417 protein-coding genes, 10 tRNA genes, 3 rRNA genes, 3 pseudogenes, 4 riboswitches and 1 other annotated feature (1 of these 438 running past the window's edge) are annotated in these 448,802 nt (G+C 65.8%); of the genes and pseudogenes, 241 read left to right on the plus strand and 192 right to left on the minus strand.

Annotated elements, in window-relative coordinates:
- The 5 genes from HSX14_RS03865 to hemJ all read right to left on the minus strand — a co-directional run.
- Window positions 1–705: the 5' portion of an SDR family NAD(P)-dependent oxidoreductase gene (locus tag HSX14_RS03865; protein WP_173179835.1), read on the minus strand. Its footprint begins 84 nt before the window's first position; only the first 705 of its 789 coding nucleotides appear in the window; it begins with the start codon at window positions 703–705; its stop codon lies beyond the left edge, outside the window.
- A gap of 53 nt (window positions 706–758) precedes the next feature.
- Window positions 759–1,871 carry a DUF805 domain-containing protein gene (locus HSX14_RS03870; RefSeq protein ID WP_173179837.1) on the minus strand — a complete coding sequence of 371 codons (1,113 nt, stop codon included), beginning with the start codon at window positions 1,869–1,871 and terminating at the stop codon, window positions 759–761.
- A gap of 96 nt (window positions 1,872–1,967) precedes the next feature.
- Window positions 1,968–3,230, minus strand: a complete 1,263-nt coding sequence (locus HSX14_RS03875) for an alanine racemase (protein ID WP_173179839.1) — start codon at window positions 3,228–3,230, stop codon at window positions 1,968–1,970.
- The gene (locus HSX14_RS03880; RefSeq protein WP_173179841.1) at window positions 3,227–4,189 is read right to left on the minus strand and encodes an NAD(P)H-dependent flavin oxidoreductase; all 963 of its coding nucleotides are present in this window, start codon (window positions 4,187–4,189) and stop codon (window positions 3,227–3,229) included. Before HSX14_RS03880 ends, HSX14_RS03875 begins: the two co-directional genes overlap by 4 nt.
- Before the next feature lie 30 nt (window positions 4,190–4,219).
- The gene (gene hemJ, locus HSX14_RS03885) at window positions 4,220–4,645 is read right to left on the minus strand and encodes a protoporphyrinogen oxidase HemJ (RefSeq protein ID WP_173179843.1); all 426 of its coding nucleotides are present in this window, start codon (window positions 4,643–4,645) and stop codon (window positions 4,220–4,222) included.
- Window positions 4,646–4,836: 191 nt separating this feature from the next.
- Between hemJ and HSX14_RS03890 the strand changes: the two genes are divergently transcribed.
- The 3 genes from HSX14_RS03890 (at window position 4,837) to erpA (ending at window position 6,413) form a co-directional block, all read left to right on the plus strand.
- Window positions 4,837–5,562, plus strand: coding sequence for a DUF6776 family protein (locus HSX14_RS03890; RefSeq protein ID WP_228723539.1), 726 nt, complete (start codon window positions 4,837–4,839; stop codon window positions 5,560–5,562).
- Window positions 5,563–5,567: 5 nt separating this feature from the next.
- A complete protein-coding gene (locus HSX14_RS03895) occupies window positions 5,568–5,981 on the plus strand; it encodes a bactofilin family protein (protein WP_173179845.1) in 414 nt (137 codons plus the stop codon).
- Window positions 5,982–6,062: 81 nt separating this feature from the next.
- Window positions 6,063–6,413 carry an iron-sulfur cluster insertion protein ErpA gene (gene erpA, locus HSX14_RS03900; protein WP_111262226.1) on the plus strand — a complete coding sequence of 117 codons (351 nt, stop codon included), beginning with the start codon at window positions 6,063–6,065 and terminating at the stop codon, window positions 6,411–6,413.
- 63 nt (window positions 6,414–6,476) lie between these two features.
- Here the strand turns inward: erpA and HSX14_RS03905 are convergent, their stop codons facing one another.
- Together HSX14_RS03905 and HSX14_RS03910 are read right to left on the minus strand one after the other, a co-directional pair.
- Window positions 6,477–7,568, minus strand: coding sequence for an anhydro-N-acetylmuramic acid kinase (locus HSX14_RS03905; protein ID WP_173179847.1), 1,092 nt, complete (start codon window positions 7,566–7,568; stop codon window positions 6,477–6,479).
- A 4-nt stretch (window positions 7,569–7,572) separates the two neighbouring features.
- Window positions 7,573–9,009: a peptidoglycan DD-metalloendopeptidase family protein gene (locus HSX14_RS03910; RefSeq protein WP_173179849.1), complete on the minus strand. Its 1,437-nt coding sequence runs from the start codon at window positions 9,007–9,009 to the stop codon at window positions 7,573–7,575.
- Window positions 9,010–9,189: 180 nt separating this feature from the next.
- Between HSX14_RS03910 and tyrS the strand changes: the two genes are divergently transcribed.
- The 55 genes from tyrS (at window position 9,190) to HSX14_RS04185 (ending at window position 52,489) form a co-directional block, all read left to right on the plus strand.
- A complete protein-coding gene (gene tyrS, locus HSX14_RS03915; RefSeq protein ID WP_173179851.1) occupies window positions 9,190–10,389 on the plus strand; it encodes a tyrosine--tRNA ligase in 1,200 nt (399 codons plus the stop codon).
- A gap of 551 nt (window positions 10,390–10,940) precedes the next feature.
- Window positions 10,941–12,477: ribosomal RNA gene (locus HSX14_RS03920) — 16S ribosomal RNA — on the plus strand.
- Window positions 12,478–12,572: 95 nt separating this feature from the next.
- Window positions 12,573–12,649 (plus strand) — tRNA-Ile (locus HSX14_RS03925).
- A 27-nt stretch (window positions 12,650–12,676) separates the two neighbouring features.
- Window positions 12,677–12,752: transfer RNA gene (locus HSX14_RS03930), tRNA-Ala, on the plus strand.
- Between the two features lie 234 nt (window positions 12,753–12,986).
- Window positions 12,987–15,878, plus strand: a 23S ribosomal RNA gene (locus tag HSX14_RS03935).
- Window positions 15,879–16,009: 131 nt separating this feature from the next.
- Window positions 16,010–16,125, plus strand: a 5S ribosomal RNA gene (gene rrf, locus HSX14_RS03940).
- The 16S, 23S and 5S rRNA genes sit together here with 2 tRNA genes alongside, the layout of an rRNA operon.
- A 187-nt stretch (window positions 16,126–16,312) precedes the next feature.
- Window positions 16,313–17,269, plus strand: a complete 957-nt coding sequence (gene birA / locus HSX14_RS03945; protein ID WP_173180441.1) for a bifunctional biotin--[acetyl-CoA-carboxylase] ligase/biotin operon repressor BirA — start codon at window positions 16,313–16,315, stop codon at window positions 17,267–17,269.
- Window positions 17,259–18,005, plus strand: coding sequence for a pantothenate kinase (locus HSX14_RS03950; RefSeq protein ID WP_173180440.1), 747 nt, complete (start codon window positions 17,259–17,261; stop codon window positions 18,003–18,005). The genes birA and HSX14_RS03950 overlap by 11 nt, the downstream gene beginning before the upstream one ends.
- An 8-nt stretch (window positions 18,006–18,013) precedes the next feature.
- Entirely contained in the window at window positions 18,014–18,697 is a 684-nt protein-coding gene (locus tag HSX14_RS03955; protein ID WP_173180439.1) for an SPOR domain-containing protein, read from the plus strand.
- A gap of 143 nt (window positions 18,698–18,840) precedes the next feature.
- Window positions 18,841–18,925: transfer RNA gene (locus HSX14_RS03960), tRNA-Tyr, on the plus strand.
- Between the two features lie 25 nt (window positions 18,926–18,950).
- Window positions 18,951–19,024: transfer RNA gene (locus HSX14_RS03965), tRNA-Gly, on the plus strand.
- Between the two features lie 26 nt (window positions 19,025–19,050).
- A tRNA-Thr gene (locus tag HSX14_RS03970) sits at window positions 19,051–19,126 on the plus strand.
- A gap of 85 nt (window positions 19,127–19,211) precedes the next feature.
- Complete coding sequence (gene tuf / locus HSX14_RS03975; RefSeq protein WP_175384238.1) at window positions 19,212–20,405, plus strand: elongation factor Tu; 1,194 nt, start codon at window positions 19,212–19,214, stop codon at window positions 20,403–20,405.
- A 53-nt stretch (window positions 20,406–20,458) separates the two neighbouring features.
- Window positions 20,459–20,534 (plus strand) — tRNA-Trp (locus HSX14_RS03980).
- Between the two features lie 46 nt (window positions 20,535–20,580).
- Window positions 20,581–20,949, plus strand: coding sequence for a preprotein translocase subunit SecE (gene secE / locus HSX14_RS03985; RefSeq protein WP_021217006.1), 369 nt, complete (start codon window positions 20,581–20,583; stop codon window positions 20,947–20,949).
- 9 nt (window positions 20,950–20,958) lie between these two features.
- The gene (gene nusG, locus HSX14_RS03990) at window positions 20,959–21,492 is read left to right on the plus strand and encodes a transcription termination/antitermination protein NusG (RefSeq protein ID WP_111261967.1); all 534 of its coding nucleotides are present in this window, start codon (window positions 20,959–20,961) and stop codon (window positions 21,490–21,492) included.
- Window positions 21,493–21,609: 117 nt separating this feature from the next.
- Window positions 21,610–22,041 (plus strand): 50S ribosomal protein L11, encoded by a 432-nt coding sequence (rplK, locus tag HSX14_RS03995; RefSeq protein WP_173180337.1) that lies wholly within the window; start codon window positions 21,610–21,612, stop codon window positions 22,039–22,041.
- The gene (gene rplA, locus HSX14_RS04000; RefSeq protein ID WP_111261965.1) at window positions 22,042–22,737 is read left to right on the plus strand and encodes a 50S ribosomal protein L1; all 696 of its coding nucleotides are present in this window, start codon (window positions 22,042–22,044) and stop codon (window positions 22,735–22,737) included. It abuts the gene before it with no gap.
- Window positions 22,738–22,947: 210 nt separating this feature from the next.
- Complete coding sequence (gene rplJ / locus HSX14_RS04005; protein WP_021217010.1) at window positions 22,948–23,448, plus strand: 50S ribosomal protein L10; 501 nt, start codon at window positions 22,948–22,950, stop codon at window positions 23,446–23,448.
- A gap of 82 nt (window positions 23,449–23,530) precedes the next feature.
- The gene (gene rplL / locus HSX14_RS04010; RefSeq protein WP_111261964.1) at window positions 23,531–23,899 is read left to right on the plus strand and encodes a 50S ribosomal protein L7/L12; all 369 of its coding nucleotides are present in this window, start codon (window positions 23,531–23,533) and stop codon (window positions 23,897–23,899) included.
- A 217-nt stretch (window positions 23,900–24,116) separates the two neighbouring features.
- Complete coding sequence (gene rpoB / locus HSX14_RS04015; RefSeq protein WP_173180336.1) at window positions 24,117–28,190, plus strand: DNA-directed RNA polymerase subunit beta; 4,074 nt, start codon at window positions 24,117–24,119, stop codon at window positions 28,188–28,190.
- A gap of 66 nt (window positions 28,191–28,256) precedes the next feature.
- Window positions 28,257–32,456 carry a DNA-directed RNA polymerase subunit beta' gene (gene rpoC, locus HSX14_RS04020; protein WP_111261962.1) on the plus strand — a complete coding sequence of 1,400 codons (4,200 nt, stop codon included), beginning with the start codon at window positions 28,257–28,259 and terminating at the stop codon, window positions 32,454–32,456.
- A 155-nt stretch (window positions 32,457–32,611) separates the two neighbouring features.
- Window positions 32,612–32,983, plus strand: a complete 372-nt coding sequence (gene rpsL / locus HSX14_RS04025) for a 30S ribosomal protein S12 (protein ID WP_021217014.1) — start codon at window positions 32,612–32,614, stop codon at window positions 32,981–32,983.
- A gap of 110 nt (window positions 32,984–33,093) precedes the next feature.
- Window positions 33,094–33,564, plus strand: coding sequence for a 30S ribosomal protein S7 (gene rpsG / locus HSX14_RS04030; RefSeq protein ID WP_111261961.1), 471 nt, complete (start codon window positions 33,094–33,096; stop codon window positions 33,562–33,564).
- Window positions 33,565–33,594: 30 nt separating this feature from the next.
- Window positions 33,595–35,724, plus strand: coding sequence for an elongation factor G (gene fusA / locus HSX14_RS04035; protein WP_111261960.1), 2,130 nt, complete (start codon window positions 33,595–33,597; stop codon window positions 35,722–35,724).
- Between the two features lie 30 nt (window positions 35,725–35,754).
- Entirely contained in the window at window positions 35,755–36,948 is a 1,194-nt protein-coding gene (gene tuf / locus HSX14_RS04040) for an elongation factor Tu (RefSeq protein ID WP_175384238.1), read from the plus strand.
- 155 nt (window positions 36,949–37,103) lie between these two features.
- Window positions 37,104–37,415, plus strand: a complete 312-nt coding sequence (gene rpsJ / locus HSX14_RS04045) for a 30S ribosomal protein S10 (RefSeq protein ID WP_003243886.1) — start codon at window positions 37,104–37,106, stop codon at window positions 37,413–37,415.
- An 85-nt stretch (window positions 37,416–37,500) separates the two neighbouring features.
- Window positions 37,501–38,136 carry a 50S ribosomal protein L3 gene (rplC, locus tag HSX14_RS04050; protein WP_173178830.1) on the plus strand — a complete coding sequence of 212 codons (636 nt, stop codon included), beginning with the start codon at window positions 37,501–37,503 and terminating at the stop codon, window positions 38,134–38,136.
- A gap of 14 nt (window positions 38,137–38,150) precedes the next feature.
- On the plus strand, window positions 38,151–38,753 hold the full coding sequence (gene rplD / locus HSX14_RS04055; protein WP_111261958.1) for a 50S ribosomal protein L4: 603 nt from the start codon (window positions 38,151–38,153) through the stop codon (window positions 38,751–38,753).
- Entirely contained in the window at window positions 38,750–39,049 is a 300-nt protein-coding gene (rplW, locus tag HSX14_RS04060; protein ID WP_021219593.1) for a 50S ribosomal protein L23, read from the plus strand. The genes rplD and rplW overlap by 4 nt, the downstream gene beginning before the upstream one ends.
- A gap of 11 nt (window positions 39,050–39,060) precedes the next feature.
- On the plus strand, window positions 39,061–39,882 hold the full coding sequence (gene rplB / locus HSX14_RS04065) for a 50S ribosomal protein L2 (protein WP_111261957.1): 822 nt from the start codon (window positions 39,061–39,063) through the stop codon (window positions 39,880–39,882).
- Between the two features lie 14 nt (window positions 39,883–39,896).
- Window positions 39,897–40,172, plus strand: a complete 276-nt coding sequence (gene rpsS / locus HSX14_RS04070) for a 30S ribosomal protein S19 (protein WP_016490535.1) — start codon at window positions 39,897–39,899, stop codon at window positions 40,170–40,172.
- A gap of 13 nt (window positions 40,173–40,185) precedes the next feature.
- Window positions 40,186–40,518 carry a 50S ribosomal protein L22 gene (gene rplV, locus HSX14_RS04075; protein ID WP_007161246.1) on the plus strand — a complete coding sequence of 111 codons (333 nt, stop codon included), beginning with the start codon at window positions 40,186–40,188 and terminating at the stop codon, window positions 40,516–40,518.
- A gap of 13 nt (window positions 40,519–40,531) precedes the next feature.
- The gene (gene rpsC / locus HSX14_RS04080; RefSeq protein WP_016490536.1) at window positions 40,532–41,218 is read left to right on the plus strand and encodes a 30S ribosomal protein S3; all 687 of its coding nucleotides are present in this window, start codon (window positions 40,532–40,534) and stop codon (window positions 41,216–41,218) included.
- A gap of 12 nt (window positions 41,219–41,230) precedes the next feature.
- Window positions 41,231–41,644 (plus strand): 50S ribosomal protein L16, encoded by a 414-nt coding sequence (gene rplP / locus HSX14_RS04085; RefSeq protein WP_111261956.1) that lies wholly within the window; start codon window positions 41,231–41,233, stop codon window positions 41,642–41,644.
- Complete coding sequence (rpmC, locus tag HSX14_RS04090; RefSeq protein ID WP_016490538.1) at window positions 41,644–41,835, plus strand: 50S ribosomal protein L29; 192 nt, start codon at window positions 41,644–41,646, stop codon at window positions 41,833–41,835. Before rplP ends, rpmC begins: the two co-directional genes overlap by 1 nt.
- A 2-nt stretch (window positions 41,836–41,837) precedes the next feature.
- On the plus strand, window positions 41,838–42,104 hold the full coding sequence (gene rpsQ / locus HSX14_RS04095) for a 30S ribosomal protein S17 (RefSeq protein ID WP_021219597.1): 267 nt from the start codon (window positions 41,838–41,840) through the stop codon (window positions 42,102–42,104).
- Window positions 42,105–42,126: 22 nt separating this feature from the next.
- Window positions 42,127–42,495, plus strand: coding sequence for a 50S ribosomal protein L14 (rplN, locus tag HSX14_RS04100; protein WP_003448734.1), 369 nt, complete (start codon window positions 42,127–42,129; stop codon window positions 42,493–42,495).
- 12 nt (window positions 42,496–42,507) lie between these two features.
- Window positions 42,508–42,822, plus strand: a complete 315-nt coding sequence (rplX, locus tag HSX14_RS04105) for a 50S ribosomal protein L24 (RefSeq protein ID WP_021219598.1) — start codon at window positions 42,508–42,510, stop codon at window positions 42,820–42,822.
- A gap of 20 nt (window positions 42,823–42,842) precedes the next feature.
- Window positions 42,843–43,382 (plus strand): 50S ribosomal protein L5, encoded by a 540-nt coding sequence (gene rplE, locus HSX14_RS04110; protein ID WP_021219599.1) that lies wholly within the window; start codon window positions 42,843–42,845, stop codon window positions 43,380–43,382.
- Window positions 43,383–43,395: 13 nt separating this feature from the next.
- Window positions 43,396–43,701 carry a 30S ribosomal protein S14 gene (gene rpsN, locus HSX14_RS04115; protein ID WP_111261954.1) on the plus strand — a complete coding sequence of 102 codons (306 nt, stop codon included), beginning with the start codon at window positions 43,396–43,398 and terminating at the stop codon, window positions 43,699–43,701.
- Window positions 43,702–43,895: 194 nt separating this feature from the next.
- The gene (gene rpsH / locus HSX14_RS04120) at window positions 43,896–44,288 is read left to right on the plus strand and encodes a 30S ribosomal protein S8 (RefSeq protein ID WP_111261953.1); all 393 of its coding nucleotides are present in this window, start codon (window positions 43,896–43,898) and stop codon (window positions 44,286–44,288) included.
- Between the two features lie 12 nt (window positions 44,289–44,300).
- Window positions 44,301–44,834: a 50S ribosomal protein L6 gene (gene rplF, locus HSX14_RS04125; RefSeq protein WP_021219602.1), complete on the plus strand. Its 534-nt coding sequence runs from the start codon at window positions 44,301–44,303 to the stop codon at window positions 44,832–44,834.
- 10 nt (window positions 44,835–44,844) lie between these two features.
- The gene (gene rplR, locus HSX14_RS04130) at window positions 44,845–45,195 is read left to right on the plus strand and encodes a 50S ribosomal protein L18 (RefSeq protein ID WP_021219603.1); all 351 of its coding nucleotides are present in this window, start codon (window positions 44,845–44,847) and stop codon (window positions 45,193–45,195) included.
- A gap of 3 nt (window positions 45,196–45,198) precedes the next feature.
- Window positions 45,199–45,699: a 30S ribosomal protein S5 gene (gene rpsE / locus HSX14_RS04135; RefSeq protein WP_111261952.1), complete on the plus strand. Its 501-nt coding sequence runs from the start codon at window positions 45,199–45,201 to the stop codon at window positions 45,697–45,699.
- Between the two features lie 2 nt (window positions 45,700–45,701).
- On the plus strand, window positions 45,702–45,878 hold the full coding sequence (gene rpmD / locus HSX14_RS04140; protein ID WP_016490545.1) for a 50S ribosomal protein L30: 177 nt from the start codon (window positions 45,702–45,704) through the stop codon (window positions 45,876–45,878).
- Between the two features lie 3 nt (window positions 45,879–45,881).
- Window positions 45,882–46,316 (plus strand): 50S ribosomal protein L15, encoded by a 435-nt coding sequence (rplO, locus tag HSX14_RS04145; protein WP_173178831.1) that lies wholly within the window; start codon window positions 45,882–45,884, stop codon window positions 46,314–46,316.
- Window positions 46,317–47,645 (plus strand): preprotein translocase subunit SecY, encoded by a 1,329-nt coding sequence (gene secY / locus HSX14_RS04150; protein ID WP_111261950.1) that lies wholly within the window; start codon window positions 46,317–46,319, stop codon window positions 47,643–47,645. It abuts the gene before it with no gap.
- A gap of 30 nt (window positions 47,646–47,675) precedes the next feature.
- The gene (gene rpmJ, locus HSX14_RS04155; protein ID WP_014854209.1) at window positions 47,676–47,792 is read left to right on the plus strand and encodes a 50S ribosomal protein L36; all 117 of its coding nucleotides are present in this window, start codon (window positions 47,676–47,678) and stop codon (window positions 47,790–47,792) included.
- A 133-nt stretch (window positions 47,793–47,925) separates the two neighbouring features.
- A complete protein-coding gene (gene rpsM, locus HSX14_RS04160; protein ID WP_111261949.1) occupies window positions 47,926–48,282 on the plus strand; it encodes a 30S ribosomal protein S13 in 357 nt (118 codons plus the stop codon).
- 30 nt (window positions 48,283–48,312) lie between these two features.
- Complete coding sequence (rpsK, locus tag HSX14_RS04165) at window positions 48,313–48,702, plus strand: 30S ribosomal protein S11 (RefSeq protein WP_003093689.1); 390 nt, start codon at window positions 48,313–48,315, stop codon at window positions 48,700–48,702.
- Window positions 48,703–48,718: 16 nt separating this feature from the next.
- Window positions 48,719–49,339 carry a 30S ribosomal protein S4 gene (rpsD, locus tag HSX14_RS04170; RefSeq protein ID WP_111261948.1) on the plus strand — a complete coding sequence of 207 codons (621 nt, stop codon included), beginning with the start codon at window positions 48,719–48,721 and terminating at the stop codon, window positions 49,337–49,339.
- Window positions 49,340–49,361: 22 nt separating this feature from the next.
- Window positions 49,362–50,363 (plus strand): DNA-directed RNA polymerase subunit alpha, encoded by a 1,002-nt coding sequence (locus HSX14_RS04175; protein WP_021219610.1) that lies wholly within the window; start codon window positions 49,362–49,364, stop codon window positions 50,361–50,363.
- Window positions 50,364–50,405: 42 nt separating this feature from the next.
- Window positions 50,406–50,795, plus strand: a complete 390-nt coding sequence (rplQ, locus tag HSX14_RS04180) for a 50S ribosomal protein L17 (RefSeq protein WP_021219611.1) — start codon at window positions 50,406–50,408, stop codon at window positions 50,793–50,795.
- A 245-nt stretch (window positions 50,796–51,040) separates the two neighbouring features.
- A complete protein-coding gene (locus HSX14_RS04185; RefSeq protein WP_173178832.1) occupies window positions 51,041–52,489 on the plus strand; it encodes a catalase in 1,449 nt (482 codons plus the stop codon).
- 99 nt (window positions 52,490–52,588) lie between these two features.
- Here HSX14_RS04185 and uvrA read toward each other — a convergent pair whose 3' ends face one another.
- Entirely contained in the window at window positions 52,589–55,423 is a 2,835-nt protein-coding gene (gene uvrA / locus HSX14_RS04190; RefSeq protein ID WP_173178833.1) for an excinuclease ABC subunit UvrA, read from the minus strand.
- Window positions 55,424–55,631: 208 nt separating this feature from the next.
- On the opposite strand from uvrA, the gene HSX14_RS04195 reads away from it, so the two are divergent.
- From HSX14_RS04195 to HSX14_RS04205, 3 genes are all read left to right on the plus strand, one after another.
- Window positions 55,632–57,026: an MFS transporter gene (locus tag HSX14_RS04195; protein WP_173178834.1), complete on the plus strand. Its 1,395-nt coding sequence runs from the start codon at window positions 55,632–55,634 to the stop codon at window positions 57,024–57,026.
- Between the two features lie 9 nt (window positions 57,027–57,035).
- On the plus strand, window positions 57,036–57,527 hold the full coding sequence (locus HSX14_RS04200) for a single-stranded DNA-binding protein (RefSeq protein WP_173178835.1): 492 nt from the start codon (window positions 57,036–57,038) through the stop codon (window positions 57,525–57,527).
- A gap of 246 nt (window positions 57,528–57,773) precedes the next feature.
- Window positions 57,774–59,102, plus strand: coding sequence for a hypothetical protein (locus HSX14_RS04205; RefSeq protein WP_173178836.1), 1,329 nt, complete (start codon window positions 57,774–57,776; stop codon window positions 59,100–59,102).
- Here the strand turns inward: HSX14_RS04205 and HSX14_RS04210 are convergent.
- The 8 genes from HSX14_RS04210 to cobG all read right to left on the minus strand — a co-directional run bounded on the left by HSX14_RS04210 (window position 59,090) and on the right by cobG (window position 68,955).
- The gene (locus HSX14_RS04210) at window positions 59,090–60,301 is read right to left on the minus strand and encodes a PepSY-associated TM helix domain-containing protein (RefSeq protein WP_173178837.1); all 1,212 of its coding nucleotides are present in this window, start codon (window positions 60,299–60,301) and stop codon (window positions 59,090–59,092) included. The two genes, HSX14_RS04205 and HSX14_RS04210, sit on opposite strands and share 13 nt — an antisense overlap.
- A gap of 75 nt (window positions 60,302–60,376) precedes the next feature.
- Window positions 60,377–62,785, minus strand: a complete 2,409-nt coding sequence (locus HSX14_RS04215; protein WP_173178838.1) for a TonB-dependent siderophore receptor — start codon at window positions 62,783–62,785, stop codon at window positions 60,377–60,379.
- 152 nt (window positions 62,786–62,937) lie between these two features.
- The gene (locus HSX14_RS04220; RefSeq protein ID WP_173178839.1) at window positions 62,938–63,921 is read right to left on the minus strand and encodes a FecR domain-containing protein; all 984 of its coding nucleotides are present in this window, start codon (window positions 63,919–63,921) and stop codon (window positions 62,938–62,940) included.
- Window positions 63,918–64,418, minus strand: a complete 501-nt coding sequence (locus HSX14_RS04225; protein WP_173178840.1) for a sigma-70 family RNA polymerase sigma factor — start codon at window positions 64,416–64,418, stop codon at window positions 63,918–63,920. Before HSX14_RS04225 ends, HSX14_RS04220 begins: the two co-directional genes overlap by 4 nt.
- A gap of 148 nt (window positions 64,419–64,566) precedes the next feature.
- Window positions 64,567–66,222, minus strand: coding sequence for a precorrin-3B C(17)-methyltransferase (gene cobJ, locus HSX14_RS04230; protein WP_173178841.1), 1,656 nt, complete (start codon window positions 66,220–66,222; stop codon window positions 64,567–64,569).
- Window positions 66,222–66,983, minus strand: a complete 762-nt coding sequence (locus HSX14_RS04235; protein WP_173178842.1) for a precorrin-2 C(20)-methyltransferase — start codon at window positions 66,981–66,983, stop codon at window positions 66,222–66,224. Before HSX14_RS04235 ends, cobJ begins: the two co-directional genes overlap by 1 nt.
- Window positions 66,983–67,609: a precorrin-8X methylmutase gene (locus HSX14_RS04240; RefSeq protein ID WP_173178843.1), complete on the minus strand. Its 627-nt coding sequence runs from the start codon at window positions 67,607–67,609 to the stop codon at window positions 66,983–66,985. Before HSX14_RS04240 ends, HSX14_RS04235 begins: the two co-directional genes overlap by 1 nt.
- Entirely contained in the window at window positions 67,606–68,955 is a 1,350-nt protein-coding gene (gene cobG / locus HSX14_RS04245) for a precorrin-3B synthase (RefSeq protein ID WP_173178844.1), read from the minus strand. The genes HSX14_RS04240 and cobG overlap by 4 nt, the downstream gene beginning before the upstream one ends.
- Window positions 68,956–69,031: 76 nt before the next feature.
- Window positions 69,032–69,221, minus strand: a riboswitch (cobalamin riboswitch).
- An 81-nt stretch (window positions 69,222–69,302) separates the two neighbouring features.
- On the opposite strand from cobG, the gene cbiE reads away from it, so the two are divergent.
- From cbiE to HSX14_RS04265, 4 genes are read left to right on the plus strand one after another with little or no spacing between them, the layout of a single operon-like run.
- The gene (gene cbiE / locus HSX14_RS04250; protein WP_173178845.1) at window positions 69,303–70,508 is read left to right on the plus strand and encodes a precorrin-6y C5,15-methyltransferase (decarboxylating) subunit CbiE; all 1,206 of its coding nucleotides are present in this window, start codon (window positions 69,303–69,305) and stop codon (window positions 70,506–70,508) included.
- A 59-nt stretch (window positions 70,509–70,567) separates the two neighbouring features.
- Window positions 70,568–71,665, plus strand: a complete 1,098-nt coding sequence (locus HSX14_RS04255; RefSeq protein WP_173178846.1) for a cobalt-precorrin-5B (C(1))-methyltransferase — start codon at window positions 70,568–70,570, stop codon at window positions 71,663–71,665.
- Window positions 71,662–72,393: a cobalt-precorrin-6A reductase gene (locus HSX14_RS04260; RefSeq protein WP_173178847.1), complete on the plus strand. Its 732-nt coding sequence runs from the start codon at window positions 71,662–71,664 to the stop codon at window positions 72,391–72,393. Before HSX14_RS04255 ends, HSX14_RS04260 begins: the two co-directional genes overlap by 4 nt.
- Window positions 72,390–73,106 (plus strand): (2Fe-2S) ferredoxin domain-containing protein, encoded by a 717-nt coding sequence (locus HSX14_RS04265; protein ID WP_173178848.1) that lies wholly within the window; start codon window positions 72,390–72,392, stop codon window positions 73,104–73,106. Before HSX14_RS04260 ends, HSX14_RS04265 begins: the two co-directional genes overlap by 4 nt.
- A 176-nt stretch (window positions 73,107–73,282) precedes the next feature.
- On the opposite strand, the gene HSX14_RS04270 is transcribed toward HSX14_RS04265, so the two are convergent.
- From HSX14_RS04270 to HSX14_RS04290, 5 genes are all read right to left on the minus strand, one after another.
- On the minus strand, window positions 73,283–73,720 hold the full coding sequence (locus HSX14_RS04270; protein ID WP_173178849.1) for a hypothetical protein: 438 nt from the start codon (window positions 73,718–73,720) through the stop codon (window positions 73,283–73,285).
- An 84-nt stretch (window positions 73,721–73,804) separates the two neighbouring features.
- Window positions 73,805–74,947 (minus strand): MFS transporter, encoded by a 1,143-nt coding sequence (locus HSX14_RS04275; RefSeq protein WP_173178850.1) that lies wholly within the window; start codon window positions 74,945–74,947, stop codon window positions 73,805–73,807.
- A 120-nt stretch (window positions 74,948–75,067) separates the two neighbouring features.
- The gene (locus HSX14_RS04280) at window positions 75,068–75,448 is read right to left on the minus strand and encodes a hypothetical protein (protein ID WP_197970209.1); all 381 of its coding nucleotides are present in this window, start codon (window positions 75,446–75,448) and stop codon (window positions 75,068–75,070) included.
- Window positions 75,449–75,647: 199 nt separating this feature from the next.
- The gene (locus HSX14_RS04285; RefSeq protein WP_173178851.1) at window positions 75,648–76,280 is read right to left on the minus strand and encodes a vWA domain-containing protein; all 633 of its coding nucleotides are present in this window, start codon (window positions 76,278–76,280) and stop codon (window positions 75,648–75,650) included.
- A gap of 20 nt (window positions 76,281–76,300) precedes the next feature.
- Window positions 76,301–77,299 (minus strand): magnesium chelatase ATPase subunit I, encoded by a 999-nt coding sequence (locus HSX14_RS04290; RefSeq protein WP_173178852.1) that lies wholly within the window; start codon window positions 77,297–77,299, stop codon window positions 76,301–76,303.
- A gap of 522 nt (window positions 77,300–77,821) precedes the next feature.
- Between HSX14_RS04290 and HSX14_RS04295 the strand changes: the two genes are divergently transcribed.
- On the plus strand, window positions 77,822–78,910 hold the full coding sequence (locus tag HSX14_RS04295) for a 3-deoxy-7-phosphoheptulonate synthase (RefSeq protein WP_173178853.1): 1,089 nt from the start codon (window positions 77,822–77,824) through the stop codon (window positions 78,908–78,910).
- 118 nt (window positions 78,911–79,028) lie between these two features.
- On the opposite strand, the gene cobN is transcribed toward HSX14_RS04295, so the two are convergent.
- Entirely contained in the window at window positions 79,029–82,763 is a 3,735-nt protein-coding gene (gene cobN / locus HSX14_RS04300) for a cobaltochelatase subunit CobN (RefSeq protein ID WP_173178854.1), read from the minus strand.
- 62 nt (window positions 82,764–82,825) lie between these two features.
- Complete coding sequence (cobW, locus tag HSX14_RS04305) at window positions 82,826–83,878, minus strand: cobalamin biosynthesis protein CobW (RefSeq protein ID WP_173178855.1); 1,053 nt, start codon at window positions 83,876–83,878, stop codon at window positions 82,826–82,828.
- Window positions 83,879–83,974: 96 nt separating this feature from the next.
- Window positions 83,975–84,168, minus strand: a riboswitch (cobalamin riboswitch).
- Window positions 84,169–84,226: 58 nt separating this feature from the next.
- A riboswitch (cobalamin riboswitch) is annotated at window positions 84,227–84,438 on the plus strand.
- A gap of 100 nt (window positions 84,439–84,538) precedes the next feature.
- Between cobW and HSX14_RS04310 the strand changes: the two genes are divergently transcribed.
- The 6 genes from HSX14_RS04310 (at window position 84,539) to HSX14_RS04335 (ending at window position 88,688) form a co-directional block, all read left to right on the plus strand.
- Entirely contained in the window at window positions 84,539–84,721 is a 183-nt protein-coding gene (locus HSX14_RS04310; RefSeq protein ID WP_021219636.1) for a CbtB domain-containing protein, read from the plus strand.
- An 11-nt stretch (window positions 84,722–84,732) separates the two neighbouring features.
- A complete protein-coding gene (locus HSX14_RS04315) occupies window positions 84,733–85,440 on the plus strand; it encodes a CbtA family protein (RefSeq protein ID WP_173178856.1) in 708 nt (235 codons plus the stop codon).
- A gap of 73 nt (window positions 85,441–85,513) precedes the next feature.
- Entirely contained in the window at window positions 85,514–85,924 is a 411-nt protein-coding gene (locus HSX14_RS04320; protein WP_173178857.1) for a cobalamin biosynthesis protein, read from the plus strand.
- Window positions 85,921–86,685 (plus strand): precorrin-4 C(11)-methyltransferase, encoded by a 765-nt coding sequence (gene cobM / locus HSX14_RS04325; protein WP_173178858.1) that lies wholly within the window; start codon window positions 85,921–85,923, stop codon window positions 86,683–86,685. The genes HSX14_RS04320 and cobM overlap by 4 nt, the downstream gene beginning before the upstream one ends.
- A 196-nt stretch (window positions 86,686–86,881) precedes the next feature.
- Entirely contained in the window at window positions 86,882–87,766 is an 885-nt protein-coding gene (locus tag HSX14_RS04330) for a sugar nucleotide-binding protein (protein WP_173178859.1), read from the plus strand.
- A complete protein-coding gene (locus HSX14_RS04335; protein WP_173178860.1) occupies window positions 87,759–88,688 on the plus strand; it encodes an NAD-dependent epimerase/dehydratase family protein in 930 nt (309 codons plus the stop codon). Before HSX14_RS04330 ends, HSX14_RS04335 begins: the two co-directional genes overlap by 8 nt.
- A gap of 105 nt (window positions 88,689–88,793) precedes the next feature.
- Here HSX14_RS04335 and HSX14_RS04340 read toward each other — a convergent pair whose 3' ends face one another.
- From HSX14_RS04340 to HSX14_RS04360, 5 genes are all read right to left on the minus strand, one after another.
- Window positions 88,794–89,486, minus strand: a complete 693-nt coding sequence (locus tag HSX14_RS04340; protein WP_173178861.1) for an OmpW/AlkL family protein — start codon at window positions 89,484–89,486, stop codon at window positions 88,794–88,796.
- 114 nt (window positions 89,487–89,600) lie between these two features.
- Window positions 89,601–90,128, minus strand: coding sequence for a DUF3299 domain-containing protein (locus HSX14_RS04345; protein WP_173178862.1), 528 nt, complete (start codon window positions 90,126–90,128; stop codon window positions 89,601–89,603).
- Window positions 90,129–90,135: 7 nt separating this feature from the next.
- Window positions 90,136–91,398, minus strand: a complete 1,263-nt coding sequence (locus HSX14_RS04350; protein ID WP_173178863.1) for an ABC transporter permease — start codon at window positions 91,396–91,398, stop codon at window positions 90,136–90,138.
- A gap of 1 nt (window position 91,399) precedes the next feature.
- Window positions 91,400–92,107 carry an ABC transporter ATP-binding protein gene (locus tag HSX14_RS04355; protein WP_173178864.1) on the minus strand — a complete coding sequence of 236 codons (708 nt, stop codon included), beginning with the start codon at window positions 92,105–92,107 and terminating at the stop codon, window positions 91,400–91,402.
- 38 nt (window positions 92,108–92,145) lie between these two features.
- Window positions 92,146–92,742: a DUF2796 domain-containing protein gene (locus HSX14_RS04360; RefSeq protein WP_173178865.1), complete on the minus strand. Its 597-nt coding sequence runs from the start codon at window positions 92,740–92,742 to the stop codon at window positions 92,146–92,148.
- A gap of 128 nt (window positions 92,743–92,870) precedes the next feature.
- On the opposite strand from HSX14_RS04360, the gene HSX14_RS04365 reads away from it, so the two are divergent.
- On the plus strand, window positions 92,871–93,221 hold the full coding sequence (locus HSX14_RS04365) for a hypothetical protein (RefSeq protein ID WP_173178866.1): 351 nt from the start codon (window positions 92,871–92,873) through the stop codon (window positions 93,219–93,221).
- 113 nt (window positions 93,222–93,334) lie between these two features.
- Here the strand turns inward: HSX14_RS04365 and trxA are convergent, their stop codons facing one another.
- The 3 genes from trxA to HSX14_RS04380 all read right to left on the minus strand — a co-directional run bounded on the left by trxA (window position 93,335) and on the right by HSX14_RS04380 (window position 95,365).
- A complete protein-coding gene (gene trxA, locus HSX14_RS04370; protein ID WP_173178867.1) occupies window positions 93,335–94,204 on the minus strand; it encodes a thioredoxin in 870 nt (289 codons plus the stop codon).
- A 73-nt stretch (window positions 94,205–94,277) separates the two neighbouring features.
- Window positions 94,278–94,931, minus strand: a complete 654-nt coding sequence (locus tag HSX14_RS04375) for a class I SAM-dependent methyltransferase (RefSeq protein WP_173178868.1) — start codon at window positions 94,929–94,931, stop codon at window positions 94,278–94,280.
- Window positions 94,928–95,365 (minus strand): YbaY family lipoprotein, encoded by a 438-nt coding sequence (locus HSX14_RS04380; protein WP_173178869.1) that lies wholly within the window; start codon window positions 95,363–95,365, stop codon window positions 94,928–94,930. Before HSX14_RS04380 ends, HSX14_RS04375 begins: the two co-directional genes overlap by 4 nt.
- Before the next feature lie 123 nt (window positions 95,366–95,488).
- Here HSX14_RS04380 and nrdR point away from each other — a divergent pair, with 123 nt between their 5' ends.
- The 13 genes from nrdR (at window position 95,489) to HSX14_RS04445 (ending at window position 105,276) form a co-directional block, all read left to right on the plus strand.
- Window positions 95,489–95,953 (plus strand): transcriptional regulator NrdR, encoded by a 465-nt coding sequence (gene nrdR / locus HSX14_RS04385; RefSeq protein ID WP_031287756.1) that lies wholly within the window; start codon window positions 95,489–95,491, stop codon window positions 95,951–95,953.
- 3 nt (window positions 95,954–95,956) lie between these two features.
- The gene (ribD, locus tag HSX14_RS04390; RefSeq protein WP_173178870.1) at window positions 95,957–97,066 is read left to right on the plus strand and encodes a bifunctional diaminohydroxyphosphoribosylaminopyrimidine deaminase/5-amino-6-(5-phosphoribosylamino)uracil reductase RibD; all 1,110 of its coding nucleotides are present in this window, start codon (window positions 95,957–95,959) and stop codon (window positions 97,064–97,066) included.
- 139 nt (window positions 97,067–97,205) lie between these two features.
- Window positions 97,206–97,380: riboswitch (FMN riboswitch) on the plus strand.
- 210 nt (window positions 97,381–97,590) lie between these two features.
- Window positions 97,591–98,253: a riboflavin synthase gene (locus HSX14_RS04395; RefSeq protein ID WP_173178871.1), complete on the plus strand. Its 663-nt coding sequence runs from the start codon at window positions 97,591–97,593 to the stop codon at window positions 98,251–98,253.
- An 18-nt stretch (window positions 98,254–98,271) separates the two neighbouring features.
- Window positions 98,272–99,366 carry a bifunctional 3,4-dihydroxy-2-butanone-4-phosphate synthase/GTP cyclohydrolase II gene (gene ribBA, locus HSX14_RS04400; protein WP_173178872.1) on the plus strand — a complete coding sequence of 365 codons (1,095 nt, stop codon included), beginning with the start codon at window positions 98,272–98,274 and terminating at the stop codon, window positions 99,364–99,366.
- Window positions 99,367–99,427: 61 nt separating this feature from the next.
- Window positions 99,428–99,904 carry a 6,7-dimethyl-8-ribityllumazine synthase gene (ribH, locus tag HSX14_RS04405; protein WP_173178873.1) on the plus strand — a complete coding sequence of 159 codons (477 nt, stop codon included), beginning with the start codon at window positions 99,428–99,430 and terminating at the stop codon, window positions 99,902–99,904.
- A gap of 14 nt (window positions 99,905–99,918) precedes the next feature.
- A complete protein-coding gene (nusB, locus tag HSX14_RS04410; RefSeq protein WP_111260731.1) occupies window positions 99,919–100,392 on the plus strand; it encodes a transcription antitermination factor NusB in 474 nt (157 codons plus the stop codon).
- A 7-nt stretch (window positions 100,393–100,399) separates the two neighbouring features.
- Window positions 100,400–101,368 (plus strand): thiamine-phosphate kinase, encoded by a 969-nt coding sequence (gene thiL / locus HSX14_RS04415; protein ID WP_173178874.1) that lies wholly within the window; start codon window positions 100,400–100,402, stop codon window positions 101,366–101,368.
- Window positions 101,361–101,864 carry a phosphatidylglycerophosphatase A family protein gene (locus HSX14_RS04420; RefSeq protein ID WP_173178875.1) on the plus strand — a complete coding sequence of 168 codons (504 nt, stop codon included), beginning with the start codon at window positions 101,361–101,363 and terminating at the stop codon, window positions 101,862–101,864. Before thiL ends, HSX14_RS04420 begins: the two co-directional genes overlap by 8 nt.
- Before the next feature lie 43 nt (window positions 101,865–101,907).
- Window positions 101,908–102,681: a type 2 periplasmic-binding domain-containing protein gene (locus tag HSX14_RS04425; RefSeq protein ID WP_173178876.1), complete on the plus strand. Its 774-nt coding sequence runs from the start codon at window positions 101,908–101,910 to the stop codon at window positions 102,679–102,681.
- The gene (locus HSX14_RS04430; RefSeq protein ID WP_173178877.1) at window positions 102,668–103,318 is read left to right on the plus strand and encodes a retropepsin-like aspartic protease family protein; all 651 of its coding nucleotides are present in this window, start codon (window positions 102,668–102,670) and stop codon (window positions 103,316–103,318) included. The genes HSX14_RS04425 and HSX14_RS04430 overlap by 14 nt, the downstream gene beginning before the upstream one ends.
- 130 nt (window positions 103,319–103,448) lie before the next feature.
- Window positions 103,449–104,063, plus strand: a complete 615-nt coding sequence (gene ribA, locus HSX14_RS04435) for a GTP cyclohydrolase II (RefSeq protein ID WP_021219661.1) — start codon at window positions 103,449–103,451, stop codon at window positions 104,061–104,063.
- A complete protein-coding gene (locus HSX14_RS04440) occupies window positions 104,060–104,479 on the plus strand; it encodes an MFS transporter (RefSeq protein WP_173178878.1) in 420 nt (139 codons plus the stop codon). Before ribA ends, HSX14_RS04440 begins: the two co-directional genes overlap by 4 nt.
- Window positions 104,479–105,276 (plus strand): cobalamin-binding protein, encoded by a 798-nt coding sequence (locus tag HSX14_RS04445; RefSeq protein ID WP_173178879.1) that lies wholly within the window; start codon window positions 104,479–104,481, stop codon window positions 105,274–105,276. Before HSX14_RS04440 ends, HSX14_RS04445 begins: the two co-directional genes overlap by 1 nt.
- A gap of 193 nt (window positions 105,277–105,469) precedes the next feature.
- Here the strand turns inward: HSX14_RS04445 and HSX14_RS04450 are convergent, their stop codons facing one another.
- On the minus strand, window positions 105,470–106,129 hold the full coding sequence (locus HSX14_RS04450) for a response regulator (protein ID WP_173178880.1): 660 nt from the start codon (window positions 106,127–106,129) through the stop codon (window positions 105,470–105,472).
- 13 nt (window positions 106,130–106,142) lie between these two features.
- On the minus strand, window positions 106,143–109,541 hold the full coding sequence (locus HSX14_RS04455; protein WP_173178881.1) for an ATP-binding protein: 3,399 nt from the start codon (window positions 109,539–109,541) through the stop codon (window positions 106,143–106,145).
- Window positions 109,542–109,846: 305 nt separating this feature from the next.
- Here HSX14_RS04455 and urtA point away from each other — a divergent pair, with 305 nt between their 5' ends.
- From urtA to HSX14_RS04500, 9 genes are all read left to right on the plus strand, one after another.
- Window positions 109,847–111,079, plus strand: coding sequence for an urea ABC transporter substrate-binding protein (gene urtA, locus HSX14_RS04460; protein WP_021219666.1), 1,233 nt, complete (start codon window positions 109,847–109,849; stop codon window positions 111,077–111,079).
- 151 nt (window positions 111,080–111,230) lie between these two features.
- Window positions 111,231–112,148, plus strand: a complete 918-nt coding sequence (urtB, locus tag HSX14_RS04465) for an urea ABC transporter permease subunit UrtB (protein ID WP_111260688.1) — start codon at window positions 111,231–111,233, stop codon at window positions 112,146–112,148.
- Between the two features lie 10 nt (window positions 112,149–112,158).
- Window positions 112,159–113,337, plus strand: a complete 1,179-nt coding sequence (gene urtC, locus HSX14_RS04470) for an urea ABC transporter permease subunit UrtC (protein WP_173178882.1) — start codon at window positions 112,159–112,161, stop codon at window positions 113,335–113,337.
- Complete coding sequence (gene urtD / locus HSX14_RS04475; protein WP_173178883.1) at window positions 113,334–114,092, plus strand: urea ABC transporter ATP-binding protein UrtD; 759 nt, start codon at window positions 113,334–113,336, stop codon at window positions 114,090–114,092. The genes urtC and urtD overlap by 4 nt, the downstream gene beginning before the upstream one ends.
- A gap of 33 nt (window positions 114,093–114,125) precedes the next feature.
- On the plus strand, window positions 114,126–114,815 hold the full coding sequence (gene urtE, locus HSX14_RS04480; RefSeq protein ID WP_173178884.1) for an urea ABC transporter ATP-binding subunit UrtE: 690 nt from the start codon (window positions 114,126–114,128) through the stop codon (window positions 114,813–114,815).
- A gap of 723 nt (window positions 114,816–115,538) precedes the next feature.
- A complete protein-coding gene (gene fmdA, locus HSX14_RS04485; protein WP_173180369.1) occupies window positions 115,539–116,768 on the plus strand; it encodes a formamidase in 1,230 nt (409 codons plus the stop codon).
- Between the two features lie 84 nt (window positions 116,769–116,852).
- Window positions 116,853–117,200 (plus strand): FmdB family zinc ribbon protein, encoded by a 348-nt coding sequence (locus HSX14_RS04490; RefSeq protein ID WP_173180368.1) that lies wholly within the window; start codon window positions 116,853–116,855, stop codon window positions 117,198–117,200.
- Window positions 117,201–117,216: 16 nt separating this feature from the next.
- Window positions 117,217–118,260, plus strand: a complete 1,044-nt coding sequence (locus HSX14_RS04495; RefSeq protein WP_173180367.1) for an aliphatic amidase — start codon at window positions 117,217–117,219, stop codon at window positions 118,258–118,260.
- A 63-nt stretch (window positions 118,261–118,323) separates the two neighbouring features.
- Window positions 118,324–119,367 (plus strand): AAA family ATPase, encoded by a 1,044-nt coding sequence (locus tag HSX14_RS04500; RefSeq protein ID WP_173180366.1) that lies wholly within the window; start codon window positions 118,324–118,326, stop codon window positions 119,365–119,367.
- Here HSX14_RS04500 and HSX14_RS04505 read toward each other — a convergent pair whose 3' ends face one another.
- The 3 genes from HSX14_RS04505 to HSX14_RS04515 form a co-directional block, all read right to left on the minus strand.
- Window positions 119,368–121,335, minus strand: coding sequence for a TonB-dependent receptor plug domain-containing protein (locus tag HSX14_RS04505; protein WP_173180365.1), 1,968 nt, complete (start codon window positions 121,333–121,335; stop codon window positions 119,368–119,370). It lies immediately after the preceding gene.
- 329 nt (window positions 121,336–121,664) lie between these two features.
- The gene (gene dxs, locus HSX14_RS04510) at window positions 121,665–123,569 is read right to left on the minus strand and encodes a 1-deoxy-D-xylulose-5-phosphate synthase (protein WP_173180364.1); all 1,905 of its coding nucleotides are present in this window, start codon (window positions 123,567–123,569) and stop codon (window positions 121,665–121,667) included.
- Window positions 123,570–123,606: 37 nt separating this feature from the next.
- Window positions 123,607–124,824 carry an MFS transporter gene (locus HSX14_RS04515; RefSeq protein ID WP_173180363.1) on the minus strand — a complete coding sequence of 406 codons (1,218 nt, stop codon included), beginning with the start codon at window positions 124,822–124,824 and terminating at the stop codon, window positions 123,607–123,609.
- A gap of 93 nt (window positions 124,825–124,917) precedes the next feature.
- On the opposite strand from HSX14_RS04515, the gene HSX14_RS04520 reads away from it, so the two are divergent.
- Window positions 124,918–125,367 (plus strand): winged helix-turn-helix transcriptional regulator, encoded by a 450-nt coding sequence (locus HSX14_RS04520; protein ID WP_173180362.1) that lies wholly within the window; start codon window positions 124,918–124,920, stop codon window positions 125,365–125,367.
- 44 nt (window positions 125,368–125,411) lie between these two features.
- On the opposite strand, the gene HSX14_RS04525 is transcribed toward HSX14_RS04520, so the two are convergent.
- From HSX14_RS04525 to HSX14_RS04535, 3 genes are all read right to left on the minus strand, one after another.
- The gene (locus tag HSX14_RS04525) at window positions 125,412–125,627 is read right to left on the minus strand and encodes a hypothetical protein (protein ID WP_173180361.1); all 216 of its coding nucleotides are present in this window, start codon (window positions 125,625–125,627) and stop codon (window positions 125,412–125,414) included.
- Between the two features lie 224 nt (window positions 125,628–125,851).
- Window positions 125,852–126,301 (minus strand): BRO-N domain-containing protein, encoded by a 450-nt coding sequence (locus HSX14_RS04530; RefSeq protein ID WP_173180073.1) that lies wholly within the window; start codon window positions 126,299–126,301, stop codon window positions 125,852–125,854.
- 890 nt (window positions 126,302–127,191) lie between these two features.
- On the minus strand, window positions 127,192–130,461 hold the full coding sequence (locus tag HSX14_RS04535; protein WP_173180075.1) for a carboxyl transferase domain-containing protein: 3,270 nt from the start codon (window positions 130,459–130,461) through the stop codon (window positions 127,192–127,194).
- A gap of 230 nt (window positions 130,462–130,691) precedes the next feature.
- Between HSX14_RS04535 and HSX14_RS04540 the strand changes: the two genes are divergently transcribed.
- Window positions 130,692–131,588: a phosphatase PAP2 family protein gene (locus HSX14_RS04540; protein ID WP_173180077.1), complete on the plus strand. Its 897-nt coding sequence runs from the start codon at window positions 130,692–130,694 to the stop codon at window positions 131,586–131,588.
- A 74-nt stretch (window positions 131,589–131,662) separates the two neighbouring features.
- Here HSX14_RS04540 and HSX14_RS04545 read toward each other — a convergent pair whose 3' ends face one another.
- The 14 genes from HSX14_RS04545 to HSX14_RS04610 all read right to left on the minus strand — a co-directional run bounded on the left by HSX14_RS04545 (window position 131,663) and on the right by HSX14_RS04610 (window position 144,034).
- The gene (locus HSX14_RS04545) at window positions 131,663–132,052 is read right to left on the minus strand and encodes a cupin domain-containing protein (protein WP_173180079.1); all 390 of its coding nucleotides are present in this window, start codon (window positions 132,050–132,052) and stop codon (window positions 131,663–131,665) included.
- Between the two features lie 140 nt (window positions 132,053–132,192).
- The gene (locus HSX14_RS04550) at window positions 132,193–133,560 is read right to left on the minus strand and encodes an OprD family porin (protein WP_173180081.1); all 1,368 of its coding nucleotides are present in this window, start codon (window positions 133,558–133,560) and stop codon (window positions 132,193–132,195) included.
- The gene (locus tag HSX14_RS04555; RefSeq protein ID WP_173180083.1) at window positions 133,557–134,378 is read right to left on the minus strand and encodes an inositol monophosphatase family protein; all 822 of its coding nucleotides are present in this window, start codon (window positions 134,376–134,378) and stop codon (window positions 133,557–133,559) included. The genes HSX14_RS04550 and HSX14_RS04555 overlap by 4 nt, the downstream gene beginning before the upstream one ends.
- Window positions 134,379–134,391: 13 nt before the next feature.
- Window positions 134,392–135,384 carry an extracellular solute-binding protein gene (locus HSX14_RS04560; RefSeq protein ID WP_173180085.1) on the minus strand — a complete coding sequence of 331 codons (993 nt, stop codon included), beginning with the start codon at window positions 135,382–135,384 and terminating at the stop codon, window positions 134,392–134,394.
- Window positions 135,385–135,403: 19 nt separating this feature from the next.
- Entirely contained in the window at window positions 135,404–137,035 is a 1,632-nt protein-coding gene (locus HSX14_RS04565) for an ABC transporter permease (RefSeq protein ID WP_173180087.1), read from the minus strand.
- A complete protein-coding gene (locus tag HSX14_RS04570; RefSeq protein WP_173180089.1) occupies window positions 137,032–138,102 on the minus strand; it encodes an ABC transporter ATP-binding protein in 1,071 nt (356 codons plus the stop codon). Before HSX14_RS04570 ends, HSX14_RS04565 begins: the two co-directional genes overlap by 4 nt.
- A 174-nt stretch (window positions 138,103–138,276) precedes the next feature.
- Complete coding sequence (locus HSX14_RS04575; protein WP_175384239.1) at window positions 138,277–139,023, minus strand: AraC family transcriptional regulator; 747 nt, start codon at window positions 139,021–139,023, stop codon at window positions 138,277–138,279.
- 171 nt (window positions 139,024–139,194) lie between these two features.
- Entirely contained in the window at window positions 139,195–140,082 is an 888-nt protein-coding gene (ispA, locus tag HSX14_RS04580) for a (2E,6E)-farnesyl diphosphate synthase (protein WP_173180091.1), read from the minus strand.
- Window positions 140,079–140,321: an exodeoxyribonuclease VII small subunit gene (locus tag HSX14_RS04585; RefSeq protein WP_173180093.1), complete on the minus strand. Its 243-nt coding sequence runs from the start codon at window positions 140,319–140,321 to the stop codon at window positions 140,079–140,081. Before HSX14_RS04585 ends, ispA begins: the two co-directional genes overlap by 4 nt.
- A gap of 308 nt (window positions 140,322–140,629) precedes the next feature.
- A complete protein-coding gene (locus tag HSX14_RS04590; protein ID WP_173180095.1) occupies window positions 140,630–141,388 on the minus strand; it encodes a sulfite exporter TauE/SafE family protein in 759 nt (252 codons plus the stop codon).
- An 80-nt stretch (window positions 141,389–141,468) separates the two neighbouring features.
- Window positions 141,469–141,723: a DUF2790 domain-containing protein gene (locus HSX14_RS04595; protein ID WP_173180097.1), complete on the minus strand. Its 255-nt coding sequence runs from the start codon at window positions 141,721–141,723 to the stop codon at window positions 141,469–141,471.
- Between the two features lie 217 nt (window positions 141,724–141,940).
- Complete coding sequence (gene ppa / locus HSX14_RS04600) at window positions 141,941–142,468, minus strand: inorganic diphosphatase (RefSeq protein ID WP_173180098.1); 528 nt, start codon at window positions 142,466–142,468, stop codon at window positions 141,941–141,943.
- 77 nt (window positions 142,469–142,545) lie between these two features.
- Complete coding sequence (locus HSX14_RS04605; RefSeq protein ID WP_173180100.1) at window positions 142,546–143,364, minus strand: M90 family metallopeptidase; 819 nt, start codon at window positions 143,362–143,364, stop codon at window positions 142,546–142,548.
- 4 nt (window positions 143,365–143,368) lie between these two features.
- The gene (locus HSX14_RS04610) at window positions 143,369–144,034 is read right to left on the minus strand and encodes a DedA family protein (protein ID WP_173180102.1); all 666 of its coding nucleotides are present in this window, start codon (window positions 144,032–144,034) and stop codon (window positions 143,369–143,371) included.
- 152 nt (window positions 144,035–144,186) lie between these two features.
- Between HSX14_RS04610 and HSX14_RS04615 the strand changes: the two genes are divergently transcribed.
- Window positions 144,187–145,779: a serine/threonine-protein kinase gene (locus HSX14_RS04615; RefSeq protein WP_173180104.1), complete on the plus strand. Its 1,593-nt coding sequence runs from the start codon at window positions 144,187–144,189 to the stop codon at window positions 145,777–145,779.
- A gap of 21 nt (window positions 145,780–145,800) precedes the next feature.
- On the opposite strand, the gene HSX14_RS04620 is transcribed toward HSX14_RS04615, so the two are convergent.
- Window positions 145,801–146,259: a GNAT family N-acetyltransferase gene (locus tag HSX14_RS04620; RefSeq protein WP_111260722.1), complete on the minus strand. Its 459-nt coding sequence runs from the start codon at window positions 146,257–146,259 to the stop codon at window positions 145,801–145,803.
- A gap of 192 nt (window positions 146,260–146,451) precedes the next feature.
- On the opposite strand from HSX14_RS04620, the gene HSX14_RS04625 reads away from it, so the two are divergent.
- A complete protein-coding gene (locus HSX14_RS04625) occupies window positions 146,452–148,584 on the plus strand; it encodes an acetyl-CoA hydrolase/transferase C-terminal domain-containing protein (RefSeq protein ID WP_228723541.1) in 2,133 nt (710 codons plus the stop codon).
- Between the two features lie 9 nt (window positions 148,585–148,593).
- Here HSX14_RS04625 and HSX14_RS04630 read toward each other — a convergent pair whose 3' ends face one another.
- Complete coding sequence (locus HSX14_RS04630) at window positions 148,594–149,595, minus strand: diaminopimelate epimerase (protein WP_173180109.1); 1,002 nt, start codon at window positions 149,593–149,595, stop codon at window positions 148,594–148,596.
- Between the two features lie 178 nt (window positions 149,596–149,773).
- Between HSX14_RS04630 and HSX14_RS04635 the strand changes: the two genes are divergently transcribed.
- The 3 genes from HSX14_RS04635 (at window position 149,774) to HSX14_RS04645 (ending at window position 153,232) form a co-directional block, all read left to right on the plus strand.
- Complete coding sequence (locus tag HSX14_RS04635; RefSeq protein ID WP_173180111.1) at window positions 149,774–150,157, plus strand: DUF2946 family protein; 384 nt, start codon at window positions 149,774–149,776, stop codon at window positions 150,155–150,157.
- A 97-nt stretch (window positions 150,158–150,254) separates the two neighbouring features.
- Window positions 150,255–152,408, plus strand: a complete 2,154-nt coding sequence (locus HSX14_RS04640; RefSeq protein WP_373874742.1) for a TonB-dependent copper receptor — start codon at window positions 150,255–150,257, stop codon at window positions 152,406–152,408.
- Between the two features lie 56 nt (window positions 152,409–152,464).
- On the plus strand, window positions 152,465–153,232 hold the full coding sequence (locus HSX14_RS04645; RefSeq protein ID WP_173180115.1) for an alpha/beta hydrolase: 768 nt from the start codon (window positions 152,465–152,467) through the stop codon (window positions 153,230–153,232).
- A 3-nt stretch (window positions 153,233–153,235) separates the two neighbouring features.
- Here HSX14_RS04645 and HSX14_RS04650 read toward each other — a convergent pair whose 3' ends face one another.
- Window positions 153,236–153,706 (minus strand): hypothetical protein, encoded by a 471-nt coding sequence (locus HSX14_RS04650; protein WP_173180117.1) that lies wholly within the window; start codon window positions 153,704–153,706, stop codon window positions 153,236–153,238.
- Window positions 153,707–153,937: 231 nt separating this feature from the next.
- On the opposite strand from HSX14_RS04650, the gene HSX14_RS04655 reads away from it, so the two are divergent.
- Together HSX14_RS04655 and HSX14_RS04660 are read left to right on the plus strand one after the other, a co-directional pair.
- Window positions 153,938–155,896: a UvrD-helicase domain-containing protein gene (locus tag HSX14_RS04655; RefSeq protein ID WP_173180119.1), complete on the plus strand. Its 1,959-nt coding sequence runs from the start codon at window positions 153,938–153,940 to the stop codon at window positions 155,894–155,896.
- Window positions 155,897–156,319: 423 nt separating this feature from the next.
- Window positions 156,320–157,213, plus strand: a complete 894-nt coding sequence (locus tag HSX14_RS04660; RefSeq protein ID WP_173180121.1) for a LysR family transcriptional regulator — start codon at window positions 156,320–156,322, stop codon at window positions 157,211–157,213.
- A gap of 16 nt (window positions 157,214–157,229) precedes the next feature.
- Here the strand turns inward: HSX14_RS04660 and HSX14_RS04665 are convergent, their stop codons facing one another.
- The 11 genes from HSX14_RS04665 to exaC all read right to left on the minus strand — a co-directional run bounded on the left by HSX14_RS04665 (window position 157,230) and on the right by exaC (window position 169,539).
- A complete protein-coding gene (locus HSX14_RS04665) occupies window positions 157,230–157,838 on the minus strand; it encodes an isochorismatase family protein (protein WP_173180123.1) in 609 nt (202 codons plus the stop codon).
- Between the two features lie 67 nt (window positions 157,839–157,905).
- Window positions 157,906–158,922 (minus strand): alpha/beta hydrolase, encoded by a 1,017-nt coding sequence (locus HSX14_RS04670; RefSeq protein ID WP_175384240.1) that lies wholly within the window; start codon window positions 158,920–158,922, stop codon window positions 157,906–157,908.
- Window positions 158,923–159,276: 354 nt separating this feature from the next.
- A complete protein-coding gene (locus tag HSX14_RS04675) occupies window positions 159,277–159,699 on the minus strand; it encodes a hypothetical protein (protein ID WP_373874775.1) in 423 nt (140 codons plus the stop codon).
- A 137-nt stretch (window positions 159,700–159,836) separates the two neighbouring features.
- Window positions 159,837–160,214, minus strand: coding sequence for a response regulator (locus HSX14_RS04680; RefSeq protein ID WP_173180385.1), 378 nt, complete (start codon window positions 160,212–160,214; stop codon window positions 159,837–159,839).
- Window positions 160,215–160,238: 24 nt separating this feature from the next.
- Window positions 160,239–161,681, minus strand: a complete 1,443-nt coding sequence (locus tag HSX14_RS04685; RefSeq protein WP_173180384.1) for an ATPase domain-containing protein — start codon at window positions 161,679–161,681, stop codon at window positions 160,239–160,241.
- Window positions 161,682–161,874: 193 nt separating this feature from the next.
- Complete coding sequence (locus tag HSX14_RS04690; RefSeq protein WP_173180383.1) at window positions 161,875–163,020, minus strand: two-component system sensor histidine kinase NtrB; 1,146 nt, start codon at window positions 163,018–163,020, stop codon at window positions 161,875–161,877.
- A gap of 92 nt (window positions 163,021–163,112) precedes the next feature.
- The gene (locus HSX14_RS04695; protein ID WP_173180382.1) at window positions 163,113–163,808 is read right to left on the minus strand and encodes a glutathione S-transferase N-terminal domain-containing protein; all 696 of its coding nucleotides are present in this window, start codon (window positions 163,806–163,808) and stop codon (window positions 163,113–163,115) included.
- A gap of 300 nt (window positions 163,809–164,108) precedes the next feature.
- Window positions 164,109–164,924 (minus strand): ethanolamine ammonia-lyase subunit EutC, encoded by an 816-nt coding sequence (eutC, locus tag HSX14_RS04700; protein WP_173180381.1) that lies wholly within the window; start codon window positions 164,922–164,924, stop codon window positions 164,109–164,111.
- Window positions 164,925–164,934: 10 nt separating this feature from the next.
- On the minus strand, window positions 164,935–166,329 hold the full coding sequence (locus HSX14_RS04705; protein WP_173180380.1) for an ethanolamine ammonia-lyase subunit EutB: 1,395 nt from the start codon (window positions 166,327–166,329) through the stop codon (window positions 164,935–164,937).
- Window positions 166,330–166,384: 55 nt separating this feature from the next.
- Window positions 166,385–167,755, minus strand: coding sequence for an ethanolamine permease (eat, locus tag HSX14_RS04710; protein ID WP_173180379.1), 1,371 nt, complete (start codon window positions 167,753–167,755; stop codon window positions 166,385–166,387).
- Between the two features lie 263 nt (window positions 167,756–168,018).
- Window positions 168,019–169,539 carry an acetaldehyde dehydrogenase ExaC gene (gene exaC / locus HSX14_RS04715; RefSeq protein WP_175384241.1) on the minus strand — a complete coding sequence of 507 codons (1,521 nt, stop codon included), beginning with the start codon at window positions 169,537–169,539 and terminating at the stop codon, window positions 168,019–168,021.
- Between the two features lie 317 nt (window positions 169,540–169,856).
- Between exaC and HSX14_RS04720 the strand changes: the two genes are divergently transcribed.
- Window positions 169,857–171,758 carry a sigma-54-dependent Fis family transcriptional regulator gene (locus HSX14_RS04720; protein WP_173178457.1) on the plus strand — a complete coding sequence of 634 codons (1,902 nt, stop codon included), beginning with the start codon at window positions 169,857–169,859 and terminating at the stop codon, window positions 171,756–171,758.
- Window positions 171,759–171,954: 196 nt separating this feature from the next.
- On the opposite strand, the gene phnX is transcribed toward HSX14_RS04720, so the two are convergent.
- The 3 genes from phnX to HSX14_RS04735 form a co-directional block, all read right to left on the minus strand.
- The gene (gene phnX / locus HSX14_RS04725) at window positions 171,955–172,782 is read right to left on the minus strand and encodes a phosphonoacetaldehyde hydrolase (RefSeq protein WP_173178458.1); all 828 of its coding nucleotides are present in this window, start codon (window positions 172,780–172,782) and stop codon (window positions 171,955–171,957) included.
- A gap of 22 nt (window positions 172,783–172,804) precedes the next feature.
- A complete protein-coding gene (locus tag HSX14_RS04730) occupies window positions 172,805–174,151 on the minus strand; it encodes an MFS transporter (protein ID WP_173178459.1) in 1,347 nt (448 codons plus the stop codon).
- A 220-nt stretch (window positions 174,152–174,371) separates the two neighbouring features.
- A complete protein-coding gene (locus HSX14_RS04735; RefSeq protein WP_173178460.1) occupies window positions 174,372–175,541 on the minus strand; it encodes a 2-aminoethylphosphonate--pyruvate transaminase in 1,170 nt (389 codons plus the stop codon).
- Window positions 175,542–175,661: 120 nt separating this feature from the next.
- Here HSX14_RS04735 and HSX14_RS04740 point away from each other — a divergent pair, with 120 nt between their 5' ends.
- From HSX14_RS04740 to HSX14_RS04760, 5 genes are all read left to right on the plus strand, one after another.
- Entirely contained in the window at window positions 175,662–176,540 is an 879-nt protein-coding gene (locus tag HSX14_RS04740; protein ID WP_173178461.1) for a LysR substrate-binding domain-containing protein, read from the plus strand.
- Between the two features lie 181 nt (window positions 176,541–176,721).
- Window positions 176,722–177,939, plus strand: a complete 1,218-nt coding sequence (locus tag HSX14_RS04745; protein ID WP_173178462.1) for a glycosyltransferase family 4 protein — start codon at window positions 176,722–176,724, stop codon at window positions 177,937–177,939.
- A gap of 171 nt (window positions 177,940–178,110) precedes the next feature.
- On the plus strand, window positions 178,111–179,463 hold the full coding sequence (gene mpl / locus HSX14_RS04750; protein WP_173178463.1) for a UDP-N-acetylmuramate:L-alanyl-gamma-D-glutamyl-meso-diaminopimelate ligase: 1,353 nt from the start codon (window positions 178,111–178,113) through the stop codon (window positions 179,461–179,463).
- A 10-nt stretch (window positions 179,464–179,473) separates the two neighbouring features.
- Entirely contained in the window at window positions 179,474–180,106 is a 633-nt protein-coding gene (ubiX, locus tag HSX14_RS04755) for a flavin prenyltransferase UbiX (protein WP_173178464.1), read from the plus strand.
- The gene (locus tag HSX14_RS04760; protein ID WP_173178465.1) at window positions 180,099–180,398 is read left to right on the plus strand and encodes a YceK/YidQ family lipoprotein; all 300 of its coding nucleotides are present in this window, start codon (window positions 180,099–180,101) and stop codon (window positions 180,396–180,398) included. The genes ubiX and HSX14_RS04760 overlap by 8 nt, the downstream gene beginning before the upstream one ends.
- A 561-nt stretch (window positions 180,399–180,959) precedes the next feature.
- Here the strand turns inward: HSX14_RS04760 and HSX14_RS04765 are convergent.
- The 7 genes from HSX14_RS04765 to HSX14_RS04795 form a co-directional block, all read right to left on the minus strand.
- Window positions 180,960–181,427, minus strand: coding sequence for a YbaK/EbsC family protein (locus HSX14_RS04765; RefSeq protein WP_173178466.1), 468 nt, complete (start codon window positions 181,425–181,427; stop codon window positions 180,960–180,962).
- Window positions 181,428–181,452: 25 nt separating this feature from the next.
- Window positions 181,453–182,319: an MBL fold metallo-hydrolase gene (locus tag HSX14_RS04770; RefSeq protein WP_173178467.1), complete on the minus strand. Its 867-nt coding sequence runs from the start codon at window positions 182,317–182,319 to the stop codon at window positions 181,453–181,455.
- A gap of 59 nt (window positions 182,320–182,378) precedes the next feature.
- On the minus strand, window positions 182,379–182,990 hold the full coding sequence (locus HSX14_RS04775) for a class I SAM-dependent methyltransferase (protein ID WP_173178468.1): 612 nt from the start codon (window positions 182,988–182,990) through the stop codon (window positions 182,379–182,381).
- 100 nt (window positions 182,991–183,090) lie between these two features.
- Window positions 183,091–183,732 carry an oxidoreductase gene (locus tag HSX14_RS04780; protein WP_173178469.1) on the minus strand — a complete coding sequence of 214 codons (642 nt, stop codon included), beginning with the start codon at window positions 183,730–183,732 and terminating at the stop codon, window positions 183,091–183,093.
- Window positions 183,733–183,760: 28 nt separating this feature from the next.
- The gene (locus tag HSX14_RS04785; RefSeq protein WP_173178470.1) at window positions 183,761–185,488 is read right to left on the minus strand and encodes a C13 family peptidase; all 1,728 of its coding nucleotides are present in this window, start codon (window positions 185,486–185,488) and stop codon (window positions 183,761–183,763) included.
- A 90-nt stretch (window positions 185,489–185,578) separates the two neighbouring features.
- Window positions 185,579–185,791, minus strand: coding sequence for a TM2 domain-containing protein (locus HSX14_RS31530; RefSeq protein WP_021221502.1), 213 nt, complete (start codon window positions 185,789–185,791; stop codon window positions 185,579–185,581).
- Between the two features lie 115 nt (window positions 185,792–185,906).
- A complete protein-coding gene (locus HSX14_RS04795) occupies window positions 185,907–186,362 on the minus strand; it encodes a MaoC family dehydratase (protein WP_111261524.1) in 456 nt (151 codons plus the stop codon).
- Between the two features lie 245 nt (window positions 186,363–186,607).
- On the opposite strand from HSX14_RS04795, the gene HSX14_RS04800 reads away from it, so the two are divergent.
- The 3 genes from HSX14_RS04800 to HSX14_RS04810 are packed head-to-tail and all read left to right on the plus strand — an operon-like array spanning window position 186,608 to window position 188,284.
- Window positions 186,608–186,970 (plus strand): CidA/LrgA family protein, encoded by a 363-nt coding sequence (locus HSX14_RS04800; RefSeq protein WP_111261523.1) that lies wholly within the window; start codon window positions 186,608–186,610, stop codon window positions 186,968–186,970.
- Between the two features lie 2 nt (window positions 186,971–186,972).
- On the plus strand, window positions 186,973–187,683 hold the full coding sequence (locus tag HSX14_RS04805; RefSeq protein WP_173178513.1) for an LrgB family protein: 711 nt from the start codon (window positions 186,973–186,975) through the stop codon (window positions 187,681–187,683).
- 10 nt (window positions 187,684–187,693) lie between these two features.
- On the plus strand, window positions 187,694–188,284 hold the full coding sequence (locus tag HSX14_RS04810) for an LON peptidase substrate-binding domain-containing protein (RefSeq protein ID WP_173178471.1): 591 nt from the start codon (window positions 187,694–187,696) through the stop codon (window positions 188,282–188,284).
- 51 nt (window positions 188,285–188,335) lie between these two features.
- Here HSX14_RS04810 and HSX14_RS04815 read toward each other — a convergent pair whose 3' ends face one another.
- Window positions 188,336–189,655 (minus strand): bifunctional DedA family/phosphatase PAP2 family protein, encoded by a 1,320-nt coding sequence (locus tag HSX14_RS04815; RefSeq protein WP_173178472.1) that lies wholly within the window; start codon window positions 189,653–189,655, stop codon window positions 188,336–188,338.
- Entirely contained in the window at window positions 189,652–190,362 is a 711-nt protein-coding gene (locus HSX14_RS04820) for a DNA-3-methyladenine glycosylase (protein WP_173178473.1), read from the minus strand. Before HSX14_RS04820 ends, HSX14_RS04815 begins: the two co-directional genes overlap by 4 nt.
- A 114-nt stretch (window positions 190,363–190,476) precedes the next feature.
- Between HSX14_RS04820 and HSX14_RS04825 the strand changes: the two genes are divergently transcribed.
- Window positions 190,477–191,328, plus strand: coding sequence for a class I SAM-dependent methyltransferase (locus HSX14_RS04825; protein ID WP_173178474.1), 852 nt, complete (start codon window positions 190,477–190,479; stop codon window positions 191,326–191,328).
- 102 nt (window positions 191,329–191,430) lie between these two features.
- Here the strand turns inward: HSX14_RS04825 and HSX14_RS04830 are convergent, their stop codons facing one another.
- Window positions 191,431–192,657: an alpha/beta fold hydrolase gene (locus tag HSX14_RS04830; RefSeq protein WP_173178475.1), complete on the minus strand. Its 1,227-nt coding sequence runs from the start codon at window positions 192,655–192,657 to the stop codon at window positions 191,431–191,433.
- A gap of 299 nt (window positions 192,658–192,956) precedes the next feature.
- Here HSX14_RS04830 and HSX14_RS04835 point away from each other — a divergent pair, with 299 nt between their 5' ends.
- From HSX14_RS04835 to lipB, 11 genes are all read left to right on the plus strand, one after another.
- Entirely contained in the window at window positions 192,957–194,222 is a 1,266-nt protein-coding gene (locus HSX14_RS04835) for a glutamate-5-semialdehyde dehydrogenase (RefSeq protein WP_173178476.1), read from the plus strand.
- A complete protein-coding gene (gene nadD, locus HSX14_RS04840; RefSeq protein ID WP_111261516.1) occupies window positions 194,222–194,866 on the plus strand; it encodes a nicotinate-nucleotide adenylyltransferase in 645 nt (214 codons plus the stop codon). Before HSX14_RS04835 ends, nadD begins: the two co-directional genes overlap by 1 nt.
- A gap of 21 nt (window positions 194,867–194,887) precedes the next feature.
- Window positions 194,888–195,241 (plus strand): ribosome silencing factor, encoded by a 354-nt coding sequence (gene rsfS, locus HSX14_RS04845; RefSeq protein WP_111261536.1) that lies wholly within the window; start codon window positions 194,888–194,890, stop codon window positions 195,239–195,241.
- A 12-nt stretch (window positions 195,242–195,253) separates the two neighbouring features.
- Complete coding sequence (gene rlmH, locus HSX14_RS04850) at window positions 195,254–195,721, plus strand: 23S rRNA (pseudouridine(1915)-N(3))-methyltransferase RlmH (RefSeq protein ID WP_173178477.1); 468 nt, start codon at window positions 195,254–195,256, stop codon at window positions 195,719–195,721.
- A 9-nt stretch (window positions 195,722–195,730) separates the two neighbouring features.
- The gene (gene mrdA, locus HSX14_RS04855; RefSeq protein ID WP_173178478.1) at window positions 195,731–197,632 is read left to right on the plus strand and encodes a penicillin-binding protein 2; all 1,902 of its coding nucleotides are present in this window, start codon (window positions 195,731–195,733) and stop codon (window positions 197,630–197,632) included.
- A gap of 38 nt (window positions 197,633–197,670) precedes the next feature.
- Window positions 197,671–198,774: a rod shape-determining protein RodA gene (rodA, locus tag HSX14_RS04860; protein WP_173178514.1), complete on the plus strand. Its 1,104-nt coding sequence runs from the start codon at window positions 197,671–197,673 to the stop codon at window positions 198,772–198,774.
- Between the two features lie 14 nt (window positions 198,775–198,788).
- Window positions 198,789–199,793, plus strand: a complete 1,005-nt coding sequence (gene mltB, locus HSX14_RS04865; RefSeq protein WP_173178479.1) for a lytic murein transglycosylase B — start codon at window positions 198,789–198,791, stop codon at window positions 199,791–199,793.
- A 12-nt stretch (window positions 199,794–199,805) separates the two neighbouring features.
- On the plus strand, window positions 199,806–200,801 hold the full coding sequence (locus HSX14_RS04870; RefSeq protein WP_371921689.1) for a septal ring lytic transglycosylase RlpA family protein: 996 nt from the start codon (window positions 199,806–199,808) through the stop codon (window positions 200,799–200,801).
- A gap of 58 nt (window positions 200,802–200,859) precedes the next feature.
- Window positions 200,860–202,023: a D-alanyl-D-alanine carboxypeptidase family protein gene (locus HSX14_RS04875; protein ID WP_173178480.1), complete on the plus strand. Its 1,164-nt coding sequence runs from the start codon at window positions 200,860–200,862 to the stop codon at window positions 202,021–202,023.
- Window positions 202,024–202,117: 94 nt separating this feature from the next.
- Window positions 202,118–202,399, plus strand: a complete 282-nt coding sequence (locus HSX14_RS04880; RefSeq protein WP_111261509.1) for a DUF493 domain-containing protein — start codon at window positions 202,118–202,120, stop codon at window positions 202,397–202,399.
- On the plus strand, window positions 202,399–203,019 hold the full coding sequence (gene lipB / locus HSX14_RS04885; RefSeq protein WP_173178481.1) for a lipoyl(octanoyl) transferase LipB: 621 nt from the start codon (window positions 202,399–202,401) through the stop codon (window positions 203,017–203,019). Before HSX14_RS04880 ends, lipB begins: the two co-directional genes overlap by 1 nt.
- 101 nt (window positions 203,020–203,120) lie before the next feature.
- Here the strand turns inward: lipB and lipA are convergent, their stop codons facing one another.
- The 6 genes from lipA to leuS all read right to left on the minus strand — a co-directional run bounded on the left by lipA (window position 203,121) and on the right by leuS (window position 210,311).
- Window positions 203,121–204,173 carry a lipoyl synthase gene (gene lipA, locus HSX14_RS04890; protein ID WP_173178482.1) on the minus strand — a complete coding sequence of 351 codons (1,053 nt, stop codon included), beginning with the start codon at window positions 204,171–204,173 and terminating at the stop codon, window positions 203,121–203,123.
- A 182-nt stretch (window positions 204,174–204,355) separates the two neighbouring features.
- Window positions 204,356–205,657 carry a lytic murein transglycosylase gene (locus tag HSX14_RS04895; RefSeq protein ID WP_173178483.1) on the minus strand — a complete coding sequence of 434 codons (1,302 nt, stop codon included), beginning with the start codon at window positions 205,655–205,657 and terminating at the stop codon, window positions 204,356–204,358.
- Between the two features lie 56 nt (window positions 205,658–205,713).
- A complete protein-coding gene (gene arfA, locus HSX14_RS04900) occupies window positions 205,714–205,866 on the minus strand; it encodes an alternative ribosome rescue factor ArfA (RefSeq protein WP_044410741.1) in 153 nt (50 codons plus the stop codon).
- 75 nt (window positions 205,867–205,941) lie between these two features.
- Window positions 205,942–206,979 carry a DNA polymerase III subunit delta gene (holA, locus tag HSX14_RS04905; RefSeq protein WP_173178484.1) on the minus strand — a complete coding sequence of 346 codons (1,038 nt, stop codon included), beginning with the start codon at window positions 206,977–206,979 and terminating at the stop codon, window positions 205,942–205,944.
- 44 nt (window positions 206,980–207,023) lie between these two features.
- Complete coding sequence (locus tag HSX14_RS04910; RefSeq protein ID WP_173178485.1) at window positions 207,024–207,629, minus strand: LPS-assembly lipoprotein LptE; 606 nt, start codon at window positions 207,627–207,629, stop codon at window positions 207,024–207,026.
- 60 nt (window positions 207,630–207,689) lie between these two features.
- Window positions 207,690–210,311, minus strand: coding sequence for a leucine--tRNA ligase (gene leuS / locus HSX14_RS04915; RefSeq protein ID WP_173178486.1), 2,622 nt, complete (start codon window positions 210,309–210,311; stop codon window positions 207,690–207,692).
- Window positions 210,312–210,552: 241 nt separating this feature from the next.
- Here leuS and HSX14_RS04920 point away from each other — a divergent pair, with 241 nt between their 5' ends.
- Window positions 210,553–210,996 carry a hypothetical protein gene (locus HSX14_RS04920; RefSeq protein WP_173178487.1) on the plus strand — a complete coding sequence of 148 codons (444 nt, stop codon included), beginning with the start codon at window positions 210,553–210,555 and terminating at the stop codon, window positions 210,994–210,996.
- Window positions 210,997–211,024: 28 nt separating this feature from the next.
- Window positions 211,025–211,786: a YdcF family protein gene (locus HSX14_RS04925; RefSeq protein WP_173178488.1), complete on the plus strand. Its 762-nt coding sequence runs from the start codon at window positions 211,025–211,027 to the stop codon at window positions 211,784–211,786.
- Window positions 211,787–211,842: 56 nt separating this feature from the next.
- Here HSX14_RS04925 and lnt read toward each other — a convergent pair whose 3' ends face one another.
- The 5 genes from lnt to miaB all read right to left on the minus strand — a co-directional run bounded on the left by lnt (window position 211,843) and on the right by miaB (window position 217,232).
- Window positions 211,843–213,363, minus strand: coding sequence for an apolipoprotein N-acyltransferase (gene lnt / locus HSX14_RS04930; RefSeq protein WP_173178489.1), 1,521 nt, complete (start codon window positions 213,361–213,363; stop codon window positions 211,843–211,845).
- A 102-nt stretch (window positions 213,364–213,465) separates the two neighbouring features.
- Window positions 213,466–214,305 (minus strand): CorC family transporter, encoded by an 840-nt coding sequence (locus HSX14_RS04935; protein ID WP_173178490.1) that lies wholly within the window; start codon window positions 214,303–214,305, stop codon window positions 213,466–213,468.
- Window positions 214,306–214,327: 22 nt separating this feature from the next.
- Window positions 214,328–214,786, minus strand: a complete 459-nt coding sequence (gene ybeY, locus HSX14_RS04940; protein ID WP_173178491.1) for an rRNA maturation RNase YbeY — start codon at window positions 214,784–214,786, stop codon at window positions 214,328–214,330.
- Window positions 214,779–215,801: a PhoH family protein gene (locus tag HSX14_RS04945; protein ID WP_111261497.1), complete on the minus strand. Its 1,023-nt coding sequence runs from the start codon at window positions 215,799–215,801 to the stop codon at window positions 214,779–214,781. The genes ybeY and HSX14_RS04945 overlap by 8 nt, the downstream gene beginning before the upstream one ends.
- Before the next feature lie 90 nt (window positions 215,802–215,891).
- Entirely contained in the window at window positions 215,892–217,232 is a 1,341-nt protein-coding gene (gene miaB, locus HSX14_RS04950) for a tRNA (N6-isopentenyl adenosine(37)-C2)-methylthiotransferase MiaB (protein ID WP_173178492.1), read from the minus strand.
- Between the two features lie 128 nt (window positions 217,233–217,360).
- Between miaB and HSX14_RS04955 the strand changes: the two genes are divergently transcribed.
- Entirely contained in the window at window positions 217,361–217,690 is a 330-nt protein-coding gene (locus HSX14_RS04955) for a DUF1820 family protein (RefSeq protein ID WP_111261495.1), read from the plus strand.
- A 312-nt stretch (window positions 217,691–218,002) separates the two neighbouring features.
- Here HSX14_RS04955 and HSX14_RS04960 read toward each other — a convergent pair whose 3' ends face one another.
- The 4 genes from HSX14_RS04960 to HSX14_RS04975 all read right to left on the minus strand — a co-directional run bounded on the left by HSX14_RS04960 (window position 218,003) and on the right by HSX14_RS04975 (window position 221,479).
- Window positions 218,003–218,551 carry a tetratricopeptide repeat protein gene (locus HSX14_RS04960; protein ID WP_173178493.1) on the minus strand — a complete coding sequence of 183 codons (549 nt, stop codon included), beginning with the start codon at window positions 218,549–218,551 and terminating at the stop codon, window positions 218,003–218,005.
- A gap of 176 nt (window positions 218,552–218,727) precedes the next feature.
- Window positions 218,728–220,017 (minus strand): glutamate-1-semialdehyde 2,1-aminomutase, encoded by a 1,290-nt coding sequence (gene hemL, locus HSX14_RS04965; protein ID WP_111261493.1) that lies wholly within the window; start codon window positions 220,015–220,017, stop codon window positions 218,728–218,730.
- Between the two features lie 38 nt (window positions 220,018–220,055).
- Window positions 220,056–220,685: a thiamine phosphate synthase gene (thiE, locus tag HSX14_RS04970; RefSeq protein ID WP_173178494.1), complete on the minus strand. Its 630-nt coding sequence runs from the start codon at window positions 220,683–220,685 to the stop codon at window positions 220,056–220,058.
- A complete protein-coding gene (locus HSX14_RS04975) occupies window positions 220,682–221,479 on the minus strand; it encodes a hydroxymethylpyrimidine/phosphomethylpyrimidine kinase (RefSeq protein WP_173178495.1) in 798 nt (265 codons plus the stop codon). The genes thiE and HSX14_RS04975 overlap by 4 nt, the downstream gene beginning before the upstream one ends.
- Window positions 221,480–221,778: 299 nt before the next feature.
- Here HSX14_RS04975 and HSX14_RS04980 point away from each other — a divergent pair, with 299 nt between their 5' ends.
- The 3 genes from HSX14_RS04980 (at window position 221,779) to HSX14_RS04990 (ending at window position 226,574) form a co-directional block, all read left to right on the plus strand.
- Window positions 221,779–224,172 (plus strand): hybrid sensor histidine kinase/response regulator, encoded by a 2,394-nt coding sequence (locus HSX14_RS04980; protein ID WP_173178496.1) that lies wholly within the window; start codon window positions 221,779–221,781, stop codon window positions 224,170–224,172.
- A gap of 103 nt (window positions 224,173–224,275) precedes the next feature.
- Entirely contained in the window at window positions 224,276–224,914 is a 639-nt protein-coding gene (locus HSX14_RS04985) for a TetR/AcrR family transcriptional regulator (RefSeq protein WP_173178515.1), read from the plus strand.
- A 10-nt stretch (window positions 224,915–224,924) separates the two neighbouring features.
- Window positions 224,925–226,574, plus strand: coding sequence for an acyl-CoA dehydrogenase family protein (locus HSX14_RS04990; RefSeq protein ID WP_173178497.1), 1,650 nt, complete (start codon window positions 224,925–224,927; stop codon window positions 226,572–226,574).
- 58 nt (window positions 226,575–226,632) lie between these two features.
- Here the strand turns inward: HSX14_RS04990 and HSX14_RS04995 are convergent, their stop codons facing one another.
- Entirely contained in the window at window positions 226,633–227,358 is a 726-nt protein-coding gene (locus HSX14_RS04995) for a hypothetical protein (RefSeq protein ID WP_173178498.1), read from the minus strand.
- A gap of 144 nt (window positions 227,359–227,502) precedes the next feature.
- On the opposite strand from HSX14_RS04995, the gene amn reads away from it, so the two are divergent.
- Entirely contained in the window at window positions 227,503–228,984 is a 1,482-nt protein-coding gene (gene amn, locus HSX14_RS05000) for an AMP nucleosidase (protein ID WP_173178499.1), read from the plus strand.
- Between the two features lie 218 nt (window positions 228,985–229,202).
- Here the strand turns inward: amn and HSX14_RS05005 are convergent, their stop codons facing one another.
- The gene (locus tag HSX14_RS05005; RefSeq protein ID WP_173178500.1) at window positions 229,203–230,258 is read right to left on the minus strand and encodes an MBL fold metallo-hydrolase; all 1,056 of its coding nucleotides are present in this window, start codon (window positions 230,256–230,258) and stop codon (window positions 229,203–229,205) included.
- A 152-nt stretch (window positions 230,259–230,410) separates the two neighbouring features.
- On the opposite strand from HSX14_RS05005, the gene HSX14_RS05010 reads away from it, so the two are divergent.
- Window positions 230,411–230,980, plus strand: coding sequence for a pseudouridine synthase (locus HSX14_RS05010; protein WP_173178516.1), 570 nt, complete (start codon window positions 230,411–230,413; stop codon window positions 230,978–230,980).
- 16 nt (window positions 230,981–230,996) lie between these two features.
- On the opposite strand, the gene HSX14_RS05015 is transcribed toward HSX14_RS05010, so the two are convergent.
- The 7 genes from HSX14_RS05015 to HSX14_RS05045 form a co-directional block, all read right to left on the minus strand.
- Entirely contained in the window at window positions 230,997–231,389 is a 393-nt protein-coding gene (locus tag HSX14_RS05015) for a globin (protein WP_173178501.1), read from the minus strand.
- A gap of 74 nt (window positions 231,390–231,463) precedes the next feature.
- On the minus strand, window positions 231,464–231,667 hold the full coding sequence (locus tag HSX14_RS05020; RefSeq protein WP_021221994.1) for a DUF2788 domain-containing protein: 204 nt from the start codon (window positions 231,665–231,667) through the stop codon (window positions 231,464–231,466).
- A 189-nt stretch (window positions 231,668–231,856) separates the two neighbouring features.
- Complete coding sequence (locus HSX14_RS05025) at window positions 231,857–232,336, minus strand: Lrp/AsnC family transcriptional regulator (RefSeq protein ID WP_111261483.1); 480 nt, start codon at window positions 232,334–232,336, stop codon at window positions 231,857–231,859.
- A 366-nt stretch (window positions 232,337–232,702) separates the two neighbouring features.
- Window positions 232,703–233,122: an MAPEG family protein gene (locus tag HSX14_RS05030; RefSeq protein ID WP_173178502.1), complete on the minus strand. Its 420-nt coding sequence runs from the start codon at window positions 233,120–233,122 to the stop codon at window positions 232,703–232,705.
- Between the two features lie 98 nt (window positions 233,123–233,220).
- The gene (locus HSX14_RS05035; RefSeq protein WP_173178503.1) at window positions 233,221–234,114 is read right to left on the minus strand and encodes a cation diffusion facilitator family transporter; all 894 of its coding nucleotides are present in this window, start codon (window positions 234,112–234,114) and stop codon (window positions 233,221–233,223) included.
- Window positions 234,111–234,614 (minus strand): DinB family protein, encoded by a 504-nt coding sequence (locus tag HSX14_RS05040; RefSeq protein WP_228723542.1) that lies wholly within the window; start codon window positions 234,612–234,614, stop codon window positions 234,111–234,113. Before HSX14_RS05040 ends, HSX14_RS05035 begins: the two co-directional genes overlap by 4 nt.
- Window positions 234,614–235,033, minus strand: coding sequence for a polyribonucleotide nucleotidyltransferase (locus HSX14_RS05045; protein ID WP_173178504.1), 420 nt, complete (start codon window positions 235,031–235,033; stop codon window positions 234,614–234,616). The genes HSX14_RS05040 and HSX14_RS05045 overlap by 1 nt, the downstream gene beginning before the upstream one ends.
- A 129-nt stretch (window positions 235,034–235,162) precedes the next feature.
- Between HSX14_RS05045 and HSX14_RS05050 the strand changes: the two are divergent.
- Together HSX14_RS05050 and HSX14_RS31120 are read left to right on the plus strand one after the other, a co-directional pair.
- Window positions 235,163–235,543, plus strand: a pseudogene (locus HSX14_RS05050) (DEAD/DEAH box helicase); the annotation flags it as partial.
- A gap of 281 nt (window positions 235,544–235,824) precedes the next feature.
- Window positions 235,825–236,146 (plus strand): annotated as a pseudogene (locus HSX14_RS31120) (type I restriction endonuclease subunit R); the annotation flags it as partial.
- A gap of 31 nt (window positions 236,147–236,177) precedes the next feature.
- On the opposite strand, the gene HSX14_RS05060 reads toward HSX14_RS31120, so the two are convergent.
- Window positions 236,178–236,399, minus strand: coding sequence for a helix-turn-helix domain-containing protein (locus HSX14_RS05060; protein WP_173178507.1), 222 nt, complete (start codon window positions 236,397–236,399; stop codon window positions 236,178–236,180).
- 101 nt (window positions 236,400–236,500) lie between these two features.
- On the opposite strand from HSX14_RS05060, the gene HSX14_RS05065 reads away from it, so the two are divergent.
- From HSX14_RS05065 to HSX14_RS05075, 3 genes are all read left to right on the plus strand, one after another.
- Window positions 236,501–237,091: a hypothetical protein gene (locus HSX14_RS05065; RefSeq protein WP_173178518.1), complete on the plus strand. Its 591-nt coding sequence runs from the start codon at window positions 236,501–236,503 to the stop codon at window positions 237,089–237,091.
- Window positions 237,088–238,488 (plus strand): DEAD/DEAH box helicase, encoded by a 1,401-nt coding sequence (locus tag HSX14_RS05070; protein WP_173178508.1) that lies wholly within the window; start codon window positions 237,088–237,090, stop codon window positions 238,486–238,488. The genes HSX14_RS05065 and HSX14_RS05070 overlap by 4 nt, the downstream gene beginning before the upstream one ends.
- Before the next feature lie 71 nt (window positions 238,489–238,559).
- Window positions 238,560–238,856 carry a hypothetical protein gene (locus HSX14_RS05075; RefSeq protein ID WP_173178519.1) on the plus strand — a complete coding sequence of 99 codons (297 nt, stop codon included), beginning with the start codon at window positions 238,560–238,562 and terminating at the stop codon, window positions 238,854–238,856.
- Window positions 238,857–239,314: 458 nt separating this feature from the next.
- Here HSX14_RS05075 and HSX14_RS05080 read toward each other — a convergent pair whose 3' ends face one another.
- Complete coding sequence (locus HSX14_RS05080; protein ID WP_173178509.1) at window positions 239,315–239,737, minus strand: hypothetical protein; 423 nt, start codon at window positions 239,735–239,737, stop codon at window positions 239,315–239,317.
- Window positions 239,738–240,028: 291 nt separating this feature from the next.
- Between HSX14_RS05080 and HSX14_RS05085 the strand changes: the two genes are divergently transcribed.
- Window positions 240,029–240,589, plus strand: a complete 561-nt coding sequence (locus tag HSX14_RS05085; protein ID WP_173178510.1) for a DUF6088 family protein — start codon at window positions 240,029–240,031, stop codon at window positions 240,587–240,589.
- A gap of 75 nt (window positions 240,590–240,664) precedes the next feature.
- On the opposite strand, the gene HSX14_RS05090 is transcribed toward HSX14_RS05085, so the two are convergent.
- The 4 genes from HSX14_RS05090 to HSX14_RS05105 form a co-directional block, all read right to left on the minus strand.
- Window positions 240,665–241,051 (minus strand): antitoxin Xre/MbcA/ParS toxin-binding domain-containing protein, encoded by a 387-nt coding sequence (locus tag HSX14_RS05090; protein ID WP_173178511.1) that lies wholly within the window; start codon window positions 241,049–241,051, stop codon window positions 240,665–240,667.
- A gap of 371 nt (window positions 241,052–241,422) precedes the next feature.
- Entirely contained in the window at window positions 241,423–243,030 is a 1,608-nt protein-coding gene (locus tag HSX14_RS05095; RefSeq protein ID WP_011544397.1) for a GMC family oxidoreductase, read from the minus strand.
- A gap of 87 nt (window positions 243,031–243,117) precedes the next feature.
- Complete coding sequence (locus HSX14_RS05100; protein WP_199148737.1) at window positions 243,118–243,915, minus strand: 2-keto-4-pentenoate hydratase; 798 nt, start codon at window positions 243,913–243,915, stop codon at window positions 243,118–243,120.
- A gap of 8 nt (window positions 243,916–243,923) precedes the next feature.
- Window positions 243,924–244,820, minus strand: coding sequence for a TauD/TfdA dioxygenase family protein (locus HSX14_RS05105; RefSeq protein WP_011544399.1), 897 nt, complete (start codon window positions 244,818–244,820; stop codon window positions 243,924–243,926).
- Between the two features lie 123 nt (window positions 244,821–244,943).
- Here HSX14_RS05105 and HSX14_RS05110 point away from each other — a divergent pair, with 123 nt between their 5' ends.
- A complete protein-coding gene (locus tag HSX14_RS05110; protein ID WP_011544400.1) occupies window positions 244,944–245,972 on the plus strand; it encodes an AraC family transcriptional regulator in 1,029 nt (342 codons plus the stop codon).
- Between the two features lie 316 nt (window positions 245,973–246,288).
- Here the strand turns inward: HSX14_RS05110 and HSX14_RS05115 are convergent, their stop codons facing one another.
- Together HSX14_RS05115 and HSX14_RS05120 are read right to left on the minus strand one after the other, a co-directional pair.
- Entirely contained in the window at window positions 246,289–246,915 is a 627-nt protein-coding gene (locus tag HSX14_RS05115) for a hypothetical protein (protein ID WP_024014382.1), read from the minus strand.
- Window positions 246,902–247,957 carry an ImmA/IrrE family metallo-endopeptidase gene (locus HSX14_RS05120; protein WP_160328544.1) on the minus strand — a complete coding sequence of 352 codons (1,056 nt, stop codon included), beginning with the start codon at window positions 247,955–247,957 and terminating at the stop codon, window positions 246,902–246,904. Before HSX14_RS05120 ends, HSX14_RS05115 begins: the two co-directional genes overlap by 14 nt.
- Window positions 247,958–248,448: 491 nt before the next feature.
- Here HSX14_RS05120 and HSX14_RS05125 point away from each other — a divergent pair, with 491 nt between their 5' ends.
- A complete protein-coding gene (locus HSX14_RS05125) occupies window positions 248,449–249,027 on the plus strand; it encodes a sce7726 family protein (protein WP_024014379.1) in 579 nt (192 codons plus the stop codon).
- On the opposite strand, the gene HSX14_RS05130 is transcribed toward HSX14_RS05125, so the two are convergent.
- Window positions 249,024–250,040: a beta family protein gene (locus HSX14_RS05130; RefSeq protein WP_071542629.1), complete on the minus strand. Its 1,017-nt coding sequence runs from the start codon at window positions 250,038–250,040 to the stop codon at window positions 249,024–249,026. The genes HSX14_RS05125 and HSX14_RS05130 overlap by 4 nt on opposite strands.
- 338 nt (window positions 250,041–250,378) lie before the next feature.
- On the opposite strand from HSX14_RS05130, the gene HSX14_RS05135 reads away from it, so the two are divergent.
- Both HSX14_RS05135 and HSX14_RS05140 read left to right on the plus strand, forming a co-directional pair.
- Window positions 250,379–251,083: a response regulator transcription factor gene (locus HSX14_RS05135; protein ID WP_196644563.1), complete on the plus strand. Its 705-nt coding sequence runs from the start codon at window positions 250,379–250,381 to the stop codon at window positions 251,081–251,083.
- On the plus strand, window positions 251,080–252,885 hold the full coding sequence (locus tag HSX14_RS05140; protein WP_173178512.1) for a sensor histidine kinase: 1,806 nt from the start codon (window positions 251,080–251,082) through the stop codon (window positions 252,883–252,885). The genes HSX14_RS05135 and HSX14_RS05140 overlap by 4 nt, the downstream gene beginning before the upstream one ends.
- Window positions 252,886–252,903: 18 nt before the next feature.
- Here HSX14_RS05140 and HSX14_RS05145 read toward each other — a convergent pair whose 3' ends face one another.
- From HSX14_RS05145 to HSX14_RS05165, 5 genes are all read right to left on the minus strand, one after another.
- Window positions 252,904–255,270: an efflux RND transporter permease subunit gene (locus tag HSX14_RS05145; protein WP_024014388.1), complete on the minus strand. Its 2,367-nt coding sequence runs from the start codon at window positions 255,268–255,270 to the stop codon at window positions 252,904–252,906.
- A complete protein-coding gene (locus HSX14_RS05150; protein ID WP_024014387.1) occupies window positions 255,267–256,403 on the minus strand; it encodes a YCF48-related protein in 1,137 nt (378 codons plus the stop codon). The genes HSX14_RS05145 and HSX14_RS05150 overlap by 4 nt, the downstream gene beginning before the upstream one ends.
- Before the next feature lie 77 nt (window positions 256,404–256,480).
- Window positions 256,481–257,824: a DUF1329 domain-containing protein gene (locus HSX14_RS05155; protein WP_024014386.1), complete on the minus strand. Its 1,344-nt coding sequence runs from the start codon at window positions 257,822–257,824 to the stop codon at window positions 256,481–256,483.
- Window positions 257,825–257,839: 15 nt separating this feature from the next.
- The gene (locus tag HSX14_RS05160; protein WP_228723543.1) at window positions 257,840–259,720 is read right to left on the minus strand and encodes a DUF1302 domain-containing protein; all 1,881 of its coding nucleotides are present in this window, start codon (window positions 259,718–259,720) and stop codon (window positions 257,840–257,842) included.
- A 441-nt stretch (window positions 259,721–260,161) separates the two neighbouring features.
- Window positions 260,162–260,608, minus strand: coding sequence for a hypothetical protein (locus tag HSX14_RS05165; RefSeq protein WP_170050724.1), 447 nt, complete (start codon window positions 260,606–260,608; stop codon window positions 260,162–260,164).
- Between the two features lie 84 nt (window positions 260,609–260,692).
- Here HSX14_RS05165 and tnpA point away from each other — a divergent pair, with 84 nt between their 5' ends.
- The 3 genes from tnpA to tnpC all read left to right on the plus strand — a co-directional run bounded on the left by tnpA (window position 260,693) and on the right by tnpC (window position 262,930).
- On the plus strand, window positions 260,693–261,010 hold the full coding sequence (gene tnpA / locus HSX14_RS05170; RefSeq protein WP_003282986.1) for an IS66-like element accessory protein TnpA: 318 nt from the start codon (window positions 260,693–260,695) through the stop codon (window positions 261,008–261,010).
- Complete coding sequence (tnpB, locus tag HSX14_RS31125) at window positions 261,007–261,342, plus strand: IS66 family insertion sequence element accessory protein TnpB (protein WP_003282984.1); 336 nt, start codon at window positions 261,007–261,009, stop codon at window positions 261,340–261,342. The genes tnpA and tnpB overlap by 4 nt, the downstream gene beginning before the upstream one ends.
- A gap of 61 nt (window positions 261,343–261,403) precedes the next feature.
- The gene (gene tnpC / locus HSX14_RS05180; RefSeq protein ID WP_175384242.1) at window positions 261,404–262,930 is read left to right on the plus strand and encodes an IS66 family transposase; all 1,527 of its coding nucleotides are present in this window, start codon (window positions 261,404–261,406) and stop codon (window positions 262,928–262,930) included.
- 1 nt (window position 262,931) lies between these two features.
- On the opposite strand, the gene HSX14_RS05185 is transcribed toward tnpC, so the two are convergent.
- Window positions 262,932–263,918 carry a hypothetical protein gene (locus tag HSX14_RS05185; protein WP_170050745.1) on the minus strand — a complete coding sequence of 329 codons (987 nt, stop codon included), beginning with the start codon at window positions 263,916–263,918 and terminating at the stop codon, window positions 262,932–262,934.
- Window positions 263,919–264,328: 410 nt separating this feature from the next.
- The gene (locus HSX14_RS05190; protein WP_021219117.1) at window positions 264,329–265,021 is read right to left on the minus strand and encodes an SDR family NAD(P)-dependent oxidoreductase; all 693 of its coding nucleotides are present in this window, start codon (window positions 265,019–265,021) and stop codon (window positions 264,329–264,331) included.
- 212 nt (window positions 265,022–265,233) lie between these two features.
- On the opposite strand from HSX14_RS05190, the gene HSX14_RS05195 reads away from it, so the two are divergent.
- The 3 genes from HSX14_RS05195 to HSX14_RS05205 all read left to right on the plus strand — a co-directional run bounded on the left by HSX14_RS05195 (window position 265,234) and on the right by HSX14_RS05205 (window position 267,818).
- Entirely contained in the window at window positions 265,234–266,460 is a 1,227-nt protein-coding gene (locus HSX14_RS05195; protein ID WP_021219116.1) for a sterol desaturase family protein, read from the plus strand.
- The gene (locus tag HSX14_RS05200) at window positions 266,457–267,029 is read left to right on the plus strand and encodes a hypothetical protein (protein ID WP_021219115.1); all 573 of its coding nucleotides are present in this window, start codon (window positions 266,457–266,459) and stop codon (window positions 267,027–267,029) included. Before HSX14_RS05195 ends, HSX14_RS05200 begins: the two co-directional genes overlap by 4 nt.
- 81 nt (window positions 267,030–267,110) lie before the next feature.
- Window positions 267,111–267,818: a Crp/Fnr family transcriptional regulator gene (locus tag HSX14_RS05205; RefSeq protein WP_003090707.1), complete on the plus strand. Its 708-nt coding sequence runs from the start codon at window positions 267,111–267,113 to the stop codon at window positions 267,816–267,818.
- A 326-nt stretch (window positions 267,819–268,144) separates the two neighbouring features.
- On the opposite strand, the gene HSX14_RS05210 is transcribed toward HSX14_RS05205, so the two are convergent.
- Window positions 268,145–269,367 (minus strand): IS3 family transposase gene (locus HSX14_RS05210; RefSeq protein WP_173180457.1). Its coding sequence is split into 2 segments (ribosomal slippage): window positions 268,145–269,082 and window positions 269,082–269,367, totalling 1,224 coding nucleotides; the frame shifts between segments, so codons are not numbered across the junction.
- Window positions 268,973–269,089 (minus strand) — a sequence feature (AL1L pseudoknot). It overlaps the preceding gene by 117 nt.
- A 125-nt stretch (window positions 269,368–269,492) precedes the next feature.
- On the opposite strand from HSX14_RS05210, the gene hrpB (HSX14_RS05215) reads away from it, so the two are divergent.
- Window positions 269,493–272,009 carry an ATP-dependent helicase HrpB gene (gene hrpB / locus HSX14_RS05215; RefSeq protein ID WP_173180334.1) on the plus strand — a complete coding sequence of 839 codons (2,517 nt, stop codon included), beginning with the start codon at window positions 269,493–269,495 and terminating at the stop codon, window positions 272,007–272,009.
- 125 nt (window positions 272,010–272,134) lie between these two features.
- Here hrpB (HSX14_RS05215) and HSX14_RS05220 read toward each other — a convergent pair whose 3' ends face one another.
- From HSX14_RS05220 to HSX14_RS05235, 4 genes are all read right to left on the minus strand, one after another.
- Window positions 272,135–272,908: a tyrosine-type recombinase/integrase gene (locus HSX14_RS05220; RefSeq protein ID WP_230428041.1), complete on the minus strand. Its 774-nt coding sequence runs from the start codon at window positions 272,906–272,908 to the stop codon at window positions 272,135–272,137.
- Window positions 272,909–273,600: 692 nt separating this feature from the next.
- Window positions 273,601–274,209, minus strand: a complete 609-nt coding sequence (locus HSX14_RS05225; RefSeq protein ID WP_173180333.1) for a hypothetical protein — start codon at window positions 274,207–274,209, stop codon at window positions 273,601–273,603.
- Window positions 274,210–276,306, minus strand: a complete 2,097-nt coding sequence (locus HSX14_RS05230) for an integrase (protein WP_173180332.1) — start codon at window positions 276,304–276,306, stop codon at window positions 274,210–274,212. It lies immediately after the preceding gene.
- Window positions 276,296–278,257, minus strand: a complete 1,962-nt coding sequence (locus tag HSX14_RS05235) for a hypothetical protein (protein ID WP_173180331.1) — start codon at window positions 278,255–278,257, stop codon at window positions 276,296–276,298. The genes HSX14_RS05230 and HSX14_RS05235 overlap by 11 nt, the downstream gene beginning before the upstream one ends.
- Window positions 278,258–278,659: 402 nt before the next feature.
- Between HSX14_RS05235 and hrpB (HSX14_RS05240) the strand changes: the two are divergent.
- Window positions 278,660–280,819, plus strand: a pseudogene (gene hrpB, locus HSX14_RS05240) (ATP-dependent helicase HrpB); the annotation flags it as partial.
- A gap of 9 nt (window positions 280,820–280,828) precedes the next feature.
- On the opposite strand, the gene HSX14_RS05245 reads toward hrpB (HSX14_RS05240), so the two are convergent.
- Both HSX14_RS05245 and HSX14_RS05250 read right to left on the minus strand, forming a co-directional pair.
- Complete coding sequence (locus HSX14_RS05245) at window positions 280,829–281,269, minus strand: CopD family copper resistance protein (protein WP_111261477.1); 441 nt, start codon at window positions 281,267–281,269, stop codon at window positions 280,829–280,831.
- Between the two features lie 375 nt (window positions 281,270–281,644).
- Window positions 281,645–282,727, minus strand: a complete 1,083-nt coding sequence (locus tag HSX14_RS05250; RefSeq protein ID WP_173180330.1) for an endonuclease/exonuclease/phosphatase family protein — start codon at window positions 282,725–282,727, stop codon at window positions 281,645–281,647.
- Between the two features lie 252 nt (window positions 282,728–282,979).
- On the opposite strand from HSX14_RS05250, the gene HSX14_RS05255 reads away from it, so the two are divergent.
- On the plus strand, window positions 282,980–283,783 hold the full coding sequence (locus tag HSX14_RS05255; RefSeq protein WP_173180329.1) for a substrate-binding periplasmic protein: 804 nt from the start codon (window positions 282,980–282,982) through the stop codon (window positions 283,781–283,783).
- On the opposite strand, the gene HSX14_RS05260 is transcribed toward HSX14_RS05255, so the two are convergent.
- From HSX14_RS05260 to HSX14_RS05270, 3 genes are all read right to left on the minus strand, one after another.
- A complete protein-coding gene (locus HSX14_RS05260) occupies window positions 283,777–284,208 on the minus strand; it encodes a VOC family protein (protein ID WP_173180328.1) in 432 nt (143 codons plus the stop codon). The two genes, HSX14_RS05255 and HSX14_RS05260, sit on opposite strands and share 7 nt — an antisense overlap.
- A 46-nt stretch (window positions 284,209–284,254) precedes the next feature.
- Window positions 284,255–284,917: a YciC family protein gene (locus HSX14_RS05265; RefSeq protein ID WP_173180327.1), complete on the minus strand. Its 663-nt coding sequence runs from the start codon at window positions 284,915–284,917 to the stop codon at window positions 284,255–284,257.
- Between the two features lie 82 nt (window positions 284,918–284,999).
- Window positions 285,000–285,572 (minus strand): cysteine hydrolase family protein, encoded by a 573-nt coding sequence (locus HSX14_RS05270; RefSeq protein WP_173180326.1) that lies wholly within the window; start codon window positions 285,570–285,572, stop codon window positions 285,000–285,002.
- Window positions 285,573–285,792: 220 nt separating this feature from the next.
- On the opposite strand from HSX14_RS05270, the gene HSX14_RS05275 reads away from it, so the two are divergent.
- Both HSX14_RS05275 and HSX14_RS05280 read left to right on the plus strand, forming a co-directional pair.
- Window positions 285,793–286,266, plus strand: a complete 474-nt coding sequence (locus tag HSX14_RS05275; protein WP_111261471.1) for a LabA-like NYN domain-containing protein — start codon at window positions 285,793–285,795, stop codon at window positions 286,264–286,266.
- A 34-nt stretch (window positions 286,267–286,300) separates the two neighbouring features.
- Entirely contained in the window at window positions 286,301–286,903 is a 603-nt protein-coding gene (locus HSX14_RS05280; protein WP_173180325.1) for a 3'-5' exonuclease, read from the plus strand.
- Between the two features lie 758 nt (window positions 286,904–287,661).
- Here HSX14_RS05280 and HSX14_RS05285 read toward each other — a convergent pair.
- Window positions 287,662–288,135 (minus strand): Lrp/AsnC family transcriptional regulator, encoded by a 474-nt coding sequence (locus HSX14_RS05285; RefSeq protein ID WP_111261469.1) that lies wholly within the window; start codon window positions 288,133–288,135, stop codon window positions 287,662–287,664.
- Between the two features lie 159 nt (window positions 288,136–288,294).
- Between HSX14_RS05285 and yedA the strand changes: the two genes are divergently transcribed.
- From yedA to HSX14_RS05325, 8 genes are all read left to right on the plus strand, one after another.
- Window positions 288,295–289,200, plus strand: coding sequence for a drug/metabolite exporter YedA (yedA, locus tag HSX14_RS05290; RefSeq protein WP_173173583.1), 906 nt, complete (start codon window positions 288,295–288,297; stop codon window positions 289,198–289,200).
- A gap of 89 nt (window positions 289,201–289,289) precedes the next feature.
- Window positions 289,290–290,615 (plus strand): RNA helicase RhlE1, encoded by a 1,326-nt coding sequence (locus HSX14_RS05295; RefSeq protein ID WP_173173580.1) that lies wholly within the window; start codon window positions 289,290–289,292, stop codon window positions 290,613–290,615.
- A gap of 208 nt (window positions 290,616–290,823) precedes the next feature.
- Entirely contained in the window at window positions 290,824–291,654 is an 831-nt protein-coding gene (locus tag HSX14_RS05300) for a response regulator transcription factor (protein WP_173173609.1), read from the plus strand.
- 661 nt (window positions 291,655–292,315) lie between these two features.
- A complete protein-coding gene (locus HSX14_RS05305) occupies window positions 292,316–293,434 on the plus strand; it encodes an ABC transporter ATP-binding protein (RefSeq protein ID WP_173173578.1) in 1,119 nt (372 codons plus the stop codon).
- A gap of 86 nt (window positions 293,435–293,520) precedes the next feature.
- Window positions 293,521–294,660, plus strand: coding sequence for an ABC transporter substrate-binding protein (locus tag HSX14_RS05310; RefSeq protein ID WP_173173576.1), 1,140 nt, complete (start codon window positions 293,521–293,523; stop codon window positions 294,658–294,660).
- A 109-nt stretch (window positions 294,661–294,769) separates the two neighbouring features.
- Window positions 294,770–295,681: an ABC transporter permease gene (locus HSX14_RS05315; RefSeq protein WP_173173574.1), complete on the plus strand. Its 912-nt coding sequence runs from the start codon at window positions 294,770–294,772 to the stop codon at window positions 295,679–295,681.
- A gap of 1 nt (window position 295,682) precedes the next feature.
- Window positions 295,683–296,495 (plus strand): ABC transporter permease, encoded by an 813-nt coding sequence (locus HSX14_RS05320; protein ID WP_173173572.1) that lies wholly within the window; start codon window positions 295,683–295,685, stop codon window positions 296,493–296,495.
- 18 nt (window positions 296,496–296,513) lie between these two features.
- A complete protein-coding gene (locus HSX14_RS05325; RefSeq protein ID WP_173173570.1) occupies window positions 296,514–297,983 on the plus strand; it encodes an aldehyde dehydrogenase family protein in 1,470 nt (489 codons plus the stop codon).
- Between the two features lie 304 nt (window positions 297,984–298,287).
- Here the strand turns inward: HSX14_RS05325 and HSX14_RS05330 are convergent, their stop codons facing one another.
- The 12 genes from HSX14_RS05330 to HSX14_RS05385 form a co-directional block, all read right to left on the minus strand.
- Entirely contained in the window at window positions 298,288–298,755 is a 468-nt protein-coding gene (locus tag HSX14_RS05330; protein WP_173173567.1) for a PAS domain-containing protein, read from the minus strand.
- Window positions 298,756–298,758: 3 nt separating this feature from the next.
- Window positions 298,759–299,766, minus strand: a complete 1,008-nt coding sequence (locus tag HSX14_RS05335; RefSeq protein ID WP_173173565.1) for a response regulator — start codon at window positions 299,764–299,766, stop codon at window positions 298,759–298,761.
- Between the two features lie 87 nt (window positions 299,767–299,853).
- Window positions 299,854–300,219, minus strand: a complete 366-nt coding sequence (locus HSX14_RS05340; RefSeq protein WP_173173563.1) for a VOC family protein — start codon at window positions 300,217–300,219, stop codon at window positions 299,854–299,856.
- Between the two features lie 284 nt (window positions 300,220–300,503).
- A complete protein-coding gene (locus tag HSX14_RS05345) occupies window positions 300,504–301,106 on the minus strand; it encodes a GNAT family N-acetyltransferase (protein WP_173173561.1) in 603 nt (200 codons plus the stop codon).
- A gap of 121 nt (window positions 301,107–301,227) precedes the next feature.
- On the minus strand, window positions 301,228–302,604 hold the full coding sequence (locus tag HSX14_RS05350; RefSeq protein ID WP_173173559.1) for an amidohydrolase family protein: 1,377 nt from the start codon (window positions 302,602–302,604) through the stop codon (window positions 301,228–301,230).
- A 21-nt stretch (window positions 302,605–302,625) separates the two neighbouring features.
- A complete protein-coding gene (locus HSX14_RS05355) occupies window positions 302,626–303,966 on the minus strand; it encodes a nucleobase:cation symporter-2 family protein (protein WP_173173557.1) in 1,341 nt (446 codons plus the stop codon).
- A 103-nt stretch (window positions 303,967–304,069) separates the two neighbouring features.
- Window positions 304,070–305,122, minus strand: a complete 1,053-nt coding sequence (locus HSX14_RS05360; RefSeq protein ID WP_173173555.1) for a CobW family GTP-binding protein — start codon at window positions 305,120–305,122, stop codon at window positions 304,070–304,072.
- Window positions 305,119–305,739, minus strand: coding sequence for a UbiX family flavin prenyltransferase (locus tag HSX14_RS05365; protein ID WP_173173553.1), 621 nt, complete (start codon window positions 305,737–305,739; stop codon window positions 305,119–305,121). Before HSX14_RS05365 ends, HSX14_RS05360 begins: the two co-directional genes overlap by 4 nt.
- On the minus strand, window positions 305,736–307,133 hold the full coding sequence (locus HSX14_RS05370; RefSeq protein WP_173173551.1) for a UbiD family decarboxylase: 1,398 nt from the start codon (window positions 307,131–307,133) through the stop codon (window positions 305,736–305,738). Before HSX14_RS05370 ends, HSX14_RS05365 begins: the two co-directional genes overlap by 4 nt.
- Window positions 307,134–307,251: 118 nt before the next feature.
- Entirely contained in the window at window positions 307,252–308,157 is a 906-nt protein-coding gene (locus HSX14_RS05375) for an amidohydrolase family protein (RefSeq protein WP_043245036.1), read from the minus strand.
- A 4-nt stretch (window positions 308,158–308,161) separates the two neighbouring features.
- Window positions 308,162–309,091 (minus strand): amidohydrolase family protein, encoded by a 930-nt coding sequence (locus HSX14_RS05380; RefSeq protein WP_021217540.1) that lies wholly within the window; start codon window positions 309,089–309,091, stop codon window positions 308,162–308,164.
- A gap of 494 nt (window positions 309,092–309,585) precedes the next feature.
- A complete protein-coding gene (locus tag HSX14_RS05385) occupies window positions 309,586–310,485 on the minus strand; it encodes a LysR substrate-binding domain-containing protein (protein ID WP_173173549.1) in 900 nt (299 codons plus the stop codon).
- Window positions 310,486–310,608: 123 nt separating this feature from the next.
- Here HSX14_RS05385 and HSX14_RS05390 point away from each other — a divergent pair, with 123 nt between their 5' ends.
- The 3 genes from HSX14_RS05390 to HSX14_RS05400 are packed head-to-tail and all read left to right on the plus strand — an operon-like array spanning window position 310,609 to window position 314,227.
- A complete protein-coding gene (locus HSX14_RS05390) occupies window positions 310,609–311,076 on the plus strand; it encodes a (2Fe-2S)-binding protein (RefSeq protein WP_173173547.1) in 468 nt (155 codons plus the stop codon).
- Complete coding sequence (locus HSX14_RS05395) at window positions 311,073–313,283, plus strand: xanthine dehydrogenase family protein molybdopterin-binding subunit (RefSeq protein ID WP_173173545.1); 2,211 nt, start codon at window positions 311,073–311,075, stop codon at window positions 313,281–313,283. The genes HSX14_RS05390 and HSX14_RS05395 overlap by 4 nt, the downstream gene beginning before the upstream one ends.
- Before the next feature lie 32 nt (window positions 313,284–313,315).
- Window positions 313,316–314,227, plus strand: coding sequence for a LysR substrate-binding domain-containing protein (locus HSX14_RS05400; protein ID WP_043245042.1), 912 nt, complete (start codon window positions 313,316–313,318; stop codon window positions 314,225–314,227).
- A gap of 1 nt (window position 314,228) precedes the next feature.
- Here HSX14_RS05400 and HSX14_RS05405 read toward each other — a convergent pair whose 3' ends face one another.
- The 3 genes from HSX14_RS05405 to HSX14_RS05415 all read right to left on the minus strand — a co-directional run bounded on the left by HSX14_RS05405 (window position 314,229) and on the right by HSX14_RS05415 (window position 317,201).
- The gene (locus tag HSX14_RS05405; protein ID WP_173173543.1) at window positions 314,229–315,461 is read right to left on the minus strand and encodes a TIGR03862 family flavoprotein; all 1,233 of its coding nucleotides are present in this window, start codon (window positions 315,459–315,461) and stop codon (window positions 314,229–314,231) included.
- Window positions 315,462–315,551: 90 nt separating this feature from the next.
- Window positions 315,552–316,064 carry an NINE protein gene (locus HSX14_RS31015; protein ID WP_081711579.1) on the minus strand — a complete coding sequence of 171 codons (513 nt, stop codon included), beginning with the start codon at window positions 316,062–316,064 and terminating at the stop codon, window positions 315,552–315,554.
- Window positions 316,065–316,280: 216 nt separating this feature from the next.
- Window positions 316,281–317,201, minus strand: coding sequence for a histone deacetylase family protein (locus tag HSX14_RS05415; RefSeq protein WP_173173541.1), 921 nt, complete (start codon window positions 317,199–317,201; stop codon window positions 316,281–316,283).
- Window positions 317,202–317,294: 93 nt separating this feature from the next.
- On the opposite strand from HSX14_RS05415, the gene HSX14_RS05420 reads away from it, so the two are divergent.
- Window positions 317,295–317,852, plus strand: a complete 558-nt coding sequence (locus tag HSX14_RS05420; RefSeq protein ID WP_173173539.1) for a GNAT family N-acetyltransferase — start codon at window positions 317,295–317,297, stop codon at window positions 317,850–317,852.
- 246 nt (window positions 317,853–318,098) lie between these two features.
- On the plus strand, window positions 318,099–318,968 hold the full coding sequence (gene tesB, locus HSX14_RS05425; RefSeq protein ID WP_173173537.1) for an acyl-CoA thioesterase II: 870 nt from the start codon (window positions 318,099–318,101) through the stop codon (window positions 318,966–318,968).
- Between the two features lie 374 nt (window positions 318,969–319,342).
- Here tesB and HSX14_RS05430 read toward each other — a convergent pair whose 3' ends face one another.
- The gene (locus HSX14_RS05430; protein WP_173173535.1) at window positions 319,343–319,825 is read right to left on the minus strand and encodes a BRO-N domain-containing protein; all 483 of its coding nucleotides are present in this window, start codon (window positions 319,823–319,825) and stop codon (window positions 319,343–319,345) included.
- A gap of 711 nt (window positions 319,826–320,536) precedes the next feature.
- Between HSX14_RS05430 and HSX14_RS05435 the strand changes: the two genes are divergently transcribed.
- The 7 genes from HSX14_RS05435 to HSX14_RS05465 all read left to right on the plus strand — a co-directional run bounded on the left by HSX14_RS05435 (window position 320,537) and on the right by HSX14_RS05465 (window position 327,117).
- A complete protein-coding gene (locus HSX14_RS05435) occupies window positions 320,537–321,076 on the plus strand; it encodes a Csu type fimbrial protein (protein WP_173173533.1) in 540 nt (179 codons plus the stop codon).
- 76 nt (window positions 321,077–321,152) lie between these two features.
- Window positions 321,153–321,680: a Csu type fimbrial protein gene (locus HSX14_RS05440; protein WP_173173531.1), complete on the plus strand. Its 528-nt coding sequence runs from the start codon at window positions 321,153–321,155 to the stop codon at window positions 321,678–321,680.
- Window positions 321,680–322,228 (plus strand): Csu type fimbrial protein, encoded by a 549-nt coding sequence (locus HSX14_RS05445; RefSeq protein ID WP_173173529.1) that lies wholly within the window; start codon window positions 321,680–321,682, stop codon window positions 322,226–322,228. Before HSX14_RS05440 ends, HSX14_RS05445 begins: the two co-directional genes overlap by 1 nt.
- Before the next feature lie 40 nt (window positions 322,229–322,268).
- Window positions 322,269–323,030 (plus strand): fimbrial biogenesis chaperone, encoded by a 762-nt coding sequence (locus HSX14_RS05450; RefSeq protein WP_373874681.1) that lies wholly within the window; start codon window positions 322,269–322,271, stop codon window positions 323,028–323,030.
- A gap of 25 nt (window positions 323,031–323,055) precedes the next feature.
- Window positions 323,056–325,476, plus strand: a complete 2,421-nt coding sequence (locus tag HSX14_RS05455; protein WP_173173525.1) for a fimbria/pilus outer membrane usher protein — start codon at window positions 323,056–323,058, stop codon at window positions 325,474–325,476.
- A gap of 23 nt (window positions 325,477–325,499) precedes the next feature.
- Window positions 325,500–326,471 carry a Csu type fimbrial protein gene (locus HSX14_RS05460; protein ID WP_173173523.1) on the plus strand — a complete coding sequence of 324 codons (972 nt, stop codon included), beginning with the start codon at window positions 325,500–325,502 and terminating at the stop codon, window positions 326,469–326,471.
- 55 nt (window positions 326,472–326,526) lie between these two features.
- On the plus strand, window positions 326,527–327,117 hold the full coding sequence (locus tag HSX14_RS05465; protein ID WP_173173521.1) for an HAD family hydrolase: 591 nt from the start codon (window positions 326,527–326,529) through the stop codon (window positions 327,115–327,117).
- Window positions 327,118–327,155: 38 nt separating this feature from the next.
- Here HSX14_RS05465 and ypfJ read toward each other — a convergent pair whose 3' ends face one another.
- From ypfJ to HSX14_RS05485, 4 genes are all read right to left on the minus strand, one after another.
- The gene (gene ypfJ, locus HSX14_RS05470) at window positions 327,156–328,025 is read right to left on the minus strand and encodes a KPN_02809 family neutral zinc metallopeptidase (RefSeq protein WP_173173519.1); all 870 of its coding nucleotides are present in this window, start codon (window positions 328,023–328,025) and stop codon (window positions 327,156–327,158) included.
- Window positions 328,026–328,093: 68 nt separating this feature from the next.
- Window positions 328,094–328,948: a PhzF family phenazine biosynthesis protein gene (locus tag HSX14_RS05475; RefSeq protein ID WP_173173517.1), complete on the minus strand. Its 855-nt coding sequence runs from the start codon at window positions 328,946–328,948 to the stop codon at window positions 328,094–328,096.
- A gap of 60 nt (window positions 328,949–329,008) precedes the next feature.
- A complete protein-coding gene (locus HSX14_RS05480; RefSeq protein ID WP_173173515.1) occupies window positions 329,009–329,446 on the minus strand; it encodes a DUF411 domain-containing protein in 438 nt (145 codons plus the stop codon).
- A 303-nt stretch (window positions 329,447–329,749) separates the two neighbouring features.
- A complete protein-coding gene (locus HSX14_RS05485) occupies window positions 329,750–330,259 on the minus strand; it encodes a DUF4136 domain-containing protein (RefSeq protein WP_173173513.1) in 510 nt (169 codons plus the stop codon).
- 139 nt (window positions 330,260–330,398) lie between these two features.
- Here HSX14_RS05485 and HSX14_RS05490 point away from each other — a divergent pair, with 139 nt between their 5' ends.
- The 4 genes from HSX14_RS05490 to ilvA all read left to right on the plus strand — a co-directional run bounded on the left by HSX14_RS05490 (window position 330,399) and on the right by ilvA (window position 333,971).
- On the plus strand, window positions 330,399–330,920 hold the full coding sequence (locus HSX14_RS05490; RefSeq protein WP_173173511.1) for a DUF4345 domain-containing protein: 522 nt from the start codon (window positions 330,399–330,401) through the stop codon (window positions 330,918–330,920).
- Window positions 330,921–331,014: 94 nt separating this feature from the next.
- Window positions 331,015–331,836 (plus strand): HDOD domain-containing protein, encoded by an 822-nt coding sequence (locus HSX14_RS05495; protein WP_043244530.1) that lies wholly within the window; start codon window positions 331,015–331,017, stop codon window positions 331,834–331,836.
- Window positions 331,837–332,031: 195 nt separating this feature from the next.
- A complete protein-coding gene (locus HSX14_RS05500; RefSeq protein WP_173173509.1) occupies window positions 332,032–332,448 on the plus strand; it encodes a YybH family protein in 417 nt (138 codons plus the stop codon).
- Window positions 332,445–333,971 (plus strand): threonine ammonia-lyase, biosynthetic, encoded by a 1,527-nt coding sequence (gene ilvA / locus HSX14_RS05505; protein ID WP_173173507.1) that lies wholly within the window; start codon window positions 332,445–332,447, stop codon window positions 333,969–333,971. The genes HSX14_RS05500 and ilvA overlap by 4 nt, the downstream gene beginning before the upstream one ends.
- 286 nt (window positions 333,972–334,257) lie before the next feature.
- Here ilvA and trmA read toward each other — a convergent pair whose 3' ends face one another.
- Both trmA and HSX14_RS05515 read right to left on the minus strand, forming a co-directional pair.
- A complete protein-coding gene (trmA, locus tag HSX14_RS05510) occupies window positions 334,258–335,352 on the minus strand; it encodes a tRNA (uridine(54)-C5)-methyltransferase TrmA (RefSeq protein WP_173173504.1) in 1,095 nt (364 codons plus the stop codon).
- Window positions 335,352–336,644, minus strand: a complete 1,293-nt coding sequence (locus HSX14_RS05515; protein ID WP_173173502.1) for an NCS2 family permease — start codon at window positions 336,642–336,644, stop codon at window positions 335,352–335,354. The genes trmA and HSX14_RS05515 overlap by 1 nt, the downstream gene beginning before the upstream one ends.
- A 293-nt stretch (window positions 336,645–336,937) precedes the next feature.
- On the opposite strand from HSX14_RS05515, the gene HSX14_RS05520 reads away from it, so the two are divergent.
- The 3 genes from HSX14_RS05520 to HSX14_RS05530 are packed head-to-tail and all read left to right on the plus strand — an operon-like array spanning window position 336,938 to window position 340,658.
- Entirely contained in the window at window positions 336,938–337,468 is a 531-nt protein-coding gene (locus HSX14_RS05520; protein ID WP_173173500.1) for a (2Fe-2S)-binding protein, read from the plus strand.
- Window positions 337,465–338,454, plus strand: a complete 990-nt coding sequence (locus HSX14_RS05525) for an FAD binding domain-containing protein (RefSeq protein WP_173173498.1) — start codon at window positions 337,465–337,467, stop codon at window positions 338,452–338,454. The genes HSX14_RS05520 and HSX14_RS05525 overlap by 4 nt, the downstream gene beginning before the upstream one ends.
- Window positions 338,451–340,658, plus strand: a complete 2,208-nt coding sequence (locus HSX14_RS05530) for a xanthine dehydrogenase family protein molybdopterin-binding subunit (protein WP_173173496.1) — start codon at window positions 338,451–338,453, stop codon at window positions 340,656–340,658. Before HSX14_RS05525 ends, HSX14_RS05530 begins: the two co-directional genes overlap by 4 nt.
- Here the strand turns inward: HSX14_RS05530 and HSX14_RS05535 are convergent, their stop codons facing one another.
- Window positions 340,659–341,876, minus strand: coding sequence for an MFS transporter (locus HSX14_RS05535; RefSeq protein WP_173173494.1), 1,218 nt, complete (start codon window positions 341,874–341,876; stop codon window positions 340,659–340,661).
- A gap of 281 nt (window positions 341,877–342,157) precedes the next feature.
- On the opposite strand from HSX14_RS05535, the gene HSX14_RS05540 reads away from it, so the two are divergent.
- From HSX14_RS05540 to HSX14_RS05575, 8 genes are all read left to right on the plus strand, one after another.
- Window positions 342,158–344,989, plus strand: a complete 2,832-nt coding sequence (locus tag HSX14_RS05540; protein WP_173173492.1) for a xanthine dehydrogenase family protein molybdopterin-binding subunit — start codon at window positions 342,158–342,160, stop codon at window positions 344,987–344,989.
- Window positions 344,982–345,521 carry a (2Fe-2S)-binding protein gene (locus HSX14_RS05545; RefSeq protein ID WP_173173490.1) on the plus strand — a complete coding sequence of 180 codons (540 nt, stop codon included), beginning with the start codon at window positions 344,982–344,984 and terminating at the stop codon, window positions 345,519–345,521. Before HSX14_RS05540 ends, HSX14_RS05545 begins: the two co-directional genes overlap by 8 nt.
- Window position 345,522: 1 nt before the next feature.
- Window positions 345,523–346,746: a cytochrome c gene (locus tag HSX14_RS05550; protein WP_173173488.1), complete on the plus strand. Its 1,224-nt coding sequence runs from the start codon at window positions 345,523–345,525 to the stop codon at window positions 346,744–346,746.
- 2 nt (window positions 346,747–346,748) lie between these two features.
- Window positions 346,749–347,720, plus strand: a complete 972-nt coding sequence (locus HSX14_RS05555) for an XdhC family protein (protein WP_173173485.1) — start codon at window positions 346,749–346,751, stop codon at window positions 347,718–347,720.
- Between the two features lie 27 nt (window positions 347,721–347,747).
- Window positions 347,748–348,335 carry a nucleotidyltransferase family protein gene (locus tag HSX14_RS05560; RefSeq protein ID WP_173173483.1) on the plus strand — a complete coding sequence of 196 codons (588 nt, stop codon included), beginning with the start codon at window positions 347,748–347,750 and terminating at the stop codon, window positions 348,333–348,335.
- 379 nt (window positions 348,336–348,714) lie between these two features.
- On the plus strand, window positions 348,715–350,160 hold the full coding sequence (locus HSX14_RS05565) for a cytochrome ubiquinol oxidase subunit I (RefSeq protein WP_173173481.1): 1,446 nt from the start codon (window positions 348,715–348,717) through the stop codon (window positions 350,158–350,160).
- Between the two features lie 2 nt (window positions 350,161–350,162).
- Window positions 350,163–351,170 carry a cytochrome d ubiquinol oxidase subunit II gene (cydB, locus tag HSX14_RS05570; protein WP_173173479.1) on the plus strand — a complete coding sequence of 336 codons (1,008 nt, stop codon included), beginning with the start codon at window positions 350,163–350,165 and terminating at the stop codon, window positions 351,168–351,170.
- A 17-nt stretch (window positions 351,171–351,187) separates the two neighbouring features.
- Window positions 351,188–351,334 carry a DUF2474 domain-containing protein gene (locus HSX14_RS05575; RefSeq protein ID WP_173173477.1) on the plus strand — a complete coding sequence of 49 codons (147 nt, stop codon included), beginning with the start codon at window positions 351,188–351,190 and terminating at the stop codon, window positions 351,332–351,334.
- Between the two features lie 263 nt (window positions 351,335–351,597).
- On the opposite strand, the gene HSX14_RS05580 is transcribed toward HSX14_RS05575, so the two are convergent.
- Complete coding sequence (locus HSX14_RS05580) at window positions 351,598–352,722, minus strand: methyltransferase (RefSeq protein WP_173173475.1); 1,125 nt, start codon at window positions 352,720–352,722, stop codon at window positions 351,598–351,600.
- A 327-nt stretch (window positions 352,723–353,049) separates the two neighbouring features.
- Here HSX14_RS05580 and HSX14_RS05585 point away from each other — a divergent pair, with 327 nt between their 5' ends.
- Both HSX14_RS05585 and HSX14_RS05590 read left to right on the plus strand, forming a co-directional pair.
- A complete protein-coding gene (locus HSX14_RS05585) occupies window positions 353,050–354,042 on the plus strand; it encodes a TRAP transporter substrate-binding protein (protein ID WP_173173473.1) in 993 nt (330 codons plus the stop codon).
- A gap of 84 nt (window positions 354,043–354,126) precedes the next feature.
- Window positions 354,127–354,903, plus strand: a complete 777-nt coding sequence (locus HSX14_RS05590) for a ferredoxin--NADP reductase (protein ID WP_173173471.1) — start codon at window positions 354,127–354,129, stop codon at window positions 354,901–354,903.
- A gap of 56 nt (window positions 354,904–354,959) precedes the next feature.
- On the opposite strand, the gene HSX14_RS05595 is transcribed toward HSX14_RS05590, so the two are convergent.
- Window positions 354,960–355,205 carry a cbb3-type cytochrome c oxidase subunit 3 gene (locus tag HSX14_RS05595; RefSeq protein ID WP_173173469.1) on the minus strand — a complete coding sequence of 82 codons (246 nt, stop codon included), beginning with the start codon at window positions 355,203–355,205 and terminating at the stop codon, window positions 354,960–354,962.
- A 10-nt stretch (window positions 355,206–355,215) separates the two neighbouring features.
- Window positions 355,216–356,640 carry a cytochrome-c oxidase, cbb3-type subunit I gene (gene ccoN / locus HSX14_RS05600; RefSeq protein ID WP_173173467.1) on the minus strand — a complete coding sequence of 475 codons (1,425 nt, stop codon included), beginning with the start codon at window positions 356,638–356,640 and terminating at the stop codon, window positions 355,216–355,218.
- A 288-nt stretch (window positions 356,641–356,928) separates the two neighbouring features.
- On the opposite strand from ccoN, the gene HSX14_RS05605 reads away from it, so the two are divergent.
- The 3 genes from HSX14_RS05605 to HSX14_RS05615 all read left to right on the plus strand — a co-directional run bounded on the left by HSX14_RS05605 (window position 356,929) and on the right by HSX14_RS05615 (window position 360,927).
- Entirely contained in the window at window positions 356,929–358,599 is a 1,671-nt protein-coding gene (locus tag HSX14_RS05605; RefSeq protein ID WP_173173465.1) for a nitrite/sulfite reductase, read from the plus strand.
- The gene (locus tag HSX14_RS05610) at window positions 358,596–359,078 is read left to right on the plus strand and encodes a DUF934 domain-containing protein (protein WP_173173463.1); all 483 of its coding nucleotides are present in this window, start codon (window positions 358,596–358,598) and stop codon (window positions 359,076–359,078) included. The genes HSX14_RS05605 and HSX14_RS05610 overlap by 4 nt, the downstream gene beginning before the upstream one ends.
- Before the next feature lie 286 nt (window positions 359,079–359,364).
- The gene (locus tag HSX14_RS05615) at window positions 359,365–360,927 is read left to right on the plus strand and encodes a TerC family protein (RefSeq protein WP_173173461.1); all 1,563 of its coding nucleotides are present in this window, start codon (window positions 359,365–359,367) and stop codon (window positions 360,925–360,927) included.
- A 54-nt stretch (window positions 360,928–360,981) separates the two neighbouring features.
- Here HSX14_RS05615 and mscL read toward each other — a convergent pair whose 3' ends face one another.
- Both mscL and HSX14_RS05625 read right to left on the minus strand, forming a co-directional pair.
- Window positions 360,982–361,404, minus strand: a complete 423-nt coding sequence (gene mscL, locus HSX14_RS05620) for a large-conductance mechanosensitive channel protein MscL (protein ID WP_173173459.1) — start codon at window positions 361,402–361,404, stop codon at window positions 360,982–360,984.
- Window positions 361,405–361,467: 63 nt separating this feature from the next.
- On the minus strand, window positions 361,468–361,755 hold the full coding sequence (locus HSX14_RS05625; protein ID WP_173173458.1) for a DUF1272 domain-containing protein: 288 nt from the start codon (window positions 361,753–361,755) through the stop codon (window positions 361,468–361,470).
- Between the two features lie 155 nt (window positions 361,756–361,910).
- On the opposite strand from HSX14_RS05625, the gene HSX14_RS05630 reads away from it, so the two are divergent.
- The 3 genes from HSX14_RS05630 to radA all read left to right on the plus strand — a co-directional run bounded on the left by HSX14_RS05630 (window position 361,911) and on the right by radA (window position 363,940).
- Complete coding sequence (locus HSX14_RS05630) at window positions 361,911–362,150, plus strand: HP1242/YdcH family protein (protein ID WP_111259693.1); 240 nt, start codon at window positions 361,911–361,913, stop codon at window positions 362,148–362,150.
- A 103-nt stretch (window positions 362,151–362,253) separates the two neighbouring features.
- Window positions 362,254–362,535, plus strand: a complete 282-nt coding sequence (locus HSX14_RS05635) for a DUF465 domain-containing protein (RefSeq protein WP_111259694.1) — start codon at window positions 362,254–362,256, stop codon at window positions 362,533–362,535.
- 43 nt (window positions 362,536–362,578) lie between these two features.
- A complete protein-coding gene (gene radA / locus HSX14_RS05640) occupies window positions 362,579–363,940 on the plus strand; it encodes a DNA repair protein RadA (RefSeq protein WP_173173456.1) in 1,362 nt (453 codons plus the stop codon).
- 3 nt (window positions 363,941–363,943) lie between these two features.
- Here the strand turns inward: radA and HSX14_RS05645 are convergent, their stop codons facing one another.
- From HSX14_RS05645 to HSX14_RS05655, 3 genes are read right to left on the minus strand one after another with little or no spacing between them, the layout of a single operon-like run.
- Window positions 363,944–364,312 (minus strand): PilZ domain-containing protein, encoded by a 369-nt coding sequence (locus HSX14_RS05645; protein WP_173173454.1) that lies wholly within the window; start codon window positions 364,310–364,312, stop codon window positions 363,944–363,946.
- 53 nt (window positions 364,313–364,365) lie between these two features.
- The gene (locus tag HSX14_RS05650) at window positions 364,366–366,537 is read right to left on the minus strand and encodes a tetratricopeptide repeat protein (protein WP_173173452.1); all 2,172 of its coding nucleotides are present in this window, start codon (window positions 366,535–366,537) and stop codon (window positions 364,366–364,368) included.
- Entirely contained in the window at window positions 366,524–367,732 is a 1,209-nt protein-coding gene (locus tag HSX14_RS05655; protein WP_173173450.1) for a DUF3142 domain-containing protein, read from the minus strand. The genes HSX14_RS05650 and HSX14_RS05655 overlap by 14 nt, the downstream gene beginning before the upstream one ends.
- A 220-nt stretch (window positions 367,733–367,952) precedes the next feature.
- Between HSX14_RS05655 and HSX14_RS05660 the strand changes: the two genes are divergently transcribed.
- The 7 genes from HSX14_RS05660 (at window position 367,953) to HSX14_RS05690 (ending at window position 376,238) form a co-directional block, all read left to right on the plus strand.
- Window positions 367,953–368,459 carry a DUF3015 domain-containing protein gene (locus tag HSX14_RS05660; protein ID WP_111259699.1) on the plus strand — a complete coding sequence of 169 codons (507 nt, stop codon included), beginning with the start codon at window positions 367,953–367,955 and terminating at the stop codon, window positions 368,457–368,459.
- A gap of 356 nt (window positions 368,460–368,815) precedes the next feature.
- Window positions 368,816–370,882 (plus strand): carbon starvation CstA family protein, encoded by a 2,067-nt coding sequence (locus tag HSX14_RS05665; RefSeq protein ID WP_173173448.1) that lies wholly within the window; start codon window positions 368,816–368,818, stop codon window positions 370,880–370,882.
- Between the two features lie 13 nt (window positions 370,883–370,895).
- Window positions 370,896–371,099, plus strand: a complete 204-nt coding sequence (locus HSX14_RS05670) for a YbdD/YjiX family protein (protein WP_021218787.1) — start codon at window positions 370,896–370,898, stop codon at window positions 371,097–371,099.
- 162 nt (window positions 371,100–371,261) lie between these two features.
- A complete protein-coding gene (gene yjiA / locus HSX14_RS05675) occupies window positions 371,262–372,236 on the plus strand; it encodes a GTPase (RefSeq protein WP_173173446.1) in 975 nt (324 codons plus the stop codon).
- Window positions 372,237–372,325: 89 nt separating this feature from the next.
- A complete protein-coding gene (locus HSX14_RS05680; protein ID WP_173173444.1) occupies window positions 372,326–372,841 on the plus strand; it encodes a sigma-70 family RNA polymerase sigma factor in 516 nt (171 codons plus the stop codon).
- Window positions 372,838–373,785: a FecR domain-containing protein gene (locus tag HSX14_RS05685; protein WP_173173442.1), complete on the plus strand. Its 948-nt coding sequence runs from the start codon at window positions 372,838–372,840 to the stop codon at window positions 373,783–373,785. Before HSX14_RS05680 ends, HSX14_RS05685 begins: the two co-directional genes overlap by 4 nt.
- Window positions 373,786–373,850: 65 nt before the next feature.
- A complete protein-coding gene (locus HSX14_RS05690; RefSeq protein WP_173173440.1) occupies window positions 373,851–376,238 on the plus strand; it encodes a TonB-dependent receptor in 2,388 nt (795 codons plus the stop codon).
- Window positions 376,239–376,604: 366 nt separating this feature from the next.
- Here the strand turns inward: HSX14_RS05690 and glyA are convergent, their stop codons facing one another.
- The 5 genes from glyA to HSX14_RS05715 form a co-directional block, all read right to left on the minus strand.
- Window positions 376,605–377,858: a serine hydroxymethyltransferase gene (gene glyA, locus HSX14_RS05695; protein ID WP_173173438.1), complete on the minus strand. Its 1,254-nt coding sequence runs from the start codon at window positions 377,856–377,858 to the stop codon at window positions 376,605–376,607.
- A gap of 100 nt (window positions 377,859–377,958) precedes the next feature.
- On the minus strand, window positions 377,959–378,411 hold the full coding sequence (locus HSX14_RS05700) for a hypothetical protein (protein WP_173173436.1): 453 nt from the start codon (window positions 378,409–378,411) through the stop codon (window positions 377,959–377,961).
- Between the two features lie 15 nt (window positions 378,412–378,426).
- Window positions 378,427–379,839, minus strand: a complete 1,413-nt coding sequence (locus HSX14_RS05705; protein ID WP_173173434.1) for a tetratricopeptide repeat protein — start codon at window positions 379,837–379,839, stop codon at window positions 378,427–378,429.
- 342 nt (window positions 379,840–380,181) lie between these two features.
- Complete coding sequence (locus HSX14_RS05710; RefSeq protein WP_173173432.1) at window positions 380,182–380,877, minus strand: DUF4241 domain-containing protein; 696 nt, start codon at window positions 380,875–380,877, stop codon at window positions 380,182–380,184.
- A complete protein-coding gene (locus HSX14_RS05715) occupies window positions 380,874–381,338 on the minus strand; it encodes a hypothetical protein (protein WP_173173430.1) in 465 nt (154 codons plus the stop codon). Before HSX14_RS05715 ends, HSX14_RS05710 begins: the two co-directional genes overlap by 4 nt.
- Window positions 381,339–381,490: 152 nt before the next feature.
- On the opposite strand from HSX14_RS05715, the gene HSX14_RS05720 reads away from it, so the two are divergent.
- A complete protein-coding gene (locus HSX14_RS05720; protein ID WP_173173428.1) occupies window positions 381,491–382,135 on the plus strand; it encodes a DUF6348 family protein in 645 nt (214 codons plus the stop codon).
- A 61-nt stretch (window positions 382,136–382,196) separates the two neighbouring features.
- Here the strand turns inward: HSX14_RS05720 and HSX14_RS05725 are convergent, their stop codons facing one another.
- The gene (locus HSX14_RS05725; RefSeq protein ID WP_173173607.1) at window positions 382,197–386,318 is read right to left on the minus strand and encodes a bifunctional diguanylate cyclase/phosphodiesterase; all 4,122 of its coding nucleotides are present in this window, start codon (window positions 386,316–386,318) and stop codon (window positions 382,197–382,199) included.
- A 329-nt stretch (window positions 386,319–386,647) separates the two neighbouring features.
- Between HSX14_RS05725 and ettA the strand changes: the two genes are divergently transcribed.
- Window positions 386,648–388,315, plus strand: coding sequence for an energy-dependent translational throttle protein EttA (gene ettA, locus HSX14_RS05730; RefSeq protein WP_111259709.1), 1,668 nt, complete (start codon window positions 386,648–386,650; stop codon window positions 388,313–388,315).
- Between the two features lie 84 nt (window positions 388,316–388,399).
- Here ettA and HSX14_RS05735 read toward each other — a convergent pair whose 3' ends face one another.
- On the minus strand, window positions 388,400–388,804 hold the full coding sequence (locus HSX14_RS05735; RefSeq protein WP_173173426.1) for a hypothetical protein: 405 nt from the start codon (window positions 388,802–388,804) through the stop codon (window positions 388,400–388,402).
- A 353-nt stretch (window positions 388,805–389,157) separates the two neighbouring features.
- Here HSX14_RS05735 and gdhA point away from each other — a divergent pair, with 353 nt between their 5' ends.
- Window positions 389,158–390,492 carry an NADP-specific glutamate dehydrogenase gene (gene gdhA / locus HSX14_RS05740; RefSeq protein WP_173173424.1) on the plus strand — a complete coding sequence of 445 codons (1,335 nt, stop codon included), beginning with the start codon at window positions 389,158–389,160 and terminating at the stop codon, window positions 390,490–390,492.
- An 88-nt stretch (window positions 390,493–390,580) separates the two neighbouring features.
- Here gdhA and HSX14_RS05745 read toward each other — a convergent pair whose 3' ends face one another.
- From HSX14_RS05745 to HSX14_RS05805, 13 genes are all read right to left on the minus strand, one after another.
- A complete protein-coding gene (locus HSX14_RS05745; RefSeq protein ID WP_173173422.1) occupies window positions 390,581–392,116 on the minus strand; it encodes an amino acid ABC transporter permease/ATP-binding protein in 1,536 nt (511 codons plus the stop codon).
- Between the two features lie 84 nt (window positions 392,117–392,200).
- Window positions 392,201–393,001 carry an ABC transporter substrate-binding protein gene (locus HSX14_RS05750; RefSeq protein ID WP_173173421.1) on the minus strand — a complete coding sequence of 267 codons (801 nt, stop codon included), beginning with the start codon at window positions 392,999–393,001 and terminating at the stop codon, window positions 392,201–392,203.
- Window positions 393,002–393,036: 35 nt separating this feature from the next.
- On the minus strand, window positions 393,037–394,089 hold the full coding sequence (locus HSX14_RS05755) for an isopenicillin N synthase family dioxygenase (protein ID WP_173173420.1): 1,053 nt from the start codon (window positions 394,087–394,089) through the stop codon (window positions 393,037–393,039).
- A 14-nt stretch (window positions 394,090–394,103) separates the two neighbouring features.
- A complete protein-coding gene (locus tag HSX14_RS05760; RefSeq protein ID WP_173173419.1) occupies window positions 394,104–394,943 on the minus strand; it encodes a sugar phosphate isomerase/epimerase family protein in 840 nt (279 codons plus the stop codon).
- A 732-nt stretch (window positions 394,944–395,675) separates the two neighbouring features.
- Window positions 395,676–396,047, minus strand: coding sequence for a hypothetical protein (locus tag HSX14_RS05765; protein WP_173173418.1), 372 nt, complete (start codon window positions 396,045–396,047; stop codon window positions 395,676–395,678).
- A gap of 112 nt (window positions 396,048–396,159) precedes the next feature.
- Window positions 396,160–397,185 carry an RNA 3'-terminal phosphate cyclase gene (gene rtcA, locus HSX14_RS05770; protein WP_173173417.1) on the minus strand — a complete coding sequence of 342 codons (1,026 nt, stop codon included), beginning with the start codon at window positions 397,183–397,185 and terminating at the stop codon, window positions 396,160–396,162.
- Window positions 397,186–397,514: 329 nt separating this feature from the next.
- On the minus strand, window positions 397,515–398,417 hold the full coding sequence (locus HSX14_RS05775) for a hypothetical protein (protein ID WP_173173416.1): 903 nt from the start codon (window positions 398,415–398,417) through the stop codon (window positions 397,515–397,517).
- A gap of 29 nt (window positions 398,418–398,446) precedes the next feature.
- On the minus strand, window positions 398,447–399,244 hold the full coding sequence (locus HSX14_RS05780) for a nucleotidyltransferase domain-containing protein (RefSeq protein ID WP_044410443.1): 798 nt from the start codon (window positions 399,242–399,244) through the stop codon (window positions 398,447–398,449).
- A 21-nt stretch (window positions 399,245–399,265) separates the two neighbouring features.
- Window positions 399,266–399,844: a hypothetical protein gene (locus HSX14_RS05785; protein ID WP_173173415.1), complete on the minus strand. Its 579-nt coding sequence runs from the start codon at window positions 399,842–399,844 to the stop codon at window positions 399,266–399,268.
- A 54-nt stretch (window positions 399,845–399,898) separates the two neighbouring features.
- Window positions 399,899–401,125, minus strand: coding sequence for an RtcB family protein (locus HSX14_RS05790; protein ID WP_173173414.1), 1,227 nt, complete (start codon window positions 401,123–401,125; stop codon window positions 399,899–399,901).
- A gap of 14 nt (window positions 401,126–401,139) precedes the next feature.
- Window positions 401,140–401,520, minus strand: a complete 381-nt coding sequence (locus HSX14_RS05795) for a zinc-ribbon domain containing protein (protein WP_173173413.1) — start codon at window positions 401,518–401,520, stop codon at window positions 401,140–401,142.
- A 32-nt stretch (window positions 401,521–401,552) separates the two neighbouring features.
- Window positions 401,553–402,695, minus strand: coding sequence for a slipin family protein (locus HSX14_RS05800; protein WP_173173412.1), 1,143 nt, complete (start codon window positions 402,693–402,695; stop codon window positions 401,553–401,555).
- Window positions 402,696–403,045: 350 nt separating this feature from the next.
- A tRNA-Thr gene (locus HSX14_RS05805) sits at window positions 403,046–403,118 on the minus strand.
- Between the two features lie 318 nt (window positions 403,119–403,436).
- Here HSX14_RS05805 and HSX14_RS05810 point away from each other — a divergent pair.
- From HSX14_RS05810 to HSX14_RS05820, 3 genes are all read left to right on the plus strand, one after another.
- Window positions 403,437–404,045, plus strand: coding sequence for a YiiX family permuted papain-like enzyme (locus HSX14_RS05810; protein ID WP_173173411.1), 609 nt, complete (start codon window positions 403,437–403,439; stop codon window positions 404,043–404,045).
- A 2-nt stretch (window positions 404,046–404,047) separates the two neighbouring features.
- Window positions 404,048–405,652 (plus strand): RNA repair transcriptional activator RtcR, encoded by a 1,605-nt coding sequence (rtcR, locus tag HSX14_RS05815; protein WP_173173410.1) that lies wholly within the window; start codon window positions 404,048–404,050, stop codon window positions 405,650–405,652.
- A 313-nt stretch (window positions 405,653–405,965) separates the two neighbouring features.
- Window positions 405,966–406,889 (plus strand): SMI1/KNR4 family protein, encoded by a 924-nt coding sequence (locus tag HSX14_RS05820; protein WP_173173409.1) that lies wholly within the window; start codon window positions 405,966–405,968, stop codon window positions 406,887–406,889.
- Here the strand turns inward: HSX14_RS05820 and HSX14_RS05825 are convergent.
- A complete protein-coding gene (locus tag HSX14_RS05825) occupies window positions 406,883–408,688 on the minus strand; it encodes an Lnb N-terminal periplasmic domain-containing protein (RefSeq protein WP_173173605.1) in 1,806 nt (601 codons plus the stop codon). The genes HSX14_RS05820 and HSX14_RS05825 overlap by 7 nt on opposite strands.
- A 265-nt stretch (window positions 408,689–408,953) precedes the next feature.
- Here HSX14_RS05825 and HSX14_RS05830 point away from each other — a divergent pair, with 265 nt between their 5' ends.
- From HSX14_RS05830 to HSX14_RS05850, 5 genes are all read left to right on the plus strand, one after another.
- The gene (locus HSX14_RS05830) at window positions 408,954–411,467 is read left to right on the plus strand and encodes a Lon protease family protein (RefSeq protein WP_173173408.1); all 2,514 of its coding nucleotides are present in this window, start codon (window positions 408,954–408,956) and stop codon (window positions 411,465–411,467) included.
- 211 nt (window positions 411,468–411,678) lie between these two features.
- Window positions 411,679–412,020, plus strand: coding sequence for a PA4575 family protein (locus tag HSX14_RS05835; protein ID WP_173173407.1), 342 nt, complete (start codon window positions 411,679–411,681; stop codon window positions 412,018–412,020).
- A 195-nt stretch (window positions 412,021–412,215) separates the two neighbouring features.
- Window positions 412,216–412,710 carry a TIGR00645 family protein gene (locus HSX14_RS05840; protein ID WP_173173406.1) on the plus strand — a complete coding sequence of 165 codons (495 nt, stop codon included), beginning with the start codon at window positions 412,216–412,218 and terminating at the stop codon, window positions 412,708–412,710.
- Between the two features lie 133 nt (window positions 412,711–412,843).
- On the plus strand, window positions 412,844–413,149 hold the full coding sequence (locus tag HSX14_RS05845) for a DUF6482 family protein (RefSeq protein WP_111259733.1): 306 nt from the start codon (window positions 412,844–412,846) through the stop codon (window positions 413,147–413,149).
- A 72-nt stretch (window positions 413,150–413,221) separates the two neighbouring features.
- Window positions 413,222–413,839, plus strand: a complete 618-nt coding sequence (locus HSX14_RS05850) for a BamJ family beta-barrel-assembly machinery protein (protein ID WP_111259734.1) — start codon at window positions 413,222–413,224, stop codon at window positions 413,837–413,839.
- Window positions 413,840–413,974: 135 nt separating this feature from the next.
- Here the strand turns inward: HSX14_RS05850 and HSX14_RS05855 are convergent, their stop codons facing one another.
- Together HSX14_RS05855 and HSX14_RS05860 are read right to left on the minus strand one after the other, a co-directional pair.
- Window positions 413,975–414,223: a PA4570 family protein gene (locus HSX14_RS05855; protein WP_173173405.1), complete on the minus strand. Its 249-nt coding sequence runs from the start codon at window positions 414,221–414,223 to the stop codon at window positions 413,975–413,977.
- Between the two features lie 207 nt (window positions 414,224–414,430).
- Complete coding sequence (locus tag HSX14_RS05860; RefSeq protein ID WP_173173403.1) at window positions 414,431–415,399, minus strand: polyprenyl synthetase family protein; 969 nt, start codon at window positions 415,397–415,399, stop codon at window positions 414,431–414,433.
- Window positions 415,400–415,643: 244 nt separating this feature from the next.
- On the opposite strand from HSX14_RS05860, the gene rplU reads away from it, so the two are divergent.
- From rplU to HSX14_RS05885, 5 genes are all read left to right on the plus strand, one after another.
- A complete protein-coding gene (gene rplU, locus HSX14_RS05865; protein ID WP_021219380.1) occupies window positions 415,644–415,955 on the plus strand; it encodes a 50S ribosomal protein L21 in 312 nt (103 codons plus the stop codon).
- A gap of 24 nt (window positions 415,956–415,979) precedes the next feature.
- Window positions 415,980–416,237, plus strand: a complete 258-nt coding sequence (rpmA, locus tag HSX14_RS05870) for a 50S ribosomal protein L27 (RefSeq protein ID WP_111259737.1) — start codon at window positions 415,980–415,982, stop codon at window positions 416,235–416,237.
- A gap of 141 nt (window positions 416,238–416,378) precedes the next feature.
- Complete coding sequence (gene cgtA, locus HSX14_RS05875; protein ID WP_173173401.1) at window positions 416,379–417,599, plus strand: Obg family GTPase CgtA; 1,221 nt, start codon at window positions 416,379–416,381, stop codon at window positions 417,597–417,599.
- Window positions 417,600–417,679: 80 nt separating this feature from the next.
- Complete coding sequence (gene proB, locus HSX14_RS05880; RefSeq protein ID WP_173173398.1) at window positions 417,680–418,798, plus strand: glutamate 5-kinase; 1,119 nt, start codon at window positions 417,680–417,682, stop codon at window positions 418,796–418,798.
- Window positions 418,799–418,810: 12 nt separating this feature from the next.
- Window positions 418,811–419,269, plus strand: a complete 459-nt coding sequence (locus HSX14_RS05885) for a CreA family protein (RefSeq protein ID WP_173173396.1) — start codon at window positions 418,811–418,813, stop codon at window positions 419,267–419,269.
- Between the two features lie 118 nt (window positions 419,270–419,387).
- On the opposite strand, the gene rpsT is transcribed toward HSX14_RS05885, so the two are convergent.
- Window positions 419,388–419,663, minus strand: a complete 276-nt coding sequence (rpsT, locus tag HSX14_RS05890) for a 30S ribosomal protein S20 (protein ID WP_173173394.1) — start codon at window positions 419,661–419,663, stop codon at window positions 419,388–419,390.
- 252 nt (window positions 419,664–419,915) lie between these two features.
- Between rpsT and murJ the strand changes: the two genes are divergently transcribed.
- From murJ to ispH, 6 genes are all read left to right on the plus strand, one after another.
- Entirely contained in the window at window positions 419,916–421,451 is a 1,536-nt protein-coding gene (gene murJ / locus HSX14_RS05895; RefSeq protein ID WP_173173392.1) for a murein biosynthesis integral membrane protein MurJ, read from the plus strand.
- Between the two features lie 117 nt (window positions 421,452–421,568).
- Window positions 421,569–422,507, plus strand: coding sequence for a bifunctional riboflavin kinase/FAD synthetase (gene ribF, locus HSX14_RS05900; RefSeq protein ID WP_173173390.1), 939 nt, complete (start codon window positions 421,569–421,571; stop codon window positions 422,505–422,507).
- A gap of 15 nt (window positions 422,508–422,522) precedes the next feature.
- Window positions 422,523–425,357 (plus strand): isoleucine--tRNA ligase, encoded by a 2,835-nt coding sequence (gene ileS / locus HSX14_RS05905; RefSeq protein WP_173173388.1) that lies wholly within the window; start codon window positions 422,523–422,525, stop codon window positions 425,355–425,357.
- Complete coding sequence (gene lspA / locus HSX14_RS05910) at window positions 425,350–425,856, plus strand: signal peptidase II (protein ID WP_173173386.1); 507 nt, start codon at window positions 425,350–425,352, stop codon at window positions 425,854–425,856. Before ileS ends, lspA begins: the two co-directional genes overlap by 8 nt.
- Window positions 425,849–426,301, plus strand: coding sequence for an FKBP-type peptidyl-prolyl cis-trans isomerase (locus tag HSX14_RS05915; protein ID WP_173173384.1), 453 nt, complete (start codon window positions 425,849–425,851; stop codon window positions 426,299–426,301). Before lspA ends, HSX14_RS05915 begins: the two co-directional genes overlap by 8 nt.
- Before the next feature lie 49 nt (window positions 426,302–426,350).
- Window positions 426,351–427,298, plus strand: a complete 948-nt coding sequence (gene ispH / locus HSX14_RS05920; RefSeq protein WP_173173382.1) for a 4-hydroxy-3-methylbut-2-enyl diphosphate reductase — start codon at window positions 426,351–426,353, stop codon at window positions 427,296–427,298.
- A 58-nt stretch (window positions 427,299–427,356) separates the two neighbouring features.
- On the opposite strand, the gene clpB is transcribed toward ispH, so the two are convergent.
- The 3 genes from clpB to rluD all read right to left on the minus strand — a co-directional run bounded on the left by clpB (window position 427,357) and on the right by rluD (window position 431,786).
- Complete coding sequence (gene clpB, locus HSX14_RS05925) at window positions 427,357–429,921, minus strand: ATP-dependent chaperone ClpB (RefSeq protein WP_173173380.1); 2,565 nt, start codon at window positions 429,919–429,921, stop codon at window positions 427,357–427,359.
- Window positions 429,922–430,089: 168 nt separating this feature from the next.
- The gene (gene pgeF / locus HSX14_RS05930; protein WP_173173378.1) at window positions 430,090–430,815 is read right to left on the minus strand and encodes a peptidoglycan editing factor PgeF; all 726 of its coding nucleotides are present in this window, start codon (window positions 430,813–430,815) and stop codon (window positions 430,090–430,092) included.
- Window positions 430,815–431,786 (minus strand): 23S rRNA pseudouridine(1911/1915/1917) synthase RluD, encoded by a 972-nt coding sequence (gene rluD / locus HSX14_RS05935; RefSeq protein WP_373874679.1) that lies wholly within the window; start codon window positions 431,784–431,786, stop codon window positions 430,815–430,817. Before rluD ends, pgeF begins: the two co-directional genes overlap by 1 nt.
- 148 nt (window positions 431,787–431,934) lie before the next feature.
- Between rluD and HSX14_RS05940 the strand changes: the two genes are divergently transcribed.
- The 4 genes from HSX14_RS05940 to HSX14_RS05955 all read left to right on the plus strand — a co-directional run bounded on the left by HSX14_RS05940 (window position 431,935) and on the right by HSX14_RS05955 (window position 436,287).
- Window positions 431,935–432,954, plus strand: a complete 1,020-nt coding sequence (locus HSX14_RS05940) for an outer membrane protein assembly factor BamD (RefSeq protein WP_173173376.1) — start codon at window positions 431,935–431,937, stop codon at window positions 432,952–432,954.
- 180 nt (window positions 432,955–433,134) lie between these two features.
- Complete coding sequence (locus HSX14_RS05945; protein ID WP_173173374.1) at window positions 433,135–433,371, plus strand: PP0621 family protein; 237 nt, start codon at window positions 433,135–433,137, stop codon at window positions 433,369–433,371.
- Window positions 433,361–434,953 carry a sensor histidine kinase gene (locus tag HSX14_RS05950; protein ID WP_228723545.1) on the plus strand — a complete coding sequence of 531 codons (1,593 nt, stop codon included), beginning with the start codon at window positions 433,361–433,363 and terminating at the stop codon, window positions 434,951–434,953. The genes HSX14_RS05945 and HSX14_RS05950 overlap by 11 nt, the downstream gene beginning before the upstream one ends.
- Window positions 434,954–434,955: 2 nt before the next feature.
- On the plus strand, window positions 434,956–436,287 hold the full coding sequence (locus HSX14_RS05955) for a sigma-54-dependent transcriptional regulator (RefSeq protein WP_173173370.1): 1,332 nt from the start codon (window positions 434,956–434,958) through the stop codon (window positions 436,285–436,287).
- Between the two features lie 12 nt (window positions 436,288–436,299).
- Here the strand turns inward: HSX14_RS05955 and thiO are convergent, their stop codons facing one another.
- The gene (gene thiO / locus HSX14_RS05960; RefSeq protein WP_373874678.1) at window positions 436,300–437,397 is read right to left on the minus strand and encodes a glycine oxidase ThiO; all 1,098 of its coding nucleotides are present in this window, start codon (window positions 437,395–437,397) and stop codon (window positions 436,300–436,302) included.
- A gap of 28 nt (window positions 437,398–437,425) precedes the next feature.
- On the opposite strand from thiO, the gene HSX14_RS05965 reads away from it, so the two are divergent.
- The 8 genes from HSX14_RS05965 to HSX14_RS06000 all read left to right on the plus strand — a co-directional run bounded on the left by HSX14_RS05965 (window position 437,426) and on the right by HSX14_RS06000 (window position 445,590).
- Window positions 437,426–437,953 (plus strand): GspH/FimT family pseudopilin, encoded by a 528-nt coding sequence (locus HSX14_RS05965; RefSeq protein ID WP_173173368.1) that lies wholly within the window; start codon window positions 437,426–437,428, stop codon window positions 437,951–437,953.
- A gap of 111 nt (window positions 437,954–438,064) precedes the next feature.
- Window positions 438,065–438,580, plus strand: coding sequence for a GspH/FimT family pseudopilin (locus HSX14_RS05970; protein WP_173173599.1), 516 nt, complete (start codon window positions 438,065–438,067; stop codon window positions 438,578–438,580).
- Window positions 438,567–439,142, plus strand: a complete 576-nt coding sequence (gene pilV, locus HSX14_RS05975) for a type IV pilus modification protein PilV (RefSeq protein WP_173173366.1) — start codon at window positions 438,567–438,569, stop codon at window positions 439,140–439,142. Before HSX14_RS05970 ends, pilV begins: the two co-directional genes overlap by 14 nt.
- Window positions 439,139–439,942 carry a PilW family protein gene (locus HSX14_RS05980; RefSeq protein WP_173173364.1) on the plus strand — a complete coding sequence of 268 codons (804 nt, stop codon included), beginning with the start codon at window positions 439,139–439,141 and terminating at the stop codon, window positions 439,940–439,942. Before pilV ends, HSX14_RS05980 begins: the two co-directional genes overlap by 4 nt.
- 11 nt (window positions 439,943–439,953) lie before the next feature.
- Window positions 439,954–440,499: a pilus assembly PilX family protein gene (locus HSX14_RS05985; protein ID WP_173173362.1), complete on the plus strand. Its 546-nt coding sequence runs from the start codon at window positions 439,954–439,956 to the stop codon at window positions 440,497–440,499.
- 12 nt (window positions 440,500–440,511) lie between these two features.
- Window positions 440,512–440,853 carry a hypothetical protein gene (locus tag HSX14_RS05990; protein ID WP_173173360.1) on the plus strand — a complete coding sequence of 114 codons (342 nt, stop codon included), beginning with the start codon at window positions 440,512–440,514 and terminating at the stop codon, window positions 440,851–440,853.
- Window positions 440,854–440,869: 16 nt separating this feature from the next.
- The gene (locus HSX14_RS05995) at window positions 440,870–445,138 is read left to right on the plus strand and encodes a PilC/PilY family type IV pilus protein (protein WP_173173358.1); all 4,269 of its coding nucleotides are present in this window, start codon (window positions 440,870–440,872) and stop codon (window positions 445,136–445,138) included.
- Window positions 445,138–445,590 carry a type IV pilin protein gene (locus tag HSX14_RS06000; protein ID WP_175384243.1) on the plus strand — a complete coding sequence of 151 codons (453 nt, stop codon included), beginning with the start codon at window positions 445,138–445,140 and terminating at the stop codon, window positions 445,588–445,590. Before HSX14_RS05995 ends, HSX14_RS06000 begins: the two co-directional genes overlap by 1 nt.
- 96 nt (window positions 445,591–445,686) lie before the next feature.
- Here HSX14_RS06000 and HSX14_RS06005 read toward each other — a convergent pair whose 3' ends face one another.
- Window positions 445,687–446,019, minus strand: a complete 333-nt coding sequence (locus tag HSX14_RS06005) for a PilZ domain-containing protein (protein ID WP_173173356.1) — start codon at window positions 446,017–446,019, stop codon at window positions 445,687–445,689.
- Between the two features lie 9 nt (window positions 446,020–446,028).
- A complete protein-coding gene (locus HSX14_RS06010) occupies window positions 446,029–448,332 on the minus strand; it encodes a DUF1631 domain-containing protein (RefSeq protein ID WP_173173354.1) in 2,304 nt (767 codons plus the stop codon).
- Window positions 448,333–448,534: 202 nt separating this feature from the next.
- Between HSX14_RS06010 and HSX14_RS06015 the strand changes: the two genes are divergently transcribed.
- The 3 genes from HSX14_RS06015 (at window position 448,535) to HSX14_RS06025 (ending at window position 448,784) form a co-directional block, all read left to right on the plus strand.
- Window positions 448,535–448,610: transfer RNA gene (locus HSX14_RS06015), tRNA-Asn, on the plus strand.
- 9 nt (window positions 448,611–448,619) lie between these two features.
- Window positions 448,620–448,696, plus strand: a tRNA-Pro gene (locus HSX14_RS06020).
- A gap of 12 nt (window positions 448,697–448,708) precedes the next feature.
- Window positions 448,709–448,784, plus strand: a tRNA-Lys gene (locus HSX14_RS06025).
- The last annotated feature ends 18 nt before the right edge of the window (window positions 448,785–448,802 follow it).

Consider the following 448,802-nt stretch of genomic DNA (forward strand, 5'->3'; position numbering starts at 1 on the left):
CAGGCGGTTGCGCCAGCCGGGGATGATGATGGCGCGGTTCTTCTCCAGCGCCTTCACGGTGATCAGCGCGACTTCCTCGGCGCTCATCATCAGCTTGCTGCCTTCGAGCTTCTCGCCGGCCATCCGCGCACCACGGAAGAATGCGGTGCGGGTCGGGCCGGGGCAGAGCACCGAGACGCCGACGCCATGGACCTTGAGCTCTTCGCGCAGCCCTTCGGAGAAGTGGAGCACGTAGGCCTTGCTGGCGTAATAGTTGCTCATCCAGGCGCCAGGCTGGAAGCCGGCGACCGAGGCGACATTGAGGATCTGGCCGATGCCACGGCTGGCCATGGCGCCGCCGATTTCATGGCAGAGACGGGCGAGGGCGAGGACGTTGAGCTCGATGAGCTCCTGTTCGCGGCTCCAGTCCTGTTCGACATAGAGGCCGGACGTGCCGATGCCGGCGTTGTTCACCAGCAGGTCGATTTCCCGCTCGCCCTGGTTCAGCTCATGCAGCAGCCCGGAGAGTTGCAGGGGTTCGGAGAGGTCGCAGGTGCGGTAGAGCACTTCCACGCCGAAGCGCTGGGTCAGTTCGTAGGCGATGCTCTCCAGTGCGTCGCGTTGCCGGGCCACCAGGATCAGATGGCGGCCCCGGCGTGCCAGGGCTTCCGCCAGGGCGAGGCCGAGGCCGCTGGAGGCGCCGGTAATCAGGGCAAAACGAGGCATCGCGAATCTCCGTGTCGGGGCCGGGTTGGACAACGTCAGCCCCGGGAGGTTGCTCAGTTGGACTCGAACTCTTCCTGGTCGGCGGGTGCTTCCGCCTCAGCCGGGTCGGCGGACTCGGAGGGGTCGACGTACTCGCCTTCCTCGGTGGGTTCCGCGTACTCGCCGTCGGCCGGGGCTTCGTAGCTGCTCATCTCGGAGCGTTCCACGTAATCCTGGTAGGCCGGGATGCTGATGGCCGCGAGGATGCCGAAGACGACGGGGATGACCAGCCACATCCAGGCCAGGACCTTGACTGCGGTGGTGTTCGGCGGCGGCGGTGGGCCGAAGCGGTTGACGCCGGTGGTACCGGGGATGAACAGCAGCAGCAGGGGGAAGACGCTGCCGACGATGGGCACGAAGTTCAGCAGGTAGAGCCAGCCGGACCAGCCGATGTCGTGAAGGCGCTGGACGTTGATCTGCACGCTCACGACGATGGCGGCGATACCCAGCACGGCCGCGAGGAGGCCACCGACCACCGGGTGGATGGCGAAACCGATGCCGGCGCCGACGCCGATCACCACCAGCAGCGCGACCATGAACACGAAGGACCAGGCCAGGTAGCGCACCCGGCCGATACGGCCGGTGATGCCGAACGGACGCAGCTCGCAGTACTGCGGCAACGCTTCGCCGACTTGCGCCTGCGGGGTGGCATAGGGCGAGGTCGCAGTGCCGGCCACGGCGGAGGCGGTTGCCTGTGCGCTTTCGGCCAGTTGGGCCTGACGCGCCAGGTACTTCTCGATGATGATGCCGCAGGCCTGGCATTCGACGGACCTGGCCTGCTCATGGCCGCATTTGGGGCAGGTCATGGTTCCGGTGTCCTGCTCGGCTTCGACGGCGGCCAGGGTTTCCGGGTTGGGATGGTCCTCGGTTTCCACCAGGCTGAAGCCGGCGGCGAGGTCCTGCTCCTTGCGCACCTGGGCACCGGCGCGCTGCAGGGCGGCCAGGTACTTGTCCGCCTCGACTTCCTCGAGGTCGCGCTTTAGCGCAACGGGGCGTCCACCGAACAGGCTGTCGATCTTGCTGGCATCGCTCTTGAAGAGCTTGGCCAGGTTCTCCTTCACGGTCTCCAATGCCACACCGGGCATCAGTTCTCCTTCGAAGACGATCTTGTAGCGGGCATCGGACATGCGGGCATCCTTGTCGGCGGCTGGTTAGGGATGGCACAGCGTAATGGTGGCGCACCCTGCGGCACAAGCGGCCTGCCGCACAAAAAGCGGAGCCGGTCAGGCGGCGGGTTGTGGCTTCCAGGTGCCGACCAGCTTGCCGTGGCGGAGCAGGCGCAGTTCGCCGAAGCGGTCGAACAAGCCTTCGCAGAGCAGGGGGCGCAGGAACACCCAGTCGTCCACGGCGAGTGCAGTGCCGGCGGAGCCGACCAGGCGCTCCTGGTTGGCACTGCGCCCGTAGATGCCGTCATAGGCCAGACCCTCGGGCGAGACCGGCTGCGCCGGCCAGCGGCCGCCATACAGGTAGTAGGCGTTGTGCCGGTTGGGGTTCCAGGCTTCGAGCGCGCCCTGTGCCTGTTGCAGGTAGGGGAGGGTGCCGCTCTGCATCTTGAGCACCGGGGTGGCGATCCAGATCGCGCTCTGGTGGCTGGCCAGGAGGGGGGTATCGAACTCGAGGGGCTTGAGCAGGGCCGAGCCGATCGCGACTTCGCTCAGCGGCGTCGGGCCCTTGGCGTGCAAGGGGTAGGTGAGGCTGCCGGCGCCGTTGAGCAAGGGCTCCCGGGGCCAGATGGCGGGGAAGCCCCGTGCGGCCTCGATGAAGGTCGTGTAGCGCGCATTGGCGGCCTCGAACGCATCCTGGCTGCCGGTCCAGAAGGGGGCATGGGCCACCTGGGCGTCATAGCCCATCAGGCCGCGCAGGTGCAGCAGCGGCTGGTTGCCTGCCAGCAATCGCAGGGTTTGCGCCAGGCTCGCGGCGTCCGGGTGGCCGCCGCGCTGCAGGCCGATGTCGATCTCCAGCGCGATGCTCATGGGTTTTTGCAGGGCCTGGGCCAGTTCGAGGTACTGGGCCAGGCGTTGCGGACTATCGACCAGCCAGGTGAGCTGGCGCGATGGGTCGAAGGGCTGGCCGTTGCCCAGTTGCTGGTAGAAAGCGAGCGCTGCCGCGACCGGTAGCGGCTTGCCCAGCAGCAGGTCGGCATCTGGGAAGGCTTGGGCCAGCTGGTTGATCTGGGGTTGGTGGAAGACCATGAAGCGGCGTGTATCCAGGCGCTTGGCGAGGTACTCGAGCAGCCCGTTGGAGGCCAGGGATTTGGCGACCAGACGCAACGGCAGCGTGCCGAGGCGCTGGGCGAGCAGGTCGGCGTTGGCATCGAGCCGGTCGAGGTCGATGACCAGTTGCGGCACGCCACCGCCTTCCTGTTTCAACAGGTTCTGCAGGCTGGCGAAATAGGGCGCATGGGGGCGGCCCTGGTCGCCGGGGCGCATGCCCCACAGCCCGAGCGCTCCGAGTGCACCCAGGCCGAGCAGGTGCCGACGCTTCATCCCGGCCAGCGCTGGCCGAGGCGGCTCGCCCGCTGGGTGGCGGCACGGTACTCGTGGTCGAGGCGTGTGATCAGTTCTTCGACCGTCGGCAGGTCGTCGATGTCGCCCACGCCCTGGCCGGCGGACCAGACGGTCTTCCAGGCCTTGGCCTCGTCGCTGATGGGCTTGAGCTTCTCGCCGTAGTTGATGTCGGCCTTGTCGGTCAGGCGCTTGAGGTCGTAGCCGGCGGCTTCGAGGCTCTGGCGCATGAAGCTGGCCGGGACGCCGGAGACGGCCGGGGTGTGGACGATGTCGGCGGCTCGGGCGTCGAGGATCATCTGCTTGTAGGGGCTGTCGGCGTTGCTCTGGCGGGTGGCGATGAAGCGGGTGCCGAGGTAGGCGAGATCGGCACCGAGCATCTGTGCGGCGAGGATCTCGTGACCGTGGTTGAGGCAGCCGGCCAGGAGCAGCGTCTTGTCGAAGAACTGGCGTATTTCGGCGACCAGGGCGAAGGGGCTCCAGGTGCCGGCATGACCACCGGCGCCGGCCGCCACGGCGATCAGGCCGTCGACGCCGGCTTCCGCTGCCTTCTCGGCATGACGACGGGTGGTGACGTCATGGAACACCAGGCCGCCGTAGCTGTGCACCGCATCGACCACCTCCTTCACCGCGCCCAGGCTGGTGATGACGATGGGGACCTTCTTCTCGACGCAGATGGCCAGGTCGGCCTGCAGGCGCGGGTTGCTGTGGTGGACGATGAGGTTGACCGCGAAGGGGGCGGCATCTGCCTGCAGGCCCGCTTCGATCTCGTCGAGCCAGGCGCGGAAGCCCGCACTGTCGCGCTGGTTGAGCGCGGGAAAGCTGCCGACGATGCCCGCATTGCTGCAGGCCAGGACCAGCTCCGGGCCGGAGACCAGGAACATGGGCGCGGCGACGACGGGCATGCGCAGGCGTTGTTCGAGCAGGGCGGGCAGTGACATCGGGCGTTCCTCGTGTGGGGCAGTCGGGAGTCAGAAGGGTTTGATCACCACCAGGATGACGATGGCGAGCAGGAACAGGACCGGGACTTCGTTGAACCAGCGGTAGAACACGTGGCTGCGGCCGTTCTCGCCACGGGCGAAGCGCTTGAGCATGGCACCGCAGACGTGGTGGTAGCCGATCAGCAGGAACACCAGGGTGAGCTTGGCGTGCAACCAGCCCTGTTTGAGCCAGGCGGGGTTGAGGTAGAGCATGCCGGCGCCGAGCAGCAGGGTGAGGATCATGGACGGCTGCATGATGCCGCGGTAGAGCTTGCGCTCCATGATGCAGAAGCGCTCGCGGCTGGGCGTGTCTTCGGCCGAGGCGTGGTAGACGAACAGGCGAGGCAGGTAGAAGAGGCCGGCGAACCAGCATACGACGGCGATGATGTGGAAGGCCTTGAGCCAGAGATAGAGCATTGGATGTTCCCTGATGTGAGGTGGGTCCGATAGTAGAGGCTCCGGCGGTCATGCGTCACCTCGGCGGTTGGCCCTTGGCCGATGCGGCTTTATCATCGGCGGCTTTCCGGTCTCAGGGTGCGGTCGATGTCCAAGCTAGCCATTCGCGATGGCGTTCTGTCTCCCCGACCGCCCTCTGCCGTGCTTCGCTGATGTCGCGCTGGGAGGTCCGAATCAGTGACCCGCGCCGTGAACGGCTGGTGCGCTGGTTGGTAGTGGTGCTGCTGCTGGCGCTGCCGGTCGCGTTCTTCGTGGGTGGCTGGTTGCGTGCCGAAGGCTTGGCGGATGCCGTGGCCGAACGAGACAGCCTGCGCGCTCAGCTGGATGAGCGCACCCGTGCGCTCGATCAGCTGCAGCAGCGCCAGGCGGTGCTGGAAAGCGGCGAGCGACTGGGCCACCAGGCCAATGAGCAGAGCCGCCAGAGCATCAAGATGATGGAAGAGCAGGTTTTCAAGTTGCAGCAGGAGCTGGCGTTCTACCGGGGCGTGCTGGCGCCGGACAGCCGCCGGGAGGGACTGCGCATCCGTGCCTTCGAATTGCACGGCACGGACCAGCCGCAGAGATTCCGTTTCCGGCTGATGCTCAGCCGGGTCGGCAAGGATGACCAGCCGATCAAAGGCACGTTGCGGGTTCGGGTGATCGGTCGCCAGGATGGCAAGGAGGAGAGCCTGGAGTTGGCTGCACTCTCCAGCGAGATGGCGCAGCAGGATGTCGGTTTTTCCTTCAAGCACTTCCAGGCGATTCCCGAGGCGGGACGTTTCGCCGAACTGGAGTTGCCCGAAGGTTTCAGTCCCCGTCAGGTAAAGGTGCGCGCGCAGGTGGACGGCCAGCAGAAACCGCTGGAGCGCACATTCGAATGGATCGACGAGGAGTCATGACGATCATGTTCAACAAACAGAAACCCAAGGCTGATCTGCAGCGTTTCAGCGGCAAGACCAGCATCATCGCCATCGGCGCGGAACTGGAGGGCGATCTGCGCTTCCAGGGCGCTGTCCAGGTGGACGGTCGCCTCAAGGGCAATCTCAACGCCAGCGAAGGGCTGGTCAGGGTCAGCGTCGAAGGGCTGGTGGAGGGGGAGATCCGCGCGCCCCACGTGATCATCGACGGCGAGGTGGTGGGCGATGTGTTCGCCGCCGAGCACCTGGAGCTGGGCGCCAAGGCACGAGTACGCGGCAATCTTTATTACGGGCTCATGGAGATGGCCATGGGGGCGCAGATAGAGGGGCGCCTCGGGCACATCAAGGAGGCACAGCGCCTGCTGGAGGCGCCGATCAGCCCGGAGAACACGGACGCTTAATAGTTGACCAGTTTTCTAGGGTAAGCGGATAATGCGTGGCCACAGCGCAGTAAGGCGGCGTCCAGCCGGGAGAGTTACAGCATGAGTGTCGAATCCTTCACCCCCACAGCCCTGATGTTTACGCATGGAGCGGCAAACAAGGTGAAGAACCTGATCGATGAGGAAGGCAATCCGCGGCTCAAGCTGCGTGTCTTCGTCACGGGCGGTGGCTGTTCGGGCTTCCAGTACGGCTTCACCTTCGATGAAGACGTGGCTGACGACGACACGATCGTCGAGCGCGACGGTGTGAGCCTGGTCGTCGATCCCATGAGCTTCCAGTACCTGGCCGGTGCGGAAGTGGACTATCAGGAAGGCCTCGAGGGTTCGCGCTTCGTGATCAAGAACCCGAATGCCACCACGACCTGCGGTTGCGGTTCGTCCTTCTCGATCTGATCGCTGTTCGCTGATGCAGAAACGCCGTGCTCATGCACGGCGTTTTCGTTTGTGCGGTTTGGTTCAGGCGGGATGGATGGCGCCGAGGATGCGCAGGCCCTTGGCCCCGGTCACGCTCGGGCGGTTGGCGGGGATGCCTTCGAGGCAGCAGTGGGCCAGCCAGGCGAAGGCCATGGCTTCGACCCAGTCCGCAGGCACGCCACGGCTGTCGGTGGCGCTGACCTGGGTTCCGGGTAGCAGTTCGGCGAGGCGGCGCATCAGGGTGCCGTTGTGGGCACCGCCACCGCACACCAGCAGCTCGAGGGTTTCCGTCTGGGCGGCCTTGAGCGCATCCACCATGCTGCGGGCGCTGAGTTCGAGGAGGGTGGCTTGCACATCCTCGGGCTTGAGGGTCGGCAGCTTGGCGAGGTGTGCCTGGAGCCAGTTCAGGTTGAACAATTCACGACCGGTGCTTTTCGGGCCGCGCGTGCTGAAGAAGTCGTCCTCCAGCAGTGTGTCCAGCAACGACGGTTGCACCTGGCCGCTGGCCGCCCACGCTCCGTCACGATCGTAGCCTTGGCCGAGGTTGAGCTGGATCCAGGCATCCATCAGCACATTGCCCGGACCGCAGTCGAAGCCGCGCACCGCTTGGTCGGGCTCGATGAGTGACAGGTTGCTGAATCCACCGATGTTGAGCACTGCGCGGTTGCCGTTGCGGTCGTCGAAGAGCGCTTCATGGAAGGCGGGCACCAGGGGGGCGCCTTGGCCGCCGGCGGCGACATCGCGCCGGCGGAAGTCACCGACCACGGTGATGCCGGTGAGCTCGGCCAGCAGGGCGCAGTTGCCGATTTGGATGGTGAAGCCGCGCGCCGGTTCGTGGCGCACGGTCTGGCCGTGGCTGCCGATGGCGCGGATGTCGGTGGCTACCAGGCCCTTCTCGCGAAGCAGGAGGTCGATGCCTGAGGCGGCGAGTTCTACCCAGCGCCGCTCGGCCAGGGCCGCACGCGCGAGTTCGTCTTCGCCTGGCGCGCAGAGCGAGAGCAGCTCCTGGCGGAGCGAGTCGGGCATGGGGATGTAGTGTGAGGCGAGGAGGCGAGTGCGCTCTCCTTGGTCGATCAGGGCGATGTCCAGTCCGTCCAGGCTGGTTCCGGACATCACTCCGAGGTAGCGCGGCATCGGGTCAGCGCTTGTTCTGCGCGAGCATGGTGGCCTTTTCCTGGTCCATGCGTGCCATCAGCGGTTTGCTCATCTGCAGGAAACGCTTCTTCTCGGCGCTGGCCAACGGATCGGCCATGGGTAGCTTCACGCCGAGCGGGTCGACGTGCTGGCCGTTGACCTGGAACTCGTAATGCAGGTGGGGACCAGTGGAGAGCCCTGTGGTGCCGATGTAGCCGATGATCTGCCCTTGCTTGACGGTGCCGCCGGTCTTGATGCCCTTGGCGAAGCCCTGCATGTGGCCGTAGAGGGTCCGGTACTTGCCGCTGTGCTGGATGATCACCGCGTTGCCGTAGCCACCACGGCGACCGGCCAGGACGATCTTGCCGTCGCCGGTGGCCTTGATAGGTGTGCCGCGCGGGGCTGCGTAGTCGACACCTTTGTGGGCGCGGATCTTGTTGAGGATCGGGTGGCGGCGGCCGATGGAGAAGCGGGAGCTGATGCGGGCGAAATCCACCGGCGTCCGGATAAAGGCCTTGCGCATGCTGGTGCCGTCGTCGCGGAAGTAGCTGGCGATGCCCTGGCTGCTGGTAAAGCGAACGGCGCTGTAGGTCTTGCCACGGTTGGTGAAGCGCGCGGCGAGGATGTTGCCGGTGCCTACCTGCTTGCCGTTGACCGACTTCTCTTCGTAGATGACTTCGAATTCGTCCCCTTCTCGGATGTCGAGGGCGAAGTCGATGTCGTAGTCGAAGATGTTCGCCAGGTCCATGGTCAGGTTATGCGAGAGACCGGCGCGCTTGGCGGAGAGGAAGAGCGAGCTGTCGATCACGCCGTGGGCATAGGCGGGGTGGATGTCCGGCTTGGCCAGGTCACGCTTGAACTCATAGCCCTTGTCGGTCTTGGACAGGGTCACGGTCTCGAGGTCGCTGAGCTTGGAATGCAGGCTCTGCAACTCGCCTTCGGGAGAGAGGCGGAACTCGAACGCCTGGCCGATCTTCAGACGGCTGAGGTCCTTGGCGTCCTTGCTGCTGTTGAGCACGTCATGCAGAACGGTGGCGGACAGGCCGACCTTGCTGAATAGGGTCGACAAGGTGTCGCCGTTGCCAACGGTTACGGTGTGCAGGCCGGGCTCTTTGGGTGGTTCGCTGGATGCTAGGTCGGTTGAGGCTTCGTCCTTGTCCGCGTCTTTGTCGGCGCTGTTCTGGTCGTCCGCAGGGCGCTCGATGGATGCGAATGGCGAGCTGCCCTCTTCTCCGTTGACGGTGTCTGGTCGGAGGTCGTCCTTCTCCTGGATGAGGGCTTCGGAGCCGTTCTCCATTTCCAGATTGATGTAGGTCTTCTTCGCCTCGACTTCACGAGACGGGAACACCAGCAAAGCCAGGCTGAGCAGCGCAGCTACACCGCTTGCGGCCAGCAAATGGCTTTTCGGGTAGCGCGGCGCTTTAGGAACGATATGCGTCATGGCGAGTGGTGTTTTTAGAATGTGAACTAACTGCCTAAAATATAACCAAAATACGGCGTAGGCAACCTCAAGATCCTGCCTTCCGCCGGTTGGTACCGACCCGGGCGCAAAACTTGTAATTAGTCAGCGATCTTGTATGTTTGGTTCCCTTTTGGTTTGTCGAGCGGTTACGGGGCTTTCATGAAGTCGGTTGAAGAGCAGCTGGCGCTTATCAAGCGCGGCGCAGAAGAGGTTCTGGTCGAGTCCGAGCTGGTAGAAAAGCTCAAGCGGGGACAGCCCCTTCGCATCAAGGCGGGGTTCGATCCGACTGCGCCCGATCTGCACCTTGGGCATACCGTCCTTATTAATAAGCTGCGTCAGTTCCAGGAGTTGGGTCATCAGGTGATCTTCCTGATCGGTGACTTCACTGGAATGATCGGCGACCCCAGCGGCAAGAGCGCTACCCGCCCGCCGCTTACTCGCGAGCAGGTCCTGGACAACGCCGAGACCTATAAAAGCCAAGTGTTCAAGATTCTCGATCCTGCGAAGACGGAAGTGGCGTTCAACTCCACTTGGATGGATCAGCTGAGCCCGGCAGATTTCATTCGCCTTTCGTCCCAGTACACGGTGGCGCGCATGCTGGAGCGCGATGACTTCGACAAGCGCTACAGCAGCAATCAGCCGATCGCGATCCACGAGTTCCTCTATCCGTTGGTTCAGGGCTATGACTCTGTAGCGTTGCGTGCGGATGTCGAACTGGGTGGTACCGATCAGAAGTTCAACCTGCTGATGGGGCGTGAGCTGCAGCGCGCCTACGGGCAGGAGTCCCAGTGCATCGTCACCATGCCGCTGCTTGAAGGCCTGGATGGTGTGAAGAAGATGTCCAAGTCTCTGGGTAACTACGTGGGTATCCAGGAAGCGCCGGGCGTGATGTATAGCAAGCTGGTATCCATCCCGGATGCACTGATGTGGCGTTACTTCGAGCTGCTCAGCTTCCGCTCCATGGAAGAGATCGAGCAATTCCGTCACGACATCGAGCAGGGTGCGAATCCTCGCGACATCAAGATCAAGCTGGCCGAGGAGATCGTGGCTCGCTTCCATGGGGAAGAGGCTGCGGCTTCTGCGCATCGTTCTGCGGGCAACCGTATGAAGGAGGGCGAGCTGCCTGAGGATCTTCCGGAAATCGAGTTGGTAGCAGAAGAGGACATGCCGATCGCATCCGTCCTTAATAAGGCGGGTCTGGTGAAGAATGCCGCTGTCGCTCGTGATCTGCTGGGTTCTGGCGGTGTTCGTGTAGATGGCGCGGTAGTTGATCGCGGCTTCATCTTCAAGCGTGGCGCCGTGCATGTCTGCCAGGCTGGTAAGAAGGCGTTCGCACGTATCTCGTTGAAGGCTGAATGATTTTTTCATTTAAGTGTTGACGTGCCGTTTCGTATCCCTATAATGCGCACCACTTCCACAGCGGAATCCAAGAAAAATCTCTTGTAAATCAAAAGGTTAAGTAATTGGAGGGTGGTCAGGCCAAGGTTTGATCGGTGCGGTGGAAGGGTGGTGCCAGGCTGGTTAAGGCATCGCCAGTTTCGCTCGGATGACTCCGGAAGAAACTGAAAAAGAGGTGTTGACAGCGAGTTTGAACGCTGTAGAATTCGCCTCCCGCTGATGTGAAGCGAAAGAATCACTGAAGCGCAAGTTGTTGAGTAGAAAGAAAAAATTCTTCGAAAAACAGCTTGACAGAAAGAAAGGCTGCTGTAGAATGCGCGGCCTCGGTTGAGACGAAAGACTTGATCGAAATTGCTCTTTAACAACTTGAATCAAGCAATTCGTGTGGGTGCTTGTGATGTAAGACTGGTAGTCGACTGATTATCAGCAACACAAGTAACACTCGTGAATTCGAGAGTTTATTTGCGATTGCTGAGCCAAGTTTAGGGTTTTCTCAAAACCCAAGCAGTATTGAACTGAAGAGTTTGATCATGGCTCAGATTGAACGCTGGCGGCAGGCCTAACACATGCAAGTCGAGCGGATGAGTGGAGCTTGCTCCATGATTCAGCGGCGGACGGGTGAGTAATGCCTAGGAATCTGCCTGGTAGTGGGGGACAACGTTTCGAAAGGAACGCTAATACCGCATACGTCCTACGGGAGAAAGCAGGGGACCTTCGGGCCTTGCGCTATCAGATGAGCCTAGGTCGGATTAGCTAGTTGGTGAGGTAAAGGCTCACCAAGGCGACGATCCGTAACTGGTCTGAGAGGATGATCAGTCACACTGGAACTGAGACACGGTCCAGACTCCTACGGGAGGCAGCAGTGGGGAATATTGGACAATGGGCGAAAGCCTGATCCAGCCATGCCGCGTGTGTGAAGAAGGTCTTCGGATTGTAAAGCACTTTAAGTTGGGAGGAAGGGCAGTAAGCTAATACCTTGCTGTTTTGACGTTACCGACAGAATAAGCACCGGCTAACTTCGTGCCAGCAGCCGCGGTAATACGAAGGGTGCAAGCGTTAATCGGAATTACTGGGCGTAAAGCGCGCGTAGGTGGTTCAGCAAGTTGGATGTGAAAGCCCCGGGCTCAACCTGGGAACTGCATCCAAAACTACTGAGCTAGAGTACGGTAGAGGGTGGTGGAATTTCCTGTGTAGCGGTGAAATGCGTAGATATAGGAAGGAACACCAGTGGCGAAGGCGACCACCTGGACTGATACTGACACTGAGGTGCGAAAGCGTGGGGAGCAAACAGGATTAGATACCCTGGTAGTCCACGCCGTAAACGATGTCGACTAGCCGTTGGGATCCTTGAGATCTTAGTGGCGCAGCTAACGCGATAAGTCGACCGCCTGGGGAGTACGGCCGCAAGGTTAAAACTCAAATGAATTGACGGGGGCCCGCACAAGCGGTGGAGCATGTGGTTTAATTCGAAGCAACGCGAAGAACCTTACCTGGCCTTGACATGCTGAGAACTTTCCAGAGATGGATTGGTGCCTTCGGGAACTCAGACACAGGTGCTGCATGGCTGTCGTCAGCTCGTGTCGTGAGATGTTGGGTTAAGTCCCGTAACGAGCGCAACCCTTGTCCTTAGTTACCAGCACGTTATGGTGGGCACTCTAAGGAGACTGCCGGTGACAAACCGGAGGAAGGTGGGGATGACGTCAAGTCATCATGGCCCTTACGGCCAGGGCTACACACGTGCTACAATGGTCGGTACAAAGGGTTGCCAAGCCGCGAGGTGGAGCTAATCCCATAAAACCGATCGTAGTCCGGATCGCAGTCTGCAACTCGACTGCGTGAAGTCGGAATCGCTAGTAATCGTGAATCAGAATGTCACGGTGAATACGTTCCCGGGCCTTGTACACACCGCCCGTCACACCATGGGAGTGGGTTGCTCCAGAAGTAGCTAGTCTAACCGCAAGGGGGACGGTTACCACGGAGTGATTCATGACTGGGGTGAAGTCGTAACAAGGTAGCCGTAGGGGAACCTGCGGCTGGATCACCTCCTTAATCGAAGACATCAGCTTCTTCATAAGCTCCCACACGAATTGCTTGATTCACTTGCGAAAAGCGATTGGGTTGTTAGACCCGAGAGTAAGACGATTGGGTCTGTAGCTCAGTTGGTTAGAGCGCACCCCTGATAAGGGTGAGGTCGGCAGTTCGAATCTGCCCAGACCCACCAATTGTCATGGGCGTGGCAGGTCTTCGAGGGGCCATAGCTCAGCTGGGAGAGCGCCTGCTTTGCACGCAGGAGGTCAGGAGTTCGATCCTCCTTGGCTCCACCATCCACTCTGAAATCGCTGAAAGCTCAGAAATGAGTGCCTTGAGAATGGCATTGATTTCTGGTCTTTGCGCCAGAACCGTTCTTTAAAAATTTGGGTATGTGATAGAAGTAGACTGATTAATCTCTTTCACTGGTGATTAATCAAGTCAAGGTAAAATTTGCGAGTTCAAGCGCGAATTTTCGGCGAATGTCGTCTTCACGTTAGAGACAATAACCAGATTGCTTGGGGTTATATGGTCAAGTGAAGAAGCGCATACGGTGGATGCCTTGGCAGTCAGAGGCGATGAAAGACGTGGTAGCCTGCGATAAGCTTCGGGGAGTCGGCAAACAGACTTTGATCCGGAGATCTCTGAATGGGGGAACCCACCTAGGATAACCTAGGTATCTTGTACTGAATCCATAGGTGCAAGAGGCGAACCAGGGGAACTGAAACATCTAAGTACCCTGAGGAACAGAAATCAACCGAGATTCCCTTAGTAGTGGCGAGCGAACGGGGACTAGCCCTTAAGCTTCTTTGATTTTAGCGGAACGCTCTGGAAAGTGCGGCCATAGTGGGTGATAGCCCTGTACGCGAAAGGATCTTAGAAGTGAAATCGAGTAGGACGGAGCACGAGAAACTTTGTCTGAATATGGGGGGACCATCCTCCAAGGCTAAATACTACTGACTGACCGATAGTGAACCAGTACCGTGAGGGAAAGGCGAAAAGAACCCCGGAGAGGGGAGTGAAATAGAACCTGAAACCGTATGCGTACAAGCAGTGGGAGCCCACTTTGTTGGGTGACTGCGTACCTTTTGTATAATGGGTCAGCGACTTATTTTCAGTGGCGAGCTTAACCGAATAGGGGAGGCGTAGCGAAAGCGAGTCTTAATAGGGCGTCTAGTCGCTGGGAATAGACCCGAAACCGGGCGATCTATCCATGGGCAGGTTGAAGGTTAGGTAACACTGACTGGAGGACCGAACCGACTACCGTTGAAAAGTTAGCGGATGACCTGTGGATCGGAGTGAAAGGCTAATCAAGCTCGGAGATAGCTGGTTCTCCTCGAAAGCTATTTAGGTAGCGCCTCATGTATCACTGTAGGGGGTAGAGCACTGTTTCGGCTAGGGGGTCATCCCGACTTACCAAACCGATGCAAACTCCGAATACCTACAAGTGCCGAGCATGGGAGACACACGGCGGGTGCTAACGTCCGTCGTGAAAAGGGAAACAACCCAGACCGTCAGCTAAGGTCCCAAAGTTATGGTTAAGTGGGAAACGATGTGGGAAGGCTTAGACAGCTAGGAGGTTGGCTTAGAAGCAGCCACCCTTTAAAGAAAGCGTAATAGCTCACTAGTCGAGTCGGCCTGCGCGGAAGATGTAACGGGGCTCAAACCATACACCGAAGCTACGGGTATCACGTAAGTGATGCGGTAGAGGAGCGTTCTGTAAGCCTGTGAAGGTGAGTTGAGAAGCTTGCTGGAGGTATCAGAAGTGCGAATGCTGACATGAGTAACGACAATGCGAGTGAAAAACTCGCACGCCGAAAGACCAAGGGTTCCTGCGCAACGTTAATCGACGCAGGGTTAGTCGGTCCCTAAGGCGAGGCTGAAGAGCGTAGTCGATGGGAAACAGGTTAATATTCCTGTACTTCTAGTTACTGCGATGGAGGGACGGAGAAGGCTAGGCCAGCTTGGCGTTGGTTGTCCAAGTTTAAGGTGGTAGGCAGAGTGCTTAGGTAAATCCGGGCGCTTAATGCTGAGAGCTGATGACGAGTCGTCTTTTAGACGATGAAGTGGTTGATGCCATGCTTCCAGGAAAAGCTTCTAAGCTTCAGGTAACTAGGAACCGTACCCCAAACCGACACAGGTGGTTGGGTAGAGAATACCAAGGCGCTTGAGAGAACTCGGGTGAAGGAACTAGGCAAAATGGCACCGTAACTTCGGGAGAAGGTGCGCCGGTGAGGGTGAAGGACTTGCTCCGTAAGCCCATGCCGGTCGAAGATACCAGGCCGCTGCGACTGTTTATTAAAAACACAGCACTCTGCAAACACGAAAGTGGACGTATAGGGTGTGACGCCTGCCCGGTGCCGGAAGGTTAATTGATGGGGTTAGCGCAAGCGAAGCTCTTGATCGAAGCCCCGGTAAACGGCGGCCGTAACTATAACGGTCCTAAGGTAGCGAAATTCCTTGTCGGGTAAGTTCCGACCTGCACGAATGGCGTAACGATGGCGGCGCTGTCTCCACCCGAGACTCAGTGAAATTGAAATCGCTGTGAAGATGCAGTGTATCCGCGGCTAGACGGAAAGACCCCGTGAACCTTTACTGTAGCTTTGCACTGGACTTTGAGCCTGCTTGTGTAGGATAGGTGGGAGGCTTTGAAGCGTGGACGCCAGTCTGCGTGGAGCCATCCTTGAAATACCACCCTGGCATGCTTGAGGTTCTAACTCTGGTCCGTCATCCGGATCGAGGACAGTGTATGGTGGGCAGTTTGACTGGGGCGGTCTCCTCCTAAAGAGTAACGGAGGAGTACGAAGGTGCGCTCAGACCGGTCGGAAATCGGTCGTAGAGTATAAAGGCAAAAGCGCGCTTGACTGCGAGACAGACACGTCGAGCAGGTACGAAAGTAGGTCTTAGTGATCCGGTGGTTCTGTATGGAAGGGCCATCGCTCAACGGATAAAAGGTACTCCGGGGATAACAGGCTGATACCGCCCAAGAGTTCATATCGACGGCGGTGTTTGGCACCTCGATGTCGGCTCATCACATCCTGGGGCTGAAGCCGGTCCCAAGGGTATGGCTGTTCGCCATTTAAAGTGGTACGCGAGCTGGGTTTAGAACGTCGTGAGACAGTTCGGTCCCTATCTGCCGTGGACGTTTGAGATTTGAGAGGGGCTGCTCCTAGTACGAGAGGACCGGAGTGGACGAACCTCTGGTGTTCCGGTTGTCACGCCAGTGGCATTGCCGGGTAGCTACGTTCGGAAGAGATAACCGCTGAAAGCATCTAAGCGGGAAACTCGCCTCAAGATGAGATCTCACTGGGATCTTGAATCCCCTAAAGGGCCGTCGAAGACTACGACGTTGATAGGTTGGGTGTGTAAGCGCTGTGAGGCGTTGAGCTAACCAATACTAATTGCCCGTGAGGCTTGACCATATAACACCCAAACAATCTGACGATTGTTGTTATAAGGTGAAGTCGACTTAGCCGAAAATTGGCCAGAACTTGCAAAGCCTTATCACATACCCATTCGGGGTCGCGTCCTAGACGATACCCCAACCGAATTGCTTGACGACCATAGAGCGTTGGAACCACCTGATCCCATCCCGAACTCAGTAGTGAAACGATGCATCGCCGATGGTAGTGTGGAGTTTCTCCATGTGAGAGTAGGTCATCGTCAAGCACCTATACCAAACCCCCGATCTTCGCAAGAAGGTCGGGGGTTTGACTTTGCGCCTAAGAAAATCGGCCGCAGCGTCGAGATTTGTCGAATATCTTTTCGACTATATGGTCTATTCCAATCTGTACTTTTCTATGCAATCCCAGCATGCATGGCTATGATGCGTGCCTCATTCCGAGGCGGTGCGCGCATGCTTACCTTGTTGAAGCTCCTACAGGACGGCCAGTTTCACTCCGGTGAGGAGTTGGGGCGGGTGCTCGGTGTTAGTCGAAGTGCCGTCTGGAAGCAATTGCAATCTCTCGAGGCGAACTACGACGTCCGGTTTCATAAGCTGCGTGGCAGGGGCTACCGATTGGAAGCTCCCATGAGTCTTCTTGATCCCGCAAGGCTGAATGACGGCGTGCCGGGCTTTTCCTGTGCTGTTGTTGAAACCGTCGATTCCACTAATGCTGAAGTCATGCGACGTATCGCCGCTGGAGCCGAGACTCCTTTTGCTGTCCTGGCAGAGCATCAGAGTGGCGGTCGCGGCAGGCGCGGTCGGGAATGGGTCAGCCCCTATGGGCAGAATCTCTACTGCAGCGTGGGCTTGCGCGTCGAGGGGGGCGTGGGCCATCTAGAGGGCCTTAGCCTGGTAGTAGGGCTGGCTGTCCTGCGAGCAATACGTTTGAGCGGGCTCTCTGGTCTTGGGCTCAAGTGGCCCAACGATATTCTGGTCAATGACCGCAAGATAGCGGGAATTCTTCTGGAGTTGATTGGGGATCCCGCAGACATCTGCAGTGTCATTATTGGTATCGGCATCAACGTCAATATGCGTGGGGCTGACGCGGAGATAAGTCAGCCCTGGACCTCCATTGTCCTCGAAAGTGGTGGTTTGTTTGATCGAACCGCGCTTGCCATAGATGTTCTTGAGCAGTTGAATTGCTGTCTGGCGCAATGTCATCGCGAGGGCTTCAAGGCCTTGCGGGCAGAGTGGGAGGCTGACCATCTCTGGCGCGGGCGAGAGGCCTCGCTAATTGCGGGCAAGCAGCGTGTCGATGGCGTCATTCTGGGGGTGGACGATAGTGGTGCCCTGCGAATGGATGTTGATGGTTCCGAGAAGGTTTTCAGTGGTGGAGAGCTCAGTTTGAGGTTGCGTAATGATTCTTGAGCTTGATTGCGGTAACAGCTTCATCAAGTGGCGCGTGATCTCTACTACCGAGATGCGAGTTCTTGCCGGAGGTGTCGTAGGTTCCGAGGATGAGCTGATCGCAGTGCTCTCGACATCCAAGATTGAGCTGAGCTGGTGTCGCCTCGTAAGCGTGCGTACCGACGATGAAACTCATCGGCTCATGGATAAATTGCGCGCGGCCTTTGCTATCGAATCTGCTTGTGCTCAGCCTTCCAGGGAGATGGCTGGGGTGCGCAACGGCTATGACGATTATCAGCGTCTGGGGCTTGATCGATGGCTTGCTGTTCTTGGGGCTTATCATCTGTCGAATAGTGCATGTCTGGTCCTGGATCTTGGTACGGCGGTTACCTCAGACTTCGTTTCTGGAGCGGGGGAACATCTTGGTGGCTTCATCTGTCCAGGAATGCCGCTCATGCGTAATCAGTTGCGAACGCATACTCGACGTATCCGGTATGGCGATGACGCCGCAGAGCGAGCTCTGCAGCAAATGGTGCCGGGGCGCTCAACAGTCGAGGCTGTAGAGCGAGGCTGCCTGTTGATGTTGCAAGGTTTTGTGCACACCCAGGTTGTGCAAGCGAGAGACTGGCTGGGAGCTTCCTTTGAGCTCTATCTGACAGGTGGAGATGCCTTTCTGGTGAAGGATGAGTTTCCCCAGGCCAAAGTCCTTCCGGATCTTGTGTTCGTTGGATTGGCGATTGCCTGCCCGTTACCTTGAGGTTCGTCATGCGTTGGATGTTTCTGCTTTTGCTGGTTCTCAATCTTTTCTATTACGTGTGGCATCAGCAGCAGGCGCCTCTGCGCGCTAAAGAAGTGGAAACGCTCTCTTTATATAGAGGGGGACAGCAGGACATCCGGCTACTGAGTGAGTCGAAAGACGCCAGGCCCAGGCATGAAGAGTCATCGGTGCAGCAGGCTACGGCTGAGCAGAATGCATGCCTATACCTTGGAAGTTTTGAACAGGAAGCCCAGGCAAGGGAGGTTGAGCAGCGTCTGGTCGCGCTTGATATTCAGGGGCAGGTTCAAGAGGTCGATGCGGCTGCCGGAGTGGATTATTGGGTCTATCTCGCTCCGCTGGCATCGCGGCAGGCATCGTTGCGTCAACTCAAAGAGCTTCAGGCGCGGAAAATAGACAGCTACATCATCAGTCAGGGTGACTTGCAGAACGGCATTTCGCTGGGGATTTTTCCACGGATGGACTCCGCTGAAAGCGTGATGGCGCGTTTGAAGGATGCGGGTTATGAACCTTCTATGCGAGAACTTGCGCGCTCTCATCGAGATTTCTGGGTTCGCATCGCCCCGGAAAGCCGACGTCTAGCTGATGATGCGTTGCTTGGGGAGCTGGCTCGGGACTTCGCTGGGCTCCAACATAAAATAATGCCGTGCGAAAACGTTGCATCCTCCAGATAGTTTGAATAGAATGGCGCCCGCTTCGCAGCTAGGCTGAAAAAGTAGAACTGCGGAGCTGCTGTCAAAGTAAGCTAACCTCAAGATTTAAATGAGAAAATGCTTGACAGTAGGGTGGCAGAGAATGAAAATGCCGCCTCCCGATTGGAGGGATTCCCGAGCGGCCAAAGGGATCAGACTGTAAATCTGACGTCATAGACTTCGAAGGTTCGAATCCTTCTCCCTCCACCAGATTCAAGCGTGAGCACCGGGCTCCGCGGGTATAGTTCAGTGGTAGAACCTCAGCCTTCCAAGCTGATGATGCGGGTTCGATTCCCGCTACCCGCTCCAGGTTTGATGTTCATGCAATGTGTTTGGCTCATGTAGCTCAGCTGGTAGAGCACACCCTTGGTAAGGGTGAGGTCAGCGGTTCGATTCCGCTCATGAGCTCCATCTCAACAAAGGCAGATATGTGAATATCTGCCTTTGTTTTAATGGTGGCGTGACTCGCTCAATTCTTTGATGGGAGACGTTCTCGATGGCTAAAGAAAAATTCGAACGTAACAAACCGCACGTCAACGTCGGCACCATTGGTCACGTAGACCATGGCAAGACCACCCTGACTGCTGCTCTGACCAAAGTCTGCTCCGAGACCTGGGGTGGTTCTGCTCGCGCTTTCGACCAGATCGACAACGCGCCGGAAGAGAAAGCTCGCGGTATCACCATCAACACCTCCCACGTTGAGTACGACTCCGCTGTTCGTCACTACGCTCACGTTGACTGCCCCGGTCACGCTGACTACGTGAAGAACATGATCACCGGTGCTGCTCAGATGGACGGCGCTATCCTGGTTTGCTCCGCTGCTGACGGCCCCATGCCGCAGACTCGCGAGCACATCCTGCTGTCCCGTCAGGTAGGCGTTCCCTACATCGTCGTGTTCCTGAACAAGGCCGACATGGTTGACGACGCCGAGCTGCTGGAACTGGTCGAAATGGAAGTTCGCGATCTGCTGAACACCTACGACTTCCCGGGCGACGACACCCCGATCGTTATCGGTTCCGCGCTGATGGCGCTGGAAGGCAAGGACGACAACGAAATCGGCGTCTCCGCTGTTCGCAAGCTGGTAGAGACCCTGGACTCCTACATTCCGGAGCCGGTTCGTGCCATCGACCAGCCGTTCCTGATGCCGATCGAAGACGTGTTCTCCATCTCCGGCCGCGGCACCGTGGTTACCGGTCGTGTTGAGCGCGGTATCGTCAAGGTCCAGGAAGAAGTGGAAATCGTTGGTATCCGTGATACCAGCAAGACCATCTGCACCGGCGTTGAAATGTTCCGCAAGCTGCTCGACGAAGGTCGTGCTGGTGAGAACGTTGGTATCCTGCTGCGCGGCACCAAGCGTGACGACGTAGAGCGTGGCCAGGTTCTGGCCAAGCCGGGCACCATCAAGCCGCACACCAAGTTCGAGTGCGAAGTGTACGTTCTGTCCAAGGAAGAAGGTGGTCGTCACACCCCGTTCTTCAAGGGCTACCGTCCGCAGTTCTACTTCCGTACCACTGACGTGACCGGTAACTGCGAACTGCCGGAAGGCGTTGAGATGGTAATGCCGGGCGACAACATCAAGATGGTTGTCACCCTGATCGCTCCGATCGCCATGGAAGACGGTCTGCGTTTCGCGATTCGCGAAGGCGGCCGTACCGTTGGCGCCGGCGTGGTTGCCAAGATCATCGAGTAATCGGTTGATCTAACCCTGTCAGGCCGGCATAATGGTCGGCCTGACTTCGTTACAGGCCAGTAGCTCAATTGGCAGAGCGGCGGTCTCCAAAACCGCAGGTTGGGGGTTCGATTCCCTCCTGGCCTGCCAAATTTCCAAGAAGGAAGTTTGGCAAATATTCACAAGGTCCTAGCTGATGAATGCCAAGGCTGAAGCCAAAGAAACACGCTTCGACGTTCTGAAGTGGATCGTTGTGGCTGCTATCGTCGCGGTTGGTGTGGTTGGTAATCAGTATTTTTCTGCTGAGCCGATCATCTATCGCGTTCTTGTTCTGCTTGTTCTGGGTGCGGGTGCTGCCTTTGTAGCGCTGCAGACTGCCAAGGGGCAAGCATTCTTTGTTCTGGCTAAAGAGGCGCGTGCGGAGATCCGCAAGGTCGTTTGGCCGACTCGTCAGGAAACCACGCAGACCACGCTTATCGTTGTGGCTGTTGTTCTGGTAATGGCGCTGCTGCTGTGGGGGCTCGATTCCCTGCTCGGTTGGCTTGTTTCGATGATTGTAGGTTAAGGGTGCGCCGTGGCTAAGCGTTGGTACGTTGTGCATGCCTACTCCGGTTATGAAAAGCACGTAATGCGTTCGCTGGTGGAGCGCGTCAAGCTTGCCGGCATGGAAGATGGTTTTGGCGAGATTCTGGTCCCTACCGAAGAGGTGGTGGAGATGCGGAATGGCCAGAAGCGCAAAAGTGAGCGCAAGTTCTTCCCTGGTTACGTGCTTGTTCAGATGGAAATGAACGAGGGGACTTGGCACTTGGTCAAGGACACTCCTCGTGTGATGGGTTTCATTGGTGGTACCGCCGACAAGCCGGCGCCTATCACCGACAAAGAGGCTGAGGCGATCCTGCGTCGCGTCGCTGATAGTGGCGACAAGCCCAAGCCCAAGACATTGTTCGAGCCGGGTGAAACGGTTCGTGTCATTGATGGGCCGTTCGCGGACTTCAATGGCGTCGTTGAAGAGGTTAACTACGAGAAGAGCCGGATTCAGGTCGCCGTGCTCATCTTCGGCCGCTCCACGCCGGTGGAGCTGGAGTTCAGCCAGGTCGAGAAGGCATAGCTGAAATAGGCATCCCATACCCCGCAGCCAATGGTTGCGGGGTTTTGTCGTCACTGGGATAAACGCGCAAGCAAACGGGGAGCCTCAAGGCGTTCGAACCCGCAATTGGAGTTATAGATGGCTAAGAAGATTCAGGCTTATATCAAGCTGCAAGTGAAGGCTGCCCAAGCCAACCCGTCCCCGCCGGTCGGCCCGGCTCTGGGTCAGCATGGCGTGAACATCATGGAATTCTGCAAGGCGTTCAACGCCAAGACCCAGGGCATGGAGCCCGGTCTGCCGACTCCCGTGATCATCACCGTATACAGCGACCGCAGCTTCACTTTCGAAACCAAAAGCACCCCGGCTTCCGTGCTTCTGAAGAAAGCGGCTGGCATCACCAGCGGCTCTGCTCGCCCGAACAGCCAGAAAGTCGGCACCGTTACCCGTGCTCAGCTGGAAGATATCGCCAAGGCAAAACAGGCTGATCTGACTGCAGCTGACCTGGATGCGGCCGTGCGTACCATCGCCGGTTCCGCTCGTAGCATGGGCCTGAACGTGGAGGGTGTGTAAATGGCTAAGCTGACCAAGCGCCAGAAGGCTATCGCCGAGAAAATCGAAGCCGGCAAACAATACGGTTTCGAAGACGCCGCCAAACTGCTGGCTGAGCTGTCGACCATCAAGTTCAAAGAGTCCGTTGATATCTCCATCAACCTGGGCGTTGATCCGCGTAAATCCGACCAGGTCGTACGTGGCGCTACCGTACTGCCGAACGGCACCGGCAAAAGCGTTCGCGTTGCCGTTTTCACCCAGGGTCCGGGCGCTGAAGCTGCTCTGGCTGCCGGCGCTGACCGCGTAGGCATGGACGAGCTGGCTGCCGAAATGAAAGGCGGCGACCTGAACTATGACGTCGTCATCGCCTCCCCCGACGCGATGCGTGTTGTCGGTCAGCTGGGCCAGATCCTCGGTCCGCGCGGCCTGATGCCGAACCCGAAGGTTGGTACCGTGACTCCGGACGTGGCCACCGCTGTGAAGAATGCCAAGGCTGGTCAGGTGCGTTTCCGTACCGACAAGAACGGCATCATCCACGCCTCCGTTGGCAAGATCGATTTCGAGCCGGTCAAACTGAAGCAGAACGTCGAAGCTCTGCTGGTTGACCTGAAGCGCCTGAAGCCGTCCACCTCCAAGGGTGTGTACGTTCAGCGCGTGACCCTGAGCACCACCATGGGCCCGGGTCTGCAGATCGATCAGGCTTCCCTGGAAGCCTAAGAAATGAAGTCGCAGCGGGTACGCCCGCTGCGCAGGTATTGGGGTCCCTGCCTGGCGGGGGCTATCCAAGACCGTAGGCGGTGAAAGCCTCAAACCGGGAAATCTTTCCCGAGCCTACGCAGATGGTGCTCCCGATTCGTTTACCGAATCAGACACCAAAACGCCGTCCGGCCCCGGCTGGACGAACCGGTAACATCCAGGAGTGAACCCGTGGCAATTAAACTCGAAGACAAGAAGGCCATCGTCGCTGAAGTCAACGAGGCTGCCAAAGCTGCCCTGTCCGCTGTCGTGGCTGATGCCCGTGGCGTGACCGTGGGAGCCATGACCGGACTCCGTAAAGAGGCCCGCGAGGCTGGTGTGTACGTGAAAGTCGTGCGTAACACCCTGGCTCGTCGCGCCGTTGAAGGTACTTCTTTCGAAGTCCTCGGCGACGTGTTCAAAGGCCCGACCCTGATCGCGTTCTCCAACGAACATCCGGGCGCTGCCGCTCGTATCTTCAAGGAGTTCTCGAAGGGTCAGGACAAGTTCGAGATCAAGGCTGCCGCGTTCGAAGGCAAGCTGATCGCAGCTAACCAGATCGACGTACTGGCAACTCTGCCGACCTACGACGAGGCCGTATCGCAGCTGATGAGCGTGATCCAAGGCGCTACCAGCAAGCTGGCTCGTACCCTGGCGGCAATTCGCGACCAGAAGGAAAGCGCTGCTGCCTGATCCAGGCGCGCTGCTTCTTCTACGTAAACTCGTTTAATTCGATGGCCGTTAAAGGCCGTCCATCTATACAGGAATTAGAGTCATGGCTCTGACCAACGAAGACATCATCAACGCCGTATCCGAAATGTCCGTGATGCAAGTTGTTGAACTGATCAAGGCAATGGAAGAGAAATTCGGCGTTACCGCCGCTGCTGCCGTTGCTGCTGGCCCGGCTGTTGCCGCTGCCGCTGCTGAAGAGCAAACCGAGTTCAACATCGTTCTGACCGAAGCCGGCGACAAGAAAGTGAACGTCATCAAAGTCGTTCGCGAACTGACCGGTCTGGGCCTGAAAGAAGCCAAGGCTGTTGTTGACGGCGCCCCGGGCGTTGTCAAAGAAGGCGCTTCGAAAGAAGAAGCCGAAGCTGCCAAGAAGGCTCTGGAAGAAGCTGGCGCCAAAGTCGAGCTCAAGTAAGCGACGACTTTGCGTCTACAGCCCGAGCGACTCGCGCGAGGCTGATGGCTGGTGGCTTATGCCACCGGCCTTTTTCCGTTCTAGGTGGCCGGCGCATGCCTCCACCGGAACGTGAAAAACCACCCGAGAGGTGGCGCAAACCAAGGGGTTTGCACGATTTTCTGGCTACTCCCGTCGGGGGAGCCAAACAAGCAGGTGACCAAGCTGGGGAACGCTGATGGCTTACTCATACACTGAGAAAAAACGTATCCGCAAAGACTTTAGCAAGTTGCCGGACGTCATGGATGTACCCTACCTCCTGGCCATCCAGCTGGATTCGTATCGCGAATTCCTGCAGGCGGGCGCGAGCAAGGACCAGTTTCGTGATATCGGCCTGCACGCGGCCTTCAAGTCTGTATTCCCGATTATCAGCTATTCCGGTAACGCCGCTCTGGAATACGTCGGCTATCGCCTGGGCGAGCCGGCTTTCGATGTCAAGGAATGCGTGCTGCGCGGCGTAACCTTCGCCGTGCCGCTGCGAGTCAAAGTCCGTCTGATCATTTTCGACAAAGAGTCGTCGAACAAGGCGATCAAGGACATCAAGGAGCAGGAAGTCTACATGGGGGAAATCCCCCTGATGACCGAGAACGGTACCTTCATCATCAACGGTACCGAGCGCGTCATCGTCTCCCAGCTGCACCGGTCTCCGGGCGTGTTCTTCGACCACGACCGCGGCAAGACCCACAGCTCGGGCAAGCTGCTGTACTCCGCTCGCATCATCCCCTACCGCGGCTCCTGGCTGGACTTCGAGTTCGACCCGAAGGACTGCGTATTCGTGCGTATCGACCGTCGCCGCAAGCTGCCGGCTTCGGTACTGTTGCGCGCGCTCGGCTACAGCACTGAAGAAGTGCTCGATGCCTTCTATGCGACCAACGTTTTCCACGTGAAAGGCGAGATCCTGCACCTGGAGCTCGTGCCTCACCGTCTGCGCGGCGAAATCGCCGTGTTCGACATCAAGGACGAGAACGGCAAGGTCATCGTTGAGCAAGGCCGCCGCATCACCGCGCGCCACATCAACCAGTTGGAAAAGGCCGGCATCAAGGAACTGGAAGTCCCCCTGGACTACGTTCTCGGCCGCACCACCGCCAAGGCGATCGTGCATCCGGCCACCGGCGAGATCATCGCCGAGTGCAACACCGAGCTGACCACCGACGTCCTGGTGAAGATCGCCAAGGCTCAGGTCGTTCGCATCGAGACCCTGTATACCAACGACATCGACTGCGGTCCGTTCATCTCCGACACCCTGAAGATCGACTCCACCGGCAACCAGCTGGAAGCCCTGGTCGAGATCTACCGCATGATGCGTCCCGGTGAGCCGCCGACCAAGGAAGCCGCCGAGACCCTGTTCAACAACCTGTTCTTCAGCGCCGAACGTTACGACCTGTCCGCCGTCGGCCGCATGAAGTTCAACCGTCGTATCGGTCGCACCGAGATCGAAGGTTCGGGCGTGCTGAGCAAGGAAGACATCGTCGAGGTCCTCAAGACCCTGGTCGACATCCGTAACGGCAAGGGTATCGTCGACGACATCGACCACCTGGGTAACCGTCGCGTACGTTGCGTCGGCGAGATGGCCGAGAACCAGTTCCGTGTCGGTCTCGTGCGCGTCGAGCGTGCGGTCAAGGAGCGTCTGTCGATGGCCGAAAGCGAAGGCCTGATGCCGCAAGACCTGATCAACGCCAAGCCGGTGGCTGCCGCGATCAAGGAATTCTTCGGTTCCAGCCAGCTCTCGCAGTTCATGGACCAGAACAACCCGCTCTCCGAAATCACCCACAAGCGCCGTGTCTCCGCACTCGGCCCAGGTGGTCTGACCCGTGAGCGCGCCGGCTTCGAAGTCCGCGACGTACACCCGACCCACTACGGCCGCGTGTGCCCGATCGAGACCCCTGAAGGTCCGAACATCGGTCTGATCAACTCTCTTGCCACCTATGCACGCACCAACCAGTACGGCTTCCTGGAAAGCCCGTACCGCGTTGTAAAAGGCACCCAGGTGACCGACGAGATCGTCTTCCTCTCCGCAATCGAAGAGGCCGACCACGTCATCGCCCAGGCGTCTGCGACCCTGAACGAGAAGGGCCAGCTGATCGACGAGCTGGTGGCCGTACGTCACCTGAACGAGTTCACCGTCAAGGCGCCGGAAGACGTCACCCTCATGGACGTTTCGCCGAAGCAGGTCGTTTCCGTTGCTGCCTCGCTGATCCCGTTCCTCGAGCACGACGACGCCAACCGTGCACTCATGGGTTCGAACATGCAGCGTCAGGCCGTGCCGACCCTGCGTGCCGACAAGCCCCTGGTCGGTACCGGCATGGAGCGCAACGTCGCCCGTGACTCCGGCGTCTGCGTCGTGGCCCGTCGTGGCGGCGTGATCGATTCCGTCGATGCCAGCCGTATCGTGGTCCGCGTCAATGACGACGAAGTCGAAACCGGTGAAGCCGGTGTCGACATCTACAACCTGACCAAATACACCCGTTCCAACCAGAACACCTGCATCAACCAGCGCCCGCTGGTGCAGAAGGGTGACCAGGTCTCCCGCAGCGACATCCTCGCCGACGGTCCGTCCACCGACATGGGTGAACTGGCTCTCGGTCAGAACATGCGCGTTGCGTTCATGCCCTGGAACGGCTTCAACTTCGAAGACTCCATCTGCCTCTCCGAGCGTGTGGTCCAGGAAGATCGCTTCACCACCATCCACATCCAGGAACTGACCTGTGTGGCGCGTGACACGAAGCTCGGCCCAGAAGAAATCACCGCTGACATCCCGAACGTGGGTGAAGCGGCGCTGAACAAGCTGGACGAAGCGGGCATCGTTTACGTGGGTGCCGAAGTCGGTGCTGGCGACATCCTGGTCGGCAAGGTCACCCCGAAAGGCGAGACCCAGCTGACTCCGGAAGAGAAGCTGCTGCGCGCGATCTTCGGTGAGAAGGCTTCCGATGTTAAGGACACCTCCCTGCGCGTGCCGACCGGTACCAAGGGCACCGTCATCGACGTCCAGGTCTTCACCCGTGACGGCGTGGAGCGCGACAGCCGTGCCCTGGCCATCGAGAAGATGCAGCTCGACGAGATCCGCAAGGACCTGAACGAAGAGTTCCGCATCGTCGAGGGCGCTACCTTCGAACGTCTGCGCTCCGCCCTGGTCGGTGCCAAGGCCGAAGGCGGCGCTGGCCTGAAGAAAGGTGCCGAGATCGATGACGCCTTCCTCGACGGCCTCGACCATGGTCAGTGGTTCAAGCTGCGCATGTCCGACGACGCACTGAACGAGCAGTTGGAAAAGGCCCAGGCCTATCTCTCCGACCGCCGCCAGCTGCTCGACGACAAGTTCGAAGACAAGAAGCGCAAGCTGCAGCAAGGCGATGACCTGGCTCCGGGCGTACTGAAGATCGTCAAGGTCTACCTGGCCATCAAGCGCCGCATCCAGCCGGGCGACAAGATGGCGGGCCGCCACGGTAACAAGGGTGTGGTCTCCGTGATCATGCCTGTCGAAGACATGCCCCACGATGCCAATGGCACCCCGGTGGACATCGTCCTCAACCCGCTGGGCGTACCGTCGCGTATGAACGTCGGCCAGATCCTCGAAACCCACCTGGGCCTCGCGGCCAAGGGCCTGGGCGAGAAGATCAACCGCATGCTCGAAGAGCAGCGCAAGGTCGCCGAGCTGCGCAAGTTCCTCCACGAGATCTACAACGAGATCGGTGGTCGTCAGGAAAACCTGGACGAACTGGGCGACCAGGAAATCCTCGACCTGGCCAAGAACCTGCGTGCTGGCGTGCCGATGGCTACCCCGGTGTTCGACGGTGCCAAGGAACGCGAGATCAAGGCCATGCTGAAGCTGGCCGATCTGCCGGAAAGTGGTCAGATGCGCCTGTTCGACGGTCGTACCGGCAACATGTTCGAGCGCCCGACCACCGTCGGCTACATGTACATGCTGAAGCTGAACCACCTGGTCGACGACAAGATGCACGCACGTTCCACCGGCTCTTACAGCCTGGTTACCCAGCAGCCGCTGGGTGGCAAGGCGCAGTTCGGTGGCCAGCGTTTCGGGGAGATGGAGGTCTGGGCGCTGGAAGCCTACGGCGCTGCCTACACCCTGCAGGAAATGCTGACCGTGAAGTCGGACGACGTGAACGGCCGTACCAAGATGTACAAGAACATCGTGGACGGGGATCACCGCATGGAGGCCGGCATGCCCGAGTCCTTCAACGTGTTGATCAAAGAGATCCGCTCGCTCGGCATCGACATCGAACTGGAAACCGAATAACACGAGACGCCCATACGCTGCGGCTGGTCAAGGCCGGTCGCAGCGGGTCCGTGAGGAGGAAAGGCCTTGAAAGACTTGCTGAATCTGTTGAAAAACCAGGGTCAAATCGAAGAGTTCGATGCCATCCGTATTGGCCTGGCCTCGCCCGAGATGATCCGTTCCTGGTCCTTCGGTGAAGTGAAGAAGCCGGAGACCATCAACTACCGTACCTTCAAGCCGGAGCGCGATGGCCTGTTCTGCGCCAAGATCTTCGGCCCGGTGAAGGACTATGAGTGCCTGTGCGGTAAGTACAAGCGCCTCAAGCATCGCGGCGTGATCTGCGAGAAGTGCGGTGTCGAAGTCGCCCTGGCCAAAGTGCGCCGTGAGCGCATGGGTCACATCGAGCTGGCTTCGCCGGTCGCCCACATCTGGTTCCTGAAGTCCCTGCCGTCCCGTATCGGCCTGCTGCTGGACATGACCCTGCGTGACATCGAACGCGTGCTCTATTTCGAGAGCTACGTGGTGATCGATCCGGGCATGACCACCCTGGAAAAGGGCCAGCTGCTTAACGACGAGCAGTACTTCGAAGCCCTCGAAGAGTTCGGCGACGACTTCGATGCCCGCATGGGTGCCGAAGCCGTTCGCGAGCTGCTGAACGCCATCGACCTGGAGCACGAGATCGGTCGCCTGCGCGAAGAGATTCCGCAGACCAACTCGGAAACCAAGATCAAGAAGCTGTCCAAGCGCCTGAAGCTGATGGAGGCCTTCCAGGGCTCCGGCAACCATCCGGAGTGGATGGTGCTGACCGTCCTGCCGGTGCTGCCGCCGGACCTGCGTCCGCTGGTTCCGCTGGATGGCGGCCGCTTCGCGACCTCCGATCTCAACGATCTGTATCGCCGCGTGATCAACCGTAACAACCGCCTGAAGCGCCTGCTCGACCTGGCCGCTCCGGACATCATCGTGCGCAACGAAAAGCGCATGCTGCAGGAAGCTGTCGACGCTCTGCTGGACAACGGCCGTCGTGGTCGCGCCATCACCGGCTCGAACAAGCGCCCGCTGAAGTCCCTGGCCGACATGATCAAGGGTAAGCAAGGTCGCTTCCGTCAGAACCTGCTCGGTAAGCGCGTGGACTACTCCGGTCGTTCCGTGATCACCGTGGGTCCGACCCTGCGTCTGCACCAGTGCGGTCTGCCGAAGAAGATGGCCCTCGAGCTGTTCAAGCCGTTCATCTTCGGCAAGCTCGAAGCCCGCGGCATGGCCACCACCATCAAGGCGGCCAAGAAGATGGTCGAGCGCGAGCTGCCCGAGGTCTGGGACGTTCTCGCCGAAGTCATCCGTGAACACCCCGTACTGCTCAACCGCGCACCGACCCTCCACCGTCTGGGTATCCAGGCATTCGAGCCGGTGCTCATCGAAGGCAAGGCCATCCAGCTGCACCCGCTGGTCTGCGCGGCGTACAACGCCGACTTCGACGGTGACCAGATGGCCGTTCACGTCCCGCTGACCCTCGAGGCCCAGCTGGAAGCGCGCGCGCTGATGATGTCCACCAACAACATCCTGTCCCCCGCCAACGGCGAGCCGATCATCGTGCCGTCGCAGGACGTGGTACTGGGTCTGTACTACATGACCCGTGAGGCGGTGAACGCCAAGGGTGAAGGTCGCGTATTCGCCGACCTGCAGGAAGTCGACCGCGTATTCCGCGCCGGCGAAGCGTCCCTGCACGCCCGCGTGAAAGTCCGCATCAACGAGACCGTGAAGGACAAGGACGGCTCCATCACCAAGAACACCCGTATCGTCGACACCACTGTCGGCCGTGCGCTGCTGTTCCAGGTGGTTCCGGCCGGCCTGGCGTTCGACGTGGTCAACCAGCCGATGAAGAAGAAGGCGATCTCCAAGCTGATCAACCAGTGCTATCGCGTGGTTGGCCTCAAGGACACCGTCATCTTCGCCGACCAGCTGATGTACACCGGCTTCGCCTACTCCACCATCTCCGGTGTCTCGATCGGTGTTAACGACTTCGTGATCCCGGACGAGAAGGCCCGCATCATCGACGCGGCCACCGAGGAAGTGAAGGAGATTGAGTCCCAGTACGCCTCCGGCCTGGTAACCCAGGGCGAGAAGTACAACAAGGTGATCGACCTCTGGTCCAAGGCGAACGATGAAGTGTCCAAGGCGATGATGGCCAACCTCTCGAAAGAGAAAGTGGTCGATCGCGAGGGCAAGGAAGTCGATCAGGAGTCCTTCAACTCCATGTACATGATGGCTGACTCCGGTGCGCGGGGCTCCGCGGCACAGATCCGTCAGCTCGCCGGCATGCGTGGCCTGATGGCCAAGCCGGACGGCTCCATCATCGAGACCCCCATCACCGCGAACTTCCGTGAAGGCCTGAACGTACTCCAGTACTTCATCTCCACTCACGGTGCTCGTAAAGGTCTGGCGGACACCGCACTGAAGACCGCGAACTCCGGTTACCTGACCCGTCGTCTCGTCGACGTGGCCCAGGACCTGGTCGTGACCGAGATCGACTGCGGCACCGAACAGGGCCTGCTGATGACTCCGCACATCGAAGGCGGCGACGTGGTCGAGCCCCTGGGTGAGCGTGTACTGGGTCGAGTGATCGCCCGTGACGTGTTCAAGCCGGGCTCCGACGAGGTCATCGTTCCGGCCGGTACCCTGGTCGACGAGCAGTGGGTCGAGTTCATCGAGCGCGCCAGCATCGACGAAGTGATCGTGCGTTCGCCGATCAGCTGCGAAACCCGCTACGGCATCTGCGCCAAGTGCTACGGCCGCGATCTGGCCCGTGGTCACCAGGTGAACATCGGTGAAGCGGTCGGCGTCATCGCCGCCCAGTCCATCGGTGAGCCGGGTACCCAGCTGACCATGCGTACCTTCCACATCGGTGGTGCGGCCAGCCGTACTTCCGCAGCCGACAACGTCCAGGTCAAGAACGGCGGTACCATCCGCCTGCACAACCTGAAGCACGTCGAGAACCTCAACGGCCATCTGGTTGCCGTTTCCCGTTCCGGCGAGCTGGCTGTTGCCGACGACTTCGGTCGCGAGCGCGAGCGTTACAAGCTGCCCTATGGTGCTGTCATCAGCGTCAAGGAAGGTGACAAGGTCGATCCGGGCGCCATCGTCGCCAAGTGGGACCCGCACACCCACCCGATCGTGACCGAAATGAAGGGTACCGTTACCTTCGTCGGCATGGAGGAGGGCATCACCATCAAGCGTCAGACCGACGAACTGACCGGCCTGACGAACATCGAAGTCCTGGATCCGAAGGATCGCCCGGCAGCCGGCAAGGACATCCGTCCGGCCGTGAAGCTGGTCGACGCCAATGGCAAGGAGCTGCTGCTGCCGGGTACCGACGTACCGGCCCAGTACTTCCTGCCGGCGAACGCTCTGGTTGGCGTTGCCGACGGTGCTCAAGTGGGCGTGGGTGACGTTATCGCCCGTATCCCGCAAGAGACTTCGAAAACCCGCGACATCACCGGTGGTCTGCCGCGTGTTGCCGACCTGTTCGAAGCGCGTCGTCCGAAAGAGCCGTCGATCCTGGCGGAAATCAGCGGCACGATCTCCTTCGGCAAGGAAACCAAGGGCAAGCGTCGCCTGGTCATCACCCCGACCGACGGCAGCGATCCCTACGAAGAGCTGATTCCGAAGTGGCGACATCTGAACGTCTTCGAAGGCGAACAGGTAAACCGCGGCGAAGTCATCTCCGACGGTCCGAGCAACCCGCACGACATCCTGCGTCTGCTGGGCGTCAGCGCACTGGCCAAGTACATCGTCAACGAGATCCAGGACGTGTACCGCCTCCAGGGCGTGAAGATCAACGACAAGCACATCGAGACCATCCTGCGTCAGATGCTGCGCAAGGTCGAGATCGCCGAGTCGGGTGACTCCAGCTTCATCAAGGGCGACCAGATGGAGCTGACTCAGGTACTGGAAGAGAACGAGCGTCTGGCGACCGAAGATCGCTTCATCGCCAAGTTCGAACGCGTCCTGCTGGGTATCACCAAGGCTTCGCTGTCGACCGAGTCGTTCATCTCCGCAGCGTCCTTCCAGGAAACCACCCGCGTTCTTACCGAGGCGGCGGTCACTGGCAAGCGCGACTACCTGCGTGGCCTGAAGGAAAACGTCGTGGTGGGTCGTCTGATCCCGGCCGGTACCGGCCTGGCCTACCACAGCGAACGCAAGCGTCAGCGCGAAGCCGGCAAGCCGGTCCGTGTGAGCGCGAGCGAAGTGGAAGCGGCGCTGACCGAAGCGCTGAACTCCAGCGGCAATTGAGTGCAAAGCCCCGGCCGACTTCTGTCGCCCGGGGCTTTGTCTTGACTGGGGGAATTAGTCTCTTTAGACTCATGCACCCCTAAATTTGGCAGGGCATGCGCTCTGCCATTTTGCTTTAGGGCAATAGCGTCGAAAGACAACAGTGGAGCTTATAGATGGCAACTATCAACCAGCTGGTACGTCAGCCGCGCAAGCGTATCGTCGAAAAATCCGACGTTCCTGCGCTGCAGAACTGCCCGCAGCGTCGTGGCGTGTGCACTCGCGTGTACACCACCACGCCGAAAAAACCGAACTCCGCACTCCGTAAGGTTTGCCGTGTTCGCCTGACCAACGGTTTTGAAGTCACCTCCTACATCGGTGGTGAAGGTCACAACCTGCAGGAGCACAGCGTAGTGCTGATCCGTGGCGGTCGTGTAAAAGACCTTCCGGGTGTTCGCTACCACACCGTTCGCGGTTCTCTGGACACCACTGGTGTCAAAGACCGTAAGCAGGGCCGTTCCAAGTACGGTACCAAGCGTCCGAAGTAATTCGGTCCGCTCACTGATTTTCAATTTTATTGAGTCGATAAGAGTAAGGTCGGGCGTAACCGAATGGTTATGGTTCCGGGCTAACCTGAAGACCGTTTGAGGGCTTATCAATGCCAAGACGTCGTGTAGCAGCCAAGCGTGAGATCCTGGACGATCCGAAATACGGAAGCCAGATCCTCGCCAAGTTCATGAACCACGTGATGGAAAGCGGCAAGAAGGCCGTAGCCGAGCGCATCGTTTACGGTGCTCTGGATACCGTCAAATCCCGCAAGAACGCCGATCCCCTGGAGATCTTCGAGAAAGCTCTCGACGCCATCGCTCCGCTGGTCGAAGTCAAGTCCCGCCGTGTAGGCGGTGCTACCTACCAGGTTCCGGTCGAAGTTCGTCCGTCCCGTCGCAATGCGCTGGCCATGCGCTGGCTGGTGGACTCCGCGCGCAAGCGTGGCGAGAAGTCCATGGCCCTGCGCCTCGCTGGCGAGCTGCTGGATGCCTTCGATGGCAAAGGCGCTGCTGTCAAGAAGCGTGAAGACGTGCACCGTATGGCCGAAGCCAACAAGGCGTTCTCGCACTACCGCTTCTAATTACGGCATCCATTCTTTCGCGAGGGCTTTATGGCTCGTAATACAGCAATTAACCGCTACCGGAACATTGGTATCTGTGCCCACGTAGACGCGGGCAAGACCACCACTACCGAGCGGATCCTGTTCTACACAGGTCTCAGCCACAAGATGGGTGAGGTGCACGACGGTGCAGCCACTACCGACTGGATGGTGCAGGAGCAGGAGCGTGGTATCACCATTACCTCCGCTGCCATCACCACCTTCTGGGAAGGCTCCCGTGGTCAGTACGACAAGTACCGCGTAAACGTCATCGACACCCCCGGCCACGTAGACTTCACCATTGAAGTTGAGCGCTCCCTGCGCGTGCTGGACGGTGCTGTCGTGGTGTTCTGCGGTACTTCCGGCGTTGAGCCGCAGTCCGAAACCGTATGGCGTCAGGCCAACAAGTACGGTGTTCCGCGTATCGTCTACGTGAACAAGATGGACCGCGCTGGCGCCAACTTCCTGCGCGTCGTCGGCCAGATCAAGAACCGTCTGGGTCACACCCCGGTTCCGGTTCAACTGGCCATCGGTGCTGAAGATGACTTCCAGGGTCAGATCGACCTCCTGAAAATGAAGGCCATCTACTGGAACGAAGACGACAAGGGCACCTCCTACCGCGAGGAAGAGATTCCTGCGGAGCTGGTCGACCTGGCCAACGAGTGGCGCAACAACATGGTCGAGGCTGCTGCCGAAGCCAACGAAGAGCTGATGAACAAGTACCTGGAAGAGGGTGAGCTGACGATCGAAGAGATCAAGGCCGGCCTGCGTCAGCGTACTATCGCCTGCGAAATCGTTCCGGCTGTCTGCGGTTCCTCCTTCAAGAACAAGGGCGTGCCCCTGGTTCTCGACGCCGTTATCGACTTCCTGCCGGCTCCGACCGAGATCCCTGCGATCAAGGGTGTGCATCCGGACAGCACCGATGACAACGAGATCCATGACGAGCGTCCTGCGGACGACAGCGCTCCGTTCTCCGCTCTTGCGTTCAAGATCGCTACCGACCCGTTCGTAGGTACCCTGACCTTCGTTCGCGTCTACTCGGGCGTTCTGGAGTCGGGCCAGTCGGTCATCAACTCCGTGAAAGGCAAGAAAGAGCGCGTTGGTCGTATGGTGCAGATGCACGCGAACCAGCGTGACGAGATCAAGGAAGTGCGCGCTGGCGACATCGCGGCCCTGATCGGCATGAAGGACGTCACCACCGGTGACACTCTGTGCGACATCGACAAGCCGATCATCCTCGAGCGCATGGACTTCCCGGAGCCGGTAATCTCGGTGGCTGTTGAGCCGAAGACCAAGGCTGACCAGGAGAAGATGGGTATCGCCCTCGGCAAACTGGCCCAGGAAGACCCGTCGTTCCGCGTCAAGACCGACGAAGAAACCGGCCAGACCATCATCTCCGGTATGGGTGAGCTGCACCTGGACATCCTCGTCGACCGCATGAAGCGCGAGTTCGGCGTCGAGGCCAACATCGGCAAGCCGCAGGTTTCCTACCGTGAAACCATCACCAAGGACAACGTCGAGATCGAAGGCAAGTTCGTTCGTCAGTCCGGTGGTCGTGGTCAGTTCGGTCACTGCTGGATCCGTTTCTCGGCTGCCGATGTGGACGAGAAGGGCAACATCACCGAAGGTCTGGTGTTCACCAACGAAGTCGTGGGTGGTGTGGTTCCGAAGGAATACATCCCGGCGATCCAGAAGGGCATCGAAGAGCAGATGAAGAACGGCGTTGTCGCCGGCTACCCGCTCATCGGCCTGAAGGCTTCCGTGTTCGATGGTTCGTACCACGACGTCGACTCCAACGAGATGGCGTTCAAGATCGCTGCCTCCATGGCGACCAAGCAGCTGGCCCAGAAGGGCGGCGGTAAAGTGCTTGAGCCGATCATGAAGGTAGAGGTGGTAACTCCTGAGGATTACATGGGCGACGTGATGGGTGACCTGAACCGTCGTCGTGGCCTGATTCAGGGGATGGAAGACTCGGTTTCCGGTAAGGTTATCCGTGCAGAAGTTCCGCTGGGCGAGATGTTCGGTTATGCAACCGACGTACGTTCCATGTCTCAGGGTCGCGCTAGCTACTCCATGGAATTCGCAAAATACGCCGAAGCTCCGTCGAACGTCGTCGAAGCGCTGGTTAAAAAACAAGGTTGATTCAGCCCTTTAAGTAAGAGGTTTACTGTCGTGGCTAAGGAAAAATTCGAACGTAACAAACCGCACGTCAACGTCGGCACCATTGGTCACGTAGACCATGGCAAGACCACCCTGACTGCTGCTCTGACCAAAGTCTGCTCCGAGACCTGGGGTGGTTCTGCTCGCGCTTTCGACCAGATCGACAACGCGCCGGAAGAGAAAGCTCGCGGTATCACCATCAACACCTCCCACGTTGAGTACGACTCCGCTGTCCGTCACTACGCTCACGTTGACTGCCCCGGTCACGCTGACTACGTGAAGAACATGATCACCGGTGCTGCTCAGATGGACGGCGCTATCCTGGTTTGCTCCGCTGCTGACGGCCCCATGCCGCAGACTCGCGAGCACATCCTGCTGTCCCGTCAGGTAGGCGTTCCCTACATCGTCGTGTTCCTGAACAAGGCCGACATGGTTGACGACGCCGAGCTGCTGGAGCTGGTCGAAATGGAAGTTCGCGATCTGCTGAACACCTACGACTTCCCGGGCGACGACACCCCGATCGTTATCGGTTCCGCGCTGATGGCGCTGGAAGGCAAAGACGACAACGAAATCGGCGTCTCCGCTGTTCGCAAGCTGGTAGAGACCCTGGACTCCTACATTCCGGAGCCGGTTCGTGCCATCGACCAGCCGTTCCTGATGCCGATCGAAGACGTGTTCTCCATCTCCGGCCGCGGCACCGTGGTTACCGGTCGTGTTGAGCGCGGTATCGTCAAGGTCCAGGAAGAAGTGGAAATCGTTGGTATCCGTGATACCAGCAAGACCATCTGCACCGGCGTTGAAATGTTCCGCAAGCTGCTCGACGAAGGTCGTGCTGGTGAGAACGTTGGTATCCTGCTGCGCGGCACCAAGCGTGACGACGTAGAGCGTGGCCAGGTTCTGGCCAAGCCGGGCACCATCAAGCCGCACACCAAGTTCGAGTGCGAAGTGTACGTTCTGTCCAAGGAAGAAGGTGGTCGTCACACCCCGTTCTTCAAGGGCTACCGTCCGCAGTTCTACTTCCGTACCACTGACGTGACCGGTAACTGCGAACTGCCGGAAGGCGTTGAGATGGTAATGCCGGGCGACAACATCAAGATGGTTGTCACCCTGATCGCTCCGATCGCCATGGAAGACGGTCTGCGTTTCGCGATTCGCGAAGGCGGTCGTACCGTTGGCGCCGGCGTGGTTGCCAAGATCATCGAGTAATCGAAGATCCTGACGAGAGAAGGGGCCCTTAGGGGCCCCTTTTCTTTTGGCTGGTCAAAAGTTGACACCCTTCCGGTGCATCCGTACAATCACGCCTCCTTTTAACGGGCGTAGTCCGTCCGTTGGGGAAAGCAGAGATAGAGTCTGAGGTCAAAATGCAAAACCAACAAATCCGTATTCGGTTGAAGGCTTTTGACCATCGCCTGATCGATCAATCCACCCAGGAAATCGTGGAAACCGCGAAACGTACTGGTGCTCAGGTGCGTGGTCCTATTCCTCTGCCTACTCGCAAAGAGCGGTACACCGTTCTGATCTCCCCGCACGTCAACAAAGACGCGCGCGATCAGTACGAAATCCGTACCCATAAGCGTGTCCTGGACATCGTCCAGCCGACGGATAAAACCGTCGATGCGCTGATGAAGCTCGACCTTGCGGCAGGCGTGGAAGTGCAGATCAGCCTCGGCTAATAACCTTCGGGTTCTTAGTCGTGTAACGCTCTGAAATGGGCGGCCATAGCGGGTGAAAGCCCCGTACACTCATGAGGTTTACAACATGACTATTGGTGTAGTCGGTCGTAAGTGCGGCATGACCCGCATTTTCACCGAAGAAGGTGTCTCCATTCCGGTCACGGTCATTGAGATCGAGCCGAATCGCGTCACCCAGTTCAAGACTGAAGAAAGCGATGGTTATCGTGCAGTGCAAGTCACTGTCGGTGAGCGTCGTGCTTCGCGTGTGACTGCCGCTCAGGCTGGTCACTTCGCCAAGGCTAACGTTGCCGCTGGTCGCAGTGTCTGGGAATTCCGTCTCGAAGAGGGCGAATACCAGGCTGGCGATCAGATCACTGCCGAGGTTTTCCAGGCTGGTCAGCTGGTTGACGTTACCGGTCAGTCGAAAGGTAAAGGCTACGCCGGCACCATCAAGCGCTGGAATTTCCGTGGTCAAGACAATACCCACGGTAACTCCGTTTCCCACCGCGCCCCGGGCTCCATTGGCCAGTGCCAGACTCCTGGTCGTGTCTTCAAGGGCAAGAAAATGTCCGGTCACCTCGGCGCTGAGCGAGTGACTGTGCAGTCCCTGGAAGTTGTGCGTGTCGATGCAGAACGTAATCTGCTGCTGGTAAAAGGTGCCGTTCCCGGCGCTACCGGTGGTGATGTCGTTGTGCGTCCGGCTGCCAAGGCTCGTGGTTAAGAGGGGAAGCTGAGATGCAATTGAATGTAAATGGCGCTCAGGCTATCGAAGTCGACGAGCGTACCTTTGGTGGCGAGTTCAACGAGACCCTGGTTCACCAGGCTGTCGTCGCCTATATGGCTGGCGGTCGTCAGGGCACTCGTGCGCAGAAGACTCGCTCCGAAGTATCCGGTGGTGGCAAGAAGCCCTGGCGTCAGAAGGGCACCGGTCGTGCTCGTGCTGGCACCATCCGTAGCCCCATCTGGCGTTCCGGTGGTACCACTTTCGCCGCCAAGCCGCAGGATCACTCCCAGAAGCTCAACAAGAAGATGTATCGCGCTGCTCTGCGCTCCATCCTCTCCGAGCTGGTCCGTCAGGATCGTCTGGTCGTGGTTGCCGACTTCGCAGTCGAGGCGCCGAAAACCAAGGATCTGCTGGGCAAGCTGAACGGCCTGGGCCTGACCGACGTCCTCATCGTTTCCGATGATGTCGATCAGAACCTGTATCTGGCTGCTCGCAACCTGCCGCATGTCGATGTCCGTGACGTGCAAGGTTCCGACCCGGTAAGCCTGATCGCCTACGACAAGGTGTTGATCACCGTGTCCGCCGTGAAGAAATTCGAGGAGCTGCTGGGATGAACCAGGAACGCGTATTCAAGGTGCTGGTTGGCCCGCACATCTCCGAGAAGGCTACCGTGCTGGCAGATGGCAAAAGCCAATTCGTTTTTAAGGTTGCCACCGATGCAACCAAGCTGGAAATCAAGAAGGCCGTAGAAAGCCTGTTCAGCGTGAAGGTAGAAGCCGTCCGCACTGTCAACGTACAGGGCAAGACCAAGCGTACCGCTCGCGGCCTGGGCAAGCGCAACGACTGGAAAAAGGCGTACATCGCCCTCCAGCCGGGTCAAGATCTCGATTTCGCCAGCAGCGCTGAGTAAAGGGGTGCATCATGGCAATCGTTAAATGCAAACCGACTTCCGCTGGCCGCCGTTTCGTGGTCAAGGTTGTCAACCAGGAGCTGCACAAGGGTGCTCCCTACGCGCCGCTGGTTGAGAAGAAGTCGAAGACCGGTGGTCGTAACAACAACGGCCGCATCACCACTCGCCACATCGGCGGTGGTCACAAGCAGCACTATCGTCTGGTCGATTTCCGTCGCAACAAGGATGGCATCCCTGCCACCGTCGAGCGTATCGAATACGACCCGAACCGCACTGCTCACATCGCTCTGCTGAAATATGCCGACGGCGAACGTCGCTACATCATCGCGCCGAAAGGCGTGAGCGCTGGCGACCAGCTGATTTCCGGCGCTCACGCTCCGATCAAGGCTGGTAACGCTCTGCAGCTGCGCAACATCCCGGTTGGTAGCACCGTTCACGGTGTTGAGCTGAAGCCGGGCAAAGGTGCTCAGATCGCTCGTTCCGCTGGTGCTTCCGCCCAGCTGGTCGCTCGTGAAGGTGCCTACGTGACCCTGCGTCTTCGCTCCGGCGAAATGCGCAAGGTACTGGCTGAATGCCGTGCGACCCTGGGCGAGGTCTCGAACTCCGAGCACAGCCTGCGTTCGCTGGGTAAAGCTGGTGCCAAGCGCTGGCGTGGCGTTCGCCCGACCGTTCGTGGTGTTGCCATGAACCCGGTCGACCACCCGCATGGTGGTGGTGAAGGTCGTACCTCTGGTGGTCGTCATCCGGTGTCTCCGTGGGGCTTCCCGACCAAGGGCGCGAAGACCCGTGCGAACAAACGCACCGACAATATGATTGTCCGTCGCCGTAAATAATCGAGGATACGACAGTGCCGCGTTCTCTGAAAAAAGGTCCTTTTATCGATCTTCACCTACTGAAGAAGATCGAAGTGGCGGTGGAAAAGAACGATCGCAAGCCGGTGAAAACCTGGTCGCGCCGTTCCATCGTTCTGCCGCAGATGGTCGGTCTGACCATCGCTGTACACAATGGTCGTCAACACGTCCCCGTTCTCGTGAACGAAGACATGGTCGGTCACAAACTGGGCGAGTTCGCCGCTACCCGCACCTACCGCGGGCATGCTGCTGACAAGAAAGCCAAGCGTTAAGGGGTAAGGAACGATGGAAGTAGCCGCTAAGCTGTCGGGCGCTCGAATCTCCGCCCAGAAAGCCCGCTTGGTCGCCGACCAGATCCGCGGGAAGAAGGTGGGCGAAGCGCTCAACCTGTTGACCTTCAGCAGCAAGAAAGCCGCTGAGATCATGAAGAAGGTGCTCGAATCGGCCGTGGCCAACGCCGAGCACAACGAAGGCGCCGACGTGGATGATCTCAAGGTCTCCACCGTTTTCGTCAACGAAGGGCGTTCGCTGAAGCGCATCATGCCGCGTGCCAAAGGCCGTGCTGATCGCATCGTCAAGCGGTCTTGCCATATCACTGTCAAGGTTGCGGACAAGTAACGGAGTCGATCAGATGGGTCAGAAAGTACATCCCACTGGCATTCGCCTGGGAATCGTCAAGGAGCACACCTCCGTCTGGTACGCAGATAAGCGCACTTATGCCGATTATCTGTTTGCCGACCTGAAGGTTCGTGAGTACCTCCAAGACAAACTAAAAAGCGCGTCCGTAAGCCGTATCGATATTCATCGTCCGGCTCAAACCGCACGCATCACCATCCACACCGCTCGTCCCGGCATCGTGATCGGCAAGAAAGGTGAAGATGTTGAGAAGCTGCGTCAGGACCTGACCAAGCAAATGGGTGTGCCGGTGCACATCAACATCGAAGAGATCCGCAAGCCGGAGCTCGACGGTATGCTGGTTGCGCAGAGCGTAGCTCAGCAGCTGGAGCGTCGCGTTATGTTCCGTCGCGCCATGAAGCGCGCTGTACAGAACGCCATGCGCATTGGTGCCAAAGGCATCAAGATCCAGGTAAGCGGTCGTCTTGGCGGTGCTGAAATCGCCCGTACCGAATGGTACCGCGAAGGTCGTGTGCCCCTGCACACCCTGCGTGCCGATATCGACTATGCAACCTACGAAGCGCACACCACCTACGGTGTGATCGGTGTGAAGGTTTGGATCTTCAAAGGCGAGGTCATTGGTGGCCGCCAGGAAGAGCTGAAGCCCCAAGCGCCCGCTCCTCGTAAAAAAGCTGCTAAGTAAGGAGTACGCAAAATGCTGCAACCCAAGCGTACAAAATTCCGCAAGCAGATGACTGGTCACAACCGTGGCCTGGCTCAGCGCGGTAGCAAGGTCAGCTTCGGCGAATTCGCCCTGAAAGCTGTCGCTCGCGGTCGTCTCACCGCTCGCCAGATCGAGGCTGCACGTCGTGCCCTCACTCGTCACGTGAAGCGTGGCGGCAAGATCTGGATCCGTGTGTTCCCCGACAAGCCTGTCACCAAGAAGCCCCTCGAAGTTCGTATGGGTAAAGGGAAGGGCGGCGTCGAGTACTGGGTAGCCCAGATTCAACCGGGCAAGGTCCTGTACGAGATCGAGGGTGTTTCCGAAGAGCTGGCGCGTGAGGCATTCGCCCTGGCTGCTGCAAAGCTGCCGCTCGCCACCTCCTTTGTTAAGCGGACGGTGATGTGATGAAAGCGAATGAACTTCGTGAAAAATCCGTACAGCAGCTGAACGAGCAACTGCTCGGCCTGCTGCGCGACCAGTTCAACCTGCGTATGCAGAAAGCAACTGGCCAGCTGGGGCAGTCTCACCTGCTCTCGCAAGTGAAGCGCGACATCGCTCGCGTCAAGACTGTGCTGAACCAGCAGGCAGGTAAGTAATCATGGCTGAAGCTCAGAAAACTGTCCGTACGCTGACCGGTCGTGTCGTCAGCGACAAGATGGACAAAACCATCACCGTCCTGATCGAGCGCCGCGTAAAGCACCCGATCTACGGTAAATACGTGAAGCGCTCGACCAAGCTGCATGCTCACGACGAAACCAACCAGTGCCGCATCGGCGACAAGGTCACCATCCGCGAGACCCGTCCGCTGGCCAAGACCAAGTCCTGGGCACTGGTGGAAGTCGTAGAACGTGCCGTGGAAGTCTAAGGACTAAGGGTCGGAGAAAGATATGATTCAGACTCAATCCATGCTCGACGTCGCTGACAACAGCGGTGCTCGTCGCGTTATGTGCATCAAGGTCCTGGGTGGTTCGCACCGTCGTTATGCCGGTATCGGCGACATCATCAAGGTCACCGTCAAGGAAGCGATTCCGCGCGGTAAAGTGAAGAAAGGCCAGGTAATGACTGCTGTCGTGGTCCGTACCAAGCACGGCGTTCGCCGTCCTGATGGCTCGATCATCCGCTTCGATGGCAACGCTGCTGTTCTGCTGAACAACAAGCAAGAGCCGATCGGTACCCGCATCTTCGGGCCCGTGACCCGTGAACTTCGTTCCGAGAAGTTCATGAAGATCGTCTCGCTCGCCCCCGAAGTGCTGTAAGGAGAAGCCGTCATGCAAAAGATTCGTCGTGACGACGAGATCATCGTCATCGCCGGCAAAGACAAGGGCAAGCGTGGCAAGGTGCTCAAGGTTCTCACTGACGACCGTCTGGTCGTTGGTGGGATCAACCTGGTGAAGCGCCACACCAAGCCGAACCCCATGTCCGGTGTACAGGGCGGTATCGTCGAGAAGGAGGCGCCTCTGCACGTCTCCAACGTCGCCATCTTCAATGCTGAAACCAACAAGGCTGACCGCGTTGGTTTCAAAGTCGAAGACGGTAAGAAAATTCGTGTCTTCAAGTCGACCCAAAAAGCGGTTGATGCTTGAGCACTGCTAGGTAGAAGACCATGGCACGACTAAAAGAGATTTACCGGAAAGAAATCGCGCCCAAGCTGAAAGAAGAGCTTCAGCTTTCCAACGTGATGGAAGTTCCGCGCATTACCAAGATCACCCTGAACATGGGGCTGGGCGAAGCGATCGGTGACAAGAAAGTCATCGAGCACGCTGTAGCTGATCTTGAGAAGATCACTGGTCAGAAGGTCGTCGTGACCTACGCCAAGAAATCCGTAGCGGGCTTCAAAGTCCGTGAAGGTTGGCCGATCGGTGTCAAGGTGACCCTGCGTCGCGATCGTATGTACGAATTCCTGGATCGCCTGCTGGCTATCTCCCTGCCCCGCGTGCGTGACTTCCGCGGTCTGAATGCCAAGTCCTTCGATGGTCGTGGCAACTACAGTATGGGCGTGAAAGAGCAGATCATCTTCCCGGAAATCGATTACGACAAGATCGATGCGCTGCGTGGCCTGGATATCACCCTGACCACCACTGCCCGTAACGATGATGAAGGTCGTGCCCTGTTGCGCGCCTTCAACTTCCCGTTCCGCAACTGATTGGAGTAGGAACATGGCCAAACAGAGCATGAAAAACCGTGAGCTGAAGCGTCAGCAAACGGTTGCTAAGTTCGCTAAGAAGCGCGCTGAGCTGAAAGCTATCATTGCCAACCCCAACTCCACTCCGGAAGCGCGTTGGGAAGCTCAGGTAGCTCTGCAGAAGCAGCCCCGTGACGCCAGCGCCTCGCGCCTGCGTAACCGCTGCCGCATCACCGGTCGTCCGCACGGTGTGTACCGCAAGTTCGGCCTCGGCCGTAACAAGCTGCGCGAAGCCGCCATGCGCGGTGACGTTCCCGGCCTGGTCAAGGCCAGCTGGTAATGTCGCTGTGGGTGTCGGGGCGCAAGCTCCGACATCCGCCGAGTGGTATCAAATCAAGCCCCTTTTGGGGCTTGATTCGTTTTTGATCCGTCTCTAGAATATTCGGCTCGCCGGAGTCAGGCCTTAATTCGCCTGCGCTCTGTCGCGATTCTAGTCGCAAGGCTATTTCTTTTGTATTTAGGAGCAACTAGCCCATGAGTATGCAGGACCCGTTAGCGGACATGCTAACTCGTATCCGTAATGCCCAGATGGCTGAAAAGTCTGTCGTAAGCATGCCGTCCTCCAAACTGAAGGTGGCGGTAGCCAGCGTTCTCAAGAACGAAGGTTACATCTCGGGATACCAGATCAGCAGCGATATCAAACCTCTGCTGTCCATCGAGCTGAAGTACTTCGAAGGCCGTCCGGTCATCGAGGAACTCAAGCGCGTAAGTCGTCCTGGCCTGCGCCAGTACAAATCCGTCGATCAGCTGCCGAAAGTTCGTGGCGGCCTGGGCGTATCGATCGTTTCCACCAACAAAGGTGTGATGACTGATCGTGCTGCTCGCGCTGCTGGCGTTGGTGGCGAAGTGCTTTGCACTGTGTTCTAAGGGGGGATAAGCATGTCTCGCGTTGCTAAGAACCCCGTCAAGCTGCCCGCTGGCGTCGAAATCAAGATCGCCGGTCAGCAGCTCTCGGTGAAGGGTGCCAAGGGCGCTCTCGAACTGAACGTGCACCCGTCCGTGGAAGTGCTGCAGGAAGCTGGTGAGCTGCGTTTCGCTGCTCGCAACGGCGACCAGCAGAACCGTGCCATGGCCGGTACCACCCGTGCGCTGGTCAACAACATGGTAGTTGGCGTCAGCCAAGGCTTCGAGCGCAAGCTCCAGCTGGTAGGCGTTGGCTACAAGGCGCAAGCCAAAGGTCAAGTGCTGTCCCTGGCTCTCGGCTTCTCGCACCCGGTGGATTACGAACTGCCGCAAGGCGTTACCGCCGAAACCCCCAGCCAGACCGATATCCTGATCAAGGGTATCGACAAGCAGCTGGTTGGTCAGGTGGCGGCCGAAATTCGCGACTTCCGTCCGCCGGAGCCTTACAAAGGCAAGGGTGTGCGTTACGCCGACGAAGTCGTCCGTCGTAAAGAAGCTAAGAAGAAGTAGGGCATAGCAAATGAGCGTAAAGAAAGAAACTCGTCTGCGTCGCGCTCGCAAGGCACGCCTGAAAATGCGCGAGCTGGAAACCGTACGCCTCTGCGTGTATCGCTCTTCCCAGCACATCTACGCCCAGGTCATTTCGGCCGACGGCGCCAAGGTTCTGGCCACTGCCTCGACCCTGGACAAAGAACTGCGTGACGGCGCCACCGGCAACGTCGACGCCGCCAAGAAGGTTGGTCAGCTGGTTGCCGAGCGTGCGAAAGCAGCTGGTGTCACTCAGGTGGCGTTCGATCGTTCTGGCTTCAAGTACCACGGCCGCGTCAAGGCGCTGGCTGATGCTGCTCGTGAAGGCGGGCTGGAGTTCTAAGTTATGGCAAATAACGAGCAAAAGCGCGACGAAGGCTACATCGAGAAGCTGGTCCAGGTTAACCGTGTTGCCAAGACCGTAAAGGGCGGCCGTATCTTCACCTTCACCGCGCTGACCGTGGTGGGTGACGGTAAAGGTCGTGTTGGTTTCGGTCGTGGCAAGTCCCGCGAAGTGCCGGCTGCTATCCAGAAAGCGATGGAAGCCGCTCGCCGCAACATGATCCAGGTAGACCTGAACGGTTCGACCCTGCAGTACCCCGTCAAGTCCGCCCATGGCGCCTCCAAGGTGTACATGCAGCCGGCTTCCGAAGGTACCGGTATCATCGCCGGCGGCGCCATGCGTGCCGTTCTGGAAGTGGCTGGTGTGCAGAACGTTCTGGCCAAATGCTATGGCTCGACCAATCCGGTGAACGTGGTTTACGCCACCTTCAAGGGTCTGAAGAACATGCAGTCCCCGGAGTCCGTTGCAGCCAAGCGTGGTAAGAGCGTCGAGGAGATTCTCTAATCATGGCAACTGTCAAAGTAACGCTGATCAAGAGCGTTAACGGCCGTCTGGCTAACCACAAAGCTTGCGTCAAGGGCCTCGGCCTGCGTCGCATTGGTCACACCGTCGAAGTTCAGGACACCCCTGAAAATCGCGGCATGATCAACAAGGCTTACTACCTTCTGCGCGTCGAGGGTTAATCCATGAAACTGAACGATCTGCGTTCCGCGCCGGGTGCCCGTCGCGAGAAGCACCGTCCGGGCCGTGGTATCGGCAGCGGCTTGGGCAAGACTGGTGGCCGTGGTCACAAAGGTCAGACCTCCCGCTCCGGTGGCACCATCGCTCCGGGCTTCGAGGGCGGCCAGCAGCCGCTGCATCGTCGTCTGCCGAAGTTCGGCTTCGTTTCCCTGAAGGCCATGGATCGCGCAGAAGTGCGCACTTCCGAGCTGGCCAAGGTTGAAGGCGATGTCGTCACTCTGCAGTCGCTGAAGGATGCCAACGTGATTAACCAGAACGTACAGCGTGTGAAAATCATGCTGTCGGGCGACGTTGCTCGCGCGGTCACCCTGAAAGGTATCGCCGCCACCAAGGGTGCGCGTGCGGCTATCGAAGCAGCTGGCGGTAAGTTCGAGGACTAAATGGCTAAGCAAGGTGCTCTCTCCGCGCTCAGCAATGGCGGGTTATCCGAGCTCTGGGCTCGACTGCGTTTCCTGTTCCTGGCGATCATCGTCTACCGGATTGGCGCGCACATTCCAGTGCCCGGGATAAACCCAGACCGGCTGGCCGAGCTGTTCCGGCAGAACGAGGGGACCATTCTTAGCCTGTTCAACATGTTTTCCGGCGGCGCGCTGGAGCGCATGAGCATTTTTGCACTGGGGATCATGCCGTACATCTCGGCGTCGATCATCATGCAGCTCATGACCGCTATCAGCCCGCAGCTGGAGCAGTTGAAGAAGGAAGGTGAAGCTGGCCGTCGCAAGATCAGCCAGTACACCCGCTACGGCACTGTAGTCCTGGCGCTGGTGCAGGCAGTCGGCATGTCCGTCGGCCTCGCCAGTCAGGGCGTCGCATTCTCGACTGATTTCGGCTTCTACTTCGTGGCCGTCACCACCTTCGTGGCTGGTGCGATGTTCATGATGTGGCTGGGCGAGCAGATCACGGAGCGCGGTGTTGGCAACGGTATCTCGATGCTGATCTTTGCAGGCATCGTTGCCGGTCTTCCGAGAGCGATCGGGCAGTCTTTCGAGTCTGCACGCCAGGGCGATATCAACATCTTCGCCCTCGTCGCCATCGGTTTGCTGGCGGTAGCGATCATCGGTTTCGTGGTGTTCATTGAGCGTGGCCAGCGTCGCATCGCGGTGCACTACGCCAAGCGTCAGCAGGGCCGCAAGGTCTTCGCTGCGCAGACCAGCCACCTGCCGCTCAAGGTGAACATGGCGGGCGTGATCCCGGCCATCTTCGCCAGCAGCATCCTGCTGTTCCCGGCGTCGCTGGGGGCATGGTTCGGTCAGTCCGATAAAATGGGCTGGCTCCAGGACCTTTCGCAGGCGATCGCCCCCGGTCAGCCCTTGAACATTCTGCTGTTTAGTGCAGGGATCGTTTTCTTCTGCTTCTTCTACACAGCGTTGATGTTCAATCCGAAAGACGTGGCGGAAAACCTGAAGAAGTCCGGTGCCTTTATTCCGGGTATCCGTCCTGGTGAGCAGTCCGCGCGCTATATCGATGGCGTACTGACCCGCTTGACCATGTTCGGTGCTCTGTACATGACGGCTGTTTGCCTGCTTCCGCAGTTCCTTGTGGTCGCAGCCAACGTACCGTTCTACCTTGGCGGGACCTCGTTGCTGATCGTTGTTGTGGTTGTCATGGACTTTATGGCCCAAGTGCAATCCCACCTCGTTTCGCACCAGTACGAATCCCTGATGAAGAAAGCCAACCTGAAGGGCTACGGCGGCGGAATGCTCCGCTGACCCGGTTCCGTAAGGTTCTAGGAGTTACTGATGAAAGTTCGTGCATCGGTGAAAAAGCTGTGCCGCAACTGCAAGATCGTTCGCCGCGAAGGTGTTGTTCGCGTGATCTGCAGCGCGGAACCGCGTCACAAACAGCGCCAAGGCTGAGTGTGATTCACGCGTTATGAGCCCGGCAGCTAGTGCGCTGCCGGGTTGATTATTCGTTTCTACAGCGTTAATATCGCGCGCCCTATTTCTTGGCTTCCGGGGCGTAGGTAGCTGTCAACTGGAGTTTCACTGAATGGCCCGTATTGCAGGCGTCAACATTCCAGATAACAAGCACACTGTTATCTCGCTGACCTACATCTACGGTGTTGGTCGCACCACTGCACAGAACATCTGTGCAACCACCGGGGTCAACCCGGCGGCAAAGATCAAGGATCTCTCTGACGAGCAGATCGAACAGCTGCGTGGCGAAGTCGCGAAGCTCACCACTGAAGGTGACCTGCGGCGCGAAATCAACATGAACATCAAGCGTCTGATGGACCTGGGTTGCTACCGCGGCCTGCGTCATCGTCGTGGCCTGCCTGTTCATGGCCAACGTACCAAGACCAACGCGCGTACCCGCAAGGGCCCGCGTAAGCCGATCCGCAAGTAATTGCGCCCGCGAATCGACAGGAACTAAGTCATGGCTAAGCCTGCTGCTCGTCCCCGTAAGAAAGTCAAAAAGACAGTGGTTGATGGGATCGCCCACATCCACGCGTCTTTCAACAACACCATCGTGACCATCACTGACCGCCAAGGTAACGCCCTGTCCTGGGCCACCTCCGGTGGTTCCGGTTTCCGCGGCTCCCGTAAAAGCACTCCGTTCGCTGCCCAGGTAGCTGCTGAGCGTGCTGGTCAAGCTGCCCTGGAATACGGCCTGAAGAACCTCGACGTCAACGTCAAGGGCCCGGGCCCGGGTCGCGAATCCGCTGTGCGTGCTCTGAACGCCTGCGGCTACAAGATTGCCAGCATCACCGACGTGACGCCCATCCCGCATAACGGGTGCCGTCCGCCGAAGAAGCGTCGCGTGTAATAGGAGACAGTGAGAAATGGCTCGTTACATTGGTCCCAAATGCAAACTGTCCCGTCGTGAAGGCACCGACCTCTTCCTGAAGAGTGGTGCTCGCGCGCTCGAATCCAAGTGCAACATCGAATCGGCTCCCGGCCAGCACGGCGCTCGTCGTGGTCGCCTGTCCGACTACGGCACCCAGCTGCGCGAGAAGCAGAAAGTGCGCCGTATCTACGGTGTCCTGGAGCGTCAGTTCAGCGGTTACTACAAAGAAGCTGCCAGCCGTAAGGGCGCTACCGGCGAGAACCTGCTGCAACTCCTCGAGTGCCGCCTGGACAACGTCGTGTACCGCATGGGCTTCGGTGCTACCCGCTCCGAGTCCCGTCAGCTGGTATCGCACAAAGCCATCAGCGTGAATGGTCAGACCGTCAACGTACCGTCTTTCCAAGTCAAGGCTGGTGACGTTGTTGCCATCCGCGAGAAGTCGAAGAATCAGCTGCGTATCGTTCAAGCCCTTGAACTGTGCGCCCAACGCGGTCGCGTTGAGTGGGTTGAAGTCGACGTCGAGAAGAAGTCCGGCGTTTTCAAAAGCGTTCCGGCACGTACTGATCTGTCCGCCGACATCAACGAAAACCTGATTGTCGAGCTCTACTCCAAGTAAGGGCTAGAAAATAGGTGCATCCATGCAGAGTTCGGTAAATGAGTTCCTGACCCCCCGCCACATTGATGTGCAGGTGGTCAGTCCGACCCGCGCCAAGATCACGCTCGAGCCTCTCGAGCGCGGTTTCGGCCATACCCTGGGCAACGCGCTGCGTCGCATCCTGTTGTCCTCCATGCCTGGCTGTGCAGTAGTCGAGGCCGAAATCGATGGCGTACTCCACGAGTACAGCGCCATCGAAGGTGTTCAGGAAGATGTCATCGAAATCCTGCTCAACCTGAAAGGTCTGGCTGTCAAGCTGCACGGTCGTGACGAAGTAACGCTGAACCTGGTCAAGAAAGGTTCGGGCGTGGTCACTGCTGCCGATATTCAGCTGGATCATGATGTCGAGATCGTCAATGGCGACCACGTGATCGCTAACCTGGCGGAAAACGGTGCACTGAACATGAAGCTCAAGGTGGCTCGTGGTCGCGGCTATGAGCCGGCTGACGCGCGCCAGAGCGATGAAGACGAGAGCCGCAGCATCGGTCGCTTGCAGCTCGACTCCTCGTTCAGCCCGGTCCGTCGCGTTGCCTACGTCGTGGAAAACGCCCGTGTCGAGCAGCGTACCAACCTGGACAAGCTGGTTATTGACCTGGAAACCAACGGTACCCTGGACCCCGAAGAGGCCATCCGTCGTGCCGCTACCATCCTGCAACAGCAGTTGGCAGCGTTCGTCGACCTCAAAGGTGACAGCGAGCCCGTAGTAGTCGAGCAGGAAGACGAGATCGATCCGATCCTGCTGCGCCCGGTTGATGATCTTGAGCTGACCGTACGTTCGGCCAACTGCCTGAAGGCGGAGAACATTTACTACATCGGTGATCTGATCCAGCGCACCGAAGTGGAACTGTTGAAGACTCCGAACCTGGGCAAGAAGTCCCTGACCGAGATCAAGGACGTCCTGGCCTCCCGTGGTCTGTCCCTCGGCATGCGCCTCGACAACTGGCCGCCGGCAAGTCTTAAGAAGGACGACAAGGCGACTGCCTGATCGTCGTAATCACCGAACGTGAGTTTGGTAAGGAATTGAACCATGCGTCATCGTAAAAGTGGCCGTCACCTCAGCCGCACCAGCGCACACCGCAAGGCCATGTTCCAGAACATGGCGGTATCGCTGTTCGAGCACGAACTGATCAAAACCACCCTGCCGAAAGCCAAGGAACTGCGCCGCGTTGCCGAGCCGCTGATCACCCTGGCCAAGGAAGACAGCGTTGCCAACCGTCGTCTGGCCTTCGACCGTACTCGTTCGAAAGCCATCGTTGGCAAACTGTTCAACGATCTGGGCAAGCGCTACGCCAACCGTCAGGGCGGCTACCTGCGCATCCTGAAGTGCGGCTTCCGCGCTGGCGACAACGCTCCGATGGCCTACGTTGAGCTGATCGACCGTCCGGTCGGCGGCGCAGCGGTAGAAGCTGCCGAGTAAGTCGTACGCTACAAGAAGAAACCGGGCCTAGTGCCCGGTTTTTTCGTTCAGGAGTCCGAGGTTTTTCGTTCTGAGCGAGTTGCCTGGTAGCGGCAGCCTTCCGGTACTTCATCGTTTCCGGCCTACGTGATCGAAAGATATTATCTATCGACCGTTTCCCTTTAATGCATTGGCTCTGTTCTTCCTCGTCCCTCATCCTCTCCCTCGTTGGCTCGCCGCGAAACTATCTGTTGAGGACGTTATAGATGAACAAGAAGACCTACCTGACCACCGCATCCGGTGCCCCCGTCGCCGATAACCAGAATTCCCGTTCCGCAGGTCCCCGTGGCCCGTTGCTGCTCGACGACTTCCACCTGATTGAGAAGCTTGCCCACTTCAACCGCGAGAACATCCCCGAGCGTCGCGTCCATGCCAAGGGCTCCGGCGCCTATGGCACCTTCACCGTCACCCGTGACATCACCCGCTACACCCGCGCCAAGCTGTTCGAGGCCGTCGGCAAGCAGACCCCGACCTTCCTGCGCTTCTCGACCGTGGGTGGCGAGCGCGGCTCGGCGGATACCGAACGCGACCCCCGCGGCTTCGCCCTGAAGTTCTACACCGAGGAAGGCAACTGGGACATCGTCGGCAACAACACGCCGGTGTTCTTCATCCGCGATCCGCTGAAATTCCCCGACTTCATCCACACCCAGAAGCGCCTCCCGCAAAGCAACCTCAAGAGCGCGCAAATGATGTGGGACTTCTGGTCGCACTCGCCCGAGGCGCTGCACCAGATCACCATCCTGTTCTCCGACCGCGGCATTCCGGACGGCTACCGTCACATGCACGGCTTCGGCAGCCACACCTACAGCCTGATCAACGCCCAGGGCGAGCGTCACTGGGTCAAGTGGCACTACAAGACCAAGCAAGGGATCAAGAACCTGGCCCCGGCCGAAGCGGCCCGCCTGGCCGGGACCGACCCCGATTACGCCCAGCGCGACCTCTTCAATGCGATCGAGCGCGGCGAGTTCCCCAAGTGGAGCGTGTGCGTCCAGATCATGAGCGAGGCCCAGGCCGAGGCTCATCATGAGAACCCCTTCGACGTCACCAAGACCTGGTCGCAAAAGGAATACCCGCTGATCGAAGTGGGCGAGCTCGAGCTCAACCGCAACCCGCTCAACTACTTCGCCGAGGTCGAGCAGGCCACCTTCGGCCCGAGCAACATGGTTCCCGGCGTCGGCCTGTCGCCGGACCGCATGCTGCAAGGCCGCGTATTCGCCTACGCCGATGCGCACCGCTACCGCGTGGGCACCAACCACCAGCAACTGCCGGTGAACGCGCCGCGCTCGCCGGTGAACAGCTACCAGCGCGATGGCGCCATGGCGTTCGGTAGCAACGGTGGCGCGGCGCCCAACTACGAGCCCAACAGCTACGCGAATGCGCCCAAGCAGGCGCCCGAGTACGCCGAGCCACCGTTGGTGCTGAGAGGTGCCGCTGCCCGTCACGACCACCGCGAGGACAGCGACTACTACAGCCATGCCGGTGCGCTGTTCCGCCTGATGAGTGCCGAGCAGAAGGCGTTGCTGATCAGCAACATCGCCGGCGCGATGGCCGGTGTCAGCGAGGATGTGGTGCAGCGCCAGCTGCAGTACTTCTTCAAGGCCGACGCGGCCTACGGCGAGGGCATCGCCAAGGCGCTGGGCGTCCAGCTCGGCTGACCGACGGCGGGCCTCCGATACGCAGGCCCGCTTCATCCAGGCATGAAAAAGCCCCGGCCACCTTCACGGTGCCGGGGCTCTTTCGTTGCTGCCGTACCCTCAGGCGCGATCACGCTCCAGCAGCGGCTTGAGGAAGTGCCCCGTGTGGGACTGCTTCATCTTCGCCACGTCTTCCGGCGTGCCGGTGGCGATGATCTGGCCGCCCTTGGAACCGCCCTCGGGGCCCAGGTCCACCAGCCAGTCGGCCGTCTTGATCACGTCCAGGTTGTGTTCGATCACCACCACCGTGTTGCCGTGGTCGCGCAGGCGGTGCAGCACGTCCAGCAGCTGCTGGATGTCCGCGAAGTGCAGGCCCGTGGTCGGCTCGTCGAGGATGTACAGCGTCTTGCCCGTGTCGCGCTTGGACAGCTCGCGGGACAGCTTCACCCGCTGCGCCTCGCCACCGGACAGCGTGGTCGCCGACTGCCCCAGGCGGATGTAGGAGAGCCCCACGTCCATCAGCGTCTGCAGCTTGCGGGCGATGGCCGGGACGGCGTCGAAGAACTCGCGCGCCTCCTCGATCGTCATGTCCAGCACCTCGGTGATGCTCTTGCCCTTGTAGCGGACTTCCAGGGTCTCGCGGTTGTAGCGTTTTCCCTTGCACACATCGCAGGGCACATAGATGTCCGGCAGGAAGTGCATCTCCACCTTGATCACGCCGTCGCCCTGGCAGGCCTCACAGCGGCCGCCCTTCACGTTGAAGGAGAAGCGCCCCGGCCCGTAGCCACGGGAGCGCGACTCCGCCACGCCGGCGAACAGCTCGCGGATCGGCGTGAACAGCCCGGTATAGGTCGCCGGGTTGGAACGCGGCGTCCGACCGATGGGGCTCTGGTCGATGTCCACCACCTTGTCCAGATGCTGCAGGCCGTCAAAGCTGTCGTGCGGTGCCGCCTCCAGCGTCGTGGCACCGTTCAGCGCGGTGGCGGTGATGGGGAACAGGGTGTTGTTGATCAGCGTCGACTTGCCCGATCCCGACACGCCGGTGATGCAGGTCAGCAACCCGACCGGGATCTCCAGGTTGACGTTCTGCAGGTTGTTGCCACGCGCGCCCTTGAGCAGCAGCGACTTCTTCTTGTCGCGCGGGGTGCGCTTGGCCGGCACGGCGATCTTCACCCGGCCCGACAGGTACTTGCCGGTCAGCGAGTCGGGGTGCGACATCACCTCGTCCGGCGTGCCCTCGGCGACGATCCGGCCGCCATGTACGCCGGCGCCCGGGCCGATGTCGACCACATAGTCGGCGAGGCGGATGGCGTCCTCGTCGTGCTCCACCACTATCACCGTGTTGCCGATGTTGCGCAGGTGGGTGAGGGTGGCCAGCAGGCGCTCGTTGTCCCGCTGGTGCAGGCCGATCGAGGGCTCGTCGAGGATGTACATCACCCCCACCAGGCCGGCGCCGATCTGGCTGGCCAGGCGGATGCGCTGCGCCTCGCCACCGGAGAGGGTGTCGGCGCTGCGATCCAGGGTCAGGTAGTCCAGGCCGACGTTGACCAGGAACTGCAGGCGCTCGCGGATCTCCTTGAGGATCTTGTCGGCGATCTCGCCCTTGCGCCCGGGCAGGCTCAGGTCGCCGAAATAATCGGCGGCATCGCCCACCGGCAGGCCGGTCACCGCCGGCAGTGTCTTCTCGCCCACCCACACATGGCGCGCCTCGCGGCGCAGGCGGGTGCCCCGGCAGTCCGGGCAGGGCTGGGTGCTGAGGAACTTGGCCAGCTCCTCGCGCACCGTGTTCGACTCGGTCTCGCGGTAGCGGCGCTCCAGGTTGGGGATGATCCCCTCGAACGGGTGCGAGCGCTTGACGATGTCGCCACGGTCATTGAGGTAGCGGAAGTCCACGTCCTCTCGGCCGCTGCCGAAGAGGATCGCCTTCTGGTCCTCGGCCGGCAGCTCGTCGAAGGGCTTCTCCAGGCTGAAGCCGTAGTGCGCGGCCAGGGAGCCGAGCATCTGGAAGTAATAGACGTTGCGCCGGTCCCAACCGCGGATCGCACCCTCGGCCAGGGTCAGCTCGCCATTGACCAGGCGCTTGGCGTCGAAGAACTGCTTCACGCCCAGGCCGTCGCAGGTGGGACAGGCGCCAGCCGGGTTGTTGAAGGAGAACAGCTTGGGTTCCAGCTCGCTGATGGAGTGGCCGCAATGGGGGCAGGCGAAGCGCGCGGAGAAAATCACTTCCTCGCCCGGCTCGTCGTCCATCGGCGCCACCAGCGCGATACCGTCGGCGAGGTTGATCGCCGTCTCGAAGGATTCCGCCAGGCGCTGCTGCAGGTCCGCGCGGACCTTGAAGCGGTCCACCACCACATCGATGGAGTGCTTCTTCTGCTTGTCCAGCTTGGGCAGTTCGTCCATCTCGTAGATGCGGCCGTTGACCCGTGCCCGCACGAAGCCCTGGGCGCGCAGCTCGTCGAACACGGCAAGGTGTTCGCCCTTGCGCTCGCGGATCACCGGCGCCAGGAGCATCAGCTTGCGGCCCTCGGGCAGCGCCAGCACCTGGTCCACCATCTGGCTGACGGTCTGCGCCTCCAGCGGCACGTCGTGGTCCGGGCAGCGCGGCGTACCGGCGCGGGCGTAGAGCAGGCGCAGGTAGTCGTAGATCTCGGTGATGGTGCCCACGGTGGAGCGTGGGTTGTGCGACGTGGACTTCTGCTCGATGGAGATGGCCGGCGACAGGCCCTCGATGGTGTCGACATCGGGTTTTTCCATCATCGACAGGAACTGCCGGGCATAGGCCGACAGCGACTCCACGTAGCGGCGCTGGCCCTCGGCGTAGAGCGTGTCGAAGGCCAGCGACGACTTGCCGGAACCGGACAGGCCGGTGATCACGATCAGCTTGTCGCGTGGCAGGGTGAGATCGACATTCTTCAGGTTGTGGGTCCGTGCCCCACGGATCAGGATCTTGTCCACTGCAGCCTCGCTTGGCATGCGGAAACCCGCGATTATACGGCTCGCGCCCACTCTGCGGCAAAGGCGCGCGGCTGTGCTGTAGACCGCCGGGACTGCTAGAATGCGCGACATTTTTTGGCGCCGGCACAGGCCGGGCACCCAGGGTCGGGTGCGTGCGCCGCCGAGGGGCACGACGCATTTCCCCGTATCCGTTTCCCATGAGGAATCTATGCACGACTCCCATTCCGAACGCATGAGCGGTCGCGAGACCCGAGCGGCCAGTGGCCTCGCCCTGGTGTTCGCTTTCCGCATGCTCGGCATGTTCATGGTGCTGCCGGTCCTGGCCACCTACGGGCAGGACCTGGCCGGCGCCACGCCCGCGCTGATCGGCTTGGCCATCGGCGCCTACGGCCTGACCCAGGCGGTGCTGCAGATCCCCTTCGGCATCGTCTCCGACCGCATCGGCCGCCTGCCGGTCATCTATATCGGCCTGCTGATCTTCGCCGCCGGCGCGGTGCTCGCCGCCAACGCCGACTCCATCTGGGGCGTCATCGCCGGCCGCGTGTTGCAGGGCGCCGGTGCCATCTCCGCCGCGGTCATGGCGCTGCTCTCCGACCTCACCCGCGAGCAGCACCGCACCAAGGCCATGGCCATGATCGGCATGAGCATCGGCGTGTCCTTCGCCGTCGCCATGGTGGTCGGCCCCCTGGTCACCCGCGCCTTCGGCCTCTCCGGGCTGTTCTGGGTGACCGCCGTGATGGCCCTGGTGGGCATCGTCATCATCGCCCTGGTGGTGCCGCGTGCCGACCACCCGCTGCAGCACCGCGAATCCGGCGTCGCCCGCCAGGCGCTGCTGCCCACCCTCAGGCACCCCGACCTGCTGCGCCTGGACTTCGGCATCCTCGCCCTGCACGCCGTGCTCATGGCCAGCTTCGTCGCGCTGCCGCTGGCGCTGGTGGAGAAGGCCGGCCTGCCCAAGGAGCAGCACTGGTGGGTCTACCTGACCGCGCTGCTGGTGGGCTTCTTCGGCATGGTGCCCTTCATCATCTATGGCGAGAAAAAACGCCGGATGAAGAACGTGCTGCTCGGTGCCGTCAGCGTGCTGCTGGCCTGCGAACTGTTCTTCTGGGCCTTCGGCGACACCCTGCAGGCGCTGGTCATCGGCACCATCGTCTTCTTCACCGCCTTCAACCTGCTGGAAGCCTCGCTGCCGTCGCTGATCAGCAAGGTCGCCCCGGCCGGCGGCAAGGGCACCGCCATGGGCGTCTACTCCACCAGCCAGTTCCTCGGCGCGGCCCTTGGCGGCATCCTCGGCGGCTTCATGTTCCAGCACGGCGGCCTGTCCGTCGTGTTCATCGGATGCGCTGCCATCTGTGCGATTTGGCTCGCCATTGCTGTTACTATGCGCGAGCCTCCGTATGTCACCAGCCTGCGCCTGCCCTTGTCGGCAGCGGCCATCGGCGATGCCGGTCTGGTGGCGCGATTGCTGGCAACGCCCGGAGTGGCGGATGCCGTAGTGGTGGCCGAAGAAGGCGCCATCTATATCAAGTTGGATACCGAACAATTGGACCGCACGTCCCTGGAGCGCCTGATCAACGCGGCGCCCGAACGTGCTGAAGCCTAGGAGAACGTTATGGCCCGTGGGGTTAACAAAGTCATTCTGGTTGGCAACGTCGGCGGCGATCCCGAAGTCCGCTACATGCCCAACGGCAACGCCGTGACCAACGTCACCCTGGCCACCAGCGAAAGCTGGAAGGACAAGCAGACCGGCCAGCAGCAGGAACGCACCGAGTGGCACCGCGTGGTGTTCTTCGGCCGCCTCGCCGAGATCGCCGGCGAGTACCTGCGCAAGGGCTCGCAGGTCTATGTCGAAGGCACCCTGCGCACCCGCGAATGGGAAAAGGACGGCGTCAAGCGCTACACCACCGAGATCGTCGTCGACATCAACGGCCAGATGCAGCTGCTCGGCGGCCGTCCCGGCAACGATGGCGACTCCGCGCCCCGCGCCCCGCGTCCGCAGCGCGAGCCGCAACAGTCCGCCCCGCGCGAACAGCGTCCGGCTCCCCAGCCCGCCGCCCAGCCGGCCCCGGACTACGACAGCTTCGACGACGACATCCCGTTCTGAGTCGAGCCGTTCGGCACAGACAAAGGCGCAGCCCCCCGGCTGCGCCTTTTTCGTTTCTGAAGGAGGAAACGACCCTCGGCGACCCGGTTGTCCACAGCCGGCCTTTGGCCTGTGAGATCAGCCTGCAGCCCCCGTGGGGCGGGACTTTGTGAATGCAGCATCACATTCAGGCCAGGCTCTGGACGCTGGAAAACCGCCTCTATAGGCTTGCCCACCACTCCATCGACCGCCTTCCCGGAACCCACCATGCGACTCAACGGATTGACCGCCGTTCTGCTTCTGGCCGGCCTGCCCCTGTGCAGCATCGCCAGCCCCTACCAGACCCTCGCCCGTGACGCGGAAAACAGCGCCCGCTGGGGCCTGCTCGGCAGTGCCGCCGAGCAGTACCGCGCCATCCTCGCCGACCCGGGCCTGAGCGCCAGCCACCCCCGCGCGCGCCTGGCCCTGGCCAAGGTCCATGCCGACGCCCTCGACTACCCGGCCGCCAAGGCCGAGCTGGCGCGGCTCAAGCAGGACGTCCCCGACTCCGCGGAGGCCAGGGAAGGCGCCAAGCTGGCCAAGCGCATCGCCAGGAAGCTCAAGACCCACACCTTCGGCGGCCGCGTCGCCGTGGCCCGGGTGCATGACACCGACACCGCCAACGCCAGCGCCGGCATGACCCAGGACCCCTCGTTCGATGACGAAGACGACGAGGACATGGACGACATGGCCTTCGAGGACGACGACAGCCTCGACGACCTGCTCGACGACATCGACCTGGACGAAGACGACCTGGCCGACGACGGCGAGGAAGACGACGACACCGCGCCCACCCCGGTCGCCAAGCCCAAGTCCACCGTCCACGACAACCGCTGGCAGGCCTCCGGCAGCCTGCGCTACGGCTACGGCTTCGACGACCGTGGCAGCCGCTGGAACCTCGGCGCCAACATCGCCCAGGCCCGCCAGGACGACCGCGACGAACTCAACCGGCAGACCTGGGCGGTCTCCACCGGCCCCACCTTCGTCATCCCGGCCTGGCGCCTGAAGATCAACGCCACCGTCACCTACCTGCAGCTCTACAAGGACCACCAGTACGACCTCTCCAGCACCATCTGGTCCCTGGGCGCCAGCCACAAGCTGAACCGCGTACTGGAGCTGTACAGCCGCTACAACTACGAGAACCGTGGCCTGGAAAACGACAGCCCGCTGGACATCGACGTCGACACCTTCAAGGTCGGCACCCGCTTCAAGCCCACCGGCAAGGACAGCTTCGACCTCAGCTACTCGCCCAAGGTGGAAGACAACGACACGCGCAACAAGGACAAGGAGCAGCAAGGCTGGAAGATCAGCTACGCCCGCAAGCTGCCCTGGGACAGCTTCGCCAGCGTCGCCTACAGCCGCCGTCACACCGACTTCGAGCACGACCCTTCCGGCAAGGAAGAGGACGAGACCAAGCACATCGTCACCCTCGGTCACAAACTCACCAAGGACCTGGTGATGACCCTCAGCTACGAGCACAAGGACAAGGACTCCAACCTGCCCAGTCGTGACACGAACAACGAAAGCACCGCCCTCGGCCTGAGCTACAAGTTCTGACCGGAAGCGGCTCGCCGCCCCTCGCGGGCGCGGGCCGCGCTGGCGCGCCGGGCCTGCCGCTTGCGCCACCAGATGACCACGCCGGTGACGCTCAGCCCGGCGATGGCCACCCCCAGCAGCGCGATCACGATGCGCCCCGGCAACCCCGCGATGCGCCCGCCGTGGATCGGCGCCTGTAGCCGGTAGAAACGTTCACCCGGCGTGCCGCGCCCGGCGATCTCCTCGCCGATCAGGCGGCCGTCGGTGCCGTGGAAGAACAGCCAGGACTTGTCCATCGGGTTGGCATCGTGGCCCCCGAATCCCGCCCCGAAGAAGTTGTACTCGACGCTGTAGTACAGCTCGCCGATCGCCCCCTCGATGCCCTGCCGCGCGCCTTCCGCCTGCGCCAGCGTGTACACCTGCTGGTAGTCCAGGCGCGTCTCCCCCAGTGCCTCGCGGGGCATCTGGCTGCGCTGCTGGTAGGTGCTCGGCGGCGCCTCGGAGAACAGCGACACCACCGGCTTGAACACCTGCTCCGGCAGGTTCATCGCCACGCTGCTCACCGCCACCGGCAGGAGCAGCAGCCACAGCCAGAGCCCGCCGGCGCGGTGCAGGTCGAGGGTGCGCCGGTAGTGTCCGGCGCCGCGCTTCAGCGTCCAGGCCGTCCACCATTTCTTCAGGAAGGGCCGGCCACGGGGCAGGGTCAGCCAGGCGCCGGCGAAGCAGTCGATGACCCAGAGGATCGCCACCAGCCCCATCAGGATCAGCCCCCAGTTGCCCGGCAGCGCCAGGTTGTAGTGGAACTCCAGCAGGAAGGGGATGACGTTCTGCGCCTGCAGGCAGCAGGCGCCCCACTGGCGCATGCCCAGCTCGGCGCCGCTCACCGGGTCCAGGTAGATCACCCGGTGGTGCAGGTCGTAGGGCGCGCCGGTGGCCGGGTCGGTACGCGGCACCGCCGCCATCAGCGCGGCGTGGCCGGCTTCGTCCGGGACCTCCATGTACCAGACCTGCAGGCGCGGCTCGGCGCCCTCGATGCGCTGCACCAGCTCGCCCGGCGACAGCAGCGGCCCCTGCGCGGGCGCGTGGTAGAAGGCCGGGTTCAGCCATTCGTCGATCTCGTGCTGGAAGGCCAGCACGCTGCCGGTGAGCCCGGCGAGGGCGAGGAACAGCGCGGTGGCCAGGCCGAGGTAGCGGTGCAGCAGGACGATAAGGGGGCGCATGGGCGCTTTCCTGTGGATAAGTCTGTCACGCACATGAACGGGGCCGCCCCGGTGGCGGCCCCGTCCAGGCACCGGTCAGAACTGGTAGCTGAGGGTGGCGGTGACGTTGCGCTGCTCGCCGAAGTAGCAGAAATCCAGGCTGTAGCAGGAGGCGATGTAATCCTCGTCCAGCAGGTTGTTGGCGTTCAGGCTGATGTCCATGCCCGGCAGCCCCACTTTGCCCAGGTCATAACCGACCAGCGCGTCGATCAGGGTGTAGGAGGGCACGTGCAGGGTGTTGGCCCTGTCCGCCCAGCTCTGGCCGACGTAGCGCGCGCCGAGGCCGGTGCGCAGGCCGTCCAGGGCGCCGGCGTCGAAGCCGTACTCGCCCCAGATGGACGCCATGTGGCGCGGTGCCTGGTTCGGCGTGTTGCCCTGGGTGCCGTCCAGCGACTTGGAATAGGTGATGTCGGTGAAGGTGTAGCTGGCCAGCACCTTGAGGTTCTGGGTCACCTGGGTGTTGGCTTCCAGCTCCAGGCCCTGGGAGCGCACTTCGCCCACCGGGGTGTACCAGTCCTGCTGCGGCAGCTTGGAGGCGACGTTCTGCTGGACGATATGGAACAGCGAGGCGGTGTACAGGCTGTCGCTGCCCACCGGCTGGAACTTCACCCCGGCCTCCCATTGCTTGCCCTCGGTGGGTTCCAGGGGCTTGCCGGCCTGGTCCGAATAGGCGTTGGGGTTGAAGGATTCGGAATAGCTGAGGTACGGCGCCACGCCGTTGTCGAACAGGTACAGCGCGCCGAGGCGCCCGGTGAACTTGCTGCGGCGCTCGTCCGACTTGCTGCCGGCGCTCAGGTTCTTGTCCGAGACCTCGACCCAGTCCTCGCGCAGGCCGATGGAGAAGCGCCACTGGCCGAGGTCGACCAGGTCCTGCAGGTAGAGGCCGGTCTGCTCCAGGCGGCGGTCGTGCTCCGTCTGGCCGTAGCCCACCAGGGCATCGTTGCCGTACACCGGGTTGAAGGCATCGATCGGTGCGAGGGCGGCGGAGCCCCAGGTCACGTCGGTCTTGCGCTTCTGGTAGTCCAGGCCCATCAGCAGCGTATGGCGCAGGGCGCCGGTGTCGAATTCGGCCTGGACCATGTTGTCGACGATGTAGGCCTTCAGGTCCTCGGTGGCATCGGTGTAGTAGCGGTTCAGCTCGGTGGGCGAGGCCCAGCCGTAGGCGTACGCCTGCTGCATGCTCACGTCGGAACTGAGGTAGCGGAAGCTCTGCCGCGCCGTCCACACGTCATCGAAGCGGTGCTCCAGCTGGTAGCCGAACATGCGCTGGGTGCGGTCGAAGGCTTCCAGGTCCGGCTCGCCGTCGAAGAAGTCGCGGCCGATGCGCTGGCCGCCACGCTGGTACAGGGTGCCCTCGGCCGGTACGCCGCCGTGGTAGCCGCCGTTCGGGTCGTGTTGCAGGTAGCTCTGCAGGGTCAGGCTGGTGTCTTCGCTGAAGTCGATGGACAGGGTCGGCGCGATGGCATAGCGCTCCTCCTTGATGTGGTCGTACTGGGTGTCGGAGCCCTCGCCCAGGCCCACCAGGCGATAGGCGATGCGCTTGTCCTCGTCCAGCGGGCCGCTGAAATCGAAGCCCATGCCCTTCTGGCCCATGTTGCCCACGCTGGCCTGCACCTGGTGGTAGTCCTCGTAGAGCGGCTTCTTGCTGGTCAGCGCCACCAGGCCCCCCGGCAGGCTGCGGCCGTAGAGCACCGAGGACGGCCCCTTGAGCACGTCGATGCGTTCGAGGAAGTACGGGTCCACCTGCAGCGAGCTGTAGGTGCCGCTGTCGCCCATGGTCTTCAGGCCGTCCAGGAAGACGTTGTCCACGCTGTTGTCGGCGAAGCCGCGCATCACGATGTAGTCGTAGCGGTTCGAGGCGCCCACCTGGCCGGTGAAGATGCCGGGCGTGTAGCGCACCGCCTGCTGCACGCTCTTGGAGCCCTGGTCGTCGATCTGCTCGCGGGTCACCACCGAGACGGTCTGCGAGGTTTCCAGCAGCGCCTTGCTGGTCTTGGTGGCGATCTGGCTGTGGGTGGCCAGGTAGCCCTCCTCGCTGCCCAGCGCATTGCCCAGGGCGAACACCTGGGTCGAGGGCACCTCCAGCGCGCCCTGGGTCTTCACCTCACGCAGCACGTAGCTGCCACCGCCCAGGTTCTCGGCCTGCAACGGCGTGTCGCCGAGCAGGCGGCCCAGCGCGCCGTCCACCGACCAGGCGCCGTTCAAGCCCGGGGATCGCAGGCCACGGGTCTGCTCCGGGGTGGCGGAGAGATTGATCCCGGCTTCGCGGGCGAAGCGGTTGAGCACCTCGTCCAGCGGCCCGGCGGGGATCGCATAGCTGCGGCTGGCGGCGCTCGTGGCTTCCTCGGCGAAGGCCGGCGCGCCCAGCAGCGGGGCGGCCAGTGCGGCGGAGAGCAGGGCGCCGCGAACGGCAAGAGCGAGACGGGAGGCGCGAGGTGCGGTCATGAAGGCTTCCGTGAAAGGCAAAGGTTAATGGGATTCATTCCCCTTGCCGGACGTTGCGGAAAAACCCGCCAAAAAAGTTTCGAGCCCCTCGGCGCGCCTGCCACCTGTAGGGGCGAATTCATTCGCCCGCTTTTGCACCAGGCTGCTTGCAGTCAAACCCTGGCCTGCACCGTCACCCACCAGCGCGTGCGGTAGTGCACCTCCACCGGCAGCGTGCGGGTCAGCAGTTCCAGCAGCTTGTCGGTGTCGTCCAGGCGGTACACGCCGGAGAGGCGCAGGTCGGCGATGGACTCGCTGCAGGCCAGGCGGCCGTTGCGGTAGCGCGAGACTTCGGCGAGGAAGTCGGCCAGGCGCATGCCTCGGGTGACGATCAACCCGTCGGCCCAGGCGGCCGCGTCCATGTCCGGCGCCTCCAGCGCTCGGGCGGCGTACTCGCCGACTTCGAAGCGCTGGCCGGCACCGGCCACCACAGCGCCGGTGCCGGCCAGCGGGGCGATGCTCACCGTGCCCTCGGTGACGCTCAGGCGGGTGGCGGCCTGCTCCTGGCGCACCACGAAGCGGCCGCCCAGGGTCTCGAACAGGCCGTGGCGGGTGCGCACGCGCAGGGGGCGCGGGACGCCCGTCGTGGCGTCATGGCTGCCGTCGACGAGGATCTCGCCACGCTCTAGGAGCACCAGGCGCTGGCGCTGGTCGAAGCGCAGGTCCACCGCGCTGTCGGTGTTCAGGTGCAGGCGCGTGCCGTCGGCCAGCGCCACGCGGCGACGCTCGCCGACGGCGGTGCCGTAGTCGGCGGTCAGGCGCGGCCAGGGCGTCAGGTCGCGGGCCAGCCACAGGGCGGAACCGCTGACCATGGCCGCCGACAGCAGCTTCAGGGCCTGGCGGCGACGCAGGCGCTGCGTCGAGGTTTCCAGGGTCTGCATCACCGTGCCGGCGCCGGGCACCGCTTTCAGCGTGCTGGAGAGCTCATCGTCCAATACCTGCACGCGCTGCCAGGCCTGCTCGTGGTCCTGGTGGGCGGCACGCCAGTGGTCGCAGGCGCGCTGCAGCTCGGCATCGCCCGCGGCGGAACGCAGGCGCACCAGCCAGTGGATGGCCTGGCGCACCACCTGTGCATCGGCCTGGCGTGACGCGCTCATTCGGCGAACCGCAGCTGGTAGCAGTGGAACAGGGCATCGGCGACATGGCGTTCCACCGAGCGCAGGGAAATGCCCATGCGCTCGGCCACCTGGGCGTGGGTCAGGCCCTCGCACTGGGCCAGCAGGAAGGCGGTGCGCACCTTCGGCTTCAGGCCATCGAGCAGGCGCGCGATGCTCTCCAGCAGCTCGAGGATCAGCTCGCGCTCCTCCAGGCTCGGCGTCGCCGCTTCGGGCAGCAGGGCGAGGGACTCCCTGTAGGCGCGCTCCAGTTCCTCGCGGCGCCAGTGGTCGATCACTAGCCCCCGCGCGATGGTGCGCAGGAAGGCGCGCGGGGTGGCGATCTCCAGCTGCTCGCGGCGGGCGAGCAGGCGCAGGAAGGTGTCCTGCGCCAGGTCGGCGGCATCGGCGGCGTTGCCGAGGCGGCCGCGCAGCCAGTTCTTCAGCCAGCCGTGATGGTCGCTGTAGAGGCGTTGCACGCTGAGGTGGGACGACGGCATGGGGTCACCGAAGAATCGGTAGCAAATGAAAATTAGTCGCATTTTCTTGATGCGCGCGGGGATTTGCAACGTCGGCGTGCAGGAAAGGGGCGGCCGGTCATGCCGAACCGCCCGTCCCCGTCGGCCCCTGCCAGGCGCGGGTGTCGCCTCAGCGATACCAGCGCGGCGTGTACACCCAGTCCTGGCCGTCGGGGCGGGGAATGCGCCGGGTGAGGGACGAGCCGATGATCACCAGGGTGCGCATGTCCACCTGCTCCGGGCGCAGCTCGCCGAGGCTGGTGAGGGTCAGCGCTTCCGCCGGGCGACCGATGTCACGGCCCAGCACGACCACGGTTTCCGGGCGGCGGTGGCGCGCGACGATTTCCAGGGCGCGCGCCAGCTGCCAGGGGCGCGCCCTGGAGATGGGGTTGTAGAAGGCCATGGCCAGGTCGGCGGCGCCGGCGTGGTCCAGGCGCTGCTCGATCACTTCCCAGGGCTTGAGGTTGTCCGAGAGCGAGATCAGGCAGAAATCGTGGCCCAGGGGGGCGCCGGCCTTGGCGGCGGTGGCCAGGGCGGCGGAGACGCCGGGGAACACCTGCAGCTCCACCTGCAGCCAGCGTGGGTCGCGGTTGTCGTCCAGGGCTTCGAGCACGGCGGCGGCCATGGCGAACACGCCCGGGTCGCCCGAGGACACCACCACCACCCGACGGCCGCTGGCGGCCAGCTCGAAGGCGTGGCGGGCGCGTTGCAGTTCCTCGCGGTTGTCGGTGCAGTGCAGCACCTGCTCCGGGCGGAAGGGCCCGGCCATGCGGATGTAGGTTTCGTAGCCCAGCAGGTCCTCGGCCTCGTCCAGGGCGCGGCGGGTGGCCGGCACCATGAACTCGGCGGCGCCCGGGCCCAGGCCCACCACCGTCAGGCGGCCACGGCGCCGGCCGATGCGCTCCACCTCCAGCGGCTGCGCGGCGCGGTACAGGCGGATGCCCGAAAGGTGCTGGTGCAGGGGCGGCAGCGCCGTCTCGTCGACCACGAAGCGCAGCGGCACGCCGAGTTCGTCGGCGCAGCTGGCCAGCGCGGCATCGGTCATGCGTGCGGGGGCGGCCAACAGGCAGGCGAGGGCGCCACTGGCCAGCCCGGCGGTGGCCAGGGCCTGGCGCACGCCGGCTGCATCCGCATCACCGTCGATGCGCGCAGCCACCACGCGGGGGTGGATCAGCAGCTCGTCGCGGGCGTCCACGCGCTGCTCGGCGGTGACATGGATGACCCGCCGGGCCTGATCCGCCAGGGGCAGGTTGGCCGCCTCCAGCCAGGGCGCCTCGCCCTCGACGCGGACGGACTCGCCGCCCAGCAGGTCGGAGACGAAGCGCTTGCCCTGCTCGATATCGGCCAGGGCATAACCCGCTGGCGGTTCCAGCAGGCAGGTGCCGAAGCGCAGCTCGCCGCTGGTGGTGATGGCCGGGGCCACTTCCAGCTGCGCGGCGATCTCGCGGGCCATGCGGTTGACCCCGCCGAGCCCGCCCAGCAGCGGCACCACGGCGCTGCCGTCCTCGGCCACCGCCAGCACCGGCGGCTCGGCGCCCTTGCCGGCCAGCTGCGCGGCAAGGCTGCGGATGAGTATGCCGGCCGCGCACAGGGCGATGATCGGCCTGTCGTCGCGGTAGAGCCCGCGCAAGGTCTCGCCGAACTCGGCGTAGGTCGCGTCGGCACCCTCGACGCGCCCGGCCAGGCCGAGCACGCGTGCCTGTGGATAAAGCGCCTGGATGCGCCGGGCGACGGGCAGGCCGCCGCTGCCGAGCAGCAGGATGGCCGGGGCCTTGCGTGGGTCCATCAGCCTCTCCACTTCTGGCCGGGGACCAGGATCATCGAGAAGTAGGGCGAGGCCATCGGGTCCACCTCATGCAGCGGCAGGATGCGCTGGTTGCTCATGGTGGCGCGCTCCACGTAATGGGCGCGGCCGTCCAGGCCCAGCTCGCCGAGCACCCGGCGCACCTTGTCGAAGTTGCGCCCGAGCTTCATCACCACCGCCGCCTCGGCGTCCGCCAGGCGCGCCTTCAGTTCATCCTCCGGCAGCACGCCGGAGAGCACCGACAGGCTCTGGTTGCGGTACACCAGCGGCAGGCCGAGCACCGCGGCGCTGCCCAGCATGGAGCACACGCCCGGCACCACCTCGGCTTCGTAGCGCCCGGCCAGGCGGTCGTGCAGGTACATGTAGGAGCCGTAGAAGAACGGGTCGCCCTCGCAGATCACCGCCACGTCGCGCCCGGCCTCCAGGTGCTGGGCGACCTGCTCGGCGGCGGTGTCGTAGAAGTCGCTGATCACATCCTCGTAGGACAGCGGCGGCTCCAGCTTCTCGGTGGTCACCGGGTAGACCAGCGGCATGCGCTGCTGCGACTCCACCAGGTGCTGCTCGATGATGCCGAAGGCATTGCCGCCCTGGCCCAGGTTGGCCTTCGCCTTGGCCACGAAGTAGCCGACCACCGGGGCCGACTGCAGCAGGCGCAGGGCCTTGAGGGTGATCAGCTCGGGGTCGCCGGGGCCGACGCCCAGGCCGATCAGGCGGCCCTTGCCGGCGCGTTCCTGTGCACCCATCACTCCACCTCCGTGGCCAGGGCGTTGATCGCCGCTGCGGCCATCGCGCTGCCGCCACGGCGCCCGCGCACGATCACGTAGGGCACGCCACGGCTGTCGGCGGCGAGCATGTCCTTGGATTCCGCCGCGCCGACGAAGCCCACCGGGAAGCCGAGGATCAGCGCCGGCTTCGGCGCGCCGGCGTCGAGCATCTCCAGCAGGTAGAAGAGCGCGGTGGGGGCATTGCCGATCACCACCACGCTGCCTTCCAGGCGTTCCCGCCAGTGTTCCAGGGCCACCGCCGAGCGGGTGTTGCCCAGCGTGCGGGCGAGCTCCGGCACGCTGGCGTCGTTGAGGGTGCAGATCACCTCGTTGTTCGCCGGCAGGCGCGCACGGGTCACGCCCTCGGCCACCATGCGCGCGTCGCAGAGGATCGGCGCGCCGGCGGCGATGGCCGCGCGGCCGGCGGCACCGGCGCCGGGGGAGAAGCGCAGGTCCTGCACCACGTCGACCATGCCGCAGGCGTGGATCACGCGCACGGCGAGCTTCTCCAGGTCCGGCGGGATGGCGGAGAGGTCCGCCTCGGCGCGGATGATGGAGAAGGAATGGCGATAGATCTCCTGACCATCGCGGATGTAATCGATCATTCGGTGGAGCTCCAGCTGTCAGGCGCGGCGGCCAGCCAGGCGGCCGCCGCGTGTATGTCCAGGTCGCGCGCCAGCGGGCGGCCGAAGCCACCGGCGCCGTCGTCGCGTCGATAGAGGTCGTAGTGGCCGTCGCCCGTGGCCAGCAGGGTCAGCGGCGCCACATGGGCGGCGGCGCAGGAGCGCGGGCAGCCGCACAGGTGCACCCGCGCGCCGTCGGGCAGTGTGGCGGCGAGGGTCAGGGCGTCGGCCTTGGTGTCGGCCAGGCCCTTGGCGCAGCCGGCCGACCCGGTGCAGGCCTGGAGGCGCGCCAGTGGCGCGTCGGCCTCGGTGCACAGGCCCAGGGCGGCGAGCCCGGCCAGCAGCGGGGCGGTTTCCCGTTCCGGCACGTTGGGCAGCAGCACGGATTGCCAGGGCGTCACGTGCAGGCTGCCGTCGCCGTGGCGCCGGGCCAGTTCGGCGAGGGCCAGCAACTGGCCCGCCTGCAGGCGCCCCAGGGGCGGGAGTGCGCCGACCAGCCACAGCCCGGCCTGCGCCTGCGGCAGCACGCCGATGGGGCGCAGGTCGGTGGCGGCGCGGCGCCAGCCACCGGCGTCCAGCAGGGGGAAGGGCAGGCGCTGGCGCAGCTCGGCCAGCAGCTGATCGGCGCCGAGGCTGCCGAGCAGGTCGCGCATGCGCGCCTGCTGCGGCGCGGCCCGTTCGAGGAAGAGCTCGAGCAGCGCTTCCACCAGGGCCGGCACCCGGGCGCCGGGCACCGCCGCCAGGGCGGGCGGGTCGCTGGCCTCCCGGGGCGGACAGCCGGCCAGGCCAAAGGCGAACAGGCCGTCCTTGCCGGGCTCCATGGCGGCCAGCCAGATGTCGTTGGGGTGGTCGAGCATCGCCAGGCCCTCGCCGCCGTCCAGCAGCAGGGCGAACTTGGGCGAGAGCGCGTGGAAGCGCGGGTTGTCCTCCAGCAGGGCCAGCAGGCGCGTGGCCAGCGGACGGACGTCCTGCAGCGCGCTCGGGTCGAGCCCGGCGGCGGGGCTGACCATCAGGTTGCGCACATCGTCCGCACCCGGCGTCGCGGCGCCCAGGCCGATGGCCAGCAGCTCGGCGATCAGCGCCTGTTCGCGGCCCGGATGCACGCCACGGATCTGCAGGTTGGCGCGGTTGGTGGCCTCCAGCACGCCGCCGGAATACCCGTGGGCGGCCAGCGCCAGGGCCTCGGCGGCACCGGCTTGCAGGCGGCCGCAGGGCAGCTTGATGCGGCAGATGCCGCCGTCCTTCGCCGGGACGATGCGCAGCAGCCCCGGGCAGGCCGAGGGGCGGACGGATGGAGCGCTGGAGGGAGCGTGGTTCACCGTGGTCACCGGGTCAGTTGCCGCGGCGACCGTGTCCCCCCGCAAGGGAACCCTGGCACCGAGACACCCCGCTCGATGCGTGCACACGCGACTGGTGTCACCGGCAGGTCTCCTGGCTGGCAGGTCGGTATCCGTCGCGGCCTTCCCGGTTTCCCAGTGGCACGGATCGCGAGGACTCGCTGCATACAGTTGCGGGGGCAGCCACGGCTTTGACCGTGTTCCCTCTTAGGCCGGGCGCAGTGGGCGCTCCGGCAACCGGTGAAGGGCGCTATTATGCCCGCTTTGCACGGCTGTGGGATGCGGCTGGTTGTCGGATGCCCAATGGACGCGGCACGGTCGGATACGAGGAAAACTGCATGCAGCCCTGGCTGACGCTGGTGGGGATAGGCGAGGACGGCTACGCCGGCCTGGGCAAGGCCGCGCGCCATGCCCTGCTGGCCGCCGAGGAGGTGGTGGGCGCGCCGCGCCAGCTGGAATTGCTGCCCCGCTGCATCCGCGCCCGGCGCAGCGCCTGGCCCAGCCCCTTCACCCTGGAGCCGTTGCTGCAGCGTCGTGGCGCGCCGGTGTGCGTGCTGGCCAGCGGCGACCCGATGCTGTTCGGCGTGGGGGCCAGCCTTGCACGGCAGCTGCCCGCCGAGGAGCTGCGCGTACTGCCGGCCCCCTCGTCCGCCTCCCTCGCCGCCGCGCGCCTGGGCTGGCCGTTGCAGGACGCCACGCTGGTCTCCCTGGTGGCGCGTCCGTTGGCGGCGCTCAACCTGCATCTGCATGACGGCGCCCGCCTGCTGGTGCTGAGCAATGACGGCGACAGCCCTGCCGCCATCGCCGCGCTGCTGGCCGAGAGGGGCTTCGGGCCCAGCGCCATGACCGTGCTGGAACACCTGGGCGGCCCGGCCGAACGGCGCATCGACGGCGTCGCCGGCGACTGGTCCGCCACCCGGGTCGCGGCCCTCAACCTGGTCGCCATCGACTGCCGTGCCGGCGAGCAGGCCCGCCACCTGCCGCTGACCTGCGGCCTGCCGGACGACGCCTACCGCCACGACGGCCAACTGACCAAGCGCGACGTGCGCGCCATCACCCTCGCGCGCCTGGCGCCGCGACCGGGGCAACTGCTCTGGGACGTGGGTGCCGGCAGCGGCTCCATCGGCATCGAGTGGATGCGTGCCCACCCGGGCTGCCGTGCCATCGCCGTCGAGGCCGACGAAGGCCGCCAGGGGCATATCCGCCACAACCGCGACGCCCTCGGCGTGCCCGGCCTGCAACTGGTGGCCGGCCAGGCCCCCGCCGCACTCGATGGCCTGCCCGCGCCCGATGCGGTGTTCATCGGCGGCGGCGTCACCGAGCCCGGCGTGCTGGAGCAGTGCTGGGGCCGGCTCAAGCCCGGCGGCCGCCTGGTGGCCAACGCCGTGACCCTGCAGAGCGAGGCGGTGCTGGTGGCCTTCCGCGACGCCCATGGCGGCGAGCTGACCCGCATCGCCATCGCCCAGGCCCAGCCCCTGGGTGGCTTCGACACCTGGCGCTCGGCATTGCCCATCACCCTCCTCGAGGTGGTGAAGCATGCGTAGCTGGGTGCCGAGCGCAGCGGGGCCCAGCGCTGCCGAGCCTTGCCCTGTGCGAGCCCGCCATGCGTGACGAAACCCCCGAGCAACCCGCGCCCCTGCGCAGCGGCTACACCACCGGCAGCTGCGCCACCGCCACCAGCCTGGCAGCGGCGCGCCTGCTGCTGGCCGGGGTGGCGAGCGACGCGGTGGAGATCGTCCTGCCCAAGGGCCAGCAGGTGCTGATGCGCCTGGAGTTCTGCCGCTCGATCGACGGCGGTGCCGAGGCCGGCACGCTCAAGGATGCCGGCGACGACCCGGACGTGACCCACGGTGCGCTGATCTACGCCCAGGTGCGCCTGGCCGACGAGCCCGGGGTGCGCTTCCACGCCGGCCCCGGCGTCGGCACCGTGACCAGGCCGGGCCTGACCCTGGCGGTGGGCGAACCGGCGATCAACCCGGTGCCGCGGCAGATGATGACCGAGCACCTCACCCAACTCGCGCTGGAGCACGGCCACCCCGGTGGCTTCGAAGTCACCGTCTGTGTGCAGGGCGGCGCCGAGCTGGCGCTGAAGACCATGAACCCGCGCCTGGGCATCCTCGGTGGCCTGTCGATCCTCGGCACCACGGGTATCGTCCGGCCCTTCTCCTGCGCGGCCTACATCGCCTCCATCCACCAGGGCATCGACGTCGCCCGCGCCAACGGCTTCACCCACCTGGCCGCCTGCACCGGCAATGCCAGCGAGGACGCCATGCGCCGGCGCTATGGCTTCGAAGACACCGCCCTGATCGAGATGGGCGACTTCGCCGGTGCCGTGCTCAAGCACCTGCGCAAGGCGCCGGTGGAAAAACTCAGCCTGTGCGGCGGCTTCGGCAAGATCAGCAAGCTGGCCGCCGGGCACATGGACCTGCACAGCCGCAGCTCCAGCATCGACCTGCCCCTGCTCGCCGAATGGGCCGCCGGCCTGGGCGCCGATGCCGACCTGCAGGACGCCATGCGCGGCGCCAACACCAGCCAGCAGGCGCTGGCGCTGGCCCATGCCGCCGGGGTGCCCCTGGGCGATGCGGTCTGCGCCCGCGCCCTGGCCTTCGCCCGCCGCACCGTGCCGGCCAGCGTGGCCCTGGAAGTCTTCGCCATCGATCGCCAGGGCAACCTGGTCGGCCAGGCGCTGGAGCGACCATGACGCGCATCCTCCTGCTGGGCGGCGTCACCGAGGCCCTGGCCCTGGCCCGGCGCCTCGGCCCCGAGCACGTCTACAGCCTCGCCGGCCTCGGCAAGGTGCCGGCCGACCTCGACTGCCAGGTACGCGTCGGCGGCTACGGCGGTGCCGAAGGGCTGGCGCGCTACATCGACGAAGCCGGTATCGGCCTGCTGCTCGACGCCACCCACCCCTATGCCGCGCAAATCAGCCACAACGCCGCCCGCGCTGCCGGGCTCGCCGGCATTCCCTGCTGGGCCCTGCGTCGCCCCGGCTGGTGCCCCGGCCCCGGTGACGACTGGCGCGAAGTCGCCGGCTGGGCCGAGCTGGTCGAGGCCCTGGACGCCTTCCGGCGGCCCTTCTTCACCCTGGGTCGCGAACCCCTGGAGCACCTCGGCGAGATTCCTGCCCACCAGCACTGGACCGTGCGCTGCCTGCAGGGGCACGCACCGGGCGAGCGTTTCGAGGTCATCGGCTCGCGCGGGCCTTTCGACCTGGACGAGGAGCGTGCGCTGTTCGATCGCCTCGGCACCGATGTGCTGGTCAGCAAGAACAGCGGCAGCCAGTCCACCGAGCCCAAGCTGCAGGTCGCCCGCGAACGCGGCCTGCCGGTGCTGGTCCTCAAGCGCCCCGAACTGCCTCCTGTCACCCGCGAATTCGACTCGGTGGACGGCCTCTGGCAGGCCCTCGCCCCTCAACTGGAAACACCATGACCCCCACTGCCTATGCCCGCGTCCTGTTCGCCGGGCCCGACCTCGGCGAAGGCGCCTTCGCCGAGCTGTTCCGCCGCCAGCTGGCCGCCCTGCGCGGTGAAGCGGCGCTCGCCGATATCGTCGACACCGGCGCCGGCTTCGATGCGCTGACACGCGCCTTGCAGGCCAGCCCGCGCCCGCTGCTGGTGATCGACCTCGACCCGCACTCGGGCCCGCAGCACCTCGACTGGCTGCGCGGCGAGCTGGGCCGCCTCGACGCGCCCGGGGGACTCTTCGTCGCCAGCCTGCTGGGCCAGTACGACAGCGACCCGGCCGGCGCCGCCTGTGCCCTCGTCGAGCGTCCCGAGCTGCATCTCGCCTGCATCGGCGTGCCGGAACTGCCGGCCAGCCACGCCTGGTCCTGCATCCCGCCCCATGCCCGCCGCCTGCTGCTGTGCAACGGCCCACGCTGCACCCGCCGTGGTGCGTTGCCGCTGTGGAAGAAACTGCGGGAAACCCTCAAGGCCGCCGGCAAGCTGGAGTGCGAGGGCGGCGTGCACATCACCCGCACCCAGTGCCAGTTCCCCTGCGACCTCGGCCCCACCGCCAGCCTCTACCCGGAAGGCGAGTGGTACCGCATCCGCGACGAGGCGGAGGTGCTGCGCTGGGTGCAGGAGCGGATAGTCGAGGAGCGGGCGGTGCCGGAGATGCTGACCAGCCCGGGCTCGCAGTGAGGGAGAGATCGATGAGGCGCGACGACAAGCGGAAAGACACCCGGAACAGGGCTGATACGACTCAGTGAGCAGGGCGCAAGCCTGGCTTCCGGCCAACCGTTAAGCCATCGCCGCCTACAACCGGCATGTGGACGAACACGGCGTGTTCAGCAATGGCGTGTGCCGCTTCTGATGGCTCATCCGGGTTGTCCTTCTCCTGCCGGCAGGTCTGGTTCGCTCAGGCGATAGAGCGTCCAGGCCGAGGCGCCGATGATGAACAGGGCGAGTAGGTTGACGCTGATGTCGTAGCCCGGCGCCAGGCCCATGCCGTAGGCGATCGACACCGGGCCGGTGAAGTTGAAGAAGAACTCGGGGGTCTGGAATGTACAGCTCTGCGGCAGGTAGAGCAGGGCGATGAAGAAGAACGCGGTGGGGCGCTTGCGAATGCCCAGGAAGCCCAGCAGCAACGAGGCGGCGCCCTGGATCATGTAGCAGACCGTGGTGGCCAGCGGTACCGAGACGCCCAGTGCGGCGTAGATCGCCGGCGCCATCAGGGTGGATACGCCGATGAAGATGGCGAGTACGGCTACTGTGACGCCGAGCGCCGGCACGTTGCGACGTTGCACTTCTTCCATGAAGAACTTCCGATGTGATTCGACCAGGGCGCGCAGGCTAGAGGCTGGCGGTGTGCTTGTCCATAGGCGTTGTGGTGCCCGCGATCACTGCGCGAAACGCCTCGCCGTCAGCGGTGCCGAGAGCATCAGCGCCCCGAGGATCATGAAGGCCGTGACCAGGCCCAGACCCTGGGCGACGAAGCCCACCAGTGCTGGCCCGGCGAGCATGCCGGCGTAGCCGATGGTGGTCAGGGCGGCGACGGCGAGATTGGCCGGCATGGCCGTCTGCCGGCCGGCGGCGGTGAACAGCACCGGCACGACATTGGCCGCACCCAGCCCCACCAGCGGGAAGCCCGGCAGGGCCAGCAGCGGGTGGGGGGCCAGCAGCAGAAGCGCGAAGCCTGCGGTGGCCAGGAGGCCGCCGCCCACCAGGATGCGCCGCTCGCCCAGGCGGGCGATCACCTTGTCGCCGCTCAGGCGGCCCACCAGCATCGCCAGGGAGAACAGCGCATAGCCGAGACCGGCGCGCGCCGGGTCGAAGCCGCGTTCCTCCACCAGCAGGATGGCGCCCCAATCGAGCATCGCGCCTTCGGCGAGGAACATCGCGAACGCCAGCGTCCCGAGCAGCAGGACGATGCCCCGGGGCAGCACGAAGAACGCGCCACCACCCCCGGAGCGAGTACGCAGCAGGCGGGGCGCCGCGAGTACCAGGCCGAGCACGACGATCGCCACGGCCACCAGGATCGCCGGCAGGGGCGCGAGGCCGGCCGCCAGCAGGGCGGTCATGCCCAGGGAACCGGCGAAGCCACCGACGCTGAACATGCCGTGGAAGCCGGACATCAGCGGCACCGGTGCGTCACGCGTCACCTCCACGGCGTGCACGCTCATCGCCACGTCCATGGCGCCAAGGGAGGCGCCGAACAAGGCCAGGGCGAACGCCAGCAGCGGGCCCGAATCGGCCACCGCCAGCAGCGGCATGGCACAGCACAGGCCGATGCCGCCGGCCAGGATCACCGGACGGCTGCCGATCCGGCCCGCCAGCCCGCCGGCCAGCGGCATCGCCAGCATCGACCCCGCGCCCAGGCACAGCAGCAACAGGCCCAGTACCGCCTCCTCGATGCCCAGGCGAGCCTTGGCGTAAGGCACCAGCGGCGCCCAGCAGGCCATCCCGAAACCGGAAACGAAGAACGCCAGGCGCGTGGCGAGGCGGGTGGCTGGGCTGTCGGCGCAGGGTACGGCTTGGTTCATCGGGCATTCCGGGAAGAAAAGGGGCGGACCTTAACACGTGCCCGGAGCGGGCGACGTTCGACCATCTGGTTGATGGACGATCCAGGGCGCGGGTGGTTCAGGGGATGTGAGGGAAAGCGTTCAATCCCGGAGGATGACGGGAGCCTCCCAGGCCAGGACGCTCAGGCATCTGTCAACGCCCGAGACCAGGTACTCCTTCAGTGCTCGGTCTCCGCTTAGAAAGCCCGGGCGCAGCCGCTCCTGATCGAACCAGCCGCCGGCGGTGATCGCGTGCAGCCAGCCATCGGAACAATGCGGCCAGAACTCCAGGAGGTCGCCTTCGTCCAGTAGCCGGAAGCCTTCCACGGCCGGGATGCGGACTCGTATCTCCGTGGATGTGCCCGGCGCTTGCAGTTGCAGTGTCAGGGTGTCGAGGTCGTAATCGAGGTGCAGCAATTCCATTCGTGATTCGCCGGCCAACCGGGTGGCGGTCACCATTCTCAACTGCCCGCTGACGCTCATGCTCATTCCTTGCTGTTGTGCCTTCCAGATGGATGACGGTTTGGGGTGGCGCTCGAGTGCGCCTGTAACTCCGCCCGGTGGACCGGTGAAGCGTGGTCCACCCTACAAAGTCGCGTGCCATTCACGGGGTTCCCCCGCAGGTAGGGTGGACATCGCTCTTCATGTCCACCAAGCGGTGCCTATTCCGAGCGCGTCCGGCTCAGTCCGACAGCGCCCGGTATTCCGCATCCAGTTCCTCTGCCAATTGGCGGGCGCGGCCGAGGCGGATGGGGCCGCCTTCGATGTCCACCAGCAGCGTGTCGCAACCCAGTGGCTCCAGGGCGGGCCAGTCCTTGAGACGGCCGTCGGTGAGGATCAGCACGCGTTGGCGTTCCGAGGGCTTCTGCCGCTGGCGCCGTTGCAACCAGTCACGGGCCTGGTGCAGGGCTTCGACCAGCGGGGTGCCGCCGCCGGCGCCGAGGCCATCGAGCCATTGCTGCAGCGACGCCGAGGCCTTGCTGCCCTGCCACAGCCAGCGGGGTTCGCGGCCGGTGGCGTGGAGCACGGCGAGGCGCGCGCGCTGGCGGTAGGCGGCCTCGAACAGCCCGGCCAGCAGGCCCTTGGCGCGGGACAGGGCGCCATGGCGGCGGGTGGACGCGGAGGCATCCACCAGCACCAGCCAGAGCGGGTCGTGTTGCTGGCTGCGGGGGCGGCGCACCAGGTCCCTGGCCTTGCGCGGGCGGCCGCGCAGCAGGGTGGGGAGCCACTGGATGGCGCCGTGCCGGCCGCTGCGGTTCGGGCCGCTGCGACCGTTGGCGAGTTCTCCCGGGCCTGGTCTGGCATCCGCGCCCATGACCCGGCGCGGGCGGATGCTCAGGGCTTTTTTGGCCAGCCCGGCAACTCGCGTCGGGAGTCGGTGGGCACCGGCTGGGCAGGCAGCTCGCCCCACTGGCCTTCGCCTGCGGATGCCTGGGGTTGCGCAGCGCCGCGGGGCGCCTGTGGCGGCTGGGCGGAGGAGGGCGCCCGGGTTCGACGATGGGCCAGGGCGAAGTGTTCGACGGCATCGATATCGGCGCGCGCGATGGCTGTCGCGCCACGCCAGGCGGCATGGGCGCGAGCCGCGCGCAGCCACACCAGGTCGGCGCGCAGGCCGTCGACACCGGCGGCGAAGCAGCGCCGGGCGATCTCGTCCAGGGCGCCGTCATCGAGGGGAATGACGGCGAGGCGTTCGCGGGCGTCCTGGCAACGACGGGCGAGGGCCTGCTGCTCGCCGCTCCACTGGGCGACGAAGCCCTGCGGGTCGGCGTCGAAGGCCAGGCGGCGACGCAGGATCTCGGCGCGTTCGGCCGGTTGCGGCTGGCCGCCAAGGCTGACCTTGAGGCCGAAGCGGTCCAGCAGTTGCGGGCGCAGCTCGCCTTCCTCGGGGTTCATGGTGCCGATCAGTACGAAGCGGGCGGCGTGGCGGTGGGACAGGCCGTCGCGCTCCACCAGGTTGACCCCGCTGGCGGCGACGTCCAGCAGCAGATCCACCAGGTGGTCCGGCAGCAGGTTCACCTCGTCGACGTAGAGCACGCCGCCGTGGGCCTTGGCCAGTACGCCGGGGGAGAACTGCGCACGGCCCTCGCCCAGGGCGGCATCCAGGTCGAGGGTGCCGACGATGCGCTCCTCGCTGGCACCTAGCGGCAGGGTGACGAAGAGGCCTTGCGGCAGCAGGTCGGCGATGCCCCGGGCCAGGGTGGACTTGGCCATGCCGCGCGGGCCTTCGATCAGCACGCCGCCGATGGCGGGATCGATGGCGGCCAGGTACAGCGCGAGCTTCAGCTCGTCGGCGGCGACCACGGCGCTCAAGGGGAAGTGGGGAAGCTCGGACATGACGGGTTCCTGAAAACGCATCGCGGCATGGTAGCGAAAGGCCGAACGCGCCGATAGAAATCAGTGATTGAACGGCGGCCGGCGATGCAGTAATTTGGCCGGCATTCGCTTTGGAGATCGTCATGCCGCACCTCGCTTCCACTCCGCTCACCGCTTGCCAGGCCCAACGCCCGGCACTCGCGCGCGTGGCTGCTGCGGCCAGCTATTTCTACGGGTATTGGTTTAGCCACGGGCTGGCCTGATACCTGATCAGGCGGCCCACTCCAGCAGGGTCGCCCACCAAAGCTCCACGAAACCCCCGGTCGGCAACCCGACCGGGGGTTTTTGTTTTTCCAGGGTCCACAAGACCGAACGCACGTAATCCGAGGATCGCACCATGATCAGCTACCGCACCTACGCCACCTATTACCGCAACTCCGACTGGCGATTTAGCCGCTTCGCCGCCGCACTCACACCCCTGAATCGAACACCCAGTTAGAGCGCCGCGCGCGGACCGAACCGCGCCGGCCGAGGATGCCCGTCATGAATTCCGTTTCCGTATCGCCCATCGCCGCCCAGCCCCTCCATGCCCTGCCGCTGGAGTCCCTGGCGTCCCCCTCGCGCAGCACCCAGCCGCTGCCCACCCCCGCCGAACTGCGCCAGCGCCTGCCGCTGCACGACGCCCTGGCCCGCCAGGTCCGCGCCCAGCGCGATGCCGTGCGCGCGGTGCTCGATGGCGACGACCCGCGCCTGCTGGTGGTGGTCGGCCCCTGTTCCATCCACGACCCCGAATCCGCCCTGGACTACGCCCGCCGCCTCGCCGCGCTGGCGCCGCAGGTGAGCGACCAGCTGCTGCTGGTAATGCGCGCCTACGTCGAGAAGCCGCGCACCACGGTGGGCTGGAAAGGGCTGGTCTACGACCCGCACCTGGATGGCAGCGGCGACATGGCGGCCGGCCTGGCGCTCAGCCGCCGGCTGATGCTGCAGATGATCGAGCTGGGCCTGCCGGTGGCCACCGAGCTGCTGCAACCCCTGGCCGCCGGCTACTTCGACGACCTGCTGGGCTGGGCCGCCATCGGTGCGCGCACCAGCGAATCGCAGGTGCACCGCGAGTTGGTCAGCGGCCTCGACCTGCCGGTGGGCTTCAAGAACGGCACCGACGGCAGCCTCGGCATCGCTACCGACGCGATGCGCTCGGCGGCCCACGCGCACCAGCATTTCGGCATCGACGACCTGGGCCGCCCGGCGCTGGTGCAGACCGCCGGCAACGCCGATACGCACCTGGTGCTGCGCGGCGGCCACGAGGGCCCGAACCATGACGCGGCCAGCGTCGCGGCCGCCCGTGCGGGGCTGGAGAAGCTCGGCATCGCGCCGCGCATCATGGTCGACTGCAGCCACGCCAACAGCGGCAAGGACCCGTTGCGCCAGCCGGCGGTGCTGGCGGAGGTGATCGACCAGCGCCTGGCCGGCCAGGACGCCCTGCGCGGCGTGATGATCGAGAGCCACCTGTTCGACGGTGCCCAGTCGCTGTCGTGCGAGCTGCGCTACGGGGTGTCCATCACCGACGGTTGCCTGGGCTGGGACGGCACGGAGCGCATCCTGCGGGAGGCGGCGGCGCGGTTGCGCGGCTGAGCCTGGTGGGCGGGGCGTTGCCCCGCTTGGCGACTGAAGTCGCCCCTACAGGTGCCTCGATGCACCGATGGAAGAGCATCGCCAATGAATTCGCTCCCACCGGGCATCAGGCCGGGGGCTACTGCTCCTCGATATCCAGCAGCAGGTTCTCGATGGCCTCGCGGTAGTCGCCGGGGTGTTCCCAGAGGCCGCGTTGCTGGGCTTCGACCAGGCGCTCGGCGATGTCGCGCAGGGCGTCCGGGTTGTGCTGGCGGATGAAGTCGCGGGTGTCGGCGTCCAGCAGGTAGGCGTCGGCCAGCAACCGGTACTGGTGATCGTCGACCAGCTCGCTGGTGGCGTCGAAGGCGAACAGGTAGTCCACCGTCGCGGCCAGTTCGAAGGCGCCCTTGTAGCCGTGGCGCTTCATGCCGGCGATCCACTTGGGATTGGCGGCGCGCGAGCGCACCACGCGGCCCAGCTCTTCCTTCAGCGAGCGGATGCGCGGCAGGTCCGGCTGGCTGTGGTCGCCGTGGTAGCTGGCGACCCTGTCGCCGCGCAGGGTCTCGGCGGCGGCGAGCATGCCGCCCTGGAACTGGTAGTAGTCATTGGAATCGAGGATGTCGTGCTCGCGGTTGTCCTGGTTCTGCAGCACCGCCTGCAAACGCTCCAGGCGCTGGGCGAAGCGGGCTCGCGCGGGCGTGCCGGCATCCTGCGCGCCGTAGGCGTAGCCGCCCCAGTTCAAATACACCTCGGCCAGTTCGGCGCGGTCCTGCCACTGGCGCTCCTCGATGGCACCCTGCACGCCGGCACCGTAGGCACCGGGCTGGGCGCCGAAGATGCGCCAGCCGGCCTGCAGCCGGGCATCGTCCGTCCCCAGCCCCTCGGCGGCCAGGCGGGCGCTTTCCAGCTTCACCCGGGCGGCCAGGGGGTTCATGTCCTCCGGCTCGTCCAGCTCGGCGACCGCCTGCACGGCGGCGTCGAACAGGCGGATGAGGTTGGCGAAGGCGTCACGGAAGAAGCCCGATACCCGCAGCGTCACGTCCACCCGGGGACGGTCGAGCAGGGACAGCGGCAGAATCTCGAAGTCTTCCACTCGCTGGCTGCCGGCCTGCCACACCGGGCGCACGCCCATCAGCGCCAGGGCCTGGGCGATGTCGTCGCCACCGGTGCGCATGGTGGCGGTGCCCCAGACGGAAAGGCCGAGCTGGCGCAGGTGGTCGCCGTGATCCTGCAGGTGGCGCTCCAGCAGCAGGCTGGCGGACTGGAAGCCCAGGCGCCAGGCGGTGGGCGTGGGCAGGTTGCGCACGTCCAGGGTGAAGAAGTTGCGCCCGGTGGGCAGGGTGTCGAGACGCCCGCGACTGGGCGCGCCGCTGGGGCCGGGCAGTACGAAGCGGCCTTCCAGCGCGGCCAGCACGCCGCCGATCTCGGCGGGGCCGCAGGCGTCCAGGGTCGGGGCGACGACCTGGCGCAGGCTGTGGATGACCAGGTCGCTGGCGGGGCCCACCGACGGGTGATCGGTCGCCCGGATCATCGCCAGGGCCAGCAGCTCCAGGCGCTCGCGGGTGTCGCCATTGCTGCGCCAGGGTTCCTCGCTGACCGCTTCCAGCATTGTCGGGCGCGGGCCTTCCCAGGGCTCGGCCCAGTTGCAGTCCAGCGGGTCGCGCCCCAGCTCGAGGTCGGCGGCGAGCGCACGCAGCAGGCTGGCGTTGGCGCCCCTGCCATCGCCCCGGGGGATGCGCACCAGGGACAGCAGGGTGTCGTCGCGCAGGCTGCCGGCGGGGGATTCGCCGAACACGTGCAGGCCATCGCGGATCTGCGACTCCTTGAGGTCGCAGAGGTAGGCGTCCAGTTGCGGCAGCCAGCTTTCCGGGTCGTCGCTGATGACAAGGTTCAGCTCGCGGTCCAGCGCGGTGGCCTTCACCAGTTCGAGGATCTCGCCCCGCAGCTGCACGGCGCGGCGGGGGTCCAGCAGGGAGGCGTCGTAGTACTCGTCGGCCAGGCGTTCGAGGTCGCGCAGTGGGCCGTAGTTCTCGGCGCGGGTCAGCGGCGGCATCAGGTGGTCGATGATCACCGCCTGGGCGCGGCGCTTGGCCTGGGCGCCTTCGCCGGGGTCGTTGACGATGAAGGGGTAGATGTTCGGCAGCGGGCCCATGACCGCGTCCGGCCAGCATTCGGCGCAAAGGCCGACGCCCTTGCCCGGCAGCCATTCGAGGTTGCCGTGCTTGCCGACGTGCACCAGCGCGTCGGCGCCGAACACCTCGCGCAGCCAGAAATAGAAGGCCAGGTAGCCGTGGGGCGGCACCAGCGCCGCATCGTGGTAGATGGCGGCCGGGTCCAGCTGGTAGCCGCGCGCCGGCTGGATGCCGACGAAGGCGAGGCCGAAGCGCAGGCCGGCGATCATCATGCGCCCTGAGCGGAACATCGGGTCCTGCTGCGGCTCGCCCCAGCGCTCGCGCACGGCCCGCTGGTTGGCCTGGGGCAGGCGCGCGAAGCACGCGAGGTAGTCGTCCAGGGCCAGGCTCTGGGCGCAGGGGCGCGCGTCGAGGCTGTCGAGGTCGTTGCTGACGCCGCCCAGCAGGCTGTGGATAAGTGCCGTGCCGTTCTCCGGCAGGCCGGCCAGCGGGTACCCCTCGGCTTCCAGGGCGCGGAGGATGTTCAGCGCGGCGGCCGGGGTGTCCAGGCCCACGCCGTTGCCGATGCGACCGTCGCGGGTGGGGTAGTTGGCGAGGATCAGCGCCACGCGCTTGTCGGCGTTGGCCTTGCGCGCCAGCAGCAGCCAGCGGCGCGCCAGTTCGGCGACGAAGTCCATGCGTTCGAGGTGGGGCAGGTAGCAGACCACGTCGCTCTGGCTGCGCTCGCTGCGCCAGGCCAGGCCCTTGAAGCTGATGGGGCGGGTGATGATGCGCCCGTCCAGCTCCGGCAAGGCGATGTGCATGGCCAGGTCGCGCGGGCCGAGGCCTTGCGGGTTCTCTTCCCAGAGCGGCTGGTTGTCCAGCGAGCAGATGGCCTGCAGCACCGGCACGTCGCGGCGGAAGGGGCGCTGGCCGGGCGTGTCGGGGTTGGACTGGGCGAAGCCGGTGGTATTGATGATCAGCTCGGCATCGACGGCGTCCAGCCAGTCCTCGACCACGGCCAGGCACTCGGCTTCCTTGAGGCTGGCCACCGCGATGGGCAGCGGGTTGATGCCGACGGCGGCCAGGCGCTCGCAGAAGGTGTCGATGAAGGCGGTGTTCGCCGCCTGCAGATGGGTACGGTAGAACAGCAGCGCCACCACCGGCTGGCCGTCCCGCCAGTCGGCACGCCAGTGTTCGAGGCGGGCGGGGCGCTGGTGCGGGTGGTGCACCGCGACCCGGGGCAGGGCGCTGGGCGCCTGCCAGGGGTAGTCGCGCCCCAGGCAGCGGGAGGCGAGGCAGGCGAACAGTTGCCGGGCGTTGTCCAGGCCGCCCTGGCGCAGGTACTGCCAGTAGCGCTCGGCGTCCTCCGCCGGGACCGTGCACAGGCGGGCCAGCTCCGGGTCGGGACGGTCGTCGCCGGGCACCAGGATCAGCTGCGTGCCGCGCTCGGCCAGGGCCACCAGTTGCTCGATGCCGTAGCGCCAGTAGCCGACGCCGCCGTGCACGGAGATGAGGATGACCCTGGCGTGCTGCAGCACCTCGTCGACGTAGAGGTCCACCGAGGCGTGGTTCTGCAGCTGCATGGGGTTGGCCAGGCGCAGGCTCGGGTAGTCCTGCGGCAGCTCGCGGGCGGCCTCGGCCAGCAGCGCCAGGTGCGAATCACCGCTGCAGAGGATCACCAGTTCGGCGGGCGTCTGGGCCAGGTGGGCGATGCCGTCGTCGGGGACGAAGCCGCCGGGTTGGGTGCGCAGCAGGTGCATGGCTCGGGCCTTGGCAGGGGGGAGCGGCCCTCTCCCGGTCGGGAGAGGAGCCGGTTCGGCGGTTACGCCAGGGCGGTGCGCAGTTCGTTGGCGATGGTGGCCGGGTCCAGCTCCTGGCCGATCACCACCAGGCGGGTGGCGCGGGTCTCGCCGGCCAGCCACTTGCGGTCGAAGTGCTTGTCGAAGCGCTTGCCGACGCCCTGTACCAGCAGGCGCATGGGCTTGCCGGGGATGGCGGCGAAGCCCTTGATGCGCAGCACGTCGTGGCGCTCCACCAGTTGGCCGAGGGCGGCCAGCAGGGCGGCTTCCTCTACTTCCGGCAGGTCGACGTGGAAGGAGTCGAACTCGTCGTGGTCGTGGTCCTCGTGCCCTTCGTGGTCGTGGTGGGTGGGGCGGCTGTCGATGTGCGCCTCGGCCTCGGCGTTCAGGCCCAGCAGCACGGAGAGCGGCAGCTTGCCGGCGCTGGCTTCGACGATCTTCACCGCCGGCGGCAGCTCCTCGGCCACTTCGGCGCGCACGGCGGCCAGGGCGTCGGCGTCGAGCAGGTCGGCCTTGTTGAGGATCACCAGGTCGGCGCTGGCCAGCTGGTCTTCGAAGAGTTCGTGCAGGGGCGACTCGTGGTCGAGGTTCGGGTCCTGCTTGCGCTGCTCGTCCACCTGCTCGGGGTGGGCGGCGAAGGTGCCGGCGGCCACGGCGGGGCTGTCGACCACGGTGATCACCGCGTCCACCGTGCAGGCGCTGCGGATCTCGGGCCACTGGAAGGCCTGTACCAGGGGCTTGGGCAGGGCCAGGCCGGAGGTCTCGATGAGGATCTGGTCGAGGTCGCCACGGCGGGCCACCAGTTCGCGCATCACCGGGAAGAACTCTTCCTGCACGGTGCAGCACAGGCAGCCGTTGGCCAGTTCGAAGACGCGGCCCACGGCCTCTTCCTCGGTGCAGCCGATGGAGCATTGCTTGAGGATCTCGCCGTCGATGCCCAGCTCGCCGAATTCGTTGACGATCACCGCGATGCGGCGGCCTTCGGCGTTGTCGAGCATGTGGCGGAGCAGGGTGGTCTTACCGGCACCGAGGAAGCCGGTGACGATGGTGACGGGGAGTTTGGCCAGGGTTTTCATGCGCGGCAGCCCTTCGCTGGGAGTCGATCGGATCGGCGGGCGCGCGGGACGAGGGCACGGAGGGCCCGATTCGCCACCGGATCACCCCGCCCGGTTGTCTGGAAATTCGCCGAGGCAGGTCTCCTGGCTCACAGCCTGGCGCGATGCGCCGTCCCTCCGCCTTCCCGCCCGTCGGGCAGTGGCTGTGGATAGGACCTCAGCTGTTCACAGTTGCGGGGGCAGCCACGGCTTGGCCGTGTTCCCTCTTAGCTGCGGCGCGCGGCCGCAGAACCTCGAAGGGCCGAAGGCTACGCAGGCCGGGGGCGGCGGTCAATCGCGGCGGTTGACGGCCGATCGGACTCGTGATGTCCTTGTGCGGTTTTTTCAGGTGTCTCGCGCCGTCGCGCGCGAGGTGAAACGGGAAGTCGGTGTGCCCCAGGGCGAGTCCGACGCTGCCCCCGCAACGGTAAGCGCACGTAGGGATCTGTAGGCCACTGTGTCCGGCGGACATGGGAAGGCAAACCCGCCCAGCCTCGGCTGGCGTCGCAAGCCCGGAGACCGGCCTGATCACTTTTTGGCAACCCGCGGTGGGCGGGCGCACGCCGGAAATGCGGTGCCGTCGCGGCCGCTTTCTTCGCACGCGTTCCTCTTGCCGACTCACCCGCACGCAGAGGAAGCACCATGTCCAGCAGCACCCTGAGCCATTCGGCCGCCGCCGTCCCCCTGTCCAAACGCCTGGCCATCGCCATCGGTGCCAGCCTCCTGGGCCTGTCGCTCGTGTACTTCGCCGGCTTCTCGCACATCGAGGCGGTGCACAACGCGGCCCACGACACCCGCCACAGCTCTGCCTTCCCCTGCCACTGAGGGGCGCGACCGTGATCAAGCGCATCGCCCAGACCGCCGGGTTCGCCGGCCTGTTCGCCGCCATCGTGCTGACCCTGCTGCAGAGCCTGTGGGTCACCCCGCTGATCCTCCACGCGGAGACGTTCGAGAGCTCGGCACCGGCCGAGCAGGCCGAGCACAGCCACGAGCACGCCGCCGGCACGCCCGCCCATGAGCACGATGCCGAGGCCTGGGCGCCCGCCGATGGCTGGCAGCGCACGCTGTCCACCGGTGGCGCCAACCTGGTGGTCGCGGTGGGCTTCGCCCTGCTCCTGGCCGCACTGTTCAGCCTGCGCGGCCCGACCCGCGCCTGGCAGGGCCTGCTCTGGGGCCTGGCGGGTTTCGCCACCTTCGCCCTGGCGCCGTCCCTCGGCCTGCCGCCGGAGTTGCCGGGCACCGCGGCCGCCGACCTGGCCCAGCGCCAGGTCTGGTGGGTCGGCACCGCCGCCTCCACCGCTGCCGGCCTCGCGCTGATCGCCTTCGGCCGCAGCTGGGTGCTGCGCCTCGTCGGGCTGGCGCTGCTGGTGATTCCCCACGTGGTGGGGGCGCCGCAGCCCGAGGTGCATTCGAGCCTGGCGCCGGAAGCCCTGGAGCACGAGTTCATCGCTGCCTCGCTGATCACCAACGCGCTGTTCTGGGGCGCCCTGGGCTGGGCCGCCGCCTGGCTGTACCAGCGTTCCGCGAGCCAAGACCTGGCGTGAGCCGGGCCGTGCCGTCGATCGACCCCGCGCAGGGCCCGGCCCTTCGCGGGGTCTTGCTTTTCAGGGCTGGCCGATGATCCGCGTGGCCGGCCTCGGCTGCCGGCGCGGCTGCCCGGAACACGAACTGCGCGAGCTGCTGGTCACCACCCTGGCCGAGCGCGGCCTGGCGGTCGGCGACCTGAGTGCCCTGGCCAGCGTCGACAGCAAGGCCGACGAGCCCGGGCTGCGCGCACTGGCGCTGTCCCTTCAGCTGCCCCTGGCGCTGCTGCCGGCCACCGAGTTGGTGGCCTGCGAGGGTCGGCTGTCCGGCGCCTCGGCCGTCGTCCTGCGGGAGACCGGCAGCCCCGGCGTCGCCGAAGCCGCGGCCCTGCTGCATGCCGAAACCCTGGCCGGCCGGCCTGCGCGATTGCTGGTGGATAAACGCCGCAGTGCCCGCGCCACCTGTGCGCTGGCCTGCATTCCCGAGGATGTGGATAACCCATGACGGTCTATTTCATCGGCGCCGGCCCCGGCGATCCGGAGCTCATCACGGTCAAGGGCCAGCGGTTGATCCGCAGCTGCCCGGTGATCCTCTACGCCGGTTCCCTGGTGCCGGAGGCGGTGCTCGACGGGCATCGTGCCGGGCAGGTGGTGAACACCGCCGAGCTGCACCTGGACGAGATCGTCCGCCTGCTGGCCGAGGCCCACGGGCGCGGCCAGGACGTGGCCCGCGTGCACTCCGGCGACCCGTCGCTGTACGGCGCCATCGGCGAGCAGATCCGCCACCTGCGGGCACTGGGCATTCCCTACGAGGTGGTGCCCGGCGTCACCGCCACCGCTGCTTGCGCCGCGTTGCTGGGTACCGAGCTGACCCTGCCGGACATCTCGCAGACGCTGATCCTCACCCGCTTCGCCACCCGTACGCGCATGCCCGAGGGCGAGTCCCTGGCGGAGCTGGCGCAGCACCGCGCGACCCTGGCGGTGCACCTGGGCGTCAGCCACCTGCCGCGCATCGTCGACGAACTGCTGCCGCACTACGGCGCCGACTGCCCGGTGGCCGTGGTGCACCGCGCCAGCTGGCCCGACCAGGACTGGGTGACCGGCACGCTGGCGGACATCGTGGAGCGGGTGGCGGGCAAGGACTTCCGTCGCACCGCGCTGATCCTCGTGGGGCGCGTGCTGGCCGCCGAAGGCTTCACCGATTCCTCGCTCTATCACCCCGATCACGCCCATCTCTATCGCCCCGCAGGGGGTGGCGACGACTGACGCGGCGTGCCGCATGGCGCGCCGCTAGTGACGCAGCGCCGGGAAATAAGCAGAATGCGTGTTCCCCGGTCGGAAACGACCGCCGGCTTGCGTGCCTGATGCCCGTCTTGGCGAACCTCCTGGTCACAGGGATGGCGCCGGTGCGGGGTCATGGCCTGATCGATAACACCCACTGGCTTTAAGCGACCTTCTGTCTATGCGTATGCGCTTGATGCTCCTGGGCGGTGGCAATGCCCTTGGCCAGGCGCTTATCCGCCTGGGGGCCGAGGATGATGTAGGGTTCCTCGCCCCGCGCCCGCCCGAACAGGGCTGGGATGCCGCCAGCCTGACCCAGCTGCTCGACGACACCCGCCCCGATGCGGTGATCAACCTCGCCTACTACTTCGACTGGTTCCAGGCCGAGGAGGCCAGCCCGGCCCGTTTCGCCGCGCAGGAACGCGCGGTCGAGCGCCTCGCCGAGCTCTGCCAGCACCACGGTATCGTCCTGCTGCAGCCCTCCAGCTACCGCGTCTTCGATGGTGCCCGGGCGACGGCCTACAACGAGAAGGACGAGACCATTCCCCTGAGCCTTCGCGGGCAGTCCCTGTGGCGCATCGAGCAGAGCGTGCGTGCCATGTGCCCCAAGCATGTGCTGCTGCGCTTCGGCTGGCTGCTGGACGACAGCAACGAGGGCATCCTCGGGCGCTTCCTCGCCCGTGCCGAGCGTGACGCCGAGCTGATGCTGGCCGACGACCGCCGCGGCAACCCGACGCCGGTGGACGACGCCGCGCGGGTGATGCTCGCCGTGCTCAAGCAGCTGGACTGCGCCGCGCCGCTCTGGGGCACCTACCACTACGGCGGCCATGAGGCGACCACCACCCTGGCGCTTGGCCAGGCGGTGCTCACCGAGGCCCGCAACCTGCGCGCGCTGAAGGTGCAGGAAATCACCCCCCAGGCCCACGCCGCCCGTCCCGATGCGGCGGACGAGCCCCAGCACGCGGTGCTGGCCTGCAAGAAAATCCTCCATACATTCGGCATCAAGCCCCGCGCGTGGCGCGCGGCGTTGCCCGCACTCCTGGACCGTTACTACCGCCATGGCTGATTCCCCCATCCTCGTTACCGGCGGCGCCGGCTTCATCGGCTCCAACCTGGTCGATGCGCTGCTGGCGCGCGGGCATTCGGTGCGCGTGCTCGACGATCTTTCCACCGGCAAGCGCAGCAACCTGCCGCTGGAGAACCCGCGCGTCGAATTCATCGAAGGCACTGTCGCCGACGCCGCGCTGGTGGCTCGCGCCATGGCCGGCTGCAAGGCGGTGGCGCACCTGGCCGCCGTGGCCTCGGTGCCGGCTTCGGTGGATGACCCGGTGTCGACCCACCAGGCCAACTTCGTCGGCACCCTCAACGTCTGCGAGGCCATGCGCCAGCACGGCGTGAAGCGCGTGACGTTCGCCTCCAGCGCCTCGGTCTACGGGCAGAACGGCGAAGGCCAGGCCATCGACGAGAACACCCCCGTCGCGCCGCTCACCCCCTACGCGGTGGACAAGCTGGCCAGCGAGCAGTACCTGGACTTCTACCGCCGCCAGCATGGCCTGGAGCCGGCGGTGTTCCGCTTCTTCAACATCTTCGGGCCGCGGCAGGACCCGTCCTCGCCCTATTCCGGGGTGATCAGCATCTTCACCGAGCGTGCGCTGGCCGGCACGCCCATCACCATCTTCGGCGATGGCGAGCAGACCCGTGACTTCGTCTATGTCGGCGACCTGGTGCAGGTGCTGGTGCAGGCGCTGGAGAACCCTGGCGTCGAGGCCGGCCCGGTGAACGTCGGCCTGCAGCGCTCCACCAGCCTGAAGGAGCTGCTCGCCGCCATCGGCAGCGTGGTGGGCGAACTGCCGGCCATCAGCTACGCCGAAGCGCGCTCGGGCGATATCCGCCATTCCCTGGCGGACAACAGCCGTCTGCTGGAGCGTTTCGCCTTCCCCGAGCCGACTCCCCTGGCGGTCGGCCTGGCCCGCTTGCTGGGCCGCTGAGTGAAGACAGGAAAGGCGCCTTCGGGCGCCTTTTCTCATCCCGCTCCCATCCCGTGATGCCAATGAAAAAGGCGCCCGAAGGCGCCTTTTCTCGTTGCGGCGGGCTTAGAACTTGTAGCCCAGGCCGACCATGTAGACCCACGGGTCGACGTCCACGTCCACCTTGGCACGCACGCCCAGGGCGGTGTTGTCGACGTAGGCGCGGGTGTCGATGTCGATGTAGCGCACCTGGGCGTTGAGCATGATGTTGTCGGTCAGCATGTAGTCGGCGCCGACCTGCCAGGCCAGGCCCCAGGAGTTCTTCGCGCGGAAGTTGTCGAAGCCGGCCGCGGTCGCGCCGCTACCCACGTGCTCGTCGTAGATCCAAGTGTAGTTGATGCCGGCGCCCAGGTAGGGCTGGAAGGCCGACTGGGATTCCAGCGGGTAGTACACGACGCTCAGGGTCGGCGGCAGGTGCTTCAGCGAGCCCAGGCTGCCGTTGGCGGCGTCGAGGGCGGTGCCCTTGATCTTCACTTCGTGCTCGAAGGGGGTGGCGGCCAGCAGTTCCAGGCCGAAGTGGTCGGTCAGCATGTAGGCGAAGTTCAGGCCCAGCTGGGTGTCGCTGTCCATGGTCGCCTTGCCGCCCAGGTCGGCGCCGGCCAGGGCGCCGCGGTCCACCTTGACGGAAGAGCTGTCGGCTTTCGGGTTGACGGTGATGGCACCGGCACGGACGAGGATGTCACCCGCCTGGTGGGCATGGGCCACCGGGGCGGCCACAGCGAGAGCGAGGAGGGAGGCGGCTAGGAACTGCGTTTTCATTGAATGGCTCCGAGGTCTTGAGCTTGTGTTGGCTGGGCTCAGTTTCGGGGAGCACGAAACGCGGCACCTTGATCTAGCTCAATGCCGCGGCGAGTTCGTTAGCAGGCTTTCTTGTCAGCTCTCGGGCGTCTCGTAGGGGTAGATCTTGCTGGCCTCCATCTGGTAGCCGGCCTCGGCCAGTTCGCTGGTGCTGGACTTCACCTGCAGCGGCCCTTCGATCCAGAACGGCTGGTAGAGCGCGTCCATCAGCACGCCCAGCTCGCTGGTGACGTGGACGATCTGGTTCGAGGGGGGCGGCGGCACGTGGATGCAGGCGCCGAAGTAGGGGACCAGGAGGAAGTCGGTCACCCGGCCTTCCTCGGTCACGTCCAGCGGCACGATGTAGCCCGGCAGCTTCACTTCCTGGCCGTCCAGGCCCTGCACCACCGGTGCCGCCGGCGACTGCTGGCTGGCGGCGGGACCCGCTTCGGCGGCGAGCGAGTCGGCCAGCTGCGAAAGGTCGTGGATGGGCGCGGGAGGCGGGGGCGGCGGAGCGTCGGCGGGGATCAGCTCGGACCAGGTCAGTTCGCGGACCTCACCGGCCCAGAGGCCGGTGGCGGTCAGCAGGATCAGGGCCGGAAGGGCCAGCAGGGCGCGTTTCATCGTGGGCTCACAGGCGAATGGACAGGCCGTCGGCCAGGGACTGCCGATAAGCGCGCCAGGCCGGCACGGCGCCCATCAGCAGGGCGGCGGCCAGGATACCGCCCAGCAGCGTCCACTCATAGCGGCTCGGTAGTGCCAGCGGCAGATAGAGGCCGTAGTTGGCCTGCACGTAGCCCTGGGCGAGGGCGATGCCGAGGTACAGCAGCACCAGCCCGAGCACCGCGCCGGCCAGTGCCAGGGCGAAGGCCTCCAGCACCAGCAGGCTGGCGATATGCCAGGGTCGCGCGCCCACCGAGCGCAGGATGGCCATTTCGCGACGGCGCTCGTTGAGGCTGGTGAGGATGGCGGTGAGCATGCCGATCAGCCCGGTGAGCACGACGAACAGCGAAACCACGAACAGCGCCTTCTCGGCCGTGCCCATCAGGCTCCAGAGCTCCTGCAGGGCGACGCCGGGGAGGATCGCCAGCAGCGGTTCGCCACGGAACTCGTTGATTTCCCGCTGCACGGCGAAGGTGGCGATCTTGCTGTTGAGGCCGAGCATGAAGGCGGTGATGGCCTTGGGTTGCAGGTCCATGGCCCGGGCCTGGTCGGCGTTGACCTTGCCGGCACCGCGCGCGGGCACGCCGTTCTGCCAGTCGATGTGCAGTGCCTCCATCCCCGCGAGGGAGATGTGCAGGGTGCGGTCCACCGGCGTACCGGTGCGTTCGAGGATGCCGACCACGGTGAAGGGCTTGTCGTCGTGCTGCACCAGGCTGACGGTGGCGACGCCGTGGGACAGCACCACCTTGTCACCCAGCTTGTACTTCAGCGCCTCGGCCACCTCGGCACCGAGCACCACGTCGAACATGTCGGAGAAGGGCTTGCCCTCGGCCAGCTTCAGCGCCTGGGCGCGGCCGTAGCGGTAGTGATCGAAATAGGCCTCGCTGGTGCCCATCACCCGGTAGCCCTTGTGCGAATCACCCAGGGAGATGGGAATGGCCCATTTCACCTTGGGGTTGTGGGCGAGGGTTTCGAAGCTGTCCCAGCGGATGTTGTTGGTGGCGTTGCCGATGCGGAACACCGAATACAGCAGCAGGTTCACCGAACCGGAGCGGGCGCCGACGATCAGGTCGGTGCCGCTGATGGTGCTGGCGAAGCTGGCGCGTGCCTCGGTGCGCACCCGCTCGACCGCCAGCAGCAGGCAGACCGAGAGGGCGATGGCGAAGACGGTGAGCAGGGCGGTGAAGCGGCGGTTGGCGAGGCTCGCCAGGGCCAGGCGGAACAGGTACATCTCAGGCCTCCTGCGGGCGCGCGGCGCGGTTCAGTTCAAGCAGCGACAGGCTGCGATCGAAGAGCGCTGCCAGGCTCTGGTCGTGGCTGACGAACAGCAGGCTGGCGCCCGCCTCGCGGCATTCGCCGAAGAGCAGCTGGAGGAAGCTTTCCCGGGCGTCGGCGTCCAGGGCCGAGGTGGGTTCGTCGGCGATCACCAGTTCCGGCTGGCCGATCAGCGCGCGGGCGGCGGCGACGCGCTGCTGCTGGCCGATGGACAGCGCGTCGGCGCGGCGCTCCAGCAGCCCGGCGGCCAGGCCCAGGTGGCCGAGCAGGGTGGTCGCGGCCTGGGCCACGCTGCCATGGCGCTGCCGGGCGCGCTGGGCGCGCAGGTGCGAGAAGTGGCAGGGCAGCTCGACGTTCTCACGCACGGAAAGGAAGGGCAGCAGGTTGAACTGCTGGAAGATGTAGCCGGTGTGGTCGACGCGGAAGCGGTCGCGGGCGCCCGAGGCCATCTTGCCCAGGTCGCGGCCCAGCAGGCTGACGCTGCCCCGGCCTGGCGTCTGCACGCCACCGAGCAGGCCCAGCAGGGTGGTCTTGCCACTGCCGCTGGGGCCCTTGAGGAAGAGGGTTTCCCCGGATCGCAGGGCGAAGGAGGGGATGTCGAGCAGTTCGGCGTGGCCCGGCCAGGCGAAGCCCAGTTCGGAGATTTCGATCAGTGTCTGGCTCATGGGTTGCCGGCCGGGTTGCCCCGGCCGGTTCATCGGATTCAGAAGCTCAGGGAGGGGTTGGCAGGGGTCAGCTCGGCGCCCTGCTGGCCCTGCGGGCCGATCAGTTGTACCTGAATTTTCTGGGTGGCGGGGAAGCGCTCGAACAGCTCCTTGAGGTCCAGGGTCTTGAGGTCCCCGGGCTTGGCGCATTCCAGCTGGTAGTGGGCGTGGACCTCGCTGTGCTCGTGGTGGTGCTCGTGGCCTTTCTCTTCGTCGTGGTCGGCGTCTTCGTGCTCATGCTCGTGGTCCGCCGGGGCGTTGCCGAACAGCGGGCTTTCCAGCTCCTGGCCGGTGACCTTGCAACCGGCGACCAGGGGCAGGGCGAACAGGTCCAGCGGCTTCTCCAGCAGGGCGCGGGCGGCGGCGACCTTGGCCTTGTCGGCGTCGCTGCTGGCGGCGTGCTCGAAGCCGACCAGGTTCATGGCCGGGCTTTCCAGCTCCAGTTCCAGGCTGTTGCCGTCCAGGGCGACGTTCATCCGCGCCACGCCGTGCTCATGGGCGCCGAGGCTGCCGTGCTCCTCGTGTTCGTGTTCGTGGGCCTGGGCGGCGGCCAGGGGCAGCAGGGCGAAGGGCAGGGCGAGGAGCAGGCGGCGCATGGGGCACTCCGGAGTCGGGTGAAATGAGGTGTTACGTTATAACAACTTTCAGATCGCCTCGCCAGTGTCGCCTGGCGCCTGGTCGAGGCACGTGGGAGCATGGCCCGATTCAACCTGGGGAGCTGGACATGCTGCGTATTCGTGGACGGATCGGCGATTGGCCGGTCGACCTGACGGTGGAAATGGACGAGGAGGACTGGCAGCGCCTGGGCGCACAGCTGCAGGTCGGCGTCGAGGCGCCAGCCGCGCCGCCCGCCGCTCCCGCCAAGGCTCCGAAGCGCAGCGATGCCCTGTGGGATACCGCGCTGGAACTGCTGCGCAACGCCGGGCGTATCGAGGGGCCGCGCCTGCTGGGCGAACTGGAAGCCCTCGCTGGCGGAGCGGCGGCCGGCAAGCGCCTGCTGGTGCGGCTGCGCCATAGCGAGCAGGTGCAGCTGGAGATGGGGGGCGATGCGCCCGTCTACGTCTGGAAGGGGTGAGCGTCGTAGGTCCGTAGGTTGGGCTGAGGTACGAAGCCCAACGTGACCCTATTGGGCATTGCATCGTTGGGCCTCGCTACGCTCGGCGCCAACCTACGGGAGCTTTTGCGCGATCAATAGATCGCCTGGTAGAGCTTGCGGCGGTAGGTGGTGACCAGCGGGTGGTCGTTGCCCAGCAGGTCGAACACCTGCAGCAGGGTCTTGTGGGCGATGCCCTCGGCGTAGCTGCGGTTGCGCACGAAGAGCTTGAGCAGGCCCTCCAGCGCCGGCTCGTACTGCTGGCGGGCCAGTTGCTGGATGCAGAGCTGGTAGCTGGCCTCGTCGTCCTCGGCGTTCTGCGCCAGGCGTGACTTCAGGTCGGCGGCTTCCGGCAGGTCGGCGGCCTGGCGCAGGAAGGTCAGCTGCGCACGGGCGCCGGCCAGGGCCTGCTTGTGCTCGTCGCTCTTCACCGCATCCAGCACCGCCTGGGCTTCGCCCAGTTCACCGCGTTCGGCCAGGCAGCGCGCATAGAGGATCAGCGCGGCGGCGTTGCTGTTGTCCTCGGTCAGCACGTCCTTGAGCAGGGCCTCGGCATCGCCGATGCGGCCATCGGCGAACAGCGCCTGGGCGGTTTCCAGCGGGTCGGCGGCGGCCGGCGCGGGTTGCTGCACATGGGGTTCGAGCATGGCGCGGATCTGCGACTCGGGCTGCGCGCCGGCGAAGCCGTCCACCGGCTGGCCGTCCTTGAACAGCACCACGGTGGGCAGGCTGCGGATGCCGAAGCGCATCACGATGTCCTGCTCGATGTCGCAGTTGACCTTGGCCAGCAGCAGCTCGCCGCGGTAGGACTCGGCGATCTGCGCCAGCAGCGGCATCAGCGCCTTGCACGGCGCGCACCACTCGGCCCAGAAGTCCACCAGGACCGGCTTGTGGAAGGAGTTCTGGATCACCGCCTGGTCGAAGTCGGCGGCGGTGGTATCGAAGATGTAGGGCGTGTCGCTCATCGGAGGTTCTCGAGTGCGCAAGGGTGGACGAATGATACGGCCGCCGCATGCAGCCGCCTACCGGGGCCCGCCGTTATCTCGCTGCGTGGTACAGGCTCACGTGGCGGAATTGCTCGGGCTCGGCCAGGTCCGGCCAGGTGCAGGCTTCGAGCATCGCCAGGCGGCGGTACTGGGGGTGGGCGAAGTCGCGGACGCGGGAGTCGGCCACCAGGGCTTCGCGGCCACGGCTGAGGAAGTGGTCGAGCAGGGGCAGGTTGGCGCGGTCGTAGAGCACGTCGGCGACCACGACCAGGTCGAAGCGGTCGGCTTCGGCGAAGAAGTCCCCGGAGTAGCCCAGCTCCACGCCATTGAGCTCGGCGTTGGCGCGGCAGGACTCCAGGGCCAGCGGGTCGAGGTCGCAGGCCACCACTTCCGCGGCGCCCGCCCTGGCCGCGGCGATGGCGGCCACGCCCGAGCCCGCGCCGAAGTCCAGCACGCGCTTGCCGGCCACCCATTCCGGGCGCTCGGCGAACCAGCGCGCCAGGGCCAGGCCGCTGGCCCAGCAGAAACACCAGTAGGGCGGCTCCTCGAGGATGCGGCGGGTCTCATCGGGGTCGAAGGCGCGATCCATGTTGCCGCCGTCGATCAGCCACAGGCGCAGGTCGGTGCCCGGCAGTCTCTCGGCGTTCAGGCGGGCGTCGCCGAGCAGTTGGCCGAGGGCGCGTTGCAGCGCTGCGGGCGCCTTCACGGCGCGCGTTCCAGCTGCAGTTGGCCAAGGGCCTGGCTCTCGGCCTGGAGGATGCGTCGCGGCGCCAGGCGCTGCACCAGCTGGCCGGACTGGCTGACGCGCGCGCGCAGCTCCACGCGCTCGCCCTGGGGGAACACCTCGGGGTTGAAGGTCAGCTTGAACGGCAGCGCCTGGCCCGTGCCCGCCAGGCGCACGCTGCCGAGCAGGCGTTGTGGGCGGTCGCGGCCGTCGATCACCAGCAGCGCCATCTCCACTTCGCTGCCGGCCGGGGCCCCGAGCAACTGGCCCTTGAGCTCGCGCAGGTGCGCGGGTGTCGGCTCCTCGACCTGGACCCGCTGCTGGGCCGGCCTGGGGGTGGGCTTGGGCTCGGCGGGCGGTTCGCTGGAACAGGCGGCCAGCAGGGCTGCGAGGAAAAGGACGGAAAGGGCGCGCATCGGTGACTCCTGGCCTTTGTTGCGGAGGGCTCTGGGCGGCCTTATAACGCAAAGCCCGCGGCTTGTCTTGCCGGGGAGATGCGCTACCATGTGGCCTTCTTTTTCCGCAGTCACCTCCCCACCATGCACTGTCCCTTCTGTGGCGCCCATGACACCAAGGTGATCGATTCGCGACTGGTCGCTGAAGGCGATCAGGTCCGCCGCCGCCGCGAATGCCTGGCGTGCGAGGAACGCTTCACCACCTTCGAGACCGCCGAACTGGTCATGCCCCGGCTGATCAAGCAGGACGGCAGCCGCCAGCCCTTCGATGAGGAGAAGCTTCGCGCCGGCATGCAGCGCGCGCTGGAGAAGCGCCCGGTGAGCATCGAGCGCCTCGAAGAAGCCATCGCCCATATCAAGCACAAGCTGCGCGCCACCGGCGAGCGCGAGGTGAAGTCCCGCGTGCTCGGCGAACTGGTGATGCTCGAGCTGCAGAAGCTCGACGAAGTGGCCTATATCCGATTCGCCTCGGTCTACCGTCGATTCCAGGACCTCAACGAGTTCCGCGAGGAGATCGAACGCCTGGCCCGAGAGCCCTCGAAAGACTAAGGCATGACCCAGAACGATCAGGCCTTCATGGCCCGCGCACTCGAGCTGGCCCGCAAGGGCCTGTACTCCACGCACCCCAACCCTCGTGTCGGCTGCGTGATCGTCCGGGACGGGCGCATCGTCGGCGAGGGCTGGCACGCCCGTGCCGGCGAGCCCCACGCCGAGGTCCATGCCCTGCGCCAGGCCGGCGACAAGGCCCGTGGTGCCACCGCCTACGTCACCCTCGAACCCTGCAGCCACCACGGCCGCACCCCACCCTGTGCCGACGCCCTGGTGAACGCCGGGCTGGCCCGTGTGGTGGCCGCGATGCAGGACCCCAACCCCGAAGTCTCCGGCCGTGGCCTGCTGCGCCTGATGCAGGCCGGCATCGCCGTGCAGAGCGGCGTGCTGGAGGCCGAGGCGCGCGAACTCAATGCCGGCTTCATCAAGCGCATGGAGCAGGGGCTGCCCTTCGTCCGGGTCAAGCTGGCGATGAGCCTGGACGGCCGCACCGCCATGGCCAGCGGCGAGAGCCAGTGGATCACCGGCCCCGCCGCCCGCGCCGCCGTGCAGCGCCTGCGCGCACGTGCCAGCGTGGTGCTGACCGGTGCCGACACCGTGCTCGCCGACGATGCGCGCCTTACCGTGCGCCCCGACGAACTGGGCCTGAATGCCGAACTCACCGCGCTGGCGCTGGACCGTCCGCCGCTGCGCGTGCTGGTCGACGGCCGCCTGCGCGTGCCCCTGTCCGCCCCCTTCTTCCAGGCCGGGCCTGCGCTGGTGGCCACCTGTGCCGCTGCCGCTGCGCGCGACCGCTTCCACGACGACGGCCACGAACTGCTGGCGGTGCCGGGCAGCAACGGCCACGTCGACCTCAAGCGCCTGCTGGGCGAGCTGGCCGCGCGTGGCGCCAACGAGGTGCTGGTCGAAGCCGGCCCCCGCCTGGCGGGCGCCTTCGCCCGTGCCGGGCTGGTGGACGAGTACCAGATCTTCATGGCCGGCCGCTTCCTCGGCTCCAGCGCCAGGCCCCTGCTGGACTGGCCCCTGGCACGGATGGCCGAGGCACCGCAGTTGAAGATCGTCGGCATCCGCCCGGTCGGGGACGACTGGCGGATCATTGCGGTGCCTTTGTGAAGGCAGCGGCAAGCTTCAAGCCTCAAGCTAGAAGCTAGAAGCCGGCACACTTGTCGCTTGCAGCTTGCAGCTTGCAGCTTGCAGCTTTCCCCTTTCCCCTCCTTGTGTTAAAAACTCGCCTCGGCCACGCAAGTGGCCGAATCGTTCTCAGGGCGGGGTGAAAGTCCCCACCGGCGGTAATTGCGCGTTGCGCATAGCCCGCGAGCGCTCATCCAGACAGCCGACTGCCAGCAGCGGACAGTCCTGGATGAGGTCAGCAGACCCGGTGTGATCCCGGGGCCGACGGTCATAGTCCGGATGAAGAGAGAACGGGATTGCCTGCCTGGGCGTGCGCCTGCACGCCTGCGAAGTCCCTTTCGATCCAACGTGCCCTGTTTTTCCATAAACAGGAGTCCAACGATGTCCCATACCTTTCTCCCGGCGCTCGCAGCATCGTCTGCGTGGATGTCCGCGGCGGTTTCCCGGGTGCCTATAATGCGTTCCCGGGCCTCGTGCCCCGGCCGTTCCCTTGCAGTGGAGGTCCCATGTTCACCGGCATAATCGAAGCGATCGGCAGCATCCGTGCGCTCACCCCGAAGGGCGGTGACGTGCGCGTCTACGTGGCCACCGGCAAGCTCGACCTGGGTGACGTCAAACTCGGCGACAGCATCGCGGTCAACGGCGTCTGCCTCACCGCGGTGGAGCTGCCCGGCGACGGCTTCTGGGCCGATGTGAGCCGCGAGACCCTGGCCCGCACCGCCTTCATCGACCTGAAGACCGGCAGCAAGGTCAACCTCGAGAAGGCCCTGACCCCCACCAGCCGCCTCGGCGGGCACCTGGTCAGCGGTCATGTCGATGGCGTGGGCGAGGTCGTGGCACGGGAAGACAACGCCCGTGCCGTGCAATTTCGGATCCGCGCACCGCGTGAACTGGCGAAATACATAGCCCTGAAGGGGTCGATCACCGTCGACGGCACGAGCCTGACGGTGAACGCGGTCAATGGCGCCGAATTCGAGCTGACCATCGTCCCGCACACCCTGGACGAGACCATCATGGCCGACTACCGGCCGGGTCGGCAGGTCAACCTCGAGGTCGACCTCCTGGCGCGCTACCTGGAGCGCCTGCTGCTCGGCGACAAGGCCGCCGAGCCCGCCGCCTCGGGCCTGACCGAAAGCTTCCTCGCCGAACACGGCTACCTCAAACACTGAATCCATTAAGGAGGGCCCATGGCTCTCAATACCGTTGACGAACTGATCGAAGACATCCGCCAGGGCAAGATGGTCATCCTCATGGATGACGAGGACCGCGAGAACGAAGGCGACCTGATCATGGCCTCCGAGTGCGTGCAGGCCGAGCACATCAACTTCATGGCGCGCTTCGCCCGTGGCCTGATCTGCATGCCCATGACCCGCGAGCGCTGCGAGACCCTCAAGCTGCCGCTGATGGCGCCGCGCAACGGCTCCGGCTTCGGCACCAAGTTCACCGTCTCCATCGAGGCCGCCGAAGGCGTCACCACCGGCATCTCCGCCGCCGACCGCGCGCGCACCGTGCAGGCCGCCGCCGCCAAGAACGCCAAGGCCGACGACATCGTCAGCCCCGGCCACATCTTCCCGCTGATGGCCCAGCCCGGCGGCGTGCTGGCCCGCGCCGGCCACACCGAGGCGGCCTGCGACCTGGCGCGCATGGCCGGCTTCGAGCCGTCCGGGGTGATCTGCGAGGTGATGAACGACGACGGCACCATGTCCCGTCGTCCCGAGCTGGAGGCCTTCGCCGCCGAGCACGGGATCAAGATCGGCACCATCGCCGACCTCATCCACTACCGCCTCATCCACGAACGCACCGTCGAGCGCATCGCCGAGCAGCCGCTGGACAGCGAGCTGGGCCAGTTCAACCTGGTGACCTACCGCGACGCCGTCGAAGGCGACGTGCACATGGCCCTGACCCTGGGCACCATCAGCCCGGAAGAGCCGACCCTGGTGCGCGTGCACAACATGGACCCGCTGCGCGACCTGTTCATGGTCAACCAGGAAGGTCGCTGGAGCCTGCGCGCGGCGATGAAGGAAGTGGCCAAGGCCGGCAGCGGCGTCGTGCTGCTGCTGGGCAACCCGCTGACCGGCCCGCAGCTGCTGGCGCACCTGGAGCGCCAGCTGGGCAGCGATGCCAAGGTCACCAACCCCGCGACCTACAGCACCGTCGGGGCCGGCTCGCAGATTCTCCGCGATCTCGGTGTGCGCAAGATGCGCCTGATGAGTTCGCCGATGAAGTTCAATGCGATATCCGGTTTCGACCTGGAAGTTGTAGAATACCTGCCCGCTGAATGACCCGTAGGGCGCGTCACCTGCCGTGAACGCGCCCTCGCTCTTTAATGAACGAGAACTCGCCATGACCCTGAAGACCATCGAAGGTACCTTCATCGCCCCCAAAGGCCGCTTCGCCCTGGTGGTCGGCCGCTTCAACAGCTTCGTCGTAGAAAGCCTGGTGAGCGGCGCCATAGACGCCCTGGTACGCCACGGCGTGAATGAAAGCGACATCACCATCATCCGTGCACCGGGTGCCTTCGAGATCCCGCTGGTGGCGCAGAAAGTCGCCCAGCGCGGCGAATACGCAGCGATCATCGCCCTCGGCGCCGTGATCCGTGGCGGCACCCCGCACTTCGAATACGTCGCCGGTGAGTGCACCAAGGGCCTGGCCCAGGTGTCCATGGAATTCGGCGTACCGGTCGCCTTCGGCGTGCTGACGGTCGACTCCATCGAGCAGGCCATCGAACGCTCCGGCACCAAGGCCGGCAACAAGGGCGCCGAAGCCGCCCTGTCCGCCCTCGAAATGGTCAGCCTGCTGGCGGCCTTGGAGGCCAAGTGAGTTTCAACAGCGACATCGACAACCCGGACGAAGGCAAGAAGCCCGTAGCCAAGGGCAAGACCGCCGCCCGTCGCCAGGCCCGCAGCCTGGCCGTCCAGGCCCTGTACCAGTGGCACATCGCCCGCCAGCCGCTCAACGAGATCGAGGCGCAGTTCCGCGTCGACAACGATTTCGCGGCCGTCGACGGTGCCTACTTCCACGAGATCCTCCACGGCGTACCGCGCCAGGTGACCGAGATCGACGAGGCCTTCACGCCTTGCCTGGACCGGCCCCTGGCGGAGGTCGACCCGGTCGAGCTCGCCGTGCTGCGCCTCTCCACCTACGAGCTGCGCAACCGCATCGACGTGCCCTACCGCGTGGTGATCAACGAAGGCATCGAGCTGGCCAAGGTCTTCGGCGCCACCGACGGGCACAAGTTCGTCAACGGCGTCCTCGACAAGCTGGCACCGCTGCTGCGTGCCGCCGAGGTCCGTGGCGCCAAGCGCTGACCGATGAATGGGTGAGTTCGAGCTGATCCGCCGCTACTTCGTCGCCGCTGCCTGTGCAGCGGCCGGCGAGGGCATCGCGCTCGGCATCGGCGACGACTGCGCCCTGCTGCAACTCCCCGCCGGCGAACAGCTGGCGGTCTCCACCGATACCCTGGTCGCCGGGGTGCATTTCCCCGTCCTGTGCGATCCCTTCCTGCTCGGCCAGCGCGCCCTGGCGGTTTCCGTCAGCGACCTGGCCGCCATGGGCGCCACGCCCGTCGGCTTCACCCTCGCCCTGACCTTGCCGGCCGCCGATGCGGACTGGCTGCAAGGCCTAGCCCGTGGCCTCGACGCCATGGCCCGCGACTGCGCCATCTCCCTGATCGGCGGCGACACCACCCGTGGGCCGCTGAGCCTGACCCTCACCGTGTTCGGCCGCGTGCCCGCCGGTCAGGCCCTGACCCGAGCCGGTGCCCGTCCCGGCGACCTGCTCTGCGTCGGCGGCAGCCTGGGCGACGGCGCCGGCGCCTTGCCCCTGGTGCTCGGCGAGCGCGACGACGACAGCCACGAGGCCCGTGCGCTGCTCGCCCACTACTGGTCGCCGCCGCCGCAGATCGGCCTCGGCCTCGCCCTGCGTGGCAAGGCCAGCGCGGCGCTGGACATTTCCGATGGCCTGCTCGCCGATTGCGGGCACATCGCCGCTGCCTCCGCTGTCGCACTGGTGGTGGAGCGCGAGCGCCTGCCGCTGTCCGCCGGCCTGCGTGCGCTCTACCCGCGCGAGCCGGCCCTGAACCACGCCCTGGCCGGTGGCGACGACTACCGCCTGGCCTTCACCCTGCCGCCGCAGCACCTGGCGTCCCTGCTGGCCGAATGGCCAGGGGTCACCGTGATTGGCCGTGTCGAGGCGGGCACGGGCGTGCACCTGCTCGATGCCGACGGCAGGGACATCCGGCCGCCGGCACGGGGCTTTCAACATTTCGGGAGTCAAGGTGACTGATCATCCGCAGCAAGCGCCGGCCCAGCCGGTCCCGCCCTCGGTCTGGCGCAACCCCTGGCATTTCCTCGCCTTCGGTTTCGGCTCCGGGACCCTGCCCAAGGCCCCCGGCACCTGGGGCTCGCTGGTGGCGCTGCCGTTCATCCCGCTCTGGCAGATGCTGCCCGACTGGGGCTACTGGCTGATGCTCGGGCTGACCATGCTGTTCGGCTTCTGGCTGTGCGGCAAGGTCGCCGACGACCTGCGCGTGCACGACCACGAGGGCATCGTCTGGGACGAGATGGTCGGCATGTGGATCACCCTCTGGCTGGTGCCCGAGGGGTGGCAGTGGCTGCTGCTAGGCTTCCTGGTATTCAGGTTCATGGACATCCTCAAGCCCTGGCCGATCCGCTGGATCGACCGGCATGTCCATGGCGGCGTCGGCATCATGCTCGACGACGTGCTGGCCGGCGTCTTCGCCTGGCTGGCGATGCAACTGATCGTCTGGGGCCTGGGCTAGTCCGGCCGGGCGGGCACTTGGCGGGAGCGGAGCGGGAGTGAAGATGCGCGGCTGGTTGATTGGTCTGCTGGCGATGATGGCGGCGCCCTGGGCGCTGGCCACGGACGTGCCGGGCGACACGCCCGGGGCGGGCCCGGCGGAAGTGGTCATCGCCGCGGAAGTCTGGGACGCGCACACCGAGGCCGACGGCACCGGCCTCGGCTGGGACGTTTTGCGCAAGGTCTTCGAGCCGGTCGGCGTGCGCCTGCGCATCCGCTCCGTGCCCTACACCCGCTCCATCGGCCTGGTGAAGCGCGGCGAGGCGGACGCCTGGGTCGGCTCCTACCGTGACGAAGTGCCCTGGGCCCTCTACCCCCGCTGGAACTACGACGCCGACCGCATCAGCGCCCTGGGCCTCACCGGCTCGCCGGTGCCGACCCTGGCCGGGCTCGGGCAGTACCGCCTGGTATGGATGCGTGGCTACGGATACGAGCGCTATCTGCCGAACCTGACCCACTTCAAGGAAATCGAGCGCCGGGGCGGTATCCTTTCGATGCTCGACCTCGGTCACGCCGACTACTACATCGACGCGCGCACCGAGGTCGACGAAGTGCTGCGCCAGAGCCCGACCCCCGAGAACTACCGTGCCACCTTCCTGACCCGGCTCAAGCTCTATGTCGGCTTCGGCGACACGGCCCGGGGGCGCGAGTTCGCCGCGTTGTTCGACGAGCGCATGGCGCGCCTGGTGCACAACGGCGAACTGCGCGCCGTATTCGCCCACTGGGGCCAGCCCTATCCCTTCGACCCGGAACCGGAGAACACCCATGCGTCGCCTTGATCTGCTCTGCGCCGGCCTGCTGCTGGCGTACTGCGGCGCCCTCCACGCCGAACCCCAGGTGCAGGTGGTCGGCCTCTTCCCCAACGCCGCGGTGATCAGCGTCGACGGCCAGCGCAAGCTGGTGAAGGTCGGCCAGACCGGCCCCGGCGGCGTCGAGGTGGTCAGCGCCAGCAGCCGTGGCGCCGTGTTGCGCGTCGGCGGCATCGAGCGCACCTACGAACTGTCCCGCGAGTACAACCAGGCCGGCGCCAGCGCCCCGCAGAAGACCCAGATGAGCATCGCCCGTGGCAACAACGGCCACTTCATGGTGGCCGGCGCCATCGAAGGCCATCCCGTGCAGTTCATGGTCGACACCGGTGCCTCCACCGTCGCCATGAGCGAGAACCAGGCGCGCATCCTCGGCATCGACTACCGCGTCACCGGCAAGCCGATGACCGCCAGCACCGCCTCCGGCACCGTGCGTGCCTGGCGGGTGGTCTTCGACCGGGTCAAGGTCGGGCCGCTGGAAGTGCTCGGCGTCGAAGGCGCCGTGGTCGAGGGCGACGCGCCCGTCGACGTGCTGCTGGGCATGAGCTTCCTCAACCGCGTGCGCTGGCGCGAGGACCAGGGCGTGCTGCTGCTCGAATCGAAGATCTAGGCGAGGTTCGGCGGGCCTCGCGGGCGCGATGGTCCTAGCGTTTCGATCCTTATCCCCAACTATTCAGTCTGACCGGCCGGTTAATGCTGCTGATACAATGCCGGCCTTTCGAAACCCCAGGAGATCCGTGGTGTCCGTCGTCTTCGTCGCCGCCTCCCAACTGCCCACGCCCTTCGGCCTGTTCACCATGCACGGCTTCCTCGACCAGGCCAGCGGCAAGGAACACGTCGCCCTGACCATGGGCGAGTTCGCCGACGGCGCCCCGGTGCTCGGCCGCCTGCATTCCGAATGCCTGACCGGCGACGCCCTGTTCAGCCTGCGCTGCGACTGCGGCTTCCAGCTCGAGGCCGCCCTGCGCGCCATCGCCGAGGAAGGCCGTGGCGTGCTGCTCTACCTGCGCCAGGAAGGCCGTGGCATCGGCCTCCTGAACAAGATCCGCGCCTACGAACTGCAGGACGGCGGCGCCGACACGGTCGAAGCCAACGAGCGCCTGGGCTTCGGCGCCGACCAGCGCGACTACGCCATCTGCCTGCCGATGCTCGACCACCTGGGCATCTCCGGCATCAAGCTGATGACCAACAACCCGCGCAAGGTGAAGGCCCTGGAAGGCTTCGGCATCCGCGTCGCCGAACGCGTGCCGCTGCAGACCGGCCTCAACCCGCACAACAAGAAGTACCTGGCGACCAAGGCCGGCAAGCTCGGCCACATGCTCGGCAGCCTGCACCAGGGCGAAGTCGAGCTATGACCCGCAACCAGGTGCGCCGCAAGCTGGGCCTGGAATGGTGGGCCTACCTCGCCATCGCCCTGGCCCCGCTGTTCGTGCTCAACCTGCTGTTCGGCTCCGGCGAGCCGGTGTTCCCCGCCCTGGAGATGCCGTTGTTCCTGGCGGCGATGATCTCCATGTTCATCAGCCTGCCGCTGTTCCGCGGCTACAAGCGCGCCCTGATCGCCACCGAGGAAGCCCTCGACAGCGAAGAAGAGCCCGCCGCCTGGATCGCCCTGGCCAGCGCCCGTCGCGTCGCCTTCCTCGGCGCCGGCCTGCCGGCCTGGATCGGTGCGGTGGCCGTGTTCGCCGGCCTCAACGCCGTGGCCCTGGTGCTGCTGGCCCTCGGCAGCGTGGTGATCTTCAGCCTCTACCGCATACCCCGCCAGCTGGCCTGATGCGCGGCCTGCTCGGCGCTTTGCTGCTGTGCCTGGCCTTGCCGGCGACGGCGCAGCTGCGCATCGTCAGCCTCGCCCCCTCCCTGACCGAAATCATGCTCGAACTCGACGCCGGCGACCTGCTGGTGGGCGTGCTCGATGGCGGCGAGCGTCCGGCCGGGCTGGCCGACCTGCCCAGCGTCGGCCGCTACGGCCAGCTGGAGATCGAAAGCCTGCTGGCACTCGAGCCCGACCTCGTGCTGCTGTGGCCCGACAGTGTCGGTGCCGCCGGGCGTGAACAGCTGCGCCGCACCCCCATCGCACAGTTGCAGGTGGAGCCGCGCGAACTCGACGAACTCGCCGGGCTGTTCGCCGAAGTCGGCGAGCGGGTAGGGCGAGCCGAATGCGGCCGGGAGCTCAGCCGGCGCTTCGCCGCCGGGCTCGCCGAGCTGCGCGGCACGTACCGCCGCGACGTGCCGCTGCCGGTGTTCTACCAGGTGTGGGACAAACCGCTGTACACCCTCGGCGGGCGGCAGATCGTCAGCGACGCCTTGCGCGTCTGCGGCGCCGAGAACGTCTTCGCCGACCAGCGCCTGCCCGCGCCCCAGGTCAGCATCGAATCCGTCCTGCAGCGCCAGCCCCGCGTCATCCTCGTCAGCGAACCGGCCCACGCCGCCGCCTGGCAGGCCTGGCCGCAGATCCCCGCCGTCGCCGCCGGCCAGGTGTGGCCGGTGCCCGACCGCGGCCTGGAGCGCCCCAGCTTCCAGATGCTCGACGCCACCCGGAAGCTCTGCGAGCGCCTCGCCAGCGCTCGTTGAGCTCCGCCCGACGCAGCCTACGAAAGACGCCATCCGCAGCGAGCACCCAGCGGGCTGTAGGGTGGATGACGCTTCACCCATCCACCATGGGCAGGCAGGAGTCGATGGGTTTGGCGCCGAGGCTGGTCGGCACCTCGATGGCGGATGAAAAGAGCGTCACCCACCCTTGCATCGCCTGGCTTCAAAAGGCGCATCAACGTCCCGCCGACATCGCCACCGCCGCCGCGGCGGTGCGGGTTTCGACGCCCAGCTTCACGTAGACGTGCTCCAGGTGCTTGTTCACCGTGCGCGGGCTGAGGCCGAGGATGTCGCCGATGTCGCGGTTGGTCTTGCCGCAGGCCACCCAGTGCAGCACCTCCATTTCCCGGCCGGTGAGCTGGAAGCGCGAGGCCAGCGCCTCCTGGGTCTGCTCGTCGTCCAGGGCCGGTCGTGGTGCCGGGGCGCTGCGTACGGCCTGCAGGGCGCGGGCGGTGCGCAGGTGGGCGGCGACGCGGGCGAGCACCTCGTCGGGCTTGATCGGCTTGGTCACGTAGTCGATGCCGCCGGCAGCGAAGCCTTCCACCACGTGCTCGCTCTCGGTCAGCGCGGTCATGAACAGCACCGGGATGTCCGCCGTCTCGCCGCTGGCCTTGAGCCGGCGGCAGGTCTCGAAGCCGTCCATGCCCGGCATCATCGCGTCCAGCAGGATCACGTCCGGCTGGCTGCGCTGGGCGCGTTCCAGGGCGCTGGCGCCGTCCAGCGCCACCAGCACCCTGTAGCCGGCGGCGTCGAGGGCATCGCTGAGCAGGGCGAGGTTGTCCGGGGTGTCGTCGACGATCAGCACCACGGCGCTGTCACGGCTCGGGCTGTGCATGGTCTCCTCCTGTCTATTCGCGCGCCAGGTCGACGCGGGGGGTGGGGCTGCCGGCCGCTTTCAGCAGCGCATTGAACTCGTTGAGCTGGAAGCGCCGCGCGCGCTGGCGCAAGCCGGCGAGGAAGGCGGCGCAGCGGGGCTCCTCGCGCTCGATGGCGTCCAGGCGTTCGAGGATGCCCTTCACGTGGCCCAGTTCGCTCAGCTCGCGCAGCGCCTCCAGGGCGGTGGGCGAGGGCCGCTCGCCGTCCCGTTCGGCGCGGGTGTCCTCGAGCGGACGCTTGAGCCATTCCAGGCCCAGGTGCTCCTTGATCTTCTCCAGCAGGGCCGGGGTGTGCACCGGCTTGGCCAGGTAGTCGTTGCAGTCGGCCGCCACGCTGCGCTCGCGGTCGTCGGCGAAGGCGTTGGCGGAAATGACGATGATCGGCGCCCGCGATTGCACGTTGCGGCGGATCAGGCGGCTGGTCTCCCAGCCGTCCATGTGCGGCATCGACAGGTCCATGAGGATCAGGTCCGGGTGCAGCAGGGCCACCTGGCGCACCGCCTCCTGGCCATCGGCGGCCTGGACGATCTCGAAGCCCAGCGGCTCCAGCATGCCGGCCAGCACCCGGCGGTGCTCGATATGGTCGTCCACCAGCAGCACGCGGCGGCGCGCGCCCTGGTAGCCGATGATGTCGTGCTCGACGTGCACCACCGCCTGCGGTACGCGCACCTCGGACAGGAACAGCCGCACCTGGAACGAGGTGCCCTGGCCCGGCCGGCTGTGCACGCGGATGTCGCCGCCCATCAGGGCGATGAGCATGCGGGTGATGGTCAGGCCGAGCCCGACGCCGTTGTCCTGGCGCAGCGGGTCGCCCCGTTCGAAGGGCTGGAAGATGCGCTCGATCTGGTCCGGCGCGATGCCGATGCCGGTGTCGATGATCTCGAAGGTGGCGGTCTCGCGCAGGTAGCTGACCCGCAGCCGCACCTCGCCGCTGTCGGTGAAGCGCACGGCGTTGCCCAGCAGGTTGATGAGGATCTGGCGGATGCGCTTCTCGTCGCCGCGCACCACCACCGGCAGGCGCCCGCTGGGCTCGTAGCGGAAGGCCAGGCCCTTCTCCTCGGCCTGCGGGCTGAACATGTGCTGCAACTGCTGGAGGAACTCGGGGAAGGGGATCTCGCTCGGCTCCAGTTGCAGCTTGCCGGCCTCGATCTTGGCCACGTCGAGCAGCCCGTCGATCAGCGACAGCAGGTGCGAGCCGCTGCGGAAGATGGTCGCCAGGGCCTCCTTGTGCGGCTCCGGGGTGAGGCCGTCGCGCTGCAGGATCTGGGTGTAGCCGAGGATGCTGTTGAGCGGCGTGCGCAACTCGTGGGACAGCCCGGTGACGTAGCGGCTCTTCGCCGCGTTGGCCGCCTCCGAGGCTTCCTTGGCCTTCTGCAGCGCCTCGTCGGTCTTGCGGTGGGCCTCGATCTCCTGCATCAGCAGGGTGGTCTGGCGGTTCGACTCCTCCAGCGCCACATGGCGGCTCTCGCGGGTCAGCACCACCCACCAGGCGAGTATCGCGGCGAACAGCGAGAGGGTCAGGAAGGCCTTGAGGAAGGCCTGGTAGAGCGTCTGCGCGGCGTCCGCCGGGGCGTGTTCCAGGCCTTGGGAAACCTGGCTGTAGATCAGCGCCAGGGCGCAGAACAGCAGGATCACGATCACCGCCAGCACCCCCAGGTAGTGGGCCAGGCGCGTGTGCAGGCGCGGCACCGAGGCGTTGGGCAGCAGCCAGCGCACCAGGTCGTCGAACTGCTCCGAGAGCCGCGCCCGGGGCTTGCAGGCATCGCCGCAGCGGGCGTCCAGCGAGCAGCACAGGGAGCAGATGGGCGCGCCGTAGGCCGGGCAGAAGGCGGTGTCCTCGCGCTCGAAATCGTTGCTGCACAGGGTGCAGGCGACCTTCTCCCGCAGCGGATGGAGCAGCGCCGGGTCGCTTTCCCGGGCGATGTAGTAGCGCCCGCCGGTGAGCCAGGCCAGCAGCGGCGCCACCGCCATCGCCGAGACCAGCGCCACCATGGGCGAGGCCGCCTGGGCGATGCTGCCGAGCAGCCCGGCATGGGCCAGCACCGAGAGCAGCGAGGCGATCAGCATGGCGCCGACGCCCACCGGGTTGATGTCGTAGAGGTGCGCGCGCTTGAACTCGATGTGCCGCGGCGACAGGCCCAGCGGCTTGTTGATCACCAGGTCCGCCACCAGGGCGCCGATCCAGGCGATGGCGATGTTGGCGTAGAGCCCCAGCACCTGCTCGATGGCCTCGAACACCCCCAGCTCCATCAGCATCAGCGCGATGGCCACGTTGAACACCAGCCAGACCACGCGGCCGGGGTGGCTGTGGGTGATGCGGGCGAAGAAGTTCGACCAGGCCAGGGAGCCGGCGTAGGCGTTGGTGACGTTGATCTTCACCTGGCTGACGATGACGAACAGCACCATGGCGCCGAGCGCCCATTGCGGCGAGGCGAACACGTAGTTGAAGGCCACCAGGTACATCTGCGTCGGCTCGGCGGCGCGATCCAGGGGGATCTCGTGCTGCAGGGCGAGGAAGGCGAGGAAGGCGCCGCCGAGCATCTTCAGCGCGCCGGGGATGATCCAGCCGGGGCCGGCCAGGAGCATCGCCGCCCACCAGCGCTTGCGGTTGGCGCGGGTCTTCTGTGGCAGGAAGCGCAGGTAGTCCACCTGCTCGCCGATCTGCGTCACCAGCGCCAGGGCCACGGTGCAGGCGGCGCCGAAGTGCAGCGGGTTGAAGACACCGGCCTCGCCGTCGCGCCCGGCGAAGCTGGCCAGGTCGCCGAGCGCCCCGGGATTCCTGGCGATGACGAAGACGTAGGGCAGCAACAGCAGCACCAGCCACACCGGCTGCGTCCACATCTGCAGGCGGTTGATCAGGGTGATGCCGAAGGCCACCAGGGGAATGATGATCACCGAGCAGATGACGTAGGCCAGCGCCAGCGGGATGCCGAAATACAGCTCCAGGGCCAGCGCCATGATCGCCGCCTCCAGGGCGAAGAACAGGAAGGTGAAGCTGGCGTAGATCAGCGAGGTGATGGTCGAGCCGATGTAGCCGAAGCCGGCGCCCCGGGTGAGCAGGTCCATGTCCACGCCGTAGCGTGCGGCGTAGTAGCTGATGGGCAGGCCGGTGAGGAAGATCACCAGGCTCACCGCCAGCACCGCCCACAGGGTGTTGGTGAAGCCGTAGCTGATGGCCAGGGCGCCGCCGATGGCTTCCAGGGCGAGGAAGGACACGGCACCGAGGGCGGTGTTGGCGATGCGCAGCTCCGACCATTTGCGGAAGGAGCGCGGCGTATAGCGCAGCGCGTAGTCCTCCAGCGTCTCGTCGGCGACCCAGCTGTTGTAGTCGCGGCGGATCTTGGCGATGCGTTGCGTACCGGTCTGTTGCACGGCGGCGCTCCTGGGCGGCGATGGGCGTGTGCAGCAACTTCCATGCCCTGCCCCGACACCGGGGGCACGCCGCTCTGGCACGGCCTTCCCGGGCGGTCGCGCGCGTCCTTGCGCCTGTCTGCGAGCGCAGCATGCCCCAAGCTGGCGCAGCGGCCACTACGTCAGATGACGTATGCCGCTACGTCAATGTGCGTATACCCCCGCCCCCTGGCCGAACGCATCCTTGCCCCGAACCGAGGCCGGTACCCGCAAGGCGAGCCGACCACGCCAACCACCAGAGGAGCAGGACCATGGATTCAAGCTTGATGACGGGTGCGAAACGCTTTCTTCCGCGCCGGCTGGCGCTGGGCGCCGCCGCGCTGTCGCTGATGGCCGCAGCGGTATTCGGCCAGCTGGCGGTGGCCGCCGACGCCAACACCACCGGCCTGGCGGTGACCGACACCGAAGTGACCGTGGGCCAGCTGCACTCGGCCACCGGCACCATGGCCATCTCCGAGACCGGCTCGATCCAGGCCGAGCGCCTGGCCATCGAGCAGATCAACGCTTCCGGCGGCATCCTCGGCCGGCAGATCAAGATCATCCAGGAGGACGGCGCCTCCGACTGGCCGACCTTCGCCGAGAAGGCCAAGAAGCTGCTGGTGAACGACAAGGTCGCCACCGTCTTCGGCTGCTGGACCTCGGCCTCGCGCAAGGCCGTGCTGCCGGTGTTCGAGAAGGAGAACGGCCTGCTCTACTACCCGACCTTCTACGAAGGCCTGGAGCAGTCGAAGAACGTCATCTACACCGGCCAGGAGGCGACCCAGCAGATCCTCGCGGGCCTGGACTGGGTGGCCAAGGAGAAGGGCGCCAAGACCTTCTACCTGATCGGCTCGGACTACATCTGGCCGCGCACCTCGATGAAGATCGCCCGCAAGCACATCGAGAACGTGCTCGGCGGCAAGGTGGTGGGCGAGGAGTACTACCCGCTGGGCAACACCCAGTTCGGCTCGCTGATCAACAAGGTCAAGCTGAAGAAGCCCGACGTGGTCTTCGCCGCCGTGGTCGGCGGCTCCAACGTCGCCTTCTACAAGCAGATGAAGGCCGCCGGCGTCACCGCCGCCAAGCAGACCCTGCTGACCCTCTCGGTGACCGAGGATGAACTGCTCGGCATCGGTGGCGAGAACATGGCCGGCTTCTACGCCTCCATGAAGTACTTCCAGAGCCTGGACAACCCCAACAACAAGGCCTTCGTCGAAGCCTTCAAGGCCAAGTACGGCAAGGACGCGGTGATCGGCGACGTGACCCAGGCCGCCTACCTCGGCCCCTGGCTGTGGAAGGCCGCCGTGGAGAAGGCCGGCAGCTTCGACGTCGACAAGGTGGTCGCCGCCTCCCCGGGCATCGAGCTGACCACCGCGCCGGAAGGCTACGTGAAGGTCCACGACAACCATCACCTGTGGAGCAAGACCCGCATCGGCGAGGTCCAGGCCGACGGCCAGTTCAAGGTGGTCTACGAGTCCGGCCTGATCGAACCCAATCCCTTCCCCAAGGGGTATCAGTGAGCGGCAAGCGGCAAGTTTCAAGCTGCAAGAGGCAAGCGAGAAGCAGCTTGAAGCTTGAAGCCTGAAGGGCCCCCGGATACGGGGGCACGCCTCACCCTGAACCCAAACCCCGGCGGGCGGCGAAGGCCGTCGCCCGCTTCCGGAGAACCTTATGGAATGGCTATCTGAGTTCGGCGCCATTGCGGCCATGCAGGGCTTCAACGGGCTGTCGGTGTTCTGCGTCCTGCTGCTGATGGCCCTGGGGCTGGCGATCATCTTCGGCCAGATGGGCGTGATCAACATGGCCCACGGCGAGTTCCTCACCATCGGCGCCTACACCACCTACCTGCTGTCCGCGCTGACCACCCACTACGCGCCGGCGATGCAGCCCTACTACTTCTTCTTCGCCATCGTGCTGTCGTTCTTCATCGCCGGGGCCATCGGCTGGCTGGTGGAGTGGGCGATGATCAGCAAGCTCTACCAGCGTCCGTTGGATACGCTGCTGGCCACCTGGGGCCTGTCCCTGGTGATGCAGCAGGCGTTCCGCTCGATCTTCGGCGCGCGCGAGGTCAGCGCCACCCTGCCGGAATGGCTGATGGGCTCGTTCAACCCCACCGAGAGCATCGACATCCCGCGCAACGGCCTGTTCGTCATGGGCCTCACGGTGCTGCTCACCGCCACGCTCTTCCTCATGCTCTACCGCTCGCGCTGGGGCCTGCAGGTGCGCGCCACCATGCTCAACCGGGTGATGAGCCGCGCGGTGGGCATCAACACCAAGCGGGTCGACCGCATGACCTTCGCCCTCGGCTGCGGTGTCGCCGGGGTGGCTGGCGCGGCCTTCACCACCATCGGCTCCACCGGCCCGACGGCGGGCTCGCTGTACATCGTCGACACCTTCCTGGTGGTGGTCTTCGGCGGCGCCCAGAGCCTGTTCGGCACCATCGCCTCGGCCTTCACCATCGCCCAGACGCAATCCATCTCCGAGTTCTTCATGAGCGGCTCGATGGCCAAGGTGCTGACCCTGTCGGCGGTGATCCTGATCCTGATGCTGCGCCCCCAGGGGCTCTTCTCCATCAAAGTCCGTAAATGAGGGGCGGCAGATGAACGCAATCGACAAACTCCTCGGCGGGCGGCAGGGCACCATCGGCCTGCTGATCCTCGCCGCGCTGATCCTGGTGGTGTTCCCGCTGGTGCTGGATGCCTTCCGCCTGAACATGGTCGGCAAGTACCTCACCTACGCCTTCGTCGCCGTCGGCCTGGTGCTGTGCTGGGGCTACGGCGGCATCCTCAGCCTCGGCCAGGGGGTGTTCTTCGGCCTCGGCGGCTACTGCATGGCGATGTTCCTCAAGCTGGAAGCCTCCGACCCGGAGAGCACCAGGATCCAGTCCACCCCCGGCATCCCGGACTTCATGGACTGGAACCAGATCACCGAGCTGCCGCTGCTCTGGCAGCCCTTCCACAGCTTCGGCTTCACCCTCGTCGCGGTGCTGGCGGTGCCCATGCTGCTGGCGGCGGTGATCGGCCTGGCGATGTTCAAGCGGCGCGTGGGCGACGTGTACTTCTCCATCGTCACCCAGGCCATCGCGATGATCCTCACGGTGCTGATCATCGGCCAGCAGGGGCTCACCGGCGGGGTCAACGGCATCACCGACCTGAAGACCCTGATGGGCTGGGACATCCGCACCGATGGCGCCAAGCTGATCCTCTACTTCGTCAGCGCCTTCCTGCTGCTGGGCTGCATCGTCATCGGCAAGTTCATCCTCGCCTCCAAGCTCGGCCGCCTGCTCATGGCCATGCGCGACAAGGAGGAACGGGTGCGCTTCTCCGGCTACGACGTGGCCAGCTTCAAGATCTTCGTGTTCTGCGTGGCCGCCGGCTTCTCGGCCATAGGCGGGGCCATGTTCGCCCTGCAGGTGGGCTTCATGTCGCCGAGCTTCGTCGGCATCGTGCCGTCCATCGAGATGGTCATCTTCGCCGCCGTCGGCGGGCGCATGTCGCTGCTCGGCGCGGTGTACGGCGCGCTGCTGGTGAACTACGGCAAGACCTACTTCTCCGAGAGCTTCCCCGAGCTGTGGCTGTACCTGATGGGCGGCCTGTTCATCGCCGTGGTCATGTACTTCCCCAACGGCCTCGCCGGGCTCTGGCAGAGCCACGGCCGCCCGCGCCTGGAGCGCCTGCTGGCCACCCGCGCCAAGGCGCCCGCGAGCGCTGTGAAAACACCCGCCGCGAGCCCGAGCCCGGCCCCGAGCACACCCCGTGAACTGGAGCGCACACCATGAGCCCGAGCGGATTCGAAAGCCCGAAACCGGTGCTGGCCATCGAGGGCCTGACGGTGTCCTTCGACGGTTTCAAGGCGGTCAACGACCTCAACCTCTACCTGGACCGCAACGAGGTGCGCGTGGTGATCGGCCCCAACGGCGCCGGCAAGACCACGGTGCTCGACCTGATCTGCGGCAAGACCCGCGCCACCGCCGGCAGCATCCAGTTCGACGGCCGCGAGCTGACCCGCATGCGCGAGTACGACATCGTCCGCGCCGGCGTCGGGCGCAAGTTCCAGAACCCCTCCATCTACGAGAACCTCACGGTGTTCGAGAACCTGGAGATGTCCTACCCGGCCGGGCGCAAGGTGCTCGGCGCGCTGTTCTTCAAGCGCAGTGCCGAGGTCATCGCCCGGGTCGAGGAGGTGGCCGGGGAAATCTTCCTCAGCGAGCACCTGCACCGCCAGGCCGACCTGCTCTCCCACGGGCAGAAGCAGTGGCTGGAGATCGGCATGCTGCTGATGCAGGACCCGGAGCTGCTGATGCTCGACGAGCCGGTGGCGGGCATGAGCGTCAGCGAGCGCGCGCAGACCGCCGAGCTGCTCAAGCGCATCAGCCAGGGGCGCTCGGTGCTGGTCATCGAGCACGACATGGAGTTCGTCAAGAGCATCGCCCACAAGGTCACCGTGCTGCACCAGGGCAAGGTCCTGGCCGAAGGCAGCATGGAGGCGGTGCAGAGCAACCCGAAGGTGATCGAGGTGTACCTGGGGCATTGAGCCCCGGGCCTCGCCATCAATCAGGAGTCCAGCATGTTCCAGATCAGCAAGCTCACCTCGGGCTACGGCCAGAGCCAGATCCTCCACGACCTCGACCTGAACGTGGCCAGGCAGGAAATCGTCGCCGTCATGGGCCGCAACGGCATGGGCAAGACCACCCTGTTCAAGAGCCTGATGGGCATCCTCCCGCAGTGGGGCGGCGAGGTGCGCGTCGACGGTCAGGACGTCTCCGCCCTGGAGACCCACCAGCGCGTCGAGCGCGGCATCGCCTACGTGCCCCAGGGGCGGATGATCTTCTCCCACATGACGGTGCTGGAGAACATCCAGACCGGCCTGCCGGCCTCGGCCAACGGCCAGGTCCCGGACGATCTCTACGCCCTGTTCCCGGTGCTCCACGAAATGCGCGCGCGCAAGGGCGGCAACCTCTCAGGCGGCCAGCAGCAACAGCTGGCCATCGCCCGGGCCCTGGCCACCAACCCCAAGGTGCTGCTGCTGGACGAACCCACCGAGGGCATACAGCCGTCGATCATCAAGGACATCGCCCGCAGCCTGAAGGAGATCCGCAACCTGCGCGACCTGACCATCGTCGTCTCCGAGCAGGTGCTGTCCTTCACCATGGAGATCGCCGACCGCTTCCTGGTGATCGAGAAGGGCCGCTTCGTGATCGAGGAAACCCGCGACCGGGTTGACGAGGCCACCATCAGCCGCTACCTGTCGGTGTAGTCCAGGGCACCCGCAGGATGGGTCGAGCGCAGCGAAACCCATCACCTCGAGCCGGATTCCAGCCCGGGACTCCCCGCCACGCCGTGCCCGTGCCCGCGCACGGGCGACGGCTTTGGCTCTGTCTGCGTTAAGTGTTGCTGGGGGATTTGAGCCCAGCTGAGTGCCGAGCTTTGCTGATGGTTTCTGTTTCGCCTTGCCGGGCGAGTTTCTTTTGGCAGTCGCCCCAAAAGAAACCAAAAGGGCTTGCCCCATCATCCGGCCCGACTGCGTCGGGTGCCCTCACTCCGTCGTCGCTCTGGGGGCCGGCGCGATGGGCCATCCATGGCCTTGCGCGCCTCTCGCGGCATCCATGCCACTCGTCCCCCGGCGCAACAACTGCGTTCGGCCTCCTGGAGGGGCGTTGGCGGCCGCTCCAACTTTCTTCGTCCAATGCATCACGACGTGGTGCGCACGGACTTTCGTAGGATGGGGCGGGCGGCGTTCCGCGAGCGAAGCGAAACCCGTGCGGTGGCGGAAACCTTTGGGTGTCCGGAACGCACCGTGTTGAGCGCTTGCTTTAAAGCCACAACAGCTAACGCCGACAAGCCACGGCTTTCGCGTGCCCGCCCGGCCGCTTCCCACCTACGTAATTCGACGTATTCCCGATCCCGGCCAAGCGGCCAAGACTAGCTCCCAGCGCGGCCCAGACCGCCCGTCCAACACCAGGAGCCAAGGAGCACCGTCATGACCGAAACGCTGATCAAGGTCGACCTCAACCAGGCCGCCACCGAGAACGAACAGATCCACAACCGCTGGCATCCCGACATCCCCATGGCCTGCTGGGTCAACCCGGGCGACGACTTCATCCTCGAGACCTACGACTGGACCGCCGGCGCGATCAAGAACGACGACGACGCCTCGGACGTGCGCGACGTCGACCTCTCCACCGTGCACTACCTCTCCGGGCCGGTAGGGGTGAAGGGCGCCGAGCCGGGCGACCTGCTGGTGGTGGACCTGCTGGACATCGGCGCCAAGCCGGATTCCCTGTGGGGCTTCAACGGCTTCTTCTCGCGGCAGAACGGCGGCGGCTTCCTCACCGACCACTTCCCCATGGCGCAGAAGGCCATCTGGGACTTCCACGGCATGTTCACCAGTTCCCGGCACATCCCCGGCGTGCAGTTCGCCGGGCTGATCCACCCCGGGCTGATCGGCTGCCTGCCGGACCACAAGATGCTCGCCGACTGGAACAGCCGCGAGCAGGCACTGATCGACACCAACCCGACCCGCGTGCCGCCCCTGGCCAACCCGCCGATGGCGCCCACCGCGCACATGGGCAAGCTGCGCGGCGAGGCCCGCGACAAGGCGGCCATGACCGGCGCGCGCACCGTGCCGCCGCGCGAGCATGGCGGCAACTGCGACATCAAGGACCTGTCCCGTGGCTCGAAGATCTTCTTCCCGGTCTACGTCGACGGCGCCGGCCTCTCGGTGGGCGACCTGCACTTCAGCCAGGGCGATGGTGAGATCACCTTCTGCGGCGCCATCGAGATGGCCGGCTGGGTGCACATGAAAGTCGAGCTGATCAAGGGCGGCATGGCCAAGTACGGCATCAAGAACCCGGTGTTCAAGCCCAGCCCCATCGTGCCCAACTACAAGAACTACCTGATCTTCGAAGGCATCTCGGTGGACGAGTCCGGCAAGCAGCACTACCTGGACGTCAACATCGCCTACAAGCAGGCCTGCCTCAACGCCATCAACTACCTGACCAAGTTCGGCTACTCGCCCGCCCAGGGCTACGCGCTGCTCGGCTCGGCGCCGGTGCAGGGGCACATCAGCGGGGTGGTGGACATCCCCAACGCCTGCGCCACGCTCTGGCTGCCGACGGAAATCTTCGACTTCGACATCAACCCCAACGCCTCCGGCCCGACCCGCTTCCTCGACGGCAGCGTCGACCTGCCCATCGCGCCGGACAAGTGAGTTCACCGCCCCGGCGGGAGGTTGCTCTGGACGGCGTACCTCCCGCCGGGACGGCGGACATCGAGTGAAGACGAGGAGCCCAGCATGCCCATCTACGAATACGACTGCGCCACCTGCGGCGACTTCACCGCCCTGCGCCCCATGGCCGAGCGCGAGGCCCCCTGCGCCTGCCCGGTGTGCGACGAGCCGGCGCCGAGGGTCATCCTCTCCGCGCCCGGCCTGGCCACCCTGGCCGGCAGCCAGCGCCGCGCCATCGCCGCCAACGAGCGCAGCGCCAACGCCCCGCAGACGGTCGAGGAGTACCGCGAGAACCGCAAGCACCCGAAAGGCTGCGGTTGCTGCACGCCGAACAAGCCCCTGGCACCGACCAAGGCCAACCCCCACGCGCTGAAGACCAAGCCCGGCGCGCGGCCCTGGATGATCAGCCACTGAACGGAAGGAGAAGCCCATGCGTCACGGTGATATTTCCAGCAGCCCGGATACCGTCGGCGTCGCCGTCGTCAACTACAGGATGCCGCGCCTGCACACCAAGGCCGAGGTGCTCGACAACGCCCGGCGCATCGCCGGGATGATCAAGGGCATGAAGCTCGGCCTGCCCGGCATGGACCTGGTGGTGTTCCCCGAGTACAGCACCATGGGGATCATGTACGACCACGACGAGATGATGGCCACCGCCGCCAGCATCCCCGGCGAGGAGACGGCGATCTTCTCCGCCGCCTGCCGCGAGGCCGGGACCTGGGGCATCTTCTCCCTCACCGGCGAACGCCACGAGGAACACCCGCACAAGGCGCCCTACAACACCCTGGTGCTGATCGACGACCGTGGCGAGATCGTGCAGAAGTACCGCAAGTGCATCCCCTGGTGCCCCATCGAGGGCTGGTACCCGGGTGACCGCACCTACGTCAGCGAAGGGCCCAAGGGCCTGAAGATCAGCCTGATCATCTGCGACGACGGCAACTACCCCGAGATCTGGCGCGACTGCGCGATGAAGGGCGCCGAGCTGATCGTGCGCTGCCAGGGCTACATGTACCCGGCCAAGGAACAGCAGGTGCTGATGGCCAAGACCATGGCCTGGGCCAACAACTGCTACGTGGCGGTGGCCAACGCCGCCGGCTTCGACGGCGTCTACAGCTACTTCGGCCACTCCGCGATCATCGGCTTCGACGGCCGCACCCTGGGCGAATGCGGCGAGGAGGAGATGGGCATCCAGTACGCCCAGCTGTCGGTCTCGCAGATCCGCGACGCACGGGCTAACGACCAATCGCAGAACCACCTGTTCAAGCTGCTGCACCGGGGCTACACCGGCGTCTACAACTCCGGCGATGGCGACCGTGGCGTGGCCGATTGCCCCTTCGAGTTCTACCGCACCTGGGTGCTGGATGCGGAGAAGGCCCGGGGCGATGTGGAAAAGCTCACCCGCCGCACCATCGGTGTCGCCGACTGCCCGGTGGGCGAGTTGCCCCACGGCGGGCGCGAGCAGGTCGCGGGCTAGCGCGACGGCGCTCCGTGAGCGGGGCGGCCCACCGACCGTGATTCCCTGAACCGAGGAGCCCGGATGCCCTTCGTCAACGACCTGATCGAGCACAACCGCGAGCACCTGGGGCGTGGCGAGGTGCCGATGGCGCGCTTGCAGTCGCGCTTTCTCTTCGAGCCCGACACCGTCATGGCCCTCCTGCGCACGCGCATCGTCGGCCAGGACGCCGCGCTGGAGGCGGTGGAAGCCCTGCTCAAGGTGGTCAAGGCGGACATCGGCGACCGCGAGCGGCCCCTGGCGGTGAACCTGTTCATGGGCCCCACCGGCGTCGGCAAGACCGAGCTGGTGCGCCTGCTGGCGCTGGCCATCCATGGCCGCGCCGACGCCTTCTGCCGCATCGACATGCAGACCCTGGCCCAGGAACACTACGCCGCCGCGCTCACCGGGGCGCCGCCGGGCTACGTGGGCAGCAAGGAGGGCGCCACGTTGTTCGACGTCGAGGCCATCCAGGGCAGCTTCGGCCGCCCCGGCATCGTGCTTTTCGACGAACTGGAGAAAGCCGGCCGGGAGGTGGTGCGCAGCCTGCTCGGGGTGCTGGAGAACGGCCAGCTGACCCTGAGTGCCGGCAGCCGGCGCATCGACTTCCGCAACAGCCTGATCTTCCTCACCAGCAATATCGGCGCCCAGGAGGCCTGGCAGTTCCGCGAGCGCTATTCGCGTGGCTGGCGGCGCCTGTTCGGGGTCTCCCCGCGCAATGAGGCGCGGGTGCTGGAGGCGGCGTTGCAACGCCACTTCGACCCGGAGTTCCTCAACCGGCTGGACCGCGTCGTCTGCTTCGAGCGCATCGGCGAGGACCACCTGGAGGCCTTGCTCGACATCGAACTGGCGCGCCTCAACCAGCGCCTGGCACGCCAGGGGCGGACACTGGTGCTGGACGAGAGCGCCCGCGAGCTGCTCTGCCTCGGCCATGACCCGCGCTACGGCGCCCGTGACCTGGGGCGGCGCGTGCGGGTGCTGCTGGAGCCGGCGCTGGCCGAGTGCCTGCTGGCGTCCCCCGGCGCGACCCGCCTGGTGGCGGCGCGCCGGGACGGCAGCCTGCAGGTGAGCGCGGGCGAGGCGGCCTGACTAGAACTGCGGCGACCACTTGAGGGTCATCACCACCTTGCGGCCCTCTTCCTGGAAACCGGTGTTCTCCTCGATGGTCGGGTCGGGGATGTCCACGTCGTTGTCGACGTAAGGGACGCCGTCGCCGAAGGGGTTGGAGGAGAAGCTGGAGCCGCTGCCGTAGTACTTCTGCGAGTACTGCTTGTTGGCGATGTTCTCCACCCGCGTCTCCACCTTCAGGCCCTTGAGGAAGCCCCAGCCGGCGCGGATGTCGATGCGCCCGTAGCCCGGTGATTTCTGGGTATTGGCGGCGTCCACGTAGCGGCTGGAGACGCCCAGCCAGCTGAAGCCGAAGCTGTAGTCGCCGAACTGCTTGTCCACGTCCAGGGCCAGGTTGCGCCGCGAGCGGCCAGGCAGGGTGTGGCCGGTGTCGCGGTCGCGCGGGTCGACCAGGCCCAGGTTGAGGCGGGTGGTCCAGCCCATGAAGTCCCGCGAGGCGCTGAGGTCCAGGCCGTTGATGCGGGCCTTGCCGACGTTGCGCATCTCGCGGACGAAGACGGGGTCGAACTCCATCACGTCGGTGATCAGGTCTTCCACATCGGTGCGGTAGACGCCGAAGCTCCAGTCGGTGTCGTAGTGCGCACCGCGCAACTGGGCTTCCCAGGTCTTGGAATGCTCGGGTTCGAGGTTCGGGTTGCCGCTGGGGAAGAACATGTCCGGCACATAGAGCTCGGTGAAGGTGGGTACGCGGAAGCCTTCGGCGTAGCTCAGCACCAGTTGGGTGTTCAGCGGCAGGTCGAAGTCCAGGGCGGCGTTGAGGCTGTCCTCGCTGCCGTATTGCTCGTTCTTGTCGTGGCGCCAGCCCAGCTCGGTGCCGAAGGGCGCGGCGCGGAAGCGATGCTGGGCGAACCAGGCCTGGTTGCGGCGCTCGGTTTCCTCGAAGGGCACGTTGGCGCGCAGGCGTTCCTCGTACCATTCGGCGCCCAGCAGCACCTGCTGGTGCTCGTCCAGGCGCAGGGTGTTCTGCCACTCCAGGGAGTCGCGGTAGGTGGCGTATTCCTCAAGGGCGGTGGTGAAGTTGTAGACGGTGTCGAGGTGGCTCTTTTCCTCGGCGTGGCCGGCCTGCAGGCGGCTGGTCCAGCGCGGGTCGAGCTCCGCCTCCAGGTAGGCGGAGGTGCTGCTCAGGGTGAACTCGTCGGTCGGCTGGCCGGGGAACCAGACGGAGTCGCCGTCCATGTCGCTCTTGCCGCGCTGGTCGAGCACGTTGAGGCCGGTGCGCCACTGCTCGGTGAGGCGGTGCTCCAGGCTCATGCTCAGGCCGCGGTTGCGGTAGGTGTCGTCGTCGGTGTTGGCGCCGTCGATGTCGTCGCTGCGATCCATGCGCAGTTCTTCGAGGCTGGCGTTGAGGTCGAAGCGGGTGCGTTCGTCACCGCCGGACAGGCCCACGCTGTTCTCGTTGGTGTCGCTGTCGCCTAGGCTGAAGTCGAAGCGCGGCTCCAGGCCGGCGCCCTCGCCACGGCGGGTGAAGACCTGGATGACCCCGCCCATCGCGCCCGAGCCGTACAGGCTGGAGCGCCCGCCCCGGGTGACCTCGACCCGCTCGATCTGCTCCATGCCCAGGTACTGCAGGCGTGGCAGGCCGTCCACCAGCGAGCCGATGCGCACGCCGTCGATCAGCACCAGCGTCTGGTTGGCGTTGCTGCCGCGCAGGTAGAGGTTGGCCGAGCTGCCGCGCCCGCCGCTCTGCTCGACCGACATGCCCGGCACGCGGGCCAGCAGGTCCGGCACGCTCTTGGCCTTGAGCCGGGAGATGTCCTTGCGGGTGAAGATGCTGGTGGCGGCGGTGGCCTGGGAGCGGGGCTCCAGCGCGTTGCCCGAAGTGGCCACCACATAGGGGCTCTTCAGCGCGTCGAGGCTGTCCAGGGGGATTTCTTCGGCTGCCGCGAGGCAGGGGGCCATGGCGATGGCCAGGGCCAGACGGGAACGCATGATCGATGTCTCCTCAAAAGATCCATGACTTTCGAGAAGGGCGGGACAAGAACGACTGCGCGACTGGTGATCGCCTGTGCTTGACGGTGCAGCCCCTCCGCAACACACGTCGTACGACGAGACACCGTTGCCACGCACCCCCGCACCGCGTCGACGACTCTCGGGCCGTTCGACGACATCCTGCACCTGGGGCCGGGAGCCGGCACCGCCTGTCGCGGGCTCCCCGTGGTGGGCTCGGCTGGTCGCTCTGCGGCGGCCTGGGACCGGGCCCGGGTGTCTCGGGCTAACAAGCGCCGCGCCCGGTGGCGCGGCGAAACACTTCTGGCAGTCTAGCCGGCGTTGCGATCCAGCAAGGCCAGGCGTTCGCGGATCGAGGCCTCGATGCCGCTGGCGTCCAGGCCGCACTCGGCGAGCATCTGCGCCGGCTTGGCGTGCTCGACGTAGTAATCCGGCAGGCCCAGGTGCAGCACGGGCAGCAGGATGTTCTCGCGGGCGAGGAACTCGCTGACGGCGGCGCCGGCGCCACCCATCACGCTGTTCTCCTCGACCGTCACCAGCAGCGCGTGGCTGCCGGCCAGTTCACGCACCAGGGCCTCGTCCAGCGGCTTGACGAAGCGCATGTCGACCACGGTGGCGCCCAGCGTCTCGCCCACCTGCAGGGCCTCGGCCAGCTGCACGCCGAAGGCGAGGATGGCGACGCGGGCACCCTGGCGGCGAACCACGGCCTTGCCGATCTCCACCGGCACCAGCTCCTTGTCGATGCTGGCGTTGGGGCCGCTGCCGCGCGGGTAGCGCACCGCCGCCGGGCCCGGGAAGTGGTGCCCGGTGGTCAGCAGCAGGCGCAGTTCGTTCTCGTCGCTCGGGGTCATCACCAGCATGCCGGGGATGCAGCGCAGGTAGGAGAGGTCGAAGCTGCCCGCGTGGGTGGGGCCGTCCTCGCCCACCAGGCCGGCGCGGTCGATGGCGAACAGCACGTCGAGGTTCTGCACCGCGACATCGTGGATCAGCTGGTCATAACCGCGCTGGAGGAAGGTGGAGTAGATCGCCACCACCGGCTTGGCGCCGTCGCAGGCCATGCCGGCCGCCAGGGTCACGGCGTGCTGCTCGGCGATGGCGACGTCGAAGTAGCGATCGGGGAAGCGCTCGGCGAAGGCCACCAGGTCCGAGCCTTCCTTCATCGCCGGGGTGATGCCCACCAGGCGCGGGTCCTGGGACGCCATGTCGCACAGCCACTGGCCGAAGACGTTGGAGTACTTGGGCCCGGAGGCTTTCTTCGGCGCGGCCGGCGCGTTGATCGGCTCCAGCTTGGTGATGGCGTGGTAGCCGATGGGGTCGGCCTCGGCCGGGGCGAAGCCCTTGCCCTTCTTGGTCACCACGTGGAGGAACTGCGGGCCCTTGAGGTCGCGCATGTTGCGCAGGGTGGCGACCATGGTGGGCAGGTCGTGGCCGTCGATGGGGCCGATGTAGTTCCAGCCGAGCTCCTCGAACAGGGTGCCGGGAACCAGCATGCCCTTGGCGTACTCCTCGGTGCGACGGGCGATCTCCCAGGCGCCGGGCAGGCGCGAGAGCACCTTCTTGCTGCCCTCGCGCATGCTCGCGTAGGTGCGGCTGGAGAGGATCTTGGCCAGGTAGTTGGACAGGCCCCCGACGTTGCGCGAGATCGACATGTCGTTGTCGTTGAGGATCACCAGCATGTCGGCCTGCACGTCGGAGGCGTGGTTCAGCGCCTCGAAGGCCATGCCGGCGGTGAGCGCGCCGTCGCCGATCACGGCGATGGACTTGCGCCCCGAGCCCTGCATGCGGGCGGCGATGGCCATGCCCAGCGCGGCGCTGATGGAGGTGCTGGAGTGGCCGACGCCGAAGGTGTCGTACTCGCTCTCGCTGCGGCGCGGGAAGGCGGCGACGCCGTCCTTCTGGCGCAGGCTGCTCATCTGCTCGCGGCGACCGGTGAGGATCTTGTGCGGGTAGGCCTGGTGGCCCACGTCCCAGACCAGCCGGTCATCGGGCGTATCGAAGACGTAGTGCAGGGCGATGGTCAGCTCGACCACGCCCAGACCGGCGCCGAAATGCCCGCCGGTCTGGCCGACGGTATAGAGCAGGTACTGGCGCAGTTCGTCGGCCAGGGTTTCCAGCTCGGCTTCGCCCAGCCGGCGCAGCTCGTCCGGCGTCGCCGCGCGGTCGAGCAGGGGCGTGAGCGGGCGCTCGCGGGGAATCTCGTGGAACGTCGTGGGCATCAGGCTAGTCGTTATGGGTGCAAAAAGATGCGGCAGTTTACCTGATGCCGCTTTGCCTGCCCAAGACATGGTGTCGGATGCCGTTGCGGCCCGGCAGGGTCGCCCACCAGAAGGCCAGGGCGAGCAGGCTGAGCGCCCCGCCGGCCAGGCACACGCCATGCCAGCCGGCCCGGGCATGGAGGTAGGTGGCGGCGAACCCGCCGAAGGCGCTGCCGGCGGCGTAGAACAGCATGTAGAGGCTGATCAGGCGGGCGTGGGCGGGGTTGCCGCCGCCCAGCACCAGGCTCTGGTTGAGCACGTGCAGCGCCTGGCCGGCGGCGTCCAGCAGGAGGATGCCGAGCAGCAGCGCCCAGAGCGATTGCCCGGTGAAGGCCAGCGGCACCCAGGCCAGCGCCAGCAGCGCCAGGGCCAGGCCGCTGGCACGCTGCGCCTGGCCGCGATCGGCCCAGCGCCCGGCCCGTGCCGCCGCCAGCGCGCCCACCGCCCCGACCAGGCCGAAGGCGCCGATTGCCCCGGGGCTCAGCGACAGGGGCGGAGCGCTCAGCGGCATCACCAGCGCGGCCCAGAACAGGTTGAACACCGTGAACAGCAACAGGGCCAGCACGCCGCGCACCTGCAGCACGCGGTCCTCGCGCAGCAGCACGAACATCGAGCGCAGCAGCGCCGGGTAGCCCAGGCCGGCGTCGCTGCGCAGCGCCGGCAGGCACCACCAGAGCACCGGCAGCAACGCCGCCATCAGCAGCGCCGAGAGCAGGTACACCGCGCGCCAGCCGCCCAGGTCCGCCATCGCCCCGGACAGGCTGCGCGCCAGCAGCAGGCCGACCACCACGCCACCCTGCACCGTCCCCAGCACGCGCCCGCGCTCCGCATCGCCGGCCAGGCTGGCGGCGAAGGCCAGGAGGCCCTGGGTCATGGCCGTGCCGAGCAGGCCGAGGCCGAGCATGCCCAGCAGGATCAGCCACGGCTGGCGGGCGAGGGCGACCAGCAGCAGCGAGCCGACCAGCAGGAGCAACTGCGCGGCCATCAGCCGGCGCCGCTCCAGCAGGTCGCCCAGCGGCACCAGCACGAGAAGGGCCAGGGCGCTGCCCGCCTGGGTCACGCTGATCACCCCGCCGATGGCGGCACGGCTGATGCCCAGGTCGCTGGCCATCGCATCCAGCAGCGGGTGGGCGTAGTAGACATTGGCGACGCTGAGGCCGCAGGCGACGGCCAGCAGCCAGACCCGGGCAGGTGACAGGGAGTCTTTGGAGGACATGGTGCGAACCTTCTGGTTTCAAAATGAAACCATTTGAAGGCTAATGGCGGTGGTTTTAAACTGCAACCAGTTTTCGCGATGGGGAGAAGAGCGATGAACCACGACGCAACCGTCGAGCACTGCCCGGTGGCCCGGGCGCTGGAGCTCGTGGGTGACCGCTGGTCACTGATGATCGTGCGCGACCTGTTCGACGGCCTGCAGCGCTTCGGCGAGTTGCAGAAGAGCCTCGGCGTGGCCAAGAACATCCTCAGCGACCGCCTGCGCCGGCTGGTGGCCGAGGGCATCCTGTGCATCGAGCCGGCCGCCGACGGCAGCGCCTACCAGGCCTACGCCCTGACGGCCAAGGGGCGCGACCTATTCACCCTGATCGTCAGCCTGCGCCAATGGGGCGAGGCGCATTGCTTCGCCCCCGGCGAGGTGCACTCCGAGCTGCTCGACCCCGCTGGCCAGCCCCTGGCACGGCTGGAAGTCCGCGACGCCGATGGCCGCCCCATCAGTGCCGCCGACACCCGTGTGCGCAAGGTCGAGGTCGCGGCGGGTTGACCGAGCAGCAGGACGTGGGAGCGAATTAATTGGCTCTGTTGGCGTTAAGTGTTGCTAGCAGATTTGTAGCCCGGTTGATTGCCGAGTTTTGCTGATGGTTTCTGTTTCGCCTTGCCGGGCGAGTCACTTTTCTCAATCGTCGGGATGCCGAACCACAGAAAAGTAACCAAAAGCGCTTGCCCCTCCATACGGGTCTGGCTGAAGCCAGACTTCCCTCGCTCCATCATCATTTCAGGGGCACGGCGTAACGGGCCATCCATGGCCCGGTACGCCTTTCGCGACATCCATGTCGCTCAACCCCTGAAACGACGATTGCGCTCGGCCTCCTGAAAGGGGCGTTTGGCGGCTGCTCCAACATCGATGCTCACGACTTCACATTGATGTGCGCATCACCACCGGGTGGACGCCGTGGCTGGCGGTTTTCGTAGGATGGTGTAGAGCGAAGCGAAACCCATGCTGGGGGTCGGCACCCTGCCCGGGTGTTTCAGAGCCCCCGATAGCGCGGCACCTTTTCCCACTGCATCCACAGCTCGCCTTGCCAATCCAGCAGCACCAGGCAGCGGGACTGCCAATCGAGCATCACCCGCCGTGGCTGCTGGCGCGCGCTGATGTACTGGTCGCGCAGGGTGGGGATCACGTCGCGGGCGAGCCATTCCTCCAGGTGCCGGAGCTCGGGGTGGCCGAAGCGAAGCATGGCCTGGTACAGGCCCCCTTCACTGACGAGCTGGACCTCCTCCTCGCTGCCCGTGGCGTAGGCGAAGCGGGCCTTGCGAACCTGATAGGGACGCAGGCGACGGTGCAGCGCCTGGGGGTGGTGCAGCCCCAGCAGGCGGGCGAAGTCGTAGGCGCAGAACCAGGGTTGGTCATCGATCATCACGCCGCGCAGCGGGCGGCCGTGGCGGTGGAAGAAGGTGGGGGTGAGTGCGTCATGCATGATGTGTAACTCCCGTAGTTGGTCAGGGAGCTGCCGGCTTCGTCGTCATTCGAAGGGGTGGCAGACCGCAACGGGGTTGACGAACCGGATCATGCACCGGCAGACCGCTAAGGTCTCCCCGCGCGGTCTGCCATAGAGGGCGTGCAGTTTAAGAAACTGCACGCTAGACCGGTGCCACGGGAAGCGTCCGTCGTTTCCCGCCGGCACCGTAGGCATAGCGCGCGCATGATTCAGGTCGTCAAACCCGGCCGCGGGATTGACCGCGACCGGGCGAACTTAGGGAGCGGGTGGGAGGCGAACAAGGGGTTGCGGCGGGTTTGGGAAATTTCCGCGCGGCACGTGGGGCGCCCGTAGGATGGGTAGAGCTCCGCGAAACCCATGCTGCCGGTCCGGCGCCGGCGTCAGGTCGGAGCCTCGAATCGATGGGTTTCGCTTCGCTCTACGCCATCCTACGGCTGCATTTGGGGCGCATGCGTGTGAGGTTTTTCGCGGATGAATCCGCTCCCACAAAAGACGGTGCGTACCTGTGGGAGCGAATTCATTCGCGATGGGTTGGCGCGGCCTACCAGGTAACCACGAACGGACGCTTGCGGCCTTCCCGGGGGGGCGGGTTTCGGGGCTGCATTTGCGGGGCCGCGTGTGAGGGCTTTTCGCGGATGAATCCGCTCCCACAAAAGGCGGTGCGTACCTGTGGGAGCGAATTCATTCGCGATGGGTTGGCGCGGCCTACCAGGTATCCCCGAACGGATGCTTGCGGCCTTCCCGGGGGGGCGGGTTTCGGGGCTGCATTTGCGGGGCTGCGTGTGAGGGCTTTTCGCGGATGAATCCGCTCCCACAAAAGGCGGTGCGTACCTGTGGGAGCGAATTCATTCGCGATGGGTTGGCGCGGCCTACCAGGTATCCACGAACGGGCGCTTGCGGCCTTCCCGGGGGGAGGGTTTCGGCGCGGCGTTGAGGCCGCGCAGGAGCCAGGCGCGGGTTTCCTCCGGGTCGATGACGGCGTCGATCTCCAGGAAGCTGGCCATGTTGATGGCTTTGCCGTTCTGGTAGGCCTTGGCGACCATCTTGTCGAACAGCTTCTGCCGCTCTTCGAGGTCTTCCACGGCGGCCAGTTCCTTGGCGAAACCCAGGCGTACCGCGCCCTCCAGGCCCATGGCACCGAACTCGCCGCTGGGCCAGGCGATGGTGAACAGCGGCGAGTGGAAGCTGCCCGCCGCCATGGCCTGGGCGCCGAGGCCGTAGCCCTTGCGCAGCACCACGGTGAAGAAGGGCACCGAGAGGCTGGCGGCGGCGACGAACATGCGCGAGACATGGCGCACCGTGGCCTGTTTCTCCGACTCCGGGCCGACCATGAAGCCGGGGGTGTCGCAGAGCGAGAGCATGGGGATGTCGAAGGCGTCGCACAGCTGCATGAAGCGCGCGGCCTTGTCGCCGGCCTGGGCGTCGATGGCGCCACCCAGGTGCATGGGGTTGTTGGCCAGCAGGCCGAAGGGCTTGCCCTCGATGCGGATGAAGGCGGTGATCATCCCCGGGGCGAACTGGCGGCGCAGCTCCAGCACCGAGCCCTCGTCGGCCAGCAGGCCGATCACCGTGCGGATGTCGTAGACGCGCAGGCGGTTCTCGGGGATGGCATGGCGCAGTTCGCGCTGGTCGGCGCATCGCCAATCGCTGACCGTGCCCTGGAAGTAGGCCAGGTAGCGCTTGGCCACGGCCACCGCTTCGGCTTCGTCCTCCACCAGCACGTCGATCACGCCGTTGGGGCCCTGTACCGAGGTGGGGCCGACGTCCTCGGCCTTGAAGCTGCCCAGGCCGCCGCCCTCGATCATCGCCGGGCCGGCCATGCCGATGCTGGCGTTGCGGGTGGCGATGATCACGTCGCAGCAGCCCAGCAACGCGGCGTTGCCGGCGAAACAGCGGCCGGAGACGACGCCCACCAGCGGCACCAGGCCGGAGAGCCGGGCCATGGCGACGAAGGTGTGGCAGTCCAGCCCGGCCACGCCGACGAAGTCGGTATCCCCCGGCCGGCCGCCACCGCCTTCGGCGAACAGCACCAGCGGCAGGCGCCATTGTTCGGCGAGGCCGAGCATGCGGTCGGTCTTCTTGTGGTTCATCACGCCCTGGGTGCCGGCGAACACGGTGTAGTCGTAGGAGATGGCCATGCAGCGCGCGGCCTCGCTGCCGAAGTGTTCGGCATTGACGGTGCCGAGCCCCGCCACCAGGCCATCGGCCGGGCTCTGCTGGATCAGCTCGTCCAGGGTGCGGCGACGGCGCTGGGCGGCCAGGGCCAGGGCGCCGTATTCGATGAAGCTGCCGGCGTCGAGCAGGTCGTCGAGGTTCTCGCGGGTGGTGCGCTGGCCGGTCTTGCGGCGGCGCGCCACGGCGTCGGGGCGGCGTTCGTCGCGGGTGATGGCGTGGCGCTCCAGCACCTCGGCGAGGTCGGCGCGGATGTGCGCCAGGTCGAGGCTTTCCTCGCTGGCCACGGCATCGCCGTCCACCTCGGCCGGTTCCAGGTAGAGCAGCGCGGCGCCTTCGAACAGGGCATCGCCAGGGGCCACGGGCAGCGCGCGGACGATGCCGCTGTGGCTGGCCTTGACCACGAATTCCATTTTCATCGCCTCCAGCACCGCCACTGCCTGGCCGACGGCGACGGCATCGCCCTCGTCCACCTCCAGGCTGACCAGTACGCCCTGGCTGGGGGCGTTCAGGGCGATGCAGCCAGCCGGCACGTCGGCCACGGCGGCGTGCGCGGCCTGGCCGCCGGCGCCGCTGACGAACAGGTGCGGGTGGGCGGCCTGTTGCGGGGCCAGCAGCGCGGCGATGTGCTGTTCGATGAAGCGGGTGCTGACGCGGTTGTCCGCCAGCTCCGGGCGGCGCAGCAGGTTCTGCAGGAAGTGGATGTTGCTCGCCACGCCCTCCAGGCGGAATTCGCAGAGGGCGCGGTAGGCGCGGCGCAGGGCGGCGGGGAAGTCCTCGCCCTGGACGATGACCTTGGCCAGCAGCGAGTCGTAGCTGGGGCTGGTGGCGTAGCCGGCGTAGCCGTAGCCGTCGACGCGGATGCCGGCGCCACTGGGCGGCTCGTAGGCGCTGATGACGCCGCCGGCCGGGCGCGCGCTGCCGTCGGCCTGCATGGTTTCCAGGTTGATCCGCAGCTGCACGGCGAAGCCCCGGGGCGCGGCCGGTTGCGCCAGGCCCAGTTCGGCGAGGGTGGCGCCGGCGGCGATGCGCAGTTGCACCTGTACCAGGTCGATGCCGGTGACCGCTTCGGTGATGCAGTGCTCCACCTGGATGCGCGGGTTGGCCTCCATGAACACGAAGTCGCCACGCGCATCGTCGACGAGGAATTCGAAGGTGCCGATGCCGCGATAGCGGGCCTCGGCTGCCAGGGTCAGGGCGGCGTCGAGGATGCGCTGGCGCAGCGCCGGGTCGAGCCCCGGTGCGGGCGCGATCTCGATGACCTTCTGGTTGCGCCGCTGCAGGCTGCAATCGCGTTCCCACAGGTGGCTGACCGCCTCGCCGTCACCGACCACCTGCACCTCGATGTGCCGGGCCTGCTCGATCAGCCGCTCGACGTAGAGCGCGTCGTTGCCGAAGGCGGTGCGCGCTTCCGACTGGCAGCGCGCGTAGGCCTCTTCCAGCTCGGCGGCATCGCGCACCGGGCGCATGCCCCGGCCGCCGCCCCCGGCCAGGGCCTTGAGCATGATCGGGCCGCTTTCGAGGAAGGCGCGGGCCTCCTCCAGGGTGGTGGCGCGGTTGCTGCCGGCGGCCAGGGGCACGCCGCAGCGTTCGGCCAGCTCGCGGGCGCGGGCCTTGTCGCCGAAGGTGTCCAGGGCCTCCGGCGTGGGGCCGATGAAGCGCACGCCGGCCCCTTCGCAGAGGCGTGCGAAGGCGGCGTTCTCGCTGAGGAAGCCGTAGCCCGGGTGCACGGCGTCGCAGCCGCTGGCCAGGGCTGCGTCGAGCAGCTGCTGCATGTCCAGGTAGGCGGCCGCGCCCCGGCCCTTGAGCGCCACGGCCCGGTCGGCCTTGCGCAGGTGCAGGGAGGCGGCGTCGTCCTCGGCGTACACCGCGACGCTGGGGATATCCAGCTCGGCGGCGGCACGGGCGATGCGGATGGCGATCTCGCCACGGTTGGCGATCAGCAGGCGGGTGATGGGTCGGTTCACAGCAGCTCTTCCAGTGGGTTCTTCTTGGTCTTGTCGTTGTGCCGCAGGATGGCCTTCATCCTAGACAGTCCCGTTCGGCGCAGGACCGATGTTCGCCCTGCCGAATACCCCTTTCTCAGGGTGGCTGATGGAGCTTGCGCGGGAAGTGAGGACTTTTGTCCTGATCGGACCTTGCCGGCCGCCACGCCCTCAAGTATCTGTGGCGCCTTCCTCCGCCCCCAAGGACGACCATGAACGAATTGCTGCACAGCCTGGATTGGGTGCTGCCCCTGCGCAGCGACGCGCTGACGCCGCTGATGCGCTTCTTCACCCTGCTCGGGTACGAGAAATTCATCCTCTTCTTCCTGCCCCTGGGCTACTGGGCCTGGCACCGTGCGGTGTTCTTCCGCCTGCTGGTGCTGGTGGCGATCACCGCGCTGCTCAATGCCTGGCTCAAGGACTACTGGCAGGACCCGCGACCGGACATCGCCCTGCGCATGGACAACGAGGTGGGCGAGAGCTTCGGCCTGCCCAGCGGGCACGCGCAGATTTCGGTGGTGATCTGGTTCTGGCTGGCGCTCGAAGTACGGCGCCTGTGGTTCTGGGCGCTGGCCTGCACCCTGGTGGCGGGCATCCTCTTCAGCCGCCTGTACCTGGGTGCCCACGACATCGAGGACCTGATCGGCGGCTCGCTGCTGGGCGCCGCGACCCTCGGCTGCTTCGCCCTGGCGCAGCGCTGGCAGGGCTGGCGCGAGGTGCCGGCGCTGGTGCTGCTGATGCTGATCATCGGTGCCACCGCGCTGGCGTATTTCACCTGGCGTGGCGAGCCGCCGAGCTACGTGCCGCTGCTGGCGGGGCTGATGGTCGCCGTGCTGTACGGCTATCGCCACCTGGACTTCTCGGTGGAGGTCGCGGTGTGGCGGCGGGTGCTGGCGGCGGTGATCGGCGCGCTGGCATTCATCGGCCTGCAATGGGCGCTCAAGCATATCGGCTTCGCCTTCTCCCTCGATGGCCAGGCCTGGCAGGCGTTCCGCGGGTTGGTGATGGGCGGCTTCGTCGCCGCGCTGATGCCCTGGTTGCTGGTGCGCCTCGGCCTGCTCAAGGCGCGCCGCGAACCGGCACCCCGGGCGCTGGCCCAGACGGCCTGAATGAAACGCCGCCGATGAGCGACTCATCGGCGGCGCATGTCTCGCTGCTTTCCCGGGGCCGGTGGCCCCCTTCTTCAGGCCGGCTGGCTGGCCAGGGCCGGCGGGTGCGCGCTGCTCTCGCCATGGCGGGGCATCACCGCCAGGACCGCGGCCTCGCGCCCGTTGAGGCGGTGCCAGAGGCCACGCGGCACCACCAGGATGGAACCGGCGCGGACGGTTTCCTGCAGCACGCCGATGGCGGCCAGCAGGGTGATGTCCAGTTCGCCCTCGAGCACCTGCAGCAGCTTGTCGCCGTCCGGGTGGCGTTCCCAGGGCGACTCGCCGGTGAGGCGCCCCAGGTGGATGGCGCTGGCGCCGGGCTGGAAAGGCATCAGCTGGGTGAGCGGCTGGGTTTGCGGCTCCAGCGTCATGATCCGCCCGCTGCGGATACTGTCGAGAGCCGTGTGGATGTCGATCGCCTTCATGGGTGCCTCCAGGCTGGTTGACCAAGGTCGGGCAGGGCCAGGACGACGTTAACAGCGGAGGCGGGTAGGGCGTTGCTGAAGCTTGGGTAGGACGCCCGGCGGGCAGGCCCCGGCGTGGCCGGGGCCATTCGGGCCGCTGCCTAGAACAACGCCAGGCTGTAGGTGAGGAAGACCCGGTTCTGGTCGACGTCGCTGCTCGCCTGGCTGCGCAGGCTGGCGTTGCGCCAGGTGATGCCCAGGCCCTTGGCCGGGCCGGCCTGCACCACGTAGGCCAGGGTGAAGTCCCGTTCCCACTCCTGCAGGTGCCCGCGTTCGGAGCGGATGCCGCTGCCCTTGAGGTAGGCGACGTTGCTGCTCAGCCCCGGCAGCCCCCAGGCGCCGAAATCCAGCCCGTACTGGGCCAGCCAGGTGCGTTCGCCGGCGCGGGCGAAGCTGTTCAACTGGCGGTCGGTGATCAGGTAGACGTCGCTGCCGTTGCCCTGGTTGGGCTGGATGAAGTGGCTGTCGCCGCTCAGGCGCTGATAGCCGGCGCCGAGGGTGTGGGCGCCGAGGCTCCAGCTGAACAGGGCGCTCCAGGCGCGGTTGTCCACCTTGCCGCGATGGGCGCCGCTCTCGCCGTTGCCGGGGCCGTAGTAGCCGGCGGCGGTGTAGCCCTCGGCGCGGCCGCTGCGGCTGGCGTTGCGGCCGGTGGCGCGGGTATCGAAGTGGCGCAGGTCGGTCTTCAGCGTGCCCAGGGGCAGCGCCTGTTCGTGGTTGAGGCCGACGAAGTGCTGGCGATAGAAGTCCTCCAGCTGGCCCAGGTAGTACTGCACCTGCAGTTGCTCGTTGACCTGGTAGTCCAGGCCGAGGAAGTCGAAGGCGTCGCTGTGGCGGGCCGGCGCCGCGCTGACGGCGTTGCCGGGCTTGCGCGGGCTGTTGGCGCCGTTGATGGAGAGGTCGTCGCGGTGGCTCTGGGCGCGCCCCTTGGCCTGGCGCAGGCGGCCGGCCAGCAGGGTGAGGTCGTCGAACTCGCGCACCGTCAGCTGGGCGCCTTCGAAGGTCTGCGGCAGCAGGCGCCCGTCGTTGGCCTTGATCACCGGCAGGCGCGGGATCAGGGTGCCGACCCGCGCCTCGCTGGCGCCGACTCGCAGCTTGGCGGTGAGCCCGAGGCTGCTGAATTCGTCGCGGGCGCGGCCGTCGTGCTCCAGGGGGAGCAGGGCGCTGGGGGTGCGGGCCTGGTCGGCCTTGCCGGCGCGGCCACCGCCGTCCAGGCGGAGGCCGAGCAGGCCGATGGCGTCGAGGCCGACGCCCACCGTGCCCTCGGTGTAGCCGGACTGGTAGTCCAGACGCAGGCCCTGGCCCCATTCCTCGGTCTGGCCGGCGTGGCCGTCGCGGTTGTCCTGGTTGAAGTAGAAGTTGCGCAGCGACAGGGTGGCGTGGCTGTCGTCGAGGAAACCACCCGCCTCGGCCAGGCCCAGGGCGAGGGCCAGCGACAGGGCGAGGGGAAGGCGGAAATGAATGGCGGTCATGGCGTGTCCTCCTTGTGACCTTGGGGGGGGCAGGCCTGGTGCAGGTGCTCCAGGGCCTGGCGGTGCAGCTGGGGATCGCCGGCGGCCAGCACGCTGCTGCCGGAGCCAAGGCCGAGCGGGCGGCCCTGCCAGTCGCTGATCACTCCGCCGGCGCCTTCGATGACCGGCACCAGGGCGCAGTAGTCCACCGGCGCCATGCCGCCGCCGTCGGCCACCAGGTCGATGCGCCCCCGGGCGAGGTTGGCGTAGGCGCTGCAGGCGGCGCCGTAGAGACGCCAGCGGGTCGCGTCGCGCAGCCGGGCGAAGGCCGCCAGGTGTGTGTCCGGCAGGCTTTCCGGGTTGCTGCTGGCCAGCAGCGCGCGGGCCAGCTCGGTGCCGGGGCGGGTGCGCACCGGCTCGCCGTTGAGCCGGGTGGGCTGGCCTTCCACACCGACCCAGCGCAGGCCGGCGATGGGCAGGTCGATCACCCCCAGCACCGGGCGCCCGTCGCGGCACAGGGCGATCAGCGTGCCGTACACCGGCACCCCGGCGATGAAGGCCTTGGTGCCGTCGATGGGGTCGAGCACCCAGCTGTATTCGGCGTCGCGCTGGTGGTCGGGGTACTCCTCGCCTACCACGCCGAAGCTGGGCGTGTGGCGGGCGATGGCCTCGCGCAGTTCATGCTCGATGGCGCGGTCGATGGCGGTGACGGGGCTGGCGTCGTCCTTGTCCTCGAAGGGCTGGCCGTCCTCCAGGGCGGTCTGCCAGTGGGCCTGCAGGCGGGCGCGGGCGAGGTCGGCGAGGTGTTCGGCGGTGGCGCGGTGGTGGCTGGCGGTCATGTCCGGCTCCGTGTCAGAGGGCTTTGTCGAGGCCTTTCCAGGCGCTGAGGAAGGCGTCGCGGCCGGCGATGGCGGCCTGCTCGTCGGTGGGGAAGACGGCGATGTCCTTCAGCTCCGGCAGCTCGACATGGGCGCTGACCTCGATGTCGCTGCGGCTCGGCCGGCGGTAGGCCTGCTCCAGCAGGGCGACCTGGGTGTCGCGGCTCAGCAGCAGGTCGTAGAGGCGCTTGCCGGCCTCGGGGTTGGGGCCGTTCTTCACCAGCACCAGGGCCTCTTCGGTGACGAAGGTACCGTCGGCCGGGTAGACCAGGCGGATCTCCCGCTGGCCGCCGGCGACATAGGCGTAGGCGTTGCCCTCGAAGGTCAGGCCGACGGCGTATTCGCCCTGGGCCACCTGGTTGAGCACGGCGCTGGAGTTGCGCGAGACCACCAGGTTGGCGGCCAGGCGGCGGAAGTCGTCCTCGCCCAGCAGTTGGCGCAGGCCCCAGAGCGCGGTGTAGGCGGTGGAGGTGGCGGTGGGGTCGCCGACGATGATCCGCCCCTTCCAGGCCGGGTCCAGCAGGTCGCGCCATTGGGTGGGCTCCTTGAGCTCGCCGAGCTGCTTGCGGTTCACCATCATCACCACCACCTGAATGTTGGCGGTGCTCCACAGCTGCTGCGGGTGCTGCTGCGCCTCGGGGATGGCCCGGGCCTGGGGCGAGCGGTAGGGCGCGTAGAGCGCGGTGAAGGCGCCCAGGGTGTTGGGCTGGGAACTCCAGAACACATCGGCCCGAGCGGCCTGGCCCTCGGCCTCGATGCGCTTGAGCAGCGCGGCGCTGGAGCCGTTGACCACGCCGATCTTCAGGCCCGGGTCGAGGCGCTGGCCGCTGTCCAGCAGGGCCTGTACCGCCGAGTCGTTGTTGGTGGTGTAGAGCACCGCCTGCTCACGGGCGAGGGCGGGCTGCAGCAGGTTGAGGGCGAGGGCGGCCAGCAGGGCGGGCAGCCGGTGCTTCCAGGTGGCGTTCATGGCGACTCCTTGGTGCGGTTCAGAAGACCTTGATGCGGAACACCCGGGTGGCGATGACCACCGGGACGAGGGTGAGCAGGACCAGCACCAGCCCGTAGGCCGCCGCCTGGCCCTGGAGGCCGGTTTCCACCAGGCGGAAGACCTGGATGGTGATGGTCTCGCGGCCGGCCGAGTACACCACCAGCGAGGCGCTCAGCTCGGCGACGATGGTGGTCCAGGTGAGCACCGCCGCAGCAGCGACGGCGGGCGCCATCAGCGGCAGCACCACCTTGAAGAAGGAGCGCAGCGGCGGCACGCCGAGGCTGATGGAGGCCTCCTCGATGGAATCGGGGATGTTGTAGAGGGTGGCCGAGGCGCTGCGCACCCCGAAGGGGAAGCGGCGGATGACGAAGGCCACCACGATGATCGCCGCCGTGCCGCTGAGGGCCAGCGGGCCGCTGTTGAAGGTCATCACCAGGCCGATGCCGAGCACCGTGCCGGACATGGCCAGGGGCAGCATGGCGAGGTAGTCGATGGCCGGGGTGAGCAGGTTCTTCTTCTTGATCACCAGGTAGCTGATGACCACGCTCAGCAGGATGCCCACCAGGGTCGCCAGGGCGCCGTAGGCCAGGGTGTTGAGGATGGGTTCCGGGCTGCGCAGCAGGACCCGCTCCAGGTTCTCCAGGGAGAACTGGCCCCAGTGCATCACCGGCCCCCGCGAGCGGGTGAAGGCGCTGGCCAGCACCGTCAGCAGCGGCAGCGAGGAGAGCAGGATGAACAGCGCCGTGGCCGCGCCCAGCAGCGCGCCGCGTACCCCACGCAGGCGCTGGGCCGGGGCGCTGCGGCCCTGGACGATCTCGTAGCGCTTGCGCCCCACCAGCCAGCGCTGGAGGAACAGCACCCCGGCGACGATGGCGATGGACAGGGTGGCCAGGGCGCTCTGCAGGCCGGCGTTGGTGCCCATCTCGGAGACGAAGCTCAGGTAGGTGAGCACCGAGAGCAGCTGCACCTTGCCGCCCAGCAGGGTGGCGATGGCGAAGTTGCCCACCACCAGGGTGTACACCAGCAGCCCGGAGGCCAGCACGGCGGGCAGCACCACCGGCAGCATCACTTGCAGCCGCGCCTTGGCCGGCGGCACGCCGAGGCTCTGGGCGGCTTCTTCCAGCTGGGCGTCGAAGCCGCGGATGGCGGCCAGGGTGCCGAGGTAGATGTAGGTGTAGTAGACCAGGCTCATCACCAGCACCAGGCCGGGCCAGCCGTAGAAGCTGGGCAGGGCGAGGCCGAGGTGCTCCTCCAGGGCGCGGGTGAGCAGGCCGTTGTTGCCGAGGATCATCAGCCAGGTCTGGCTGACGATCACCTCCGGGACCACCAGGGTGCACACCGGCAGCACCGCCACCAGCGCCTTGCCGGGGAAGTCGAAGCGCGCGGTGACGTAGGCCAGGGAGACCCCGAGCACACTGGCGCAGCCGGTCACCAGGGCGCCCAGCAGCAGGGTGTTGCCGAGGGCGCGCAGGTAGCGCGGCTCGTCCAGCAACTGGGCCCAGCCACTGCCGCCGGCACCGGCCAAGCTGCCGTGCAGCAGGTTGGCCAGGGGCCAGAGCAGGAACACCAGCAGCAGCCCCAGGGCGAACAGGGCGAGGAGCAGCCAGGGGGAGGGCAGGCGCCGGTTCATTGGGCCACCACCCGGAGCTGTGCGGGGTCGAACTCCAGGCTCACCGGCTGGCCTTCGTGGAAGCCGTCGCCGTCGGTGCCGAAGCGGTCGACGTTGAGCTGCTGGGCGTCCGCCAGCTCGATGCGGTAGCTGGTGCGGTTGCCCAGGTACTGCTTGCGCCGCACCTGGCCGGCCAGGCAGTTGCCGAGGCTCTGCCCGGCGGGGCGCAGGCGGATGCTTTCCGGCCGCGCCACCAGGTGCACCTCGGGCTCGGGCAGCGCAGCCTCTGCGCGGGCCTGCAGGGGCTGGCCGGCCACCAGCACGCGGATGCCGTCGTCGCCGGCCTGTTCCAGCACCCGCGCGGCCAGCAGGTTGGCCGAGCCGATGAAGTCGGCGGCGTAGGTGCTGGCGGGGGACTGGTAGATGGCCTGGGGGCTGCCCAGTTGCTCGATGCGGCCCTTGCGCATCAGGGCGATGCAGTCGGAGAGGGCCAGGGCCTCTTCCTGGTCGTGGGTGACGAAGACGGTGGTGATACCGATCTCCCGCTGCAGGTCGGCGATGGCGGCGCGGATCTGCAGGCGCAGCTGGGCGTCGAGGTTGGACAGCGGCTCGTCCATCAGCAGCACCTCCGGTTCGATGGCCAGGGCGCGGGCCAGGGCCACCCGCTGCCGCTGGCCGCCGGAGAGGGCGGCGGGGTGGCGCTCGGCGAAGCCGCTCATGCCGACCCGCTCCAGGTATTCGCCCACCTTGCGGCGCAGGGTCGCCGCGTCGGTCCGGCGGGCGCGCAGGCCGTAGGCGACGTTGTCGAACACGGTCTTGTCGGGGAACAGGGCGTAGTCCTGGAAGACCATGCCGATGCCCCGGCGGTGGGCGGGGACCTGGGTCATGTCGACGTCGCCGAAGGCCAGGCGCCCGCCGCTGGGGCGGATGAAGCCGGCGATCACTCGCAGCAGGGTGGTCTTGCCGCAGCCGCTGGGGCCGAGCAGGGTGAAGAAGCTGCCGTCGGGGATGTGCAGGTCGAGGCCGTCGATGACCCTGATCCCGCTGCCGTAGCTGACGTCCAGCTGGCTGATGCTGATGGATGACATCGCAATTCTCCGTTCGCGTGTTGTTCTTGTTGGCGCGGGGGCGGTGCTAGGGCGGGCCGCCCCGGGGCGTTCATGCACCCCGTGGATGGGCCTACTGTGAACGGGGCGCGGGCGGGTGGCTTGATCGATTCGCCCGGTTGCGGTGCGCGGTTCGGCACAGCCGGGCGGCCGGCCTCAGGCGCGGCAGCGCTCGCGGTACTGGCTCGGGGAGAGCCCGGTGAGGGCCTTGAACTGGCGGCTGAAGGCGCTGTGGTCGGCATAGCCGCAGCGGTAGGCGATCTCGGTGATGGGCAGATCGCCGGCCAGCAGTTGGGTGGCAGCGCCCAGGCGCGCCTTGTGGATCATCTGCCGGGGGCTGAGCTGGAAGATGCGCTTGCACAGCCGGCCGAGCTGGGAGGCGGAGAGCCCGGCGATGGCGGTGAGTTCATCGAGGCTGATGGGCTCGGCGAAGTGCTCGCGGATGTGGGCGTCCACCGCCGCCAGGCGCTGGAAGGCCGGGTGGCTGGACTGCGGCGCCTGCAGGTCGTAGGAGATGCCGGCCATGCCGATGACCCGCTGCGCCGGGTCGCGCAGGGGCAGCTTGTGGGTCAGGCACCAGCCAGGCTTGCGGCCGGGGTAGAGGTGGAGTTCCAGCTGGTCGCTGAGCTGGTCGCCGGCCTCCAGCACCTGGCGGTCCTGCTCGGTGTAGAGGTGGCCGAAGCGGCGCGGGAACACGTCCTCGGCAGTGCGCCCCAGCAGCGGCGCCTTGTCCCTGAAGCCGCAGCGCTGGGCGAGGGTCTGGTTGACCAGCACGTAGCGGGCGTCCAGGTCCTTGACGAAGAACACCACGTCCGGCATCGCGTCCAGCAGCGGCGCGACCTGCTCCAGGCAGCGCAGCAGGGCGGGCAGGTCCGGGGCGACGGGGAGGTGATCGAGCTGCATCGTTCACGCCGAAGAGTGGGGGGCCATGGGCTTCGGACGATGAACCTAGCCTGGGCCATTCTGCGGGCACCAGATGAGGGGCGCCCCCGGGAGGGCGCGTTTTTGCGTATTCGATGGACGGAAGGTGGCGGATTGGCGTGCGGGTATTTCCCGCCTGGCGTGTGACGCGGGTCAGCTACGCCGTTCGACGATGTAGCGGGCCAGGTCGCGCAGGGGTTCGGCGGCCTCGCCGAAGGAGCGCAGGGCGTGCAGGGCGATGTCGCGCAGTTCCAGGGCGTAGGCCTTGGCGTCGTCGAGGCCGAGCAGGGCCGGGTAGGTGGGCTTGTCGCTGGCCTGGTCTTTGCCCTGGGTCTTGCCGAGGGTGGCGGTGTCGCTCTCGACGTCGAGGATGTCGTCCTGCACCTGGAAGGCCAGGCCGATGGCCTGGGCGTAGGTCTGCAGGGACTTGAGCGAGGCGTCGTCGGCATTGCCGCTGGCCAGGGCGCCGAGGCGCACGCTGGCTTCGATCAGGGCGCCGGTCTTGTGCCGGTGCATCACTTCCAGAGCCTGCTGGTCGAGCTTCAGGCCCACCGAGCCGAGGTCGATGGCCTGGCCGCCGACCATGCCGGCGGGGCCGGCGGCGCGGGCCAGGGTGCCGACCATGGCCAGGCGCGTATCGGCGCTCTGCGGGTTGTGGCGTCGGTCCGCCAGCACTTCGAAGGCCAGGGTCTGCAGGCCGTCGCCGGCGAGGATGGCGCAGGCTTCGTCGAAGGCCTTGTGGGTGGTGGGCTTGCCCCGGCGCAGGTCGTCGTCGTCCATGGCCGGCAGGTCATCGTGGACCAGGGAGTAGGCGTGGATCAGCTCCACCGCGCAGGCGGCGCCGTCGGCCCGGTCGATCTCGCCGGCCAGCGCCTCGCAGGCCGCGTAGACCAGCAGCGGACGCACGCGCTTGCCACCGTTGGTGACGCTGTAGCGCATGGCTTCATAAAGGCGTTGCAGTTCGGGGCGGGGCGCGTCGAACAAGGTTTCCAGGGCGGCGTCGACGCGCGCCTGGCAGCGGGACTGGTAGGCCGCGATCATGCCTGCTCGTCCGCTTCGAAGGGGGCCTCTTCCAGCTCGCCATCGCGCTCCAGGAGGATCTGCACCTTCTGCTCCGCCTGGCTCAGCGCACCCTGGCATTCGCGGGTCAGGCGGATGCCCTGTTCGAAGGCGCTGAGCGAGTCTTCCAGCGACAGCTCGCCGCTTTCCAGGCGCTCGACCAACGCTTGCAGGTCGGCGAGGGACTGTTCGAAATCAGGGGTGGCTTTCTTGCGGGCCATGGCGGGCTTCCCGGGGGCAGTTCGGAACGGGCGGACACTAGCAGAGCCGCGCCCTTGCGGGCAAATGAGCAGGGTGGTTTCCGGGGTGTTTCCGTCGCCTCGAGAGGAGGTGAAATCCGCTGTGGCGATCCGAACCGAGAGCCTGACAGGACTGGCTCGTGCCGTAGGGTGTGCCGTGCGCACCGCCGCACGGTGTTTCCGGCGAGCCCCTCGACTTCCTGGAAGGGGCGTTTGGCCGTTGCTCCAACCTCTTCGCCAGCATCTGCATCGATGCGTGCATCACGCTCCAGCTGCAAGGATGGCCCGCCCTACGCGGTGACGAAGTAGTAAGCCGTCATCCCCGCCCCCACCGCGATCACCAGCCAGCGCAACCAGCGGCTCGGCAGGCGCCTGGCCAGCGCGCCGCCGGCGTAGCCACCGCAGCTGGCGGCGCCGAGCAGCACTGCCAGTTCGGCCCAGCTGACCCGGCCCGCGGCGACGAAGGTGACCACCGCGACGCTGTAGATGGTGCTGGAGAGCAGGTTCTTCAGCGCATTGGCGCGCAGCAGCGGGTGTCCCTCGATGGAGAACGCCGCCAGCTGCAGGATGCCCATGCCCGCACCGAAGTAGCCGCCATAGACCGCCACCAGCGCATGGGCGATGCCGCCGGCCGGGCCGTGGCGCGGCAGGGCGCCGGCCTCGCGTTGGCGGTTGACCCGCCGGCTCAGCCAGGGGCTGGCGGCGAACAGCAGGGTGGCGGCCAGCAGCAGCCAGGGGATCAGCCGGCGGAACACCTCGTCGCCACCGGCCAGCAGGAGCAGCCCGCCACCCAGGCCGCCGATCAGCGAGATCGCCACCAGCGGCAGCAGCCAGCGTCCCAGGGGGCGCAACTGGTCCCGCGCCGCCCAGCTCGCCGCCAGGCTGGCCGGCCACAGGGCCACGGCGTTGGTCGCGTTGGCGGTCACGGGAGGCAGGCCGGCGGCCAGCAGGGCGGGGAAGGAGAAGAAGGTGCCGCCGCCGGCGAGGGCGTTCATGCCGCCGGCAGCGAAGCCGGCGAGCAGCAGCAGGAGGATATCGGCGAGGGTCATGGCGACTGCGCAAAAGCGCCGAGCTTACGCAGCGGGCAGCGCCGAGGCAAAGGCCTGGGGCTTGCCGGGTGCTGCGCGGATCAGCTGTTGGAGCAGGCGTCGGATTGCTTGATGTAGCTCACGGCGCGCGTCTGACCCTGGGAGTCGACGTAGGTCATCTTCGCTTCCACCAACTCGCAGGTCAGCGGGTGGGGCTCGTCGATGGACACGACCTGGGCCACGTCCAGGTGCATGCCATAGACGAAGGGCTCGGCCCGGGCCGCCCCCTCGGCATGCGCGGCGCTGGCGAGGGTCACGAACAGCAGCGCCGTGGCGCCGCAGGCAAGGGCTTTCATGGGGTTCTCCTCATCGGGTGGTTCATGGCCACTATGAGAAACCAGGGCGTTCCGGCGAAAAAGCGGGGCACCGAAGAAGGGCTTTTCCGGATGGCGTAACAATCGTGGCGAACAAGGCTGCGCGGAGGGGGAACAGGGCCGAGGCATGAGGAGGGCCACTTTCCTCCAGGCAATAAAAAAGCCGGCTTGTGGCCGGCTTTCTATGAGAGGTCGGGGCTTACTTTTGGTAAGCCGCAACCGCTTTAGTGATCTCGGCGCGGGCAGCTTCGGCGTTGCCCCAGCCTTCGACCTTGACCCACTTGCCCTTCTCGAGATCCTTGTAGTTCTCGAAGAAGTGCTTGATCTGTTCCAGCAGCAGGGCCGGCAGGTCGGTGTATTCCTTGATGTCCACGTACAGCTGGGACAGCTTGTCGTGGGGGACGGCGATCAGCTTGGCGTCGCCGCCGGCTTCGTCGGTCATGTGCAGGACGCCGACCGGACGGGCGCGGATCACGGCGCCGGGGGCGACGGGATACGGGGTCACGACCAGCACGTCCAGCGGGTCGCCGTCGTCAGCCAGGGTGTTGGGGATGTAGCCGTAGTTGGCCGGGTAGAACATGGGGGTGGCCATGAAGCGGTCGACGAACAGGCAGTCGCTGTCCTTGTCGATTTCGTATTTGATCGGCGCATGGTTGGCCGGGATTTCGATCGCGACGTAGATGTCGTTCGGCAGGTCTTTGCCAGCCGGGATCTTGCTGTAGCTCATGGTCGACTCCCTGGAATGGGCCAAAAAAAGTGGGCGGATTATATGCACATTCATTGGGCGGCGCCACGCCGTCGTGCTCATCCGTTGGTCGTGTCCCGATACTCCGGATGTTCGGCGATCAGGCGGGCCAGGCGCGCGCCCGGGTCCTGCCGGTAGAAGGCCGCGAGCTGCGTGTAGACGGCGGGATAGGCGGCCTGCAGCAGGTCGGGGGCGCTGAAGAAGTACTCGCTGGTGACGGCGAAGAACTCGGCCGGGTCTTCCGCCGCGTAGGGGTCGATGGGCAGTGCGGCATCCTCGTCTTCGTCGAGGGCCGCGTTCATCTGGTCGTAGGCGGCCTGCATGGCCTCGGCCCAGTCCGACTGGCGCATGTCGCGGTGCAGGGGCGGCAGGCCGTTGGCGTCGCCGTTGAGCATGTCCAGCTTGTGGGCCAGCTCGTGGATCACCAGGTTGTAGCCCTCCCAGCCGCCGCTGGCCTGCACGCCGGGCCAGGCCAGTACCACCGGGCCGCGATGCCAGGCCTCGCCGCTGTGCTCGGCGTCCCACTCATGGACGACGCCGGCGTTGTCGCGGTGGCGCTGGGGGCTGAGGAAGTCGTCGGGGTAGATCACCAGCTCGTGGAAGCCCTGGTACCAGCCCAGCTCCGCCAGGTGCAGCAGCGGCAGCTGGGCCTGGGCGGCGAGGACGAGGCGGTCGCGGGGCTCGAGTTGCACGCCGCCCAGCAGGGTCAGGTGCTTGTCGTGGAGGAACAGCACGCTGCGCTCGCGCAGGCGCCGGTCTTCTTCGGGGGTGATGCCGTCGAGGATCGGCAGCGCCTGGCGGACTTCGGCCCAGAGCGCGTCGTCGACCGGGTTGCGCGCCAGGGTGCGGCGCCGGCGCCAGTTGCGCAGGGACCACATGGGCTCAGCTCGGGCGCTCGGCGTTGTCGCGGGCGGCGGCCGGTCGCAGATGGCGGTGCAGCACGCTGATGAACATGGGCAGCAGCGACAGCAGGATGATGGCGACCACGCCCACCGACAGGTTCTGCTTGATGAAGGGCACGTTGCCGAAGAAGTAGCCGAGGGTCACCAGGCCGCCGACCCAGAGCACGGTGCCGAAGGCGCTGAAGGCGAAGAAGCGTGCGTAGGGCATGCGGCCGACGCCGGCGACGAAGGGCGCGAAGGTGCGCACGATGGGCAGGAAGCGCGCCAGGGTCACGGTCTTGCCGCCATGGCGGTCGTAGAACTCGTGGGTGCGCTGCAGGTAGTCGCGGCGGAAGATCTTCGAGTTCGGCTTGTTGAACAGCCGCTCGCCGGTGGTCCGCCCGATCAGGTAGTTGGTGCTGTCGCCCAGGATCGCCGCGAGCATCAGCAGGGCGCCCAGCAGGACGGGGTCCATGGCGCCGTTGGCGCACACCGCGCCGGCGATGAACAGCAGAGAGTCGCCGGGCAGGAAGGGCATGACCACCAGGCCCGTCTCACAGAAGATGACCAGGAAGAGGATGGCGTAGATCCAGGTTCCGTAGTTGCTGACCAACAGGTTCAGGTATTCGTCGAGGTGGAGGATCAGGTCGATCAGATTGAAATCCATGGGGCGCCTTGTCGGTTCTGCGGCGGCGGCTCGGAGGCCGGGCGAGCGGCATTATAGGGGCAAGCCAGGTGGGCGCGGCGAGCATCCGTCGTCGGCTTTTCCGGCACAAAGGCTGCAACTGTTTCCATTGTTTTCCGATGGAGGCGCGCGCCGTGGCATTGCAACTGCTGGAACATCCCGCCATCAGCCTGGCCCAGGGCCATGGGCTGGACCTGCCCGGGCAGGCCGCCCGCGCACGGGCCACCTGGGTCGCCGGTCGTCAGGGACGCTCCCCGCTGCTGCTGGTGATCCTGCTCTGGGCACGGCGCTGCCCCGATGTGGTGCGTACGCTCGAGCATCACCTCGATGCGCTGTTCGCCGACTACGCCTGCACGCCCGACGGCTGGAGCGAGACCCAGGCCGCGCGGCAGGTGCTGGCGGCACTCAACCTGCAGCTGTTCAAGCGCCGGAGCGCGGGCGAGGCAGCCCCCGAGCTGAGTGCCGGCCTGCTGTTGCTTCAGGATGGCCAGGCGCATTTCCTCCAGGCCGGCGCCATCGGCCTGCTGCGCCTGCACCGGGACGGCCTGCACGGCCTGGTGGGGCGCGAAGGCGTGCTCGGCGCCCAGGCGGAGCTGGCGGTGGTGCAGCACAGCCTGCCGCTGGTCGCCCACGAGCCCTTGCTGCTGGCGCCCCAGCCGCTGCTGGAAGTGGCCGACCTGCAGCGCCTGCGCGAAGGCTGCATGAGCCTGGTTCCCGGTGGCCTCGGCGCCTTGCTGGAGCCCCTGCTTGGCGCCCCGGGGGCTGCGGCGCTGCTGCTGCCCGGCGCCGCCGATTGCCTACCGCCCCCTGCGCCCGGGGGCAGTTGGCCGAAGGTCGGGCACGTCGAGCCGGGTGGCGAGGTGGATGGCTGGACGCTCCAGGCCGCCTGTCCCTTCGGCCCGCCGGGGCGGCTGTTCCAGGCGCTCGACGAGGAGGGCCGGGAGGCGCTTCTCTGGCTCGCCGAACGCGACGCCGACGAGGCCTTCTGGCAACGCGAGTGGGTGCTGCGGCGCAGCCCGGTGGCGAGCCTGCCCCAGGTGATCTCGCCCCATCGCCCACGGCGCCATGCGTTCCTGCTGTTCGCCCCGTTGCCGCGCGGCATGCGCAGCCTCGCCGACTGGATGGCGGCCCACGGGCCCCTGGATGGCGAGAGCCTGATGGCCCTGCTCGGGCAGCTGATCGAGGCTGTGCGTGCCCTGCAGCGGCGGGGCATGCAAGGGTTGTGGCTGAGCCCCCGGCAGATCCTGGTCAGCGACGCGGGACGCCTGCTGCTGTTGCCCGAGTACGCGGCCATCCTCCCCGGTGTCGCGCGCCAGGCGGCGCCGGCCCAGGCCGTGCCCCTGGCACCCGAGCTGCGCCACGGGCGTGCGGTGGATGGCACGGCGGACCAGTTCGCCCTCGCCGCGCTGTGCTACTGGCTGCTCAGTGGGCAGTGGCCCGAGGTGGCGCGCCCCGAAGGCGGGCAGGCGAGCCGCTACGTGCCGCTGGCGAGTTTCAACGCGCAGTTGCCGACGGGCTGGGATGGCGTGCTGGCCCGGGCGCTGGCGCCCCAGGCGCGGGCCCGTTTCGAGGCGTTGTCGGAATTCCAGCTGGCCCTGGAGCGCCCCCTGCAGCTGGCGCGTGCGAGGCCCGTCGAGGGGGCCTGGCCACGGCACCGGCGCCTGGCCCTGGCCGGGCTGCTGGCGGTGCCGCTGGTCATCGGCCTGTGGCTGGGCCTGGGCGCCTGAGCGGCGCCCCGGGCGGGTGGATCAGTCTTCGTGGATCGGCAGGATGTAGTTGACGAACTCGCTGTCCTCGCGGAAGCCGATGGACTCGTAGACCTTCTTCGCCACTTCGTTGCCCGCGCTGGTGGAGACGCGCATGCGCACGGCGTTGGTTTCCTTGGCCATCTTCTTCGCGGTCTGCAGCAGGCGGTCGGCCACCAGCTGGCGACGGGCGTCCTCGGCGACATAGATGTCGTTGAGGATCCACACGCGCTTCAGCGACAGGGAGGAGAAGCTCGGGTAGAGCTGGCAGAAGCCCAGGATCTTGGTGTCGTCATCGTCGGCCAGGGCCAGGTAGATGATCGATTCCTTGCGGCTCAGGCGCTTCTCGAGGAACTTGCGCGAGGAGTCGGGGAAGGGCAGTTCGCCGTAGAACTCGCGGTATTTGACGAACAGCGGGTTCAGCAGGTCCAGGTGCTCCAGGGTGGCTTGGACGATGCGCATGGGTAGGCCTCGGCGTTGGTGGTTGGGGCTGGTAGGAATGCAGGTGCTATGCCAGCACCCGGTCGATGCTGCCTGAAAAATCCTGGAAAGCGCAATCCAAGCGAGCGTTTGAATCACACCGCGCCATGGGTTGAGCAAAAGCGCGCCCGGGCCGGTCCAAGCCAGCATCGTCGATGCCAAGGGAGAGGACAGGTGGCCAACTGCTCGCTGGAACAGGCCGTGGATGAAGTGCTGCGCCGGATCGAGGGGCCCATCCGCCTCGGCATCCCCCTGGGGCTGGGCAAGCCCAACCGCTTCGTCAACGCGCTCTACCAGCGCATCAAGACGCTGCCGGAGCGCCAGCTGACCATCTACACCGCGCTGTCCCTGGCCAAGCCGCAACCGGCCAGCGAACTGGAGCAGCGTTTCTCCGGCCCCTTCCTGCGTCGCCTCTATGGCGACTACATCGAACTCGACTACCTGAGCGACCTGCGCTGCGGCGAGCTGCCGGCGCACATCCGCGTCGAGGAGTTCTACCTGCAGCCGGCCAGCCAGCTGGACAATCCCCAGGCCCAGCAGAGCTACGTCAGCCTCAACTACAGCCAGGTGGCCCGCGACCTGGACCGCAAGGGCCTGAACCTGGTGGCGCAGATGGTCGCCGCGCGGCCGCAGAGCCCCGGGCGCTTCAGCCTCAGCTGCAACCCCGACATCACCCTCGACCTGCTGCCGCGCCTGCGCCGTCGTCGCGCGGCGGGCGAGACCATCCTCGCCATCGCCCAGGTGCACGAGGCGCTTCCTTATATGCCGGGCGACGCCGAGCTCGACGCCGGCGAGTTCGACCTGGTGCTGGAGGCACCCGAGCGCAGCACCCTGTTTTCCACCCCCAACCTGCCGGTGAGCCTGCAGGACCACGCCATCGGCCTGCACGCCAGCGCCCTGGTGCGCGACGGCGGCACGCTGCAGGTGGGCATCGGCGCCATGGCCGACGGCCTGGCCGCCGCGCTGGTGGCGCGCCAGGGCGACAACGCCGGTTACCGCGCCGTGCTCGATGCCCTCGAAGTCCCGCAGCGCTGGGGCGGCCTGGTGGAGCGCGAAGGCGGCCTGGCGCCGTTCGCCCAGGGGCTCTACGCCAACAGCGAGATGTTCCTGCTGGGCCTGCTGGTGCTGCTGGAGGCCGGGGTGCTGCGCCGCCCCGTGTACCCCGATGTGCGCCTGCAACGCCTGGCCAACGCCGGCGCACTGGACCCCCAGGGCACGCCGACCGACCTCGACGCATTGTTCGATGAACTGCCGCGCGTGCTCGACGCCGACGGCCTCGCCTGGCTGCAGCGCCACGGCCTGCTCGATGAGGGCGTGCGCCTGGACGGCGACCACCTGCTGCTGGGCGATGGTCGCCGGCTCAGCGCCACGCTCGACGAGGCCGCCACCCGCGCCGCCCTGGTCGAGCGGCTGGGCCAGGCGCGGGGCGGCGTGGTGATCCACGGTGGCTTCTTCCTCGGCCCCGAGGCCTTCTACCAGCGCCTGCGCGAGCTGGGCGACGGGCCGCTGTCACGCATCGCCATGACCGCCATCAGCTACGTCAACCGCCTGCATGGCGACGAGGAGCTCAAGCGCCTGCAACGCCGCGATGCGCGCTTCGTCAACAGCTGCTTCACCATCACCCTGCTGGGCGCCAGCGCGGCCGACCAGCTGGAGGATGGCCGCGTGCTCAGCGGGGTCGGCGGGCAATACGACTTCGTCGCCCAGGCCCACGAGCTGGACGGCGCACGCTCGATCCTGATGCTGCGCAGCTGGCGCGAGTCCGGCGGCGAGGCCAGCTCCAACATCGTCTGGGAGTACGGCCACGCCACCATTCCCCGGCACCTGCGCGACCTGGTGGTGACCGAGTACGGCATCGCCGACCTGCGCGGCAAGAACGACGCCGAGGTGATCGAAGCGCTGCTGCGCATCGCCGATTCGCGCTTCCAGGACGGCCTGATCGCCGAGGCGCAGAAGGCCGGCAAGCTGCCCGCCGATTTCGTCCTCGACCCCCGCTACCGGCAGAACACACCGTGGCGCCTGCTGGCGTTGCGGGCCGAGCATCCGAGGTTGTTCGCCGAATACCCGCTGGGCTGCGACTTCACACCGGAGGAGCAGGACCTGTTGCGCGCCCTGCGCTGGTTGAAGAGCAAGCTCAAGCTCAGCGAAATCCTCGAACTGGGCATGGCCACCCTGTTCGACTTGCCGGAGCCTGCGGACTACACCCGCCACTTGCAGCGCATGGACCTGCACGCGCCCAGCGGCCTGCGCGAGCAGCTCTACCAGAAGCTGGTGCTGGCCGGGCTCAAGGCCACCGCGCCGAACTGAGCCCCTGCCTCAACCCTCCAGGCGCGCCCCCACGCCGAACAGCCAGACGCCCACCAGGGCGTCGCCCTGCTGCTCCAGGCGCAGCGGCGCGGTGCCGCCGGGCATGCGCACGCGCACCTCGCCGGCCGCCACCAGCCCGGCCTGCCAGGCGGCGCAGGCCACCGCGCAGGCGCTGCTGCCGGAAGACTCGGTCGCCCCTTCGCCGCGCTCGAACACCCGGGCCTCGATGGCGCCATCCGCCGCCCGCGCCGCCCATTGCAGGTTGACCCCGGCGGGGCAGGGATCGCCTGCGCCGATGGGCGCGGCATAGGCGATGCGCTCCAGCGCCGCGTGGGTGTCGGCGGCGCGTAGCCAGGGCATGGCCGGCAGCGCGGCGGGCTCGTCCAGCAGGGTCACGCAGTGGGGATTGCCGATGCGTACGAACTGGCTGCGGCACCACCCGGGGTTCACCTGCGCCAGGGCGTCGACGCGGCTCAGGAAGCGGCCGTGGAAATCGGCGGCAGCCAGGTGTTCGCCATCGGCCCCGACCGCCTCGGGACCGAATCCCGGTGCCCCCATCTGCAACCAGAAGCCAGGGCGCCCGTCGCGCTCGGCGGGCTCGATCGGCGTGACCACCGGCGTGCCGCCGCCGGGCTTGTCGTGGTGTACATGCAGGACGAAGGCCTGGCCGGGCGCGACGTGGCCGTCGTCGAGCAGGGCCTGGGCGAAGAGGGTCATGCCGTTGCCGCTGCGTTCGGTCAGGCTGCCGTCAGTGTTGACGATCAGCAGGTCCCAGGGCGAGGCGTTGCCGAAGGGGCCGACCAGCAGCCCGTCCGAGCGATGGCCCTTGGCGCCTTCCGGCTGCGTGCCGTCGGGCCAGCCGCACAGGGCCTCGATGGCCGCGGCGCTCCATTTCTCGCGGGCCTGCGCCGCGTCGGCGGCTTCCTGCGGGATGGCGATGCCCAGGCGGCGCAGCGCATCGGGCGGGGTGACGACATAGCGGTTGCCGCGTGCATCGTAGAGGCGGGACATGAAGATTCTCGGCGCGATTCGGTGCAGCGACTTTACCGGCACGGGCCACCGCGCCGCCAAGTGATTTGCAGGCCTCACCCGGGTTTCGATCCGACGTCGAGGCGCCCGGGTGCCTGCGGCAATCCACCACAATGGCCGGCTTTCTCGCCGTGAATTTTCGGTGCTAGAGTCGCCGCCCATGAAAACCGCCTGCCACGACCGCTCGTTGATCGCCTGGATGCTGTACGCCTGCGTCCTGTTCAACCTGCTCGCCTGCGGGATTCATCACGGCCAGGCGATGGGCCTCGAACTCAGCGGCCTCGGCGGTGCCTTCTGCTCGGCCACCGGCAGCGACGGCCCGTCCATCGACGGTGACCAGCCCGGCTCGCCCGCGCAGCTGTCCAGCGCCGGCTTCAACTGCCCGATGGGCAATGCCGTCACCCTCGGCATCCTGTTCTTCCTCGGCCTGTTCTGGCTCCAGCGCCGCCGCAGCGCCCCGCGCCCGGCACGGGAAAGCCGGCCGCGCACGCCGCCCCGCCATTGCTGGCCCTCGGCCAACCCCCGCGCCTCTCCCTGCATCTGAATTCACACGCCTGAGCCTGCGGCCGTCCTGGTGACGCCGCCGACCCGACCTGCCTGTCGCGCCGACCGCGACGGGCCCACCGATTTCAGATCATGGAATGAACACGATGCACCTGCCTGCCAACCGCTCTACCCGTTTCGCCTTCCAGCCCGACGCCGCCCGCCTGCGCTGGCGCCACGCCTTCGCCCTGGCCGCCGGCCTCGCCTTCGCCGCGGGCGCCGTCGCCCACGAACACCAGCACGAGCCGCCCGTGGCACCCGTCGTGCCCGCCTCCGACGTGATCGAGGTCAGCGCGACCGTCATCACCGCCGTGCAACAGAGCTCGCCGCTGACCATCGTCACCGACCCGAAACAGGCCCGCCAGCCGGTGCCCGCCAGCGACGGCACCGACTACCTGAAGACCATTCCCGGCTTCGCCGCCATCCGCAACGGCGGCACCAACGGCGACCCGGTGCTGCGCGGCATGTTCGGCTCGCGCCTCAACCTGCGCACCAACGGCGGCCTGATGCTCGGCGCCTGCCCGGGGCGGATGGACGCACCGAGCTCCTACATCTCCCCCGAGACCTTCGACAAGCTCACCGTGATCAAGGGCCCGCAGACCGTGCTCTGGGGCCCCGGCGCCTCCGCCGGCACCGTGCTCTTCGAGCGCGAGCCGGAGCGCTTCGGCGAACTCGGCAGCCGCCTCCACGCCAGCCTGCTGGCCGGCTCCAACGGCCGCTTCGACCGCGTGCTGGACGGCGCCGTGGGCAACGAGACCGGCTACCTGCGCGCCACCGGAAACCACTCCCAGTCCGACGACTACGAGGACGGCAACGGCGATACCGTGCCCTCGCGCTGGGACAAGTGGAACGGCGACATGGCCATCGGCTGGACCCCGGACGCCGACACCCTCATCGAGCTCTCCGCCGGCCGTGGCAACGGCGAGTCCCGCTACGCCGGGCGCGGCATGGACGGCAGCCAGTTCCTGCGGGAAAGCCTCGGCCTGCGCTTCGAGCGCAGCAACCTCGGCGGTGTGCTCGACAAGCTGGAGGCTCAGGTCTACTACAACTACGCCGACCACGTGATGGACAACTTCCGCCTGCGCAACCCCGACCCGACCAGCTCGATGCCCATGCCGATGGCCTCGCAGGTGGACCGCCGCACCCTCGGCGCGCGCCTGGCCGCCACCTTCAAATGGACCGACGTGGAACTGGTGGCCGGCCTCGACGCCATGCGCAGCGAACACCGCAAGCGCGCCTCGCGCTACTCGATGATGAGCGGCACCTTCACCGACGCCGACCAGTTCCCCCGTACCCGCGACGCGCTGATGCACAGCTACGGCGCCTTCGGCGAGCTGACCTGGTACGTGGAAGAGGGCGACCGCGTGGTGGCCGGCGCGCGCCTGGACCGCTCCGACGCCAAGGACTACCGCCGCACCCTGGGCATGATGGGCATGGCCAACCCGACCTTCGGCGAGACCCGTGCCGACACCCTGCCCAGCGGCTTCGCGCGCTACGAGCACGACCTGGACAGCGCCACCACCGTCTATGCCGGCCTCGGCCACGTGCAGCGCTTCCCCGACTACTGGGAGCTGTTCTCGCCCAACCAGGGCCCGGCCGGGGCGCGCAACGCCTTCGATGGCGTGAAGCCGGAGAAGACCACCCAGCTCGACTTCGGCGTGCAGTACAGCGAGGGCGACCTGGAGGCCTGGGCGTCCGGCTACGTCGGCCAGGTGCGCGACTACATCCTCTTCACCTACACCCCGGGGATGATGGGCGACACCTCGCGGGCCGAGAACATCGACGCGCGCATCATGGGCGGCGAGCTGGGCGCGGCCTACCGCCTGGACGGCAACTGGAAGACCGACGCCACCCTGGCCTACGCCTGGGGCAAGAACAGCTCCGACGGCCGCGCGCTGCCGCAGATGCCGCCGCTGGAAGCGCGCCTGGGCCTGACCTACGAGCGTGACGACTGGAGCGCCGGTGCCCTGTGGCGCGTGGCCGCCGCGCAGAACCGCGTGGCCGAGGGCCAGGGCAACGTGGTGGGGCAGGACTTCGGCAAGAGCGGAGGCTTCGCGGTGTTCTCCCTCAACGGTGCCTACCGCCTGACCCGCGACATCAAGCTCAGCGCCGGGGTCGACAACCTCTTCGACAAGGCCTACGCCGAGCACCTCAACCTCGCGGGCGATGCCGGCTTCGGCTTCCCCGCCGAGCCCGAGGCGATCAAGGAGCCCGGCCGCACCCTGTGGACCAAGGTGGACTTCAGCTTCTGATAGGCTGAGCGCCCCCGCGCCCGGCGCGGGGGCCTTCCTTCCACGGGAAACCAGCCATGCCGCGTGCCCTGCTCTGGACCACCTTCGTTGCCGTCCTGCTCTACCTGGCGCTTTGCGCCGCGCTCTTCGTGTTCCAGCGGGCGCTGCTCTACTTCCCCCAGCCCCGTGCCGTGCAGGCGCCGGAAAGCACCCTGGAGCTGCCGGTGGCCGAGGGGCGCCTGGTGGTCACCGTGCGCTCGCGCCCGGGTGCCGACGCGCTGCTGTACTTCGGCGGCAACGCCGAGGACGTGTCGATGAACCTTGTGCAACTGGCCGGGGCCTTCCCCGACCACGCGCTCTACCTGATGCACTACCCCAGTTACGGCGGCAGTTCCGGCGAGCCGGGCGAGGCGCTGATCCTGAATGACGCGCAGCGGCTGTTCGACCATATCCACGCCGAGCATCCACGCGTGGCGGTGGTGGGGCGCAGCCTGGGTTCCGGGGTCGCCGTGCAGCTGGCCAGCCAGCGGCCGGTGAGCCGGCTGGTGCTGATCACCCCCTACGACAGCATCGAGAACGTCGCCGCCGGGCGCTTCCCCTGGGCACCGGTGCGCTGGCTGCTGAAGGATCGCTACCGCTCGGCGGATGTCGCCGGCGCGCTGCGGGTGCCGACGCTGCTGATGCTGGCCGGCGACGACCAGGTCATCCCGCGCGAGAGCAGCGACCGCCTGGCGGCGGCCTTCGCCCCCGGCGTGGCGCGGCTGGAGGTGCTGGCCGGCGCGGGCCACAACGACATCTCCCTGCACCCGCGCTACCTGGCGTTGCTGGGCGAGGCCCTGCGCTGAGGCTCAGGCGTAGATGCTGATGCCGCCCTTGGCCTGCAGCCAGTCGCGGTAGGTCTCCAGCGAGCTGGTCTGCTTGTCGCCATTCACACCGACGAAGGAGAAGGCGCCTTCCAGGCCCTTGTCGAGCAGCTTCTGCACCTGGGTCAGCATCTTGGCGGCGTCGTCGCGGTCCAGGGTCGATACGTCCGGCAACTGCATCTGCGCGCCGTTGCCGCCGTTGAGGCCGGCCCGGGTCGCCGCGCTGGCATTGCTCAGCACGTTGCTGGTGTTGCCGGCCATGGCGTTCATCAGCCCGCCGCGCCCCTGGGCCACCAGGTTGGCGGCGAACTGGCGCAGTTCGGCGATGGGGTCGGCGGGCTTCTGCGGTGTCTTGTCCTCGGTGCCGGACGTGGAGCCGCTGGTGCCGGTGGTCGACGGTTTGGTGGCACTGGCGAGGTAGGTGGCCAGCGGCGAGCTGTTGGAGATGATGGTCATGGCCTTTCCCTGGATGCAGAGGATGCGCGGCTCAGTTGCAGGGATCGGGCCATAACCGCAGAAGCCCCGTCGCAGAGGGCTTCCAGCCCGGGACCCGCATGCGGCGACGGCGGCGCCTTGCCGGCGCGGGGCAAGGCCTTGCCGCCGGTTGGCCAGGGGCCAGCAACTGACGCCGTGGTGGCAAAGCCCTTATCATCGCGCCCCGTTATTCGCTTTCCCCGGATCATTCGGATGCTCTCTGCCGTCAAGCGCTACAAGTCGCTGCTCTCCGGAGCGCTGGCGCGTTATTTCCCCCGTACCACCGCCTACCTGCGCGAAGAGCGCGAAGCCGCGCAGGCCATGGCCGCCCAGGCGCAGAAGAAGCCCCGTGGGCGCAGCCGCAAGGGCGCCACCAGCACCCCCAAGGGCCGTGCCGGCGGCAAGAAGTCCGCGCCAAAGGAGCCGGGCGGGGCCGTCGCGGCAACCGCGCAAGCGCCTGACAACGGCATCTACGGTGGCGCCCTGCGGCAGAGCGCCGGCGCGGCCGAGGCCATGCGCGAGAAGGTCGCCGCCGCCGTGGCCGCCGGTGTGGTCGCCGCGCCTTCGGACGAGCAGTGGGCGATGATCCTCGGGCGCGCGCCGGTCACCCGCATCTTCGCCGGTGCCGGCTCCGGCAAGTCCACCACCCTGGTGCTGCGCGTGGTGTTCATGCTCTGCCACCTGGGCATCGAGCCGGGCAGGCTCACCGTCATCTCCTTCACCAACGCCTCCTGCGCGCAGCTGCGCGACCAGTTGCAGCGGGTGCTCGGCTTCTGGGATTTCCCCCTCGACGCCGCCCAGGCGCGCCAGTGCGTGCGCACCTTCCACTCGACCATGGGCGTGCTGGCCAAGGCGGCGCTGGGCAACCCCGCCTGGTTCGAACAGCTGGACGACCGCGACCCCGGCGCCGAACCGGACAACCCCCTGGCCGCCGGCCGCCTGCGCCCGGCCCAGCAACGCCTGCTGGAGGAGGCCTACCAGGGCTGCTACGCCGCCGATGCCACCTTCCGCCAGCGGGTGCATCGCCTGCTCGGGCTGCCGGAGCCCGTGGAAGAGGAGGGCAGCGCCATCGGCCCGGCGCCCCGCGACCCGCTGCGCCTGGCCGGCGAACTGACCGCGCTGCCGCTGCCCGAGGCCTTCCATGGCCAGGCCGGGTTCATCGAAAGCATCGGCCTGCGCATCGAGGCGCTGCAGCCGGAAAAGCTCAACTGCCCGCCCCAGGAGCGGCTCTTCATCGAGGCCCTGCAACCCTTCTGGGCGCGCTTCCAGGCGCTGCTGCGCGAGCGTGGCCTGATGACCTTCAACGACGCCTTCGCCGAACTCACCCGTCGCCTGGAGGCCGGCAGCGTCGACGCCGCGCTGCTGGAGCCGCTGACGCACCTGCTGATCGACGAGTTCCAGGACATCTCCCCGCAGATCGTCCAGTGGCTGCAGACCGTGCACCGCCAACTGGCGCGCTCGCGCCGGGCGCCGAGCCTGATGGCCATCGGCGACGACTGGCAGTCCATCTACGGCTGGCGTGGCAGCTCCCCGGAACTGTTCATGGATTTCGACCGCCACTTCCCCGGCAAGGGCAAGGCGAAGAAGAGCAAGGTGCTGCTGCTGGAAACCAACTACCGCTCCATCGAGGCGGTGGTGCGCGATGGCGAGGCGGTGCTCGGCGGCGTCGCCTTCAAGCAGGAGAAGAGCAGCCGCGCGGTGAAGCTCGCCCAGCCGGACGACGGCGTGCGCCTGGTGCAGGGCTTCGAGCTGGCCGCCGGCCTGGCGGACCTGATCGCCGACATCCAGGCCCAGTGCCGGCATGTCGAGGAGCGGGGCAGCGGCGAGCGTACCGCCGTGCTCCTGCTCGGCCGGCGCAACGAGGTGCTGCGCAGCATCCAGGCGCAGCTCGATCCGGCGCTGCCGGTGAAGGCCTACAGCATCCACCGTGCCAAGGGCCTGCAGGCGGAGGTGGCGGTGATCGTCGACGACTGCCTGCCCACCGAGGCGCACCCGCTGCGCAATGCCCTCTATGCGCGCTGCGGTTTCTTCCGCAACAGCTACGACCAGGCCATGCGCGACGAGAGCCTGCGCCTGGCCTACGTCGCCATCACCCGTGGCGTCAGCCGCGTCATCTGGTACTGCCGCAAGGCCCAGGGCGCCACCGCCGTGCTGGCCGGGCGCGGCCGCTGAACCTGTAGGAGCGAGCTCTGCTCGCGAAGCTCCTGCGGCGCTCATGCTCGCGCATGGGTGTGGGGCTTTTGTAGGGGCGACTTCAGTCGCCAAGCGGTGCGCAGCGCCGCCTCTCTGCGGGCGCGAATTCTTTCGCGATCGGAGCCCCGGACTGAAGTCCGGGCTACGGGCTCGCGAAGTGCTTGGCGGCGGGGTCAGTCAACACCCCATTGGTGGATGAAAAGAGCGTCATCCACCCAACACAACGGTCATGCTCGTGCACGGGCATGGCGCCCTCGTGGGAGCGAATTCATTCGCGATCGGACCTCCCCGGACTGTCGCTGAAAATCTTGTCACACCGGTACAACCGCGCCCCTTGCGGTACGCCGGGGGAGGCTTGCTATCGTGGGCAGCCGGCCATCCGCGGCCACCTCTGGAGCCCCCGTGAACTTCGACTGGAACGACATCCCCCTGCTGCTGGCGCTGGCCCGCCACGGCAGCATGAGTGCGGCCGGGCGGTCCCTCGGCATCGACCCTTCCACCATGAGCCGGCGCCTGGCGGCGGCGGAGCAGAGCCTGCAGACCCGGCTGTTCATCCGCGACACCACGCGCTACCACGCCACCGAGGCGGGGCAGGTGTTCCTGGCCTATGCCGAGCGGGTGCTGGGGGATGTGCAGAGCATGCTGCTGGACACCCGCAGCGAGGCCAGCGAAGTAGGCGGTGCGGTGCGCCTGACGTCCATCGACTTCCTGTTCAGCCACTGGCTGGTGGAGCACATGCCGGCCCTGGCCAGCACTTACCCGGAGCTGCAGTTGCAGCTGCTGGTGGCCAACCAGTCGCTGTCCTTTACCCGCCGCGAGGCAGATTTCGCCCTGCGCCTGGCGCGCCCCCAGGACGATGCCGCGCTGGTGATGCGCAAGGTCGGCGACCTGGGCTTCGCCGTGTACGGCGCCGAGTGCCATGTGGGCCTGACCCGCGAGCAATGGTGCGAGCAGCCCTGGCTGGCCTATGGCGAGGAGCTGGACGGCATGCCGGAGATGAAGTGGCTGGGCAACCTTTCGCCATCGCTGCGCTGCCCGCTGCGGGTGAGCAGCGTCAGCACCCTGGTGCAGGCCTGCGCCACCGGCATGGGGCTGGCGCTGCTGCCCTGCCTGCTGGGCGAGCGCCATGGCCTGCGTCGCCTGGGGGCGGGGCCCGAGTTGCACCGCGAGGTGTGGTTGCTGAGCCACCGTGATGCCGGGCGCATCGGTCGCTACCAGGCGGTGTCGCGCTGGCTGACGGAGTGCTTCGAGCGGGATGCGGCGCGCTTGCGGGGTGATGTTATTTCCCCGGGCTGAAGCCCGGGGGACGTCATCACAGTCCCAGGGGGCCGCCGTGTGTTCGGGCGATTTCCAGCACCCGGGCGGCGGTTGCCGTGCGTGACCAGTCGCGCTGCAACTCCAGCAGGTACTGCAGGCTGGTGAGCGGCTGCACGCCCCGTTGCAGCAAGCGCTGCAGGCCGGTTTCCTGGGCCAGGGGCGAGACATCGCCGCCGGCATCCACCACGAGATACACCGCGAAGCCCTGGCCCAGCGCCGAGAGCGCGGTGGCGGTGATGCTCACCGACGTCCACAGCCCGGCCAGCACCAGGCGGCGCTGGCCGCTGGCGTTGACCCGTTCGATGAAGGGGGCGTCTTCCCAGGCGTTGAAGGTGCGGCGGCGGAGCACCGGCTGCTCGGGGAATACCGCGGTGAGCTCTTCCAGCAGCTCACCTGCGAAGGCCGGCGCGTCGAGGCTGCTCAGCAGCGTCGGCACCTCGAACTGCCAGGCGGCCTTGGCCAGCAGGGCGAGGTTGTCGCGCAGGGTGATGGCGTCGATGGAGCGGGTGGCCAGGGCGGGCTGGGCCTGGTGGTCGAGCAGCACCAGCAGGTGGTTGTCGGGAGCCAGCAGGGCGGCGTCCGGCTGGGCGATGGCGGGGATCATGGCGGTCTCCTGCTGCATGCGCGAGCGCCCCGGCAGCACAAGGCGGCCGGGGCGCAGGCGGGTGGGTTCACTGCAGGTGTTTCTTCAGCTCGGCGCCGGCCTGGAGCATGGCCGAGCGCACCGCCGGGACCTGGTTGACCACGTTGAGCAGGCCGTAGTCGTGGATCATGCCGTTGTAGCGCACGGCGGTGACCTCGACGCCGGCGGCGTCCAGCTTGCGGGCGTAGGCTTCGCCTTCGTCACGCAGCACGTCGAACTCGGCGGTCTGGATCAGGGTCGGCGGCAGGCCTTTCAGTTGCTCGGTGGTGGCGCGCAGGGGCGATGCGTGGATCTCGGCGCGCTGCTTCGGGTCGGTGGTGTAGCTGTCCCAGAACCACTGCATCATCGGCTTGGTGAGGAAGTGCCCCTGGGCGAACTGGTTGTACGAGGCCGTCTCGAAGTTGGCGTCGGTCACCGGCCACAGCAACACCTGGGCGCGCAGTTTCGGGGTGCCCTGTTCCTTGGCCATCAGCGCCACCACCGCCGCCATGTTGCCGCCGACGCTGTTGCCGGCCACCGCCAGGCGCGAGCTGTCGACGCCGATGTCCTTGTCGTGCTCGGCCACCCATTTGGTGGCGGCGTAGGCCTGGTTGATGGCGGTGGGGTACTTGGCTTCCGGCGAGGGGGTGTAGTTCACGTAGACGGCGACCGCGCCGGAGTTCACCACCAGGTCATGGATCAGGCGTTCGTGGGTGGGGTAGTCGCCCAGCACCCAGCCGCCGCCGTGGAAGAACATGAACACCGGCAGGTCGCCCTTGGCGCCTTCGGGGCGGACGAGGGTCAGCTCCAGGGGCTGGCCATTGATCTCGATGCTCTTCTTCTCGACGCGGGTGCCGGAGAGGTCGACCTTGACGCCCGCCTGGGCGCCCACCAGCACGGCACGGGCATCCTTCGGCGCCAGGGTTTCCAGGGGCTTGCCGTTGCCGGCTTCGAGGGCTTCGAGGAAGGCCTGGGTGGTGTGTTCCACGCCGGGGCTGCCGGCGGCGAAGGCGCTGCCGATGGACAGGGCGAGGGTGGCGGCGATCAGGTTGGTCTGCAGTTTCATGGCGGTGTCCTCGGGATTCTCTAATGGGTGTCGTGTCGGTTGTTCGGGGTTGTTCGAAAGCACGACGCCATGATTGCCGTGAACCGCCGCCAGCGGAACGGACAGCCCTGCAAGGTGGCTTTGCAGTTCTGCAAGGCGAGCCAGGAAGGCTCTGGGACGGGGGGTGGGAAGGGGTGGGGCGAGCACCGCCCGGGCTTCAACGGCTGCGAATGCCCTGGAGGCGATGCTCGGCTTCAGCCAAGAGCGAGTGGGGCCTGGCTCCGCCTTCTGGAGGTAACGCGACCTCCATCAGGCGTGTCGTGCCCACATGGCCTTGTGGGCGCGCATGCATTCGCGCAGGGAGGCCCGGAAGCCTCAGATGAAGGCTTCGGTGTCGCGGATCAGCACGGCGTGGTGGCCGTCTTCGTCCTCGAAGATTTCGTAGAGGTAGTACATCTGGATGGCGCCTTCGGCTGTGCTGACGGCGACCTGGTCGCCGGCTTCGGCGGTGAAGTAGGCGCGGCTGGCGGGGGCGGCGATGCATTCGATCAGGGCGCTGAAGAATTCCTCGGGGTCGCTGCCGTCGTAGTAGTCGGCACGCTCCTCGGCGCTCCATTCGGCGGGTGGCTGGAAGGTGCCGGTGATCAGCACGCGGGCATCGCCCAGGTCTTCTTCCTCGGCGTCGGGGTCATCTTCGTCGCCGCGGTAGAGGGTGGCTTCGAGTGCGACGGTGCTGGCCAGCACGGCCTGGCGGGAAGCGAAGCGACGCTGCGGGTCGAGCGCGGCGGCCTGGCAGATCTGGACCCAGGTGGGGTCGCTGGCGAGTTCTTGGGTGGACACGGCGGTCTCCGCAGGGGCTGAAAGGCGGCAGTTTCCGGGAGGCGGGCGAGGCTTGCAATGGGCCGCTGATGAGCGCAGGCCGATGAGGAGGGGAGTCAGTCGGCCTGGCCGTCGCTGGGGCCGATCAGCTGCGCGACCGTGGCGATCACGGCGTTGATGTCGAAGGGCTTGTCGAACACGGCGGCGAACAGGTCGCCCCGGTCACGGCCGACGCTGCCCTGGGCGCCGCTCATGAGGATGATCGGCAGGTCGGACGATTGCGTGCGGGCGCGGATCGCCTGGGCGAACTCGAGCCCATCCATGATCGGCATCATGAAGTCGGTGATGACCAGGGCCGGGCGCTCGCGGTCGAGGACTTCCAGGCCACGGCGGCCGTTGCCGGCCTTCACGACCATGTAGCCCTCGTCCTCCAGGGCGAAGGCCAGGATGTCCGCAATCAGATACTCGTCATCGACTACCAGGATCGTTGTCATTAAGCGCTGACCGATGGGCGGGTTTCAGATGCCGGCATTGGGTGTGGCAACCCCGGACATGACGGCGGTCGCGTTCTTGAAGGCCTTGTCGAGTGCGATGCCGTGGTCATGGATGAGGACTTCCAGCAAAGAGGGATCGTAGCGGCTGTCCCTCATCTTCAGAATCGACAGCAGTCGTTTCAGTTCAGAGTTCATTTCCACGTAGCGCATCAGCACCAGGTTGTCGACGATGCTCGAAAGCTCCGGCGCCGGGGCGTTGATATCGGCGCTGTACAGGTCGCGCATCTCCCAGGTGGCGAAGACGGTGACGTCCAGCGCGCGCAACTCGTTCATCAGCGCGCTGAAGAATTCCACCAGGCGCGCCTGGTTGGTGGCGACGCGCGCCATGCCGCCGAGGCTGTCGATGTGCACGCGCTTGATGCCCTTCTCGGTCACCGCATTGATCAGGCGTGCGCCGAGGCCATCGAGCAGGCCTTCGGTGGTGGGCTGCCACATCAGGTGCAGGGCGCCGGCTTCTTCCAGGGCCTTGAGGTCGACGCCGATGCTGCGTGCCTTCAGGCGCAAGCGCTCGGGCGACTCGTAGAAGCCGAAGTGCAGGCCCGGCTCCTCCGGCGTGGACTGGGCGAGGAAGCTGATGCCGAGGCTGGTCTTGCCGACGCCGGCGGGGCCCATCACCAGGGTGGCCGAGGAGCGCGGCAGGCCGCCGTCGATCAGCGCGTCGAGGCCGCTGATGCCGCTGGATACGCGGTGCAGGTCCGCGTTATCGGTACGGGAAGGACGGCTGTAGAGGGTTTCCAGGCGCGGGTAGACGACCAGGCCGTCGTCGGTGATCTCGCATTCGTGCAGGCCGGAGAGTGCGCCGCTGCCACGGGTCTTGCGCAGCTGGATGCGTCGTACCGAGCGGGCGCCGAACAGCTCTTCGCCCAGCTCGATCACGCCGTCGACCATGGTGTGCTCGGGGCTGCCGTCGTCCAGGCGCGCACTGGTGAGGAACAGCACGGTGCAGCCGGCGAACGCGGCGTGGCCCTGCAGCTCACCGATGAATTTCTTGGTGTCCAGCGGGGTATCCGCCTTGGAGCGGGCATTGAGCAGGCCGTCGACGATCAGCACGGTGGCCTTCTGCCTGCTGATCTCGCGGCGCAGCAGCTTGACCACTTCGTCCAGGCCTTCGTTCTCCAAGGTGTCGAAGGCGCTGACGAACTGGATCTGCGCACCGATCTGCGAGGCGTCGAAGAAGCTCAGGGTGGAGAGGAACTGGAAGAGCCGTTCATGGGTTTCGGCCAGCAGGGTGGCGACCAGCACCCGCCCGCCGTCGCGCACATGGTTGAAGGCGATCTGGTTGGCGAGGATGGTCTTTCCCGACCCGGGACGGCCCTGGACGATGTAGGACGCACCGGCAACCAAGCCACCCTTCAACAGGGCATCCAGCCCTTCGATGCCGCTCTGAAGGCGTTTTAGCTGTTCCAAGTTCTGGCCTGCCTCATCTGGAAGTTCGCTGGAAAGGGCCGACTGCACCTGCTCTGGAGCCCGGTCCGCCGGCGTTGCGCACTGCGTCCGGGTGTCGGGGTCGGCCTGAATCCCGGCGATTCTACGCTGCCGGGCTCCGGTCAGCGATAGAGTCGTGCGCCCCGAACTAGTTCCTGTGCACTGCGCCTGCTTTTCAGCGGGCCTCGCGTGGGCGGGCGGGCAGGCACAGGGTCACGCTGGTGCCCACGCCCGGCGTGCTGTCCACGCGGATGGTGCCACCCTGCTGGCGGATGAAGCCGTAGGCCTGGCTCAGCCCCAGCCCGGTGCCCTTGCCGAGGCCCTTGGTGGTGAAGAAGGGCTCGAAGATGCGCGGCAGGATCTCGGGCGCGATGCCGACGCCGTTGTCACGCACCGTGAGCAGGACGAAGTCGCCGTGCAGGTTCTCCCACTCGCCCTGCAGCCGGCGGTTTTCGGCGCGCAGCACGATGGTGCCGCTCTCCTGCATGGCGTCGCGGGCGTTGAAGATGAGGTTGAGCAGGGCCATCTCCAGCTGGCTCGGGTCCACCAGGATCGGGTGCAGCGGCGGGCACAGCTGCAGCTCCAGGCTCATGCCCTTGGGCAGCGCCTGGGTGAAGAACATCTGCGCCGAATGCAGGGTGTTCTCCAGCTCCACGAGCTGTTGCTGCTGGTCTCGCTGACGGGCGAAGGAGAGCAGGTGCTGGGTCAGGTGGCTGCCGCGCAGGCCGGCTTCGTGGATGCTGCCCAGGAGCTCCTTGAGGCGCTTGGGGTCCTGGGTGCGGGCGGCCAGCGCCGAGGCGCCGATGATGACCGTGAGCAGGTTGTTGAAGTCATGGGCCATGCCGCCGGTGAGCTGGCCCAGGGCTTCGAGCTTCTGCGCCTGGAACAGTTGGGCGCGCAGTTCCTGCAGCTGCAGTTCGGAGTCGTGGCGCTCGGTCATGTCGCGGGTGATCTTGGCCAGGCCGATGACCCGGCCCTCTTCGTCGTGCACCACGTCCATCACCGCCAGGGCCCAGAAGCGTGTGCCGTCGCGACGCACCCGCCAGCCCTCGTCCTGGGCGCGGCCGGTGGTCAGCGCAGTGGCCAGAAGGTGCGCCGGACGGCCGGCGGCGCGGTCCTCGTCGGTGAAGAACATCGACAGGTGCTGGCCGATGGCCTGTTCGGCGCTGTAGCCCTTGATCCTCTCCGCGCCGGCGTTCCAGCTGACGATGCGGCCCTCGACCGACACCATATAGATGGCGTAGTCGACCACCGCCTTGACCAGCAGCTCGTAGCCACGTGCGCTCAGGTCTTCGTTGGGCTTCGGGGGAATGGGGTCCATGTACACCTGCTCGGGCTGGGAACCTGCGGATGCAGGGCCGTGTAAATCCATCCGGCCACCGTGCGCCGGGCCGTCCGGCTCCTGCCTGGCGCTCATCCCGGGATCTTCAGGCCGCGTGCCACCGCCGGACGTGCGAGGAAGGCTTGCAGCGCGCGGTTCACGTTGGAGAAGTCATCGAAGCCGACCAGCTCGCCCGCTTCGTAGAAACCGACCAGGTTGCGTATCCAGGGGAAGGTGGCGATGTCGGCGATGCCGTAGTCGTCCAGGAGCCAGTCGCGCCCCTGCAGCCGTCGGTCGAGCACCGCCAGCAGGCGCCTGGACTCGGCGACGTAACGGTCGCGCGGGCGCTTGTCCTCATAGTCCCTGCCGGCGAATTTGTTGAAGAAGCCGAGCTGGCCGAACATCGGGCCGATCCCGCCCATCTGGAACATCAGCCACTGGATCGCCTCGTAGCGCCCGGCCGCGTCGTCGGGTATCAGGCGGCCGCTCTTCTCCGCCAGGTAGAGCAGGATGGCGCCGGACTCGAACAGCGCCAGCGGCTGGCCGCCGGGGCCGTCCGGGTCGAGGATCGCGGGGATCTTGTTGTTCGGGTTGAGGGAGAGGAATTCGGGGGACAGCTGGTCATTGGTATCGAAGCTGACCTTGTGCGCCTCGTAGGGCAGGCCGATCTCCTCGAGCATGATCGACACCTTTACCCCGTTGGGCGTGGGCAGCGAGTAGAGCTGCAGGCGGTCGGGATGCTGGGCGGGCCACTTGTGGGTGATGGGGAAGGCGGAAAGGTCGGTCATGAAGAGTCCTGTCGAATGGCTGCGGGACGAGCAGACAGCATGGCTGGGCCGCGGCGCTTGTCCAGTGGCGGCCACCCTGACCCGGCCGGATCGCGGGGCCCGTCACGTAAGTCGTGGTTTCCATCTCGACCGCTGGCGTTGCGTGCCGTTCAGTCACAGGGCAGGGAACCCCGCTGCCGAACCCGTGAATGAGCTTCCGCAGGATGGCTTGGAGCGAAGCTAAACCCATCGCGCCGGCCGCGCAGGGGATAGCCAGGGCCCGGTTTCCCCGTCATCGCGATCGAATGCGCGCCTACAGGTTCAGCTGCCCAGCAGGAAATTCCCCCGCACGGGTTGCTCGGCACCGTCGAGCAGCGGCACCTGGGAGTCGTCCTTGAGGTTGACCCCGGAGAGCTGGCGGCGGCTGGCTTCGCGCATCAGGTAGATGAGGCGGTGGGCGGCCAGGCCGTAGGAGAGGCCTTCCAGGCGCACGTTGGAGATGCAGTTGCGGCTGGCGTCGGTGAGGCCGACGCGGGGTGCCCAGGTGAAGTACAGGCCGAGGCTGTCGGGGGAGCTGAGGCCGGGGCGTTCGCCGATGAGGATCACCACCATCTTCGCCTCGAGCAGTTGGGCCACTTCGTCCGCCACCGCCACGCGGCCCTGTTCCACCAGGGCGATGGGGGCTGTACGCCAGCCGTCTTCCGCCGCCTGTTCCTCGAAGCGCTGGAGGAAGGGTAGGGCATGGCGTTGCACGGCGAGGGACGACAGGCCGTCGGCGATCACCAGCGCCAGGTCGTAGCCACCGGGGTTGGCTTCGGCGTGCTGGCGCAGGCGCTGGGCCGAGTCGTCGTCCAGGCGTCGGCCCAGGTCCGGGCGTTGCAGGTAGGTGTGGCGGTCGGCCGCGGCGCTGTGCAGCAGCAGGCTGTCGCGGCCGCGTTCGGCCAGTTCGGCGGCGAGGGCGGCGCGGTCGAAGGGCAGGTGTACGGCGTCGCGGGCCTGGGCGTGGGCGAACTGGAAGTCCAGCTGGGCTTCGGTGGGCAGGCTGGTGCCGGCGCGGCCGAGGGCGATGCGCGCGGGGGTGAGGCGGCGCAGTTCGCGCCAGGGGTTGTCCAGGGCGGGGCGCTTGTCGTGGGTCATCGAGGGCTCCTCAGCCGAGCTGCGCCAGGGCCTGGCGGAAGGCGGGCGGCAGTTGCTCGCCCAGGCGCACGCGGCCGTCCCGCTGGTGGGCGATGCCCATGCGTTCCAGCCAGGCCTCGAATTCGGGGGCCGGGCGCAGGCCCAGGCTCTGGCGGGCGTAGAGGGCGTCGTGGAAGGAGGTGGTCTGGTAGTTGAGCATCACGTCGTCGGAGCCGGGGATGCCCATGATGAAGTTGATGCCGGCGACGCCGAGCAGGGTCAGCAGCATGTCCATGTCGTCCTGGTCGGCTTCGGCGTGGTTGGTGTAGCAAATGTCGCAACCCATGGGCACGCCGAGGAGCTTGCCGCAGAAGTGGTCCTCCAGCCCGGCGCGGATGATCTGCTTGCCGTTGTAGAGGTATTCGGGGCCGATGAAGCCGACCACGGTGTTGACCAGGAAGGGGTCGAAGTGGCGTGCCACGGCGTAGGCGCGGGTCTCGCAGGTCTGCTGGTCGACGCCATGGTGGGCGTTGGCCGAGAGCGCGCTGCCCTGGCCGGTCTCGAAGTACATGAGGTTGTTGCCCAGGCTGCCGCGTTTCAGCGAGAGGCCGGCCTCGTGGCCTTCGCGGAGGATCTCCAGGCTGATGCCGAAGCTGGCGTTGGCCGCCTCGGTGCCGGCGATGGACTGGAACACCAGGTCCAGCGGTACGCCACGGTTGATGGCTTCGATCGAGGTGGTGACGTGGGTGAGCACGCAGGCCTGGGTGGGGATTTCGTAGCGCTGGATGATGGCGTCGAGCATCTCCAGCATCGCGCAGATGGATGACAGGCTGTCGGTGGCCGGGTTGATGCCGAGCATGGCGTCGCCGTTGCCGTAGAGCAGGCCGTCGAGAATGCTCGCGGCGATGCCGGCGGGCTCGTCGGTGGGGTGGTTGGGCTGCAGCCGCGTGGACATGCGCCCGCGCAGGCCCATGGTGTTGCGGAAGCGGGTGACGACGCGGATCTTCTGCGCCACCAGCACCAGGTCCTGCACGCGCATGATCTTCGACACCGCGGCGGCCATCTCCGGCGTCAGCCCGGGCGCCAGGGCGCGCAGTGAGGTCTCGTCGGCCATATCGCCGAGCAGCCAGTCGCGCAGCCCGCCGACCGTGAGGTGGCTGACCGGGTCGAAGGCGGCGCGGTCGTGGCCATCGATGATCAGGCGGGTGACTTCGTCGTCTTCGTAGGGGATCAGCGCTTCGTCGAGGAAGTGCTTGAGCGGGATGTCGGCCAGGGCCATCTGGGCGGCCACGCGCTCGCCGTCGCTGCTGGCGGCGACCCCGGCGAGGAAGTCGCCGGAGCGTGCCGGGCTGGCCTTGGCCATGACCTCCTTGAGGCTGTCGAAGCGCCAGGTCTGGCCGCCGACGCTATGGGTAAAAACTGCCATGTCGATCGTCCTGTCTGCGCCGGCCCCGCCATTGCGGCGGGGCCGGCCTGGGGGCTCAGATGCGGGTCAGCATCGCGTCGGCGGGGGCGCTGGCGCGGTGGTGGGCGGTGAACTGGAACCAGACGAAGCCCACCGCCATGATCGCCAGGAAGATCAGCCCGATCAGGGTGTTGAACCAGGCCATGGCCACCAGGCACACCACCGCCAGCAGCAGGGCGATGGCGGGGACTATCGGGTAGCCCGGCGCGCGGAAGGTGCGCTCCAGGTTCGGTTCGCTTTTGCGCAGCTTGAACAGGCTGAGCATGCTGATGATGTACATGACGATGGCGCCGAACACGCTCATGGTGATCATCGCGGCGGTCAGGCTCATGCCCTGCAGGTTGATCAGGCCGTCGCTGTAGATGGCGGCGATGCCGATCACGCCGCCGGCGATGATGGCGCGGTGCGGGGTCTGGAAGCGCGACAGCTTGGCCAGGCCGCGCGGCAGGTAGCCGGCACGGGCGAGGGCGAAGAACTGCCGCGAGTAGCCGAGGATGATGCCGTGGAAGCTGGCCACCAGGCCGAACAGGCCGATCCATACCAGCATGTGCATCCAGCCGGAGTTCTCGCCGACCACTGCCTTCATGGCCTGGGGCAGCGGGTCGTTGATCCCCGACAGCTGGCGCCAGTCGCCGACGCCGCCGGCCATGATCATCACGCCGATGGCGAGGAACACCAGGGTGAGGATGCCGGCCACGTAGGCGCGCGGGATGGTGCGTTTCGGGTCCTTGGCTTCCTCGGCGGCCATGGCCGCGCCCTCGATGGCGAGGAAGAACCAGATGGCGAAGGGGATGGCGGCGAAGATGCCGGAGATCGAGGCGCTGCTGAAGGTGTCCGAGCCGGCCCAGCCGTTGAGCACGAAGTTGCTGAAGCTGAAGCCCGGTGCCACCACGCCCATGAACACCAGCAGCTCGGCCACGGCGAGCACGGTGACCACCAGCTCGAAGGTGGCGGCGATGCTGACGCCGAGGATGTTCAGGGTCATGAACACGAAGTAGGCACCGACCGCCGCGTGCTTGGGATCGAGTTCGGGGAACTGCACGTTGAGGTAGGCGCCGATGGCCATGGCGATGGCCGGTGGGGCGAAGACGAATTCGATCAGCGTGGCGATGCCGGCGATCAGGCCGCCGCGCTCACCGAAGGCTCGGCTGCTGTAGGCGAAGGGGCCACCGGCGTGGGGGATGGCGGTGGTCAGCTCGGTGAAGCTGAAGATGAAGCAGGTGTACATGGTCGCCACCAGCAGCGTGGTGACCAGGAAGCCGAGGGTGCCGGCGGCGCCCCAGCCGTAGCTCCAGCCGAAATACTCGCCGGAAATCACCAGGCCGACGGCGATGCCCCAGAGGTGCAGGGTGCCGAGGGTGGGCTTGAGTTGGTTAGTGGTTGTCATGCGTGTCTCCGGAGGTTGCCTTGAGGGAAGTGGGGCGACGGATCGGAGAGGCGGGAGGCGGCGCGTGGCCCGAGCGGGCACGGACCACCGACTGCGGGCAGCAGCGAGGCGTGATGCACATGGTGTTCACCGTTTCTTGTTGTTGTAGTCGGATGGAGCCGGGGTGGAGCGGACCGGGCGCCGCCTGACTGGCGCCCGTTCCCGGTTCTACAAGGGGCCTCTCCTGGCCATGCGAGCTGCGCAGCTGGCCAGGAGAGTTTTCCTCAGAAGAAGCCCAGGGGGTTGATGTCGTAGCTCACCAGCAGGTTCTTGGTCTGCTGGTAGTGGTCGAGCATCATCTTGTGGGTCTCGCGGCCGACGCCGGATTTCTTGTAGCCACCGAAGGCGGCGTGGGCCGGGTACAGGTGGTAGCAGTTGGTCCACACGCGGCCGGCCTTGATGCCACGGCCCATACGGTAGGCGCGGTTGATGTCGCGGGTCCACAGGCCGGCACCCAGGCCGAACTCGGTGTCGTTGGCGATCGCCAGGGCCTCCGCCTCGTCCTTGAAGGTGGTGACGCCCACCACCGGGCCGAAGATCTCCTCCTGGAACACGCGCATCTTGTTGTTGCCCTTGAGCAGCGTCGGCTGGATGTAGTAGCCGGTCGCCAGGTTGCCTTCGAGCTTCTCGACGCCGCCGCCGGTGAGCACTTCCGCGCCTTCCTGCTGGGCGATGTCCAGATAGCTGAGGATCTTGTCGTACTGCTGCTCGGAGGCCTGGGCGCCGACCATGGTGTCGGTGTCCAGCGGGTCGCCACGCTTGATGGCCTTCACCTTCTTCATCACCTCGGCCATGAACGCCGGGTAGATGGATTCCTGCACCAGGGCGCGGGACGGGCAGGTGCACACCTCGCCCTGGTTGAAGAAGGCCAGCACCAGGCCCTCGGCGGCCTTCTCGATGAAGGCCGGCTCGGCCTGCATGATGTCTTCGAAGTAGATGTTCGGGCTCTTGCCGCCCAGCTCCACGGTGGAGGGGATGATGTTGGCGGCGGCGCACTTGAGAATGTGCGAGCCCACCGGCGTGGAGCCGGTGAAGGCGATCTTGGCGATGCGCTTGCTGGTGGCCAGCGCCTCGCCCGCTTCCTTGCCGAAGCCCTGCACCACGTTGAGCACGCCAGGCGGCAGCAGGTCGCCGATCAGCTCCAGCAGCACGCTGATGCCCAGGGGCGTCTGTTCCGCCGGCTTGAGCACCACGCAGTTGCCGGCGGCCAGGGCCGGGGCGAGCTTCCAGGCGGCCATCAGCAGCGGGAAGTTCCACGGGATGATCTGGCCGACCACGCCCAGCGGCTCGTGGATGTGGTAGGCGACGGTGTTCTCGTTGATCTCGGCGGCGCCGCCTTCCTGGGCGCGGATGCAGCCGGCGAAGTAGCGGAAGTGGTCGGCGGCCAGGGGGATGTCGGCGTTCAGCGTCTCGCGCACGGCCTTGCCGTTGTCCCAGGTCTCGGTGACGGCGAGCAGTTCCAGGTTGGCTTCGATGCGGTCGGCGATCTTCAGCAGGATCAGCGCGCGGTCCTGCACGGAGGTCTTGCCCCAGGCATCGGCGGCGGCGTGGGCGGCGTCGAGGGCCTTGTCGATGTCGGCGGCGTCGGAGCGGGGGAATTCGGCGATGGGCTGGCCGTTCACCGGCGAGGTGTTGGTGAAGTACTGGCCATTGACCGGCGGGACGAACTCGCCACCGATGTAGTTGCCGTAGCGGGCCTTGAAGGAAACGATGGCGCCGGGGGTTCCGGGTTGGGCGTAACGCATGGTCTATCTCCTGGCTCTTGTGCTTATTGGGGAGTTGGCGCCGAAGCGCTTTGATCAGCATAGAGCAAGGGCCGGGCCAGACCGGTGGAAGCCGCGTGGGACAAGGCTCCAGGCGTCGTGGGCAACGGCTGGCCGAAGGGCGCTGTCGCATGCCTGGTACGGGGCGGGTGACAGTCTGTCATGCATCCGGTACAGCCATTGACCGGTGGGTCATCCGGCGATTGCAAAGCCGCCTGCGCTGGTGGATGCTGCGGCGATGCGGGTGCCCACCAGGGCACGGGCTGCCTCCCGCAAGCCCGCAATGGAGAACGACAAGAATGCACGACCACCTGAGCCGCCACGCTCGGCAAGTGCTGACCGTGGCGCAAGGCAAGGCCCAGTCCAGCGGGCCCGCCGCCGATCCTTCCATCGCTCGCTCCTGGCTGCGTTGCCTGGAGGACTACCACCTCGACCCGGCCCTGCCCATGGCGCCGACCGTGCTGGAGCATGCGCGCATGCTCGAATGCCGCGAAGGCATGCAGCAGGTGCTGGAAATCGCCAGCGGCGAGATGAGCAGCCTCTACCACCAGCTCTCCGGTGCCGGCCATGCGGTACTGCTCACCGACGCCCGGGGCGTGATCCTCAACTGCGTGACCGCCGCTGCCGAACGCCAGGCCTTCGAGCGTGCCGGCCTCTGGCTGGGCGCCGACTGGAGCGAGGCCCGCGAGGGCACCAACGGCATCGGCACCTGCGTGATCGAGCGCCAGGCGCTGACCATCCACCAGGACGAGCACTTCCGCAGCCGCCACACCGGACTCACCTGTTCCGCCAGCCCGGTGTTCGACCCGCAGGGCGACCTGCTGGCGGTGCTCGACGTGTCGTCCGCGCGCCACGCCGTCTCGCGGCAGAGCCAGTTCCACACCATGGCGCTGGTCAACCTCTCGGCGAAGATGATCGAGAGCTGCTACTTCCTGCGCCGCTTCGAGGGCGAATGGCTGCTGCGCTTCCATTTGCAGGCCGAGTACGTGGGCCTGTTCAGCGAGGGGTTGATGGCCTTCGACGGTGAAGGGCGCATCCGTGCGGTGAACCAGAGCGCCATCAACCTGCTCGACAGCTCCCGCGAGCGCCTGCTGGGGCAGAGCGTGGAAGCCTTCTTCGACTGCCGCCTGGACGACCTGCTCGGCCGTGCCCAGCCGCAGCCCGCCGCCAGCTGGCCACTGCGTGCACGCAATGGCCGCGCGCTGCATGCCGTGCTGCGTGGCCAGCCCCGCGTGCTGCCGCAAGTGGTGCCGCCCCGTGCGAAACCCGCCGTGCCCGGCCTGTGCCTGGGCGACCCGGCACTGGCCGCCGACTTCCGTCGCGCACTCAAGGTGTACGAGCGCGACGTGCCGTTGCTGGTCAACGGCGAGACCGGCTCCGGCAAGGAGGCCTTCGCCAAGGCCGTGCACCTGGCCAGCTCCCGCGCCGAACGGCCTTTCGTCGCGCTCAACTGCGCGGCCATCCCGGAATCCCTGATCGAGAGCGAGCTGTTCGGCTATCGCGGCGGCAGCTTCACCGGCGCGCGCAAGGAAGGCATGCGCGGCAAGCTGCAGCAGGCCGACGGCGGCACCCTGTTCCTCGATGAAATCGGCGACATGCCCCTGGCCTTGCAGACCCGCCTTTTGCGCGTGCTGGAGGAGCGCCAGGTGGTGCCCATCGGCGGCGAGGCCCAGGCCGTGGATGTGCGCATCATCAGCGCCACCCACCGTGAACTGGGGGCTCGCGTGGCCGATGGCAGCTTCCGCGAAGACCTCTATTACCGCCTCAATGGCCTGGTGATCGACCTGCCGCCCCTGCGCGAGCGCAGCGACCGCCCCGAGCTGCTCGACCACCTGCTGGACGAGGAAGCACGCGGCCAGGCCATCCGCCTGGAACAGGACGCGCGCCAGGCGCTGCTCGACTACGCCTGGCCGGGCAACGTGCGCCAGCTGCGCAATGTGCTGCGCACCCTGGCGGCCCTGTGCGAGGACGGCCGCATCCGCCTCGGCGACCTGCCTGCCGAGCTGCGCCGTGCCGCCGAGCCCGCCCCCCTTGCCGAATGCATGGCGCACCCGCTGGAGGATGCCGAGCGCAGCGCCTTGCTCGCCGCCCTGGAAAGCCAGCGCTGGCACATGACCCGCACGGCGGAGCAACTCGGCATCAGCCGCAACACCCTGTACCGCAAGCTGCGCAAGCACTCGATCGAGACGCGCAGCCTGTAGGGGCGGCTTCAGTCGCCCGCCGTACATGAAGAACCCGCCGATTGGCGGGTTCGTTCATTGCGCGATCCGACCGGGTGCAGGGTGGATGGCGCTCTTTTCATCCACCAGCGGTGCTACGTGTGACACCGAGTCGGGGCAGCCCTGCGGGCTGCTTGGCGATTGAAATCGCCCCTACAGGGTGCCCTCGGCGGTTTCTTCACACGCCCTGGGGCATCTCGCCACGCTTGAGCCGCGCGTTGATGTCGTCGATCACCTTCGGCAGGTCGGCGATGGTGTCGATCAGGTAGTGCGGGCGGGCGCCTTCGAACTGCTGGGCGATGCGCGCGCGTTCCTGGTCCAGCTTGCCGGCAGGCAGCGCCTTGAACTGTTCCCAGGTCAGGCCCAGGGCGTTGCCGGAGCAGGTCAGGGCGACGGTCCACATGCCGGCGCTGCGGCCTTCGAGGATGCCCGGCCAGGTGTCGTCCACCTTCACGCAGGCGGCCACGTCGCTGACGCCCAGGGCGATGACGTTGGCCAGCGCCTGGGCCGGGTGCGGGCGGCCGTTGGGGACTTCGTCCGTGGCCACCACATGGTCGGCGACATAGCCGTTCTCCTGCGCCAGCTCCACCACCTTGGCCATCACCGCCGCCGGGTAGCCGGAGCAGGAGCCGATCCTAAGCCCCTTGCCACGCAGGCTGGCGATGGCCTCCAGGGCGCCGGGGATCAGCGCCGAGTGCAGGGCGATCTTCTCGATCTGCAGGGGCATGAAGCGCTCGTAGATCGCGGTGACGTCCTCGTCCGTGGGCAGGCGGCCGAAGGCGGCGCGGTAGCGCTCGGCGATGGCGGGGATGTCGCACAGGGTGCGGATGTGGTCCCACTTGCCCATGCCCATCGGGCCCCGGGCTTCCTCCAGGCTGACGGTGACACCGAACTCGGCGAAGGCCTCGACGAAGATCTGCGTCGGCGCGAAGGAGCCGAAGTCGACCACGGTGCCGGCCCAGTCGAGGATGGCGGCTTGCAGGTGGGTGGGGTGTTGGTAGTTCATGGGTGTCTCCTTGGGGGTGAAGTCAGGTGCGGGTGCCGAGGGGCTGGCCGCCATGGGTGGGGGAGGGGATGAGCCCGTCGAGGACCTTCAGGGTCTTGGGCCGGCTGTTCCAGAACGGCACCAGCATCAGGCTGGCGAGCAGGGCCGCGACGGTGAAGCCGATGAACACGGTGGTGGTGTCGAAGTAGCCCGGCAGCAGGCCGCCGAGGATGGCGCCGACCGAGCCACAGCCGTTTACGAAGCCGGCTGCGGTGCCGGCCGCTTCGGTGGTGCCGAAGTCGATGGCGGCGGAGCTGCTGATCATCGAGTCGGGGCCGTAGAGGGTCAGGCCCATCATGAACAGCAGGCCGACTACCAGGTACAGGCTGCCGCTCTGCATCGCGGGCACGAACAGCCCCAGGCACAGGGTCAGCGCCACCAGGCTGATGACGCAGGCGGGCATGCGCCGCGCGCCGAACCAGCGGTCGGAGGCGATGCCGATGAGGATGGGCCCCACCAGGCCGGCCACCTCGAAGGCGGTGGGCACGATGGCCGAGGCGACCTTGCCCACGGCGGGCATGCGCTCGTAGACCATCATCGGGCCCCACAGCAGGATCGCGTAGCGCGCCGGCTTGAGCAGGAAGTAGGCGAGGCCGAGGACCAGCACCGTGCGGTTGCCCATGATCTTGCGCAGCGAGACCCAGTGGCTGTCGCGCTCGATCTTCAGCTCGCGCGAGGTCTTCACTTCCATCTCGACCGGCTCCAGCCCCACTTCCTCGGGGCGGTTGCGCTGCAGCAGCCAGAACAGCACCGCCACCACCAGCACCACCGCCGCGCTGGAGACGAAGGCCGCGCGCCAGTCGCCGAACACCTGGTACGCCCACCAGCCGGCGAAAGGTGTGGAGACCAGGCCGCCGAAGGCGTAGCAGGTGCTCCAGTAGCCCAGCACCCGGCCGCGCTCGCGGGTGGCGAAGAAGCAGCCGATGTTCTTGCACAGCCCGCTCCAGCCGGTGGACTGCGCCAGGCCCTGGATCACCATGCAGGTGGCGAAGATCGGCAGGGTGGCGAAGGTGCCCATGGCCAGTGCGGCGAGCGCGGAGACCAGCAGGCCGCCGAAGACGATCACGCGGGGGCCGAAGCGATCGGCGAAGATGCCCCAGGTGAACTGGCCGATGGCGTAGGCGGTGAGATAGAGGGCATCGAGGTTGGCCATCGCCGACTTGTCGAGCTCGAAATCGACGTCTTCGCCGATGCCCAGCTTGGCCACCGAGAAGGCCTTGCGGGTGAAGTAGAAGGCGGCATAGGCCAGCCAGGTGATGAGGAAGATCTGTACACGCCAGCGGTGGATGGATTTCCACCCGTGCTGGAAGACACCTGCAGCGTTGTTCATGGTTCTGACCCCTGTGGGTTGGCGACAGTGCGTGAGGGAGGCTGTTGTTGTTCTTGGTACTTCCTGGCTGTCTAAACGCCTGGCCTGGTCAGAAGGGCAGAGGCCGTGCGTCAGGCATGGTGCTGATCGTCTCGGGTGGGCGGGCTCCTCGCCGGCGCGGCCGGCTGACGCGGAAAAAGAGGCCGCCCGCTCGGGTAGGCGGGCGGCCCAAGGGGGCGGGTCAGGCCGCCGTTTTCTCGAGGGTCACGCCCATCGCCTGGAGGGACTCGGCGATGGCGCGCAGCAGCTGGCGGACGATGGGCTCGTCGATCTGGCCGATGCAGCCGATGCGGAAGCTCTCGGCCTGGGTCAGCTTGCCGGGGTAGATGACGAACTGGCGGGCCTTGAGCTCGTCGTAGAAGCGCTTGAACTCGAAGGCCGGGTGCTCGGGGCTGAAGAAGGTGGTGATGATCGGCGACAGCCAGCGGTCCTCCAGCAGCGTCTCGAAGCCCAGCTCGCGCATGCCGGCCACCAGCACGTCGCGGTTGCGCGTGTAGCGCGCCAGGCGGCCCTGCACGCCGCCCTCGGCCGCGTGCTGTTCCAGCGCTGCGTGGAAGGCCACCACGCTGTGGGTGGGTGGGGTGAAGCGCCACTGGCCGGTGCGCTCCATGTAGCGCCACTGCTCCAGCAGGTCGAGGCTCAGGGAGTGGGCGCGGCCGGCGGACTCCTCCAGCAGGTCGCGGCGGATGATCACGAAGCCGAAACCGGGGATGCCCTCGATACATTTGTTGGCCGAGGACACCAGGACATCGAACGGCACCTCGTCCACCGTCAGCGGCACTGCGCCGAAGGAGCTCATGGCGTCGACGATCAGGCGCTTGCCATGAGCCTTCACCACGGCCGCCAGCTCACGCAGGGGGTTGAGGATGCCGGAGCTGGTCTCGCAGTGGACCAGGAACACGGTGGTCACCTCGGGATGGGCGCGCAGCAGGGCGTCGACCTCGTCCGGCTGCGGCGGCAGGTAGTCGCCCTTGTCCAGCGCGATATGGGCGCGGCCCAGGTAGTCCAGGGTCTTGGCGGCGCGCTGGCCGTAGGCGCCGTTCATCAGGATCAGCGCCTTGCCGTCGCGGGGGATGGCGGTGGCCAGGGCTGCTTCCACCGAGAAGGTACCGCTGCCCTGCAGGGGCACGCAGGCGTAGCTGTCGTCGGCTACCCCGGCCATGGCCAGCAGCTGCTGGCGGATCTCGGCGGTGACGCGGTTGAAGTCGGCGTCCCACGAGCCCCAGTCGCGCAGCATGGCCTCCTTGGTGGCGCGCGAGGTGGTCAGCGGGCCGGGGGTCAGCAGGTAGGGCTCGCCCTGGACCGGCGCGGCGAGGGGCGTATGTGATGCGGGGAATTCGGCGTGGCTCATGATCGTCTCCAGCAGATGCGGGTGGGCGGGACTGGCGTCGATCAGACCAATTCATGGTTAATAACTGAAATCGATTTATGGTATTTCACTGACAAGCAGAGCTTATTTATCGGAGGGGCGATGTCGGTTTCCCAGGCGCAGCTCAAGGCCTTCCACGCCGTGGCGGTGCACGGCAACTTCACCCGCGCGGCGGAACAGTTGTGCCTCAGCCAGCCGGCGGTTTCCGACCAGGTGCGCAAGCTGGAGGAACGCTTCGGCGTGCTGCTGTTCAACCGCAACAAGCGCTCGGTGCAGCTCACCGAACTGGGCGAGCGCCTGCTGGCCATCACCCAGCGCCTGTTCGCTGCCGAGCGCGAGGCCGAGGAACTGCTCACCAGCTCCCGCGCCCTGCAGAGCGGCAGCCTGACCCTGGCGGTGGACGCGCCCATGCACCTGCTGCCCTACATCGCGCGCTTCTGCGAGCGCTACCCGGGCATCCGCGTCAGCCTGGTGACCGGCAACACCGACGAATCCCTGCGCCGGCTGTTCGACTACCAGGCCGACTTCGCCGTGCTCGGCCGCCCGGTGGACGACGAGCGCCTGATCGCCCACGTGCTCAGCAGCGGCCCGCTGGTGGCCTTCGTCGCCGACGCCCACCCCTGGGCAGGACGCGACTCCATCTACCTCGCCGACCTGCACCAGACGCCGCTGGTGCTGCGCGAACAGGGCTCCATGACCCGGCAGATGCTGGAAGACGAGATGCACCGCCTGCACCTCGAAACCCGCACCGCCATCGAGGTGGAAGGCCGCGAAGCGGTGTTCGAGATGGTCGTCGCCGGCCTCGGCGTCGGCATCGTCTCCGCCGCCGAACTCGGCTCCAGCCGCGGCGTGCACGTGCTGCCGATCCTCGACTTCGAACCACGCATGACCGAGACGCTGGTGTGTTTGAGGGAGCAGGGGGCGAGGCGGGTGATGGGGGCGTTTTTGGAGGTGGTGGGGATCAAGGGCGCTACGTCCTGATTTCTTACTCAGGCTATTGATCACCCGTTCGTGAGCCGCATCACGCGGCCCGCTTTCCTTGCTCCCCCGTCCCGGTTCATCCTTCGCCTGTGGCGTAGTGCCATGATTTTCTGCCGCTTCTCGCCTGGGCAAATCCGAGGGGTGGCAGCCATGGAAGACCTGCAAAAGGAGTTGCGGCGGGATGCGCGTGCTGTTCATTCACCAGAATTTCCCTGGCCAGTTCCGTCATCTCGCGGCTCACCTGGCGAAGCGGGACGATGTCGAGGTCCTGGCCATCGGTCGTGAGCAGGCGCCGGGCCTGCCGGGTGTGCGGTTGTTGCGCTACAAACCCCATCGCAAGGCGAGTGCGCAGACGCACCCTTATGTGCGTACCTTCGAGGATGGCGTGCTGCATGGCCAGCAGGTGCTGCGCCTGTTGCTGGACCTGAAGGGCAAGGGCTACCGGCCGGATGTGGTGGTCGCCCATCCCGGCTGGGGAGAGAGCCTGTATGTGAAGGAGGCCTTCCCCTCGGCGCGGTTGATCCATTTCTGCGAGTACTACTACCAGGCCCGTGGCGCCGATGCCGGCTTCGACCCGGAGTTTCCGCTCGATACCAACGGCGCCGCGAGCATCCGCAGCCGCAATGCGCTGCACCTGCTCAACCTGGAGAACTGCGACCTCGCCATCACGCCGACGCACTGGCAGCGCAGCGTGCACCCTGCGGCTTACCGCGAGGGCATGCGGGTGATCCACGAGGGCATCGATATCGCCGGGCTGGGCCCCGATCCCGAGGCGAGCCTGCAACTGCCCGACGGCCGGGTGCTGAAGGCCGGACAGCCGATCCTCACTTATGTGGCGCGCAACCTCGAGCCTTACCGGGGCTTCCATAGCTTCATGCGGGCCTTGCCGCGTATCCTCGCGGCGCACCCGACCTGCCAGGTGGTGGTGGTCGGAGGCGATGAGGTCAGCTACGGCAGCCGGCCCAGGGGCGCCGCCAACTGGCGCAGCAAGCTGCTGGCGGAGAACCCGGTCGACCTGCAGCGGGTGCACTTCCTCGGCAAGGTGCCCTATGCCACCTACAAGCGGGTGCTGCAGGTTTCCGCCGCGCATATCTACCTGACCTACCCCTTCGTCCTGTCCTGGTCCCTGCTGGAGGCCATGGCCAGCGGCTGCCTGGTCATCGGCTCGGACACGGCGCCTGTGCGCGAGGTGATCGAGGATGGGCGCAACGGCCTGCTGGTGGATTTCTTCGATACCGAGCGGATCGCCGAGAAGGCCCTGGCGGCGCTGGCCGAGCCCGAGCGCTTCCACGCCCTGAGGCAGCAGGCGGCGGCCAGCGCACGGGGTTATTCGACCGACGACGGTGTAGCTGGCTACCTGAAGGTGCTGGGTCTCGACGAGGTCATGGCTCCCGCCTGAACAAGGGGGGCGCTTGCAGGGCATCGCCTCGAATTCGCTGTGCGTCCCGGGGAATGAAACCGCCGTCCGGCCCTCTACATATGCCGCAGGGCCGGGCTCCGGGCGGGGCCGCTGTGCTAACCTGCGACAAGTTTTTTTCGGGCTCCCCCAGCCCGTTTCCAGAGGTCATCCATGCATATCCATATCCTCGGCATCTGCGGCACCTTCATGGGTTCGCTCGCGGTGCTGGCCAAGGAACTCGGCCATCGCGTCACCGGCTCCGACGCCAACGTCTACCCGCCCATGAGCACCCAGCTGGAGGCCCAGGGCATCGAGCTGATGCAGGGCTACGACCCCGCGCACCTGGACCCGGCGCCGGACCTGGTGGTGGTGGGCAACGCGCTGTCGCGGGGCAACCCGGCGGTGGAGCATGTGCTGAACAAGGGGCTGCCCTATGTTTCCGGCCCGCAGTGGCTGGCGGACCATGTGCTGCAGGGCCGCTGGGTGATGGCGGTGGCCGGTACCCACGGCAAGACCACCACCACCAGCATGCTGGCATGGGTGCTGGAGCATGCGGGCATGAGCCCGGGCTTCCTCATCGGCGGGGTGCCGCAGAATTTCGGCATCTCCGCGCGCCTGGGTGGCACGCCGTTCTTCGTGGTGGAGGCGGACGAGTACGACAGCGCCTTCTTCGACAAGCGCTCGAAGTTCGTCCACTACCGTCCGCGCACGGCGATCCTCAACAACCTGGAGTTCGATCACGCGGATATCTTCCCCGACCTCGCGGCCATCGAGCGGCAGTTCCACCACCTGGTGCGCACCATCCCCGGCGAGGGGCTGATCATCCATCCCACCACCGAGCCGGCCCTGGTGCGGGTGCTGGAGATGGGCTGCTGGACGAAGGTCGAGACCACCGGTGAAGGCGGCCAGTGGCAGGTGCGCCTGCTCAGCGAGGACGGCTCGCGCTTCGAGGTGCGGTTCGACGGCAAGGTGCAGGGCACCGTGGAGTGGAGCCTGACTGGCCAGCACAACGTGGCCAACGCCCTGGCGACCCTCGCCGCCGCGCGCCATGTCGGCGTGGTGCCGGAACTGGGCATCGCCGCGCTGAGCGCCTTCCGCAACGTGAAGCGGCGCATGGAGAAGGTCGCCGAGGTCAAAGGCGTGACGATCTACGACGACTTCGCCCACCATCCCACCGCCATCGCCACCACCCTCGACGGCCTGCGCAAGCGCGTGGGCGAGGCGCCGGTGATCGCCATCATCGAGCCGCGTTCCAACTCCATGAAGCTCGGCGCCCACCGCGACGGCCTGCCGGAGAGCGTGGCCCAGGCCGACCAGGTGATCTGGTACGCGCCGCCGAACCTGGGCTGGGACCTGGCCGCCACGGCCGTCGCCTGCCCGGTACCGGCGGTGGTCTGCGATTCGCTGGAGGCGATCATCGAGCGCGTCAAGGGCCAGGCACGCCCGGGCACCGAGGTGGTGATCATGAGCAACGGCGGTTTCGGCGGCCTGCACGGCAAGCTGGCCAAGGCGCTGGAAGGCTGAGGACGACGACATGAGCGGACCCGAACGCGTCACCCTGGCGATGACCGGCGCCTCCGGCGCCCAGTACGGCCTGCGCCTGCTGGACTGCCTGGTGCAGGAGGATCGCGAGGTGCACTTCCTCATCTCCAAGGCCGCTCAGCTGGTGATGGCCACCGAGACCGAGGTCACCCTGCCGCCCAAGCCGCAGTCGATGCAGGCTTTCCTCAACGAGTACACCGGCGCGGCGCCGGGGCAGATCCGCGTCTACGGCAAGGAGGACTGGATGGCCCCGGCGGCTTCCGGTTCCGGCGCGCCGGGGGCGATGGTGGTGGTGCCCTGTTCCACCGGGACGCTTTCGGCCATCGCCACCGGTGCCTGCAACAACCTGATCGAGCGCGCCGCGGACGTGGCGTTGAAAGAGCGGCGCAAGCTGATCCTGGTACCCCGCGAGGCGCCGTATTCCAGCATTCACCTGGAGAACATGCTCAAGCTCTCCAACCTCGGCGCGATCATCCTGCCGGCGTCCCCTGGCTTCTATCACCAGCCGCAGACCATCGATGACCTGGTGGACTTCGTGGTGGCGCGCATCCTCAACCTGCTGGAAATCCCCCAGGACATGCTGCCGCGCTGGGGCGAGCATCACCTGCAGAGCAGCGATGACTGAGCGCCGGATTCTGAGCCTCGGCGTCGTTGCGTTGCTGCTGGCGCTCCAGGGCTGCGCCGCCGTGCGCACCCTGGACGCGGCCAAGCCCGGCGCGCCCATCATCTACTCCGGCACCCGGCTGGACTGGTACTCCCTCAATGGCGGTTGCTGCCCCATGGACCGTTTCGGCGCCGAGGCGCCGGGCTGGGCGGCGTTCGACCTGCCGTTCAGCGCGTTGCTGGAGACGCTGTTGCTGCCCTTCGCGGTGGCGGCGGAACTGGGCGTCGGGTTGGGCGTGACCGGCGGGAATTGAAGCACTCTGCAGGGGCGAATTCATTAGCTCTGTCTGCGTTAGCTGTTGCGGATTCAACGAAAGTCTCAAGAGCGGCGCTTTCAGGGCCCTTCTGGACTCCTGGCACACCCACCGCATGGGTTTCGCTTCGCTCTACACCATCCTACGAAAGTTCGTGCGCACCACGTGGCGATGCGCTGGACGAAGAACGTTGGAGCAGCCGCCAACGCCCCTCCAGGAGGCCGAACGCAGTCGTTGCGCAGGGGGACGAGTGGCATGGATGCCACGAGAGGCGCGACTGGCCATGGATGGCCCTTCGCGCCGGCCCCCGGAACTACGACGGAGTGAGGGCACCCGACGCAGTCGGGCCGGATGATGGGGCAAGCGTTTTTGGTTTCTTTTTTGGCGATTGAAAAAAGAGACTCGCCCGGGGGGCGAAACCAGAAGCATCAGCAAAGCTCGACAATCAGCTGGGCTCGAAACCTTCTAGCAACACTTAACGTAGACAGAGCCAATCATTCGCCAATCGGTCCGAAGGACCGACCTGCGGTGCCTACAAAGGGTACATATGAGCGGTGGGCGTCAAGCCGGTTCCTGGCAGACGTCCACCCATTGCGCGGCGACCAGTTCGGCCATGTGCTGCGGGGCGATGCGCACGGCGCTGTGGATGGCGCCGGCGGCGGGGACCACTTCGTCGAAGGCCTGCAGCGACAGGTCGCAATAGACCGGCAGCGGGGTCGCCAGGCCGAAGGGGCAGACGCCGCCGACGGGGTGGCTGGTCAGTGCCTGCACGGTCTCGGCGTCGAGCATCTTGGCCTTGGCGCCGAAGGCTTCCTTGAACTTGCGGTTGTCGATGCGCGCATCGCCCCGTGCCACTACCAGCAGGTTCTGCTCGCCGACGCGGAAGGCCAGGGTCTTGGCGATGCGCCCCGGTTCGACACCGTGGGCCTCGGCGGCGAGGGCGACGGTGGCGGTGCTGGTTTCCAGTTCGATGATGGTGAGTTCGGGAGCCTTCTCGGCGAGGAAGGCGCGAACGGATTCGAGGCTCATGAAGGCTCCTTGGTTTCCTGTCGGCTCAGGCGGCCAGCTGGTGCACGGCGGCGAGGCTGTCGTCGAGGCCATAGCGGCCCTTGTCGTCGCGGGTCACGCGGCCCATGGCGACGTCCGGGTCGTGGGTGAAGAGCAGCCGGCCATTGCGTTCCAGCAGGCTGGCGAGCAGGGCTTCCTTCTCTTCGATCAGGCCTTCGGGGAAGCGGTCGTAGCCCATGGTGATGGGCAGGTGCACCCAGGGCGCGCCGGGAATCAGGTCGCCGCTGAACACCACCGGGCCGTCGGGCATGGCGATCTCCGGCAGGAGTTGGCCGGGCGTATGGCCGTCGCTCCAGTGCAGGCGCCAGTCCGGGCCTAGGATCTCGGCGCCGGGCTGCTCGTCGATCAGCACCAGGCGGCCGCTGGCCTCCAGCAGTTCGAGCATTTCCGGGATGTAGGAGGCGCGGTCGCGCGGGTGCGGGTTGCAGGCGCGCTGCCACTGGCGGCGGCCGGTGACGAAGCGCGCGTTGGGGAACAGCAGGCGTGCGGGCTGGCCTTCTTCCCAGGCGGCGAGCAGGCCGCCGGCGTGGTCGAAGTGCAGGTGGGTGAGCAGCACGATGTCGATGTCGGCATCGGACAGGCCGGCCTCGGCGAGGCTGTCGAGCAGCACGTGGCGGTCTTCCTGCACGCCGAAACGGCGCTTGAGTTCGGGCGAGAAGAAGGCGCCGATGCCGGTCTCGACGAGGATGTTGCGCTCGTCTTCCTGCACCAGCAGCGCGCGGCAGCCGAGGTCGATGCGGTTTTGCGCGTCCGGCTGCATCCAGCGTTCCCAGAGGGCGCGCGGGGCGTTGCCGAACATGGCGCCGCCGTCGAGTTTCTGGCTGTTGCCGGTGAGCGAGGTGAGGGTACGCATGGGGCGGTTCCGGGCTGGCTTTCAAGCGGCCAAGGCTAACCCGGTTGCGGGGGCTCTGGTCAATCCGCCCAGCCGCGATAGACGAAGGTCATCGGGCGCGGGCCCTGCAGGTAGCCGGTGTGCAGTTCGCGGATGGCGAAGCCGCCGGCTTCGATCAGGCGCGGGATGTCGCGGTTGAGGTGGCAGCCGCCGGCCAGCGGCTTCCACAGGGGTGTGAGGCGGTGCTGCCAGCGCACCACCGGTGCGTCCGGGGCCAGGCCGTGTTCGGCGAACAGCAGGCGACCGCCGGGCTTGAGCACGCGGCGCATCTCTTTCAATGCCGCGGCGGCGTCGGGGATGGTGCAGAGGGTGAAGGTGCAGACGATGCTGTCGAAGCTGGCATCGCCGGCCTGGATCTCGCCCAGCTCCAGGGCGATGGTTTCCACCGGAATGGCGATGGCGGCGGCGCGCTGGCGGGCCAGGGCCTGCATCTGCGCGGCGGGGTCGACGCCGATCACCACCTGCACCCTGGCCGGGTCGTAGAAGCCGAGGTTGAGACCGGTGCCGATGCCGATCTCCAGCACCCGGCCTTCGGCTTGGGGCACGATCTTCGAGCGGGTCTTCATCACCTCGCCCATGCCGCAGGCGTAGTCGATCAGGCGGGGCAGGACGTGGCGATCGTAGAAACCCATGGCGGCGGCCCGTGGTGGTGGCGAGGCGTCCAAGGTAGCAGGGGCATCCCCGCGTGGCGCGGGGATTTCGGCCAATGGCGGGAGGATTCCCGCCCGGGGGTCAGCGGCCCAGGCGGCGCAGTTCGTCCGACTCCACGACACGCGTGCCCTGGTCGGTCTCCAGGGCCAGGCGCCACAGTGCGCGGGCCAGGGTGCAGGCGCCGATGCCGCGGTACTTGCCCGGCAGCCAGCGCATGAAGGGCGCGGCCAGGCGTTCGCCGAGGCGGAATTCGCTGCGCGGGCCGAGCAGCAGGGACGGGCGCACCAGGGTCAGCTGCGGCCAGTCCTGGGCCTTGAGCGCTTCCTCCATCTCGCCCTTGGTGCGGTTGTAGAACACCGAGGAATTGGCGTCCGCGCCCAGTGCGCTGATCACCAGGTAGTGACGGGCACCGAGCTCGCGGGCGCGGGCGCCGACGGCGAGCACCAGGTCGAGGTCGACGGCGCGGAAGGCTTCCTGGGAGCCGGCCTGGCGGATGGTGCTGCCGAGGCAGCAGAAGGCGGTATCCACCGGCCCCTGGAGGTGCGGCAGGAGCGCGGCGAGCTCGCCCACCGGGTTGTCCAGGCGTGGGTGGTCGGCCAGGGGGCGACGGGTCGGTGCGAGCACCCGCTCCACCGTGGGTTCGTTGAGCAGTCGGTCGAGCAGGTGTTCACCGGTCAGGCCCGTGGCGCCGGCGAGCAGGATGTGCTGGGGCGTCAGATGCATGCTGTTTCTCCGCTGTTACAGCTTGAGCTTAGTGGCTGGCGGCGGTTTTGCCGGCGGCCGTTGCAGGTTGTGCGGCGAGCGCTTGCCGGGCCTGCCCGGCGCGCAGCTTGCTCCAGTGGGCGAGCACCGGCTTGGGGGCCCAGATCTGTGGTTCGGACGGTTCGAAGCCGTCGGCCTTCTCCCATTCGGCAACCTCGCTGCGGGCGAGTTCGAAAGCATGTTCCAGGTCGTCGGTCTGGTTCAGCGCGTCGGCCAGCAGCGCGCGTCCGAAGTAGGTGAACTCGTTGTCGTCGGAGCAGCCGAAGGACACCCGGTCGGCACGCGCGGCGGTCATCACCAGGGTCTTGTCGTCCTTGAGCGCGGGGATGAAACCGCCGGAATAGCAGGCGGAGATCACCACCACCTTGTGGCGATCCTTCAGCGGGGCCAGCACCGAGGCCAGCTCGCTGGCGGGCAGGTCGGCGAGCTGCAGGCCGGGTTGTTCGAGGGCCAACTGATGGTCGGCGGAGCCGTGGCTGGTGAGGTAGATGAACACCAGGTCCTCCGGGCCGCTGCGCCGGGCGATGCCCTGGATCGCCCGGGACAGGCTCTCGCGGGTGGCCATAGGACGGTCGGCCATGTGGTCGCGGTGGTTGATCAGGGTGATGTGGCCATGGGCGCCGAAGCGCTGGTCGAGCAGGTTGGCGACGTAGTCGGCCTCGCGCAGGAACACGCCCTGGCGGCCGTCGCCCCCCAGGCTCAGGGAGTACAGCTCCACCGCCGGGGTGGAGGCGGGCAGCGCATCGATGGCGGCGTCGAGCAGGCGGCCCTGTTCCAGCAGGCCGACTTCCAGCGGGTTGGGCAGTGCCTTGCCGGCTTCGTCACGCACGCGCCGGCCGCCGCGCCAGGTGCCTTTTTCCTGGCCACCGTCGGCCAGGGCGAGGGTGCCTTCGCCACTGTAGCGGCCGCCTGCGAAGCCGCCCTGGTAGCGGCTGCCATCGGCGAGGGTCAGGGTGCCTTCGCCCTGGTAGCGCCAGTTGCGGAAGGCGCCGACGTAGCGCTCGCCATCCGCGCCCTTGTACTCACCCTTGCCGGTCAGGGCGCCGCCCTTGAACTCACCGCTCCACACCGAGCCTTCGGCGTTCTGGTAGCGGCCCTTGCCATCGAACAGGCCGTTCTTGAACCCGCCGCTGTAGAAGCCGCCGTCGGCGCCCTGGTAGTCGCCTTCGCCCTCGAGCTGGCCCTGTTTGAAAGGTCCGGAATAGCGCGAGCCGTCGGCGTCGGTGCGTACGCCCCGACCGGTCTGCTCGCCGCGCTTGAACTGGCCCTGGTAGCTGCTGCCATCGGGCAGTTCGAGCTTGCCCTGGCCGTGGTAGCGGTCGTCGCGGAAGGTGCCGCTGTAGACCATGCCTTCCCGGCTGAGCGTGCCTTCGCCGCTGAACTGGTTGGCCTTGAATGCGCCGTCGTAGGAGGTGCCGTCGCTGTAGGTGAGGCGGCCATTGCCTTCGAACAGGCCGTTGCGGAACTCGCCCTGGTAGTCGACGCCATTGGGCGCGTGCCAGGTGCCATGGCCGTTGGGCTGGCCGTCCTTGAACTGGCCTTCGAACCAGGTGCCGTTGCTGTAGTCCAGGCGCCCCGGGCCTTGCAGCAGGCCGTCGACCACGGCGCCTCGGTAGCGCGAACCATCGGGCAGGCGGGCGTCCGGCGGGGTGAGGGGTTCTCCGTCTCCGCAGGCCGAGAGGAGCAGGGCGAGCGCGAGGGGCAGCAGCGGTTTCATCGACAGTCCCTTGAGGGTGGATACGGCTGTTGCAAGTGTGGCGTAAAAAAGCCCGCTATCGCGGGCTTTTCTTTTCATCCGTACCGTGGCTCAGGTCCACTGGGTGATCTTGTTGCCCTGTTTGTCGGTGAAGGCGCCGACGATGATCATGATGAAGTCGATCAGGGTCCAGATGCCCAGGCCGCCGAGGGTGAGGATCTGCAGGATGGCGGTGCCGATCTTGCCGGCGTAGAAGCGGTGCGCGCCGAAGGTGCCCAGGAAGAAGCACAGCAGGAAGGCCGGGAGGATGCGTTTTTCGGTCATGAAACTGTCCTTGTCGAGAGAAGAGGGTGCCGAGTGGCGGGCGGCATTCTAGCGAACGCGGTGCTGCCGAGGCGAGTGGCGGGAGAGAGGCCGGCGGCGGGCCGCCGGCGTTGTTTCAGACGAAGCAGAGGCTCAGGGATTCGGCGATGTAGGCAGGCTTGGCCTGGCCTTCGATCTCCAGGGTGGCGCGGGCCTTGATCAGCCACTGGCCGGGGTTCTTTTCGGTGACGTCCATGATGGTGAGCGCCAGGCGGACGCGGGAGTCCACCTTCACCGGCTGGATGAAGCGCACGCTGTCCAGGCCGTAGTTGATGCCCATCTTCATGCCTTCGGGCAGTACCAGCAGGCCTTCGGTGAGGACCGGGATCAGCGACAGGGTGAGGAAACCGTGGGCGATGGTGGTGCCGAAGGGCGTGTGCTTGGCCTTCTCCGGGTCGACATGGATGAACTGGTGGTCGCCGGTGCATTCGGCGAACTGGTTGATGCGTTGCTGGTCGATGGTCAGCCACTCGGAGTGGCCCAGGTCCTTGCCTATGTAGTTCTTCAGTTCGGATACAGGTACGAACGGCATGCTTCATCCTCCGTGGACGTGGTTTGTTGTTCTTCTTGCCGGGTCTTTGGCCGACCCTGGATTCATCGCCGTCTAGATCAGCATGGGCACGGGGCGGGGGTCAAGCAGGCATGGCCCCTGCGAATGGCGGGTTATAGCGAGGGTGGCGAGCGGGCCTATAATGGCGCGATCCTGGCAACGACCGCTCTGCAGCGGGCCTTGCACGCGTCTCGTCCAGGGCTTACCTGACCTATCCGGAGATTTTCATGCTTTTGCGCGGCCTGACCTGGCTGGTGCTGTTCCAGTTGCTCGGCACCGGGATCAACGCCCTTTTCCTGCACATGCTGCCCGGGCCCATCATCGGCCTGGTGCTGCTGTTCCTGTTCCTCGTCGCCCGTGGCGAGGTGGGCGAGCCGCTGTCGGTGGCCTCCAGCAGCCTGCTGCGCTACCTGCCGTTGCTGCTGGTGCCGCCGGCGGTGGGAGTGATGGTGTATGCCCAGGCGATCTGGGCCGACTTCTGGGCGGTGGTCGGCGCGCTGGCGCTGTCGGTGTTCTTCTCGATGCTGTTCGTGGGCTGGCTGATGCAGCACCTGATCGACCGCAAGGCTCGCCAGGAGGATCGCCCATGAGCATCGACTGGCACGGGGCCTGGCAGGCCATCGCCCACCATCCGCTGTTCGGCGTCGGCCTGACGCTGGCGGCCTACCAGCTGTCCATCTCCCTGTACGAGAAGACCCGCCTGATGTTCCTGCAGCCGGTGCTGGTGTCCATGGCCCTGGTGATCGCGGTGCTGGTGCCCCTGGGCATCGGCTACGAGGAGTACCGTCAGAGCACCACGCTGCTGACATTGCTGCTCGGGCCGGCCACCGTAGCGCTGGCGGTGCCGCTGTTCCTCAACCTCAAGCGCATCCGCCAGTTGTTCTGGCCGACGCTGATCACCCTGTTCATCGGTGGCCTGGTTGCTACGGTTATGGGTGTGGGCCTGGCCTGGGCCTTCGGTGCCGAGCACATGATGCTGATGACCATGGCGCCGAAGTCGGTGACCTCGCCCATCGCCATGCTGGTGGCCGAGCAGATCGGCGGGGTGGCGGCGCTGGCGGCGGTGTTCGTGCTGATCACCGGCGTCATCGGCGCGACCCTGGGGCCGGAGCTGCTGCGTCGTATCGGTGTGCGCCATCCGGCGGCACAGGGCATGGCGCTGGGCATCACCGCTCACGCCGTGGGGACTGCGCGGGCGTTGCAGGAGGGCGAGGAATGCGGCGCCTTCGCGGCGCTGGCGATGAGCCTGATGGGTGTGGCCACCGCGGTGCTGTTGCCGCTGGCCGTTGCGATGGTCGTATGAGGTCGTGTCGATGAATCTGCCGCTGTTTCCGCTCAATACCGTGCTCTTCCCCGGCTGCGCGCTCGACCTGCAGCTGTTCGAGGCGCGCTACCTGGACATGATCGGCCGCTGCATGAAGCAGGGCACCGGTTTCGGCGTGGTCTGCATCCTCGAGGGCGAGGAGGTGGGCGAGGCGGCGAGCCGTTTCGCCGGCACGGGTTGCGAGGCGGTCATCCGTGATTTCCAGCAACTGCCCAACAGCCTGCTGGGTATCCGCGTGGAAGGCGGGCGCCGCTTCAGGGTGACCCGCGCGGAAGTCCGGCCGGACCAGCTCACGGTCGCCGACGTCCAATGGCTGGACGAGGCCGAGGAGCGCCCGCTGCTGCCCGAGCACGCCGACCTCGCCGCGTTGCTCAACGCCCTGGCCGAGCACCCGCTGGTGCAGGGGCTGGGCATGGGCGGGCTGTCCAATGGGCAGCAGGAGCTGGCCAACCAGTTGTCCTACCTGCTGCCGTTTTCCCTCAAGGAGAAGCTGGAGCTGCTCACGCTGGGCGACCCCGAGCAGCGCCTGAGCCACCTGCAGGGGCTGCTGGACAAGCTGCAGGGCGACATGATCGCCTGAGCCGCCCCGCCTCTCCTTTCCCGGGCTGAAGCCCGGGCTACCGGCTCCCGGTCACTTGTAGCGGTACATGGCCAGGGCTTCGGGCAGCGCCCAGGTGGCGATGCCGCCGAGCAGCGCGATGCAGGCCGGCAGCACCAGCCACCAGACCCGCGCGCTCATCGCCGGCATCGGCTGGTCACGCTGCAGGATGGCCAGCCAGGCGGCGCAGATGCAGCCGGCCAGCAGGGCGCCGGCGAGGATGTCGGTGGGCCAGTGCACCCCCAGGTAGACCCGCGACAGGGCGATCGCCAGCGCCGGCAGGCACGCCAGCAGCAGCCAGGTCAGGCGCATGCGCGCGGGTTGCGAGCGCCCGGCCAGTACACCGAGCACGAGGAAGAAGGCGAAGGCCGCCGAGCTGTGGCCGCTGGGGAAGCTGAAGGTGCCCAGCGGCTCGGCCAGCACCTCGGGGCGGGCGCGGGCGAAGAGTTGCTTGAGGCCGCCGTTGGCCAGTGCGGTGCATAGCAGGGTGGCGCCGGCGAACACCGCGTGGCGCCATTGCCGGGCCACCAGCAGCACGCCGGTGAGCAGGGCGCCGACGATCAGCTGGGTGCGGAAGTCGCCGAGGCGGGTGACCAGCACCATGAAGCTGTCGAGGGTGTCGTTGCGCTGCTCCTGCACCAGTGCCATCAGGCCCTGGTCGAAGTCGTGCAGGTACGACCAGCCGAAGAACAGCCCCGCCAGCAGTACCAGGCTGAGGCCGGCGGCCAGGGGCGTCGCCCAACGCTTCTCGCGCAGGCTGCCCTGGAGGATCAGCAGCAGCATCCCCAGCACCGCGACCACCACCACGGCGGCTTCCTTCCAGAAGCCTTCCGGCAACGGCAGGCGGAAGGCGGCGCCGGTGGCCCAGCCGGGCAGCAGGTAGGCCACCGACCAGCCCGCCGCAGCGACCAGGCTCACGGCGATGAAGCGCGGCAGCGGCATGTCGAGCATGCCGGCGACCATGGGCAGCATCGGTCGCAGCGGGCCGATGTAGCGGCCCACCAGCAGGCTGGCGACGCCGTAGCGGTTGAAGTAGCTCTCCGCCCCCGCCAGCCATTCCGGGTGGTGGCGCAGGCCCGGCAGGCGGCGGATGTTCTGGTGGAAACGGCGGCCCAGCCCATAGGAAATGGCATCGCCCAGCAGGCCGCCGAAGTAGCCTAGCAGCAGCGTTTCCCAGAGCCCCAGCGCGCCGCTGCCGGCCATGGCGGCCACGGCGAACAGCAGCACGGTGCCGGGCACGATGATCCCGGCGATGGCCAGGCATTCGACGCAGGCGATGATGAAGATGGCCAGGCCCAGCCACTGGGGATGGGCGCCGAGCCAGGTGGTGACGGCGTCGAGCCATTCGCTCATGGGGTCGTTCCTTCGATCAGGTGATAGTGCTGCCCTTGGACCTGCCCGCGCCGCAAAGGGTTGCGCGTGCAGTGGCGGGCGTAGCCGGCGTCGACGAAGCGGTAGGGCAGGTGCTCGTCGCGGCCACGGGGTATGCCGAGGCGGGTGGTCTGGATGATCTGCCCGGGGCGCTCGCCAACGTCCTCGACGAACAGTCGCGCCAGGTCGAAGCGCTGCGCGTCCCACTCCTTCACGCGCAGGGCGAGCGCCTTGCACAGCAGGGTCTGGCCGGCGCAGAGGCGCTCCGGCGGGCGGGGGATACCGTTGGCATCGGGGTTGTTGCGCTGCATGGCGAGCAGCGCCTCGGGGCCGCAGATCGCGTCCTGCCAGGGGTAGGCGGACTTGATGAGCACGGCGTTGCCGGGGCCCTGGGCGCTGAAGTTCAGCGAGTCGCCGCCGCGTGCGTAGTACATATAGATGTGGCCACCATCGAGGAACAGCGCCCGGCGTTTCTCGGTGTAGCCAAGGGAGGCGTGGCTGCCTTTCTCGGCGCAGTAATAGGCTTCCGTCTCGATGATGCGGGCCGACAGCCAGTGCTCGCCGACCCGGTGGCGGATCACCTTGCCGAGCAGTTCGCGGGCCAGCAGTTGAGCGTCACGATCGAAGAATCCATCGCCCAGCGGGCGGGCGCCCGGCCAGGGCAAACTTAGGGTGGGAACGGTCGGCATGGGCTGTCTTGGGCGTCCTCGGCGGCTTAGGCTGGCGATTATACGTAAGCCTCGCCGGCCGGCAGCTGAACGGCTGGATGGGAAATACCAAGAAAAACAATAAAGAGTCCTGCCATGTCCAGAGCCGCCCGGGCCGACAGCGCCCACATCACGCCCAGCGCCCACTACACCGGCTACGTCTGGTACCGCCACCACCTGGCCGACCCGGCGTTCGCCACTTCTTTCGGGCGCTGGGTGCATGGCCTGCTCAGCCCCATCACCTGGGGCGCGCGAGTGGGCTTCGGCCTGGACATCGAGAGTTTCCTGCTGCAACGCCATTTGCTGATCGACGCCCGCCTCGACGCGGCCATCGGCAACGGCACGCCGCAGGTGGTGGAGATCGCCTGCGGCCTGTCGCCCCGGGGCCGGCGCTTCTGCGAGCGCTACCCGGAGCTGCGCTACCTGGAGGCCGACCTGCCGCCCATGGCCGCGCGCAAGCGCCTGCTGCTGCACAGCGAGGGCTGGCTCAACAGCCGCCACCAGGTGCGCGCGGTGGACATCCTCGCCAGTGAGGGCGGGCAGGGGCTGGAGGCCCTGTTCGCCGGGCTGGACCGGCAGCGACCGGTGGTGGTGATCACCGAGGGGCTGGTGAACTACTTCGAACTACCGGTGATCGAGGACTTCTGGCGTCGCCTGGCCGACCAGTTGCGCGCCTTTCCCGCCGCCACCTACCTCACCGACCTCTATCCCGACCTGCGCGAGCATCCGCGCTACCGCCAGCTGCGCTGGGGCGTGGACCTGGTGGGGCGCTTCACCCGCGGCAACTACCCGCTGCACTACCGCGACAGCGCCGCCATCATCGATGGCTTCAACCGCTGCGGCTTCCCCCGGGTGCAGGTGCTGGACCCGCAGGTGGACGGCGCCGAGCTGGGCCTGCGCATGGGGCGGTGGCCCACGCTGGTCCGCGTCGTCGAAGCCTCCATCTGAAAAGTGACAGGTGACAAGTGGCAAGCCACAAGCCACAAGTAACAAGCCAGAAGCCAGAAGCTTCAAGCAGACTCCTGGCTTCCAGCTTCCAGCTTCCAGCTTTCAGGCCGCTGCCGCCGCCATCTGCCAGGGGCCGACCTGAGCGGCGAGGGCGGCGCTGGCGTCGGCATCGACATGGGTGAAGACCAGCGACAGCGCATCGCCCTGGCGACGCAGCGGCAGCAGCTCCAGGTCCGGCAGTTCGCCGGCGCGCAGGCGCCAGCCCCGCGCGGGCAGGTCCGTCGGCAGGTCGCCATGCAGCCGGCCGCCGAAGAAGCCCAGCTCGCTGATCTCCACGGCCAGTTCGCCCAGTTGCGGGTGGAACAGGCGGCCGTTGCGGTCCCGCGGGGCGAGCCGGGGTTCCTGGCGTTTTTCCAGGCTGCCGAGCATGCCGCGCGCGAGGCGGGTGGAGCCGGGGGCCAGCTGCGGCAGTGGGCGGCCCTCGAAGAAGGGGACGTAGAGGCGCGAGCAGGCGTCGCGGCGTTCGAACTGGGCCAGGTGGTCGCCGTGCTCGATGAGTGCGCAGTCGGCGTCGGCGCAGGCGGCGGCGAATTGTGCGTGCTCCCAGGGTTGGGTGAAGTGATCGTATTCGCCGGCCAGCACCAGGGTCGGGCAATCCGGGTGCCGGGTGAAGCCGCCGAAGTCCAGCAGGCGCCGGCTGTTCTGCCGGTAGCGCTCCTGCTCCACCGGCGACAGGCGCTGCAACTGGCGCAGCATGGCCTTGCGAAAGCCCGGGGAGATGCCGGTGGCGTCCAGGCGCAGGGGGTTGATCAGGCCGATCAGCACACCCTGGGCGAAGGCCGCGAGGTTGCCTTCGGCGAGCATCAGCAGGCCTTCCTCCAGCAGCGCGCGGGCACCGTCCCGGCCGAAGGCGGTGATGCCGGCCAGCAGCAGGCGCTCGCAACGCTGCGGGTGGCGGCTGGCGAACAGCGCGGCCAGGGCCGAGCCGTAGGACAGGCCGATGGGCATCAGGGGCGGGAGGGCCAGTTCCTCGGCGAAGTCGGCGATCAGGTCGGCGAGCTGCTCCAGCCCCAGTTCCGGGGCCAGCTGCAGGTTGCCGCCCTGGCCGGGCAGGTCGAGGAGGATGACCGGGTGTTCGTCCAGCAGCTCTTCCACCTCGGCGGCGAAGGAGCGGAAGCTCTGGAACGCTCCGCCGAGCATGAGCACGGGCGGGCGGGTGTCGTCGGGGTGGCGGGACCAGGCCTGGTAGTGCAGGCACCAGGGGCCTATGTGGAGCCTCTCGGGGGGCGAGGCGAGCAGGTCTGCGCTGTATCCGGTGCGATAGTGCATGGCGATCCTCCGGCGCTCGGGCGCCTTCTTGTTGTTCTCGCCGCGAGTCGGGGCGCGGTGGCACGAGCTCAAGGTAAACATCGGTGACGATTTTGTTTACCCAACCTTCGGGCGGCACAAGGCCAGTATTTTCCGCCGGGTGTCACCGTATCCCCTGCAAGCGCGGGCCCTGGCGGCTGTGGCGGTGCCGCGCCGGCACCGCGGGACGTGCTGTCTACCATCCGCCCGGCGCCGCTGGGCGTGGCGGGGCGCGCGGGCTATAATCGCCCACTTTTCCCAACTGCCAGACCGCCGAGACCATGACCGAGTCCGTTCTCGATTACATGACCCGCCTGGGCCGCGCCGCGCGCGCCGCCTCGCGCGTGGCCGCCCGTGCCAGCACCGCGCAGAAGAACCGCGCCCTGCTGGCCGCCGCCGATGCACTGGACGCCGCCCGCGCCGAGCTGTCCGCCGCCAACGAGCAGGACCTGGCCAATGGCCGGGCCAATGGCCTGGAGCCAGCCATGCTGGATCGCCTGGCGCTCACCCCGGCACGCATCGACGACATGATCGAGGGCCTGCGCCAGGTGGCCACCCTGCCGGACCCGATCGGCGAGATCCGCGACATGCGCTACCTGCCTTCGGGCATCCAGGTGGGCAAGATGCGCGTGCCGCTGGGCGTGATCGGCATCATCTACGAGTCGCGCCCGAACGTGACCATAGACGCCGCCAGCCTGTGCCTGAAGTCCGGCAACGCCACCATCCTGCGTGGCGGCTCCGAGGCCATCCATTCCAACCAGGCCATCGCCGCCTGCATCCAGAAGGGCCTGGCCGACGCCGGCCTGCCGGCCGAGCTGGTGCAGGTCGTCGAAACCACCGACCGCGCCGCCGTGGGCGCGCTGATCAGCATGCCGGAGTTCGTCGACGTGATAGTCCCGCGCGGCGGCAAGGGCCTGATCGAGCGCATCAGCCGCGAGGCCAAGGTGCCGGTGATCAAGCACCTGGACGGCATCTGCCATGTCTACATCGACATCGCCGCCGACCTGGACAAGGCGATCCGCGTCGCCGACAACGCCAAGACCCAGCGCTACGCGCCCTGCAACACCATGGAGACGCTGCTGGTGCATGCCGGCATCGCCGAGCGCGTGCTGCCGCCGCTGGCCGCCATCTACCGCGACAAGCAGGTGGAACTGCGTGGCGACGCCGCCACCCGCGCGCTGCTGGGTGGCGACGTGCTGGAGGCGACCGAGGAAGACTGGCGCACCGAGTACAACGCGCCGATCCTGTCGATCCGCATCGTCGCGGGCCTGGATGAGGCGATCGAGCACATCAATACCTACGGCTCGCAGCACACCGACGCGATCATCACCGAGAACTTCAGCGACGCCCGTCGTTTCCTCACCGAAGTGGATTCCGCCTCGGTGATGGTCAACGCCTCGACGCGCTTCGCCGATGGCTTCGAGTACGGCCTGGGCGCGGAGATCGGCATCTCCACCGACAAGCTGCACGCCCGTGGACCGGTCGGCCTGGAAGGCCTGACCAGCGAGAAGTACGTGGTGTTCGGCGACGGTCACGTGCGCACCTGATGGGCAAACGCATCGGTCTGTTCGGCGGTACCTTCGATCCTGTGCACATCGGCCACTTGCGTGGTGCGCTGGAGGTCGCCGAGCTGATGGGGTTCGACGAGTTGCGCCTGATCCCCAGCGCCAGGCCGCCGCACCGCGAGACGCCGCAGGTCAGCGCGGCCGATCGCCTGGAAATGGTCCAGCGCGCGGTGGCCGACCTGCCGCCACTGGTGGTGGACGATCGTGAGCTCAAGCGCGACCGGCCGTCCTGGACCATCGACACCCTGGAGTCGCTGCACGCCGAACTCGGCGCCGACGACTCGCTGTACCTGCTGCTGGGCTGGGATGCCTTCTGCGGCCTGCCGGGCTGGCACCGTTGGGAGGAGCTCCTGGAGCACTGCCACATCCTGGTGCTGCAACGGCCGGACGCCGACAGTGAACCACCGGAAGCCCTGCGCGACCTGCTGGCGGCGCGCAGCATCGCCGATCCCCTGGCCCTGGCCGGGCGGGGCGGACAGATTTCCTTTGTATGGCAGGCGCCGCTGGCGGTTTCCGCCACGCAGATCCGCCAGCTGCTGGCCACCGGGCGCTCGGTACGCTTCCTCGTACCCGACGCGGTGCTGGCCTATATCCATGAGCACGGCCTGTACCGTGCGACGAACTGATTGATCGAGGTAGAAGAACCGATGCAAAACGAAGAACTGGTCAAGGTCGCCATCGCGGCCCTGGAAGACATGAAGGCCCAGGACATTACCACCATCGATGTGCGCGGCAAGACCAGCGTCACCGACTTCATGGTGATCGCCAGCGGCACCTCCAGCCGCCACGTCAAGTCGATCGCCGACAACGTGCTGGAGAAGGTCAAGGAACAGGGCCAGCGCCCGCTGGGCAGCGAAGGCCTGGACAGCGGCGAATGGGCCCTGCTGGACCTGGGCGATGTGGTCGTGCACGTGATGCAGGTCGCCACCCGCCAGTTCTACGACCTCGAGCGCCTGTGGCAGGGTGCCGAGCAGAGCCGCGCCCAGCATCCCCAGGAATAACGGAGCACCGCCTTGCGTCTGCGTCTGATCGCCGTCGGCTCGCGCATGCCCCGCTGGGTGGAGGAGGGCTGGCACGAGTACGCCAAGCGCCTGCCTTCCGAGCTTTCCCTGGAACTGGTGGAGATCCCCCTGACCACGCGCGGCAAGAACGCCGACGTGGCGCGGATGATCCGCCAGGAAGGGGAAGCGATGCTGGCCAAGGTGCAGCCCGGGGAACGCATCGTCACCCTGGAAGTCGAAGGCCGCGCCTGGAGCACCGAGCAACTGGCGGTGGAGCTGGACCGCTGGCGCCTCGACGCGCGCACCGTGAACCTCATGGTCGGCGGCCCGGAAGGGCTGGCACCGGAGGTCTGCGCGCGCAGCGAACAGCGCTGGTCGCTGTCGCCGCTGACCCTGCCGCACCCGCTGGTGCGGATCCTGGTGGGCGAACAGATCTATCGAGCCTGGACCGTGCTGTCCGGCCACCCCTATCACAAGTAAGCCGTACCGATGCCGCAGCCGATCCGCCTGAAAGACCACGAGAAGGACGCCCGCCTGGTGCGTCGTCGCGTCGTCGTCGGCGCGGTGCTGGTGCTGTTGCTGACCTGCGTGCTGATCGCCCGCCTCTATTACCTGCAGGTGATCCAGTACGAGTACCACTCGACGCTTTCCGAGAACAACCGCGTCCACGTCCAGCCGATCCCGCCGACCCGTGGCCTGATCTACGACCGCAACGGGCTGATCATCGCCGACAACCGCCCGAGCTTCAGCCTGACGGTGACGCGTGAGCGCGCCGGCGACTGGGAGCAGACGCTGGATGTGATCGTCGAGGCGCTGCAGTTGACGCCGGATGACCGCGCGCTGTTCGAGAAGCGCATGAAGCAGGGGCGTCGCCCGTTCGAGCCGGTGCCCATCCTCTTCGAGCTGTCTGAGGAGCAGATCGCCCGCGTGGCGGTGAACCAGTTCCGCCTGCCGGGTGTGGAGGTGGTCGCGCAACTGGTGCGCCACTACCCGCAGGGCGCGCACTTCGCCCATTCGGTGGGCTACGTCGGGCGCATCAACGAGAAGGAGCTCAAGGAGCTCGACCCGATCAACTACAGCGGCACCCACCACATCGGCAAGACCGGCATCGAGCGCTTCTACGAGGACACGCTGCACGGCGAGGTGGGTTACGAGGAAGTCGAGACCAACGCCCGTGGCCGTGTGCTGCGGGTGCTCAAGCGCACCGATCCGAAGCCGGGCAAGGACCTGGTGCTGACCATCGATACGCGCCTGCAGGAGGCGGCGGAAGCGGCCCTTGGCGGGCGCCGAGGCGCCATCGTGGCCATCGAGCCGTCCAGCGGCGATGTGCTGGCGATGGTCAGCCAGCCGAGCTTCGATCCCAACCCCTTCGTCACCGGCATCAGCTTCAAGCAGTACGCCGAGCTGCGCGACTCCATCGACCGGCCGCTGTACAACCGCGTGCTGCGCGGGCTCTATCCGCCGGGGTCGACGGTCAAGCCGATGGTGGCGGTCTCGGGGCTGGAAGCCGGCGTGGTCACCCCCGAGTCGCGGGTGTTCGACCCGGGCTTCTACCAACTGCCCAATTACGATCACAAGTACCGCAACTGGAACCGCACCGGGGACGGCTGGGTGAGCCTGGAGACCGCGATCATGCGGTCCAACGACACCTACTTCTACGACCTTGCCCACAAGATGGGCATCGACCGCCTGCATGCCTCCATGAGCCGCTTCGGCTTCGGCCAGAAGGTGGCCCTGGACATGTTCGAGGAGACCACCGGGCTCATGCCGTCGCGCGACTGGAAGCGCGCCCGCTACCGCCAGGCCTGGTACCCGGGCGAGACCCTGATCCTCGGCATCGGCCAGGGCTACATGCAGGCCACGCCGCTGCAACTGGCCCAGGCCACCGCGCTGATGGCCAACCGGGGCAAGTGGATCCGCCCGCACCTGGCCAAGACCATCGAGGGCAAGCCGCCGGAAGATCCGAACCCGATGCCGGACATCACGCTGCGCGACCCGAAGTTCTGGGACTACGCGCGCTCCGGCATGGAGCAGGTGATGCACGGCGCGCGGGGCACCGCCCGCAAGGTCGGCGATACCTCGGTCTACCGCATCGCCGGCAAGTCCGGTACCGCGCAGGTGGTGGCGATCAAGCAGGGCGAGAAGTACGACCGCTCGAAGGTCCAGGAGCGCCACCGCGACCACGCGCTGTTCATCGGCTTCGCCCCGGCCGACAACCCGAAGATCGCCGTCGCGGTGATGGTGGAGAACGGTGAGTCCGGCTCCGGTGTCGCCGCGCCCGTGGTCAAGCAGGTGATGGATGCCTGGCTGCTGGGCCCCGATGGGCAGCTCAAGCCCGAGTTCCAGTCGCCGCAGGCGCCCCTGACCGCCGAGAAGAGCCCGAGCCGATGAACAGCAACTTCGACCGCACCCTGTCCAACGAGGACGTGATGCGCCGCCGCGCCAGCCTGCTGCAGCGCCTGCACATCGATGGCCAGTTGCTGCTGCTCCTGCTGGTGCTGGCCGCCGGCAGCCTGTTCGTCCTCTATTCGGCCAGCGGCAAGCACTGGGACCTGCTGATGAAGCAGGCGTCGTCCTTCGGCCTGGGGCTGGTGGCGATGGTGGTCATCGCCCAGTTCGAGCCACGCTTCCTCGCCCGCTGGGTGCCCCTGGGCTACGTCGGCGGCGTGTCGCTGCTGATCGTGGTCGACATCATGGGCCACAACGCCATGGGCGCCACGCGCTGGATCAACATCCCGGGGGTGATCCGCTTCCAGCCCGCGGAGTTCATGAAGATCCTCATGCCGGCGACCATCGCCTGGTACCTGTCCAAGCGAACGCTGCCCCCCAAGCTCAAGCATGTGGTGGTGAGCCTGGCGCTGATCGTGGTGCCCTTCATCCTGGTGGTGCGCCAGCCGGACCTCGGCACCGCGCTGCTGATCCTCGCCTCGGGGGCCTTCGTGCTGTTCATGGCCGGGCTGCAGTGGCGCTGGATACTCGGCGCGGTCACGGCGGTGGTGCCGGTCGCGGTGGGGATGTGGTTCTTCGTCATGCACGACTACCAGAAGCAGCGGGTGCTGACCTTCCTCGACCCGGAAAGCGACCCGCTGGGCACCGGCTGGAACATCATCCAGTCGAAGGCGGCGATCGGCTCGGGCGGGGTGTTCGGCAAGGGCTGGCTGCTGGGCACCCAGTCGCACCTGGATTTTTTGCCCGAAAGCCACACGGACTTTATCATTGCCGTCCTCGGCGAAGAGTTCGGCCTGGTCGGCGTGTGCATCCTGCTGCTGGTCTACATGCTGTTGATCGGCCGCGGCCTGGTCATCACCGCGCAGGCACAGACCCTGTTCGGCAAGCTGCTGGCGGGCAGCCTGACCATGACCTTCTTCGTCTACGTGTTCGTCAACATCGGCATGGTCAGTGGCCTGCTGCCGGTGGTGGGAGTGCCCCTTCCCTTCATTAGCTACGGCGGAACTTCGCTGGTTACGCTGCTGTCAGGGTTTGGGGTTTTGATGGCCATCCATACCCATCGCAAGTGGATCGCCCAGGTTTGATACGAGTGAATAATTTGAAAATACTGCGCAGCTGGATGGTGCGGGGGACCCTGGGTCTCGGCGGCGTGCTGGGAGCCGCCGCGCCGGCCCTGGCGGGGGACTACGAAGGCAGCCCGCAGGTCGCCGAGTTCGTCGCGGAGATGACCCGTGACTACGGCTTCGCCGGGGAGCAGCTGGTCAGCCTGTTCCGCGAGGTTGAACGCAAGCAGGCGATCCTCGATGCGATTTCGCGGCCGGCCGAACGGGTCAAGCCGTGGAAGGAATACCGCCCGATCTTCATCACCGATGCGCGCATCCAGAAAGGCGTGGCCTTCTGGAACCAGCACGCCGACGCCCTGGCCCGTGCCGAGAAGGAGTACGGCGTGCCGGCCCAGGTGATCGTGGCGATCATCGGCGTCGAGACCTTCTATGGCGGCAACACCGGCAGCTACCGGGTGATCGATGCCCTGTCGACCCTGGGCTTCGACTACCCGCCGCGTGCCGAATTCTTCCGCAAGCAGTTGAAGGAGTTCCTCCTGCTGGCGCGCGAAGAGCAGGTCGACCCGCTCACCCTGAAGGGCTCCTACGCCGGCGCCATGGGGCTGCCGCAGTTCATGCCCAGCAGCTTCCGCGCCTATGCGGTGGACTTCGACGGTGACGGCCACATCGATATCTGGACCAACCCGGTGGACGCCATCGGCAGCGTGGCCAGCTACTTCAAGCGTCATGGCTGGGTAGCCGGCCAGCCGGTGGTCAGCCGCGCCCAGGTGCGTGGCGAGAATGCCGAGCAGGGCCTCACCGAAGGCCTGGACCCGGTGAAGAATGTCGGCGAACTGCGTGCCCTGGGCTGGGCAAGCGGGGATGCCTTGCGCGATGATCTCGCCGTCACGGCCTTCAGGCTGGATGGCGCGGACGGCATGGAGTACTGGATGGGCCTGCCCAACTTCTACGTGATCACCCGCTACAATCGCAGCGTGATGTATTCCATGGCGGTGCATCAGCTTTCAGAATCCTTGGTCAATGCGCGGGGCGGGCGTTAACACATGCGGCAGATGCCGATCAGATTCGCAGCTTACGGTGCCTTGGTGCTGCTGCTCGCCAGCTGCTCCAGCAGCCGTTCCCCGCAGCCGGTACAACAAGGCGGGCCGATCTCCGGTCCTGGCGATTATTCGCGTCCGCACAAGGACGGGGCGCCCTGGTGGGACGTCGACGTCTCGCGGATCCCCGACGCGGTGCCGATGCCGCACTACGGCTCGATCAAGGCCAACCCCTATACGGTGCTGGGCAAGACCTACTACCCGATGAGCGATGCGCGCCGCTACCAGGCCACCGGCACCGCTTCCTGGTATGGCACCAAGTTCCATGGGCAGGCCACCGCCAACGGCGAGGCCTACGACCTCTACGGCATGACCGCTGCGCACAAGACCCTGCCGCTGCCGAGCTACGTCAAGGTGACCAACCTGGACAACGGCCGCACGGTGATCCTGCGCGTGAACGACCGTGGCCCGTTCTACTCCGACCGCATCATCGACCTGTCCTTCGCCGCCGCGAAGAAGCTCGGCTATGCCGAAACCGGCACCGCGCGGGTCAAGGTCGAGGGCATCGACCCCAACGAGTGGTGGGCCGCCCAGGGCCGTCCGGTGCCGATGGTGCTGGCGCAGCCGCAGCAGGTGGCCAAGCCCCAGCCGGCGCCCGCGCCCGTTCAGGTCGCCAGCGCTCCGGTCGAGCAGTACACCCCGCCGCCCGCGCAGCACGCGGCCGCCGTGCTGCCCGTGCAGATCGACGCAAAAAAAAACGGTTCACTCGGAGCATCTGGCCTGTATCTCCAGGTGGGCGCATTCGCCAATCCGGACGCTGCGGAGCTCCTCAAGGACAAGCTGAGCGGGATGGTGAGTGCCCCGGTATTCATCAGCTCGGTCGTGCGCAATCAGCAGATCCTGCACCGGGTGCGCCTGGGGCCGATCGACACGCAGGGTGAAGCGCAGCAATTGCAGGACAGCGTTCGCCTGGCCAACCTCGGCCAGCCGACCCTGGTGAAGCCGGACTGACGGCTTCGTTCTTTGCCCGCGAGGGCCTGTTAGACCATTAGCAACTTCAGAGAGACGGATGAACATCATCAGCTTTGCGAAACGCCTTCTACTGCCAGCAGCCCTGCTCATCGCCGCGCCGGTCGCCCTGGCCGCCGAGCAGATCGTCCCATCGCCGCCGCAACTGGCTGCCAAGGCCTATGTGCTGATGGATGCCGCCAGTGGCCAGGTCCTGGTCGAGAACAACGGTGACGAGCGCCTGCCGCCCGCGAGCCTGACCAAGCTGATGACCGCGTACATCGCCACCCTGGAAATCCGCAAGGGCCAGATCGGCGAGAACGACCCGGTGACCATCAGCGAGCACGCCTGGCGCACCGGCGGTTCGCGCATGTTCGTCCAGGTCAACACCCAGGTGTCCCTGAGCGACCTGCTGCACGGCATCATCATCCAGTCCGGCAACGACGCCAGCGTCGCCGTGGCCGAGCACATCGCCGGCAGCGAAGACGCCTTCGCCGACATGATGAACACCACCGCCGAGAAGCTCGGCATGACCGGCAGCCACTTCATGAACGCCACCGGCCTGCCCAATCCGGAGCACTACTCCACCGCGCACGACATGGCCCGCCTGGCCCGCGCGATCATCTACGAGGACCCGGCGCACTACGCCATCTACTCGCAGAAGGAGTTCTTCTGGAACAACATCAAGCAGCCCAACCGCAACCTGCTGCTGTGGCGCGACAAGACCGTGGACGGCCTGAAGACCGGCCACACCGAGGAAGCCGGCTTCTGCCTGGTGGCCTCCGCCGTGCGTGACAACCAGCGCCTGATCGCCGTGGTGTTCGGCACCAACAGCGAGCAGGCCCGTGCCGCCGAGACCCAGAAGCTGCTGACCTACGGTTTCCGTTTCTTCGAGACCAAGACCTTCTACCAGAAGGGCGCCGAGCTGGCCAAAGCCCAGGTCTGGAAGGGCGCTTCGCGCGAAGTGAAGGCAGGCCTGGCCAGCGACCTGACCATGACCCTGCCCAAGGGCCAGCTGCAGAAACTGCAGGCCGCCATGACCCTGTCCCCGCAACTGGTCGCGCCCATCAAGCAGGGCGACGTGATCGGCAAGGTCGAGGTCAAGCTGGACGACAAGGTGGTGCACAGCGCCGACCTGGTCGCCCTGGAGGCCGTCGAAGAAGGTGGCTTCTTCCGCCGCCTGTGGGATAGCATCCGCCTGTTCTTCTACGGCCTGTTCAACTGAGCCGAGCCGTACCAACCGACCTACTGAGCCGACGCCCCGCACCCCACCCGGGTGGCGGGGCGTCCGCATCGCGGACTACGAGTCCGCCGCCGCCATGACCGACGAAACCGACGTACAAGCCCCAAAAATCGAATTCCCCTGCGAGCGCTACCCGATCAAGGTGATCGGCGATGCCGGCGAGGGCTTCTCCGACCTGGTCGTCGAGATCATCCAGCGCCATGCGCCGGACCTCGACGTCACCACCCTGGTGGCACGCGACAGCCGCAACGGCCGCTTCCTCTCCGTGCAGGTACTGATCACCGCCACCAGCGTCGACCAGTTGCAGGCGATTCACGTCGACCTGCGCGCTACCGGCCGCGTGCACATGGTGCTCTAGTGGCGCCCGAGCTCATCGTGCGTCACCTGGGGTTGGCCGAATACCTGCCGACCCTGGAGGCGATGCGCCGGCTCACCGCCGAGCGCGACGACACCACCCCCGACGAAATCTGGCTGCTGCAGCACCCCCGGGTATTCACCCAGGGGCAGGCCGGCAAGGCCGAGCACCTGCTGGCACCGGGCGATATCCCGGTGGTGCAGGTCGATCGTGGCGGCCAGGTGACCTACCACGGTCCCGGCCAGCTGGTGGGCTACCTGATGCTCGACCTGCGCCGCCTGGGCCTGGGTGTGCGCGAGCTGGTGACGACCATGGAGCTGAGCCTGGTCGAGCTGCTGGCCGGCTACGGCATCGAGGCGGCGCCCAGGGCGGATGCGCCCGGGGTCTACGTGGCGGGCGACAAGATCGCCTCGCTGGGCCTGCGGGTCAGCCGCGGCTGTTCCTTCCACGGCCTGGCGCTCAACGTGGACATGGACATGTCGCCCTTCCAGCGCATCAACCCCTGCGGTTACGCCGGCCTGAAGATGGTGCAACTCAAGGAGCTGGTCGCGCCGGCGCCGCCCCTCGACGAGGTGGCGCAGCGCCTGGAGCGGATCCTGCGCGAGCGGCTGTACCCGCGCTAGACGGGTACAAAAAAGGCGCCCGGTGGGCGCCTTTTTCATAAGCCTGGCCTTCCTTCATCGCAACCCGCCCCGGTTTCCCGGGGCGGCCTTGCCGTGGCCGCTCAGCCCAGGTTGAGGGCGGGGATAAGGCTGGTGTCCTGGGGCTGGCCCGGCACCGGTACCGGTGCGGCGAGGCCCAGGTTGTTCTTCTCGAACACCCGGTCGGCGCGGTAGCTGGAGCGCACCAGCGGGCCGGCGGCGACTTCCATGAAGCCCTTCTCCAGGCCGATGTCGCGGAAGCGGTTGAACTCCTCGGGGCTGACCCAGCGCTGGACCTTGAGGTGGTTGCGGGTCGGTTGCAGGTACTGGCCGAGGGTCAGGATGTCGACGCCGATGGCGCGCAGGTCGTCCATGGCCTCGATGACTTCCTCGTCGGTCTCGCCCAGGCCGAGCATCAGGCTGGTCTTGGTCAGTACCGACGGGCGGTGGCGCTTGGCGTGCGCCAGGGCGTTCAGGGTCTTCTCGTAGCCGGCGCGGGGGTCGCGTACCTCGTGGGTCAGGCGCTTGACCGTCTCGACGTTCTGCGCGAACACCTCGAGTCCCGAATCGACCACGCGCTCGATGGCCTGGAGATCACCGTCGAAGTCGGGCGTCAGGGCTTCCACCACCACATGGGGGGTGCGCTCCTTGATGGCGCGCACGCAGGCCGCGTAGTGGCTGGCGCCGCCGTCGTCCAGGTCGTCGCGGTCCACCGAGGTCAGCACGATGTAGCGCAACGCCATCAGCTCGACGGACTTGGCGGTGTTCTGAGGCTCTTCCTGGTCCAGCCAGCCATTGGGGTTGCCGGTGTCCACGGCGCAGAAGCGGCAGGCGCGGGTGCACACCGAGCCCATCAACATGATGGTGGCGGTGCCGTTGGACCAGCACTCGCCCATGTTCGGGCAATGGGATTCCTGGCACACGGTGCTCAGGCGGTGCTCGCCGACGTTGCGCTTGACCGCCTCGAAACGGCTGCCGCCGGGAGCCTTCACCCGCAGCCAGCTGGGCTTGGGTTCGAATACCTGGGGTTCGGCCGAGGCGCGGCGCTTCTGGCCATCCTTGATCGCCGTGATGCCCTGGGCATTACGGAACTTCTCGCCACTGGCGACGGGTTTGGACGGGGCTGAATCGGACATCGGAACTGGCTCCGCTAGAGGCTCAGTTGGCTGCCACGGGGGCAAAAAGGGGTGGCGCAGTGTAACACAGCGGCCTGTATCGGCTGGAGCGAAATGACCGGATGGTCAACTGCCCGCCTGTGCGGTCCGGAGGGGCCCCGGCTGTGGCCGGGCGACCCGTGGCCCGGTCCAGGCGGGGCGCTTCAGCGTGCGCCGCGCAATTGCTCGAGCAGCTGCTGGTTGGGGTAGCCGTCGGCCGGCCAGCCGAGCTGCTGCTGGTAGCCACGGATGGCCTTGCGGGTGTTGGCACCGATGATGCCGTCGGCGGCACCGGGGTTGTAGCCACCGCTGGCCAGGGCCTCCTGCAGCTCGATTCGCTCGGTGCGGCTCAGGGGCTTGTCGCCCTTGGGCCAGGTGCCAGCGATCAGCCCCTGGCCGTCGAAGCGCTGGGACAGCAGGCCGATGGCCAGGGCGTAGGAAGACGAGTTGTTGTACTTGAGGATGGCGCGGAAGTTGTCCAGCACCAGGAATGCCGGGCCGCGGTAGCCGGCCGGCAGCAGCAGGTAGCCGCGCTCCTGGGCCAGGTGCGCGGGCAACGGTACGCGCACGCCCAGCGCCTGCCACTCGGCCACGGTCTTGCGGGTGTCGGTGTCGGCCTGGGCGTAGTCGAAGCCGGCTGGCAGCTTCACTTCGGCGCCCCATGGCTTGCCCTTCTGCCAGCCCGAGGCCTGCAGGTAGTGGGCAGTGGAGGCCAGGGCGTCGGCGGTGGAGTTCCAGATGTCGCGGCGGCCGTCGCCGTCGAAGTCCACCGCATGGGTGTTGTAGGTGGTGGGGATGAACTGGGTCTGGCCCATGGCGCCGGCCCAGGAGCCACGCATGCCGGCGGGCTTGATGTCGCCGTGCTGGATGATCTCCAGGGCGGCGATCAGCTGGGCGTGAGCGAAGGCCGGGCGGCGACCTTCGTAGGCCAGGGTGGCGAGGGAGCGGATCACCGACTTGTCGCCCATGAACTGGCCGAAGCTGCTTTCCATGCCCCAGACGGCCACCAGGGTCTGGCGGTCGACGGCGTAGCGCTGCTCGATGGCGTCGAGTATCCGCGCGTGTTCCGCCAGCAGGGCCTGGCCCTTGCGCACGCGGTACGGCGACACGGCCCCTTCGAGGTATTCCCAGACCGGCCGGGTGAACTCGGGCTGGCTCTGGTCGGCGGTGACCACGGCGGGGTCCGGTTCGACGCCCTGGAAGGCCTGGTCGAAAATGGTGGCGCGGATGCCGGCGGCCAGGGCTTCCTGGCGGAAGCGGGCACGCCATTGCTCGAAGGTCTCATCGGGCAGCACTTCGGGTGCGACCGGCGGCTGGACGGGGGAGGCTTGGGTGGCGGGTTGCGCCGGGGCGCTGGCCAGGGGAGCGGAGGTGTTCGGGGTGTCGGCGCAGGCGCTGAGGACTGCGAGGGTGGTGGCCACTGCCAGGCTGCGGAGGATCAGGCCGGGTACGGGGGCGAGGAGCATGGGGCGGTCTCGACAGCTGCAAAAACAAGCCGCGACCTTAACACGGATGACTCTTTTCAGGCGGCCAGAAGCGAAGAAGCCTCCCAGTTACGGGAGGCTTCGCGGCGGTAGCTGCCTTTGCCTTTCAGTGGCTGTTCCTGACGGCTGCGGAACAGGGGCTGGGCGACGATGCTCTTCGCCTTGTTGGGTTTCTTGCGTTGCTTGGCCATGGCCGACTCTCCACTGGGCGCCTGCGGGGTTGCAGGCGCGCGCATCTTGCTCCCGCGTGCGGGCGATGTCCAGTGTCAGGCGGCGGGGATGGGCAGGCGCTGGCCGGCGAGGCTGAGCGCGAGGTGTGCGAGGCCGATCCACGGATCGCCGGGGGCCTGGCCCTTTATCTGTGCATCGATGCGCTGGGCATCGCTGAGCAGTTGGTTCCAGCGCGAGGCGGGATGACGTTGCAGGGCACGGCTGACCAGGGGGCGGCGCTTGTCCCACACCGGCGGGCGGGCGGAGGCGAAGGCTTTCTCCAGCGGCACGCCCTGGGCGTACTGCTGGGCGATGCCGGCCAGCTGGCGCAGTTCGCGGGCCAGCGCCCAGAGGATCACGGGCGTTTCCACGCCTTCGCCGCGCAGGCCTTCGAGGGTGCGCAGGGTATGCGCGGCCTCGCCGTTGAGCGCGGCGTCGATCAGGCCGAAGACGTCGAAGCGGGCGCTGTCGGCCACTGCGGCCTGCACGGTGGCGGCGTCGATCTGGCCGCCTTCGGCGAGCAGCTTGAGCTTCTCGATCTCCTGGGCGGCGGCCAGCAGGTTGCCTTCGACGCGGGCGGCGATCAGGTCGACCGCCTCCTGGTTGGCGGCGAGACCGGCCTGGGCCAGGCGCTGGCGTATCCATTGAGGCAACTGGTGGGCGTCCACCGGCCAGATCTGCAGGAACTGGGCATTGGGACCGTCGATCAGGGCCTTGGCCCATTTGGTCTTCTGTGTACTGCCGTCCAGCTTGGGCAGGCTCACCAGCAGCAGGGTGTCTTCCGGCGGCCGCGAAAGGTATTCGAGCAGGGCGGCGGCACCCTTGTCCCCGGGCTTGCCATTGGGGATGCGCAATTCGATCAGGCGCTTGTCGGCGAACAGCGAGAGGCTGGCGCCGGCTTCATGCAGTTGCCCCCAGTCGAAGCTGGCCTCGACGTTGAAGACCTGGCGTTCGTTGAAGTCGCGCTCGCGGCAGGCCGTGCGGATGGCGTCGCAGGCTTCCTGGCACAGCAGCGGCTCGTCGCCGCTGACGATGTAGACAGGGGCGAGGTTGCCTTGCAGGTGCTTGCTGAGTTGGGCGGCGTTGAGCTTCATGGGCAGGGGAAATGACCGGGGCCGCAATAGCGGCCCCGTGCACCTTACTTGACGGGCAGTTGCAGCGGGGACTGCTGCGGCTTGGCTTCTTCGGCGCGACGCTCGGCTTCCAGGGCGTCGGCTTCGGCCTTGGCCTTGGCTTCGGCTTCGGTCTGCAGCTGATCCAGGCGCTCGGGCGTGATCAGTTGCAGGCGCATGGCCAGTTGCTGAACCAGCTCGCGGCGCATTTCCTCGCGCAGTTGGCCGGACTCCTGGTCGGAGCCGATCAGGTTGTTGCTGTCGTGGGTGTAGTAGCGCTGGATGTCCATGCGGTCGCTGAGCAGCAGCAGGTCCTTGTTGCCACGGATCTCGTAGTCGAGGGTGACGTTCAGCTCGTACTCGGCGCTGCGCGCGGAGCCGGTGTAGGTGGCGGTGCGCTGGTCTTCCTTCTCGCGGGTGAGGACCAGGGTGTAGGGCGCGCCAGCGTGGACGTTGACGTCGCTGCTCTCCAGCAGCTCGCGGACCTGCTTGACGGTCTCGCCGTAGCTGTTGCGGCCGGTGACGTCGATTTCCTTCAGGGCGAACCGGGTGTCGCCGGTGCCGCGCAGTTGAAAGCCGCAGGCACTGAGCATCACGGCCAGACCCACGACCAGCAGATTCCGTTTCTTCATTTCTGTTTTCCCCTTGGCGAACGTACCGGGGCCGCGCTCCACACGCGGCCCCGGGCTCAATCAGTTGGCGACGATGTTGACCAGCTTGCCGGGCACCACGATGACCTTGCGGATGGTCAGGCCTTCGGTGAAGCGCAGCACGTTCTCGTTCTCCCGCGCGGTGGCCTCGACGGCTTCGCGGCTGGCGTCGGCCGGTACATCGATATGCCCGCGCAGCTTGCCGTTGACCTGCACCACCAGTTGCAGGCTGTCCTGCACCAGGGCGTCGGCGTCGACCTTGGGCCAGCTGGCGTCGATCACCGGGTCGGCATGGCCCAGCTCGCGCCACAGCTCATGGCTGATGTGCGGGGTGATGGGCGCTAGCAGCAGGGCCACGGTCTCCAGGCCTTCGTGCAGCAGGGCGCGGTCCTGGTCGGTGTCCTGGGCGGCTTTCTCGAGCACGTTCATCAGCGTCATCACGGCGGCGATGGCGGTGTTGAACTTGTGGTGCTGGCCGACATCCTGGCTGGCCTGCTTGATGGCCAGGTGGATGGCGCGGCGCACCTCCTTCTGGGCGTCGTTCAGGCTGGCCTTGTCCAGGCCGCCCGGCAGGCCGGCGTTGACGTGGGCCTGGCCCAGGCGCCAGACGCGGCGCAGGAAGCGGCTGGCCCCTTCGACGCCGGAGTCGGACCACTCCAGGCTCATGTCCGGCGGTGAGGCGAACATCATGAACAGGCGGCAGGTATCGGCGCCGTAGGCGTCGATCATGGCCTGCGGGTCCACGCCGTTGTTCTTCGACTTGGACATCTTCTCGGTGCCGCCGATTTCCACCGGCTGGCCGTCGCTCTTCAGGCGCGCCCCGATGACCTTGGCCTTGGCGTCGCGCTCGACCTCGACATCGGCCGGGTTGAACCAGTCCTTGCCGCCGTTGGCGGTGGTGCGGTAGTAGGTCTCGGCGACCACCATGCCCTGGGTCAGCAGGTTCTTGAACGGCTCGTCGGAGCTGACCAGGCCTTCGTCACGCATCAGCTTGTGGAAGAAGCGTGCGTAGAGCAGGTGCAGGATGGCGTGCTCGATGCCGCCGATGTACTGGTCCACCGGCAGCCAGTGGTTGGCGGCGGCGGGGTCGACCATGCCCTTGTCGTAGGTGGGCGAGGCGTAGCGGGCGAAGTACCAGGAGCTCTCCACGAAGGTGTCCATGGTGTCGGTTTCGCGCTTGGCCGCAGCGCCGCATTTCGGGCAGCTGCATTCGTAGAATTCGGGCATCTTGGCCAGCGGCGAACCGGCGCCGTCCGGCACCACGTCCTCCGGCAGGACGACGGGCAGCTGGTCCTCGGGGACCGGCACGTCGCCGCAGCTCGGACAGTGGATGATCGGGATCGGGCAGCCCCAGTAGCGCTGGCGGCTGATGCCCCAGTCGCGCAGGCGGAACTGGGTGCGGGCCTGGCCGAGGGATTTCTTCTGCAGGGCCACTTCGATGGCGTCGAAGGCACCGGGGAAGTCCAGGCCGTCGAATTCGCCGGAGTTGATCAACTGGCCATGCTCGCCATAGGCGGGCTGCCAGGGGGCGGGGGTTTCGTCGCCGGCGCTGGTGCGCACCACCGGCTTGACCGGCAGGCCATACTTGGCGGCGAACTCGAAGTCGCGCTCGTCATGGGCGGGCACGGCCATCACGGCGCCTTCGCCGTAGTTCATCAGGACGTAGTTGGCGACCCACACCGGCAGCTTCTCGCCGGTCAGCGGGTGCTCGACGAACAGAGGCGTCGGCAGGCCCTTCTTTTCCTGGGTGGCGATGTCGGCTTCGGCGACGCCACCGCGCTTGCACTCGTCGATAAAGGCTTGCAGTTCCGCGGCCTTGTCGGCCGGCAGCTTCTGCAGGGCGATCGCGGCCAGTGGGTGCTCGGCGGCCACGGCCACGTAGGTCGCGCCCATCAGGGTGTCCGGACGGGTGGTGAAGACCTTCATCGCCCCGGCCTGGCCGATGCTGGCCTGGTCGTAGGGGAAGCTGACTTCCATGCCGCGGGACTTGCCGATCCAGTTGCGCTGCATGGTCTTGACCTGCTCGGGCCAGCCCGGCAGGTCGTCGAGGCTGGAGAGCAGCTCATCGGCGTAGGCGGTGATCTTGAAGTAGTACATCGGGATTTCGCGCTTCTCGATCAGCGCGCCCGAACGCCAGCCACGACCGTCGATGACCTGCTCGTTGGCCAGCACGGTCTGGTCCACCGGGTCCCAGTTCACGGTGCCGTTCTTGCGGTAGATCACGCCCTTCTCGAACAGGCGGGTGAACAGCCACTGCTCCCAGCGGTAGTAATCCGGCTTGCAGGTGGTGACCTCGCGGGACCAGTCGATCGCCAGGCCCAGGCTTTTGAGCTGGGACTTCATGTAGGCGATGTTCTCGTAGGTCCACTTGGCGGGGGCGACGTTGTTCTTCATGGCGGCGTTTTCCGCCGGCATGCCGAAGGCGTCCCAGCCCATGGGCTGCAGCACGTTCTTGCCCTGCATGCGCTGGTAGCGGGCGATCACGTCGCCGATGGTGTAGTTGCGCACGTGCCCCATGTGCAGCTTGCCGCTCGGGTAGGGGAACATCGACAGGCAATAGAAGGTGTCCTTGCCGGGCTGTTCGCTGACTACAAAGGATTTCTGCGAATCCCAGTGGGATTGCGCGGCGGCTTCGATTTCGCGGGGCTGGTAGTTTTCGTGCATGGCTACTTGCGCTGAGAAATGGGCATTCAGAAGGGTCGCTGTCCGGGGACCGGTAGGCCTGATCTGAAAAGGAAATTCAAGCGCCGTAGCATACATGACCCCCCTTGGCTGAGGGAAACCCTGATTGACCGCCGCCAGGCCCCGGCCCACCGTTTGTCGCAGCACCCTGTAGGTTCGACGCCTGGCGCTAAGCTATTCATTAGCTTTGCAAAAGTCGGATGCGGTAACGAGGTGTCGTTGGATGGGCGAGATGCGGCGAGCGGAATCGGCGAGCGGGCTCTACGAGCGGCTGCTGCATCGCCTGGCGCTCGCGCTGGACGAAGCCGACACCGCCATCCGCCTGCGTGACGAAGACCCCCGCGAGCTGGAGCTGAAGGGGCTCAGCCCCGCCGAGCTCGAGCTGATCCGCGCCTACCTGGACAACGACCTGCACTGGCTGCGCGGCTGGCACGCGGCGGCCGAAGAGCTCGCGCTGATCGAGCAGCAACCGGCCAGGCCCAAGCTCACCCGCTCCGCCGCCAAGCCCCCGGCCACGGCCGCTCGCGTAGCCAAGCCCCTGTTCAAGCGTCGCCAGCAACTGGTCTGCGCCCTTTGCGGGGCAGCCGCCAGCTGGCAGCGTGGCCAGGGCGTGCAGGCCTGCCCGGCCTGCGGCTCGCAGCTTTTCCGTACCGGTAATCCCCGTTAGGCTTCGCGCACCTTCTGGAGGTGCTCGAATGCCCATTCGCTATTTCTTCAAGCAACTGCTGCTGCCGCCGGGTGGCCTGCTGCTGCTCCTGCTGGCCGGCTGGTGGCTGCGCCGCCGCAGTCCGCGCCTGGCGCTGTGCTGCTTCGTGCTTGGTTTCGGTGGCCTGTGGGCGATGAGCCTGCCGGTGGTGGTGCAGTGGTCGGCACGCGCGCTGGAGACCGAAAAGCCCCTGGCCGAGAGCGAGCTCAAGGACCTGCCCGCCCGTGCCCAGGCCATCGTCGTGCTCGGCGCGGGACGCATGCGCGGCGATCCCGCCTGGGGCGAGGACCAGCCCAGCCTGCTGGCCACCGAGCGTGTGCGCTATGCGGCACGCCTGGCCAAGGCCAGCGGCCTGCCGGTGCTGACCTCCGGCGGGCTGCATTACGGCACCCCGCCCAGCGAGGCGGCGATCATGGCGCGGACCCTGGAGTCGGAGCTCTCGTTGCCGGTGCGCTGGCAGGAAGGCAGCAGCCGCACCACCTGGGAGAACGCCGTGGAGAGTGCGCGCATCCTCAAGGCCGAGGGAATCGACAGGGTCGTATTGGTGACCCAGGCCTTCCACATGCAACGGGCGCGCTGGTGCTTCGAGAAAGTCGGCCTGGAGGTGGTGCCGGCGCCCATGGGCGCCTATGGGGTTCCCCCCGGCGACCCGTTCGGCGGCTGGCTGCCCGAGGCGCCGGCAGTGTGGAAGAACGGCATGCTGTTCAACGAATGGATCGGGCTGCTCGCCTATCCGCTGGCCTATCGCTGAAGTGGCGTCGCTCCCGGGCCGAAGCCCGGGCTACGCAGCCGCCATGATTTGCCGGGTCACACCGTCTTGGCGATGCGGCTGGCCAGCAGGGCCCAGCCGAACAGCAGGCCGCAAAGAATGACCAGCGGCCAGGCGCGCCATCTAAGGTAGGGCGTCAGCTCCTGCATCGGCACTACGTCACCGTAGAGGGTGGCTTTCTCGAACTGCGGGATGCGTTCGGTGATCTGGCCGAAGGGGTCGATCAGCGCGGTGACGCCGTTGTTGGTGGCGCGGATCATCCAGCGGCCGGCTTCCAGCGCGCGCATCTGCGCCATCTGCAGGTGCTGCAGCGGGCCGATGGAGGTGCCGAACCAGGTGTCGTTGCTCACCGTCAGCAGCAACTCGCTGTTGGCGGAGAGCCCTGCGGCGAACTCGGGGTAGACCACCTCGTAGCAGATGAACGGCGCGATGCGATAACCCTTGGCCAGCAGCGGCTCCTGGTCGGCCGGACCGCGTGCGAAGTCGGACATGGGCAGGTCGAAGAAGGCGATCAGGCCGCGCAGCACATCCTGCAGGGGCACGTATTCGCCGAAGGGCACCAGCTTCTGCTTGAGGTAGGTGCCTTCGCCTTCGCCGATCACGGTGATGCCGTTGTAGTAACGCTTCTCGCCGCGCTCGTTGGCCTGGCGGATCGGCACCCCGGTGATCAGGGTGGCCTTGCGTTCGAGGGCGAAGCGGTTCATCACCGACAGGTAGCCCTCGGCGTATTCCTTGAGCACCGGCACGGCGGTTTCCGGCCAGATGATCAGGTCGGCCTGCTCGGCGCTGAAGGTCATGTCGCGGTACAGCGCAAGCTGGGCGTTGAGCTGGGCCGGGTCCCATTTCATGTTCTGTTCGACGTTGCCCTGCAGGGCCGCGACCTTCAGCGGCTCACCGGCGGGCCTGGTCCAGGCGTGGCCCTTCAGGGCCTGGCCGGCGACCCAGGGTCCGACCAGCAGCACCACCCCGGCGGCGAGGAAGGCCGGGCGTGCGCGCAGGCGCACGAGGTTGACCAGCAAGGCGGCGGTCAGCGCCAGGACGAAGGACACCAGCCACATGCCGCCCACCGGGGCGAGCCCGGCCAGGGGCGCGTCGAGCTGGCTGTAGCCGGCGTAGAGCCAGGGGAAGCCGGTGAGGAACCAGCCGCGGAAGGCTTCCTGGGCCAGCCACAGGGCGGCGAAGGCCAGGGCGTCGGCCAGGGGCGCTTCGCTGCGGCGGAACCAGCGCGCCCAGACGATGGCGGGCAGGGCGAAGAAAAGGGCCACGCCGGCGCTGAAGCCGCCGGTGAGGAAGGCCGCCAGCGGCACCGAGGCGGCGCCGTAGTCGTGGATGCTGACGTAGATCCAGCTGGTGCCGGCGATGAACAGGCCGAAGCCGTAGCACCAGCCGCGGACGAAGGCCGCCTTGGGCGCGAGGTCGCGCAGGCCCAGGTAGAACAGTGCCAGGGACAGCAGCGAGATGGGCCAGATATCGAAGGGCGCGAGGGCCAGCGGGGTGAGCGCGCCGGCCGCCAGGGCCAGCAGGTTGCCCGGCCAGCCGGGGCGGGTGATCCAGTTCATGCACAGTCCTTGGGCTTGGTGGCGCGGGGCGCCCGGGAGTTCGTCGCGGCGCAGTCTAGCCGGGCCACGCCCGCGCCGGGAAGCGGCGGGCGTGGTGGCGCATCAGCGGGACAGCGGGGTGAGGCGCAGCAGGTGCAGGCGACGGCTGTCGGCGTTGAGCACGCGGAAGCGGAAGCCCCCGATCTCGGTGATCTCGTTGCGCTTGGGCAGGTGGCCGAAGGCGCCCATCACCAGGCCGCCGACGGTGTCGAACTCGTCTTCGGAGAAATCGGTCTCAAAGAACTCGTTGAAGGCGTCAACCGGGGTCAGCGCCTTGACGATGAAGTCGCCGCTGGGCAGCGGCTTGATGTAGCTGTCTTCCTCGACGTCGTGCTCGTCCTCGATGTCGCCGACGATCTGCTCCAGCACGTCCTCGATGGTCACAAGGCCCGCCACGCCGCCGTATTCGTCGATGACCACGGCCATGTGGTTGTGGTTGGCGCGGAACTCCTTGAGCAGGACGTTGAGGCGCTTGGACTCGGGGACGAAGGTCGCCGGGCGCAGCATGTCCTTGATGTTGAAGGGGCGCTCCGGGTCCTGGAGGATCAGTGGCAGCAGGTCCTTGGCCAGGAGGATGCCCATCACGTCGTCCAGGCCTTCGCCGATCACCGGGTAGCGCGAGTGCGCGGCGTCGATGATCGCCGGGAGGAATTCCTTCGGGCTCTGGTTGGCCTTGATGCTGATCATCTGCGAGCGCGGCACCATGATGTCGCGTACCTGAAGGTCGGCGACCTGGATCGCACCTTCGACGATCGACAGGGCTTCGCTGTCCAGCAGCTTGTTCTGGTGCGCTTCGCGCAGGAGCTCCAGCAGCTCCTGGCGGTTCTTCGGCTCATGGGCAAAGGCCTGGGTCAGCTTTTCCAGCCAGGACCTGTGCCCGTTGCTCGATCGATCTTCGCTCATATGTCCTTGCTCGGTGCCTTTCTCATTCGTCATCGCGATAGGGGTCGGGGTGGCCCAGTTCAGCCAGCAAATCCCGTTCCAGTGCTTCCATTTCCTCGGCTTCCTCGTCCTCGATGTGGTCGTAGCCGAGGAGGTGGAGGCAGCCGTGGATGACCAGGTGCGCCCAGTGGGCTTCAGGCGACTTGCCCTGCTCGGCGGCTTCGCGTGCCACCACGGGGGCGCAGATCACCAGGTCGCCGAGCAGCGGGATGTCCAGCAGCTCGTCGGGTACGTCGGCGGGGAAGGACAGCACGTTGGTGGCGTAGTCCTTGTGTCGCCAGGTGTGGTTCAGTTCGCGGCCCTCGGGCTCGTCCACCAGGCGGATGGTCAGCTCCGAGTCGGCGCTGCGCTGGCGCAGGGCCAGTTCGCACCAGCGGCGGAAGTCGGCTTCAGCGGGAAGCGCGGGGGCTTCGCTGGCCACTTGCAGGTCGAGTTCAAGCATCGGCGTCGATCGCACCCGGGTCGTTGTCGGCAGGCTTGGGCTTGGGCTGGTTGCGATTGTCGTAGCGGTCGTAGGCTTCGACGATGCGCTGCACCAGCGGGTGGCGCACCACGTCCTGGGACTTGAAGTGGGTGAAGGCGATGCCCGGCACATCCCGCAGCACGTCGATCACGTGGGTCAGGCCGGAGCGGGTGCCGCGCGGCAGGTCGACCTGGGTGATGTCGCCGGTGATCACGGCCGTGGAGCCGAAACCGATGCGGGTGAGGAACATCTTCATCTGCTCGAGGGTGGTGTTCTGACTCTCGTCGAGAATGATGAAGCTGTTGTTAAGGGTGCGGCCGCGCATGTAGGCCAGCGGAGCCACTTCGATCACCTGCTTCTCGATCAGCTTGGCCACCTGCTCGAAGCCGAGCATCTCGTACAGGGCGTCGTAGAGCGGGCGCAGGTAGGGGTCGATCTTCTGCGACAGGTCGCCGGGCAGGAAGCCGAGCTTCTCGCCCGCCTCGACCGCCGGGCGCACCAGCAGGATGCGGCGCACTTGCTCGCGCTCCAGCGCATCCACGGCGCAGGCGACGGCGAGGTAGGTCTTGCCGGTGCCGGCCGGGCCGATGCCGAAGTTGATGTCGTGGTCGAGGATCGACTTCACGTAGCGCTGCTGGTTGGCGCCGCGGGGACGGATCATGCCCTTGCGGGTGCGCAGGGCGACACTGGTGTCGGCCTTGGCGGGGGTGGCCAGCTGCTCCATGCCGGTTTCCTGGAGGAACAGGTGGACCATGTCCGGTGATAGCTCGGTGGCTTCGGTTTCGCGGTAGAGACGGCGCAGGAGGTTTTCCGTGGCCTGGGTACGCTGCGGCTCGCCGACCAGTTCGAACTGGTTGCCACGGTTGCGTATCTCGATGGCCATGCGCTGTTCGATCAGCCGCAGGTGCTCGTCGAATTGGCCGCACAGGTTGGCGAAGCGACGGGCTTCAAAGGGGTCCAGGGTGAAACGGTGCAAATCCAGGGGTGCGTTCAATGTCGTCTGTATGTGGCCGCCGAACGGCAGGGATAGGAAAGGAAGAATAAACCCAGGTGCCCGACTGTGAAAGCTCGGGCACCTCGGAATTCAGTGCAGGGTCTCTTCGATCAGGGTGCCGCGCAGCGAGTGGGGCAGGGCGTCGTCGATATGGACGTCGACGAACTGGCCGATCAGGCGCGGGTTGGCGCTGCGGAAGTTGACGATGCGATTGTTCTCGGTGCGGCCCTGAAGCATGCCCGGGTCCTTCTTGGAGAAGTCGCTCACCAGGATGCGCTGGGTGCTGCCGACCATCCGTCGGCTGATCTCGAAGCCCTGCTGGTGGATGCGCCCCTGGAGGATCTGCAGGCGCTGCTTCTTCACTTCGTCCGGCGTGTCGTCGACCAGGTCGGCGGCCGGGGTGCCGGGGCGCGAGCTGTAGATGAAGGAGAAGGAGAAGTCGAAGCCGACGTCTTCCACCAGTTTCATCGTCGCTTCGAAGTCCTTCTCGGTCTCGCCGGGGAAGCCGACGATGAAGTCGGAGCTGATGCAGATGTCCGGCACCGCGGCCTTGAGCTTGCGGATGCGGGATTTGTACTCGAGTGCGGTGTGGTTGCGCTTCATCGCCGCGAGGATGCGGTCGGAGCCCGCCTGTACCGGCAGGTGGACGAACTTGACCAGTTCCGGCACCTCGGCGTGGGCCTGGATCAGCGCGTCGGAGAACTCCAGCGGGTGCGAAGTGGTGTAGCGGATGCGCTCGATACCGTCGACGGCGGCGACCACGCGGATCAGCTCGGCGAAGTCGGCGATGCGCCCGTCATGGGTGGTGCCGCGGTAGCCGTTGACGTTCTGGCCGAGCAGGGTGACCTCGCGCACGCCGTTGTCGGCGAGGTGGATGACCTCGGCCAGCACGTCGTCGAAGGGGCGGCTGACTTCCTCGCCCCGGGTATAGGGCACGACGCAGAAGGTGCAGTACTTGCTGCAGCCTTCCATCACCGAGACGAAGGCGCTAGAGCCATCCACGCGCGGTTCCGGCAGGCGGTCGAACTTCTCGATCTCGGGGAAGCTGATGTCCACCTGGGGCGTGCGGGTGCTGCGTGCCGCGTCGATCATCTCCGGCAGGCGGTGCAGGGTCTGCGGGCCGAAGACCACGTCGACGTAGGGCGCGCGATCACGGATGGCCGCGCCTTCCTGGCTGGCGACGCAGCCGCCGACACCGATCACCAGGTGCGGATTCTGCTGCTTCAGGTCACGCCAGCGGCCGAGCTGCGAGAACACCTTGTCCTGCGCCTTCTCGCGGATGGAGCAGGTGTTGAGCAGGATGACATCGGCGTCTTCGGCGCGCTCGGTCACTTCCAGCGCCTGGTGTTCGCCCAGCAGGTCGACCATGCGCGAGGAGTCGTACTCGTTCATCTGGCAACCGTGGGTCTCGATGTAAAGCTTCTTGGCCATGCACGTTCGTCGGGTGGTTCGAAGAACCGCGCATTATAGTCGGCAGGGCCCCGGCTTCCTAGCGTTGACCGTCCGGAGCCGTGCTATGCTTCGCGCCCCTCGAACTTCCCCCTCCTGCCGCCTCCTCCATGACCAAGCGCGAACCCATCTACAAGGTGATCTTCCTCAACCAGGGCCAGGTGTACGAGATGTACGCCAAGCAGATCTACCAGAGCGATCTGTGGGGTTTCCTGGAGGTGGAGGAATTCGTCTTCGGCGAGCGCACCCAGGTGGTGGTCGACCCCAGCGAAGAAAAGCTCAAGGCCCAGTTCGAAGGCGTGGTACGCAGCTTCGTGCCCATGCACGCGATCATCCGCATCGACGAAGTCGAGCGCCTGGGGACGCCGAAGATCAGCGAAGCCAAGGTCACCGGGAACGTCATGCCGTTTCCCATGCCGATGCCGGATAAGAGCAGCTGAAAGTGGCAAGCGGCAAGCGGCAAGCTTCAAGTAAAAGCATCCTAGCTGGAGCTGCGGCGTAGCCGCTGGTAGAGCGTGGCGAAGCCCACGTGATCGTTGCTCGGCATGACCTCGAACGGTGGACCGGTGAAGCGTGGTCCACCCTACGTCAGGGCTGCTGACATAAAAAAGCCCAGGGGTTTGACGATCTCCGCCGATCCCCCAGGCTCTTGCAGCTTGCAGCTTGCAGCTTGCAGCTTGCAGCTTGCAGCTTGCAGCTTGCAGCTTGCAGCTTGCAGCTTGCAGCTTGCAGCTTGCAGCTTGCAGCTGCTTCTAAGGCAACGGCGCGAAAGGCGAGCCGCCGTCGGCGGTCTGCAGCTCGATCAGGTAGTTGCGGAATATCTGGCCCAGCACCTGGGTGGCGATCTCCAGCTCGTCGGCACGCATCTGGCCGGAGACCATGTCGGCGGTGTCCATCGCTTCGTCCGAGCCGTTCACCGCAGCCATCTTCAGCACGATATAGGCCTGCACATTGCTGGCCGGTACGCCTTCGCCACGGAAGAACATGTTGCCGAGACGGAACTGCGCCTGGGCGTTGCCTTTCAGGGAGGCCTGCTCGAACCAGTTCAGTGCCTGGTGCAGGTCGCGGGGGGTGCGCTTGCCGTCGTAATAGAACTCGCCCAGCTCGTACTGCGCCTCGGTATCGCCGGCCTTGGCGGCCTGCTGGCAGTTGGAGAGGGCTTCCTGCTGGTCTTCGGGTTGCGTATTCAGGCTGCAGCGCCCGGTGGCCGGGATCAGCAGGGAGTTGCCGCCGGCTTCGGCCAGCAGCGGGGAGAGGAGCAACAGGCAGCCCAGGGTCAGGACGCGGCCGGTGCGGTTCATGAAATCACAACGCCTCGAAAAGCAGTGCGGGCGACGGGCCCGGCCGGCGAAACGCGCCGACCGTCACATTATGAAATAAGCAAGGCGCTTCTTACAAAGTCTTTGCGCGGATTTCCTTGCATCCGGGCGCCGGCCCCTGGGCCGCGCTCCCGGATGTAACGGCCGCGTAAAGGTGGTCAGGCCTTCTTCAGCTCGGCGAACGCGCGCTCGGCGGCGTCCAGGGTGATGGCCAGTTCGGCGTTGCCGTGGGCGATGGAGGTGAAGCCCGCTTCGAAGGCGCTGGGCGCCAGGTACACGCCGCCCTGCAACATCAGGTGGAAGAAGCGCTTGAAGCGTTCGGCGTCGCTGGCCATCACATCGTCGAAGGTGACGATGTCGTCGGCACCGCTGAAGTACAGGCCGAACATGCCGCCCGCCTGGGTAGTGACGAAGGGGATGCCGGCGGCATCGGCGCGTTGCTGCAGGCCGTCGAGCATGCGGCTGGTGTAGTCGCTCAGCTCGGCGTGGAAGCCGGGGCGGCTGATCAGCTTCAGGGTGGTCAGGCCGGCGGCCATGGCCAGCGGGTTACCCGACAGGGTGCCGGCCTGGTAGACCGGGCCCAGCGGGGCGATCTGCGACATGATCTCGCGCTTGCCGCCGAAGCAGCCCACCGGCATGCCGCCGCCGACGATCTTGCCGAAGGTGGAGAGGTCCGGTGTCACGCCGTAGTGGGCCTGGGCGCCGCCGAGGGCGACACGGAAGCCGGTCATCACCTCGTCGAAGATCAGCACCACGCCGTGCTGGTCGCACAGGCGGCGCAGGCCTTCGAGGAAACCGGGGGCGGGCGGTACGCAGTTCATGTTGCCGGCGACCGGCTCGACGATGATGCACGCCACGTCGGCGCCAGCTTCGGCGAGCATCTTCTCGACGGCGCCGATGTCGTTGAAGGGCAGCGTCAGGGTGTGCTTGGCGAAGTCCGCCGGCACGCCGGCCGAGCTCGGTACGCCCTGGGTCAGCAGGCCGGAGCCGGCCTTGACCAGCAGGCTGTCGGAGTGGCCGTGGTAGCAGCCTTCGAACTTGATGATCGCATCGCGCCCGGTATAGCCACGGGCCAGGCGGATGGCGCTCATGGTGGCCTCGGTACCGGAGCTAACCATGCGCACCATCTCCATGGACGGCACCAGGGAGCAGACCAGGTCGGCCATCTCGGTTTCCATGGCGGTCGGTGCGCCGTAGGAGAGGCCGTGCTGCAGCTGGCGACGCACGGCGTCAAGCACGTCCGGGTGGCCGTGGCCGAGGATCATCGGGCCCCAGGAGCCGACGTAGTCCACATAGCGCTTGTCGTCCTCGTCCGTCACGTAGGCGCCTTCCGCGTGCTTGAAGAACAGCGGTGTGCCGCCGACGCTCCGGAAGGCGCGGACCGGCGAGTTGACGCCGCCGGGGATGTGTTTCTGGGCGTTGGCGAACAGGGTTTCGGAACGGGACATGTCGGGCTCTCTCTGGAAAACGGGTGTACGTACGGGGCTCAGGCCGGGTTGAATAGCGCGCTGAAGGCGCGCGCGCGGCGCTCGACTTCGGCGGGGCTGTCGGCAGCGAACAGGGCGTGGATCACGGCGACCAGGTCGGCACCACGGGCGATCAGCTCCGGGGCGTTGTCCTGGGTCACGCCGCCGATGGCGACCAGCGGCAGGTTGAAGCGGCGCTTGGCTTCCTCCAGCAGATCGGGCGTGGCGGCAGGAGCGCCGGGCTTGGTGTGGGAGTTGAAGAAGCGGCCGAAGGCGATGTAGCTAGCGCCTTCGCCGCTGGCGGCTGCGGCGAGCTCGAGGCTGGCGTGGCAGGTGCCGCCGATGATGGCGTTGCGGCCGAGCAGGGCGCGTGCGGCGGCGAGGGAGCCGTCGGTCTGGCCCAGGTGCACGCCGACGCTCAGGCGTGCGGCCAGCTCGGCGTCGTCGTTGATGATCAACTGCGCGCCGTGGCGTGCGCAAAGTTCGCGCAGGGCTTCGGCCTCACGCAGGCGACGGGCTTCGTCGGCGGATTTGTCGCGGTATTGCAGCAGCCGCGCGCCGCCTTTCAGCGCCGCCTCGACATAGGGAAGCAGGCGACCCTCGGCGAGCAGGGCGCTGTCGGTGATGGCGTAGAGGCCGCGCAGTTTCATGAGCAGAAATCCAGGGGCAGGCGACGCGGCACGAACTGGCCGTGACCGGGTTGCTCGGCGTCACGCAGGGTGCGCCAGGTGTAGTCGAGGGCCGTTTCCACCGCGCTGACCAGGTCCTGGCCCAGAGCCAGGCGACCGGCCAGGGTGCTGGCCAGGGTGCAGCCGGAGCCGTGGTAGCTGCCCGGCAGGCGCTGGCAGGTGAAGGTGTGGTGGGCGCCGTCGCGTGAGTAGAGGCGGTTGTGCACTTCGGTCTCGTCGCCGTGGCCGCCGGTGATCAGCAGGTGCTGGACGAACGGCAGCAGCTTCTCGGCGCACTGGTCGGCGCTGCCTTCGGGCAGCTCGGCGAGGATGCGCGCCTCCGGCAGGTTCGGGGTGGCCAGGGTGGCGACGGGCAGCAGGCGCTCGCGCATGGCGAAGCCGACCTCGTCCTTGCCCAGGGCACCGCCGCCGCCGGCGCGCAGCACCGGGTCGCAGACCAGCGGCACGCCCGGCAGGGCCTGCATGATCTCCAGCACGGTCTCGACCATCTCCACCGAGCCGAGCATGCCCAGCTTGACGGCCGATACGGGCAGGTCGGCGATCACGGCGTGGGCCTGGGCCAGCACCCATTCGCGATCGAGTACGCGGAAGTCGGAGACGTTGACGGTGTCCTGCACGGTAAGGGCGGTCACGGCGGGAGCCGCGTGGCAACCTTGGGCGATCAGGGCTTCGATGTCCGCCTGGAGACCGGCGCCGCCACTGGGGTCGTGGCCGGAAAGACAGAGGACGATGGGGCGGGAGATGGGCTTTTTCATGGTGCGCGAGCTTATCACTTTTCCCGCTGCCGGAGCCGGCCCGGGCGCCGCGCATTGTCGGACAAATCGCCTCGGTGGCCCCTTGCCCCGACGGAGCCTGCCCCAGTGCCGTTTCGTCGGTCTTGTGATGTGCCTGTAATGGCCGTTCTAGAGCGGTTCGTTCGAGATGGCAGAGTGCCTCTTCGTCAGGCCTTCGGCTGTGCTAGAGTGAGCGAATTCGAACAACCAGGCCCCGCGTGGCGCGTCATCCCGGGAAGAAGGGACTTCCCGACGCGCGCGACAGGCCTTTGCGGGGCCTCATGCGGCGCGTCTTCCTTCTCTTCCTCCTGCTGTTTTCCACGTCCGTGCTGGCGGTCGAATTCGACGAGCACACCCGCCAGCTGCCTCTCGGCCGGCACATGGACGTGTTCGAGGACGTGCGCGGCGACGCCAGCCTGGCCGATATCACCTCGCCTGCCCTGGAAGACAGCTTCCGTCGCCATGACAAGCCCGTGCTCAATGCCGGCTATTCGCGCTCGGTGTTCTGGCTGCGGGTCGACCTGGACTACCGCCCGCGCTCGCTGGGCGGCCAGCAGCCCTGGCTGCTGGAGCTGGCCTATCCGCCGCTGGACCACCTCGAGCTCTACCTGCCCGACGGGCAGGGTGGCTATCGCCTGGCCCAGCGCACCGGTGATGCGCTGCCCTTCGCCAGCCGCGAGATCAAGCAGAACAACTACCTGTTCAGCCTCAACCTGCAGCCCAACCAGCCCCAGCGCCTCTACCTGAGGCTGCAGAGCCAGGGCTCGATCCAGGCGCCGCTGGCCCTGTGGTCGCCGCAGGCCTACCTGGAAGAGCAGCCCGGGCGCATCTACGTCCTCGGCATCATCTACGGCGTGTTGCTGGTGATGCTGATCTACAACCTGTTCATCTTCCTCAGCGTCCGCGACACCAGCTACCTCTACTACATCCTCTATATCGCCTCGTTCGGGCTCTACCAGATCTCGGTGAACGGTGCCGGCATCGAGTTCTTCTGGCCCGACAGCCCCTGGTGGGCCAACGCCGCGACCCCCTTCCTGATCGGCTCGGCGGCGCTGTTCGGCTGCCAGTTCGCCCGCAGCTTCCTGCACACCGCCGAGCACAGCCCGTGGATGGACCGGACCCTGCTCGGCCTGATGGCCATGGGCGGCCTGGTGATGGTCCTGTCGCTGGCGGCCAGCTACGGCGTCGCCCTGCGGCTGGCCACCTCGCTGGCGCTGATCTTCACCGTGGTCATCTTCACCGCCGGTGTCCTCGCCTGGCTGCGCGGCATGCGCGTGGCGCGCTACTTCATCTTCGCCTGGACCACCTTCCTCATCGGTGGCGCCATCAACACCCTGATGGTGCTGGGCTACCTGCCCAACATCTTCCTCACCATGTACGCCAGCCAGATCGGCTCCGCGCTGGAGGTCGGGCTGCTGTCCCTGGCCCTGGCCGACCGCATCAACGCCATGAAGGAGGAGCGCACGCGCATCCTCCAGGAAGCCGGTCGCAAGCTGGAGGCGCTCAACCAGGAGCTGGCCAACAGCAACCGCCTCAAGGACGAATTCCTCGCCACCGTGACCCACGAACTGCGCACCCCCATGAACGGCGTGATCGGTTCCCTGGAGCTGATGCAGACGGTCAAGCTCGACGTCGAGCTGGAGCAGTACCAGAAGACCGCCGCCAGCTCGGCGCGGGACATGATGCGCCTGGTCAACGACATCCTCGCCATGACCGAACTCCAGGCCGGCAAGCTCTACCCCCGCCGCGAGACCTTCAGCCTGCGCGGCCTGTTCGACAGCCTGCGCGCCCAGTTCGCCCCGCGTGCCGAGGAAAAGGGCCTGAGCTTCGCCCTGGAGCTGGACGAGAGCCTGCCCGACATGCTCGAAGGCGACGCCGGCAAGCTCGCCCAGGCGCTCGGCTACCTGCTGGACAACGCCATCAAGTTCACCCACCAGGGCGGCGTGACATTGCGTGTAGCGCGCGAGAACGCCAGCGGCGACGACCTGGCGTTGCGCATCGAGGTGGAAGACACCGGCATCGGCTTCCAGACCCCCGCCGACGGCTCCCTCTACCGTCGCTTCCGCCAGATCGATGGCTCGATGACCCGCGAATATGGCGGCCTGGGCATCGGCCTGGCTCTCGCCCGGCAACTGGTCGAGCTGCTGGGCGGCGACCTTTCCCATGAATCCGAGCCAGGCCAGGGCAGCTGCTTCCGCCTGGACGTGCAACTGACCCGGCCGGCCCAGCCGCCCTTGCAGGTGGCGCCGCCGCGCCGCGCTGCCGGCCAGGCCCAGCGCCGGCCCGAGCAATGCACCGTGCTGGTGGTGGAGGACAACGCCATCAACCAGCTGGTGACCCGCGGCATGCTGCTCAAGCTCGGCTACCGCGTACGCACTGCCGACAACGGCGCCGAGGCGCTGGAGCTACTGCGGCGCGAATCCGTGGACGGCGTGCTGATGGACTGCCAGATGCCCGTGATGGACGGCTTCGCCACCTGCCGGGCCCTGCGCGGCATGCCCACCTGCGCGGACCTGCCGGTGCTGGCGATCACCGCCCACAGCCACACCGGTGACCGCGAGCGCTGCCTCGCGGCGGGGATGAGCGACTACCTGGCCAAGCCGGTGAAATTCGAAGAGCTGCGCACCCTGCTGCATGACTGGCTGCTCTGCCGTCCGGTGGAAACCAACGCCTGATGCCCACTCGATTGCGGCGTTTTTCCCCTTTTTCTCGGCACTAATCCCGCTTCCTGCAAAAACTGAATCCTGATTCACTGGAAAGAGATGAATCAGGATTCAGATCATGTACCGAGTCACCGCCACCCGTATCGACCGTGATCAGGAACTGCGCCGGCGCATTCTCGATTGCGCCCTGGCGCGCGTCGTCGAAGGCGGCTTCGCCGCCCTGACCATGCAGGCCCTTGCCGAGGACGCGGGGGTCGCCACCGGCAGCCTGTACCGGCATTTCCGCAACAAGGGCGACCTGGCCGCCGAAGTCTTCTCCCTCGCCAGCCAGATCGAGGTGGACACCCTGGCCCAGCTGCTGCGTGGCCCCGGCACCGCCACCTGGCGCCTCGCCGAGGGCCTCCGTCAGTTCGCCGCGCGGGCCTGGAACAGCCGGCGCCTGGCCTTCGCCCTGATCGCCGAGCCGGTTGACCAGGAGGTGGACGAGCAGCGCCTGCTCTACCGCGAGTCCTACGCCGAGCTCTTCATCGAGCTGCTGGAGGAGGGCCGTGCCAGCGGCGAGTTCGACCTCCTGTCCACGCCCCTTACCGCTGCCTGCCTGGTGGGCGCCATCGCCGAGGCCCTGGTCGGCCCGCTGTCACCGCCCGCCCGAGCCGCCCGTGAGCCCGGGCAGTCCCAGGCCGACCTCGACTTGGTCAGCCGCAACCTCGTCTTCTTCTGCCTGCGCGCCGTGGGCGCCGCCACCCCTGCCTAGGAGAATCGCCATGAACCTGCACCAGTTCGCCGAGACCCATGACGTGCTCAACCAGGTGCCGTCCCTGGACGGCGCCAACCTCTACCGCCTCGACCTGCCGCTGCAGGAGTGGACCCGCCGCTACGACGGTGGCTGGGCCGAGGCGCAACTCGATCGCTATGGTGCTGCCGCCGGCGGCGCGCTGATGGCTGCGGGCTTCCTGGCCAACGAGAACAAGCCGGTGTTCAAGAGCCATGACCGCTACGGCAACCGCATCGACCTGGTGGAGTTCCACCCCGCCTACCACGAGCTGATGGCCTCGGCCATCGCCGCCGGCATCCCCTCGCTGCCCTGGACCGACCCGCGCCCCGGCGCCCAGGTGGCGCGCGCGGCCCTCAACTACCTGCACAACCAGCCCGAGGCCGGCAACGCCTGCCCGCTGACCATGACCTACGCCAGCGTTCCGGCCCTGAAGCTGCAGCCCGACATCGCCGAGAAATGGCTGCCGAAGATCCTTTCCACCCAGTACGACCCGCGCAACCTGCCCATGGAGCAGAAGAGCGGCGTCACCATCGGCATGGCCATGACCGAGAAGCAGGGCGGCACCGACGTGCGCGCCAACACCACCCGCGCCCATCCCGTCGGCATCCCCGGCCCGGGCCAGGCCTACGAGCTGGTCGGGCACAAGTGGTTCTGCTCGGCGCCCATGTGCGACGCCTTCCTCACCCTGGCCTACACCGACAAGGGGCTGTCCTGCTTCCTGCTGCCGCGCCATCGCCCGGACGGCACCCGCAACCAGCTCTACATCCAGCGCCTGAAGAACAAGCTGGGCAACTGGGCCAATGCCTCCAGCGAGGTGGAATACCGCGGCGCGCTGGCCTGGATGATCGGCGAGGAAGGGCGCGGCGTGCCCACCATCATCGAGATGGTCTCCCTGACCCGCTTCGACTGCATGATCGGCTCCAGCTCGCTGATGCGTCAGGCCCTCACCCAGGCCGCGCACCACTGCGCCCACCGCAAGGTCGGCGGCCGCGTGCTGGCCGAGCAGCCGCTGATGCAGAACGTACTCGCCGACCTGGCCCTGGAAAGCGAAGCCGCGCTGGCCCTGACCATGCGCATGGGCCGCGCCCTGGACCACGCCCACGACGAGCAGGAAGACAAGTTCGCCCGCCTGGTCACCGCCGTGGGCAAGTACTGGATCTGCAAGCGTGCCCCCGCCATGATCAACGAAGCCCAGGAATGCATGGGCGGCGCGGGCTACGTCGAGGAAACCATCCTCCCGCGCCTCTACCGCGAGGCGCCGGTGAACTCCATCTGGGAAGGCTCCGGCAACGTCCAGTGCCTGGATGTGCTGCGCGCCCTGTCCAAGGAGCCGGGCGTGCTCGATGCGCTGTTCGCCGAACTGGGCGACGGTCACGGCGACGCCCGCCTGGCCGCCCATATCGGCAACCTCAAGGCCGCGTTCCATGACACCGCGGACATCCAGTACCGTGCCCGCCAGCTCACCGAAGACGTCGCCGTGGGCCTGCAGGCCAAGCTGTTGCTGGAAGCCGGCAACGCCACCGTCTCCGACGCCTTCATCGCCAGCCGCCTCGGCCACGGCGGCCGCGTTTACGGCACCCTGCCGCGCGGCGTGGATGTCGAGGCGCTGGTGGCGCGGAGTTCGCCGCATCTGGCGTAAGGTTCGATGCGTGATTGCTTGAGTTGGATGAAGCCCGGCGATCTCTCTGGCCAGCGGTTCAACGCCGCTGCCAGATCATCTTCCCGCCCGTGCCCTCGGTGACCAGGTAGGGGTCGCTGAAGCGGTAGCGGGCGGCGGGCTGGTAGTCGGCGGCGCCTTGCTGGCGCACCAGCAGCACGCCGTTGTCGCTGCGCCACTGCCCGCTGTACTGGAGCTCGCCGGGGCTGTCGTAGCTCCAGTCGCCGCCACCGCCGGCGGAGCGGGTCCATTGCGCCACGCTGCCGTCGGCGCCCAGGCGCAGGGTCATCACGGTGTTGAAGGAGGCGAAGCCGGTGCCGCCGCCGCTGTTGATGATCTTCTCGTGCACCCAGTCGCCCACCAGGGCCGGGTCCAGGCCGCCGCCTGCCTGAGCCGGTGCGGTCGCCTGCCCGGCGCGCTGGAATAGCGCCTGGCGTTCCAGCACCTGGCCGTTGCGTGGGTCGCGGGCGGCGATGCGGGTGTTGAGCTGCGCATCGGCGTAGCGGGCGGCGAGGGTGGCGACCACCTGCCCGGATTGCGGCACGCTGATCTGGGCCCGCAGCACCTGGCCGTCGAAGCTGCCCGCAAGGTCCAGTTGCAGGCTGCCGTTCTCCACGTACTGGCCCTGCACCGCCTGGCCATCCTGGCGCAGCACCAGTTCGGTGGGCTGGCCGTCGAGGTTGGCCTGGTAGCGGCCATCCAGTTCGCCGGCCACCAGGGCGGTGCAGTACAGGGCGGGCAGCAGCAGGGCGATCGAAGGGCGCATGGCGGTGACTCGTCGGGTGGGTGGCTCAAGCCTAGTTGCAGGCCCGCAGCGGCGCCACGGGAGGGCAATCGTCGTGCAATGCGTCGAAGGCTCTATGCCGCAGGCCCGGACAGCGGCAAGATAGAACCTGTTCGCACAGACAGGATGCCGACCGTGACCCAGGATTCCGCCGAGTTTCTCATCGCCAGTACCGCCGAAGAGGCCGTCGACCGTCTGGCCGAACTGCATGGCCGCGCCACCTCCGCGCTGAGCCAGGCCCTCAAGCTCTACCTCAAGGAGCGGGTCGAGCCGGACGCCAGCCAGCGCGCGCTGTTCCGCTACCCGGAGCTGCGCATCACCTACCGCTGCCAGGGCGAGGTGCCCTCCACCGTTCGCGCCTACGCCAAGATGCAGGTGCCGGGCACCTACAGCGTCACCGTCACCCACCCCGCCGCCTTCCGTAAATACCTGCTGGAGCAACTGCGCCCGCTGATGAGCGACTTCACCGTGCAGGTGGAGGTGGGCGTCAGCCAGCAGAACATCCCCTACCCCTATGTGGTGGAGCAGGGCGATGAGCTGGCCGGCACCGACGTGACCGCCGCCGCCCTGGCGCGGGTGTTCCCCAGCACCGACCTGTCCGCCGCGACCGACGGTGTCGCCGACGGGCTCTACGACTGGGAGCAGGCCGACCCGCTGCCCCTGGCGCTGTTCGACGCCGCGCGGGTGGATTTCTCCCTGCGCCGCCTGGTGCACTACACCGGCAGCGACTGGCGCCATGTGCAGCCCTGGATCCTCCTGACCAACTACCACCGCTACGTCGACCAGTTCATCCAGCACGGGGTGACCCAGCTGCGCGAGGACCCGCGCTTCGTGCGCATGGTGCTGCCCGGCAACGTGCTGGTGGAGCGCGACATGAACGAGGAGACCATGCAGGCGGTGATCGACAGCGTGGTCTGGCACCGCTACCAGATGCCGGCCTACCACCTGATCGCCGCCGACGGCCACGGCGTGACCCTGGTGAACATCGGCGTCGGCCCCTCCAACGCCAAGAACATCACCGACCACCTGGCGGTGCTGCGTCCGCACTGCTGGCTGATGATCGGCCACTGCGGCGGGTTGCGGCAGTCGCAGACCATCGGCGACTACGTGCTGGCCCACGCCTACATGCGCCGCGATGGCATCCTCGACCGGGTGCTGCCGCCGCACATCCCGCTGCCGGCCCTGGCCGAGGTGCAGCAGGCGCTGCAGGACGCCGCGGCGCTGGTCACCGGCGAGCGCGGCGAGGACCTCAAGCGGCGCCTGCGCACCGGCACCGTGCTCACCTACGACGACCGCAACTGGGAGCTGCGCTGGGCCCAGGAGCGCCCGCTGATCAACCTCTCGCGGGCGGTGGCGGTGGACATGGAGAGCGGCACCATCGCCGCCCAGGGTTATCGCCTGCGGGTGCCCTACGGGACGCTGCTGTGCGTCTCCGACAAGCCGCTGCACAGCGAGATCAAGCTGCCGGGCTCGGCCAGCGCCTTCTACCAGCGTGCCGTCAGCCAGCACCTGCGCATCGGCATCGCCGCGCTGGACCTGCTGCGCAACCAGCTCAACTCGCTGCACTCGCGCAAGCTGCGCAGCTTCGACGAGCCACCGTTCCGTTGATCGGCTGTGGATAACGACTAGGGCCGCATGATGCGGCCCTTGTCTTTTGTGGAAGCGGGGCGACTGGTCCCGGCCGTTCGTGGCACGTCGGGGGCCCGGGCTCGACTCCGCTTGGTGGAGGTGACCTCCCCCCTACGCAGCGGTCACGTCCGTGAGTGGGCCTGCTTTGCGCGCGCAGCGTCGCTATCCCTGTGGAGCGAATTCGTTCGCGATGGGCCTCAGTCCGCCCCTACCTGCGCCATCACCGGCACCTGCCACTGGTAGCCCGGCGTCGGCACGCGGAAGTTGTCGGCGTCGACGTTCCAGTCCGCCAGCGCCTTGGCCAGGTCCCGGGGCGGGGCGTACTGGCCTTCGTCGGTGAGGTTGAAGGTGCCGAAGTGGATGGCCAGGCTGTTGCGCGAATCCAGCTGCTTGTGGGCCTGCACCGCATCATCCGGGTTCATGTGGTTGTCACGCATGAACCAGCGTGGCGCGTAGGCGCCGATGGGCAGCGCGGCGAAGCGCATGGGCCCGAAGCGCTCGTGGATCAGGCGGAACTCCGGCCCGAGCCCGGTATCGCCGGGGAACAGCAGCGGGCCGTCCGGCGAGGTGATCACGAAGCCCATCCACAGGGTCTGGTTGGTGTCGCTGCGGGTGCGTGCCGACCAGTGCTGCACCGGCACCGAGTGCAGGGTGAGTTCGTCGCTCAGCGGCAATTCCTGCCACCAGTCCAGCTCCACCACGCGGGCGAAGCCGGTCTCGCGGATCAGCGGGCCGTTGCCCAGCCCGGTGGCGACGGTGGCCAGGGGGAAGCGCTCGGCCAGGCTGCGCAGGCTTTCCAGGTCCAGGTGGTCGTAGTGGTTGTGGCTGACCAAGATCAGGTCGATGGGCGGCAGCTGGTCGAGGCTCAGGCCCGGCTGCTGGTGGCGGCGCGGGCCGATGAAGCTGAAGGGGCTGACGCGTTGCGACCACACCGGGTCGGTGACGATGTTGAGCCCGCGGTGCTGGATCAGCACGGTGGCGTGGTTGATGTAGGTGACCCGCAGTTCGTCGCCCTGCACCCGCTCCACCACCTCGGGTGCCTCGGCGGCGGGCTCCTCCACCCAGGGCGCCTGCTTCTCGCGGTTGAACTGCCACTTCAGCACCGACCACAGGTCCTTGTGCGGCTTGGGGTCGATGTTGTGGAAACGCTGGCCATCGAAATGGTCCGTGGCCGGCCCCTGGTAGGGCGTGCCCGCGCAGCCGGCCAGTGTCATCAGGCTGATCAGCCAGGTGGGGCGTAACGCACGGGGCATGGCGGTCCTCGCTCTTGCGGTGGTGGGGCGCTCAACCTAGCATGCGCTTCCGATACCCTGTCCACTGTCGCTCGTAACCAGCCATGTCGTCCCGCCCGCCGCGCCCTGCACGTCCTCCCGCCCGCCGTCCCCAGCCCGCCGCTCCACGCCGTGTGGCCAAGGCGCCGCCGGCCGAGCCGCGCCTGGTGCTGTTCAACAAGCCGTTCGATGTGCTCACCCAGTTCAGCGACGGGGAAGGGCGCGCCACCCTCAAGGATTTCATCGACATCCCCGGCATCTACCCCGCCGGGCGCCTGGACCGCGACAGCGAGGGCCTGCTGCTGCTGACCAACGACGGCCGCCTGCAGGCGCGCATCGCCGACCCCCGGCACAAGCTGGCCAAGACCTACTGGGTGCAGGTGGAAGGGGAGCCGAGCGAAGAACAGCTGCAGCGCCTGCGGGACGGCGTCGAGCTCAACGACGGCCCGACCCTGCCGGCCGAGGCGCGCCTGCTGGAGGCTCCGCAACTGTGGGAGCGCGACCCGCCGGTGCGCTTTCGCAAGAGCGTGCCCACCGCCTGGCTGGAGCTGGTGATCCGCGAGGGGCGCAACCGCCAGGTGCGGCGCATGACGGCCGCCGTCGGCTTGCCGACCCTGCGCCTGGTACGCGTGCGCATCGGCCCCTTCGCCCTGGATGGGCTGGGGCTCGGGCAATGGAAGGAAGTGCCGGCGCGTCTGGACTGAGCGCCGGCGAGGTGGGTCAGTAGAAGGACTTGATCACTTCGATGCCCTTGTTCAGCACCTCGCGCCAGGCGCTGCGCACCTCGGTGCTGTGTTCCTTGTCGTGCTCGGCGATGGTCAGCAGCAGCGACTCCACCCACAGGTCGTACATCTCGGGGCGGATGTCGAAGCCCTCGCGGGAGTGCGTGGCGCCGAGCGCACGCAGCTTGGTATCGGGCATGCCGCGCGCGAACATCACCAGGTTGAGGATGCCCTGGCGCAGCAGCGCCTTCTGCGCCGGCATGTCGGTCTCGGTGAACTTGGCGCGGATCTGCGGCGAGCTGTCGAGGAAGCGCCGGTAGAAGGCATCGAAGAAATCGGGATTGGCACAGCAGCGTCCATAGCTCTGCATGACGCGATCGGTGGCGTTCATGTTGTCTCCAGGCAGGAAAAACGAAGCCGCCCGCGCAGGCGACCTTGCCGGCACGGGAGGCGCGGGTGAGGTTTTTACATGCCTTCGAGGCCGCCGATCACCAGGGACTTGATGACGAAGCCGAGTACACCGAGACCCAGGGCGAGAAACAGGATGAAGGTGCCGAAGCGGCCGGCCTTGGACTTCTTCGCGAGGTCCCAGACGATGAACGCCATGAACAGCACGAGGCCGGCGATCATTGCGGTCATCATCCACTCTTCGAATTTCTCGGGGCTCATTCTCAACCTCTAGCAGCGAAACGAATCAGGCCTGGCGCGAGAGAGCGCCGGGCAGTGATGCCGTGAGGGCGGGGGCTGCGGTTGTTGTTCTGCGAGCCTGAGGCTCTTTATTGGCGAAACCACGCGGGGCACAGCAAAGGTGCGGCGATTATACGCCGCGCCCAGGGCCTCGCCACTACCACCTCCGTATTAGCCGCGCAGATGGGTCAGCGGCAGCTCCGTGGTGCTCAGCACCTGATTGAGCACGAAGCTCGAACGCACGCTGGTGACGCCTTCGATGCGGGTCAGCTGGCCCAGCAGGAACTGCTGGTAGTGGTCCATGTCCGGCACCACCACCTTGAGCTGGTAGTCCGCCTCCATGCCGGTGACCAGGCAGCACTCCAGCACCTCCGGGCACTGGCCGATCACCGACTGGAAATGTTCGAAGCGCTCGGGGGTGTGGCGATCCATGCCGATCAGCACATAGGCGGTCAGGCTCAGCCCCAGCTTCTTGCGGTCGAGCAGCGCCACCTGGCGCACGATGTAGCCGTCGTCCTCCAGCTGCTTCACCCGCCGCGAGCAGGGCGAAGGCGACAGGCCGATGCGCTCGGCCAGCTCCTGGTTGGAGATGCGCGCATCGCGTTGCAGTTCGGCGAGGATCTTCAGGTCGTAGCGGTCGAGTCTTTCCATCTTTGCACCTGGATTCCGTGTGTATTGCCAGGAATGATGCTTGATTAGTGAAAAATTGCGCAAGTGGCATTCTGAAGAGCAATCTTTGCAATCATCTGTCGCGCCTGTCGACTTAAGATTGTTTCCAGTTTCACGGCCCGGACAGCATGTCCAACCGACCCGCCCAATCAGGTGCGTCGGCGCCGCCGAACCCACCGGTTCGAGCAGGCCCCCGGGTCCGCGCTGCCCAATCAGGCAGGCGATGAAAGCGGCGATACGATTGCCGGCACCGGACAGATTCCCCGAAGGGGGGCCCGAAATTGGGGCCCCCCTTTTTTATTGCCCGAAAGAAATTGTGATGCCCCTACGGGGCGTTGGTGAGAGGTCTCAGGCCAGATTGGCCAGGCGCAGCAGCCACCAGGCCAGCACCGCCAGCTGCACGAAGAAGCCGGCGAAGCGCAGCCAGACGAACAGTGCGCTGGTACTGATCAGGTGCACCAGGCTCTGGAAGATGCGCGCACCCAGCAGCACCAGGGCCAGCGGGTCGGTGATCGCGGTCTGCGCGGTGGCCAGGGCGAACAGCAGCACCGCCGCCTGCATCGGCAGGTTCTCCAGGCAGTTGGCATGGGCGCGTACCAGGCGCTGGCCGAGAGCCCCGGGCGTGTTGCTGCCGTCGGGGGCGAAGGCGTTGACCTTCATGCGCCCGGCCATGACCAGCAGGCCGCGCTGGTTCACCAGCAGGAAGACCAGCAGCAGGCTCCAGGCGACGAGCCCGAGCAGGGCGATGGCGGTGGGGGATTGCGACATGGAAAGGCTCCTCGAATTGTTGTTGTGGGATGGCGCGCGGCGATTCTAGAGCAATTGCTCTATTTCGCGAAGCCAACCGATGAGGAGGAAAAGGAGCCTCAGTGGCGCGCAGCCTGCACGACCTCGATGGGGTCGGCGTGGACCAGCACCTCGGCCCGTGGGTAGGCCTCGATGATCGCCTGTTCCACACGCACGCAGAGGGCGTGGGCCTGGGACAGCGGCAGCTCGCCGGGCAGCTCCAGGTGCAACTGCACGTACCAGTGGCTGCCGGAGATGCGCGTGCGCAGGTCGTGGACACCCAGCACCCCGGGCACGGCGCAGGCGAGCTGGTGCATGTGCTCGCCCACCTGCGGCGACACTTCCTGGTCCATCAGCACCGCCACGGATTCGCGGGCGATGCTGACGGCGCTCCAGAGTATGTAGAGGGCGATGCCCAGGCCGAAGAAGCCGTCCACGCGTTCCCAACCCTGGCTGGCCAGCGCCAGGGCCACGAGGATGCTGCCGTTGAGCAACAGGTCGGAGCGGTAGTGCAGCGAATCGGCGCGCACCGCCGTGGAGTGGGTGATCTTCACCACATGGTTCTGCAGCGCCAGCAGGGCCAGGGTCAGCACCAGCGACAGGACCATCACCGCGATCCCCAGCCCCTGGGCACCCAGGGGGTGCGGCTGGCGCAGGTGCTCGACGGCCTGCACCCCCACCAGCACGGCACTGGCGCCGATGAACATGGCTTGCGCCAGCCCGGCGAGGGACTCCGCCTTGCCGTGGCCGAAGCGATGGTCATCGTCCGCCGGCTTCAGCGCGAAGCGCACCGCCAGCAGGTTGAGCAGGGACGCGGCGCTGTCCAGCAGCGAGTCGGTGAGCCCCGCCAGCAGGCTGACCGAGCCGCTCAGCCACCAGGCGACGGCCTTGGCCAGCACCAGCGTGAGGGCGACGGACAGCGATGCATTGGTGGCCAGCCGCAGCAGGCGCGCATGCTGCTCGGAAGTGCTCATGGGCGGCTCGGCTGGTAGTAGATGAAGTCCAGTGCCGGGCTTTCCAGCCCCATCGCGGTCATCGCCGCGGTCACCTGGCCCCGGTGGTGGGTGCCATGGTTCACCAGGTGGGTGAGGATCTCGCCATGGGGGCGGCGGAAGGCGTCGCCGCGCATGTTCTGGTACTCCAGCGGCGCGGCCAGGGCGTTGTCGTCCTGCCCGGCCAGCCAGGCGCGCCACAGGCCGATACCCTCGGCCAGCACTGCGGCCAGGGCGGCACGGTCGGGGGCCGCCTCGGCGTCCAGCTTCTCGAAGGGGCGGGGCAGGTGCAGGACCCGCGAGAACCAGATGCGATCCACCACCGCCAGGTGGTTCAGGGTGCCGTGGATGGAACCGAAGTAGAGGCCGCGATCGGCCCGGTAGCGGGTCTCGTCGAGCGACGCGAGGCTCGCCAGCAATTGCCGGTAGGCCCAGCCGTGGTAGGCCAGGAGCCGGTCGAAATGGCTGGCGAGCGCGCTCATCAGGCAGCAGGCTTCAGGCCGTAGGCGGCCAGTTGTTCGGCACTGCCGCTGTGCTGGATCAGGCGCGGGTCGTCCAGCGGCAGGTTGCGGCCGGTTTCACGCTCGATGATCGCCTTCAGGCGGGCGTTGTCGACCTTGCCGTCGGCGTCGATGGCGTCCTTGAGCAGCGACGGGTCGACCTGGGCGGTCTCGTTGTCCGGCAGGTAGATGGCGCCGGTGGCGAAGTCGATGCCGAAGGCGATCAGGCCGGGGATCACGTAGAAGAGGATGCCGACGGCGTTGAGCGCGGCCACCACGGGGTCGATCTTGCCTTCGATCTGGCCGCGGCGGTCAGGGAAGAACAGCGTGCCGCAAGCGGTCAGCTGGGTTAGCAGGGCGGCGGCGACGGCGCCACCGATCAAACGGGAAGACATGCGCATATGCGGCTCCAGGCGGGAAAATGGCGTCACTATACCAAGGCGTTCATTGCAAAACGCACGGCAGTGTTGAGACCACACGAAAGGGCTGGCAGTTCGCCGCTATAATCGCCACCCCGCGTTGGAGCCACCATGAATCCGCTACCCATCGATGCCGTCCTGCCCGCGCTGCGCGAAGCCCTCGCGTGGCGCCATGAAGCGGTGCTCGAAGCGCCGCCCGGCGCCGGCAAGACCACCCGCGTACCCCTGGCGCTGCTGGGCGAGCCCTGGCTCGCCGGGCAGACCATCCTCATGCTCGAACCCCGCCGCCTGGCCGCCCGCGCGGCTGCCGAAAGGCTGGCCGCCGAGCTGGGCGAGAAGGTCGGCGAAACCGTGGGCTATCGCATCCGCCTGGAGTCGAAGGTCGGCCCGCGCACGCGCATCGAGGTAGTGACCGAGGGCATCCTCGCCCGCCGCCTGCAGGACGACCCGGCGCTGGAGGGCGTCGGCCTGGTCATCTTCGACGAATTCCACGTTTTGCTAAATGCGCAGTAAATCACATTTACTTGTCAAAAAAGCTAGCCACGCATCGCCTCAGGCTTTGGTGGCTGCCAGTAGGAGGAGTCGGGTAGGTGCTATTGCGCACTACTCAATCTCCTTGGCAGCAAAGCGCAATGCCGAACGCATCCACTCCCGGATCTTACAGGCCCGTAGCTTCATAAGCTCTTCGCCGATCTGCGCACTAACAATCTTGGGAACCACATTAGCGGACAGCCCTTCTTTACCGATGAAGTAGAGAGCAGTAAGCGCCACACCTATCTGAAGTCATCGAGGCGCTGAACGATATCTTTGACGCTGAGGTGAGTGATGGGGGCCAGTTGCAGTTTCTCACTGGTATCGCCAATCGCATCAGCCGTCAGGAGGATGTGATGGCCCAGGTGAACAACCACTCGGTCGAGCAGGTTATGCACGGCCTGTTCCCCAAACGAGTATTGGATCGCGCTGACCGACCACGAGAAGCTGTCGCTGGAAGTGCTGGATAATGAGACCAAGAGCCGGGCGTTTGCGTTGGTGATTTTGAAGATGCTGACGGCGGCTGGAGGTTTGGGGCATGGTGACAGCGACGCTGCTGTCTGACCTTCTTGAGCGCTGGTTTTACTTGCTCTGGTTAGATTTCAGACGGCTTTGGCAGAAGGCTTGAAGGGTCGCAGGCGAGTTTGCCTGCGATGCGGTAAAGCTTTTCGACGGTGATGTTGACTTCACCACGCTCAATGCGCCCTATGTAGCTTCGGTCGATATCGCACGCTAGCGCCAGTGCATCCTGAGAAATCCGGCAGGCGTTCCTTTGCGCGCGGATGCGTTCCCCTAACGCTATCGCCAACTTATCCATGACCGTCTCAATTCAACTTGAGGCGGAACTATCGTGTGTTTGCGGACGCACAGGCCACGGATTATAATCCTCATTTTCGCGCTATTTCTTCTGGTGCCTCAATGAAATCGGCCTCGTTTATCTTCGACAGGCGTCTGTATGAGTTGCTGCAGGAGCCTGGGCGTACATCGTTTACCACCCGCGAACTGCGCGATGCCTATGCCGCTCGCTTGAGTGGCACACATTTCCGTATCGCCGATGTGCGCCGCTATGTGTATGAGCAGATCCGCCGATTAATGCGCGCAGGCTGGGTTGTGCTGGATAAAGATCGTCGTGTTCGAGGACAGGTCTACCACCTGCAGCCGATTCCGGTACATCTGCAACTGGAGCTGATCGATAACGGTTTTGAGAACAGCTTGATGGCTACCGGAGTGCCCGAGCCAGAGACAGCAGCGCGCGACGTGGAAGCATTACGGCTTAAGTCGTCAGCAAATACAGATTTGCAGTTGGAGGCGCTCCACAAGGAAATCCGCTTGGACTTTCTCACTTCAATGGGCGAGGCGGAGCGATTCAAACTGCTTCTGGACGAGATGCCGCATTTACGGGAAAAGGTTGAAGGCGATTACCTGGAAGCCAGGGATCGCAGTTCTCGCCTCTTGGGGCATCTGCGCGCCCTCGAAAAGACCCTCAAAACGCTCGCAGCTCCACGATGAGCAGGTCGCTTCGTAGCTGGCAGAACAGCTGTATCACCAAGGCGTTAGAGCACTTCACCGTTACACCGCACTTCTTCTGCCAGGCAACGCCAGGGGCTGGCAAGACTCGCATGGCCGCAGAGCTGACCAGCCGACTGCTTGAGCAGGACAGAATCGATTTGGTGCTGTGCTTTGCGCCATCCTGCCAGGTCGTGGAGGGTTTTCGTTCGACCTTTGCGGCTGTGCTAGGCAGGCGTCTCGATGGCCAGATAGGTGCCGTGGGCGCGGCCTATACCTATCAGTCCATGGAACACCGTGATGAGTGCTTCTGGCAGCTTCTTGATGACTACCGGGTGTTCGTGGTCTTCGATGAGATCCACCATTGCGCCGGCCATGATCCGCTGCTCAGCAATGCCTGGGGACAGCAGATACTGCATCGAATACAGGACCGCGCAGCCTTCACGCTTGCGCTATCGGGGACGCCTTGGCGGTCAGACGAGAGGGCTATTGCGCTCGCCCGCTACTCTTCCCCTGAAGGGCGGTTGATCTGCGATTACCGATACAGCCTGAGAGATGCTATTGCTGACGACGTATGCCGGTCTCCCCGCATAGTTCTGATCGACAATCAGAAGGTGAAAATCACTGAAGATCTTGGCGCTGAAAGTAGCGTTAGGTTGTTCCCCAGCATTGCGAAACTCTTGGGTGACTCACCTGTTACCTACGAGGAGCTATTGCGCCATGACGATTTGATCAATCAGCTACTCGACCTTGGATGTAACAAGCTCAATGAGCTCCGCCAGACCAAGCCTGACGCTGCGGGCTTGGTCGTTGCTACAGATATCGAGCATGCATTTCAAATTGCTTACGCTCTCAGCGCAAAGGGTGAAGATTGCCGCATCGTCACAAGCAAAACCCCGGATGCACAGCAGGTGATCGATAGTTTCCGGCAGAGTGTTGGCCGCTGGATCGTTGCTGTAGGAATGATCAGCGAAGGGACCGATATTCCAAGGTTACAGGTGTGCTGCTACCTCAGTCGCATCCGTACTGAGTTGTACTACCGGCAAGTGCTGGGGCGAGTGCTTCGACGCACAGGCGTGTTGGATGATCAGGCATGGCTATTCATGCTGGCGGAAGAGGCATTGCAGAGTTTTGCGGAGCGGATTGCTGATGATCTGCCAGATGACTTGGCAGTGCTTAGCACTGTAAAAGCGCCTGCTCCATGTTCGGACCTTAATGCTGGGGGGCATGAATCCGCCCGCAACGCAGATGAGCATTTTCTGTGCGGTGAGAATCAGGTGAGGGGTAGAGCTAAAACCGGCGTCGCGAGCGTTGTATCACTGAATGGCTTTGCGTCTGAACCAGGCTATCAGATCACTTTTTCCCAGCATTACAGGCAGCAGCTGCTGGCATGTTTCTAAGGCATTGGGGATGGACCTGAGCAATACAGGGTTAGCTTGTAGCCTTTAACGACGGTAGCCGGGAGATGCTTGTGGAGATCAGGACTTCGGCATTGGTGGATGTGGTTGAAGACATCATCTGCGATGTGTGCAGCACAGGAACACGCATTCCTGGATATGGACTGCAATACGGAACGCTGGAGGCGCGATGGGGCTATGGAGCTCAGCATGACGGCGAACACTATAGAGTCCATCTTTGTGAGCCTTGCTTTTTCCGTTTGCTTGGCTTGCTACGCCGGGAGCGTATGGTTAGTCGAATGTTTGAGGATGACGCCCCCTTCACCTTGGATGATTTCGGCATAATCAGTCGGGGAAACTATTTGGAGTGAAGTTGATGGCAGGTATTGCACTGCTCTCGACTGGCTGAGCCTTGCCATTGAAGATTGGAGATAACACTAAACCGCAATGGCGGGATTCCATTCCCAAGCGTGACTGCGTCAATGGCCAGGATAATCGAGGCGCTCAATAGCAGGCAGGAAGGGCAACATCTCCTGAGTCAGGAGCAGATCATTCGCTCCGCTGGTAATGCGCTTTAAGGCTTTCAATTAGCTGCGCTGAGGACAAGATACCCGCACGATACTGACACAGCAGGCCAGCAAGATATGGAGATGGTGCAAGTCCTGACAGCTGTGCTGATGCCATAACATTGTCGAGACGTGCCGCTCTCGAAGCATACAGTTCCTGCATTTTTGACATTGGACCAGATCTCCTGCGAAGCAGAACGGTTAGGCGGTCGATTTCTGGTAGCAGTGAGGCGTACAGCTACCAATACAGCTTGGTATCTGAATCAGACCACGCCCCGACTGCGTGAGTAGCTGAGGTTACTCCCAGAAAGCGCGTCGATCCGCTTGTACGTCTCGAAAATGGACAGAAGGTCGCCCTGCGCCATGATTTCCAGCGGTTTACGACCATTAAAGAAGTCGTTGTAGTTTCCCATGTTCACAAAGCCGTAGACATTCTCAGGGTTTTCGAAGGTGAGCCGCAGGCTGGCATGGCAGTTCAATACAATGCTGGCTCGCTCCAGTTGATCACGGTCGACGCGAACGGCCTTGCCCTGCCGAATACGGCAAACGCGACTGCGTGTGATACGAAGGATGCTGCAAACCTGCTGAGTAGTAGCCTTCCATTGCTCTAAGATTTTAAGCGCAGTGCGCAGAATCAGACTGCCATCGCCAAGCGTAAATGCACGGGGGGTGGATTTTGCGTGCATGGCACTAGCTCCTGAATCTCGGCTTCAAAAATCGTCTTTTGTAGGTAAGCAGTCACTCGATTCTAATGCTGACTGCAGGCCACAGGCAGTGTTCGTTTCGGCTGGCATCAGTAACTATTAGCAGCGGTAATCCGCTCTGCCAGCCCCAAAGGGAGATTGTCATCATGAACAGAGGTGGGCATCGATACCAGGCCTATTCAACCAATCAGCCCCAACGATGACATCTGGAACAATTAATTGCTTAGCGTTGACCATAGTGGCTCGGTATCAGCCCGCATAACTCGGCGGGTTATGCGCCTACCCAAGGGGCAACCTTTTAGCATTAGGAGTTTCAAGGGGGTAGGAACGAAAAACGCCGTATCCAAAGCCATCGCGCGGTTGATCAAGCGCGGAGAACTGGAACGCGTTTATCGCGGAATTTATATGCGGCCGAAGGCTGGTCGCTACTTGGCCAAAGCGCACGCGAATCCCTGGCAATTGATTAGCCTTATTGCAAGAGAAAAGCGCCTTTCATTACAAATCCACGGCGCTGAAGCCGTCAGAAGATTTGGCTTGAGCACACAGGTTCCACTAGTTCAGACCTTTTACACCAACGGAGCTAGCCGATCCGTAGTCATCGGAAAGGGCGAAGTCCGGCTGATGCATGCGCCACCAATGGTTATGCAGCATGCTGGGACGGCAGTGGGATCGGCTATCAGTGCACTTTTTTATTTAGGAAAGGACGGCGCTACTCAGGATTGTTTGCGCGTGATCAAGAATGCCCTAAGCCATGAAGATCTCATGAAGCTGCACAGCAGCAGAATGCCGAAATGGATGCGCATAGCTTTGGATGACCGACGTCTACCGGCCTAAAGTGAGCGACGTGAATCGAGGATTCTATAATTGACTATAAACGCCTATAAAGCTCGTGCTAGAGAGGTCGGCTGCCTATACCGGCAAGCCGTGATCGAGCGCGTGAATCACTTGCAGTACGGCCCTGCGACCAGGCTCAGTAGCAAGCAGATCAATCGGCCGATCGGAGGCTAGCGTCAGAACCGGCGAGGTCAGCCAGCGGAGCGCGCCATCGAGATCACCCTCATGGAGTACCAAGAGTACGTCCAAGGTCTCGACGAGACGACAAAACACCTCGCCTGCCCGTACAGACATCACCGCGTGTCGAAACGAGGTTCCCACCCACCTTGCAACCTGTGTTCGGGGCAGCCCCAATTCATGAGCCAGATCCGCAGCCAGCGTAACCGGAAGTCCGGCCAGCACCGCCTGATGCATCCGGTAATGAGCTTTTGGCAAACCTAGCCGATCGTAGAGCTTTTGCATTAGGGGGGATTACCGTTCTACCCGGGACACTTGGCTGCTATTTACCTGATGAAATCCTAGAACCTGAACAAGACGAAATAGGTCAGTTTTTGGCCGGCAGTTGCCGTCCGCGTAAGTCCGCCTTCGGCCAATAGCTGCCCGTCGTGGTCGTCGGTTTCGGCCGAGGCTGTGTAAAAATACTTTTGAGCAGACGCAGTCGTCGAAATCGACGCAGAAATCACGCCTCTACGAAAATTCTAGCTCTTGGAATGGCCGAACTAGCGCAGATTTAACGTAGGAACCTGACCAACTCCGCGCCGCCGACGCAGAGGTGAAACGCCGAGAGGCAGTAGGGTGGCCCCTCGACTCAAGTCTGTGCAGTTGCTCACCAGCTACTGCGCCTGACGAATCATATCGGCGGCTTTCTCGGCAATCATGATGGTCGGTGCATTGGTGTTGCCGCCAGTCACTGTCGGCATGATCGAGGCGTCCACCACCCGCAACCCCTCAAGCCCGTGTACACGCAATTGCGCATCGACCACGGCCAACGCATCAGAGGCCGGCCCCATCTTGCAGGTACTGGTCGGGTGGTACTGGGTGTCGGCCCGCGCCCGGATATCGGCAATAATGCCTGCCGTGTCATCGCGCTGGACGGGATAGAGCATCTTGCCGCGCCACGGTTGCAGCGGGCTGCTTTGCAGAATGTCCATCTGCAACTGCACACCCTTGACCAACAGCTCGAGGTCGCGTGGATCGGCAAGAAAATTGGGGTCGATCTTCGGTGGCACTCGCGGGTCGGCGCTGGCCAGTTTGACCGTGCCACGGCTGTAGGGGCGCAGCACTTCAACATGGCAGGAAAAGCCGTGCCTGGTGTGCATTTTGCGACCGTGATCATCAACCAGCGCCACCACAAAAACCAGTTGCAAGTCAGGTGCTTGCACCTCGGTTGAGGAGCGTACAAAAGCCCCGGCTTCGGCGATCGAACTAGTGATCATGCCGGTACGCTGCTTGCGCCATTCGAACACCCCCTTGGCCATTTTTATAGCGCCATTCAAGGACAATCCGAAGGTCTGGCTGTCGCTGGCACTGATGTAGCTCTGCACGTGATCGATGTGATCTTGCAGGTTTTCGCCGACGCCAGGCAGGTCGTGTACCACGGGTATGCCCACCGCCTGCAAGTCCTTGGCCGGGCCTATACCCGAGAGCAGGAGCAGCTGCGGCGAACCAAAGGTGCCTGCACTGAGGATGACTTCACGACGCGCCCGGACTTCCTTAGCTTCACTGCCCTGGTAATAGGCAATGCCACAGGCGCGCTTGCCTTGCATGATGATCTTGGCCGACAGCGCATGGGTCTTCACACATAGATTGGGGCGCGACAGGTTAGGCGTCAGATAAGCCTTGGCTGCACTGCAGCGCTCGCCATTTTTCTGCGTTACCTGGTACATGAACGAACCGAATTGATCGACGCCGTTGTAGTCGCGGGTGGTCGGTATGCCATTGAGCACTGCGGCATCGATAAACGCCTTGCTCAGCTCACTTGGCGTGCGCAGTTCGGCAACGTTCAGCGGGCCACCCGCGCCGTGGTATTCGCTGGCGCCGTGGGTCTCGTTGTTTTCCGCACGTTTGAAGTACGGCAACACATCCTCATACGACCAACCAGGATTGCCCAGGCTGGCCCAATGGTCGTAGTCCCAGCGGTTACCGCGCACATAGAGCATGGCGTTGATGGAGCTAGAACCACCCAGCGTCTTGCCACGCGGCTGGTAACGCTTGCGGTTGTCCATGTGCTGCTGCGGGACGGTGTCGAATGCCCAGTTGTTGTAAGAGGTTGCCACCATGCCAACGAAGCCGGCCGGGGCGTGAATCAACACGCTCTTATCCGGCCCGCCGGATTCCAGCAAACAGACAGACACACTGGGGTCTTCGCTCAGGCGACTGGCCAATACACAGCCTGCCGAACCGGCACCGACAATGACGTAATCAAACTCTTCGTACTGCATTCTGATGGCTCTCGCTTCTTGTACTTTTTATGGCGGATTTCAATCAGCGCCGCTTCTAATGGGCCGTTGTGCCCGATGCGTGGTTCTCTAGGCTGTGGTGCCTGCGAATGAGCACTCCACTGCGCCGTGCTCGCCCATCACCATGCGCACGTGATCGCCAGGACCGACGTCGAGCATCGGCGCCAGCGCTCCGGTCAACAGCACATCTCCGGCACGTAATGGCTGGCCGCGCCGGGCCAGCTTGCGCACCAGCCAAAGGCCGGTGGCGAGGCAGTCATGCAGCGCTACGCTGGTGTCGAGCAGCACCGGCTGGGCATTTTTATGCAGGCTGATCAGCAGGTTTGGCGTAGGCAGTTGCGCCAGCGGCACGGGCTGATCACCCAACACATAAAGCCCGGATGAAATGTTGTCAGCGACCGCATCCATCAAGGTCAACTGCCAGCCGATGATGGCCGAGTCGTTGATTTCCAGTGCCGGCACCGCACCCGCAATACAGGCCAGAAACTGCTCATGGCTGATCTCGCCAGCCGGCAGATCGTGGCCGAGCACCAATGCCAGCTCGATCTCGACTTTCGGTTGCAGCAGGCGCTCCCAGGCGATGGCTTCACCTGAGAGGCACGCCGTGTCCGCGAACAGCCGCCCATACACCGGCTCGTCGACCTTGAGCGCTGCACGCAGGGCCGCCGAGGTCAGCCCAGCCTTGGCCCCGCAAAGACGGCGGCCTTGAGCCAACGCCTGCTGCATGCCAGCGGCTTGCACGGCATAGGCTTCATCCAGGTTGGCCAGGGCGAAAGTTTCGCTAACCCGTGGCACGGGATGCCGCTCGAGCCGTGCCGTTGCCAGGCAGTGGGCCGCGCCGAGCAGGCGCGGTTCGGTAATTGCCACCGGCGCACTCATCGGCTGGGTACTTCGCCGATCACGGTGGTGCGGAACATTTCGCGCCGCATGCCGTGGTAGTCGGCCACTGGCATATGCCAGGTGCTGCGGTTATCCCAGATCGCCAGGGTTCCCTGACGCCAGCGCATACGGCAAGTGAAGGCTTCCGAGGTGGCCAGTTTGAACAGGTAGTCAAGCAGTGGACGCGACTCTTCCGTACGCAGGCCTTTGATGCCTGTGGTGTAGGCCGGGTTGATGAACAACACCTTTTTCCCGGTTTCCGGGTGGCGGGTTACCAACGGGTGGCTGCGCTCGTCAGCCGAGGTATCGCTACCGTAGTTGATCGCCATGTTTTCCAGCAGCGCGTTGTGCTTGGCGTTAACGCCATAGGCCATTTCCGGGCTGTGCACCGCGTCGAGGTTTTCCAGCAGCGCTTGCATCCCAGGCGATAGCCACTCATACGCCAGGGCCAGATTGGCGTAGCAGGTATCGCCGCCATAGGGAGGAATGTCGTGCCCATAGAGCAGGGTGAATGCTGGCGGGCGCTCCTGAAAGGTCCAGTCGGTATGCCAAGCACCACCGAATACGAAGGGTGCTTTTTCGGAGGCTTCCTTGACCACGTGTACCACGTGCGGATGATCGGCCATGCAGGTCACATAGGGTTCGCGGCCAAACTCACCGAGGTGCTGGGTAACCCGCTCCAGGTCAGCAACGCTCAGGGCCTGGTCGCGGATGAAGATCACCTTGTGGGCGAGCAGCGCCTGGCGCAACTCGGCAAAGCCCTCGTCGCTCAGACGCGTCAGATCAAGATTTTCGACGTCCGCACCGATGGCGCCGGTGGTCGGGGTTACACGAATGTGACTGTAACTGGCAGCACGGTTATGGCTAGGCAGGGTGTAGATGAACTCGCTCATGGCTCGCACTCTTTTGTTGTTGGAGTGCTTACAGAATGCGTGGCGGCTGCTAGGCTAGCCATGATTATTACAGCCAAAAAATGATAATTACCGCCAAGACTATTTTGAATGGAGGGTTGCCCGGTGGACTGGCGCCAAAACCGTGCCCTGACGGGCGTACGTTACCTGCTAGAAACCGCCCAGGCCGAAGGGGTGGAGGCCGCGAGCTGCCTGATAGGCAGCGCCATCTCCAGCGAAACACTGCAGCAGCGCAACGCGCAGATCGAGGCCTGGCAAGAGCTGGCGGTAATCCGCAACTTGCTCGAACACGCCGGCCGACCGGGCCTGGGATTCGCTGCCGGGCAGCGCTATCACCTGACGTCACTGGGCTTGCTCGGTTTCACCATGCTCGCCAGTCGCACGCTGGGAGAGGCGTTTGCCACCTTCAGCCGTTTTCAACTGTTAGCGCTGACGCTGTGCCCGGCGCGAATCGAAGTGGAGCGACGCGGTAGCTGGTTACTGTTCGATGCCAGCGTACTGCCGCAGGATGCTCGCGCCTTTGTTATCGAGCGCGGACTCTCCGCGTGCCTGGGCGTGGCGTGCGAGTTACTGCAGCGCCCCCTTGCCCCCCTGGCTATCGAGATGACCAGCAGCGCACCTGCGGATCTCGCCGCGTTGCAGGGGGAATTTGCCTATCCGGTGCAGTTCGAGGCCGGGCGCAACGGCATCCTGTTTTCCAATGCCGACCTGACCTTCACCCTGCCGCAGGCGCACATCAGTGCCCACAGTGAGGGCGAGCAACTGTGTGAGCGGCTATGTACCGAGATCTCCCACAGCCTGGTCAAGGCGCCCACCGCGCGTTTGGTGCAACAGGTGTTGATCCGCGACTCGGCCACGCTGCTCAGCAGCCGGATGGTGGCCCAGCGCCTGGGCCTTTCCGAGCGCACCTTGTTGCGCCGTTTGGCGAGTGAAGGTCACTCGTTCCAACAGCTCAACGAGCAAATCAAGCAGCGTTTGGCCGAGCGCCTGCTGAGCGACTCGCGTCTGGACCTTACCAGCATCGCCCAACGTCTAGGCTACGCCGAGGCGGCCAGTTTTTCGCGGGCATTCAGTCGCTGGACTAACAGTCCGCCCGGAAAGTGGCGCTGCCATGCGCACCTGCGCGAAGCTTAGCGATCCATGTACAGTCGACAAACAGTTAACGTCCGCTTGGGGTCCAGGCTGTGTGAAAACGTTTTAGAGCGAGTTTGGCAGTCAGAATCGCAATCAAAATCGCGTTCCTACGCAAAGTTCAGGTCTGGCTGACCAACCAAACGCTGGCAGATTTTACGTAGCAACGCAGACTTCAAAACGACGCATGCGTTTTCACCCAGCCTGGGTCGGAAACAGCCCTTGGTGAGCGACCGCTATTGGCCGATTTCTGCCCTTCATGACCGGCAGCTGTCGGCCAGCCGGGTGCGCTCTAAAGCGTCCAGGGAATTGGGGGCTTTCAGTACGGGAGCAGGTATTTACCCTGCGAGATCGACTGAAGGTGATTCATATAGCTGTTGAGTCCTTCGAGGACCTCTCCGATTTTGTTTGGGTTAGCTCTACCAAAAATTACGCTGAGGGCCACGTTCACGTCGGGTCTCGCCCGAATCCTTTGCGAAACCAGGTCGAAACCCGAACGCTGCACAATCAAATAAATTGCTTCCTCAAGGGTAATGATCTTTTCCCAGAGGCTATCTACGATGGGTACTTCTGATATCTCAGAGAGGGCGATAAGGGCTCGTTTATCGCCGGTGATGAGGGCGTCGTCTTCGTCTTGGCTTACGGCCGCAAACAAGATCGCTTCTCCGCTGTCGATATCCGGCCGATTTAGCTCGAGGATCGTATTAGCCGAGTCGGTGACTACTTGGACCTCTGTCGCAGCCTCGACGAGCCGCTGAGCCGTCACAACAGCGTCTTGTGATCCCAATTTCTTTAGGGCGGCGTCGGGTTTGTTAAGCCTGAGCTGAAAACGAAGCTGTGGAAGTATCGCGAAGTCGCTGAGCGGGCACTCAAGAGCGAGCGCAAGCTCGTCTAGAAGCAAGTACTGACAAAGGGACTTGGCTGCGTCGCTATCAAGTAGGTACACGTGTGACTGACCCGAAGCCTTGGATAGCTAGCACGTGCTCCCGATTCTCGTCGCTAAGAGCTCCGAGATCGGTACTTTGCATGAACCACTGATTAAGCACCTCGATCGCCCCTCTGGGGTCTGCGATATAACCCAAGGCCTGATTTGCTCGGGCCCAATCGTCATTCTCTCTGGCGTAGGAAAGAATTAGGTGGCCGGGGTCGACTCCAAGTTGTTCTCCAGCTATGACAGCATTCGAGGCTAGTACTGCTGCGGAGTCTGGTCGTCCGATAGCTTTAAGCACGTTTGTATGCCCGTTCCTCAAAAGTGCGAGAGCGAAAGAGTCAGCCTCTTTCTCCTCCGCATCCTTCCTGGTGGCGTCACTCCCGGCCAAGGCATCGGTGACTTCGGCAATGTCCTCGTCTATGAGAACACCATTTTCACCGACGTGGCCGCATACGATATGAGCGAGTTCATGTGCTAGGACGAACAACTGTCGAGCGTGCTGGGGGCTATTAAATCCTAAAACAATTGCGGGTCTGCCTTGAACGCTAACGGCCATACCTGTCATCCGCTTCGACGTTTTGGGCAAATCCTTGAGAAACAACACAGGAATGCCCTGAGCCCAGCAAAGCGCCAGAAGCCCTTCAAAACCTACGCTATTCGTACCCGAGATCTGGCGAACTAGGTGCCCGATATAATTCGGGTCAGGGGGTAAGGGGCTGTATGGGGCTCCGGCACTGAAAATTGAAAGTCGAGCCAACGCCATGCCAAGGCTGGCCGCTATGTTTAGCGCCCCTTCCTCTGTACCTCTTCTTCGCTTGAATCGAGCGTTGGGCGTAGCCGCGTCGATTGCAAGACTGCCGTCTTGGGCAAAATTTACAACCAAGCCCAAGCGTTGCTTAAGCAACAGTGCAAATTGGAAGGCTCCAGCGCTGGTCTTGAAGAGGCTGTGATCCCACCAATCGGGCAATAGTCTCTCAACATAAGGGCGCGGATATCCTGCAGCCTTAAGACTTTCGAAGGCGGACTTCACTGTTATTGGAGTCGTTGCGTCATGCATAGCACCCTCCCATAACATTAGATTCCAGCATCATTTTCACATGCAGGCCCTTCGGTGGGCAAAGAGCAGTTCAGCAAGGCGACGAGCGTGCTCCTCACTGCCATCCCACACGTTTGCCAAACTATCCATCAAGACATCTGAAGTCCGAGGGTCAGGCAATTCCAGCTCTAGCGAGATTTTTGCATAAATGCATAATTCCCGGTGAGTCTTTGTAACCCGCTTCGGCTTGCCAAAAAGGTTGCGGTGAATCTGTGGCTGGCCTAATCCAGAGGCATTCGCTATTGAGGTGCTCGTCCTTTGTCCGTGGGACGCAAAGAAAGCGAGGAGCTCTGCGACGATTTTGGTTTTGCTTTTCATGCATTTCATAAAGTATAAAATAGCATAAATGCATGGTTTTGGTGGTCGGTGGCATTACCCAAGCCACCCATCGCCGTATGAGATAAACTGACTAGCTGTCCGGCAGGACGCCGGCGGCCATCGAGAATTGGATAATGCGCGAAGCGGAGATCAAACGAGCACTCACTCACTACTTGGATACCTCGTTGGGTATCCACCCTGGCTTGTTCCTGGAGGAGCTACAGCTTAGTGGCGGTGAGGTTCGTGCAGACCTTGTCCACATCTACGATATGCATTGCTATGAGATTAAGAGTGAGGCCGACTCCTTGAAGCGCCTTATCGGTCAAGGATCCCGTTACGCTCGAGTTTTTGATCGCATCACGTTAGTGACTGCGGAATGCCATCTGAAAAACGCGCTTCCCTTGTTGCCGCCGTGGTGGGGGATCATCCTTGTCCCTGAGGTGCCTGAGGCGGGGTTTAAGCATGTTCGGGCCGCAAGACCTAATAAGCGCCACGAACCTGAGGTGCTTGCCTCCCTACTCAAGCGAGACGAGGCGCTTCACCTCTTGACCGAAATGGGTAAGGTTCGAGGCTGGAAGAGCAAGAGCCTATATCTCATTCAGGCATATATCGCAGAGCTGCTCACACTTCCCGAGCTCAAGAACAATGTTCGGGACTACCTCCTCAAACGGGTCGAGGAAGCTACACCTCAATTTTCAGCCTGCCCGGCCTAGTACTGTTCCTTAATCACCGTCGCAAGGTGATGACACCAACCTTCAGTGAAGTGGAAGAGGCCTGCATTCTTCTTTTTGATTGCCGGATTCGCTCGATCTGCAATTAATTCGTCCCCATAGGAATACTCTCGGCCTTTGAAGGAGGCTGCATGCACGGTCACCATCAAAGTCGAGATAGCAACTGAATGCTCTGACTTGCTTCCGTCAGCTCGCAACACCAACCAGTCAAGGTTCCTTGCATAGCGAATGGCAACACGGCCGCCGCGGCGAGTTAGTGTCTCCTCAGTCCAGCGCGGAGATATCGTCCCATAGTCTGAATATCCGAGAAGCAGTCCGGGAGCGTTGGTATTCAGCGCGGCCCATAGAGACCAGTCTCGGCGTGGCAAGTTAGCTACCGTTTTTACGGCCGCAAGACTCTCGGGGAACGCACCTGATGCCACATGAATTTGGGAAAACCCTGCGTTCTTGAACGCCGCCATCATGCCTGTAAAGGCGGGTACCTCTGCGGCTTCCCAAGCGGGAGTAACACCTAGATCGACCATAAGATGAATACGGTTGCCAGGCCTTGATAGTACCTGTGCGGCCATCATCGTCTGGGTGTAGTGCTCAGCATTAACTGTTAATCCACTGATACGTAAGCGTAGGAAAATCTCAGGGAAGGATTGCACTAGACCAAGTAGCGCAGGGCGTAGCAGAGGGGCATCTAACGGATTGATAACTGGAAGAGTTGGAAAGCCGTTAGCTTTTGCGATCTGAAGGAACGCCTCAAATTCTAAAGGACGAATGCCAACGAGCCGCCCTTCGGGATTCGCATAATCTACCAATGCAGGGGCTCCCCAAGCTGTTTGGAAATTCCCTACCAGGCTGCTGTGTTGATTCGAGTGACGGACCTCGATGCAGGGGCGAACGTAGGGCTTAACGTCTCCCCGAGTCTGAAGCAGAGCTCTCTGCTCCCAGGACTGCCACTTAATGATCGGAATGTAGTAAGGGTGGTTGGGGAATCTAAGTGCCATATGCCTTCCTTGGGATCGCGTAGTGGTCCAATCGCTTTTATCACGAAGGGTGGCACTTTGAAATCACCGCAGATAGGTTGAGATCCAATTGCTATTCCGGCTCTAGCATTTGACTTAGCGTCGGGATCTTGCTGGCGCTGCTTAGCGTTCATCATTGATGGCGTCTGGTCAATTTGACGTAGTTAAGGCGCTTTCAGCAAGTTCCGCTTCTGGCCGCTCTCTGCCGGCCGTGACAGGAAGATGCGGGAAAAAAGCAGACATTATGCTTTTCATAGAGCATCTTCAGGCATCTGATAGGATCAACCAAATACCTACAATAATACTGGTCGTTTAACTTCATGAACGCGATGCACAGTTCTGACAATGTCACTTTTTCGGCACCTCCTATCAGCGTGGCAATTGCCGACGATAGCTACCTTATTCGCGAGGGCTTGTCGCAGATTCTTGCCCAGTCTCCAAGAGTTCGTGTAGTCGGGCTTTATGCTGACCCAACCGCGCTGCTTGCAGCGGTAGAAGCAAATCCACCACAGGTTGTCATGACAGACATCCGCATGCCGCCTACGCAAACGGATGAGGGCATGCGAGTAGCAGAACATCTGCGCCAGAGCCATCCGGATATAGGCGTAATCGTGCTGAGCCAACATGGCAGCTCACAGTATGCAACCGAGCTACTGGAGAAAGGGGCATCTGGGCGTGGATACCTGTTAAAGGATCGTATTCACGACCTCGATCATCTGGTGTCTACCATTCATGCGGTTGCAACTGGTGAGTGTCGAATTGATACGCAACTAATTGAATCCCTGCTGTCGCGCAAGCACCAGCGCTCCCCCTTAGAAGAGCTAACACCACGCCAGCGGGAAATCATGGCCGACCTTGCGACAGGTAAGAGCAACCTTGCCATTGCGCGCGACAGGGGAGTAACCCAGCGGGCGGTGGAAAAACATATAAGCGAGATTTTCGGCCGCCTTGGCTTGGCCAACGACGAAAGCATCAGCCGCCGGGTACAAGCGACGCTGCTTTATTTATCACGTAACGGCCAATGAAAAGCCTAAAACCCTGGCTCGCTATCCTCGGTGGAGGCACGGTAACCATAGTTACCGGGATCATGGCGACAGGCGCGGGCTCGACACGAATAATCGACGCCTTGATGGCCGGCGTTGGCGTGATGTTGGTTTCCGGCGTGGCGATGACCGTGCGCGCCCGCTACCCACAACGCCCGCTCTGGATATTGCTCGGAATGCTCGCTGTAGCTTACGCGCTTCATCCCCTAATTTATTCGACCAATGATCTGCTCTATACGATTGGCAGAACCGTTCGCCCCTGTGCTGAAGCGCTGCTGGTGTGGGTGGTGCTGACCTTCCCGACTGGGCGCATCACCGACCGACGTGAGGGTATGCTGATTGGCGCAGCTATCGCTGCTATTGCCTTGCTATGGCTACCCAGCGTGATGCTGACTCCGCACGTGCCGCGCTTCGGCCCACTGCCCTCCTGCACTGACGTGTGCCAGGACAATTTACTGTTTATTGCCGACCACCCTACCTGGTCCAACCTCCTGCTGAATGCCTTTCGCATCGTCAACACAGGCATCCTGATCGCGACCAGCCTGTACTTGCTACAGCGACTGCGACAGGCCTCCACACTGATGCGTCGCTCGCTCGCCCCCGTACTACTCGCCTCTGTCGCCCGCACGCTATGCATGGCGTTTTTCCTGACAACCGGGACTGGCTTGTTGTTGCTTACCTTTACCTTCTGGGCCGTTCCGTTAGCTATTGCCTTGGGCTTGCTGCGCAGCCGGCTCTACACCGCCCAAGCGCTACATCGGTTAGTGACCGGATTAAGGCGCCGGCCGAACCTGCAAGGCCTGAAAACCATGATGGCGAATGCTCTGGATGACCCATCACTGGAGCTAGGTATTTGGGAGCCAAACACTGGGCGCTGGATTAACTCATCCCAACAAGTCGTGCCGTTACCCGAACCAAGTGCCAAGGAGCAAGCCGTACGCGTACTGCATGACCTCAATGACCAACCTAGCGCAATCCTGATTCATAACCGCGCCTTGTTGGAAGAGCCGATGTTGCTGGAGGCAGTTGTTAGCTCGATCCATAACGCCATCGTCAATTGGCAATTCGAATCTGCCTTGGCCGGTGCCCATGCCCATTCTGAAACTGTCGCGGAAGAGGAGCGCCGCCGGCTTGAACAAGACCTACACGATGGTGCACAGCAACGCTTACTCGCGCTGCGTATGAAGATCAGCGTGACCAGACGCCTGGTCGATAGCGATCCGAGCCGAGCGGATGCACTGCTAGTGGAAATGGCAACGGACATTGATGCCGCCATCACCGAACTGCGTACGCTGGCACATGGCCTTACTCCGCCACTACTGGCTGAGCGAGGACTGGCAGCAGCCTTGGGAGAGGCCGCCAATAATGCGGGCTTGCCAGTAGTCACGGACTTTCAAGCACCGAGACGCGAAAGCCCGCTCGCCGAACGAGCAATTTACTTCTGCTGTGTCGAAGCCCTACAGAACGCAGCTAAACATGCAGGAGCAGGGGCAACGGCGAAAGTTACATTGCGCCAAGAACGGGATGGGATTTCGTTCGCTGTGGTGGACAGCGGCTGCAGCAACAGGCACCCGCTGAATCTCAATGAAGGCCAAGGGATCGCCAGCATGCGCTCGCGCATGCTGGCGATAGGAGGAGAGCTCGAAATCAGCATCTCCTCAACAGGTGGTTTGAGCGTCGTCGGGCGAATCCCCTGCGCGAAGGACAATGTCCAGGGGATGGCGAAAAATAGCGCGCTACAGCTGCTTCCGAAGCACCATAAGCGAGCCTCTAACATGTCCTAAAGCTAGAGGCTTTCAGTTTCAGCGAGTTTCTTTATTGCACATCAGCATCGAGGCGATGGCCGGCAACAAAACCAGTGCACCTACCATGTTCCAGATGAAGAGCAACACCAGCAGCAGGCCCATGTCGGCCTGGAACTTCAGTGCCGAGAACGACCAGGTGGCTACACCCATGGCCAGAGTGATGCCAGTGAAGGCCACCGAGGTGCCGGTAGTTTTCAACGCTTCAAAGAACGCCGCACGGAATTTCAGGCCCTGGTGCAGAAAGCCTTCCATGCGACTGTACAGGTAGATGCCATAGTCGACACCGATGCCGACGCCGAGGGCAATCACCGGTAGCGTGGCGATCTTCACTCCCAGGCCCATCTGCGCCATCACCGCTTCGCACAGCACGGTTGACAGGTACAGCGGCGCCATCAAGGCGATGGTCACTTTGATCGAATTAAACTCCCACCAGACCACTAGCGAGATGATCACAAACACCAGGAGCAGCATCAGCTTCTCGGACTGCTCGATGACGATGTTAGTCGCCGCCTCAATGCCGGCATTACCTGCCGCCTGGAGGATCTCGAAGTCTCCTGTGTCGTACTGCTTGCTGAAGGCCTCGACCGCGCTGACCACCCGGGTCAGCGTCTCGGCCTTGTGGTCACTCAGATACAGGCTGATTGGCGCCACGCTGCAGTTGGGGTCGACGAACTCGGCAGCGACACCTGAGCGGGCATTGTTCATCACGAACTGATCGCGCGACAGTTCGGCCCACTTCGGGTTGCCCTCATTGCGCGCAAGGATGTTGAAGCGCATGGTGCGATAGAGCGACTGCACCGATTCCACACCTTTGACTTCACGCATGCTCTGTTCGAACTGGTTGGCCAGGTCGGCAGCGGCGAAGCGTGCGCACTGTTCAGCCGGTGTCTTGAACATCACTACATAAACATCAGTGCTGGTGCTGTAGTGCTTGAGCAAGTAAGCGTTGTCCTGGTTGTAGCGCGCTTCCGGACGGAACTCCGGTGCGCCCTTGTCCAGGTCTCCAATTTTCAGATCTTGACGGGCGTAGTAGCCGACGCCGAGCAGCATCACGCTGAGGGCGATCAGCGGCAGCGCCACGCGCGGTTCGACCACGGCCGACAGGCGGCGGAAGATAGGCCAGGACGAATTGGCTCGCTTTTCCTGCTCACGCAAGCCGCGCGGACTGATGCCGGCGTAGGACATCAGCACCGGCAGCAGGAACATCTTGGTAAAAATGGCGACGAACACGCCAATGCTGGCGGTGATTGCCAGCTGCTGGATCACACCAATGTCGATCACCAACAAGGTGATAAACCCCACCGCATCGGCCAGCAGCGCCGTGGTGCCAGGAATGAATAGGGCGCGGAAGGTGTGTTGCGCGGCAACCAGCGGCGTGGCGCCATGCCCCATCGCGCTCATCATCAGGTTAATGTTCTGCACCGCGTGGCTGATGCCTATGGCGAAGATCAGGAACGGCACCAAGATCGAGTATGGGTCCAGACCGAAACCGAAAAGGTGCAACAGGCCAAGCTGACAAGCCACGGTGAGCAGGCAAGTCACCACGGTTACTGCGGTACTGCGCCAGCAGCGGCAATAGAGATAGAGCATCAGGCTAATCAGGCCGACTGTGATAGCGAAGAACAGCGCGATGTCGGTGGCAGCGGCCAGCAGATCACCGATGATCTGGGCGAAGCCGATCACGCGGATATTCACGCCCTGTACACCGAAATGCTCGCGCACCTGCTTTTCCAGCGCTTGGGTAAAGGCACCGTAGTCCAGCGGCTCGCCGGTCTCTGGGTTCATCTCCAGCAGTGGCACCCGGATCACCGCCGACTTGAAGTCGTTGGCGACGAAGCTGCCGAGCATGTTGGCGCGCTGGATGTTCTGCCGCACCTGTGCCAACGCCTCTGGGCTCCCGTCGTAGGTGTCGGGAATCACCCGGCCGGCGCGCAAGCCTTCGGTGGTGACTTCAGCCCAGAGCGCGTTAGGGGTCCACAGCGATTTCAAATTGCCGCGATCGACGCCAGGGATGTAGAAAATCCTATCGTTGACCTCGCGCAGAGTCTCAAGGAACTCCTTGCTGACAATGTCGCCCTTGGGGTTTTCCACCACCACGCGCAGCACGTTACTCTGCGGCCGGAGCACGCTCTCAAACTGCAGGTAGTTCTGGATAAACGGGTGGCCGGTCGGGATCATCCGGCTGAAGCTGGCGTCTGGGCGCAAGCCCAGGGCCTGGTAGCCGAGCAACAGCGAAAGGACCAAGAAGAACAGAAGCACCACCACGCGATTGCGAAACAGTGCACGTTCGGTGAAACCAACCAGCCGCTGCAAAGCGCTGGTCTCAAGTTGCGGGCTAGACCCGTCGTTCAGTTTGGCATTCATTGCAGCTGCTCCTTGAGCTCTGCCAAGGGCATGGTGATGAGGCCGGCGCTACCAATCAGCGCCAGTTGCTCGGCAGACACTTGCGCCACGCCGAGCCAAGGCGCCTTAGCGGCCGCCTGCCAAACTTTGAACTGCTGGCCATCGGTGCTGTACAGCACCACGCCACCTTGCCCGGTCAGCAGCAAGCTGCCGTCCGCCAGTTGTGCGGCGCCGTACAGACCCGCGCGCACCGGCAGCGGGATGACCTGCCAGCTCAGGCCCTGATCCTGGCTGGCCAGCAAGGTACCGCCGAAGCCCAAGGCCAGTAGGCGGCCATCGCTCAGCTGCTGCAGTTTGTACAGCGAGGCCGGGCTCATTGGCGTGATCACTGTCCAGTGCTGGCCGTCATCACTAGAGCGGTACAGACGCCCGCCTTCGCCGGCGACCACTAGACTGCCGTCGCGCAGACCGAGGACCGCATTGAAGTGCAAACGCTCGGGGTTTTCCAGGGTCGAGACAAATTCCCAGCTTTTCCCGCCATCGCGGGTATGCACAAGGATCCCATAGGCACCAACCGCCCAGCCTTGCTGCGCATCGCGGAACCACACATCCAGCAGCGGGCGTGCCGGGCCTGACTCGATACCGGCTTTAGCATCATCGAAGGCGAAGATGACATTCTCCAACTCGGTATGCAGCGCCTCGTCGTCTGGCGCCGCCGCACTGGCTAATTCCAAACGCGCCATCTCGGCCTCGGCCCACTTCAACATCAAAGCGCTTATGGCACTGCCGTCGAGTTGCTTGCTCCAGGTCTTGCCGCCATCGGTGCTATGCAGGACCACACCGTCATGGCCGACGGCCCAGCCGTTGTTGGCATCGGGGAAATGCACCGAGGTCAGCAGAACATCGACCGGCACTTGTGCCTGCTGGATCTCGCCGGAGGGCGAGCGCAACAGCACGTGGCCGCTGCCCCCCACCGTCACCAGATAATCGCCGACCAACTGCCCATCGGTGAGGGGCGACTCGCTGGCTAAGGGGGAAATTCGGGCGGCGCGCTCAAGGCGATCGACCAGTGGCGCGGCGCTGAGCGGCAAGGCCGCCAGGCCGACAGACAACAGGCAGAGCAACCTCAGCGCTGGTTGGTTGTATTTTTTCATGGCCAGCGTCTCAGAAAGTAAAAAAGGGGGAAAGCGCTAACCGCTTTCCACCCAAAGACCACGGAGTAAACAGTTAATCAGCGGCCGCTGCGACGCAGAGCCGAGGGACTAAAATCTTTCAAGTTCGCCGGAACGTTGAACTTGATTGGGATCTCCTGGTTCTGCAGGTTAACCACTAGGTAACGGCGTGCCTGCAGGTCGTAGGAAACCTCACTTATATGAAAACTGGACAAAATGTCGTAGCGCTGCAACGCGTGGGCCTCATGAAAGCGCCAAAGTTCGCCACGACTGTCATAAATGTCCGAGGCCAGGATGCTCCAGCTGTCCTCGTCGAGATAGAAGACCCGCTTGGCGTAGATATGCCGCTCACCCGGCTTCAGCGTGGCCTCGACCACCCAGACGCGATGTGGCTCGTAGCGCAGTAGGTCCTGGTTGAAGTGGTTGGGCTGAATGATCTGCTCGTACTTCAGCGAAGTATCGGCCAGCTTGTAAGTGTTGTAAGGCACAAGCATTTCTTTTTTGCCTACCAGCTTCCAGTCGTACTTGTCGGGCGCGCCGTTGTACATGTCAGCTGAGTCGTTGGTACGCAAGCCATCGGAGGCACCTGGCGGCGTGTCATAAGAGAACTCGGGCGCGCGCAGCACGCGCCGCTGCCCTGGGTTGTACTGCCAGGCCAGCCGGGACTCCTTGGTTTGGTCGAGTGGCTCATGCACCAGAGTCTGGCTGCCGGCGATACTTTCTGGGGAGGTAACGCTATTCCAGAAATAGTACAGCCGGTTCGGCTCCGGGTTGGTCATGCTTGAGGCCATGGCAAATTTTCGCATTCGGCGCACCGGAGTAAATGAGCCGTTGGCCTGCACCACCATTTCAGTCGGGTAATCGAGAAAGCCACCGGTACGATAGCGCGTCAGGTGGTTCCACATGGCCTCCAGACCCGACTTGGGAATAGGAAAAGGCACCGAGGTTTTCTGATAGTTGACCATGCTATCGCCGTTAAGCTCGAGCTTAGCGGCCTCTTCGCGGATCAGCTCGTACTCGTGCTGGGGCAGCGCAGCAGTGCGATGACTCGGATAGACGTTCAGCTTGTAGCTGGGAAACTTCGCCAGCAGCGCCTTGTACCCTGGCATCAACCGGTCGGCATATTGCGCCATGTTGGCCGCTGTAACGGTGTACAACGGTTGTTCATTCGCGAAGGGATCGATATAACCCTTGGCCGCACTGTAACCGGCCGGCGGCTGGGTAAGGCCACCGCTCCAGGCAGGAATGCTGCCGTCGGCATTGCCCGCTTGCTCGGCGCCGGTGGGCGTCAGGTCTTGGCCCAAGCGGGCAATTTCACTGGCATCCAGCTTGGCCAGGGCCGTTGCACTGGTTAGGCTGAGAAGGGTGCCGAGAATGGCAGCGGAGAGAAGATTCTTGTTCATTGGATTACCTCGAGATCAGAAGCCCATGCGCAGGTTGAACGCGACGAAATCACGGTCGGTCACTACGAGCGGCGTATTACCGGTACCAGACCAGGACAGTTCGGCCGAATAGTTTTGCTTGTAGCTAGCCCTTACCCCCAGCGAACCCAGCAGTCGGTCTTCGACGAAGTTACCGTCGTGGGACCAGCCCTTTACGTCCTGACCGAAGGTCATAAATGGCGATACGTTGACCCCGGCCAGCAAACCCGAATAATTCAACTGGGCACGCAGGCGATAGCCCCAGGAAAGGTCCGTGACAAAGCCGTCACGGCTACAACCGATTTTTTTGTAACTTTGCTCTGGCACCCCAGCGTTGCAGCCTGGCGAACCAATCCCCTGGCCATCAGCCATGTTGCTGCCGTATGCCTCGGTTTTCCCGTAACGACGCTCACTCAGCGCCGGCAAGTCATGCATGTACTTCATCGCGACCTCACCGGTTACATCAAGACCATCCGCGCCCAACACTCGGGGGAAGCTCTTAATAAACCCAAGTGACAGCTGCGACACCTCCAGGCGGTCATAACCATTGATCAGCGAGCCGGGGGCGGCAGCCTTCATCTCCCCTGCCAGCGGTGCACCGGGAATGAGTAGATTGGGATTGCCGAAGGTGCTCGGGATGGTGTCGCCGAGGGAAAGCCCCACGGGCTGATTCGGACGGTAGCTGTACTCGCCGAACACTGAGGCACCCAGGAGGCTGGTGGAAAAACTAAGACCGAAGATGCGGACGTCCTCGGGGAAGGCCATGAAATACTTGGCGTTGGTGGCCTCCTGACCTGCGATCCAGCCCGCTCCAACCGCAGGGCGCAAGTCGGTGCGCGCGCGGTTCTGCGGGGTGCGCGAATGGATATTCATGGCATAGGCGCCGAACTCGGTGCTTATGCTGTCGGCGAAATAGCGCATGGCCATACCAAACTGACCGCTGTCAGATGGCTCGTCGTCCTCCAGCCGATGCACATAGAGGCCCTTGGCATAACCAGCCTCATCATTAGGGTTGGCAGCAATACCGCCCCTGGCCAAGCCGAAACATCCATCCTGGATCAAGTCGTTGCTAGCAAAGTAGGTACCGCAACCTTCCAGAACGGTCTCACGCCATTGCAACTGGTAAAACACCTCAAGGTTGAGGCTGTCGGTGATACCGAAGTTGGCGAAGAGCAGTGGCACCGGGAGTAGAGCTTCCTTCAACTGAGAGCCCGGGCGGCGTAACGCGGCAAGATCCACTGGGTTGATCGAGTTGAGGCCATTCTGGAAGAACAACCCCTCGCCCCAGTTAATTACCTGATTACCGCCGCGTAAGTGCAACGGTCGCTCGCCGACTTCGAAGTCACCAAATACATAGGCATCCAGCAAGGCAACGCCTTGGAACTTGGCCAGATCGTCGAAGCCGCTATCGTTGAGCTTGGCACCCACCTGGTAACCATTGGCTGAATGGCCATGGTCGACCTCACGGTTGTTCAAGGTGTAGTCGTACCAGGCCTTACCGCGCAGAAAGACCCCATAATTACGCCAGTTCAACTCGGTTTCCGCCAATAGGGTGATCGGTGAAGACACCAAATTGCGCTTACGAAAATTCAGGCGGCCGTCATCACCGTTACGCGCACCTGAAGGGTTGAACTCACCAGCCGAGCCGTAGCCGATATGATCAGCATTACCCTGAAAAATCAGGTTTGAATCGGGTTTCTCAGCATTCCAGATTCCACCCACACTGATGCTACCGTTGGCGCGCCCCGTGATTTCACCTAATGCAAACTCACCCGCCTGAGCCTGCAGTGAAATCATGAGCGCTAGCGGGGTTATGCAAGCTGTCATCTTCAACAACAACGGATTAATCAGGCCGGACTCACTTCTTTCAAATCTCACGAAACAGCCTCCTATTTTTATTATATTTACTTCTATTTAATCGGCGATTATGGATATCGCACCAGATTAATTTGCTGCTTATAAAAACACGAATCAAACATATCTCTAGCGGCTGCCAATAGCATTATTACCAGCGAGCGCCAAATGCGTCATTTGAACACTTACCTGAAATAGCCATCACTAACCCCACAAGGTCTCACCGAAAATCCAGACACCATTAGAGCTATGTGACGAATTAAGTAATCGACAACTACCAACAGCTTTTTCATTTCAAATTAAAAATCTTTACGCGTAAAAAACAGCAATAAAAAACAAGCAACTTGAAAGCTTTAATTATCCACGAAAAAATTAAATTAATCGCCAGCCAGCCTAATCGCGACAGGGCTCTGGAAACATCAGGAACCCCGCCGACGACCAAGAAGCTATATTGTTTTAAGCCACTTAACGTTTCTCTACTTGGCAAGGAACTGCCGTCTCGAACGAAGAAACTGTGGTGTAGCGAGCACGCGGGAAGTAGTCGCCCATATCCTGCTGGATAGTTTCTTGCGACTTAATATTCTGCACTGCGTGTTTGAACTCACCACGGCCCAGCATGTTGCGCAGAACCAGGAAACTCAGATCCGGATCACCGGTACCGTCGCCCACATCCGCGATTGGCAACCAGGACACACCACACTCGTTGATTGCATTGCGTGGGCGGTCACTTTCGCGACTAAGTACCAAGGTGTAGTAGCCGTTAGCGTCCACCGGAATCTGCTCATCGAACAGACACTTATTGACCCGACCAGATGCGTAGCCCTGCTGAGAGCACCACGACCAGTAGCGCAGATCACCATCTTCAAACTTGGTGTTGCCGTTATAGGTCTTTGGCGGTAAGCGTCCGGCCAACTCACCTTCCGAACTCCAGCATTAAGGGCGATGGTGTCCGCGTATTTTTAAGCGGACGCGATAGCCCTTATCGCCGGGATTTCCATGCGCCAACGAAGCTCTTACCCCAAACCGTTCAAGGCCCAGGTTGTTCAGGAGTGCCTGCAACCCGGTGCGACCGTTTCCAGCGTTGCCATCCGCCACGGCATCAATGCCAACGTCATTCGCAAGTGGCTACCGCTTTATCGAGATCAACTGCCAGCGGCGTTGCCGGCGTTCGTTCCTGCGAGAGTTACGCCAAAACGACCAGTTGAACCAGCTGTGATTATCGAGCTACCGCTGGGCGAGCAATCGATCACAGTGAAATGGCCAGCTTCCGATCCTGAAGGATGCGCCCGCTTTGTCCGGGGGCTCGCCCAGTGATCCGTATCGATAGTATCTGGCTCGCCACCGAACCCATGGATATGCGCGCGGGCACTGAAACCGCGTTGGCCCGCGTGGTGGCGGTGTTCGGTGCGGCGAAGCCGCACTGCGCCTATCTGTTCGCAAATCGCCGCGCCAACCGCATGAAAGTCCTGGTGCATGACGGCGTGGGTATCTGGCTGGCCGCGCGGCGATTGAACCAGGGCAAGTTTCACTGGCCAGGCATCCGCCACGGCTCGGAAGTTGAACTCGACACCGAGCAACTTCAGGCGTTGGTACTGGGGCTGCCCTGGCAGCGGGTCGGTGCGGGCGGCGCAATCACAGTGCTGTAGCACCGGCCATTAGCCCATCGGTGTATCTGCGCAGAGCGTCTGCTCTGGCACAATCAGCAGCATGAACTCCTCGCCCAATCTCGACCAACTGACACCTGACCAGCTGCGCGCACTGGCCGCGCAGTTGCTCACGCAGGTCGACGTGATGGGCAAGAAAATCCACCGTGATCAGACCATCATTGAGCAGCTCACACACGAAATCGCTTGGTACAAACGGCACAAGTTTGCCAAGCGTAGCGAGCAACTGAGCCCTGACCAGGGTAGCTTGCTGGACGACCTGCTCGACACTGACATCGCCGCCATCGAGGCGGAGCTGAAAGCCGTCAATCCCCCGGTTGCTCCAGCCGAACCCCGCCAACAGCCCAAGCGCACACCGCTGCCGGCACAATTTCCGCGCACTGTGATCCGCCACGAACCGGAGAACACCCAATGCGCCTGCGGCTGCCAGCTGCAACGCATCGGTGAAGACATCAGCGAAAAGCTGGATTACACGCCGGGCGTGTTTACCGTCGAACAGCACGTGCGTGGGAAATGGGTCTGTCGCCAGTGCGAAACACTGATCCAGGCCCCCGTGCCGGCCCAGGTGATCGACAAGGGCATCCCAACCGCCGGCCTTCTGGCTCACGTGATGGTGGCCAAATTCGCCGACCACTTGCCGCTATATCGGCAAGAGAAAATCTTTGGCCGTGCCGGCCTGGCCATCGCTCGCTCGACACTGGCGCAGTGGGTCGGACAAACCGGCGTGCAGCTCCAGCCGCTAGTCGATGCCCTGCGCGAAGCCGTGCTGGGCCAACGTGTGATCCACGCTGACGAAACCCCGGTGCAAATGCTCACCCCAGGCGAGAAGAAAACCCATCGGGCTTACGTCTGGGCCTACAGCACCACACCCTTCGCCGATCTGAAGGCCGTGGTGTATGACTTCAGTCCCAGCCGTGCCGGCGAGCATGCGCGCAATTTTCTTGGTCAGTGGAATGGCAAGCTGGTCTGCGACGACTTCGCTGGCTACAAGGCCAGCTTCGAGCAAGGCATTACCGAAATCGGCTGCATGGCCCACGCCCGCCGCAAGTTCTTCGATCTGCACGCTGCAAACAAAAGCCAGTTGGCCGAACAAGCACTGCACGCGATGGGCAGCCTGTACGAAATCGAACGGCAAGCACGGGACATGAGCGATGAAGAACGCTGGCGAATACGACAGGAAAAGGCCTCACCGATCCTCGATACACTGCATGACTGGATGCTGGCCCAGCGTGATCTTGTGCCCAACGGATCGGCCACGGCGAAAGCCTTGGATTACAGCCTTAAACGCTGGGTAGCGCTGACGCGCTACCTGGAAGATGGAACTGTGCCCATAGACAACAACCAGGTCGAAAACCAGATCCGGCCCTGGGCACTGGGGCGCTCGAACTGGTTGTTTGCCGGGTCGCTACGCAGCGGCAAACGCGCGGCGGCGATCATGAGCCTTATCCAGTCGGCCCGCATGAACGGGCATGATCCGTATGCCTATCTCAAGGACGTGCTGACACGCCTGCCGACGCAGCGGGCGAGTGAGGTCGGCCAACTGCTGCCGCATCAGTGGGCGCCTGCCTGAATCACGCAAGGTGAGTTCGGCGGACGCTTACCTTTGGCGTAGTTGGTGCTTTGGCGCGGATTACGAAAACCTCGCCGTGCTTACGGTTGATAAAGGTGCGCACATACTGGTTGTCGAGGTTGGCAAAGAAGGTCCCGTCTTTCTTATTGGTACCACTCGCCACTGTGTTGTCGCCGGTGTAAATGGCATAACGCGACATGCTTTCCGAACTCTTGCTCCAGGTCGGCGGGTTACTGGCCGGCATGGCCGGACCGCCACGCGCCTTGGCCACCTCCGTCAGTTTATTGAGGTACTCACGCGGGGTCGCCAGGGCTGCCTGATCAAACGACAATGGCTGGAAGCTACTCAAGCTGGCACAAACATCCTGTCCGCGCAGCTCCTTGCCATCAGCGAGAGTGAGTACCGGAGTTGGCAGACCGGAACCTGCTGTTTCGTCGGTATTTTTGTCCCCTGCGTAGATCCGATAAATCAGTTGCTGCTGGCCGTTTTCGGCTTGACCAGGCGCATGGATCTTGTCGCGGGTCTTGGCTTCTTGGTAAACGCCCCATGGAATAGGAGTGCTCAACGGCTCGCTAACCACTTCGATTTTATAGCCGCGCTGTTTACTGTTGCGGTCTGCACCGAAGAGATATGGGTTGCTAGCACCTGGCTTCGGCGCGATCAGGTAGTCGGCCACTGAGTCGAGAGGAGCACCCAAACGGTCATAGCTGATTAGGGACATATAGCGAGCATGCGGAAAACTGCCCTCTAAATGCAGCTTCGCGCCCTTCGGCACCGAGAAAGCTGCTCCCCAATAGAATGTTCCGGCGTCAGGGAAGGCGATGTTGATGTAGGGGTCACCACTGACCGGGCCGTAGCGCCAAAAACACGAACGAGGGCCTGGCATTGGATCCTTACCGATGGCAACACGCTGCTGGCCTTCCTCGAAGGCATTCGCCTGATCCCAGTTAGCCTGAGAAGGCGAGGCCGCCAGGATTAGAGTGGTCATCGCTAAAACTTGTGACGTTAGCCAATATGAGGGCTTCAAGGTCATCTCCTTATCGGTGGATTCAAACCTTATTTTGGATACCGTATCCAGGCAGCGAAATAGTGTGGGCACCACAAGGGATAGGGCGGTTTTCTAGCGCGTATTTTTCTAATGTTGTCGCTTACAACTGCTGCGGACACACGCCTTGGCAAAGTATGTGGTGGTCGACCCTAAGGACTTGGGACCTGCTACCGAGGGCTGCTAGCTCTCCGCCGGCAACACCAGTCAGTTCCCCACGCATAGGCCACGCATGCCGCATTAGGATCATTAGGATCATTAGGATCATTAGGATCATTAGGATCGGGCGAACCCTGGGTGAGAAGAACGGCTCTAGGCAGCCACTCTGCTATGTCGACAGCCGGCCTAATAAATTAGCACCGCCCATTTACAGCGATAGCTGCACCTGTGATTGCACTAGCCTCCTGAGAGGCTAAAAATACGATCACATTAGCGACCTGCTCTGGCGTAACCCAGCGGGTGGCATCCGCATCAGGCATATCGAGGCGGTTCTGCGGGGTATCGATGATCGATGGCATGATCGCATTGACCGTGATGCGCTGATCTTTCAACTCTTCGGCCAACGCCTCCGTAAGGCGCATCACCCCGGACTTTGCTGCAGCATAGGCCCCCATGCCTAGGCTGGCCTTACTGGCCGCTCCGGCTGCAATGTTGATAATGCGCCCGGCTTCGGCTTTCTTCAGGTGTGTCAGCGCGGCCATGCTAGCCGTTGCGGCAGTGCGCACGTTCATTTGATACATCAAATCCCAGGTCGCAAGATCGCCGCCCTCGATGGTCTCCCAGCGAAAACCACCCGCCACGTTGATGAGCGCATCTAATCCTTGAAAATGCTGCTGCACCTGCTGCATTGCACAATTTGCCATGTGCAGATCGGTTAGATCGACCGCGCCGATAAGCAGTTTTTCAGAGCGCGCCGTGTCGGCCAGGGGTCGCGGCACGCTGGCCTGATCAATCAGGGCCACCCGCCAACCATTGGCCGCGAACGCCTCGCCTACCGCTATACCTAGACAACCGAATCCACCGCTAATTGCGACTACTTTACTCACGCTTATTCTCCTTGAAGTGGACTACACCAGGGCTGCACTGAGCACTGAGCCCCGGCACGAGTGGTCAGCTAGGTTGCCACTATTGCCGTGCAGAACCTGTCGCCGAGCCGACAAGTGGGCACAGTCAAGAGTGCTAACTTGCCTGGTCGCTGAGTCGCTGAAAGCCATCAGCCGCTCAACTTTCTTGAGTCGAGAGAAAAGGATCGCGCGCAATGAATCTGATCGTGTTTGCCATACCGATTTTTTTAACCACCACCTTGCTGGAAGCATGGCTGGCGCACCGCCGCGGGCTAGCGGCGTATTCCATACCTGATGCCATCAGCAGCTACCAATATGGTCTATTGAGCCAGGTGGTTGGGGCGTTCACCAAGTTTGCGAAACTGGGCGTTTACACTCTGGTATTCGAAGCCTACCGCGCCACGACCTTGCCTAGCGATAGCCTGTGGGTATGGGTCGGAGCCCTTGTGGCCTACGACTTTTTCTACTACTGGCATCACCGTATGAACCATGAAATTGGCTTGCTGTGGGCCGGGCACGTATCGCATCACTCTTCCGAGTACTTCAACCTGGCAACAGCCTTACGCCAGTCCTCGACGAGCGCACTTCTGGGCTGGATATTCTATCTACCGATGGCAGTGGCCGGTGTGCCGCCCAGCGTGTTTGCCGGGGTGTTGCTGATCGACTTGCTTTACCAGTACTGGGTGCATACCGAGGTAATTGGTCGTTTGGGCTGGCTTGATCGCATCTTCGTCACACCCTCAAACCATCGCGTCCATCATGGGCAAAATGACTACTGCATGGACACAAACTACGGGGGCATTCTGATTCTCTGGGATCGCCTATTCGGTACCTTCGCCGAGGAGCGCAAGGACGAGAAGGTCATCTACGGCGTGCGCACACCGTTGCAGAGCCTTAACCCATTCTGGGGCAACATGCATTACTACATTGAGCTCTGGCAGAAATCCAAAGCCACCCCGGGCTGGCGGGCTAAACTTGGCGTCTGGCTGGCACCACCTGGTGGCTGGCACGATGAGGCGAGCGAGCCTTACGAGCCGTCGCAGTTTAAGTATTACGATCCGTGTACACCCGATGCGGTCAAACGCTATGCGGTAGTGCATCAGGTGCTTGCAATGTTGTTCCTCATGCATTTTCTGACGCTACTCAACACCTTGCCGAAGACCTTACTGGCACTCTACGCCGCTGGCTTTGCCATTTCGGCAATCTCTCTCACGTCACTATTGGAAGGACGTGCCAATGCACGGCGTTTTGAGCAGTGCCGTGTCATAGGACTGGGCATTGCCTTTGCTGCTCTACCTGACTGGTTCGGTTTTAGTATGCCCATCGCACTCAAGCTGATGTTATTGGTTGTAATGCTAGGCAGCGCTGCATGGCTCAGCCGCACTTCCTTCAAACCTGCTGCTTTGTGGACTTCCCAATGAATGCCGATGCCATTTCCGACTTGATCTTGGCTGTGGTTGCCTTTTCCATTGCCTTTGTCCAGCTGCGCCAGCGCCCTGCTCTAGCCATTGGTTGCGGCCTGATCGGCCTGGCGGCAGCGATTGGTACACTGCATTACCAGTATGGTGAGTTGTTCGCCGGCCCACATCGCTTTACCGGCCTGGTTGCCGCCAGCGCAGGTTTCCCGCTGCTGGTCATTGCACTGCGCTGGCCAGATGACTCTGTTGCTCAGCGCATCACGGCCGCAGGGCGCTTCGCGCTCTTGGTTGGGAGCTTCGGGGTGGTGATTAGCGTGTCGGGATTTGACACCTGGCGCATGCTGGTGCCTCTTGGCTCTGTCTTGTTAATCTGTGCCACAGCCTTAGTGACGCGGCGGGTAATGCCACTCGGGGCGGCGCTAGTGTTCATCGTTAGTCTAGCGGCCGGTGCAACCGGTGAAGAGATGCTCGGACCGCTATCTGGCATCCAATGGCTGCACTACTTGCTGTCTTTAGCCCTGCTGCTGCTGCACCGGGATAGGGTGGTGCCGCTGTTAGCTGCGAGCCGTTAATTCGGCTTCCCCTGCATCCCATATCTTGGGAAACTGTCGAATGTGGTTAAGACCCAACATCGATGTTTCCAAGGTTTCCAAATGCAAAACATAGATGACGCAGCCCATCAGACAATCTACCGCCTGCGCGAGGCAGATGACTGGTTCGCAAGCTTGCCGGGGGAAGTGCAAGACAAAATCATCCAGTCTTCCGTATTGCGCCACTATCGCAAAGGGCAGGTGATCACTGCCCAAGGCAGCCGACCGACTGCAGCCTCAGTAGTGCTTGAGGGGCGCGTGCGGGTTTCGCGGCTGCTATTCGAGGGTGAGGAGAAGCTTTATATGATTGGCGAGAGAGGATTTTGGTTCAACTTCCTCGCCCTGATTACAGGCGAAAAGGCCGATGTGGCTGTGATCGCCGATACCAATGTGCAATTACTAATGCTGCCTCTGCAGCAATTCGAGCGAATCCTTGAAGAGGAACCTCTCTATTGCAAGGCAATTACACTTTTTATTGCCAAGCGCTATGCCGCTTTTATGCGGCACTTTGCCGATGGCCAGATGATCGTGCCGCTGCAACGGCTGCGTACAGGTTTAGCAGAACTGTTGTTGCTGCAACCACCGGCAACAGGCTCTGAGGAAGTTATTTTGAATGTTTCTCAGGCGGATTTAGCCTCCATACTTGGTTCTTCCCGCCAGACTATCAACGGGCTGCTAAAACAACTGGAAAAGGCGGGACTGATTAAGATCGGTTTTCGGCATATTCGAGTAATTGATCCAGCTGGGCTTTCTGAGCACGCGGCTAACTGAGCCGGCACTAATCTCGATGTAATTTTCGCAGGGCCGAGTGCATCGCTGTTGATCATGAGTGGACTCACCACCTGACTTCATCAGTACCACCTGACCACAATGCTAGAGGTGAACCGGCCCTATCAATAGCCCCGGCTTTCCTAGAGACCTTTGGGCCTAATAACTGCCCCCGCACGAGGGCCGCTTGGTCACCAATCAAAGACTGCTTTTGGCCGAGAGCTGCCGGTCATATCCAGCCCAAGAGGCTATCGAGTGACTACTTAATGAGGGGCGATTCACACTGCTCCTGAATCGCCCCGGCTTTTGTGGAGGCCGTTTCGTTTAAGTCAGGCCGCCATGGCCTGACCTGCTTGTTGCTGGTGGAAGTTTGCCTCAGCCTCCGCAGGCGGGATATAGCCGATTGAGCTCAACAGGCGCTGGTGGTTGTACCAGTGCACCCATTTCAAGGTCGCCATCTCAACAGCCTCGCGGCTCTTCCACGACTGGCGGTAAATCAGCTCGGCCTTGTACAGCCCGTTGATAGTCTCAGCCAAGGCGTTGTCGTAGCTGTCGCCCTTGCTGCCAACCGAGGGTTCAATACCGGCCTCTGCCAGCCGCTCGGTGTAGCGGATCGAGACATACTGGCTGCCACGGTCGCTGTGATGGATCAGACCACCCGTGCAATGCGGCTGGCGGGCATACAGGGCTTGCTCCAGAGCATCCAGCACGAAGTCGGTCTTCATGCTGGTACTGACTCGCCAGCCAACGATCCGCCGCGCAAACACGTCAATCACGAAGGCCACATACAGCCAGCCCTGCCAGGTCGACACGTACGTGAAGTCCGACACCCACAGCTGATTTGGACGGTCGGCATGGAACTGGCGCTGCACACGATCCAGCGGACAGAGCGACTTGTCGCCGGCCACCGTTGTTCGCATGACCTGGCCGCGCCTGATGCCCTGTAATCCAGCCCGACGCATCAACCGCTCCACCGTGCATCTGGCCACCTCGGTGCCTTCTCGCCGGAGCTGCTTCCAGACCTTCATCGCGCCATAACACTGCATGTTGGTGTCCCATACACGCTGGATTTCCAGGATCAATGCGTCATCGCGTCGAGCACGGCAGCAACGTAATGCCGGGTTGCGCTGCTGAGCCGCGTGCCTGCGGTAACCGGACGGGGCGATCTGCAAGACACGGCAGATCGACTCGACCCCGAGACGGTCACGATGCTGATCGACAAATGCCCTCAGGATTTGGTGCGGCGGTCGAGCTCCGCCTGGGCAAAATACGCACTGGCCAGGCGCAGAATCTCGTTGGCTTTGCGCAGCTCGCGGTTCTCGCGCTCCAGGGCCTTTATGCGCTCGCGCTCTTCGCTGGTCTGACCAGGGCGCTGACCGGCATCGGTCTGCTGGCGGCGAATCCAGCCATGCAGGGTTTGCGCTGCGCAGCCGATTTTCGGCGCAATGGCCTCAATGGCCGCCCACTCGGAGGGGTAGTCGTTCAGGTGTTCCAGAACCATGCGCACAGCACGTTCACGGACTTCGGGGGAGTAGGTCGTAGTCTTTCTCATGGCCTCATCTTCTCAAGAGTTGGGGCCTCCACGAAACCCGGGGCGATTCATCCTGGCTGCAGACCTCAAGTCAAAATCATCTCTTAGCACCCAGCGTATACTGCATCCCTGATTTGGGAGTCTCGATGATTTCTCTACCAATTGACCTCGTTTTGCCAGACCTACGAGAGGCATTGGCCAAGCGCAACGAAGTGATCCTTGAAGCTCCACCTGGTGCGGGCAAGACCACTCGGGTGCCTTTGGCGTTGCTAAATGAACCTTGGCTTGGCGACCAAAAAATCCTGATGCTTGAGCCTCGCCGATTGGCTGCTCGGGCGGCAGCTGAGCGCTTAGCGAGTGAACTGGGCGAAAAGGTTGGGGCGACTGTCGGCTACCGCATTCGCCTTGAAAGCAAAGTCGGCCCGCACACCCAGATTGAAGTGGTCACTGAAGGTATCTTGGCTCGCCGTCTTCAGGACGATCCTGCGCTGGATGGCGTGGGAGTGGTCATCTTCGATGAATACCACCTGCGAAATCTTGACTCCGACCTTGCGCTAGCTCTGTGCCTGAATGGCCGTGAACTGCTCCGTGATGAACCCCCTTTAAAACTGCTCCTGATGTCTGCAACGCTGGAAGGAACTCGCCTTTCAAAGTTGCTTAATGATGGGCCGGTGGTCGCCAGTGAGGGACGGATGTATCCAGTCTCGACGGTTTGGGGAAGTCCATATCAGCCTGGCGAGCGCATCGATGCGCGAGTCACGAATATTTGCTTGGCCGCACTCAACGAACAGCCTGGAAGCATCCTGGTCTTCCTTCCTGGCCAGGCCGAGATTCGTCGCGTCCACGATCAGCTCAAAGAGCAGCTTGATGGGCGCAGCGATATCCTGCTCTGTCCGTTGCATGGAGAGCTCGACCTTTCTGCACAGCGAGCGGCTATAGAGCCTGCGCCTTCCGGCAAACGGAAAGTGGTACTGGCGACCAATATCGCCGAGACAAGCCTGACTATCGAAGGTGTGCGCGTGGTGGTCGATGCCGGCCTGGTCCGCGTGCCTCGTTTCGACCCGGTCAGCGGTATGACTCGACTCGATACGCAACGAGTATCACGAGCAGCTGCTACCCAGCGTGCCGGTCGGGCAGGGCGCCTGGAGCCTGGTATTTGCTATCGGCTGTGGTCGGAAACGCAGCATGAGCAACTCGCGGCCTTCGATACTGCAGAGATCCTGCAGGCTGATCTCTCTGGCCTCGCACTGCAGCTTGCTAGATGGGGTGTCGAACCAGCCGATCTCGCGTGGTTGGATGTTCCGCCTGCTGCGGCATTCGCTCAGGCCCAAGACCTTCTTCTTCGTCTTGGCGCTCTGGATGAGCGTGGATCCATCACCACTCACGGACAGGCGATGGCTAAGCTGCCGACCCACCCGCGAATTGCTCATCTGCTCTTGCGTGGCCAGGCTCTCGGGCTTGGAAACCTGGCATGCGATATCGCTGCACTACTTGGCGAGAAGGACATCATTCGGGGTGCTGGCGCTGATATTCATGATCGCATTACTGCGATGAGCAATGAGCATGGCTCGCGAGCTAGTCGAGGAGGTGTACAGCGCGCTCGTCAGCTAGCAAGGCAGTTCCGAGGCTATCTGCGAGACCCAGCATCAGAACAAGTAGCCGATCCTGAGCATCCTCGTTGGCTAGGTGCTCTGCTGGCATTCGCATACCCAGATCGCGTTGCACTCCAGCGTCGTGACGGCGGAGGTAACTACAGGCTTGCAAATGGCCGCGCTGCGCAGTTCGGCGAATCAGATGCGCTGATGAAAGAACCTTGGCTCGTGATTGCTGACCTAGGTAGCCGACAAGGACAGCGTGAAGAGCGTGTCTACTTGGCTGCAGCGCTCGATCCTTCTCTCTTCGACACTGTCCTGTCTGAGCAGGTAAGCCAACGAGACGAGCTCGAGTGGGACGAGCGCGAAGGTGCGCTGAAGGCCGAAAGGCAAAGGCGCGTGGGGGAGCTCGTCCTCAGCCGTACGGCATTGCCCGGCCTTGACGAAGAGGCTCGCGCAAAAGCTCTGACCGGGCTTGTGCGACGCAAGGGCATAGAGCTGCTTCCTTGGACGCCTGAGATTCGCCAATGGCAGGCGCGAGTTGCGCTGCTACGTAGGCTGGATTTGGAGCAGAATGGCGAGAGTGAGTGGCCGGATCTGGCTGATGCAGTGCTACTCGCTTCGCTTGAAGAGTGGCTTGCTCCCTACCTAGGGAAGGTGAATCGCCTTAGCCATTTCGCCAATCTCGATCTGCAGAGCATTCTGTTGGGGCTGTTGCCCTGGCCGTTACCGAAACGTCTCGATGAACTGGCTCCGCGCAGTCTGGAAGTGCCGTCCGGTTCGCGCATTGGGTTGGACTACTCGGAGCATCCGCCTGTGCTCGCTGTGCGCCTGCAGGAGCTGTTTGGATTGGCGGAGACACCGCGTATCGCAGGTGGACGTCAGGGAGTGCTTCTGCATCTGCTATCGCCAGCACGGCGGCCAGTGCAGGTAACCCAGGATCTAGCTAGCTTCTGGGCGAGCACCTACATCGATGTGAAGAAGGATCTAAAGGGTAGGTACCCTAAGCATTGGTGGCCTGATGATCCAATGCAGGCTGAACCTACTGCTCGCGCGAAGCCAAGGAAATGACGGCCTTTCCTTGGTGAGGGACGTCGTTGGAGGCGTTTGCGCTTTCTGCGCGTCCGTCTGCCATTGGGTCATTAGACTCGCGAATTATGGCCGCTTCGGCAGTGAAGCGAGTTGTATCTCAATATTTAAAGGTGGTTATGCCAATGCTCCCAGCTTTTGTCTGACTCTGCATTCTCCTCCTCGTCCACTTCCTTTGTTTCTTTCTTGAGATCATCTTGCCGAAGTAGTTTTAGCTTCTCCAGTTCATGCACGTACTCGCCAACTGGCATGCCATTCTTTAATGCGTTCAGAAGCAGTTCCTCGGCTTGATCATATATACGGTTAGTCCTGATTATATGGGCAGATGAAACGGTGTCTTCGTATCCATCAAGTTTTGCGAATGCAAGATGAATATACCGTTCTACCGAGAGGGGGTCTTTGTGGCCAGTCCACAGCATGACGTCGTAAAGAAACTTTTTGCTATTAAGCAGGGCGTTTCTGAAGTCATCCTTTTGCTTAAATTTGTGTCTTTGGATTAGAAGTACGAAAAGATTGGTAATGAAAGCATGGCGGAACATGTGGGCACAAACTTTTTCTTCTATGCCGGCGTGACGTCTAAGTTGAATCATTTCATTCGTAATGCTGCAGGCGCTGAGCGGCTTTCCGGTCTTTTCTTGAACAAAGAGTCTGTCGTGCTCCGTGCCCTTGAAATTGCGAATAGATATTCTGCGGGCAAACTGAATATATTTCTGCGCTTCGCTTAGTACCACTCTTGAAATCGGGATAAAACGCTCGGAATAGGTTCCACGTTTCAAGGTTCGCAGGCGTAGCAATGGGAGCGTCATGTTCATTGCATTACGAATGTCCGAAACGGTAATTTCAATTATCTCGCTGCGTCGAGCGCCCGTATGTTCAAGCAAGGAAATTACCAAATTCCGTCGAAGTTGAAGGTGTCTCGATGGGTGGATTTTGTTTGCTGAATCTCGCAAAAGCTTTATATGTTCGCTTGGGATAGGGTCGCGTGTGTGGTAGCGCGTTCCAGATACATGAAGAGAGTGGTGATGCAGATAACTCCGCTTTATCACTCTTCCTGAGCGCGTTGTGATAGTAAATTTTTTCATTACGGCGCGGATGGTCCCATTCTCCGATACGAATGCATCGTCGCCATAAAGACGTCCTACGAATTGCAAAAAATCTAGACAGATTCTACCGGTTGCTAGAAGTGTAGGTTCGGTGCGCCTATTTACAGTGGGGTCGTTGACAGATCGCTCTTTTCTTAATTCGTCAATGAAGTCTGTGAACTGTTGGTCAGACAGTCCTATAAAGTCAGTTCGGTATCTGAAGCAGTAGCGAACTAGTGAGCTTATTTTGGATGCATATTCCCCAATGCTTCCGCCTTTACCTCCGTGCCTTGATAGACCTTTTCCACCTCGGCCAGGGCGGTCACATAGTGCGAGCATGTAGAGATTTACAACATTATTGGGCGAGCCATCAGGCCAACAGCAAAACGGCAGGCCAGAACCATCTTTAGTTATAGTGCTTCCATGCGCATGGTAGCTAAAGAGTGTTAGTTCTTTAAGTGGTTTAAACAGCTTTTGGCGAGGGTGGTTTGTCACTTGCGATACACCGCCAATCGCGTAACACGCCCATCCCCGGAAGAAGGGGAAGGTGGGTTTGGCCGTTCTGGAGGGAGGCTCAGTAGAGCGATAAGTGCCTGAACGGCATCGCTTGCCCGCTTCTCAAGTAGAGCGGGATCTAGATTGCTACGTATATTTCTTAGCTCGTTAATTGCCAGGCTTAATCCCTGGAGGAGGACCATGTTGGTGCAGCGCTGCTTATCAATACTCTCCTCTAGTTCAGTTACTAGTCGCAAAAGTCCGGACTTAGTGCGTTTTGTTGAGGTGGGCTCTTTGCTTTTATTGACCTTTTCAATGGCCCTCAATGCCGCTAGGCGGAGGGTATCAAGTTCCTTAAATCCCCCCTTGAACTGTAAGTTAGCGTGAGATTTTAAAGTATTGATGCTCATTGGGGGTTTTGACTTTATAGCCCCTGAGTCCTCGAAATTGAACTCGAGCTTGGCTAGCGCTCCTTGGCTTCTGAGAGCCTTTAGGATTATCTCGTTTTTGGAAAAGCAGTCAGGATTACGGTAGATTAGCCATAAAAGATCACTGGTTATTAATATGGCGTTAGCATATGGTTCAAGGTTGGAGTTTTTTTTCATTTAGTCTGTGCTCTGAATTTTTACTACCACGCGCATATGTTGGCCGTTTTCGTCTGTGAAGAACTCTGGCTCAATCTGGACTTTCCCTGCCTTTATCATGTCAGTGATCGCGTCTTCGAGTTCAGCAGTGTCTACTAGAGCGAAATTATCTGTGTTGTAACGAGTCTTGAGTATTTCTGCTAGATCTTTGTAAGCAGTAATGTCGCCATTATGCAAACTTTCTGCTATGAACTGAGCCTTGGCGCTACGCAAAACTGCGCCATCAGTGGACTCAGTAATGTAATTCCAAACATGCTGCATGTCGGTGTGTCCGAGCATCCACTGCAGTGTCTCCAGTCCTCCAAAACTGCTTGAGTGGAAGAATACCATGGAGAAAAACCGTCGAAGTTGATGTTGTCGGATATAGTGCCTTTCTCCTTTTGAGTTTAGTGGTAGTTCGAAATAGTCGCACAACAAGTCTAGGTTTCTATTATAGGTATACATTGTTTGCTGGCTAAGCCCGGGATTTCCAAGGAGTCCGGGGGGTGCAAAGAGGCCTGTCATTTCAGTTATGAATCCGATTTTTAAAAGCCTCTGCTGCATGGAAATTAAGTTTTTAATCATTTTTACGGCAATGGGTTCGATTGGGCGTGCTTGGCGTTGTCTTATGCCGAACAGGTTGGATGTGCTTTTTCTATTTAAGAAGATCAACCATCTTTCGCTTTTATCTAGGCAGTCAGTCGAGTGCAAGTCGAGCATTTCTCCTATTCGGCGAGCCATTATTGTGCCAACTACCATCTGGACGCATCCAATATATATGCGTAAGCACTCAATCAGTCCCGCATTATTTCTGAGTTCTATGAAGTAATTTGACTGCTTTCTCAGTGCGCCGTGCCCAACAGACGCCGTTTGACATACAAGGCCAAGCTTCCTAATGCCCATGTCGATAAGCTCAGGGGGCATAATGTCTTGTAACTCTCCATTGGTAAGTTGCGTAGGGGCAATTCCATTGAGAGTGCAATGCTCTGCCATGCGGCAGAAACCTTCCATTAGAAGTTCCCCATACTTTAAATGGTACTCGATTGATTTTCTGAAGGCGTCTCTCACTATCGGGTACGGCAGCGTCCGAAACCGAGCAGCTTCAGAGAGTGATGGTTCATAATCAAGTATCTGCTTCAGCTCTGATGCCTCGGGAGCTGGAAGCCCAATTTCATGAAGAATTCCAAGGTTGTATGTTAAAAATCTGTAGGCGCGAAATGGACCGGATGTCATTGCTTCATGGTCACCTGTCCTGACGGATGATCCGGGATACTCTCTCGATATTATTTCTCGCTCATTATCAGTATGGAATTCTAATGAGCTTAATGTTTTTAGTCTTAGATGCCCGCCTTTCAGTGTGTTGGCATAAAGCGATTTCGCTAGCTGCAAGGTGTTAGGGGTACGGACTCCAACAGTTGATTTTTTTTTATAATACCCATGCAAATGTAAGGCGGCTCTTGCATGAGGTATTAAATCAAAGGGTATTTCCAGGTAATGCTCATCCAGTTGTTCGTCAGTCACAATCCGCATTCGTGGATATTGATCTAGAGTGCTATCGAGTTCGATAGAGCTGGAAGCGTTTATTAAACTTATACAAAATTTGCTGATAGTCTTGGTCCACTCGTAAACCGACTCTTCCGAGCCGTTGGCGCTTGAGAAGACGTCTAGCATTCTCTTCATATGATGGCTGTTGATGCCAGCCAATCCGAATCTAGATAGCTGATATTCTTTTGCGTTCAGAAGAATGTAATCGGCAACGTGAATGGCTCTGTTAAACATCGTCATCTGTGCGGCTGGTGAACCTAGTTCGATCGCCGATCCTCGAACAGAACGTGTGGATGTAGTTAAAAAATACTTTAGCCCGTCTAGTAATGGCTTGTTTTTTGGGGCAAGCAGAGAAGTTTCGTCGTCTAATGTGATGTCCCAGTTGATCGTATTGGGGGTCGCGAAGTTGAAATCATATTTCCATATGTGTGAGTCGAAATCACTCAGCAGCCAACTTGATTTTTTGTATTCTGTCCTAGGGTCGGTGTAGAACGTTTTTATGAAATCTAGCTCTGCTGGTAATTCAACATTCATATATCAACTTCTCCATTCTGTGGGGGTTGCACCTCTGTTCGGCGACATAAAGATGGTCTTTCAGTAGTGCGTCATTATCCCTTCTGATCTCGGCAACAACGGCCTTCGTTAGATCTGCCCAGTATCGTGCTACTCCTGTCACTTCTTCGGGGCGTTCCGCTGTAGCTACTGCTTTCTCTAACGATAGGAGGGCGGTCATTATTCCCGGATCCACTGAGATGTAGACCTCTGAGTACTGATTCGCTGAATAGGGTTCAGTTGTTTGAGTGTTCTCTGGGTTTATCAGGTGGTCAGGGATGTCTTTTAGTGCATGGTTCTTAAGGAATAGGTTTAACTCTTCCATTGTCTCGAAGTCTGCGGCCTCTATGAGGAAGCTGCTATCTTTCATCGCGTCACAGATTAAGCTGCGCTGAAAAATTCTTATCCAGCGGGCTTGGAAGAAGGCCAGTATTGACTCCGGTAGATAGTGAGAAAGTTGCAGGCTATCGTGGTTTGCGTGTCCGAGCGCTTTGGACATGGCTTCGACACTTTGGGTTTTTAAATATACCTCTACCCCGCATGAGGCCCGAAGGCTAGAAAGGGTGACTCGAGATAAAAAATTTTTTAGTTCAGTACCCCTCAAGTGCGTATGATTTGAAAATTGTTGTTCAAGTCGTTCAAAAATCCGTGTGTGTTTATCGAATAGTGCTTTGTTCCAAGTCGGAATTACAGCGCTCCGCGGGTGACCGAAACCCTTTCCGCAGGTCAGGAATAATTCCTTCCATCGGCTGTCGCCAATTCCCTTGAGATATTTTCTTAACGGTGCTGTGATCTTTATTACTTCGAGGATTCGTTTTGTTGAGTTCGCGTTTAGTTGAATTTTCTGCTCGCTTTGCCTTCCCCCTCTTCTATCCTTGAATCCGACCAGCTGATACCCGGTGTCGGTTTTTACAAGGCCGGATCTTCTACCTTTATCGTCATATAAACGAAAATTCTTAAGGAAAGATTCTGTGATCTCGTTGTGCTCTGCTACCAGTAAGCATTGGTAGGGATAAAGAGTGCCGGCAGCCGGAAGTCCAAGTATATTTGCTACATCAGCAGATAGTATGGTGTGTCCGTATTGGTGTTCGAAGTCCATGCGCGAGGATGGAAAGCCGTTTCTTTGAAAAATTGCGCAAATTGATTCGTGATCGTAACTCCGGCGCTGCCATCCTTTTCGAGGTTTGATTTCTGAGGGGTTTATCCGTGTGGCTGCGAGTATTCGGAGTTGGACTCTCGAGTAAAGTTCATTGGCTTGTTCTGTTGCCCAGGATTTTACGGTTTCGATGTCTTTGTGGATGCTTTTGAATAATATTTCTATTGCCTCGTTATCAGTTATTTCGAGAGGGACTCTAGTGATAAGTTTTTCATGAATTTCCACACCCTCGTCAGATACGGAAACTCTTGTTTGCGCTCGGTGTTGTTTGGGGCGGATGGGGCGTGGTAGTCCATCCCCAAAAGGGGTTGCCCAAACTCCTGATTGTATAAAGGCCTCTTCGCAGTTCGATATAAACCTGTTCCACGTTTTTATCTGGGTTGGTATATTTAGATTTTCTCTATATGCAGTTAAGAAGTACTCCTTCATGAAGTGCAGGAAGAATGATTTTAGATTTTCTGGGTTTTGGAAGGTTGTAGTTGGCCACTTCAAATAGTTCTTCGATAAATAGCTGGCCAGCTTGTTGCACAATGTGATGTTGCATCTTGCTTGCTTGGCTGAAAAAGTCTTCCATGTCCGGTAGTACTCTTCTGTAAACTCAGGGCCATGGGAGTGCCATAGTTCTCCCAGCGCGAGAAAGCTTGGTACTCCTTTTAGAGAGTCGACTTGCCATCCGTTCCAATACCGCAAGGCCAATGGGTTCAATATTTTCTGCTGGGAATTCCAGATTTCATTCCCTTCTCTGAGGTCGGCCATCAAATAGTCGAAGTCGGGCATGCCTGGAATTTCGTTGCGCAGACTTGTAAGTGTTTCTAAGAAACGTCGAGCCCAGCGAATTCGAACAGGCTCTTTGCTATTGGTCAAAGTACTTGATCGCAATGCACCGACAAAACCGATGATGATCGGCTCGCAGCTTCGACTCGACAGATGGACGTAGGAGAGTTCTGCCTCGATTAGTTGGAGGTAGCACTCGAGCAGCTTCAACGGAACGTTAATCAACTCCGACGACGCGTGGGCTTGAAATGCCTTGGCTAGGGGCTCCGAGATTTTTCGGAATGGATAGTTGGGTAAGAACAGGGTGCTGCTGATGATTGTCAACGAATTCTTGTCCTTGCTTTTGGGTTGAGGGCCCCGTATTTGCTGGGTTTAGGTATCTAATGATAACTACATGCGAATGGCAAAATGCGTGAACGCAGCCTGGATGCCGACCTGGCCCTGGCGCTGACCCTCAACGGTCGTGCGCTTCTGCGTGACGAACCGCCGCTGAAGGTGTTGCTGATGTCCGCCACCCTGGAGGGCGAGCGCCTTTCCAGCCTGCTCGACGAGGCCCCGGTGGTGCGCAGCGAAGGGCGCATGTTCCCGGTGGATATCCACTGGGGGCGGCCTCACCAGAGCGGCGAGTACATCGAGCCCCGCGTGCTGCAGACAGTGCTCCAGGCACTCGCCGAACAGCCCGGCAGCCTGCTCGTGTTCCTCCCCGGGCAGGCCGAGATCCGCCGCGTCGCCGAACAGCTCGGCGAGCAGTTGCAGGGGCGCGACGACATCCTGCTCTGCCCGCTGCACGGTGAGCTCGACCTCGCCGCCCAGCGCGCCGCCATCGAGCCCGCGCCTGCCGGCAAGCGCAAGGTGGTGCTGGCCACCAACATCGCCGAGACCAGCCTGACCATCGACGGCGTGCGCGTGGTGGTGGATGCGGGCCTCGAGCGCGTACCCCGTTTCGACCCCGCCAGCGGCATGACCCGCCTCGACACCCAGCGCATCTCCCGTGCCTCCGCCACCCAGCGCGCCGGCCGCGCCGGGCGCCTGGAGGCCGGCGTCTGCTATCGCCTGTGGTCCGAGGCACAGCACCAGCAGCTCGCCGCCCACGGCAGCGCCGAGATCCTCCAGGCCGACCTCGCCGGCCTGGCCCTGCAGCTGGCGCGCTGGGGCGTGGAGCCCGGCGAGCTGGCCTGGCTCGACCCGCCGCCCGCCGCCGCCCATGCCCAGGCCCGCGACCTGCTGCGTCGCCTGGGAGCCCTGGCCCCGCGCGGCGATGGCGGCCTGGCGCTCACTGCCCACGGGCAGGCCATGGCCGAGCTGCCGGCGCACCCACGCATCGCCCACCTGCTGCTGCGCGGGCAGGCGCTCGGGCTCGGCGCCCTGGCCTGCGACCTGGCCGCGCTGCTCGGCGAGCGCGACATCCTCCGTGGCGGCGGCGCCGACCTGCACAGCCGCATCGCCCTGCTCAGCGGCGAGGCCGGAGCCGCCCGTGGCGCCAAGGGCGGGGTGCAACGGGCCCGCCAACTGGCCCGGCAGTTCCGTTCCTACCTGCGCGGCGGCGCCACCGAAGCGGTGGCCGATGCCGAGCACCCGCGCTGGCTCGGCTGCCTGCTGGCCTTCGCCTACCCCGACCGCATCGCCCAGCAGCGCCGCCCCGGTGGCGCCGAATACCGCCTGGCCAATGGCCGCGCGGCGCTCTTCGCCGAGCCCGATGCATTGATGAAGGAGCCCTGGCTGGTGGTCGCCGACCTGGGCAGCCGCCAGGGCCAGCGCGAGGAGCGCATCTACCTGGCCGCCGACCTCGACCCGACGCTGTTCGACGGCCCCCTCGCCGAACAGCTCAGCGTGCTGGACCTGCTGGACTGGGACGAACGCGAAGGCGTGCTGCGGGCCGAGCGCCAGCGGCGCATCGGCGAGCTGGTGCTGGACCGCGAGCCCCTGGCCAGCCTGGACGAAGACGCCCGCACCCGCGCACTGGTCGCCCTGGTGCGGCGCAAGGGCCTGGAATTACTGAACTGGACGCCCGAGCTGCGCCAGTGGCAGGCCCGCGTGGCGCTGCTGCGGCGCCTCGACCTGGCGCGGCAGGGCAGCAGTGACTGGCCGGACCTGTCCGACGCCGCGCTGCTCGACTCCCTGGAAGACTGGCTCGCGCCCTGGCTGGGCAAGGTCAGCCGCCTCAGCCATTTTTCCGCCCTGGACCTGCCGGGCATCCTCGCCGGCCTGCTGCCCTGGCCGCTGCCCCAGCGCCTCGACGAACTGGCACCGCGCGCGATCACCGTGCCGTCGGGCTCGGCCATCCGCCTCGACTACAGCGAAGACACGCCCGTGCTCGCGGTACGCCTGCAGGAGCTCTTCGGCCTGGCCGACACGCCCCGCATCGCCGAGGGCCGCCAGGTGGTCAAACTGCACCTGCTGTCCCCCGCGCGCCGCCCCGTGCAGGTGACCCAGGACCTGGCCAGCTTCTGGGCCAATACCTATGCCGAGGTGAAGAAGGACCTCAAGGGCCGCTACCCGAAGCACTACTGGCCGGACGACCCGCTGATCGCCGAGCCCACCGCCCGGGCCAAGCCGCGTCGCTGAGCGCCGGGCTCACCAGCTGATCAGGAACATCGCCTTGGCGAGGAAGATCACGCCGAGCATGTGCAGCAGCACGCTGATGTGGATGCGCCGCGAGCGCTGTGGCGTCATCCGCCCGCTGCGCATCAGCACCACCACCAGCAGGAAGTGCCCGAGGATGCTCAGCGCCAGGATGATCTTCAGCATCAGCAAGGTGCCGAAGCTGCTGGCCAGGGGCGCGTGCAGCGCCGCGCGGTAGTGCCAGGCCAGCCCCAGCCCGGCGCCGAACAGCGCCAGTACCACCCAGTGCATCACCCGGCGCGCCCGCTGCCCCAATGCCCTGGAAAGCCGCTCGCGTGGCTCGGCCTCCAGCACCGGGGTGGCGCGGCTGAGGATCATCACTTCGAAGAACACCCCGCCGATGAAGAAGGCGGCGGCGGTCAGGTGGATGAACTTGAGCAGCAGGAAATGCATGGCGGGCTCCCGGACGGCGGATGGCGAGGGGCACGAGGCCCGTCGCCGATCATGCCGCTTGCCGCGAAGCGGGCCCTGACCTGAGTCAGTTGTGGGCCGCGGAGGTGCATCGCGGACCGCAGGAGGCGTCGGCGAGGCGCGAGGCAACAGGCCTGAACGTCTGATCGCGAATGAATTCGCTCCCACGAAGCTGGCAGCGCTGCGCGCTGCCTGGCGACTGAAGTCGCCCCTACAAAGAACAGCCCATCTCATCCTGCGCAGAGCACGAAGCCCCGCCGTAGGGTGTGCTGCGCGCACCGGGAATAGGAGGCGTACCCGATACCCGAAATGAGCGGCGAAGGGTGGGGGGCGACAAACGCCCGATTCAGCCGAACCTCAGTGCACCGGCGGCAGCAGGAACCGGCCGATCAATGGCAGGTGGTCGGAGATGCGCAACGTATCGCCCTGCCGCACCCGCGCATCGATCCGCGTCAGCCGTGGGCTGTGGAACAGGTAGTCGACGGTGCGGTCCGGCCCCGACACCCGCGGGTCGTTGGGGAACTGGGTGAACCAGAGCGCGCGCTCGGTGCCATCGGTTTCCTCGGCGGCGGGCACCCTCGGGTAGGTCGCCAGCGCCTCCAGCTCGCTGTCGCGGGCGAAGCGGCTGCGCTGCACGGCGTCCAGGCGCAGGTACTGGCCGGGCGGCAGCTGGTTGAAGTCGCCACCCAGCACCCAGGGCGTGCGGTCGCGTTCCAGCTCGTCGAGCAGGCTGCGGGTCATCGCCAGCTGGCGCTGCGCGGTGTCCTGGCCGGGCGTCCAGGCATCGAGGTGGGTGTTGATCGCCGCCAAGCGGCCGCCGTCGCGCACCGGTAGGTAGCTCACCAGCAGCGCCGGCTTGCGTTCGAAGGGGCGGTGCAGCAGGTCACCCTCCGCCAGGGGCAGTTGCAGGCGCTCGGCACTGTCGATGCGCACGCGGCTGAGGGTGCCCAGCTTCCTGCCGACGCTGCCGAGGATGTGCGCTCGCGGCACGAAGGCGGCTTTCCAGTAGAAGGCCTGGGTGCTGCACGGGTAGACATCGGCGAGGCGCTCGCGCAGCAGCGCCAGCTGGTCCTGGTAGTCGGTGGCGCGGGCGCCTTCGTCCAGCTCCTGGAGGAACACCAGGTCCGGCTGCTCGTCGCGCAGCACGCGCACCACCTCGTCGAGGCTGTAGGCGATGTCCGCCGGCGTCGGGCGCTCGTCCGGGCCTTCGCGGTCGGGCAGGTCGTAGTAGAAGACGTAGCGCTTGCCGGCCAGGTACTGCACGTTCCAGGTCATCACCTTCAGCGCCTGGCCGGGTTGCAGCAGGGGCGCCTCGGCGACGCAGGCCACGGGCTCCTCCTCGCGCGGGGCGGGGTGCCAGGTCAGGCTGTAGACCAGCGCGACCAGGGCGACGGCGACGATCAGCAGGCAGAGCAGGAGGCGGCGCAGTAAAGGGGGCATCGGCTGGAACGGTGCTTGGCTGGGTCAGGGAATGGGCGAGCATACCTGAGCGCACGGCCCGGCCCAAACGCGTGCGCAAGCGAGGCGGCTGGATGATGCCAGCGACGCTATTCTTGTTCTGTCGCGACGGACCGCAACACGGGTCGGGCACCCTGGTTTGCGCATCCTTCGGGTTGCCCTAACATGCCCGGCACCCAGATCGGCAAGGGTCTTGCAGGATCAACCCCTCGGTCCCGACTTCCAGGAGCAGGCATGCATCGCCAGTCGTTAGCCAGTCCCGCGGCATCGCCCGGCAGCGGTCGTGCCGGCGCGTTGCTGTCCGGTCTTCTGTGGCTGCTGCTCGGCATCACCTGCGCCAGTGCCGAGGAGCGCCCGCCGCTGCGGGTGATGACCGACTACTGGCCGCCGTTCCGCATGGAAGGCGAGGGCGGTGCGCTGCACGGGCTGGACATCGACCTGCTGAACGAGATCGCGCGGCGCACGGGCCTGCGTTTCGACGTGCAACGGGCGCCCTGGGCACGCGGGCTGGCCGCGTTGCAGAGCGGCTCGGCGGACCTGATGACCGGCCTCGCGCGCACCCCCGAGCGCGAGCGCTACATCGACTACCTGCCCACTCCCTACTACGCCTGCGCGCCACGGCTGTATGGCACGCCGGAACTGGCCAGGCGCATCACCCGCTACGAGCAGTTGCGCGGGCCCACCATCGGCTACGTGCTGGAATCGGCCTACTTCCAGCCCTTCGATTCCGATGCCGGCCTGCACAAGTCCGGGGTCAGCAACGAGCAGCAACTGCTGGAAATGCTCCTGCGCGGGCGCCTGCAACTGGTGATCGGCACCGATTGCCAGGTGGACTACGAGCTGCGCGATCCGCGCCTGGCCGGGCGCATCGTCAGGACCGGCTACCAGCCCGATACCCGCACCGAGCTGTACATCGGCTTCACCCGCCAGCACGCGCTGGCCGAGGAGAAGGACAGGATCGCCAGCGCCCTGCAGCAGATGCTCGACGAGGGCTGGGTGAAAGAGGCGGCCAGGCGCTACCAGCCCGAGTCTCAGTGAGTGTGCGGCTCGACCACCAGTTCGCAGTCCAGGGCCAGGTCCCAGAAGGCGGCCTCGATCTTGTGGCCGTCGGGGTCGCGGACGAAGCAGCCGAAGTAGGGCGCGCCGTATTCGGCACGCGGCCCTGGCTCGCCGTCGGAGGTGCCGCCTGCGTCCAGGGCGGCCTGGTAGAACGCCTGGACCGCTGCCTGGTCGGCTGCGAAGAAACCGACGTGGGTGCCGTTGCCGATGCTGGCGGGCCTGCCGTCGATGGGTTTCTGCACCCAGAACTCCGGGTACAGGCGGCCATAGGCCACGGCGCCGGGGTGCTCCATGAGGCGCCGGCAACCGAGGGCCGGCAGGACCTTGTCATAGAAGGCCACGGCCCGTTCGAAGTCGTTGGTGCCGAGCGAGATATGGGACAGGATGCTGGGGTTTTCGGCCATGGAATGGATCTCCCTGTGCGATGGCCCCGACAAGACTAGCCGGGTTTCAGCGTTCCGCTGCGGGCTCCCCGAGCAGGCTGAACAGGCGGAATATCAAGACGCAGGTGAACAGCTGCAGGAAGCCGTCCAGGCAGTCGACGAAGACGCTGGCGACGCTGTCCGGGCGCTCGCCCAGCTCGCCATAGGCCCACCACTCGAAGGCCCACACCGGCCCCATCGCCAGCAGGATGCAGCAGAGGATGGTGAGGAAATGGCCATCGCTCATGCGGAAGCTCTCCTTCATCGCCTCCATCGGTGTCAGGCCGTCCAGCACCAGCAGGTACTCGGCGAATACCAGCCGGCTCATGATCCACAGCCCCGGCAGGATCAGCAGCGAAGCCCCGAGCATGATCAGCAGCGTGCTGAAGGCCGCGAGCACCGCGAAGGACGGCCAGCGCAACAGGGCCAGGCCCCAGATCTGCTTCTTCTTCAGGTTGACGCGGCTGCTGCGGCTGTCGAGGAAGACGATCAGCGCGCCGGTATAGAGGGGGTAGAACACCAGGCGGATAAGCAGGTCGGAAGCCGACGACGAGGCCTCGCCCAGCCAGGCCGAGGCCACCTGCAGGGCCAGTGCCTCGAGCAGGATCACCGGCAGGCAGAGCGAGGCGATCGGGCCGAAGTGGCGGCTGAAGAAATACCAGGAGTCGCGCAGCAGGAGCAGGGGATTCATTGACGGCGCCATAGGAATGCAGGGCTGTGAAGCAACTCTAGTCGATGCCGCGCGCCCTCTCCAAGGCGCCGCCGGGCGAGGATCACGACATCAGCCCGGCCAGCAGGGCCTCGCTCTCCAGCACCTCGGCGTACTCGCCGGCGAGGTTGGCCATGGCCATGTCGTGCACCTCCTCGGCGCTGCGCGGGCGGCCCGACCAGTCGGCCTTGGCGAAGGTGTAGCAGGCGTCGGCCACCACGGTGGTGGCGAAGCCCAGGTTGCTGGCGCTGCGCGCAGTGGCTTCCACCGAGTTCTCGCTGGCGACCCCGGTGATCACCACGCGACGGATGCCGCGCACGTGCAGCCAGCGTTCCAGTGCACTGTGGGTGAAGGCGTCGGTGACGTTCTTCTCCAGCACCTGCTCGTCCGGCCTGGGGGCCAGCTCCGGCTGGAACAGTGCGCCGTCCTGCCCCGGGGCGAACACCGAGCCTGGCTCGCGGGACATGTGGCGCACGTGCACCAGCGGCCAGCCCTGCCCGCGCCAGTGGGCGAGCAGGGCGGCGATGCGCCCTTCGGCCTGGGGGTTGTTACGTGGCGTGGCGACGCGGGCGATGCCCTGCTGCATGTCGATGATGATCAGGGCGGGAGGCGAGTGGAGTGGGTCGTTCAGCGGCATGTCGAGTGTCCTTTCCTCGGGGCTGGCATACTGTGCGCCGACTCTAGCAGACCTTCGAAAAACTACCTGCGTTGCCATCGCTGCATTAGGAACAGGCTCAAGAATGCTCATCTACAGCGTGTAGACTCCGCTTTTTTCGCCTGTTCCTGCCTTGCGCTGGCGGCCTCGCCTACGTTTTTTCGCAGCCAGAAACCCACGCCCGCCACCCCGAGGAAACCCGGTGAAGAAGATCGCAGTGTTCGCCGATGTCCAGAACCTCTACTACACGGTGCGCCAGGCCTATGGCTGTCACTTCAACTACACCGCGCTGTGGAAGGACATCGCCGCCCGTGGCGAGATCGTCGAGGCCTATGCCTACGCCATCGACCGGGGCGATGCCCGCCAGCAGCAGTTCCAGCAGATCCTGCGCAACCTCGGCTTCACCGTGAAGCTCAAGCCCTTCATCCAGCGCGCCGATGGCTCGGCCAAGGGCGACTGGGACGTGGGCATCACCATCGACATCCTCGACGCCGCCGCGCGGGTGGACGAGATCGTCCTGGCCTCCGGCGATGGCGACTTCGACCTGCTGCTCGACCGCGTCCGCGACCGTGGCGTCGAGGCCGTCGCCTATGGCGTGCCGGGCCTCACCGCTCAATCGCTGGTGCGCGCCGCCAGCCGCTACGTACCCATCGAGGGCGGCCTGCTGCTCAAGTGACAGCCCGCCGCCCCTGCAGAACAGTGGAAACCCCGTGGACCCCATCGCCGTCATCGACTTCGAAACCACCGGCGTCACGCCGGGGGACAACTGCCGCGCCACCGAGATAGGCGTCGTCATCCTCGACCAGGGCCGCATCGTCGACCGCTACCAGAGCCTGATGAACGCCGGCGTCTGGGTGCCGCCCTTCATCGAGAGCCTCACCGGCATCAGCAACGCCATGGTCCGTGCCGCCCCGCCGACGGCGCAGGTGATGGGGGAGGTGGCGGACTTCGTCGGCGACATTCCCCTGCTGGCGCACAACGCCTCCTTCGACCAGAAGTTCTGGGACGCCGAACTGGCACGCCTGGGACGCCGTCGCCGGCAGGCCTTCGCCTGCTCGCTGCTGCTGTCGCGCCGGTTGCTGCCGGAGGCGCCCAACCACAAGCTCGGCACCCTCAACCGCTGGGCGCGCCTGCCCGACACCGGCCAGGCCCACCGCGCCATGGCCGATGCCGAGATGGCGGCCAACCTCACCCTGCACATCGCCGACCGCCTGCGCGAACGCCACGGTGTGCGCCAGGTGAGCCACGAGCTGTTCTGCCGCCTGCAGAAAGTCCCTGCCGCGAAGATCCTGGAGGCGCTGAAGCGTTTGTAGGTGGGCTCAAGCGGTTGTAGGTGCGATGTAGGTTGGGCTGAGGTACGAAGCCCAACGCAGCAGACCCCGACCCAGCACCGTTGGGCCTCGCTTGGCTCGGCACCCACCTACGCAGTCCCATGCGGTGATGCGTCCGGGGGAACCTGTGGTGGCAGCCCTGCGGCCTGCTTGGCGAATGAATTGGCTCTGTCTGCATTAGCTGTTGTGGATTCAACGAAAAGGTTCAAGAACGGTGCTTTCAGGGCTTTTCTGAATTGCTGGCACGCCCACCGCATGGGTTTCGCTTCGCTCTACACCCTCCTACGAAAGCCGCCAGCCACGGCGTCCACCCGGTGGTGATGCGCACATCAATGTGAAGTCGTGAGCCTCGAAGTTGGAGCAGCGGCCAAACGCCCCTTTCAGGAGGCCGAGCGCAATCGTCGTTTCAGGGGTTGAGCGACATGGATGTCGCGAAAGGCGTACCGGGCCATGGATGGCCCGTTACGCCGTGCCCCTGAAATGATGATGGAGCGAGGGAAGTCTGGCTTCAGCCAGACCCGTATGGAGGGGCAAGCCCTTTTGGTTTCTTTTGGGGCGACTGCCAAAAGAAACTCGCCCGGCAAGGCGAAACAGAAAACCTCGGCAAAGCTCGGCAATCAACCGGGCTCCAAATCTGCTAGCAACACTTAACGCAGACAGCGCCAACGAATTCGCCCCTGCAGGGATCGCGCAGCCTGCAGGTCGGGTGCAACCCGACATTTGCGGCGGCTGGACCATCTTCACACCTTGCGCAACGCCTCGACCTTCCCGCCGTGCACCTGCAGTTCAGCCGGGATGCGTCGCTCGAAGGGGGTGGAGAGGATCAGCGAGGTCTTGCTCGCGCCGTACTGGCTGAGGCGGTCGATCAGGTCCTGCAGCTCCGGCATGGTCGCCACGGCGGCCTTCATCAGCACGCAGGCGTCGCCGGTGATGCGGTGGCAGAGGGAAATCTGCGGGATCTTCTCCAGGGCCTCCAGGGCGCGCTTGGAATCATGATCGGCGAGGCGCAGCTCGATCACGCATTCGATCGGCAGGCCGATCTTCGCCGGGTCGACGGCGGCGTGGTAACCGGTGATCACGCCGCTGGCCTCCAGCTTGGCCACGCGGTCGGCCACGGCCGGGGGCGAGAGGTTGACCCGGCGCGCCAGTTCGGCGAACGAAGCGCGGCCGTTCTCCATCAGCGCCGAGAGCAGCAGGCGGTCGTATTTGTCCATCGGTGGTCTCCACGCAGGGTATTTAGGAAAAAAGGCAAATAGCGCTTATTAGCGTTGATTCAAAAGTTAAGGGGCCATTGAAGCAGGTTTCATCGCTTATTTTCCCTGTCATGCCTTGCATAGAATAAACACCCTGCCAACCGGATCGTCGAGCCCCCCATGCCTGCGCAACGTTTTCCCCTCCTGCTGATCGGCGCCTTCTTCGCCCTCTACATCATCTGGGGGTCCACCTACCTCGCGATCCGCATCGGCGTCGAATCCTGGCCGCCGCTGCTCATGGCCGGCGTGCGCTTCGTCATCGCCGGCAGCCTGATGTTCGCCTGGCTGCGCTGGCGCGGCGCGCCCATGCCGACCCTGCGCGAGTGGAAGGCCGGTGCGATGGTCGGCGTGCTGCTGCTCAGCTGCGGCAACGGCGGCGTGACCCTGGCCGAGCACCTGGGCGTGGCCTCCGGCGTCGCCGCCCTGGCGGTGGCCACGGTGCCGCTGTTCGCCCTGCTGTTCGGCCTCATCTGGGGCCAGCGCACCACGCGCCTGGAATGGGCCGGCATCGTGCTCGGGCTGATCGGCATCGGCCTGCTCAACCTCGGCTCCAACCTCCAGGCCAGCCCGCTGGGTGCCGTCCTGATCATCTTCGCTGCCGCCAGCTGGTCCTTCGGCTCCATGTGGAGCAAGCACCTGCCGCTGCCCGCCGGCCCCATGGCCAGCGCCGTGGAGATGCTCGCCGGTGGCGTCGCGCTGCTGCTGGGCAGCGCCCTGAGCGGCGAGCGCATGGAGAGCCTGCCCACCCCCGCCGGCTGGGCGGCCCTGGCCTACCTGGTGGTGTTCGGCTCGATCATCGCCTTCAGCTCCTACCTCTACCTGTTGAAGAACGTGCGCCCGGCGGCGGCCACCAGCTACGCCTACGTCAACCCGGTGGTGGCGGTACTGCTCGGCGTGCTCTTCGCCGGCGAGCACATCGGTGGCGAGGAAGGCCTGGCGATGCTGGTGATCATCAGCGCCGTGGTGCTGATCGGCCTGCCGCAGTGGCGCAAGCCCAAGGAGCCCGCGCTGCAGCAGACGAGCTGACGGGAGGCCGGAACCCGGGCGACGGCGACGCAGGTAGTTTTGCGGCGGCCTGATAGAATTGCGCCTTTTCCACCTCCGGTTCCGCCCCCATGACCTTCGCTTCCCTTGGCCTGATCGACCCCCTGCTGCGCGCGCTCGACACGCTCGGCTACAAGACCCCATCGCCGGTGCAGGCCGAGGCGATCCCCGCCGTGCTCAAGGGCCGCGACCTGATGGCCGCGGCGCAGACCGGCACCGGCAAGACCGCCGGCTTCGCCCTGCCGCTGTTGCAGCGCCTGACCATGGAAGGCCCGCAGGTGGCCGCCAACTCGGTGCGCGCCCTGGTGCTGGTGCCCACCCGCGAGCTGGCCGAGCAGGTCCACGAGAGCTTCCGCGTCTACGGGCAGAACCTGCCGCTGCGCACCTACGCGGTGTACGGCGGGGTCAGCATCAACCCGCAGATGATGAAGCTGCGCAAGGGCATCGACGTGCTGGTGGCCACCCCCGGGCGCCTGCTCGACCTGTACCGGCAGAACGCGGTCAAGTTCAACCAGCTCCAGGCGCTGGTGCTGGACGAGGCCGACCGCATGCTCGACCTCGGCTTCTCCCGCGAGCTGGACGACGTCTTCTCCGCCCTGCCGCGCCGCCGCCAGACCCTGCTGTTCTCCGCCACCTTCTCCGACGCCATCCGCCAGATGGCCCGCGAACTGCTGCGCGACCCGCTGTCCATCGAGGTCAGCCCGCGCAACGCCGCCGCGCGCAGCGTCAGGCAGTGGCTGATCACCGTCGACAAGAAGCGCAAGTCCGAGCTGTTCCTGCACCTGCTGCAGGAGCGGCGCTGGGGCCAGGTGCTGGTGTTCGTCAAGACGCGCAAGGGGGTCGACGAACTGGTGGATGACCTGCAGCGCACTGGCGTTTCCGCCGATGCCATCCACGGCGACAAGCCGCAGCCCTCGCGCCTGCGCGCGCTGGAGCGCTTCAAGGCCGGCGAGGTGCAGATCCTCGTCGCCACCGATGTCGCGGCCCGTGGCCTGGACATCGACGACCTGCCGCTGGTGGTCAACTTCGACCTGCCCATCGTGGCCGAGGACTACGTGCACCGCATCGGCCGCACCGGGCGTGCCGGCGCCACCGGCGAGGCCATCTCCCTGGTCTGCGCCGACGAGGTGCAGCTGCTCTCGGCCATCGAAGTGCTGATCAAGCAGACCCTGCAGCGCCGCGACGAGCCCGGCTTCGTCCCTGACCACCGGGTGCCGCAGACCGACGCCACCGGCGCCATCCTGAAAAAACCCAAGAAGCCGAAGAAACCCAAGGAGCCCCAGGCCGGCGCCAAGGGTGGCAAGCCGTCGCGCCTGGGCAACTGGATCGACAGCGAGGCGCCGAAGACCAAGGCCGTGCGCAAGGGCCCGGGTTTCGGCAAGGCGAAGAAGGGCTGACTGCTACCGCCCGGTGTGGCATCGGGTGACGCAACGCGGGGCGTGACGAACCATCGAGGTGCAGCGCCCGTGTCGCCAGAGCCGGCGGCACGCGGCCTGGCGCGGGATTGGCGAGAGTTCGGAATAATGGCGCAGATCGTGCATTTCTGTGCGAAATGATGAACGCCTGGTGCGTTCGAAGCGCAGCCCCACATCAGACGATTCCATGATGCGTCCCAAGGAACTCAAGCACTGGACCACCGGTGTCGCCCACCTGCTGTCGCTGCCCGCCGGCCGCGCGCGCCTGCTCGGCCTCGCCCAATGGTTGCAGCAGATCTGTCACGTCGATCACTTCGTGCTCTTCGTCTACGAGGGCAACCACCGACCGCTGGCGCTGTTCGACACCTTCCCGGCGGACAAGCGCCACGTCTATGTCGAGGACTACCAGGTCGGCCCCTACCTGCTCGACCCCTTCTACCTCGCCTGCACCCGCAACCAGGCACCCGGGCTGTGGCGCCTGCGCCAGTTCGCGCCGGACCACTTCTACCTGGGCGAGTACTACGTCACCTACTACCAGCAGACCGGCCTCACCGAGGAGATCGCCTTCTTCGTCGACCTCGCCGACGGCGCCAAGGCCGTGCTCTCGCTGATGCGCAGCGCCTGCAGCCCGGCCTACAGCCGCGACGAGATGCAGCTGCTCGACTGCGCCCAGGGGGTGGTCGAACAGGTGGTGGGGGAGGCCTGGGAACAGCGCCGCGCCCACCAGCCGCGTCCGGCCCAGGACCTGGACTACAAGATCCGCGAGACCTTCGAGCAATTCGGCGCCCACCTGCTCACCGCCCGGGAGCAGGAAGTGGTGCAGATGCTCCTGCGCGGGCATTCCAGCGCCTCGGTGGCCGAACACCTGGCCATCAGCCCCGGCACGGTGAAGATCCACCGCAAGAACATCTACGCCAAGCTCGGCATCGGCAGCCAGTCGGAGTTGCTCGGCCTGCTGGTGCGTGACCTCGCCGGGCAGCGCGAGGCCTCCATCGATCCGGTATTGCGTACCGCGATCTGAGCGCAGGGCCTTATCGCCAACGGGAATTTAGCGGCGCTGATCAATAACCAACCATTGGTCTGCAACCCGCGCGGCGCAAGGTCCAGAGCTGCCTGTCCACGACTTATCCACAGTCCGCTCCACAGATAATGTGGGCAGGAAATCCCACCCCCTGCGACATTTCAGCCCCTGCGGCAAGCCTTTTTATGCAGAAAAAAGGCTTGCCTTGGCGCAGCTCCGGTGGCAAGCGCTTTTCGTCGCCGGTGCGACGTGAAATCGCACTTTTGCACCGCTGTTCATTTTTTGTACATATTCGCGAGGCTCCCGTCGTTGCTGGCCTGTGGGAGGTTATAGACGAGTTATCCACAGCTTCATCCACCGTTTCTGTGGGCACACGGACGCTTGCCCCTGGGGGGCTGATCTGGTAGCCGCAGGCGATCGGCGTCACCACCTGATCGATCAAAAAATGAACAGTTCCCGGCGACCCCTGTCAGGAGCGGTGCGCACGCGCCCATCCACTCGCTGTCCACAAAGTTATCCACAGCTTCTGTGAATAGCTCCCCAGGAGGTTGGCGGGCCACCGGGCGGCGCCGGGCCCTATCCCCGGAGGGATATATACAGTCCGAAACAGCGGTTGATAGCGTGGCCCCACAAGCAGGAACACCTGGAAAAGGGGCTGGTCGTGAGCGATGCAGACGCTGTCTTCGATATCGAATTCCGCAACGTGGAAAAGAGCTACGGCTCGGTGCGCGCGGTCAGCGGGCTGAACTTCAAGGTCCGGCGGGGCGCCTTCCACTCCTTCCTCGGCAGCTCCGGCTGCGGCAAGACCACCACCCTGCGCATGATCGCCGGCTTCGAGCAGCCCAGCGCCGGCGAAGTCTGGCTCGGCGGCCGGCCCGTGGCGGGCATTCCGGCGCACCAGCGGCCGGTGAACATGGTGTTCCAGAGCTACGCCCTGTTCCCCCACCTCACGGTGGCGGAAAACATCGCCTACGGCCTGCGCTACCTGACCCCCCGGCCCGACCGCGAGGAGCAGCGCCGCCGCGCCGACGAGGCCCTGGAGATGGTGCGCCTCACCGGCTTCGGCCAGCGCAAGCCCCACGAGCTTTCCGGGGGCCAGCAGCAGCGCGTGGCCCTGGCCCGCGCCCTGGTCAACAAGCCCACCGTGCTGTTGCTCGACGAGCCCCTGGCGGCGCTGGACCGCAAGCTGCGCAAGGAGATGCAGTCCGAACTGCTGCGCCTGCAGCGCGAGGTCGGCATCACCTTCGTGCTGGTCACCCACGACCAGGAAGAGGCGCTGTCGATGAGCGACAGCATCAGCGTCATGCAGGACGGCGGCATCATCCAGACCGCCACCCCCGAGCAGCTCTACGAAACCCCCGCCAGCCGCTACGTGGCGGACTTCATCGGCGAATCCAACCTGTTCACCGGCACCGTGCGCCGGGTGGACGGCGACCGCGTGCTGCTGGACATGCCCCAGGGCCTGCAACTGGCCAGCCCGGCCACCCCCACCGGCCCGCGCCTGGCAGCCAGCGAGCCGGGCTGCATCGCCGTGCGCCCGGAGCAGATCGCCATCGGCAATGCCGCCGACGCCCTGGCCCGGGAGATCAGCCTGGCCGGGGAGGTGGTGGACCGCATCTACCTGGGCAACCTCACCGAATACCGCGTGCGCACCGAGCCCTTCGGCATCGTCTGCGTGCGCGTGCCGGGCCACACCGGGCGCGACAAGGCGGCCTTCGAGCATGGCGCGCCGGTGCGCATCGGCTGGGACCAGGCCGCCGGCCTGGCCATGGCGCTCTAGTTCATCTCCCCGGCAAGGCATCGCAGGGGCTTTTGCAGTGCAGGGCAGACAAGAAAACCAACACTCAACAGGCGGGGTAGCAGGCAATGGACCGTAAAGACTTCATCAAACAGATGCGCAGCTGGCAGAACGGCTCCATCACCCGACGTGAATTCCTCGGCCGCACGGGCCTGGGCCTGGCCGCTGCGGTGGTCGCCACAAACATGCCCGGCCTGCTCACCGGCAAGGCCTACGGCGCCGACAAGGCCATCGGCGACCGCGTGGTGCTGGCCACCTGGCCGAACTACCACAACGCCGAGAACTTCGCGGCCTTCGCCGAGAAGACCGGCGCCCACGTGCAGATGAACGTCTTCGGCTCCAACGAGGAGATGCTCGCCAAGCTCCAGGCCGGCGGCAGCGGCTGGGACCTCTTCGTGCCCACCAACTACACCATCAGCACCTACGTCGAGCTGGGCCTGATCGAGCCGCTGGACCTCTCGCGCCTGCCCAACTTCGATGCCGCCAGCTACGAGAAGCGCTTCATGGAGCAGGGCATCGTCAACGGCAAGCTCTACGCCGTGCCGAAGAACTGGGGCACCACCGGCTTCGTCTACGACAGCGACAGGATCAAATCCAGGCCCAGCAGCTGGAAAGAGTTCTGGGAGCTGGCCAAGGGCGAGGCCTCGGGTCGCGTGATGGTCCATGACTACCAGCTCACCGCCATCGGCAATGCGCTGAAGTCCTTCGGCTACAGCTTCAACTCGCTGGACCCGAAGGAGTTGGCCGACGCCGAGAAGCTGCTGCTGGAGGTCAAGCCGCACCTGTTCGCCATCAACTCCGACTACCAGCCCTCGATGCGCAACGGCGACGCCTGGATGTCCATGTGCTGGACCGGCGACGGCTCGCAGCTGCACCGCGACCTGCCGAACATGCAGTTCACCCTGGGCAAGGAAGGCGGCGAGCTGTGGAGCGACTTCTTCGCCATCCCCAAGGGTGCCGAACGCCCCGATGCCGCCTACGCGCTGATCAACTTCCTCCTCGACCCGCAGGTCAACAAGCTGGAAGTGGAAGCCCACGGCTACCCGAGCGGCGACAAGCGCGTGGACGCGCTGCTGCCCAAGGCGATGCTCGACGACCCGATCATGTACCCGGCCGCCGAACTGCTCAGCGCCCTGGAGTTCGGCGCCGCCGCCACCCTCACCAGCCCGGAACGTGCCGAACTGATGGCGCGCTTCAAGGCTGCCTGACCGTCGCTGCCGTCGCAGGGGCGAGCTCCAGCCGTGAATCGCGACGCCGCATTCGCGAGCAGAGCTCGCTCCTACCCTGGTCGCCTCCATGAATCGTAGGGACTCTTCCATGAACGTCGCTCTCAGCGCTCCCGCACCGGTCGATGCGGGCCAGGCCGCGCCGGTCGAAAGTCGCAGCCTCGGACGCCGCGTCACGCTGCTCCTGCTGCTGCCGTCCACCCTGTGGTTCCTGCTGATGCTGCTGATGCCGCTGGTGATCATCCTGGTCTTCAGCCTCGGCGAGCGCAGCCCGGTGGGTGGCTACGCCGCCGCGCTGACCCTGGACAACTACCTCAACCTCGGCTCGCGGGCCAAGGCCTTCGCCAACACCCTGTTCCTAGCCCCGGTGGGCACCCTGGTGTGCCTGCTGGCGGCCTACCCGCTGGCCTACTTCCTGGCGGTGAAGGTGCAGCGCAACAAGTCGCTGCTGCTGACCCTGGTGATCGTGCCGTTCTGGACCAGCTTCCTGATCCGCACCTACGCCTGGATCTTCATCCTCGGCGGCAAGGGCATCCCCGCCTTGCTGGCCAGCGTCGGCCTGGAGGACGTGCGCCTGATCAACACCCCCACGGCGGTGCTGATCGGCATCGTCTACGGCTACCTGCCGCTGATGGTGTTCCCCATCTACGTGAGCCTGGAGAAGCTCGACAAGCGCCTGCTGGAGGCCTCCTCCGACCTCGGCGCCAGTGCCTTCGAGACCTTCCGCCGGGTGACCCTGCCGCTCTCCGCGCCGGGGGTGATCACCGGCGCCATGCTGGTGTTCATCCTGCTCATGGGCGAGTTCCTGATCCCCGCCATCCTCGGCGGCGGCAAGGTGTTCTTCGTCGGCAACGCCCTGGTCGACCTGTTCCTGCAATCGCGCAACTGGCCCTTCGGCAGCGCGGTGGCCATGACCCTGGTGGCGATGATGCTGGTGATCATCTTCATCTACCTCAAGCTCGTGGCGCGCTACGGCAAGCGCTCCACCGACGGGATGCTCTGACATGTGGCTGCGCAGCTATTCCACCTCGCTGTACCTGTTCCTCTATGCACCCATCGCGCTGATCATCCTCTTCAGCTTCAACGCCGGGCGCAGCGGGCTGTCCTTCGAATGCTGCTCGGTGCAGTGGTTCGGTCGCGCCTTCGGCAACCCCTTCATCATGGAGGCCCTGGGCAACAGCGCGCTGATCGCCCTGTGCTCGGCGCTGATCGCCACCCTGTTCGGCACCCTCGCGGTGTTCGGCCTGCAGCGGGTAGGGCGGCGCGTGCGCATGTTCTTCGACGCCCTGACCTACTGCGCGATCATCATCCCCGGCATCGTCATCGGCATCGCCACGCTGATCGCCTTCATCAGCCTGTTCGAGGTGCTCAACCCGCTGCTGGACCTGCTCCTCGGCGCCGGCCTGCCGCGCCTGCGCATGGGCTTCATCACCGTGGTCGCGGCCCACTCGCTGTTCACCATGGCGCTGGTGATGGTCATCGTCCGCACCCGCGTCGAGTCCCTGGACAAGGCCCTGCTGGAAGCTTCCGCCGACCTCTACGCGCCGCCGCTGGAAACCTTCCGCCGCGTGGTGCTGCCGCAGATCGCGCCGGCGATCATGGCCGGCTTCCTCCTGGCGTTCACCTTCAGCTTCGACGACTTCATCATCGCCTTCTTCGTCGCCGGCTCGGAAACCACGCTGCCCATCTACATCTTCTCGTCGATCCGCCGGGGCATCACCCCGGAGATCAACGCCATCTCGACCGTGATCATCTGCGCCTCCCTGGCGCTGCTGTTCACCTCCCGCTACCTGCAGAACCGCCGCACCGGCGCCTGACGACCCTGGAGAGCCACCATGCGTGACCAGCTGTATATCAACGGCCAATGGGTACGCCCGGACCTGGGCGGCCATTTCGACGTGCTCGACCCGAGCAGCGGCGACCTGATCCAGCGCGTGCCGGCGGCCACCGAGGAAGACATCGACCACGCCGTGCGCGCCGCGCGCCAGGCCTTCAACCGCGGCTGGGGGCAGACCACGGGCGCCGAGCGTGCCGGCTGGCTGGAGGCCCTGGCCAACGAACTGGAAGGGCGCCAGGACGCCCTGGCGGTGCTGGAGGTGCGCGACAACGGCAAGCCGCTGCCCGAGGCGCAATGGGACATCGCCGATGCCATCGGCTGCTTCCGCTACTACGCCGAACTGGCCCGCGAGCTGGACGGCCGCCAGGACGAGGCGCTGGAGCTGCCGGACGCGCGCTTTCGCTGCCGCATCCGCCACGAGCCGGTGGGCGTGGCCGGGCAGATCATCCCCTGGAACTACCCGCTCCTGATGGCCGCCTGGAAGGTCGCCCCGGCCCTGGCGGCGGGCGCCACCTGCGTGCTCAAGCCGTCGGAGCTGACCCCGCTCACCGCCCTGGAACTGGCCAGCGCGGCCGACCGCATCGGCCTGCCCTTCGGCGTGCTCAACGTGGTCACCGGCCTCGGCGGCGATGCCGGCGGGCCGCTCAGCCAGCACCCGGGCGTGGACAAGCTGGCCTTCACCGGCAGCGTGCCGACGGGGGCGAAGATCATGTCGGCGGCGGCGGCCGACATCAAGAACATCAGCCTGGAGCTGGGCGGCAAGTCGGCCTTCATCGTCTTCGATGACGCCGATGTCGAGGCCGCGGTGGAATGGATCATGTTCGGCATCTTCTGGAACCAGGGCCAGGTGTGCAGCGCCACCTCGCGCCTGCTGGTGCAGGAAGGCATCGCCCCGCGACTGCTCGAGCGCCTGGTCGCCGAGGCCCGGCGCATCACCATCGGCCCGGGGCTGGAACGCGGCGTGCTGCTGGGCCCGCTGGTCAGCGCCGGGCAGTACCAGAAGGTGCTGGGGATGATCGAGCAGGGCACCCGCGAGGCCACCCTGATCAGCGGCGGCAAGCGCCCCGCGCACCTGTCCCACGGCTACTTCCTGGAGCCGACCATCTTCGACGAGCCGGCCGACAACGCCAGCATCTGGCGCGAGGAGGTCTTCGGCCCGGTGCTCTGCGTCAAGCGCTTCAAGACCGAGGCCGACGCCCTGCGCATGGCCAACGACAGCCGCTTCGGCCTCGCCGCCGCCGTGATGAGCGCCGACCTCGACCGCGCCGCACGGGTGGCCAACGCCCTGCGCGCCGGCATCGTCTGGGTCAACTGCTCGCAACCCACCTTCACCCAGGCGCCCTGGGGCGGGATGAAACAGAGCGGCATCGGCCGCGAGCTGGGCCGCTGGGGGCTGGACAACTACCTGGAGGTCAAGCAGGTCACCGAATACCGCAGCCAGGAACCCTGGGGGTGGTACCTCAAGTGACCCCCGTAGGGTGGGCTTCAGCCCACCGAATGCCGATGCGCGAAGGTGCTGTGGGTGCGTGCCCGATCGGCCGATCGCGAATGAATTCGCTCCCACGTAGGCGGCGGATGGGCTCGACCCATGCGTAGGGTGGAGGTCGCTTTCTACCTCCACCGGGCGGAGTCGGGCCCCGGCACGGTGTCCTGCCTGAGGCTTCGCTGTGGGGGCACGGCCCGATCATCCGATCGCGAATGAATTCGCTCCCACGGGGACGGCGGCGCTGGGCGAATGAATTCGCCCCTACACGGGGCGTGGTGGGTGGAGGCTATGCCGGGCCGCCGTCGCCGGCGCGCAGGGCGGCGACCTGCTTCTTGTAGCGCGCCACCTCGGTGACGTCGTAGATCACCACGCACAGGTGCTCCACGCTGCCGCTGGCACCCATCAGCGGCAGCAGGGTGACGTTCTGGTACATGAAGTCCTCCTCCCCGGTGATCGGCTGGTAGTTCTTGAAGCGCACGAGGTAAGGCCGCTGCTCCCACAGGCTGAAGGCGCGGGTGCCGAGTTGCACCACGCTGTCCACCTTGCGCCGCAGCCAGGTCTCGTCGATCTCCTCGAACAGCTCGAACAGCACCTTGCCGTGGACCTCGTCCGGGCCCAGGCCGGAGTGGTTCTCCATGAAGCTGTTCCACACCTCCACGCGGTACTGGCGGTCGAGCACCACCACGCCGACGTCGATGCACTGCACGATGTCGAGCAGCCAGTGAACCTCTTTGATATCGATCTGTGCCGGCATGGGTCAGTCCATCAGGTAGCGGATCTTGTGGGTCAGGCGCGGGATCGAGTCCTCGGTGAACAGCAGCAGCAGGTCGAAGTGCACGTCGTGGGCCTCGACGCTGTAGCTGATCTCCACCGCCAGGGTCTTCTTCCAGCGGGTGCGGTTGAGGTGGATCAGCCGCTCGATGGACGCATGCTGCCCGAGCAGTTGCGGGTGGCCCTGGGAGAAACGCACGTCGATCTGCTCGGCGATGCCGGCCAGGCAGGCGCCGATGAGGATGCTTGCCAGGTCCAGCAGCATCTCCGAGGTTTCCTTGTCGTCGGCCGGCTGCCAGCGCAGCAGGTTGGCCATGTCGGCGATCTCGGAATCGTGGAACAGCAGCAGCGCCTCGCCGGCGATGGCGTCGCCGATGAAGCCCTGGCACAGCGCGCTGAGCCGCTCGCCGCGCTGGGCGTCGGCCAGGGTCATGTGCAATTCGCTGACTTCGAAGATGTTCACCTGGGGTACCGGCAACTGCACGAAGACATCCAGCACCTTGGCCAGCAGCGCGGCGGCGCGGCCCATGGCGACGTTGCTCACCTCGCGCAGGGCATCGCGGAAGTTGACCTTGAGGACCAGGTCCTCGCGGGAGGGCACCGGCTCGGCGGGCACGCCCGGCGCCGGCACCTTGAGCAGGCCCAGGCGCACCAGCACGGCGCGCAGCTCGGCCGGGTCGGCGGGCTTCTTGATGAAGGCCAGGGCGCCCAGCTCCATCACCCGGCGCTGGGCTTCCTCCTGGATGTCGCCGGAAACCACCACAACCTGGGCCACCAGGCCTTCGGCGCGCAGCTGGGCGAGCACCTGGTAGCCATCCATCACCGGCATGGTCAGGTCCAGCAGCACCACCTGGCCCAGGCCCTGGCGGATGGCGACCATGGCTTCTTCGCCCTGGGTGGCCTGGGTGATGGACACCGGCCAGTCCTGGGGCAGGGCGCGGATCAGTTGCTTGCGCGCCATCATCGAGTCATCGCAGACGAGGAGGGGGATCACTTAGCGGCACCGCCGTCACTTCAGGGTCAGAGCAAGCATAGACGCTGGCCCGGTGGCCGCCGACACCAGGTGCCGGCGGGGTTGCGCTCAGATGTTCTGGCCGATGCGCCAGAGCACGCCACTGGGGTCGAACAGCACGAAGTCGCGCATGCGCCAGGGCTGGTCCTGGGGCGCGATGGCGCGCACCCCGTAGCGCTCGATCACTCCGCTGGCCTGCACGTGCTGCCACCAGGCCTCAACGTCCTTCACCAGCAGGTGCATCATCAGGTTCTCGGCCAGGGCCGGCTCGTAGAAGTTCTGCAGCAGGAAGGCGCAGTCGCCATGGCTGAAGTAGGCGATCTCGTCGGACACGCCGCCGGGCCTGAAGCCCAGGTCCAGATAGAAGGATTGGCTCTGCTCGTAGTCCTTCGCGGGGACGAAGGCCTTCAGTTCAACGGTTTCCAGCGTGCTCATGGGCTATCCCTATGGTCGGTGAACAGGCCGTCGCGGTCAGGTCGGCGCCTCTGCGGGCGCCTGCTGCCGCATCCTAAACCCAGCCATACCCGCTCCGGTAGCCTGTCAGGAGCACGACGGTCGCGTCTGCGCATGATCGATGTAGGGGCGACTTCAGTCGCCAAGCGGCGCGCAGCGCCGCCGCCCTGGTGGGAGCGAATTCATTCGCGATGGGATGATCAGGCCATGCACGGCACAGCATGGGTTTCGCTTCGCTCTACGCCATCCTACGGTCCGCGCCCCCCTCAAATCCCCCGGGTCATGAACCGATGCGCAGCGATGCCGGGGAGAGTGGAGGGGCGCTCCCGTTCCACCACGAAGCCGAGGCGTTCGTAGAGCGCCTGGGCGCGGGGGTTGGCGGCCGAGACGTCGAGGGCGGCGCGCTGCAGGCCGGCGTGGCGGCCCTGTTGCAGGAGGTGGTCGATCAGTTGCCGGCCGATGCCCTGGCCGGTGAGGCCGTCTTCCACGCCCAGGTGGGCGAGGTAGCAGGTGGCGGCCGGTGGCGGCTGGATGATGCGTTCCAGTTGCAGGCCACGGCGGATCACCGACGCGGCGCCGAGGCGGTAGAAGCCGATGATCTGCCCCAGCGCCGCGAGGCTGTTGCGCAGGTTGGCCTCGCCGCTGAAGGCGGTGCCGGTGGCGACGATGCGGCCCTCCTGCTCGCCCACCCAGTGCGCCTTGTAGCCGAACTCGCCGGCTTCCCGCGCCAGGGTCCAGCGCAGGAAATCCACCGCGCTGTGGCCGTTGCGGGCGAAGGCATGGTCGAAGGCGGCGGGTCCGGAGCGATACACCAGCGGGGCGATGGCCGGGGCGTCGGCGGGTGTCGCGGGGCGGAAGGTCAGCGGCATGGGCGGGGCTCGGCTGGGCAGGGAAAGGCGAAATTAGCACTTACGTACCATGTTTCGCGAGTGCCTTTCCAGGCGGGTAGACCGCGCCGCCGGGAGCCCCGGGCGGCGCGGCCTCCAGGCCTCAGTCCCCCTGCAGCAGTTGCTGCACGCCGTCGAGTGCCTCGCGGCGCAGACGCTCAAGATCGAGCCCCGGGATCACCCCGTCGTCCACCACCAGGCGCCCTCCCACCAGGCTGTAGCGCACCGCCATCGGCTCGCCGGCCAGCACCGGGGCGAGGGCCGGGTCGTGGAAGCCGAAGAAGCGCGGGTGGTCCAGGCCGTAGAGCACCAGGTCGGCGGCCTGGCCCACTTCCAGGGTGCCCACCGCACCCAGGCCCAGCACCCTGGCGCCGCCGGCCGTGCCCCAGTGGATGACGTCCTCGGCGAGGGTGGCCGAGGCGCCCTGGTTCGCACGGTGGATCAGCCAGGCGGTGTTGGCCTCGCCCACCATGCTCCCGGACTCGTTGGAGGCGACGCCGTCCACCCCCAGCGAGATCGGCACGCCGGCTTCCGCCATCTGCGGCACCGGGGCGATGCCGCTGCCCAGGCGCGCATTGCTCACCGGGCAGTGGGAGATGCCGCTGCCGGTCTGCGCCAGCAGGCGGATCTCCGAGGGCTGGGCGTGGACCATATGGGCGAACCACACGTCCGGCCCCAGCCACTCGTGCTCGGCGACGAACTCCACCGGCAGGCAGTTGTATTTCTCGCGGCAGAAGTTCACGTAGTTCTGCGTCTCCGACAGGTGCGTGTGCAGGCGCAGGCCCATGTTCCGGGCGCTCTGCGCCAGTTCGCGGAGCAGCGTCGGCGGCAGCGAGAAGGTCGGCGTGGTGGGCGCCACCACCACCCGGCGCAGGGCGTCCGGGGTGTCCTGGTGGTAGCGCGCCTTGAGCCGCTCGATGTCGCCGAGCATCTGTTCCAGGCTTTCCGGCTTCAGGGCCGTCTTCGAGAAGCCCGGGTGGGCGTTGGCCGACTCCAGCGCGCCGCCCCGGCAGAGCACGAAGCGCATGCCGAATTCCTCGGCGATGTCGAACAGCGCGTCGCCGCTCTCGGTGCTGCCGTTGGCGTGGTAGAGGTAGTGGTGGTCGGCGCAGGTGGTGACGCCCGACAGCAGCAGCTCGGCCATGCCCAGGCGCGCGGCGATCTGCACCAGCTCCGTGGTGAAGCGCGACAGGCGCGGGTAGGGCACGCTGGCCAGCCAGCCCTGCAGGTCCTGGTTGAGGCCGGCGGGCACGGCCTTGAGCAGGTTCTGCGCGAGGTGGTGGTGGGTGTTGATCCAGCCCGGGTAGACCAGGCAGCGGCGCGCGTCGATCACCCGCTCGCCGGCACCCGGCTGCAGGTCTTTGGCCATCTCGGCGATGCGCCCGTCGCGGACGCGGATGTCGAGGCTGCCGGCGCGGGCCCGTTCGCCCCGCAGGCCGGTCATCACGGCCTGGGGATTCTTGATCAGGATGTCGTTCATGGAAGGTTCCCGTGGTTGCGGTCAGAGCACGTCGTGCAGGGTCTTGCCGTTCGCGGCGTCCGGCACGCCGACCCCGTTGAGGGCGGCGTTGAGGCCCACCGACACCAGGCAGGCGATCACCACGCTGCTGTGCAGGAAGGGCTGGCTCCACGCGGGCAGTTGATGGAACAGGGCCGGGGAGAGCACCGGCACCAGGGCGGCGGCGATGGTGAAGCCGACGATCAGCACGTTGTAGCGGTTGCGCTCGTAGTCGACCTTGGCCAGCGTCTGGATGCCCGCAGCGGCGACCACGCCGAACATCGCCACGGCGGCGCCGCCCAGGGCCGCGGTGGGCATCGAGGCGATGATGGCGCCGGCCTTGGGGATCAGCGCCACGGTGCACATCATCAGGCCGCTGACGGCCACCACCCAGCGGCTGCGCACGCCGGTGAGGATCACCAGGCCGACGTTCTCCATGAAGGCGATGAAGGGGAAGGCGGCGAACATCCCGGCGATGGCGCTGGACAGGCCGTTGGCGCGCAGCCCGGCGACCACCTGGCGGTCTTCCACCGGGCGCTCGACGATGTCGCCGATGGCCACGAACAGGCCCATGGACTCGACCATCTGCACGATCATCACCACCACCAGGGTGGCGATGGGGATCAGCGCGAAGGTGGGCACGCCGAAGTGGAAGGGCACCGGCACCGTCAGCCAGGGCGCCTCTTCCACGCCATGGAAGTTGCCCATGCCCAGCGCGTAGGCCAGGCCGCCGCCCACCAGCATGCCGATCAGCACCGACATGTTGCGCAGCAGCGGGCTGCCGTAGCGGGTCACCAGCAGGATCACCGCCAGCACCACCAGCGTCACCAGCAGGAAGCCGGGGGCGCCGAAGTCGCTGTGGTTGCGCCCGCCGCCGGCCCATTCGTAGGCGATGGGGAACAGCTGCAGGCCGATCACCGTGACGATGCAGCCGGTGACCACGGGCGGGAACAGCCGGCGCAGGCGGCCCACCCAGGGCGCCACCAGCATGGTGAAGATCCCGGCGCCGATCACCGCGCCGCAGATGCCGGCGACGCCGACATCGGGGTTGCTGCCGATGGCGATCACCGGCCCCACGCTGCTGAAGGCGGCGCCCTGGAGGATCGGCAGGCGCACGCCGAACTTCCAGAAGCCCAGGGTCTGCATCAGGGTGGCGATGCCGCAGCAGAACAGCGTGGTGCTGATCAGCAGCACCGTGTCCGCCTGGGACATCTTCAGGGCGCTGGCGACGATCAGCGGGACGGCGATGGCGCCGATGTAGGAGACGGCCATGTGTTGCAGGCCGAGGGTGAGCATCTGACGGAGCGGCAGAACCTGGTCTACCGGGTGCACGGCTGAATTCATGGTGCTAGTCCTCTGGCGAATTGTTCTTGTTGCTGAGGGAACCCGTTCAGTGTGCCCAGGGCCGTCGCCCGGCTCACGGGCGTAGCGGCAGCCCGGAGCGTGGTCAGCCCGCGAGGCAGGCGGCGAACCCCTCGTTGAGGGCGGCGCGGTCGAGGTCGCGGCCGATGAACACGATCTTGCTGGTGCGCACCTCGTTGCCCCAGGGCGTGGAGGCGCGGAATTCCACCAGGCTGTGCACGCCCTGCAGCACGTAGCGCTGGTCCTCGCCCTGCACGGCGAGCACGCCCTTCATGCGGTAGAGGGTGTCGGCCTGGCGCTGGCGCAGGTCGCTGATCCAGCGGTGGAAGGCCATCAGGTCGATCTCCCGGGTCACGGCGATGCCCACCGAGCTGACGCTGGGGTCGTGCTCGTGGCCGTCGTCCGCGCCGTGACCGTGGTGGTCGTGTTCGTGGTCAAGGTCGTGGTGCTCCGCGCCGATCTCCATCAGCTTGCGGGTGGCCTCGAAGGCGCCGACGCCGAGGATGCCGTCCAGGTCGATGCGCGCGTAGCTGGAGGTCACCAGCTCGGCAGTGGCGTTGAGGCTGCGCACCTTGCCCTGCAGGTCGGCCAGTTCCTCGCCGCCCACCAGGTCCACCTTGTTGATGATGATGCGGTCGGCGCAGACGATCTGGTCCACCGCCTGGTTGTCGACGCCGTCCAGCTGCAGGTCTTCCAGGTGCTGGGCGACGTGCTTGGCGTCCACCAGGGTGACGATGGCGTCCAGCTCCACTTCCTCGGCGATCGGGTCGTCGATGAAGAAGCTCTGCGCCACCGGGTAGGGGTCGGCCAGGCCGCTGGTCTCGATGAGGATGCGGTCCAGGCGCACCGGGCGCTTCACCAGCTCGCGGATGATGCGCACCAGGTCCTCGCGGACCTCGGCGGTGCAGCACACGCAGCCGTTGACCATCTCGTAGATCTCCTCGCTCTCGGAGCTGAGCACCAGGTCGCCGTCGATGCCGACTTCGCCGAACTCGTTCTCGATCACGGCGATCCTGTGGCCGTGGTTCTCCTTGAGGATGTAGTTGAGCAGGGTGGTTTTGCCGGCCCCGAGGAAGCCGGTGAGGATGGTCACCGGGATCTTGCGGTTGGGCGTCGGGGCGTTGAATGCAGTGTTCATGCGAGCTCCTTCGGGGTTGCGGAATGGCCGCCGGCGGCGTTGGCGTCCGGGGCGGGTTCGCCCCAGCGCAGCGCGGTGCCGGCGTCGAGGCCGAACAGGTCGAGCACCCGGCCGAGGCTGTGGTCGACCATCTGTGAAAGCGATTGCGGGCGGGCGTAGAAGGCCGGCACCGGCGGGGCGATGATCCCGCCCATCTCGGTGACGGTGGTCATGTTGCGCAGGTGCGCCAGGGTCAGCGGCGTCTCGCGGGCCATCAGCACCAGCGGCCGGCGTTCCTTGAGGGTGACGTCGGCGGCGCGGGTCAGCAGGCTGGAGGAGGCGCCGCTGGCGATCTCCGCCAGGGTGCGCATGGAGCAGGGCGCCACCACCATGCCCAGGCAGCGGAACGAGCCGCTGGCGATGCCGGCGGCGACGTCCTCGGCGCGGTGGTGGTGGCTGGCGCGGGCGATGACGTCGGCCAGCTTGTAGTCGGTCTCGTGGGCCATGGTCAGCTGCGCCGCGCGGCTCAGCACCAGGTGGCTCTCGATCCCCAGCTGCTCCAGCAGCTCCAGCAGGCGCACGCCGTAGACGAAGCCCGAGGCGCCGCTGATGCCCACCACCAGGCGACGCGGCGTCATGACGGGCTCCCCGGCAGGTAGCTCTTGAGCAGCTGGCGCATGCGCCCCTGGATGCGCGGGTCGAGCTGCGCGCGGATGCCGTCGAAGCCCGAGCTACGGGTGGCGTCCAGGCCCATGCGCGAGGTGGTGCCGTTGGCCGAGGAGGAGGGGTCCAGCGGGCTGCCCGGCAGGCCGTCGATGGTGAACAGGTCCTGGTGCGGCTGGAAGTGCGTGGCCAGCGCCCAGAGCACCTGGCTGTCGTCGCTGATGTCGATGTCGCTGTCCACCGCGATCACCGTCTTCAGGTACGGGTCCCAGCCGAGCAGGGCGAGCATGATCTGCCGCGCCTCGCCGTCGCGGCTCTGGTCCAGCGCCACGTAGCAATGGAAGTGGGTGCCGGAGTTGGGGTAGTGCACGGCGGTCACCGCCGGGAAGCGCGCCTTGAGCTTCTCGCTCATCTCCGCCTCGCGGGGCAGGCGTGCCAGGGTCAGGTGCTCGGCGTAGCGCCCGCCGACCACGTCCACCAGCCAGGCGTCGCGGCGGCGCAGCAGGGTGTCGACGCGCAGCACATTGTTGGTGGAGCGGTCGGAGGAGTAGCCGCTGAACTCGCCGAAGGGGCCTTCCTCGGCATAGGCGGTGGGGTCGATGGCGCCCTCCAGCACGAACTCCGCGTGGGCCGGCACGCCGATGCCGTAGCGCGGCGTCTTCACCAGCTCCAGGGGCGCGCCGAACAGGCCGCCGGCCACCGCACGCTCGTCGGCGCCATAGGGCAGGCGCGCGGCGGCGGCCAGCATGAACAGCGGGTGGGCGCCGACCACCATGGCCACCGGCAGCTCCTCGCCGCGCTCGCGGGCGGCCTGCAGCATGCGCCACAGGTGGCCGCGCGAATGCAGGCTGGTGGCCAGGGCCTGGCGGGCATGGCGCATGGAGCGGTGGTAGCTCATGTTGGCCACGCCCGTGACCGGGTCCTGGGCGACGATGATGGCGTTGGTGATGTAGGGCCCGCGGTCGCTGTCGAAATGCTTGAGCATCGGCAGCAGCGCCAGATCCAGCGCCTCGCCCTCGACCACCTCGTCGAGCACCGGGCCGCTGTCCAGGTAGACCGGCGGGATGGGCGCGTTGGCGCGGGCCTGGAACACCTCGTGGAGCTTCGCCGGGGTGGTGCCGAAGAGCCGGGCGATGCGGGTTCGCGAGGCGAACAGGTTGGTCGCCACCGGCACGCCAAGGTTGCCCACCCGCTCGCAGATCAGCAGCGGGTGGCGGCCCCGGGCGGCCAGGGCGTCGACCAGGGCGGTGACGTCCTGGTCGCTGGAAAGGGGTTCGGCGATGGTCAGCACGTCGTCGGCGAAGCGCTCGCGGTAGGCCTCGATGAACGCGTGGAAATCCTGGGTCGTGGCAAAGCTCGGCAGGGTCATGTCGCACCTCTCGAAAAGCAGGCGTCCCGGGGCGCGGGTGTCCGAGCCCTGCGCGCAGCCGGCCGGCTGGCCGACCGCGCGCGGTCCCCGGGAGCCTGTAAGTACCGCAGTGGAAACCCTAGAGGTAGGTGGTGGTCAGGCGGATCTCCGCCTCCGCCAGGTCCTTGGGCGGCGGCGTCGGGTCGATGCCCACCAGGCGCGCGATGTTGTTGCCCAGGTAGTCCTCCAGGTGGTCTTCGTCGATGCCCAGCCCTTGCGGGGCGGGGGAGCAGAGCACCTCCAGCTCGCGCAGCCACATGCCCGGCTCGTTCGGCGGCGAATCGGTGCCGAAGACGATCTTGTGGCGCGGCAGCTCCTTGGCGAACTCGACGATGCGCGACTGGAAGCACCAGCCCGACTCGCAGTACACGTTGGGCGTGTCCATCGCCATCCAGAAGGCCTCGAAGGAATAGTTGCCGCCGGTCTGGATGCCGAAGTGGCCGATGATGAAGTTCACCATCGGGAACTCGCGGATGATCGGGTAGAACATGGTCGGGATGGTGTAGGGCCCGTCACCGGTGTGGATCAGCACCACGATGTTGTACTTGGCGCAGACCTTCATCGCCGGGCGCAGCCAGTCCAGGGCGCGGTCGGGCCGGTAGCCGTGCATGTTGGCGTGCAGCTTGAGCATCTTGAAACCGTATTCCTTGACGTGGAATTCCAGCTCCGCCGCACCGTTCTCCGGGCCCCAGCGCGGGTTGAAGGTGAAGTTGCCGATGAAGCGGTCCGGGTAGTTCACGCACAGCTCGGCGATGTACGACATGTAGTCGCGCACGCCCTCGCGGCCACGGCGGTTGCCGTCGCGGTAGCCGGTGTTGCCCGGCGGCGGCTGGATGAAGCCCATGTCGATGCGGCGCGGCTTGCCATTGATCATGTAGGGGCCGTCCATCAGCTTGAGCATGCGCTCGCCGGTGAAGGGCGTGCCGGTGTGGCGCCAGGCTTCGTCGACCAGGTTGGTGGGGTGCAGGTGGGTGTCGATGATCATCGCGTCAGCTCCTGGCCAGTTGCGTGGTGACGGGGCTCTTCAGCAGCGCCTCGGCCTCGGCGAGGCTGCGCGGCGGCGGGGTCGGCTCCAGGCCGATCATCCGGGCGGTGTTGTTGCCGAGGTAGTCCTCGAGGGTGTCCTCGTCCAGGTCCAGCCCCTGGGGCGGCTCCATGCAAAGCACCTCCAGGAGGCGCAGCCACATGCCCGGCTCGTTCGGCGGAGTGTCGGTGCCGAAGAGGATCTTGTGGGTCGGCAGCACCTTGGCGAACTCGACGATGCGCGATTGCAGGCACCAGCCGGACTCGCAATAGACGTTGGGCAGTTCCATGGCCCACTGCATGGGCTCGAACACGTAGACGCCACCGGTCTGCACGCCGAAGTGCGCCATGATGAAGTCGACGTTGGGGAACTCCTTGATCATCGGCACCCACTCGGAGGGGATGCTGTAGGGACCGTCGCCGGTGTGCAGCTTCACCGGCACGCCCAGCTCGGCGCATTTCTCGAAGGCCGGGCGGACCCAGTCCAGGGCGCGGTCCGGGCGGTAGGCATGCATGTTGGCCTGCATCTGGACCATCTTGAAGCCGTGCTCGGTGACGTAGCGCTCGATGGCCTCGACGCCGTTCTGCACGCCGCAGCGCGGGTTGTAGACGAAGCAGCCGATGAAGCGGTCCGGGTAGGTCTGGACCATCTTCAGGGTGTAGGCCATGTAGGCGTCGATGGATTCGCGGCCCGACAGCTCGCCGTCGGTCCAGGTGTAGATGGTGTTGCCCTGGGGCGGCTGGATGAAGGCCTTGTCGATGCGGCGCGGCTTGCCGTTGACCAGGTAGGGGCCATCCATCATCTCCAGCAGGCGCTCGCCGGTGAAGGGGTCACCGTCATGCCTCCAGGCGAGATCCACGAGGTCGGTGGGGTAGCAACTGATATCGATGATCACAGTTCGATCTCCTGATAGTGCGGGGAAGGAAGACCTTCCGGTTCGCAACAGATCGACCTGTGCAATGGCCATTGCTAGGTGCCTCGCGGCACCTTCCCGCGCCTCTTGCAGGGCGCACAGGACCTGAGCTGTCGCTTGGTCCGCAGTATCGGGAGGGGCCTCGGAGCGCGACCAATACTATTTGGCCGCTGGGTTGATATGCGCTGGATATCGGCGCCGCAAGGGGATGATTTGCAAGGGGTTATCCACAGCGCCACCGCCCGCAGTGGGCGCGAATTCATTCGCCAACGGACCTTCGTTGGATGGGGCGGGCGGCGTTCCGCGAGGTACGAAACCCATCAATGCGGAGCCTCAGGCATGAAGGCGTACCCGGTCCGACTCCGCCCGGTGGAGGTAAAAAGCGACCTCCACCCTACACAGCGGTCATGTCTCTACCTGTGTGTTGCCGCTTTTCCTGTGGGAGCGAATTCATTCGCGATCGGGCTTCCAGGTGCTCACCCGATCGCCCCGAACGTCTGCGCCGCCATCTCGCGGATCGCATCGACCATGGGCGCGACCTTCTCGGCGCCGCCGTGGGGCCAGAGGGCGTAGAGGTTGTAGTGCGCGGGAATGCTGGTGCGGGTCAGGCGCACCAGGCGGCCTTCGCGCAGGGCGTCGGCGGAGAGCAGGCCGCGCACAAGCCCCACGCCGGTGCCGGCCTCGGCGGCGGCCAGCAGGTTGGCGACGTTGTCGAAGACCATGGTCGCCTGGGGCTCCATCGGTTCCAGCCCGGCGGCGTCCAGCCAGGGAATCCACGACCGGCGCGAGTAGCCCAGCAGCGGCAGTTTCAGCACCTCGGCCGGCTCGATGGGCGCGACCAGGCCGTGGCGACGCAGCAGCGCCGGGGAGGCGACCGGGGTGACGCGGTCGTCGCAGAGGGGGGCGAACTCGCAGTCCTGCCACTCGCCGTAGCCGTAGCGCAGGCTGAGGTCGACGCGCTCGAACGCCTGGCGCTCCAGGCGCGGCATGGAGAGGAAGAGGATCTCGCGGCCGGGGAACAGCGCCAGCAGCGCCGGCAACCGGGCGTTCAGCCAGCTCTGCGCCAGCTCGGCGTCGACATCCAGGGTCATGCGCCGGGGCAGCTCGCGGTTGCTCACCGAGGACAGCGCCTTGTCGATCTGCATCAGGCCGTCGGCGAGCATCCCGGCGAACAGCTGGCCGGCGTCGGTGAGGCTGCTGCGGCCCTTCTCGCGGAGGAACAGCGGCTGCCCGACGAACTCCTCCAGCGTGCGGATCTGCTGGCTCACGGCACTGTGGCTGAGGTCCAGGTCGCGGGCGGCCTGGGAGAAGCTGCCGGTGCGGGCCGCCTGGAGGAACGCGCTCATCGACTGCAGCGACGGGTATCGCTTGTACATGGCTGTTAGTCCTGCTTACACGGGTTGGCGGAAATCGTCGCTGGCTGGCGCAACCGGTCGTACCCACTATGGGGCGGCACGACTACACGCGAATTCTCGCCTCAGTTCAAGGAGCGCCCCGGCATGATCGAGATCGTGGTGAATGGCACGCGCCATCAGTTGGAAGAAACGCTGGCGTCCACGCCGTTGCTCTGGGTACTGCGCGACCGCCTGTACCTGACCGGCACCAAGTTCGGCTGCGGCGCAGGCTTTTGCGGCGCCTGCACGGTGCACCTGGACGGCACGCCGATCCGCTCCTGCCAGTTCCCCCTGGCCTCTGCGGCGGGGCATGCGATCACCACCATCGAAGGGCTTTCCGCCGAAGGCGACCATCCGCTGCAGCTCGCCTGGATCGCCGAGGACGTGCCGCAGTGCGGCTACTGCCAGTCCGGCCAGCTGATGTCGGCGGCGGCGCTGCTGGCCTCCGGCACGGCCATCGACGACGACGCCATCCGCTCGGCCATGGCCGGCAACATCTGCCGCTGCGGCACCTACCCACGCATCGCCAAGGCCATCAAGCGCGTCGCCGCCGAGCGCGGGGAGGCGTCATGAGCCTGGCCCGGCCGCTGGCGCGGCGCACCTTCCTCAAGCATTCGGCGACCCTGGCCTCGGGCCTGGCCATCGGCTTCCACCTGGGCGGTGCCCAGGCCGGGCGCGAGCTGGGCAGCGCCGCCGGGGCCACGGCGCCCTTCGAGCCCAACGCCTGGGTGCGGGTGCTGGCCGACGGCACGGTGAGGATCGTGGTGCACAAGCACGATTCCGGCACCGGTACCCACACGGCGCTGGCCGCCTGCGTCGCCGAGGAGCTGGACCTGGACCCGCTGGCGGTCGAGGTCATCACCCCCGAGAACCCCTTCTTCGAGGCCTACCGGCACCCGCTGTGGAAGGTGTTTTCCACGGGCGGCAGCACCAGCGTCGCCCTGGAATACGGGCGCCTGCGCGAGGCCGGCGCCACCGCGCGCACCCTGCTGGTCGAGGCCGCGGCGCTGCGCTGGGGCGTGGCGCCGGGTGATTGCAGCACCGGCGGCGGCCAGGTGCTGCACGGCGCCAGCGGGCGCAGCGCGGGGTATGGCGAGCTGGCCGACGCCGCCGCGCAGCTGCCGGCGCCCAGGGCGGTGAAGCTCAAGGACCCGGAGCAGTTCAGGTACATCGGCAAGCTGCGCCACAAGCGGCATGCGGCGGACAAGGTCAGCGGGCGCTTCGAGTACGGCATCGATGCCCGCGTGCCGGGCATGTGGGTGGCGGTGGTGCAGCGCAGCCCGGTGGTCAACGGCCGGGTGGCGCGCATCGACGATGCGGCGGCGCTGAAGGTGCCCGGCGTGCACCGGGTCATCCGCATCCCCGCGCAGGACAAGGTGCTCGGCGGCAACCAGGAAGGCGTGGCGGTGCTCGCCGACGACTACTGGGCCGCCAGGCAGGGGCGTGCCGCGCTGGTGGTGGAGTGGCAGGGCGGCGCCGTGGATTTCGACAGCGCGCAGCTGGCCGAGGTCCAGGCCAAGGCCCTGGAAGACGCCGCCGCCAAGCCGGTGCCGACGTTGCAGGCCGGCGATGCCGGCGCCGCGTTGCAAGGCGCCGGGCGGGTGGTCAGGGCCGACTACCGCATGCCCGGCAAGATGCAGAACCCGCTGGAGCCGGTGTGCATCATCGCCTGGCTGGATGCTGGCGGGATCACCTTCAAGGGCGGCGTGCAGGTGCCGTCCTTCGCCATGGAGGCGGCCGAAGTGGTCTGCGGCCTGCCGCCCGAAAAGGTGCACATCGACGAGATGGTTTCCGGCGGCAGCTTCGGCGCGCGGGAGGCCAAGTACTGGCTGTTCGAGGTGGCCTACCTGGCCGCCCAGGCCAAGGTGCCGGTGAAGCTGATGAACAGCCGCGAGGACGAGATGCGCGCGCTGTACGGCCACCCGGCCACCCTGCACCGCCTGGAGGGCGCGCTGGACGGCAAGGGCGGCCTGCAGGCGCTGCGGCTGCGCGCGGTGGCGCCGGCCTCGCCGGAGATGTGGGAGCCGGGCTACTTCGAGCGCCCGGACCGCATGGACTACAGCACCACCGAAGCCATCAGCGCGTTCGACTTCGCCTACCGCGCGCCGCACCTGGACCTGGCCTGGCTGCGCCACGAGAGCGGCATCCCCAGCGGCTGGTACCGCTCGGTGAGCTTCATCCCCAACGTCTTCGCGGTGGAGAGCTTCATGGACGAGCTGGCCCAGGCCGCCGGCCGCGACCCGCTGGACTTCCGCCTGGCGCACATGCAGGAACGTCCGCGCCATGTGGAGGTGCTGCGCAGCGCGGCCAGACGTGCCGGCTGGGGCACCGCGCCCGGCCCGGACTCGGCCCTGGGCATCGCCACCAACCAGGGCTACGGCAGCTTCATCGCGGTGATCGCCCAGGTGGCCCGGCGCGATGGCGGCGTGCGCGTGGAACGCCTCACCTGCGTGGTGGATTGCGGGCTGGCGGTCTCGCCCGGCGGGGTCGAGGAGCAGCTCCAGGGCGGGCTGATGTGGGGGCTCGGCCACGCGCTGTTCGACCGCCTCGACATCCGCCAGGGCCAGGTGCTGCAGAGCAACTTCCACGACTACCGGGTGGCGCGCATGTCGGACATGCCGGCGCTGGACATCCAGGTGCTCGAAGGCGCGCGGGACCAGCCCGGCGGTGTCGGCGAACTGGCCAGCCCGGCGGTGGCGCCGGCCATCGCCAACGCGGTGTTCCGGCTCACCGGCAAGCGCCTGCGGGACACGCCGCTGGCGCTGGATGGGCTGGGTTGAACGGGGTGATCTGAACGGGCTGCGGAGGCCGCATGGACTTACGACTGCTGCGTTACTTCTCGGTGCTCGCCGATGAACTGCACTTCGGCCGTGCGGCCACCCGGCTGCACATGTCGCAACCACCCCTGAGCCAGCAGATACGCCTGCTGGAAGAGGCCCTGGGCACGCGCCTGTTCGAGCGCAGCCACCATCGGGTGGAACTCACCGAGGCCGGCCGCACCCTCAAGCAGCAGGTGCCGCTGGTGTTCGAGCAGCTCAACCGGGCGCTCGACCTCACCCGCCAGACCGCGCGCGGCCAGTTGGGCGAGCTGGAGATCGGCATGATCAGCTCGGTGATGGTCGGCGTGCTGCCCCGGGCGCTGAACCGCTTCCGCGTCCACTACCCGGACGTGCGCTGGCGCCTGCACGAGATGACCCCGGCGGCGCAGCTGATGGCGCTGAAGGAGCACCGCATCGATGTCTGCGTGTTCCGCGTCGGCCATGACGACCCCGGCCTGCGCAACGAACTGCTGCTCTACGAACCCCTGCGCGCCGTGCTGCCGGCGGAGCACCCGCTGGCCCAGCAGGCGTCCCTGGCGCCGGTCGACCTGGCCGGCGAATTCTTCGTCACCCTGGAGCTGAACCAGTCGAGCTTCGCCAACTTCCTCGTGCAGTGCTGCGTGCAGGTGGGCTTCAGCCCGCTGATCCGCCAGCAGGTGATCGAGGTGCAGACGCTGCTCGGGCTGGTCCAGGCGGGGTTCGGGGTGGCGCTGCTGCCGGCGTCGCTGGAGCAGCTGGCGCCAGCGGGGGTGGTGTTCCGCCGCCTGCAGCCGCCGTTGCCGGAGGTGCCGCTGTACGCCATCTACCGCGCGGGCGACGACTCGGCGGTGCTGCAGCGCTTTCTCGAAACCCTGCGCGAGCAGAGCGCCGCCGAGCGCGGCATGGCCCAGCCGCTGCCGGCCTGAATCAGCGGCCTGCGGCGGCCAGCCACGCCAGCATGCCGAGCCCGGCGCGGCGGCCGCTGGCGAAGCAGGCGGTGAGCAGGTAGCCCCCGGTGGGGGCTTCCCAGTCGAGCATCTCGCCGGCGCAGAACAGGCCGGGCAGGGCCTTGAGCATGAGGTTTTCGTCGAGCGCCTCGAAGGGCACGCCGCCAGCGGAGCTGATGGCCTCGTCCAGCGGGCGCGGGCGCACCAGGGTGATGGGCAGCGCCTTGATCGCAGCGGCCAGGCGTTCCGGGTCGGTGAACACCTCGGCGGGGGTGAGCTCGCGCAACAGGCCGGCCTTGACCCCGTCGATACCCAGCTGGCCGTGCAGGTGCCTGGCCATGGAGCGCGCGCCGCGTGGCTTGGCCAGGGCCTTGATGACCTTCTCCGGCGGGTGGTTGGGCAAGAGGTCCAGGTGCACCGTGGCGCTGCCGTCGCGGGCGATGCGCTGGCGGATGCGGGCGGAGAGCGCGTAGACCAGGCTGCCCTCGACGCCGCCGGCGGTGAGCACGAACTCGCCCGGCCGGGGCGGCTCGTCGTCCAGGCGCAGGGCCACGGTCTTCAGCGGCGCGCCGGCGAATTTTTCCCTGAGCAGCGGGCTCCAGGCGTCCACCTCGAAGCCGCAGTTGGCCGGCTGCAAGGGGGCGATGGCCACGCCACGCCCTTCCAGCAACGGCACCCAGGTGCCGTCCGAGCCCAGGCGCGCCCAGCTGCCGCCGCCCAGGGCGAGCAGGGTGGCGCGGGCCTCGATGCTGCGCTCGCCTTCCGGCGTGGCGATGCGCAGGTGGCCCTGCGCGTCCCAGCCCAGCCAGCGATGACGGGTGTGGATGGCCACGCCCGCCTCGCGCAGGCGCTTGAGCCAGGCGCGCAGCAGCGGCGCGGCCTTCATGTCGGTGGGGAACACGCGCCCGGAGGTGCCGACGAAGGTGTCGATGCCCAGGCCGTGGATCCACGCGCGCAGCTCCTCGGCACCGAAGCCGTGCAGCAGTGCGGCGACAGCGTCGCGGCGCTCGGCATAGCGGGAGAGGAAGGCCGCGCTGGGCTCGGAGTGGGTGATGTTCATCCCGCCGACACCGGCCAGGAGGAACTTGCGGCCCACCGAGGGCATGGCGTCGTAGAGGTCGACCCGCACGCCGGCGAGCGCCAGGGTTTCGGCGGCCATGAGGCCGGCGGGGCCGCCGCCGATGATGGCGACGCGGGAGGGGTTCTGGGTCATGGCGGGCTTGGCGAGGTTGGGCTGGCGCGCATTCTAGCGCAGGCCTCGCCGGGGGGGCATGGGCGCCGCGCGGGGCGGCGCCCGGCGGGCTCACTGCTGCTGGCGCAGTTGCGGCTCGGCTTGCGGCTGTTGCTGGTGCTGCAGTTCGGCGCGGGCCTTGGCCCGTTTCACGTATTCCTGGTAGGCGGGGATGGCGATGGAGGCGAGCATGCCGATCACGAAGATCAGCGCGATGCCGCCGATGAGGCCGGCCACCCAGGCGCTGCCCTTGGTGCGGCCGTACTTGGCGTTCCACTTCTGGTCACTGGTGCAGAAGAACACGATGGCCTCGATCAGCGAGACCAGGCTGGGAATGCCGGTGCCGATGAACAGCAGGTAGAACAGCCCCCACCACTGGCCCAGGTAGAAACGGTGGAAGCCGAGGCCGCCGAGGAACAGCGCGAGAAAGCCCGCGACGATCTTGTTTCTGGGGTTCAGGTTCTGGTCGGCGCCGCAGCGCGGGCAGGCCTGTGCGGTCGGGGTGATGGAGGAACCGCAATTGCGGCAGAACACGCTTTCGACTTCGAGATTGGCGTTGGGCGCCTGGTAGGCATGGACTTCCATGGGGACATCCTTGTGGAGGGAAAGCGGCGACTCTAGCAGTGCCTCGAAACGACTGCTAGCAGGTGGCCATGATTCTGTTAAGGCGGCGTGGATTGGGGGCTGTGGGGTGTTTGGGAAGGGATGAGGGAATGTATGGGAGGAGTTGTGGGTTAGGTGTACTCGGTGGGCTGAAGCGGAACGCCGCCCGGCCCACCCTACGCCCACCCTGTGCCTCACCTACGCCAGGCCTTCGCTTTGCCAGACGCGGGCGGCGCTGTGGTGGAGGATGCCGTGGCGGCGGGCGAGGGCGGCGCGGTCCTTGCTGTAGCCGCCGCCGATCAGGCCGACCACGGGGATGTCGCGGCCCAGGCAGTGGCGCATCACGGCTTCGTCGCGGGCGGCGACGCCGGCATCGGTGAGTTGCAGGTAGCCCAGGGCGTCGTCCTTGTGCACGTCGACGCCGGCGTCGTAGAGCACGAGGTCGGGCTGGTAGAGCGGCAGCAGGTAGTTCAGGGCGTCGTCCACCACCTTGAGGTAGTCCCCATCGCCCATGCCCATCGGCAGGGGGATGTCCCAGTCGCTCTCGGCCTTGCGTGCGGGGAAGTTCTTCTCGCAGTGCAGGGAGACGGTGATGGCGTCGGGCGTGTCGGCGAGGATGCGCGCCGTGCCGTCGCCCTGGTGCACGTCGCAGTCGAAGATCAGCACGCGCCCGATCCGGCCGGCCGCCAGCAGGTAGCGGCTGATCACCGCCAGGTCGTTGAAGATGCAGAAGCCCGCCGGGAAGTCGTAGTGGGCGTGGTGGGTGCCGCCGGCCAGGTGGCAGGCGAGGCCGTGCTCCAGGGCGAGCTCGGCGGCCAGCAGGGAGCCGCCCACCGCGCGCACGGTGCGTCGGGCCAGGGCCTCGCTCCAGGGCAGGCCGAGGCGACGCTGGTCCTCGCGGGAGAGTTCGCCTTGCTGGTAGCGGGCGATGTAGTCGGGGCAGTGGGCGAGGGCGAGCACCTCCGGCGGGCACAGCTCGGGGCGCCGCAGCTGGTCGTCACGGGTCAGGCCGCTGGCCACCAGGTGGTCGCGCAGCAGGCGGAACTTCTCCATGGGGAAGCGGTGCCCGTCGGGGAAGGGCGGGCTGTAGTCGTCGTGGTAGACCAGCGGCAAAGGCATAATGCGGAGCTGTTTTTTCGTCGGCCGGGTCGCAGAGAGTAACGCGGCGGCTGTCCATCTCGTAAGCACCGCCACCCTTGGGAGGAACCGGCAATGCCCATCGAACTGCAGACCCCACGCCTGCTGTTGCGCGCCTGGCGCGACGACGACCTCGATCCCTTCGCCGCGCTCTGCGCCGACCCCGAGGTGATGCGCTACTTCCCCGGCACCCTGAGCCGCGAGGAGGCCGCCGCGCTGATCCAGCGCGCGCGTGACCACGCCGCCGAGCACGGCTTCGGCCTCTGGGCCCTGGAGCGCCGGGACAACGGCGAGTTCATCGGCTTCACCGGGCTGGGCAAGGTCGGTTTCGAGGCGCCCTTCACCCCGGCCACCGAGATCGGCTGGCGCCTGGCCCGCGCGCACTGGGGCCAGGGCTACGCCAGCGAGGCCGCCCGCGCGGCCCTGGCCTGCGCCTTCGACACCCTGCAACTGGCCCAGGTCGTGGCCTTCACCGTGCCCGCCAACAGGAACTCCAGCGCGGTGATGGAGCGCATCGGCATGACCCGTGACGAGGCCGGTGATTTCGAGCACCCGAAGGTTGCGGTCGGCCACCCGCTGCGCCAGCACATTCTCTACCGCATCCACCGCCAGGACTGGCTGCAGCGGCCATGAGCGACGGGCTCCGCGCCTGCCACGCACGCCAGGCATCGCCCGGCGAGCGGGAGGGCGATGCCCCGCATCGGCTGCCATTTCGACGAAGCGGTGCATGAGCTGCCGACAGCCGCTGGCAAAATCTTTACCATTCCACCCCTGGCCGCGCCCGCCGGGACGAGCGCCTGACGACGGCACCGGCCTATCCTGAATGAACTCGACCCCGACCCTGAACGGGGCAGCCGCCTTGCAGAGGAGATAACCGCCATGACCCAGGTGCTGGACGATCTGGTCGCCTTGCTGAGCCTCGAATCCATCGAGGAGAACCTCTTCCGTGGCGTCAGCCAGGACCTGGGCTTCCGCCAGCTGTTCGGTGGCCAGGTGCTCGGCCAGTCGCTCTCGGCGGCCAGCCAGACGGTGGAGGACGAGCGCCACGTGCACTCCCTGCACGGCTACTTCCTGCGCCCGGGCGATGCCGGCCTGCCGGTGGTCTACACCGTTGACCGGGTGCGCGATGGCGGCAGCTTCAGCACCCGGCGGGTGACGGCGATCCAGAAGGGCCAGCCGATCTTCACCTGCAGCGCGTCGTTCCAGTCCGACGAGGGCGGCTTCGAGCACCAGATCACCATGCCCGAGGTGCCCGGCCCGGAGAACCTGCCTTCGGAGCTGGAGATCACCCGGCAGAACGCCCACCTGATCTCCGAGCGCATGCGCGACAAATTCCTCTGCGACAAGCCGATCGAGATCCGCCCGGTCACCGCCAACAACCCCTACGACCCGAAGCCGGGCGAGCCGGTGAAGCACGTCTGGTTCCGCGCCGACGGCAACCTCCCGGACATCCGCGCCATCCACAAGTATGTGCTGGCCTATGCCTCGGACTTCGGCCTGCTGACCACCTCGATGCTGCCCCACGGGGTTTCGGTGTGGCAGAAGTTCATGCAGGTGGCCAGCCTCGACCATTCGCTGTGGTTCCACCGTGACCTGCGCGCGGACGACTGGCTGCTGTATTCCATGGACAGCCCCTGGTCCGGCAATGCCCGCGGCTTCTCGCGCGGCAGCATCTTCAACCGCGCCGGCCAGCTGGTGGCCTCGGTGGCCCAGGAAGGGCTGACGCGGGTGCGCGAAGACTGGAAATGACCCCGCGCGCCGACCCGTAGGAGCGAGCTCTGCTCGCGGAGTGCTCCGCCGGGTGGGCCATGGCGTAGCGCCCGACTCCGCTGGTGGACATAAAAAGCGATGTCCACCCTACGCCTGGAATGCCCCGGTGCCCCACGGCGGCCGGGCTCGCGTAGGGTGGATGACGCTCTTTTCATCCACCGATCGGTGTTTCCGGCACGCACCCTGGTCGACCCGTACTCGACTTCGCTGGTGGACATGAAAAGCGATGTCCACCCTACGCCTGGAATGCCCACGTGCCCCACGGCGGCCGGGCCTGCGTAGGGTGGATGACGCTCTTCTCATCCACCGAACGGTGTTTCCGGCATGCACCCCGGGTATCCCCAGGGCCAGCCTCAGGGCAACTGCTGCTTCAACGCTTCGCCCTGGCCGAGCACCCGGGGCATGTCGTCGTAGCGAATCCACCACTGGCCCTGCCACTCCATGAGGTTGAGCTGGTGGTGGCCCTGCCATTTCAGCAGGTGGCGGCGTGGCTGGGTGTCGGGCGCGCGCTGGTCGTCGCGCAGGGCGGGGAGCACTTCCTGGGTTATCCACTGGCGCAGGCTGCTGTTTTCCGGGTGGTAGAAGTTGACCAGCAGCAGGGCGTGCAGGCCGCTTTCGTTCACCAGCAGCTCGTCGGTGAACTGCCCGGCCTCGTGAAGCAGGGTTTCCTGGCGCCACTGGTCGGCGTCCAGCTTGGCGGTGATGCGCATGTCGAGGCGGCTGTTGGTGAGGCGGGCGAGGTCGCGGCAGCAGAACCAGGGCAGGCCGTCGATCAGCACGACGTGGAGGGGGCGGCGGAAGCGGATGAAGCGGGTGGCGGTGCGGTAGTCAGTCATGGCGCACCTCCGGGCGGGCGGTGTGGTGGATGACGGGGTGTTGCGACTGGATGGCTCTCATATCCCAGGACTCCTTTCTGGAAGAGGAGCCGCCACCGGCATGAGGGTGGCGGACCGTACAAGGCTTGAGACACCGGCAACTAGACAAACCGGAGGGGCAGACGCCCGTCCTGTACGGTCCGCCATAGACGGCCAGGAAGCCGGAGCCCGGAGGTCCGTCTTTCTGCTATGGCGATTTTTATCCAGTTGGAGATCGGGGTCTCACTCCCGGTCATGACCAAGGCCACGACGGGGCGAGAAGCTACTCAGAGGTTTTGTAGGACGGCAATGCAGTTGCCCTGTAGGAATTCCCTCAGCCCGATAGGCAATCCGCAGAGGCCTGGCAAACAGGCTGTAGGAAACGATGAAGCGACTTATCGCCAATCGAAATTTCCAGAAGGCTTTCACAGGACGCCGGGCATAAAGATCCGTACTGGCAATTTGCTCTTTATTTCGTAAGAAAATCGCCATTATTCAATTGGGCGTATTTCTTACAAAACGCAGAAAATCCATGGCATTCAGCGGCTTGTGTGATTGGCGCCAGGATGATGGCAGGGTGTGACGGACAGCTGGCATATCCGGGTTTTTGAACGGCGCAGAATTTCTACTACGGTCCCTTTCATTGGTACACAAGTACTCATGGAGTCTTGGGTGTTGTAGGAGTTTTCATAAATGAACCGCGCTCAGTTTTTGATTTCGTCCCTGGTGCTTCTGCCTCTGTCGTCGTCTCTGGAGGCCGCGGGGACGGTCCAGGGGCAGTTGGGTATACAACTCGTCATCGGCGCCGGCTGCACCGTGAACAACGGCAGCAACAACGGCAGCGCGAACACGTTCGGCAGCATCGCCTTCGGCACCTATCCCAGCCTGAACAGCATCATCGAGGCGCAGTCCGTGGGCTCCTCGGCGGGCAGTTCGTTCGGGGTCACCTGCAACACCGGCACCAACTATTCGGTGGCCCTGGATTCGGGCCTGCACGCCACCGGCAACCAGCGCAACATGAGCGCCGGCGCCACCGACGTGATCGCCTACAACCTCTACAAGGAGGCGGCGCGCACGACGCTCTGGGGCAACGGCAGCAACGGCGGCACGGCCCTGGCCGGCACCGGCACCGGCGCCAACCAGGAACTGGTCGTCTACGGCCGCGTGCCGCCGCAGACGACACCCGCCACCGGCACCTATACCGATACCGTCCAGGTGACCATCACCTGGTAGCGGGCGCACCGGGGCCGAGGCTCCGTCGCCGATGATCATTGCGACACGGAAGTAGAAATCACCACCAGGAACCGCCATGGTCTGCCGTCGCGACAGCAAGTGGATATGGCTGGTGCTGATGGTTTCGACGGCGGCCAGCCCGTCGATCCATGCCGCCAGCAAGAGCGCCACCGTAGGGATCACCGCCGAAGTGTTGCCGGCCTGCAGTGCCGGAAGCACCGTCCCCGCGACCCTCGGCCAGTTCGGCACCCTGGATTTCGGCACCCACTTCAACCTCGCCGCGCAGGTCACCGTGGTCGGCACGGCAGGGGCCGGTGCGCTGCGGGTCAACTGCCTGACCAGCACCCCTTATCGCGTGCTGATCAGCGCCGGCGGCAGTGGCAACGTCAACGCCCGGCGCATGACCGGGCCCTCCGCCGCCCAGGTCAGCTACAACCTCTACACCTCCGCCACCTACGCGACCGTCTGGGACAACAGCATCGGCGTCACCGGGACCGGCAACGGGCAGGACCAGTTGCTGCCGGTGTACGGCCGCGTGCCGGTGCAGGCGACGCCGCTGTCGGGCACCTACACCGACACGGTCACCGTCACGGTGAGCTGGTGATGGGGCGCCTGCCGGCGTTCGCCTGCCTGGCGCTGCTGCCGTGCCTGCCGTGCCTCGCGGACACGGGCACCAACGAGTTGCAGATCACCCAGCTGTTCGAGATCAAGGCCGCGGTCACCGCCGGCTGCGTGCTGGGCAGCGGCGGCAGCGACGTGACCACCTACGGCAGCATCAACTTCGGCCAGGTCAGCACCCTGCCCAGCGACGTGACCCGCGTGAGCACCGTGGGCAATGGTTCGATCCAGCTGCAATGCACGCCCGGCACGGCGCTGACCATCGCCATCAATGCCGGGCTCAACACCGCCAGCGTCAGCGGCGGGCGCTACATGATCAAGGGCGCCGAGACCCTGCGCTACCAGCTGTACAAGGACGCCGGCTACAGCGCGGTGTGGGGCGACGGCAGCAACGGCGCCACGGCCCTGAGCGTGAACTACAGCGCCACCAGCGGCGCCCAGTCCTACCCGATCTACGCGCGGCTGTTCGCCGTGGGCAGCATGCCCAGCGCCGGCATCTACAACGACACGGTGACGGTCACCGTCAGCTATTGAAGGGGGAATACCCATGCAGCGAACCGCCCATGGACATGGCCTGCGCACCGGCGCCCGCGCCGTCCTGCTGGGACTCGCCCTGACGGCGGCAAGCGATGCCGATGCGGCCAGCTCGGTGCTGATCTGGCCGATCAACCCGACCATCGAGGCCGAGCAGAAGGCCGCCGCGCTGTGGCTGGAGAACCGCGGCCAGCAGCCGGTGGGCCTGCAGGTGCGGGTGATGGCCTGGCGCCAGGGCGATTTCGACGACCGGCTCGATGCGCAGCGCAGCGTGATCGGCAGCCCGCCGGTGGTGACCATCGCGCCGGGCAAGCGGCAGATGATCCGCCTGATCGCCACCCAGCCTGCGCCGGCCGGCACCGAGCAGGCCTACCGGGTGCTGGTGGACGAGATGCTGCAGCCCGGCGCGGTGGCCGATCCGCAGCTGGGGGTCAAGTTCCAGATGCGCTATTCGGTGCCGCTGTTCGTCTTCGGCACGGGCGTGGCGCCGGCGCCGGTCCCGGGGGCCAAGCCCCGGGAGGGCGTGCAGGTGCTGCAGCCGAAACTCAGCTACCAGGTGCGCCAGGAAGGTGGCCGGCACTACCTGTTCCTGAGCAACCAGGGGGCGGCCCATGCGCGGCTGTCCAGGGTCTCGGTGCGCCAGGGGAGCGCCCGCACGCTGATCGCCGACGGCCTGCTGGGCTACGTGCTGCCCGGCGCGCAGATGCGCTGGCAACTGCCGGACACGGTGCCCGGCGGCCAGTTCGTGCTGGAGGCGCGGATCAACGAACAGGCCGAGCCCCAGCCGATCCCGTTGCAGTGATCCGCCGCAGGCCGGTCGTCGAGGGATGGCGCGCAATGGGGGGAGTGGGCGCAACACCAGCACGCGGGCCAGGTGCCCGTGGTGCGGGCTCGTCTTCGCCGTGCTGCTCGGTGGCGCCCCCTGGGCGGCCGAGCCGACCCCGCCTCCGGACGACGCCGCGCCTGCCGCCACTCCGGCCGGGCCCACGGCGACCGACCCCGGCGCGGTGCCCGGGGAATACAGCCTCTACCTGGAGCTGCTGGTGAACGAGATGGCCACCGACAAGGTGGTGCCGGTGACCGTCCGCGATGGGCGCTATTTCGTCGATGCCGAGGACCTGCGCGGCGTCGGCGTGCGCCTGCCCGAGGGCGCCAGCGGGCCGCAGGCGCTGGATGCCATCGAGGGCCTGGGCAGCGAGTACGACCAGGAGCTGCAACGCCTGAAGCTGACGCTGCCCAGCGAGTGGCTGCCGCGCCAGGAGGTGGGTGACACCAGCGTGTATGCACGCACGCCGGCCCGCGCCGACTTCGGGGCGCTGTTCAACTACGACCTCTACTACACCGACAGCGATGCCGGGCAGCGCTACGCCAACACCTGGCTGGAGCAGCGCCTGTTCGGCGGCTTCGGCACCCTGGGCAACACCGGCGTGTACCGCAGGAGCTTCGGTGACAGCGAAGGCGAGGGCGACGGCTACGTGCGCTACGACACGCTGTGGACCTTCAACGACCAGGACAGCCTGCGCAGCGTGCAGGTGGGCGACCTGGTCACCGGCGCGCTGACCTGGAACAGCGCGGTGCGGGTCGGTGGCGTGCAGGTCTCGCGCAACTTCGCCCTGCGCCCGGACCTGGTCACCTACCCGCTGCCACGCTTCAGCGGCGACGCCGCGGTGCCGAGCACGGTGGACCTGTTCATCAACAATGCGCGGGTCAGCAGCGACAACCTGCAGCCCGGGCCCTTCACCGTCAGCAACGTGCCGTACATCAGCGGTGCGGGCACCGCCACGGTGGTCACCACCGATGCCCTCGGCCGGCAGGTCTCCACCGACGTGCCCTTCTACGTGACCAACACGCTGCTGCAGAAGGGCCTCTACGACTATTCCCTGGGGGCGGGGAAGCTGCGCGAGGACTACGGGCTGGAGAGCTTCTCCTACGGCAGCAGCGTGGGCACCGGCACCTTCCGCTACGGCATCAGCGACGCCTTCACCCTGGAGACCCACGCCGAGCTGGGCGAGGCGCTGCGCCTGGGCGGGCTCGGCGGCACCTTCGGGCTGGGCAACTGGGGCACCTTCGGCACCTCGGTTTCCGAGAGCGCCTACGACGGCCTGCGCGGCCGCCAGGCCAGCCTCGGCTACAGCTACTACTCGCCGTGGTTCGGCTTCGCCTTCCAGCGCGTGCAGCGCAGCTCGGGCTTCGTCGACGTCAGCCAGGTCAGCGCCCTGGAGCTGGGGCGCGAGGAGCTGGGCCTGGCGCGGCGCACCGACCAGGTGACCTTCTCGGTGAGCCCCGAGGAGGTCGGCAGCCTGGGGGTGGGCTACTTCTCCAGCGAGACCCGCAGCGGCGAGCGCACCCGCGTGCTCAACCTGTCCTGGTCGCGCAGCCTGTGGGCCAACAGCAGCCTGTACGTGTCGATGAACCGCGAGCTGGGCACCTCGGGCTACTCGGCCCTGGTGCAGCTGATCATGCCGTTCGACATGCTCTCCACCTTCAGCGCCAGCGTGGAGCGCGACACCGGCGGCAAGTACCGCGAGCGCGTCAACTACGGGCGCACCGCGCCCAGCCAGGGGGGCGTCGGCTACAACCTCAGCTACGCCGCCGGCGGTGGCAGCTACAAGCAGGCCGACCTGACCTGGCGCACGCCCTACACCCAGCTGCAGGTGGGCCTGTACGACAACGACGGCGAGCGCACCCAGTGGGGCGATGTCAGCGGCTCGCTGGTGTGGATGGACGGCGGGGTGTTCCCCAGCAACCGCATCAACGACGCCTTCGTCCTGGTCAGCACCTCGGGCTACGCCGACGTGCCGGTGAACTTCGAGCACCAGCTGCTGGGCCGCACCGACAGCCGTGGCCACCTGCTGGTGCCCTGGGTGCCGTCCTATTACCGCGCCAACTACGAGATCGACCCGCTGGGGCTGCCGGGCAACGTGCGCATCGCCGAGGTCGCCCAGGAGATCGCCGTGCACCAGGGCAGCGGCGCGCTGCTGGAGTTCCCCATGGAGCGGGTGGTGGCGGCCAGCATCCTGCTCATCGACGTGCGCGGCGAGGTGCTGCCGCGCGGCAGCCTGGCGCGGGTCGAGGGGCGTGACCTGGAGGCCTACGTGGGCTGGGACGGGCTGGTGTATTTCGAGGGGCTGGAACAACGCAACGCGCTGCGCGTGGAGCTGCCCGATGGCAGCCGGTGCGCGGTGACGGTGGAACTGAAGACGCTGGACGAGGAGCTGTCGCAGGTCGGCCCGCTGACCTGCCGCTGATCCGTCCGAACGAGGACCGAGCCATGGATGCGAAGCGCACGATCGTCCCCTTCCTGTTGCTGCTGGCGCTCTGGCTGGGGGCGGGCCGCGCCTGGGCGGTGTGCACCACGGTCAACCCAGCGGTGAGCCTGGGCAGCGTGAGTTCCTTCACCCTCAACGCTTCCGCGCAGGGCAACCTGGGCGGTGCGGGGCTGACCTGCGGGTCGTTCCTCGCCCTGCTGGCGGCCAACTACGTGCAGGTCACCCTGCAGTCCGCCGCGCCGGTGCTCAGCGACGGCAATGGCAACAGCATCCCGCTGAAGGTGTTCGTCAGCAACGGCGGCACCGAGATCACCCCGGGCTCGACGGTGCAGCTGAGCAGCCTCGCGGTGCTGGCGCTGCTGACCAACGCCACCACGGGCATCAACCTGTACTTCCAGGCCCAGGCCGCCAACGTGCCCGCCGGCACCTACACCACATCGGTGGTGTTCACCTGGCGCTACGCGATCTGCGAATCCGGCGCGCTGAACCTGTGCAGCTGGCAACGCAGCCCGGGCGTCACCCAGAACTGCCCGGCGGGCCTGTGCGGCGCGCCGACCAACTGGGGGACGGGGGTGACCGCCACCAGCACCGTGACCCTGGTGGTCACCAAGGCCTGCGCCCTGAACAGCTACCAGAACGTCGACCTGGGCAGCCAGGCGCTGGTCAGCCAGTTCACCTCGGTGACCCGCGCCATCACCCTGACCTGCACCAGCGACGAGGGCTACCTGGTCAGCTTCGACAACGGCCAGAACTACCAGGCGCCCTGGCGACGCATGGCCAGCGGGGCCAACCGCCTGGGCTACAACATCTACTTCCCCAATACGACGACCGTGTGGAACACCACGCAGAACCTGTCGCAGAAGGGCACGGGACTGCAGCAGACGGTGAACTTCCAGGTGACCGTCGACCCCACGCAGGCCAACGTGCCGGTGGGCACCTACATCGACAACGTGACCCTGATCATCAACTACTGACGGGCGGGGACGGTGTACCCTTGCGCGCTGTTCCCGAACCCTCCGGAGTAGAGACATGGGCCTGGCGCAGTTCCGCCACTGGGTTTTCGACATGGACGGCACCCTCACCGTCGCCGTCCACGATTTCGCCGCGATCCGCCGCGAGCTGGCGATCCCGCCGGAGGACGACATCCTCCATCACCTTGCCGCGCTGCCCGCCGAGGAGGCCCGCGCCAAGCACGCCTGGCTGCTGGAGCACGAGCGCGAACTGGCGGTGAACGCCCGCCCGGCGGCCGGCGCCGTCGAGCTGGTGCGCGAGCTGCACGCGCGCGGTGTGCGCCTCGGCATCCTCACCCGCAACGCCCGCGAGCTGGCGCTGCTGACGCTGCAGGCCATCGGCGTGGAAGATTGCTTCGCCCCGGCCGACATCCTCGGCCGCGACGAGGCGCCACCCAAGCCGCACCCGGGTGGGCTGCAGCACCTGGCCGCGCGCTGGCGCGTGGCGGCGAGCGAGATGGTGATGGTCGGCGACTACCGCTTCGACCTCGATTGCGGGCGCGCCGCCGGGACCGCCACGGTGCTGGTCAATCTGCCGGAGAACCCCTGGCCGGAGCTCACCGACTGGTATGCCGAGGACTGCGCGCAGTTGCTGCTGTTGGCGCGGTAGCGGGCGTCGTGCGGTGACCGCATGGGTTTCGCACGCTGTTACAGGTTGCGCGCGGTGAAGGTGTCGCAGCGGTTGATGTCGCCGCGCTCGAAGCCTGTGCGGAACCATTTCACCCGCTGCGCCGAGGTGCCGTGGGTGAAGGAGTCGGGTACCACCTGGCCGCGTGCCTGCTTCTGCAGGCGGTCGTCGCCGATGGCGTTGGCGGCATTGAGGGCTTCTTCGAGGTCGCCGGGCTCCAGCCAGTCGAGGCGCTGCTGGGCGTGGAAGGCCCAGACGCCGGCCAGGCAGTCGGCCTGGAGCTCCTGGCGCACCAGCAGGCCGTCCGCGCCTTCCACCTTCTCGCCCCGCTGGCGCGCGGCGTTCACCTTGGCCGAGACGCCGAGCAGGGTCTGCACGTGGTGGCCGACCTCGTGGGCGATCACGTAGGCCTGGGCGAAGTCGCCGGCGGCGGAGAAGCGCTGGGCCATCTCGCGGAAGAAGTCGAGGTCCAGGTACACCTGGCGGTCGCCGGGGCAGTAGAAGGGGCCGACCGCCGAGGAGGCGAAGCCGCAGGCCGACTGCACGCCACCGTTGAACAGCACCAGCTTCGGGTCCTGATACTGGCGGCCGCCCTGCTGGAAGATCGCCTGCCAGGTGTCCTCGGTGTCGCCGAGCACGGCGCGGACGAACTCCGCTTCCTGGTCGTCGCCCGGCGGTGCACCGCTGTGCGGGGGGGCGGTGGACAGCCCGCCCTGGCCGACGATCTGGCCGAGGATGGTCAGCGGGTCCTCGCCCATCAGCATGCCGATCACCACGACCAGGGCGATGCCGCCGAGCCCGATGCTCTTGCCACCGCCCAGGCGCATGCCGCCGCCGCTGCCGCGCGCATCCACCACGTTGTCGCTGCGTCTCGCCCGTTGCCAGCGCATCTGCCGATCCTTGTCTTCGTCGAGGCCTTGAGTGTCGTAGCTGACGGCGGGAGGCGCCAGCCCGGTCGTCAGGCGAGCCGGTCGGGGGCCACCAGCAGGCGGGCCTGGGCCAGCAGCTGTACGGCCCCGCCGACATGCACCTGGCCGCTTTCGTCCACACGCACGTCGAGCCGGCTGGGGCGGTCGAGGAAGCGGCCCTGGTTGAGGGCGAAGCCCGGGCCGCGCGGCTCCAGGCCCTTGTCCACCAGCCAGGCGGCGACCGGCCCGGCGGCGCTGCCGGTGGCGATGTCCTCGACCACGCCGAGGGGGTCCCAGGTGCGGCCTTCGCGGGCGTCGACGTCGAGGAGGAAGACGAAGGCGGCGCCGATGGCCGCGAGCTCCTCGTCCAGGCCGCGCTGCTGGCGCGCGCCGGCCAGGCCGGCGGCGGTCACCGGCAGCAGCAGGTAGGGCAGCCCGGTGCTGACGACCCGGGGCGCATGGCGTCGGTCCCACTCGCTGGAGAAGGCGGCGGCGAAGGCCTCGGCGGCCTTCGCGTCGAGCTCGGCACCGAACTCGGCGACGCCCTGGTTCATCTCGGCGTAGAAACCCTCGCCCTGGCGGCGGGTGGCCAGGGTCACGCGCTTCTCGGGCAGCTGCAGCGCCCATTCGGCGTGCTCGCCGGGGGCGTGCAGGTGGTGCAGCAGGGCGGCCGCTCCGAGGATGGGGTGGCCGGCGAAGGGCAACTCCTCTTCCACGGTGAACACCCGAGCGGCGAATTCGCCGGGCCGGGTGCCCGGCTCCAGGAAGATCGACTCGAACTGGCGCAGCTCGCGGGTCAGGCCCAGCATGGCCGCGCCCGAAAGGCCGCGGGCGTCGGGGAAGACCGCCAGGCCATTGCCTGCCAGTACGCGTTCGGCGAATACATCGACCTGCCAGTAATCCATTTTCGGCTCCGTGAAATGCACGCGGCCGCCCCTGGGGCGGCCGCGCTGGGAAAGGGGCGCTCAGTGTGCCGGATATTCGGCCAGCACGCTCTCGCCGCCCTGGGCCGAGACGCCGATCACCTGGTAGGCGTCCTGCATGCCGTCCATCTCCATGCCCGGCGAGCCCATGGGCATGCCCGGCACGGCGGCGCCGACCAGGTCCTGGCGCGCGCGCAGTGCCAGCACGTCCTTGGCCGGCACATGGCCCTCGACGAACTTGCCGTCGATCACGCCGGTGTGGCACGAGCCCAGGCGGTGGGGCACGCCGAGGCGGGCCTTGACCGAGGCCATGTCGTTCTCGACGTGGTCGTTGACCTGGATGCCGTTGTCACGCAGGTGGCTGATCCAGGCCTTGCAGCAACCGCAGTTGGGGTCGCGGTAGACGTCCATGGAGACGGTTTCCGCGGCCTGGGCGAACAGTGGGGCGAAGAACAGGGAGGCGAGAAGGGCACGGCGCATGGTGGGGGCTCCTGGAGGGGAAAATGGGCACAGCTTAGTCCTGCGGCCGGTGCGTTGCGCGGCGGGGCTGTTACGGGATGTACGGGGGTTGATGCGGGTCATTTTTTCCGGTTTCGGTCCGCTGTTTCCCAGGGCCTGTACAGCATGGGTTTCGCTTCGCTCGCGGAACGCCGCCCGACCCATCCTTGGAGGCACGCGGGTGGGTTTGGGGCGGCTTTCTGTAGGGGCGACTTCAGTCGCCAAGCGGCGCGCAGCGCCGCCGCCCTCGTGGGAGCGAATTCATTCGCGAAAGGGCTCGCCTGCTCAGGGCGCCGGCCGCGCCGGGAAGCCCTGCAGCAGTTCGGCCACGGCCTTGTCGAAGCCCTGCTGGGTCAGCTTGGGGTCTTGCAGCTGGCGGCTGATCTGGGCTTCGAACAGCACCCGTTCGTCGAAGCCGTCGAGGATGCGCAGGGCGAGGCGGGCGCGTTCGTCCTGGGTCAGTTCGGTCTGGTTGTACACGGCGCCGCCGGGGGTGATCACCGGGCGCATGGTCACGCCGGGCTCGGGGGAGAGGCCCAGGGCGTAGATGATGGTCAGGTCGCTGCCCTTTTCCTGGTAGCGGTAGCCCTTGGCTTCCATGGCCTTGTGCAGGGCGTTGTCGAAGCGTTCCTCCAGGTCCTGGCGGTGGCCCGGGGCGCGCACCGGCTGGATGGTGAAGGTCATGTAGTGGTTGTCGCGCGCGGCGGGGGCGATGGTCACCTGGTCGTCGTGCGGGGCGGCGCAGGCGCCCAGCAGCATGGCGAGCAGCGGCAGGCTGAGGCGGGGCGGCAGCATGGGTGAACTCCTTGGAATGGGTCTTTCCAGAGCCTAGCCGCGGTGTTGCCGGGGTGCCCCGACCTTGCGATGGGTTGGGCGAACGAAACGATCCGCGACGGGTCTTTTGCAGATCGCTGCCGATCGGAGGAGAAAGGCGATGCTACTTGCCCGGCTGATTCTGGTGGTCCAGATCCTGGTGTTCGCGGGTTTCGGCCTGGCCTACTGGTTCCGCCCCTACGAGATGGCCAATCTCAGCGGCATGCTGCTGATGGAGACCGCCTCGGTGAGCAACGTGCGTGTCTACTACGGCGGCCTGCAGGTCGGCCTGGCGCTGTTCCTGCTGTGGGCCCTGCGTGGGCGCGAGCTGATGCGGGCGGCGCTGATGATGCTGCTGCTGGTGCAGTCCGCCCTGGCCCTGGCGCGCATCGGTTCGCTGTGGCTGGACGACGGCACCCTGCAGAACTTCGATATCAGCTCCCTGGCCTACAAGGTGGCCACCGCGCTGCTGGCCGGCGTGGCCCTCGTGCAGCTGGCGCGCTACCGGGAACCGGAGCCGGACACCGCGCTGATCGGTGACCTGGACGACGAGGTCAACGAGCCGCTGCGCCGGGGCGGCGTGCGTGAAGGCCTGGTGGAACGCATCGACGAAGCGGCACCGCTGCCGCCTGAAAGGCCTTGAAACAGAGCCTTCGCCTGCGCGGCGACGGCCTGTCGGGCAGGCTTGGGAAACTTGCCTATCCTTTGGTTTTCAAGCCGATGAAGGAGGTGGTCCCATGGATATAGACGCCCTATTTTCCAACCTGCACACCTTGCCCAGCATTCCCAAGGTGGCGCAGGACCTGATCCAGCAATTCGACAGCCCGACCTCCAGCCTGGATGGCGTGGCGCGCAACATCGCCCTCGACCCGGTGATCGCCGCCAAGGTGCTGCGCCTGGCCAACTCCGCGCGTTTTCGCGGGGCGCGGGAGTCCACCAGCATCGAGGATGCGGCCATGCGCCTGGGCTTCAACACCCTGCGCACCCTGGTGATGGCCTCGGCCGTGACCGGCGCCTTCAAGGCCTCGCCCAACTACGACCTGAAGGGTTTCTGGCTGCACAGCTTCCAGGTGGCGAGCATCAGCCGCCTGCTGGCCAAGCAGAAGGGCGTGGACGCGGACACGGCGTTCACCTGCGGGATGATGCATGACATCGGCGAGCTGCTGATCCAGACCGGTGCCCCGGAGTTCGCCGAGAAGCTCAACAGCGGCAAGGGCGGCGCCACCGGGCGGGCCGCCAGCGAGACGCTGCAACTGGGGTTCGGCTACCCGGAAGTGGGCGCGGAGCTGGCGCGTCGCTGGCAACTGCCGGCGGTGATCCAGCAGGCCATCGCCTACCAGGCGCGACCGATGCAGGCGCCGGCTGATGCGTTGCTGCCGCGCATTCTGGCCCAGGCGGTGCTGGTCAGCGAGGCGTTGCAGGCCCATGGCGGTGCCACCGAGGAGGCGCGGCAATCCCTGGAGGGCCCGCTGGTGGAGGGCGTGGACCTGGACGCGCTGTTCGCCGCGCTGCCGGCGGTGCTGGAGGCGGACAAGGCCTTCGCCGAACTGCTCACCTGAAAACCGCCGCTTGACTTGGCGCAGCGGCAGGAATAATTTCCGGAACCATGAAATCGACCCCCCAGATGCTGCGCCAACAGATTATTACCGCCATTCGATACTTGGCGGGTTGACCAGTACCTACACAGAAACCCGCCCTCGAGGCGGGTTTCTTCTTTCTGTCTCCTGGGCCCCAAGCGAACCTCAGGAGACGCCATGCAACCATCCCCTCTCGTCCAGGCCGTGCAACGGGCGGACCAGCTGATCAATGCCGGGCGCTTCGATGCGCTGATGGATTTCTACACCGACGATGCCGTGCTCGTCGTGCGCCCGGGCCTCAACGTCCAGGGCCGTGACGGCATCCGCCGCGCCTTCGATGCCATCGCCGCGCATTTCCAGCACAGCCTTTGGGTCAGCCAGCGCGACCTGCAGGTGGTGGAGACCGGCGACACCGCGCTGGTCATGGGGCGTGCACGCATCCAGTGGCGGTCCGCCGACGGCTTCCTGTCCTTCCTCGAACGCAAGGCCACCTACGTGTTCCGCCGCCAGGCCGACGACAGCTGGCGCTGCGCCGTGGACAACTCCTATGGCACCGACCTGCTCGACGCCGTCACCGGGGAGGCCTTGGCATGACCGACGCCCTGCTCAAAGGCTATGTGCAGAGGATCCTCCGCGCGCCGGTCTACGACGTCGCCATCGAGACGCCCCTGCAGCCGGCGCCGCGCCTGGCCCAGCGCCTGGGCAACGCCGTGCTGCTCAAGCGCGAGGACCTGCAGCCGGTGTTCTCCTTCAAGATCCGGGGTGCCTACAACCGCGTGTCCCAGCTCAGCGCCGAGCAGCGTGCGCGGGGCGTGATCGCCGCCTCCGCCGGCAACCACGCCCAGGGCCTGGCCCTGGCGGCGCGGCACCTGGGGATCGAGGCGACCATCGTCATGCCGCGCACCACCCCCGAGCTCAAGGTCCAGGGCGTGCTCGCCCGGGGCGGCCGCGCGGTGCTGCACGGCGATGCCTTCCCCGAGGCCCTGGCCCATGCCTTGCAACTGGCCGAGGCGCGCGGGCTGACCTTCGTGCCGCCCTTCGACGACCCGGACGTGATCGCCGGCCAGGGCACCGTGGCCATGGAGATCCTCCGCCAGCACCCCGGGCGCCTGGACGCCGTCTTCGTGCCGGTGGGCGGCGGTTCGCTGATCGCCGGCATCGCCGCCTATGTGAAGTACCTGCGCCCCGAGGTGAAGGTGATCGGCGTCGAGCCGGACGACTCCAACTGCCTGCAGGCCGCCATGGCCGCCGGCGAGCGCGTGGTGCTGGAGCAGGTCGGGCTGTTCGCCGACGGCGTGGCCGTGGCGCAGATCGGCGCTCACAACTTCGAGGTCTGCCGCCAGTACGTGGACGAGGTGCTCACCGTCAGCGCCGACGAAATCTGCGCGGCGATCAAGGACATCTACGACGACACCCGCTCCATCACCGAGCCGGCCGGTGCGCTGGCCGTGGCCGGGATCAAGAAGTACGTGGCCCGCGAGCGCTGCGAGGGGCGCACCCTGGTGGCCATCGACTCGGGCGCCAACATCAACTTCGACCGCCTGCGCCACGTGGCCGAGCGCGCCGAACTGGGCGAGCAGCGCGAGGCGATCATCGCGGTGACCATCCCCGAGCGGCCGGGCAGCTTCCGCATCTTCTGCGAGGCGCTGGGGCGGCGGCAGATCACCGAATTCAACTACCGCTACCACGGCGATGCCGAGGCGCACATCTTCGTCGGCGTGCAGACCCACCCGGAGAACGACCCGCGCGGGGCCCTGGTGCAGGGCCTGCGCGACCAGGGCTTCCCGGTGCTGGACCTGACCGACAACGAGCTGGCCAAGCTGCACATACGCCACATGGTCGGCGGGCGCGCGGACGGCGCCCTGCACGAGCGCCTGCTGCGCTTCGAATTCCCCGAGCGCCCCGGCGCGTTGCTGAACTTCCTCGACAAGCTGGGCGGGCGCTGGAACATCAGCCTGTTCCACTACCGCAACCACGGCGCCGCCGACGGGCGCGTGGTGGCCGGCCTGCAGGTGCCCGACCACGAGCTGCACCTGCTGCCCGGGGCGCTGGACGCCATCGGCTACCCCTGGTGGGACGAGAGCGACAACCCGGCGTATCGGTTGTTCGTGGGGTGATGGGTTGAGGGACCGCGCGTATGGGGCCTGGCGCGGCGTCCTGTAGGGGCGACTTCAGTCGCCAAGCGGCGCGCAGCGCCGCCGCGCCCTTGTGGGAGCGAATTCATTCGCGATCGGAGCGCCAGGCGGTCACCTCGGCCTGTTTCCGAGCGCGCCTCACCTCCGCCTTGGTGGAGGTAAAAAGCGACCTCCACCCTACACAGCGGTCATGCCCGCGCGGCGGCAGGTTTTTTGTGGGAGCGAATTCATTCGCGATCGGGGCACCAGGCGGTGACCCCGGCCGGAATCAGCGACGCACCAGCAGCACACCCGATTCCATGTGGTGGGTGTAGGGGAACTGGTCGAACAGGGCGCAGCGCTCGATGCGGTGGGTGTCGTGCAGCTGGGCGACGTTGGCGGCCAGGGTCTCCGGGTTGCAGGAGATATAGAGGATGCGTTCGAAGCGGCGGGTCAGTTCGCAGGTGTCCGGGTCCATGCCGGCGCGGGGCGGGTCGACGAACACGGTGCCGAACGCGTAGCCCTTGAGGTCGATGCCGGCCAGGCGGCGGAACGGGCGCACCTCGTTGAGGGCCTCGGTCAGTTCCTCGGCGGAGAGGCGCACCAGGGTCACGTTGTCCACGCCGTTGTCGGCGAGGTTGGCCAGGGCGGCATTGACCGAGGTCTTGCTGATCTCGGTGGCCAGCACCTGGCGGGCGCGGGTGGCCAGGGGCAGGGTGAAGTTGCCGTTGCCGCAGTACAGCTCCAGCAGGTCGTCCTGGCGCTCGCCCATGGCCTCGAAGGCCCAGGCCAGCATCTTCTGGCACACCTCGCCGTTGGGCTGGGTGAAGGCGCCTTCAGGCTGGCGGTAGCGGAAGGCGCGGCCGGCGACGGTCAGCTCCTCTTCCACGTAGTCGCGGCCGATGACGATGCGCTTGCCCTTGGAGCGGCCCACCAGGCTCACGCCCAGGTCGGCGGCGAGCGTCTCGGCCTCGGCCTTCCAGGCATCGTCCAGGGGGCGGTGGTAGCAGAGGGTGATCAGCGCATCGCCCGACAGGGTGGTGAGGAACTCCACCTGGAACAGCTTGAACGACAGCACCTGGCTCGCCTGCCAGCCGGCCTTCAGGCGCGGCATCAGCTCGTTGATGCGGCGGCTGGCGATGGGGAAGTCCTCGATCAGCACCGGGGTGAACTTGTCGCCGGCCTCGAACATCGCGTAGTGGCGGGTCTCGCCACCGGTCTCGCGCCACAGGCGGAACTCGGCGCGCAGGCGGTAGTGCTCGCGGGGGGAGTCGAACACCGCCGGTTGCGGTGCGTCGAAGGGCGCCAGCAGGGCCTTGAGGCGCTCGGTCTTCTCGGCGAGCTGCGCGGCGTAGCCGGCGGGATCGAACTGCGGGCGGCTCATCAGTGGAAGAACCCCATCTTGATCACGAAGAGTACGGCGAGGATCACCAGCGCCGGGCTCAGTTCGTTGTAGCGGCCGGCCAGGGTCTTGATGGCGGCCCAGGCGATGAAGCCGAAGGCGATGCCGTCGGCGATGGAGTAGGTGAAGGGCATCGCCAGGGCGGTGATCAGCACCGGGGCGGCGGTGGTCAGGTCGTTCCAGTCGATCTCGGCCAGGCCCGAGGCCATCAGCACGGCGACGAAGAACAGCGCCGGCGCGGTGGCGAAGGCGGGCACGCTGCCGGCCAGCGGGGAGAGGAACAGCGCCAGCAGGAACAGGATGGCGACCACGATGGCGGTGAGGCCGGTGCGGCCACCGGCGCTGACGCCGGCGGCGGATTCGATGTAGCTGGTGGTGGTGGAGGTGCCCAGCAGCGAGCCGCCCATGGCGGCGGTGGAGTCGGCGATCAGTGCGCGGCCCATCTTCGGCATGTGGCCGTCGGCACGCATCAGGCCGGCCTTCTTGGCCACGGCGATGAGGGTGCCGGAGTTGTCGAACAGGTCGACGAAGAGGAAGGCGAAGATCACGCTGACCAGGCCGATTTCCAGCGCGCCCTTGATGTCCAGCTGCAGGAAGGTGGGCGCCAGGGACGGCGGCATGGAGACGATGCCGCCGAACTTCGACACGCCCAGGCCGATGCCGGCGAGGGTGACGGCGAGGATGCCGATCAGCACGGCGCCGGTCACCTTGCGCGCCTCCAGGGCGACGATCAGGAAGAAGCCGAGCACCGCCAGCACCGGCTCGGGCTTGGCCAGGTCGCCCAGGGTCAGCATGGTCACCGGGTGGGCGGCGACGATGCCGGCCTTCTGCAGGGCGATCAGCGCCAGGAACAGGCCGATGCCGGCGGCGATGGCCGAGCGCAGCTCCAGGGGGATGCTGTTGATGATCCATTCGCGGATGCGGAAGATCGACAGCACGAAGAACATGCACGCCGAGATGAACACCGCGCCCAGGGCCACCTGCCAGGTGTGGCCCATGTGCAGCACCACGGTGTAGGTGAAGAAGGCGTTCAGGCCCATGCCCGGGGCGAGGGCGATGGGGTAGTTGGCGATCAGGCCCATGATGGCCGAGCCGATGGCGGCCGCCAGGCAGGTGGCGACGAACACCGCGCCCTTGTCCATGCCGGTCTCGCCGAGGATGTCGGGGTTCACGAAGAGGATGTAGGCCATCGTCAGGAAGGTGGTGATCCCCGCCAGGACTTCGGTGCGTACGTTGGTGTCGTGCGCTCTGAGTTGGAACAGTTTTTCCAGCATGTGTGCTCCCCGTGACGTCTGCGCGTCGTGTTGGCCCGGACTGGATAGCAGTCAAGCACAGCGCCTGCGGTTGGGCGCCGTTTCTGCCAGCCCGGCAAAAAAGGCGCGCATCATACCAGCTCCCCCGGGGGCGGTGAATTTATGACCAGACGGGCAGCTTCGGTTTCGTCGGCACGCCCGCCGGGGCAGAAACCCTGAACCTCGGGGAAGACCGGCCAGTCCACCTCAAAGATGCGGGTATCCACACCCGCGCACCGCCCTTCGGGGCCGGACGAGACGAGCCCGAGGTCGACATGAGTGCCCTATCCAGCCCACGCCGAGGCCCCGCTGCCATCGGCCACCTGATCCAACTGGTCATCAACGGCGAACCCCATCGGTTGCAGGTGGAGCCCTGGACGACGCTGCTCGACCTGCTGCGCGAGCGCCTCGACCTGGTGGGCACCAAGAAGGGCTGCGACCACGGCCAGTGCGGCGCCTGCACGGTGCTGCGCAACGGGGTGCGGATCAATGCCTGCCTGGCCCTGGCGGTGATGCAGGACGGCGCCGAGATCACCACGGTGGAGGGCCTGGAGCGTGGCGGCGAGTTGCACCCCATGCAGGCCGCGTTCATCCGCCACGATGCCTTCCAGTGCGGCTACTGCACGCCGGGACAGCTGTGCTCGGCGGTGGCCCTGGCCCGCGAGAACCGCGCCCACGACCGCGACGCCATCCGTGAGCAGATGAGCGGCAACCTGTGCCGCTGCGGTGCCTACGCCAACATCCTCGACGCCATCGAGGAGGCGCTGCCGGCCTGCCGTGGCGCCGCCGAGGGGGACGCCGCATGACGCCTTTCAGCTACGAACGCCCCGAGGAGCTGGACCAGGCGCTGGCGCTGGCCGGCCCCGGCGCGCGCTTCATCGCCGGCGGCACCAACCTGGTGGACCTGATGAAGGAGGACGTCGAGCGGCCCGAACGGCTGATCGACATCACCGCGCTGCCCCTGCACGGCGTGCTGGTCGGCGAGGGCGGCGGCCTGCGCGTCGGCGCCCTGGTGAGCAATGCCGACCTGGCCTGGCACCCGCGCGTGCAGAGCCACTACCCGCTGCTGGCCGAGGCGCTGCTGGCGGGCGCCTCGCCGCAGCTGCGCAACATGGCCACCGTCGGCGGCAACCTGCTGCAACGCACCCGCTGCCAGTACTTCTACGACGTGGCCACGCCCTGCAACAAGCGCGAGCCCGGCAGCGGCTGCCCGGCGCGCACGGGGCTCAACCGCAACCACGCGATACTCGGTGCCAGCGAGCACTGCGTGGCCACCCATCCCTCGGACATGTGCGTGGCCCTGGCGGCGCTGGAGGCCGTCGTGCACGTCGCCGGCCCCGGCGGCACGCGGGCGATCCCCTTCGCCGACTTCCACCGCCTGCCGGGCGACGAGCCGCAGCGCGACAATCACCTGGCGGCGGACGAACTGATCACCGAGATCGAGCTGCCGCCGTCGCCCTTCGCCCGCCACAGCGCCTACCTGAAGATCCGGGATCGCGCTTCCTACGCCTTCGCCCTGGTCTCGGTGGCGGCGGCCCTGCGCCTGGATCACGGCGTCATCGCCGAGGCGCGCATCGCCCTGGGCGGTGTGGCGCACAAACCCTGGCGCCAGCCCGAGGCCGAGGCGGCACTGGTGGGCAAACCCTGCACGCCGGCCTCCTTCCGCGTCGCCGCCGACCGGCTGCTGCAAGGGGCCGAGGGGCTGGGGCGCAACAATTTCAAGGTGGAACTGGCCCGCCGCGCGGTGATCCGCGCCCTGGCCGACGCCGCCAAGGGAGGGCCCCACGCATGAGCGCATCGCCACTGGGCAAGGCCCTCGACCGGGTGGACGGTCGCGACAAAGTCACCGGCCGCGCCCGCTACGCGGCTGATTTCGCCGCGCCGGGCCTGTTGCATGGCTGGGTGGTCAACGCCGGCATCCCGCGCGGGCGCATCCTCGGCATCGACAGCCGTGAGGCGGAAGCGGCGCCGGGCGTGCAACTGGTGCTGACCCACGCCAACCGGCCGCCGATCGCCAGCTACGACGAGCCCTATGAGGACGCCGACGCCGCCGACGGCTCGCCGTTCCGGCCGCTGTTCAACGACCGCATCCTTTATGACAGCCAGCCGGTGGCGCTGGTGGTGGCCGAAACCCTGGAGCAGGCGCGCCACGCCGCCAGGCTGGTGCGGGTCGAGTACCAGGCCGAGCCGTACCAGACGGACCTGCTGGCCGCCCTCGATGACGCCCACCTGGCCCCGGCGTCCCTGCCCGAGCCGCGCGGCGATTGCGCGGGAGCCCTGGCGGGTGCGGCGCTGCGCATCGAGGGGCAGTACAGCTCGCCCATCGAGCATCACAACCCCATGGAGCCCCATGCCGCCACCGTGGTCATGCAGCCCGACGGCGCGCTGCTGGTCTACGACAAGACCCAGGGCACGCAGAACAGCCAGCAGTACATCGAGCGGGTGTTCGGCCTGGAGCCGGGCCGGGTGCGGGTGATGGCGCCCTTCGTCGGCGGCGCCTTCGGTTCCGGCCTGCGCCCGCAGTACCAACTGGTGCTGGCGGTGATGGCGGCACTCAAGCTGCGGCGCTCGGTGCGGGTGACCCTGACCCGGCAACAGATGTTCAGCTTCGGCTACCGCCCGCGCACCGTGCAGCGCCTGGCCCTGGGCGCCGCCGCCAACGGCGAGCTGCGCGCCCTGCGCCATGAGGCGGTGGCGCAGACCTCGCGCTTCGAGGACTTCACCGAGCACGTGGTGGAGTGGTCCGGGATGCTCTACCAGTGCGACAACGTCGAGCTGGGCTACCGCCTGGCGCCCCTGGACGTCTACACGCCGCTGGACATGCGCGCCCCGGGCGCGACCCTGGGGGTCTTTGCCCTGGAGTGCGCGATGGACGAGCTGGCCGCCGCCGTGGCCATCGACCCGTTGCAGCTGCGCCTCGTCAACTACGCCGAGCGCAACCAGAACGAGGGCAAGCCCTTCTCCAGCAAGGCCCTGCGCGAGTGCTACGCCCAGGGTGCCGAGCGCTTCGGCTGGGCGGCGCGTGACCACCAGCCGCGCAGCATGCGCGAGGGCCGCGAGCTGATCGGCTGGGGCCTGGCCACCGGCGTCTGGGAGGCGATGCAGAACCCGGCCAGCGCCCGTGCGCTGATCGACGGCGACGGCCACCTGCACGTGAGCAGCGCGACCACCGACATCGGCACCGGCACCTACACGGTGATGACCCAGATCGCCGCCGCGAGCCTGGCTCTGGACATGGCGCAGGTGACCTTCAGCCTGGGCGACTCGCACCTGCCCAAGGCCCCGCTGCAGGGCGGCTCCTTCACCGTTTCCTCGGTGGGCAGCGCGGTGCAGCAGGCCTGTATCGCGCTGCAGGACGAATTGCTGAAGGCCGCCGTGGCAATGGAGGACTCGCCCTTCGCGGGGCTTGCGCGCGATCAGGTGGAGTTCGTCGACGGCCAGTTGCGGGTCATCGGCGCGCCGGAGCTGGCGCTGGGCTATGGCGAGATCGTCCGCGCCAGCGGCGGCGCGGCGCTGGAGGCGGAGGTGGAGGCCAAGCCCGACGAGAAGCGCGAGGCCTATTCCTCCGCCACCCACTCGGCGGTGTTCGTCGAGGTGCGGGTGGACGAGGAACTGGGCGTGGTGCGCGTCGCCCGGGTGGTCAGCGCCATCGCCGCCGGGCGCGTGGTCAACCCGAAGACCGCGCGCAGCCAGATCCTCGGCGGCGTGGTGTGGGGCATCGGCATGGCCCTGCAGGAGGAGACCCAGACCGACCACGGCCTGGGCCGGCACATGAACCACAACCTGGCCGAGTACCACATCCCGGTGCACGCGGACATCGGCGAGGTCGAGGTGATCTTCGTCGAGGAGGAGGACCGCGTGGTCAACGCCCTGGGCTCCAAGGGCGTCGGCGAGATCGGCATCGTCGGGGTCGCGGCGGCCGTGGCCAACGCCATCTGGCATGCCACCGGCAAGCGCATCCGCGACCTGCCGATCACCCCCGACAAGCTGCTCTGATCAGTCGCCGCCGTGCAGGCGGTCGCGGTTGGCCAGGGTGGGGAAGAGCCTTATCCACAGGCCGGTGATGAGCAGCGTGCCGACGCCGCCCATCACCACCGCCGGCACGGTGCCGAACCAGGCGGCGGTGACCCCGGACTCGAACTCGCCCAGCTGGTTGGAGGCGCCGATGAACAGGCCGTTGACGGCGCTGACGCGGCCGCGCATCTCGTCCGGGGTGTGCAGCTGCACGAAGGCGCCGCGGATCACCATGCTGATCATGTCCGCCGCGCCGAGCACCGCCAGCACCGCGAGGGAGAACCAGAACGAGGTGGACAGGCCGAAGGCGATGGTCGCCACGCCGAACACGCCGACGGCGGTGAACATGATCCGCCCCACGTTGCGCTCGATGGGGAAGCGCGCCAGCCAGAACGACATCGCCAGGGCACCCACCGCCGGTGCCGAGCGCAGCAGGCCGAGGCCCCAGGGGCCGGTGAGCAGGATGTCCTTGGCGAACACCGGCAGCAGGGCGGTGGCGCCGCCCAGCAGCACGGCGAAGAGGTCCAGGGAGATGGCGCCGAGGATGTCCGGGCGGCTGCGGATGAAGCGGATGCCGGCCAGCAGCGACTCCATGGAGGCGGGCTCCTTGCGCAGCACCTGCTGGCGGCTGGCGAGGGTCAGCATCAGGCAGCAGGCGATGCCGTAGAGCACCGTCACCGGGCCGTAGACCCAGAGGCTGCCAAGCGCATAAAGCAGGCCGCCCAGGGCTGGCGCGACGATGGTCGCCGCCTGCATCGCCGACGCGGCGGCGGCCACGGCGCGGGGGAACAGCTGTGCCGGGACGATGTTCGGCAGCAGCGCCTGGGTCGCCGGCATCTCGAAGGCCCGCGCGGCGCCGAGGGCGAAGGCGAGGAGGAAGATCATCTCGCGGCTGACGCTGTCGGTGGCGCTGCCGAACACCAGTGCAGCGGCGATCAGGCCCTGGGCCGTCTGGCACAGCGCCGCGACCCGGCGCCGATCGTAGCGGTCGGCGACATGCCCGGTATGCAGCATGAACAGCACGCGCGGGAGGAATTCCGCCAGGCCCACCAGGCCCAGGTCGAGCACGCTGCCGGTGAGGGCGTAGAGGTGCCAGCCGATGGCCACGGTGAGCATCTGGAAGCCGCTGGCCGTGCAGACCCGGGCGAGCCAGAACGCGAGGAACGGGCGGTGGTGACGCAGGAGCTGGGCCTGGGGCATGGGAAAAATGCTTAGGGAGCTATCGGAAGCGCAGCCTATCACCTTGCCCGAGGGCGGGTGAATGGGGCTTGCGGGATTTCATCGTCGACCCGACGAGCTCGTTTCCTGACTGATCGGGCAAATTTTTCTTTTTCTGCCAGACCGCCTTGGTTAGAATTTGACTTCGAGGTCAAAAAATCCTTTCGACTACGCTTGAATCGACCACTCCCGAGAGTGGCCGACAACCGTTTTTACGCTCAGAAAACAGGGGTCGGCATCCGCCAAGGCTCCGAGGAACGGGTATGTCCAACCGTGAGTTATCCCGACGCGCCTTCCTGCAGGGCAGCGTCATCGCAGGTATCGGCATCACGCTGGCACCGCTGGGCAGCAAGGCCTTTGCTGCATTGTTCGAAGACCGGGTCACCGCCTCGCCGCAGCCCTGGTACACGCCGGGCGGCCAGGCGCGAGCGCGCATCGACGGCGTCTCCAAGGCCTGCGGGGCCAAGGTCTTCGCCCGTGACATCCGCGCCAAGGACATGCCCGGCTGGCCCGAGCGCCAGGGCCACGCGCTGCTGATCAAGGCGACCCGCGCCGATCACCTCTACGCCGGCCTGGACCTGTCCATGCTCGGCGACGAGCTCAAGCCCGATCGCCTGGTCACCGCGGCGGACCTCGCCCGTGACGGCATCGGCTTCCCCGAAGGCCACAACCTCGACCCCTTCCTGCCGGAAGGCCAGGTGCCGATGTTCATCGGCCACCCGGTGGCACTGCTGATCTGGACCGACTTCGATCGCTACCGCCGGGCGAAGAACATCCTCAAGTTCAACGAGAAGGTGGTGCGCTACGGCGCCAAGGCCGAGCTGTACCAGGCCGACCCTTACGGCAGCTTCCGCTTCGTGCGCGTCGGCGGCGAGACGCCCTTCGAGCCGGACGTGTTCTCCAGCCTCAAGGACAGCATGCTGTTCCCCATCATCCGCCAGCGCAAACCGGTGTGGAGCCAGCAGGCCAAGATCAACGGCGACCTGACCCAGCAGGGCCTGTACTACGCCGAGCGCATGGAGCAGCAGCTCAAGGCGCCGCCAGAGGACTGGCTGGTGTTCGACGAGCGCTTCACCACCCAGTCCATCGAGCCGGCGGCCCTTGAGGCCGACAACGGCAACGGCTGGTACGACGCCGAGAGCGGCACCCTGCACTTCGTGGTCGCCACCCAGTGCCCCTTCGAGGTGGCCGAGCAGACCGCGCATATGCTGGCGCCGTCGCGCTTCAAGGTGGCCAAGCTCAACCTGCACCCCGGCTACACCGTGGGCTACGGCTCCAAGGACAACAACATCTTCGTCTTCTACGCCGCGCTCGCCGCGATGTACGGCGAAGGTGTGCCGGTGCGCCTGGCCAACGACCGCTACGAGCAGTTCCAGAGCGGCATCAAGCGCCACCCCTTCGACATGCACTACCAGCTGGCGGTGAACAAGCAGGACCACAGCTTCCAGATCTTCCGCGCGCACATGGACGTCGATGGCGGCGGCCGCGCCAACTACAGCTCCTCGGTGGCGGCGGTCGGCGCCACGGCGGCGCAGTCCATCTACTACCTGCCGCAGAGCGACCTGGCCGCCACCGCGTACCATTCGCGCGGCGTCGAGGCCGGCTCTATGCGCGGCTATGGCACCCTGCAGACCATGGCCGCCACCGAGATGATGGTGGACGAGGTGGCCGGCCGCCTGGGCCTGGACGCCATCGATCTGCGCAAGAAGAACGTCTTCAAGACCGGCATGAAGAACACCCAGGGTGCGATTCCCGCCGGCGCGCTGCGCCTCGACGAGATCCTCGACAAGGCCGCCCAGCACGAGATCTGGCGCACCCGCGCGGAGCGCAAGAAGCGCTTCGACGCCGAGGACCCGGACAACCTCTACGGCGTCGGCTTCGCCATGTGCCAGAAGGACTTCGGCACCGGCTCCGAGGCGCCCCTGGCGAGCCTGGAGATCACCGCCGACGGCCGCGTGCTGCTGCGCCACGTGGCCATCGACATGGGCACCGGCATGGCCACCTCCCAGGCGCTGCTGGCCGCCGATCACCTGGGCCAGCCGGCCCACGAGATCAAGACCGGCGAGACCGACTGGCACGAGCTGGGCCTGGTCACCAGCGGCAACCCCTACATCATCAGCCAGGCCGACCAGGACGCCGCGCTGAAGAACCCGCGCTGGGTGGGCAAGCTGGCCTCGCCGTCCTCGGCCACCAACTCCGCCTACTACTCCGGCCACGCAACCCGCGAGGCCGCGCGCATCCTCTTCAACCACGGCCTGTGGCCGGCGGCGCTGAGCATCTGGGGCCGCGGCGAGTACAACGGATCGCTCAACCCCTACGTGGTGCGCCGCGAGGACGCCCACTGGAAGGACGGCGCCCTGAGCGCCGGCGGCATGCCGCCGATCCCCTTCGAGCTGCTGGCCAGGAAGGCCCACGACCTGGGCCTGATCACGGGTGCCAGCGTGCACGGCTTCAACCGCTGGAAGTGGGCCTCGGCCGAGTTCGAGATCAACGGCGTGCGCGAGAGCCTGCCGCTGGACGCGGTGGCGGTGAAGTACGGCACCGGTGCCGACGCAGGCAAGCGCGCCCTGATGACCCGCAACGGCTACCACCTGCTGGACCGCGTGTCGGTCAGCTACCCGGAAACCCAGCTCAACAACGCCATGGTCACCTACTACAGCCCGGTGGCCACCCTGGTGGAGATCAAGGTCAACAAGGGCAGTGGCGAGGCCCGGGTGATCAACCACCATTCCTGGATGGAGTGCGGCCGGGTGATCGTTCCCGAGCTGGTGCTCGGCCAGCTGGAAGGCGGCATCGCCATGGGCATCGGCCACGCGCTGATGGAGGAGATGCCGCTCTACGAAGGGGGCCCGGGCGAGGGCACCTGGAACTTCAACCGCTACCAGCTGCCCCGCGCGAAGGATGTCGCCGTGTGGTCGCAGACGGCGGAGATCCTGCCGCCGCTGTCGCCCAGCGACCCGGCCAAGGGCATCGCCGAAGTGGTGATGATCCCCGTGGTCGGCGCCATCGTGAACGCCGTGGCCCATGCCACCGGCAAGCGCCTGCGCGACCTTCCCCTGACTCCGGCCCGCATCAAGGAGGCCCTCCATGGCTAACCGCGCGCTCAGCATGAACATCAACGGCCAGGCCGTCGGCCCCATCGAGGTGGCGGACGACCTGATGATGATCGACTTCCTCCACGAGTACCTGAACCTCACCGGCTCGCGCCTGGGCTGCGGCCAGGGCGTGTGCCACGCCTGCGTGGCCATCCTCGACAAGCCCGACGGCACCAGCGAGGAGATCCGCACCTGCATCACCGGTGCGCATTTCTTCGCCGGCAAGAACGTGCGCACCATCGAAGGCCACGCCAAGCGCGACGCCAAGGGCGAGGTGAGCGAGCTCAACCCGATCCAGCAGAAGTTCGTCGACCAGTTCGCCTTCCAGTGCAGCTACTGCACCCCGGGCTACGTCAACGCCGCCACCGTGCTGGTGGAGAAGCTGCAGCGCCAGCCGGTGAAGCGCAGCGAGCTGGAGACCGAGATCGACAACGCCCTCGGCAAGCACATCTGCCGCTGCACCGGTTACGTCCGCTACTACAGCGCCGCGCGCGATGTGGTCGAGGAACTGGGTCTGGTGAAGGAAGGTTGAGATGAAACGACTGCTGATCGCCGCCGCTCTGCTCCTGCCCCTGGCCGCCACCGCCGCGCCCGAAGCACCGGCCGACAAGGCCCTGATCGAGCGCGGCCGCTACATTTCCCGCGCCGCCGACTGCGTGGCCTGCCACAGCATCGAGGGCAGTGCCCCCTATGCCGGCGGCCTGCCGCTGGAGTCGCCCTTCGGCACCATCTACGGCACCAACATCAGCCCGGACAAGGAGCACGGCATCGGCAACTACACCGCCGATGACCTCTACCGTGCGCTGACCCAGGGCGAGAAGCCCGACGGCAGCAAGCTCTACCCGGCGATGCCCTACACCTCCTACCACCTCATCACCCGTGAGGACTCCGACGCCCTCTACGCCTACCTGATGAGCCGCGAGCCGATCCCCAAGGCGAGCCCGCAGACCAGCTTGACCTTCCCGTTCAACCTGCGCTTCGGCCTGGCCTTCTGGAACATGCTCTACAAGAACCGCGTGCAGATGCAGCCGGCGGAGGGCAAGAGCGAGGAATGGCAGCGCGGCCAGTACCTGGTGGAAGCCCTCGGCCACTGCGGCGAGTGCCACACCCCGCGCAACGCGCTCGGCGCGCTGCAGCAGGACCAGCGCATGGAGGGCGGCGTACTGCTGGGCTACCTGGCGCCGAGCCTGAAGGCCGAGGCGCTGGCCGCGCGCGGCTGGACCACCGACGACCTGGCGACCTTCCTCAAGCACGGCATCAGCGCCCAGGGCACGGTGTTCAACGAGATGTACCCGGTGCTGCACCACAGCCTGCAATACCTGCCGGAGGTGGATCACCAGGCCATGGCGGTATTCCTCATGGGCGACCAGCCGCCGGCCCCGGCAACCATCGCCACCCGCCCGCTGGCCGAGCTGACCGCCAGCGCCCAGGCCGGTCGCCAGGAGTACCTGAACCTCTGCGCCGGCTGCCACGGCGCGCAAGGGCAGGGCATCCCCCACGTGGCGGTGGCCATGGCCGGCAACACCACCTTGCGCCAGGAGGATTCGCGCAACCTCCTGCGGGTGATCGACGACGGCATCCGCGAACAGCAGTTCACCGGCTTTGAGCGGATGCAGCCGATGCCGGGCTTCCAGCACGATCTTGATGACGAGCGGATGCGTGATCTGCTCAACTACCTGCGCCAGACCTGGGGAGGATCGCCCGGGGACATCGGTATGGAGAGCGTCTCCCAACTGCGAAGCGAAAAGGTTCACTGACCATGCAACACCTCGACCTCATCGTCGTGCGCAAGGCCCTCGAATGGTCCCGGGCCGGCCAGCGTGTCTGGCTCTGTACCGTGCTTTCCACCTACGGCTCGGCGCCCCGTGCGCCGGGTTCGCTGCTGGCCGCCAACGAGGCGGGGCAGTGGGTGGGGTCGTTGTCCGGCGGCTGCGTCGAGGATGATTTCCTCGAACGCGTCGCCGCAGGCGCCTTCCCCGAGCCGCTGGCGCTGGTGCGCTACGGCGACGGCAGCGATGAGCGTTCGAAGATCAGCCTGCCCTGCGGCGGGGTCCTGGATGTGCTGGTGGAGAACCTGCCGGCCGATTGCGAGGTGCAGGCGCACCTGCGCGAGCTGGAAAGCGCCCTGGCCGGGCAGCGCCGGCTGCTGCGGGAGATCCGCATCGATGACGGCAGCCGCTCCCTGCGGGAGGATCGCGAGCAGGGCGCCCGGGTGGAGCGCGACGAGCAGGTGATCCGCCTGCGCGTGGGCGCCGCCCAGCGTCTGTTGCTGGCCGGGTATTCCTCGGTGGCGCAGGTGTGCGCCGAGTTCGCCCAGCCGCTGGGCTTCGAGGTGGTGCTCTGCGACCCCCGCGAGGAGGTGCTCGATGGCGTCGAGCTGCCGGGCGTCGAGGTGCGCCGTGAACTGCCTTCCGAGGTGATCCGCAGCGGCGGCTGCCACGCCGACACCGCCGTGGTGGCGCTGACCCACGACCCGCGCATCGACGACCTGGCGATGATCGAGGCGGTGCGCACCGAGGCCTTCTACATCGGCGTGATGGGCTCGATGGCCACCAGCGCCAAGCGCCGGGAGCGCCTGCGCCGCGTGGGCGGCCTGAGCGAAGCGGACATGGCCCGCATCATCGCCCCCATCGGCCTGAACCTGGGCAGCAAGACCCCGGCGGAGATCGCCCTGGCGGTGCTCGCCGACATCCTGCGGGTGCGCAATGCGATTCCGCGCGAGCGGGTCTAGATTTCGTCTCCTGCAGGAGGCCCCCCGATGCCCCATGTCATCGCCCTGATCCTCGCCGCCGGCCGTGGCACCCGCTTCGGCAGCGACAAGCGCCAGGCGCGCCTGGCCGACGGGCGCACCCTGCTGGCGGCCAGCGTGGAGCGGGCGCGGGCGGTGTTCGACGAGGTGCGGGTGGTGCTGCGCCCGGAGGACGACCCGGCGGCGCTGGGCCTGCCCGCCGCTTGCCCGGTCATCCGCTGCGCGGACGCCGACCAGGGCATGGGCCACAGCCTGGCTGCCGGTGCGCGCGGGTTATCCACAGCCCCGGGCGATGCCCTGGCGGTGTTGCTGGGCGACATGCCCTGGCTGGCCGAGGCCACCCTGCGCGAGCTGCTGGCGCGGGCCGACGCCCGGCGCATCCTGTTTCCGCTGCACCAGGGCCAGCGTGGCCACCCGGTGATCTTCGGCCGGGCCTTCTGGCCCGAGCTCGAACGCCTCCAGGGCGACGAGGGCGCCCGGGCGGTGCTCGCCGCCCATCGCGAGGCCTGGTTGGCGCTGGAGGTGGACGACCCCGGCGTGGTGCTGGACGTGGATACGCCCCAGGCCCTTGATACGGGACAGGTGGAAAGGCCGTAGGCGTGCACCGGCTGCCAGGGGGGCAGGGGTGGATGACGCTTCATCCATCCACCAGGCGGGTTGGCGGGCTGCTCAGGACTGTCCAGTGACCTTGTAGCGGAGCTCCGGTCCGGCTCCGTGTTTGTCCAGGGTTATCCACTCGCTGCGGCAACCTGCCGCGTGGCAATCGACCACAGCATTTTCCCTCGAGCGAAGCGCTACTCTTTAGCTGCTGATTGATCTGCGTCAATGCCCGCCCCTTGGGCTTGCGCTTGCGGCTGAACGAGCCGCCATCTCCCTGAAACCTCACATAAAAAGAACGAATTCCCAGGGCCAGCGCTCCAATTGCCGGAGTGACCCGCCCAGGGCCGTGCCCGTGAACCAGCTAGAGGACGTCGTAATGTTCGGATTGGAGGCTCTTGATCTCGCCCGAATCCAGTTCGCCTTCACCATTTCCTTCCACATCATCTTTCCGGCCATCACCATCGGCCTGGCGAGTTACCTGGCGGTACTGGAAGGCTTGTGGCTGAAGACCAACCGGGAGGTCTACCGCGACCTCTATCACTTCTGGTCGAAGATTTTCGCCGTCAACTTCGGCATGGGCGTGGTGTCCGGCCTGGTGATGGCCTATCAGTTCGGCACCAACTGGAGCGCGTTCTCCGACTTCGCCGGCTCGGTCACCGGGCCGCTGCTGACCTATGAGGTGCTCACCGCGTTCTTCCTCGAAGCCGGCTTCCTCGGCGTGATGCTGTTCGGCTGGAACCGCGTCGGGCCGGGCCTGCACTTCTTCTCCACGGTGATGGTGGCCATCGGCACGCTGATCTCCACCTTCTGGATCCTGGCCTCCAACAGCTGGATGCAGACGCCCCAGGGCTTCGAGATCGTCGATGGCCGGGTGATCCCCACCGACTGGTTCGCGGTGATCTTCAACCCGTCCTTCCCCTATCGCCTGGCCCACATGGCCACCGCGGCCTTCCTCGCCACGGCGTTCTTCGTCGGCTCCTCGGCGGCCTGGCACCTGCTGCGCGGCCGGGACAACCCGGCGATCCGCCAGATGCTTTCCATGGCCATGTGGATGGCCCTGCTGGTGGCGCCGGTGCAGGCCTTCATCGGCGACATGCACGGCCTCAACACCCTGGAACACCAACCGGCGAAGATCGCCGCCATCGAGGGCCACTGGGAGAACCCGCCCGGCGAGGCCACGCCGCTGATCCTCTTCGGCTGGCCGGACATGGAGCGCGAGGAAACCCGCTTCAAGGTGGAGATCCCCTACCTGGGCAGCCTCATCCTCACCCACAGCCTGGACAAGCAGGTGCCGGCGCTGAAGGAGTTCCCCAAGGAAGACCGGCCCAACTCCACCATCGTCTTCTGGTCGTTCCGCATCATGGTCGCCCTGGGCCTGCTGATGATCCTGGTCGGCGTCTGGAGCCTGTGGCTGCGCTGGCGCGGCGGGCTGTTCAGCTCGCGGCCGTTCCTCCACCTGTGCCTGTGGATGGGGCCGTCCGGGCTGATCGCGATCCTCGCCGGCTGGTTCACCACCGAGATCGGCCGCCAGCCCTGGGTCGTGTACGGACTGATGCGCACCGCCGACGCCTCGTCGAACCACAGCTTCGCGCAGATGAGCCTCACCCTGATCATGTTCGTGGTGGTCTATTTCGCCGTGTTCGGCGCCGGCTTCAGCTACCTGCTGCGCCTGGTGCGCAAGGGGCCGAAGACCGACGAGGGCAAGGAGCAGGGCATCGGTGGTCCCGGCCAGAAACGTACGCCGGCGCGGCCCATCTCGGCGGCCGACGAGAATATGGAAGACGACGACAACTCGGGTGACGACCTGGGCGCGAGGAACTGAACATGGGCATCGACCTTTCTCTGATCTGGGCGATCATCATCGTCTTCGGCGTGATGATGTACGTGGTGATGGACGGCTTCGACCTGGGCATCGGCATCCTCTTCCCCTTCGTCAAGGACGACTCCGAGCGCGACGTGATGATGAACACCGTCGCGCCGGTGTGGGACGGTAACGAGACCTGGCTGGTGCTGGGCGGGGCGGGCCTGTTCGCGGCCTTCCCGCTGGCCTACTCGGTGGTGCTCAGCGCGCTCTACCTGCCGCTGATCTTCATGCTCATCGGCCTGGTGTTCCGCGGCGTGGCCTTCGAGTTCCGCTTCAAGGCCAAGGAGCACAAGCGCCACATCTGGGACAAGGCCTTCATCGGCGGCTCCCTGGCGGCGACCTTCTTCCAGGGCGTGGCCCTGGGGGCCTTCATCGAGGGCATCCCCGTGGAGAACCGCCAGTTCGCCGGCGGCGGGCTGGACTGGCTGGCGCCGTTCCCGATCTTCAGCGGCCTGGGGCTGGTGGCGGCCTATGCGCTGCTCGGCTGCACCTGGCTGATCATGAAGACCGAAGGCCGCCTGCAGGAGCAGATGCACGACATGGCCCGGCCGCTGGCCCTGGTGCTGCTGGCGGTGATCGGCATCGTCAGCATCTGGACGCCCCTGTCCCACGGCGAGATCGCCCAGCGCTGGTTCAGCCTGCCCAACCTGTTCTGGTTCCTGCCGGTGCCGCTGCTGGTGCTGGTGACCTTCTTCTACCTGCTGCGATCGGTGGCGAACTACGACAACATCAAGCCCTTCGTGCTCACCCTGATCCTCATCTTCCTCGGCTACAGCGGCCTGGGAATCAGCCTCTGGCCGAACATCGTGCCGGGCTCGCTGAGCATCTGGCAGGCCGCCGCGCCGCCGCAGAGCCAGGGCTTCGCGCTGGTGGGGGCGCTGTTCATCATCCCCTTCATCCTCGTGTACACCGCCTGGAGCTACTACGTGTTCCGCGGCAAGGTCACCCCGGACCAGGGCTACCACTAGTGGACAGGAGAGCGACCATGGCTGTGGACAACCCCGAGAAGAAACCCCTGTGGCAGCGCCTGGGCTGGCTGCTAGCGATCTGGACCGGCAGCGTCCTGGCCCTGGGCGTGGTGTCGTACCTGCTGCGCCTGTTCATGAATGCGGCGGGGCTGAGCACGCCCTGAGCAGGGCTCGGACCCGCTCCTGCTCGTTCCTGTAGAGCGAGCTCTGCTCGCGAAGCTCTTTGCGACGGGCAGGATGCCCGGCCCGGCTCCGATGGTGGACCGGTGAAGCGGGGTCCACCCTGCGCGACTGAGCGGGTTCCCTCGGTATCAGGGAGCGCTGGGGCGGCAGGTTGGATGTCGCTTTTTACATCCACCGGCGATGCCCGGCTGGCTCCGAGGGTGGGCCCGCGAATCCCTACGACGACGCCCGAATGATCGCGCCCCTATTTGCTGGCCTTGAGGATCACGAACTTGGGCGTGGCGGCGATCTGTTCGACGCCGCGGTACAGGCGCTTGAGCTTGGCGTGGTAGCCCAGGTGGCGGTTGCCGACTATCCACAGCTCTCCGCCGGTGACCAGCGCATCGCGCGCCTGCACGAACATGCGCCAGGCGAGGAAGTCGCCCACCACCTGCTGCTGGTGGAAGGGCGGGTTGCACAGCACCAGGTCCAGCGAGCCGGCCGGCTGCTCGGCGAGGCCGTCGCCGGGGCGGATCTCCACCGGGCGCTCGCCCAGGGCCGCGCGCCAGTTATCCACAGCCGATTGCACGGCCATGTACGACTCATCCACCAGCGTCAGCTGCGCTTCCGGGTTGGCCAGGGCGTAGGCGATGCCGAGCACGCCATTGCCGCAGCCGAGGTCGGCCACGCGGGTGGCGTCCAGGCGCCTGGGCAGGTGCGGGAGGAAGGCGCGGGTGCCGATGTCCAGGCCTTCGCGGCAGAACACGTTGGCGTGGTTGAGCAGCTCGAGGCGCGGTTCGTCGAGCTGGTAGCGGGTCGGGTAGGGCGAGCGGGCGGCCGGTCGGCCCGCCGCCGTGGCCACCAGCAGGCGGGCCTTCTTCACCGCCAGCGAGGCCTGCATCGGGCCGATGTACTTCTCCAGCAGGTCGCCGGCGGCGTGGGGCAGGTGCTTGACCATGCCGGCGGCCACCACCGTGGCGCCGGGCGCCAGGCGAGCCTGCAGGCGGATCAGTTGCTCTTCCATCAGCGCCAGGGTCTTGGGCACGCGGACCAGCACGCGGTCGAAGGTGCCGTCGATCGGTTCGCTGGCCGGCACGAAGCGCACCGCGTCGGTGGCCAGGCCGTTGCGCGCGAGGTTGCGTTGCAGGCCGAGGAAGCCCAGGTGCGAGTCGCCGCTGCTGGTGACCTGCACGTGCGGCGCCAGGCTGGCGGCCAGGGCGCCGAAGCTGTCGTTGAGCACCAGCACCCGGGTGGCGGCGTCGGGCGCCTGTTCGTGCAGGTGGCCGAGCAGGTACTCGTCGGCGGCGTCGAAGGCCTGCAGCGGGTCGTTCGGCTGGTCGGGAACGCGGACCAGGTCGAGCTGGCCGAAAGGGGTGAGCAGTTGGGGCATCGGGAACTCTGGAAAGGGCTGAGGGCGGAGATTGTGCTGGAAGTGAGAGCTGGTTGGGATTAGCGGTGCTTGTTTATTGATCAGTTTTGCCTAAGAATCCGCGCCTCTGATTTCGGCCCGCCATCCCATGGCGATTCTCTGCGCCGGAACAGCTCCAATAATAACCAGGCATCTGGCATTTCTCTGCCCTGAACGACCTGGTACGCCGTAAAAAACGGTGCGTACCCGCTGGTTGGGAGCGGGCGTTCCACCGAAAAAAACCTTATTCCAGACGGAGCCGACGCGCATGGCGCGGGCTTCGCCGTTGCCATTTGCACAGGTGCATACATGTACAAGTCTCTGTTCGGGGCGCTGTTCGCTTCGCTCATGGTCCTTTCCAGCTCCGCGCTGGCCGAGGAGCCGATCCTCATCAAGTTCTCCCACGTCGTGGCCGAGGACACGCCCAAGGGCAAGGGCGCGCTGCTGTTCAAGAAGCTGGTGGAAGAACGCCTGCCGGGCAAGGTGAAGGTCGAGGTCTACCCGAACTCCAGCCTCTTCGGCGACGCCGACGAGATCCAGGCGCTGCAGAGCGGCCAGGTGCAGATGCTGGCGCCCTCGCTGTCCAAGTTCGAGGCGTACACCAAGCAGTTGCAGGTATTCGACCTGCCGTTCCTGTTCGATGACCTCGAAGCCGTGAAGCGCTTCCAGAAGCGCGACAAGAGCCGCGAGCTGCTGCGCTCGATGTCCAAGCAGGGCATCTATGGCCTGGGCTACTGGAACAACGGCATGAAGGAGCTGACCTCCAGCCGCGAGCTGCGCAAGCCCGAGGACGCCAAGGGCCTGGCCTTCCGTATCCAGCCGTCCTCCGTGCTCGACGCGCAGTTCGGCCTGCTCGGCGCCAAGACCGTGAAGATGCCCTTCGCCGACGCCTTCAAGGCGCTGCAGGCCGGCACCATCCAGGGCACCGAAGGCCCCTGGTCGAACATCGCCAGCCAAAAGATCGACACCGTCCAGCCCTACGTCATCGAGACCAACCACGGTTCGCTGAACTACATGCTGATCACCAACCAGAAATTCTGGATCAGCATCCCGTACCAGACCCGCACCGAGCTGGAAGCGATCATCGAAGAGGTCACCTTCGCGGTGAACAAGGAAGCCGAGGCGATGAACCAGAAGGACCGCGAGCGCGTCATCGCCGCCGGCAAGACCAAGGTGATCACCCTCACCCCCGAGGAGCGTGACGCCTGGCGCCAGGCCCTGTTGCCGCTGTGGAAGACCTACGAGGCGGAGATCGGTGCCGACGTGTTGCGCGCGGCCCAGACCGTCAACCGCAAGCACTGACCGGTCTATAGCCACAACGCGCGCGGGTGTTTCCCGCGCGCGCTTTGCGGGACACTGGCGGGGTTCCAGCGACAGGAGCCCGCAATGAGCGCCAGCGAAGAGAAGTTCACCCGCCAGACCCTGCTCGACGTCCAGACCCTGACGCCGAGCCTGTTCACCCTGCGCACCACCCGTGACCCCGGCTTTCGCTTCCGCGCCGGCCAGTTCGCCCGCCTGGGCGTGACCAGGGCCGATGGCAGCACCGTGTGGCGCGCCTACTCCATGGTGTCGGCCCCCCATGACGAGCACCTGGAGTTCTTCTCCATCGTGGTGCCCGGCGGCGAATTCACCAGCGAGCTGAGCCGCCTCGCCGTGGGCGACACGCTGCTGGTCGACAAGCAGGCCTTCGGTTTCCTCACCCTCGATCGCTTCAATGACGGCCGCGACCTCTGGCTGCTGGCCACCGGCACCGGTATCGCGCCTTTCCTGTCCATCCTCCAGGACCTGGAGGTGTGGCAACGCTTCGAGCGCATCGTGCTGGTGTACAGCGCGCGGCATGAACGCGAGCTGGCCTACCAGCCGTTGATCGCGGGCCTGAAGGGCCTGGAGCATCTGGAAGGCGTCGCCGACAAGCTGACCTACATCCCGGTGGTGACCCGCGAGCAGGTGCCGGGTGCGCTGAACGGGCGCATCACCACGCTGATCGAGAACGGCGAGCTGGAACGCGTCGCGGGCCTGGCGCTGGCCCCCGAGCACTCGCGGGTGATGCTCTGCGGCAACCCGCAGATGATCGAAGACACCCGTGCCGTGCTCAAGGCCCGCGACATGAACCTGGCCCTGACCCGCCGGCCCGGGCAGGTGGCGGTGGAGAACTACTGGTAGAAGACGCTGGCCCAGCGAGCCTTTGTCTCTTTCGGCGCTTTTGCAAGGCGCGGGCTTCACATCTCCACATCCCCACGACTCGCACAAGCGCCGTCGCAGCGCCCGGGGCAGCTGCAACCGGTGCTGCTGCGCCCGGTGGCGCGCTCCATGCGCCGGGCCACGGGTTCGTCGTCGGCGAAGGGCAGCATGGTGGCTTCGTCGATCTGCCGCTGGTCCTTGCCGCCCAGGCTGAGCTGGGTGGCGACGTAGAAGAACACCAGGGCGCCGAGGGACAGCAGCCCGTAGAAGCCATCCAGGTCCATGGCCGCCTCCTCAGGTGCGGGCCGCGATGGCGGCGGTTTCGCTGCGCGGCGCGCGGATGGTGACCCAGCTGTTCCAGGCCATCAGCAGCATGCCGGTGAGGAAGAAGGCGCCGCCGATGAAGCGCACCAGGAATCCCGGGTGGCTGGCTTCCAGGGCCTCGACGAAGGAGTAGGTGAGGGTGCCGTCGTCGTTGACCGCGCGCCACATCAGGCCCTGGGTGATGCCGTTGACCCACATCGAGGCGATGTAGAGCACGGTGCCGATGGTGGCCAGCCAGAAGTGCGCGTTGATCAGCCGGGTGCTGTACATCCGCTCGCGGCCGAAGATCTTCGGGATCAGGTGGTAGAGCGAGCCGAAGGTGATCATCGCCACCCAGCCGAGGGCGCCGGCGTGCACGTGGCCGATGGTCCAGTCGGTGTAGTGGGAGAGGGCGTTGACCGTCTTGATCGCCATCATCGGGCCTTCGAAGGTGGACATGCCGTAGAAGGCCAGCGAGACGACGAGGAAGCGCAGGATCGGGTCGTCGCGCAACTTATGCCAGGCGCCGGAGAGGGTCATCATGCCGTTGATCATGCCGCCCCAGCTGGGCGCCAGGAGGATGATCGACATCGCCATGCCCAGGCTCTGCGCCCAGTCCGGCAGCGCGGTGTAGTGCAGGTGGTGCGGGCCGGCCCAGATGTACAGGGTGATCAGCGCCCAGAAGTGGACGATGGACAGGCGGTAGGAGTAGACCGGGCGCCCGGCCTGCTTGGGGATGAAGTAGTACATCATCCCGAGGAAGCCGGTGGTGAGGAAGAAGCCCACGGCGTTGTGCCCGTACCACCACTGCACCATGGCATCGGTGGCGCCGCTGTAGAGCGGATAGGACTTGAACCAGCTGACCGGGATGGCCATGTGGTTGACCACGTGGAGCATGGCCGTGACCAGGATGAAGGAGCCGAAGAACCAGTTGCCGACGTAGATGTGCCGGGTGCGGCGCTTCATCACGGTGCCGAAGAACACCACCGCGTAGGCGACCCAGACGATGCCCATCCACACGGCGCCGGTGAACTCCACCTCGGCGTATTCCTTGGTGGTGGTCAGGCCCTGGGGCAGGGTGACCAGCAGCATCACCACGAGGACCTGCCAGCCCCAGAAGGTGAAGGCGGCCAGGCCGTCGCCGAACAGCCGCGCCTGGCAGGTGCGTTGCACCGTGTAGTAGCTGGTGGCGAACAGCGCGCTGCCGCCGAAGGCGAAGATCACCAGGTTGGTGTGCAGGGGGCGCAGGCGGCCGAAGCTGGTCCAGGGCAGGTCGAGGTTGAGCTGCGGCCAGACCAGCTGGGCGGCGATGAACACGCCCAGACCCATGCCGACCACGCCCCAGACCAGGGTCATGATCGCGAACTGACGAACCACCCGGTAGTTGTAGGTGGGCTCCTGTAGTGCGGTGTTCATGGCGGAACCTTTTCGATTGCGGAGGAAGGCGCCAGCGCCGGGGCTGGCCAGGTCGCCACTCTAGGAAGCCGGGTCCGAACAAAACAGGCTCAGATCACTGAGGTTTTTAGAGATCAGATCCCGGGCGCGGGCATGCCAGTGAAACAGCGGCGAAGTCGGGCGGGCGCGCAATCTGATCCGTTTTTCGAGTTCACATCTGCGGCTGTTTATGAGGGGCATGGCCGCCCATAGTGGCACCACGTTGTTCCGCTCCCGGTGCAGGGGCGGCGCCAGACCGAGGAGCCTTGCATGTATCGATACGATGACTATGACCACGCGCTGGTACGCGAGCGCGTGGCGCAGTTCCGCGACCAGGTGGCGCGGCGCATCAGCGACGAGCTGAGCGAGGAGGAGTTCCTGCCGCTGCGCCTGCAGAACGGCCTGTACATGCAGAAGCACGCCTACATGCTGCGCGTGGCCATCCCCTACGGCACCCTGTCGTCGCGGCAGCTGCGCACCCTGGCCGGCATCGCCCGCGACCACGACCGCTGCTACGGCCACTTCACCACGCGGCAGAACATCCAGTTCAACTGGATCGAGCTGGCCGAGGTGCCGGACATCCTCGAACGCCTGGCCGAGGTGGAGATGCACGCCATCCAGACCTCCGGCAACTGCGTGCGCAACATCACCACCGAGGCCTTCGCCGGGGTGGCCGCCGACGAGCTGCTGGACCCGCGCCCGCTGGCCGAAATCCTGCGCCAGTGGTCCACCATCAACCCCGAATTCCTGTTCCTGCCGCGCAAGTTCAAGATCGCCATCTCCGCGTCCGGCGAGGACCGCGCGGCCGTCCAGATGCACGACATCGGCCTCTACCTGTACCGCGACGAGGCGGGCGAGATGTGCCTGCGGGTGCTGGTGGGCGGTGGCCTCGGGCGCACGCCCATCCTCGGCCTGCAGATCCGCGAGGGCCTGCCGTGGCAGCACCTGCTGTCGTACGTGGAGGCCATCCTGCGGGTGTACAACCGCCACGGCCGGCGCGACAACAAGTACAAGGCGCGGATCAAGATCCTGGTCAAGGCGCTGGGCATCGAGGCCTTCGCCCGCGAGGTGGAGGCCGAGTGGGAACACCTGCGCGACGGCCCGGCCCAGCTGACCCTCGCGGAGTACCAGCGCGTGGCCGCCGCCTTCGACGCGCCTAGCTACGAGACGCTCGACGACATCGACCTGGCCTTCGGCAGCCAGCTGGCCGCCGATGCCGAGTTCGCCCGCTGGTGCTCGCGCAACCTGCAGCCGCACAAGGTGCCGGGGTACGTCGCCGTGGTGCTGTCCACCAAGCCCGGGGTCGACGCGCCGCCGGGCGACGTCACCGCCGCGCAGATGGAGGCGGTGGCCGACTGGGCCGAGCGCTTCGGCTTCGGCGAGATCCGCATTGCCCACGAACAGAACCTGGTGCTGCCCGACGTGCGCAAGCGTGACCTGTACGCGCTCTGGAACGCCGCCCGCGACACCGGCCTGGCCACGCCGAACATCGGCCTGCTGACCGATATCATCGCCTGCCCCGGTGGCGACTACTGCGCACTGGCCAACGCCAAGTCGATCCCCATCGCCCAGGCCATCCAGCAGCGTTTCGAGGACCTGGACTACCTCCACGACCTGGGCGAGCTGAGCCTGAACATCTCCGGCTGCATGAACGCCTGCGGCCATCACCACATCGGCAACATCGGCATCCTCGGCGTCGACAAGGGTGGCAGCGAGTGGTACCAGATCACCCTCGGCGGCGCCCAGGGCATGGCGGCGGCGCTGGGCAAGGTGATCGGCCCGTCCTTCAGCGCCGCCGAGGTGCCGGAGGTGATCGAGCGCATCGTCGCCACCTACCTCGATTACCGCGAGCTGGAGGAGCGCTTCGTCGATACGGTCGGGCGCATCGGCCTTGAGCCGTTCAAGGAGCGGGTCTACGCGCGCGCGGAGGTGCCGGCATGAACAACCTCATCCGCCTGCGAGATGGAGAGCCGCACCTGGTGCCGGACGACCCCTGGACCCTGGTGCGCGAGGTGGGCGAAGGCCTGCCGGACGGCCCGTTGATCCTGCCGCTGGCCCTGTGGCGCGAGCGAGAAGGCCGCGACGGCCTGCTGCTGCAACCGGATGACGAGGTGGAGACGCTGGGGCCATTGCTGGGTGCCGAGGTGCCGCTCGTCGCCGTGGATTTCCCCAGCTTCCGCGACGGCCGTGGCTACAGCCAGGCCTACCTGCTGCGCAGCCGGCTCGGCTGGCACGGCGAGCTGCGCGCGGTGGGCGATGTGCTGCGCGACCAGCTCGCGCACATGCGCCAGTGCGGCTTCGATGCCTTCGCCGTGCGCGCGGACAAGTCCGTCGTCGATGCGCTCAAGGGGCTGGCCGGGGTCAGCGTGCTCTATGGGCGTTCGGTGATCGAGCCGAGGCCCTTGTTCCGCCGGCGCTAAGCGACTTCGTACACGATTGGTAAAAATTCCCGAGTTAAACGGCGTGCATTCATGTCCTAGGATGCACGTCCGTTTTTTTGATCCGGAACCCAATGGACAGCGACAGTAGCAAACCACCCCCCGGCAGCGTGGGCGTGGCCCCTTCCTTCCCCGGCGCCGCCGAGCGCCCGATCCGAGCGTGGCACCCCGCCGCGCGATCTTCCCGCATGCCGACCCGCCTGCAGCGCTCCCATGGCGCCGATGCAGCCTTCGCGCCTGCCCGTCTTTCGCCCGGGAGTGCCTGAACATGGAATGGATAGCCGACCCCACCGCCTGGCTGGGACTGTTGACGCTGATCGTGCTGGAGATCGTCCTCGGCATCGACAACCTGGTGTTCATCGCCATCCTCGCCGACAAGCTGCCCCCCGAGCAGCGTGACCGCGCACGCCTGATCGGCCTGTCGCTGGCGCTGATCATGCGCCTGGGCCTGCTGGCCAGCATCTCCTGGCTGGTGACCCTGACCGAGCCGCTGTTCGAGGTGTTCGGCCAGGCCTTCTCCGGCCGTGACCTGATCATGCTGTTCGGCGGTGTGTTCCTGTTGTTCAAGGCCACCATGGAGCTGCACGAGCGCATCGAGGGGCGGGTCCACCACCAGGGCGGCAGCCGCACCTATGCGATGTTCTGGCCGGTGGTGGCGCAGATCGTGGTGCTGGACGCGGTGTTCTCCCTCGACGCGGTGATCACCGCCGTCGGCATGGTCGAGCACCTGGAAGTGATGATGATCGCCGTGGTGATCTCCATCGGCCTGATGATCGTCGCCAGCAAGCCGCTGACCGCCTTCGTCAACGCCCACCCCACGGTGATCATGCTGTGCCTGGGCTTCTTGATGATGATCGGCTTCAGCCTCACCGCCGAAGGCCTGGGCTTCCACATTCCCAAGGGCTACCTGTACGCGGCCATCGGCTTCTCGATCCTCATCGAGCTGGCCAACCAGACGGTGCGCTGGCGCCGCAAGCGCCAGCTGCAGGGCAGCCGTGGCCTGCGTGAGCGCACCGCCCACGCGGTGCTGCGCCTGCTCGGCGGGCGCGGCGTGGATGCCGGCGAGGTGGGCGACGACATCGCCGACATGCTCAAGGACGGCGAAGGCGATACCGCGGTGTTCGACCGCCGCGAGCGGGTGATGATCAGTGGCGTGCTGCACCTGGCCGAGCGTTCGATCCGCACCGTGATGACCGACCGCGCGCGGGTCAACCGCATCGACCTGGACGACTCCCGTGAGCAGGTCCACCAGGCCCTGCTGCAGGCGCCGCACTCGCGCCTGGTGGTGATCCGTGGCGGTGCGGTGGACGAGCCCCTGGGCTACCTGCACAAGAAGGAGTTGTTCAAGGAGCTGCTGCGCGGCGAGGAGCCGGACCTGGAATCGCTGCTGCGCACACCGGTCAACCTGCCGGAAAGCGTCTCGGTGCTCGGCGCCCTGGAGCAGATGCGCGAGGCCTCGACCCACATCGCCTTCGTGGTCAACGAGTTCGGCGGCTTCGAAGGCCTGGTGACCATGACCGATATCCTGGAGTCCATCGCCGGCCAGTTGCCCGACGCCAGCGAGAGCGAGGGCCTGGACATCGAGCCCAGTGGCGAGGGCTACAAGGTCAGCGGTGCGGTGAACCTGGCGGTGCTGCGCGAGCGCCTGGGCTTCCGCGCGCGCCCCACGGACGACTACCAGACCCTGGCGGGCCTGGCCATGAGCCTGCTGGACCGCCTGCCGATGGTCGGCGACCGCCTCGAGGTCGAAGGCTGGGAGCTGCGGGTGACCGAGGTGCGCGAGCGCCGGGTCAACCGCCTGCTGCTGAGGCCGGTCGAGGAGACGGGCTGAGCCTGAAAACGAAAACGGCGCCCCAGGGCGCCGTTCTTCATGGCAGCAGTCCGTTCAGGGCTGCTGCTTGTCCTGCTGCTGCGACTTGAGCAGGTCGCGGATCTCGGTCAGCAGCACTTCCTCCGGCGTCGGTGCCGGCGGGACGGAAGGGGCCACGGCCTCTTCGCGCTTGAGTTTGTTGATGGCCTTCACGCCCATGAAGATGGCGAAGGCGACGATGATGAAGTCCAGCACCGTCTGGATGAACTTGCCGTAGCTCAGCACCACTGCCGGCACGTCGCCCTGGGCGGCCTTGAGGGTGATGGCCAGGTCGGTGAAGTCGACACCGCCGATCAGCAGGCCGATCGGCGGCATGATCACGTCACCGACGAAGGACGAGACGATCTTGCCGAAGGCCGCGCCGACGATGATGCCCACCGCCATGTCGACCACATTGCCCTTCACTGCGAAGGCTTTGAATTCGTTCAGAAGGCTCATGTACCGCTCCCCGGGTTCTGGTTATGGGCTGAAAGTGTAACCGAGTGTTCTGACCGCGCCATCTCAGCGATGTTGCGGTTCCACATGGCGGTAGAGGCGGCAGAAGTCACCGTGGACGCTCGTGTCGACGGGCTTTTCCACCTTCACGCCGGTGGCCGGGTAGCGGGCCAGCAGGACCTTCGGGCGCACCGGGCGCGGGTAGAAGCCGCCGCCGCAGTTGGGGCAGACGTTCTCCAGGCGCTGTGCGCAGGCGGCGCAGAAGGTGCACTCGAACGAGCAGATGCGTGCATCGGTGCTCGAAGGGGGCAGGGGACGGGAACAGGCTTCGCAGCTAGGGCGCAGCTCCAGCATCGGGGTTCTCCTCGGTCAGGCGCACAATCCTAGAACTTCCCGTGGTCGGCGCACAGCCACGAGTGTTCACTGAACACGCCATCGGGCCGCCCGGCACCAACAACGGCCCCGCTTGGTCTAGCCTCAAGGAAGTTTCCGGAGAGAGGAGCCCGACCATGCCGCTCGAACATCACCCCCTCAATCGCGAGTTCCCCGAATATCGCGACACGATGCAGGAGATGCTGCAACACAACGTGCATTTTTCCCGCCTGGCGCAGGAATACCAGCGCCTCGATGCACGCATCTATGAAGTGGAGGACGGCAAGCACGCCCTCGACGACCTCGCCCTGCACAGCCTGAAGATGCAGCGGGTGGCGCTGAAGGACGAGATCGCCCAGTTGCTCAAGAACCACTAGGGATTCGTTCCCGGTAGCCGGCGAGGCGGCTTGATCGGCGTCAACGCGGGGGAGGTCGGCGCTGGGTAGTCTGGCGCCCATTTCCCCTTCCGGAGCCGTCGCCATGACCGTCTACGACACCCTTCCCAGCACCGCCCCCGAGCGTGACCGCAAGGCCCTTTACGAGGCGCGCCGCGCCGAGGAGCGCATCGCCCGCCTGCGCGAGCAGTACGAGCTTCTGGAGAAGCGCATCGGTCGCATCGAGCAGGGCAGCGAGCCGCTGGACGGCTCCAGCCTCCAGGCCCTGCGCATGCGCCGTGACGGCCTGCTGCAGAACCTGCAGGCGCTCAAGGCGCCGGAGCGCAAGGAAGGCTGCTGCGGCTGCGGGCGCGCCTGCGGGGGTTGATCCGCTATCATGCGGGCTTCGTTTTTTCTGACGGAGTCCGCTGATGGCCAAGGCCAAGCGCATGTACGGCTGCACCGAGTGCGGCTCGACCTTCCCCAAATGGGCCGGCCAATGCGGTGACTGCGGGGCCTGGAACACCCTGGTGGAAACCGTGATCGACGGCGCCGCACCGCCCAGCGGGCGCGCCGGCTGGGCCGGCGGGCAGGCGCAGATCAAGACCCTGGCCGAGGTCAGCGTCGAGGAGATGCCACGTTTCTCCACCGCCTCCGCCGAGCTGGATCGCGTGCTCGGTGGCGGCCTGGTCGACGGCTCGGTGGTGCTGATCGGCGGCGATCCGGGCATCGGCAAGTCCACCATCCTCCTGCAGACCCTGTGCAACATCGCCTCGCGCTTCCCCGCGCTCTACGTCACCGGTGAGGAATCCCAGCAGCAGGTCGCCATGCGCGCCCGTCGCCTCGGGCTGCCCGAGGACAAGCTCAAGGTGATGACCGAGACCTGCATCGAAAGCATCATCGCCACCGCTCGGGTCGAGAAGCCCAAGGTGATGGTGATCGACTCCATCCAGACCATCTTCACCGAGCAGCTGCAGTCCGCCCCCGGCGGCGTGGCCCAGGTGCGCGAGAGCGCGGCGCTGCTGGTGCGCTACGCCAAGCAGAGCGGCACGGCGATCTTCCTGGTCGGCCACGTGACCAAGGAGGGCGCCCTGGCGGGGCCGCGCGTGCTGGAGCACATGGTCGACACGGTGCTGTATTTCGAGGGTGAGTCCGACGGCCGCCTGCGCCTGCTGCGGGCGGTGAAGAACCGCTTCGGCGCGGTCAACGAACTGGGCGTGTTCGGCATGACCGACAAGGGCCTCAAGGAGGTTTCCAACCCCTCGGCGATCTTCCTCACCCGCGCCCAGGAAGCGGTGCCCGGCAGCGTGGTCATGGCCACCTGGGAAGGCTCGCGGCCGATGCTGGTGGAGGTGCAGGCCCTGGTGGACACCAGCCACCTGGCCAACCCGCGCCGCGTGACCCTGGGCCTGGACCAGAACCGCCTGGCGATGCTGCTGGCGGTGCTGCACCGCCATGGCGGCATTCCCACCCACGACCAGGACGTGTTCCTCAACGTGGTGGGCGGGGTCAAGGTGCTGGAGACGGCCTCCGACCTGGCGCTGATCGCGGCGATCATGTCGAGCCTGCGCAACCGGCCGCTGGAGCATGACCTGCTGGTGTTCGGCGAAGTGGGGCTGTCGGGCGAGGTGCGCCCGGTGCCCAGCGGCCAGGAGCGTTTGAAGGAGGCGGGCAAGCACGGCTTCAAGCGGGCCATCGTGCCCAAGGGCAACGCCCCGAAGGAGGCGCCGCCCGGGTTGCGGGTGGTCGCGGTGACACGCCTGGAGCAGGCGCTGGACGCGTTGTTCGAGTAGCGGCTACTTCTCCACCAGGGCGGCGAGGTCGCGCTCCAGCAGGCCTTCGTCGCCCAGGTTGAGTTCCACCAGGCGGCGCAGGTGGGCGATGGAATCCAGGTCGATGTGCTGGCAGACGAAGCCCAGCTGGTCCTTCTGGACGCGGGTCAGCACGACTTCCATGCGCACCTGGGTGTCGCCGCTGAGGCGGACGGTGGCGAGGAACGGCTGGTCCGGATCGCCGTTCCAGTTGCTCGGGCGTTCCACCAGCAGGCCCTTCAGGGAAATGTCCTGCAGCTCGACGTTCCAGCGACGCTCGTCCTGGGCGATCTCTGTGGCGGCATCGAACGCGATGCGGTGGAAGCGTCGGCGCTCGTTGTCTGTGTCACTCATGGCGTGGCTCCTGCTCAATTCACACAACTATAGACAAGGCTCGGGGCTGCCGCTCATCGGGAACGGCGGCGCCACAGCCAGGCTCCGGCGGCACCCAGCAACAGCGCGGCGCCGGCGACGAGGCCGTACCTGATGGAGTAGAACCCGTCGCGCACGGCCTGTTCACGTTCTTCCCACAGGCGGCCGTGGGCGCTCTGGAAGTCCGGCTCCTCGCAGTTCATGCCGAAGTTGCCGGCCCATTCCACGAAGGGGCCGTGCTCGACGTAGCGCCGGTAGATGGCCTGGGCACGGCCGAGGTCGGTGTACTGGATCCAGCCGCTGCCCTTGCACAGCACGGCGGCGAAGGCCTGGCTGGTGTGGGGCAGGTCGTCGGCGGCGCGTTCGGTGAGGTCGGCGGCGACCCAGCGGTAGTGGTAGCGCGCGTTGGGTTGCGCCATATGGGCGTTCTGTCGCTGCACCTCGCCCTCTGACAACAGGCCCTCCGCCTTCAGCGGGCCGACCTGGGTAAGGGCGAAGTAGCCGCCCAGCGCATGGAAGTCCGGTGACACCTCGTAGCCCAGCAGCTCCATGCCCTGCCAGCGGGCCAGGCGCGCGGCGGCGTAGTAGGCCTCTGCGCGGCCGATGCCGGTCCAGCGGCTCTGCGCCTGCTCGCGGGCCTGGCCGTATTCACGGGCAGCGGCGCGCAGTTCGTCGCTCTCGAAGTAGGCCGGGGCTTCGTCGTAGCGGCCTTCGCGCAGCAGGCGACGGCCCAGCAGCTCGCGCAGGGAGGCGGCCACCGGGCGTGGGCGGTAGGCGTCGCGGTCTTCCTGGGTCTGTGCCGGCGGCGCGTCCACCTTGGCGTCCACGTAGTCCTTGAGCTCATCGAGGGTGAGCACGCGCTCGGCCACGGCGGCGGCGTCCATCCAGTAGATATCGCCGCTGCGGTAGAGGTTGTCGAAAGCCTCCAGGTAGTCACCGCGCTGCAACGCGAGGATGGCGCTCTCGCCCTCCACCCGGCAGCGCGGCTTGACGGTTTCCCATTCCCAGTTCTCGGTGCGCCGGGCACCCCATTGCTCGTCCTCGGGGAAGGCCCTGGCGGCGCGGGCATAGGCTTCGGTGGCGCGCGGGGTGTCGCCGGCGCGCATGGCCAGCTTGGCCCTCAGCCACCAGGCGAGGCCGCTGTCGCCGGCCTTCGCCAGGAAGCGCTCGGCGTTGTCGTAGCGGCCGAAGCGATAGGAGAGTGCGGCGAGGCGGTCGGCGTTGGGCAGCTCGGCGGCGTCGAGGGCCATCAGCAGTTCGGCCAGGTGCTGCTCGCCGCTGGGCTGGTCGTCGTAGAACCAGCCGATCCGGGTGACCAGGCGCGCCGTCAGCAGTTGCTGGACCTCGGGCACCGCCAGCAGCGGCACCAGTTGCTCATCGGGCATGCGCGAAAGCTCCCCGCTCAACTGGCGCAGGGAGCTGTAGCCGGTGTTGGAGTGCAGGGCGGCCTGGCTGGCGTAGAGGCGGATCGCCTCGCCCCAGTCGCCGGCGTCCCTGGCCAGCAGGGCTTCCTCGCCCAGGCTGGCGGCGGCCAGTTCCAGCGGGTCGGCGAAGCCCTCGACGGCCAGCTTGCGGGTGAGGCGGAAGGCTTCCTTCGCGGCTTCGGCGTTGGCGTGCAGGCGCTGGGTGACGTCCTCGTCGCTGAGCACCTCGTCGCTGGCGGGCAGGGCGCGGCTGCTGGCGGCCAGGGTGCGGCCCATGGAGTACGCGGCCCAGGTGCTGCGGGTACGACGCTCGGCTTCGGGCAGTGCGAGGACGCGGCGGAAGTAGTCGACGGCCAGCGGGGCGTCGCTGCGAAAGGCCACGGCGCCGGCGGTGTAGAGGCGGATCTCGGCGGGCAGGTCCATGCCCTGGGCCTCGGCCTGCTGGGCATCGTCGAGGGCGCGCAGGGCCTGCACGCGCTTCCAGGCCGCCTCGCCCAGTTCGCTCTGCTCGCGCTCGTCGCGCTGCTGCAGGTAGCTGCTGTTGTCCTCTTCCCAGCGTGGCACCAGGCTGGCCTCGGTGACCGGCTTGAGTCCGGGAATGGGCGGGGCCAGGCGGGTGATCTCGAAGGCGAAGTTGCCCTCGGGCAGCTCGGCCAGGCTGTTGGCCCGGTCGTCCAGCAGGCGCATCGAGAAGTCGGGGCCGCAGGCCAGGGCGCTGCCGAGCGGCAGGGCGAGGGCGATGGCCAGGGCCAGGCGGGCGGGCCGCCGTTCAGGGGCGTACATGGATTCCTCCTTGATCGAGTTCGGAGCAGCGGGCCCAGCCCAGGGCGCGGCGTTGGCCGGCGGCGAGGTCGGCGCGGGCCTGGCGTTCCAGCACCAGGCCCGTGTTGCTGCGTTGCATGCGGTAGCCGGGCAGGGCGTCGAAGGCCTGGCAGTCGCGGGCGGTGATCTCCACCCGGCCCGGCAGCGGCGCGGGGATATTGCCCGCGTTGGTGAGGCTGAATTCGTGCAGGGAGCCCGGGTTGGCCGGCTGCCCGACGGTGACCCGGAGCTCGGCGGCCAGGGGCTCGCCCAGGGCGACCGCGCGCAAGGTGGCGTAGGGCCAGGCGCGCCTGTCGCCGGCCAGCGGCAGGCGGAACCAGATGAGCCCGGCCAGGTGTTCGGGGCGATCCCGGCGCAGCGTGTCCAGCAGCCCGGCGACCTGGCGCGGGTCGGCGCTGAGCTCGCGGCGCTCGCCGGCCAGGCCCAGCGGCGCCTCGCTTTCCACCTGGGCGCCGCCGGTGCCGGCGATCAGGCCGGCGCCGTAGGCGGGCAGGGCGAGGAGGAAGGGGCGGTCGCTGCGTTCGCTCCAGCGGCGGGCCCAGTCCAGGGCCTTGTCGGCGTCGAACAACCCCTGCTCGGGCGCACTGACGCCATGGACCTGCAGCGCGCTGCCGTCCACCTGGGCCAGCAGCGCGTCGAGGTCGGGGCTGGAAAGCCAGGCGGGCAGGGCGGTGATGCCCAGGTGCATGCCGGCCGGCAGGGCCTGGCGCAGCTCGGCGAGGAAGCGGGTGTAGCCGGGCAGGCGCGCGCTGGCGCAGTCGTGGTCGATCTCCAGCGCTTGCGGGGCCAGGCCGGCGGCCTTCCACTCGGCGAGCAGCGCGGTGATCTCCTCGCGTGCCCGTTGCGCGTCCAGCTGCGGCAGCTGGCCGTCGAGGCGCACCACCGCCACCAACGGGCGGCCATCGCGGCGCAGCAGGGCGCTGTCCACCTTCACGCGGGACCACCCGGCGCCCGGGTGCGCCTGCAGGGCGAGCACGCGCAGGGTGGAGAAGTCGTGGCGGCTGCGGGCCAGGGCGTCGGCATGGGCGGGCAGCCATTGGCGCTGCCAGATATAGAGCTGCTGGTCGAGAGGCGGTGACACCGCTTCGCGGCAACCGGCGGCCAGGGCGAGGAGACAGAGGAGGGCCGCGATCCTGCGGCGGGGAAGGCCGTACATGGTCGTCATCGGGGAAGGGCTGGGCGCCGGGGCCCGTTCGCGGCGGATTAGACTCCCAATCCCGATGCCCGGCAAGGGGCGCGCGTCAACCCGTTCACATCCGTGCAAGCGGCGTCACCATTGGGTGGTGCGTCGGTCCGTTGCGGTTTGACAGTTCGCCAAGTGTCGCCAAAGCTGCTTAGGCGATTTAACCCCTTTGTTGATTTCTGGAGTGCAGCTAATGGACAACCGACTGCTGGTCAAAGGCTTGATTGTGGGACTTCTGAGCGTGGGGAGCGTGGCGGCACATGCCGACGCTGCCGGTGGCAACGGATGCGGCTGGGGCAACATGCTCTTCGACGGCCAGCGAGGCTTCGCCCCGCACTTCCTGGCAACCACCACCAACGGCACCTCGGGTAACGCCACCTTCGGCATGACCTCCGGCACCAACGGCTGCGACGTGAACGCCAAGATCGGCTACGGCGGCCGCTCGATGCTGGCCATGAACGGCATGCTCGACAACATCGCCGAGGACATGGCCCAGGGCCAGGGCGAGGCGCTGGACGCCTACGCGACCCTGCTGGGGGTCGAGCAATCCGACCGCGCGCACTTCGCCAAGGTCGCCCAGGAGAACTTCTCCACCATCTTCTCCGCCCCGGACGTGACCGGTGAGCAGGTACTGGCCAACACCCTGGAAGTGATGAGCCGTGACCAGCAGCTGGCGCGCTACGCCAAGCAGCCGGCCTGATCGGCAGCGGTAACGAGGAAGCCGGGCGATGCCCGGCTTTTTCATGCCCGTCGATCGAGACGGACATCGGCCACGCTTTTTTGTAGGGGCGAATTGATTGGCCAAGCGGTGCGCAGCACCGCCGCCCTTGTGGGAGCGAATTCATTCGCGATCGGACCTCCGCCGACCATTGGCGCAGAGGGGAGAACACCGCGAGACCCATCATGGAAAGACGCATCCTTCGGCTTGCATGCGGCGCTTTCCGACTGCTCTGGTGACAGCGGCCGAAGGCTCTAGACCAAGGTCTGACTTCAGTTTCGCCGGGGAGCGGCTAAGCTTGTGCGGCAGCTTGTCTGTCTATCCATTCGGAGTTCCCTATGAACAATAACAATAGCGTCACGCGCCACCTGCCCTGGGCAGTGCTGGCGGTGGTCGGCGCATGTGCCTTGGGTGTAGTCGCGCTACGCCGCGGTGAGGCGATCAACGCCTTGTGGATCGTGGTCGCGGCCGTTGCCCTCTACCTCGTCGCCTACCGCTACTACAGCCTGTTCATCGCCACCAAGGTGATGCAGCTGGACCCGACCCGCGCGACTCCCGCGCTGCTCAACAACGACGGCCTGGACTACGTCCCGACCAACAAGCACATCCTCTTCGGCCACCACTTCGCCGCCATCGCCGGCGCCGGCCCGCTGGTGGGTCCGGTGCTCGCGGCGCAGATGGGCTACCTGCCCGGCACGCTCTGGCTGATCGCAGGGGTGGTGCTGGCCGGTGCGGTGCAGGACTTCATGGTCTTGTTCATCTCCACCCGCCGCAACGGCCGTTCCCTGGGCGAGCTGGTGCGCGAGGAGATGGGCCAGATCCCCGGCACCATCGCGCTGTTCGGCGCCTTCCTGATCATGATCATCATCCTCGCGGTGCTCTCGCTGATCGTGGTCAAGGCCCTGGCCGAGAGCCCCTGGGGCATGTTCACCGTGATGGCGACCATTCCCATCGCGATGTTCATGGGCATCTACATGCGCTACATCCGCCCGGGCCGCATCGGCGAGATCTCGCTGGTGGGCGTGGTGCTGCTGCTGTTGTCGATCTGGCTGGGTGGCCAGGTCGCCGCCGATCCGGTCTGGGGGCCGGCCTTCACCTTCACCGGCGTGCAGATCACCTGGATGCTGATCGGCTACGGATTCGTCGCCGCCGTGCTGCCCGTGTGGCTGGTGCTGGCGCCGCGCGACTACCTGTCGACCTTCCTCAAGATCGGCACCATCATCGCCCTGGCCATCGGCATCCTGGTGACCATGCCCGAGCTGAAGATGCCGGCGCTGACCCAGTTCGTCGACGGCACCGGTCCGGTGTGGAAGGGCGGCCTGTTCCCCTTCCTGTTCATCACCATCGCCTGTGGCGCGGTGTCCGGCTTCCACGCGCTGATCAGCTCCGGCACCACGCCCAAGCTGCTGGCCAACGAGTCCCACGCCCGCTACATCGGCTACGGCGGCATGCTGATGGAATCCTTCGTCGCCATCATGGCCATGGTCGCCGCCTCGGTGATCGAGCCGGGCGTGTACTTCGCCATGAACAGCCCGCCGGCCGTGGTCGGCACCGACGTCACCGCCGTGGCGGCCGCCGTCAGCAACTGGGGCTTCACCATCACCCCGGAAGTGCTGGAAGCCACCGCCCGTGACATCGGCGAGCACACCATCCTGGCCCGTGCCGGTGGTGCGCCGACCCTCGCCGTGGGCATCGCGCAGATCCTCCACCAGGTGCTGCCGGGCGAGAACACCATGGCGTTCTGGTACCACTTCGCGATCCTCTTCGAGGCCCTGTTCATCCTCACTGCGGTGGACGCCGGCACCCGCGCCGGGCGCTTCATGCTGCAGGACCTGCTGGGCAACTTCGTGCCGGCGCTGAAGCGCACCGAGTCCTGGACCGCCAACGTCATCGCCACCGCTGGTTGCGTGGCCATGTGGGGCTGGCTGCTGTACCAGGGCGTGATCGACCCGCTGGGCGGCATCAACACCCTGTGGCCGCTGTTCGGCATCTCCAACCAGATGCTCGCCGGCATCGCCCTGATGCTCGGCTGCGTGGTGCTGATCAAGATGAAGCGCCAGCGCTACGTGTGGGTGACGCTGATCCCGGCCACCTGGCTGCTGATCTGCACCACCACCGCGGGCCTGATCAAGCTGCTCGACCCGAACCCGGCGGTGGGCTTCCTCGCCCTGGCCAAGAAGTACAGCGATGCCGCGGACGCCGGCCAGATCCTGGCCCCGGCCAAGGACATGGCGCAGATGCAGCACGTGATCTTCAACGCCTACACCAACTCGACCCTGACCGTGCTCTTCCTCTTCGTGGTGCTCAGCATCCTGTTCTACGCCATCAAGGTGGGACGCGCTGCCTGGGCCAAGCCGGAGCGCACCGACAAGGAATCGCCCTTCCAGCCGATTCCGGACGCCTGAGGAGTGAACGCGCATGTTCAATGACCTGAGCCGCATGGGTAAGTACCTGGGGCAGGCCGCGCGCATGCTGGTCGGCATGCCCGACTACGACAACTACGTCGAGCACATGCGCGGCAAGCACCCGGACAAACCGGTGATGAGCTACGAGGAGTTCTTCCGCGAGCGCCAGGAGGCGCGCTATGGCGGCGGGAAAGGACGCCCCATCCGCTGCTGTTAGACTTGCTTCGCCAGGCTGCTGCGCTCGCGGCGCCTGGCGAGACAGGTTGAGGTACAACCGCGCCACGACTTGTCGTGGCGCTGTTCTTTCTGTTCAGCGAACCGCTGAAATCCCCATGACCCATTTCCCGGATGGGTCTCCGCCATATCGAGGAATGCCCTGATGTCCGCACACCTCCCCATCCCCGTCACCGTGCTCAGCGGCTTTCTCGGCGCCGGCAAGACGACCCTGCTCAAGCACATCCTCAAGGCCGAGCATGGCCTGAAGATCGCGGTGATCGAGAACGAATTCAGCGAGACGCCCATCGACGGCCAACTGCTGGGCGACGAGCCGGTGCAGGTGATGACCCTGGCCAATGGCTGCGTCTGCTGCTCCATCCACGTCGAGCTGGAAAAGGCCCTGTTCCTGTTGCTGGAACGCCTGGACGCCGGCGAGCTGGCCTTCGACCGCCTGGTGATCGAGTGCACCGGCCTGGCCGACCCGGCGCCAGTGGCGCAGACCTTCTTCGCCGACGAGGAACTCTGCGAGCGCTACGTGCTGGACGGCATCATCACCCTGGTGGACGCCGTCAACGCCGAGCGCCACCTGGCCGAGACCATCGCCCAGGCCCAGGTCGGGTTCGCCGATCGCATCCTGGTGAGCAAGCGCGACCTGGTGGACGACGCCCACTTCGAGGCCCTCGGCCAGCGGCTGTCGCGGATCAACCGCCGCGCGCCTATCCGTGTCGTCGACCACGGCCGCATCGACCTGGCCGAGCTGCTCGACGTGCGTGGCTTCAACCTCAACGCCGACATCGGCCCGGCCCTGAGCCTGCGCCCGCTGACCCCGGCCGGCTCCACCGACCGCATCGCCACCCTGGTGCTGAAGAGCGAGCAGGCGCTGGACCTCGACAAGCTCAGCACCTTCATGGAGGGCCTGCTGGAAGAACACGGCAACGCCCTGCTGCGCTACAAGGGTGTGCTCGACATCGCCGGCGAGGACCGGCGCATGGTGTTCCAGGGCGTGCTGCGCCTTTACGGCTTCGACTGGGACAAGGAGTGGGCGGAGGGCGAGGCCCGCGAGAGCGTGATCGTGTTCATCGGCGACAACCTGCCGGAAGCGCGCATCCGCGCCGGCTTCGCCGAGGTGCAGGCCTGAAGGAGCGCTGCGCCCGGCAGTTGGAATGTCAGTGAAAAGTAAATAGAATCACTCGCATTTGATTCCATTTACCTTCCGGCGTGCCACCCATGAACGATGCAGTCGCGGCACCCGAACCCACCCTCAACACTCTCTATCGTGAACACCGCAGCTGGCTGGAAAGCTGGTTGCGGCGCCGCCTGGGCAACGCCTGGGATGCCGCCGACCTGACCCAGGACACCTTCGTCCGCGTCCTCGCCGCCCACCAGGACAAGCCGCTGCCGCGCCTGCAGGAGCCCCGTGCCTACCTGCTCACCGTCGGCAAGCGCCTGCTCATCAACCACCACCAGCGGCGCAGCCTGGAGCGCGCCTACCTGGACGCCCTCGCCAGCCTGCCGGAGGAGCAGGTGCCCTCGCCCGAGCAGCGCTGGCTGCTGCTGGAGACCCTGCAGGCGCTGGACGAGCTGCTCGACGGCCTGCCGCTGGCGGTGCGCCGGGCTTTCCTCTGGGCGCAGCTCGAAGGCCTCGACTACGCCAGCATCGCCCGGCGCCTGGAGGTGTCCGAACGCACGGTGAAGCGCTACATGGCCAAGGCCTACGAACACTGCCTGCTGGTGGAGCTGTGAGCGGCCAGCCATCGCCCCTGGCACGCCAGGTCGCGCGGGAAGCGGCGCACTGGCTGACCCTGCTGGAGTCCGGCGGCGCCCGCGAGGCCGACCATGCCGAGCTGCAACGCTGGCGAGCCCGCAGCAGTGACCACGAGCAGGCCTGGCAGAAGGCCCAGGCGTTGCGCCAGCGCTTCGCCCAGCTTCCCGGCGCCCTGGCCCTGGCCAGCCTCGACCGGCCGGACCTCGCGCGGCGCAAGAGCCTCAAGCGCCTGCTCACCCTCGGTGCCCTGGCTCCCGCCGGCTGGCTCGCCTGGCGGCAGATGCCCATCGCCAACTGGAGCGCCGACCTGCGCACCGCCACCGGCGAGCGTCGTTCGCTGGAGCTGCCCGACGGCACGCGGCTGCAGCTCAATACCGCCAGTGCGGTGAACCTCGACTTCGAGGAGGGCCGCCGTCGGCTCGCCCTGGTCGAAGGCGAGATCGCCGTGGACGGCGCGGGCGACCTGCGGGTGAGGACCCGCGACGGGCGCCTGCTGGCCTCCGGGGCGCGCTTCTGCGTGCGCCAGTTCGACCACGGCTGCCTGGTCTCGGTGGCGCGTGGCACGGTGCGGCTGGAGCCCGCCCAAGGCGGCCCGGTCACCCTGCAGGCAGGCCAGCGCGCCGGCATGAGTGCATCGGGCGTGGGCCGGGTGGAGGCGTTCGACACGCGCCAGCCCGACTGGCAGCAGGGGGTGCTGATCGTCGAGAACCGCGCCCTGGGCGCCGTGCTGCGTGAGCTGGATCGCTACCGCCCCGGCGTGCTGCGCTGGGACCCGGCGCTGGAGAGGCTCGCCGTGACCGGCACCTTCCGCCTGGAAGACACCGACAAGACCCTGGCGTTGCTGGCTGCCAGCCTGCCCATCGAGGTGCACTACCGCACCCGCTACTGGGTGTCGCTGGTGCCGCGGCCCCCCGTTGGCTGAAGGCTGTCCCTTTTTTCCGGCTCGCCTGTCATCACAGGCAACAGAACGAAAAAAGAGAGCCTCCGATGTCCTCGTCCCCCTCCTTCCGTCCTTTCGCGATGCCCCTGCTCCTGGCCCTGGGCTGCGCCGGCCTTGCCGCGCCCGGCTGGGCCGATGACGGCCCGCGCCGCAGCTACGAGATCCCCGCCGGCAGCCTCGGCACGGCGCTGACCCGTTTCGCCGGCGAGGCCGGCGTCAGCCTGTCCGTCGACCCGGCGCTGGTCTCAGGGCGCAGCAGCGCCGGGCTGAACGGCGACTTCGGCGTGGAAGAAGGCTTCGCCCGCCTGCTACAGGGATCCGGCCTGATGCTGCAACCGGCTGGCGAGGGCAGCTACACCCTGCTGCCGGTGCCCGAGGAGGGGAGCCGCGTGCAGCAGTTGCAACCGATCGCCATCACCGGGCAGGGCGGCGGCGCCAGCGCCGATCACTATGCCGGCGGCCAGGTCTCCCGGCGGGGCGGGCTGGGCATGCTGGGTGAGCGCGACTTCATGGAGACGCCCTTCAACCTCACCTCCTACACCCGCGAGGCGGTGAAGAACCAGCAGGCCCGTACCCTGGCCGACGTGGTCGCCAGCGACCCCTCGGTGCGCACCACCAACCCGTCGGCGGGGCGCTTCGAGCAGTTCTCCATCCGTGGCTACAGCCTCTACAACAGCGATGTCGCCTACGGCGGCCTCTACGGCGTGCTGCCGACCTACTCCATCGACATGGAGATGGCCGAGCGGGTCGACATCCTCAAGGGCCCCGGAGCCTTGCTCGGCGGCCTGGCGCCCAATGGCAGCGTTGGCGGCAGCGTCAACATCGAGCCCAAGCGCGCGGGCGACGAGCCGACCACCGAGTTCACCGCCATGCACGCCTCCTCCGGCCAACTGGGCGGGCATGTGGACATCGGCCGGCGCTTCGGCGACGACCAGCGCTTCGGCCTGCGCTTCAACGGCGTCAAGCAGTCCGGCGACACCGAGTGGGACCACCAGAGCCTGGAGCGTGATTCCGCCGTGCTCGGGCTGGACCTGCGTACCGAGCGCGTGCGCCTGTCCCTCGACCTGGGCCGCCAGGGCCGCGACGTCGACGGGCCGATGGAGCGCGTCGGCCTCAACGCCGGGGTCAAGGTGCCGGACGCCGAGGACATCCACCACAACTTCGCCCAGCCCTGGACCTACTCCCGTGCCAAGGACACCTTCGGCGCCCTGCGTGGCGAGTACGATCTGAGCGAGTCGCTGATGGTCTATGCCGCCGCCGGCGCGCGCCGGGGCGACTACGACTTCCTCCGCCACGCGGTGCAGCTGACCAACGACGCCGGGCGCTTCGTGGTCAGCCCGCGCGCCTTCCAGCGCGAGGAGGATGTACGCACCGCCACGGTCGGCCTGCGCAACTGGTTTTCCACGGGCTCGGTGGGGCACACCCTCAACCTCAGCCTCAACCGCTTCGACATGACCTTCGACAACAGCGGTGCGCGCTACGCCAATGGCGTGAGCAACCTGTTCGACCCGACGACCCTGCCGGTGCCGATCACGCCCACGGCCGCCGACAACCCGACCCACACCGAGAGCGTGCTCTCCAGCCTGGCGCTGGCCGACACCCTGAGCTTCGCCGGTGACAGCGTGCTGCTGACCCTGGGCGCGCGCCTGCAGCGGGTGGAGGTGGACAGCTCCGAACCGGGCGAACCCGACCAGCGCTATGACGAGCGCGCCACCTCGCCGGCCCTGGGCGTGGTCTGGCGTACCACCGAGGCGCTGTCGCTCTACGCCAACTACATGGAAGGCCTGACCCAGGGCCAGACCGCGCCGGAGACCGCCAACAACGCCGGCCAGGTGTTCGCGCCCTACCGCAGCAAGCAGGTGGAGGCCGGCATCAAGTACGACATGGGCAGCCTCACCAGCACCCTCAGCGTCTTTCGCATCGAGAAGCCGGCCTACTACACCGAGAACGGCTACCTGCGCCCCGACGGCGAGCAGCGCAACCAGGGCGTGGAGCTGAACCTGTTCGGCGAGCCGCTGGAGGGCGTACGCATTCTCGGCGGCGCCATGCTGCTGGACGCCGAACTGACCCGCACCGCCAATGGCACCAACGACGGCAACCGCGCGGTCGGGGCGCCGATCCTCAACGCCAACCTCGGCGTCGAGTGGGACCTGCCCCAGGTCCAGGGGCTGACCCTGACCGCGCGGGCCATCCACACCGGCGCCCAGTACCTCGACCAGGCCAACACGCAGAAGGCCGACGCCTGGCAGCGCTACGACCTGGGCGCGCGCTACGCCTTCAGCGTCGGCGAGACGGACGTCACCCTGCGCGCCAGCGTGGAGAACGTCATGGACAAGGCCTACTGGGCCTCGGCCAATGTCCCCGACGGCACCGCCACCGGCCTCACCCTCTCCACCCCGCGCACCTGGCTGGTGTCGGCGACCCTGGGGTTCTGAGGCGCGCTTTCCCGGGCTGAGGCCCGGGCTACGGGATGGAGTGTAGGGTGGGCTTCAGCCCACCATCGAAGCTGCCGGCAACACCCCCGGTGGATGGAAAAAGCGCCATCCACCCTACGCCCCGACAAACCCCGTGCCTGTGGGGGCTAACTCACTCACCAAGGGCGCGTAGAGGCCTGGAAGCCGCCGGCGCGTTGCATCCGGCAGGTGTAGGGTGGACCCCGCTTCACCGGTCCACCGTAGCGGCGCCCGGTTCGGCACTGTTGGTGGATGGAAAAGCGCCATCCACCCTACGCCTGAGGGCGTATGCGGCAGGCACAAAAAAGCCCGGCAGGTGCCGGGCTTTCTCGTTCAGCGCTCAGGCAATCAGTTGCCGTAGACCGGCAGCTTGGCGCAGATGGCCTTGACCTGTTCGCGAACGCGGTCGACCACGGACTCGTCGCCCATGTTCTCGAGGATGTCGCAGATCCAGGTGGCCAGCTCGCGGCACTCGACTTCCTTGAAGCCGCGGGTGGTCACGGCCGGGGTGCCGATGCGCAGGCCGGAGGTGACGAAGGGCGAGCGCGGGTCGTTCGGCACGCTGTTCTTGTTCACGGTGATGAAGGCGCGACCCAGGGCGGCGTCGGCATCCTTACCGGTGATGTCCTGCTTGATCAGCGACAGCAGGAACAGGTGGTTCTGGGTACCGCCGGAGACCACGTCGAAGCCACGGTCGATGAATACCTGGGCCATCGCCTGGGCGTTCTTCACCACTTGCTGCTGGTAGGTCTTGAACTCGGGCTGCAGGGCTTCCTTGAAGCACACGGCCTTGGCGGCGATCACGTGCTCCAGCGGGCCACCCTGGGCGCCCGGGAAGACGGCGGAGTTGAGCTTCTTCTCGATCTCCTCGTTCTTGCGCGCCAGGATCAGGCCACCGCGCGGGCCGCGCAGGGTCTTGTGGGTGGTGGTGGTGACCACGTCGGCGAAGGGCACCGGGTTCGGGTACACACCGGCGGCGACCAGGCCGGCCACGTGGGCCATGTCGACGAACAGGTAGGCGCCTACCTTGTCGGCGATGGCGCGGAAGCGGGCGAAGTCCAGCACCTGCGAATAGGCGGAGAAGCCGGCGACGATCATCTTCGGCTTGTGCTCGACGGCCAGGCGCTCGACTTCGTCGTAGTCGATCAGGCCGGCGTCGGTGATGCCGTACTGCACGGCGTTGTACAGCTTGCCGGAGGAGGAGACGGAGGCGCCGTGGGTCAGGTGGCCGCCGTGGGCCAGGCTCATGCCGAGGATGGTGTCGCCGGCCGACAGGAGGGCCAGGTAGACCGCGGCGTTGGCCTGGGAGCCGGCATGCGGCTGGACGTTGGCGTAGTCGGCGCCGAACAGCTCCTTGGCGCGGTCGATGGCCAGCTGCTCGACGACGTCGACGTACTCGCAACCGCCGTAGTAGCGCTTGCCCGGGTACCCCTCGGCGTACTTGTTGGTCAGTACCGAACCCTGGGCTTCCATCACCGCCGGGCTGGTGTAGTTCTCGGAGGCGATGAGCTCGATGTGCTCTTCCTGGCGCTGGGCTTCCTGCTCCATCGCGGCGAAGAGTTCGGCATCGTAGCGGGCGAGGGTCAAATCACGGCTGAACATGGCGGTCCTCTCGGGGATCGGTACGTGGAAAGGCGCGCATTCTAACTCATAGGTCGTTAGCTGACACATGAAGGTCGGTCATGCGACAGACAAGCGGCGCTCACGCGGACTCGTCATCGACTTCCTGCAGCTCGGCGAGCTTCTGGCGCAGGGTTTCGCGCTCGTGATCGAACAGCAGGGGCAGTTGTTGCCAGCTCTCGTAGAGCGGCTCCAGCCAGCAGCAGTAGCCGGAGTCGGGTCGCCGGCCTTCCAGGCGCTCGAAACAGGTGTGGATGTCCTGGGCATGGGCCGGCTCGTCGTGGGCGATGGCGGCCAGGACGCGGATGGCCGCCACCGTGGTCCAGTCGCTCGGCCCGAACAGGGCGCTGAGCAGCAGTGCGCGACGACGCGAACCTTCCCAGCCCTGATCGAGATGGGCCAGCACCTGGGCGGCGGCGCTCTGCACGCGGGTCAGCCAGACCAGCGCGGGGATCGAGCGGTCGGGCACCGTCGGCGGGTGCACCAGGGTCGCCAGCACCTGCAGCGGCTCGTCACCCGTGAGGCTGGCGGCCACCTGGCTGGCCTGGGCCTAGTTGGCGCGGGCATAGGGTCTGGCGGCGAGCCCGGCGATCAGCGCGCCGACCTTCTCGCCAGGCGGCGGCAGGGCCGGCAGCGCCTGGTCGCCCTCGTAGCGCCAGAGCAGGTGCTCGACGGGGCCGTGCGGCTGGCGCGGATCGGGCTGGGCGATGCTCTCGGCGGTGACTTCGACCTTGCAGCCGGCCAGGCCGTGGGCGGCGAGCTCCAGGGTGATGGCCAGGACGTTGCTCGGCGCCTCCAGGGACGAGGTGCGCAGGGTGATGCTGTCGCCGGGCGAGCCCTCGTAGCTGCCGTCGAGCAGGCTGTCGCGGATCGTGCGCAGGACGTTGGCGCTGGCGTCGTTGGGCTGGGGTGGCGCGCCGCTGGCGAGGAACCACAGCTGGTAGGCGCGCTCGTTGTCGGCCTTGGCGGCGTCGATCACCCGTTGCAGCAGGGTGTCGTCGCCGCTGGCGCGCCATTGGCAGTAATCCCGTGACGGCGCGGCCCAGGGATGCTCGGGGTGCAGCGCCAGGGCCTGGTCGTACCAGCTGGTCGCCTGGGCCCAGCCCTGGTTCTCCAGCCAGGTGTCGCCGGCCTCCAGGTAGGTGCTGAGCTCTTCCGGCTGCTGCTGCATGGCCTGGCTGAAGGCGAGGTCGGCCTCGGCGGGGCGGCCTTGCTGGCGCAGCACCAGGCCCCGCGCGGTCGCCTGGTGCCAATCCTGGCGGGCCTGCACCGGCCCGGCCAGTTCCAGGGCCTGGTCGAAGAGGGCGGCACGGCGCAGCAGGCCGATGTGCAGCATCGTCCATTGCGCGGTGAAGTCGTCCGCAGGGCGGATGCGCCCGGCCAGCACGGCCCAGCGCCGGGTGTTGGCGAGGTCGCGGGCGATGGCTTCGCGGGCTTCCGGGGTGCGCTGGATGACGCGGCCGAACAGGCGCATCTGCAGGTCCGCATCCAGCTGTTCCAGGCTGCCGGCCGGCTCCAGCCAATCGAGGGCCCAGGCGTCGAGGTAGTCGCTCTCGGGGGCGGCGTCGATCACCTGCAGCAGCAGGTCGACCGCTGCGGCGACCCGGCCCTCGCGGGCCATGATCCAGCTGCGCAGCGCTTCGGTCGCCGCGTAGCGTTGCTCGCCGGGCGGCAGCAGCACCGCTTCGGCCGGAGTGCCGGCACGTTGCAGGTAGCGCTCGGCCAGGGCCAGCCACGCGGGGTTGGCCGGGGCGAACCTGAGCAGTTCCGCCAGGTGCTCGGCGCCGTGGGCGAGGTTGCCCTGCTCCAGCTCGGCTTCGGTGATGAACAGCTCGAACTCGGCGGTGCCCTGGCGCAGCTCGATGCCGGGCTTCCCGGGAGCGGCTCCCGCTGCGGCGGTCGGGGCGTCTTGGGTGGTCGGGTCGGTTTCGGTATGGCGGGTGAAGCGTTTCCACCAGGACATGGCGGGCTCCTTGTCGTGTCGTGCGCCGGTCAATGGCGGGCTGGTCGGGTGGGGCGCTGGGCCGCGATCTTACGGCAAGCACCCGAGTGCAGGCCTGCCGGGGATCACGAAACCGGTCTCGGCGGCGGAGCAGTGTTCGGCATGACCTCCAATGGTGGACCGGTGAAGCGGGGGGCCACCCTACGACCGGGCTGCGGAAACAAATAAGCCCAGGTGTTGACGCTCTCCACGGATCCCCCAGGCTCTTGCAGCTTGCAGCTTGCAGCTTGCAGCTTGCAGCTTGCAGCTTGCAGCTTGCAGCTTGCAGCTTGCAGCTTGCAGCTTGCAGCTTGCAGCTTGCAGTCAGCGCTCGGGCACCAGCAGGAAATCGGTCACCACCGCCACCAGCCGGCCGTCGGCGTCGTAGCCGAAGTAGCTGGGGTAGGCGCCGTCGCCGTAGCCGCTGGAGAAGAACGCCACATTGCCGGCGTCGGTCGGCAGCAGGTACCAGCTGCGGGTGTGCTGGTAGGTCTTGTCCAGCTCGGCGAACAGGCGTTCGTCGAAGGCCTCGCCCTCCTGGTTTCGGCGGGCCTCGTAGCTGCGCAGGGCGGCGGCATCCATGAAGCCGCCGGTGCCGCTGTCCACCCCGTAGCCGAAGAATTCGTCCGGGGCCAGGGTGGCCGGGTCCTGGCCCTTCACCAGCGCCATCTCCCAGCGGGTCGCCGGGCCGGGGGCGAAGACGATGCGGGCGAAGGCCACGCGTTCGTCATCGCCGATCCTGGCGATGGCCAGCTGCAGCGGGTAGCGCCCCTTGGGCACGGCCTGGATGAAGGGGCCGTCGCAACTCACCAGGGGGTCGCAGGCCACCAGTTGCCCGGTGGGCAGCTCCAGTTCGCCGATGGTTTGGGCGTAGAAGCGGTAGTCGAGGTCCTCCACCCGTACCTGGTAACCCTCGGTGAAGGCGGCGTCGAACAGCGGGTGGCCCTTCGGTGCGGCGGCCTCTGCGTGGAGCGCTGGCAGGGCCAGCAACAGCGCAAGCCTGGCGAAGTGTCGGTTCATGGGCAGCGGTACTCCATCTGTGCGCCGGTGGCCGAGAAGATCTCATGCCAACGCCTGAGGCTGTGTGGATCGGCGCTCAAAACCCGGAAGCCGCCAGGCTGCATGCGTTGTCGGGCCTGGGCGGGCGAGAGCTGGTCGGCCTGCCTCAAGAGCGCTAGCACCTTGATCGGCTGTGGGCCGATATCCGTGACCCACAGCTCCGCTGCCGAGGATTGGCTGCCGTTTGGCGCGGGGCCACCGCGATGGGCGGCCAGCCAGGCCATTGCCTGTTTGCTGGCAAGCCCCGAGCATTCTGCTGCGGCGTCCCGGTGCTGGCGGCAGAACCATTCGAGCCCGGCCGGGTGCCCTGCGGCGCCGGGTGGCAGGGGCCGGTAGTCGGCGAAGGTGATCCAGCGCCCGCAATCGGCCAGGCCGTCGCACACACAGGGCTTGTGGCAGAGGGCGCAGATGGGCGGCTTCATTGCGGCCACCGGACGCTGGATATAGGAGGGTGGGGCATGCCGGGGTCCTGTCGCATTCATTGATCGGTGCACCGCTCGGGCCGCTGAAGCGCGGTAATCTACGCGCCGTTTCGGCCCGCTTCGGGCGCGCCATCATTGCATAAGGATCGAAGATGGAACCGGTCTCCGTTTCGCAGCTCCTGGCTGCACTGTTCGAAGCCCATGGCGTCGAGTTCGTCGTGCACGAGGGCTGGGTCGCGCCGGGAGGCCGGCTGCCGGCGATCCGTGCCACCTGGTATCCCCGCGGCAAGACCGGTCGGCTCGACGTGGACGTATTGCTGGAGGACGACAACCGCCAGTTCCAGGAGGCTTTCGCCGGTGTGGGCGAGGGCGAGGCGGGCCTGCGCGACGCCTGGGAGAACTTCTGCCTCAACAGTTTCCACGTGCTGCTCTCGGCGCTGTGGGGCCATGTCGATGACGACCAGGTGACGGTGGAGACCTGGCAGGTGGGCGGACAGCGCTTCGAGGCGCACCTGGGCAACGTCTGCACGCGGGGCGCCGATGGCAAGGTGGCGCAGCTACCGGCCGACCTGTTCCCCAGCATCGAGGCGCAGATCCGCGCGCTGCCGCTGGATGGGCGCATCCACTGGTTCCGCCACTTCTTCTGCGCCTTCGACAACCAGCGCACGGTGGAGGTGCTGTTCGACAACGAGCCCTGGCCGGCGGGGATGGAGCGCTTCGCAGGGCTGGCCTGGGAGGATTCCGAGGCGTACTACAGCGCGCGGAACTTCTTGGTGATCAAGCCCGTCCCGTCCTGATTGCGTCCACCGTAAAGCGAGAGCCCGCCTTTCGCGGGGCTCTCGCCCTGCTGGGCGCCATTCAGCTGAGCATGAACAGCGCGGCGCCACCGAACTGGGCTTCGAACTGCTCGGGGCTCATGGGGCGGCCGAAGAGGTAGCCCTGCACCTCGTCGCAACCGTGCTCGCGGAGGAACTCCAGCTGGGCATGGGTTTCCACGCCTTCGGCGATCACCGCGAGGTTGAGGCTGTGGGACATGGCGATGATGGCGCGGGCGATCTGTGCGTCGCGTTCGCCGTCGGGCAGGCCGTCGACGAAGCTGCGGTCGATCTTCAGCACGTCGATGGGGAACTGCTTGAGGTAGTTGAGCGAGGAGTAGCCGGTGCCGAAGTCGTCGACCGCGATGCACAGGCCCAGGCGCTTGAGGCTGGCGAGGATCTGCATGGCTTCGCCGACGTCGCGCATCAGGATGGATTCGGTCAGTTCCAGCTCCAGGCACGCCGGCGGCAGGCCGCTCTCGGCGACGATGCCGGAGATGCGCTCGACCAGCTGGCCGTCGGCGAACTGGCGGGCGGAGATGTTCACCGAGATCTTCGGCAGGCGCATCTTCTGCTGGTGCCAGTGCCTGAGCTGGCGGCAGGCCTCGCGCAGCACCCAGTCGCCGACGTCCACCACCAGGCCGAGCTCCTCCAGCACCGGGATGAAGTCATTGGGCGGCACCAGGCCACGGGTCGGGTGGTTCCAGCGCAGCAGGGCCTCGACGCCGGTCAGGCGCTTGCCGTCGCCGGAGAACTGCGGCTGGTAATAGAGCATGAACTCGCGCTGCTCCAGGGCGTGGCGCAGGTCGCTCTCCAGCTCCAGGCGCTCCAGGGCACGGGCGTTCATCTCGGCCTGGTAGAACTGGAAGTTGTTCTTGCCGCGTTCCTTGGCGTGGTACATCGCGGTGTCGGCGTTCTTCATCAGTTGGCTCAGCTCGCGGCCGTCCTGCGGGCTGAGGGCGATGCCGATGCTGGCGGTGACGAAGAATTCGCGGCCTTCGAGCACGAAGGGCCGGGCGAGGCTGGCGAGGATCTGCTCGGCCACGTTGATGGCGCGGTTGAGCGCGCCCTCGCGGGTGGTGCGCGGTTGCAGCAGCAGGGTGAACTCGTCGCCGCCCATGCGCGCCACGGTGTCGTCGTCGTCGACGCAGGCGGCCAGGCGGATGGCCACGTCCTTGAGCATGCGGTCGCCGGCGGCGTGGCCGAGGGAGTCGTTGATCGGCTTGAAGCGGTCGAGGTCGAGGAACATCAGCACCACCCATTCCTGGTGCCGCTCGGCATGCTGCAGCGCGGTGTGCAGGCGGTCCTGGAACAGCGTGCGGTTGGGCAGGTGGGTGAGGGCGTCGTAGTAGGCCAGGCGGTGGATGCGCTGCTCGCTGGCCTTGCGCTCGCTGATGTCGCTGAAGAAGCAGACGTAGCTGACCAGGTCGCCTTCCTCGTCGTGCACCGCGGTGATGCCGATCCAGGAGGGGTAGGTGTCGCCCTGGCGGCGCTTGAGCCAGACCTCGCCCTCCCAGCTGCCGCGCTGGTTGAGCTGGCCGAGGATGTAGTTGAGCTGGGTGGCCTGCTGGCGGTCGGCGGTGAGCACCGACGGCAGCTGGTCGAGGACTTCGGCGGATGAGTAGCCGGTGATGCGGCTGAAGGCCTCGTTGACCTGGACGATATAGCCGGCCGGGTCGGTGACCAGGATCGCCGAGGTGGAGTGCTCGAAGACCGTCGCCGCCATGCGCAGGTCCTTCTCGGCGCGGCGTTGCTGGCTGATGTCGCGGCCGACGCCGAGCAGCCCTTCGAAGCTGCCGTGCTCGTCCCACATGAGCATGATGCGCAGCTCCACGGGAATCTTGCGGCCGTCGGCGCGCAGGCAGTCGAAGAGGAACAGCTGGGCGGGCAGGCGCGAGCGCAGCTCGGCCAGGCGCTGGGGATTGCCCAGGGCGTTGCTGACCTGGTCCAGCAGCACGTAGAGCGGGGCCATCTGGCGCGGGTCGGCGACGGCGTTGTTGAAGCCGTTGGCGATCACCGACTCGGCGCTCAGGCCCAGCACCGGCGTCACCGAGGGGCTGACGTAGTTGAGCTGCAACTGGCGGTCGCTGGTGAAGATCACGTCGCTGATGCTTTCGGCCAGCAGGCGGTAGCGCCGCTCGCTCTCGCGCATCAGCTCGCTGGCCTCGATCTGCTCGGTGATGTCCTTGGCCACGCCGATCAGGCGGCTGACCCGGCCGTTCTCATCGCGGGTCAGCGACTGCTCGCGGATGTCGAACCAGTGCCAGTTGCCGTCGCGGTGGCGCCAGCGCAGCTGGCACTGCAGCAGCAGGCCGTCGCCGACCACCTGCTGCAGGCTGCGCATGCGCCAGTACTGCTCTTCGTCGTCGGGGTGCAGCACCTGCTCCCAGAAGCGCTCGCCCATCGCCTTCAGCTCGCTGCGGCTGTAGCCCAGCTGCTGGCCGAGGCGGTTGTTGCTGAGCATCACCTTGCGGTTGCCGATGTCGTGCACGTAGAGGGTGTCCGGCACGGCCAGCACCACGTCGGACCAGAAGCGCTCGCGCTCGATCAGCGACAGCTCGATGCGCTTGCGGCTGGTGATGTCGCTGATGCTTAGGGTGACGGCGTGCAGGTCCTGGATCATTTCCGGCAGGCGCAGCACCACCCAGAGATGCCGCTCGGTGCCCTGGGGCGTGACGATGCGGGTCTCCAGTTCGATCTGCGACTGGCTGCCGAGCACGGCGCCGATGAGCTGGGCGCGGATGCCGCCGTTGCGCAGCGGGCCGTGGCCGATCAGCTGCTGCCAGGCCTGTTCGCTGCTGCCGACGCCGAGCAGGCGCAGGGCGAACTGGTTGACCTCGGTGATGCGCAGGCGCTGCAGCAGCTCGCCGTGGCGCCCGGGGTGGGTGTCGATCCACTGGGCGAGGGCCTGGGTATCGCGCAGGCCCAGCTGGAACAGGTGCTCGCGCAGGGTGGACAGGTCGAGCACGCAGAGGGCGACGCCGGTGCCTTCGAAGATGTCCTGGTAGCGCCGGCGGGTTTCCTGCAGCACGCGCAGGGCCTGCTGCTCCTCGGTGACGTCGCGCAGGACCCAGACGTAGCCGATCAGCTTGGCGCCGTCGTTGAGGTCGCTGCGGGTCACGGCGAACAGGCGTTGCTCGCCATCGACGCCGGCGGGCACCAGGTCCGGGCCGAGGTCGTTGGGGAAGGTGGTGGCGTGCAGCAGCAGCGGGTCCAGCCCGGGCAGCAGGGCCAGCAGGTGGTACTGCTGGGACTCTTCGCTGCTCATGCCGAACATCGCCTCGGCGCGGGCGTTGAGGTAGCAGACGACGCCGTCGGTCCAGGTCACCACCACGCGCTCCTCGATCACGCCGAGGGCGCTGGCGGCCTGGCGCAGGGAGCGCCGCGAGGCGTCGTTGAGTTCGCGCAGGTTGCGTTGCTCGCGCTGCAGGACGAGGAGCGCGAGGGTCGCCAGGGTGGCGCAGATGAGGAACAGCGCCAGCCGCCCGATCAGGCCCGGCAGCAGTTCGGCCTGCACCTGGCGTTCGTCGTAGAGGGCGCGAAGCTGCCAGTCGCTGTTGGCGAGCGGCGCGATGAACAGGGTCTGGGATTCTTCCTGCGCCGTCACCGGCATCACGATGGGGCTGTCCTTGGCGACCTTGCCGCTGTGCAGCAGCACGCGGTCGCTGAAACGGTCCTCCAGCAGCCAGCCGGACTGGTCGCGCTCCTGTTCGCGGATCCAGTTGCGCAACGCCTGCGGATCGAGGCGCAGCAGCCAGGCATTGCCGGCCTGCATGTCCCGCAGGATCAGGTAGAGCTGGCCACCGCCCTGGGCGCTGAAGGAGAAGTGCACGGTTTGGCCGGCGGAGCGTTGCGCGAGGCTGGCGACGAACAGCGCGTCGGCGGCGGCGGGGTCGCTGTCGGCGAGGATGCCGCCACGCGGCGTCAGCCAGGCGACGCTGCGCATGGCCGGGTAGATGCGCTTGAGGTTGCCCAGCAGGCCGGGATCGGGGGATGGCTGGCGGGCGCTCTGGGCGAGGAAGGCGAGGCCGGCCTGGGCCTTGAAATCCATGCTGCCTTCGAGGTGGCTGGTGATCTCGCGGGCCAGCTCCTGGCTGCGCTGGCGCTGGCTGTCCTTCAACTGGTGGTATTCCTGCTGCAGCTGCCAGAACAGCAGGCCGAGCATGGACAGCACGAGCACCAGCAACAGCCCCTTGACCGAGCGGTGCAGTGGCGGGCCGTACGGCTCTCCGGGCGCACGCGGGGTTGTCGAGGGGCGAAGCTTGGGCACTGGACGAATCCTGCGATGACGACGAAATAGGCAGGTGATGCTGGCCGACTGAACTGTAGTCCGGCGCTTACAAGCGGGCTAGCATGCCTTGAAGTGAGGCAGAGTGCCAGCATGGCCGACGAGCGTCGTTTGCCCTGCTTCGCCCATTCCGGTAGCTTTGCCGCACGCGCGCGGGAGCGCATGCGTCCCCGCCTTTACCCCTGATCACAGAACCAAGGTCACCCATGGCTCAATACGTCTTCACCATGCATCGGCTGAGCAAGGTCGTTCCGCCGAAGCGGGAAATCCTCAAGAACATCTCCCTGTCGTTTTTCCCTGGCGCCAAGATCGGCGTGCTGGGCCTCAACGGCTCCGGCAAATCGACCCTGCTGAAGATCATGGCCGGTGTGGACACCGAGTTCGACGGCGAAGCACGGCCGATGCCCGAGCTGAACATCGGCTACCTGCCCCAGGAACCGCAGCTGGACCCGACCAAGAGCGTGCGTGAAGTGGTCGAGGAAGCGGTCAGCGTCGTGAAGGACGCCCAGGCCCGCCTGGACGAGGTCTACGCCGCCTACGCCGACCCGGACGCCGACTTCGACAAGCTGGCCGCCGAGCAGGCCAAGCTCGAGGCCATCCTCCAGGCCAGCGATGGCCACAACCTGGAGCGCCAGCTGGAAGTCGCCGCCGACGCGCTGCGCCTGCCGGCCTGGGACGCCCGCATCGAGCACCTCTCCGGCGGCGAGAAGCGCCGCGTGGCCCTGTGCCGCCTGCTGCTGTCGGCCCCCGACATGCTGCTGCTGGACGAACCGACCAACCACCTGGACGCCGACTCCGTCGCCTGGCTGGAGCACTTCCTCCACGACTTCCCGGGCACAGTGGTGGCCATCACCCACGACCGTTACTTCCTCGACAACGTCGCCGGCTGGATCCTCGAGCTCGACCGTGGCGCCGGCATTCCGTACGAGGGCAACTACTCCGGTTGGCTGGAGACCAAGTCGGCCCGCCTGGCCCAGGAATCCAAGCAGCAGTCGGCCCACGAGAAGGCCATGAAGGAAGAACTGGAGTGGGTGCGCAAGGGCGCCAAGGCCCGCCAGTCGAAATCCAAGGCCCGCCTGCAGCGCTTCGAGGAGATGCAGTCGCAGGAATTCCAGAAGCGCAGCGAGACCAACGAGATCTACATCCCGGCCGGTCCGCGCCTGGGCGACAAGGTCATCGAATTCAAGAACGTCACCAAGGGCTACGGCGACCGCGTGCTGATCGACAACCTGTCGTTCTCCATGCCCAAGGGCGCCATCGTCGGCGTGATCGGCGGCAACGGTGCCGGTAAGTCGACCCTGTTCCGCATGATCATGGGCAAGGAAACCCCGGACTCCGGCAGCATCGAGATCGGCGAGACCGTGAAGCTCGCGTGCGTGGACCAGAGCCGCGACGACCTGGACGGCAACAAGACCGTGTTCCAGCAGATTTCCGACGGCTCCGACCAGATCCGCATCGGCAACTACGAGATCCCGTCGCGCACCTATGTCGGCCGCTTCAACTTCAAGGGCGGCGACCAGCAGAAGTTCGTCAAGGACCTCTCCGGTGGTGAGCGTGGCCGCCTGCACCTGGCCCTGACCCTGAAGGAGGGTGGCAACGTCCTGCTGCTCGACGAACCGTCCAACGACCTCGACGTCGAGACCCTGCGTTCCCTGGAAGAAGCCCTGCTGGACTTCCCGGGCGCCGCCATCGTGATTTCCCACGATCGGTGGTTCCTGGACCGCGTGGCCACCCACATCCTGGCGTACGAGGACGACTCGCAAGCGGTGTTCTTCGAAGGCAACTACACCGAGTACGAAGCCGACCGCAAGAAGCGCCTGGGCGATGCCGCTGCCCAGCCGCACCGCGTGCGTCACAAGAAGCTGGCCCAGTGACCTGAGGTCATCCCCCGGTCGACACCGGGTGGGCCGGACATGAAAACGGAGCCGAAAGGCTCCGTTTTCGTTTCCGTCGCCGGCTCACTTCACCTTGCGGGCCAGGTCGTCCAGGCTGCGTTGCAGCTGGTCGGTCTTGCGTTCCTGCGCCTCCAGCCGGCGCTGGATGCCAGACAGTTCGCTGGCCGAGCCGCTGTCGCGCTTGAGGTCGTCCACCTGGCGCCTCAGGGCGCTGATGGTGTCGGCCTGATCGCTGGTCAGCTGGTTCAGCCTGTTGATGTGCTTCTGCATCTCCTTGACGTCGCCGACGCTGATGTTGCTCTCGGTCAGCCGGCCGCTGGAGGTGCGCTCCACGGCGGCAAGGTTGTCGTAGTTGCCGGCCGAGCCCGCCATCTCGACGCCTGCCCGCGCCTGGCCGATGCCGGCGAGCAGCAGGGCGGTGAGCGTGGTGGCGGCGAGGATGGAAGGACGCATGCGCGAGCTGTACATGGAAGGACTCCTGGGAGTGGGTGCCGAAATGGCACATCGCTATGACTGGTGCGAAGGTGCCGGGTTCTCCCCTGGACATGCGCGGATACAAAGGCTCTCGGCAGGCTCGCGGGGCACTCGCCGGAGCCCGTGTGGCCGGGATGCGCCATATGAGGGCTGCAACCGCTCCGACAAGGTGCAGTGGAGGCGTCGGTAATTCGCCGTTTCAGAGCGGTTTATCCCTTTGGCTTTCGACGGCTTTTATAGAATTGCACCAAAAAGATTCAATAAAGCGTCATTTTGCACTTCTGTAGGGCGCGTTTTCCTTGTTAGAGTCAGCGCCCTTTTGAACAGAACGAGCAGGCCAGGACGCCATGACCGAATCCGTCGACAACTATCTTGCCCGCCTGAAACGGCGTGACCCCGACCAGCCCGAGTTCCACCAGGCCGTGGAAGAAGTGCTGCGCAGCCTCTGGCCCTTCCTCGAAGCCAACCCGCGCTACCTGCAGGCTGGCATCCTCGAGCGCCTGGTGGAGCCCGAGCGCGCCATCCTGTTCCGCGTGCCCTGGGTCGACGATGCCGGCCGCGTGCGGGTCAACCGTGGCTACCGCGTGCAGATGAGCAGCGCCATCGGTCCCTACAAGGGGGGCCTGCGCTTCCACCCCTCGGTGAACCTCGGCGTGCTCAAGTTCCTGGCCTTCGAGCAGGTGTTCAAGAACTCCCTGACCTCGCTGCCCATGGGCGGCGGCAAGGGTGGTTCGGACTTCGACCCCAAGGGCAAGAGCGACGCCGAAGTGATGCGCTTCTGCCAGTCCTTCATGAGCGAGCTGTACCGCCACATCGGTGCCGACCTCGACGTGCCCGCCGGTGACATCGGCGTCGGCGCCCGCGAGATCGGCTTCCTCTTCGGCCAGTACAAGCGCCTGTCCAACGAGTTCACCTCGGTGCTCACCGGCAAGGGCCTGGCCTACGGCGGCAGCCTGATCCGCCCGGAAGCCACCGGCTACGGCTGCGTGTACTTCGCCCAGGAGATGCTCAAGGGCCGCAACAGCGGTTTCGACGGCCAGCGCGTGGCCATCTCCGGCTCCGGCAACGTCGCCCAGTACGCGGCGCAGAAGGTCATGGAGCTGGGCGGCAAGGTGATTTCCCTGTCCGACTCCGAAGGCACCCTGTTCGCCGAGGGCGGCCTCACCCAGGAACAGTGGGAAGCGGTGATGGAGCTGAAGAACGTGCGTCGCGGGCGCCTCAGCGAACTGCAGGGCGCCGGGCTGCGCTTCATCGCCGGGCAGCGCCCCTGGAGTCTGGCCTGCGACATCGCGCTGCCCTGCGCCACCCAGAACGAGCTGGATGCCGATGACGCCCGCACCCTGCTGGCGGGCGGCTGCATCTGCGTCGCCGAAGGCGCCAACATGCCCTCGACCCTGGAGGCTGTGGATATCTTCATCGAGGCCGGCGTCCTCTACGCGCCGGGCAAGGCCTCCAACGCCGGCGGCGTCGCCACCAGCGGCCTGGAGATGAGCCAGAACGCCATGCGCCTGCACTGGAGCGCCGGCGAGGTGGACCAGCGCCTGCACGGCATCATGCAGAACATCCACCATGCCTGCGTCGCCCACGGCGAGGAGAACGGCCGGATCAACTACGTGAAGGGCGCCAACATCGCCGGCTTCGTCAAGGTGGCCGACGCCATGCTGGCGCAGGGCGTGGTCTGAGACGCGACCGCTCTCCTGGTGGGAGCGGGTTCAGCCGCGAAGAGAAGGGCAGCCGATGGCTGCCCTTTGCGTTTGCACCACGGGGTGATCAGGCGCTGGCCCGCTGGCTCTCTTCCGGCAACCCCATGAAGCGGCGGATGCGCTCGCCGGCACGGTTCTCGCGGATCGCCTGCGGGCTGGCGTCGACCTGGACCAGGCCGTCCTCCATGAGGATCACCCGGTCGGAGATCGACAGCGCGAACTCCATCTCGTGGGTGACGATCACCAGCGTCATGCCCTCGCTGGCGAGGTCGCGGATCACCTTCAGCACCTCCCCCACCAGCTCCGGGTCGAGGGCCGAGGTGGGCTCGTCGAACAGCATGATCTGCGGGTCCATCGCCAGCGCGCGGGCGATGGCGACACGCTGCTGCTGGCCGCCGGAGAGCTGGTGCGGGTACTTGTGCGCATGCGCCAGCAGGCCGACCTTGTCCAGCAGGGCGCAGGCGCGGGCCTCCGCCTCCTGGCGTGACAGACGGCCGTGGTAGCGCGGCGCCAGGGTGACGTTGTCGAGCAGGGTGCGGTGGGGAAACAGGTTGAAGTTCTGGAACACCATGCCGATGTGCTGCACGCCCCGGCGCACGCGGGCGTTGCCGGGTTTGTCGCCCGAGGCGATGTAGGTTTCGCCGAAGAGCACGATCTCGCCCTGGTCGATGCTCTCCAGGCCATTGATGGTGCGGATCAACGATGTCTTCCCCGAGCCCGACGGGCCGATGATCGACACCACCGCGCCCGCTGCCACCTTGAGCTCGATGCCCTTGAGCACTTCGTAGCGGCCGTAGCGCTTGTGGATGTTCTGCAGTTGCAGCGCCGGTGGCGTGCCCTTGCCGGTGGCGCGCGCCACCCGGGCGGCGAGGCGCTGGCCCGTGCTGCGCAGGGCGGCTACGGCCTCGGCGGTCAGCGTCTGCGGGGCGCGACGGGAGAGGTCGAGGCGGCGCTCCAGCGCGCCCAGCAGCCAGCCGAACAGGGTGACGATCAGCACGTAGTAGGCGGCCACGGCGCAGAGCGTCTCCATCACCAGGAAGTTCTGCGCGTAGAGGCGCTGGCCGACCATCAGCAACTCGGTGAGGGAGATCACCGAGACCAGCGAGGTCAGCTTCACCACCGTGATGTATTCGTTGATCAGTGTCGGCAGGGAGATGCGGAAGGCCTGCGGGATGACGATCAGGCGCTGGATGCCGATCCCGCCGATGGCCAGTGCGCGGCCGGCTTCCTTCTGCCCCTTGGCCACCGAGATCAGCCCGCCGCGGTGGATCTCCGCCATGTAGGCGGCCTCGGTCAGCACCAGGGCGAACAGGCCGGCGAGAAAGGGGTTGGACAGCAGCTTGCCGGTGACCGGGAACAGCTGCGGCAGGTTGTAGACGAACACCACCAGCACCAGCAGCGGCACGCTGCGGAAGAACCAGATGTAGAGGCCCACCGGCACCCGCAGCAGCGGATGCGTGGAGAGCCTGGCGCTGGCCAGGAGAAAGCCCAGGACCATGCCGATGAACCAGGCCAGGGTGCTCAGTTCGATCACCGTGACGCAGGCCTTCCAGAAATCGACCAGCGAGAACAGCGAGAAGAAATACGACCATTCGAATTGCATGGGCACCTCGGTCGACCCGCCCTGCGAGGGCGGGCCCGTATCGCGGGAAACGGGGCGGCGCCCGAAGCGGCGCCGCCGTCACGCTCAGTTGGCGGCGGGGGCTTCGAGGCTGTATTTGCTCAGCATGGCGGTGTACTCGCCGCTGGCCTTGGCGCCTTCCAGGGCCTTGAGCAGGGCGTCGTGCAGCGCCTTGTTGTCCTTCTGCACGTAGATGCCGAGGGTCTGCTTGTAGATCAGCCCCGGGGTGCTGACCACCACGCGCTGGCGCGAGCGCTCGGCGATCTGCTTCGCCGCACCGGCGATCTCCACCTGGGCCTGGATATGGCCGGAGATCATCGCCTGGGTGGCCTCGGGGGCGGAGGGGTACTCGCTGACGGTGATGGCGCCCTTGCCGTTGGCGGTGCAGTAGCTGGAGGACAGCTCCTGCAGCTGGGTGACCCAGGTGGTGCCCTGCTGCAGGCCGACCTTGAGGCCGCACAGCTCTTCCGGGGTCTCTGGCCTGGCCTCGGCGTCGGCCTTGACCAGGATCGAGGCGCCGGTCTGCGCGTAGGGGATGGCCAGCGCCTGGGCGGTGCGTTCCGGGGTGATGTACATGCCGGAGATCACCGTGTCGAAGTGGCGGGCATTGAGGCCGAGGATCAGTCCGGCGAACTTGGTGTTGACGTAGGCGACGTCCAGTTTCAACTGCTTGGCCAGGGCTTGCGCCAGGTCCGGGTCGGACCCCACCACCTTGTCGCCCTCGTAGGACTCGAAGGGGGGGTAGGTGATGTCCATGCCGACCTTGAGCTGGCCGGGGGTGGTGACGCCGACGTCGGCCTGGACAAGGCCTGTGGCCAGCAGCGCGGCGGCGAGGGCGGTGGAACGCAGGGCGGTGGAAGGCTTCATGGGTGGTGCTCCTCTGGTCAGCGGATGTGTGCGGCTCAGGACGGCTGCATCTGGTTCTTCAGGTGGCCGAAGCTGGAGGGCTTGCGCGCCCGCTCCGGCAAGGCGATCTCGCCGGCTTCGACGCGCCGGCGCAGGTACTGGTACGTCTGCAAGGCCTGGGCCCACATGTGCTCGCCGATGGCGATCTCCTCGTAGGCCTGGGCGCCGTCACCGGCGAATTGCGGCAGCGGGCGGATCTGGGTGTGGAAGTCGCAGGCGTAGAACAGCGGGAAGGAGTAGCGCTCCTCGCGCACGCTGCGCACCCGGTGCGAGGTGGCGACGAAGGCGCCGGCGGTCATCACCTCCAGCATGTCGCCGATGTTCACCACGAAGGCCCCATCCAGGGGCGGCGCATCGATCCAGGCACCGTCCTCGTTCATCACCTCCAGGCCCGGCTTGTCGGCGAGCAGGATGGTGAAGCACTCGTAGTCGGTGTGGGCGCCGATGCCCGGGGCGTCCTGGGCGGCGTCGTCGAAGGGATAGTGGATCAGGCGCAGCTTGGACGGCGGGCGGCTGACCATGGCATCGAAGTAGTCCTCCGGCAGCCCGAGGGCCAGGGCGAAGCCCTGGAACAGCCTGCGGCCGAGGGCGAAGACGTCGGCGTAGTAGGCCTGCACCGCTTCCTTGAAGCCGGGAACGCCCGGCCAGTCGTTGGGCCCCAGCAGCGGCGTGCCGGCGAGGAACAGCGGGTCGTCGCGGCTGACCTCGTAGCCGATGTCGAAGGCTTCCTTGTGATCCGGCTTGCCCTTGGAATAGACCTCCTCGCCTTCGGGGACGAAGCCCTTGTGGCTCTCGGAGGTGCCGATGTAGTGGCGCATCTTCGCGTCCAGCGGCTGGGCGAAGTAGTCCCGTGCGGCCTGGCGCAGGCCGTCGATGCGTGCCGCGGCGATGCCGTGGTTGCGGATATAGAGGAAGCCCACCTCGCGGGCCGCCTTGCCCAGGGCCTGCGCCACCGCCTGGCGGTCCTCCAGGCGTTCGCTGAACAGCCCGGCGATGTCGATGACCGGGATCGAGGTGAAGGCACTGCTGGCCGTGTCCTGTGCGTGCATGTCGTGGCTCCGTGTCAGCCGAAGAGGCGGTGGAAGTGCTGGCGCTGGCGCTGGCCGATCCACTGGTTGAGGGACCAGAGGTCGGCGACCGGCATGTCGGTGAAGGGCAGGTGATGCAGATAGCCGTCCGGGCCGAACTCCGGCGTCAGCGTGGTCACGGCGTAGCCGCGCGCCTGCTGCGATCGCCACACCGCTTCCCAGTGGCGCTCGTGGAAGTCCAGCGCGGCGGCGTGTTCGGGGGCGGCGGGATGGGGCACCTGCGGCCCCTGGTCGTAGCCGACCCGCGCCTGGATGTGATGCACACGCTCGACGAAGGGGGCGAGGTCGTCCTCGGGGTCGTCCAGCAGGCGCTCGCAGGTCACCACCCAGTGGCTGATGTCGCTGGTGAAGCGCAGCTCCGGCAGTTGGCGGATCAGCTCCAGGGTGACCCAGGGGTTGAACAGCGAGCGGGCGCGATGGGTCTCGAAGCAGCAGGCCAGGCCCTGGCCGGCGGCGATCTCCAGGGCGCGACCGAAGAAGTCCACCTGCATCGCCAGCGGCCAGCGGTCGTTGCCCGCCAGCAGGTTGACGAAACGCGGCTGCAGCTCGGCGGCCAGGTCCAGCTTGCGGGCCAGATCCTCCAGGTGCTCGTCGGGCTGTGCGGCCTGTTTCGGCAGCACGTCATAGGCGGTGAACAGGGTGCAGATGTAGGCCATGTGGTTGTCGCGCAGCAGGCCGGCGAAGGCGCGGCGCTCGGCGGCGTCCAGCGGCAGGCGCGCCTCCATGCCGTCGAAGCCGGCGGCGCGCAGTTCCTCGAGGGCCTGGGCGCGGGGCGCGGTGTAGCCCCAGAGGGTACGGAAGAGTTCGAGTCGCATGGGCGTATCCCGGTCGGGGACGCACCCGGCACGCAGGCCGACGGGCGCGGCTGGCGTGCCGGGCGGTCAGGCGATTGTCGTCAGCGGAGCCGGAAGGGAGAGATGCAACGGGCGGGGGCGTGATGCACGGCGCATGGGCGGTCCTCTGACAAGCTCGGTCGGGGCGGCTGGGCCGACCCTTTCTTGTGGTTACGCCACGGCTGTGACGGGCTTGGGCAGTCAAAGGAATCACGGGTGGCCCGGGGAGGGGCCGCGCGCTCTGCGGCGCGATGGGCGATTCTGTGGCGCGCGCGGACCGCGAAAGAATAGGAAAGGCCAAATACTTAGTTCAGGAAATCCGAAACTAACAGGGGGCCGAAAGGATGACGGCGTGCTGCGCGGACGGGGCGGTCTGCGCTAGCTGTTGTGCACTCGATGCGAAGCTTCGAGCGCGGTGCTTCCGGTTATTCATGGCTCCCTGTCACGCCCACCGCATGGGTTTCGCTTCGCTCTACACCATCCTGCGAAAGCCGCCAGCCGCAGCGCGCACCCAGTGGTGATGCGCACATCAATGTGAAGTCGTGAGCCTCGACGTTGGAGCAGCGGCCAAACGCCCCTTTCAGGAGGCCGAGCGCAATCGTCGTTTCAGGGGTTGAGCGACATGGATGTCGCGAAAGCCGCGATGGGCCATGGACGGCCCTCAGGAATTGCCGCGTTGGCTGGCGGGCTCCCTTGGCCGGGCGATACGTCGGCTCAATGCCCGATCAAGGCACGATCCATGGCCCGGCGCTTGTCACGCTCCCAGTCCTCGTCGCGGTCCTTGGAGATCTGCTCGTGGAACTCGCGCAGCTCTTCGCTGCGCACCTGTTCCTTGCACTGCTCGAAACCGTCGCCCCAGCCTTCGGCGTAGGTGCGCTCCTTGAGGTAGCGCGGCACGTCCTTGCGGAAGGCGCCGGTGATCACACCCGCCGCCTGGCGCCCGCTGCTGCAGCCGTCACTGAAACCGTCGGCGAAGGCGGGTGGGTAGCCCTCGGCTATCAGGTGCTGGTGGGTGCTCTCGCAGCCTGCCAGCAGGGCGGCGCCGAGGACGAGGGGGATGGCAAGGGCGGCGCGGAATGACGCCATGTTCGACTCCCGTGCGCCCGTTCGCTGGGCGCACATGCGCGGATTTCATTGCGGCGGCCACCCGGGTTGGACGGCCTGGCGCAAGTATCGGCGGGAGGATGTCGTGGATTCGTCAAACCGCCGTGATGGCGATGTCGTGGAAATCCTGCCGCTCGCTCCTGATCTGACAACGGACGGGAAGGAATTGCTGGATCACCTCGATGTTGCTCATCAGGTGCTCGCTGAGCACCGGGGCGCTGAAGCTGCCGCCGCCGGCCAGCGCCATGGGCAGCAGCAACTGGTCCGAGAGGTGTTCACCCACGGCCGCACCGCTGGCCAGCCAGGCGCGGGCCTCGTCCACCGCCAGGTCGGCGACCCGTTCGGCCCCGACGCGGGGCTGGCCGAAGGCGCAGAACACCTCGGTCAGCGTCTGGCAGGCGAGCTCTAGCAACAGCGCGTTGCCCGGCCCCTGGTCATTGTCGATGAATTGCAGGCACAGCTCGTCGTCACGCCAGCCCAGGCGCTTGGCCACCCGTTGCAGCTCGCGCTCGCCGACATGGCCTGGCACCCCGGCCAGCAGCGCACGGGCCTGGCGTTTCAGTACGGCCCCTGGCGGCTCCAGGTGCAGCGGGCGCAGTTCGCCGGGCGCCATGCGCAACCGCACCACCCCGCCCCCAGCCTGCATGAAGCCATGGCGCAGCAGCTCCAGCTCCACCTCGGCGCCCATGCGGCGCAGCAATGGCAGCCAGGCGCGCTGGAGAAAGTCCACCGGCGGCGCCAGCGGGTTGTGGGTGCCGCCGCTGACTTCCAGCGTGCTCGGCCCTTCGGCGAACAGCAGCGCCGGCAGCAGGGTCTGCAGCACCAGGGTGCAGCTGCCGGCGCTGCCGATGGCGAAGCGGTAGTCACCCGCGCGGAGGGTGCCCGGCGTGAAGCGCAGCGTCTGCGAGCCCAGCTCCGCGCCTTCCACCTCGGCGCCGCTGACCTCGGCCGCTGCCAGCACGGCCGTCAGGTGCTGGCGCAACAGGCCCGGGCGGCTGCGCTTCGCGCGGATATTGCGGATGCGGAAGGCCCGCCCGCTGATCATTGACAGGCTCAGCGCACTGCGCAGGATCTGGCCACCGCCGATGGCGCCGTCGAGTTCGAGAAAATCCGTGTTCATGGTTCGTTGTTCCAATCCGTTGTTCGTGCCTGGCTGTCTGGCCAGGTCATGGCCGTTTCAGCCGGTTGTACGGGTTCCGGGTGCTCGCCGGAGAAGTCAGCCAGTTGCGTCCATTCGAGGCTTTCTATGGGGCGTGGACATACCAGTACCTGGCCCTTTCGTCCCATCAGCAGGTTGTCCAGTTGACGAGTCTTTTGTGCCTGTAGCGCCAGGTGCGGAGTGCCTGCAACCAGGGTTCACGCGGAGTTGGTCCCGCCAATGGGCGAGCCATTGCGTGGTGTTCATTGGATGCTCCTTGGACGGGGATGGCCCATCCGCCTCCCGCCGGCTTACTGCGTCGGTGCGGGCGTGGTCGATAGCTGTGCCAGCGGCACGGTCTCCGGGCGCAGGGTCGCTGCGCACGCGTGCAGGCGGGTGGTTTCCGCCTGGGCTTCGGCGTCGCTTTCCGCCACCTGTGCCAGGGCGTAGCGGGCAGCTCCCGGAGCGCCGGTATCGATGACCGTGTAGGTTGCCAGGCAGCCTTCCTGCTGGTCCCGGGCGGCCATGGCGCTGGGGTGGCGTTCGGCGACCACGGCGCGCAGGGCCGGCGAGGGCGGTGTAATCGCCTCGGTGAAGGTCGTGCGATCCGGGTGCCAGGTCAGGCTGCGCGTCTCCAGGCGGTCCGCTGTGTCGATCGCGGCGGCACGTTCGTGCACCAGCAGCACCGGGATGTCGCCCGTGGGTGCCAGCACCCAGCTCTGGTTCGGCCCCGGGGCTTCGTCGTGGGACCAGGCCAGGTGCGGGCCCTGGGGCGTGGCGAGGTACAGGGCGTGATGGCGCTTGGGGTGCTCGAAGCCGCCCATCTGGCTGACCAGCAATGCGGGCGTGCCATCCGCCAGCCGCAGCAGGCGAGCGGCCGCGCTGACCTGCCCCTCTTCCTCGCCGGCTATCCACACCCTGGGCGCCGCGCCAGTCCCCAGGGGCGTGCCGGCGCCGTACAGGGGATCGGGCGCTGCCTGGCTGGCGGGTGCCGCTGTCGCCGCCCAGTGCAGTGCCACCGTGGTGCCGAGTAGGCGGCCGTCTTTCAACAGGCGCAGCTCGAACGGGCAGGGCGCGGTGGTGCAGGCGGGCAGCGACAGCTCGTAGGCTATCGCCGAGTCCAGGGGCAGGGTGTCCAGCACCTGGCGCTCCTGGGCGGCGAGGCCTGTGGTCAGGCCCAGGAGCAGCAGGCCGGCGAAGGGTTTGAAGTCCATTTCAGCTGTTCTCCATTGATGCGATGGCGTCAGGTGGCGTGGGTGTGCACGCAGTGCCGCATGAATTCATCCAGCAGGGCGTCGTCCCCCTGGCCGCGCGGCAGTTGCGGGGCTTCGCCGGCACTGGCCAGCTGGGCCTCGATGAAGGCGTGCAGCACCTCGCGGCGCGGGCCGTGGGTGGCTTCGGTGGCGGCGCGCTTGAGCTGCAGCAGCTCGTCGATTTCCGCCAGCAGCGCCGGGTCGTCCAGGGTCACCAGCAGGTCCTCGAAGGGCATCGGCGGGCGGCCACGGCCCTGGTCGAGCCAGCGTACCGCCAACAGTGGGCGCAGGACGTAGAGGTACTTCTTGAAACGCACCTCGTCGCCTTGCAGGTAGCCGCGGAAGTTCTTCTTGGCCATGGACAGGTAGTGGTGGCGCACGGCACGGGGCGACCAGAAGGCTTCGGCCAGTTCGCGCAGGCGGGCGGTGGCGGCGTCGTCCTGGCGGTAGACCAGGGGCGAGTCGAGCCACTCCAGCAGCGTGGGGTTGGAGTTGCGCAGCAGGCGCAGGGCCTTGCGCAGCTCCCAGCCGCTCACATCCAGTTCGTCGTCCAGCGGGCGCTCGATCACGTCGCGCGGCTCGCGTACCTGCAGGTACCAGTCGGGCTGCTCGACGTAGACGAAGCGCACGTCGTAGTCGCTGTCGCTGGAGGCGAAGCCCCAGGCGCGGCTGCCGGATTCGCAGGCGTAGAGCACGGTGACGTTGCGCTCGCGCTCGACCCGTTGCAGTTCCTCCAGCACCCGCTCGCGCATGGCGGCGGGGAGGGGATGGCGGTGGTCGCTGGTCATTTCGTTTGTCCCCTTACTGCTTCAATCGGTGGCGCTGGCGGCCAGCGCGCTGAGTGTTCGTCGTCTCGGGTTGTACAGGGTGAGGCACCAGATGCCCCACCATTCCTTGCCGTCATCGAAGTAGCTGCTCCAGGCGCTGCGCTGGGGCTCGTCGTCGGCGTTGCCGACCCAGTCCAGCACCTGCATCCCCTCATCGGCATGCAGGCGCAGGACCTCGCGCCATTCGCGGAAGTCCTCCACCTGCAGCGCGGTGCCGTAGGGCGGGCCGACCAGGGCCCGGTACAGCGGCCCGTCGTCGCGGGCCAGTTCCTCGATGCGCGCGGCATCCAGGGCCTGCGGGCGGGCCTGGTCCAGGTCCGGGATCAGCTCCGGCCAGGGATGGTTGGCGTACTGCGGGTGTTGTTCCGCCAGCTTGCGGCGCCATTCCTGGGCGCGTTCGCGGATGCCTTCGAACAGTACCCGCAGCGCATCCTTGTGCTCGGCCTCGCCGGGGCGGGCGGTCACGTCCAGGCCCAGCACGACGAAGTCGAAGACGCTGCCGGCTTCGTCGAGGCGGGCCTGGAGTTCTTTCACCCGGCGGCTTTCCAGTTTCTGCAACATCAGTCGCTCTCCCTCAGGGGCGAAAGGCGCTGGCGGGGCAACGCCGATCATTCTTCATCCTTTAACGCAGACCACCTGGCGCAGGGTATGCACCACTTCCACCAGCTCGCGCTGGGCATGCATCACGGCGTCGATGTCCTTGTAGGCCATGGGGATCTCGTCGATCACGTCCTCGTCCTTGCGGCATTCCACATGGGCGGTGGCGCGGATCTGGTCGTCCACGGTGAACAGCTTCTTCGCCTTGGTGCGGCTCATGGTGCGGCCGGCGCCGTGGCTGCAGGAGCAGAACGCCTCCTCGTTACCCAGGCCGCGCACGATGAAGCTGCGCGCGCCCATGGACCCCGGGATGATGCCCAGCTGGCCCTTCTGCGCCGATACCGCGCCCTTGCGGGTCACCAGGACTTCCTGACCGAAGTGCTGCTCCTTCTGCACGTAGTTGTGGTGGCAGTTCACCGCTTCCAGGTTGGCCTCGAAGGGTTTCTTGATCACCGTACGCGCCGCCGCGATCACGGCGTGCATCATCATCGCGCGGTTCTGCTTGGCGAAGTCCTGGGCCCAGCCCACGGCCTCCACGTAGTCGTCGAAGTGCTGGCTGCCTTCTTCGAAGTAGGCCAGGTCGCGGTCCGGCAGGTTGGCGATGTGCTGGCGCATATCGGCCTGGGCCAGTTCGATGAACAGGCTGCCGATGGCGTTACCCACACCGCGCGATCCGCTGTGGAGCATGAACCAGACGCGCTGGGCCTCGTCCAGGCAGACCTCGATGAAGTGGTTGCCGGTTCCCAGGGTTCCCAGGTGCTTGCGGTTGTTGGTCTTCTCCAGGCGCGGGTACTTGTCGGTGATCACCTTGAAGCGCCCGGCCAGGGCCGACCAGGCGTGGTCCGCCAGCTCCGGCACGTCTTCCCAGGCGCCCTTGTCTCGACCACCGCGGGACACGCTGCGCCCATGGGGCACGGCCTTCTCGATGGCGCTACGCAGGCCGGCCAGGTTGTCCGGCAGGTCGGAGGCGGTCAGCGAGGTGCGCGCGGCGATCATTCCGCAACCGATGTCCACGCCCACGGCGGCCGGGATGATGGCGCCAACGGTGGGGATCACGCTGCCGATGGTCGACCCCTTGCCCAGGTGCACGTCCGGCATCACGGCCAGGTGCTTGAAGATGAAGGGCATCTTCGCGGTGTTGATCAGTTGCTTGCGCGCGTCGTCCTCCACCGGTACGCCCTGGGTCCAGAGCTTGATCGGTTTGCCGTCGGCGACTTCCAGCAGTTGGAAGGTTTCGTTGCTCATGTCGTTAATCTCTTCTATTGCGTAGCGTCTTGGCCGGAAGCGGGTTGTGCCCGGCCATCGCGAATTCGTTTGTTCAGCCGGCAGGTACGGCAACGGGTCGCCGTAGAAAACACCTGACCTTTGCAGTCCTCGTACCACCACTTCTGCTGGGCGGCCGTCCAGGTCTGCTCGATGCCGCAGTCGCGGCACCTGAAATGCACGTCCTCGTACCAGCCGCGACGGACGAAATCCGGGTCGCCGTAGCTGTTGTAGGGCGTGAGGTTGGCTCGGTTGACCGGAAAGCTGCCGGGCGGCGGTTTCTGGCCTGAGGGTCGTCTGGCCGATTCGGCCTTCCATGCCTTGCGTCGCTCGCGTGCCTCGCGGATTTCCCGGCGGCGTTGCTTGTTGCTCTTCACGCAACATTCTCCTTCGCCGGGGCAGGCCTTGCTCAGGCCTGCTTCAGCGTTACCAGTCCATTCAATACTTGATCCAGGCCACCGAATACCGAGATGCGGTCGATTCGTTCGGCCACTCGCTCCAGGGTTTCCAGCTCCTTGAGGCGCAGGGCGGTGGGGTTGTCCTCCATCACCTTGGCCGTGTTCAGCAGCGAGCGGGTCGCCGAGGTCTCTTCGCGGCGGCGGATCACGTTCGCCTGCGCGGCCTTTTCGGCCTCCACTACCTGGGCCAGCAAGGTCTTCATCTCGCCGGGCAGGATGATGTCGCGCACGCCCAGGCCGCTGACTTCGATGCCGGTGCCGGCCATGCGCTCCTTCAGGTACGCGCCGACGGATTCGTCGATCACCTGCTTGTTCTCCAGCAGTTCGTCCAGCGAGCGTGTTCCCACCGCCGCCCGCAAGCCGAATTGCAACTCGCGGTACAGGTGTTCCAGCGGCTTGGAAAGCTGCGAAAACGCCATCAGCACATCGCTGTAACGCCAGTTGGCGGCCAGGTTCAGGCGCAGGCTCACCTTGTCGCGGGTGAGGATCTCCTGGCCACTGACTTCCAGTGCCTGGGTCCGCATATCGATCAGCTCGACGTTCACCTGGCGGTTGTAGCGCCAGAAGCCATGCGGGCCCGCCGGCAGCAGTTCTATTACCGCGCCATCGACCTTAAGTACGCCGACCTGATAGGCCGGCACCTGCACCACCAGAATCGCTTCGGCGCCGATCACGCTACGGCCCCGCAGGTTGCCCTGCAGCTGTTGCAGCAACGCAGGTGCCACGCGGTAGTCCTGACTGAGGTCGATGCGTTCCAGGCGTTGCTCGGTCTGGCCCTTCCAGTACAGCCGACGGCTGCCCGGGGCGAGGATTTCCGCCAAAACGCCATCCTCGTAACGCAGACCTGCCTCGTTTTCGGCAAGGTCCATGCGGGTGAAGTAGCGCTCGACTAGTTCGGGCTCGGACTGGCGCAGGTAGCCGGCCAGGCGGTGCTCGAATTGGGGGGTGTTCAGGCTGAAGGTTTCCACGCTGAGGCGGTTGCCCAGGTCCAGATGGCGATAAGCGCCCGGCTCGAGGATCGCCACGAAATCGCCCTCGGAATACAGCAGGCCGCGTTCGTTCTTTTTCACGTTAAAGCGCTTCAGCAGTTTCATTCGTCTCTTCCTTCTTCATCTTGTCCTGGGTGCCGGTGCTGGCCGGCCCGCCGAGTAGCGAGGAGGGAGCCTGCGAGAGGCAGGCGCTGTGGACTTCCGGTCCCTCTCGGCCGATTCCTTCGGCCAGCGCCTGACTTGTCGCAAGCCCGGTCCTCGCTCCGGGCGGGCCGGCAGTGGCTTCGGGTCCCTGGCGGTTCCGACCATCCTGGCCGCTTCGCGCCTATCCCTTCGCCGCACCGGCGGGGTGTTGCATCCATTGAGTAGCTGCCGTGAAGGGCAGTGTTCGAGCGGGACTCGAACCCGCGTCAGGCCATCCGAGAATGGCTGCTCTACCAGACTGAGCTATCGAACGGCGCGGGCAGGATTCGAACCTGCGGCCTCTCTCACGAAGGGGAGCGCTCTTCCGAACTGAGCTACCGCGCCATCGACCTTCGTTGCTGCAGCGGCATGCACGAAGCCGACACCAGGGGTGGGCTCGGGCACCGGCGGGATTGGAATCCCTGCCCGTGGGCTGCATCAGCGATGCGGTCGAAATGGATATAGCGAGCGGCGTGCCAGTTTCGTTGGCGAGGCTGAAAATATTTTTCAAGTAATTGATTTTTAAGGATTTTATTTTTATGGCGGATGATTCAAGGGTCGTGCTCAGGGGGCTTCGATAAAGATATCCATATTCCTTGATATACGAATTTATATTTTTGGATAAACTCGCCGCCACCGATGCGCCATCGACAAGGACATGCCATGCGCTTTTCACTTTTCCTCGTCTCCAGCCTGTTCGCCTGCCTGGCCCAGGCCATGCCGCTGCCCGAGGTGCGCGAGGGCGACATCATCTTCCACCAGTCGCGCTCGGCGCAGAGCCTGGCGGTGCAGCAGGCCACTCACTCGCGCTACAGCCACATGGGGCTGGTGCTGGCGCGCAACGGCTCGCTGCAGGTGTTCGAGGCCGGGGCGACGGTGCAGTACGTGCCGCTGCAGCACTGGATCGCCCGGGGCGAGGGCGGCCATTACGTGGTCAAGCGCCTGGCCCGTGCCGACGAGCTGCTGACCCACGATGCGCTGGTGCACATGCGCGAGCTGGCGGAGGGCATGCGCGGGCGCCGCTATGACCTGGCCTTCGAGTGGAACGACGCGCGCCTGTATTGCTCGGAGCTGGTGTGGAAGCTCTATGAGCGCACCCTCGGCCTGCGCCTGGGCGAGCTGCAGCGCATTCGCGATTTCGACCTCGGCTCGCCGGTGGTGAAGGCGAAGATGCGCGAGCGCTACGGCCAGGACATCCCGCTGGATGAGACCGTGATCTCGCCGGTGGCGATCTTCGAGTCGCCGCAGCTGATCACCGTGGCGGAGGAGTGAGCATGGCCCGCAAGACCGTCGCCATCGGCTTCGTCGGCGCCACCCTGGATCGCATGGGCAAGGGCGCCGAGCGCTGGAACAAGTGGCGCCCGAGCGTGGGCCTATGCCAGCAGCCGGACTTGCTGGTGGACCGCCTGGAGCTGATTCACGGCAGCGATGCCCGCGACCTGGGCCTGTCCCAGCGCATCAAGGGCGATGTGGAGCAGGTGTCGCCGCAGACCGAAGTGCGCCTGCACGAGATGCCGCTGCGCAACCCCTGGGACTTCGAGGAGGTGTATGGCGCGCTGCATGACTTCGTCAGCGCCTACCGTTTCGACACCGAGCACGAGGACTACCTGGTGCACATCACCACCGGTACCCACGTGGCGCAGATCTGCTGGTTCCTGCTTACCGAGGCGCGCTACCTGCCGGCGCGGCTGGTGCAGACCTCGCCGGGCCGGCGCCGTGAGGAGGATCGCCACGCCATCGGCACCCATTCGCTGATCGACCTCGACCTGTCCCGCTATGACCGCATCGCCTCGCGCTTCCAGCGCGAGCAGCTGGAAGGGCTGGAGCTGCTGAAGTCGGGCATCGCCACGCGCAACCCGGCGTTCAACCGCAGCATCGAGCAGATCGAGCGGGTGGCAGTGCGTTCGCGGGCGCCGATGCTGCTGATCGGCCCCACCGGTGCGGGCAAGTCCTTCCTGGCGCGGCGGGTGTACGAACTCAAGCGGGCCAGGCACCAGGTGGCGGGGCGCTTCGTCGAGGTGAACTGCGCCACCCTGCGTGGCGACGGTGCCATGTCGGCGCTGTTCGGCCACCTCAAGGGCGCCTTCACCGGCGCGCAGAGCGCCCGTGACGGCCTGCTGCGGGCGGCGGACGGCGGCATGCTGTTCCTCGACGAGATCGGCGAACTGGGCCTGGACGAGCAGGCCATGCTGCTCAAGGCCATCGAGGAGAAGCGCTTCTTCCCCATGGGCGCCGACCGCGAGGTGGAGAGCGACTTCCTGCTGATCGCCGGCACCCACCGTGACCTGCGTACGCGGGTGGCCGAGGGGCTGTTCCGCGAGGACCTGTACGCGCGCATCAACCTCTGGACCTTCGAGCTGCCGGGCCTGGCCGGGCGCCGCGAGGACATCGAGCCGAACATCGATTTCGAACTGGAGCGCCACGCCCGCGAGCAGGGGCGCATGGTGCGCTTCAACGCCGAGGCGCGGCGCCGTTACCTGGCCTTCGCCTGCTCGGCGGAGGCGCGCTGGGCGGGCAACTTCCGCGAGCTGTCGGCCTCCATCACGCGCATGGCGACCCTGGCCGACAGCGGTCGCATCGACGAGGCGCTGGTGCAGGAGGAGATCGACCGCCTGCGCTACGCCTGGGGCGCCCAGGGGCAGGCGGATGACGGCCTGGCGACGCTGCTCGGCGAGCGGCTGGTGGAGCTGGACCGCTTCGACCGCCTGCAACTGGCGGCGGTGGTCGCGGTGTGCCGCGAGGCGAGCAGCCTGTCCGAAGCGGGGCGGCTGCTTTATGACGTATCACGGCAGGCCAAGGCGCAGCCCAATGACGCAGACCGGTTGCGCAAGTACCTGGGGCGGTTCGGCTTGGAGTGGAAGGACCTGGCCGCCGGCTGAGGTGGCTTGATCGTCGTGCCTGCCTCGACTCCGCTTGGTGGAGGTAAAAAGCGACCTCCACCCTACGCAGCGGTCATGCCCATTCGGTGGGGACGCATGTGTAGGCGCGACTTCAGTTGGGCTCGGCTATCCTTTGCGCCTTTCGCAACCCTGCCGAGCAAGGACCGCCCATGAGCCTTACCCAATCCTCCGAGCCGCTGCGCACCTGTTGCGCGGTGGGAGAACCCTGCGTTTATCCCTCGCGCGCATTGGACCCGTTGCGGGGCATCGGCCCGGTTCCGGTTGCGCGCGAGCAGCTGGGAGGGCAGGCCTGATGTTCACCCACGACGAACTGCAACGCCTGCGCCAGCATGAACTGGCGCCCTTCGCCGGGCGGATCATCCATCAGGCGCGGCCGCCGATCACCGATGCCGAGCTGGCGGAGGTGGAGGCGCGCCTGGGGCGCGCGCTGCCGTCGTCCCTGGTGCGGCTGTGGCGTGTCGCCTATGGCGGCCGGCTCGATTACGACTTCCAGGTGGACTACCAGGGCCACCTGCACGCCTTCTCCCTGAGCGAGCTGTTCTTCCCCGGCAGCGATGGCTACAACGACCTCTGGGGCTGGATCGAGCACGAGGAGGAGGGGGCCCGGGCGTTCGCCGAGGACGAGGGCCGCGAGTGGGACGGGCGGCTGGCGTTCCTGCCCGTGGGCGGCTTCGAGTACCTGGAGCGCATCTACGTCTGTGTCGAGCCGGGCGAGGATTTCGGTGCCGTCTATGCCTGGAGCCAGGGCTTGCCGCCGGCCTGGTCCATGCGCCTGCACGAGGACTCCTTCACGCGGGTGGCGGATGATTTCGAAGGGCTGTTCGCCCAGCTGGTGTACTACCGCGACCCCTTCGAAGAGGATGCCGATGGCACCGGCCTGGAGCTGGACGAGGCGCTGGACCCGCTGGCCATCGAGGACGCCGCTCTGGCGCAACGGCTGCGGGCGGGGATGACTGCGCTGGTGCAGGACTGGCGCGGCGCCCTGGACGACGGCCGGCTATCGGTCGAGCCGGCCTTGCAGCGCCTGGCCCTTGAGCATGCGGTCGAGCACGACGACGAGGCGCTGTTGGCGCGCCTGGCGGGCGCGGGTGTCGACCTTGGGCAACTGATCCGGGGTGGGGTGAATGCGCCGGTCTACGCCCGCCTGCTCAAGCGCGAAGCGTTGCTGGCCTGGTTCGCCGGGCACGGCATCGCCGAGCGCCAGCGCGATCAGTAGTGGTACCAGCGCAGTTGCAGCATCACCTGGTTGTCGTTGCCGCCGAGCTGGCTGAACGAGCGTTCGGCGGAAAGTCGCAGGCCCAGGTCGGTGCCCAGCTCCCACTGCTGGTTGAGTGACAGGCGCCGGCGCACCTCGCCGTTGTGGAAGTAGTCGCCGGCCGCCTCCAGGCTGAGGGTGCCCAGGCCGTTGCGCCACAGCAGCCCGGTGTCGAAGCCGCCGGCCCCGGCGACGAAGGCGCCGAAGTCCGGGTTGTGTTCCACGCGGGCGGTGGCCAGGGCGTAGTAGAGGGTGTCCTCCCCCCATTGCCAGCTGCCGCCCACGCCACCGTTGAGGTGGCTCACCAGCGTCTCGTCGCCATCCTTGCCGGGCACCCGTTCCAGGCCTCCGGCCACCTGCCAGGACCAGGGCTGCAGCAGTTGGGTGCGCGGGGTGAGCGAGCGGATGGTGGCGAAATCCAGCTGCTGCAGTTGCCAGTGGTTCTGCTCGTACTGGCGCAGCTTGAGCTGGAGGATCTCGATCTGCGCGCCGAGGGGGAAGCCGGCGAGGTTGTCGTTGAGGTCGTGGTAGGCCATGCGCAGGCCGTACTCGGCGAAGGCGCGGTCCTCGCGGCTGCCGAGCCCCAGTTGCCAGGTGCGTGATTCGTGGCCTTCCTCGGGCAGCGGCGGGCGCTCGGCCTGCAGCGCGGGGGGCGGGTTCTGGTTGATCGCCCGCAGCAGCTGGAAGCTGCGCTGCGCCCGTGCGCCGCTGCGTTCTTCGCCGGTGGAGCGGTAGCGCTCCAGGCGGAAGGCGGCGTCCTGGACCTGCGCGCGGCGCGGGGCGGGCAGTGCGCGGAAGGCCGGGTCGTCCAGCAGGCTCTCGTCGTCGGCCAGGCGCAGGACCCAATCCTGCTCGTCGCTGTCCAGCGGCGCCGCGCGGGCCATCAGTTCCTTTTCCCGCGAGGGGCGGTAGTCGATCCGCTCCACCAGCCCGGCATGCTTGATGGCACGCACGGTGTCGGTGGGGATGGCGGTCAGCGGGAACTGCTCGGTGAGCTCGATGCCGGGGCGGGCGATCTCCAGCAGTTCCAGCAGGCGGTAGGAGCAGTTCTCGTCGAAGAAGAAGTAGTCGAAGCGGACCTGGCGCAGCTCCCATACGTGCTCGACCATGCGCCCGGTTTCCTCGGCGCTGAGGTTGAGGCGGTACTCCCAGAGGTCGCGGTTCTCCAGGCGGCTGTATTCCTTGAGCTTGTCGCGGTAGGGCACCAGGGCGAAGAGCCCGGGGTAGCCGCCCATCAGGCCCTTCCAGGCATAGAGGATGCTGTTGTCGGCGCCCTCGATGAAGGCGCCGAAGTTGAGGGCGTAGCTGAGCAGGGCGGTGTTGTTCTCCTGTACGTCGGGCTGGTCGATGCGCAGCAGGGTGTGGCCGAACATGGACGAGGGGCTGTTGAGATAGGCCGCCGGGAAGATCAGCACCGTGCTGTGGGGATTGATGTCGTGGTACCAGCTGGCGAATTCGCTGCAGGCAGGGGCCGGCAGGTCGGTGAGCTGCAGCCGTTCGCGGAGCCAGCGCGTGCGCGCCGGGTAGCGGCATTGCGGGTGGCGGTCGCCGAGGCTGGCGTCCTGGTACAGGGCCGCGACCGTGGCGGTGAGTTCGGCCGCGGGGTCGCTGTCGCCCGTCTCGGCGAGGAAGAAGCGCTCGTCGTCGACGTAGCTGCGCCAGCCGCCGAGCTTGCCGGTTTCGTAGTGGCCGAGGGCGATCCAGTACGGGTCTTCGGCCAGGCGCTGCAGGGTTTGCGGGGGGATGGCGGGGGCCGCCATCAGGTGCGTGCAGGTACAGAGGGCCAGGAGGGAGAAGGTCCGTTTCAACAGCGCTGCTCGCTTTCGCCTTGGAGTGGGATGGGCGAGCTTTGGCGATGCCCGCCACGGGTGTCAAGCAAGGTCAGAAAGGACGATTGCGCAAGCCCTCGCACGCTTTTGCGAAGCGTCTCGCGCCGCGCTCCGCCAAGGGCGGAACGCCTTGCAACGCGGACGAAGGCGGCGCCAGAATGCGGCCATGTTTCCGCGTCGCCAATAAGGATTTCCGATGCCCGATCCTCTCGTCGCCTCCCTGCGCCTGGCGCCCGATGCGCTGACCCGCCCCTTCGACTCCAAGCAGTTCGCCTTTGCCACCACCGACGATCTCGAACCCTTCCGTGGCGTGCTCGGCCAGGAGCGCGCGGTGGAGGCCCTGCAGTTCGGCGTCGCCATGCCGCGCCCGGGCTACAACGTCTATGTGATGGGCGAGCCCGGCACCGGTCGCTTCTCCTTCGTGCAGCGCTACCTCAAGGCCGAGGGCAAGCGCCTGGCCACGCCGATGGACTGGGTCTACGTCAACAATTTCGACGAGCCGCGCGAGCCGCGCGCCCTGCAGTTGCCGCCCGGCGAGGCGAGCGCCTTCAGTACCGATATCGGCCAGCTTGTGGATAACCTCCTGGCCACCTTCCCGGCGGTGTTCGAGACGCCGACCTTCCAGCAGAAGAAGAGCGCCATCGACCGTGGCTTCAACCAGCGCTACGACCGCGCCCTGGATGTGATCGAGCGCCTGGCGCTGGAGAAGGACGTCGCGCTCTACCGGGACAGCGCCAACATCGCCTTCACTCCGATGAAGGATGGCAAGGCGCTGGACGAGGCGGACTTCGCCCAGTTGCCCGAAGCCGAGCGCGAGCGTTTCCACGAGGACATCTCCAGCCTTGAGGAGCGCCTCAACGAGGAGCTGGCAAGCCTGCCGCAGTGGAAGCGCGAGTCCAGCAACCTGCTGCGCCAGCTCAACGAGGAGACTATCACCCAGGCCCTGCAGCCGCTGCTGGCGCCGCTTTCCGAGAAGTACGCGGAGAACGCCGGGGTGATCGCCTACCTGCAGGCCATGCAGGTGAACCTGCTGAAGACCGTGGTCGACCAGATGCTCGACGACAAGCCGGACCTGCAGCGCCGCGAGATGCTCGAGGAGCAGTACTGCCCGAGCCTGGTGGTCGGCAACCCGGCCAGCGGCGGTGCGCCGGTGGTCTTCGAGTCGCACCCGACCTACGACAACCTGTTCGGCCGCATCGAGTACGGCACCGACCAGGGCGCGCTCTACACCAGCTACCGCCAGCTGCGCCCGGGTGCGCTGCACCGCGCCAACGGCGGTTTCCTGGTGCTGGAGGCGGAGAAGCTGCTGAGCGAGCCTTTCGTCTGGGACGCACTCAAGCGCGCGCTGCATTCGCGCCAGCTGAAGATGGAGTCGCCCCTGGCCGAGCTGGGGCGCCTGGCCACCGTGACCCTGACGCCGCAGGTGATCCCGTTGCAGCTGAAGGTGGTGATCATCGGTTCGCGCCAGCTGTACTACACGCTGCAGGACCTGGATCCGGACTTCCAGGAGATGTTCCGCGTGCTGGTGGACTTCGACGAGGAGATCCCGCTGTCGGAGGAGACCCTCGAACAGTTCGCCCAGTTGCTCAAGACCCGCACCTCGGAAGAGGGCATGGCGCCGCTCTCCGCCGCTGCCGTGGCGCGCCTGGCCACCTACAGCGCGCGCCTGGCGGAAAACCAGAAGCGCCTCTCGGCGAAGATCGGCGACCTGTTCCAGTTGCTCAGCGAAGCCGATTTCGTGCGCCAGCTGGCCGGTGAGAAGGTGACCGACGCCGAGCACATCGAGCGTGCGCTCAAATCCAAGGCCACGCGCACCGGCCGGGTTTCGGCGCGCATCCTCGACGACATGCTGGCGGGGATCATCCTCATCGACACCGACGGCGCAGCGGTGGGCAAGTGCAACGGCCTCACGGTACTGGAGGTGGGCGACTCGGCGTTCGGCGTGCCGGCGCGGATTTCCGCCACCGTGTACCCGGGGGGCTCGGGCATCGTCGACATCGAGCGCGAGGTCAACCTTGGCCAGCCGATCCACTCCAAGGGCGTGATGATCCTCACCGGCTACCTCGGCAGCCGCTACGCCCAGGAGTTTCCGCTGGAAATCTCGGCGAGCATCGCGCTGGAGCAGTCCTACGGCTACGTCGACGGCGACAGCGCGTCCCTGGGCGAGGTCTGCACCCTGATCTCGGCGCTCTCGCGCACGCCGCTCAAGCAGTGCTTCGCCATCACCGGCTCGATCAACCAGTTCGGTGAGGTGCAGGCGGTCGGCGGGGTCAACGAGAAGATCGAGGGTTTCTTCCGCCTCTGCGAAGCGCGCGGGCTGACCGGCGAGCAGGGGGTGATCATCCCGCAGGCCAACGTCGCCACGCTGATGCTCGATGAACGCGTGCTGCAGGCCGTGCGCAACGGCCAGTTCCATGTCTACGCGGTGCGTCAGGCCGATGAGGCGCTGAGCCTCTTGGTGGGCGAGGATGCCGGCAGCCCGGACGAGAAGGGCCGTTTCCCCAAGGGCAGCGTCAACGCCCGGGTGGTCGAGCGCCTGCGCGAGATCGCCGAGATGGGCATGGAGGAGGAAGAGAAGCCCGACGCCGCCAAGGAGGTGGCCGCCGCCCTGGAGAAGGCGCCGGCACCGGCCAAGCCGCCGCGCAAGGGCCCGAAGAAGGAGCCCGGCAAGAAGACCCCGCCCGACGACAAGGTCCAGGGCCCGGCCTGACCAGGCGATGATCGGTCACGGCGCCGCGCGGGTGCCGTGGCTGGTCAGTCATTGAGCGGCGTAGAGCCGCTCAGCGCTGGCGCTGGTCTGACAGACTTTTCACCACGGCATCCACAGGCTTATCCACAGCTGGCGTGGATAAGATTTCCTCGCTTTCCCAAGGCCCCTGTCAGGTGTAGGCTGGCCCAAGGTCTTCGCGAGGAACGTCGTTATGTCCCGCAACCTCTGCCTCACCCGTCAATGCCTGGGCATGGTCACCCGCATCGAGTGCGTGATTCTGCCGCTGGCCGGAGGGAATGGACTCTGGACACTCATCTGCGCTGCCGGGATTTCGGGGGCGCAGCCGTCGGCGATCAAGGCGCAGGGCCCATTCCACGGGCCTTTCGTCGCTGAGTCGGTGCTTTCGGCTATTGCTTCCTGCCTGGCCGAGCTGGGCTACTGCGCCTGCGAGGACCCGCTGATCTGGCGCCTCCATGTGCAAGGTGAGCTGCGTCGGCTCAATGGTGAGCGCCCTCGCAGCCCGGGCGCGTTCCTGTCCCGGCCGGAGACCTGAGCGGGCATCGGCTGTGCAGCTTTTGCGCAGCCCGCGGCGAGCCCCGGCGAACGCTGGGCAGCGCCATCCTTCCCAAGACAATTCACAGGGTTATCCACAGCTCCTGGGGATATTTCGAGGCATTACGTGCCTGTTTTTCTGTAGGAATGTGCTCGCTATACTCGCCGCCAGTTTTGACTCTGGATGCGAGGCTTCATGGAACGCTTTTTGGAAAACTCGATGTATGCGGCGCGCTGGTTGCTGGCGCCCATCTACTTCGGCCTGTCCCTGGCGCTGCTGGCGCTGTCGCTGAAGTTCTTCCAGGAGGTCTATCACGTCCTTCCGCACGTCTTCGAGAAGACCGAGGCGGAGCTGATCCTGGTGCTCCTGTCGCTGATCGACATGTCGCTGGTGGGCGGGCTGCTGGTGATGGTGATGATCTCGGGCTACGAGAACTTCGTCTCCCAGCTGGACATCGACGAGGGCAAGGAGAAGCTCAGCTGGCTGGGCAAGATGGACTCCGGCTCGCTGAAGATGAAGGTAGCCGCGTCCATCGTGGCGATCTCCTCGATCCACCTGCTGCGGGTGTTCATGGATGCGCAGAACATCGATAACACCAAGATCATGTGGTACGTGGTCCTGCACATGACCTTCGTGATCTCGGCATTCGCCATGGGTTACCTGGACAAGATGACCAAGCACGATCACTGATCGCGCCGCCGCTCCACCATGACCGCCCGTCAGCGTCCCGCTCGCGGGCGGTCGTGTTTCTGCCCGGCGGTTTTGATCCTGTACGGAAACTGTATTTAACTTTTCCCTGTACAGATCCCGCCGAGGTGACGCCATGAACCTGCAGACTCTTTCCAGCGAAGCCCGCGCCGGGCATGTCGATGGGCTCGACCTGATCTCCATGGAAGGGGGCATCTACCTGTTGCAGGCCCATATCGAGGGGCGTTGCCACACCCTGGACGATGGCCGTGGCCATGCGATGCAGCTGCGCTCGGTGGAGCATGCACGGGGGCTGCTGCATGAGTTGCCGCGCATGCCGTTCTACCTGGTGCACGCCTCGGTGCATGACGAGATGTGCGGTATCGCCCCGGATGATCGCGGTGCGCTGCGGGTGCCGTTGTCGATGGGCGCCCGGCACTGATGGCAGGGGATAGGGCCGAGAAGGGGGCTGTGCTAGTCTGGCCGGCCTTTTTTCCGGAGCGGAGCCCCGGCCATGTCCGAACTCGAATTTTCCACCGATGAAACCCGCGTCAGCTACGGCATCGGCCGCCAACTGGGCGACCAGATCCGTGACAATCCCCCGCCCGGCGTGAGCATCGACGCTGTCGTCGCCGGCCTGCGCGATGCCTTCGCCGGCATCGAGAGCCGTGTCGACGGTGCCGCGCTGTCCGCCTCCTTCAAGGTCATCCGCGAGCGCATGCATGCCGAAGCCCAGGCCAAGGCCGATGCCGCCGCTGGCGAAGGTCGTGCCTACCTGGTGGAGAACGCCAAGCGCGAGGGCGTCACCCAACTGCCGTCCGGCCTGCAGTACGAAGTGCTGGTCGCGGGCGAGGGTGCCAAGCCTTCCGCCGAAGACACCGTGCGCACCCATTACCATGGCACCCTGATCGACGGCACCGTGTTCGACAGCTCCTACAACCGTGGCGAGCCGGCCGAATTCCCGGTGGGCGGCGTGATCGCCGGCTGGGTCGAGGCCCTGCAACTGATGAACGCCGGCAGCAAATGGCGCCTGCACGTGCCCAGCGAGCTGGCCTACGGCGCCCAGGGCGTCGGCAGCATCCCGCCGCACAGCGTGCTGGTGTTCGACGTCGAGCTGCTGGAAATCCTCTGAGTCTTTCGGAGTGACCGCCGGGCGCGTCGTCCCTGACGGCCCGGGAACCGGCGGAGGCGCCTCTGCCTCCGCCTGCACGGCCGGTGCCCCGGGCGCCGGCCATGCAGATGACGCGTCCTGCGTCATCCGAACCCTTCAGTGCAGCTGGACCTCACTGTGCGGACGCAGCGCCCGCGCATAGCAGAAGAGGAACAGGCTGCGCACCAGCTCCTTGAGTATCACGGGCTCGCTGGATGTCAGGCCGGCAAGGTCGAGATCCCCCTGATCACGCAACTCGTCGAGCGCGTCCTCTTCGAGGATGGCGCACACTTCGCCGGTTTCACGGTGGAGGATGCGCAGGTAGGGGTGCGGGCGATCCAGCCAGGCATCGATCAGGTAGGTCATGGCTCATCTCCTTGAAAAGCAGTGAGATGAGAATAATTCCTATTATCAAAATAACAAGAGGCAATCGCCGCCTTTCGTCGTCTGCTTGATCCAGGTCACGCCGTTGCCGGGCTCGAACCTGGCCTTGAGGCTGCTCCTGCTCAGCCTTGAGGGGCGTACAACGAAAAAGCCCGTCGCGAGGACGGGCTTTCGGATACGGCGGGTGGATCAGTGCGTGCGGGCGACGGCGAAGCGGGTGAGTTCGATCAGGGCGTCGCGGTATTCGTTGTCCGGCAGTACGCCCAGGCAGGCGATAGCGCGCTCGGCGTAGTCGCGGGCGAGGCGGGCGGTGTAGTCCAGCGCACCGGCGGCCTCCACGGCGGCGCGGATGCTTTCCAGGTCCTGGCTCCCGCCCTGCTGGATGGCCTGGCGGACCAGGGCGGCCTGCTCGGCGGTGCCGTCGCGCATGGTGGCGATCAGCGGGAGGGTGGGCTTGCCTTCGGCCAGGTCGTCGCCGACGTTCTTGCCCAGGGTGGTGGCGTCGCCGCGGTAGTCGAGCAGGTCGTCCACCAGTTGGAAGGCGATGCCCAGGTAGTCACCGAAGGTGCGCAGGGCCTCGACCTGTTCGGCCGGTGCCTGGGCCAGTTCGGCGGCGCTGTGGGTGGAGGCCTCGAAGAGCATCGCGGTCTTGCCGCGGATGACTTCCATATAGGTCTCTTCGGTGGTGCTGGCGTCGCGGATCTTCGACAGCTGCAGCACCTCGCCCTCGGCGATCACGCGGGTGGCCTGGGAAATGATGCGCATCACCGGCATGGAGCCCAGCTCGACCATCATTTCGAAGGAGCGGGCATAGAGGAAGTCGCCGACCAGCACGCTCGGCGCGTTGCCCCACAGCGCGTTCGCGGTGGAGCGGCCGCGGCGCAGGCCAGAAGCGTCGACCACGTCGTCGTGCAGCAGGGTGGAGGTGTGCAGGAATTCGATGGTGGCGGCGAGCAGGCGCAGCTGGTCGCCACCGAAGCCCAGTGCGTTGCCGCTGAGCAGGACCAGGAGCGGACGCAGGCGCTTGCCGCCGGCGGAGACGATGTAGTCGCCGATCTTTTCCACCAGGGGAACGCGGGAGGTGAGTTGCCGACGGATGATGTCGTCGACTGCGGTAAAATCGTCCGCCACCACGCGGTAGAAGGCCTGGGGTTGCATCAGCGAGGGGTGCTCCTTTGAGGTTGCGCGGCATGCTAGGGGGCAGGGTGGGGGCTGTCAAGGCAAGCGCCGACGGTGCTTGCGCAGCAATCACGGCTTGCGTACAATCGCGGCCCCTGAACTTCCTTGGGCATTTTCCTGCCTTACGCAATTGCACGGGTTCCAGTTCCGGCCCCATGCAGCCATGCCGACCCCTTCTTCTTCCTATAAAGCGTCGGGTGAGCAGGTTTAACGGAGAAAATCCATGTACGCAGTTATCGTTACCGGCGGCAAGCAATACAAAGTCGCTGAAGGTGAATTCCTGAAGATCGAGAAACTCGAGATCGCCACCGGCGAATCCGTGACCTTCGATCGCGTTCTGCTGATCGGCAATGGCGACGACGTGAAAATCGGCGCTCCGGTCGTTGATGGCGCCAAAGTAGTCGCTGAAGTGGTCGCTCAAGGCCGTCACGACAAAGTGCGCATCATCAAGTTCCGCCGTCGTAAGCACCACATGAAGCGCCAGGGCCACCGCCAGTGGTTCACTGAAATCAAAATCACCGGCATCCAGGCCTAATTTCCTTTTTGGAGGATTTGACTCATGGCACACAAAAAAGCTGGCGGTTCTACCCGCAACGGCCGCGACTCAGAAAGTAAACGCCTTGGCGTGAAACTGTACGGCGGCCAGGCCATCAAGGCCGGCAACATCATCGTGCGTCAGCGCGGCACCAAGTTCCACGCCGGTTACGGCGTTGGCCTGGGCAAAGACCACACCCTGTTCGCGAAAGTGGATGGCGTGGTCAAGTTCGAGGTCAAAGGCGCTTTCGGTCGCAAGTACGTGAGCGTCGTCGCGGCCTGATCGCGACTCCGCTGCAAAAGCCCTGTCTTGCGACGGGGCTTTTTTGTTTCTGATAGATGGAAACTCCGATTTGCGCGGGCTTCCCTGTATCCTTGTGTTCTTTTTTCTTTCAACCCGTCCCGCGTGGCGGGAGGCGTCCTGATGAAATTCGTCGATGAAGTATCGATCTTTGTAAAAGCGGGTGATGGCGGCAATGGCCTGATGAGTTTCCGTCGCGAGAAATTCATCGAGAAGGGTGGTCCCAATGGCGGCGACGGCGGTGACGGTGGTTCCGTGTTCATGGAAGCCGACCCGAACCTGAACACCCTGGTCGACTATCGCTATACCCGCCGTTTCGATGCTCAGCGTGGCCAGAACGGTGGCAGCAAGGATTGCACCGGGCACAAGGGTGAGGACCTGATTCTCCCCGTGCCGGTGGGCACCACCATCATCGATGCCGGCACCCAGGAGATCATCGGCGACCTGACCAAGCCCGGTCAGCGCCTGATGGTCGCCCAGGGTGGCTGGCACGGCCTGGGCAACGCCCGTTTCAAATCCAGTACCAACCGCGCGCCGCGCCAGACCACCAATGGCAAGCCGGGCGAGTCCCGCGATCTCAAGCTGGAGCTGAAGGTGCTGGCCGATGTCGGCCTGCTAGGCCTGCCGAATGCCGGCAAGAGCACGTTCATCCGCTCGGTCTCCGCTGCCAAGCCGAAAGTCGCCGACTACCCCTTCACCACGCTGGTGCCGAACCTGGGCGTGGTCAGTGTCGGTCGCTACAAGAGCTTCGTCGTGGCCGACATCCCTGGCCTGATCGAGGGGGCTGCGGAAGGCGCCGGCCTGGGCATCCGTTTCCTCAAGCACCTGGCGCGTACCCGTCTGCTGCTGCACATCGTCGACATGGCGCCGCTGGACGAGAGTGATCCGGCCGAGGCCGCCGCCACCATCATCGAGGAGCTGGGGCGCTTCAGTCCGGCGCTCACCGAGCGTGATCGCTGGCTGGTGCTGAACAAGGCCGACCAGTTGCTCGACGAGGATCGCGAGGCGCGCATGAAGGCGGTGATCGAGCGCCTGGGTTGGGAAGGCCCTGTCTACGTGATCTCCGCGCTGGAGCGCGAGGGCACCGAGGCGCTGTCCCAGGACATCATGCGCTACCTCGACGAGCGCGCCCTGCGCATCAGCGAGGAGCCGGCCTACGCCGAGGAGCTCGCCGAGCTCGACCAGCGTATCGAGGACGAGGCGCGTGCCCGTCTGCAGGCGCTGGACGATCAGCGGGCCCTGCGCCGCGCCGGGCTGAAGAGCGCCGGTGCGCAGGATGACGATGATGACTTCGAGGATGACGAAGACGACGGCGACGGTCCGGAAATCTTCTACGTACCCTGATGAGTGCGCCGCTCGGCGCAGATGATCGCCATAGGCTGTGCGCCATGGGCCGCACGGCTTTCTAGCTAAGGTTGGAAGATATGCGGGACAAGGTGACGGGCGCGCAGCGCTGGGTGGTGAAGATCGGCAGTGCCTTGCTGACGGCGGATGGTCGCGGCCTGGATCGCGACGCCATGGCGGTCTGGGTCGAGCAGATGGTTGCCCTGCGCAATGCGGGGGTCGAGCTGGTGCTGGTGTCTTCCGGCGCCGTGGCGGCGGGCATGAGTCGCCTGGGTTGGAGCGCCAGGCCCAAGGCGATGCATGAGCTGCAGGCAGCCGCCGCCGTGGGGCAGATGGGATTGGTGCAGGCCTGGGAGTCGAGTTTCGGCGAGCATGGCCGGCATACCGCGCAGATCCTCCTGACCCATGACGATCTCTCCGACCGCAAGCGTTACCTCAATGCGCGCAGCACGCTGCGCACGCTGGTCGAACTCGGCACCATCCCGGTGATCAACGAGAACGACACGGTGGTCACCGACGAGATCCGCTTTGGCGACAACGACACCCTGGCGGCCCTGGTGGCCAACCTGGTCGAGGCCGACCTGCTGGTGATCCTCACCGATCGCGACGGCATGTTCGATGCCGACCCGCGCCACAACCCCGATGCGCAACTGATATTCGAAGCCCGTGCGGATGATCCGAGCCTGGATGCGGTCGCGGGCGGCACTGGCGGTGCGCTGGGGCGTGGCGGCATGCAGACCAAGCTGCGCGCGGCGCGCCTGGCTGCGCGCTCCGGTGCGCACACGGTGATCGTCGGTGGGCGTATCGAGCGCGTTCTGGACCGCCTCAAGGCCGGCGAGCGCCTGGGTACGCTGCTGGCGCCGGAGCGCGGCATGCTGGCGGCGCGCAAGCAGTGGCTGGCCGGCCATCTGCAGACCCGTGGCACCCTGGTGCTGGATGCGGGTGCGGTCAAGGCGCTGCGTGACGATCGCAAGAGCCTGCTGCCGGTCGGCGTGAAGGCGGTGCAGGGCAGTTTCCGCCGTGGCGAGATGGTGGTCTGCGTCGGCCCGGATGGGCGTGAAGTCGCCCGTGGGCTGGTCAATTACAGCGCTCTGGAAGCGCAGAAGATCATCGGGCAGTCCTCCGAGCAGGTGGAGAAGCTACTCGGCTACGTCGACGAGCCCGAGCTGGTGCATCGGGACAACCTGGTTCTGGTCTGAAGGAGCGTTCGAATGCGCATGATCAAGGGATGGGTGGCGTTGGCTCTGTGCGCGCCTATGCTGGCGTCCGCCGAGGAGATCGGCTCGGTTTCCACCGTGTTCAAGTGGGTGGGGCCGAACGACAAGATCGTCGTCGAGGCTTTCGATGATCCCAAGGTGGAGGGCGTGACCTGCTACCTGTCCCGCGCCAAGACCGGCGGCGTGAAGGGTGGGCTCGGGCTGGCCGAGGATCGTGCGGAGGCGTCCATCGCTTGCCGTCAGGTCGGTGCCATCCATTTCAAGGGTGAGCTGAAGGATGGCGAGGAGGTGTTCAAGGAGCGCACCTCGCTGGTGTTCAAGACCATGCAGGTGGTGCGTTTCTTCGATCAGAAGCGCAATACGCTGGTGTACCTGGTGTACAGCGATCGAGTCATCGAAGGCAGCCCGCAGAACGCGGTCACGGCGATCCCGATCCTGCCCTGGGCGAAATGAGTCCTGGCGAGCATCGAAGCCCGGTTCGCCGGGCTTTTTTGTGCCTGTCGATCGGCGTGGCTTTTTCGCAGGCAATAAAAAACCGGCCCTGGGGCCGGTCTTTCATCAAAAGCAAAGCTTAGGCAGCAGCCTGGCTGAGCGCCTTGATGTGGGCGTTCAGGCGGCTCTTGTGACGAGCAGCTTTGTTCTTGTGGATGATGCCCTTGTCGGCCATGCGGTCGATTACCGGAACAGCCAGGGTGTAGGCGTTCTGGGCTTTGGGCAGGTCCTTGGCATCGAGCGCCTTGACGACGTTCTTGATGTAGGTGCGGACCATGGAGCGCAGGCTGGCGTTATGGCTACGACGCTTCTCAGCCTGTTTTGCGCGTTTTTTGGCAGAAGGTGTATTGGCCACCGTCAAGCTCCTCGAAAACTGGGGGGATACAAACAAATAAGGCCGCGAATCATGCCGATGCGATGAATCAATGTCAAGGGCAGGCGTGGCTTCCCTGCAAAGGGGCGACGAGCGTACCTCATACCGGACCGCGGCGTGATTTATTTTCGTGCCGGCTCTACACTCGCCGCCTTCGAAAGCAGGGCGCTTTCGGCCCGGCGGCAGCGTTTTCCGCCTGGCGGGACTTCCAACGAGCACAAGCCTCCGACCTCCATGAATCTGCTCAAATCGCTGGCCGCCGTCAGTTCCATCACCATGCTTTCGCGGGTTCTCGGCTTCGTCCGTGACACCATCGTGGCGCGCATCTTCGGCGCCGGCGTGGCCACCGACGCCTTCTTCGTGGCCTTCAAGCTGCCCAACCTGCTGCGGCGGATCTTCGCCGAGGGTGCGTTCTCCCAGGCCTTCGTGCCGATCCTGGCCGAGTACAAGACCCAGCAGGGGGAGGAGGCGACCCGCACCTTCCTGGCCTACGTGTCGGGCCTGCTGACGCTGGTGCTGGCGGTGGTCACGGCCCTCGGCGTGCTCGCCGCGCCCTGGGTGATCTGGGCCACGGCGCCGGGCTTCGCCGATACGCCGGAAAAATTCGAGCTGACCACCTCGCTGCTGCGGGTGACCTTCCCCTACATCTTCCTCATTTCCCTGTCCTCCCTCGCCGGGGCGGTACTCAACACCTGGAACCGCTTCGCCGTGCCGGCCTTCGTGCCGACCCTGCTTAACGTGGCGATGATCGTCTTCGCCCTGTTCCTGACCCCTTACTTCGACCCGCCGGTGATGGCCCTGGGCTGGGCGACGCTGGCGGGTGGCCTGGCCCAGCTGCTCTACCAGCTGCCGCACTTGAAGCGCATCGGCATGCTCGTGCTGCCGCGCCTGAACCTGCGCGACAGCGGCGTCTGGCGGGTGCTCAAGCAGATGGGGCCGGCGATCTTCGGTGTTTCGGTCAGCCAGATCTCGCTGATCATCAACACCATCTTCGCGTCCTTCCTGGCCGCCGGCTCGGTGTCCTGGATGTACTACGCCGACCGCCTGATGGAGCTGCCGTCCGGAGTGCTCGGCGTCGCCCTGGGCACCATCCTCCTGCCGTCGCTCGCCAAGACCTACGCCAGTGATGACCGCCAGGCCTATTCGCAACTGCTGGACTGGGGGCTGCGCCTGTGTTTCCTGCTGGTGCTGCCCTGCGCGCTGGCGCTGGCGCTGATCGCCGAGCCGCTGACGGTCTCGCTGTTCCAGTACGGCAAGTTCAGCGCCCATGACGCCGAGATGACCCAGCGGGCGCTGATCGCCTATTCGGCGGGGCTGCTCGGGATCATCCTGGTCAAGGTGCTGGCGCCGGGCTTCTATGCGCGGCAGAACCTGCGCACGCCGGTGCGTATCGCGCTGTTCACCCTGGTCGCGACCCAGGCGATGAACCTCGTCTTCATCGGCCCGCTGCAGCATGCCGGCCTGGCGCTGGCCATCGGCCTGGCGGCATGCCTCAACGCCGCGCTGCTGTATTGGCAGTTGCGCCGGCAGAAGCTGTTCGAGCCGCAGCCCGGCTGGCCGATGTTCCTCGCCAAGCTGCTGTTGGCGGTCGCGGTGATGACGGCGGTGCTTGTCGGCGGCATGTGGCTGCTGCCCGCCTGGGACCAGGGCGACATGCTGCTGCGCCTGCTGCGTCTCGGGGCGCTGGTCACAGCCGGCGCCCTCGGCTATTTCGCCACCCTGGCCTTGCTCGGCTTCCGCCTGCGTCACTTCGCCCGGCGCGCGCTCTGAGCCTGGCCGGGCACCCGGAAGGCTCTCGTCACGGCCCGTCTGCGACACGTCAGCGACGCCTGTTGTCTGCTCGCGGGTGTGCGTATAATCGGCCACTTTGTGAACAAGACGTGTGCTATGCAGCTGGTCCGAGGCCTCCACAACCTGCGGCCCCAACTTGGGGGCTGCGTTGCCACTATCGGCAATTTCGACGGCGTACACCGTGGCCATCAGGCCATTCTCAAACGCCTGCGCGAGCGCGCAGGCGAGTTGGGCGTACCCAGCTGCGTGGTGATCTTCGAGCCGCAGCCCCGTGAATTCTTCGGCCCCGACACCGCGCCGGTGCGCCTGACCCGGCTGCGCGACAAGCTCGAGCTGCTGGCAGCCGAAGGCGTCGACCGGGTGCTCTGCCTGGCCTTCAACCGTCGTCTGCGCGAGCTCAGCGCCGCCGAGTTCGTGCACGCCGTGCTGGTCGAGGGGCTTGGGGTCAAGCATCTGGAAGTCGGTGATGACTTCCGCTTCGGCTGCGATCGCGCGGGTGACTTCGCCTTCCTGCAGATGGCCGGTGCGGCCGAGGGCTTCAGTGTCGAAGCGGCAGCCACCGTCGAGCTGGACGGTGTGCGGGTGAGCAGCACGCGGGTGCGCCAGGCCCTGGCCGCCGCCGACTTCCCGCTGGCCGAGCGCCTCCTCGGCCGGCCGTTCTCCATCACCGGCCGGGTGCTGCACGGGCAGAAGCTGGCGCGCCAGCTGGGCACGCCCACGGCCAACGTGCAGCTCAAGCGTCGGCGTGTTCCCCTTTCCGGGGTTTTCCTGGTCAGCGTCGATCTGGATGGCGTGCGTCGTCCCGGCGTTGCCAACATCGGCGTGCGTCCCACCGTGAAGGGGGATGGCAAGGCCCACCTGGAAGTGCATCTGCTGGATTATTCCGCCGACCTGTATGACCGGCGCATCAGCGTGACCTTCCACCACAAGCTGCGTGAAGAGCAGCGTTTCGCTTCCCTGGAGGCGTTGAAGTCGGCGATCGACGCGGACGTCGCCGCCGCCCGTGCCTACTGGCAGGGCATCCCCATTCAATGATGAGCCTGGACTGACATGACCGATTACAAAGCGACCCTCAACCTGCCGGAAACGGCATTTCCGATGAAGGCCGGTCTTCCCCAGCGTGAGCCGGAGACCCTGCAGCGCTGGGACTCCATCGGGCTCTACCAGAAGCTGCGCCAGATCGGTGAGGGTCGTCCGAAGTTCGTCCTGCACGACGGCCCGCCCTACGCCAACGGCAGCATCCACATCGGTCACGCGGTCAACAAGATCCTCAAGGACATCATCGTCCGTTCCAAGACCCTGGCCGGCTTCGATGCCCCCTACGTGCCGGGCTGGGATTGCCACGGCCTGCCGATCGAGCACAAGGTCGAGACCACCCACGGCAAGAACCTGCCTGCCGACAAGACCCGCGAGCTGTGCCGCGCCTACGCCGCCGAGCAGATCGAGGGGCAGAAGGCCGACTTCATCCGCCTGGGCGTGCTGGGCGAGTGGGACAACCCCTACAAGACCATGGCCTTCGCCAACGAGGCCGGCGAGATCCGCGCGCTGGCCGAGATGGTCAAGCAGGGCTTCGTGTTCAAGGGCCTGAAGCCGGTCAACTGGTGCTTCGATTGCGGCTCCGCCCTGGCTGAGGCCGAGGTCGAGTACCAGGACAAGAAGTCCGATGCCATCGACGTCGCCTTCCTCGTCGAGGATGCCGACAAGCTCGCTGCCGCCTTCGGCCTGTCGAGCCTGGCCAAGCCCGCCGCCATCGTCATCTGGACCACCACCCCGTGGACCATCCCCGCCAACCAGGCGCTGAACGTCCACCCCGAATTCACCTACGCCCTGGTCGACACCGGGTCGCGCCTGCTGCTGCTGGCCGAGGAGCTGGTGGAATCCTGCCTGGCGCGCTTCGGCCTCGAAGGCCAGGTCGTCGCTACCGCCAAGGGCGAGGCGCTGGAGCACATCCGCTTCCGCCATCCGTTCTATGAGCGCCTCTCGCCCGTCTACCTGGCCGAGTACGTCGAGCTGGGCGCCGGCACGGGCGTCGTTCACTCCGCGCCGGCCTATGGCGAGGACGACTTCCGCTCCTGCAAGCACTACGGCATGAGCAACGACGACATCCTCAGCCCGGTGCAGAGCAACGGCGTCTATGTCCAGGACCTGCCGTTCTTCGGCGGCCAGTTCATCTGGAAGGCCAACCCGGCCATCGTCGCCAAGCTCGAAGAAGTGGGCGCGCTGCTCAAGCACGAGAGCATCAACCACAGCTACATGCACTGCTGGCGCCACAAGACCCCGTTGATCTATCGCGCCACCGCGCAGTGGTTCGTCGGCATGGACAAGCAGCCCAACGAAGGTGCCACCCTGCGCGAGCGCGCACTGGCGGGCATCCAGCAGACCGAGTTCATTCCCGCGTGGGGCCAGGCGCGCCTGCACAACATGATCGCCGGTCGCCCGGACTGGTGCATCTCGCGCCAGCGCAACTGGGGCGTGCCGATCCCGTTCTTCCTGCACAAGGCCACGGGTGAGCTGCACCCGCGCACCGTCGAGCTGATGGAAGAGGTGGCCAAGCGCGTCGAGCAGGAGGGCATCGAGGCCTGGTTCAGGCTGGACGCCGCCGAGCTGCTGGGCGACGAGGCTTCGCAATACGACAAGATCAGCGACACCCTGGACGTGTGGTTCGACTCCGGCACCACCCACTGGCACGTGCTGCGCGGCTCCCATGCGGAGCTGGCCCACACCAGCGGCCCGGCCGCCGACCTGTACCTGGAGGGCTCCGACCAGCATCGTGGCTGGTTCCACTCGTCCCTGCTCACCGGTTGCGCCATCGACGGCCATGCGCCTTATCGTCAACTGCTGACCCACGGCTTCACCGTCGACGAGTCCGGCCGCAAGATGTCCAAGTCCCTGGGCAACACCGTGGTGCCGCAGACCGTGATCGACACCCTGGGCGCCGATATCCTGCGACTGTGGGTCGCGTCCACCGACTACTCCGGCGAGATCGCCGTGTCCCAGCAGATCCTGCAGCGCAGCGCCGATGCCTATCGCCGCATCCGCAACACCACGCGCTTCATGCTCTCCAACCTCACCGGCTTCGACCCGGCGCAGCACCTGGTGCCGGTCGAGGACATGCTGGCGCTTGACCGCTGGGCCGTCGACCGCACCCTGCAGCTGCAGCGCGAGCTGGAAGAGGCCTACGGCGAGTACCGCTTCTGGAACGTTTATTCCCGCGTACACAACTTCTGCGTGCAGGAACTGGGCGGCTTCTACCTCGACATCATCAAGGACCGCCAGTACACCACCCAGGCCGACAGCCTGGCGCGTCGTTCCTGCCAGTCCGCGCTGTTCCACATCGTCGAGGCACTGGTGCGCTGGGTCGCCCCGATCCTGGCCTTCACGGCCGAGGAAATCTGGCAGTTCATGCCGGGCGAGCGCGACGAGTCGGTGATGCTCAACACCTGGTACCAGGGCCTGAGCGAGCTGCCGGAAGGTTTCGAGATGAGCAATGCCTTCTGGGAAGACGTGGTCGCGGTCAAGGCATCGGTGAACAAGGAGCTTGAGAACCTGCGCACCGCCAAGGCCATCGGCGGCAGCCTGCAGGCCGAGGTTACCGTCTTCGCCGAGGAGTCCCTGGCTGCCAAGCTGGCCAAGCTGGGCAACGAACTGCGCTTCGTGTTGATCACCTCCACCGCCGACGTGCAGCCGCTGACCGCAGCGCCGGCCGATGCGGTGGAAACCGAGGTGCCGGGCCTGAAGCTGAAGATCTTCAAATCCGTACACGCCAAGTGCGGGCGTTGCTGGCACCACCGCGCCGATGTCGGCGTGAACGCCGCGCACCCCGAGCTCTGCGGCCGTTGCGTCGAGAACATAGAAGGCGCCGGCGAGGTCCGCCACTATGCCTGAGGCCCGTTTTGGCCGTCTCGGCTGGTTGCTGCTGAGCGTGCTGGTGTTCCTGCTGGACCAAGGTTCCAAATGGGTGGTGCTGGATGTAATTCCCAAGCACGCTCGTTGGACCGTCATACCCGGCTGGTTCGATTTGACCCATGTGTACAACACCGGCGCCGCCTTCAGCCTCCTCGCCGACAGCTCCGGCTGGCAGCGCTGGTTCTTCGCCCTGATCGCCCTCGTGGTCAGCGGCGTGCTGGTGGTCTGGCTCAAGCGCCTGAAGGCCGACGAAACCTGGCTGGCCATCGCGCTGGCCATGGTGCTCGGCGGCGCACTGGGCAATCTCTACGACCGCGTGGTGCTCGGCCACGTGGTCGATTTCATCCTGGTGCATTGGCAGGATCGCTGGTACTTCCCGGCGTTCAACCTGGCCGACAGCGCCATCACCCTGGGCGCCATCATGCTGGCGCTGGATATGTTCAAGTCGAAGAAGTCCGGAGAACCCGCTCATGACTGAGTCTCTCGCCAGCGTCTCGCGTATCGGCCCGGACACGGAAGTCACCCTGCATTTCGCCATCAGGCTGGAGAACGACGATGTCGTCGACAGCACCTTCGGCAAGCAACCGGCTACCTTCAAGGTCGGCGACGGCAACCTGCTGCCTGGATTCGAGGGCGCCCTGTTCGGCCTCAAGGCCGGTGACAAGCGCGTGCTGCCGATCGACCCGGAGCAGGGCTTCGGCCAGCCCAACTCGCAGAACGTGCAGGTGATGCCGCGCAGCCAGTTCCAGGACATGGAGCTTTCCGAAGGCCTGCTGATCATCTTCAACGACGCCGCCAACACCGAACTGCCCGGCGTGGTCAAAGCCTTCGACGACAGCCACGTGACCATCGACTTCAACCACCCGCTGTCCGGCAAGTCGCTGCGCTTCGAGGTGGAGATCCTGGCGGTCAAGCCGGCCTGATTTCATCTCCCGCAGGGGAGGGCGGCCGTAAGGCCCAGAGGTAGACAGCATGCAAATCAAACTCGCCAACCCCCGCGGCTTCTGTGCCGGCGTCGATCGCGCCATCGAGATCGTCAACCGCGCACTGGAAGTCTTCGGCCCGCCGATCTACGTGCGTCACGAAGTCGTACACAACAAGTTCGTGGTCGAGGACCTGCGCGCCCGTGGCGCCGTCTTCGTCGAGGAACTGGACCAGGTGCCGGACAACGTCATCGTCATCTTCAGTGCCCACGGCGTTTCCCAGGCCGTGCGCCAGGAAGCCGACCGCCGTGGCCTGAAGGTCTTCGACGCCACCTGCCCGCTGGTGACCAAGGTGCACATGGAAGTCGCGCGCTATAGCCGTGACGGCCGCGAGTGCGTGCTCATCGGCCATGCCGGGCACCCGGAGGTGGAAGGCACCATGGGCCAGTACGACGCCAGCAATGGCGGCGCCATCTACCTGGTGGAGAACGAGGCCGACGTCGAGCGCCTGGTGGTACGCAACCCCGAGGCGCTGTCCTTCGTCACCCAGACCACCCTCTCCATGGACGACACCAGCCGCGTCATCGACGCCCTGCGCAGCAAGTTCCCCAGCATCGGTGGCCCGCGCAAGGACGACATCTGCTACGCCACCCAGAACCGCCAGGACGCGGTCAAGCAGCTCGCCGACGAGAGCGATGTGGTCCTGGTGGTCGGCAGCCCCAACAGCTCCAACTCCAACCGCCTGCGCGAACTCGCCGAACGCATCGGCACCCCGGCCTACCTCATCGACGGTGCCGAGGACATGCAGCAGGCCTGGTTCGAAGGCGTTACCCGTGTCGGCATCACCGCCGGCGCCTCGGCACCGGAAGTGCTGGTGCAAGGAGTGATCGAACAACTCCGCGCCTGGGGCGCTGAGGTCGCGGTGGAACTGGATGGCCGGCCGGAGAATGTGACGTTCTCGATGCCGAAGGAGTTGCGGGTCGTCGAGATCAAGTAGCTTCTGACGCTCAAGAAAAAGCCCCGCGATGCGGGGCTTTTCCTTACCGGTTCCGGGGTCAGTCGAAGACGATCTCCTCGCCCTCCACCTTGGCGTTGATGGCGATGCCCGGGGCGAACCTGCCGGCCAGGATCAGTTGCGCCAGGGGGTTCTCGATCCAGCGCTGGATGGCGCGTTTGAGCGGGCGGGCACCATAGACCGGGTCGTAGCCGACGGCGATCAGCTTGTCCATCGCCTCGCCGGACAGCTCCAGGTTCAGCTCCCGCTCGGCCAGGCGCTTGCGCAGGCGCTGCAGCTGGATCTCGGCGATGCCGGCGATCTGCTCGCGGGCCAGCGGCTCGAACACCACCACCTCGTCGATGCGGTTGATGAACTCGGGACGGAAGTGGTTGCTCACCGCGTCCATCACCGCCGCGCGCTGGGCCTCGCGATCTCCCACCAGCTCCTGGATCTGCGCGGAGCCGAGGTTGGAGGTCATCACCACCACGGTATTGCGGAAGTCCACGGTACGTCCGTGGCTGTCGGTGAGGCGACCGTCCTCCAACACTTGCAGGAGGATGTTGAAGACGTCCGGATGGGCTTTCTCCACTTCGTCCAGCAGCACCACCGAATAGGGCTTGCGACGCACGGCCTCGGTCAGGTAGCCGCCCTCCTCATAGCCGACGTAGCCGGGCGGCGCGCCGATAAGCCGGGCCACGGAGTGCTTCTCCATGAACTCGGACATGTCGATGCGCACCAGCGCTTCCTCGGTGTCGAAGAGGAACTCGGCCAGGGCCTTGCACAGCTCGGTCTTGCCGACGCCGGTCGGGCCGAGGAAGAGGAAGGAGCCGCTGGGCCGGTTCGGATCGGACAGCCCCGCACGCGAGCGGCGCACGGCATTGGATACGGCGACGACCGCCTCGTCCTGGCCGATGAGGCGCTGGTGCAGCACGGATTCCATCTTCAGAAGCTTCTCGCGCTCGCCTTCGAGCATCTTCGACACGGGGATGCCGGTCCACTTCGAGACGACCTCGGCGATCTCCTCGTCGGTGACCTTGTTGCGCAACAGCTGGTTTTCGGTCTTGCCGTGCTGGTCGACCATCTGCAGGCTGCGCTCGAGGTCGGGGATGATGCCGTACTGCAATTCGGCCATGCGCTGCAGGTCACCCTTGCGACGGGCGGCCTCCATGTCCAGGCGGGCCTGTTCGATCTTCTGCTGGATCTGCGCCGAGCCCTGCACCTCGGCCTTCTCGGACTTCCAGATCTCTTCCAGGTCGGCGTACTCGCGCTCCAGGCGGGCGATATCGTCCTTGAGCTTTTCGAGGCGCTTGAGGGCGGCGTCGTCGTCCTCCTTCTTCAGGGCCTCCTGCTCGATCTTCAGCTGGATCAGGCGGCGCTCCAGGCGGTCCAGCGCTTCGGGCTTGGAGTCGATCTCCATGCGGATGCGGCTGGCGGCCTCGTCGATCAGGTCGATGGCCTTGTCCGGGAGCTGGCGGTCGGTGATGTAGCGGTGCGACAGCTTCGCGGCGGCGACGATGGCGCCGTCGGTGATGGTCACGCCGTGGTGCACCTCGTAGCGCTCCTTGAGGCCACGGAGGATGGCGATGGTGTCTTCCTCGCTGGGCTCGTCCACCAGGACCTTCTGGAAGCGGCGCTCGAGGGCCGCGTCCTTCTCGATGTACTGGCGGTATTCGTCCAGGGTGGTGGCACCGACGCAGTGCAGTTCACCACGGGACAGCGCGGGCTTGAGCATGTTGCCGGCGTCCATCGCGCCCTCGGCCTTGCCGGCGCCGACCATGGTGTGCAGTTCGTCGATGAACAGGATGATGCGGCCTTCCTGCTTGGACAGCTCGTTGAGCACCGCCTTGAGGCGCTCCTCGAACTCGCCGCGGAACTTGGCGCCGGCGATCAGCGCGCCCATGTCCAGGGACAGCAGGCGCTTGTCCTTGAGGCCGTCCGGCACTTCGCCGTTGACGATGCGCTGGGCCAGGCCCTCGGCGATGGCGGTCTTGCCGACGCCGGGCTCGCCGATCAGCACGGGGTTGTTCTTGGTGCGGCGCTGCAGGACCTGGATGGTGCGACGGATCTCGTCGTCACGGCCGATCACCGGATCGAGCTTGCCGTCCTCGGCGCGCTTGGTCAGGTCGACGGTGTACTTGTCCAGCGCCTGGCGGGATTCCTCGACATTGGGGTCGTTGACCGCCTGGCCGCCGCGCAGGTTGGCGATGGCGTTCTCCAGCGCCTTGCGGGTCACGCCCTGGCTGAGCAACAGCTTGCCGAGCCGGGTGTTCTCGTCCATGGCGGCGAGCAGCACCAGCTCGCTGGAGATGAACTGGTCGCCCTTTTGCTGGGACAGGCGGTCGGCCTGGTTGAGCAGGCGCGCCAGGTCCTGGGACAGGTTCACGTCGCCGGTGGGGTTCTGGATCTTCGGCAACCCGTCCAGCTCCTTGGTCAGGGCGCTTCGCAGGGCAGCGATGTCGAAGCCCACCTGCATGAGCAAGGGCTTGATGGAGCCGCCCTGCTGGTCGAGCAGGGCGAGTATCAGGTGAAAAGGTTCGATGGCCGGGTGGTCGTGGCCCACGGCCTGTGACTGGGCATCGGAGAGCGCCAGTTGCAGCTTGCTGGTCAAACGGTCGATTCGCATGAGGGCAGTCCTTCCTTTAAAGAGCGGGCTGGAGCGATGAAGGCCCCGAAGACGAGAAGCCCGCCGAGATGCAGTCTAGATAAGGACGATTCTGGGCGATTCAAGCCAGCGGACCTTGACTCGCGTCAGTCCGCGACGGCCGGCGGCGAGGAGAAACGCCGGCGGGGATCAGTCGGCGAGCCAGACGAGGCTGGCGAAACGGCCGGTGCGGGAGGCACGGCGGTAGGAGAAGAAGCGCGGGTCGCTGACGGTGCACAGGCCACCACCGTAGACGGCGGTCACACCGCGCGCGGCCAGGCGGATGCGCGCCAGGGCATAGATGTCGGCGATCAGCCGGCCTTCATTGTGGCTGGGGCGGAAAGCGGCTGCGGCCTGTGGATGCTGGGCGACGAAGGTGTCGCGCACTTCCGGGCCGACCTCGAAGGCGTCGACGCCGATGGCCGGGCCAAGCCAGACCAGTACCTGGTCCGCCGGGCGGTCGAGGGCATCGAGGGTCGCTTCGAGCACGCCGTTGGCCAGCCCGCGCCAGCCGGCATGGGCGGCGGCGACACGGGTGCCGGCGCGGTCGCAGAACAGGGCCGGCAGGCAATCGGCGGTCATCACCAGGCTGGCGATGCCGGGCGTCGAGCTCCAGCTGGCGTCGGCCACCTCGACACGCGAAGGGTCGGCCTCGACCACGCGCACGCCGTGCACCTGGCTGAGCCAGGCGGGCTGGCAGCCGAGGGCGCTGACCAGTCGGGCGCGGTTGTGCGCCACGGCGGCGGGATCGTCGTCGACGTGATCGCCGAGATTGAAACTGTCGAAGGGTGCCTGGCTGCACCCGCCGGCACGGGTGGTGACGCGGGCACGGACCCGCGCGGGGGCGGGCCAGTCGGGCGTCAGCCAGTCATCCATCAGTTGAAGGACTCGTGGTCCTGGCGCAACAGGGTCAGCAGCCAGACCATGTCGTCGGGCAGCGGCGATTCCCACTTCATGCGCGCGCCGGTCACCGGATGATCCAGTTCGAGGAAGCGGGCATGCAGGGCCTGGCGGGGAAAGTCCTTGAGGGTCTGGACCAGCGTGGGGCTGGCTGCGGGCGGGATGCGGAAGCGCCCCCCGTAGACAGGGTCGCCGACCAGCGGGAAGTTCACGTAGGACATGTGCACGCGGATCTGGTGCGTGCGGCCGGTCTCCAGCTTGACCCGGGCATGGGTGTGCGAGCGGAACCGCTCCAGCACCCGATAATGGCTGACCGCAGGCTTGCCGCCGGCCACCACGCCCATGCGCTGGCGCTGCTGCGAGCTGCGACCGATGGGGGCGTCGACCTTGCCGCCGGCGGTGATCACGCCAACCACGATGGCCTCGTAGATGCGGCTGACGGTGCGGGCCTGGAGCTGCGCCACCAGCTTGGTGTGCGCTTCCAAGGTCTTGGCCACGACCATCAGGCCGGTGGTGTCCTTGTCCAGGCGGTGCACGATGCCGGCACGCGGCACGTTGGCCAGGTCCGGGACATGGTGCAGCAGGGCATTCAGCAAGGTGCCATCGGCATGCCCCGCAGCGGGGTGGACAACCAGCCCGGCAGGCTTGTCCAGCACCAGCAGCTGGTCGTCTTCGAAGACGATGTCCAGCGCGATGTCCTGGGCCACCCACTCGCCCTGGGATTCCTGCTCGGCATTGAGCTCCAGCAAGGAACCGCCATGGACGGTGTCGCGCGGGCGCAGCACCTGGCCGTCGACCGTGAGCAGCCCGTCCTTGATCCAGGCGGACAGGCGCGAACGCGAATGCTCGTCGAAGAGTTGGGCAGCGACCTGATCGAGGCGTTGCCCGCCCAGTTCGGACGGCACCTCGGCGCTGAGTTGAATAGCCTGCTTGATGATTGGGGACATGCTCGAAAACGGCGGGGGCGCAGCCTTTGGTTTCGGCCACGCGCTTGTGGTTAAATACGGCGTCTTTGTCCTGGGGGAGCCCAGGGCGCCCATCATAACAGGACGGCTCCGCCCAAGACAGCCAGCCGTCACAGGGACGCAAGCCGCTATGCAAGTGAAACACCTGCTGCTGATCGCCATTCTCGCCCTAACCGCCGCCTGCTCCTCCAAAGAAGTGGTGGACGAGAACCTGAGCGAGTCCGAGCTGTACCAGCAGGCTCAGGCCGACCTGGACAACAAGAGCTATACCAGCGCCGTATCCAAGCTCAAGGCCCTCGAGTCCCGCTATCCGTTCGGTCGTTATGCCGAGCAAGCCCAGCTGGAACTGATCTACGCCTACTACAAGAACGTCGAGCCCGAGGCCGCCAAGTCCGCCGCCGAACGTTTCATCCGCCTGCATCCGCAACACGCCAACGTCGACTACGCCTATTACCTGAAGGGCCTGGCCTCCTTCGACCAGGACCGTGGCCTGCTCGCCCGCTTCCTGCCGCTGGACATGACCAAGCGCGACCCGGGTGCGGCCCGCGACTCCTACAACGAGTTCGCCCAGCTGACCACCCGTTACCCGCACAGCCGCTACGCGCCGGATGCCAAGCAGCGCATGATCTACCTGCGCAACCTGCTGGCCGCCTATGAAATCCACGTCGCCCACTACTACCTGACCCGCCAGGCCTACGTCGCCGCCGCCAACCGTGGTCGCTATGTGGTGGAGAACTTCCAGGAAACCCCGTCCGTCGGTGACGGCCTGGCCGTGATGGTCGAGGCCTACCAGCGCCTGAACCTGAACGACCTGGCCGCAACCAGCCTGGAAACCCTGAAGCTCAACTACCCCGACCACCCGAACCTGGTCGATGGCCAGTTCGTGCCGCGCGAGGAAGAGGCCGACAACCGCTCCTGGCTGGCCAAGGCGACCCTCGGCCTGATCGAGAGCGAGCCGCCGCTGCCCCCGGGCGAGACCCGCGCCAACCAGGACGTGATCAAGCAGTACGAAGACGCCCAGGAAGAAATCCCGGACGAACTGAAGCCCGAGAACCAGCAGGAAGTGCAGGAAGAACAGCACGAAGCGGAAGCCAACAGCAGCGGCGACCGCTCCTGGTTCAGCTACATGACCTTCGGCGTTTTCGACTGAGAACACCCAACGTGATCGAAGAAGAGGCCTGCGGGCCTCTTTTTTTTGTCCCTGCGAATTGCCCGCCCCGCTCCAGGCATCGCCAGGGGACCTGACGCACAGCTCGCAGCCTCCCCGCTGTGCGCGGACCACCGGCTTGGCTAAACTGCGCTCCTTTCAATGACAAGTGAGCTCGCCGGGATGATCCGCCTGCTGTTCTGGATTGTTGTGATCTTCGCCGCTGTCTGGGTCTGGCGCCGGATGAAGGCACCACCAGCCCCGCGCCCGCAGAAACCCGCGGACGAGGCCGCCAGCCCGATGGTGCGATGCAGCCAGTGCGGCGTGCATGTGCCGCAGGCCCATGCGCTGGCCAGTGGCGAGCGCTGGTACTGCAGCCGCGCCCACCTGGAACAGGACACCACCAGCGGTGAGCGGTGAGTCGACGGTCCTGGGCGGGCAGCCGGCGCGGCGCATCTTCCGCCTCTACAACCTCTACCGGCTGATCATCGGCCTCGCGCTGGTCGGGCTGATCTCCAGCGAGCTGGACAGCGAACTGCTCGACCTCGCCCGCGCGCAACTGTTCCGCAACGCCTCCTGGTTCTACCTGCTGCTGAACATCCTGATCGCCCTGATGGTCCGCCATCCGAAGCACATGCTGCAGGTGTTCAGCCTGGCACTCGTGGACGTGATCCTGCTGTCCTGCCTGTTCTACGCGGCCGGCGGTACGCCCAGCGGCATCGGCAACCTGGTGATAGTCACGGTGGCCATCGCCAACATCCTGCTGCGGGGCCGGGTCGGCCTGCTGATTGCCGCCATCGCCACCATCGGCATGATCTACCTGACCTTCTACCTCAGCCTCAGCCGCCCGGAAGTCGCCAACCAGTACGTACAGGCCGGCGCGCTCGGCGCCCTCTGTTTTGCGGCCGCCCTCTTCGTCCAGGGCATCAGCAAACGCCTGCAACTGAGCGAGACCCTGGCGGAAAAGCGCGCCGCCGACGTCGCCAACCTCGAGGCACTCAACGCCCTGATCCTGCAACGGATGCGCACCGGCATCCTGGTGCTCGACGCGCAACACCGCGTGCTCCTGGCCAACCAGGGCGCCCAGACCCTGCTGGGCCGCGATGACCTCGCCGGACGCATCATCGACCCGCAGAGCCCGGAACTGGTCAAGCGCCTCCAGCAGTGGATGGACAACCCGGCCCTGCGCCCGCAGAGCCTGCAGGCCATGCCCGAAGGCCCGGTGCTGCAACCCAGCTTCGTACCGCTGCAACGGGGCGAGCAACGCGACACCCTGATCTTCCTCGAAGACATCTCGCAGATCGCCCAGCAGGCGCAACAGCTCAAGCTCGCCTCCCTCGGCCGTCTGACCGCCGGCATCGCCCATGAGATACGCAACCCCCTGGGCGCCATCAGCCATGCCGCGCAGCTGCTGCAGGAGTCGGAAGAGCTGACCGGCCCAGACCGACGCCTGGCGCAGATCATCCAGGACCAGTCGCGACGCATGAACCTGGTGATCGAGAACGTCCTGCAGCTGTCACGCCGCCGCCAGTCAGAACCCCAACTGCTCGACCTGAAGTACTGGCTGCACCGCTTCGCCAGCGAATTCCGCAATGCTTCCGGTCCCGGCCAGACACTGCACATCGAGACCAACAGCGGCACGATCCAGACCCGCATGGACCCGCACCAGCTGACCCAGGTACTGACCAACCTGGTACAGAACGGTCTGCGCTACAGTTTTCAGAAGAACAAGGTCGGACAGGTCTGGCTTCGCCTATTCCGTGATCCGGAAAGCGACCTGCCCATCCTGGAGATCATGGATGATGGAGCCGGCGTGCCGCCCGAGCAGGTGCAGCACATCTTCGAACCCTTCTACACGACTGAAAGCAAGGGTACCGGGCTCGGCCTGTACATCTCGCGCGAGCTGTGCGAGAGCAACCAGGCCCGCCTCGACTACCGCCCACGCGAAACCGGCGGCAGCTGTTTTCGCATTACCTTTGCCCACCCGCGCAAATTGAGCTGACCATGACCAGACAGAGAGCACTCATCGTCGACGACGAGCCCGATATCCGCGAGCTGCTGGAGATCACCCTCGGCCGGATGAAGCTGGATACCCGCAGCGCCCGCAACGTCAAGGAAGCCCGTGAACTCCTCGCCGCCGAACCCTTCGACCTGTGCCTGACCGACATGCGCCTGCCGGACGGCACCGGCCTCGACCTCGTGCAGCACATCCAGCAGCGCCATCCGCAGGTCCCGGTGGCGATGATCACCGCCTACGGCAGCCTGGACACCGCCGTCAACGCACTGAAGGCCGGCGCCTTCGACTTCCTCACCAAGCCTGTGGACCTCGGCCGGCTTCGCGAGCTGGTCGCCGCGGCGCTGCGCCTGCGCACCAGCGGCAGCGGCGACACGCCGATGGACAACCGCCTGCTCGGCGACTCGCCGCCGATGAAGGCGCTGCGCAACCAGATCCAGAAGCTCGCGCGCAGCCAGGCCCCCGTCTACATCAGCGGCGAGTCCGGCAGCGGCAAGGAACTGGTGGCACGCATGATCCACGAGCAGGGCCCGCGCCACGAAGACCCCTTCGTACCGGTCAACTGCGGCGCCATCCCCTCGGAACTGATGGAAAGCGAATTCTTCGGCCACAAGAAAGGCAGCTTCACCGGCGCCATCGAAGACAAGATCGGCCTGTTCCAGGCGGCCCATGGCGGCACCCTGTTCCTGGACGAAGTGGCAGACCTGCCCCTGCCCATGCAGGTGAAACTGCTGCGTGCCATCCAGGAAAAGGCCATTCGCACCATAGGTGGCCAGCAGGAAGTGGTGGTGGACGTACGCATTCTCAGCGCCACCCACAAGGACCTGGCTGCCGAAGTGGCGGCCGGGCGCTTCCGCCAGGACCTCTACTACCGCCTGAACGTCATCGAACTCAGCGTCCCTCCGCTGCGCGAGCGCCGCGAGGACATCCCGCAACTGGCCGATGTGATGCTCAAGCGCCTGGCTGCGGACAGCGCCGCGGCCAGCATTACCCGCGACGCCATGGAAAAGCTCAAGAGCTATCGCTTCCCCGGCAACGTCCGCGAGCTGGAAAACATGCTCGAGCGGGCCTACACGCTCTGCGACAACGACCAGATCCAGCCCGAGGACCTGCGCCTGGCCGACGCGCCCTCGCCGTCGGAAAGCAGCGAGGCCGATCTAGCGCAGGTCAGCAACCTCGAGGATTACCTGGAAGAGATCGAGCGCAAGCTCATCATGCAGGCCCTAGAAGAAACCCGCTGGAACCGCACCGCCGCAGCCCAGCGCCTGGGCCTGACCTTCCGCTCGATGCGCTACCGCCTGAAGAAACTGGGGATCGACTGATCCCCGGCGGCATCAGGCCAGCGGCTTCAGGCGCGCTCCCGGGGCATAGGGCGCGGGATCGACGATGGGCTCGCGCCCCAGCATCAGGTCGGTGAGCAGCCGGCAGGACGCGGGCGCCAGCACCAGCCCATTGCGGTAATGACCGCAGTTCAGCCAGAGCCCATCGAAACCGGGCACAGGCCCGATGAAAGGAATGCCGTCGGGCGACCCCGGCCGCAATCCGGCCCAATGGCCGACCACCTCGGCCTCCGCCAGCGCCGGCAGCATCTCGATGGCCGACGCCCTCAGGCTTTCCAGTGCGGCCTCGGTCGGCGTCTTGTCGAAGCCTTCATGCTCCAGGGTGCTCCCCACCAGGATGTGACCGTCGCGCCGCGGGATCGCATAGCGCCCCTTGGCCAGCACCATGCTCGGCAGAAAATCCGGCTCGCACTTGTAGAGAATCATCTGTCCCTTCACCGGTTCGACCGGTAACGAAAGGCCAAGTGTGGCAAGGAGTTCTCCGCTCCAGGCGCCAGCACAGAGAGCCACGCGGTCGGCCCGGAGTTCTTCCTGGCCTATCCTGACGCCGACCACCCTTTCCTCTTCGATGATGAAACTGTCGATTCCAGCCTGTTCACGGAGTGTGACGTTGGGGAGCGCAAAGAGCGCTGCTCGCAGCGATTGCGCGAGTCGTGGATTGCGGATATTGGCCACCCTCGGCATATGGACGGCGCGCTCGAAACCTGCCCCCAGAGATGGCACCTGCTTGTGCACCTGCATCATCTCCATCGCATGAAGTGGACGACCTTCACGGCTTGCCCAATTTAGGGCCTCGGTCTCGTCATCGAGGTCCAGCCAGTACAAACCGGTGGCGTGCACCTCTGGATCGATGCCAGTGGCCCTCAGCAGTTTCTCTCCAAGGTCTGGGTAGAAATCCTGCGACCAATGAGCCAAGGCCGTCACCGCGGCGCTGTAACGCCAGGGATAGAGGGGGGATACAATTCCGCCTCCGGCCCAGGAGGCCTCGCGTCCCACGTGCGAACGCTCGACGAGCACGACTTCGCTGGCGGTTGCCAGCTCCAGGGCGGTCAGAAGCCCAATGACCCCTCCACCTACAACAAGGACTGACACGAAGACCTCCTGACTAATAAGTCACTCCATGGAACTGGAGCAAGGACAGATGGAACGTAAGAATCTCGGAATGGGTTTGGCTTCCCAACTTATTTCTCTAGCGGTGTTATCGATCATCATCGCGATGTCCTTGCCCAGCTGCCTGTCTTGGGTGATGGGGCATCGCGTAGCAGGATTCAGCCGTGACCTCGCGCATGCTGTTCATCAGGCTCGCCATCTAGCGCTTACCGAAGGGCGCCGCGTAACCCTGTGCCCTCTTGATAATGAAGGGCGATGCACTCGCGACTGGAGCAAAGCGCTGAGTACCTTCTTCGATGATGAAGGGCATCGAGTGCTGACTTCTCAAGATCATCTAATCTCGCTGCTGGATGTACCGCCAGGTATCGACCTTCATTGGGGTGGGGCCGGTAATAAGCGATCAATCCACTTCAACGGCAGCGGTCTGACAGCCATCAGCAACGGCACGTTTGTAGTAAGCGCGTCAACATCTCGCATTGAGCGGCGGATTATCATCAACCGCCAAGGCCGGGTGCGAACGAAACACGGCGGCGAGTAGCCGCATCCCCGTAAAATAGCCGCTCGTACGTTCCTCCATGCCGGCCATCCCATGCTGTTTGAGGTCGAAGTTTCGGCCCGCTAGCTTACAGCCTGCGCAGAGGAAGTACTCATGGAACGTATACGTGGATTCAGTCTGATCGAACTTCTGGTGACCATCGTCATCATGGGGATCGTTGCATCAATTGCCCTGCCCGCGATGGGTGGGTTCATCGTCAGGCAGCGGGTGTCCGGGCAGGCCAGTGAGCTTATGAATGCCCTGGCGGTGGCCCGCGTCGAGGCCACCAAACTCAATGCCAACGTGGTGGTGTTGCCCATGACCAACAGCGAGGACGGCTGGACCGACGGCTGGTGCGTTGGACCTGCCAGCATCAACAACTGCGCGAGCGCCGACGTCATTCGTAACTTCCAGGGAGCTTCGGATGTGACCGTCAACGCGCCGTACCTGCAATCCACCAACAAGCTGACGTTCCGACGCGATGGAACGCTGTTGTCAGGCATCAGCGCCCAGTCCTTCAAAGTGACCTCGGAGCGTCTGCAGGACAATGACAGCAGCGCGCGCTGTGTGTCTCTCAATGCCTTGGGCAAGGCCTCGATCAAGAAGGTGAACCGCGATGCGTCCTGTTGATAACGTCTCCAAGCAGGTGGGGATTTCGCTGATCGAGGTGCTGATCGCACTCTTGATCTTCGCCGTTGGCCTGCTCGGTTTCGCGGCGCTCCAGCTCAGCGCGTTGCAGAGCTCCGGGGATAGTAACCAGCGCACCCAGGCGACCTGGATCGTGCAGGACCTGGCGGAGCGCATCCGCGCGAACCAGGAGGCTGGTACCAGCGACTACACCACGGCTCCGAACTGCTCCAACCTGCCGGCCCAGCGTTGCAGTGATTACTACAACCCGATCACTGCGGCCAAGGTGAACGGTGCCAACTGCACGGCTGCCCAGATGGCGGCCTACGATCGCTGGGAGGCGCAGTGTTCTTATAGTGGAACAACCGCGTATGGTGCCGACGCGACTGCAGCCTCCGGGCGTTATAACAGTCGAGATTTCCTGGGACTGGCGGTCAGTGGTACGCAACCTCTCGCCGTTGTCGCATCCGGAACTCAACTGAGTATCACGACGACTTGGCAAAGTAAGGCTAGCAAGAACTCGGCCGGGGAAAACCTGACCAGCAGTGCGCAGGTGCAACGATGAGCAAGCATTTCGTCTCTAGTTTTCAGCGCCAACGCGGCTTGAGCCTGGTCGAGTTGATGATCGGCCTGACCCTGGGCCTGATCCTGCTGCTGGGCATCATCCAGGTCTTCATCTCCAGCAAGCAGACGTTCGCGACCAACGATGCCATGGCCAAGTTGCAGGAAAATGGTCGGTTTGCCCTTGAGTTCATCACCCAGAGTGCTCGCCAGGCCGGCTACACCTCACCTGGCTCTACACTTGACCGTCCTTTCCCAGTGGAAAGGACGGTCTGTGGAGTCGGTAACACCGGCAACAATCCTTGCGCTACCAACGGCAGCGGTAGTGGCGCCGATGTGGTGGGGTTCACCTTTGAACCTCCCATCATCGATGGAGCCAAGCGCGACTGCGCCGGTGCGGTGGTGCCTGACAACAATCTGGTGGTCAATACCTTCTACATCATTCCAGCGGACGCAAATAACTCAACGGCCGCATTGGGTTGCAAGTCCTTCAACCGGACCACCAACGCGGCCCTGAGTGCCGGACAGCGCCTTATCGACGGTGTTGACTCCCTTCAGGTCCTCTACGGCATCGATACCGGGGGGAATTCCCAGAGCGTCAACCAGTTCGTATCGGCTGATCGCGTCAGCAACTGGAGCAAGGTTGTTGCTGTTCGTATCGCTGTCCTGGCCAACTCGGTTGATGTCCTGAACCCGGCCCCTGTTCAGCGGAACTATTACCTGCTGGATGCCGCTCCGTTTTCCTCCAGCGATGGTCGAGCGCGCCAGGTGTTCACTACCACCGTCCAGTTCAAGAATCTCTAGGAAGCGCTCATATGCAGTCCCTCCGACCACTGCAACGCCAGGCAGGCGCCACCTTGATCGTTGCGCTTGTTTTCCTTGTCGTGCTGACCGCTGCGGGCATCACTGCTGTTCGTTTCGCGACCAACGACGAACGCATGGCCAGCAGCAACCAGTTCCGCAATACCGCTTACCAGCAAGGGCAGACCGAGATTCGCTCTCAACTGCTTCGGCTGAATGTGGTGGCGAATCGCCAACCGCTGATGTCTGCAACGAGCGGCACCCTTGCCACAACGTCAAATGAAGACGACCCCAACTGGGTCGGTTCGCTGTCTCGTTTCCCATCCCTGATGAGGCCTATTTCCCTGGCATCGATCGTTGCCTTACCAGCCTCGGGCAACAGCGAGAACGCCCAGACCAATACCATCAGGAGCGTCGGTCAGCTGGACTGTGCGAGTTTCGGAAAGGGGTATTCCTTCGGCAACTACACCTGCCAGCAGTACGAGATCAAGGCGACCACCCGGATTGGTGGTGCTCTTTCCGATCAGGCCCAGGGCCTGGTCTTCTTTAACCTCAAATGATCGAGGCCGGATATGAACCGTTTGATCCATTTCTTCCTGGCGCTTTTCGTTTCCGGTTTCGCATTGCATGGAGTTGCAGAGGGGACCGATGAAGCTCCACCGAAGTACATCGAAAGCGCCACGCTGATTCTCAGTCTCACCAACAAGACTGGCGATCCCGTCAAAGGGTATGTACTCGCTACCGCTTGCCAGACCTGCGCTTCGCAACGCTTCGAAGTGAACGACCAGACCAAGGTGTACCTGCGCGGCGAGCTTACCGATTTCGCTCATCTTGGCTTGAAGATCGATTGGCAAGGTTCGGTTTACTACACCCCGGACGGCCTGCCCACCGTTATCGAATTGTTCCTGAACTGACGCCGAGGATCGACACATGAGCGTTACCAGAAAGCTTGCCCTTGGCGCCTCTGCGTTTACTTACCTGGCGCTATCCCTCAGCACAGCGCTGGCCGATGATACCGAGATCTATACAACTCGAGATCTTCCGGCGGACCAGCGGGTTCGCCCCAACATCATGTTCGTCATCGATACTTCGGGCTCCATGAACGGTGGCGTGCCGGGGACCAACTGCAAGTCTCTGGTGCCTCTGGATTCGAGTAACTCTGGGGTTCCACGAAACTGGTGTACCAGCACACAGGGCAATTTGAGCAAGAACAACGGCCAATTGACACGTATTGAAGTTGTCAAGCAGGTCGTCAACCAACTGGTCGATGAGCTGGCGCTGTCCAATGACTCCAATATTGGTCTCGTTCGGTTTAGCTCTAATGATGAGGGTGGATTTGTTAACGTGCCGGTTCAGCAGGCTGGCACAGTGGCTGGTACTTTCAAGACGGAACTCGGCAGCTATTACGCCAGCGGTGCCACGCCCCTGCTTGAGGCCTACCATGAAGCCGCGCAGTACATGCGGGGTGGCTCGATCATTTATGGTCGAAAGTCTCGCGGCGTGATTGAAGACGCGAAGACCTATTCGGTCCGCGACCCTTGGTACAGTGCCACCGCTTCCTATACCGGCTCTACCTATAAATCGCCTATCCAGAACTCATGCCAGAAGTCGAGCATCATCGTTCTGACTGACGGCTTGCCCAATGGCGACAGCAGCAGTAACTCTTCCATTCAATCCCTGGTGCGTACCGGCACGCCCAACAGCATCTATACCTCCTGCAACCGTGGCTATCCGACCGATGGCGAGGCCAACGCAGGTTGCTGGATGCCCGGACTTGCAGAATGGCTGGCTAACAACGACAACGGTCCCGCTTCGATCAGCGGTAAACAGACGATCTCTACCTATACGGTGGGCTTCGGCAATATCAGTGATACTCGCTTGCTGAGTGATACGGCCACCTTGGGCCAAGGCAAGTTCTACACAACCAGCGATACTTCGGGCCTGGTGGCCTCTCTGCGCTCCATCCTTGTGGATATCCTTGCGGAGAACACCACCTTCACCACGCCCACCGTCTCCGTCAGTGCGTACAGCAACTTCGGCTACCGCAACGATCTTTACTACGCCCTGTTCCGTCCGGCAGAAGGTGCGCGCTGGCTGGGCAATGTGAAGAAATACAAGGCGACCTCCGATGCCAGCGGAAACCTCGTGGTAACTGATGCCAACGGAAATAATGCCGTGGATTCGTCCACCGGCTTCTTCCTCGACAGCGCACAAAGCTACTGGACACCTTCCAACGTGGTGGATGGCAAGAGCGCCGCGCTCGGGGGAGCGGCGAGCCGCCTGGGGAGCCCTGGTACCCGCAACCTGTATACCTACACCGGTAGCAACCGCGATCCGGGAAGCACCGGATCGATCAACCTGACGGGCAGCGCCCACCTGTTGTCTACCAGCAACACCGCGCTGACCAAGGCGATGCTAGGTGACGCCAACATGGCAGATGCCTACAAAACTAACCTCCTGACCTGGGCCCGTGGGACTGACCCAGCGGACAACTCCGCGAGAGCGCAGATTGGCGACGTGCTGCACAACGCACCGAAAGTGGTGGCCTACAGCAGTGATGAGAGCATCGAGCGTATCGCCAACGGCACGGCGCAGGACAGCCTTGTGCTGTTCTACGGAACCAACGAGGGCTTCATCGGCGCCATCGATCCCAGCACCGGTGCTGAACTCTTCTCCTTTGTTCCGAAGGAACTGCTACCTAATCTGAAAGCTTATTACGACGATCCCAAGGGCAGCGCCAATAAGAAGTACGGCATCGATGGTCAGTTCGACCTGAAGGTGACCTATGGAACCGTGAACTCCACCACTAAGATTCGCAATGCCTCCACCGTCGTCCTGTATGCCGGCATGGGGCGAGGTGGACGTAACTACTACGCCTTGGACATGACTCCCGGTACCTTGGGCAATACCTCCACTATCCAACCCAAGCTGAAGTGGGTCATCCGGGGGGGCGCGGGTGGCAGTACCGGTTTCACCCGCCTGGGCCAGACCTGGTCTACGCCCAAGTACGCCAAGGTCAAGTGGAACGGACAGCCCAAGGAGGTTTTGATCTTCACCGGTGGCTATGACACCACCCAGGATAACGATGCGATCCCGGACAACCCGAAAAGCGACAGCTATGGCAACGCGCTGTATGTCGTGGATGCGGACACGGGCCAAAAGCTGTGGATGGCCGGTCCTACGGGCGATAGCGATGCCAACCTGACACTGTCCACCATGACCAATAGCCTGCCAGGTGATCCGGCTCTGATCGACATCGGTGGTGATGGCTTGATCGACACGATCTTCACCGCGGACACCCGTGGCCAGATCTTCCGTTTCGATATCAAGGCGGGGAACGCTGGCGCAAGTGACTTCGCTACAGGAGGCCGTGTAGCTGCCCTGGGCGGAACCGACGCCAGCAACAACCGTCGTTTCTATAACCAGCCTGATGTCGCCTTGATCAAGGAGCGTGGCGGGGACACCTATTTCACCCTATCTATCGGCTCGGGCTATCGCGGTCACCCACTCAGTGAGTCGGCGCTGGATCGCTTCTACGTCATTCGCGACAAGAACGTCTATGCAGCACCGGCTACTTACACTTCCATTACCGAGAGCAACCTGGTCGACGTCAGCAGCGTCAACCTGACGAGTGCCGAGGCTCAGAGCATCCAGAGCCAGATCAACACCAAACGGGGTGAGATCGATACTCTCAATGCCAATGAGGCTACTGCACGGGCCAACTTGGCGAGCTATCAGGCCAGCATTGGCTACACGGACAAGCTGAACACCTTGGTTGGCGTCAACAACTCCATCAACCAGAAGCAGGCTGCCATTGACACCATCCTGCGTAACGACCCCTACGTAGCTGCACATGCGACGGAGTCCAGCAGCCAGACCCAGTCCCACAGCCTGGTCGTGGCGGCGCAGTCTGCGCTCGCGCAGTTGAACGGCCTTAACACGACGAGCGCTGATGCCAGTTCGTTCAAGGCTTCGGAGCTGGACAGCACCACGGCAGGGAATATCGGCAATTTGCAAGCCAGGATCACAGCTGGGTTGAGTGATGCGTCTCTAAGCAGCCAATACAACGCCATCCTTGCAAAGCAGAACCAGATTACTGCTGCGAAGGCTGTTGATTCAGACACCACCACGCTCGAGTCGGAGCTGGCAACGCTGAATACCAATTATGAAAACTCGGCGGCCTACGGTGTGCGCAATGGGCTGATTCAGAATCTCTCCGCGATCAATGGAAAGATCAGCCAGATTGCTGAACTGCAGGCTGCGGTTGTAGCTGCCTACAACCAGGGCAATACTGCCGAAGCTGCTAGCAAGCTGGCGGATCTGTCTTCGGCCAAGAGTGCACTCAACGCTTTGTTGCCGAGCGGTTTGCCCGCTGCGCCTGCCGGAACCACCAGCAGTGCCTTGTTGGCTGCCAACGAAGCGCAGACCCAGGCCACCCTGGACGCTGTAAGCTCGCCTCTGGTAACCCAGTCCAACCTTGTCACCTCATTAGAGAGTGAGCGCGTCACTTTGGCCGGCCAGGCCTCCAGCCTGCAGGCGGATCTGCAAGCACTGGCGAACCGTGCCTACGACACGGCTTCCAACGTGCTGAATGCAACCCAGCTTGCTGCCGCTACAGCGGCGGATACCACTCCACCCTTGACTCAGTTCGAGGCCTACAACTACCTCATCGAACAGGCTCGGGCGGCTGCGGCCTCTGACATCCCGACCAAGCGCGCCGAGATCAACGCCCTGTACGCGCAGCTCACCCCGGGTGATAGCTACACCCCGAATCCGACGCTTCTAGCCCAGAGCAGCGGCTGGTTCATTCGTTTCCCCAGCGGCGAGAAAGTGCTGTCCAGCTCCGTGAGCTTTGCGGGCTCCTTGCTGTTCACGACCTTCCGTCCCAGCGGGCAGCAGGTCACTACCTGCGGCCCGGACGTTGGCCGTGGGCGTTTCTATGCTCTCAACCTGATTGATGCAAGCGCGGTCTTTACCGAAACTGTCAACGGTACCAAGACCGGCAAGCGTAGCTTCGACCTGGCACATGGCGGCATTCCGTCGAAGCCAGCAACTATCCTGCGTGAGGATAAGTCGGTCGGGTTGTTGTGTGGTGCGGAGCCCTGCCTGGGTGACACTAGCAACAAGGGGTGTGTTGATGGAGCTGAGATCTGCGAGACCAACAAAGCCATCCAAGGCCTCTATTGGAGAGAGAACTGATGACCAGAGCCAAGGGGTTCACCCTGGTCGAATTGCTGATCGTGGTAGCGATCATCGGCATTATCGCCGGGATCGCCTACCCCAATTACCAGCGTTATGTAATGCGCACCGGCCGTAGCGATGGCCAAGCCTGGATGATGCAGATCATGCAGGCCCAGGAGCGCTTCTACTCGCAGAACCAGACCTATACCACCAACCTGGGAGCCAACGGCCTTGCTTACCGCGACTCTGCCGGCAACGCGATTGCTCAGGATGCAGCGGTGATTTCCGAAAGCAATCGCTACAGCATCACCGCCAACGCCTGCGCGAGTACGACCATCGCTCGGTGCGTAATCCTGACTGCCCAGCCCCGGGGGGGGCAGGCCGCCGACAGCTGTGGCAACTTGACTTTGGATAGCCGTGGCGTCAAAGGCGTCTCGGGAGCAGGTGCGACTGTAGCGAACTGCTGGTAAGGCCCCGTCCAAGTGAAAAGCCCCGTCTCGTGTGCAGTTCGCGACTGCCTATGAACGGGGCTTTTTGCATCTATGTGTTTTTGTTGGCGGGAGTGGTCAGATACGTCCCAGCACCGCTTCAAGGGCTCTTGCCTGATCCTCCGCCAGATCGATGATGTGAAATCCCGTCCAGGCGTGTTGGCCATCCGCACCGGGGCGGCTCCAGAGGCAGTCGGCGCCAAGGCGGACTTCGCTAATCCCGTCCACAGGGTCGGCGGGGACAAGGCGGCATTCCCAGACGGTGTCGGTGGCCAGCGGTTTTTCGCTGAACAGCATGAAGCCGTCTAGGGAAAGATCGACCACGCGGCCCAGGCGGTTGCCGGTATGCAGGTCATAGACCTCCAGCTGGAGCTCCGTGGCGTGGCGGCTGTGATGTCGGCGGTCTTCCATGGGGACTCCTTAGCTCGGCTCGGCACTGCGGCCGGTGAAGCGCTGCAGGACGCGGTAGATGGCGCCCAGCGCACGGTCCACCAGCGGTGCGTTGTGTTCCGGGGCGATGATGCGGGCCAGCCCCTGTTCCATCTCGCTGGCCAGCAGCGTGATGGGCTTGATGGCGACGCGCTGGCCGCTGTGGTCGACGAACATGTAGTTGCGCGTGGTCGGGCTGTACCAGGAGAGCTTGAGCTTGCGCCCCTGGCCCTCCTCGACGAATTCGAACCAGGTGTTGAACTCCAGGCTCTCCAGCTCCTTGACCAGCGCCTGCGCGCGCGTCGAAAGACCCGACGGGCGAGCCGGGGCCAGCAGGCCTGCGTCCTCGCCGAGCATCTCGCTGAGCGGGCTCTTGGGCAGGTCCGGGTTGATCTGGGCCGCCAGTTGCGGCTGCTGGCCCTGCACGGCGTGCTGGCAGGCCACCAGGTCCTGCAGCAGGCGGCGGATGCCGTCCTCGTGGTAGCCACCGAGCAGCTCCAGGCCCTTGCGCAGGTCCTCGAGCAGCGCCACGCGCAGGCCCTGCAGGCGTTCGCGGCCCTTGGCATCCAGCGGCGTGCCGCTCCAGGCCAGTTGCTCGGCCACTTCCCGCGAACGCTGCCATTCCGCGCCACGGTCGCCGTGGCGCAGGAGGACGAAGACCAGCACGTCGCTCCAGGTCTGTTCGAGGAAGTTGCGGATGATGCTCGGCGGCTCGCGCCCGGCCAGCACCCGGGCGATGGCGTCGACCGCCTGCTGGCGCGCGCTGAGCAGCTTGTCGCGACCCTTGGCCGCTTCGACCGCGCGGCGCTCGCGCAGCTCCACCTTGTGGCGCAGGGTGGCGACGTATTCGTTGAACTCCTCCAGCAGGCTTTCGAACAGCTGCAGGTCGCCGATGAAGCCGTGGATGATCCGCTCGACCACCCATTGCATCTTCGCCAGAAGCCCGCGCTCCTCGCCTTCGCCGCCATAGAGCACGCCGGCCTGGGCCATGGTGTTGAGCAGGCGTCGGGCGGGGTGGTGGTGCTGGGTGAACAGCGCCTTGTCCTGCAGCGCCACCTTCAGGTAGGGCGTGTGCAGGTGGGAAAGGGCGGTCTTGCAGCTGTCCGGCAGGTTGTCGTCGTCGAGGATGAAGTCGAAGAGCATGCCCACCAGGTCGATGACATCCGCTTCCTGGTCCGAGAGCTTCTGCTGCCCCGGGATGCTGCTGTGGGTTTCCAGTTGCTGTTGCAGGTCGGCCTTGAGTCCGTCGACCCGCTGCGGCTGCTGCAGGCGCGAGGCGAGTTCGTGGGCCGACTGCTGCTGCAGGCGGTTGAGCGCTTCCAGCAACTCCGCCGCGCTGTAGGTGCGCGTGGCACCCCGTGGCGCGTAGCTGGCGATGCTGGGGGTGCCGCCGAGCAGCGGCGTATCGAGGTTGCGCTGGCGGTGCTCCTCCAGCAGTACGGCCAGGCCGCTGAACAGGGCGCCCGGGTCCAGGGGGGGCGGTGCACCGAGGTCGGCCGGCGGGGGCGGCAGCGGCGCGCTCGGTGCGCTCTGGCTGTTGCGGGTGGCCGCGCTCTGGCCGTCCACGGGCGCGCTGCGGCTGATGCCCTGGGCGCGTTGGGCGCTGTACTTGAGGTTGGGCAGCACGCCCGCTTCTATGAGGCGCTTGTTGAGCGCGTCATAAAGCGTGTCCAGGCTCTGCATCACATGCTGGTCGAAGAGCATGTAGAGGATGGTCTTGATCCGCAGCGGGAAAGGCGTGGGCTCCAGGGCGTCGCGGAACGCCTGGGCGATCGCCTGCGGGCCGAAGGGGTTGCTGTCCTCGCCGAGCTTCTTGCCGTTGTTGAGCAGGCCCAGGCGCTGGTCGAGGGCGAACAGCGACTGCGCGCAGCGGGCCTTGACCCGGCTGACCATGTTGGTGACCAGCAGGCTTTCTTCGTAGACCTCGTTCTGCACCAGCTCCAGGTGCTCGGCGTCCAGTTCGGCGGCTGCCTCGGGCTTGAAGGTGCCGTCGAGGAACTCGGCGAACCGCTGGGCGATCCGCTGGTGGTAGGCGCGCTCGATCTGCGGCCGCTGCTTGCGCACGTCACGCATGCTGTCGAAGAACAGCGTCTGGACCTGGTTGTTCTCGGCCTTCTCGGCACATTCGAACAGGGTGTCGTCGACCTGGGCGAAAACGCCGGTCAGGTGTTCCGCCAGGCGATTCATCACCAGCTTGCGGCAGCTCTGCACCAGTTCGCCGAAGCGCGGCTGGATGCCACGGCTGGCGAGAGTGGCTGGAGGGCGGGGTGGAGGAGGGGTGTCCTGGGTGCTCATGGACTGTCCTGCCGGGGCCGTTCGGCCGGCGGGTCCTGTAAGTGATCTGGGAAAGGCAGATATAGCAGCCGGCCCGGCAACTGCAAAGCATTGTATAAATTCGCTTTTCAGGGGTTGACAGCTCGTTCTGGAAACGTAAAATGGCGCGCCTCAGATGCAGCGAACCACGGTTTGCAGCGGATGAGATTGGAAAGCTTGAAGTTCCGCGATAGCTCAGTCGGTAGAGCAAATGACTGTTAATCATTGGGTCCCTGGTTCGAGTCCAGGTCGCGGAGCCAACTTCCAAACGGGGTATAGCGCAGTCCGGTAGCGCGCCTGCTTTGGGAGCAGGATGTCGGGAGTTCGAATCTCTCTACCCCGACCACTCCTTACATATGGGTCGTTAGCTCAGTCGGTAGAGCAGTTGGCTTTTAACCAATTGGTCGTAGGTTCGAATCCTACACGACCCACCATATTCAGGAATGCGCGGT

The organism is Pseudomonas tohonis (assembly GCF_012767755.2).
GTDB classification, from domain to species: domain Bacteria; phylum Pseudomonadota; class Gammaproteobacteria; order Pseudomonadales; family Pseudomonadaceae; genus Metapseudomonas; species Metapseudomonas tohonis.

Excerpts from the sequence above, each read along its gene's own strand:
- HSX14_RS03870 (WP_173179837.1), bottom strand. The coding sequence starts at position 1,871 with ATGTCCGATGCCCGCTACAAGATCGTCTTCGAAGGAGAACTGATGCCC.
- HSX14_RS03875 (WP_173179839.1), bottom strand. The coding sequence starts at position 3,230 with ATGAAGCGTCGGCACCTGCTCGGCCTGGGTGCACTCGGAGCGCTCGGG.
- HSX14_RS03880 (WP_173179841.1), bottom strand. The coding sequence starts at position 4,189 with ATGTCACTGCCCGCCCTGCTCGAACAACGCCTGCGCATGCCCGTCGTC.
- hemJ (WP_173179843.1), bottom strand. The coding sequence starts at position 4,645 with ATGCTCTATCTCTGGCTCAAGGCCTTCCACATCATCGCCGTCGTATGC.
- HSX14_RS03890 (WP_228723539.1), top strand. The coding sequence starts at position 4,837 with ATGTCGCGCTGGGAGGTCCGAATCAGTGACCCGCGCCGTGAACGGCTG.
- HSX14_RS03895 (WP_173179845.1), top strand. The coding sequence starts at position 5,568 with ATGTTCAACAAACAGAAACCCAAGGCTGATCTGCAGCGTTTCAGCGGC.
- erpA (WP_111262226.1), top strand. The coding sequence starts at position 6,063 with ATGAGTGTCGAATCCTTCACCCCCACAGCCCTGATGTTTACGCATGGA.
- HSX14_RS03905 (WP_173179847.1), bottom strand. The coding sequence starts at position 7,568 with ATGCCGCGCTACCTCGGAGTGATGTCCGGAACCAGCCTGGACGGACTG.
- HSX14_RS03910 (WP_173179849.1), bottom strand. The coding sequence starts at position 9,009 with ATGACGCATATCGTTCCTAAAGCGCCGCGCTACCCGAAAAGCCATTTG.
- tyrS (WP_173179851.1), top strand. The coding sequence starts at position 9,190 with ATGAAGTCGGTTGAAGAGCAGCTGGCGCTTATCAAGCGCGGCGCAGAA.
- birA (WP_173180441.1), top strand. The coding sequence starts at position 16,313 with ATGCTTACCTTGTTGAAGCTCCTACAGGACGGCCAGTTTCACTCCGGT.
- HSX14_RS03950 (WP_173180440.1), top strand. The coding sequence starts at position 17,259 with ATGATTCTTGAGCTTGATTGCGGTAACAGCTTCATCAAGTGGCGCGTG.
- HSX14_RS03955 (WP_173180439.1), top strand. The coding sequence starts at position 18,014 with ATGCGTTGGATGTTTCTGCTTTTGCTGGTTCTCAATCTTTTCTATTAC.
- tuf (WP_175384238.1), top strand. The coding sequence starts at position 19,212 with ATGGCTAAAGAAAAATTCGAACGTAACAAACCGCACGTCAACGTCGGC.
- secE (WP_021217006.1), top strand. The coding sequence starts at position 20,581 with ATGAATGCCAAGGCTGAAGCCAAAGAAACACGCTTCGACGTTCTGAAG.
- rplK (WP_173180337.1), top strand. The coding sequence starts at position 21,610 with ATGGCTAAGAAGATTCAGGCTTATATCAAGCTGCAAGTGAAGGCTGCC.
- rplA (WP_111261965.1), top strand. The coding sequence starts at position 22,042 with ATGGCTAAGCTGACCAAGCGCCAGAAGGCTATCGCCGAGAAAATCGAA.
- rplL (WP_111261964.1), top strand. The coding sequence starts at position 23,531 with ATGGCTCTGACCAACGAAGACATCATCAACGCCGTATCCGAAATGTCC.
- rpoB (WP_173180336.1), top strand. The coding sequence starts at position 24,117 with ATGGCTTACTCATACACTGAGAAAAAACGTATCCGCAAAGACTTTAGC.
- rpsL (WP_021217014.1), top strand. The coding sequence starts at position 32,612 with ATGGCAACTATCAACCAGCTGGTACGTCAGCCGCGCAAGCGTATCGTC.
- rpsG (WP_111261961.1), top strand. The coding sequence starts at position 33,094 with ATGCCAAGACGTCGTGTAGCAGCCAAGCGTGAGATCCTGGACGATCCG.
- fusA (WP_111261960.1), top strand. The coding sequence starts at position 33,595 with ATGGCTCGTAATACAGCAATTAACCGCTACCGGAACATTGGTATCTGT.
- rpsJ (WP_003243886.1), top strand. The coding sequence starts at position 37,104 with ATGCAAAACCAACAAATCCGTATTCGGTTGAAGGCTTTTGACCATCGC.
- rplC (WP_173178830.1), top strand. The coding sequence starts at position 37,501 with ATGACTATTGGTGTAGTCGGTCGTAAGTGCGGCATGACCCGCATTTTC.
- rplD (WP_111261958.1), top strand. The coding sequence starts at position 38,151 with ATGCAATTGAATGTAAATGGCGCTCAGGCTATCGAAGTCGACGAGCGT.
- rplW (WP_021219593.1), top strand. The coding sequence starts at position 38,750 with ATGAACCAGGAACGCGTATTCAAGGTGCTGGTTGGCCCGCACATCTCC.
- rplB (WP_111261957.1), top strand. The coding sequence starts at position 39,061 with ATGGCAATCGTTAAATGCAAACCGACTTCCGCTGGCCGCCGTTTCGTG.
- rplV (WP_007161246.1), top strand. The coding sequence starts at position 40,186 with ATGGAAGTAGCCGCTAAGCTGTCGGGCGCTCGAATCTCCGCCCAGAAA.
- rpsC (WP_016490536.1), top strand. The coding sequence starts at position 40,532 with ATGGGTCAGAAAGTACATCCCACTGGCATTCGCCTGGGAATCGTCAAG.
- rplP (WP_111261956.1), top strand. The coding sequence starts at position 41,231 with ATGCTGCAACCCAAGCGTACAAAATTCCGCAAGCAGATGACTGGTCAC.
- rpmC (WP_016490538.1), top strand. The coding sequence starts at position 41,644 with ATGAAAGCGAATGAACTTCGTGAAAAATCCGTACAGCAGCTGAACGAG.
- rpsQ (WP_021219597.1), top strand. The coding sequence starts at position 41,838 with ATGGCTGAAGCTCAGAAAACTGTCCGTACGCTGACCGGTCGTGTCGTC.
- rplN (WP_003448734.1), top strand. The coding sequence starts at position 42,127 with ATGATTCAGACTCAATCCATGCTCGACGTCGCTGACAACAGCGGTGCT.
- rplX (WP_021219598.1), top strand. The coding sequence starts at position 42,508 with ATGCAAAAGATTCGTCGTGACGACGAGATCATCGTCATCGCCGGCAAA.
- rplE (WP_021219599.1), top strand. The coding sequence starts at position 42,843 with ATGGCACGACTAAAAGAGATTTACCGGAAAGAAATCGCGCCCAAGCTG.
- rpsN (WP_111261954.1), top strand. The coding sequence starts at position 43,396 with ATGGCCAAACAGAGCATGAAAAACCGTGAGCTGAAGCGTCAGCAAACG.
- rpsH (WP_111261953.1), top strand. The coding sequence starts at position 43,896 with ATGAGTATGCAGGACCCGTTAGCGGACATGCTAACTCGTATCCGTAAT.
- rplF (WP_021219602.1), top strand. The coding sequence starts at position 44,301 with ATGTCTCGCGTTGCTAAGAACCCCGTCAAGCTGCCCGCTGGCGTCGAA.
- rplR (WP_021219603.1), top strand. The coding sequence starts at position 44,845 with ATGAGCGTAAAGAAAGAAACTCGTCTGCGTCGCGCTCGCAAGGCACGC.
- rpsE (WP_111261952.1), top strand. The coding sequence starts at position 45,199 with ATGGCAAATAACGAGCAAAAGCGCGACGAAGGCTACATCGAGAAGCTG.
- rpmD (WP_016490545.1), top strand. The coding sequence starts at position 45,702 with ATGGCAACTGTCAAAGTAACGCTGATCAAGAGCGTTAACGGCCGTCTG.
- rplO (WP_173178831.1), top strand. The coding sequence starts at position 45,882 with ATGAAACTGAACGATCTGCGTTCCGCGCCGGGTGCCCGTCGCGAGAAG.
- secY (WP_111261950.1), top strand. The coding sequence starts at position 46,317 with ATGGCTAAGCAAGGTGCTCTCTCCGCGCTCAGCAATGGCGGGTTATCC.
- rpmJ (WP_014854209.1), top strand. The coding sequence starts at position 47,676 with ATGAAAGTTCGTGCATCGGTGAAAAAGCTGTGCCGCAACTGCAAGATC.
- rpsM (WP_111261949.1), top strand. The coding sequence starts at position 47,926 with ATGGCCCGTATTGCAGGCGTCAACATTCCAGATAACAAGCACACTGTT.
- rpsK (WP_003093689.1), top strand. The coding sequence starts at position 48,313 with ATGGCTAAGCCTGCTGCTCGTCCCCGTAAGAAAGTCAAAAAGACAGTG.
- rpsD (WP_111261948.1), top strand. The coding sequence starts at position 48,719 with ATGGCTCGTTACATTGGTCCCAAATGCAAACTGTCCCGTCGTGAAGGC.
- HSX14_RS04175 (WP_021219610.1), top strand. The coding sequence starts at position 49,362 with ATGCAGAGTTCGGTAAATGAGTTCCTGACCCCCCGCCACATTGATGTG.
- rplQ (WP_021219611.1), top strand. The coding sequence starts at position 50,406 with ATGCGTCATCGTAAAAGTGGCCGTCACCTCAGCCGCACCAGCGCACAC.
- HSX14_RS04185 (WP_173178832.1), top strand. The coding sequence starts at position 51,041 with ATGAACAAGAAGACCTACCTGACCACCGCATCCGGTGCCCCCGTCGCC.
- HSX14_RS04195 (WP_173178834.1), top strand. The coding sequence starts at position 55,632 with ATGCACGACTCCCATTCCGAACGCATGAGCGGTCGCGAGACCCGAGCG.
- HSX14_RS04200 (WP_173178835.1), top strand. The coding sequence starts at position 57,036 with ATGGCCCGTGGGGTTAACAAAGTCATTCTGGTTGGCAACGTCGGCGGC.
- HSX14_RS04205 (WP_173178836.1), top strand. The coding sequence starts at position 57,774 with ATGCGACTCAACGGATTGACCGCCGTTCTGCTTCTGGCCGGCCTGCCC.
- HSX14_RS04210 (WP_173178837.1), bottom strand. The coding sequence starts at position 60,301 with ATGCGCCCCCTTATCGTCCTGCTGCACCGCTACCTCGGCCTGGCCACC.
- HSX14_RS04215 (WP_173178838.1), bottom strand. The coding sequence starts at position 62,785 with ATGACCGCACCTCGCGCCTCCCGTCTCGCTCTTGCCGTTCGCGGCGCC.
- HSX14_RS04220 (WP_173178839.1), bottom strand. The coding sequence starts at position 63,921 with ATGAGCGCGTCACGCCAGGCCGATGCACAGGTGGTGCGCCAGGCCATC.
- HSX14_RS04225 (WP_173178840.1), bottom strand. The coding sequence starts at position 64,418 with ATGCCGTCGTCCCACCTCAGCGTGCAACGCCTCTACAGCGACCATCAC.
- cobJ (WP_173178841.1), bottom strand. The coding sequence starts at position 66,222 with ATGGACCCACGCAAGGCCCCGGCCATCCTGCTGCTCGGCAGCGGCGGC.
- HSX14_RS04235 (WP_173178842.1), bottom strand. The coding sequence starts at position 66,983 with ATGGGTGCACAGGAACGCGCCGGCAAGGGCCGCCTGATCGGCCTGGGC.
- HSX14_RS04240 (WP_173178843.1), bottom strand. The coding sequence starts at position 67,609 with ATGATCGATTACATCCGCGATGGTCAGGAGATCTATCGCCATTCCTTC.
- cbiE (WP_173178845.1), top strand. The coding sequence starts at position 69,303 with ATGCAGCCCTGGCTGACGCTGGTGGGGATAGGCGAGGACGGCTACGCC.
- HSX14_RS04255 (WP_173178846.1), top strand. The coding sequence starts at position 70,568 with ATGCGTGACGAAACCCCCGAGCAACCCGCGCCCCTGCGCAGCGGCTAC.
- HSX14_RS04260 (WP_173178847.1), top strand. The coding sequence starts at position 71,662 with ATGACGCGCATCCTCCTGCTGGGCGGCGTCACCGAGGCCCTGGCCCTG.
- HSX14_RS04265 (WP_173178848.1), top strand. The coding sequence starts at position 72,390 with ATGACCCCCACTGCCTATGCCCGCGTCCTGTTCGCCGGGCCCGACCTC.
- HSX14_RS04270 (WP_173178849.1), bottom strand. The coding sequence starts at position 73,720 with ATGGAAGAAGTGCAACGTCGCAACGTGCCGGCGCTCGGCGTCACAGTA.
- HSX14_RS04275 (WP_173178850.1), bottom strand. The coding sequence starts at position 74,947 with ATGAACCAAGCCGTACCCTGCGCCGACAGCCCAGCCACCCGCCTCGCC.
- HSX14_RS04280 (WP_197970209.1), bottom strand. The coding sequence starts at position 75,448 with ATGAGCGTCAGCGGGCAGTTGAGAATGGTGACCGCCACCCGGTTGGCC.
- HSX14_RS04285 (WP_173178851.1), bottom strand. The coding sequence starts at position 76,280 with ATGGGCGCGGATGCCAGACCAGGCCCGGGAGAACTCGCCAACGGTCGC.
- HSX14_RS04290 (WP_173178852.1), bottom strand. The coding sequence starts at position 77,299 with ATGTCCGAGCTTCCCCACTTCCCCTTGAGCGCCGTGGTCGCCGCCGAC.
- HSX14_RS04295 (WP_173178853.1), top strand. The coding sequence starts at position 77,822 with ATGAATTCCGTTTCCGTATCGCCCATCGCCGCCCAGCCCCTCCATGCC.
- cobN (WP_173178854.1), bottom strand. The coding sequence starts at position 82,763 with ATGCACCTGCTGCGCACCCAACCCGGCGGCTTCGTCCCCGACGACGGC.
- cobW (WP_173178855.1), bottom strand. The coding sequence starts at position 83,878 with ATGAAAACCCTGGCCAAACTCCCCGTCACCATCGTCACCGGCTTCCTC.
- HSX14_RS04310 (WP_021219636.1), top strand. The coding sequence starts at position 84,539 with ATGTCCAGCAGCACCCTGAGCCATTCGGCCGCCGCCGTCCCCCTGTCC.
- HSX14_RS04320 (WP_173178857.1), top strand. The coding sequence starts at position 85,514 with ATGATCCGCGTGGCCGGCCTCGGCTGCCGGCGCGGCTGCCCGGAACAC.
- cobM (WP_173178858.1), top strand. The coding sequence starts at position 85,921 with ATGACGGTCTATTTCATCGGCGCCGGCCCCGGCGATCCGGAGCTCATC.
- HSX14_RS04330 (WP_173178859.1), top strand. The coding sequence starts at position 86,882 with ATGCGTATGCGCTTGATGCTCCTGGGCGGTGGCAATGCCCTTGGCCAG.
- HSX14_RS04335 (WP_173178860.1), top strand. The coding sequence starts at position 87,759 with ATGGCTGATTCCCCCATCCTCGTTACCGGCGGCGCCGGCTTCATCGGC.
- HSX14_RS04340 (WP_173178861.1), bottom strand. The coding sequence starts at position 89,486 with ATGAAAACGCAGTTCCTAGCCGCCTCCCTCCTCGCTCTCGCTGTGGCC.
- HSX14_RS04345 (WP_173178862.1), bottom strand. The coding sequence starts at position 90,128 with ATGAAACGCGCCCTGCTGGCCCTTCCGGCCCTGATCCTGCTGACCGCC.
- HSX14_RS04350 (WP_173178863.1), bottom strand. The coding sequence starts at position 91,398 with ATGTACCTGTTCCGCCTGGCCCTGGCGAGCCTCGCCAACCGCCGCTTC.
- HSX14_RS04355 (WP_173178864.1), bottom strand. The coding sequence starts at position 92,107 with ATGAGCCAGACACTGATCGAAATCTCCGAACTGGGCTTCGCCTGGCCG.
- HSX14_RS04360 (WP_173178865.1), bottom strand. The coding sequence starts at position 92,742 with ATGCGCCGCCTGCTCCTCGCCCTGCCCTTCGCCCTGCTGCCCCTGGCC.
- HSX14_RS04365 (WP_173178866.1), top strand. The coding sequence starts at position 92,871 with ATGCTGCGTATTCGTGGACGGATCGGCGATTGGCCGGTCGACCTGACG.
- trxA (WP_173178867.1), bottom strand. The coding sequence starts at position 94,204 with ATGAGCGACACGCCCTACATCTTCGATACCACCGCCGCCGACTTCGAC.
- HSX14_RS04380 (WP_173178869.1), bottom strand. The coding sequence starts at position 95,365 with ATGCGCGCCCTTTCCGTCCTTTTCCTCGCAGCCCTGCTGGCCGCCTGT.
- nrdR (WP_031287756.1), top strand. The coding sequence starts at position 95,489 with ATGCACTGTCCCTTCTGTGGCGCCCATGACACCAAGGTGATCGATTCG.
- ribD (WP_173178870.1), top strand. The coding sequence starts at position 95,957 with ATGACCCAGAACGATCAGGCCTTCATGGCCCGCGCACTCGAGCTGGCC.
- HSX14_RS04395 (WP_173178871.1), top strand. The coding sequence starts at position 97,591 with ATGTTCACCGGCATAATCGAAGCGATCGGCAGCATCCGTGCGCTCACC.
- ribBA (WP_173178872.1), top strand. The coding sequence starts at position 98,272 with ATGGCTCTCAATACCGTTGACGAACTGATCGAAGACATCCGCCAGGGC.
- ribH (WP_173178873.1), top strand. The coding sequence starts at position 99,428 with ATGACCCTGAAGACCATCGAAGGTACCTTCATCGCCCCCAAAGGCCGC.
- thiL (WP_173178874.1), top strand. The coding sequence starts at position 100,400 with ATGGGTGAGTTCGAGCTGATCCGCCGCTACTTCGTCGCCGCTGCCTGT.
- HSX14_RS04425 (WP_173178876.1), top strand. The coding sequence starts at position 101,908 with ATGCGCGGCTGGTTGATTGGTCTGCTGGCGATGATGGCGGCGCCCTGG.
- HSX14_RS04430 (WP_173178877.1), top strand. The coding sequence starts at position 102,668 with ATGCGTCGCCTTGATCTGCTCTGCGCCGGCCTGCTGCTGGCGTACTGC.
- HSX14_RS04440 (WP_173178878.1), top strand. The coding sequence starts at position 104,060 with ATGACCCGCAACCAGGTGCGCCGCAAGCTGGGCCTGGAATGGTGGGCC.
- HSX14_RS04445 (WP_173178879.1), top strand. The coding sequence starts at position 104,479 with ATGCGCGGCCTGCTCGGCGCTTTGCTGCTGTGCCTGGCCTTGCCGGCG.
- HSX14_RS04450 (WP_173178880.1), bottom strand. The coding sequence starts at position 106,129 with ATGCACAGCCCGAGCCGTGACAGCGCCGTGGTGCTGATCGTCGACGAC.
- urtA (WP_021219666.1), top strand. The coding sequence starts at position 109,847 with ATGACGGGTGCGAAACGCTTTCTTCCGCGCCGGCTGGCGCTGGGCGCC.
- urtB (WP_111260688.1), top strand. The coding sequence starts at position 111,231 with ATGGAATGGCTATCTGAGTTCGGCGCCATTGCGGCCATGCAGGGCTTC.
- urtC (WP_173178882.1), top strand. The coding sequence starts at position 112,159 with ATGAACGCAATCGACAAACTCCTCGGCGGGCGGCAGGGCACCATCGGC.
- urtD (WP_173178883.1), top strand. The coding sequence starts at position 113,334 with ATGAGCCCGAGCGGATTCGAAAGCCCGAAACCGGTGCTGGCCATCGAG.
- urtE (WP_173178884.1), top strand. The coding sequence starts at position 114,126 with ATGTTCCAGATCAGCAAGCTCACCTCGGGCTACGGCCAGAGCCAGATC.
- fmdA (WP_173180369.1), top strand. The coding sequence starts at position 115,539 with ATGACCGAAACGCTGATCAAGGTCGACCTCAACCAGGCCGCCACCGAG.
- HSX14_RS04490 (WP_173180368.1), top strand. The coding sequence starts at position 116,853 with ATGCCCATCTACGAATACGACTGCGCCACCTGCGGCGACTTCACCGCC.
- HSX14_RS04495 (WP_173180367.1), top strand. The coding sequence starts at position 117,217 with ATGCGTCACGGTGATATTTCCAGCAGCCCGGATACCGTCGGCGTCGCC.
- HSX14_RS04500 (WP_173180366.1), top strand. The coding sequence starts at position 118,324 with ATGCCCTTCGTCAACGACCTGATCGAGCACAACCGCGAGCACCTGGGG.
- HSX14_RS04505 (WP_173180365.1), bottom strand. The coding sequence starts at position 121,335 with ATGCGTTCCCGTCTGGCCCTGGCCATCGCCATGGCCCCCTGCCTCGCG.
- dxs (WP_173180364.1), bottom strand. The coding sequence starts at position 123,569 with ATGCCCACGACGTTCCACGAGATTCCCCGCGAGCGCCCGCTCACGCCC.
- HSX14_RS04515 (WP_173180363.1), bottom strand. The coding sequence starts at position 124,824 with ATGTCCTCCAAAGACTCCCTGTCACCTGCCCGGGTCTGGCTGCTGGCC.
- HSX14_RS04520 (WP_173180362.1), top strand. The coding sequence starts at position 124,918 with ATGAACCACGACGCAACCGTCGAGCACTGCCCGGTGGCCCGGGCGCTG.
- HSX14_RS04525 (WP_173180361.1), bottom strand. The coding sequence starts at position 125,627 with ATGGATGGCCCGTTACGCCGTGCCCCTGAAATGATGATGGAGCGAGGG.
- HSX14_RS04530 (WP_173180073.1), bottom strand. The coding sequence starts at position 126,301 with ATGCATGACGCACTCACCCCCACCTTCTTCCACCGCCACGGCCGCCCG.
- HSX14_RS04540 (WP_173180077.1), top strand. The coding sequence starts at position 130,692 with ATGAACGAATTGCTGCACAGCCTGGATTGGGTGCTGCCCCTGCGCAGC.
- HSX14_RS04545 (WP_173180079.1), bottom strand. The coding sequence starts at position 132,052 with ATGAAGGCGATCGACATCCACACGGCTCTCGACAGTATCCGCAGCGGG.
- HSX14_RS04550 (WP_173180081.1), bottom strand. The coding sequence starts at position 133,560 with ATGACCGCCATTCATTTCCGCCTTCCCCTCGCCCTGTCGCTGGCCCTC.
- HSX14_RS04555 (WP_173180083.1), bottom strand. The coding sequence starts at position 134,378 with ATGACCGCCAGCCACCACCGCGCCACCGCCGAACACCTCGCCGACCTC.
- HSX14_RS04560 (WP_173180085.1), bottom strand. The coding sequence starts at position 135,384 with ATGAACGCCACCTGGAAGCACCGGCTGCCCGCCCTGCTGGCCGCCCTC.
- HSX14_RS04565 (WP_173180087.1), bottom strand. The coding sequence starts at position 137,035 with ATGAACCGGCGCCTGCCCTCCCCCTGGCTGCTCCTCGCCCTGTTCGCC.
- HSX14_RS04570 (WP_173180089.1), bottom strand. The coding sequence starts at position 138,102 with ATGTCATCCATCAGCATCAGCCAGCTGGACGTCAGCTACGGCAGCGGG.
- HSX14_RS04575 (WP_175384239.1), bottom strand. The coding sequence starts at position 139,023 with ATGCAGCTCGATCACCTCCCCGTCGCCCCGGACCTGCCCGCCCTGCTG.
- ispA (WP_173180091.1), bottom strand. The coding sequence starts at position 140,082 with ATGATCGCGGCCTACCAGTCCCGCTGCCAGGCGCGCGTCGACGCCGCC.
- HSX14_RS04585 (WP_173180093.1), bottom strand. The coding sequence starts at position 140,321 with ATGGCCCGCAAGAAAGCCACCCCTGATTTCGAACAGTCCCTCGCCGAC.
- HSX14_RS04590 (WP_173180095.1), bottom strand. The coding sequence starts at position 141,388 with ATGACCCTCGCCGATATCCTCCTGCTGCTGCTCGCCGGCTTCGCTGCC.
- HSX14_RS04595 (WP_173180097.1), bottom strand. The coding sequence starts at position 141,723 with ATGAAAGCCCTTGCCTGCGGCGCCACGGCGCTGCTGTTCGTGACCCTC.
- ppa (WP_173180098.1), bottom strand. The coding sequence starts at position 142,468 with ATGAGCTACAGCAAGATCCCGGCTGGCAAAGACCTGCCGAACGACATC.
- HSX14_RS04605 (WP_173180100.1), bottom strand. The coding sequence starts at position 143,364 with ATGTGGTCCCTGCGCAACTGGCGCCGGCGCCGCACCCTGGCGCGCAAC.
- HSX14_RS04610 (WP_173180102.1), bottom strand. The coding sequence starts at position 144,034 with ATGGATTTCAATCTGATCGACCTGATCCTCCACCTCGACGAATACCTG.
- HSX14_RS04620 (WP_111260722.1), bottom strand. The coding sequence starts at position 146,259 with ATGCGCATCGTCCAAGCCACCCTGGAGCACCTGGACCTGCTGAACCCG.
- HSX14_RS04630 (WP_173180109.1), bottom strand. The coding sequence starts at position 149,595 with ATGTCCCGCCTCTACGATGCACGCGGCAACCGCTATGTCGTCACCCCG.
- HSX14_RS04635 (WP_173180111.1), top strand. The coding sequence starts at position 149,774 with ATGAAAACCGCCTGCCACGACCGCTCGTTGATCGCCTGGATGCTGTAC.
- HSX14_RS04640 (WP_373874742.1), top strand. The coding sequence starts at position 150,255 with ATGAACACGATGCACCTGCCTGCCAACCGCTCTACCCGTTTCGCCTTC.
- HSX14_RS04645 (WP_173180115.1), top strand. The coding sequence starts at position 152,465 with ATGCCGCGTGCCCTGCTCTGGACCACCTTCGTTGCCGTCCTGCTCTAC.
- HSX14_RS04650 (WP_173180117.1), bottom strand. The coding sequence starts at position 153,706 with ATGACCATCATCTCCAACAGCTCGCCGCTGGCCACCTACCTCGCCAGT.
- HSX14_RS04655 (WP_173180119.1), top strand. The coding sequence starts at position 153,938 with ATGCTCTCTGCCGTCAAGCGCTACAAGTCGCTGCTCTCCGGAGCGCTG.
- HSX14_RS04665 (WP_173180123.1), bottom strand. The coding sequence starts at position 157,838 with ATGATCCCCGCCATCGCCCAGCCGGACGCCGCCCTGCTGGCTCCCGAC.
- HSX14_RS04670 (WP_175384240.1), bottom strand. The coding sequence starts at position 158,922 with ATGAAACTGCAGACCAACCTGATCGCCGCCACCCTCGCCCTGTCCATC.
- HSX14_RS04680 (WP_173180385.1), bottom strand. The coding sequence starts at position 160,214 with ATGACAACGATCCTGGTAGTCGATGACGAGTATCTGATTGCGGACATC.
- HSX14_RS04690 (WP_173180383.1), bottom strand. The coding sequence starts at position 163,020 with ATGGACCCCATTCCCCCGAAGCCCAACGAAGACCTGAGCGCACGTGGC.
- HSX14_RS04695 (WP_173180382.1), bottom strand. The coding sequence starts at position 163,808 with ATGACCGACCTTTCCGCCTTCCCCATCACCCACAAGTGGCCCGCCCAG.
- eutC (WP_173180381.1), bottom strand. The coding sequence starts at position 164,924 with ATGACCCACGACAAGCGCCCCGCCCTGGACAACCCCTGGCGCGAACTG.
- HSX14_RS04705 (WP_173180380.1), bottom strand. The coding sequence starts at position 166,329 with ATGGCAGTTTTTACCCATAGCGTCGGCGGCCAGACCTGGCGCTTCGAC.
- eat (WP_173180379.1), bottom strand. The coding sequence starts at position 167,755 with ATGACAACCACTAACCAACTCAAGCCCACCCTCGGCACCCTGCACCTC.
- exaC (WP_175384241.1), bottom strand. The coding sequence starts at position 169,539 with ATGCGTTACGCCCAACCCGGAACCCCCGGCGCCATCGTTTCCTTCAAG.
- HSX14_RS04720 (WP_173178457.1), top strand. The coding sequence starts at position 169,857 with ATGCACGACCACCTGAGCCGCCACGCTCGGCAAGTGCTGACCGTGGCG.
- phnX (WP_173178458.1), bottom strand. The coding sequence starts at position 172,782 with ATGAACTACCAACACCCCACCCACCTGCAAGCCGCCATCCTCGACTGG.
- HSX14_RS04730 (WP_173178459.1), bottom strand. The coding sequence starts at position 174,151 with ATGAACAACGCTGCAGGTGTCTTCCAGCACGGGTGGAAATCCATCCAC.
- HSX14_RS04735 (WP_173178460.1), bottom strand. The coding sequence starts at position 175,541 with ATGAGCCACGCCGAATTCCCCGCATCACATACGCCCCTCGCCGCGCCG.
- HSX14_RS04740 (WP_173178461.1), top strand. The coding sequence starts at position 175,662 with ATGTCGGTTTCCCAGGCGCAGCTCAAGGCCTTCCACGCCGTGGCGGTG.
- HSX14_RS04745 (WP_173178462.1), top strand. The coding sequence starts at position 176,722 with ATGCGCGTGCTGTTCATTCACCAGAATTTCCCTGGCCAGTTCCGTCAT.
- mpl (WP_173178463.1), top strand. The coding sequence starts at position 178,111 with ATGCATATCCATATCCTCGGCATCTGCGGCACCTTCATGGGTTCGCTC.
- ubiX (WP_173178464.1), top strand. The coding sequence starts at position 179,474 with ATGAGCGGACCCGAACGCGTCACCCTGGCGATGACCGGCGCCTCCGGC.
- HSX14_RS04760 (WP_173178465.1), top strand. The coding sequence starts at position 180,099 with ATGACTGAGCGCCGGATTCTGAGCCTCGGCGTCGTTGCGTTGCTGCTG.
- HSX14_RS04765 (WP_173178466.1), bottom strand. The coding sequence starts at position 181,427 with ATGAGCCTCGAATCCGTTCGCGCCTTCCTCGCCGAGAAGGCTCCCGAA.
- HSX14_RS04770 (WP_173178467.1), bottom strand. The coding sequence starts at position 182,319 with ATGCGTACCCTCACCTCGCTCACCGGCAACAGCCAGAAACTCGACGGC.
- HSX14_RS04775 (WP_173178468.1), bottom strand. The coding sequence starts at position 182,990 with ATGGGTTTCTACGATCGCCACGTCCTGCCCCGCCTGATCGACTACGCC.
- HSX14_RS04780 (WP_173178469.1), bottom strand. The coding sequence starts at position 183,732 with ATGCATCTGACGCCCCAGCACATCCTGCTCGCCGGCGCCACGGGCCTG.
- HSX14_RS04785 (WP_173178470.1), bottom strand. The coding sequence starts at position 185,488 with ATGAAACCGCTGCTGCCCCTCGCGCTCGCCCTGCTCCTCTCGGCCTGC.
- HSX14_RS31530 (WP_021221502.1), bottom strand. The coding sequence starts at position 185,791 with ATGACCGAAAAACGCATCCTCCCGGCCTTCCTGCTGTGCTTCTTCCTG.
- HSX14_RS04795 (WP_111261524.1), bottom strand. The coding sequence starts at position 186,362 with ATGCCGTTCGTACCTGTATCCGAACTGAAGAACTACATAGGCAAGGAC.
- HSX14_RS04800 (WP_111261523.1), top strand. The coding sequence starts at position 186,608 with ATGCTTTTGCGCGGCCTGACCTGGCTGGTGCTGTTCCAGTTGCTCGGC.
- HSX14_RS04810 (WP_173178471.1), top strand. The coding sequence starts at position 187,694 with ATGAATCTGCCGCTGTTTCCGCTCAATACCGTGCTCTTCCCCGGCTGC.
- HSX14_RS04815 (WP_173178472.1), bottom strand. The coding sequence starts at position 189,655 with ATGAGCGAATGGCTCGACGCCGTCACCACCTGGCTCGGCGCCCATCCC.
- HSX14_RS04820 (WP_173178473.1), bottom strand. The coding sequence starts at position 190,362 with ATGCCGACCGTTCCCACCCTAAGTTTGCCCTGGCCGGGCGCCCGCCCG.
- HSX14_RS04825 (WP_173178474.1), top strand. The coding sequence starts at position 190,477 with ATGTCCAGAGCCGCCCGGGCCGACAGCGCCCACATCACGCCCAGCGCC.
- HSX14_RS04830 (WP_173178475.1), bottom strand. The coding sequence starts at position 192,657 with ATGCACTATCGCACCGGATACAGCGCAGACCTGCTCGCCTCGCCCCCC.
- HSX14_RS04835 (WP_173178476.1), top strand. The coding sequence starts at position 192,957 with ATGACCGAGTCCGTTCTCGATTACATGACCCGCCTGGGCCGCGCCGCG.
- nadD (WP_111261516.1), top strand. The coding sequence starts at position 194,222 with ATGGGCAAACGCATCGGTCTGTTCGGCGGTACCTTCGATCCTGTGCAC.
- rsfS (WP_111261536.1), top strand. The coding sequence starts at position 194,888 with ATGCAAAACGAAGAACTGGTCAAGGTCGCCATCGCGGCCCTGGAAGAC.
- mrdA (WP_173178478.1), top strand. The coding sequence starts at position 195,731 with ATGCCGCAGCCGATCCGCCTGAAAGACCACGAGAAGGACGCCCGCCTG.
- rodA (WP_173178514.1), top strand. The coding sequence starts at position 197,671 with ATGCGCCGCCGCGCCAGCCTGCTGCAGCGCCTGCACATCGATGGCCAG.
- HSX14_RS04870 (WP_371921689.1), top strand. The coding sequence starts at position 199,806 with ATGCCGATCAGATTCGCAGCTTACGGTGCCTTGGTGCTGCTGCTCGCC.
- HSX14_RS04875 (WP_173178480.1), top strand. The coding sequence starts at position 200,860 with ATGAACATCATCAGCTTTGCGAAACGCCTTCTACTGCCAGCAGCCCTG.
- HSX14_RS04880 (WP_111261509.1), top strand. The coding sequence starts at position 202,118 with ATGACCGACGAAACCGACGTACAAGCCCCAAAAATCGAATTCCCCTGC.
- lipA (WP_173178482.1), bottom strand. The coding sequence starts at position 204,173 with ATGTCCGATTCAGCCCCGTCCAAACCCGTCGCCAGTGGCGAGAAGTTC.
- HSX14_RS04895 (WP_173178483.1), bottom strand. The coding sequence starts at position 205,657 with ATGCTCCTCGCCCCCGTACCCGGCCTGATCCTCCGCAGCCTGGCAGTG.
- arfA (WP_044410741.1), bottom strand. The coding sequence starts at position 205,866 with ATGGCCAAGCAACGCAAGAAACCCAACAAGGCGAAGAGCATCGTCGCC.
- holA (WP_173178484.1), bottom strand. The coding sequence starts at position 206,979 with ATGAAGCTCAACGCCGCCCAACTCAGCAAGCACCTGCAAGGCAACCTC.
- HSX14_RS04910 (WP_173178485.1), bottom strand. The coding sequence starts at position 207,629 with ATGAAGAAACGGAATCTGCTGGTCGTGGGTCTGGCCGTGATGCTCAGT.
- leuS (WP_173178486.1), bottom strand. The coding sequence starts at position 210,311 with ATGCACGAAAACTACCAGCCCCGCGAAATCGAAGCCGCCGCGCAATCC.
- HSX14_RS04920 (WP_173178487.1), top strand. The coding sequence starts at position 210,553 with ATGGGCGAGATGCGGCGAGCGGAATCGGCGAGCGGGCTCTACGAGCGG.
- HSX14_RS04925 (WP_173178488.1), top strand. The coding sequence starts at position 211,025 with ATGCCCATTCGCTATTTCTTCAAGCAACTGCTGCTGCCGCCGGGTGGC.
- lnt (WP_173178489.1), bottom strand. The coding sequence starts at position 213,363 with ATGAACTGGATCACCCGCCCCGGCTGGCCGGGCAACCTGCTGGCCCTG.
- HSX14_RS04935 (WP_173178490.1), bottom strand. The coding sequence starts at position 214,305 with ATGAGCGAAGATCGATCGAGCAACGGGCACAGGTCCTGGCTGGAAAAG.
- ybeY (WP_173178491.1), bottom strand. The coding sequence starts at position 214,786 with ATGCTTGAACTCGACCTGCAAGTGGCCAGCGAAGCCCCCGCGCTTCCC.
- miaB (WP_173178492.1), bottom strand. The coding sequence starts at position 217,232 with ATGGCCAAGAAGCTTTACATCGAGACCCACGGTTGCCAGATGAACGAG.
- HSX14_RS04955 (WP_111261495.1), top strand. The coding sequence starts at position 217,361 with ATGACCAAGCGCGAACCCATCTACAAGGTGATCTTCCTCAACCAGGGC.
- HSX14_RS04960 (WP_173178493.1), bottom strand. The coding sequence starts at position 218,551 with ATGAACCGCACCGGCCGCGTCCTGACCCTGGGCTGCCTGTTGCTCCTC.
- hemL (WP_111261493.1), bottom strand. The coding sequence starts at position 220,017 with ATGTCCCGTTCCGAAACCCTGTTCGCCAACGCCCAGAAACACATCCCC.
- thiE (WP_173178494.1), bottom strand. The coding sequence starts at position 220,685 with ATGAAACTGCGCGGCCTCTACGCCATCACCGACAGCGCCCTGCTCGCC.
- HSX14_RS04975 (WP_173178495.1), bottom strand. The coding sequence starts at position 221,479 with ATGAAAAAGCCCATCTCCCGCCCCATCGTCCTCTGTCTTTCCGGCCAC.
- HSX14_RS04980 (WP_173178496.1), top strand. The coding sequence starts at position 221,779 with ATGCGGCGCGTCTTCCTTCTCTTCCTCCTGCTGTTTTCCACGTCCGTG.
- HSX14_RS04990 (WP_173178497.1), top strand. The coding sequence starts at position 224,925 with ATGAACCTGCACCAGTTCGCCGAGACCCATGACGTGCTCAACCAGGTG.
- HSX14_RS04995 (WP_173178498.1), bottom strand. The coding sequence starts at position 227,358 with ATGCGCCCTTCGATCGCCCTGCTGCTGCCCGCCCTGTACTGCACCGCC.
- amn (WP_173178499.1), top strand. The coding sequence starts at position 227,503 with ATGCCGACCGTGACCCAGGATTCCGCCGAGTTTCTCATCGCCAGTACC.
- HSX14_RS05005 (WP_173178500.1), bottom strand. The coding sequence starts at position 230,258 with ATGCCCCGTGCGTTACGCCCCACCTGGCTGATCAGCCTGATGACACTG.
- HSX14_RS05015 (WP_173178501.1), bottom strand. The coding sequence starts at position 231,389 with ATGAACGCCACCGATCGCGTCATGCAGAGCTATGGACGCTGCTGTGCC.
- HSX14_RS05020 (WP_021221994.1), bottom strand. The coding sequence starts at position 231,667 with ATGAGCCCCGAGAAATTCGAAGAGTGGATGATGACCGCAATGATCGCC.
- HSX14_RS05025 (WP_111261483.1), bottom strand. The coding sequence starts at position 232,336 with ATGGAAAGACTCGACCGCTACGACCTGAAGATCCTCGCCGAACTGCAA.
- HSX14_RS05030 (WP_173178502.1), bottom strand. The coding sequence starts at position 233,122 with ATGTCGCAATCCCCCACCGCCATCGCCCTGCTCGGGCTCGTCGCCTGG.
- HSX14_RS05035 (WP_173178503.1), bottom strand. The coding sequence starts at position 234,114 with ATGAGCACTTCCGAGCAGCATGCGCGCCTGCTGCGGCTGGCCACCAAT.
- HSX14_RS05040 (WP_228723542.1), bottom strand. The coding sequence starts at position 234,614 with ATGAGCGCGCTCGCCAGCCATTTCGACCGGCTCCTGGCCTACCACGGC.
- HSX14_RS05045 (WP_173178504.1), bottom strand. The coding sequence starts at position 235,033 with ATGCGCATGTCTTCCCGTTTGATCGGTGGCGCCGTCGCCGCCGCCCTG.
- HSX14_RS05060 (WP_173178507.1), bottom strand. The coding sequence starts at position 236,399 with ATGGATAAGTTGGCGATAGCGTTAGGGGAACGCATCCGCGCGCAAAGG.
- HSX14_RS05065 (WP_173178518.1), top strand. The coding sequence starts at position 236,501 with ATGAAATCGGCCTCGTTTATCTTCGACAGGCGTCTGTATGAGTTGCTG.
- HSX14_RS05070 (WP_173178508.1), top strand. The coding sequence starts at position 237,088 with ATGAGCAGGTCGCTTCGTAGCTGGCAGAACAGCTGTATCACCAAGGCG.
- HSX14_RS05080 (WP_173178509.1), bottom strand. The coding sequence starts at position 239,737 with ATGCACGCAAAATCCACCCCCCGTGCATTTACGCTTGGCGATGGCAGT.
- HSX14_RS05085 (WP_173178510.1), top strand. The coding sequence starts at position 240,029 with ATGCGCCTACCCAAGGGGCAACCTTTTAGCATTAGGAGTTTCAAGGGG.
- HSX14_RS05090 (WP_173178511.1), bottom strand. The coding sequence starts at position 241,051 with ATGCAAAAGCTCTACGATCGGCTAGGTTTGCCAAAAGCTCATTACCGG.
- HSX14_RS05095 (WP_011544397.1), bottom strand. The coding sequence starts at position 243,030 with ATGCAGTACGAAGAGTTTGATTACGTCATTGTCGGTGCCGGTTCGGCA.
- HSX14_RS05105 (WP_011544399.1), bottom strand. The coding sequence starts at position 244,820 with ATGAGCGAGTTCATCTACACCCTGCCTAGCCATAACCGTGCTGCCAGT.
- HSX14_RS05120 (WP_160328544.1), bottom strand. The coding sequence starts at position 247,957 with ATGCATGACGCAACGACTCCAATAACAGTGAAGTCCGCCTTCGAAAGT.
- HSX14_RS05125 (WP_024014379.1), top strand. The coding sequence starts at position 248,449 with ATGCGCGAAGCGGAGATCAAACGAGCACTCACTCACTACTTGGATACC.
- HSX14_RS05130 (WP_071542629.1), bottom strand. The coding sequence starts at position 250,040 with ATGGCACTTAGATTCCCCAACCACCCTTACTACATTCCGATCATTAAG.
- HSX14_RS05135 (WP_196644563.1), top strand. The coding sequence starts at position 250,379 with ATGAACGCGATGCACAGTTCTGACAATGTCACTTTTTCGGCACCTCCT.
- HSX14_RS05140 (WP_173178512.1), top strand. The coding sequence starts at position 251,080 with ATGAAAAGCCTAAAACCCTGGCTCGCTATCCTCGGTGGAGGCACGGTA.
- HSX14_RS05145 (WP_024014388.1), bottom strand. The coding sequence starts at position 255,270 with ATGAATGCCAAACTGAACGACGGGTCTAGCCCGCAACTTGAGACCAGC.
- HSX14_RS05150 (WP_024014387.1), bottom strand. The coding sequence starts at position 256,403 with ATGAAAAAATACAACCAACCAGCGCTGAGGTTGCTCTGCCTGTTGTCT.
- HSX14_RS05155 (WP_024014386.1), bottom strand. The coding sequence starts at position 257,824 with ATGAACAAGAATCTTCTCTCCGCTGCCATTCTCGGCACCCTTCTCAGC.
- tnpA (WP_003282986.1), top strand. The coding sequence starts at position 260,693 with ATGCGCCAACGAAGCTCTTACCCCAAACCGTTCAAGGCCCAGGTTGTT.
- tnpC (WP_175384242.1), top strand. The coding sequence starts at position 261,404 with ATGAACTCCTCGCCCAATCTCGACCAACTGACACCTGACCAGCTGCGC.
- HSX14_RS05185 (WP_170050745.1), bottom strand. The coding sequence starts at position 263,918 with ATGACCACTCTAATCCTGGCGGCCTCGCCTTCTCAGGCTAACTGGGAT.
- HSX14_RS05195 (WP_021219116.1), top strand. The coding sequence starts at position 265,234 with ATGAATCTGATCGTGTTTGCCATACCGATTTTTTTAACCACCACCTTG.
- HSX14_RS05200 (WP_021219115.1), top strand. The coding sequence starts at position 266,457 with ATGAATGCCGATGCCATTTCCGACTTGATCTTGGCTGTGGTTGCCTTT.
- HSX14_RS05205 (WP_003090707.1), top strand. The coding sequence starts at position 267,111 with ATGCAAAACATAGATGACGCAGCCCATCAGACAATCTACCGCCTGCGC.
- hrpB (WP_173180334.1), top strand. The coding sequence starts at position 269,493 with ATGATTTCTCTACCAATTGACCTCGTTTTGCCAGACCTACGAGAGGCA.
- HSX14_RS05225 (WP_173180333.1), bottom strand. The coding sequence starts at position 274,209 with ATGAAAAAAAACTCCAACCTTGAACCATATGCTAACGCCATATTAATA.
- HSX14_RS05230 (WP_173180332.1), bottom strand. The coding sequence starts at position 276,306 with ATGAATGTTGAATTACCAGCAGAGCTAGATTTCATAAAAACGTTCTAC.
- HSX14_RS05235 (WP_173180331.1), bottom strand. The coding sequence starts at position 278,257 with ATGCCCGACTTCGACTATTTGATGGCCGACCTCAGAGAAGGGAATGAA.
- HSX14_RS05245 (WP_111261477.1), bottom strand. The coding sequence starts at position 281,269 with ATGCATTTCCTGCTGCTCAAGTTCATCCACCTGACCGCCGCCGCCTTC.
- HSX14_RS05250 (WP_173180330.1), bottom strand. The coding sequence starts at position 282,727 with ATGCCCCCTTTACTGCGCCGCCTCCTGCTCTGCCTGCTGATCGTCGCC.
- HSX14_RS05255 (WP_173180329.1), top strand. The coding sequence starts at position 282,980 with ATGCATCGCCAGTCGTTAGCCAGTCCCGCGGCATCGCCCGGCAGCGGT.
- HSX14_RS05260 (WP_173180328.1), bottom strand. The coding sequence starts at position 284,208 with ATGGCCGAAAACCCCAGCATCCTGTCCCATATCTCGCTCGGCACCAAC.
- HSX14_RS05265 (WP_173180327.1), bottom strand. The coding sequence starts at position 284,917 with ATGAATCCCCTGCTCCTGCTGCGCGACTCCTGGTATTTCTTCAGCCGC.
- HSX14_RS05270 (WP_173180326.1), bottom strand. The coding sequence starts at position 285,572 with ATGCCGCTGAACGACCCACTCCACTCGCCTCCCGCCCTGATCATCATC.
- HSX14_RS05285 (WP_111261469.1), bottom strand. The coding sequence starts at position 288,135 with ATGGACAAATACGACCGCCTGCTGCTCTCGGCGCTGATGGAGAACGGC.
- yedA (WP_173173583.1), top strand. The coding sequence starts at position 288,295 with ATGCCTGCGCAACGTTTTCCCCTCCTGCTGATCGGCGCCTTCTTCGCC.
- HSX14_RS05295 (WP_173173580.1), top strand. The coding sequence starts at position 289,290 with ATGACCTTCGCTTCCCTTGGCCTGATCGACCCCCTGCTGCGCGCGCTC.
- HSX14_RS05300 (WP_173173609.1), top strand. The coding sequence starts at position 290,824 with ATGCGTCCCAAGGAACTCAAGCACTGGACCACCGGTGTCGCCCACCTG.
- HSX14_RS05310 (WP_173173576.1), top strand. The coding sequence starts at position 293,521 with ATGGACCGTAAAGACTTCATCAAACAGATGCGCAGCTGGCAGAACGGC.
- HSX14_RS05315 (WP_173173574.1), top strand. The coding sequence starts at position 294,770 with ATGAACGTCGCTCTCAGCGCTCCCGCACCGGTCGATGCGGGCCAGGCC.
- HSX14_RS05320 (WP_173173572.1), top strand. The coding sequence starts at position 295,683 with ATGTGGCTGCGCAGCTATTCCACCTCGCTGTACCTGTTCCTCTATGCA.
- HSX14_RS05325 (WP_173173570.1), top strand. The coding sequence starts at position 296,514 with ATGCGTGACCAGCTGTATATCAACGGCCAATGGGTACGCCCGGACCTG.
- HSX14_RS05330 (WP_173173567.1), bottom strand. The coding sequence starts at position 298,755 with ATGCCGGCACAGATCGATATCAAAGAGGTTCACTGGCTGCTCGACATC.
- HSX14_RS05340 (WP_173173563.1), bottom strand. The coding sequence starts at position 300,219 with ATGAGCACGCTGGAAACCGTTGAACTGAAGGCCTTCGTCCCCGCGAAG.
- HSX14_RS05345 (WP_173173561.1), bottom strand. The coding sequence starts at position 301,106 with ATGCCGCTGACCTTCCGCCCCGCGACACCCGCCGACGCCCCGGCCATC.
- HSX14_RS05350 (WP_173173559.1), bottom strand. The coding sequence starts at position 302,604 with ATGAACGACATCCTGATCAAGAATCCCCAGGCCGTGATGACCGGCCTG.
- HSX14_RS05355 (WP_173173557.1), bottom strand. The coding sequence starts at position 303,966 with ATGAATTCAGCCGTGCACCCGGTAGACCAGGTTCTGCCGCTCCGTCAG.
- HSX14_RS05360 (WP_173173555.1), bottom strand. The coding sequence starts at position 305,122 with ATGAACACTGCATTCAACGCCCCGACGCCCAACCGCAAGATCCCGGTG.
- HSX14_RS05365 (WP_173173553.1), bottom strand. The coding sequence starts at position 305,739 with ATGACGCCGCGTCGCCTGGTGGTGGGCATCAGCGGCGCCTCGGGCTTC.
- HSX14_RS05370 (WP_173173551.1), bottom strand. The coding sequence starts at position 307,133 with ATGACCCTGCCGAGCTTTGCCACGACCCAGGATTTCCACGCGTTCATC.
- HSX14_RS05375 (WP_043245036.1), bottom strand. The coding sequence starts at position 308,157 with ATGATCATCGACACCCACCTGCACCCCACCAACCTGGTCGACGAAGCC.
- HSX14_RS05385 (WP_173173549.1), bottom strand. The coding sequence starts at position 310,485 with ATGTACAAGCGATACCCGTCGCTGCAGTCGATGAGCGCGTTCCTCCAG.
- HSX14_RS05390 (WP_173173547.1), top strand. The coding sequence starts at position 310,609 with ATGATCGAGATCGTGGTGAATGGCACGCGCCATCAGTTGGAAGAAACG.
- HSX14_RS05395 (WP_173173545.1), top strand. The coding sequence starts at position 311,073 with ATGAGCCTGGCCCGGCCGCTGGCGCGGCGCACCTTCCTCAAGCATTCG.
- HSX14_RS05400 (WP_043245042.1), top strand. The coding sequence starts at position 313,316 with ATGGACTTACGACTGCTGCGTTACTTCTCGGTGCTCGCCGATGAACTG.
- HSX14_RS05405 (WP_173173543.1), bottom strand. The coding sequence starts at position 315,461 with ATGACCCAGAACCCCTCCCGCGTCGCCATCATCGGCGGCGGCCCCGCC.
- HSX14_RS31015 (WP_081711579.1), bottom strand. The coding sequence starts at position 316,064 with ATGGAAGTCCATGCCTACCAGGCGCCCAACGCCAATCTCGAAGTCGAA.
- HSX14_RS05415 (WP_173173541.1), bottom strand. The coding sequence starts at position 317,201 with ATGCCTTTGCCGCTGGTCTACCACGACGACTACAGCCCGCCCTTCCCC.
- HSX14_RS05420 (WP_173173539.1), top strand. The coding sequence starts at position 317,295 with ATGCCCATCGAACTGCAGACCCCACGCCTGCTGTTGCGCGCCTGGCGC.
- tesB (WP_173173537.1), top strand. The coding sequence starts at position 318,099 with ATGACCCAGGTGCTGGACGATCTGGTCGCCTTGCTGAGCCTCGAATCC.
- HSX14_RS05430 (WP_173173535.1), bottom strand. The coding sequence starts at position 319,825 with ATGACTGACTACCGCACCGCCACCCGCTTCATCCGCTTCCGCCGCCCC.
- HSX14_RS05435 (WP_173173533.1), top strand. The coding sequence starts at position 320,537 with ATGAACCGCGCTCAGTTTTTGATTTCGTCCCTGGTGCTTCTGCCTCTG.
- HSX14_RS05440 (WP_173173531.1), top strand. The coding sequence starts at position 321,153 with ATGGTCTGCCGTCGCGACAGCAAGTGGATATGGCTGGTGCTGATGGTT.
- HSX14_RS05445 (WP_173173529.1), top strand. The coding sequence starts at position 321,680 with ATGGGGCGCCTGCCGGCGTTCGCCTGCCTGGCGCTGCTGCCGTGCCTG.
- HSX14_RS05455 (WP_173173525.1), top strand. The coding sequence starts at position 323,056 with ATGGCGCGCAATGGGGGGAGTGGGCGCAACACCAGCACGCGGGCCAGG.
- HSX14_RS05460 (WP_173173523.1), top strand. The coding sequence starts at position 325,500 with ATGGATGCGAAGCGCACGATCGTCCCCTTCCTGTTGCTGCTGGCGCTC.
- HSX14_RS05465 (WP_173173521.1), top strand. The coding sequence starts at position 326,527 with ATGGGCCTGGCGCAGTTCCGCCACTGGGTTTTCGACATGGACGGCACC.
- ypfJ (WP_173173519.1), bottom strand. The coding sequence starts at position 328,025 with ATGCGCTGGCAACGGGCGAGACGCAGCGACAACGTGGTGGATGCGCGC.
- HSX14_RS05475 (WP_173173517.1), bottom strand. The coding sequence starts at position 328,948 with ATGGATTACTGGCAGGTCGATGTATTCGCCGAACGCGTACTGGCAGGC.
- HSX14_RS05480 (WP_173173515.1), bottom strand. The coding sequence starts at position 329,446 with ATGCGCCGTGCCCTTCTCGCCTCCCTGTTCTTCGCCCCACTGTTCGCC.
- HSX14_RS05485 (WP_173173513.1), bottom strand. The coding sequence starts at position 330,259 with ATGCTGCCGCCCCGCCTCAGCCTGCCGCTGCTCGCCATGCTGCTGGGC.
- HSX14_RS05490 (WP_173173511.1), top strand. The coding sequence starts at position 330,399 with ATGCTACTTGCCCGGCTGATTCTGGTGGTCCAGATCCTGGTGTTCGCG.
- HSX14_RS05495 (WP_043244530.1), top strand. The coding sequence starts at position 331,015 with ATGGATATAGACGCCCTATTTTCCAACCTGCACACCTTGCCCAGCATT.
- HSX14_RS05500 (WP_173173509.1), top strand. The coding sequence starts at position 332,032 with ATGCAACCATCCCCTCTCGTCCAGGCCGTGCAACGGGCGGACCAGCTG.
- ilvA (WP_173173507.1), top strand. The coding sequence starts at position 332,445 with ATGACCGACGCCCTGCTCAAAGGCTATGTGCAGAGGATCCTCCGCGCG.
- trmA (WP_173173504.1), bottom strand. The coding sequence starts at position 335,352 with ATGAGCCGCCCGCAGTTCGATCCCGCCGGCTACGCCGCGCAGCTCGCC.
- HSX14_RS05515 (WP_173173502.1), bottom strand. The coding sequence starts at position 336,644 with ATGCTGGAAAAACTGTTCCAACTCAGAGCGCACGACACCAACGTACGC.
- HSX14_RS05520 (WP_173173500.1), top strand. The coding sequence starts at position 336,938 with ATGAGTGCCCTATCCAGCCCACGCCGAGGCCCCGCTGCCATCGGCCAC.
- HSX14_RS05525 (WP_173173498.1), top strand. The coding sequence starts at position 337,465 with ATGACGCCTTTCAGCTACGAACGCCCCGAGGAGCTGGACCAGGCGCTG.
- HSX14_RS05530 (WP_173173496.1), top strand. The coding sequence starts at position 338,451 with ATGAGCGCATCGCCACTGGGCAAGGCCCTCGACCGGGTGGACGGTCGC.
- HSX14_RS05535 (WP_173173494.1), bottom strand. The coding sequence starts at position 341,876 with ATGCCCCAGGCCCAGCTCCTGCGTCACCACCGCCCGTTCCTCGCGTTC.
- HSX14_RS05540 (WP_173173492.1), top strand. The coding sequence starts at position 342,158 with ATGTCCAACCGTGAGTTATCCCGACGCGCCTTCCTGCAGGGCAGCGTC.
- HSX14_RS05545 (WP_173173490.1), top strand. The coding sequence starts at position 344,982 with ATGGCTAACCGCGCGCTCAGCATGAACATCAACGGCCAGGCCGTCGGC.
- HSX14_RS05550 (WP_173173488.1), top strand. The coding sequence starts at position 345,523 with ATGAAACGACTGCTGATCGCCGCCGCTCTGCTCCTGCCCCTGGCCGCC.
- HSX14_RS05555 (WP_173173485.1), top strand. The coding sequence starts at position 346,749 with ATGCAACACCTCGACCTCATCGTCGTGCGCAAGGCCCTCGAATGGTCC.
- HSX14_RS05560 (WP_173173483.1), top strand. The coding sequence starts at position 347,748 with ATGCCCCATGTCATCGCCCTGATCCTCGCCGCCGGCCGTGGCACCCGC.
- HSX14_RS05565 (WP_173173481.1), top strand. The coding sequence starts at position 348,715 with ATGTTCGGATTGGAGGCTCTTGATCTCGCCCGAATCCAGTTCGCCTTC.
- cydB (WP_173173479.1), top strand. The coding sequence starts at position 350,163 with ATGGGCATCGACCTTTCTCTGATCTGGGCGATCATCATCGTCTTCGGC.
- HSX14_RS05575 (WP_173173477.1), top strand. The coding sequence starts at position 351,188 with ATGGCTGTGGACAACCCCGAGAAGAAACCCCTGTGGCAGCGCCTGGGC.
- HSX14_RS05580 (WP_173173475.1), bottom strand. The coding sequence starts at position 352,722 with ATGCCCCAACTGCTCACCCCTTTCGGCCAGCTCGACCTGGTCCGCGTT.
- HSX14_RS05585 (WP_173173473.1), top strand. The coding sequence starts at position 353,050 with ATGTACAAGTCTCTGTTCGGGGCGCTGTTCGCTTCGCTCATGGTCCTT.
- HSX14_RS05590 (WP_173173471.1), top strand. The coding sequence starts at position 354,127 with ATGAGCGCCAGCGAAGAGAAGTTCACCCGCCAGACCCTGCTCGACGTC.
- HSX14_RS05595 (WP_173173469.1), bottom strand. The coding sequence starts at position 355,205 with ATGGACCTGGATGGCTTCTACGGGCTGCTGTCCCTCGGCGCCCTGGTG.
- ccoN (WP_173173467.1), bottom strand. The coding sequence starts at position 356,640 with ATGAACACCGCACTACAGGAGCCCACCTACAACTACCGGGTGGTTCGT.
- HSX14_RS05605 (WP_173173465.1), top strand. The coding sequence starts at position 356,929 with ATGTATCGATACGATGACTATGACCACGCGCTGGTACGCGAGCGCGTG.
- HSX14_RS05610 (WP_173173463.1), top strand. The coding sequence starts at position 358,596 with ATGAACAACCTCATCCGCCTGCGAGATGGAGAGCCGCACCTGGTGCCG.
- HSX14_RS05615 (WP_173173461.1), top strand. The coding sequence starts at position 359,365 with ATGGAATGGATAGCCGACCCCACCGCCTGGCTGGGACTGTTGACGCTG.
- mscL (WP_173173459.1), bottom strand. The coding sequence starts at position 361,404 with ATGAGCCTTCTGAACGAATTCAAAGCCTTCGCAGTGAAGGGCAATGTG.
- HSX14_RS05625 (WP_173173458.1), bottom strand. The coding sequence starts at position 361,755 with ATGCTGGAGCTGCGCCCTAGCTGCGAAGCCTGTTCCCGTCCCCTGCCC.
- HSX14_RS05630 (WP_111259693.1), top strand. The coding sequence starts at position 361,911 with ATGCCGCTCGAACATCACCCCCTCAATCGCGAGTTCCCCGAATATCGC.
- HSX14_RS05635 (WP_111259694.1), top strand. The coding sequence starts at position 362,254 with ATGACCGTCTACGACACCCTTCCCAGCACCGCCCCCGAGCGTGACCGC.
- radA (WP_173173456.1), top strand. The coding sequence starts at position 362,579 with ATGGCCAAGGCCAAGCGCATGTACGGCTGCACCGAGTGCGGCTCGACC.
- HSX14_RS05645 (WP_173173454.1), bottom strand. The coding sequence starts at position 364,312 with ATGAGTGACACAGACAACGAGCGCCGACGCTTCCACCGCATCGCGTTC.
- HSX14_RS05650 (WP_173173452.1), bottom strand. The coding sequence starts at position 366,537 with ATGTACGCCCCTGAACGGCGGCCCGCCCGCCTGGCCCTGGCCATCGCC.
- HSX14_RS05655 (WP_173173450.1), bottom strand. The coding sequence starts at position 367,732 with ATGTACGGCCTTCCCCGCCGCAGGATCGCGGCCCTCCTCTGTCTCCTC.
- HSX14_RS05660 (WP_111259699.1), top strand. The coding sequence starts at position 367,953 with ATGGACAACCGACTGCTGGTCAAAGGCTTGATTGTGGGACTTCTGAGC.
- HSX14_RS05665 (WP_173173448.1), top strand. The coding sequence starts at position 368,816 with ATGAACAATAACAATAGCGTCACGCGCCACCTGCCCTGGGCAGTGCTG.
- HSX14_RS05670 (WP_021218787.1), top strand. The coding sequence starts at position 370,896 with ATGTTCAATGACCTGAGCCGCATGGGTAAGTACCTGGGGCAGGCCGCG.
- yjiA (WP_173173446.1), top strand. The coding sequence starts at position 371,262 with ATGTCCGCACACCTCCCCATCCCCGTCACCGTGCTCAGCGGCTTTCTC.
- HSX14_RS05680 (WP_173173444.1), top strand. The coding sequence starts at position 372,326 with ATGAACGATGCAGTCGCGGCACCCGAACCCACCCTCAACACTCTCTAT.
- HSX14_RS05690 (WP_173173440.1), top strand. The coding sequence starts at position 373,851 with ATGTCCTCGTCCCCCTCCTTCCGTCCTTTCGCGATGCCCCTGCTCCTG.
- glyA (WP_173173438.1), bottom strand. The coding sequence starts at position 377,858 with ATGTTCAGCCGTGATTTGACCCTCGCCCGCTACGATGCCGAACTCTTC.
- HSX14_RS05705 (WP_173173434.1), bottom strand. The coding sequence starts at position 379,839 with ATGTCCTGGTGGAAACGCTTCACCCGCCATACCGAAACCGACCCGACC.
- HSX14_RS05710 (WP_173173432.1), bottom strand. The coding sequence starts at position 380,877 with ATGAACCGACACTTCGCCAGGCTTGCGCTGTTGCTGGCCCTGCCAGCG.
- HSX14_RS05715 (WP_173173430.1), bottom strand. The coding sequence starts at position 381,338 with ATGAAGCCGCCCATCTGCGCCCTCTGCCACAAGCCCTGTGTGTGCGAC.
- HSX14_RS05720 (WP_173173428.1), top strand. The coding sequence starts at position 381,491 with ATGGAACCGGTCTCCGTTTCGCAGCTCCTGGCTGCACTGTTCGAAGCC.
- HSX14_RS05725 (WP_173173607.1), bottom strand. The coding sequence starts at position 386,318 with ATGCTCGGCCTGCTGTTCTGGCAGCTGCAGCAGGAATACCACCAGTTG.
- ettA (WP_111259709.1), top strand. The coding sequence starts at position 386,648 with ATGGCTCAATACGTCTTCACCATGCATCGGCTGAGCAAGGTCGTTCCG.
- HSX14_RS05735 (WP_173173426.1), bottom strand. The coding sequence starts at position 388,804 with ATGTACAGCTCGCGCATGCGTCCTTCCATCCTCGCCGCCACCACGCTC.
- gdhA (WP_173173424.1), top strand. The coding sequence starts at position 389,158 with ATGACCGAATCCGTCGACAACTATCTTGCCCGCCTGAAACGGCGTGAC.
- HSX14_RS05745 (WP_173173422.1), bottom strand. The coding sequence starts at position 392,116 with ATGCAATTCGAATGGTCGTATTTCTTCTCGCTGTTCTCGCTGGTCGAT.
- HSX14_RS05750 (WP_173173421.1), bottom strand. The coding sequence starts at position 393,001 with ATGAAGCCTTCCACCGCCCTGCGTTCCACCGCCCTCGCCGCCGCGCTG.
- HSX14_RS05755 (WP_173173420.1), bottom strand. The coding sequence starts at position 394,089 with ATGCACGCACAGGACACGGCCAGCAGTGCCTTCACCTCGATCCCGGTC.
- HSX14_RS05760 (WP_173173419.1), bottom strand. The coding sequence starts at position 394,943 with ATGCGACTCGAACTCTTCCGTACCCTCTGGGGCTACACCGCGCCCCGC.
- HSX14_RS05765 (WP_173173418.1), bottom strand. The coding sequence starts at position 396,047 with ATGGCGTCATTCCGCGCCGCCCTTGCCATCCCCCTCGTCCTCGGCGCC.
- rtcA (WP_173173417.1), bottom strand. The coding sequence starts at position 397,185 with ATGAACACGGATTTTCTCGAACTCGACGGCGCCATCGGCGGTGGCCAG.
- HSX14_RS05775 (WP_173173416.1), bottom strand. The coding sequence starts at position 398,417 with ATGGACTTCAAACCCTTCGCCGGCCTGCTGCTCCTGGGCCTGACCACA.
- HSX14_RS05780 (WP_044410443.1), bottom strand. The coding sequence starts at position 399,244 with ATGACCAGCGACCACCGCCATCCCCTCCCCGCCGCCATGCGCGAGCGG.
- HSX14_RS05785 (WP_173173415.1), bottom strand. The coding sequence starts at position 399,844 with ATGTTGCAGAAACTGGAAAGCCGCCGGGTGAAAGAACTCCAGGCCCGC.
- HSX14_RS05790 (WP_173173414.1), bottom strand. The coding sequence starts at position 401,125 with ATGAGCAACGAAACCTTCCAACTGCTGGAAGTCGCCGACGGCAAACCG.
- HSX14_RS05800 (WP_173173412.1), bottom strand. The coding sequence starts at position 402,695 with ATGAAACTGCTGAAGCGCTTTAACGTGAAAAAGAACGAACGCGGCCTG.
- HSX14_RS05810 (WP_173173411.1), top strand. The coding sequence starts at position 403,437 with ATGCGCTTTTCACTTTTCCTCGTCTCCAGCCTGTTCGCCTGCCTGGCC.
- rtcR (WP_173173410.1), top strand. The coding sequence starts at position 404,048 with ATGGCCCGCAAGACCGTCGCCATCGGCTTCGTCGGCGCCACCCTGGAT.
- HSX14_RS05820 (WP_173173409.1), top strand. The coding sequence starts at position 405,966 with ATGTTCACCCACGACGAACTGCAACGCCTGCGCCAGCATGAACTGGCG.
- HSX14_RS05825 (WP_173173605.1), bottom strand. The coding sequence starts at position 408,688 with ATGGCGGCCCCCGCCATCCCCCCGCAAACCCTGCAGCGCCTGGCCGAA.
- HSX14_RS05830 (WP_173173408.1), top strand. The coding sequence starts at position 408,954 with ATGCCCGATCCTCTCGTCGCCTCCCTGCGCCTGGCGCCCGATGCGCTG.
- HSX14_RS05835 (WP_173173407.1), top strand. The coding sequence starts at position 411,679 with ATGTCCCGCAACCTCTGCCTCACCCGTCAATGCCTGGGCATGGTCACC.
- HSX14_RS05840 (WP_173173406.1), top strand. The coding sequence starts at position 412,216 with ATGGAACGCTTTTTGGAAAACTCGATGTATGCGGCGCGCTGGTTGCTG.
- HSX14_RS05845 (WP_111259733.1), top strand. The coding sequence starts at position 412,844 with ATGAACCTGCAGACTCTTTCCAGCGAAGCCCGCGCCGGGCATGTCGAT.
- HSX14_RS05850 (WP_111259734.1), top strand. The coding sequence starts at position 413,222 with ATGTCCGAACTCGAATTTTCCACCGATGAAACCCGCGTCAGCTACGGC.
- HSX14_RS05855 (WP_173173405.1), bottom strand. The coding sequence starts at position 414,223 with ATGACCTACCTGATCGATGCCTGGCTGGATCGCCCGCACCCCTACCTG.
- HSX14_RS05860 (WP_173173403.1), bottom strand. The coding sequence starts at position 415,399 with ATGCAACCCCAGGCCTTCTACCGCGTGGTGGCGGACGATTTTACCGCA.
- rplU (WP_021219380.1), top strand. The coding sequence starts at position 415,644 with ATGTACGCAGTTATCGTTACCGGCGGCAAGCAATACAAAGTCGCTGAA.
- rpmA (WP_111259737.1), top strand. The coding sequence starts at position 415,980 with ATGGCACACAAAAAAGCTGGCGGTTCTACCCGCAACGGCCGCGACTCA.
- cgtA (WP_173173401.1), top strand. The coding sequence starts at position 416,379 with ATGAAATTCGTCGATGAAGTATCGATCTTTGTAAAAGCGGGTGATGGC.
- proB (WP_173173398.1), top strand. The coding sequence starts at position 417,680 with ATGCGGGACAAGGTGACGGGCGCGCAGCGCTGGGTGGTGAAGATCGGC.
- HSX14_RS05885 (WP_173173396.1), top strand. The coding sequence starts at position 418,811 with ATGCGCATGATCAAGGGATGGGTGGCGTTGGCTCTGTGCGCGCCTATG.
- murJ (WP_173173392.1), top strand. The coding sequence starts at position 419,916 with ATGAATCTGCTCAAATCGCTGGCCGCCGTCAGTTCCATCACCATGCTT.
- ribF (WP_173173390.1), top strand. The coding sequence starts at position 421,569 with ATGCAGCTGGTCCGAGGCCTCCACAACCTGCGGCCCCAACTTGGGGGC.
- ileS (WP_173173388.1), top strand. The coding sequence starts at position 422,523 with ATGACCGATTACAAAGCGACCCTCAACCTGCCGGAAACGGCATTTCCG.
- lspA (WP_173173386.1), top strand. The coding sequence starts at position 425,350 with ATGCCTGAGGCCCGTTTTGGCCGTCTCGGCTGGTTGCTGCTGAGCGTG.
- HSX14_RS05915 (WP_173173384.1), top strand. The coding sequence starts at position 425,849 with ATGACTGAGTCTCTCGCCAGCGTCTCGCGTATCGGCCCGGACACGGAA.
- ispH (WP_173173382.1), top strand. The coding sequence starts at position 426,351 with ATGCAAATCAAACTCGCCAACCCCCGCGGCTTCTGTGCCGGCGTCGAT.
- clpB (WP_173173380.1), bottom strand. The coding sequence starts at position 429,921 with ATGCGAATCGACCGTTTGACCAGCAAGCTGCAACTGGCGCTCTCCGAT.
- pgeF (WP_173173378.1), bottom strand. The coding sequence starts at position 430,815 with ATGGATGACTGGCTGACGCCCGACTGGCCCGCCCCCGCGCGGGTCCGT.
- rluD (WP_373874679.1), bottom strand. The coding sequence starts at position 431,786 with ATGTCCCCAATCATCAAGCAGGCTATTCAACTCAGCGCCGAGGTGCCG.
- HSX14_RS05940 (WP_173173376.1), top strand. The coding sequence starts at position 431,935 with ATGCAAGTGAAACACCTGCTGCTGATCGCCATTCTCGCCCTAACCGCC.
- HSX14_RS05945 (WP_173173374.1), top strand. The coding sequence starts at position 433,135 with ATGATCCGCCTGCTGTTCTGGATTGTTGTGATCTTCGCCGCTGTCTGG.
- HSX14_RS05955 (WP_173173370.1), top strand. The coding sequence starts at position 434,956 with ATGACCAGACAGAGAGCACTCATCGTCGACGACGAGCCCGATATCCGC.
- HSX14_RS05965 (WP_173173368.1), top strand. The coding sequence starts at position 437,426 with ATGGAACTGGAGCAAGGACAGATGGAACGTAAGAATCTCGGAATGGGT.
- HSX14_RS05970 (WP_173173599.1), top strand. The coding sequence starts at position 438,065 with ATGGAACGTATACGTGGATTCAGTCTGATCGAACTTCTGGTGACCATC.
- pilV (WP_173173366.1), top strand. The coding sequence starts at position 438,567 with ATGCGTCCTGTTGATAACGTCTCCAAGCAGGTGGGGATTTCGCTGATC.
- HSX14_RS05980 (WP_173173364.1), top strand. The coding sequence starts at position 439,139 with ATGAGCAAGCATTTCGTCTCTAGTTTTCAGCGCCAACGCGGCTTGAGC.
- HSX14_RS05985 (WP_173173362.1), top strand. The coding sequence starts at position 439,954 with ATGCAGTCCCTCCGACCACTGCAACGCCAGGCAGGCGCCACCTTGATC.
- HSX14_RS05990 (WP_173173360.1), top strand. The coding sequence starts at position 440,512 with ATGAACCGTTTGATCCATTTCTTCCTGGCGCTTTTCGTTTCCGGTTTC.
- HSX14_RS05995 (WP_173173358.1), top strand. The coding sequence starts at position 440,870 with ATGAGCGTTACCAGAAAGCTTGCCCTTGGCGCCTCTGCGTTTACTTAC.
- HSX14_RS06000 (WP_175384243.1), top strand. The coding sequence starts at position 445,138 with ATGACCAGAGCCAAGGGGTTCACCCTGGTCGAATTGCTGATCGTGGTA.
- HSX14_RS06005 (WP_173173356.1), bottom strand. The coding sequence starts at position 446,019 with ATGGAAGACCGCCGACATCACAGCCGCCACGCCACGGAGCTCCAGCTG.
- HSX14_RS06010 (WP_173173354.1), bottom strand. The coding sequence starts at position 448,332 with ATGAGCACCCAGGACACCCCTCCTCCACCCCGCCCTCCAGCCACTCTC.